Annotated in this window: 429 protein-coding genes, 4 tRNA genes, 1 other RNA gene, 1 pseudogene and 2 riboswitches (2 of these 437 running past the window's edge); of the genes and pseudogenes, 225 read left to right on the top strand and 210 right to left on the bottom strand. The window is 67.3% G+C overall.

The annotated features are described in order from the left end of the window. Positions 1-756 carry the 5' portion of an AEC family transporter gene (locus tag FHX60_RS03230; protein WP_183282534.1) on the bottom strand. The gene continues 126 nt to the left of window position 1, outside the view, so only the first 756 of its 882 coding nucleotides appear in the window; it begins with the start codon at positions 754-756; the stop codon falls past the left edge of the window. Positions 757-837: 81 nt separating this feature from the next. Further along, positions 838-1464: an oligoribonuclease gene (gene orn / locus FHX60_RS03225; RefSeq protein ID WP_092307113.1), complete on the bottom strand. Its 627-nt coding sequence runs from the start codon at positions 1462-1464 to the stop codon at positions 838-840. A gap of 221 nt (positions 1465-1685) precedes the next feature. Here orn and FHX60_RS03220 point away from each other — a divergent pair, with 221 nt between their 5' ends. Genes FHX60_RS03220 through FHX60_RS03210 form a run of 3 tightly spaced genes read left to right on the top strand, consistent with a single transcriptional unit; the run spans position 1686 to position 4250 of the window. Continuing rightward, positions 1686-2933 carry a M48 family metallopeptidase gene (locus tag FHX60_RS03220; protein WP_092307111.1) on the top strand — a complete coding sequence of 416 codons (1248 nt, stop codon included), beginning with the start codon at positions 1686-1688 and terminating at the stop codon, positions 2931-2933. After that, positions 2930-3901: a ribosome small subunit-dependent GTPase A gene (gene rsgA, locus FHX60_RS03215; protein ID WP_092307109.1), complete on the top strand. Its 972-nt coding sequence runs from the start codon at positions 2930-2932 to the stop codon at positions 3899-3901. Before FHX60_RS03220 ends, rsgA begins: the two co-directional genes overlap by 4 nt. A gap of 43 nt (positions 3902-3944) precedes the next feature. Beyond that, entirely contained in the window at positions 3945-4250 is a 306-nt protein-coding gene (locus tag FHX60_RS03210) for a putative signal transducing protein (protein WP_092307107.1), read from the top strand. A gap of 42 nt (positions 4251-4292) precedes the next feature. Here FHX60_RS03210 and FHX60_RS03205 read toward each other — a convergent pair whose 3' ends face one another. Continuing rightward, entirely contained in the window at positions 4293-5297 is a 1005-nt protein-coding gene (locus tag FHX60_RS03205; RefSeq protein WP_183282533.1) for a CobD/CbiB family protein, read from the bottom strand. Positions 5298-5487: 190 nt separating this feature from the next. Next, a complete protein-coding gene (locus tag FHX60_RS03200) occupies positions 5488-6186 on the bottom strand; it encodes a pirin family protein (RefSeq protein ID WP_183282532.1) in 699 nt (232 codons plus the stop codon). 152 nt (positions 6187-6338) lie between these two features. Here FHX60_RS03200 and FHX60_RS03195 point away from each other — a divergent pair, with 152 nt between their 5' ends. Both FHX60_RS03195 and gluQRS read left to right on the top strand, forming a co-directional pair. Continuing rightward, positions 6339-7259: a LysR family transcriptional regulator gene (locus FHX60_RS03195; RefSeq protein WP_112774555.1), complete on the top strand. Its 921-nt coding sequence runs from the start codon at positions 6339-6341 to the stop codon at positions 7257-7259. Positions 7260-7287: 28 nt separating this feature from the next. Beyond that, the gene (gene gluQRS / locus FHX60_RS03190; protein WP_183282531.1) at positions 7288-8202 is read left to right on the top strand and encodes a tRNA glutamyl-Q(34) synthetase GluQRS; all 915 of its coding nucleotides are present in this window, start codon (positions 7288-7290) and stop codon (positions 8200-8202) included. 59 nt (positions 8203-8261) lie between these two features. Here the strand turns inward: gluQRS and FHX60_RS03185 are convergent, their stop codons facing one another. Then, positions 8262-9764, bottom strand: coding sequence for a DEAD/DEAH box helicase (locus tag FHX60_RS03185; protein ID WP_112774553.1), 1503 nt, complete (start codon positions 9762-9764; stop codon positions 8262-8264). A gap of 326 nt (positions 9765-10090) precedes the next feature. Here FHX60_RS03185 and FHX60_RS03180 point away from each other — a divergent pair, with 326 nt between their 5' ends. Continuing rightward, positions 10091-10246, top strand: coding sequence for a hypothetical protein (locus tag FHX60_RS03180; protein ID WP_165835101.1), 156 nt, complete (start codon positions 10091-10093; stop codon positions 10244-10246). 35 nt (positions 10247-10281) lie between these two features. Here the strand turns inward: FHX60_RS03180 and FHX60_RS03175 are convergent, their stop codons facing one another. Continuing rightward, on the bottom strand, positions 10282-11280 hold the full coding sequence (locus tag FHX60_RS03175) for a Bug family tripartite tricarboxylate transporter substrate binding protein (RefSeq protein WP_112774552.1): 999 nt from the start codon (positions 11278-11280) through the stop codon (positions 10282-10284). A gap of 173 nt (positions 11281-11453) precedes the next feature. After that, complete coding sequence (locus FHX60_RS03170; protein WP_183282530.1) at positions 11454-13091, bottom strand: acyl CoA:acetate/3-ketoacid CoA transferase; 1638 nt, start codon at positions 13089-13091, stop codon at positions 11454-11456. Between the two features lie 191 nt (positions 13092-13282). Here FHX60_RS03170 and FHX60_RS03165 point away from each other — a divergent pair, with 191 nt between their 5' ends. After that, the gene (locus FHX60_RS03165; protein WP_183282529.1) at positions 13283-14062 is read left to right on the top strand and encodes an IclR family transcriptional regulator domain-containing protein; all 780 of its coding nucleotides are present in this window, start codon (positions 13283-13285) and stop codon (positions 14060-14062) included. A 543-nt stretch (positions 14063-14605) separates the two neighbouring features. Here FHX60_RS03165 and FHX60_RS03160 read toward each other — a convergent pair. Continuing rightward, the gene (locus FHX60_RS03160) at positions 14606-15523 is read right to left on the bottom strand and encodes a LysR family transcriptional regulator (protein WP_183282528.1); all 918 of its coding nucleotides are present in this window, start codon (positions 15521-15523) and stop codon (positions 14606-14608) included. A gap of 176 nt (positions 15524-15699) precedes the next feature. Here FHX60_RS03160 and FHX60_RS03155 point away from each other — a divergent pair, with 176 nt between their 5' ends. From FHX60_RS03155 to FHX60_RS03140, 4 genes are all read left to right on the top strand, one after another. Further along, the gene (locus FHX60_RS03155; RefSeq protein ID WP_183282527.1) at positions 15700-17055 is read left to right on the top strand and encodes a nucleobase:cation symporter-2 family protein; all 1356 of its coding nucleotides are present in this window, start codon (positions 15700-15702) and stop codon (positions 17053-17055) included. 27 nt (positions 17056-17082) lie between these two features. Continuing rightward, entirely contained in the window at positions 17083-17592 is a 510-nt protein-coding gene (locus tag FHX60_RS03150; RefSeq protein ID WP_183282526.1) for a nucleoside deaminase, read from the top strand. Positions 17593-17731: 139 nt separating this feature from the next. After that, the gene (locus tag FHX60_RS03145; RefSeq protein WP_112774546.1) at positions 17732-17926 is read left to right on the top strand and encodes a hypothetical protein; all 195 of its coding nucleotides are present in this window, start codon (positions 17732-17734) and stop codon (positions 17924-17926) included. Positions 17927-17964: 38 nt separating this feature from the next. Then, positions 17965-20208 carry a phosphocholine-specific phospholipase C gene (locus tag FHX60_RS03140; RefSeq protein WP_183282525.1) on the top strand — a complete coding sequence of 748 codons (2244 nt, stop codon included), beginning with the start codon at positions 17965-17967 and terminating at the stop codon, positions 20206-20208. Positions 20209-20248: 40 nt separating this feature from the next. Here FHX60_RS03140 and FHX60_RS03135 read toward each other — a convergent pair whose 3' ends face one another. The 4 genes from FHX60_RS03135 to FHX60_RS03120 all read right to left on the bottom strand — a co-directional run bounded on the left by FHX60_RS03135 (position 20249) and on the right by FHX60_RS03120 (position 22574). Then, positions 20249-20827, bottom strand: a complete 579-nt coding sequence (locus FHX60_RS03135) for a hypothetical protein (RefSeq protein WP_092307083.1) — start codon at positions 20825-20827, stop codon at positions 20249-20251. Between the two features lie 57 nt (positions 20828-20884). Then, on the bottom strand, positions 20885-21973 hold the full coding sequence (locus tag FHX60_RS03130) for an extracellular catalytic domain type 2 short-chain-length polyhydroxyalkanoate depolymerase (protein WP_183282524.1): 1089 nt from the start codon (positions 21971-21973) through the stop codon (positions 20885-20887). A gap of 158 nt (positions 21974-22131) precedes the next feature. After that, on the bottom strand, positions 22132-22302 hold the full coding sequence (locus FHX60_RS27965; RefSeq protein ID WP_354674632.1) for a LuxR C-terminal-related transcriptional regulator: 171 nt from the start codon (positions 22300-22302) through the stop codon (positions 22132-22134). Next, on the bottom strand, positions 22299-22574 hold the full coding sequence (locus FHX60_RS03120; RefSeq protein WP_111521392.1) for a response regulator transcription factor: 276 nt from the start codon (positions 22572-22574) through the stop codon (positions 22299-22301). The genes FHX60_RS27965 and FHX60_RS03120 overlap by 4 nt, the downstream gene beginning before the upstream one ends. 507 nt (positions 22575-23081) lie before the next feature. Between FHX60_RS03120 and FHX60_RS03115 the strand changes: the two genes are divergently transcribed. The 6 genes from FHX60_RS03115 to FHX60_RS03090 all read left to right on the top strand — a co-directional run bounded on the left by FHX60_RS03115 (position 23082) and on the right by FHX60_RS03090 (position 28828). Then, positions 23082-23837, top strand: a complete 756-nt coding sequence (locus tag FHX60_RS03115; protein WP_116295776.1) for a hypothetical protein — start codon at positions 23082-23084, stop codon at positions 23835-23837. Positions 23838-23955: 118 nt separating this feature from the next. Next, positions 23956-25653: a S8 family serine peptidase gene (locus FHX60_RS03110; RefSeq protein WP_092307075.1), complete on the top strand. Its 1698-nt coding sequence runs from the start codon at positions 23956-23958 to the stop codon at positions 25651-25653. 70 nt (positions 25654-25723) lie between these two features. Beyond that, the gene (locus FHX60_RS03105; RefSeq protein ID WP_260163384.1) at positions 25724-26590 is read left to right on the top strand and encodes a hypothetical protein; all 867 of its coding nucleotides are present in this window, start codon (positions 25724-25726) and stop codon (positions 26588-26590) included. Positions 26591-26594: 4 nt separating this feature from the next. Further along, positions 26595-27425, top strand: coding sequence for a bestrophin-like domain (locus FHX60_RS03100; RefSeq protein WP_112774542.1), 831 nt, complete (start codon positions 26595-26597; stop codon positions 27423-27425). Positions 27426-27460: 35 nt separating this feature from the next. Next, a complete protein-coding gene (locus FHX60_RS03095; protein ID WP_183282829.1) occupies positions 27461-28000 on the top strand; it encodes a glycoside hydrolase family 19 protein in 540 nt (179 codons plus the stop codon). A 117-nt stretch (positions 28001-28117) separates the two neighbouring features. Beyond that, a complete protein-coding gene (locus FHX60_RS03090; RefSeq protein WP_183282523.1) occupies positions 28118-28828 on the top strand; it encodes an endonuclease/exonuclease/phosphatase family protein in 711 nt (236 codons plus the stop codon). Between the two features lie 65 nt (positions 28829-28893). Here the strand turns inward: FHX60_RS03090 and FHX60_RS03085 are convergent. Both FHX60_RS03085 and rpoD read right to left on the bottom strand, forming a co-directional pair. After that, positions 28894-28972 (bottom strand) — tRNA-Ile (locus FHX60_RS03085). Between the two features lie 10 nt (positions 28973-28982). Then, a complete protein-coding gene (gene rpoD / locus FHX60_RS03080; protein ID WP_181486975.1) occupies positions 28983-31259 on the bottom strand; it encodes an RNA polymerase sigma factor RpoD in 2277 nt (758 codons plus the stop codon). Positions 31260-31290: 31 nt separating this feature from the next. Between rpoD and FHX60_RS27650 the strand changes: the two genes are divergently transcribed. Continuing rightward, positions 31291-31656 (top strand): hypothetical protein, encoded by a 366-nt coding sequence (locus FHX60_RS27650; protein WP_025585221.1) that lies wholly within the window; start codon positions 31291-31293, stop codon positions 31654-31656. 106 nt (positions 31657-31762) lie between these two features. Here FHX60_RS27650 and dnaG read toward each other — a convergent pair whose 3' ends face one another. From dnaG to FHX60_RS03055, 4 genes are all read right to left on the bottom strand, one after another. Beyond that, entirely contained in the window at positions 31763-33574 is a 1812-nt protein-coding gene (gene dnaG, locus FHX60_RS03070) for a DNA primase (RefSeq protein WP_183282522.1), read from the bottom strand. Between the two features lie 200 nt (positions 33575-33774). Further along, a complete protein-coding gene (locus FHX60_RS03065) occupies positions 33775-34224 on the bottom strand; it encodes a GatB/YqeY domain-containing protein (RefSeq protein WP_183282521.1) in 450 nt (149 codons plus the stop codon). Positions 34225-34350: 126 nt separating this feature from the next. Continuing rightward, entirely contained in the window at positions 34351-34563 is a 213-nt protein-coding gene (gene rpsU / locus FHX60_RS03060; RefSeq protein WP_012353470.1) for a 30S ribosomal protein S21, read from the bottom strand. Positions 34564-34697: 134 nt separating this feature from the next. Beyond that, positions 34698-35957, bottom strand: coding sequence for a BaiN/RdsA family NAD(P)/FAD-dependent oxidoreductase (locus tag FHX60_RS03055; RefSeq protein WP_183282520.1), 1260 nt, complete (start codon positions 35955-35957; stop codon positions 34698-34700). 155 nt (positions 35958-36112) lie between these two features. Between FHX60_RS03055 and tsaD the strand changes: the two genes are divergently transcribed. Beyond that, a complete protein-coding gene (gene tsaD / locus FHX60_RS03050) occupies positions 36113-37147 on the top strand; it encodes a tRNA (adenosine(37)-N6)-threonylcarbamoyltransferase complex transferase subunit TsaD (RefSeq protein ID WP_112774537.1) in 1035 nt (344 codons plus the stop codon). 75 nt (positions 37148-37222) lie between these two features. Here the strand turns inward: tsaD and folE2 are convergent, their stop codons facing one another. From folE2 to FHX60_RS03030, 4 genes are all read right to left on the bottom strand, one after another. Next, positions 37223-38026: a GTP cyclohydrolase FolE2 gene (gene folE2, locus FHX60_RS03045; RefSeq protein ID WP_112774536.1), complete on the bottom strand. Its 804-nt coding sequence runs from the start codon at positions 38024-38026 to the stop codon at positions 37223-37225. 209 nt (positions 38027-38235) lie between these two features. Beyond that, the gene (dxs, locus tag FHX60_RS03040) at positions 38236-40152 is read right to left on the bottom strand and encodes a 1-deoxy-D-xylulose-5-phosphate synthase (protein WP_112774535.1); all 1917 of its coding nucleotides are present in this window, start codon (positions 40150-40152) and stop codon (positions 38236-38238) included. A gap of 24 nt (positions 40153-40176) precedes the next feature. Beyond that, positions 40177-41061, bottom strand: a complete 885-nt coding sequence (locus FHX60_RS03035; RefSeq protein WP_183282519.1) for a polyprenyl synthetase family protein — start codon at positions 41059-41061, stop codon at positions 40177-40179. Then, positions 41058-41381, bottom strand: coding sequence for an exodeoxyribonuclease VII small subunit (locus tag FHX60_RS03030; protein ID WP_112774533.1), 324 nt, complete (start codon positions 41379-41381; stop codon positions 41058-41060). The genes FHX60_RS03035 and FHX60_RS03030 overlap by 4 nt, the downstream gene beginning before the upstream one ends. 376 nt (positions 41382-41757) lie before the next feature. On the opposite strand from FHX60_RS03030, the gene FHX60_RS03025 reads away from it, so the two are divergent. The 3 genes from FHX60_RS03025 to FHX60_RS03015 all read left to right on the top strand — a co-directional run bounded on the left by FHX60_RS03025 (position 41758) and on the right by FHX60_RS03015 (position 44885). Then, positions 41758-42861, top strand: a complete 1104-nt coding sequence (locus FHX60_RS03025; RefSeq protein WP_112774532.1) for an aromatic ring-hydroxylating oxygenase subunit alpha — start codon at positions 41758-41760, stop codon at positions 42859-42861. Between the two features lie 187 nt (positions 42862-43048). Further along, a complete protein-coding gene (locus FHX60_RS03020; RefSeq protein WP_092307053.1) occupies positions 43049-43972 on the top strand; it encodes a DMT family transporter in 924 nt (307 codons plus the stop codon). Between the two features lie 55 nt (positions 43973-44027). Next, positions 44028-44885: a sulfurtransferase gene (locus tag FHX60_RS03015; RefSeq protein ID WP_183282518.1), complete on the top strand. Its 858-nt coding sequence runs from the start codon at positions 44028-44030 to the stop codon at positions 44883-44885. A 13-nt stretch (positions 44886-44898) separates the two neighbouring features. On the opposite strand, the gene FHX60_RS03010 is transcribed toward FHX60_RS03015, so the two are convergent. From FHX60_RS03010 to polA, 4 genes are all read right to left on the bottom strand, one after another. Further along, the gene (locus FHX60_RS03010) at positions 44899-45795 is read right to left on the bottom strand and encodes a ZIP family metal transporter (RefSeq protein WP_183282828.1); all 897 of its coding nucleotides are present in this window, start codon (positions 45793-45795) and stop codon (positions 44899-44901) included. Between the two features lie 116 nt (positions 45796-45911). After that, positions 45912-46790, bottom strand: a complete 879-nt coding sequence (locus tag FHX60_RS03005; RefSeq protein ID WP_183282517.1) for a dienelactone hydrolase family protein — start codon at positions 46788-46790, stop codon at positions 45912-45914. Positions 46791-46924: 134 nt separating this feature from the next. After that, a complete protein-coding gene (locus FHX60_RS03000; RefSeq protein ID WP_112774528.1) occupies positions 46925-48250 on the bottom strand; it encodes an NAD(P)/FAD-dependent oxidoreductase in 1326 nt (441 codons plus the stop codon). Positions 48251-48418: 168 nt separating this feature from the next. Further along, complete coding sequence (gene polA / locus FHX60_RS02995) at positions 48419-51238, bottom strand: DNA polymerase I (protein ID WP_183282516.1); 2820 nt, start codon at positions 51236-51238, stop codon at positions 48419-48421. A 4-nt stretch (positions 51239-51242) separates the two neighbouring features. Between polA and FHX60_RS02990 the strand changes: the two genes are divergently transcribed. From FHX60_RS02990 to FHX60_RS02975, 4 genes are all read left to right on the top strand, one after another. Continuing rightward, positions 51243-52190, top strand: a complete 948-nt coding sequence (locus FHX60_RS02990) for an LOG family protein (RefSeq protein WP_012353484.1) — start codon at positions 51243-51245, stop codon at positions 52188-52190. 228 nt (positions 52191-52418) lie between these two features. Next, on the top strand, positions 52419-52853 hold the full coding sequence (locus tag FHX60_RS02985; protein ID WP_062802232.1) for a hypothetical protein: 435 nt from the start codon (positions 52419-52421) through the stop codon (positions 52851-52853). Positions 52854-52982: 129 nt separating this feature from the next. Then, on the top strand, positions 52983-53987 hold the full coding sequence (locus tag FHX60_RS02980; protein WP_183282515.1) for a homoserine kinase: 1005 nt from the start codon (positions 52983-52985) through the stop codon (positions 53985-53987). A gap of 5 nt (positions 53988-53992) precedes the next feature. After that, the gene (locus FHX60_RS02975; RefSeq protein ID WP_092307039.1) at positions 53993-54799 is read left to right on the top strand and encodes a BPSS1780 family membrane protein; all 807 of its coding nucleotides are present in this window, start codon (positions 53993-53995) and stop codon (positions 54797-54799) included. Positions 54800-54872: 73 nt separating this feature from the next. Here FHX60_RS02975 and FHX60_RS02970 read toward each other — a convergent pair whose 3' ends face one another. Next, entirely contained in the window at positions 54873-55631 is a 759-nt protein-coding gene (locus FHX60_RS02970; RefSeq protein ID WP_112774525.1) for an IclR family transcriptional regulator, read from the bottom strand. 189 nt (positions 55632-55820) lie between these two features. Here FHX60_RS02970 and sauS point away from each other — a divergent pair, with 189 nt between their 5' ends. From sauS to FHX60_RS02955, 3 genes are all read left to right on the top strand, one after another. Continuing rightward, a complete protein-coding gene (sauS, locus tag FHX60_RS02965; RefSeq protein WP_183282514.1) occupies positions 55821-57266 on the top strand; it encodes an acylating sulfoacetaldehyde dehydrogenase in 1446 nt (481 codons plus the stop codon). Next, on the top strand, positions 57263-58792 hold the full coding sequence (locus FHX60_RS02960; protein WP_183282513.1) for an acyl--CoA ligase: 1530 nt from the start codon (positions 57263-57265) through the stop codon (positions 58790-58792). The genes sauS and FHX60_RS02960 overlap by 4 nt, the downstream gene beginning before the upstream one ends. A 226-nt stretch (positions 58793-59018) precedes the next feature. Next, positions 59019-60311 carry an MFS transporter gene (locus FHX60_RS02955; protein ID WP_183282512.1) on the top strand — a complete coding sequence of 431 codons (1293 nt, stop codon included), beginning with the start codon at positions 59019-59021 and terminating at the stop codon, positions 60309-60311. A gap of 34 nt (positions 60312-60345) precedes the next feature. Here FHX60_RS02955 and FHX60_RS02950 read toward each other — a convergent pair whose 3' ends face one another. Next, on the bottom strand, positions 60346-62694 hold the full coding sequence (locus FHX60_RS02950; RefSeq protein ID WP_116600635.1) for a UvrD-helicase domain-containing protein: 2349 nt from the start codon (positions 62692-62694) through the stop codon (positions 60346-60348). Between the two features lie 276 nt (positions 62695-62970). Between FHX60_RS02950 and FHX60_RS02945 the strand changes: the two genes are divergently transcribed. Beyond that, entirely contained in the window at positions 62971-65838 is a 2868-nt protein-coding gene (locus FHX60_RS02945) for a valine--tRNA ligase (RefSeq protein ID WP_183282511.1), read from the top strand. Positions 65839-65976: 138 nt separating this feature from the next. Beyond that, positions 65977-66867 (top strand): UTP--glucose-1-phosphate uridylyltransferase GalU, encoded by an 891-nt coding sequence (galU, locus tag FHX60_RS02940; protein WP_112774519.1) that lies wholly within the window; start codon positions 65977-65979, stop codon positions 66865-66867. A 103-nt stretch (positions 66868-66970) separates the two neighbouring features. Here galU and FHX60_RS02935 read toward each other — a convergent pair whose 3' ends face one another. The 6 genes from FHX60_RS02935 to FHX60_RS02910 form a co-directional block, all read right to left on the bottom strand. Continuing rightward, positions 66971-67198: a sulfurtransferase TusA family protein gene (locus tag FHX60_RS02935; RefSeq protein WP_010813669.1), complete on the bottom strand. Its 228-nt coding sequence runs from the start codon at positions 67196-67198 to the stop codon at positions 66971-66973. A gap of 51 nt (positions 67199-67249) precedes the next feature. Further along, on the bottom strand, positions 67250-67834 hold the full coding sequence (locus FHX60_RS02930) for an NUDIX hydrolase (protein WP_092307025.1): 585 nt from the start codon (positions 67832-67834) through the stop codon (positions 67250-67252). Between the two features lie 53 nt (positions 67835-67887). Continuing rightward, the gene (locus tag FHX60_RS02925) at positions 67888-68919 is read right to left on the bottom strand and encodes a threonine aldolase family protein (RefSeq protein WP_183282510.1); all 1032 of its coding nucleotides are present in this window, start codon (positions 68917-68919) and stop codon (positions 67888-67890) included. A 28-nt stretch (positions 68920-68947) separates the two neighbouring features. Continuing rightward, entirely contained in the window at positions 68948-69136 is a 189-nt protein-coding gene (locus tag FHX60_RS27645; RefSeq protein WP_012353493.1) for a 4-oxalocrotonate tautomerase, read from the bottom strand. Between the two features lie 55 nt (positions 69137-69191). Beyond that, the gene (locus FHX60_RS02915; RefSeq protein WP_183282509.1) at positions 69192-69965 is read right to left on the bottom strand and encodes a class II aldolase/adducin family protein; all 774 of its coding nucleotides are present in this window, start codon (positions 69963-69965) and stop codon (positions 69192-69194) included. A 133-nt stretch (positions 69966-70098) separates the two neighbouring features. Beyond that, the gene (locus FHX60_RS02910) at positions 70099-71391 is read right to left on the bottom strand and encodes a YbfB/YjiJ family MFS transporter (protein WP_183282508.1); all 1293 of its coding nucleotides are present in this window, start codon (positions 71389-71391) and stop codon (positions 70099-70101) included. A gap of 127 nt (positions 71392-71518) precedes the next feature. Here FHX60_RS02910 and FHX60_RS02905 point away from each other — a divergent pair, with 127 nt between their 5' ends. The 3 genes from FHX60_RS02905 (at position 71519) to FHX60_RS02895 (ending at position 74732) form a co-directional block, all read left to right on the top strand. After that, a complete protein-coding gene (locus tag FHX60_RS02905) occupies positions 71519-72418 on the top strand; it encodes a LysR family transcriptional regulator (protein WP_112774514.1) in 900 nt (299 codons plus the stop codon). Positions 72419-72511: 93 nt separating this feature from the next. Next, on the top strand, positions 72512-73966 hold the full coding sequence (locus FHX60_RS02900; protein ID WP_183282507.1) for an NfeD family protein: 1455 nt from the start codon (positions 72512-72514) through the stop codon (positions 73964-73966). A 1-nt stretch (position 73967) separates the two neighbouring features. Beyond that, on the top strand, positions 73968-74732 hold the full coding sequence (locus FHX60_RS02895; RefSeq protein WP_183282506.1) for a slipin family protein: 765 nt from the start codon (positions 73968-73970) through the stop codon (positions 74730-74732). A 60-nt stretch (positions 74733-74792) separates the two neighbouring features. On the opposite strand, the gene alaS is transcribed toward FHX60_RS02895, so the two are convergent. Then, positions 74793-77426: an alanine--tRNA ligase gene (gene alaS / locus FHX60_RS02890; protein WP_112774511.1), complete on the bottom strand. Its 2634-nt coding sequence runs from the start codon at positions 77424-77426 to the stop codon at positions 74793-74795. A gap of 295 nt (positions 77427-77721) precedes the next feature. Between alaS and FHX60_RS02885 the strand changes: the two genes are divergently transcribed. From FHX60_RS02885 to FHX60_RS02875, 3 genes are all read left to right on the top strand, one after another. Next, positions 77722-78942 (top strand): CaiB/BaiF CoA transferase family protein, encoded by a 1221-nt coding sequence (locus FHX60_RS02885; RefSeq protein WP_183282505.1) that lies wholly within the window; start codon positions 77722-77724, stop codon positions 78940-78942. Positions 78943-79067: 125 nt separating this feature from the next. Further along, positions 79068-79523 (top strand): DUF2214 family protein, encoded by a 456-nt coding sequence (locus FHX60_RS02880; protein WP_183282504.1) that lies wholly within the window; start codon positions 79068-79070, stop codon positions 79521-79523. A 28-nt stretch (positions 79524-79551) separates the two neighbouring features. Continuing rightward, positions 79552-80547: a tripartite tricarboxylate transporter substrate binding protein gene (locus tag FHX60_RS02875; protein ID WP_112774509.1), complete on the top strand. Its 996-nt coding sequence runs from the start codon at positions 79552-79554 to the stop codon at positions 80545-80547. Positions 80548-80577: 30 nt separating this feature from the next. Here FHX60_RS02875 and FHX60_RS02870 read toward each other — a convergent pair whose 3' ends face one another. Continuing rightward, a complete protein-coding gene (locus FHX60_RS02870; RefSeq protein ID WP_183282503.1) occupies positions 80578-82359 on the bottom strand; it encodes a potassium/proton antiporter in 1782 nt (593 codons plus the stop codon). A gap of 372 nt (positions 82360-82731) precedes the next feature. On the opposite strand from FHX60_RS02870, the gene FHX60_RS02865 reads away from it, so the two are divergent. Together FHX60_RS02865 and FHX60_RS02860 are read left to right on the top strand one after the other, a co-directional pair. After that, a complete protein-coding gene (locus FHX60_RS02865) occupies positions 82732-83193 on the top strand; it encodes a tripartite tricarboxylate transporter TctB family protein (protein ID WP_092307001.1) in 462 nt (153 codons plus the stop codon). Positions 83194-83206: 13 nt separating this feature from the next. Further along, the gene (locus tag FHX60_RS02860) at positions 83207-84709 is read left to right on the top strand and encodes a tripartite tricarboxylate transporter permease (RefSeq protein WP_112774507.1); all 1503 of its coding nucleotides are present in this window, start codon (positions 83207-83209) and stop codon (positions 84707-84709) included. A gap of 88 nt (positions 84710-84797) precedes the next feature. Here FHX60_RS02860 and FHX60_RS02855 read toward each other — a convergent pair whose 3' ends face one another. After that, positions 84798-85682: a LysR substrate-binding domain-containing protein gene (locus tag FHX60_RS02855; protein WP_092306999.1), complete on the bottom strand. Its 885-nt coding sequence runs from the start codon at positions 85680-85682 to the stop codon at positions 84798-84800. Positions 85683-85843: 161 nt separating this feature from the next. On the opposite strand from FHX60_RS02855, the gene FHX60_RS02850 reads away from it, so the two are divergent. From FHX60_RS02850 to FHX60_RS02835, 4 genes are all read left to right on the top strand, one after another. Next, positions 85844-86821, top strand: coding sequence for a Bug family tripartite tricarboxylate transporter substrate binding protein (locus tag FHX60_RS02850; protein WP_183282502.1), 978 nt, complete (start codon positions 85844-85846; stop codon positions 86819-86821). A gap of 48 nt (positions 86822-86869) precedes the next feature. Next, entirely contained in the window at positions 86870-88495 is a 1626-nt protein-coding gene (gene ggt, locus FHX60_RS02845; protein WP_183282501.1) for a gamma-glutamyltransferase, read from the top strand. Positions 88496-88821: 326 nt separating this feature from the next. After that, the gene (locus tag FHX60_RS02840; RefSeq protein WP_183282500.1) at positions 88822-89682 is read left to right on the top strand and encodes a PhzF family protein; all 861 of its coding nucleotides are present in this window, start codon (positions 88822-88824) and stop codon (positions 89680-89682) included. A gap of 72 nt (positions 89683-89754) precedes the next feature. Beyond that, on the top strand, positions 89755-90372 hold the full coding sequence (locus tag FHX60_RS02835) for a pyridoxamine 5'-phosphate oxidase family protein (RefSeq protein WP_092306991.1): 618 nt from the start codon (positions 89755-89757) through the stop codon (positions 90370-90372). Here the strand turns inward: FHX60_RS02835 and FHX60_RS02830 are convergent. Further along, a complete protein-coding gene (locus tag FHX60_RS02830; RefSeq protein ID WP_183282499.1) occupies positions 90369-91829 on the bottom strand; it encodes a CoA transferase in 1461 nt (486 codons plus the stop codon). The two genes, FHX60_RS02835 and FHX60_RS02830, sit on opposite strands and share 4 nt — an antisense overlap. Before the next feature lie 248 nt (positions 91830-92077). On the opposite strand from FHX60_RS02830, the gene FHX60_RS02825 reads away from it, so the two are divergent. From FHX60_RS02825 to FHX60_RS02795, 7 genes are all read left to right on the top strand, one after another. After that, complete coding sequence (locus FHX60_RS02825) at positions 92078-93835, top strand: glutamine--tRNA ligase/YqeY domain fusion protein (RefSeq protein WP_092306987.1); 1758 nt, start codon at positions 92078-92080, stop codon at positions 93833-93835. Then, the gene (locus tag FHX60_RS02820; protein WP_112774501.1) at positions 93835-94077 is read left to right on the top strand and encodes an RNA-binding S4 domain-containing protein; all 243 of its coding nucleotides are present in this window, start codon (positions 93835-93837) and stop codon (positions 94075-94077) included. The genes FHX60_RS02825 and FHX60_RS02820 overlap by 1 nt, the downstream gene beginning before the upstream one ends. A 66-nt stretch (positions 94078-94143) precedes the next feature. After that, complete coding sequence (locus FHX60_RS02815; RefSeq protein ID WP_112774500.1) at positions 94144-94527, top strand: MAPEG family protein; 384 nt, start codon at positions 94144-94146, stop codon at positions 94525-94527. Between the two features lie 5 nt (positions 94528-94532). Continuing rightward, the gene (locus tag FHX60_RS02810; RefSeq protein ID WP_183282498.1) at positions 94533-95120 is read left to right on the top strand and encodes a YceI family protein; all 588 of its coding nucleotides are present in this window, start codon (positions 94533-94535) and stop codon (positions 95118-95120) included. Between the two features lie 113 nt (positions 95121-95233). Continuing rightward, positions 95234-95542, top strand: coding sequence for a hypothetical protein (locus FHX60_RS02805; protein ID WP_092306981.1), 309 nt, complete (start codon positions 95234-95236; stop codon positions 95540-95542). A gap of 97 nt (positions 95543-95639) precedes the next feature. Further along, positions 95640-96188, top strand: a complete 549-nt coding sequence (locus FHX60_RS02800) for a YaeQ family protein (protein ID WP_012353517.1) — start codon at positions 95640-95642, stop codon at positions 96186-96188. 62 nt (positions 96189-96250) lie between these two features. Further along, positions 96251-96598 carry an FKBP-type peptidyl-prolyl cis-trans isomerase gene (locus FHX60_RS02795; RefSeq protein ID WP_018008195.1) on the top strand — a complete coding sequence of 116 codons (348 nt, stop codon included), beginning with the start codon at positions 96251-96253 and terminating at the stop codon, positions 96596-96598. Positions 96599-96686: 88 nt separating this feature from the next. Here FHX60_RS02795 and FHX60_RS02790 read toward each other — a convergent pair whose 3' ends face one another. Then, positions 96687-97007: a hypothetical protein gene (locus FHX60_RS02790; protein ID WP_062801360.1), complete on the bottom strand. Its 321-nt coding sequence runs from the start codon at positions 97005-97007 to the stop codon at positions 96687-96689. A gap of 256 nt (positions 97008-97263) precedes the next feature. Between FHX60_RS02790 and FHX60_RS02785 the strand changes: the two genes are divergently transcribed. Together FHX60_RS02785 and FHX60_RS02780 are read left to right on the top strand one after the other, a co-directional pair. Next, the gene (locus FHX60_RS02785; protein ID WP_221209885.1) at positions 97264-98019 is read left to right on the top strand and encodes a gamma-glutamylcyclotransferase; all 756 of its coding nucleotides are present in this window, start codon (positions 97264-97266) and stop codon (positions 98017-98019) included. Positions 98020-98036: 17 nt separating this feature from the next. After that, positions 98037-98852 (top strand): ankyrin repeat domain-containing protein, encoded by an 816-nt coding sequence (locus FHX60_RS02780; RefSeq protein ID WP_183282497.1) that lies wholly within the window; start codon positions 98037-98039, stop codon positions 98850-98852. A gap of 70 nt (positions 98853-98922) precedes the next feature. Here the strand turns inward: FHX60_RS02780 and FHX60_RS02775 are convergent, their stop codons facing one another. After that, entirely contained in the window at positions 98923-100638 is a 1716-nt protein-coding gene (locus tag FHX60_RS02775; RefSeq protein ID WP_183282496.1) for a long-chain fatty acid--CoA ligase, read from the bottom strand. A 198-nt stretch (positions 100639-100836) separates the two neighbouring features. On the opposite strand from FHX60_RS02775, the gene trxA reads away from it, so the two are divergent. Together trxA and FHX60_RS02765 are read left to right on the top strand one after the other, a co-directional pair. Beyond that, positions 100837-101688, top strand: a complete 852-nt coding sequence (gene trxA / locus FHX60_RS02770) for a thioredoxin (protein ID WP_183282495.1) — start codon at positions 100837-100839, stop codon at positions 101686-101688. Between the two features lie 68 nt (positions 101689-101756). After that, complete coding sequence (locus FHX60_RS02765; RefSeq protein ID WP_092306967.1) at positions 101757-102134, top strand: cupin domain-containing protein; 378 nt, start codon at positions 101757-101759, stop codon at positions 102132-102134. A gap of 18 nt (positions 102135-102152) precedes the next feature. Here the strand turns inward: FHX60_RS02765 and FHX60_RS02760 are convergent, their stop codons facing one another. Then, positions 102153-102593, bottom strand: coding sequence for a bacteriohemerythrin (locus FHX60_RS02760; RefSeq protein ID WP_112774494.1), 441 nt, complete (start codon positions 102591-102593; stop codon positions 102153-102155). A 132-nt stretch (positions 102594-102725) separates the two neighbouring features. Here FHX60_RS02760 and FHX60_RS02755 point away from each other — a divergent pair, with 132 nt between their 5' ends. Next, complete coding sequence (locus tag FHX60_RS02755) at positions 102726-103304, top strand: P-loop nucleotide/nucleoside kinase family protein (protein ID WP_183282494.1); 579 nt, start codon at positions 102726-102728, stop codon at positions 103302-103304. A gap of 19 nt (positions 103305-103323) precedes the next feature. Here FHX60_RS02755 and tcdA read toward each other — a convergent pair whose 3' ends face one another. Beyond that, complete coding sequence (gene tcdA / locus FHX60_RS02750) at positions 103324-104193, bottom strand: tRNA cyclic N6-threonylcarbamoyladenosine(37) synthase TcdA (protein WP_183282493.1); 870 nt, start codon at positions 104191-104193, stop codon at positions 103324-103326. 209 nt (positions 104194-104402) lie between these two features. On the opposite strand from tcdA, the gene FHX60_RS02745 reads away from it, so the two are divergent. From FHX60_RS02745 to FHX60_RS02725, 5 genes are all read left to right on the top strand, one after another. Beyond that, on the top strand, positions 104403-106793 hold the full coding sequence (locus FHX60_RS02745; protein WP_112774491.1) for an AsmA family protein: 2391 nt from the start codon (positions 104403-104405) through the stop codon (positions 106791-106793). 312 nt (positions 106794-107105) lie between these two features. Then, on the top strand, positions 107106-108317 hold the full coding sequence (locus FHX60_RS02740) for an MFS transporter (protein WP_112774490.1): 1212 nt from the start codon (positions 107106-107108) through the stop codon (positions 108315-108317). A 140-nt stretch (positions 108318-108457) separates the two neighbouring features. Next, positions 108458-109096, top strand: coding sequence for a pyridoxamine 5'-phosphate oxidase (gene pdxH / locus FHX60_RS02735; RefSeq protein WP_092306955.1), 639 nt, complete (start codon positions 108458-108460; stop codon positions 109094-109096). 240 nt (positions 109097-109336) lie between these two features. After that, positions 109337-110578, top strand: a complete 1242-nt coding sequence (locus FHX60_RS02730; protein WP_183282492.1) for a class I SAM-dependent methyltransferase — start codon at positions 109337-109339, stop codon at positions 110576-110578. 15 nt (positions 110579-110593) lie between these two features. Then, positions 110594-111673, top strand: coding sequence for a DUF72 domain-containing protein (locus FHX60_RS02725; protein ID WP_183282491.1), 1080 nt, complete (start codon positions 110594-110596; stop codon positions 111671-111673). Positions 111674-111699: 26 nt separating this feature from the next. Here FHX60_RS02725 and msrA read toward each other — a convergent pair whose 3' ends face one another. The 5 genes from msrA to FHX60_RS02700 all read right to left on the bottom strand — a co-directional run bounded on the left by msrA (position 111700) and on the right by FHX60_RS02700 (position 117084). Beyond that, a complete protein-coding gene (msrA, locus tag FHX60_RS02720; protein WP_092306951.1) occupies positions 111700-112242 on the bottom strand; it encodes a peptide-methionine (S)-S-oxide reductase MsrA in 543 nt (180 codons plus the stop codon). Positions 112243-112319: 77 nt separating this feature from the next. Then, a complete protein-coding gene (locus tag FHX60_RS02715; RefSeq protein WP_183282490.1) occupies positions 112320-113849 on the bottom strand; it encodes a class I adenylate-forming enzyme family protein in 1530 nt (509 codons plus the stop codon). Continuing rightward, a complete protein-coding gene (locus FHX60_RS02710) occupies positions 113846-115099 on the bottom strand; it encodes an acyl-CoA dehydrogenase family protein (protein WP_112774486.1) in 1254 nt (417 codons plus the stop codon). The genes FHX60_RS02715 and FHX60_RS02710 overlap by 4 nt, the downstream gene beginning before the upstream one ends. Positions 115100-115195: 96 nt before the next feature. Beyond that, complete coding sequence (locus FHX60_RS02705) at positions 115196-116017, bottom strand: alpha/beta fold hydrolase (RefSeq protein WP_183282489.1); 822 nt, start codon at positions 116015-116017, stop codon at positions 115196-115198. Beyond that, positions 116014-117084 (bottom strand): 2,5-dihydroxypyridine 5,6-dioxygenase NicX family protein, encoded by a 1071-nt coding sequence (locus FHX60_RS02700; protein ID WP_183282488.1) that lies wholly within the window; start codon positions 117082-117084, stop codon positions 116014-116016. The genes FHX60_RS02705 and FHX60_RS02700 overlap by 4 nt, the downstream gene beginning before the upstream one ends. 181 nt (positions 117085-117265) lie before the next feature. On the opposite strand from FHX60_RS02700, the gene FHX60_RS02695 reads away from it, so the two are divergent. Next, positions 117266-117826 (top strand): flavin reductase family protein, encoded by a 561-nt coding sequence (locus FHX60_RS02695; RefSeq protein ID WP_092306943.1) that lies wholly within the window; start codon positions 117266-117268, stop codon positions 117824-117826. Positions 117827-117843: 17 nt separating this feature from the next. Then, complete coding sequence (locus tag FHX60_RS02690; protein WP_116600657.1) at positions 117844-118302, top strand: MarR family winged helix-turn-helix transcriptional regulator; 459 nt, start codon at positions 117844-117846, stop codon at positions 118300-118302. On the opposite strand, the gene FHX60_RS02685 is transcribed toward FHX60_RS02690, so the two are convergent. Further along, positions 118299-118781 (bottom strand): Lrp/AsnC family transcriptional regulator, encoded by a 483-nt coding sequence (locus tag FHX60_RS02685; RefSeq protein ID WP_112774482.1) that lies wholly within the window; start codon positions 118779-118781, stop codon positions 118299-118301. The two genes, FHX60_RS02690 and FHX60_RS02685, sit on opposite strands and share 4 nt — an antisense overlap. 157 nt (positions 118782-118938) lie before the next feature. On the opposite strand from FHX60_RS02685, the gene kynB reads away from it, so the two are divergent. The 3 genes from kynB to kynA are packed head-to-tail and all read left to right on the top strand — an operon-like array spanning position 118939 to position 121773. Next, positions 118939-119589, top strand: a complete 651-nt coding sequence (kynB, locus tag FHX60_RS02680; protein ID WP_092306938.1) for an arylformamidase — start codon at positions 118939-118941, stop codon at positions 119587-119589. 35 nt (positions 119590-119624) lie between these two features. Further along, positions 119625-120881 (top strand): kynureninase, encoded by a 1257-nt coding sequence (gene kynU, locus FHX60_RS02675; RefSeq protein WP_112774481.1) that lies wholly within the window; start codon positions 119625-119627, stop codon positions 120879-120881. Positions 120882-120894: 13 nt separating this feature from the next. Next, positions 120895-121773 (top strand): tryptophan 2,3-dioxygenase, encoded by an 879-nt coding sequence (kynA, locus tag FHX60_RS02670; RefSeq protein WP_112774480.1) that lies wholly within the window; start codon positions 120895-120897, stop codon positions 121771-121773. 49 nt (positions 121774-121822) lie between these two features. On the opposite strand, the gene FHX60_RS02665 is transcribed toward kynA, so the two are convergent. Next, entirely contained in the window at positions 121823-122641 is an 819-nt protein-coding gene (locus FHX60_RS02665) for an IclR family transcriptional regulator (protein WP_181486974.1), read from the bottom strand. Positions 122642-122924: 283 nt separating this feature from the next. On the opposite strand from FHX60_RS02665, the gene FHX60_RS02660 reads away from it, so the two are divergent. Then, complete coding sequence (locus FHX60_RS02660) at positions 122925-124118, top strand: acyl-CoA dehydrogenase (RefSeq protein WP_112774479.1); 1194 nt, start codon at positions 122925-122927, stop codon at positions 124116-124118. Positions 124119-124239: 121 nt separating this feature from the next. Here the strand turns inward: FHX60_RS02660 and FHX60_RS02655 are convergent, their stop codons facing one another. After that, complete coding sequence (locus FHX60_RS02655; protein WP_112774478.1) at positions 124240-124878, bottom strand: peroxiredoxin; 639 nt, start codon at positions 124876-124878, stop codon at positions 124240-124242. Between the two features lie 277 nt (positions 124879-125155). Here FHX60_RS02655 and FHX60_RS02650 point away from each other — a divergent pair, with 277 nt between their 5' ends. From FHX60_RS02650 to FHX60_RS02640, 3 genes are all read left to right on the top strand, one after another. Beyond that, complete coding sequence (locus FHX60_RS02650) at positions 125156-125482, top strand: ElaB/YgaM/YqjD family protein (RefSeq protein WP_010813729.1); 327 nt, start codon at positions 125156-125158, stop codon at positions 125480-125482. Positions 125483-125705: 223 nt separating this feature from the next. Then, positions 125706-126086, top strand: a complete 381-nt coding sequence (locus tag FHX60_RS02645; RefSeq protein WP_092306926.1) for a phage holin family protein — start codon at positions 125706-125708, stop codon at positions 126084-126086. Beyond that, positions 126083-126589, top strand: coding sequence for a DUF3318 domain-containing protein (locus FHX60_RS02640; RefSeq protein ID WP_092306924.1), 507 nt, complete (start codon positions 126083-126085; stop codon positions 126587-126589). The genes FHX60_RS02645 and FHX60_RS02640 overlap by 4 nt, the downstream gene beginning before the upstream one ends. A 13-nt stretch (positions 126590-126602) precedes the next feature. Here the strand turns inward: FHX60_RS02640 and FHX60_RS02635 are convergent, their stop codons facing one another. From FHX60_RS02635 to ybgC, 11 genes are all read right to left on the bottom strand, one after another. Further along, positions 126603-129431 (bottom strand): EAL domain-containing protein, encoded by a 2829-nt coding sequence (locus FHX60_RS02635; protein ID WP_260163366.1) that lies wholly within the window; start codon positions 129429-129431, stop codon positions 126603-126605. 201 nt (positions 129432-129632) lie between these two features. Beyond that, a tRNA-Lys gene (locus tag FHX60_RS02630) sits at positions 129633-129708 on the bottom strand. A gap of 69 nt (positions 129709-129777) precedes the next feature. After that, positions 129778-130893, bottom strand: coding sequence for a YeeE/YedE family protein (locus FHX60_RS02625; RefSeq protein ID WP_183282487.1), 1116 nt, complete (start codon positions 130891-130893; stop codon positions 129778-129780). A gap of 48 nt (positions 130894-130941) precedes the next feature. Further along, positions 130942-131625: a 7-cyano-7-deazaguanine synthase QueC gene (queC, locus tag FHX60_RS02620; RefSeq protein WP_183282486.1), complete on the bottom strand. Its 684-nt coding sequence runs from the start codon at positions 131623-131625 to the stop codon at positions 130942-130944. Positions 131626-131745: 120 nt separating this feature from the next. Continuing rightward, positions 131746-132504, bottom strand: coding sequence for a tol-pal system protein YbgF (ybgF, locus tag FHX60_RS02615; protein ID WP_112774474.1), 759 nt, complete (start codon positions 132502-132504; stop codon positions 131746-131748). Positions 132505-132519: 15 nt separating this feature from the next. Then, entirely contained in the window at positions 132520-133032 is a 513-nt protein-coding gene (pal, locus tag FHX60_RS02610; RefSeq protein WP_112774473.1) for a peptidoglycan-associated lipoprotein Pal, read from the bottom strand. A 15-nt stretch (positions 133033-133047) separates the two neighbouring features. After that, on the bottom strand, positions 133048-134421 hold the full coding sequence (gene tolB / locus FHX60_RS02605) for a Tol-Pal system beta propeller repeat protein TolB (RefSeq protein WP_092306914.1): 1374 nt from the start codon (positions 134419-134421) through the stop codon (positions 133048-133050). A gap of 215 nt (positions 134422-134636) precedes the next feature. Further along, positions 134637-135686 carry a cell envelope integrity protein TolA gene (tolA, locus tag FHX60_RS02600; RefSeq protein WP_183282485.1) on the bottom strand — a complete coding sequence of 350 codons (1050 nt, stop codon included), beginning with the start codon at positions 135684-135686 and terminating at the stop codon, positions 134637-134639. A 36-nt stretch (positions 135687-135722) separates the two neighbouring features. Beyond that, entirely contained in the window at positions 135723-136166 is a 444-nt protein-coding gene (gene tolR, locus FHX60_RS02595; protein WP_092306912.1) for a protein TolR, read from the bottom strand. A 61-nt stretch (positions 136167-136227) separates the two neighbouring features. Beyond that, positions 136228-136911 (bottom strand): protein TolQ, encoded by a 684-nt coding sequence (gene tolQ, locus FHX60_RS02590; RefSeq protein WP_012353556.1) that lies wholly within the window; start codon positions 136909-136911, stop codon positions 136228-136230. Next, positions 136908-137312, bottom strand: a complete 405-nt coding sequence (gene ybgC, locus FHX60_RS02585) for a tol-pal system-associated acyl-CoA thioesterase (protein ID WP_012353557.1) — start codon at positions 137310-137312, stop codon at positions 136908-136910. The genes tolQ and ybgC overlap by 4 nt, the downstream gene beginning before the upstream one ends. Positions 137313-137477: 165 nt before the next feature. After that, positions 137478-137603, top strand: a riboswitch (ZMP/ZTP riboswitch). 124 nt (positions 137604-137727) lie between these two features. On the opposite strand from ybgC, the gene glyA reads away from it, so the two are divergent. Continuing rightward, the gene (gene glyA, locus FHX60_RS02580; protein ID WP_092306910.1) at positions 137728-138975 is read left to right on the top strand and encodes a serine hydroxymethyltransferase; all 1248 of its coding nucleotides are present in this window, start codon (positions 137728-137730) and stop codon (positions 138973-138975) included. Between the two features lie 154 nt (positions 138976-139129). Continuing rightward, a complete protein-coding gene (gene nrdR / locus FHX60_RS02575; RefSeq protein WP_112774472.1) occupies positions 139130-139594 on the top strand; it encodes a transcriptional regulator NrdR in 465 nt (154 codons plus the stop codon). Positions 139595-139609: 15 nt separating this feature from the next. Here nrdR and FHX60_RS02570 read toward each other — a convergent pair whose 3' ends face one another. The 6 genes from FHX60_RS02570 to FHX60_RS02545 are packed head-to-tail and all read right to left on the bottom strand — an operon-like array spanning position 139610 to position 145931. Beyond that, entirely contained in the window at positions 139610-140068 is a 459-nt protein-coding gene (locus tag FHX60_RS02570; protein WP_092306909.1) for a type IV pilin protein, read from the bottom strand. Positions 140069-140073: 5 nt separating this feature from the next. After that, a complete protein-coding gene (locus tag FHX60_RS02565) occupies positions 140074-143448 on the bottom strand; it encodes a pilus assembly protein (protein ID WP_183282484.1) in 3375 nt (1124 codons plus the stop codon). Then, positions 143448-144035: a pilus assembly PilX family protein gene (locus FHX60_RS02560; RefSeq protein WP_183282483.1), complete on the bottom strand. Its 588-nt coding sequence runs from the start codon at positions 144033-144035 to the stop codon at positions 143448-143450. Before FHX60_RS02560 ends, FHX60_RS02565 begins: the two co-directional genes overlap by 1 nt. Next, the gene (locus FHX60_RS02555) at positions 144032-144775 is read right to left on the bottom strand and encodes a PilW family protein (protein ID WP_183282482.1); all 744 of its coding nucleotides are present in this window, start codon (positions 144773-144775) and stop codon (positions 144032-144034) included. The genes FHX60_RS02560 and FHX60_RS02555 overlap by 4 nt, the downstream gene beginning before the upstream one ends. Further along, on the bottom strand, positions 144772-145335 hold the full coding sequence (pilV, locus tag FHX60_RS02550) for a type IV pilus modification protein PilV (protein ID WP_260163361.1): 564 nt from the start codon (positions 145333-145335) through the stop codon (positions 144772-144774). The genes FHX60_RS02555 and pilV overlap by 4 nt, the downstream gene beginning before the upstream one ends. Continuing rightward, a complete protein-coding gene (locus FHX60_RS02545) occupies positions 145326-145931 on the bottom strand; it encodes a GspH/FimT family pseudopilin (protein WP_112774467.1) in 606 nt (201 codons plus the stop codon). The genes pilV and FHX60_RS02545 overlap by 10 nt, the downstream gene beginning before the upstream one ends. Positions 145932-146456: 525 nt before the next feature. Here FHX60_RS02545 and FHX60_RS02540 point away from each other — a divergent pair. Genes FHX60_RS02540 through FHX60_RS02505 form a run of 8 tightly spaced genes read left to right on the top strand, consistent with a single transcriptional unit; the run spans position 146457 to position 153018 of the window. Next, positions 146457-146777: a hypothetical protein gene (locus FHX60_RS02540; RefSeq protein WP_183282481.1), complete on the top strand. Its 321-nt coding sequence runs from the start codon at positions 146457-146459 to the stop codon at positions 146775-146777. Next, positions 146774-147721: a PilW family protein gene (locus FHX60_RS02535; RefSeq protein ID WP_260163359.1), complete on the top strand. Its 948-nt coding sequence runs from the start codon at positions 146774-146776 to the stop codon at positions 147719-147721. The genes FHX60_RS02540 and FHX60_RS02535 overlap by 4 nt, the downstream gene beginning before the upstream one ends. Further along, positions 147715-148308, top strand: coding sequence for a pilus assembly protein (locus tag FHX60_RS02530; protein WP_183282479.1), 594 nt, complete (start codon positions 147715-147717; stop codon positions 148306-148308). Before FHX60_RS02535 ends, FHX60_RS02530 begins: the two co-directional genes overlap by 7 nt. Further along, positions 148305-150140 (top strand): pilus assembly protein, encoded by a 1836-nt coding sequence (locus tag FHX60_RS02525; RefSeq protein WP_183282478.1) that lies wholly within the window; start codon positions 148305-148307, stop codon positions 150138-150140. The genes FHX60_RS02530 and FHX60_RS02525 overlap by 4 nt, the downstream gene beginning before the upstream one ends. Then, entirely contained in the window at positions 150137-150592 is a 456-nt protein-coding gene (locus FHX60_RS02520) for a type IV pilin protein (RefSeq protein WP_183282477.1), read from the top strand. Before FHX60_RS02525 ends, FHX60_RS02520 begins: the two co-directional genes overlap by 4 nt. 7 nt (positions 150593-150599) lie before the next feature. Then, entirely contained in the window at positions 150600-151160 is a 561-nt protein-coding gene (locus tag FHX60_RS02515) for a GspH/FimT family pseudopilin (protein ID WP_183282476.1), read from the top strand. 51 nt (positions 151161-151211) lie between these two features. Further along, positions 151212-152327, top strand: a complete 1116-nt coding sequence (ribD, locus tag FHX60_RS02510; protein WP_092306887.1) for a bifunctional diaminohydroxyphosphoribosylaminopyrimidine deaminase/5-amino-6-(5-phosphoribosylamino)uracil reductase RibD — start codon at positions 151212-151214, stop codon at positions 152325-152327. A 58-nt stretch (positions 152328-152385) separates the two neighbouring features. Beyond that, positions 152386-153018 (top strand): riboflavin synthase, encoded by a 633-nt coding sequence (locus tag FHX60_RS02505; protein ID WP_183282475.1) that lies wholly within the window; start codon positions 152386-152388, stop codon positions 153016-153018. Positions 153019-153027: 9 nt separating this feature from the next. On the opposite strand, the gene FHX60_RS02500 is transcribed toward FHX60_RS02505, so the two are convergent. Continuing rightward, positions 153028-153270 carry a hypothetical protein gene (locus FHX60_RS02500; protein ID WP_183282474.1) on the bottom strand — a complete coding sequence of 81 codons (243 nt, stop codon included), beginning with the start codon at positions 153268-153270 and terminating at the stop codon, positions 153028-153030. A gap of 395 nt (positions 153271-153665) precedes the next feature. Between FHX60_RS02500 and FHX60_RS02495 the strand changes: the two genes are divergently transcribed. The 6 genes from FHX60_RS02495 (at position 153666) to FHX60_RS02470 (ending at position 158143) form a co-directional block, all read left to right on the top strand. Then, the gene (locus FHX60_RS02495; RefSeq protein ID WP_183282473.1) at positions 153666-153956 is read left to right on the top strand and encodes a hypothetical protein; all 291 of its coding nucleotides are present in this window, start codon (positions 153666-153668) and stop codon (positions 153954-153956) included. A 70-nt stretch (positions 153957-154026) separates the two neighbouring features. Next, positions 154027-154278: a hypothetical protein gene (locus FHX60_RS02490; RefSeq protein WP_183282472.1), complete on the top strand. Its 252-nt coding sequence runs from the start codon at positions 154027-154029 to the stop codon at positions 154276-154278. Between the two features lie 335 nt (positions 154279-154613). Then, entirely contained in the window at positions 154614-155723 is a 1110-nt protein-coding gene (gene ribBA / locus FHX60_RS02485; RefSeq protein ID WP_092306878.1) for a bifunctional 3,4-dihydroxy-2-butanone-4-phosphate synthase/GTP cyclohydrolase II, read from the top strand. An 85-nt stretch (positions 155724-155808) separates the two neighbouring features. Then, positions 155809-156309 carry a 6,7-dimethyl-8-ribityllumazine synthase gene (ribH, locus tag FHX60_RS02480; RefSeq protein ID WP_012353576.1) on the top strand — a complete coding sequence of 167 codons (501 nt, stop codon included), beginning with the start codon at positions 155809-155811 and terminating at the stop codon, positions 156307-156309. Further along, positions 156302-156823, top strand: coding sequence for a transcription antitermination factor NusB (gene nusB, locus FHX60_RS02475; protein ID WP_112774456.1), 522 nt, complete (start codon positions 156302-156304; stop codon positions 156821-156823). The genes ribH and nusB overlap by 8 nt, the downstream gene beginning before the upstream one ends. Before the next feature lie 138 nt (positions 156824-156961). Continuing rightward, positions 156962-158143 carry a pyridoxal phosphate-dependent aminotransferase gene (locus tag FHX60_RS02470; protein WP_183282471.1) on the top strand — a complete coding sequence of 394 codons (1182 nt, stop codon included), beginning with the start codon at positions 156962-156964 and terminating at the stop codon, positions 158141-158143. An 82-nt stretch (positions 158144-158225) separates the two neighbouring features. Here the strand turns inward: FHX60_RS02470 and FHX60_RS02465 are convergent, their stop codons facing one another. After that, complete coding sequence (locus FHX60_RS02465) at positions 158226-159341, bottom strand: lytic transglycosylase domain-containing protein (RefSeq protein ID WP_183282470.1); 1116 nt, start codon at positions 159339-159341, stop codon at positions 158226-158228. Positions 159342-159989: 648 nt separating this feature from the next. Between FHX60_RS02465 and ubiD the strand changes: the two genes are divergently transcribed. The 3 genes from ubiD (at position 159990) to FHX60_RS02450 (ending at position 164586) form a co-directional block, all read left to right on the top strand. Next, the gene (ubiD, locus tag FHX60_RS02460) at positions 159990-161516 is read left to right on the top strand and encodes a 4-hydroxy-3-polyprenylbenzoate decarboxylase (protein WP_183282469.1); all 1527 of its coding nucleotides are present in this window, start codon (positions 159990-159992) and stop codon (positions 161514-161516) included. Between the two features lie 120 nt (positions 161517-161636). Next, positions 161637-163661, top strand: a complete 2025-nt coding sequence (locus FHX60_RS02455) for an acetoacetate--CoA ligase (RefSeq protein ID WP_183282468.1) — start codon at positions 161637-161639, stop codon at positions 163659-163661. 22 nt (positions 163662-163683) lie between these two features. Further along, entirely contained in the window at positions 163684-164586 is a 903-nt protein-coding gene (locus tag FHX60_RS02450) for an aldose epimerase family protein (RefSeq protein WP_183282467.1), read from the top strand. Positions 164587-164601: 15 nt separating this feature from the next. Here the strand turns inward: FHX60_RS02450 and FHX60_RS02445 are convergent, their stop codons facing one another. The 3 genes from FHX60_RS02445 to FHX60_RS02435 all read right to left on the bottom strand — a co-directional run bounded on the left by FHX60_RS02445 (position 164602) and on the right by FHX60_RS02435 (position 167171). Then, positions 164602-164979: a DUF5594 family protein gene (locus FHX60_RS02445; protein ID WP_183282466.1), complete on the bottom strand. Its 378-nt coding sequence runs from the start codon at positions 164977-164979 to the stop codon at positions 164602-164604. A gap of 81 nt (positions 164980-165060) precedes the next feature. Continuing rightward, positions 165061-166173: a CoA transferase gene (locus FHX60_RS02440; RefSeq protein ID WP_183282465.1), complete on the bottom strand. Its 1113-nt coding sequence runs from the start codon at positions 166171-166173 to the stop codon at positions 165061-165063. A gap of 8 nt (positions 166174-166181) precedes the next feature. After that, positions 166182-167171 carry a tripartite tricarboxylate transporter substrate binding protein gene (locus tag FHX60_RS02435; RefSeq protein ID WP_183282464.1) on the bottom strand — a complete coding sequence of 330 codons (990 nt, stop codon included), beginning with the start codon at positions 167169-167171 and terminating at the stop codon, positions 166182-166184. 90 nt (positions 167172-167261) lie between these two features. On the opposite strand from FHX60_RS02435, the gene FHX60_RS02430 reads away from it, so the two are divergent. The 4 genes from FHX60_RS02430 to trmB all read left to right on the top strand — a co-directional run bounded on the left by FHX60_RS02430 (position 167262) and on the right by trmB (position 169547). Beyond that, positions 167262-168254: a LysR family transcriptional regulator gene (locus tag FHX60_RS02430; protein WP_183282463.1), complete on the top strand. Its 993-nt coding sequence runs from the start codon at positions 167262-167264 to the stop codon at positions 168252-168254. Positions 168255-168317: 63 nt separating this feature from the next. Continuing rightward, positions 168318-168551 carry a hypothetical protein gene (locus FHX60_RS02425; protein WP_183282462.1) on the top strand — a complete coding sequence of 78 codons (234 nt, stop codon included), beginning with the start codon at positions 168318-168320 and terminating at the stop codon, positions 168549-168551. A gap of 72 nt (positions 168552-168623) precedes the next feature. Further along, positions 168624-168698, top strand: a tRNA-Gly gene (locus FHX60_RS02420). Positions 168699-168764: 66 nt separating this feature from the next. After that, positions 168765-169547: a tRNA (guanosine(46)-N7)-methyltransferase TrmB gene (gene trmB, locus FHX60_RS02415; protein ID WP_092306855.1), complete on the top strand. Its 783-nt coding sequence runs from the start codon at positions 168765-168767 to the stop codon at positions 169545-169547. Between the two features lie 78 nt (positions 169548-169625). Here the strand turns inward: trmB and FHX60_RS02410 are convergent, their stop codons facing one another. The 3 genes from FHX60_RS02410 to FHX60_RS02400 form a co-directional block, all read right to left on the bottom strand. Continuing rightward, entirely contained in the window at positions 169626-170507 is an 882-nt protein-coding gene (locus tag FHX60_RS02410) for an undecaprenyl-diphosphate phosphatase (protein WP_062801473.1), read from the bottom strand. Between the two features lie 79 nt (positions 170508-170586). Then, on the bottom strand, positions 170587-171147 hold the full coding sequence (locus tag FHX60_RS02405) for a DUF1439 domain-containing protein (RefSeq protein ID WP_112774446.1): 561 nt from the start codon (positions 171145-171147) through the stop codon (positions 170587-170589). A 60-nt stretch (positions 171148-171207) separates the two neighbouring features. Next, positions 171208-171492, bottom strand: coding sequence for a YkgJ family cysteine cluster protein (locus FHX60_RS02400; protein ID WP_183282461.1), 285 nt, complete (start codon positions 171490-171492; stop codon positions 171208-171210). A gap of 272 nt (positions 171493-171764) precedes the next feature. Here FHX60_RS02400 and FHX60_RS02395 point away from each other — a divergent pair, with 272 nt between their 5' ends. The 6 genes from FHX60_RS02395 to FHX60_RS02370 all read left to right on the top strand — a co-directional run bounded on the left by FHX60_RS02395 (position 171765) and on the right by FHX60_RS02370 (position 179641). Further along, the gene (locus FHX60_RS02395) at positions 171765-172589 is read left to right on the top strand and encodes a TetR/AcrR family transcriptional regulator (protein ID WP_112774444.1); all 825 of its coding nucleotides are present in this window, start codon (positions 171765-171767) and stop codon (positions 172587-172589) included. Beyond that, positions 172586-173695, top strand: coding sequence for an efflux RND transporter periplasmic adaptor subunit (locus FHX60_RS02390; protein ID WP_183282460.1), 1110 nt, complete (start codon positions 172586-172588; stop codon positions 173693-173695). Before FHX60_RS02395 ends, FHX60_RS02390 begins: the two co-directional genes overlap by 4 nt. Before the next feature lie 20 nt (positions 173696-173715). Then, positions 173716-176952 carry an efflux RND transporter permease subunit gene (locus FHX60_RS02385; protein ID WP_183282459.1) on the top strand — a complete coding sequence of 1079 codons (3237 nt, stop codon included), beginning with the start codon at positions 173716-173718 and terminating at the stop codon, positions 176950-176952. 113 nt (positions 176953-177065) lie between these two features. Further along, positions 177066-177719 carry a protein-L-isoaspartate O-methyltransferase family protein gene (locus tag FHX60_RS02380; protein ID WP_112774441.1) on the top strand — a complete coding sequence of 218 codons (654 nt, stop codon included), beginning with the start codon at positions 177066-177068 and terminating at the stop codon, positions 177717-177719. Positions 177720-177731: 12 nt separating this feature from the next. After that, positions 177732-178055: a rhodanese-like domain-containing protein gene (locus tag FHX60_RS02375; protein WP_062801478.1), complete on the top strand. Its 324-nt coding sequence runs from the start codon at positions 177732-177734 to the stop codon at positions 178053-178055. Positions 178056-178132: 77 nt separating this feature from the next. Continuing rightward, the gene (locus FHX60_RS02370) at positions 178133-179641 is read left to right on the top strand and encodes a TolC family outer membrane protein (RefSeq protein ID WP_183282458.1); all 1509 of its coding nucleotides are present in this window, start codon (positions 178133-178135) and stop codon (positions 179639-179641) included. A 233-nt stretch (positions 179642-179874) separates the two neighbouring features. On the opposite strand, the gene FHX60_RS02365 is transcribed toward FHX60_RS02370, so the two are convergent. Continuing rightward, the gene (locus FHX60_RS02365) at positions 179875-180699 is read right to left on the bottom strand and encodes an META and DUF4377 domain-containing protein (protein WP_183282457.1); all 825 of its coding nucleotides are present in this window, start codon (positions 180697-180699) and stop codon (positions 179875-179877) included. A gap of 359 nt (positions 180700-181058) precedes the next feature. On the opposite strand from FHX60_RS02365, the gene FHX60_RS02360 reads away from it, so the two are divergent. Both FHX60_RS02360 and FHX60_RS02355 read left to right on the top strand, forming a co-directional pair. Beyond that, positions 181059-182348 (top strand): O-antigen ligase family protein, encoded by a 1290-nt coding sequence (locus FHX60_RS02360; RefSeq protein WP_112774438.1) that lies wholly within the window; start codon positions 181059-181061, stop codon positions 182346-182348. Further along, complete coding sequence (locus FHX60_RS02355) at positions 182345-183436, top strand: glycosyltransferase family 4 protein (RefSeq protein WP_183282456.1); 1092 nt, start codon at positions 182345-182347, stop codon at positions 183434-183436. The genes FHX60_RS02360 and FHX60_RS02355 overlap by 4 nt, the downstream gene beginning before the upstream one ends. An 8-nt stretch (positions 183437-183444) precedes the next feature. On the opposite strand, the gene waaA is transcribed toward FHX60_RS02355, so the two are convergent. The 3 genes from waaA to FHX60_RS02340 are packed head-to-tail and all read right to left on the bottom strand — an operon-like array spanning position 183445 to position 187206. Then, positions 183445-184734: a lipid IV(A) 3-deoxy-D-manno-octulosonic acid transferase gene (waaA, locus tag FHX60_RS02350; protein WP_183282455.1), complete on the bottom strand. Its 1290-nt coding sequence runs from the start codon at positions 184732-184734 to the stop codon at positions 183445-183447. Further along, positions 184734-185840 carry a lipopolysaccharide heptosyltransferase I gene (gene waaC / locus FHX60_RS02345; RefSeq protein ID WP_112774435.1) on the bottom strand — a complete coding sequence of 369 codons (1107 nt, stop codon included), beginning with the start codon at positions 185838-185840 and terminating at the stop codon, positions 184734-184736. The genes waaA and waaC overlap by 1 nt, the downstream gene beginning before the upstream one ends. Continuing rightward, positions 185821-187206: a phosphomannomutase/phosphoglucomutase gene (locus tag FHX60_RS02340; RefSeq protein ID WP_183282454.1), complete on the bottom strand. Its 1386-nt coding sequence runs from the start codon at positions 187204-187206 to the stop codon at positions 185821-185823. The genes waaC and FHX60_RS02340 overlap by 20 nt, the downstream gene beginning before the upstream one ends. A 243-nt stretch (positions 187207-187449) precedes the next feature. Here FHX60_RS02340 and FHX60_RS02335 point away from each other — a divergent pair, with 243 nt between their 5' ends. The 5 genes from FHX60_RS02335 (at position 187450) to FHX60_RS27960 (ending at position 192805) form a co-directional block, all read left to right on the top strand. Continuing rightward, a complete protein-coding gene (locus tag FHX60_RS02335; protein WP_183282453.1) occupies positions 187450-188592 on the top strand; it encodes a glycosyltransferase family 4 protein in 1143 nt (380 codons plus the stop codon). Next, positions 188589-189908 carry a sugar transferase gene (locus FHX60_RS02330; protein WP_112774432.1) on the top strand — a complete coding sequence of 440 codons (1320 nt, stop codon included), beginning with the start codon at positions 188589-188591 and terminating at the stop codon, positions 189906-189908. Before FHX60_RS02335 ends, FHX60_RS02330 begins: the two co-directional genes overlap by 4 nt. Then, the gene (locus tag FHX60_RS02325) at positions 189908-191041 is read left to right on the top strand and encodes a glycosyltransferase (protein WP_183282452.1); all 1134 of its coding nucleotides are present in this window, start codon (positions 189908-189910) and stop codon (positions 191039-191041) included. The genes FHX60_RS02330 and FHX60_RS02325 overlap by 1 nt, the downstream gene beginning before the upstream one ends. After that, positions 191041-192291, top strand: coding sequence for a lipopolysaccharide biosynthesis protein (locus FHX60_RS02320; protein ID WP_183282451.1), 1251 nt, complete (start codon positions 191041-191043; stop codon positions 192289-192291). The genes FHX60_RS02325 and FHX60_RS02320 overlap by 1 nt, the downstream gene beginning before the upstream one ends. A gap of 298 nt (positions 192292-192589) precedes the next feature. Then, positions 192590-192805: a SymE family type I addiction module toxin gene (locus tag FHX60_RS27960; protein WP_183282450.1), complete on the top strand. Its 216-nt coding sequence runs from the start codon at positions 192590-192592 to the stop codon at positions 192803-192805. Between the two features lie 645 nt (positions 192806-193450). On the opposite strand, the gene FHX60_RS02310 is transcribed toward FHX60_RS27960, so the two are convergent. Continuing rightward, positions 193451-195484, bottom strand: coding sequence for a hypothetical protein (locus FHX60_RS02310; protein WP_183282449.1), 2034 nt, complete (start codon positions 195482-195484; stop codon positions 193451-193453). 754 nt (positions 195485-196238) lie between these two features. Here FHX60_RS02310 and FHX60_RS02305 point away from each other — a divergent pair. Further along, positions 196239-196631, top strand: a complete 393-nt coding sequence (locus tag FHX60_RS02305) for a GtrA family protein (RefSeq protein ID WP_183282448.1) — start codon at positions 196239-196241, stop codon at positions 196629-196631. Continuing rightward, on the top strand, positions 196628-197593 hold the full coding sequence (locus tag FHX60_RS02300; RefSeq protein ID WP_183282447.1) for a glycosyltransferase family 2 protein: 966 nt from the start codon (positions 196628-196630) through the stop codon (positions 197591-197593). Before FHX60_RS02305 ends, FHX60_RS02300 begins: the two co-directional genes overlap by 4 nt. Before the next feature lie 230 nt (positions 197594-197823). Here the strand turns inward: FHX60_RS02300 and FHX60_RS02295 are convergent, their stop codons facing one another. The 16 genes from FHX60_RS02295 to rfbB all read right to left on the bottom strand — a co-directional run bounded on the left by FHX60_RS02295 (position 197824) and on the right by rfbB (position 215914). Next, positions 197824-198630, bottom strand: a complete 807-nt coding sequence (locus tag FHX60_RS02295) for a class I SAM-dependent methyltransferase (protein WP_183282446.1) — start codon at positions 198628-198630, stop codon at positions 197824-197826. Positions 198631-198804: 174 nt separating this feature from the next. Further along, on the bottom strand, positions 198805-200259 hold the full coding sequence (locus tag FHX60_RS02290) for a glycosyltransferase family 4 protein (protein ID WP_183282445.1): 1455 nt from the start codon (positions 200257-200259) through the stop codon (positions 198805-198807). A gap of 47 nt (positions 200260-200306) precedes the next feature. Beyond that, positions 200307-201101: a glycosyltransferase family 2 protein gene (locus FHX60_RS02285; protein WP_183282444.1), complete on the bottom strand. Its 795-nt coding sequence runs from the start codon at positions 201099-201101 to the stop codon at positions 200307-200309. Between the two features lie 81 nt (positions 201102-201182). Then, on the bottom strand, positions 201183-202136 hold the full coding sequence (locus FHX60_RS02280; RefSeq protein ID WP_183282443.1) for an NAD-dependent epimerase/dehydratase family protein: 954 nt from the start codon (positions 202134-202136) through the stop codon (positions 201183-201185). An 87-nt stretch (positions 202137-202223) separates the two neighbouring features. Continuing rightward, a complete protein-coding gene (locus FHX60_RS02275) occupies positions 202224-203324 on the bottom strand; it encodes an MraY family glycosyltransferase (protein ID WP_183282442.1) in 1101 nt (366 codons plus the stop codon). Positions 203325-203330: 6 nt separating this feature from the next. Continuing rightward, entirely contained in the window at positions 203331-204119 is a 789-nt protein-coding gene (locus FHX60_RS02270; RefSeq protein ID WP_260163347.1) for a glycosyltransferase, read from the bottom strand. Further along, positions 204083-206014 carry a glycosyltransferase family 2 protein gene (locus tag FHX60_RS02265; RefSeq protein WP_311727245.1) on the bottom strand — a complete coding sequence of 644 codons (1932 nt, stop codon included), beginning with the start codon at positions 206012-206014 and terminating at the stop codon, positions 204083-204085. The genes FHX60_RS02270 and FHX60_RS02265 overlap by 37 nt, the downstream gene beginning before the upstream one ends. 2 nt (positions 206015-206016) lie before the next feature. Beyond that, positions 206017-208497, bottom strand: coding sequence for a glycosyltransferase (locus FHX60_RS27900; RefSeq protein ID WP_183282441.1), 2481 nt, complete (start codon positions 208495-208497; stop codon positions 206017-206019). A 25-nt stretch (positions 208498-208522) separates the two neighbouring features. Then, a complete protein-coding gene (locus tag FHX60_RS02255; protein WP_183282440.1) occupies positions 208523-209656 on the bottom strand; it encodes a DegT/DnrJ/EryC1/StrS family aminotransferase in 1134 nt (377 codons plus the stop codon). Further along, positions 209653-210342, bottom strand: a complete 690-nt coding sequence (locus FHX60_RS02250; protein WP_183282439.1) for an acetyltransferase — start codon at positions 210340-210342, stop codon at positions 209653-209655. The genes FHX60_RS02255 and FHX60_RS02250 overlap by 4 nt, the downstream gene beginning before the upstream one ends. Then, the gene (locus FHX60_RS02245) at positions 210339-211676 is read right to left on the bottom strand and encodes an ABC transporter ATP-binding protein (RefSeq protein WP_183282438.1); all 1338 of its coding nucleotides are present in this window, start codon (positions 211674-211676) and stop codon (positions 210339-210341) included. The genes FHX60_RS02250 and FHX60_RS02245 overlap by 4 nt, the downstream gene beginning before the upstream one ends. Beyond that, positions 211666-212484 carry an ABC transporter permease gene (locus FHX60_RS02240; protein WP_183282437.1) on the bottom strand — a complete coding sequence of 273 codons (819 nt, stop codon included), beginning with the start codon at positions 212482-212484 and terminating at the stop codon, positions 211666-211668. Before FHX60_RS02240 ends, FHX60_RS02245 begins: the two co-directional genes overlap by 11 nt. A 24-nt stretch (positions 212485-212508) precedes the next feature. Next, positions 212509-213060, bottom strand: a complete 552-nt coding sequence (gene rfbC, locus FHX60_RS02235) for a dTDP-4-dehydrorhamnose 3,5-epimerase (protein WP_183282436.1) — start codon at positions 213058-213060, stop codon at positions 212509-212511. Further along, positions 213057-213935 (bottom strand): glucose-1-phosphate thymidylyltransferase RfbA, encoded by an 879-nt coding sequence (gene rfbA / locus FHX60_RS02230; protein WP_183282435.1) that lies wholly within the window; start codon positions 213933-213935, stop codon positions 213057-213059. The genes rfbC and rfbA overlap by 4 nt, the downstream gene beginning before the upstream one ends. A gap of 10 nt (positions 213936-213945) precedes the next feature. Next, complete coding sequence (gene rfbD, locus FHX60_RS02225; protein WP_183282434.1) at positions 213946-214860, bottom strand: dTDP-4-dehydrorhamnose reductase; 915 nt, start codon at positions 214858-214860, stop codon at positions 213946-213948. Next, on the bottom strand, positions 214850-215914 hold the full coding sequence (gene rfbB, locus FHX60_RS02220) for a dTDP-glucose 4,6-dehydratase (RefSeq protein ID WP_092306788.1): 1065 nt from the start codon (positions 215912-215914) through the stop codon (positions 214850-214852). The genes rfbD and rfbB overlap by 11 nt, the downstream gene beginning before the upstream one ends. A 231-nt stretch (positions 215915-216145) precedes the next feature. Here rfbB and FHX60_RS02215 point away from each other — a divergent pair, with 231 nt between their 5' ends. Then, positions 216146-216994, top strand: coding sequence for a symmetrical bis(5'-nucleosyl)-tetraphosphatase (locus tag FHX60_RS02215; RefSeq protein WP_183282824.1), 849 nt, complete (start codon positions 216146-216148; stop codon positions 216992-216994). 35 nt (positions 216995-217029) lie between these two features. Here FHX60_RS02215 and FHX60_RS02210 read toward each other — a convergent pair whose 3' ends face one another. From FHX60_RS02210 to FHX60_RS02180, 7 genes are all read right to left on the bottom strand, one after another. Next, positions 217030-217863 (bottom strand): lysophospholipid acyltransferase family protein, encoded by an 834-nt coding sequence (locus FHX60_RS02210; protein ID WP_112774418.1) that lies wholly within the window; start codon positions 217861-217863, stop codon positions 217030-217032. Beyond that, positions 217860-219143 carry a dihydroorotase gene (locus FHX60_RS02205; RefSeq protein WP_012353627.1) on the bottom strand — a complete coding sequence of 428 codons (1284 nt, stop codon included), beginning with the start codon at positions 219141-219143 and terminating at the stop codon, positions 217860-217862. The genes FHX60_RS02210 and FHX60_RS02205 overlap by 4 nt, the downstream gene beginning before the upstream one ends. A gap of 83 nt (positions 219144-219226) precedes the next feature. Next, entirely contained in the window at positions 219227-220198 is a 972-nt protein-coding gene (locus tag FHX60_RS02200; RefSeq protein WP_092306784.1) for an aspartate carbamoyltransferase catalytic subunit, read from the bottom strand. 107 nt (positions 220199-220305) lie between these two features. Then, positions 220306-220842 carry a bifunctional pyr operon transcriptional regulator/uracil phosphoribosyltransferase PyrR gene (gene pyrR, locus FHX60_RS02195; RefSeq protein WP_183282433.1) on the bottom strand — a complete coding sequence of 179 codons (537 nt, stop codon included), beginning with the start codon at positions 220840-220842 and terminating at the stop codon, positions 220306-220308. Next, entirely contained in the window at positions 220839-221264 is a 426-nt protein-coding gene (gene ruvX, locus FHX60_RS02190; protein WP_010813827.1) for a Holliday junction resolvase RuvX, read from the bottom strand. Before ruvX ends, pyrR begins: the two co-directional genes overlap by 4 nt. Continuing rightward, the gene (locus FHX60_RS02185; protein WP_025583981.1) at positions 221257-221829 is read right to left on the bottom strand and encodes a YqgE/AlgH family protein; all 573 of its coding nucleotides are present in this window, start codon (positions 221827-221829) and stop codon (positions 221257-221259) included. The genes ruvX and FHX60_RS02185 overlap by 8 nt, the downstream gene beginning before the upstream one ends. 95 nt (positions 221830-221924) lie before the next feature. After that, positions 221925-222632, bottom strand: a complete 708-nt coding sequence (locus tag FHX60_RS02180; RefSeq protein ID WP_183282432.1) for a 16S rRNA pseudouridine(516) synthase — start codon at positions 222630-222632, stop codon at positions 221925-221927. Between the two features lie 139 nt (positions 222633-222771). Between FHX60_RS02180 and FHX60_RS02175 the strand changes: the two genes are divergently transcribed. Next, positions 222772-224331 carry a cryptochrome/photolyase family protein gene (locus FHX60_RS02175; RefSeq protein ID WP_183282431.1) on the top strand — a complete coding sequence of 520 codons (1560 nt, stop codon included), beginning with the start codon at positions 222772-222774 and terminating at the stop codon, positions 224329-224331. Between the two features lie 21 nt (positions 224332-224352). Here FHX60_RS02175 and FHX60_RS02170 read toward each other — a convergent pair whose 3' ends face one another. The 3 genes from FHX60_RS02170 to hemC are packed head-to-tail and all read right to left on the bottom strand — an operon-like array spanning position 224353 to position 228727. After that, positions 224353-225543, bottom strand: coding sequence for a heme biosynthesis protein HemY (locus FHX60_RS02170; protein ID WP_092306776.1), 1191 nt, complete (start codon positions 225541-225543; stop codon positions 224353-224355). Positions 225544-225547: 4 nt separating this feature from the next. Then, the gene (hemDX, locus tag FHX60_RS02165) at positions 225548-227707 is read right to left on the bottom strand and encodes a fused uroporphyrinogen-III synthase HemD/membrane protein HemX (RefSeq protein WP_183282430.1); all 2160 of its coding nucleotides are present in this window, start codon (positions 227705-227707) and stop codon (positions 225548-225550) included. A gap of 9 nt (positions 227708-227716) precedes the next feature. Continuing rightward, positions 227717-228727: a hydroxymethylbilane synthase gene (gene hemC, locus FHX60_RS02160; RefSeq protein WP_183282429.1), complete on the bottom strand. Its 1011-nt coding sequence runs from the start codon at positions 228725-228727 to the stop codon at positions 227717-227719. Positions 228728-228801: 74 nt separating this feature from the next. Here hemC and ppc point away from each other — a divergent pair, with 74 nt between their 5' ends. Beyond that, a complete protein-coding gene (gene ppc / locus FHX60_RS02155) occupies positions 228802-231840 on the top strand; it encodes a phosphoenolpyruvate carboxylase (RefSeq protein ID WP_183282428.1) in 3039 nt (1012 codons plus the stop codon). A gap of 216 nt (positions 231841-232056) precedes the next feature. Here ppc and FHX60_RS02150 read toward each other — a convergent pair whose 3' ends face one another. Then, the gene (locus tag FHX60_RS02150; protein WP_112774409.1) at positions 232057-232668 is read right to left on the bottom strand and encodes a ferritin-like domain-containing protein; all 612 of its coding nucleotides are present in this window, start codon (positions 232666-232668) and stop codon (positions 232057-232059) included. Positions 232669-232824: 156 nt separating this feature from the next. Here FHX60_RS02150 and FHX60_RS02145 point away from each other — a divergent pair, with 156 nt between their 5' ends. The 5 genes from FHX60_RS02145 to FHX60_RS02125 all read left to right on the top strand — a co-directional run bounded on the left by FHX60_RS02145 (position 232825) and on the right by FHX60_RS02125 (position 238349). Next, on the top strand, positions 232825-233424 hold the full coding sequence (locus FHX60_RS02145; protein ID WP_183282427.1) for a sigma-70 family RNA polymerase sigma factor: 600 nt from the start codon (positions 232825-232827) through the stop codon (positions 233422-233424). Then, positions 233421-234173: an anti-sigma factor gene (locus FHX60_RS02140; protein WP_183282426.1), complete on the top strand. Its 753-nt coding sequence runs from the start codon at positions 233421-233423 to the stop codon at positions 234171-234173. The genes FHX60_RS02145 and FHX60_RS02140 overlap by 4 nt, the downstream gene beginning before the upstream one ends. Positions 234174-234305: 132 nt before the next feature. Further along, positions 234306-235724 carry an argininosuccinate lyase gene (gene argH, locus FHX60_RS02135; protein WP_183282425.1) on the top strand — a complete coding sequence of 473 codons (1419 nt, stop codon included), beginning with the start codon at positions 234306-234308 and terminating at the stop codon, positions 235722-235724. Between the two features lie 294 nt (positions 235725-236018). Beyond that, the gene (locus tag FHX60_RS02130; RefSeq protein ID WP_092306761.1) at positions 236019-236618 is read left to right on the top strand and encodes a TRAP transporter small permease subunit; all 600 of its coding nucleotides are present in this window, start codon (positions 236019-236021) and stop codon (positions 236616-236618) included. Between the two features lie 12 nt (positions 236619-236630). Further along, positions 236631-238349, top strand: coding sequence for a TRAP transporter large permease (locus FHX60_RS02125; protein ID WP_183282424.1), 1719 nt, complete (start codon positions 236631-236633; stop codon positions 238347-238349). A 58-nt stretch (positions 238350-238407) separates the two neighbouring features. On the opposite strand, the gene FHX60_RS02120 is transcribed toward FHX60_RS02125, so the two are convergent. After that, positions 238408-239322: a LysR substrate-binding domain-containing protein gene (locus FHX60_RS02120; RefSeq protein WP_183282423.1), complete on the bottom strand. Its 915-nt coding sequence runs from the start codon at positions 239320-239322 to the stop codon at positions 238408-238410. Positions 239323-239449: 127 nt separating this feature from the next. Between FHX60_RS02120 and FHX60_RS02115 the strand changes: the two genes are divergently transcribed. From FHX60_RS02115 to FHX60_RS02105, 3 genes are all read left to right on the top strand, one after another. Then, complete coding sequence (locus FHX60_RS02115; protein WP_183282422.1) at positions 239450-240145, top strand: glutathione S-transferase family protein; 696 nt, start codon at positions 239450-239452, stop codon at positions 240143-240145. A gap of 243 nt (positions 240146-240388) precedes the next feature. Further along, positions 240389-240625 (top strand): FitA-like ribbon-helix-helix domain-containing protein, encoded by a 237-nt coding sequence (locus tag FHX60_RS02110; protein WP_092306753.1) that lies wholly within the window; start codon positions 240389-240391, stop codon positions 240623-240625. After that, the gene (locus tag FHX60_RS02105; RefSeq protein ID WP_092306751.1) at positions 240612-241028 is read left to right on the top strand and encodes a type II toxin-antitoxin system VapC family toxin; all 417 of its coding nucleotides are present in this window, start codon (positions 240612-240614) and stop codon (positions 241026-241028) included. The genes FHX60_RS02110 and FHX60_RS02105 overlap by 14 nt, the downstream gene beginning before the upstream one ends. Before the next feature lie 64 nt (positions 241029-241092). Here the strand turns inward: FHX60_RS02105 and FHX60_RS02100 are convergent, their stop codons facing one another. The 14 genes from FHX60_RS02100 to apbC all read right to left on the bottom strand — a co-directional run bounded on the left by FHX60_RS02100 (position 241093) and on the right by apbC (position 256461). Continuing rightward, a complete protein-coding gene (locus FHX60_RS02100) occupies positions 241093-243363 on the bottom strand; it encodes an arginine/lysine/ornithine decarboxylase (RefSeq protein ID WP_112774404.1) in 2271 nt (756 codons plus the stop codon). Positions 243364-243510: 147 nt separating this feature from the next. Beyond that, the gene (gene dcd / locus FHX60_RS02095; protein ID WP_018008077.1) at positions 243511-244077 is read right to left on the bottom strand and encodes a dCTP deaminase; all 567 of its coding nucleotides are present in this window, start codon (positions 244075-244077) and stop codon (positions 243511-243513) included. A gap of 93 nt (positions 244078-244170) precedes the next feature. Further along, positions 244171-245001: a formate dehydrogenase accessory sulfurtransferase FdhD gene (locus FHX60_RS02090; protein WP_092306747.1), complete on the bottom strand. Its 831-nt coding sequence runs from the start codon at positions 244999-245001 to the stop codon at positions 244171-244173. 55 nt (positions 245002-245056) lie between these two features. After that, complete coding sequence (locus tag FHX60_RS02085) at positions 245057-245416, bottom strand: hypothetical protein (RefSeq protein ID WP_183282421.1); 360 nt, start codon at positions 245414-245416, stop codon at positions 245057-245059. A gap of 34 nt (positions 245417-245450) precedes the next feature. Further along, positions 245451-246671, bottom strand: a complete 1221-nt coding sequence (locus tag FHX60_RS02080; protein ID WP_183282420.1) for a formate dehydrogenase subunit gamma — start codon at positions 246669-246671, stop codon at positions 245451-245453. Between the two features lie 49 nt (positions 246672-246720). After that, positions 246721-246957: a hypothetical protein gene (locus FHX60_RS02075; protein WP_018008073.1), complete on the bottom strand. Its 237-nt coding sequence runs from the start codon at positions 246955-246957 to the stop codon at positions 246721-246723. Continuing rightward, positions 246954-247655 (bottom strand): formate dehydrogenase FDH3 subunit beta, encoded by a 702-nt coding sequence (fdh3B, locus tag FHX60_RS02070; RefSeq protein ID WP_092306741.1) that lies wholly within the window; start codon positions 247653-247655, stop codon positions 246954-246956. The genes FHX60_RS02075 and fdh3B overlap by 4 nt, the downstream gene beginning before the upstream one ends. Positions 247656-247670: 15 nt before the next feature. Continuing rightward, positions 247671-250706: a molybdopterin-dependent oxidoreductase gene (locus FHX60_RS02065; protein WP_183282419.1), complete on the bottom strand. Its 3036-nt coding sequence runs from the start codon at positions 250704-250706 to the stop codon at positions 247671-247673. Between the two features lie 73 nt (positions 250707-250779). Beyond that, a complete protein-coding gene (locus FHX60_RS02060) occupies positions 250780-250995 on the bottom strand; it encodes a formate dehydrogenase (protein ID WP_112774400.1) in 216 nt (71 codons plus the stop codon). Between the two features lie 187 nt (positions 250996-251182). Continuing rightward, a complete protein-coding gene (locus tag FHX60_RS02055) occupies positions 251183-251821 on the bottom strand; it encodes a TorD/DmsD family molecular chaperone (RefSeq protein ID WP_112774399.1) in 639 nt (212 codons plus the stop codon). A gap of 37 nt (positions 251822-251858) precedes the next feature. Continuing rightward, positions 251859-254024: a 4Fe-4S binding protein gene (locus FHX60_RS02050; RefSeq protein ID WP_183282418.1), complete on the bottom strand. Its 2166-nt coding sequence runs from the start codon at positions 254022-254024 to the stop codon at positions 251859-251861. A gap of 100 nt (positions 254025-254124) precedes the next feature. Next, positions 254125-254790, bottom strand: a complete 666-nt coding sequence (locus tag FHX60_RS02045; RefSeq protein WP_183282417.1) for a DUF3306 domain-containing protein — start codon at positions 254788-254790, stop codon at positions 254125-254127. A 31-nt stretch (positions 254791-254821) separates the two neighbouring features. Beyond that, complete coding sequence (locus tag FHX60_RS02040) at positions 254822-255355, bottom strand: DUF3305 domain-containing protein (protein ID WP_183282416.1); 534 nt, start codon at positions 255353-255355, stop codon at positions 254822-254824. Between the two features lie 17 nt (positions 255356-255372). Next, positions 255373-256461 carry an iron-sulfur cluster carrier protein ApbC gene (apbC, locus tag FHX60_RS02035; protein WP_112774395.1) on the bottom strand — a complete coding sequence of 363 codons (1089 nt, stop codon included), beginning with the start codon at positions 256459-256461 and terminating at the stop codon, positions 255373-255375. 336 nt (positions 256462-256797) lie between these two features. Between apbC and FHX60_RS02030 the strand changes: the two genes are divergently transcribed. The 10 genes and pseudogenes from FHX60_RS02030 to FHX60_RS01985 all read left to right on the top strand — a co-directional run bounded on the left by FHX60_RS02030 (position 256798) and on the right by FHX60_RS01985 (position 271739). Continuing rightward, complete coding sequence (locus FHX60_RS02030) at positions 256798-257436, top strand: YiaD family glycine zipper/OmpA-like lipoprotein (RefSeq protein WP_183282415.1); 639 nt, start codon at positions 256798-256800, stop codon at positions 257434-257436. Positions 257437-257725: 289 nt separating this feature from the next. After that, the gene (metG, locus tag FHX60_RS02025; RefSeq protein ID WP_112774393.1) at positions 257726-259792 is read left to right on the top strand and encodes a methionine--tRNA ligase; all 2067 of its coding nucleotides are present in this window, start codon (positions 257726-257728) and stop codon (positions 259790-259792) included. 384 nt (positions 259793-260176) lie between these two features. Then, complete coding sequence (locus FHX60_RS02020) at positions 260177-263512, top strand: acetyl-CoA carboxylase family protein (RefSeq protein WP_183282414.1); 3336 nt, start codon at positions 260177-260179, stop codon at positions 263510-263512. A gap of 46 nt (positions 263513-263558) precedes the next feature. Next, positions 263559-265292 carry an AMP-binding protein gene (locus FHX60_RS02015; RefSeq protein WP_183282413.1) on the top strand — a complete coding sequence of 578 codons (1734 nt, stop codon included), beginning with the start codon at positions 263559-263561 and terminating at the stop codon, positions 265290-265292. A gap of 89 nt (positions 265293-265381) precedes the next feature. Next, on the top strand, positions 265382-266170 hold the full coding sequence (locus tag FHX60_RS02010) for an IclR family transcriptional regulator (protein ID WP_183282412.1): 789 nt from the start codon (positions 265382-265384) through the stop codon (positions 266168-266170). 59 nt (positions 266171-266229) lie between these two features. Continuing rightward, entirely contained in the window at positions 266230-267831 is a 1602-nt protein-coding gene (locus FHX60_RS02005; RefSeq protein ID WP_112774389.1) for an ABC transporter substrate-binding protein, read from the top strand. Between the two features lie 79 nt (positions 267832-267910). Continuing rightward, a complete protein-coding gene (locus FHX60_RS02000; protein WP_092306715.1) occupies positions 267911-268822 on the top strand; it encodes an ABC transporter permease in 912 nt (303 codons plus the stop codon). Continuing rightward, the gene (locus tag FHX60_RS01995; RefSeq protein WP_183282411.1) at positions 268815-269708 is read left to right on the top strand and encodes an ABC transporter permease; all 894 of its coding nucleotides are present in this window, start codon (positions 268815-268817) and stop codon (positions 269706-269708) included. Before FHX60_RS02000 ends, FHX60_RS01995 begins: the two co-directional genes overlap by 8 nt. Further along, the gene (locus tag FHX60_RS01990) at positions 269705-270751 is read left to right on the top strand and encodes an ABC transporter ATP-binding protein (protein WP_112774387.1); all 1047 of its coding nucleotides are present in this window, start codon (positions 269705-269707) and stop codon (positions 270749-270751) included. The genes FHX60_RS01995 and FHX60_RS01990 overlap by 4 nt, the downstream gene beginning before the upstream one ends. Before the next feature lie 23 nt (positions 270752-270774). Beyond that, positions 270775-271739, top strand: a pseudogene (locus tag FHX60_RS01985) (ABC transporter ATP-binding protein). A gap of 33 nt (positions 271740-271772) precedes the next feature. Here the strand turns inward: FHX60_RS01985 and bamE are convergent. Genes bamE through FHX60_RS01970 form a run of 3 tightly spaced genes read right to left on the bottom strand, consistent with a single transcriptional unit; the run spans position 271773 to position 278330 of the window. Beyond that, complete coding sequence (gene bamE, locus FHX60_RS01980; RefSeq protein WP_183282410.1) at positions 271773-272321, bottom strand: outer membrane protein assembly factor BamE domain-containing protein; 549 nt, start codon at positions 272319-272321, stop codon at positions 271773-271775. 43 nt (positions 272322-272364) lie between these two features. Next, positions 272365-276519 (bottom strand): translocation/assembly module TamB domain-containing protein, encoded by a 4155-nt coding sequence (locus tag FHX60_RS01975; RefSeq protein ID WP_183282409.1) that lies wholly within the window; start codon positions 276517-276519, stop codon positions 272365-272367. Beyond that, the gene (locus tag FHX60_RS01970; RefSeq protein ID WP_112774384.1) at positions 276519-278330 is read right to left on the bottom strand and encodes an autotransporter assembly complex protein TamA; all 1812 of its coding nucleotides are present in this window, start codon (positions 278328-278330) and stop codon (positions 276519-276521) included. The genes FHX60_RS01975 and FHX60_RS01970 overlap by 1 nt, the downstream gene beginning before the upstream one ends. Before the next feature lie 189 nt (positions 278331-278519). Here FHX60_RS01970 and FHX60_RS01965 point away from each other — a divergent pair, with 189 nt between their 5' ends. The 3 genes from FHX60_RS01965 to panC all read left to right on the top strand — a co-directional run bounded on the left by FHX60_RS01965 (position 278520) and on the right by panC (position 280626). Beyond that, a complete protein-coding gene (locus FHX60_RS01965) occupies positions 278520-278711 on the top strand; it encodes a DUF3460 family protein (RefSeq protein WP_018008060.1) in 192 nt (63 codons plus the stop codon). A gap of 34 nt (positions 278712-278745) precedes the next feature. Further along, a complete protein-coding gene (locus FHX60_RS01960; RefSeq protein ID WP_112774383.1) occupies positions 278746-279639 on the top strand; it encodes a segregation and condensation protein A in 894 nt (297 codons plus the stop codon). Between the two features lie 138 nt (positions 279640-279777). Continuing rightward, positions 279778-280626, top strand: a complete 849-nt coding sequence (gene panC, locus FHX60_RS01955; protein ID WP_112774382.1) for a pantoate--beta-alanine ligase — start codon at positions 279778-279780, stop codon at positions 280624-280626. A 56-nt stretch (positions 280627-280682) separates the two neighbouring features. On the opposite strand, the gene FHX60_RS01950 is transcribed toward panC, so the two are convergent. Both FHX60_RS01950 and FHX60_RS01945 read right to left on the bottom strand, forming a co-directional pair. Further along, positions 280683-281876: a PepSY-associated TM helix domain-containing protein gene (locus FHX60_RS01950; protein WP_112774381.1), complete on the bottom strand. Its 1194-nt coding sequence runs from the start codon at positions 281874-281876 to the stop codon at positions 280683-280685. A 139-nt stretch (positions 281877-282015) separates the two neighbouring features. Then, positions 282016-283533, bottom strand: coding sequence for a cobyric acid synthase (locus FHX60_RS01945; RefSeq protein ID WP_183282408.1), 1518 nt, complete (start codon positions 283531-283533; stop codon positions 282016-282018). Positions 283534-283596: 63 nt separating this feature from the next. Between FHX60_RS01945 and cobU the strand changes: the two genes are divergently transcribed. The 4 genes from cobU to FHX60_RS01925 are packed head-to-tail and all read left to right on the top strand — an operon-like array spanning position 283597 to position 287200. Further along, positions 283597-284289, top strand: coding sequence for a bifunctional adenosylcobinamide kinase/adenosylcobinamide-phosphate guanylyltransferase (cobU, locus tag FHX60_RS01940; RefSeq protein WP_092306693.1), 693 nt, complete (start codon positions 283597-283599; stop codon positions 284287-284289). Further along, a complete protein-coding gene (gene cbiB / locus FHX60_RS01935; protein ID WP_183282407.1) occupies positions 284283-285257 on the top strand; it encodes an adenosylcobinamide-phosphate synthase CbiB in 975 nt (324 codons plus the stop codon). The genes cobU and cbiB overlap by 7 nt, the downstream gene beginning before the upstream one ends. Beyond that, a complete protein-coding gene (gene cobD, locus FHX60_RS01930) occupies positions 285254-286270 on the top strand; it encodes a threonine-phosphate decarboxylase CobD (protein ID WP_183282406.1) in 1017 nt (338 codons plus the stop codon). The genes cbiB and cobD overlap by 4 nt, the downstream gene beginning before the upstream one ends. Before the next feature lie 24 nt (positions 286271-286294). Then, entirely contained in the window at positions 286295-287200 is a 906-nt protein-coding gene (locus tag FHX60_RS01925) for a cobalamin-binding protein (RefSeq protein ID WP_112774376.1), read from the top strand. On the opposite strand, the gene FHX60_RS01920 is transcribed toward FHX60_RS01925, so the two are convergent. Genes FHX60_RS01920 through FHX60_RS01890 form a run of 7 tightly spaced genes read right to left on the bottom strand, consistent with a single transcriptional unit; the run spans position 287201 to position 294079 of the window. Then, positions 287201-287782, bottom strand: coding sequence for a histidine phosphatase family protein (locus tag FHX60_RS01920; protein ID WP_183282405.1), 582 nt, complete (start codon positions 287780-287782; stop codon positions 287201-287203). Further along, on the bottom strand, positions 287767-288609 hold the full coding sequence (locus FHX60_RS01915) for an adenosylcobinamide-GDP ribazoletransferase (protein WP_375790521.1): 843 nt from the start codon (positions 288607-288609) through the stop codon (positions 287767-287769). Before FHX60_RS01915 ends, FHX60_RS01920 begins: the two co-directional genes overlap by 16 nt. Beyond that, a complete protein-coding gene (gene cobT, locus FHX60_RS01910; protein WP_183282404.1) occupies positions 288606-289646 on the bottom strand; it encodes a nicotinate-nucleotide--dimethylbenzimidazole phosphoribosyltransferase in 1041 nt (346 codons plus the stop codon). Before cobT ends, FHX60_RS01915 begins: the two co-directional genes overlap by 4 nt. Before the next feature lie 27 nt (positions 289647-289673). Continuing rightward, positions 289674-290306, bottom strand: coding sequence for a cob(I)yrinic acid a,c-diamide adenosyltransferase (gene cobO, locus FHX60_RS01905; protein WP_183282403.1), 633 nt, complete (start codon positions 290304-290306; stop codon positions 289674-289676). Then, positions 290299-291141 (bottom strand): ABC transporter ATP-binding protein, encoded by an 843-nt coding sequence (locus FHX60_RS01900; RefSeq protein WP_183282402.1) that lies wholly within the window; start codon positions 291139-291141, stop codon positions 290299-290301. The genes cobO and FHX60_RS01900 overlap by 8 nt, the downstream gene beginning before the upstream one ends. Further along, the gene (locus tag FHX60_RS01895) at positions 291138-292145 is read right to left on the bottom strand and encodes a FecCD family ABC transporter permease (RefSeq protein WP_183282401.1); all 1008 of its coding nucleotides are present in this window, start codon (positions 292143-292145) and stop codon (positions 291138-291140) included. Before FHX60_RS01895 ends, FHX60_RS01900 begins: the two co-directional genes overlap by 4 nt. Positions 292146-292186: 41 nt before the next feature. Further along, a complete protein-coding gene (locus FHX60_RS01890; RefSeq protein WP_183282400.1) occupies positions 292187-294079 on the bottom strand; it encodes a TonB-dependent receptor domain-containing protein in 1893 nt (630 codons plus the stop codon). Positions 294080-294153: 74 nt separating this feature from the next. Beyond that, positions 294154-294446: riboswitch (cobalamin riboswitch) on the bottom strand. 209 nt (positions 294447-294655) lie between these two features. On the opposite strand from FHX60_RS01890, the gene FHX60_RS01885 reads away from it, so the two are divergent. The 6 genes from FHX60_RS01885 to FHX60_RS01860 all read left to right on the top strand — a co-directional run bounded on the left by FHX60_RS01885 (position 294656) and on the right by FHX60_RS01860 (position 298076). After that, positions 294656-294976, top strand: coding sequence for a hypothetical protein (locus FHX60_RS01885; RefSeq protein ID WP_092306674.1), 321 nt, complete (start codon positions 294656-294658; stop codon positions 294974-294976). Next, complete coding sequence (locus FHX60_RS01880; RefSeq protein ID WP_092306672.1) at positions 294973-295305, top strand: cell division protein ZapA; 333 nt, start codon at positions 294973-294975, stop codon at positions 295303-295305. The genes FHX60_RS01885 and FHX60_RS01880 overlap by 4 nt, the downstream gene beginning before the upstream one ends. 233 nt (positions 295306-295538) lie before the next feature. Continuing rightward, positions 295539-295756: non-coding RNA, 6S RNA (ssrS, locus tag FHX60_RS01875), on the top strand. A gap of 107 nt (positions 295757-295863) precedes the next feature. Beyond that, the gene (locus FHX60_RS01870) at positions 295864-296346 is read left to right on the top strand and encodes an EVE domain-containing protein (RefSeq protein WP_181925786.1); all 483 of its coding nucleotides are present in this window, start codon (positions 295864-295866) and stop codon (positions 296344-296346) included. Positions 296347-296421: 75 nt separating this feature from the next. Further along, positions 296422-297246, top strand: coding sequence for a sulfite exporter TauE/SafE family protein (locus FHX60_RS01865; RefSeq protein WP_092306670.1), 825 nt, complete (start codon positions 296422-296424; stop codon positions 297244-297246). Positions 297247-297377: 131 nt separating this feature from the next. Then, entirely contained in the window at positions 297378-298076 is a 699-nt protein-coding gene (locus FHX60_RS01860) for an SIMPL domain-containing protein (RefSeq protein ID WP_092306668.1), read from the top strand. A gap of 92 nt (positions 298077-298168) precedes the next feature. On the opposite strand, the gene FHX60_RS01855 is transcribed toward FHX60_RS01860, so the two are convergent. The 5 genes from FHX60_RS01855 to FHX60_RS01835 all read right to left on the bottom strand — a co-directional run bounded on the left by FHX60_RS01855 (position 298169) and on the right by FHX60_RS01835 (position 304034). Then, on the bottom strand, positions 298169-299722 hold the full coding sequence (locus FHX60_RS01855; protein ID WP_183282399.1) for a malonate--CoA ligase: 1554 nt from the start codon (positions 299720-299722) through the stop codon (positions 298169-298171). 81 nt (positions 299723-299803) lie between these two features. Next, positions 299804-300586, bottom strand: coding sequence for an enoyl-CoA hydratase/isomerase family protein (locus FHX60_RS01850; protein ID WP_183282398.1), 783 nt, complete (start codon positions 300584-300586; stop codon positions 299804-299806). A gap of 44 nt (positions 300587-300630) precedes the next feature. Beyond that, a complete protein-coding gene (locus FHX60_RS01845; RefSeq protein ID WP_092306663.1) occupies positions 300631-301641 on the bottom strand; it encodes a Bug family tripartite tricarboxylate transporter substrate binding protein in 1011 nt (336 codons plus the stop codon). A 165-nt stretch (positions 301642-301806) separates the two neighbouring features. Then, positions 301807-303240 (bottom strand): malonyl-CoA decarboxylase domain-containing protein, encoded by a 1434-nt coding sequence (locus FHX60_RS01840; protein WP_183282397.1) that lies wholly within the window; start codon positions 303238-303240, stop codon positions 301807-301809. 74 nt (positions 303241-303314) lie between these two features. Beyond that, entirely contained in the window at positions 303315-304034 is a 720-nt protein-coding gene (locus tag FHX60_RS01835) for a GntR family transcriptional regulator (RefSeq protein ID WP_183282396.1), read from the bottom strand. Positions 304035-304810: 776 nt separating this feature from the next. Between FHX60_RS01835 and FHX60_RS01830 the strand changes: the two genes are divergently transcribed. Both FHX60_RS01830 and FHX60_RS01825 read left to right on the top strand, forming a co-directional pair. Further along, complete coding sequence (locus tag FHX60_RS01830) at positions 304811-305896, top strand: YjgN family protein (RefSeq protein ID WP_183282395.1); 1086 nt, start codon at positions 304811-304813, stop codon at positions 305894-305896. A 6-nt stretch (positions 305897-305902) separates the two neighbouring features. Further along, a complete protein-coding gene (locus FHX60_RS01825) occupies positions 305903-306922 on the top strand; it encodes a M48 family metallopeptidase (protein WP_183282394.1) in 1020 nt (339 codons plus the stop codon). Positions 306923-306928: 6 nt separating this feature from the next. Here the strand turns inward: FHX60_RS01825 and lgt are convergent, their stop codons facing one another. Then, a complete protein-coding gene (lgt, locus tag FHX60_RS01820) occupies positions 306929-307747 on the bottom strand; it encodes a prolipoprotein diacylglyceryl transferase (RefSeq protein WP_092306653.1) in 819 nt (272 codons plus the stop codon). Between the two features lie 298 nt (positions 307748-308045). On the opposite strand from lgt, the gene ilvD reads away from it, so the two are divergent. After that, the gene (gene ilvD / locus FHX60_RS01815; RefSeq protein ID WP_183282393.1) at positions 308046-309719 is read left to right on the top strand and encodes a dihydroxy-acid dehydratase; all 1674 of its coding nucleotides are present in this window, start codon (positions 308046-308048) and stop codon (positions 309717-309719) included. A gap of 127 nt (positions 309720-309846) precedes the next feature. Here ilvD and FHX60_RS01810 read toward each other — a convergent pair whose 3' ends face one another. The 3 genes from FHX60_RS01810 to FHX60_RS01800 are packed head-to-tail and all read right to left on the bottom strand — an operon-like array spanning position 309847 to position 312363. Next, the gene (locus FHX60_RS01810; RefSeq protein ID WP_183282392.1) at positions 309847-310347 is read right to left on the bottom strand and encodes a hypothetical protein; all 501 of its coding nucleotides are present in this window, start codon (positions 310345-310347) and stop codon (positions 309847-309849) included. Continuing rightward, positions 310344-310778: a DNA polymerase III subunit chi gene (locus tag FHX60_RS01805; RefSeq protein WP_092306647.1), complete on the bottom strand. Its 435-nt coding sequence runs from the start codon at positions 310776-310778 to the stop codon at positions 310344-310346. Before FHX60_RS01805 ends, FHX60_RS01810 begins: the two co-directional genes overlap by 4 nt. Positions 310779-310812: 34 nt before the next feature. Next, on the bottom strand, positions 310813-312363 hold the full coding sequence (locus FHX60_RS01800) for a leucyl aminopeptidase (RefSeq protein WP_183282391.1): 1551 nt from the start codon (positions 312361-312363) through the stop codon (positions 310813-310815). A 187-nt stretch (positions 312364-312550) separates the two neighbouring features. On the opposite strand from FHX60_RS01800, the gene lptF reads away from it, so the two are divergent. Genes lptF through FHX60_RS01785 form a run of 3 tightly spaced genes read left to right on the top strand, consistent with a single transcriptional unit; the run spans position 312551 to position 315260 of the window. Continuing rightward, a complete protein-coding gene (gene lptF, locus FHX60_RS01795; RefSeq protein ID WP_183282390.1) occupies positions 312551-313681 on the top strand; it encodes an LPS export ABC transporter permease LptF in 1131 nt (376 codons plus the stop codon). Next, complete coding sequence (gene lptG, locus FHX60_RS01790; protein ID WP_183282389.1) at positions 313678-314856, top strand: LPS export ABC transporter permease LptG; 1179 nt, start codon at positions 313678-313680, stop codon at positions 314854-314856. The genes lptF and lptG overlap by 4 nt, the downstream gene beginning before the upstream one ends. 8 nt (positions 314857-314864) lie before the next feature. Continuing rightward, entirely contained in the window at positions 314865-315260 is a 396-nt protein-coding gene (locus tag FHX60_RS01785) for a sirohydrochlorin chelatase (protein WP_183282388.1), read from the top strand. A 164-nt stretch (positions 315261-315424) separates the two neighbouring features. Here the strand turns inward: FHX60_RS01785 and cobA are convergent, their stop codons facing one another. The 7 genes from cobA to FHX60_RS01750 are packed head-to-tail and all read right to left on the bottom strand — an operon-like array spanning position 315425 to position 322471. Continuing rightward, positions 315425-316225: a uroporphyrinogen-III C-methyltransferase gene (cobA, locus tag FHX60_RS01780; protein WP_183282387.1), complete on the bottom strand. Its 801-nt coding sequence runs from the start codon at positions 316223-316225 to the stop codon at positions 315425-315427. A gap of 38 nt (positions 316226-316263) precedes the next feature. Continuing rightward, positions 316264-317568: a sulfate adenylyltransferase subunit 1 gene (locus FHX60_RS01775; RefSeq protein ID WP_092306635.1), complete on the bottom strand. Its 1305-nt coding sequence runs from the start codon at positions 317566-317568 to the stop codon at positions 316264-316266. Between the two features lie 25 nt (positions 317569-317593). Next, the gene (cysD, locus tag FHX60_RS01770; protein WP_092306633.1) at positions 317594-318559 is read right to left on the bottom strand and encodes a sulfate adenylyltransferase subunit CysD; all 966 of its coding nucleotides are present in this window, start codon (positions 318557-318559) and stop codon (positions 317594-317596) included. Between the two features lie 12 nt (positions 318560-318571). Further along, the gene (locus tag FHX60_RS01765; RefSeq protein WP_183282386.1) at positions 318572-319375 is read right to left on the bottom strand and encodes a phosphoadenylyl-sulfate reductase; all 804 of its coding nucleotides are present in this window, start codon (positions 319373-319375) and stop codon (positions 318572-318574) included. Next, positions 319372-319968 carry a DUF934 domain-containing protein gene (locus FHX60_RS01760; protein ID WP_112774358.1) on the bottom strand — a complete coding sequence of 199 codons (597 nt, stop codon included), beginning with the start codon at positions 319966-319968 and terminating at the stop codon, positions 319372-319374. The genes FHX60_RS01765 and FHX60_RS01760 overlap by 4 nt, the downstream gene beginning before the upstream one ends. Positions 319969-319986: 18 nt before the next feature. Next, positions 319987-321669, bottom strand: a complete 1683-nt coding sequence (nirA, locus tag FHX60_RS01755) for a nitrite reductase NirA (RefSeq protein WP_183282385.1) — start codon at positions 321667-321669, stop codon at positions 319987-319989. Positions 321670-321697: 28 nt separating this feature from the next. Further along, positions 321698-322471: a sulfite exporter TauE/SafE family protein gene (locus FHX60_RS01750; RefSeq protein WP_092306625.1), complete on the bottom strand. Its 774-nt coding sequence runs from the start codon at positions 322469-322471 to the stop codon at positions 321698-321700. A 164-nt stretch (positions 322472-322635) separates the two neighbouring features. Between FHX60_RS01750 and FHX60_RS01745 the strand changes: the two genes are divergently transcribed. The 4 genes from FHX60_RS01745 (at position 322636) to FHX60_RS01730 (ending at position 326989) form a co-directional block, all read left to right on the top strand. Then, positions 322636-323577, top strand: coding sequence for a CysB family HTH-type transcriptional regulator (locus FHX60_RS01745; RefSeq protein WP_092306623.1), 942 nt, complete (start codon positions 322636-322638; stop codon positions 323575-323577). Positions 323578-323660: 83 nt separating this feature from the next. Next, positions 323661-324827 (top strand): methyltransferase, encoded by a 1167-nt coding sequence (locus FHX60_RS01740; RefSeq protein ID WP_183282384.1) that lies wholly within the window; start codon positions 323661-323663, stop codon positions 324825-324827. 80 nt (positions 324828-324907) lie between these two features. Beyond that, positions 324908-326071: an ABC transporter substrate-binding protein gene (locus FHX60_RS01735; RefSeq protein ID WP_092306619.1), complete on the top strand. Its 1164-nt coding sequence runs from the start codon at positions 324908-324910 to the stop codon at positions 326069-326071. 36 nt (positions 326072-326107) lie between these two features. Further along, entirely contained in the window at positions 326108-326989 is an 882-nt protein-coding gene (locus FHX60_RS01730) for an NAD(P)-dependent oxidoreductase (RefSeq protein ID WP_183282383.1), read from the top strand. Positions 326990-327011: 22 nt separating this feature from the next. Here the strand turns inward: FHX60_RS01730 and FHX60_RS01725 are convergent, their stop codons facing one another. Beyond that, positions 327012-327932 carry an alpha/beta hydrolase gene (locus tag FHX60_RS01725; RefSeq protein WP_183282382.1) on the bottom strand — a complete coding sequence of 307 codons (921 nt, stop codon included), beginning with the start codon at positions 327930-327932 and terminating at the stop codon, positions 327012-327014. Between the two features lie 165 nt (positions 327933-328097). On the opposite strand from FHX60_RS01725, the gene FHX60_RS01720 reads away from it, so the two are divergent. The 4 genes from FHX60_RS01720 to FHX60_RS01705 all read left to right on the top strand — a co-directional run bounded on the left by FHX60_RS01720 (position 328098) and on the right by FHX60_RS01705 (position 332945). Continuing rightward, positions 328098-328182: transfer RNA gene (locus FHX60_RS01720), tRNA-Leu, on the top strand. Between the two features lie 186 nt (positions 328183-328368). Then, entirely contained in the window at positions 328369-329121 is a 753-nt protein-coding gene (gene loiP, locus FHX60_RS01715; protein ID WP_112774353.1) for a metalloprotease LoiP, read from the top strand. 418 nt (positions 329122-329539) lie between these two features. Then, the gene (gene aspT / locus FHX60_RS01710) at positions 329540-331225 is read left to right on the top strand and encodes an aspartate-alanine antiporter (RefSeq protein WP_112774352.1); all 1686 of its coding nucleotides are present in this window, start codon (positions 329540-329542) and stop codon (positions 331223-331225) included. Positions 331226-331319: 94 nt separating this feature from the next. Beyond that, positions 331320-332945, top strand: coding sequence for a bifunctional aspartate transaminase/aspartate 4-decarboxylase (locus FHX60_RS01705; RefSeq protein ID WP_092306609.1), 1626 nt, complete (start codon positions 331320-331322; stop codon positions 332943-332945). 61 nt (positions 332946-333006) lie between these two features. Here FHX60_RS01705 and hutG read toward each other — a convergent pair whose 3' ends face one another. From hutG to FHX60_RS01650, 11 genes are all read right to left on the bottom strand, one after another. Further along, positions 333007-333819, bottom strand: a complete 813-nt coding sequence (gene hutG / locus FHX60_RS01700) for an N-formylglutamate deformylase (protein ID WP_112774350.1) — start codon at positions 333817-333819, stop codon at positions 333007-333009. Between the two features lie 33 nt (positions 333820-333852). Continuing rightward, on the bottom strand, positions 333853-335256 hold the full coding sequence (locus FHX60_RS01695) for a formimidoylglutamate deiminase (protein WP_183282381.1): 1404 nt from the start codon (positions 335254-335256) through the stop codon (positions 333853-333855). Further along, entirely contained in the window at positions 335253-336506 is a 1254-nt protein-coding gene (gene hutI / locus FHX60_RS01690) for an imidazolonepropionase (protein WP_183282380.1), read from the bottom strand. The genes FHX60_RS01695 and hutI overlap by 4 nt, the downstream gene beginning before the upstream one ends. Further along, a complete protein-coding gene (locus tag FHX60_RS01685) occupies positions 336503-337105 on the bottom strand; it encodes a HutD/Ves family protein (RefSeq protein ID WP_183282379.1) in 603 nt (200 codons plus the stop codon). Before FHX60_RS01685 ends, hutI begins: the two co-directional genes overlap by 4 nt. Beyond that, the gene (gene hutU / locus FHX60_RS01680) at positions 337102-338802 is read right to left on the bottom strand and encodes a urocanate hydratase (protein ID WP_183282378.1); all 1701 of its coding nucleotides are present in this window, start codon (positions 338800-338802) and stop codon (positions 337102-337104) included. Before hutU ends, FHX60_RS01685 begins: the two co-directional genes overlap by 4 nt. Positions 338803-338888: 86 nt before the next feature. Further along, positions 338889-340463: a histidine ammonia-lyase gene (gene hutH, locus FHX60_RS01675; protein WP_092306595.1), complete on the bottom strand. Its 1575-nt coding sequence runs from the start codon at positions 340461-340463 to the stop codon at positions 338889-338891. Positions 340464-340526: 63 nt separating this feature from the next. Next, positions 340527-341288, bottom strand: coding sequence for a histidine utilization transcriptional repressor HutC (gene hutC / locus FHX60_RS01670; RefSeq protein ID WP_112774344.1), 762 nt, complete (start codon positions 341286-341288; stop codon positions 340527-340529). A 6-nt stretch (positions 341289-341294) separates the two neighbouring features. After that, positions 341295-342074, bottom strand: a complete 780-nt coding sequence (locus FHX60_RS01665; protein WP_012353726.1) for an ABC transporter ATP-binding protein — start codon at positions 342072-342074, stop codon at positions 341295-341297. Further along, a complete protein-coding gene (locus FHX60_RS01660) occupies positions 342071-342937 on the bottom strand; it encodes an ABC transporter permease (RefSeq protein WP_112774343.1) in 867 nt (288 codons plus the stop codon). The genes FHX60_RS01665 and FHX60_RS01660 overlap by 4 nt, the downstream gene beginning before the upstream one ends. Before the next feature lie 28 nt (positions 342938-342965). Continuing rightward, the gene (locus FHX60_RS01655; RefSeq protein WP_183282377.1) at positions 342966-343934 is read right to left on the bottom strand and encodes an ABC transporter substrate-binding protein; all 969 of its coding nucleotides are present in this window, start codon (positions 343932-343934) and stop codon (positions 342966-342968) included. 308 nt (positions 343935-344242) lie between these two features. Next, on the bottom strand, positions 344243-345262 hold the full coding sequence (locus FHX60_RS01650) for an NAD-dependent epimerase/dehydratase family protein (protein WP_183282376.1): 1020 nt from the start codon (positions 345260-345262) through the stop codon (positions 344243-344245). A 9-nt stretch (positions 345263-345271) separates the two neighbouring features. On the opposite strand from FHX60_RS01650, the gene FHX60_RS01645 reads away from it, so the two are divergent. Both FHX60_RS01645 and FHX60_RS01640 read left to right on the top strand, forming a co-directional pair. Next, positions 345272-346330 carry a CDP-6-deoxy-delta-3,4-glucoseen reductase gene (locus FHX60_RS01645; RefSeq protein ID WP_112774341.1) on the top strand — a complete coding sequence of 353 codons (1059 nt, stop codon included), beginning with the start codon at positions 345272-345274 and terminating at the stop codon, positions 346328-346330. 279 nt (positions 346331-346609) lie between these two features. Further along, complete coding sequence (locus FHX60_RS01640) at positions 346610-347797, top strand: acetylornithine transaminase (RefSeq protein WP_092306585.1); 1188 nt, start codon at positions 346610-346612, stop codon at positions 347795-347797. Between the two features lie 252 nt (positions 347798-348049). Here FHX60_RS01640 and FHX60_RS01635 read toward each other — a convergent pair whose 3' ends face one another. The 7 genes from FHX60_RS01635 to FHX60_RS01605 all read right to left on the bottom strand — a co-directional run bounded on the left by FHX60_RS01635 (position 348050) and on the right by FHX60_RS01605 (position 355166). Further along, positions 348050-348766: an ABC transporter ATP-binding protein gene (locus tag FHX60_RS01635; RefSeq protein WP_092306584.1), complete on the bottom strand. Its 717-nt coding sequence runs from the start codon at positions 348764-348766 to the stop codon at positions 348050-348052. A gap of 32 nt (positions 348767-348798) precedes the next feature. Then, a complete protein-coding gene (locus FHX60_RS01630) occupies positions 348799-349575 on the bottom strand; it encodes an ABC transporter ATP-binding protein (protein WP_012353733.1) in 777 nt (258 codons plus the stop codon). 13 nt (positions 349576-349588) lie between these two features. Next, complete coding sequence (locus FHX60_RS01625) at positions 349589-350746, bottom strand: ABC transporter permease subunit (protein WP_112774340.1); 1158 nt, start codon at positions 350744-350746, stop codon at positions 349589-349591. A gap of 13 nt (positions 350747-350759) precedes the next feature. Then, positions 350760-351695: a branched-chain amino acid ABC transporter permease gene (locus tag FHX60_RS01620; RefSeq protein ID WP_112774339.1), complete on the bottom strand. Its 936-nt coding sequence runs from the start codon at positions 351693-351695 to the stop codon at positions 350760-350762. Between the two features lie 212 nt (positions 351696-351907). Then, positions 351908-353119, bottom strand: a complete 1212-nt coding sequence (locus FHX60_RS01615; protein WP_183282375.1) for a branched-chain amino acid ABC transporter substrate-binding protein — start codon at positions 353117-353119, stop codon at positions 351908-351910. A gap of 557 nt (positions 353120-353676) precedes the next feature. Further along, the gene (gene ispH / locus FHX60_RS01610; protein ID WP_183282374.1) at positions 353677-354642 is read right to left on the bottom strand and encodes a 4-hydroxy-3-methylbut-2-enyl diphosphate reductase; all 966 of its coding nucleotides are present in this window, start codon (positions 354640-354642) and stop codon (positions 353677-353679) included. Between the two features lie 35 nt (positions 354643-354677). Continuing rightward, positions 354678-355166, bottom strand: coding sequence for an FKBP-type peptidyl-prolyl cis-trans isomerase (locus FHX60_RS01605; protein WP_012353738.1), 489 nt, complete (start codon positions 355164-355166; stop codon positions 354678-354680). Between the two features lie 102 nt (positions 355167-355268). On the opposite strand from FHX60_RS01605, the gene radC reads away from it, so the two are divergent. The 4 genes from radC (at position 355269) to nadB (ending at position 358333) form a co-directional block, all read left to right on the top strand. Next, the gene (gene radC / locus FHX60_RS01600; RefSeq protein ID WP_112774337.1) at positions 355269-355955 is read left to right on the top strand and encodes a RadC family protein; all 687 of its coding nucleotides are present in this window, start codon (positions 355269-355271) and stop codon (positions 355953-355955) included. Positions 355956-356145: 190 nt separating this feature from the next. Continuing rightward, positions 356146-356379 carry a 50S ribosomal protein L28 gene (rpmB, locus tag FHX60_RS01595; RefSeq protein WP_006575661.1) on the top strand — a complete coding sequence of 78 codons (234 nt, stop codon included), beginning with the start codon at positions 356146-356148 and terminating at the stop codon, positions 356377-356379. Positions 356380-356392: 13 nt separating this feature from the next. Continuing rightward, positions 356393-356563: a 50S ribosomal protein L33 gene (gene rpmG / locus FHX60_RS01590; protein WP_010814980.1), complete on the top strand. Its 171-nt coding sequence runs from the start codon at positions 356393-356395 to the stop codon at positions 356561-356563. Between the two features lie 177 nt (positions 356564-356740). Then, entirely contained in the window at positions 356741-358333 is a 1593-nt protein-coding gene (gene nadB, locus FHX60_RS01585; protein WP_092306572.1) for an L-aspartate oxidase, read from the top strand. A 72-nt stretch (positions 358334-358405) separates the two neighbouring features. Here nadB and nadC read toward each other — a convergent pair whose 3' ends face one another. The 6 genes from nadC to purN all read right to left on the bottom strand — a co-directional run bounded on the left by nadC (position 358406) and on the right by purN (position 365658). Continuing rightward, positions 358406-359269 carry a carboxylating nicotinate-nucleotide diphosphorylase gene (gene nadC, locus FHX60_RS01580; protein WP_183282373.1) on the bottom strand — a complete coding sequence of 288 codons (864 nt, stop codon included), beginning with the start codon at positions 359267-359269 and terminating at the stop codon, positions 358406-358408. After that, complete coding sequence (gene nadA, locus FHX60_RS01575) at positions 359266-360420, bottom strand: quinolinate synthase NadA (protein ID WP_092306568.1); 1155 nt, start codon at positions 360418-360420, stop codon at positions 359266-359268. Before nadA ends, nadC begins: the two co-directional genes overlap by 4 nt. A 126-nt stretch (positions 360421-360546) precedes the next feature. Continuing rightward, positions 360547-361737, bottom strand: coding sequence for a DesA family fatty acid desaturase (locus FHX60_RS01570; RefSeq protein ID WP_092306566.1), 1191 nt, complete (start codon positions 361735-361737; stop codon positions 360547-360549). 394 nt (positions 361738-362131) lie between these two features. Beyond that, complete coding sequence (locus tag FHX60_RS01565) at positions 362132-363529, bottom strand: mechanosensitive ion channel family protein (protein WP_183282372.1); 1398 nt, start codon at positions 363527-363529, stop codon at positions 362132-362134. A gap of 60 nt (positions 363530-363589) precedes the next feature. Beyond that, the gene (locus FHX60_RS01560; protein WP_092306562.1) at positions 363590-364993 is read right to left on the bottom strand and encodes an RsmB/NOP family class I SAM-dependent RNA methyltransferase; all 1404 of its coding nucleotides are present in this window, start codon (positions 364991-364993) and stop codon (positions 363590-363592) included. Beyond that, positions 364990-365658, bottom strand: a complete 669-nt coding sequence (gene purN / locus FHX60_RS01555) for a phosphoribosylglycinamide formyltransferase (RefSeq protein WP_092306560.1) — start codon at positions 365656-365658, stop codon at positions 364990-364992. The genes FHX60_RS01560 and purN overlap by 4 nt, the downstream gene beginning before the upstream one ends. 253 nt (positions 365659-365911) lie before the next feature. Between purN and FHX60_RS01550 the strand changes: the two genes are divergently transcribed. Beyond that, positions 365912-366571 carry a response regulator gene (locus FHX60_RS01550; RefSeq protein ID WP_012353747.1) on the top strand — a complete coding sequence of 220 codons (660 nt, stop codon included), beginning with the start codon at positions 365912-365914 and terminating at the stop codon, positions 366569-366571. Between the two features lie 42 nt (positions 366572-366613). On the opposite strand, the gene FHX60_RS01545 is transcribed toward FHX60_RS01550, so the two are convergent. Beyond that, positions 366614-368428 (bottom strand): hybrid sensor histidine kinase/response regulator, encoded by a 1815-nt coding sequence (locus tag FHX60_RS01545; RefSeq protein ID WP_183282371.1) that lies wholly within the window; start codon positions 368426-368428, stop codon positions 366614-366616. Between the two features lie 235 nt (positions 368429-368663). On the opposite strand from FHX60_RS01545, the gene FHX60_RS01540 reads away from it, so the two are divergent. From FHX60_RS01540 to dut, 5 genes are all read left to right on the top strand, one after another. Beyond that, on the top strand, positions 368664-369668 hold the full coding sequence (locus FHX60_RS01540) for a bifunctional riboflavin kinase/FAD synthetase (RefSeq protein WP_183282370.1): 1005 nt from the start codon (positions 368664-368666) through the stop codon (positions 369666-369668). Positions 369669-369787: 119 nt separating this feature from the next. Then, positions 369788-372679: an isoleucine--tRNA ligase gene (ileS, locus tag FHX60_RS01535; RefSeq protein WP_183282369.1), complete on the top strand. Its 2892-nt coding sequence runs from the start codon at positions 369788-369790 to the stop codon at positions 372677-372679. Then, positions 372679-373206 (top strand): signal peptidase II, encoded by a 528-nt coding sequence (gene lspA / locus FHX60_RS01530; protein ID WP_092306552.1) that lies wholly within the window; start codon positions 372679-372681, stop codon positions 373204-373206. Before ileS ends, lspA begins: the two co-directional genes overlap by 1 nt. 46 nt (positions 373207-373252) lie before the next feature. Continuing rightward, positions 373253-374455 carry a bifunctional phosphopantothenoylcysteine decarboxylase/phosphopantothenate--cysteine ligase CoaBC gene (coaBC, locus tag FHX60_RS01525; RefSeq protein ID WP_183282368.1) on the top strand — a complete coding sequence of 401 codons (1203 nt, stop codon included), beginning with the start codon at positions 373253-373255 and terminating at the stop codon, positions 374453-374455. A gap of 28 nt (positions 374456-374483) precedes the next feature. Further along, entirely contained in the window at positions 374484-374984 is a 501-nt protein-coding gene (dut, locus tag FHX60_RS01520) for a dUTP diphosphatase (protein ID WP_092306548.1), read from the top strand. 56 nt (positions 374985-375040) lie between these two features. Here the strand turns inward: dut and FHX60_RS01515 are convergent, their stop codons facing one another. The 4 genes from FHX60_RS01515 to clpS form a co-directional block, all read right to left on the bottom strand. Beyond that, positions 375041-375889 (bottom strand): VOC family protein, encoded by an 849-nt coding sequence (locus FHX60_RS01515; RefSeq protein ID WP_092307332.1) that lies wholly within the window; start codon positions 375887-375889, stop codon positions 375041-375043. A 44-nt stretch (positions 375890-375933) separates the two neighbouring features. Continuing rightward, positions 375934-376941, bottom strand: a complete 1008-nt coding sequence (locus FHX60_RS01510) for a tripartite tricarboxylate transporter substrate binding protein (protein ID WP_112774328.1) — start codon at positions 376939-376941, stop codon at positions 375934-375936. 127 nt (positions 376942-377068) lie between these two features. Then, a complete protein-coding gene (clpA, locus tag FHX60_RS01505; protein WP_018007976.1) occupies positions 377069-379363 on the bottom strand; it encodes an ATP-dependent Clp protease ATP-binding subunit ClpA in 2295 nt (764 codons plus the stop codon). Continuing rightward, positions 379360-379686 carry an ATP-dependent Clp protease adapter ClpS gene (clpS, locus tag FHX60_RS01500; RefSeq protein ID WP_010814998.1) on the bottom strand — a complete coding sequence of 109 codons (327 nt, stop codon included), beginning with the start codon at positions 379684-379686 and terminating at the stop codon, positions 379360-379362. The genes clpA and clpS overlap by 4 nt, the downstream gene beginning before the upstream one ends. Before the next feature lie 510 nt (positions 379687-380196). On the opposite strand from clpS, the gene FHX60_RS01495 reads away from it, so the two are divergent. Further along, positions 380197-380403 (top strand): cold-shock protein, encoded by a 207-nt coding sequence (locus FHX60_RS01495; RefSeq protein ID WP_012353757.1) that lies wholly within the window; start codon positions 380197-380199, stop codon positions 380401-380403. Positions 380404-380635: 232 nt separating this feature from the next. On the opposite strand, the gene FHX60_RS01490 is transcribed toward FHX60_RS01495, so the two are convergent. Both FHX60_RS01490 and icd read right to left on the bottom strand, forming a co-directional pair. Beyond that, entirely contained in the window at positions 380636-381097 is a 462-nt protein-coding gene (locus FHX60_RS01490; protein ID WP_183282367.1) for a VOC family protein, read from the bottom strand. Between the two features lie 142 nt (positions 381098-381239). After that, positions 381240-382490 (bottom strand): NADP-dependent isocitrate dehydrogenase, encoded by a 1251-nt coding sequence (gene icd / locus FHX60_RS01485; protein ID WP_112774326.1) that lies wholly within the window; start codon positions 382488-382490, stop codon positions 381240-381242. Positions 382491-382768: 278 nt separating this feature from the next. On the opposite strand from icd, the gene FHX60_RS01480 reads away from it, so the two are divergent. The 3 genes from FHX60_RS01480 (at position 382769) to FHX60_RS01470 (ending at position 384362) form a co-directional block, all read left to right on the top strand. Then, positions 382769-383431: a pseudouridine synthase gene (locus FHX60_RS01480; RefSeq protein ID WP_183282366.1), complete on the top strand. Its 663-nt coding sequence runs from the start codon at positions 382769-382771 to the stop codon at positions 383429-383431. Between the two features lie 107 nt (positions 383432-383538). Beyond that, positions 383539-383739 (top strand): hypothetical protein, encoded by a 201-nt coding sequence (locus FHX60_RS01475; RefSeq protein ID WP_092306538.1) that lies wholly within the window; start codon positions 383539-383541, stop codon positions 383737-383739. A gap of 170 nt (positions 383740-383909) precedes the next feature. Next, positions 383910-384362, top strand: a complete 453-nt coding sequence (locus FHX60_RS01470; RefSeq protein ID WP_112774324.1) for a DUF192 domain-containing protein — start codon at positions 383910-383912, stop codon at positions 384360-384362. A 47-nt stretch (positions 384363-384409) separates the two neighbouring features. On the opposite strand, the gene FHX60_RS01465 is transcribed toward FHX60_RS01470, so the two are convergent. Beyond that, complete coding sequence (locus FHX60_RS01465; protein WP_183282365.1) at positions 384410-384895, bottom strand: YajQ family cyclic di-GMP-binding protein; 486 nt, start codon at positions 384893-384895, stop codon at positions 384410-384412. Between the two features lie 123 nt (positions 384896-385018). Here FHX60_RS01465 and murB point away from each other — a divergent pair, with 123 nt between their 5' ends. Then, positions 385019-386038: a UDP-N-acetylmuramate dehydrogenase gene (murB, locus tag FHX60_RS01460; protein ID WP_183282364.1), complete on the top strand. Its 1020-nt coding sequence runs from the start codon at positions 385019-385021 to the stop codon at positions 386036-386038. A gap of 36 nt (positions 386039-386074) precedes the next feature. Here murB and ppnP read toward each other — a convergent pair whose 3' ends face one another. Both ppnP and argF read right to left on the bottom strand, forming a co-directional pair. Continuing rightward, positions 386075-386386: a pyrimidine/purine nucleoside phosphorylase gene (gene ppnP, locus FHX60_RS01455; protein ID WP_183282363.1), complete on the bottom strand. Its 312-nt coding sequence runs from the start codon at positions 386384-386386 to the stop codon at positions 386075-386077. Positions 386387-386465: 79 nt separating this feature from the next. After that, positions 386466-387389, bottom strand: coding sequence for an ornithine carbamoyltransferase (argF, locus tag FHX60_RS01450; RefSeq protein ID WP_112774321.1), 924 nt, complete (start codon positions 387387-387389; stop codon positions 386466-386468). Between the two features lie 442 nt (positions 387390-387831). Between argF and FHX60_RS01445 the strand changes: the two genes are divergently transcribed. After that, entirely contained in the window at positions 387832-388131 is a 300-nt protein-coding gene (locus tag FHX60_RS01445; protein WP_012353767.1) for a DUF3579 domain-containing protein, read from the top strand. 108 nt (positions 388132-388239) lie between these two features. Here FHX60_RS01445 and rpsT read toward each other — a convergent pair whose 3' ends face one another. Then, positions 388240-388506: a 30S ribosomal protein S20 gene (rpsT, locus tag FHX60_RS01440; RefSeq protein ID WP_006579059.1), complete on the bottom strand. Its 267-nt coding sequence runs from the start codon at positions 388504-388506 to the stop codon at positions 388240-388242. A gap of 320 nt (positions 388507-388826) precedes the next feature. Between rpsT and murJ the strand changes: the two genes are divergently transcribed. Together murJ and FHX60_RS01430 are read left to right on the top strand one after the other, a co-directional pair. Then, positions 388827-390377 (top strand): murein biosynthesis integral membrane protein MurJ, encoded by a 1551-nt coding sequence (gene murJ / locus FHX60_RS01435; RefSeq protein WP_183282362.1) that lies wholly within the window; start codon positions 388827-388829, stop codon positions 390375-390377. Positions 390378-390468: 91 nt separating this feature from the next. Continuing rightward, positions 390469-391317 carry a SirB1 family protein gene (locus FHX60_RS01430; RefSeq protein WP_092306526.1) on the top strand — a complete coding sequence of 283 codons (849 nt, stop codon included), beginning with the start codon at positions 390469-390471 and terminating at the stop codon, positions 391315-391317. A 20-nt stretch (positions 391318-391337) separates the two neighbouring features. Here the strand turns inward: FHX60_RS01430 and FHX60_RS01425 are convergent, their stop codons facing one another. After that, positions 391338-391991, bottom strand: a complete 654-nt coding sequence (locus FHX60_RS01425) for a VTT domain-containing protein (protein WP_092306524.1) — start codon at positions 391989-391991, stop codon at positions 391338-391340. A gap of 165 nt (positions 391992-392156) precedes the next feature. On the opposite strand from FHX60_RS01425, the gene mutL reads away from it, so the two are divergent. The 4 genes from mutL to FHX60_RS01405 all read left to right on the top strand — a co-directional run bounded on the left by mutL (position 392157) and on the right by FHX60_RS01405 (position 396571). Next, positions 392157-394136: a DNA mismatch repair endonuclease MutL gene (gene mutL, locus FHX60_RS01420; protein WP_183282361.1), complete on the top strand. Its 1980-nt coding sequence runs from the start codon at positions 392157-392159 to the stop codon at positions 394134-394136. Positions 394137-394171: 35 nt separating this feature from the next. Continuing rightward, positions 394172-395140, top strand: coding sequence for a tRNA (adenosine(37)-N6)-dimethylallyltransferase MiaA (gene miaA / locus FHX60_RS01415; RefSeq protein ID WP_183282360.1), 969 nt, complete (start codon positions 394172-394174; stop codon positions 395138-395140). A gap of 77 nt (positions 395141-395217) precedes the next feature. Then, positions 395218-395730, top strand: coding sequence for a GNAT family N-acetyltransferase (locus FHX60_RS01410; protein WP_183282359.1), 513 nt, complete (start codon positions 395218-395220; stop codon positions 395728-395730). Between the two features lie 97 nt (positions 395731-395827). Further along, positions 395828-396571: a GntR family transcriptional regulator gene (locus FHX60_RS01405; protein WP_183282358.1), complete on the top strand. Its 744-nt coding sequence runs from the start codon at positions 395828-395830 to the stop codon at positions 396569-396571. Between the two features lie 178 nt (positions 396572-396749). On the opposite strand, the gene FHX60_RS01400 is transcribed toward FHX60_RS01405, so the two are convergent. From FHX60_RS01400 to purM, 5 genes are all read right to left on the bottom strand, one after another. Further along, positions 396750-397499 (bottom strand): aspartate/glutamate racemase family protein, encoded by a 750-nt coding sequence (locus FHX60_RS01400; RefSeq protein ID WP_183282357.1) that lies wholly within the window; start codon positions 397497-397499, stop codon positions 396750-396752. Positions 397500-397507: 8 nt separating this feature from the next. Further along, complete coding sequence (locus FHX60_RS01395; protein WP_183282356.1) at positions 397508-398899, bottom strand: amidase; 1392 nt, start codon at positions 398897-398899, stop codon at positions 397508-397510. Positions 398900-398941: 42 nt separating this feature from the next. Then, on the bottom strand, positions 398942-400378 hold the full coding sequence (gene hydA / locus FHX60_RS01390; protein WP_183282355.1) for a dihydropyrimidinase: 1437 nt from the start codon (positions 400376-400378) through the stop codon (positions 398942-398944). Between the two features lie 40 nt (positions 400379-400418). Beyond that, positions 400419-401747 (bottom strand): MFS transporter, encoded by a 1329-nt coding sequence (locus tag FHX60_RS01385; RefSeq protein WP_112774312.1) that lies wholly within the window; start codon positions 401745-401747, stop codon positions 400419-400421. A 336-nt stretch (positions 401748-402083) separates the two neighbouring features. Beyond that, complete coding sequence (gene purM, locus FHX60_RS01380) at positions 402084-403136, bottom strand: phosphoribosylformylglycinamidine cyclo-ligase (protein ID WP_062801653.1); 1053 nt, start codon at positions 403134-403136, stop codon at positions 402084-402086. Between the two features lie 190 nt (positions 403137-403326). Between purM and FHX60_RS01375 the strand changes: the two genes are divergently transcribed. The 5 genes from FHX60_RS01375 to FHX60_RS01355 all read left to right on the top strand — a co-directional run bounded on the left by FHX60_RS01375 (position 403327) and on the right by FHX60_RS01355 (position 406828). Next, positions 403327-404397, top strand: a complete 1071-nt coding sequence (locus FHX60_RS01375; protein WP_112774311.1) for an AI-2E family transporter — start codon at positions 403327-403329, stop codon at positions 404395-404397. Positions 404398-404460: 63 nt separating this feature from the next. Beyond that, a complete protein-coding gene (gene hda, locus FHX60_RS01370; protein WP_012353781.1) occupies positions 404461-405168 on the top strand; it encodes a DnaA regulatory inactivator Hda in 708 nt (235 codons plus the stop codon). A gap of 219 nt (positions 405169-405387) precedes the next feature. Next, positions 405388-406401, top strand: a complete 1014-nt coding sequence (locus FHX60_RS01365; protein WP_183282354.1) for a tyrosine-type recombinase/integrase — start codon at positions 405388-405390, stop codon at positions 406399-406401. Positions 406402-406418: 17 nt separating this feature from the next. Then, positions 406419-406580 carry a hypothetical protein gene (locus FHX60_RS01360; protein ID WP_183282353.1) on the top strand — a complete coding sequence of 54 codons (162 nt, stop codon included), beginning with the start codon at positions 406419-406421 and terminating at the stop codon, positions 406578-406580. 14 nt (positions 406581-406594) lie between these two features. Next, the gene (locus FHX60_RS01355; protein ID WP_183282352.1) at positions 406595-406828 is read left to right on the top strand and encodes a hypothetical protein; all 234 of its coding nucleotides are present in this window, start codon (positions 406595-406597) and stop codon (positions 406826-406828) included. 48 nt (positions 406829-406876) lie between these two features. Here FHX60_RS01355 and FHX60_RS01350 read toward each other — a convergent pair whose 3' ends face one another. From FHX60_RS01350 to FHX60_RS01280, 15 genes are all read right to left on the bottom strand, one after another. Next, positions 406877-407230, bottom strand: a complete 354-nt coding sequence (locus FHX60_RS01350; RefSeq protein ID WP_183282351.1) for a hypothetical protein — start codon at positions 407228-407230, stop codon at positions 406877-406879. 10 nt (positions 407231-407240) lie between these two features. Continuing rightward, a complete protein-coding gene (locus FHX60_RS01345) occupies positions 407241-407630 on the bottom strand; it encodes a hypothetical protein (protein ID WP_183282350.1) in 390 nt (129 codons plus the stop codon). Positions 407631-407654: 24 nt separating this feature from the next. Next, positions 407655-407888, bottom strand: coding sequence for a hypothetical protein (locus FHX60_RS01340; protein WP_183282349.1), 234 nt, complete (start codon positions 407886-407888; stop codon positions 407655-407657). A 51-nt stretch (positions 407889-407939) separates the two neighbouring features. Next, positions 407940-408191 (bottom strand): hypothetical protein, encoded by a 252-nt coding sequence (locus tag FHX60_RS01335; protein ID WP_183282348.1) that lies wholly within the window; start codon positions 408189-408191, stop codon positions 407940-407942. Further along, entirely contained in the window at positions 408191-408403 is a 213-nt protein-coding gene (locus tag FHX60_RS01330) for a hypothetical protein (protein WP_183282347.1), read from the bottom strand. Before FHX60_RS01330 ends, FHX60_RS01335 begins: the two co-directional genes overlap by 1 nt. Then, positions 408403-408786 (bottom strand): hypothetical protein, encoded by a 384-nt coding sequence (locus FHX60_RS01325; protein WP_183282346.1) that lies wholly within the window; start codon positions 408784-408786, stop codon positions 408403-408405. Before FHX60_RS01325 ends, FHX60_RS01330 begins: the two co-directional genes overlap by 1 nt. 14 nt (positions 408787-408800) lie before the next feature. Next, on the bottom strand, positions 408801-409010 hold the full coding sequence (locus tag FHX60_RS01320) for a hypothetical protein (protein WP_183282345.1): 210 nt from the start codon (positions 409008-409010) through the stop codon (positions 408801-408803). Between the two features lie 507 nt (positions 409011-409517). Then, complete coding sequence (locus FHX60_RS01315; RefSeq protein WP_183282344.1) at positions 409518-410915, bottom strand: hypothetical protein; 1398 nt, start codon at positions 410913-410915, stop codon at positions 409518-409520. Positions 410916-411161: 246 nt separating this feature from the next. Further along, positions 411162-411518, bottom strand: a complete 357-nt coding sequence (locus FHX60_RS01310; RefSeq protein WP_183282343.1) for a hypothetical protein — start codon at positions 411516-411518, stop codon at positions 411162-411164. Beyond that, positions 411515-412954: an AAA family ATPase gene (locus FHX60_RS01305; RefSeq protein ID WP_183282342.1), complete on the bottom strand. Its 1440-nt coding sequence runs from the start codon at positions 412952-412954 to the stop codon at positions 411515-411517. The genes FHX60_RS01310 and FHX60_RS01305 overlap by 4 nt, the downstream gene beginning before the upstream one ends. 2 nt (positions 412955-412956) lie before the next feature. Beyond that, positions 412957-413475: a hypothetical protein gene (locus FHX60_RS01300; RefSeq protein WP_183282341.1), complete on the bottom strand. Its 519-nt coding sequence runs from the start codon at positions 413473-413475 to the stop codon at positions 412957-412959. Between the two features lie 35 nt (positions 413476-413510). Beyond that, entirely contained in the window at positions 413511-413969 is a 459-nt protein-coding gene (locus tag FHX60_RS01295; RefSeq protein ID WP_183282340.1) for a hypothetical protein, read from the bottom strand. Between the two features lie 99 nt (positions 413970-414068). Then, positions 414069-415040 carry a recombination protein RecT gene (gene recT / locus FHX60_RS01290; protein ID WP_183282339.1) on the bottom strand — a complete coding sequence of 324 codons (972 nt, stop codon included), beginning with the start codon at positions 415038-415040 and terminating at the stop codon, positions 414069-414071. A 5-nt stretch (positions 415041-415045) separates the two neighbouring features. Next, positions 415046-415855: a PD-(D/E)XK nuclease family protein gene (locus tag FHX60_RS01285; RefSeq protein ID WP_183282338.1), complete on the bottom strand. Its 810-nt coding sequence runs from the start codon at positions 415853-415855 to the stop codon at positions 415046-415048. Continuing rightward, on the bottom strand, positions 415852-416124 hold the full coding sequence (locus FHX60_RS01280; RefSeq protein WP_183282337.1) for a hypothetical protein: 273 nt from the start codon (positions 416122-416124) through the stop codon (positions 415852-415854). The genes FHX60_RS01285 and FHX60_RS01280 overlap by 4 nt, the downstream gene beginning before the upstream one ends. Positions 416125-416451: 327 nt before the next feature. On the opposite strand from FHX60_RS01280, the gene FHX60_RS01275 reads away from it, so the two are divergent. From FHX60_RS01275 to FHX60_RS01220, 12 genes are all read left to right on the top strand, one after another. Further along, positions 416452-416742 carry a hypothetical protein gene (locus FHX60_RS01275; protein WP_183282336.1) on the top strand — a complete coding sequence of 97 codons (291 nt, stop codon included), beginning with the start codon at positions 416452-416454 and terminating at the stop codon, positions 416740-416742. 135 nt (positions 416743-416877) lie between these two features. After that, positions 416878-417729: a hypothetical protein gene (locus tag FHX60_RS01270; protein ID WP_183282335.1), complete on the top strand. Its 852-nt coding sequence runs from the start codon at positions 416878-416880 to the stop codon at positions 417727-417729. Beyond that, positions 417726-418442: a replication protein P gene (locus FHX60_RS01265; protein WP_183282334.1), complete on the top strand. Its 717-nt coding sequence runs from the start codon at positions 417726-417728 to the stop codon at positions 418440-418442. Before FHX60_RS01270 ends, FHX60_RS01265 begins: the two co-directional genes overlap by 4 nt. Continuing rightward, on the top strand, positions 418433-418882 hold the full coding sequence (locus FHX60_RS01260) for a RusA family crossover junction endodeoxyribonuclease (RefSeq protein WP_183282333.1): 450 nt from the start codon (positions 418433-418435) through the stop codon (positions 418880-418882). Before FHX60_RS01265 ends, FHX60_RS01260 begins: the two co-directional genes overlap by 10 nt. A 190-nt stretch (positions 418883-419072) precedes the next feature. After that, on the top strand, positions 419073-419600 hold the full coding sequence (locus FHX60_RS01255; protein ID WP_183282332.1) for a hypothetical protein: 528 nt from the start codon (positions 419073-419075) through the stop codon (positions 419598-419600). Between the two features lie 220 nt (positions 419601-419820). After that, the gene (locus FHX60_RS01250; RefSeq protein ID WP_183282331.1) at positions 419821-419967 is read left to right on the top strand and encodes a hypothetical protein; all 147 of its coding nucleotides are present in this window, start codon (positions 419821-419823) and stop codon (positions 419965-419967) included. A gap of 4 nt (positions 419968-419971) precedes the next feature. Beyond that, entirely contained in the window at positions 419972-420358 is a 387-nt protein-coding gene (locus FHX60_RS01245; RefSeq protein WP_183282330.1) for an HNH endonuclease signature motif containing protein, read from the top strand. A gap of 290 nt (positions 420359-420648) precedes the next feature. Further along, the gene (locus tag FHX60_RS01240; protein ID WP_183282329.1) at positions 420649-421638 is read left to right on the top strand and encodes a DNA cytosine methyltransferase; all 990 of its coding nucleotides are present in this window, start codon (positions 420649-420651) and stop codon (positions 421636-421638) included. A gap of 5 nt (positions 421639-421643) precedes the next feature. Further along, positions 421644-421937, top strand: a complete 294-nt coding sequence (locus tag FHX60_RS01235; protein ID WP_183282328.1) for a hypothetical protein — start codon at positions 421644-421646, stop codon at positions 421935-421937. Positions 421938-421953: 16 nt separating this feature from the next. Continuing rightward, positions 421954-422457 carry a ParB N-terminal domain-containing protein gene (locus tag FHX60_RS01230; protein ID WP_183282327.1) on the top strand — a complete coding sequence of 168 codons (504 nt, stop codon included), beginning with the start codon at positions 421954-421956 and terminating at the stop codon, positions 422455-422457. After that, positions 422405-423106: a Mom family adenine methylcarbamoylation protein gene (locus tag FHX60_RS01225; protein ID WP_183282326.1), complete on the top strand. Its 702-nt coding sequence runs from the start codon at positions 422405-422407 to the stop codon at positions 423104-423106. Before FHX60_RS01230 ends, FHX60_RS01225 begins: the two co-directional genes overlap by 53 nt. A 34-nt stretch (positions 423107-423140) precedes the next feature. After that, positions 423141-423602: a phage terminase small subunit P27 family gene (locus FHX60_RS01220; RefSeq protein WP_183282325.1), complete on the top strand. Its 462-nt coding sequence runs from the start codon at positions 423141-423143 to the stop codon at positions 423600-423602. A gap of 131 nt (positions 423603-423733) precedes the next feature. Here FHX60_RS01220 and FHX60_RS01215 read toward each other — a convergent pair whose 3' ends face one another. Then, on the bottom strand, positions 423734-423898 hold the full coding sequence (locus tag FHX60_RS01215) for a hypothetical protein (RefSeq protein ID WP_183282324.1): 165 nt from the start codon (positions 423896-423898) through the stop codon (positions 423734-423736). Then, positions 423895-424086 (bottom strand): helix-turn-helix domain-containing protein, encoded by a 192-nt coding sequence (locus FHX60_RS01210; protein ID WP_183282323.1) that lies wholly within the window; start codon positions 424084-424086, stop codon positions 423895-423897. Before FHX60_RS01210 ends, FHX60_RS01215 begins: the two co-directional genes overlap by 4 nt. A gap of 48 nt (positions 424087-424134) precedes the next feature. Here FHX60_RS01210 and FHX60_RS01205 point away from each other — a divergent pair, with 48 nt between their 5' ends. The 27 genes from FHX60_RS01205 (at position 424135) to FHX60_RS01075 (ending at position 447125) form a co-directional block, all read left to right on the top strand. Next, the gene (locus FHX60_RS01205; protein ID WP_260163285.1) at positions 424135-425859 is read left to right on the top strand and encodes a terminase large subunit; all 1725 of its coding nucleotides are present in this window, start codon (positions 424135-424137) and stop codon (positions 425857-425859) included. Further along, positions 425856-426011: a hypothetical protein gene (locus FHX60_RS01200; protein WP_172583286.1), complete on the top strand. Its 156-nt coding sequence runs from the start codon at positions 425856-425858 to the stop codon at positions 426009-426011. The genes FHX60_RS01205 and FHX60_RS01200 overlap by 4 nt, the downstream gene beginning before the upstream one ends. A gap of 4 nt (positions 426012-426015) precedes the next feature. Continuing rightward, positions 426016-427560, top strand: coding sequence for a phage portal protein (locus tag FHX60_RS01195; protein WP_183282322.1), 1545 nt, complete (start codon positions 426016-426018; stop codon positions 427558-427560). Further along, positions 427557-428483, top strand: coding sequence for a S49 family peptidase (locus FHX60_RS01190; protein WP_183282321.1), 927 nt, complete (start codon positions 427557-427559; stop codon positions 428481-428483). Before FHX60_RS01195 ends, FHX60_RS01190 begins: the two co-directional genes overlap by 4 nt. Positions 428484-428587: 104 nt before the next feature. After that, positions 428588-429880 (top strand): phage major capsid protein, encoded by a 1293-nt coding sequence (locus FHX60_RS01185; protein ID WP_183282320.1) that lies wholly within the window; start codon positions 428588-428590, stop codon positions 429878-429880. A 26-nt stretch (positions 429881-429906) separates the two neighbouring features. Further along, on the top strand, positions 429907-430341 hold the full coding sequence (locus FHX60_RS01180) for a hypothetical protein (RefSeq protein ID WP_183282319.1): 435 nt from the start codon (positions 429907-429909) through the stop codon (positions 430339-430341). Positions 430342-430390: 49 nt separating this feature from the next. After that, positions 430391-431236: a head-tail connector protein gene (locus FHX60_RS01175; protein WP_183282318.1), complete on the top strand. Its 846-nt coding sequence runs from the start codon at positions 430391-430393 to the stop codon at positions 431234-431236. After that, positions 431233-431586 (top strand): phage head closure protein, encoded by a 354-nt coding sequence (locus FHX60_RS01170; protein WP_183282317.1) that lies wholly within the window; start codon positions 431233-431235, stop codon positions 431584-431586. Before FHX60_RS01175 ends, FHX60_RS01170 begins: the two co-directional genes overlap by 4 nt. Next, the gene (locus FHX60_RS01165; protein WP_183282316.1) at positions 431579-432175 is read left to right on the top strand and encodes an HK97-gp10 family putative phage morphogenesis protein; all 597 of its coding nucleotides are present in this window, start codon (positions 431579-431581) and stop codon (positions 432173-432175) included. Before FHX60_RS01170 ends, FHX60_RS01165 begins: the two co-directional genes overlap by 8 nt. Before the next feature lie 28 nt (positions 432176-432203). Then, positions 432204-432491, top strand: coding sequence for a DUF3168 domain-containing protein (locus FHX60_RS01160; protein WP_249221237.1), 288 nt, complete (start codon positions 432204-432206; stop codon positions 432489-432491). 60 nt (positions 432492-432551) lie between these two features. Continuing rightward, positions 432552-433187 (top strand): phage tail tube protein, encoded by a 636-nt coding sequence (locus tag FHX60_RS01155; protein WP_183282314.1) that lies wholly within the window; start codon positions 432552-432554, stop codon positions 433185-433187. A 13-nt stretch (positions 433188-433200) separates the two neighbouring features. Continuing rightward, positions 433201-433557 carry a phage tail assembly chaperone gene (locus FHX60_RS01150; protein WP_183282313.1) on the top strand — a complete coding sequence of 119 codons (357 nt, stop codon included), beginning with the start codon at positions 433201-433203 and terminating at the stop codon, positions 433555-433557. A gap of 50 nt (positions 433558-433607) precedes the next feature. Further along, complete coding sequence (locus FHX60_RS27630) at positions 433608-433889, top strand: phage tail assembly protein T (RefSeq protein WP_249221236.1); 282 nt, start codon at positions 433608-433610, stop codon at positions 433887-433889. A gap of 2 nt (positions 433890-433891) precedes the next feature. Then, on the top strand, positions 433892-436657 hold the full coding sequence (locus FHX60_RS01140) for a phage tail length tape measure family protein (protein ID WP_183282312.1): 2766 nt from the start codon (positions 433892-433894) through the stop codon (positions 436655-436657). 2 nt (positions 436658-436659) lie between these two features. Beyond that, positions 436660-437532, top strand: a complete 873-nt coding sequence (locus tag FHX60_RS27625) for a DUF2460 domain-containing protein (RefSeq protein ID WP_260163273.1) — start codon at positions 436660-436662, stop codon at positions 437530-437532. 2 nt (positions 437533-437534) lie between these two features. Beyond that, entirely contained in the window at positions 437535-438626 is a 1092-nt protein-coding gene (locus tag FHX60_RS01130; protein ID WP_183282311.1) for a phage/gene transfer agent baseplate hub protein, read from the top strand. Next, positions 438623-439036, top strand: coding sequence for a C40 family peptidase (locus FHX60_RS01125; protein ID WP_183282310.1), 414 nt, complete (start codon positions 438623-438625; stop codon positions 439034-439036). The genes FHX60_RS01130 and FHX60_RS01125 overlap by 4 nt, the downstream gene beginning before the upstream one ends. A gap of 74 nt (positions 439037-439110) precedes the next feature. Then, positions 439111-442260 (top strand): phage tail protein, encoded by a 3150-nt coding sequence (locus FHX60_RS01120; RefSeq protein ID WP_260163271.1) that lies wholly within the window; start codon positions 439111-439113, stop codon positions 442258-442260. Between the two features lie 4 nt (positions 442261-442264). Beyond that, the gene (locus FHX60_RS01115) at positions 442265-442969 is read left to right on the top strand and encodes a hypothetical protein (protein WP_183282308.1); all 705 of its coding nucleotides are present in this window, start codon (positions 442265-442267) and stop codon (positions 442967-442969) included. Between the two features lie 48 nt (positions 442970-443017). Then, positions 443018-443371, top strand: a complete 354-nt coding sequence (locus tag FHX60_RS01110) for a hypothetical protein (protein WP_260163269.1) — start codon at positions 443018-443020, stop codon at positions 443369-443371. A 28-nt stretch (positions 443372-443399) separates the two neighbouring features. After that, positions 443400-444359, top strand: coding sequence for a hypothetical protein (locus FHX60_RS01105; protein ID WP_183282306.1), 960 nt, complete (start codon positions 443400-443402; stop codon positions 444357-444359). A gap of 5 nt (positions 444360-444364) precedes the next feature. Further along, the gene (locus FHX60_RS01100) at positions 444365-445114 is read left to right on the top strand and encodes a discoidin domain-containing protein (RefSeq protein WP_183282305.1); all 750 of its coding nucleotides are present in this window, start codon (positions 444365-444367) and stop codon (positions 445112-445114) included. A 4-nt stretch (positions 445115-445118) separates the two neighbouring features. Further along, a complete protein-coding gene (locus tag FHX60_RS01095; protein WP_183282304.1) occupies positions 445119-445379 on the top strand; it encodes a hypothetical protein in 261 nt (86 codons plus the stop codon). Between the two features lie 27 nt (positions 445380-445406). After that, positions 445407-445745, top strand: coding sequence for a hypothetical protein (locus FHX60_RS01090; protein ID WP_183282303.1), 339 nt, complete (start codon positions 445407-445409; stop codon positions 445743-445745). Between the two features lie 4 nt (positions 445746-445749). Further along, positions 445750-446274 (top strand): DUF2304 domain-containing protein, encoded by a 525-nt coding sequence (locus FHX60_RS01085; protein WP_183282302.1) that lies wholly within the window; start codon positions 445750-445752, stop codon positions 446272-446274. A 160-nt stretch (positions 446275-446434) separates the two neighbouring features. After that, a complete protein-coding gene (locus FHX60_RS01080; protein ID WP_183282301.1) occupies positions 446435-446917 on the top strand; it encodes a glycoside hydrolase family 108 protein in 483 nt (160 codons plus the stop codon). Between the two features lie 10 nt (positions 446918-446927). Beyond that, a complete protein-coding gene (locus FHX60_RS01075; RefSeq protein ID WP_183282300.1) occupies positions 446928-447125 on the top strand; it encodes a hypothetical protein in 198 nt (65 codons plus the stop codon). 4 nt (positions 447126-447129) lie between these two features. On the opposite strand, the gene FHX60_RS01070 is transcribed toward FHX60_RS01075, so the two are convergent. Then, complete coding sequence (locus FHX60_RS01070) at positions 447130-447711, bottom strand: ATP-dependent DNA ligase (protein ID WP_183282299.1); 582 nt, start codon at positions 447709-447711, stop codon at positions 447130-447132. Positions 447712-448202: 491 nt separating this feature from the next. On the opposite strand from FHX60_RS01070, the gene FHX60_RS01065 reads away from it, so the two are divergent. Both FHX60_RS01065 and pcnB read left to right on the top strand, forming a co-directional pair. Further along, positions 448203-448877 carry a histidinol-phosphatase gene (locus FHX60_RS01065; protein WP_112774309.1) on the top strand — a complete coding sequence of 225 codons (675 nt, stop codon included), beginning with the start codon at positions 448203-448205 and terminating at the stop codon, positions 448875-448877. A gap of 1 nt (position 448878) precedes the next feature. Next, on the top strand, positions 448879-449792 hold the 5' portion of the coding sequence (gene pcnB / locus FHX60_RS01060; protein ID WP_112774308.1) for a polynucleotide adenylyltransferase PcnB. 610 nt of this gene lie beyond the right edge of the window; only the first 914 of its 1524 coding nucleotides appear in the window; it begins with the start codon at positions 448879-448881; the stop codon falls past the right edge of the window.

Here is a 449792-nt window from a genome sequence, read left to right as displayed (position 1 = left end):
CGCCGGCGGCAACGCCGCGAACACGAACAGCAGGCCGCGCTGCAGCTCGCTCAGCGGCACCCACTGCGCCAGCGCCAGCGCCACCGCGATGCCCGTCAGCGGACACACCGCCGCGCCGACCAGCCCCATGCCCCAGTTGCGCAGGCTCACATCCTTCATGCGCACGCCCAGCGCAAACAGCATCAGCGGCACGGTGGCATCGCCCAGCAGCTTGACCGACTGGTAGACCGGGTCCGGCAGCGTGAACCACGGCCGCGCCAGCGCCAGCGCCACCCCCGCCACGGTGGCCAGCACCATCGGGTTGCGGGCGATCTGCGCCAGCGACGCGTGCCGGTTGACGATCTTCATGCCGATGGTGAAATGCATCAGGTTCGACGCCGCGAACAGGGCCACCGCCGGCGCCAGCCCGGCCGGGCCGAAGGCGAACACGGACAGCGGCAAACCCATGTTGCCGCAGTTGTTGAACATCATCGGCGGCACGAAGGTTCGCGGATCGACCTTCATCCAGCGCGCCAGCCCCCACGCCAGGATCCCCGAGCCCAGCACCACCGCCACCGCGCAACCCAGCAGCACCAGCTGGTCGGCCAGCACGAAGTCCTTGCTGACGAAGGCCGACACCACCAGCAGCGGCGCGATCACGTCCAGGGTGGCGCGGTTGATGCCCGCCATGTCCGGATGGGCGCGGCGCCCGTACAGCCACCCGACCAGGATGATCAGGATGACCGGCGTGATGATGGAGACGATGCGCTCGAACATGGGCAGGCGGACCGGCAACGCCCCGCCTGCATGGGGCGGCGCGCCGGAAATGGTGGGATGCTTGCGGGAGCCGCGCTCCGCTTACTGCGCCGGCGTGCCGGCGGCCGGCGCCTCGCCGGAAGGCGCCGCGCCGGGCGCGGCGTGGCGGATAAAGTGGGTGCGGTAGTAGCGCAGCTCTTCCACCGACTCCAGGATGTCGGCCAGCGCCGTGTGCAGCTGGCGCTTGACGAAGCCCTTGTGGATGACCGGCTCCCAGCGCTTGCACAGCTCCTTGAGCGTGGACACGTCGAGGTTGCGGTAGTGGAAGAACGCTTCCAGCTTGGGCATGTAGCGCGCCATGAAGCGGCGGTCCTGGCAGATCGAGTTGCCGCACATCGGCGACTTGCCCGCAGGCACCCAGCGCTTGAGGAAGGCCAGCAGTTCGGCTTCGGCCTGCTCTTCGGTCAGGGTCGAGGCCTTGACCTTGTCGATCAGGCCCGAGCGGCCGTGGGTGCCCTTGTTCCAGTTGTCCATGCCGTCGAGCACGGCATCGCTCTGGTGGATCACCAGCACCGGGCCTTCGGCCAGGATATTGAGCTCGGAGTCGGTAATCACCACCGCCACTTCGATAATGCGGTCGGTATCCGGCTGCAGGCCGGTCATTTCCATGTCCAGCCAGATCAGGTTGTTTTCGCTTTTGACGGATTTGGCGGCGGCTTGGCTTGTCATCGGGACTGCGGGAGATAGGGATTTCGGGGAAGCGGCCGCGGCGGGGCCGGGCGCGAACAATTTATAATTCTCGCATATCCGTCCGGGACGGCTGACTGCGCACCAGCGCGGCGCCGTTTTCCGGAATTCCCGGACCGCCGCCTGCCCCACCCCGCGGCGCGGTCCCCACGGGCACCCGTCGCCTGCAACGACGGGCGCCCGCACCCACAAGGCGCTTGCCGATGTTCACGATTGTCTTTCTCGCCGCCCTGGTGCTGATGGTGCTGACCAAGCTGTGGCTGGCCGCGCGCCAGGTGCGCCATGTCGCGCAGCACCGCCACGCCGTGCCGGCGCGCTTTGCCGACACCATCAGCCTGGCCTCGCACCAGAAGGCCGCCGACTACACCATCGCCCGCACGCGGCTGTCGATGCTGGAGGTCCTGGCCGGCGCCGCGGTGCTGATCGCCTTCACCATGCTGGGCTTGCTGCAGTGGCTCAACCAGTTCTGGCTGGAGGCCTTCGGCCCGGGCTACGCGTACGGCGTGGCGCTGGTGGCCAGCGTGGCGCTGATCGGCGGCCTGGTCGACCTGCCGTTCTCGCTGTATGGCCAGTTCGGCATCGAGCAACGTTTCGGCTTCAACAAGATGACCTTCGGGCTGTGGCTGGCCGACCTGGTCAAGATGCTGCTGGTCGCCAGCGCGCTGGGCCTGCCGTTGCTGCTGGCGGTGCTGTGGCTGATGGAGCGCGCCGGGTCGCTGTGGTGGGTGTGGACCTGGCTGGTGTGGATGGCGTTCAACCTGTTCCTGCTGGTGGTGTTCCCGACCTTTATCGCACCGCTGTTCAACAAGTTCGAGCCGCTCGACGACGCCTCGCTGCGCCAGCGCATCGAGAGCCTGATGCAGCGCTGCGGCTTTGCCAGCAAGGGGCTGTTCGTGATGGACGGCAGCAAGCGCAGCGCGCACGGCAATGCGTACTTCACCGGCTTCGGCGCCGCCAAGCGCATCGTTTTCTTCGACACGCTGCTGTCGCGCCTGTCGGGCGACGAGATCGAGGCGGTGCTGGCGCACGAGCTGGGTCACTTCAAGCGCCGCCACGTGGCCAAGCGCATCGCCGTGACCTTCGCGCTGAGCCTGGTATTCCTGGCGCTGCTGGGCTGGCTGGCGACGCGCAGCTGGTTCTACACCGGGCTGGGGGTGGCGCCCAACCTGGGCGTGTCCAACAGCGCGCTGGCGCTGGTGCTGTTCTTCCTGACGCTGCCGGTCTTCACGTTCCTGCTGGGGCCGCTGTCGAGCCAGTCGTCGCGCCGCCATGAGTTCGAGGCCGATGCCTTTGCCGCCGACCAGACCGATGCCAGCCACCTGGTGTCGGCGCTGGTGAAGCTGTACAAGGACAACGCCTCGACGCTGACGCCCGACCCGCTCTACAGCGCCTTCTACTACTCGCATCCGCCCGCGGCACAGCGGATCGACCGCCTGCTGGCGCACGCATGAGCCGCGCCACGCGTCACCGCAACGCCGGGGGCGGCACCCCGGCCGGCAACCCGACCGAATCCGCGCTGATCATCGCCGCCCATGGCCGCCACTACGTGGTCGAGCTGGAGGACGGCGCGCGCATGCACGCCTTCCCGCGCGGCAAGAAGAGCGACTGCGCGGTGGGCGACCACGTCAGCGTCGAGCGCGCCGCCGCCGACCAGTGCGTGATCACCGGGGTGTCGCCGCGCAAGAACCTGCTGCACCGCTCGGACCAGTTCAAGTCCAAGCTGCTGGCGGCCAATATCGACCAGGTCATCATCGTGCTGGCCACCGAGCCGGGTTTTTCCGAAGACCTGCTCGGGCGCGCGCTGGTCTCGGCCGAGGCGCTCGGGATCCGGCCGCTGGTGGTGCTCAACAAGACCGACCTGCCCGAGCGGCTGGAAGAAGCGCGCGGCCGCCTGGCGCTGTACCGCGGGCTGGGCTACGACACGCTGGAGCTGTCGGTGCGCGCCGATCCGGCGCAGGCGCTGGCCGCGCTGCGGCCGCGCGTGGCGGGGCTGGCCAGCATCCTGATCGGCCAGTCGGGCATGGGCAAGTCGTCGCTGCTGAACCTGCTGATCCCGGGCGTCGACGCGCAGACCCGCGAGATCTCGGCCAAGCTCGATTCGGGCAAGCACACCACCACCTTCACCCGGCTCTACCATCTGCCGCAGGACTGGGGTACCGTCGATGGGCGCCAGGGGGCGCTGATCGATTCGCCGGGCTTCCAGGAGTTCGGCCTCTACCATCTCAGCGAGGGCATGCTGGAACGCGCCTTCCCCGAGTTCCGCCCGCTGCTGACCGCGTGCCGCTTCTACAACTGCCATCACGTCAACGAGCCCGGCTGCGGCGTGCTGGCCGCGGTGGCCGCCGGCGACATCTCGGAACGCCGGCACCAGCTCTACACGCAACTGCTGCACGAATCCAGCCAGCAGAAACCGTGGTGAAGCCGTGGTAAGGTAAGCGCACCAGGGTTCCCGGTGCGCTGTCATGAAACTTCTGCTGTCCGCCACGTCCCTCGTCCACGCGGCCCATTGCCAAAACGTCCTGCGCGCGGCCGGCATCCGGGCGGAACTGCGCAATACCTGGCTGGCCGGCGCGACCGGCGAGATCCCGTTCCGCGAGAGCGCGCCGCAGGTATGGCTGGTGGACGACGAGATGGAGGCGCAGGCGTGGGCGGTGCTCAATGCCGCGGCCAACCCGGTGCCGGGGCCCAGCTGGCAATGCGACCGTTGCGGCGAATGGCACGAGGCGCAGTTCGGCGCGTGCTGGCGCTGCGGCGCGGCCCGCGCCTGACCTGCCCGGATCAGCCGGCCGCGCTTGCCGGTCAGGCGCCGCTCAACCCACCCACAGCGCCAGCGACAGCATCGCCAGCAGCAGCATCCACAACACCACCGCGCGCCACACCAGCCCCACCGCCGACTGCAGCGTGCGTACGCCGGGCTCGGTGCCGAACTCGGGCGGCGCCGGCTCCGGGCCGCCGCTGGCGCCGTCGGCATCTTCCATGCCGGGCGCGTAGTCCACGGCCGGGCCGGCCACGCTGGTGCGCAGCACCACGGTGGAATCGTCCTCGGCCAGCGGCGTGCCCAGCCGCACGCCCAGCGCGCCGCCGCCGCTCGCCAGCAGGATGCCGTTGACGGCATCGTTCCACTTGCGCGCATGGTTGCGCCAGGCGTAGACCGCGTCCTCGAAGTTGCCGACGATGGCAAAGCCGATCGAGGTCAGCCGCGACGGGATCCAGTCCAGCAGGTAGAAGGCGCGCGCGGCAAAGCGACCCAGCGCCGGGCTGCGCTCGGTCGACGGCAGGTTCCAGTGGCGGCCCAGGTATTCGGCGGTGCGGTACAGCACCACCCCGCCGGGGCCGACCGGCACCAGGAACCAGAAGAACACGCCGAACACGTGCCGGTGCACGGCGATGATCGCCGCTTCCAGCGTATGCCGCACGATTTCGGACACCGGCATCTCGACGGTGTCGAGCCCGGTCCACTCGTGCAGCAGCGTGCGCGCGGTATGGAGGTCGTCGCGGTTGAGCGCCTCGTGGATGTCGGTGAAGTAGTGGCTGAACTGGCGGAAGCCCAGCGTCATGTACAGCACCAGCACATTCCAGGCGAGCGTCAGCGCCACGCTGATCGACGCCAGCAGGTAGTGCACCACGATCACCGCCAGGGTCAGCGGCAGCACCACGGTGAGCCACGCCAGCGCGGCGTCGCGCGGGCGGCCGGTGTCGAAGGCGTGCTCGGCGCGGTCGCCGAGCGCGCGCACGATTTCGTAGATCGGGTTGTTGCGGCCCAGGGCGCGGAACTGCTCGGCAATCAGCGCCAGGAGAATGGAAACAAAGGTCATCTTGGTACGGGGTGCTCCAAGGGCACGCCGGCCCGTTCGGGCCGGCCGGCGCGACTGGCCAGCGATGTGCCGGCGCAGGCGCAATGCATAGCGAGAAGATAGCACAGCGCTACGCGCGGGCACCCCGGCGCGCCACGCAAAAGCAAAAGCCCGCCATGGGGCGGGCTCTCGCATGGGGCCGCGAACGATGTCAGGGCAGGTCGAACACCAGCACCTCGGCACCATCGCCGCCGGACAGCGCGACCTCGGCCACGTCTTCCAGCCTGGCCGCGTCGCCGGCCTCGAGCGCCTTGCCGTTGACCGCGACCCGGCCGCGCGCCACGTGCACATAGGCGCGGCGGCCCGGCGCCAGCGCCAGCGTGGCGGCTTCGTCGCCGTCGAACAGGCCGGCGTAGAGCCGGATGTCCTGGTGCACCAGCACCGAGCCCTCGGCACCGTCGGCGCTGGCCACCAGGCGCAGCTTGCCGCGCTTGTCGGGCGCGGCGAAGTGCTTTTCCTCGTAGCCGGGGTCGATGCCGTTCTCGGCCGGCACAATCCAGATCTGCAGGAAATGGGTGGTGTCGTGCGCGGCGTGGTTGTATTCCGAATGGCGCACGCCGGTGCCGGCGCTCATGCGCTGCACGTCACCCGGGCGGATCACGCTGCCGTTGCCCATGCTGTCCTTGTGCGCCAGTTCGCCTTCGAGCACGTAGCTGATGATTTCCATGTCGCGGTGGCCATGGGTGCCAAAGCCCATGCCCGGCGCGACGCGGTCTTCGTTGATCACGCGAAGCGGCCCGAACTGCACATGCTGCGGGTCGTAATAGTCGGCGAATGAGAACGAATGATAGGACTTCAGCCAGCCGTGATCGGCGTACCCACGCTCTGCAGACTTTCTGATTTCAATCATTTTGATGGCCCTCCTTGAGCCTTTTCGCCGACAGCACCGTCTGGATAACCTTGCCGCGGCATACGTTTTCGCTTTGGATGCTAGGCAGTTTAGGCCTTCAGGCGTATATTTACGGGGACCACCTTAGAAGCAGTCATTCAGAATTTCTGAACATGGCCCTCTCGCTAGAATCCCTAGAAGTCCTCGACGCCATCGAACGCAAGGGCAGCTTTGCCGCCGCCGCCCACGAGATGGGCAAGGTCCCCTCCGCGCTGACCTACGTGGTGCGCAAGCTGGAAGAAGACCTCGACGTGCTGCTGTTCGACCGGCGCCGCCATCGCGCCGAACTCACGCCCGCGGGCCGCGCCCTGCTCGACGAGGGCCGCCACCTGCTGCACGCCGCCGACGACCTCGCGCGGCGCGTCAAGCGCCTGGCCACCGGCTGGGAGGCCACCCTCACCATCGTGGTCGACGACCTGATCAACTTCCGCGCGCTGCTGCCGGTGATCCACGACTTCTACGCCGAGAACACCGCGACCCGGCTGCGCTTTTCCAAGGAAGTGCTGGGCGGCGCGTGGGACGCGCTGGTCAGCAACCGCGCCGACCTGGTGATCGGCGGCGCCTACGACGCGCCCAGCACGCAGGGCTTCCAGATCCGGCCGCTGGGGTCGATGCCGTTCGTGTTCGCCGTGGCCGCGCATCATCCGCTCGCCACCGAGGAAGGCCCGCTCACCACGATCCAGATCGCCAAACACCGCATCGTCGCGGTGGGCGATACCTCGCGCAACCTGCCGGCCCGCACCCATGGCGTGCTGGCCGGGCAGGACGTGCTGGTGGTGCCGACCATGCGCGACAAGCTCGAAGCGCAGATTCGCGGGCTGGGCTGCGGCTGGCTGCCGGCGCCGATGGCGCAGCCGCATATCGAGAGCGGCGTGCTGCAGGCACGCGAGACCGTCGAGGTGCGCGCGCCGGGCAACTTCAAGGTGGCGTGGCGCACCAGCAACCGCGGCAAGGCGCTGCAGTGGTGGGCCGGCAAGCTGGAAGATCCGCGCCTGGCGCAGGCGCTGCTGCAGCAACCCGACTTCGCCGGCTGAGGATGGGCTGATGGCAGAGAGGGCTGCAATGGCAGTGCAGATAAGCGCCGCGGGCGGCTATCGCGGCCGCTTCGCGCCCTCGCCCACGGGGCCGCTGCACATGGGCTCGCTGGTGACCGCGCTGGCCAGCTGGCTGGACGCGCGCGCGCATGGCGGGCAATGGCTGGTGCGCATCGAGGACATCGACACGCCGCGCTGCGTGCGCGACGCGGACCACGAAATCCTGCACACGCTGGAGCGCATCGGCATGACGCCCGACGAGCCGCCGGTATGGCAGAGCCGGCGCGAACCGCACTATGCCGAGGCGCTGCGCCGGCTCGATGCCGCGGGGCAGCTCTACCCGTGCGGCTGCTCGCGCAAAGAGATCGCCGATTCGCTGGTGCACGTGCGCGAACGCCACCAGACCCTGGGCTATCCCGGCACCTGCCGCCACGGCCTGAACGGCAAGCTGCCGCGCGCGTGGCGGGTACGCGTGCCGGACGGGCCGGCCGCCGTGGTGTGTTTCGACGACCGCTGGCAGGGGCGCCAGTGCCAGAACCTGGAAACCGAGCTGGGCGACTTCGTGCTGCGCCGCGCCGACGGGCTGTGGGCCTACCAGCTGGCGGTGGTGGTCGACGACGGCCTGCAGGGCATCACGCATATCGTGCGCGGCGCCGACCTGCTCGACTCCACGCCGCGGCAGATCCACCTTCAGCACCTGCTGGGCCTGCCCACGCCGGCGTACCTGCACGTGCCGGTGGTGGTGAACCAGCTTGGCGAGAAGCTCAGCAAGCAGAGCGGCGCGCAGGCGATCGACACCAGCGCCCCGCTGGACGCGCTGCGCGAGGCCGGCGCGCACCTGGGATTGTCGAATCCCGCCGGCACGGTCCAGGACTGGCTGGCGCGGGCCACCGACGGCTGGCGCGGGCGGCTGGCCACGCTGCCGCTGCCGGCATCGGTCTAGCCGCCGCAAAAACAAATGGCCCGCACAAGCGGGCCATTCTCTGCACAACGTCGATCCGTTCAGGACTTGCGCGGCACACCGCCCAGCAAGGCCGCCACCGGCCGCTTGGGCGCCGTGCGCCCGCGCGTGAGCGCGGCGGCGACTTCGTCGGCGGCCTTGGCCTGCGCCGCGCTGGCGGGGCCGGGCTCATACGGGCGCGAGAAGAACGGGTCGTCCGAGGCGCGGAAGGCCTGGCGGCTGGCGCCGTGGTCGTGGCGGCGCGGACGGTCTTCGCTGTCGGCGCTGCCGCGCGTGCGGCGCACTTCGCCGCGCTCGCGGCGGCGCTCGCTGTCGGCCTGGCGCGCGCGCGCGCCGGTGGGGTCGAAGCCCTCGAGCTTGCCGCGCGGGATGCTGCGCTTGATCAGCTTCTCGATATCGGACAGCAGGCGCTCGTCGTTACCCGGCACGTAGATCGACAGCGCATCGCCGCTGGCGCCGGCGCGGCCGGTACGCCCGATGCGGTGCACATAGTCCTCGGCGCTGTACGGCACGTCGAAGTTGATCACGCACGGCATGTCGGGGATATCGAGCCCGCGCGCCGCCACGTCGGTGGCGACCAGCGCGTCGATGGTGCCGCTCTTGAAGCCGTCCAGCGTCTGCATGCGCTCGGTCTGGGTCTTGTCGCCGTGGATCGCGGCGGCGTTGATGCCCTCGCGCTCCAGGTGCCGCGCCAGCCGCGAGCAGCCGATCTTGCTGTTGACGAAGACGATGCACTGGCGCGAGAGCCCTTGCTCCGCGCGCTGCTTGAGCAGGTGCACCACCGCGGCCTGCTTGTGGCCGTCCTCGACCTGGTACACCGCCTGGCGCACGTTCTCGTTGGTCGAGTTGCTGCGCGCCACTTCGATGGTGACCGGCTGCTTCAGGTAGCTGGAGGCCAGCCGCTTGATTTCCGGCGAGAACGTCGCCGAGAACAGCAGCGTCTGGCGCTGCGCCGGCAGCAGGTTGATGATGCGCTGCAGGTCCGGCAGGAAGCCCATGTCGAGCATGCGGTCGGCTTCGTCCAGCACCAGCATCTGCACCTGCGACAGGTTCACCGACTTCTGCTGCACGTGGTCGAGCAGGCGGCCGGGCGTGGCCACCAGGATCTCGACGCCGCGGCGCAGCGCGTCGGTCTGCGGGTTCATGTCGACGCCGCCGAACACCACCGTGCTGCGCAGATCGGTGTGCTTGGCATAGCGGGCGACGTTGTCGTAGACCTGGTCGGCCAGCTCGCGCGTGGGCGTCAGCATCAGCGCGCGCACCGGGTGGCGCGCCGGCGAGGCGCTGGCATTGGCCAGCGGCAGCAGGCGCTGGATGATCGGCAGCGCGAAGCCGGCGGTCTTGCCGGTGCCGGTCTGCGCGGCGCCCATCACGTCCTTGCCCAGCAGCACGACCGGAATGGCCTGCGCCTGGATCGGCGTGGGAGAGCTATAGCCCTGCTCGGACAGGGCACGCAGGATGCGCGCGTCGAGGCCGAAGCTGTCGAAGGTCTGCACAGCGGCGGGAACCGCGGTGGTAGGTTCTGGTGCGTTCGTAGTGGTCATGGGTATCGGTATTGGCGGGAGGCGAACCCGGCACAAACGGATACGCGTCTGGAACTCATCTCGCCCTGAATCTCGCCGGGCGCCGGCAAGGTTCCGGCGCGGCCCTGCTGGCTACAGCATTTGGCCATGAGAATCAAAGACTTAGATTTTAGCATCTCTGTCCCCGCAGTGGGCGATCCGGCGCCGCCGTGCGACGGCCGCGACAAGCCGGCGCCAGCGGCGGCGCCGGCGTGCCCATTGTCAAGACATTGTCATATCGGCCAAGCAAGATGCCGGCGGCGCGGCGGCCCTGCCGGACCGCGCGGCTTCTTCACATCGGGACCGACATGGACTTCGAGCTGTTTCGCCAGACCTGCCAGCAATTCCTGCGCACCTCCAGCCAGTTCCTGGGCCTGGCCGCGGCCGGCCGCCAGCCGGCGTTGCCAAGGCCGGCGCTGCCCGCCCTGCCGGCGAGCCAGCCCCAGGGCCGGCAGCCCGCCTGAACCGCAGCGGGGCCGCCGGGTCGTCATCCGCGCGCTCAGTCGCCGCGGATGCCGTTGTCCTGGATCACCTTGCCCCATTTGCTGTAGTCGGCCTTCATGCGCGCGGCCAGCTGCTCCGGCGGCATATAGGCGGCCACGGTGCCGGCGCCCAGCATCTTCTGCTGCACGGTCGGATCGGCCAGCGCCTTCTTCAACTCGGCCGACAACGTCGCCACCACCTCCCTCGGCGTGCCGGCCGGCGCCAGCAGCCCGCCCCATGCGGTGGCATCGAAGCCCGCGAAGCCCTGTTCGGCCACCGTCTTGACCTCCGGCGTAAAGCTGACCCGCTTGCCCGATCCGACCGCGATCGGGCGCAGCTTGCCGGCCTTGATATGCGGCAGCGCCGCGATCATGTCCGAGAACATCATCGGCACCTGGCCGGCCAGCAGGTCGGAGATGGCCGGCGCGCTGCCCTTGTACGGCACGTGCTGCACGTCGAAGTTGCCCAGGTTCTTCAGCAGCTCGGTCGACAGGTGGCCGAAGCTGCCGTTGCCGGCGCTGGTGTAGTTGAGCGCGCCCGGCTTGGCCTTGGCCTTGGCGATGTACTGCTGCAGGCTGTTCACGTCCGGCATCGCCTGCGGATTGACCACCATCACGATCGGCAGGTCGTAGGCCGCGCCGATCGGGGTGAAGTCCTTGAAGATGTCATAGCCCTTGCGGTTGATCAGGTGCGGCGCCAGCAGCGTGGGCGTGGCCAGCACCAGCAGGGTGTAACCGTCGGCGGGGCTCTTGGCGACGTTTTCGGCGCCGATGGTGCCGGAGGCGCCGGGGCGGTTGTCCACCACCACCGGCTGCTTCAGTGTTTCGCTCATCTTCTGGCCGATGATGCGCGCGGCGGTGTCGGTCGGGCCGCCCGGCGGGAACGGCACCACCAGCCGGATCGGCTTGCTGGGGTAGGACTCGGCAAGAGCCGGTGCGGCGGCGAGCGGCAGCGTGGCGCTCAGGAGCACGGCGCCCAGGCGGCGCTGGAAGGTACGGCGGCTGGTGTTCTGCATGGTGTGACTGTTTCCTGCGGTGAATCGCGATAAATCAGAATCGATGCGCGGCCCAGGCCGCGCCGGGATGAAGCGACTGCGGTTGCGTAACGTCATGACAGATCTGGCGTGCCTCCTTGCGAACCGGTCTTGGCCGGCCCGTCCGATGGAATGGTGTTGTGGTGCGGCGGCCGTTACAGCCGCATGGTGCCGGCCTGGAACAGCCGCGCATCCATCTGGCGCAGGTCGGGCGCCACCGCCACCGGCGTGGCGCACTGGTCGAGCACATCGCGCTGCAGGTCAATGCCGGGAGCGATCTCGACCAGCGTCAGGCGGGCCTCGCTCCCCGCATCGCCCTCGCCGGCGCGCATCTCGAACACCGCGCGTTCGGTGATGTACACCACCGGGATGCCCAGCGATGCCACGTAAGGGCCGTTGAAGCTCAGGTGCGAAACCTCCGGCACGATCTTCTTCACGCGGCCTTCGCGCACGATCCGCAGGCTGCCGTCGCCGACGCTCACTTCCAGGCCGCCCGCCGTCAGCGTGCCCATGAACACCACCGCGCGCGCGCTCTGGGTGATGTTGATGAAGCCGCCGACGCCGGCAATCAGCGCGCCCTCGCCTTCGCCGAACTTGCTGACATTGACGTTGCCCTGGCCATCCAGTTCGGCCAGGCCCAGGATCGCCAGGTCGATGCCGCCGCCTTCGTAGAAATCGAACTGCGCGGGCTGGTCCACCACCGCTTCCGGGTAGGCCGAGGCACCGAAGCTGAGGCCATCCGCGGGCGTGCCGCCGATGGGGCCGGCTTCGACGGTCAGCGTGAAGCCGTCCAGCCCGGCCTGGTGCGCGAGCATCCCCACCGCGGCAGGCATGCCGACCCCCAGGTTGACCACGCGCGGCGCGCGCCGCGCCAGTTCCATCGCCGCGCGGCGCTGCACGATTGTGCGCGCATCCAGCGGCCCGGCCTCGGGCGACGGACCGGCGGCATCGCCGGCAGCGCCCTCGCCCTGCCACGGCGTGACATAGGCGGGGTTGAAGGCCTCCGCGAACGTCATCTGGTGGTTGGCGGGGTTGTCGCAGACCACCACGTAGTCGACCAGGATGCCGGGCACGTGGACAGCCTGCAGGATCTCGTGGTGATCGACCAGGCTTTCGACCTGCGCGATCACGATGCCGCCCGAGTTGTGCGCCGCCTGCGCCAGCGCCAGCAGTTCGTGGTGGAAGGCTTCGCGATGGGTGCTGAGGTTGCCGCGCGCGTCGGCGGCGGTGCAGCGGATCAGCGCGCAGTCGATCGGGAAGCTGGGGTAGAACAGGTATTCGTCGCCGCGGAACTCGACGGCATCGACCCAGCACGCCTTGCCCTCGGCGATGGCGCGACGCGCGCGCTGGTTGACGGCGCCGCCGTGGTAGCGCGTGTCCTGCGCGGTGCGCGGGTCGACAAAGGTGTGCAGGCCGATCTTGCTCATCACGCCGGGCTTGCCGCCGGCAATGGCGCGGTACAGGTGCGTCAGTACCCCCTGCGGCAGGTTGTAGCCCTCGCACTGCTCGGCCATCGCCAGCGTGGCCAGCCGCGTGGCCGAGCGCCAGTGGCCGCCGACCACGGTGGCAGTCATGCCGGCGTTGCCGAAATGGTTGACGCCGCGGGCGCCGCGGTCGCCCTGCCCGGCCGAGTACACCAGCGTCAGGTCGCGCGGCAGGCCGCTGTGCAGGAAGCGCTGCTCCAGCGCCTCGGTCACGGCCTCGGCGTGGCCGGCGCCGACAAAGCCCGCGCTGGCCACGGTCCAGCCATCCTGCACGAGCGCCGCCGCTTCGCGCGCGGTGATTACCTTCATCGCTGTCTCCGGTTCTGGTCGTGCCGTCCCGCATCGCTGGCGGCACGCTTTCCGTGAATTCGTTTTGCGAACATTTGTTCGGAAAACGCTATCATACGGAGATGCTGCCGGTCGGCGCAAGCCCTCTGCAGCGGCACCGACCAGCACGTGCCTGATCGTTCATCTCACGACCGTTCCCTGCCAGACGCCCTATGCCGCAAGCCGAAACCGCCAAGAAAGACGAACTGCTGGAATCGCTGAGCAAGGGCCTGTCGCTGCTGCGCCTGCTGGGCGCTGGCGCGGAGCGGCTGACCATGCAGGAGGTCGCCGACCAGCTCGACGTGACCCGCGCCGCCGCGCGCCGGCTGCTGCTGACGCTGGAGCACAACGGCTACGTGGCGCAGGACGGCCGCCACTTTGCGCTGACGCCGCGGGTGATGGAGCTGGGCTACGCCTACTTTGCCTCGATGAGCCTGCCGCAGCTGGCGCGGCCCTATCTGCAGCAGCTGTGCGAGACCCTGGGCGAAAGCTGCTCGCTGGGCGTGCTCGATGCCGAGTCGGTGGTGCTGGTGGCGCGCGAGGAGCCGCGCCAGCTGCTGCGCGTGGACATGGCGCTGGGGCGGCGGATGCCGGCCTATGCGCATTCGCTGGGCCGGGTGCTGCTGGCCGGCCTGGACGACAGCGCGCTGGAGGCCTACCTGGCGGGCGCGACGCTGCGCAAGCTGACGCCGTTCACGGTCAGCTCGCGCGCCACGCTGGCGCGCACGCTGCGCCAGGTGCGCGCGGATGGCTACTGCGTGCTGGTCAGCGAACTGGTCGACGGCTACGCCGGGATCTCGGTGCCGCTGCGCGACCAGGCCGGCAAGGTGGTGGCCGGGCTGGGCTTCAGCATGGTGCTGGGCAGCCGCGACCGAACCCGCCTGGAAGCACGCTTCCTGGCGCCGCTGCGCGAGGCCGCCGCCCGCATCGAAGCCATCCTGCAGGCGCGCTGAGCCGCGCCCGGCCCAAGTAGAAAAGCCCCGCGTGCCGGGGAGGCAGCGGGGCTCAAGCGGTAGCGGGGCAATCTGCTCGACCACCCACGCCGTCGATCTTGGCGCATCGCGCCGGCGCGGGCATCCCCCAAATGCGGGCCATTGCATGCGCCGTGGCGGGCAGGCCGCAGGCGCGCCCTGCAAAGCCTGTCAATCATGACCCTGTCACACGCTCGTAGGAATCCGGGTTTTCGCCGAGCGGGTTTTCGCCAGCTTCCGCGCGGCGGCCGGATGCGGTCTACTGGTCTCACATCGACGCCCCTGGCACCGCCCCACGCCGGATTGCCACCGCCGATGGTGCTGCAGAACTAGTCCAATGACCGGGAGACAGACCATGGTGACGAAGAAAGAAGAGGCTTTCGTACTGAAGAACCTTCTCGCCCTTGCCGCAGTGGAAACCCTGGGCGGCGCGATCGCCCTCGGCATGGTCTTCCACCTGATCTGATCATCCCCACCGGCCGCCGGCGCTGCCACGCCGGCGACCACCTTCCCTGCCCGTGGCCCTCAGCGCGCAGTCTGCTGCCCGCCCCGGTCCACCTCGAACACCATGTTGTCGCGGAAGCGCTGCCGCAGCCATTGCCCGGCCCGGCCCTGCGGCCGCGCTAACTTCGCCCAGATCAGGTCCACGCCGACCAGCCAGTCCGTGTACGGATAGGCCGCCAGGTCCAGCTCCACCAGCTCGCCGCGCGCCAGCGCCTCGCGCACCAGCTGCCGCGGCAGCGTGGCCCAGCCCAGCCCGCTCTTCACCATCTCCACCAGCGCCAGGTAGCTTTCGGCACGCCACACCCGCGCCGCGCGCAGGTATTCGCTGGTGGGCAGCTTGTCGGCATGCGCGCTGAAGGCGAGGCGCCGATAGGCGTGCAGGTCGGCGAACGACACCTGCCCGCGCCCGGCCAGCGGGTGGCCGGGATGCACCACGTGCACCATGACAAGCTTGCCCAGTTGCACGAATGCCAGCTCGGGCGCGTAGTGCGGCTGCGCGAAGGCGATGCCCAGCTCGGCCTCTCCCTGCAGCACCAGTTCGCTGACGTCGCCGTAGACCGGGTTGCGCAGGGTCAGGTCGACATACGGGAACTCGCGCTCGAACTCCGCCAGCACCGGCGTCACCGCGTGGTACGGAATCTCGATCGCCAGCGTCAGCCCGGGCGGGTTGGCATCGGCCAGGCTGGCGGCATGGGACTGCAGCGACAGGCAACGCTCCAGCACCGCCTCGGCCTCGGTCAGCAGCTTGCGGCCGGCCTCGGTCAGCGCCGGATTGCGGCTGCTGCGGTCGAACAGCGGCACGCCCAGGTCGATCTCCAGGTTGGCCACCGCCGCGCTGATGGTGGACTGGGTCTTGCCCAGCCGCCGCGCCGCGGCCGAGAACGAGCCGGTCTCCACCACCAGCGCGAACACCTGCAGTTGGTCCAGCGAAAAGCGCATCTCCCCTCCCCGTCACCCATCGACCAGACCGATAGGTGTTGATTTGTTATCCCGATGAAATTGCGGAGATGATGCCGCAACCGTCTGGCCCGCACAAACCCGCGAGCCAACGGCCTGCCCGCCCCACGCGCCCGGCAGAGGCGCCCGCGGCATCCATCGAAACAGGAGACAAGCGCATGAAGACCCCGACGCCGGTGCACCCGGTCGATGAAATCCTGCCGCTGCGCCAGCTGGCGAGCTTCGGCCTGCAGCACGTGCTGGTGATGTACGCCGGCGCGGTGGCGGTGCCGCTGATCCTCGGCAGCGCGCTCGGGCTGTCCGCGGCGCAGGTGGTGATGCTGATCAACGCCAACCTGCTGACTTCGGGCGTGGCCACCATGATCCAGTGCCTGGGCGTCTGGAAGTTCGGCGCGAGGCTGCCGATGATCCAGGGCTGCTCGTTTATCGCGCTGGCGCCGATGATCATGATCGGCAAGCAGTACGGGCTGCCCACCGTGTTCGGCGCGGTGATCGGCGCCGGCGCCGCCACCATCGCGCTGGCGCCGGTGTTCAGCCGCCTGCTGCGCTTCTTTCCGCCGGTGGTGATCGGCAGCCTGATCACCATCATCGGCATCTCGCTGATGCCGGCCGCCGCCATCTGGCTGGGCGGCGGCAATCCGCAGGCGGCGGACTTCGGCAGCATGCCCAACCTGCTGCTGGGCGCGGCGACGATCGCCATCACGCTGTTCATCTATGCGCGCTTTCGCGGCCTGGTCGGCAACCTCGCGGTCCTGCTCGGGCTGGTGGCCGGCACCGCCATCGCCATGGCCTGCGGCCTGACCGACTTTGCCCATGTGAGCCAGGCGGCATGGTTCGAGGTGAGCCCGCCGTTCGCGTTCGGCATGCCGGAATTCGGACTGGCGCCCACCCTGGTCATGATGCTGGCGATGCTGGTGATCATGGCCGAGACCACCGGCAACTGCCTGGCGATCGGCCAGATCGTCGGCAAGCCCGCGGGCCAGGACACGCTCGGCAACGCGTTCCGTGCCGATGGCCTGTCGACCATGCTGGGCGGCATCTTCAACAGCTTTCCGTACAACGCCTTCACGCAGAACACCGGCCTGATCGCGCTGTCGAGCGTCAAGAGCCGCTACGTGGTTGCCGCGGCCGGCGCGATCATGGTGCTGATGGGCCTGTTCCCCAAGCTCGGCGCGCTGATTGCCTCGGTGCCGCGGCCGGTGCTGGGCGGCTGCGCCATCGTGATGTTCGGCATGACCACCGTGGCCGGCATCCAGGAGCTGTCGCGCGTGAAATTCGACGGCACGCGCAACGCCATCATCGTCGCCGTGTCCGTCAGCGTCGGCGTGCTGCCGATGTCCTTCCCCGCCCTGTTCGAGCAGGCCGGCGGCACGCTCAGGCTGGTGCTGGAAAGCGGCATCTTCCTCGGCGGCATCACCGCCATCCTGCTCAACGTGCTGCTCAGCGGCAGCGCGGCGCACGCCACCACGCCAGCACCGCGGCAAGACCACGCCGAAGAGTCCACCCTGTCCTGATTTTCCCCTCACCGGAGACCCCCAAGCATGACCCGAATCACCGATCCGTCCGGCGCCGGACTGTCGCCGCTCGACCTCGCGCTGCTGCGCCGCTCGATTGCGCTGTCCGACCAGTCCAAGGCCCGCGGCCGCCATCCGTTCGCGGCGCTGGTGGCCGACGCGGCCGGCAATATCATCGCCAGCGCCGGCAACAATTCGATGCCGCCCGAAGGCGACCCGACCCAGCATGCCGAACTGGTCGCCGCGGCGCAGGCCGCGCGCGTGCTGCCGCCCGAGCAGCTTGCCGGTTGCACGCTCTACACCAGCGCGGAGCCGTGCTGCATGTGCGCGGGTGCGGTCTACTGGACCGGCATCGGCCGCGTGGTCTATGCGCTGTCGGAACACAAGCTGCTGGGCCTGACCGGCGACCATCCGGAGAATCCGACCTTCTCGCTGCCGTGCCGCGAAGTGTTTGCGCGCGGCCAGCGCAAGGTCGAGGTGGTCGGGCCGGTGCTGGAAGACGAAGCCGCGGCACCGCACGCGGGCTTCTGGCAGTAGCGCGGCATCCGCCGTCCGCCTCCCGGGCGGACGGCATCGGGAAGGCATCCAACCCTGTCATTGGCACGTCACCGCGCCTTCCTACACTCGCCTGGCTCCGGCTCGCAGCAGCCGCCACCCCAACCAGCCAGGTGATTCCATGCTTCCCCGCAGACTGCCCACCACCCTGCCCGCGATGCTGATCGCGGCGGCATTGCTCGCCGCCTGCGGCGGCGACGGCGGCCCCACCGTATCGCCCACTGCAACGCTTGCGCCGAGCGCCCAGCCGGTCAAGCCGGGACAGCCCGGCAAGCCAGACCAGCGGCCCGATCCGGTGATCCGCTGCGCGCCCTGAACCTTCCGCCAGTCCCCACGCCAATTCCGACAAAGACCATGGTCTCTCGCCGCAATTTCTTGCAGGCCGCAGCCGGCACCGGCTTCGCCGCCGCCGCGCTGGCCGCGTTTCCGCCCAGCATCCGCAAGGCCCTGGCCATCCCGGCCAACAATGCCACCGGCACCATCCAGGATGTCGAGCACGTGGTGATCCTGATGCAGGAGAACCGTTCTTTCGACCACTACTTCGGCACGCTGCGCGGCGTGCGCGGCTTCGGCGACCGCTTTACCATCCCGCTGCCCGGCGCGCGCCAGGTCTGGCAGCAACAGCGCGCCAGCGGCGCGGTGCTGACGCCGTACCACCTCGACGGCACCAGCAACAACGCGCAGCGCGCCGCCGGCACCCCGCACGCGTGGCTGGACAGCCAGCAGGCCTGGGACCACGGCCGCATGGCCAACTGGCCGACGTACAAGACCAGCACGTCGATGGGCTACTTCAAGGAGCAGGAGATCCCGTTCCAGTTCGCGCTGGCCAACGCCTTCACGCTGTGCGACGCGTACCACTGCTCCATGCATACCGGCACCGATGCCAACCGCGCCTTCCACCTGACCGGCACCAATGGCCCGACCGCGGCCAACGTCGCCTTCGTCAACAACGAGTGGGACGCGATCGACGGGCTGCCGGCCTCGGCCAACACCGGCTACACCTGGAAGACCTATGCCGAGCGCCTGGAAGACGCCGGCATCAGCTGGATCTGCTACCAGAACATGCCGGACGAATGGGGCGACAACATGCTGGGCGCGTTCCAGCAGTTCCGCAAGGCCAACCTGGCGTCGGGCTATCCGGTCTCCAGCGGCGGTGCACCGGGCGCACCCTATGCCAACACCGGCCAGCCGCTGCCGTACCACGCCTACGATGCCGCCACCGACAACCCCGGCAACCCGCTGTACAAGGGCGTGGCCAACACCCTGCCCGGCAGCCGCCCCGACGAGTATCTCGACGCCTTCCGCCGCGACATCCGCGCAGGCAGGCTGCCGCAGGTGTCGTGGATCAACGCGCCGTCGATCTACTGCGAGCATCCCGGGCCCTCCAGCCCGGTGCAGGGCGCCTGGTTCCTGCAGGAAGTGCTGGACGCGCTGACCGCGGTGCCCGAGGTCTGGAGCACGACCGTGCTGCTGGTCAACTTCGACGAGAACGACGGCTATTTCGACCACGTGCCCTCGCCCTCGGCGCCGTCGCTGAATCCGGACCAGACCTTCGCCGGCAAGTCGACGCTGAGCGATGCCGAGATGCTGGCCGAGTACTTCAACCAGCCGGCGCCGCCGGGCAGCCGGACCCAGCCCGCGGCGGACGGCCGCGTCTACGGCCCGGGGCCGCGCGTGCCGCTGTACGTGATCTCGCCGTGGAGCCGCGGCGGCTGGGTCAACTCGCAGGTGTTCGACCACACGTCGGTGCTGCGCTTCCTGGAAGCGCGCTTCGGCGTGGCCGAGCCCCATATCAGCCCGTTCCGCCGCGCCGTGTGCGGCGACCTGACCAGCGCCTTCAACTTCAAGACGCCCAACAACGAGGCGCTGCCCACGCTCGGCGGCCGCACCACGCGCAGCGACGCGGACCAACTGCGCCGCGCGCAGCAGGCGCTGCCGGCGGTGCCGCTGCCCGCCGACATGCAACTGCCGCAGCAGGCCGCCGGCACGCGCCCGTCGCGCGCGTTGCCGTATGAACTGCACACCAGCGCGCGCTGCAGCGCCGTGGGCCAGGTCGAACTGGTGTTCGCCAACACCGGCACGCAGGCCGCGGTGTTCCACGTCTACGACCGCCTCCAGCTGGGACGGATCCCGCGCCGCTATATGGTGGAAGCCGGCAAGTCGCTCAGCGATACCTGGAATGCCTTCCAGGACAATGCCGGGCAATACGACCTGTGGGTGCTCGGCCCCAACGGCTTCCATCGCCACTTCCGCGGCGACACCCGCCGCATCGGCGAAACCGGCATCGCCCCCGAGATCCGCGTCTGCTACGACATTGCCAACGGCGACGTCTATGTCGACCTGATCAACGCCGGCGGCAAGGCCTGCCACTTCCACATCGAGCCGCTGGCCTACCGCAGCGATGGCCCGTGGAAAGCCACCGTCGGTGCCAACGGCAGCAAGTCACAGCACTGGCAGCTGGAGCAGAGCGGCCAGTGGTATGACTTCGCGGTGACGTGCGACACCGATCCGGCCTTCTACCGCCGCTTTGCCGGCCGGGTCGAGACTGGCCGTCATACGGTGAGCGATCCGGCCATGGGGACCGCGGCGCAGGGCTGAGGCGGCGGACCCGCGCCGCTGCGTGGCCACCGCGCGGGGTTCAACCGTCCCGCGCCGCGCGTTGTGCCGCCGCGCCGGCGACGGCACGCGACGCGCCGGGTTCGGCCAGCGCCGACTGCAGCCACTGCGTCCATGCCGGCATCATCGCGGCACTCATGGCCGCGACTTGCGCAGCGCAGGTCTTGCCGGCCTCCTGCCAGTCGGTCAGCGCGCGCAGCAGCGCCAGGCCGATGTCGTTGCCATCGCGCGCCTCGCCCACGTCTTCGAGGCAGCGCGCCAGCGCTTCGCGCACGGCATCGTTGTAGCTGGCCCTGGCCTGCGACGCGCGCGCGGCCAGGTCGGCCTCGATCGCATCGAGGCCGCGCCACGCGTGCGCGACGCCGGCCAGGTCGAGGCGGTCGCGCTGCGCGCGCCACCATTGCGCTTGCTGCGCGGCGCGTTCCTCGGCATAGCGGTTCAGCACGGCCAGCGCCTGGCGCGCCGGCGCCCGGGCCGCGGCAGGATCAGCGGCGCTAAAGGGTGACTGCGCCAGCACGGTGGCGGCTTGCAGCTGGCACAGGGTCAAGTCCAGCGCCGTGCGGCTGGCGCTTGCCCATTGGGCTTGCAGGATCGAAAGCATGGCGGATCTCCTTGCGGATCGGGGTAGTGGATCGGATGTGGGCCGGCGCCGCAGCGCTCAGTGCGGCGCGGCGCCGAGGCGGCGGACCATGCGCATGACCGCGGCCATCTGCGGCGCCTCGCGCGAGAAGAAGTCCGGCTGGGCCGGGTCGTCGCTGGTATAGCCCCAGAAATCCCAGCACCCGAGCGGGTTATGCCGCGACACGACGACCTGCGGGAACAGCACCACGATGCGGTTGGCCTCGGCACTCTCCAGGTAGCCGGCGCCGCGGACGAAGCGTTCGCCGACGGCACCCGCGCCCTGCAGGCAGCCATGGAAGGCCACGTGCACGCGGCAAGCCGCAGCACCGCCATCTGCGCCGCCATCGGCGCCACCATCGGCGCCACCCGCGCCGCACTCGCGCGGCACGTAGACATAGCCGCTGTCGGCAAGCAGCGCCTTGCCGCCGGGATCGAACGCGCGCTGGTCGAAGCGCAGCAACTCGCCCGACGGCCGTGCCGCCGGCTTCAGCGCGCCATAGATCCACTGCAGGATCTGCCGCGCCTGCTCGAGCCCGCAGTTGTTGATGTAGGGCGACGCACTGGCCGCGCAGGCGGCGTCGCCCGCCTGGCTGGTGATGAAGGCATGCCCGGCCGCGACATCGGCCACGTACTGCAGCTGCGACGCCGGCACCCCGCCCAGCGTATAGAACCGCCCCACCTGCGCGGCGACGCGCGGCAGCACGGTCTGGTCGCGCGTGCCGGAAAACACGTAGACACGCTGCCGCGCGAGGTTCTGCACCGGGTCGATGCGGCCGTCGCGGGCAAAGGTGCGTGCCGCGTCCAGCGCCGCCTGCGCATCGGGGCCGGTATCGCCCACCGGCTGCATGCACTGGGTCGCGGCGGCGGTGGCGGGCGGCGTGGGCGCGAACAGGCCGGCGCAGTAGAACGGTCCGCCCGCGACCACGCCGGCGCCGACCATGGTGCCGGAATACGCAACGTGGAACTGCGTGGCCATGAACGCGCCGGACGACAGCCCCGACACCGAGGTCTGCGCCAGGTCCGCGCCCAGCGCGGGCAGCGCCTGCGCGGCCGCACCCCCGCTGGCGCCGAGCGCGCAGGCTGCGGCAAGTGCCCGGTAGCGGGCGGTTGGCTTGCATCGAATCATGATGGCTCCAGCACGGCGACAGGTATCGGAGCGCCGCATGGATCGCGGCAGGCAGCACGCTGGTCGCCATGCGGCGGCTGCGTGGACCATTGTCGGGAGCCACCGCCACGCCGGGCCATTGGGCAAATGCGGTAGCGCGCCACAGTGGTCTGCACCGGCTACGCATCGCAGGCCTGGTGCTGCGGCAGCTCCAGCCATCCCTGCTGCACGCACAGGAACAGCAAGGCGCAGACATTGCCCGCGCCCGCCTTCTGCAGCAGCCGGGCCCGGTGCGTGCGCGCGGTCTGGTCGCTGATGCCGAGCGCGCGCGCGATTTCCTTGTCGCTCAGGCCGCGCCCGAGCCATTCCAGATATTCGCGCTCGCGTTGCGAGAATGGATTATCCGCGGCCGCCGGCCCGCTTTTTTAAACAGCTCATGCTGGCGCGCGAGATAGTACATGGTCAATTGCGAGGATTTTCGCAATTGCATTTTCGCGAGCAGATGCTCACGGTGCTTGCGCGCCGTGGATACGGAAAATGCGAGACGTGCGGCGATCTCGCGATCGCTCATGCCGCGGGCAATAAAGGCGAGCACCGTCTCTTCCCGAGTGGTGAGGTTCATGCGGAGGGCTCCATGCGATGGAACGAGTGGTTCCGTCGCAGGAGCGGCAGCCGCGCGTCTATCTGTGCGTCAGTGCATCACAGGACCCTTCGTGCAAGGCTAGTGCGGACCTACGAGCGGAACCGGGGACGGCCCGGCCGGGCTCCAGATCACTGCTTTTGTTTTCGATCTCTTGCGGTGTTGCGCCGGCATGGGATTCGCACTACCCGAGGGTGCGACCCGGAGTTTCCGGATGCCGGCAGCAGAGGCGAATTCTAGGTGCTGGTTTTTATATTTAAAAGCCAATTCATGCTGCGCGATATTTAATTCTGATTGTTGCCCGGCATTATCCACTGCCAATACCGCATTTGCCCAATGGCGGCGCCGCGGGCCGAAAACCAAGAATGATTCCACCTGTCCCGGTGCCGCACCGATGCGCGGCGCCGCGGCAGGCGCGGAAACCGGGCCAGCATGCGCGGCCCGCCGCCCTTGCTTCCTCAATCCACGCAGTCATTCAAAGGAGTCGTCATGACCTACCCCATCCACGCCGCCGTCCTGGCGCCGCAAGGTGTGCTCGGCAATCTCGTCAGCGGTATCGGCAGCCTGCTGCCGTTCGCCGCGCAGCCGATGCTGGTGCCCCAAAGCGCGATGACCGACGCAGTCGCTCCGGCGGTGCGAGACGGCGTGCAGGCCGTGGTCACGCACTACGTGAACCCTGTGATCGGCCATGCGGCCGGCGCCGCGGCCGGCGCGCTGGCCCAGCATCTTCCGTTCCCCGAGCCCGGGCATACCGGCCCGATCGGCAACGCGATCTCGGCGCATGCGCCGGGATTCATCCAGGCGGCCGGCACCGCCGCGGGCTATCCGACCGTCGCCATCCATGGCGCGAACATCGTTCGCGAAGGCGCGCGCTACCTGCCGTTCTCCGCCATGCCCGCCGTCACGCTGGCACCGCAGGGCGTGTTCGGCTCGCTGATCGGCGCGGTGGCACCGACCCTGGGCCATGCCGTCGGCGGCCTGCTGGGCAATGCCAACGTGGGCCAGCAGATCGGCACCGTGGCTGGCCACCTCGGCGGGCTGCTGCCGTTCTCGGCGCAACCCCAGGCTGTGCTGGCACCGCAGGGCGTGTTCGGCTCGCTGATCGGCGCGGTGGCGCCGACCCTCGGCCATGCCGTCGGCGGCCTGCTGGGCAACGCCAACGTGGGCCAGCAGATCGGCACCGTGGCCGGCCATCTCGGCGGCCTGCTGCCGTTCTCGGCGCAGCCGCAAGTGGTCTATGCCTGAAGGCGCATGACGTCCCCGGCATGACCGTGGCGCCCGCCGGCGCCGCCGCGGGCCGGCGTACGCGCCGGCCCGCCCGAATCGATGCGCGCGCCGCCTGGCGCCGCGGTGGAGATAGCAAATGGAACGAGACAAGAAAGGCGAGGCCACGCGCGCCGGCGCCGACCGTGCCGCCGCTTCCGGCGCGGGCAGCCGCGATGCCGTGGCGCTGGACGCCGGCCGCAAGCAATACCTGATCGCGCCGCGGCGCCACGCACTGGCCCGGCAGGCGGGCGTGGCGCCGATGTCGGCCAGCGAACTGCACAGCACGGTGACGCAGCTGCCCGGCGTCGAAGTCGTGCATGTGGTCGAAGGCCACAAGAACACGCACCTGCATTCGGTGCGGCCCGACGAGGCCGCCCACACCTACGTGGTCAAGCTCGACGCCGCGCACGCGCAGATGCTGCAAGCCACGGCGCCGCCGCACATGATCGTCGAGGAAGACCATCCGCTCGGCTATGGCCGCAAGGCCGAACTCGAGACCTCCGACCGGCTCCATCCGCAATCGGCGTTCGACGGCCCGGTGTCGCGCGAGGTGCTGGTGCGGGTGCTGGGTAGCGGCGACACGCCGCTGCCGGGCGTGGCCATCACGCTGGCGGGCGATGGCTTCCCCGCAACCGCCACCACCGACGCCGGCGGCGAAGCGACGCTGACGCTGGTGCAGCAGCAACCCGGGCCGGCGCGCTCGCTGTTCGTGCGGCCGCTGAGCGGCTACTGGAACAAGTACCTGCTGTCACCCAACGTGGTGTCAGGCCAGCCCAACGTGATCCGCGTGACGCCGCTGTCGCAGCCCAATCCCGATGTGCCGCCGCACGGCCGCTTCGGCTGGGGCCAGCGGCTGATGGGGCTGGACCAGCTCACGCGCAGCTTCGGCGGTCGTGGCGTGCGCGTCGCGGTGGTCGATTCGGGCGCCGATGCCGCGCATCCGCTGCTGGCGCATATCCGCCATGGCGTCGACCTGACCGGCACCGGCGTCGACGCCAGCGATACCTGGCGCCTCGACACCATCGGCCATGGCTCGCACTGCGCCGGCGTGATCGGCGCGCGGCCGCAGCCGGGCGCGCCTGCGTCCGCCGGTGCCGAGGCCCAGGCCACCATGCTCGGCTTCGCACCAGAGGCGGAAATGCATGCGCTCAAGATCTTCCCGGGCGGGCAGTTCAGCACGCTGCTGCGCGCGCTCGACTACTGCATCGACCACGATGTCGACGTGGTCAACCTGAGCCTGGGCGCGCCCCAGCCTTCGCAGGCGGTCGAGCAGAAGCTGATCGAAGCCGTGCACAGCGGCGTGGCCTGCATCGTCGCGGCCGGCAACTCGGGCGGGCCGGTGCAGTACCCGGCGGCCTCCGCGTCGGTGCTGGCGGTCTCGGCGCTGGGCCTGCAGAGCGAACTGCCGCACGACGTATGGGAACGTACCCAGGTGGTGCAGCATGCGGCCACGCGGGCCGGGCTGTTCGCGCCGACGTTCTCGTGCTTCGGCCCGCAGATCGCGGTGTGCGGCCCGGGCGTGGGGATCATCTCGACGGTGCCTGGCGCCGCCTTCATGCCGGACTCCGGCACCTCGATGGCGGCGCCGCATATCGCGGGGCTGGCCGCGTTGCTGCTGTCCGATCCCCAACTGGCCGCGTGGATGGGACCGCGTGGACCGCGCCGCGTCGCGGCGCTGTTCCAGCTGATCCGCGCCATCAGTTCGCCGATCGTTGCGCACGACCCGGAAAACCGCTTCGGCGGCGGCCTGCCGCAGTTGCAGAACCTGCAGCGCCTGCTGGGCAGGCCGCAGTAAGAGGCGCCTCCCGCCGCGCGGGCAAAAACGCGGCCCGGGCCACCGGGCCACCCTCTTCCTTCCATAGATCATGCGCACGCTCGACTTCACCGCCGCGCCGTTGCGGCGCGCCGCGGCCGCGGCCGCCGATACCGTCGCGGCACCGCCCCGGCTTGCGGCGGCGGCTCCCCCGTTGCCGCTCGATGGCCAGCTGCGCCGCGAATGCGAGGCCATGGCCAGCCATGCGCTGCGGCTCGGCATCGCGATGCCGGCCGGCTGGACCGTGCTGCTCGGCAGCGACCCCGAAGCAGCCGCGGCACCGTCGGTTTCGTCGCAGCCGCAAGCCGGTACCGGCCTTGCCGCGCAGCAGCTCGCACAACTCCACCAGGACCTGGCCCGCGCCATCGCGCCCGCGACGCCGCAATGCATCACGCTGCTCGACGACGAGCGCCGCCGCGCGCATCCGCTCGCCTGCCTGGGACCCGTGCCACTGGTGCGCGCATTGACCGGCACCGCGGTGTGCTGCCTGCTGGCAGTAGTGCTGACCGGCTTGCCGGCGGAGGTGTCGATGGACAACATGCGCGCCGGCATGCTGGCCTCGTCGGGCCGCACGCTGCTGTTCAACATGCTGTTCCTGCTGTTCTGCGCCGGCCTGGGGGCCTCGTTTGCCTCGCTGTTCCAGGTGCACGGCTACATCGCCCAAGGCACCTATGACCCCAAGTACGACGCCGCCTACGCCGCGCAACTGATCCTCGGCGTGATGTCCGGCCTGATCCTGGTCGAGATGCTGCCGCCGCAGTTATTCGACTCGGCCGGCATGCGCAGCTTCGGCAAGCCGGCCTTGTCGATGCTGGGCGGCTTCTCAGCGACCGCGGTGCACCGCCTGCTCCAGCGTATCGTCGAGATCGTCGAGACCGCGGTGCGTGGCAGCGCGCCGCGCGAGCCGCGCAAGGAGTAGCGCCATGCTGTTCCTCTACAGCCTGCCCAGCACCGGCATGGCCGCCATCGTGGTCTCGGCCATCGTCGCGGTGGTGCTGGCCGGCTATGCGGTGGCGCGCCGCTTCGCCCTGATCGAGCTCGATGCCGAGCAGCGCGCAATGGCGGTGTCGATGGTCTCGATCATCACCACCATCAACTCGCTGCTGGTCGCGTTTGCCGCGATCAACGTCTGGGACACCTACAACGCCGCCGACCGCACCGTCGCCGCCGAAGCCACCGCGGCCGGCGAACTCGCGCGCGACCTCGCCGCGTTCGACAGCAGCGCCGCCGATGCCGCCGCGGCGGCATTGCGCACCTACCTGGTGATGGTGGTGCACGAGGAATGGCCGCGCATGCAGCGCCACGGCAAACCCGATGCGCGCACCGAACAGCGCTTTGACCTGATGTTCGACCTGGCCAACCGGATCCGTCCGCTCGACAGCCGCCAGACCGTGCTGCTGGGGGAGGTGCTGATGCGCGTCAACGAGATGGTCAAGTACCGCCAGCAACGGATCCTGACGCTGCACGCGGCGATGCCGAACACCTTGTGGGGCGTGATCTTGATTGTCAGCGCGCTGTCGTTCGCGTTGCTGTACGTGCTGCCGGCAACGCCCTTCAACCTGGCGCTGATCACCGCATGGGCCATCACCATCGGCTTGGCGTTTTTCTTCCTGCTCGCGGTCGACCGGCCCTTCGCCGGCGAATTCAGCGTCAGCGCCGACCCGCTGCAGCACACCATCGACACCCTGGTGGCCAACGGCACGTGGCCGCAGCCGCAACCCGAGCCGCAGCCTATGCCATACCAAGCGCCATAACGGCCGCCATCACGACAAGGAGACGCAGCATGCAGATGACCCCGGAACAATTCCGCGCCGCCACCGGACTGAGCGAGCCGCAGTGCGAGCGCTGGTTCCCGCGCCTGTGCGAAGCGATGCAGGCGTACGACATCACCGGCGCGGCCCGCATGGCCGCGTTCCTGGCGCAGACCGGGCACGAGTCGCTGGGCTACCAGTTCACGCACGAACTGTGGGGACCGACCCCGGCGCAGGCGCTGTACGAGCCGCCGTCGCGCAAGGCCATGGCGCTCGGCAATGTGCGGGCAGGCGACGGCAAGCGCTTCCGCGGCCGGGGCCTGATCCAGATTACCGGCCGCGCCAACTACGCGGCGTGCGGGGCCGCGCTCGGCGCCGACCTGACCGCCACGCCCGAACTGCTGGAACAGGACGGCTGGGCCGCGCGCTCGGCGGCGTGGTGGTGGCGCACCCACGGCTGCAACGCACTCGCCGACAGCGGCGACTTCATCGCGCTGACGCGGCGCATCAACGGCGGCACCAACGGGCTGGAGGACCGCCTGCGCCGCTGGAAGGTCGCCACCGCGGCGCTGGCCTGAACCGGCCGCTCCATATCCCGCATCTGGCGCAATGACCAACCATCCGCCGACGCCGCGCCTGCGCCAGCCCGTTTACGCGGGAGTCCGCGGCAAGGCTTGAAGAGCAAGGGGAATACCATGTCGAAGATCATCGTCTATTCGTGGAATAGCCAGGGCAACCACACGCGCGCAGACAAGCAGCGGGCCATCGACCGCATGGCCGCGATCGATCCCACCATCATCCTGCTGCAGGAAGGCGGCAGCCAGAAGCTCGTGAGCGCCGGTGCTGCCGGCAACTGGAAGGTGTTTGATGGATGCACGGTCGGCGCGTTCGACGAGCGCTGCACTCCTTATGCATTGCTGGAGACAACGTTCGCCGCGCGGGTTCGCGCCGCCCAGGTCGACATTGTCGACGAGCGGGACGGCGTGGTGCTTGCGGGCGGCGACGCCGGCCGCACCGCCAGCGGCGTCGCCATCGACAAGGTGCTGTTCATTTCATGGCATTCGATCGCCGCGCCGCAGAACGGCGACACGCGCGCGCTGCTGCGCGCCTTCGACAAGGCCAGCTGCTATGAGAAGTACGACCTGATCGTCATCGGTGGCGACTTCAACGCCAGCCCGGAAGACATCAACGTCATGCTGGGCCGCGAAAACGATCGTACCCAGGCCAAGCTGAGGTATGCGTACCGTCAGGTCTTCCACTGCGGCAAGGCTACCCACCGCGGGCGCGAAGCACGAGAGCTCGACTTCTTTGTCGTGCTGGCCAAGCAGCAAGTGTCGGCGACGGTCGAACTGATCGAACAGATGCCGAGCGATCACGACGCGATCAGGATGGTGCTGGAGTATTGACAGCGGCGGGGCTGAAAAGACAAAGGGGTTGCGGGACAAATGTCCCGCAACCCCCTGTCGATACGTGGTGGGCCTCCCGTGAGTCGAACACGGCACCAACGGATTATGAGTCCGCTGCTCTAACCAGGCATGAGCTAGAGGCCCTTGGAAGCGTTTAGTTGCCTTCCAGGAAACTCTTCAGCTTGTCCGAGCGGCTCGGATGGCGCAGCTTGCGCAGTGCCTTGGCCTCGATCTGGCGGATCCGTTCACGCGTGACGTCGAACTGCTTGCCGACCTCTTCCAGCGTGTGGTCGGTGCTCATTTCGATGCCGAAGCGCATGCGCAGCACCTTGGCTTCGCGCGGGGTGAGCGAGTCCAGCACGTCCTTGACGACGTCGCGCATGGAGCCGTGCAGCGCCGCTTCGGCCGGGGCCAGCGTGTTGGTGTCCTCGATGAAGTCGCCCAGATGGGAGTCGTCGTCGTCACCGATCGGCGTTTCCATGGAGATCGGTTCCTTGGCGATCTTCATGATCTTGCGGATCTTGTCTTCCGGCATCTCCATCTTCTCGGCCAGCGTTGCCGGATCCGGCTCGTTGCCGGTTTCCTGCAGGATCTGGCGCGAGATGCGGTTCATCTTGTTGATGGTCTCGATCATGTGCACCGGGATGCGGATGGTGCGCGCCTGGTCGGCGATCGAGCGCGTGATGGCCTGGCGGATCCACCACGTGGCGTAGGTCGAGAACTTGTAGCCGCGACGGTATTCGAACTTGTCCACCGCCTTCATCAGGCCGATGTTGCCTTCCTGGATCAGGTCGAGGAACTGCAGGCCGCGGTTGGTGTACTTCTTTGCAATCGAGATCACCAGGCGCAGGTTGGCCTCGGTCATCTCGCGCTTGGCTTCGCGGGCGCGGCGCTCGCCTTCCGACATCTTGCGGTTGACGTCCTTCAGCTCCTTCAGCGGCAGTACCACGCGCGCCTGCAGGTCGATCAGCTTCTGCTGCAGCTCATGCACGGCCGGCACGTTGCGCTCGACGATGGTGCTGTAGCCCTTGCCGTCGGCCACCACGGTGTGGATCCACTCGAGGTTGGTCTCGTTGCCCGGGAAGCGGGCGACGAAGTCCGCGCGCGGCATGCCGCACTTGTCGACCACGATGTTCAGGATGGCACGCTCGAGCTTGCGCACTTCGTCGACCTGGCCGCGCAGCGTGTCGCACAGGCGCTCGACGTTGCGGGCAGTGAAGCGGATGCCCATCAGCTCGGCCTGGATCGCTTCCTGCGCCTTGACGTAGGGCTTGGACTTGTAGCCTTCCTTCTCGAAGGCACGGCGCATCTTGTCGAACTGCTCGGCGATCACGCGGAATTTCTCCAGCGCGTTCTGCTTCAGTTCTTCCAGCTGGCGCGCGGACGCGCCGGCGCCGGCGCCGCCTTCGTCGTCATCGTCCTCGTCGCCTTCCTCGTCTTCGTCGGACTCGAGGTCCTCGTCCTCGGCCGCGGCGGCCTGGGCCGACGGGGCTTCCGGGGTTTCCTCGGCGTTCGGGTCGATCAGGCCGTCGACGAACTCGTCGATCTTGATCTCGTCGTTGGCGACGCGCTCGGCGTGGGCCAGGATCTCGGAGATGGTGACCGGGCAGGCCGAGATCGCCATCACCATGTCCTTCAGGCCGGCCTCGATACGCTTGGCGATCTCGATTTCGCCTTCGCGCGTCAGCAGCTCGACCGTGCCCATCTCGCGCATGTACATGCGCACCGGGTCGGTGGTGCGGCCGAACTCGGAGTCCACCGTGGACAGGGCCGCCTCGGCCTCTTCCTCGGCTTCTTCCTCGCTGGTGGCGGACGGGGCGTTGTCGTTGAGCAGCAGCGTCTCGGCATCCGGCGCCTGTTCATAGACGGCGATGCCGATGTCGTTCAGCGTGGCGACCAGCGTGTCGATCGTTTCCGAATCGACCATGTCGTCCGGCAGGTGATCGTTGATTTCCGCGTAGGTCAGGTAGCCGCGCGACTTGCCCAGCTTGATCAGCGCCTTGAGCTTCTGGCGACGCAGCTCGAGCTCTTCCTCGGTGCCTTGCTGGGTCGAGGCGAACTCCTTGAGCAGGGCCTTTTCCTTGGCCTTGCGGTCCTTGGCTTTCTGCTTTTCGGTCTTCGGCGCCGCAGCCGGTGTGGCCGCCGCGCGCGTATCGTTCTCGTAAAACTCTTCAGTCACGTCGTCTGTTGTGCTGTCGTCGTGCTGCATCTCGGCCTTGGGCTTGCGGCCACGCTTTTTCGGCTCCGGCTTGATTGCCGGCGCAGCGGGACGCTCGGATGCAACGGATGCAGGTGTCGCGGCACGCGCCTTGGCGGCCGTCGTGGCGGCGCCTTGCTTGGCGCCTCCGCTCTTGGCGCCGGCGGCTGCCGCTCGCTTGCTCTCGACTTCGGTATTCTGCTGTTTCGCCACGGTGATACTCTTGCCTTTCACTGGTGCAGATGCTGCTGCAGACGCGGCAACCTTGCCGCTCGTACTGGCGCTCTTGCCGCTCTCGCGTGCCGAAGTCGAGGCCTTTGTCTTTTCGGATGTGCGGGTTCTGGTGGGAGTCGTCACGGCGGGCGCTTGCGCGCTGCGCACGGACTTTGATGGCGCAGACCGGGCTGGCGTCTTGACTGTCGCGGTCGATGTCTTCGCCGCCGTGGTTTTCACAGACGCCTTGCCGCTCCCTGATTGGGGAGCTTTAGAGGTAACCCTTTCGGTTGCTTTGGCCTTTGCCATTGGCACGCTCACTTTCACCAGAACTGGAGAGAAAGATTTCGCAATCCAAACCGGCTATTGTAGCACGCCACGCATAGCCGGCTCCCTGTCAGGTGAGGTTTTCACCTGAAAAATCAAGGCTTAAGCTCGGCACAGCCGGGCCCGGTCCCTGATCCACTGCCTGTCCAACGCTTGCTGCCGCCTCCCGGTTGAAGGCCAGGGCGCCCGCCGGCGCCTCAGCCCAGTTGGCGCCGCCGGTGGATTTCCCCCACCAGCCAGCGCATGCGCTGCTTGGCCGCCTCGTCGGCCGTGCCGGCGACCACTTCCGCCTGCAGGCTGTCGAGTTCACGCCGCAGCGGTTCGGCCAGCAGCTTGGTGATGGCCGCATCGAATTCCTGTGTTGCAGGTGCCTCTTCAATCTCTTCGCGCAATACCGCCGTGCGCGCCGCGGCATACACCTCGGCATGCGGGCTCTGGGCCAGGTGCTCGCTGAAGGCCGCGAAGTTCACCTCGCCCTGGACGCCATCGCACGCGCTGACGAGGTGCGCCAGCACTTCGCTGTCGCCGCCCTCGCCTTCAAGCAGCAACGCGCGCGCGTCCTCGTCGAGCCGCGCCGACAGTGCCGGATAGCACATCAGCAACTGGATCACCCGCTGCTCCAGCCCGGTCGGGGCCTGGCGGCGCGCGCGCGGGCGCGGCTGGGCGAAGCGCCCGACCCGGGCCGGGTCGCTGCGCAGGCCGCAGATCGCCTCGATCTCCGCGGGTGTCGTACCGGTGGCATCGGCAAGTTCGCGCACGATCTGTAGCCGCAGCCCACCCGCCGGCATCGCCTGCAGCAGCGGCTTGGCCTCGTACTGGGCGCGGGCACGGCCCTCGGGCTGGCGCAGGTCCAGTTCCTCGGTGACCGACTGCAGCAGGAAGCGCGACAGCGGCATGGCATTGCGCACCTGCGCGGCAAAGGCCTCAGTGCCCTCCTCGCGCACGTAGCTGTCGGGGTCGTGCTCGGCCGGCAGGAACAGGAAGCGGATGGTCTTGTTGTCGGCCACGTGCGGCAGGCAGGCTTCGAGCGCCCGCCTGGCAGCGCGCCGGCCTGCCGAATCGCCGTCGAACGAGAACACCACCGCATCGGTCTGCCGCAGCAGCTTCTGCACGTGCACGGGCGTGCACGCCGTGCCAAGGGTGGCGACGGCATTGGCAAAACCGAGCTGGGCCAGTGCCACGACGTCCATATAACCTTCGACCACCAGCACATAGCCGGTTTCCCGGATCGCATGGCGGGCCTCGAACAAGCCATACAGTTCGGTGCCCTTGCTGAACAGCGGGGTCTCGGGGGAATTCAGGTACTTGGGCTCGCCCTGCCCCATGACGCGGCCGCCGAAGCCGATCACCGCGCCCTTGGTGTTGCGGATCGGGAACATGATGCGGTCGCGGAAGCGGTCGTAGCGCCGCGGCTTGCCGTCCGCATCGCGCTTGTCGCTTTCGATCAGCAGGCCGGCCTCCACCAGCGGCGCAGCCACGTTGTCGTCGCGATAGCTGCCGAACACCGTCTCCAGCCCCTGCCAGTCGTCCGGCGCATAGCCAAGGCCGAACTGGCCGGCGATCTCGCCGGTCAGCCCTCGCCCCTTGAGGTACTGAATCGCCTGCGGGGCACCGCGCAGCTGGCGGCGGTAGAATTCGGTGGCGCGGGTCATGGCGTCGGACAGCGCCACCGAGCGCGCCTGTTGCTCGGCGCGCTGGCCGGGAGGCAGGCGGTCGCGCTCTTCGGGCACGGTCATGCCGACCGACTGGGCCAGTTCGCGCACCGCCTCCGGGTAGGACTGGCCGGAAAACTCCATCAGGAAGCCGATGGCCGAGCCATGCGCGCCGCAGCCGAAGCAGTGATAGAACTGCTTGGTCGGCGACACCGTGAAAGACGGGGATTTCTCGTTATGGAACGGGCACAGTCCCATGAAATTGGCGCCGCCCTTCTTCAGCTGCACATACTTGCCCACCACATCGACAATGTCGACACGGTTGAGCAGGTCCTGAATAAAGGATTGCGGAATCACCCGACTGACCGTCCTGAGGCTTGGCCGTCCCGCGGCGGGCGGCCCTTTTTGGAATGCGTGACCGGTGCGGCGCCCGGCTGCTATCGGAATATTGTAGTGCAGCACGGAACGGCTGCCCGGATTGCTTCACATCTGCGCGCAATTCCTGGGATTCCCACGGATCTCGCCCGCATCGCGCTTACAACCGATTAAATCAGCATTTACTTTGGTGCAAGCGCGGCCTTGACCAGGGCCGACACGGCGGTCATGTCGGCACGACCGGCCAGCTTGCCCTTGAGCACGCCCATGACCTTGCCCATGTCCTGCGGGCCGGCGGCGCCGGTGGCGGCCACGGTCTGCTGCACTTCGGCGGCCACTTCCTCGTCCGACAGCGCGGCGGGCATGTAGACCTTCAGCACCTCGACCTCGGCCAGTTCCTTGTCGGCTAGGTCGTTGCGGCCGGCCTGCTGGAACTGCGCGATCGAATCCTTGCGCTGCTTGATCAGCTTTTCGACCACCGCCAGCACGGCGGTATCGTCCAGTTCGACGCGCTCGTCGACTTCGCGCTGCTTGATCGCCGCCAGCAGCAAGCGGATGGTGCCAAGGCGCTCCGTTTCGCGGGCGCGCATGGCGGTCTTCATGTCTTCGCTGATACGGGCTTTGAGGGACATCGTGATCTTCCAGAAAGTGGGCGGGCACTTACACATGGCGACGGATACCGCTCCCTGCAAGGCCCACAACGCAAAAACCCGCCGAGCATACGCCACAGCGGGTCAGGGGCAAGCGAGAAGCCGGCGTCAGTACAGCTTCTTCGGCAGCATCTGGCTGCGGATACGCTTGTAATGGCGCTTCTCTGCCGCAGCCTTCTTGCGCTTGCGCGCGGCGGTGGGTTTTTCGTAAAACTCGCGGGCCCGCAGTTCCGGGAGCAGGCCGTTCTTCTCGATGGTGCGCTTGAAACGGCGCAGGGCAACTTCAAAAGGCTCGTTTTCCTTGAGGCGGATCGTAGTCATTTGGCCGGAAAATGTAAGTATTTTCGGGATGGCGGCGTTACGAAGTTCTGGATTGTAGCACCAACAATCTGGCGCGGAAGTGGCGTGCAACCGGCGTGTCGCATGCGACTCATGCGGCACGTACGCGCCTCACCTCAGGCTGCCGACTGCCCGGCCCGGGCCTGCCGTGCCGCCTCGGCCGCGGCCTGCCCCGCCGCCACCGCGGAGGCCCAGGCCCACTGGAAGTTGTAACCGCCCAGCCAGCCGGTCACGTCGACCACCTCGCCAATGAAATACAGCCCCGGCACCTCGCGCGCCATCATGGTGGCCGATGACAGTGCCCGGGTATCGACCCCGCCCAGCGTGACCTCGGCCTTGCGGTAGCCCTCGGTGCCGGACGGCACGATGCGCCAGTCGTTGAGCGCGGCGCCGAGCTTGCGCAGCGCCTTGTCGGTCACGTCATGCAGCGGCATTGTCGCCGCGACGCCCGCGGCTGCGCACCACGCCTCGGCCAGCCGCGACGGCAGCCGTTGCGCCAGCAGGTTGCCCAGGTGCTTGCGGCTGCCGGCCTTCTGCTCGAGCAGCCAGGCGGCGGCGTCCTCGCCATCGAACAGGTCTATGGCGACCGGCGTGCCGGGATGCCAGTAGCTGGAGATCTGCAGCACCGCCGGGCCCGACAGGCCGCGGTGCGTCCACAGCAGGTCCTCGCAGAACGCGCCCGCAGCCTTGCCCCTGCCGGTGGCGATATCGACTTCGAGCGAGACTCCCGCCAGCGGCACGAACGGCGCCCAGTCCTTGCCGTCGAAGGTCAGCGGCACCAGCGCCGGCCGGGTCTCGACGATGCCCAGCCCGAACTGCCGGGCAATGCGGTAGCCGAAGTCGGTGGCGCCGATCTTGGGGATCGACAGGCCGCCGGTGGCCACCACCAGCGCCCCGGCCCGCACCGTGCCGGCGGCGGTGAGCAGCAGGAAGTCATCGCCCTCGCGCCGGATTTCCGCGACCGTGCAGCCGGTCTGCCAGCGCACCTGCCCGGCGTCGCATTCGGCACGCAGCATCGCGATCACGTCTTCGGCGCTGTCGTTGCAGAACAGCTGGCCGCGGTGCTTCTCGTGCCAGTCGATGCCATGGCGGCGCATCAGCGCAAGGAAATCCTGCGGCGTGTAGCGGGCCAGCGCCGAGCGGCAGAAGTGCGGATTGGACGACAGGTAATTGGCGGGCCCGGCCTGCAGGTTGGTGAAATTGCAGCGGCCGCCGCCCGAGATGCGGATCTTCTCGGCGAGCCGGGTGGCATGGTCGATCAGCACCACGCGCGCGCCGTTCTGCCCCGCCACCGCGGCGCACATCATGCCCGCGGCGCCGGCGCCCAGTACCGCCACGTCATACCGGCCGGTCCGGGCCTGGGCTGCCTCGCTCATTGCACGCCTCGCGAATCCATGTGTCTTGCCACCGCCTGAGAAAGGGCAGATTGTAGCGAAAAGCGCGCAGCGCGCCGCTGTGCTACCCTGCGCGCTTCCCGCAAACCCTTGTTCCGACGGCTGTTTCCCTGACCGGAGACGGCGTCATGTTTCTCATGCTTGTCCTCGGCATCGAATCTTCCTGCGACGAAACCGGCCTCGCCCTCTATGACACCGGCGCCGGCCTGCTCGCGCACGCGCTGCACTCGCAGATCGCCATGCACCGCGACTACGGCGGCGTGGTCCCCGAGCTGGCCTCGCGCGACCATATCCGCCGCGTGCTGCCGCTGCTGGAGCAGGTGCTGGCCGACGCCGGCCGCGGCCGCCAGGACATCGACGCCATTGCCTTCACCCAGGGTCCCGGGCTGGCCGGCGCGCTGCTGGTCGGCGCCTCGGTGGCCAATGCGCTCGGCTTCGCGCTGAACGTGCCGATGGTGGGCGTGCATCACCTGGAAGGGCACCTGCTGTCGCCGCTGCTGACGCGCGAGCCGCCACCCTTCCCGTTCGTGGCGCTGCTGGTGTCCGGCGGGCATACGCAGCTGATGGAAGTGCGCGGCATCGGCGACTACGCGCTGCTCGGCGAAACCCTGGACGATGCCGCCGGCGAAGCGTTCGACAAGACCGCCAAGCTGCTGGGCCTGGGCTATCCGGGCGGGCCGGAAGTGTCGCGCCTGGCCGAGTTCGGCGTGCCGGGCGCGTTCGAGCTGCCGCGGCCGATGCTGCATTCGGGCAACCTGGATTTCTCCTTCGCCGGCCTGAAGACCGCAGTGCTGACGCAAACCCGCAAGCTGGCCAATACCTGCGAGCAGGACCGCGCCAATCTCGCGCGCGCCTTCGTCGATGCGATCGTCGACGTGCTGGCGGCCAAGTCGATGGCGGCGCTCAAGCAAACCGGCCACAAGCGGCTGGTGGTGGCCGGCGGCGTCGGCGCCAACCGGCAACTGCGCGAACGGCTGGACCAGCTCGGCAGGCAGCGCAAGCTGGAAGTCTACTACCCTGACCTGGCGTTCTGCACCGACAACGGCGCGATGATCGCGTTTGCGGGCGCGATGCGCTTGCAGGCCGCGCCGGCGCTGGCGCGGCGTGAATACGGTTATGGCGTGACGCCGCGCTGGGATCTGGCGGATATCCGGTTGCCCTCGGCTGCCTGACCGTCGACATACCCAGGCGCCCAAAGAAAAAAGCCACCGCATGCGGTGGCTTTTTCCATGGAAGCGACAACCTGATCAAGCGACGCGCTTGTCCCGCTCGATCACCGCATACGCGCTGTGGTTGTGGATCGACTCGAAGTTCTCCGCCTCCAGCACATAGGCCACGATGCGCTCGTCGGCATTCAGCCGCATGGCGATGTCGCGCACCAGGTCCTCGACGAACTTGGGGTTCTCGTAGGCACGCTCGGTGACGAACTTTTCGTCGGGCCGCTTGAGCAGCCCCCACAGCTCGCACGACGCCTCTTCCTCGGCCATGCGCACCAGCGCTTCCACCGGCAGCTCGCCGGCCAGCTCGACGTTCATGGTGATATGCGAGCGCTGGTTGTGCGCGCCGTACTGCGAGATCTTCTTCGAGCACGGGCACAGGCTGGTCACCGGCACCAGCGCCTTCAGGAACACCCGCGTGGCGCCATTGCGCACCTCGCCGGTCAGCGTGACCTCGTAGTCCAGCAGCGACTCCACGCCCGACACCGGCGCGATCTTGCTGATGAAGTACGGGAACGTGACCTCGATGCGGCCGGCCTCGGCTTCGAGCTTCTCCAGCATCTTGTCCAGCATCAGCCGGAAGCTGGCCAGCTCCAGCGGCGCGCGCTCTTCTTCCAGCAGCGCGACGAAGCGCGACATATGCGTGCCCTTCTGCTCGGCGGGCAGATGCACGTCGAGGTTGAAGGTGCCGACGGTCGGCACGATGCCGGCCGGGGTCTTCAGGGTCACGGGATAGCGCACGCCCTTCACGCCGACACGCTGGATCGGAATCTGGCGGGTGTCGGGGCTCGACTGGACGTCGGGCATGATGAAGGCGGGGTTGATGTCATTCATCTACGGTTTCCTCCAGGGATGCGCAGGCAAGCGCATGCCCTTACGGTCGCGGCATTTTCGCAGTCCCTCCATGCCGCGCAACGAGTGTGAAACCACGGGACCCGGCACTGGCGTGCCGACCCGCAGCTGCGAACACAAAAAACGGAGTGTAAGGGAATTCGGACGCACTCGTGGCGCGGCGGCCCGAATCCCCCCGGGATGGCAGGTGATCAGGCCACGCGCGAGGCGACCGTCACCTGGGGCTGGTCGAGCCCGAAACGCTCGCGCACCGAGCGCTCGATGCCGGCCGCGTCGAGGCCGCATTGCTGCAGCAGGAAGGCCGGGTCGCCATGGTCGACGAAGCGGTCGGGCAGGCCCAGCGTCAGCACCGGCTTGTCGATGCCGGCCTCGGCCAGCGCCTCCAGCACGGCGCTGCCGGCGCCGCCCATCACGCTGCCCTCTTCCACCGTCACCAGGTAGTCGTGGTCGGCGGCCAGGCGCCGGACCAGCGCCACGTCGAGCGGCTTGACGAAGCGCATGTCGGCCACGGTGGCGTCCAGTGCCTCGGCCGCGCCCAGCGCCGGCTGCACCATCGAGCCGAATGCCAGCAAGCCCACGCGGTGCCCGGCGCGCGCGCCGCCCTCGCGGCGCACCACGCCCTTGCCCACCGGCACCGGCGCCAGGTCGGCGGCAAGCGCCGCGCCCGGGCCGGAGCCGCGCGGATAGCGCACCGCGGTCGGGCAGTCCTGCTGGAATGCCGTGGTCAGCAGCTGGCGGCATTCGTTCTCGTCGGACGGCGTCATCACCATCATGTTGGGGATGCAGCGCAGGTAGGCGATATCGTAGGCGCCCGCATGGGTCGCGCCGTCGGCGCCGACCAGGCCGGCGCGGTCCAGCGCGAACACCACCGGCAGGTTCTGCAGCGCCACGTCGTGGATCAGCTGGTCGTAGCCGCGCTGCAGGAAGGTCGAGTAGATCGCCACCACCGGCTTCAGGCCCTCGCATGCCAGGCCGCCGGCGAAGGTCACCGCATGCTGCTCGGCGATACCGACGTCGTAGTAGCGCTCCGGGAAGCGCTTCTCGAACTCGACCATGCCCGAGCCCTCGCGCATCGCCGGGGTAATGCCGACCAGGCGCTTGTCGGCCGCGGCCATGTCGCACAGCCAGTCGCCGAACACCTGGGTATAGGTCTTGCGCGCGGGCTTGGCGGCCGGGCGGATGCCTTCGGCCGGATTGAACTTGCCCGGGCCGTGGTAGAGGATGGGGTCGGCCTCGGCCAGCTTGTAGCCCTGGCCCTTCTTGGTGACCACGTGCAGGAACTGCGGGCCGCCGCCCTCGAGCGCGCGCTCGCGGATGTTCTGCAGCGTCGGCACCAGCGAATTCAGGTCGTGGCCGTCGATCGGGCCGATGTAGTTGAAGCCGAATTCCTCGAACAGCGTGGCCGGCACCATCATGCCCTTGGCATGTTCCTCGAAGCGCTTGGCGAACTCCAGCACCGGCGGCGCCACCGACAGCACCTTCTCGATGCCCTTCTTGGTGGCGGCGTAGAACTGGCCGCTCAGCAGCCGTGCCAGGTGGCGGTTGAGCGCGCCCACCGGCGGCGAGATCGACATGTCGTTGTCGTTGAGCACCACCACCAGCGGCAGGTTCTTGTAGACGCCGGCGTTGTTGAGCGCCTCGAAGGCCATGCCCGCGGTCATCGCGCCGTCGCCGATCACCGCCACCGAGACGCGCTTTTGGCCCAGCGTGCGCGCGCCCAGCGCCATGCCCAGCGCGGCCGAGATCGAGGTCGAAGAGTGCGCGGTGCCGAAGGTGTCGTATTCGCTCTCGCTGCGGCGCGGGAAACCGGAGATGCCGCCCCACTGGCGCAGCGTGCGCATGCGTTCGCGGCGTCCGGTCAGGATCTTGTGCGGATAGCTCTGGTGGCCCACGTCCCACACCAGCCGGTCGTCCGGAGTGTTGAAGACATAGTGCAGCGCGATGGTCAGTTCGACCGTGCCCAGGTTGGACGACAGGTGGCCGCCGGTCTGCGAGACCGACTCCAGCACATAGGCGCGCAGTTCGTCGGCCAGGGTCTGGAGCTCGCGCCGGTCGAGCTTGCGCAGGTCCGCGGGGGCGTCAATCTTGTTGAGGAGTGCGTAGGTCATGATGTCCGTTCGGCCGGCTCTAGTTTAATGCGTGCGCAGCACGATCAGGTCCGCCAGGTCGCGCAGGCGCGCGGCGCGCTCGCCGAAGCCGGCCAGCGCCTCGTAGGCCTCGGCGCGCAGCGACCCGGCCAGTTCGCGGGCCGCGTCCAGCCCCAGCAGCGACACGTAGGTCGGCTTGTCGTGGGCAGCGTCCTTGCCGGCGGTCTTGCCCAGCGTCGCGGTATCGGCGGTGACGTCCAGAATATCGTCTACGACCTGGAACGCCAATCCCACCGCCGCCGCGTAGCGGTCCAGCGCGGCCAGGCCCTGGGCATCGATCTCGCCACACAGCGCGCCCATGCGCACGCTGGCGCGCAGCAGCGCGCCGGTCTTCATGCGGTGCATGGCCTCGAGCGCGTCGCGCGTCATGGCGCGGCCCACGTTCTGCAGGTCGATCGCCTGGCCGCCGGCCATGCCGGCCGAGCCCGAGGCCCGCGCCAGTTCCGCCACCAGCTGCAGCCGCACCGCGGGCGCGATCGGCCCGGCCTCCGCCAGCACGATGAAGGCCTGGGTCTGCAGCGCATCGCCGACCAGCAGCGCGGTGGCCTCGTCATAGGCCTTGTGCACGGTCGGCCGGCCGCGGCGCAGGTCGTCGTCGTCCATGCACGGCATGTCGTCGTGGACCAGCGAATAGGCGTGGATCATCTCCACCGCGCAGGCGGCCGCGTCGCACGCGGCCGGGGCCGCGCCGCTGACTTCGCCGGCGGCATGGACCAGCAGCGGGCGCACGCGCTTGCCGCCGCCCAGCGCAGCATAGCGCATCGCTTCGTGCAGCGTATGCGGCAGCGTGCCGGCGTCGGGCAGCGCGGCCTGCAGGGCGGCCTCGGTGCGCACGCCCTGCGCCTGCATCCATTGTGCGAAGTCGCTCATGCCTCGTCCGTCCCCTGTGACCCATTGCCGCCATTGGCACCGTTGGCACCATTGCCCTCGCCCGCGAGCGGCCTGAGCGCGTCGCCCTCCAGTACCCGCACCTGCTGCTCGACGCGCTCCAGCTTCTGCTGGCAGTAGCGCACCAGCTCGGCGCCGCGGCGGTACGCCGCCAGCGAGGCCTCGAGCGGCAGCTCGCCGCTCTCCATGCTGGCCACCAGCGTCTCCAGTTCGGCCATCGCCGCTTCGTAGGAAGCGGGCGGCGCCGAGGCGGCGTCGGCGGGATTGTCGGTCTGGACCGGAGCGGTCATCGTTTTTGGCATATCAGGCCCTGGAATCTGGAACCGGGGGAAACCCGGATGGGGAAGCCCGGATTTTACGCCAAAGCGCGGCCCTGCCCCCATCTTGCAGGGGGATACCGTGCCCCGATCGGGTGCTTCCGATGCGGAAGTGACTTGTGCCCTCGGGTCGTCTTTCCGAATGCGCCCGCTACGGCACCCCGATGACGACCCGGGTCGACTTTTTCGCTAAAAAGGCAAAAAAATCAGTCCCTTAACTTTTCGGGTCGGGTACAATCTTTCGTTCGCCGCCAGGGGTCGCGAGAGCGTCCACGCCGGGCGGCAGTGTTTCCCAAATCGATTCCATTTTCGATGGTTGGGTTGTTCACTGCTTTCACCTGTTCATCTGGGAGTGGGGATAATGTCCAATCTCAGCACCGCGCTCAACCTGGCGCCGGCTGATTCGCAACTGCCCGTCGGCGTCTACTTCGACGAAGCGCTGCATCAACAAGAACTCGAACTGCTGTTCCGGAATGGCCCGGGCTATGTCGGCCACGAACTGATGGTCCCGGAAACCGGCGACTACCACACGCTCAAGGCCGAGGACGAAGGACGCATGCTGGTGCGCAACGCCGCCGGCGTCGAGCTGATGTCCAACGTCTGCCGCCATCGCCAGGCCATCATGCTGAACGGCCGCGGCAACAAGCAGAACATCGTCTGCCCCCTGCACCGCTGGACCTACGACCTCAAGGGCGAACTGCTCGGCGCGCCGCATTTCGACAAGCAGCCCTGCCTGCACCTGAAGCGCTCGCCGCTGCAGAACTGGAACGGCCTGCTGTTCGAGGGCCCGCGCGACGTGCGCGCGGACCTGGCGCGGCTGGGCGTGGCGCAGGACCTGAACTTCGACGGCTACATGCTCGACCACGTCGAGGTGCACGAGTGCGACTACAACTGGAAGACCTTCATCGAGGTCTACCTCGAGGACTACCACGTGGTGCCGTTCCACCCGGGGCTGGGCAGCTTCGTCTCGTGCGACGACCTCAAGTGGGAGTTCGGCGAATGGCACAGCGTGCAGACCGTGGGCCTGCACGCCGGCCTGAAGCGCCCCGGCAGCCCGACGTACCAGAAATGGCACGACGCGGTGCTGCGCTTCAACAACGGCGTGCTGCCCAAGCACGGCGCGATCTGGCTCACCTACTACCCCAACATCATGGTGGAGTGGTACCCGAACGTGCTGGTGATCTCGACGCTGCACCCGATCGGCCCGCGCAAGACCCGCAATGTGGTGGAGTTCTACTACCCCGAGGAAATCGCGTTGTTCGAGCGCGAGTTCGTCGAGGCCGAGCGCGCCGCCTACATGGAAACCTGCATCGAGGACGACGAGATCGCCGAACGCATGGATGCCGGCCGGCTGGCGCTGCTCAAGCGCGGCACCAGCGAGGTCGGCCCGTACCAGTCGCCGATGGAAGACGGCATGCAGCACTTCCATGAGTGGTACCGCCGCGCCATGGCCTACGCCGGCTAGTGCGATCAGCGCACAAATCACTGCATCGCGCAACCTGCAACGGACCGCCACGGCGGTCCGTTTTGCTTTGGCAGGCGATGTGCGCTGCTAGAATCATTGTCCGGCGCGATGGACGCGAAGCCGCAGAGCCCCGCTCGCGCGCCGACACTCTCTCCTTCGCTCCTGCCCGCTTCACCGCGCCCTCGCCATGCAATCGCTCTGGATGCTGTTCGCCGCCTTCGCCTTTTCGCTGATGGGGGTTGGCGTCAAGCTGGCGTCCGACCTCTATACCACCGGCGAGATCGTGTTCTACCGCGGCCTGATCAGCGTGGTGATCATGTGGGTGCTGCTGTCCTCGCGCGGGGTCTCGGTGCGCACCCCTTACATGCTGTCGCATATCAAGCGCAGCGTGTTCGGCGTGACCTCGCTGATGCTCTGGTTCACCTCGATCTCGCTGCTGCCGCTGGCCACCGCGATGACGCTGAACTACATGTCGCCGGTGTGGATCGCGCTGATCCTGGGCGCCAGCGCGGCGCTGGCCGGCACCGGCGGCAACGCCGACCGCCGCCTGGTGCTGGCCATCCTGCTGTCGTTTGCCGGGGTGATCTGCCTGCTGCAGCCGTCGGTGGGCAAGGACCAGCTGACCGGCGGCCTGGTCGGGCTGATCTCGGGCATCTTCACCGCGCTGGCCTATGTCGAGGTGCGCCAGCTCGGCCAGCTGGGCGAGCCCGAAGGCCGCATCGTGTTCTATTTCTCGCTGGTCGGCATGATCGCCGGACTGGTGTGGATGCTGCTGGGCGGCACCAGCCCGCATACCTGGCATGGCGCCGGCCTGCTGCTGGCGATCGGCATCCTGGCTACGCTGGGGCAGACCGCGATGACGCGCGCCTACAAGCGCGGCAACACCTTGCTGACCGCCAACCTGCAATACGCCGGCATCGTCTTTTCCAGCGTGTGGGGCATGCTGATCTGGTCCGACCGCCTGAACTGGCTGTCGTGGCTGGGCATGGGGCTGATCATCGCCAGTGGCATCGCCACCACGCTGATGCGCGCGCGCCAGGGCACCGACGCCAAGCCTACGCCCGCCACGCCGGTCAAGTCGCCGGAGGCGGAAGTGCACCCCGAGGTGTAGCATCCGGTAAGCCCGACTGCGTTAGATTTCTCTCTCCGACCGCTACAGGATTCCCATGCAGAAACCGCTGATTTCCGTGACCGCACTGCAGTCTCTGCTGGCCGGCCCCGGCCGCTGCGTCGTGGTCGACTGCAGCTTCGACCTGGCCGACCCGGCCGCCGGCCGCGAGGCCTACCGCGCCGGCCACCTGCCCGGCGCCTTCTACCTGCACCTGGACAACGAGCTGTCCGGCCCCAAGACCGGCCGCAACGGCCGCCATCCGCTGCCGGACGCCGACGACCTGGTCGCGCGCCTGCAGGCACTCGGCATCGACGACGACACCCCGGTGATCGCCTACGACGCCCAGGGCGGCATGTTCGCCGCGCGGCTGTGGTGGCTGCTGCGCTGGATCGGCCACGATGCCGTGGCCGTGCTCGATGGCGGCAAGGACGCCTGGGTCAAGGCCGGCCTGCCGCTGGAGCACGATGCCGCGGCAGAGCCCGAGGTTCCGGGCACGATCCGCCGCGGCAAGTCGCTGGTGCCGACCGTCGATGCGGACACACTGGTCGACAATCTCGGCGAGGGCCGGCTGCTGGTGGTCGATGCGCGCGCGCCCGACCGCTTCCGCGGCGAGAACGAAACCCTGGACCCGGTGGGCGGCCATATCCCGGGCGCGGTCAACCGTTTCTTCAAGCACAACCTGGACGCGGAAGGCCGCTTCAAGCCGGCCGAGACCCTGCGCGCGGAATTCGGCGCGGTGCTGGGCACGCACGCCGCCGCGCAGGCGGTGATGCAGTGCGGCTCGGGCGTCACGGCCTGCCACAACCTGCTGGCGCTGGAAGCGGCGGGATTGGGCGGTGCGGCGCTGTATCCGGGATCGTGGAGCGAGTGGTGCGCCGATCCGGCGCGCCCGGTTGCCACCGGGGCAGCCTGAGCCGCCCAGCCGGCTAGCGTGACGACGCGACGGGCGCGGCGTGGCCGTGGCCGTCGTGGCCGTGCCCGCCATGGCTGTGGCGCTCGTGCACGCCGTTGGTGATGTAGACGATGGCGGCGATGCCCGCGGCCACCAGCACCACCTGGATCGCCGACTCGCGCCAGCGCGGCTTGCGCTGCATCTGCGGCATCAGGTCGCTGACGGCGATATAGATAAAGCTGCTGGCCGCGATCACCAGCACGTACGGAATCCACCCGCTCAACTGGTCGAGCAGGAAGTATCCGACCACCCCGCCGGCGATCGCCGCCAGGCTCGACAGCAGGTTGAAGGCAAAGGCGCGTGCCTTGGAGAAGCCGGCGTTGAGCAGCACGATAAAGTCGCCCACCTCCTGCGGGATCTCGTGCGCCGCGATCGCCAGCGCGGTGACCACGCCGATATGCGGGTCGGCCAGGAACGCCGCCGCGATCACGATGCCGTCGGCAAAGTTGTGGAAGGTGTCGCCGACCAGGATGGTCAGGCCGCTGCGGCCCGCTTCCTCGCGGTCATGGCCGTGGTGGTGGTGGTGCCCGTCGCCCTCGTGATGGTGCGAATGGCGCAGCAACGAGAGCTTTTCCAGCAGGAAAAAACCCAGCAGCCCGGCCAGCAAGGTGCCGAACAGCGCGCGCGGATCGGCGCCGGACTCGAACGCCTCGGGCAGCGAATGCAGCAGCGCGGTAGCCAGCAGCACGCCCACCGAGAAGCTCACCATGCGCTCGACCACGCGGGACGCCACCGTCAGCGACAGCAGCGCCGCCCCGAAGATGCTGCCCACGCCCGAGATCGTGGCGGCGAGCAGGATGTACAAAAGCGTCGAATGGATGATGGGCTCCCGGGGTGGCGGTGCCGGGCGGCCCCGCCGTTCCGCCCGCATCGCGCCGGGCGGCAAACGCAACAATGTTGCAATAACTCAAAGGCCGCATTGTACGTATCCGCCGGGACTTTGCAATCCTGCCGTCGGCGCCCCCACGGGCGAAGGCGGTTACCAGGTCAGGCGACGCCGTGCTGCCTGAACCAGTCCAGGCACTTCTGCCAGCCGTCCCTGGCATCGGCCTCGCGGTAGCTGGGCCGGTAGTCGGCATGGAAGGCGTGGCCGGACTCGGGATAGACGATAAAGCGCGACTTTTTGGCGTCCGGATCGGACGACGACGCCAGCGCGGCCTTCATCCGCTCCACCTGCTCCAGCGGGATGCCGGTGTCCTTGCCGCCGTACAAGCCGAGCACTGGGGCATGGAGCTGGCCGACCAGGTCGATGGGGTTTTTCGGCTTGATCGGCGTCGGCTCGGGCGCCAGCTGGCCGTACCAGGCCACGCCGGCCTTCAGGCGCTGGCTGTGCGCGGCGTAGAGCCAGGTCATGCGGCCGCCCCAGCAGAACCCGGTGATGGCCAGGCGCGCGACGTCGCCGCCATTGGCGCCGGCCCAGGCCACGGCGGCATCGAGGTCGCCCATCACCTGCGCATCGGGCACCTTGGCGATCACTTCGCGCTGCAGTTCCTGGATCGTGCCGAAGCTCTGCGGATCGCCCTGGCGCGCGAACAGTTCGGGCGCGATCGCCAGGTAGCCCAGCTTGGCAAAGCGCCGGCACACGTCGGCGATATGCTCGTGCACGCCGAAGATCTCGCTGATCACCAGCACCACCGGCAGGTTTTTCTTCCCTTCCGGCTGGGCGCGGTAGGCCGGCATGCTGAAGCCGCCCGACGGAATCGTGACCTCGCCCGCGTTCAGGCCGGCAAAATCGGTCTTGATCGCCTGCTGGGCCATCACCGGCAAGGCCGCAACCGCAAAGGCGGAACCCAGCGCGGTCTTGACGAAGCCGCGGCGGTCGAAGGTCTGGCCGGGGACCAGGCTGTCCACTTCTGGTTTGAGCATGCTTGTCTCCAGGATCGTTGGTGGCTGGGCCGCCACGCGGCGCCCGCGCCCGATTTTAAGCAGACATGGAGAAAACATGGCGACGCAGGCCCGCCGGCGCCCGCACCCGCAAGCGGGGGGCCCCGGGCCATGCGTCAGTGCAGCTTGACGCGCGGACTGGTCTTGCTGCGCAGCCAGTGCGAGACCGTGTCCAGCGCCATCCCGACCGCGCCGTGCAGCGCCATCACGTGCATCCGGTACAGCGACGTGTACATAAAGCGCGCCATCAGCCCTTCGATAAACATCGAGCCGCCGATCAGCCCGCCCATCAGGCTGCCCACCGCGCTGAAATGCCCGAGCGACACCAGCGAGCCGAAGTCCTTGAAGGCAAATTGCGGCAGCGGCCGCCCCGCCAGCCGCGCGCACAGCGCCTCGTAGAGGAAGGTGGCCTGCTGGTGCGCGGCCTGCGCGCGCGGCGGCACCGCGGTCTGCTTCTCGGGCCACGGGCAGCTGGCGCAATCGCCAAAGGCGAAGATGTCCGGATCGCCCTCGCTCTGCAGCGTCGGGCCGACCACGATCTGGCCCTGGCGGCTGACCGGCAGGCCCAGGCTGGCCAGCACCGCGGGCGCGGTGATGCCGGCGGCCCACACCGTCAGGTCGGCGTCGATGGTCTTGCCGCTGGCGGTCAGCACGGCCTGCGGCGTGACTTCGGTCACGCGCTCGCTGGTGAAGACATCGACATCCAGCTTCCTGAGCAGCTTGGCGGTCTCGGCCGAGACCCGCTCGGACAGCGCCGGCAGGATGCGCGGACCGGCCTCGATCACGTGGATGCGCACGTCGCGGCGCGGGTCGAGCCGGTGCAGGCCATAGGCGCTGAGCACGTGCGCGGTGTTGCGCAGCTCCGCCGACAGCTCGACGCCGGTAGCGCCGGCGCCGATGATGGCCACGTCCACGCGCGGCCGCCCGTCCCCGTCCACGCGGCCGCGCCCGTTCTGGGCACGCACGCAGGCTGCGATCAGCCGCTTGCGGAAGCGTTCGGCCTGGGCCACGGTGTCCAGCGCAATGGCGTGCTCGGCGGCGCCCGGCACGCCGAAGAAATGCGTGACGCAGCCGATCGCCAGCACCAGCGTGTCATACGGCAGTTCGCGCGCGGGCAGCAGCTCGGCGCCGTCCTGGTCGACGCAGGCCGACACAGAGATGGTCTTGCGGGCGCGGTCGATGCCGTTCAGCTCGCCCTGCTGGAACTCGAAATGATGCCAGCGCGCCTGCGCCGCGTATTCCAGCTGGTGGGTGTTGGGATCCATGCTGCCGGCGGCGACTTCATGCAGCAGCGGCTTCCAGATATGGGTGGGCAGGCGGTCCACCAGCACCACCTGCGCCGCGCCCTTGCGGCCGAGCTTGTCGCCCAGCTTCGTTACCAGTTCCAGCCCCCCTGCTCCGCCGCCGACGACGACGATGCGGTGCGTCCTTGTTTCTGTCATGGTCTACCTGCTGCGTTTTTATAAATGCTTTGCCTGAGGCGTTTGCCACAGTCTGCTGCATTGCAGCATGGCTGGCAAGCGCCGCACGCTGACTCAGCAGTCGCTTCATTCGATACCACCACGCAGGGGCAGCGAGCCGGCCGGGACGCCGGCTCGCCAGGGCAGGCGTCAGTGCGCTTCTTCCCAGTTGGCGCCGCTGCCGACTTCGGCCACCAGCGGCACGCGCAACTCGGCCACCGTGCACATCAGCTCAGGCAGGCGCGCCTTGACCAGCTCCAGCTCGTGCTCGGGCACTTCCAGCACCAGTTCATCGTGCACCTGCATGATCTGGCGGGTCTGCAACCCGTCGCGCTCCAGCCAGTCCTGCACTGCGATCATCGACAGCTTGATCAGGTCGGCCGCGGTGCCCTGCATCGGCGCGTTGATGGCGGCGCGCTCGGCGGCCTGGCGGCGCGGGCCGCTGCCGCCGTTGATATCGGGCAGCCACAGGCGCCGGCCGAACACGGTCTCGACATAGCCCTGCTCGCGCGCGGTCTGGCGCGTCTCTTCCATGTAGTGCGCCACGCCCGGATAGCGCATGAAGTAGCGGTCGATGTAGTGCTTGGCGGCCTCGCGCTCGATGCCCAGGTTGCTGGCCAGCCCGAACGCGCTCATGCCGTAGATCAGGCCGAAGTTGATCACCTTGGCGTAGCGGCGCTGCTCGCTGCTGACGGCCTCGCGCTCGACGCCGAAGATCTCCGCGGCGGTGGCGCGGTGGATGTCCTCGCCGTTGGCAAAGGCACGCAGCAGGTTCTCGTCGCCCGAGATATGGGCCATGATGCGCAGCTCGATCTGCGAATAGTCGGCCGACACGATCACGCTGCCCGGCTCGGCGATAAAGGCCTCGCGGATGCGGCGGCCTTCCTCGGTGCGCACCGGGATGTTCTGCAGGTTGGGCTCGGTCGACGCCAGCCGCCCGGTCACCGCGGTGGCCTGGCCGTAGCTGGTGTGCACGCGCCCGGTCTGCGGGTTGACCATCTTCGGCAGCTTGTCGGTGTAGGTGGACTTGAGCTTGGACAGGCCGCGGTAATCCAGCAGCAGCTTGGGCAGCGGGTAATCCTCGGCCAGCTTCTGCAGCACCTCTTCGTCGGTCGAGGCCGCGCCGCTGGCGGTCTTCTTCACCACCGGCAGCTTCATCTGGTTGAACAGGATCTCGCCGATCTGCTTGGGCGACCCCAGGTTGAACGGCTGGCCCGCGGCCTCGTAGGCCGACTGCTCCAGCGCCAGCATGCGCTGGCCCAGCTCGGCGCTCTGCGCGGCCAGGCGTTCGGCGTCGATCAGCACGCCGTTGCGCTCGACCTTCTGCAGCACCACCGAGACCGGCATCTCGATCTCTTCATAGACCCGGCGCAGCCCCGCCGCGGCCTCGACCTGCGGGAACATCCTGCGATGCAGGCGCAGGGTCACGTCGGCGTCCTCGGCGGCGTATTCGGTGGCGCGGGCCAGGTCGATCTGGTCGAAGCCGATCTGGCTCGCGCCCTTGCCGCACACCTCTTCATAGGTGATGGTCTTCAGGCTCAGCAGGCGCTCGGCCAGGCTGTCCATGCCGTGGTTGCGGTGCGAGGCCAGCACGTAGCTCTGCAGCATGGTGTCGTGTGCAATGCCGCGCAGCTTGACGCCATGGTTGGCGAACACATGGACGTCGTACTTCAGGTTCTGGCCGAGCTTGGGGCGGCTGGCATCTTCCAGCCAGGCCCGCATGCGTTCCAGCACGAACTCGCGCGCCAGCTGGCCGTGCTCGGGCAGGCCGGCCACGTCAGGGCCGCGGTGCGCCACCGGGATATAGCAGGCCTCGCCCGGCGCCGCCGACAGCGAGATGCCGACCAGCTGCGCCTGCATCGGATCGAGCGACGTAGTCTCGGTATCGATCGCCACCAGCGGCGCGGCCTCGATGCGCCGCAGCCAGTCTTCCAGCATGCCCGCAGTGGTGACGGTCTCGTAGCGGATCTCGGTGGGCGCCGCGTCCTCGGCCGGGGCCGCGCCGGCGTCCGCCGACGGCGCCGGCGCGTCGAACAGGCCGCCCTGCGCGGGCGCGCTGGCCGCGGCACGGGCGCGGGCCTGGGCGCGCGCATCGGGCAGGCTTTCGCCGGTGGCCTCGCGCAGCCAGGTCTTGAAGCCATAGCGCTGGAAGAACGCCACCAGCTGTTCCTTGTCCTCGCCGGTCTCGCGCAGCGCGTGGAAATCGGCAACCGACTTGCTCAGGTCGCAGTCGGTCTTGACCGTCACCAGGCGGCGCGCCATCGGCAGCCATTCCAGCGTGTTGCGCAGGTTCTCGCCGACCACGCCCTTGATGCCGGGCGCGGCCGCCATCACGCCATCGAGCGAGCCATGCTCGGCCAGCCATTTGACCGCGGTCTTGGGGCCGACCTTGGGCACGCCCGGCACGTTGTCGACGGCATCGCCGATCAGCGACAGATAGTCGATGATGCGCTCCGGCGGCACGCCGAACTTGGCCACCACGCCGGGAGGATCGAGCACTTCGCCGCTCATGGTATTGACCAGCGTGACCTGCTCGTTGACCAGCTGTGCCAGGTCCTTGTCGCCGGTGGACACCACCGTGCGCACGCCCTGCTCCGTGGCCTGGCGCGACAATGTGCCGATCACGTCGTCGGCCTCGACGCCGTCGACCACAACGATCGGCCAGCCCAGCGCGCGCACGGCCTCGTGGATCGGCTCGATCTGGCGCGCCAGGTCCTCTGGCATCGACGGGCGGTGCTCCTTGTAGGCCGGATACAGGTCGTCGCGGAAGGTCTTGCCCTTCGCGTCGAACACGCAGGCGCTATACTCTGCCGGGTAGTCGTTGCGCAACTTGCGCAGCATGTTGATCATGCCGTAGATTGCCCCTGTGGGCAGACCCTCCCCATTCCTCAGGTCCGGCAAAGCGTGATAAGCGCGATACAGATAGCTCGATCCATCGACGAGCAAGAGTGTTTTTGGACTATCCGACATTCCCATGGACTCAAAATTGACTGGTGCCGCTGCAGGCGGTGCCTCGACCGCCCCCCTTGCTGACCCGGATGTTGCTGATATCTCCGGCGATACCGTACAACCGCCGCCGGAGGCTGCCTCCGAGCACGCCGCGGCCATTGCCGCTGCGGCCGATGCCGCCGCCGCGGGCAATCCGCCTGAAGTTGCTGCTGAAAAGGCTGCGGCGGCGGCGGCGCGCGCCAATCCGCGCAAGATGATCCCCAGCCTGCGTGCGCTGGCCGACGAAGACCGCGCTACCGCAAAGAAGGCGCGCGCCTCGTGGCAAATGTTCACGATTATGGCAGAGTTCATCGAGGCCACCGAGTACCTGTCCGAGATCCGCCCGGCGGTGTCGATCTACGGCAGCGCGCGCCTGCGCGAGGACTCCCCCTACTACCAGCGCACCATCGAGATCGCGCGACTGTTCTCGGACGCGGGCTTTGCCGTGATCTCCGGCGGCGGTCCCGGCATCATGGAAGCGGCCAACAAGGGCGCGCACGCGGGCAAGTCCGCCAGCGTCGGCCTGAACATCGAACTGCCGCACGAGCAGCAGGGCAATCCGTACCAGGACATTGCCATGCGCTTTCGCCACTTCTTCACCCGCAAGGTCACCTTCGTTAAGAATTCCGACGCCTTTATCGTGATGCCGGGCGGCTTCGGCACGCTCGACGAACTGGCCGAGGTGCTGACGCTGGTGCAGACCGGCAAGTCGCGCTCGGTGCCGGTGATCATGTTCGGCAGCCGCTTCTGGAAGGGCCTGCTGGACTGGTTCCGCTTCACGCTGCTGCCGATGGGCCTGATCGCCGAGCACGACCTGGACCTGATGAAGATCGTCGACGAGCCGCACGAAGTGCTGGAAGCGGTCTACGACTACTACGAGCAGCGCGGCGGCGACAAGCCGATCCCGCCGAAGGAAGAGATGTTCTACCTGTAAGGCCACAGCCCGGGGTCTTGGACTCGCCCGGGCGCCGCGGCCACGCATGCGCCACCCGGCCCGGTGGCGCAGGTGCCCCCCGGGGCACGGCGGCGGCCTGCGCGGGACAGGAATTGCTAGAATGGAACCTGTCCGTCTGCCTAGCCCGGCGCCGCCGGGTTGCAGTCCAACCGCCGCATGCCGCGGCGCTGCGTGCCGCTTGCGCCGCAGCCCGCACAGGAGCACCTGATGACCTCCCCTTCTCCCGTCCGCCCGGTCCGGTCCACGCGCGCCGCCGCCGTGGCCGGCGAGCCTGAATCGCCTGCCAGGCGGCCCGTGTCCGGCCTGGCCGCGGCAGTGGCCGCCGCACTGGCGCTGGCGTCCGGCTGGGCCGTCGCGCAGGAAAGCAATGCGCTGACCCAGCAGGAACTGAACCAGATCAACAACCAGCCGATCGCCCCGGCCGCCAGGTCGCAGCTGAACCAGCCGCGCGAGCCGAGCTTCCAGCTGAACGAGCGCGATGGCACCCAGGTGCGCGAATACCGCGACAAGGGACGCGCCACCGACATCCAGGTCAGGTCGGGCTTCGGCACCAGGTACGAGATGAGCAAGCCGGAAGACAGCTCGCCCAAGATCCGCGAGCACGACGTCAACCGGGTGCCTTCGGTCAACCTGAAGTTCTGAACCCGCTTACCCACGGCCTGGCCTGAGCGCCAGGCCGCGCCGGCCCTCCGGCAGTCATGCCGCGGCGGCGGCCCGGATTTTGTCCGGAACTGGCGCCCGCCGCTTTCCGATTCGCATCACACAACGAGTATGGCCGTATTCACCACGGTCTCGCAGGACGAGATCGCACGCTGGCTGCTGGATTTCGACCTTGGCGAAGTGCGCGAGCTGCGCGGCATCGCCTCGGGCATCGAGAACAGCAATTTCTTCCTTACCATGGAGCACGAGGGCCACACGCGCCAATACGTGCTGACCATCTTCGAGCGGCTGTCGTTCGCGCAGCTGCCCTATTACCTGCACCTGATGGCGCACCTGGCCGGGCGCGGCATCCGCGTGCCCGCGCCGATCCCGGCGCGCGACGGCGAGATCCTGCGCCCGCTCAAGGGCAAGCCCGCCACCATCGTCACGCGCCTGCCCGGCGCGTCGCAGCTGGCGCCCGACGCGCAGCACTGCGCCGAAGTCGGCGACATGCTGGCGCGCATGCACCTGGCCGGCGCCGATTACCCGCGCCGCCAGCCCAACCTGCGCAGCCTGCCGTGGTGGCAGCAGACCGAGCGCGAGATCCTGCCCTTCCTCGATGCCGGCCAGCGCACGCTGCTGCAGCGGGAAATCGCCCACCAGGCGGCGTTCTTCGCCAGCGCTGCGTACGCCAGCCTGGGCGAGGGCCCGTGCCACTGCGACCTGTTTCGCGACAACGCGCTGTTCGAGGAAGACGCCAGCGGCCGCCACCGGCTGGGCGGCTTCTTCGATTTCTACTTCGCCGGCCAGGACAAGTGGCTGTTCGACGTCGCGGTCACCGTCAACGACTGGTGCATCGACCTGGCCACCGGCGAACTCGACCCCGCACGCGCGCAGGCGCTGCTGCGGGCTTATCATGCGGTCAGGCCGCTGACCGAGACCGAGGCCGCGCACTGGCAGGACATGCTGCGCGCGGGTGCGCTGCGCTTCTGGGTGTCGCGACTGTGGGACTTCTACCTGCCGCGCGAGGCCGACATGCTGCAGCCGCACGATCCGACCCATTTCGAACGCATCCTGCGCCGCCGCCTGGACGCACAACCCGCGAACCCTGCGAGCGCCCCGCTCCCCTGGATCTGACCCGTATGCAACTACTGGAAGTCCCTGCCAAGGAAGGCTACACCTGGTTCCGCCAGGGCATCTGGCTGTTCCGCAAGAACCCGCTGACCTTCCTGATGCTGCTGTTCGTCTACCTGATTGCCGCGCAGCTGGCCATCGTGGTGCCGCTGATCGGCATCATCGCGCTGCTGGTGGTCACCCCGGGCCTGTCGGTCGGCGTGATGACCGCCTGCCGCGACGTGATCCAGAACAAGCGGGTGCTGCCCACCGTGCTGCTGGCGGGCTTCCGCGCCAACGGCAAGGAAGCCACGCGCAACCTGCTGGTGCTGGGCGGCATCTATGCCGGGCTGGTGTTCATTCTTGGGCTGATCGCCGGCGCGGTGGTCGACATGAGCGCGCTGGTACCGATCGTGCTGAAGGAAGAGGCGCCGACCGCCGAGGCGGTGCGCCAGCTGTACTACGCCATGCTGATCGGCGCGCTGCTGTACACGCCGATCGCGATGATGTTCTGGTTCGCCCCGCTGCTGGCGGCGTGGCACGGCGTGCCGCCGGTCAAGGCGCTGTTCTTCAGCTGGACCGCGTGCTGGCGCAACCGCGGCGCGTTCTTCACCTACGCGGTGCTGTTCGCGATGCTGCTGGTGGCGATCCCGTTCTTCCTGGAAGCCGTGTTCAGCGCCTTCGGCGCCGAGACGGTGCTGTCGTTCCTGGTCACGCCGTATTCGCTGCTGATGCTGGCAATCCTGTATTGCTCGTTCTATGCGACCTACCGCGGCTGCTTCAACGTGACCCCGCCGGGGGTGGAGCCGGCAGCGCCGGCTACGCCGGGCGCCTGACAATCAAGCGATTGTGCGCTCCCTCTCCCGCTCGCGGGAGAGGGGAGCAAACCGGCGGCAAACACGCCCGCAACTACTCCCCGAACGTCTTCACCATCGCGTCCGCCGCCATGCGCAGGTCGGGCACGAATCCCATCAGCCGGTCCATCGTCATCCGCGCCAGCGGCGCCTGCACCGCGATCGCCGCGCAGGCGCGGCTGCGGTTGCGCATCACCGGCACCGCCACCGCAATCATCCCCTCAAGGTTTTCCTGGTTGTTGATGCCCAGGCGCCGGCGCCGCGTCTGCGCCAGTTCCGCGTGCAGTGCGGCAGCGTCGGTGATGGTACGAGCCGAATGCGCGCGCAGCGGCAGGTTTGCCACCAGACGCTCGCGCTGCGCGCATGGCAGGAACGCCAGCAACAGCTTGCCGCTGGCGGTGCAATGCAGCGGCACGCGCGAGCCCGGCTGCAGGTGCATGCGCAGCGGCCATTGCGTTTCGACCCGGTCCAGGTAGACCACGTCGTCGCCCGACAGCATGGTCAGGTTGCAGGTCTCGCCGACCTTGTCGACCAGCTGCTGCAGGATCGCGTGGCGCGCCGCGGCCGGCCCCGCCTGCATCAGCACGTTGACGGCAAGCTGGCGCACGCGTGACGAACATTCATAGCCGGGGCTGCCCGCCGTGCGCGATACCAGCCAGGTGCTTTCCAGCTGCTTGAGGATGCGATGCACGGTCTGCTTGGGCAGGCCGATCTCCTGCACGATGGCCGACAGCGGCATGGGCCCGTCGGCAGCGGCCAGGATCTCCAGGATGCGGAAGGCGCGCACCGCGGCGGCGTTCGAGTGATTGCTCATGGATGCAATTTAGCGGATTCCGGGACGCCCTGGCGTCCCGAAAACCGCATTACCGGTTGCGGCCCGCAGCCGTGCTCGCGAATGCGCACAAATTGGGACGGCATGCCTGTCCGGGTTCACTAGATTCGATCCGGGGCCGCCGCGGCGGACCTACCCACCAACCCCGCGACCCAATCCCGGAGCCGATCCATGAGTGTGCAGATACTGCAGCGCCAGCAGTCCCATTCCACCGATGTGCCCGCGCAGGAAGACCAGGTCGATGCGATCGTGGCGCGCGCCCGGCAGGCGCAGCGCGCGTTCGCGCGTGCCGGCCAGGCCACGGTCGACACCGCCGCGGCCGCCGCCGCGTGGGCCATCATGGAGCCCGCGCGCAACCGCCGGCTGGCCGAGCGGGCCGTGGCCGACACCGGCCTTGGCAACGTCGACGACAAGATCCGCAAGAACCATCGCAAGACCCTGGGCCTGCTGCGCGACCTGCACGGTCGCAAGACCGTCGGCGTGATCGCGCGTGACCCGGCCACCGGCATCACCGAGATCGCGCGTCCGGTCGGCGTGGTCGCCGCGATCACGCCGTCGACCAACCCCGGGGCGACGCCGGCCAACAAGATCATCAACGCCCTCAAGTGCGGCAACAGCGTGGTGGTGGCGCCCTCGCCCAAGGGACAGGGCACGTGCGAGCTGCTGCTGTCGTTCATCCACGCCGAGTTCGCGCGCGCCGGCCTGCCCGCGGACCTGGTGCAGATGCTGCCCGCGCCGGTGTCGAAGGCATCGACCGCCGAGCTGATGCGCCAGGCCGACCTGGTGGTGGCCACCGGCTCGCAGGCAAACGTGCGCATGGCCTACACCTGCGGCACGCCAGCGTTCGGCGTCGGGGCCGGCAACGTTGCCGCCGTCGTCGACGGCAGCGCGGCGCTGGCCGATGCGGCGGCGAAGATCGTCCGCTCAAAGACCTTCGACAACGCCACCAGCTGCTCGTCGGAGAACAGCCTGGTGATCCTCGACGCGGTCTACCAGCCCATGCTGGAAGCACTCGCCGCCGTCGGCGGCGTGCTGCTGACGGCGGAGGAAAAAGCCCGGCTGCAGGCGCTGATGTGGCGGCACGGCAAGCTCGCCGGCGACATGACCGGCCAGAGCGCGCCGCGCATCGCCGAGCTGGCGGGCCTGGCGCGCGTGCGTGCGCTGCAGCCGACCATGCTGCTGGTGCCGGAGACCGGCGTCGGCGGCGACTATCCCTTCTCCGGCGAAAAGCTCTCGCCGGTGCTTACGCTCTATCGCGCCGCCGACTTCACGGCCGCCGTGGCGCGGGTAGCGAGCCTCTACGACTACATGGGCGCGGGCCACTCGGTCGGGCTGCATACGGCCGATCCGCGGCAGGCGCTGCAACTCGGGCAGGAACTGCCGGTGGCGCGCGTGATCGTGAACCAGGCGCACTGCTTCGCCACCGGCGGCAATTTCGACAACGGCCTGCCGTTCTCGCTGTCGATGGGCTGCGGCACCTGGGGCGGCAACAACTTCTCGGACAACCTCGGCTGGCGGCAATACCTCAACATCACCCGCATCGCCGAACCGATCGCCGAGCGCGTGCCCGACGAGCGCGAGCTGCTGGGCGACTACTTCGCGAGGGTCGGCCAATGAACGCGCGCATCCGCCCCGAGGTGCTCGACACCCTGGCCACGCTGCTGGCCGCCCGTGCCGCGCAAGCCCCCGACAAACTCTACCTGCTGTCTCCCGACAGCGGCCGCGCGCTCAGCTTCGGCGCCCTGGCTGCCGACGCGGCTGCGCTCGGCCGCCGCTACGCCGAGGCCGGCCTCGCCAGCGGCCAGACGGTGTCGGTGTACCTGCCCAACGGCGAGCAGACCGCGCGGCTGCTGCTCGGCACCATGGCGTGCGGGCTGGTGGCCAATCCTATCAACCTGCTGTGCCAGCCCGCGCAACTGCGCTACATCCTCGGGCACGCCGACACGCGGCTCGTTTTCACCTCGCCCGAAGGCGAAGCCGCGATCCGCTCGGCGCTGGCCGACGCCGGCGTGGAGGTGCCGGTAGTGGTCACCGCGCCGGACCACACCGCGCTGCCCGCGCTGCCGGCAAGACAGCCCGGCGCAGCTCCCCTTCCGCCACCGCAGCCCCACCACCCGGCGCTGCTGATGTACACCTCCGGCACCACGGGCACGCCCAAGGGCGTGCTGCTGACCCACCGCAACCTGGTGGCCAACGGCGCCAGCGTCAGCCGCGAGCATGCGCTCGGCGCCGGGGATCGCGTGCTGGCCACGCTGCCGCTGTACCACATCAACGGGCTGGTGGTGACCGCGATCGCGCCGCTGGTGCACGGCGGCTCGGTAGTGATGCCGATGCGCTTCTCGGCCAGCGCGTTCTGGCACGACATTGCCCGCCATGGCTGCACCTGGCTCAACGTGGTGCCGACCATCATCGCCTACCTGCTCAACGATCCCGACGGCCGCGCGCCGGGCGGCGTGCGCTTCTGCCGTTCCGCCTCTGCCGCATTGCCGCCCGAGCACCATCGCGCGTTCGAGCAGCGCTTCGGCATCGGCGTGATCGAGACCATGGGCATGACCGAGACCGCGGCGCCGGCGTTCAGCAATCCGCTGGATCCGCAGCAGCGGCGCATCGGCAGCATCGGCCGCCCGTCCGGCACGCAAGCCCGGGTGCTGGGCCGCGACGGGCAACCGCTGCCCGACGGCGAGATCGGCGAGATCGTGCTGCAAGGCGAAAGCGTGATGGCGGGCTACTACAAGGCGCCCGAGGTCACGCGCGAAGCCTTTACGCCTGACGGCTGGCTGCGCACCGGCGACCTCGGCTACCGCGATGCGCAGGGCTATTTCTACATCACCGGCCGCGCCAAGGAACTGATCATCAAGGGCGGCGAGAACATCGCGCCGCGCGAGATCGACGAAGCGCTGCTGCGCCATCCGGGCGTGCTCGAAGCGGCGGCGGTGGGCGTGCCCGACCCGGCCTACGGGCAGGAGATCGTCGCCTTCATCGTCAGGCGCGAGGCCGTAGCCTGCGATGACGCAGCGCTGCGCGCGCACTGCCTGCGCGAGCTGGGCCGCTACAAGACGCCCAGGGAATTCCGCTTCATCGCGGAATTGCCGCGCGGGCCCTCCGGCAAGGTGCAGCGGCTCAAGCTGCTGGACCCTGCCTGAACTGACGCCCCTTTCCTTCCCCCAAGACCCTCGCCAAGGAGCCCGCTCACCGCCAACACACATCCGGAGACACACACAGAGACACACAGCTGTTTGCTCAAGGACGGGGCAGCGCGGCCAGGACTTGCGCCTGGCGTGCCCCTGACGAGCCGCAAGCGCATGGCAATGGACCATGCGCCGCCGCCCCGTCAACACCACGCGCGCCCGCCGCGCATAGGAGGTGGTTATGAAGCAACGCATCAAGACCCGTCACATGATCCTAGGCGTCATGTGCCTGATGTATTTCATCGCCTATATCGACCGCGTCAACATCTCGGTCGCCGCCCCGCTGATCCGCGAAGAGATGGGGCTGACGTCATCGCAACTCGGGCTGGTGTTCTCGGCCTTTGCCTATCCCTATGCCGCCATGCAGATCCTGGGCGGCTGGATGTCCGACAAGTTCGGGCCCAAGAAGGTGTTGATCGTGCTGTCGCTGATCTGGGGCGTGGCCACGGTGCTGACCGGCTTCGCCGGCAGCGTGCTGATGCTGGTGGTGCTGCGCTTCGCGCTGGGCGTCGGCGAAGGCGGCGCGTTCCCGACCGCGACCCGCGCCTTCACCTACTGGATGCCGGTGGCCGAGCGCGGCTTCGCGCAGGGCATCACGCACAGCTTCGCGCGGCTGGGTGGTGCCATCACGCCGCCGATCGTGCTGGCCATCGTCGCCGCGGCGGGATGGCGCGAGGCCTTCGTCGTGCTCGGCGTGGTGAGCCTGGGCTGGACCGTGCTGTACGCGATGATGTTCAAGGACTCGCCCGACCAGCACAAGCGCGTCACGCCGGAAGAACTGCAGGAGATCGGCTACCGGCGCGGCGATTCGCTGCAGGCGGCCAGGGCGCCCACGCCGTGGCGGCGGCTGTTCCGGCGCATGTGGCTGGTGACCTTCGTCGACTTCTGCTACGGCTGGTCGCTGTGGGTCTACCTGACGTGGCTGCCGTCGTACCTGAAGGAAGCGCGCGGCTTCGACCTGAAGCAGCTGGCGCTGTTCACCGCGCTGCCATTGATGGCAGGCGTGGTCGGCGATACCCTCGGCGGCGTGCTGTCGGACCGCCTCTACCGGCGCACCGGCAACCTGCGCCTGGCACGCGGCGCGATCCTGTTCGTCGGGCTGGCCGGCTCGCTGATGTTTATCGCGCCGATGACCTTCACCGCCGATGCCATCAACGCGGTGATCCTGCTGTCGCTGTCGTTCTTCTTCCTGGAGCTGACCAACGCCGTGCTGTGGAGCCTGCCGCTGGATATCGCCGGCAAGTACGCCGGCACCGCGGGCGGCATGATGAACACCGGCTTCGGGCTGGCCGGCATGGTGTCGCCGGTGGTGTTCGGCTACCTGATCGAGCGTACCGGCAGCTATGACCTGCCGTTCATGATCTCGGGCGCGTTGCTGGGCGTCGGCGCGGTGGCGTCGCTGTTTATCAATCCGCTGCTGACCGTGGACAGCCCCGAGCCCAAGGCCGGAGAAGTGCGGCACGCGCTGTCCTGAGCGCCGTGAAAGGCGCCGGCACTGCCGGCGCCTTTCAGTCGATCGCGTCCAGCTTTGCCACCGCCAGCGCCAGCCACTTGGCGCCATGCCGCTTGAAGTTGATATTGGCGCGCGCATCGGCGCCCTCGCCTTCCAGCGCGGTGATCACGCCTTCGCCGAACTTGTTGTGGAACACCGACTGGCCGACGCGGAAGCCGGTGCCGGCCTCGCGCCTGGCGTCGGCATAGCCGTTGCCGTTGTCCATGCCGCCGGTGGGCTTGGTGCCGGTATAGGGCACGTCCTCGGGCTTGCGGAACCAGTCGCGGCCCCAGGCGTTGTCGCGCTCCTGGCGGCGCACGCCGCCGTAGCTCTGTGCCGGCGGGGTCAGCCATTTGAGCGAGGCCTCGGGCAGTTCCTCGAAGAAGCGCGAGCGCACGTGGTAGCGGGTCTGGCCGTGCAGCATGCGGCTTTGCGCGAACGACATGTAGAGCCGCTTGCGCGCGCGCGTGATCGCCACGTACATCAGCCGGCGCTCTTCCTCCAGCCCGTCGGGGTCCATCATGCTGTTCTCGTGCGGGAACAGCCCTTCCTCCAGCCCGCTGATGAAGACCACGTCGAACTCCAGCCCCTTGGCCGCGTGCACGGTCATCATCTGCACCGCGTCCTGGCCGGCCTGGGCCTGATTGTCGCCGGCCTCGAGCGAAGCGTGGGTCAGGAACGCGACCAGCGGCGTCATCACCACCGGCAGCGCCTCGGGGTCGAGCAGCTGCTGCGACTGGTCGCCGTTGGCCAGCACCGGCGTGGCGGGGCCGCGGTCGGCAGGGATCACCGCGGCCAGCGCTTCCAGGCCGTAGCCCTCCTCGACCACGAAGGCCTGCGCCGCGGTCACCAGTTCCTGCAAGTTCTCGATGCGGTCCTGGCCCTCTTTCTCGCCCTGGTAATGCGTGATCAGGCCACTGTGGTTGATCACGTACTCGACGGTCTCGGCCAGCGTCATGCGGCGCGTGTCCTCGCGCATCTTGTCGATCAGCCGCGCGAACGTGGCCAGCTTGCTGCCGGCCGCGCCGGGCACGTAGGCCACGGCCTCGGCCAGCGCGCAGTCATACTGGCGCGCCATGTCCTGCAGCACCTCCAGCGAGCGCGCGCCGATGCCGCGCGCCGGGAAGTTGACCACGCGGCCGAAGGCGGCGTCGTTGCGCGGGTTCTCCAGCAACTGCATATACGCCAGCGCGTGCTTGATTTCGGCGCGCTCGAAGAAGCGCAGGCCGCCATAAACGCGATACGGGATGCCGGCCGAGAACAGCGCATGCTCGATCACGCGCGACTGCGCGTTGCTGCGGTACAGGATCGCGATCTCGGCGCGGCTGGCGCCCTGCGCGATCTGGTCGCGGATCTCCTCGATGATCCAGGCGGCTTCCTGGCCGTCCGAGCCGCCCTGGAACACCCGCACCGGCTCGCCGTGGCCGGCATCGGTGCGCAGGTTCTTGCCGAGGCGGCGCGCGTTGTGCGAGATCAGGTGGTTGGCCGAATCCAGGATATGCCCGTGCGAGCGGTAGTTCTGCTCCAGCTTGATCATCCGGCGCACGCGGAACTCATGCTCGAAGTCGCGCATGTTGCCGACATTGGCGCCGCGGAAGGCGTAGATGCTCTGGTCGTCGTCGCCCACGGCAAAGACCGCGGCCGGGTTTTGCGTGCCGTGGCCGGCCAGCAGCTTGAGCCACTGGTACTGCAGCACGTTGGTGTCCTGGAACTCGTCGACCAGCACGTGGCGGAAACGGTGCTGGTAGTGCTGGCGGATGGCGTCGTTATAGCGCAGCAGCTCGTAGCAGCGCAGCAGCAGCTCGGCGAAGTCGACCACGCCCTCGCGCTGGCACTGCATGTCGTAGGCGGCGTAGAGGTCGACGAAGCGCTTGTTGAAATCGTCGTTGGCCTCGACGTCGGCCGGGCGCAGGCCCTGCTCCTTGGCGTTGTTGATGAAGTACTGCAGGTTCTTGGCCGGGTATTTCTCGTCGTCGACGTTGAGCGACTTGAGCAGCCGCTTCAGTGCCGACAGCTGGTCCTGGCTGTCCAGGATGGCAAAGGTCTGGGGCAGTCCGGCGTCGCGGAAATGCGCGCGCAGCATGCGGTTGCACAGGCCATGGAAGGTGCCGATCCACATGCCGCGGGTGTTGATCGGCAGCATCGACGACAGCCGCGTCTGCATCTCCTTGGCGGCCTTGTTGGTAAAGGTCACCGCCAGGATGCCCGCCGGCGAGACATGGCCGTTCTGGATCAGCCAGGCAATGCGCGTGGTCAGCACGCGGGTCTTGCCGCTGCCCGCGCCCGCCAGGATCAGCGCCGGTTCGTCGGGCAGGGTGACGGCGGCAAGTTGTTCGGCGTTCAGGTTGGCGAGCAGGTCGGACATCGGAAAGGCCTAGTGGAGTCGCCGCAATTATACCGGGGGGCCCTGTTCCATAAATCACATCCGGCCTGGCGCCGGGAGGCGCGCACAAGCCGCGCACAAGCCGGGCCCAAGCCGCGCGCCGGCCGGCTCCGGCCACGAAATAGGCACCAGGCGCCCGCCCCCGTATAATTTGTGGTTTCACTGGCGCCAGGCCGGGCCCTCGCAGCCCGCCAGCGACCGCCAGGCGCAGGGCACCGCACCTGCCACGCACCCAGACGCCAACCTCGACATCCCAGCATGACCGCCCAAGACCAATCGCTTGCCAAGAGCTTCGAACCCGCCGCCATCGAGGCGAAATGGGGCCCCGAGTGGGAGAAGCGCGGCATCGCCAAGCCGACCTTCGATCCCGCCCGCCCGGACTTCGCGATCCAGCTGCCGCCGCCCAATGTGACCGGCACGCTGCACATGGGCCATGCCTTCAACCAGACCATCATGGATGGCCTGGCACGCCACGCGCGCATGCTGGGCGCCAATACGCTGTGGGTGCCGGGCACCGACCACGCCGGCATCGCCACCCAGATCGTGGTGGAGCGCCAGCTCGAGGGCCAGGGCGTGTCGCGCCATGACCTCGGCCGCGAGAAGTTCACCGAGAAGGTGTGGGCCTGGAAGGAAGAGTCGGGCTCGACCATCACCCGCCAGGTGCGGCGCATGGGCGCGTCGATCGACTGGAGCCGCGAGTACTTCACCATGTCGCCGGAGATGTCGAAGGCGGTGACTGAAGTGTTCGTGCGCCTGTACGAGCAGGGCCTGATCTACCGCGGCAAGCGCCTGGTCAACTGGGACCCGGTGCTGGGCACCGCGGTGTCGGACCTGGAAGTCGACAGCGTCGAGGAAGAAGGCTCGCTGTGGCATATCCGCTATCCGCTGGTCGAGGCTGACGCCAAGGGCGGCCTGACCCACCTGACCGTGGCCACCACGCGTCCGGAAACCATGCTCGGCGACGTCGCCGTGATGGTGCATCCGGAAGACGAGCGCTACGCGCACCTGATCGGCAAGTCGGTGCACCTGCCGCTGACCGGCCGCCAGATCCCGGTGATCGCCGACGAGTACGTCGACCGCGAGTTCGGCACCGGCGTGGTCAAGGTGACCCCGGGCCACGACTTCAACGACTACGCCGTCGGCCAGCGCCACAACCTGCCGCAGCTGTCGATCCTGACGCTGGACGCGAAGATCGTCGCCGACGCGCCCGCCGCCTATGCCGGCCTGGACCGCTTCGACGCGCGCAAGGCCATCGTCGACGACCTCGACAAGCAGGGCCTGCTGGAAGACGTCAAGAAGCACAAGCTGATGACCCCGCGCAGCGAGCGCACCGGCAGCGCGATCGAGCCGATGCTGACCGACCAGTGGTTCGTCGCCATGAGCAAGCCGGCGCCGGAAGGCACTTTCTACCCGGGCCGCTCGATCGCCGAGGTCGCGCTCGAGGCCGTGCAGAGCGGCGAGATCAAGCTGGTGCCGGAGAACTGGATCAGCACCTACAACCAGTGGCTGGGCAATATCCAGGACTGGTGCATCTCGCGCCAGCTGTGGTGGGGCCACCAGATCCCGGCATGGTACGACGATGCCGGCAACTGCTTCGTCGGCCGCACCGAAGAGGAAGCGCTCGCCAAGGCGAAGGCCGCCGGCAGCACCGGCACGCTGCGCCGCGAGGAAGACGTGCTCGACACCTGGTTCTCGTCGGCGCTGGTGCCCTTCTCCTCGCTGGGCTGGCCTGAAGAAACGCCTGAACTGAAGCACTTCCTGCCGTCGTCGGTGCTGGTCACCGGCTACGACATCATCTTCTTCTGGGTGGCGCGCATGGTCATGATGACCAAGCACTTCACCGGCAAGGTCCCCTTCCACACCGTCTACGTGCACGGCCTGGTGCGCGATTCGGAAGGCAAGAAGATGAGCAAGTCCGAGGGCAACACGCTCGACCCGGTTGACCTGATCGACGGCATCGACCTCGACACGCTGCTGAAGAAGCGCACCACCGGCCTGCGCCGGCCCAAGGACGCGCCCAAGATCGAGAAGAAGACCAAGAAGGAATTCCCCGAGGGCATCCCGGCCTTTGGCGCCGACGCGCTGCGCTTCACCTTTGCCTCGCTGGCCACGCTCGGACGCAACATCAACTTCGATACCGGCCGCTGCGAGGGCTACCGCAACTTCTGCAACAAGCTGTGGAACGCCACCCGCTTCGTGCTGATGAACACCGAGGGCCATGACTGCGGCATGGGGCCGTGCAATAACGACTGCGGCCCGGACGGCTACCTCGATTTCTCGCAGGCCGACCGCTGGATCGTGTCGCTGCTGCAGCGCGTGGAGGCCGAGGTCGAAAAGGGCTTCGCCGAATACCGCTTCGACAATATCGCCAACGCCATCTACAAGTTCGTCTGGGACGAGTACTGCGACTGGTACCTGGAACTGGCCAAGGTGCAGATCCAGAACGGCACCGAGGCACAGCAGCGCGCCACCCGCCGCACGCTGCTGCGCGTGCTCGAGACCGTGCTGCGCCTGGCGCATCCGGTGATCCCGTTCATCACCGAGGAACTGTGGCAGAAAGTGGCCCCGCTGGCCGGGCGCGCCAGCGGCGATGGTGCGGAAACCATCGCATTGCAGCCGTATCCGCTGCCCGCCGTCGCCAAGATCGACGAGAATGCCGAGCAGTGGGTCGCTCGCCTGAAGGAAGTGATCGACGCGTGCCGGAATCTGCGCGGCGAAATGAACATCTCGCCCGCCCAGCGCATCCCGCTGTATGCGCAGGGCGACAGCGCCTTCCTGAGGGCGGCCAGCGCACATATCCAGGCCCTCGCGAAACTTTCGGAAGTGCGCGTCTTCGAAGATGAAGCCACCCTGCAAGCGGAGGGCGCCGGTGCGCCGGTCGCCATTGCCGGGGGCAACCACCTGCTGCTGAAGATCGAGATCGATGTCGCCGCCGAGCGCGCGCGCCTGTCGAAGGAAGTCGAACGCATCGGTGGCGAAATCGGCAAGTGCCGCGCCAAGCTGTCGAACGAGAGCTTTGTCGCCAAGGCACCGCCCGCGGTGGTGGCGCAAGAGACGCAGCGCCTGTCCGATTTCGAGCAGACGCTGGCCAAGCTGCAGGGCCAGCTGCAGCGGCTGCCGGCCTGACCCGAGGGTCAGTCAGGCGGCCTGCATCACGCCCCTGCCGGCCGGGGGTTCTGTGCGGCATCGTCGGACAGAACCGGACAGACGGCGCCCACGCTGGCTGGCAGGGTTATGGACTGGAATCTGAGAGGTACACCTGATATGGAAAATCGCGTCACCAAGGCTGTGTTCCCGGTTGCGGGCCTGGGCACCCGCTTCCTGCCAGCCACCAAGGCCAGCCCCAAGGAAATGCTTCCGGTGGTGGACAAGCCGCTGATCCAGTACGCCGTGGAAGAAGCCATGGCCGCCGGCATTACCGAGATGATCTTCGTCACGGGCCGCTCCAAACGCGCGATCGAGGACCATTTCGACAAGGCCTTCGAACTGGAAGTCGAGCTCGAAGCCAAGAACAAGCAGGCGCTGCTGGACGTGGTGCGCTCGATCAAGCCGGCCAACGTCGAGTGCTACTACGTGCGCCAGCCCGAGGCGCTGGGCTTGGGCCACGCGGTGCTGTGCGCGGCCAAGCTGGTGGGCGACACCCCGTTCGCGGTGATGCTGGCCGATGACCTGATCGACGGCAACCCGCCGGTGATGAAGCAGATGGTGGATGCCTTCAACCACTACAACTGCTCGGTGCTGGGCGTCGAGGAAATCACGCCCGAGCAGAGCCGCTCCTACGGCGTGATCGATGGCCGCGAATGGGACGACGACGTGATCAAGGTCTCGGGCATCATCGAGAAGCCGGCGCCGGAAGACGCCCCCTCCAACCTCGGCGTGGTCGGGCGCTATATCCTGACGCCGCGCATCTTCGACCACCTGCGCGAGCTCAAGCCCGGCGCCGGCGGCGAGCTGCAGCTGACCGACGCGATCCAGTCGCTGCTGGGCCAGGAACAGGTGCTGGCCTACCGCTACCAGGGCCGCCGCTATGACTGCGGCAGCAAGCTGGGCTACCTCAAGGCGACCGTCGAGTTCGCGCTGAAGCACCCCGAAGTGGGCACCGATTTCAGCGCCTACCTGGAATCGCGCGAGCACCTGAACGGCCTGGGCCGCTGAGCTCGCCGTCGCGGGCACGAAGAAAAAGCCGCTCTCGGGCGGCTTTTTCCTTGTCGGACGGATCAACGCTCCCGTTCCCGCGCGCGGGAACGGGAGCCATCCATCAGCGCCGGCGCATGTAGAACACGAACACCTTGTCCACTTCCGAGTGCGACAGCAGCTCGTTGCCGGTCTGCTTGGCAAAGGCCTGGAAATCGCGCGTGGCGCCGGGATCGGTCGCCAGCACCTTGAGCACGTCGCCACTGGCCATGTCGGCCAGGGCCTTCTTGGTGCGCAGGATCGGCAGCGGGCAGTTCAGGCCGCGGGCGTCCACTTCTTTCTGGAACTCCATTCGTCTCTTCCTCTGATGCTTGGGGGCTGGAGGCTGGCTGAAAAACCGGCCTTACCAGCGGTATTGTAGCGAAGCCCCGGCCTGGCTGAAGTCATGGGGGCGGCGCGGGTCCGGAATGTCGGCGCCGGTCTGGCGATCGAAGAAGCGCACCGGGTAGCCCCGTGCGGCAAGCCAGTCGGCCACCGCGAAGCCGGTTCCGGCCGACCACACGCGCACGTCCTCGGGCGCCACCAGCTTGTATTCGGCCAGTTCCTCGGACAGTTCGACGGTGCCGGTCGCCTTGACGTGATAGGCGATGATCAGCTCGTTCTTGCGCATGAACTCGTAGACGCCGATCAGCGCGACCGACTCGGTATCGAGATTGGTCTCTTCCTTCAGTTCGCGCGCCACGCCGAGCTCGGGCGGCTCGTCGCGCTCCAGGAAGCCGGTCACCAGCGCAAACATCTTCTCCGGCCACGCGGCGTTGCGCGCCAGCAGCAACTTGTCCTGGTACTCCACCACCGCCGCCAGCACCGGCAGCGGGTTGTTCCAGTGCACGAAGCCGCAGTCCTGCTGCACGCAGGCGTGGCGTTCGCGCCCGGACAGCGGCAGCAGCTCCAGCGGCCCGCCGCACTGCGGGCAGAATCGGTAAGTCATGGGGGCTCCTGTGTCTCGTCGTTATCAGTATGCGCTGGCGGGATTCGGCCCCGCTACGCGCTGCAGGCAGCGCGCATGTCGGCGGCCAGTGCCTCCACGGTCTGCGGCTGCAGGTCCCACGAACACATGAAACGGCAGCCGCCCGCGCCGATAAAGGTGTAGAAGCGCCAGCCCTTTGCGCGCAGCGCCTCGATCGCCGGCAGCGGCAGCTCGGCGAAGACTGCATTGGACTGGGTCGGGAACATGATGCGCACGCCCGGGATCTCGCGGATGCGCTGCTGCAGCAGTTGCGCCATCGCATTGGCATGGCGCGCGTTGGCAAGCCACACGTCGTTCTCGAGCAGCCCCAGCCACGGCGCGGAGATAAAGCGCATCTTCGACGCCAGCTGCCCGGCCTGCTTGACGCGGTAGGCAAAGTCCTCGGCGAGGCGGCGGTCGAAGAACACCACCGCCTCGCCCACCGGCAGGCCGTTCTTGGTGCCGCCGAAGCACAGCACGTCGACGCCCGCGCGCCAGGTGATCTCGGAAGGATGCACGCCCAGTGACGCCACCGCGTTGGCAAAGCGCGCGCCGTCCATGTGCACGCGCAGCTGCCGGCGCTTGGCGATCGCGGCGATGGCGCGCACCTCTTCGACGCTGTAGACGGTGCCGACTTCGGTCGACTGCGTCAGCGACACCACCTTGGGCTTGGGGTAATGGATGTCGGCGCGGCGCGTGACCAGCGCCTCGACCGCGTCGGGCGTGAGCTTGCCATGCTCGCCCGGCGCGGTCAGCAGCTTGGAGCCGTTGGAGAAGAACTCCGGCCCGCCGCATTCGTCGGTCTCGATATGCGCCAGTTCGTGGCAGATCACCGAGTGGTACGACTGGCACAGCGCCGACAGCGCCAGCGAGTTGGCCGCCGTGCCGTTGAACACGAAGAACACTTCGCAATCGGTCTGGAACAGGTCGCGGATCCGGTCGCAGACCTTCTGCGTCCAGCTATCGTCGCCATAGGCCTGCTCATGGCCGCTGCCGTTGGCTTCCAGGAAATACTTGAGCGATTCCGGGCAGAAGCCGGCGTAGTTGTCGGAGGCGAAGTGCTGCATGGTGTTCAGTGTGGAGGGGCGTGGCGCCTTACTTCTTGTCGGCCCACAGCTCGCCGCCGGTGGCCCAGTTCTCGCGCTTGATATCGGTGATGATGATGTCGACCGCCGACGGCGAGCAGCCCAGCGTTTCGCAGCTTACGCGGGTCACTTCCTCGACAAACTTGCGCTTCTGCTCGATGGTGCGGCCTTCAAACATTTCGACGTGGAAAGTCGGCATGCATTGCTCCTGTGCTTGATTGATTGTTGTGGTCCGGGCGGGAAAGTCCTTGCCTTCAGTCCCGGTAGGAAGGATCGATTCTATCCAGTTTGCGCAGCAGCGCGGGCCATTCCAGCACGCCCTCGACCGCGCCATCGTCATAGAGCTGCGCGGAGGTCTTGTCCGCCACGGCGGCGCCGGGCTGCACCAGCGCCCCGCCCGCCTGCGCCGCGATCTGGACTTCGCAGGCCTTGATCAGCGTTGCCATCAGCACATAGGCCTCGGCCACGGTGCGGCCCACCGTCAGCGTGCCGTGGTTGCGCAACAGCATGGCCGGATGCGGGCCCAGCGATGCGGTCAGCCGCGCGCCCTCGGCCGGGGTGAAGGCCAGGCCCTCGTAGTCGTGGTAGGCGATGCGGCCATGGAAACGCATGGCATGCTGCGACAGCGGCAGCAGCCCCGCCGCCTGCGCCGACACCGCGATGCCGGCGGTGTTATGCAGGTGCATCACGCACATCGCGTCGGCGCGCGCGGCATGCACCGCTGCGTGCAGCGCGAAGCCGGTCACGTTGACCGGATGCACGGTGTCGCCGACGACCTCGCCACGGCCGTTGATCTTGACCAGGTCACTGGCGCGGATCTCGTCAAAGGCAAAGCCGAACGGGTTGATCAGGAAGTGATCCGGCTCGCCTGGCACCGTGGCCGAGATATGCGTGTAGATCAGGTCGTCCCAGCCCTCGCGCGCGGCCAGCCGGTACGCGGCGGCCAGGTCGACGCGCACGCGCTGCTCTTCGGCTGAGACGGGATGGGAAGCGCCCGCGGCGCGCGCGGGCTGCAAGGCAAAAGACATGGGGTCGCTCCTGCGCCGCCCGGTCTGGCGTGCCGGGTACGGCCCCGGCCTTCTGTGCCGCGCCGCTGACCGCGATGCCGGCAGACCCGGCCGCAGCCCTTCGCGCGGCGCGCCGGACGACAAAGACGCTACTTTAGCGCACCTCGGCGCCCGGGCTCAGGCTGGTCCCGGCGGCCGGCAGCGGCCACATGCGCCGCATCCAGGCAAACACCAGCGCGCCCAGCGCCAGCGCCGCCGCGGCGCACGCCAGCGAAGCGGCAAAGCCACCGGTGCGCGCCACCAGCGCGGTCGCCAGCGGCGGGCCGGCGATCTGGCCCAGGCCGTAGGACGCGGTCATCAGGCCCATCAGCCGTGGTGCGTGCGGCCCCCACAGCCGCCGCGCCTCGCGCATCGCAAACGCCACCAGCGCGGTGAAGGGCAGGCCCGCCAGCAAGCTGCTGAGGGCAAAACCGGCCACGCTGGGCAACACCACCGCGATCGCCACGCCCAGCGCCTGCATGCCGTACAGCAGCGTCAGCAGCTTGCGGTTGTCGTGCCCCATGCCGACGCGCGTCGCCAGGAACGCGCCCACCGCCACGCCCGCGCCGAAGATCGGCCAGAACAGGTCGGCCCACACCGTGCCTGGCAGCGCCTGGCGCGCGATCACCGGCAGGAAGGTCGCGGTGATGATGTAGCCGAAGCCGGCCAGGCCGTAGGCCAGCGTCAGCATCCAGGCCTCGGCATCGAGCCGCGCCGTGCCGGTAACGATGTCGGTATCGGTCTCGGCGGCGCCCGCAGACGGCACCGCTGCCGCCAGGGCGGCCGGCGCGACGAAAATCCGCCAGACCGCCGCCACCAGCATCACCGCCAGCGCGGTGAAGGCGAGCCAGCCATGGTCGGCATGCCAGCCCGCGCCGACCATGGCGGACGCGCCCAGCCCGGTGACCACGATGCCCAGGCCGGGGCCGCAGAAGATCAGCCCGGCCAGCTCGGGCCTGCCCAGCTCGGCCAGCCGCTGCAGGCACCAGGCGGCGGTGTAGACCATCGCCACGGCGCTGGCCACGCCCGCGGCGGTACGCCACAGCGACCACGCCGGCATGCCGCCCGGCAAGGCCATGCCCAGCGTCAGCAGCACCGTGGCCACCAGGCCCCAGCGCACCATGCGCACAGCATCCGGCTGGATAAACATGCACACCGCGGCACCGACGAAGTAACCGATGTAATTCACCGTCGCGAGCCAGCCCCCCTGGTCCAGCGTGACCGTGCCGTCATGCAGCATCATCGGCAGCAGCGGCGTGAAGGCGAAGCGGCCGATGCCCATCACCACCGCCAGCGATACCATGCCGGCCAGCGCCACCGCGAGCGGGCCGGCCTCGCGGCGCGCCGGCACGGCGGCGGCCACGCGCGCAGCAGGGTGTTGTGGCTCAAGGCTCTGGGGGCGCGGCATGAGAGTGGCTGCGGGGACAGCGGTTGCATTGCGATCCCTGTATGCTACGCTGCCATCATCATCTTGAAACATGAATTCTCAAGATGCGAGCCATTCTGAAATCTGATGGATAACTGTGGAGCCGGCCATGGACCTTGCCGCACTGGAGATCTTCCGCGCCGTCGTCGAGGCCGGCGGCGTCACCCGCGCGGCCGAGCGGCTGCACCGGGTGCAGTCCAATGTCACCACCCGCATCCGCCAGCTGGAGCAGTCGCTGGGCGTCGAGCTGTTTGTGCGCGACGGCCGGCGCATGGTGCTGACGCCGTCGGGCCAGACCCTGTTCGATTACGCCTGCCGCATCCTGACGCTGACCGAAGAGGCGCGCCACGCGGTGCTGCCGGCGCGCCCGCATGGCCGGCTGCGCATTGCCTCGATGGAAAGCACCGCCGCGAGCCGCCTGCCTCAGGTGCTGGCCGCGTATCACCAGGCCTGGCCCGAGGTGCAGCTGGAACTGGTGACGCTGGCGACGCGGCAGGCATTCGATGCGCTGGCGCGCTTCGAGGTCGACTGCGCCTTCGTCGCCGAGCCGCTGGCCGACCCGGCACTGCGCGCGGTGCCGGTGTTCGAGGAAGAGCTGGTGGTGATCACGCGCGAGCACCATCGCCCGGTGCGCGGCGCGGCCGACCTGGAGGTGCCGACGCTGCTGGCGTTCGAGCCCGGCTGCAACTACCGGGCCCGGCTCGAGACCTGGTACGGGAGCGGCACGGCGCCGACGCCCCGGGTGCTGCAGCTCAGCTCCTACCATGCCATCGTCGCCTGCGTCGCGGCCGGCATCGGCGCGGCGATCGTGCCGCGCTCCGTGCTGGGCCTGTACCGCGACCTGCCCGCCATCCAGCAGCACAGCCTGGGGGCGGCGGGCCGGGTGCGCACGCTGCTGGCGTGGCAGCCGTCGATGGCCAGCGCCGCGCTGCATGCGCTGGTCGAGGCCCTGCCCGAACTTACGCCCGCACCGCCCGGCTCGGCCGGGCCCGAACTCGCGGCGGCCTGAGTTCGCGGGCCTGCGGGGCCGCGTGCAAGATGTGCCCGGTGGCCTACACTTGAAGTGGCGCCACCACGGCACCTCGCGTGCCCCGCCCCTGCCATGAACCCTTCCACCGCATTGCTGCGCGCCTTCCGGTTGCTGTCCAGCCTGGTGCTGGCATGCTGCGCGCTTGCCTTCGGCGGCAGCGGCGCCGCGGCCCCGCCGGCGGGCACGGCCGCGGCCACGGCCACGGCGCCGGTGTACGTGATCCCCCTGAAAGGCGCGGTCAGCCCGGCCAGCGCCAGCTTTATCCTGCGCGGCATGGCGCGCGCCCGTGAGGCCGGCGCGCAGCTGGTGGTGCTGGAAATGGACACGCCCGGCGGGCTGGATGCATCGATGCGCGACATCATCCAGGCGATCCTGGCCTCGCCGGTGCCGGTGGCAAGCTATGTCTCTCCCGGCGGCGCGCGCGCGGCCAGCGCGGGCACCTACATCCTCTATGCCAGCCATCTGGCGGCGATGGCCCCAGGCACCAACCTGGGCGCGGCGACGCCGGTGCAGGTCGGCATCGGCGGACCGCAGAAGCCGGAGTCCTTGCCTGGCGCCAGCCCCGCTTCGGCCCCCGCCAGCGCGCCCGCGACAGGCGACGCCATGGCGCGCAAGCAGCTGCACGACGCCTCGGCCTATATCCGAGGCCTGGCGCAGCTGCGCGGGCGCAACGCCGAATGGGCCGAGCGCGCGGTGCGCGAATCGGTCAGCCTGTCGGCCGACGAGGCGCTGGCGCAACGCGTGATCGATGTGGTCGCGGCCGACCTGCCCGCACTGCTGCGCCAGCTCGACGGGCGCAAGCTGACCACCGCCGGCGGCAAGGCCAGCACGCTGCAGACGCGCAACGCGCCTTCGGTGACGCTGGAGCCGGACTGGCGCAACCGCTTCCTGGCCGTGATCACCGAGCCCAGCGTGGCGCTGTTGCTGATGATGATCGGCATCTACGCGCTGATCTTCGAGTTCTCCACGCCGGGCATGGTGGTGCCCGGCATCGTCGGCGCGATCTGCCTGCTGCTGGCACTGTTCGCGCTGCATATGCTGCCGGTCAACTACGCCGGGCTGGCGCTGGTGGCGCTGGGCATCGGCTGCATGGTGGCGGAGCTGTTCCTGCCCACCTTCGGCGCGCTGGGGGTCGGCGGCATCATCGCTTTCGCCTTCGGCGCGGTGATGCTGATCGACACCGACGTGCCGGGCTTTGGCGTGCCGCTGCCGATGGTGGCGGCGATGTCGGCGCTGTCGGCGGTGTTCGTGTTCGGCATGTCGGCGATGCTGATGCGCTCGCGCAAGCGCCCGGTGGTCAGCGGCGCCGACACGCTGGTGGGCAGCCGCGGCGAACTGCTCGACGACCTGCGCGATGAAGGCTGGGCCAGCGTGCGCGGCGAGACCTGGCGCGTGCGCAGCGCCACGCCGCTGGCGCGCGGCACGCCGGTGCTGGTCACGGGACGCAGTGGCCTGGTGCTCGAAGTGATCGCCGCCGGCAGCGCACCGGCCTCCTCTTCCCAACCGACCCCTGACAAGGGAGCCTGACATGGCCTATGGATTCAGCTTCGGCGGTGTGATCTTCCTGCTGGCACTGCTGGTGATCACCTCGTTCCGCGTGCTGCGCGAATACGAACGCGGCGTGGTGTTCATGCTCGGGCGCTTCTGGAAGGTCAAGGGCCCCGGGCTGGTCCTGCTGATCCCGGCGGTGCAGCAGATGGTCCGGGTCGACCTGCGCACGGTGGTAATGGACGTGCCGCCGCAGGACGTGATCTCGCGCGACAATGTCTCGGTCAAGGTCAATGCGGTGGTGTACTTCCGCGTGGTCGATCCCGAACTGGCCATCATCCAGGTGGCGAACTTCCTCGAAGCCACCAGCCAGCTGGCGCAGACCACGCTGCGCTCGGTGCTGGGCAAGCACGAGCTCGACGAGATGCTGGCCGAGCGCGAGAAGCTCAACCTCGACATCCAGCAGGTGCTGGACGCGCAGACCGACGGCTGGGGCATCAAGGTCTCGAACGTCGAGATCAAGCACGTCGACCTGAACGAGACCATGGTCCGCGCCATCGCCCGCCAGGCAGAGGCCGAGCGCGAGCGGCGCGCCAAGGTGATCCATGCCGAGGGCGAGCTGCAGGCTTCGGTGAAGCTGCTGGAAGCGGCGCAGATGCTGGCGCGGCAGCCGCAGGCGATGCAACTGCGCTACATGCAGACGCTGACGCAGATCGCGGGAGACAGGAGTTCGACCATCGTGTTTCCGCTGCCGATCGATCTGCTGACGACACTGCGGGGCGCCACGGGGAACCCCGAGAAGTAGGAAAACAGAAGGGGCGCCACCGGCGCCCCTTCTCTGTTGGCTTGCGCAACGCGCAGGCGATCAGACCTTCGCCGCCACCCACTCGGTGACGCCCGCCAGCGCCTGCGGCAGCTTGGCCGGCTCGGTGCCGCCGGCCTGCGCCATGTCGGGACGGCCGCCGCCCTTGCCGCCCACCTGCTGGGCGACAAAGTTGACCAGCTCGCCGGCCTTGACCTTGCCCGTGGCATCGGCGGTGACGCCGGCGATCAGGCTGACCTTGCCGTCGGCGACCGCGCCCAGCACGATGGCGGCGCTCTGCAGCTTGTCCTTGAGCTTGTCCATGGTCTCGCGCAGGGTCTTCACGTCGGCGCCGTCCAGCTGCGCAGCCAGCACCTTCAGGCCCTTCACGTCGACCGCCTGCGCCGCCAGCTCGTCGCCCTGCGAAGCGGCCAGCTTGCTCTTCAGGCGCTCCAGCTCCTTCTCCAGCGCGCGCACCTGGTCCTGCACCTGGCCGATGCGCGGCACCAGTTCGGACGGCTGCGCCTTCAGCACGGCGGCGGCTTCGTTCAGCCTGGCGTCCAGGCCTTGCAGGTAGTGCAGCGCGTTGTCGCCGGTGATGGCCTCGACGCGGCGGATGCCGGCGGCGACGCCGCCTTCCATCACGATCTTGAACAGGCCGATATCGCCGGTGCGGTGCACGTGGGTGCCACCGCACAGTTCCTTCGAGGTGCCGATCGACAGCACGCGCACGTCGTCGGCGTACTTCTCGCCGAACAGCGCCATCGCGCCGCTCTTGACCGCGTCGTCGAACGGCATGATCTCGGCGTGCGTGTCCTCATTGCGCAGGATCTCGGCGTTGACGATCTCTTCGACCTGGCGGATCTGCGCGTCAGTCAGCGCGGCGTTGTGCGAGAAGTCGAAGCGGGTCTTGTCCGCATCGACCAGCGAGCCCTTCTGCTGCACGTGGCTGCCCAGCACTTCGCGCAGCGCCTTGTGCATCAGGTGCGTGGCCGAGTGGTTGCGCACCGTGCGCGCACGACGCAGCGCGTCAACCTGCGCCGACACGGCGTCGCCGACCTTGAGCGTGCCACCCTGCAGCGTGCCCTGGTGGCCGAACACGTCGGCCTGGACCTTGGTGGTGTCGGCCACGGCGAACACGGCACCATTGCCATTCGCGGCCTGCAGCACGCCCTGGTCGCCGGCCTGCCCGCCGGACTCGGCGTAGAACGGCGTGTTGTCGAGCACCACCACGCCGGTCTGGCCCGGCTGCATGGTGTCGACCGACGCGCCATCCACATACAGCGCCGTGACCCTGGCCTGCGGCAGCTCCAGCTTCTCGTAGCCGTGGAACACGGTCTTGTCGCCGGTGTACTCCAGGCCGGCAGCCATCTTGAACTTGCCGGCAGCACGTGCCTGTTCGCGCTGGCGGTTCATGGCGGCGTCGAAGGCGGCTTCGTCCACGCCGATTTCCTGCTCGCGGCACACGTCCTGGGTCAGGTCCAGCGGGAAGCCGAAGGTGTCGTGCAGCTTGAAGGCAAGTTCGCCGTCCAGCGTCTTGCCGCCCTTGAGCTTCAGGTCGGCGAGCGCGGCGTCGAGGATGGCCATGCCGTTCTCGATGGTCTCGAAGAAGCGCTCTTCCTCGGCCTTCAGCACTTCGGTCACGCGCGACTGCGCCTCGGCCAGCTCCGGATAGGCCTGGCCCATCTGCTCGACCAGGTCCGGCACCAGCTTGTGGAAGAACGGGGTCTTCTGGCCCAGCTTGTAGCCGTGGCGGATGGCGCGGCGGATGATCCGGCGCAGCACGTAGCCGCGGCCTTCGTTGCCCGGGATCACGCCATCGACGATCAGGAACGCGCACGCGCGGATATGGTCGGCGATGACCTTCAGCGAGTTCTGGTTCAGGTTGTCGATATGGGTCTCGCGCGCGGCGGCCTTGATCAGCGCCTGGAACAGGTCGATCTCGTAATTGCTGTGCACATGCTGCAGCACCGCGGCAATGCGCTCCAGACCCATGCCGGTGTCGACGCACGGCTTGGGCAGCGGCGTCATGTTGCCCTGCTCGTCGCGGTTGAACTGCATGAACACCAGGTTCCACACCTCGATGTAGCGGTCGCCGTCTTCCTCGGGCGATCCCGGCGGGCCGCCCCACACGTCCGGGCCGTGGTCATAGAAGATTTCCGAGCACGGGCCGCACGGGCCGGTGTCGGCCATCTGCCAGAAGTTGTCCGAGGCGTAGCGCGCGCCCTTGTTGTCGCCGATGCGCACGATGCGCTCGGCCGGCACGCCGACTTCCTTGGCCCAGATATCGTAGGCCTCGTCGTCTTCCGCATAGACCGTCACCCACAGCTTCTCGGCGGGCAGCTGGTAAGTCTTGGTCAGCAGTTCCCACGCGTACTGGATGGCTTCGCGCTTGAAGTAGTCGCCAAACGAGAAGTTGCCCAGCATCTCGAAGAACGTGTGGTGGCGCGCGGTGTAGCCCACGTTCTCGAGGTCGTTGTGCTTGCCTCCGGCGCGCACCGAACGCTGCGACGAGGTCGCGCGGGTGTACGGGCGCTTGTCGGTGCCCAGGAACACGTCCTTGAACTGCACCATGCCGGAGTTGGTGAACAGCAGCGTCGGGTCGTTCGCCGGCACCAGGCTGGACGAGCGGACCACGGTATGGCCCTTCGATTCGAAGAACTGCAGGAACTTGCTGCGAATGTCTGAGACTTTCATGGGATGGCGGACGCTTGCCCTGGCGTGGCCGGGCGCGACGAATCAGTATGGGATTTGCAAACCGTTGATTATACGGGCAAGGCAGGCCGTCGGGCAGGTCAGCCACGGCGCCCGGGAAGCGGCCGGCTATCGCCCTGAATCCCATCGCCACGAGAGCCTCAAGAAGCACTTATGGCGGCGCCCGTTGATTGCCGGTGGTACAGTGCAGCCAACCCGCGCCGCCCCGTTTCCGGGGCGTGCCGCCGACCCGCATTCCGGATCCGATCCCCGCCTTACCTTTGCCTCGAATACCGCCATGGGAGCCTTAAGCCATCTCCGCGTCCTCGACCTGACCCGCGTCCTCGCCGGGCCGTGGTGCGCCCAGAACCTTGCCGACTTCGGCGCCGACGTGATCAAGATCGAGCGCCCCGGCGCCGGCGACGACACCCGCACCTGGGGCCCGCCCTGGCTCAAGGACGAAGACGGCCGCGACACCGCCGAGGCCGCCTACTACCTGGCCGCCAACCGCAACAAGCGCTCTGTCACCTGCGACATCAGCACGCCCGAGGGCCAGCAGATCGTGCGCGACCTGGCCGCGCAGAGCGACGTGGTGCTGGAGAACTACAAGGTCGGCCAGCTGAAGAAATATGGCCTGGACTACGACGCGCTCAGGCAGGTCAAGCCCGACCTGATCTACTGCTCGGTCACCGGCTTCGGCCAGACCGGCCCGTACGCCGCGCGCCCGGGCTACGACTTCATCATCCAGGGCATGGGCGGCTTCATGAGCCTGACCGGCGAGCGCGACGACCTGCCCGGCGGCGGCCCGCAGAAGGCGGGCGTGGCGATTTCCGACCTGATGACCGGCCAGTACGCCACCATCGCCGTGCTGGCGGCGCTGGCGCACCGCGACCGCACCGGCGAGGGCCAGTACATCGACATGGCGCTGCTCGACGTGCAGGTGGCGATGCTGGCCAACATGAACACCAACTACCTGGCCAGCGGCCAGGCGCCGCGCCGCTGGGGCAACGCGCACCCCAACATCGTGCCCTACCAGACCTTCCAGGCTGCCGACGGCTGGATCATCGTCGCGGTGGGCAACGACGGGCAGTTCCGCAAGTTCGTCACCGACGGCGGCATGCCCGGGCTGGCCGACGACCCGCGCTTTGCCACCAACCCGCAGCGCGTGGCCAACCGCGACGTGCTGGTGCCGATCCTGGCCGAGATGGTGCGCCCGCGCACCCGCGCGCAATGGATCCGCGACCTGGAAGCCGCGGGCGTGCCGTGCGGCCCGATCAACACGCTCGACGACGTGTTCGAGGACGACCAGGTCAAGGCGCGCGGCCTGCGCGTGGACCTGCCGCACCCGAGCGCGGGCGAGGTCAAGCTGGTCGGCAGCCCGATCAAGATGAGCGCGACGCCGCCGCAGGCGCTGCGCCACCCGCCGCTGCTGGGCGAGCATACCGACGCGGTGCTGGCCGAGACCCTGGACTACAGCGCTGCGCAGATCGCCGCACTTCGTGCAAAAGGTGTGCTGTAAGATTCTCCTCCTGCCCGCGGCGGGCCAGCCGGCCGCGGGTGCTTTCCGGAAGTTCAGTCCCCCACTGAAGTACTTTCCCCGGGCCCGCGACATTGCGCGCGCCCGCGCAAAGCGAAGGAGAACCCATGCTGACCGACGCCATCCTTGCCTTCCTGCATTTCCTGGCGATCTTCGTCCTGATCACGCTGATGGCCGCCGAAGCCGTGGCGCTGCGCCCCGACCTGACCCCGGCCACCGTGCGGCGCCTGTCGCTGTACGACCTGTTCTATTTCCTGTCGGCGATGCTGGCGCTGGCCACCGGCCTGCTGCGCCTGTTCTACGGCGCCAAGGGTGTCGACTTCTACCTGCACAACCCGTGGTTCCACGCCAAGATGGGCGTGTTCGTGCTGATTGCGCTGTGCTCGCTGCCGCCGACCTTCGCCATCGCGCGCTGGCGCAAGCAGGCGCGCAGGCTGCCCGATTACGTGCCGCCGCCGTCCGAGATCAAGGCGGCACGGCGCTGGGTCATGATCGAATCGCACCTGGTGATCCTGCTGCCGCTGTGCGCCGTGATGATGGCGCGCGGCATCGGGGCCCGCTGACAATCCCTATCCTCCTGTACTCCGCAACATGCTGAAGAAACTGCTTGCCGCCGCGCTGACCGCGGCCCTGATGCCGGCCGCCGCCGTTGCCGCCACCAATGCCTACCCGACCAAGCCGGTCCGTTTCGTGGTGCCCTACCCGGCCGGCGGCCCGCTCGACACCGTGGCGCGCGCCATCGGCGACAAGCTGCGCGACAGCCTGGGCCAGCCCGTGATCGTGGAAAACAAGCCGGGCGCCGGCGGCAACCTGGGCGCGGACTACGTCGCGAAGCAGCCCGCCGACGGCTACACCATCGTGATGGGCGCGGTCGCCACGCACGCGATCAACCCGACGCTGTTCAGCAAGATGCCGTATGACCCCGTGAAGGACTTCGCGCCGGTCACGCTGGTTGCAGACGTGCCCAACGTGCTGGTGATGCACCCGGGCAAGGCCGCCGAGCTGCATATCAACAATGTGCGCGACCTGGTCGCGTATGCGCGCAAGAACCCCGGCAAGCTGGATTACGCCTCGGGCGGCAACGGCAGCGCCGGCCACCTGTCGGGCGAACTGTTCAAGAGCATGGCCAAGCTCAGCATGGTCCATATCCCCTACAACGGCGCCTCGCCGGCGCAGTTGTCGGTGCTGTCGGGCCAGACCGACCTGATCTTCGACAACCTGGCCTCGGCCTCGGCCAACATCAAGGCGGGCAAGCTCAAGGCCTTCGCCGTCACCACCGCCGGCCGCGCCGCGTCCTTCCCGGACCTGCCGACCATTGCCGAAGCCGGCAAGGGGCTGGGTCTGGAAGGCTTCGACATCTCGACATGGTTCGGCGTGTTCGCGCCGGCCAACACGCCGCGCGAAATCGTGGAGAAGCTGAACCACGAGATCGTGGCGATCCTGAAGACCGACGACATGAAGGCCCGCCTGGCCCGCATCGGCGCCCAGCCGGCACCGACCACGCCGGAGCAGTTCGCGGCGCTGATCCAGAAGGAACTGAAGAAGTATGCGCAGATCGTGAAGGTGTCGGGGGCGAAGGTCGACTGACGACAAACAGGGAGAGGGAGAAAACCAGCGCTATCCGGCACGCTCGCGCCTGTCTGCCCTTTTCCTTCGCCTCCACGACTTCCCGCCCGAATCCCCCTCCAGCCGCGGCAGCAGCAATCCCACCTGCACGATCCGCGCGCCCTCCATCCGCGTGATCGTCAGCGGCAGCCCGGCGATCTCGACGCTGTCGCCCTCCACCGGGGGCGACGTGAACGCGCGCTGCATCGCGCTTTCCAGCGTCAGCGGCTCTTCGTCCGGCGTCAGTTCCCGCGTGCCGTAGAGCGCGGCCACGTCGCGCAGCGGCGCGTCGCCCGACAGCAGGAAATCGTGCGAGACCTGTTCCCAGGTGGGTGCCCGGCCCGGCGTCTGGAACAGCGCCGACAGCAGCGGCAGCGAGACGGTCAGGCCCAGCACGCAGACTGCATCACCTGCGCGCAATACCGTCTGGGCCGGGTCGGCCAGTGCGTCGTCGCGCGCCACCGTCATCAGCCGGCAGCGCGGCGGCAGCTCCAGCTGGTCGGCACGCACGTTCTCGACCGGCGCGTTGGGGCCGACCTCGAACTGCATCACTTCCAGGATCGGCGCGCGCGTGCCGCGCAGGCGCGAGCGCGCCAGCGGCTCGGGGTAGCCCGGGCGCAGCACGCGCGCCAGCCGCGCCGCCACCGACACCGTGGTGCCCTGGAACAGCAGGCTGGCCAGCACCACCGCAAAGGCAATGCGGAACAGCAGCCCCGACTGCGGCACCTCGCGCAGCAGCGGGAACAACGCCAGCACGATCGGCACCGCCCCGCGCAGGCCCATCCAGGCGATAAAGCCGGTCTCGCGCGCATTGAAGCGGAACGGCAGCAGCGCCAGCCATACCGCCACCGGCCGCGCCACCAGCATCAGGAAGGCCGCCACCGCTACCGCAGGGCCGGCGACTTCCCAGATCCGGTGCGGCGACACCAGCAGCCCCAGCAGCAGGAACATGGCTGACTGCGCCAGCCACGCCATGCCGTCCATGGCGCGCATGGTGTCGGCGGTGACGGCGCGCTCGCGATTGCCGATCAGCATGCCGGTCAGGTACACCGCCAGGAAGCCGCTGCCGCCCACGGTCTGCACGATGGCGAAGACCATCGCGCCGCCCGAGCACAGCAGGATCGACTGCAGCCCTTCGGCCACGCGCGTGCGCTCCAGCACATTGGCCAGGCAATAGCCGAGCCCAAGCCCCAGCACGCCGCCCACGCCGAGTTGCACCAGCAGGCGCAGCAGCAGCCCCAGCGGCGTCAGGCCCTCGGGCGCGGTCAGCCATTCGATCAGCGTCAGCGTCAGGAAGATCGCCATCGGGTCGTTGATGCCGGACTCGATCTCCAGCACGCTCGCGACCCGCTCCTTGAGCCGGATGCCGCTGCTGTTGAGCGTCGAGAACACCGCGGCGGCATCGGTCGAGCCGACGATGGCCCCCAGCAGCAGCCCCAGCCGCCAGTCGATGCCGAGCAGCCAGGCGGCGAAGATCCCCACCAGGGCGGCCGTCACCAGCACCCCTACCGTGGCCAGCGACAGCGATGGCCTGAGCGCCACCCGGAAGGTGGCAAGGCGGGTGCGCAGCCCGCCGTCGAGCAGGATGATGGCCAGCGCCAGGTTGCCCACCAGGAAGCTGAGCCAGGTATCCGAGAAGCGGATGCCGCCGGGGCCGTCGACCCCGGCCAGCATGCCCACGGCCAGGAATACCAGCAGGAACGGCACGCCGAAGCGCGCCGAGAACGCGCCCAGCACGATGCCCAGCGACATCACGACGGCGCCGAGCAGGATGACATGGTCGATGCTTTCCAAAACGCTCCTTGTGTTGCCTGGGATTCGCCTGCGGAAGCTTTCAGGACCTTTCAGAACCTTTCAGAACCCTTCCGCCGCGGTGGGCCACCACGGCGCGCAAGACCGTTCCGGATGATAGCGCAGCAGCCCGGGCTGCCACCCGCCAACCCGCCTGCAGCCTGGCTCGGCGGCACTTTTAAGCGCGCTCTCACTAGGGGATACCCGAACCATGACCCCATTTGCAGACATCTGAAAGGTAGCTGAAAGGTCGCCCCCTTACCTTCCACCCTGCCCGCCGGAAGGCCTCCGGATTTCGCTGCATTGGTGCAACGCAGCAAAGCCAGCAAAGAGGCCCGCCGCAGATTTCAAGCAGTCTTATCGAGGAGATTCACTTTGCGCATACGTAGCCAAAAGGACTTTGCCTCCGGCCTGATGTTCATCCTGGTCGGATTCGGCTTTTCCTGGGTCGCACGCGGTTATTCCATGGGAACCGCCGCAAAAATGGGACCGGGATACTTCCCGTTCTGGCTCGGCATCGTGCTCGCCCTGCTGGGCGCGCTGGTGCTGTTCGGCTCGCTGTCGTCCAAGACGGAAGAAGACAGCCTGGCCCGCTGGGACATCAAGACGCTGTTGTGGATCCTCGGTTCGGTGGTGCTGTTCGGCCTGCTGCTCAAGCCGCTGGGCATGGTGCTGTCGGTGCTGGTGCTGGTGCTGGTGTCGTCGATGGCCAGCCACGAGTTCAGCTGGAAGGGCGCCATCCTGAACGCGGTCATCCTGGTGCTGATCAGCCTGGGCGCGTTCGTGTACGGCATCAACCTGCAGATGCCGGTGTGGCCGGCTTTCCTGGCAAGCTAAGGAGGCCGCCAACATGGAACTACTCACCAACCTGAGTCTGGGCTTCTCCACCGCCCTGACCTTCCAGAACCTCGCGTACGCCTTCCTGGGCTGCGTGCTGGGCACCCTGATCGGCGTGCTGCCGGGCCTGGGGCCGCTGGCCACCATCGCCATGCTGCTGCCGGTGACCTACACGCTGCCGCCGGTGGCCGCGCTGATCATGCTGGCCGGCATCTACTACGGCGCCCAGTACGGCGGCTCGACCACCGCCATCCTGGTGAACCTGCCCGGTGAATCGTCGTCGGTGGTGACCACCATCGATGGCTACCAGATGGCCAGGCGAGGGCGAGCGGGGGTGGCGCTGGCGACAGCGGGCCTGGGCTCGTTCTTCGCCGGCTGCGTCGCCACCATGATCCTGGCCGCGTTTGCCGCGCCGCTGTCGGAACTGGCGTTCAAGTTCGGCCCCGCCGAGTACTTCTCGCTGATGGTGCTGGGCCTGATCGGCGCCGTGGTGCTGGCATCGGGTTCGCTGGTCAAGGCCATCGCCATGATCGTGCTGGGCCTGCTGCTGGGCCTGGTCGGCACCGACGTCAACTCGGGCGCAGCGCGCTTTTCGTTCGACGTGCCGGAACTGACTGACGGCCTGAACTTCGTCTCGGTGGCAATGGGTATCTTCGGCTTTGCCGAGATCATCGCCAACCTGGAGCAGAAGGAGCACCGCGAGACCTTCACCGACCACATCACCAACCTGTTCCCGACCAAGGACGACTTCAAGCGCATGATCCCGGCCGTGCTGCGCGGCACCGCGCTGGGCTCGGCGCTGGGCATCCTGCCGGGCGGCGGCGCCTCGCTGGCCTCGTTCGCGGCGTACTCGCTGGAGAAGAAGACCTCCAAGTACCCGCAGGAATTCGGCAAGGGCGCGATCGAAGGCGTGGCGGGTCCGGAATCGGCCAACAACGCGGCCTCGCAGACCTCGTTCATCCCGCTGCTGACGCTGGGCATTCCGCCCAACGCAGTGATGGCGCTGATGGTGGGTGCGATGACCATCCACAACATCCAGCCCGGCCCGCAGGTGATGACCAGCAACCCGGCGCTGTTCTGGGGTCTGATCGCCTCGATGTGGATCGGCAACCTGATGCTGATCGTGCTGAACCTGCCGCTGATCGGCATCTGGGTGAAGCTGCTGAAGGTGCCTTACCGCTACCTGTATCCGGCCATCCTGACGTTCTGCTGCATCGGCGTGTACTCGGTCCAGAACACCACCTTCGACGTGTTCCAGACCGCCGCCTTCGGCGTGGTGGGCTACCTGTTCATCAAGCTGCGCTGCGAACCGGCACCGCTGCTGCTCGGCTTCGTGCTGGGGCCGATGATGGAAGAAAACTTCCGCCGCTCGCTGCTGCTGTCGCGTGGTGACTTCAGCGTGTTCGTGACGCGCCCGCTGTCGCTGGGCCTGCTGATCGCCGCCGCGGTGCTGGTCGTGATCGTGGCGCTGCCGTCGATCAAGGCCAAGCGCGAAGAAGCATTCCAGGAAGAATAAGCAGGGAACATCGCCGGCCTGGCGCCGGCGGCAACAACGCTGAAGGGCACCGCGAGGTGCCCTTTTTTTCGTCCGCCGCCCGTCGCCGCTAGGCGCCGAACAGTTCGCTGCAGGCCGCGCGCACCGCCGCCGTGACCTGTCCGCGGCCGTGGTCGCGCCGCTCCAGCATGCCGATCTGGCGCATCACCGGCTCGCCGTTGACCAGCAGCGGCAGCACGCGCAAGGCGTCGTCGTCGCGCCAGCGCGCCCGCCGCAGCAGTGGCACCACGGTCACCCCCACCTCCTGCCGCACCAGTTCGACCAGCGCCTCGATCGCGTTCAGTTCCAGGAACTCATTGACCTTCAGGTGGGCGCGGCGCAGCGCGCGCTCCACCAGCACGCCGGTGCGCTGGCTGCGGTCGAAGCGCAGGTAGGGGTTGGCCGCGAGCGCCTCGCGCGCGTCGCGGCCCGGGCTGCCGCGCGCGGCGATGGCCACCAGCGGCTCCTGGTACAGCGGCGTCCAGCGCAGCGTGCCGGGCACGCGCGCGGCGCCTTCCACCAGGATGGCGGCGTCGAGTTCGCCGGCCTCCACCTGCGCCGCCAGCTCGATCGACTTGGCGCCGACCAGGCGCACATCGAGGGCCGGATAGGTGCGCTTCATGCGCGCCACCGCGTGCGACAGGCCGCCCATCACCGACACCACCGCGCCCACCGCGACCGCGCCCGCCATGGCTTCAGCCGACGCCAGCGGCAACCGCATCTCGTCATACAGCGCCAGCAGCTTGCGTGCCTGCGGCAGCAGCGCACGGCCATCCGCATTGAGCACCGCCACCCGGCCGTTGCGGTCGAACAGTTCGCGGCGCAGCTCGGTCTCCAGCGCGCGCATCTGCAGGCTGACCGCCGCCTGGGTCAGCGCCACCTGCGCCGCGGCGGCGGCGAACGAGCCGTGATCGGCCACGGCGACGAAGGTACGAAGGAAACGGACAGTGCTCATGATGCACACCAGGCAAAAAACGCCCCTGTCGCCAGGGCGTTCAATACTTAAAAAATTCTTGCGACATCGGAAAGAAATATTAGCTTTCTTTGTGACCGCCGGCACGGAATAATGAAGGCCGATCATCAATCCGTCCTGCGCCTGATTCTCCGGAGACACCCATGACATCCTGGCTGCGCCGCCTCGGCACCGGCCTCGGCATCGGCCTGTGCCTGGCCGCCACCCCTGCATTGGCCGACACCTATCCGAGCAAGCCGATCCGGCTGTTCGTGCCCTTCCCCGCCAGCGGCGCGACCGACCTGCTGGCCCGCGCCATCGCGCAGAAGGTGGGCAGCAACATGGGCCAGCAGATCGTGGTCGACAACCGTCCCGGCGCCGGCGGCGCGATCGGCTCGGACATGGCTGCCAAGGCCGCGCCCGACGGCTATACGCTGCTGATCGCCACCACCAGCACGCATTCGATCGGCCCGCACATCAATCCCCGCTTGCCGTACCAGACCGAGACCGACTTCACGCCGGTGGGCCAGGTCGCGATCGCCACCAACGTGCTGGTGGTGCCCAACAGCCTGCCGGTGAAGAACGTGCGCGAACTGGTCGACTACGCCAAGAAGCATCCCGGCGAGCTGAACTACGCCTCGAGCGGCAACGGCACCGTGGTGCACCTGACCACCGAGGCGTTCAAGACGCAGGCCGGCGTGTTCATCACCCACATCCCTTACCGCGGCACTGCGCTGGCTGTGCCTGACCTGATCTCCGGCAAGGTGCAGGTGCTGTTCGACAGCATCGTGTCGGGCCTGCCGCATGTGAAGGACGGCAAGCTCAAGGCGCTGGCGGTGACCAGCGCCAGGCGCTCGCCGCTGGCGCCGGAAATCCCCACCGCCAGCGAATCGGGCCTGCCGGGCTTCGTCTCCGATACCTGGTTCGGCATCTATGGCCCCAGGGGCATGCCGGCCGATATCGTCAACCGCCTCAATGCCGAGTTCAACAAGGCCATCCAGTCGCCCGAGGTGAAGGAGCGGCTGGCCAAGCTGGGCGCCGAACCGGTTGGCGGCACGCCCGCCCAGTTCGCGGCCATGGTGAAGCAGGACAGCGCGCGCTGGGGCAAGCTGATCAGGGATCGCAAGATCACGGCAGAATAAGTACGCCACCGAGCGCCCCCGGGCGCACCGAGCACAAAGGACTTACCCATGCAGAACTTCAACTGGACCAACCCCTACCCGTCCGTGCGCATCCCGCTGTTTGCGCGCAACGTGGTCTCGACCTCGCACCCGCTCGCCGCGCAGGCCGGCCTGCGCATGCTGCTCAAGGGCGGCAACGCCGTCGATGCCGCCATCGCCGCGGCCGCCGCCATCACCATCGTCGAGCCGGTGTCGTGCGGCCTGGGCAGCGACGCCTTCGCCATCCTGTGGGACGGCAAGTCGCTGCACGGCCTGAACTCGTCGGGCGTGGCCCCGGCGGCATGGAGCCCGGAATACTTCAAGGCCAGGTACGGCACCGACGCCGCCGGCCTCGCCAACCGGCCGATCCGCGGCTGGGACTCGGTCACCGTCCCCGGCATGGTCGCCGGCTGGGCCGCGCTGCACGAGCGTTTCGGCAAGCTGCCGTTCGCCGACCTGATGGAGCCGGCGGTCGAGATCGCCGAGCGCGGCTACGCCGTGCCGCCGGTGGTGGCGCACAAGTGGGCTGCCGCGGTGCCGGAACTGAAGGACCAGCCCGGCTACGCCGACACCTTCATGCCCAACGGCCGCGCCCCGGCGGTGGGCGAGAAATTCACCATGAAGGCCGCCGCCGAGACCCTGCGCCAGATCGGCGCGACCCGCGGCCGCGCCTACTACGAAGGCGAGATCGCCGAGAAGATCGCCGCCTTCAGCAAGCAGTGCGGCGGCGCGATGACGCTCGACGACCTGCGCAACTACCAGCCCGACTGGGTCAAGCCGATCAGCAAGTCCTATCGCGGCTACGAGCTGCACGAAATCCCGCCCAATGGCCAGGGCATCGCCGCGCTGATCGCGCTGGGCATCCTCGACCAGTTCGACCTGGCCTCGATCCCGGTGGATTCGGTCGATTCGCAGCACCTGCAGATCGAGGCCATGAAGCTGGCCTTCGCCGACCTGTACCAGTACGTGGCGGATCCGCGCAGCATGGAAGTCACGCCCGAGCAGATGCTGGACGACGCCTACCTGAAGTCGCGCGCCAGGCTGATCGACATGCAGCGCGCCACGCATTTCAACTTCGGCATGCCCAAGGTCGGCGGCACCATCTACCTGACCGCGGCGGACGAGAACGGCATGATGATCTCGTTCATCCAGTCGAACTACATGGGCTTCGGCTCGGGCGTGGTGGTGCCGGGCACCGGCATCAGCCTGCAGAACCGCGGCGTCGGCTTCTCGATGGATCCGAAATCCGCCAATGTGGTCGCGGGCGGCAAGCGTCCGTTCCACACCATCATCCCGGCCTTCCTGACAAAGAACGGCCAGCCGGTGATGAGCTTCGGCGTGATGGGCGGCGACATGCAGCCGCAGGGCCACGTGCAGACCGTGGTGCGCATGCTTGACTACAACCAGCAGCCGCAGGCGGCCTGCTGCGCGCCGCGCTGGAAGGTCAACCGCGACTTCACGCTGGACGTCGAAGGCACCATGGACCCGGCCACGGTCGAGGGCCTGAAGGCGCGCGGCCACCAGCTCAAGTCGGTGGACGATCCGTACATGGACTTCGGCTCCGGGCAATTCATCTGGCGCCTGTCGGACGACGCCGAGCACGGCTACGTCGCGGCCAGCGACAGCCGGCGCGACGGGCAGGCGGTGGGGTTCTGAGCACCAGATTCGGGAGCACCAACGCCGCCCCGAACCACCATTTGTTTACTCCCTCTCCCCTCACGGGGAGAGGGCCGGGGTGAGGGTGGTTTGGCCAGGAACCACACAAAACGGGGCCAATGGTTTTCTCCAGCATGTTGGCTTCGGCCAGCGCCGGCCCTCTCCCCCGCCCCTCTCCCGCAAGCGGGCGAGGGGAGCTTGCTGCGAACGGCATCGCGAGAACAGCGCCGGTCCAACTGGCCCGCTCGCAAACCCACCAATTGTCCATGGCCCGCCGGCCCGGTCTCCGTACACTGTGACGGAAGAATCCCGGGAGTCCCCACGCCATGACCACCTACGCCTTCCGCCTGCTCAACGTCTTTGCCGAATCCACCTTCGGCGGCAATCCCCTGTGCGTGTTCGAGGATGCGCGCGGCATGGACGACGCCACCATGCAGGCGCTGGCGCTGCAGTTCAACCTGTCGGAAACCACCTTTATCCTGCCGTCGGAACAGGCCAGCGCGCGGGTGCGCATCTTCACCACCGGCTATGAGATGCGCTTCGCCGGCCATCCGACGCTGGGCACCGCGCACGTGGTGCGCGACCTCGCCCGCACCGGCGATGCGCTGGCGCTGGAGTTCGCCGCGGGCGTGGTGCCCGTGACCGCGCAGGCAGAGGTCTGGACTTTCACCGCGCCCCACCGCGGCAAGCCGAGGACCGCGCCGGCCGGGCTGCCCAACGCCGACATGGCCAGCCTGCTCGGCCTGCGGGAACAAGACCTGCTGATGCCGCCCATGTGGGTCGATACCGGCGCCGACCAGCTGCTGGTGCCGGTGCGCAGTGTCGACGCCGTGCGCCGCGCCCATCCGGACAGCGCGCGGCTCGGCATCTGGCCGCAAAGCAGCCTGGGCCGCAAGACCGCCTACGTCTTTGCTTTCGACCCCGAACAGCCCGGGCGCGTGCTGTCGCGCTACTTCTTCACCAAGCAGGGCGGCGGCGTGGCCGAGGATCCCGGCACGGGCTCGGCCTGTGCCAACCTGGGCGGCTGGCTGCTGGCCACCGGCCATGCGCTGCCGGCTGCCTGTGCGATCGACCAGGGCGAGGCCGTGGGCCGCCCCTGCCGGCTGCGCCTGGCCGTCGATGCCGAGGGCGCAATCCGCGTGGGCGGGCGCGTGCTGGAGATCGGCCGGGGCACCGTAACCGTGTAAGGCCTGCGCGCCGCGCTAGTGCGTTACATTGACGCTTTCGCCCCACCTACGCCCACCCACGCCCAGCCTGCCATGACCCCGCACGCCATCACCACGCTGGCCGAACTGGAAGCGCTCTACGCGCAACCGGCGGCGCCCTCGCTATCCAAGCAAGTCGATTACCTGCACCCGCACTACCAGGCCTTTATCGAAGCGGCGCCGTTCTGCCTGCTGTCGACGGTCGGGCAGGACTGGGCCGAATGCTCGCCGCGCGGCGACGCCCCTGGCTTCGTCCAGGTGCTGGACCCGCGCACGCTGCTGCTGCCGGACCGGCGCGGCAACAACCGCATCGACAGCCTGCGCAATATCGTTGCCGATCCGCGCGTGGGCCTGCTGTTCGTGATCCCCGGCATCAACGAGACCATCCGCGTCAACGGCACCGCGCAGATCAGCGTCGATCCGGCGCTGATCGCGCGCTGCGTCGTGGACGGCAAGGCCCCGACCACGGTGCTGGTGATCACGGTGCAGGCGGTGTTCTTCCAGTGCGCCCGCGCGCTGATCCGCTCGCGCCTGTGGGCCGCGCAGTCGCAGGTCGCGCGCCAGTCCCTGCCCAGCAACGGCGAGATCCTGGCCACGCTGAGCGGCAACGCCATCGACGGCGCCGCCTATGACCGCGACCTGCCCGAGCGGCAGCGCACCACGCTCTACTAGCGCGGCAGCCACTCCGGCGCGTGCGTGCCGAGCGGCTCGGACGGCAGCGTCCAGCGCGCCGGGGTCTCGGCCAGCTGCGCGGCGTGGCGCACCACCGTCAGCATGCCGAAGCCGGATGGCACCGCTTCGAGCAGGTCGGCCACGTCGTCGATCTTCTGCTCGGGCGCCTTGAGCCCGTCGGCCACGCGCCCGAGTCCGCGCAGCCACTGCCCTACCTGCGCCAGCGACACGCGCACATGCCAGCTGCCCCCCTCCACCGCGCGCCGGTGCAGCGCCGCCATCGCGCCGAATGCCAGCAGGTAGCCCGCGGCGTGGTCCAGCACCTGGGCCGGCAACGGGCGCGGCATGTTGATGCCGTCCTTGCTGCCGCCGGCTTCCGCCTCGGCGTGGTTGAAGCCGGTGGCGGTCTGCACCAGCGAATCGAAGCCGCGCTTGTGCGCCCACGGCCCGACGTGGCCATACGCGCTCAGCGACACATAGACGATGCCCGGACGGGCGCGCGCCGCGGCCTCCGGGCCCGCGCCCAGTTCAGCCAGGCCGCCGGGACGGTAGCCTTGCACCAGCACGTCGGCGCCGTGCAGCAGCTTGTGCAGCGTGCGCTTGTCGTCGGCATCGCGCAGGTCCAGCTGGCAGCTGCGCTTGCCGCGGCCGGTGTCGATCACCAGCGGTGCGATCGACGGCAGGTGCGGCGCGGTCACCAGCAGCACGTCGGCGCCATGTGCGGCCAGCGTGCGGCCCGCCACCGGGCCGGCGATGATGCGGGTGAAATCGAGCACGCGCACGCCCGACAACGGCTGCTCGCCCGCCGACACCCGCGCCGACACCGGCGCCGGCAGCGGCTGCGGCGGGGCGTCGCCGATCCGCTCCAGCGTCAGCGGCGGCAGGCCGCGCAGCGCCGCCGCCTGCGGGTGGCGGTCCCATTCATCGAAGCTGCGCAGCGCGGCCACCACGAGGCCGGCGTCGGATGCGGCCGTTTCGAACGCCTCGGCCTCCCATTTCTCCAGCGCCGCCTGTACCGCGGCCTTGTCATAGGCGCAGCCCAGCAGCCGCAGCACGCCGTCGCGGTGATGCGGAAAATTGGTGTGCAGCCGGACCCAGCGGCCGTCGCCGCAACGGTAAATGCCGGCGATCTTGTCCCACAGCTCCGGCGCCGGGCCGCCATCGACGCGCAGGTAGCGCTCGCTGCGGAACTCGGTGATGGCATGGCGCATGTCGACGCTGACCTCCTGCCAGCGGCCGCTGCGGCCTTGCCACAGCGTGGCGGCGGCCAGCGCCGACGCGGCCAGGCTGGCTTGCGCCGCGGTGCCCACGGCAAAGCTCGAAGGCAGCACCGGCTCGGCGCCATCCAGGCGCAGCCGTGCCAGTGCAACGTCAGGCAGGCCGGCATCGCGCCACAGCGCGCCGACGACATCGAGGGGCATGGGCGGCACTTGTGCCGCAGCGGTGGGGGCGTTCATGGGCGTTCCTGCTGCGATGGATGACTGTCGGCCGTGGCCGGCCGGCACGGGTCTCCATGCTACTCCGACACGTCACTTTCGGTGCAGGCAACTTGTGCCGGCAACGAACCGGACCACAAATGAGCCGATGCTCACGGCGTGCGGCGCCGCCGGCACGGTAAAATCCCGCTATTGGCATTCCGCCACGCAATCCGACGACCCGGCCCCCACGCCTTGCAGGCGCTTGCGGCCGGCCAACCGGCGCCATCATGAGCCACGACAACAAGCCTACCGACAGCACCCCAGCCGCCTCCAACTTCCTGCGCAGCATCATCGACCAGGACCTCGCCGCCGGCACCTATGCCGGCCGCCAGGACAAGCAAGGCGAGCCGCTGCCGACCGTCATCACCCGCTTCCCGCCGGAGCCCAACGGCTACCTGCATATCGGCCATGCCAAGAGCATCTGCCTGAACTTCGGGCTGGCGCGCGACTACGGCGGCCGCTGCCACCTGCGCTTCGACGACACCAATCCGGTCAAGGAAGACACCGAATACGTCGACTCCATCATCGACGCCGTGCACTGGCTCGGCTTCTCCTGGGACAGCACCGGCAAGGACGGCGCCGCGCAGCCGCACCTGTACTACGCCAGCGACTACTTCGACCAGCTCTACGCCTTTGCCGAAACGCTGATCGAGCGCGGCGCCGCCTACGTCGACAGCCAGTCGGCCGAGCAGATCGCCGCCAGCCGCGGCAATTTCTCCGAACCGGGCAAGCCCTCGCCCTTCCGCGACCGCAGCGTCGAGGAAAACCTGCAGCTGTTCCGCGACATGCGCGCCGGCAAGTACGCCGACGGCGAGCACGTGCTGCGCGCGAAGATCGACATGGCCGCGCCCAACATCGTCATGCGCGACCCGGTGCTCTACCGCATCCGCCACGCGCATCACCACCGCACCGGCGACAAGTGGTGCATCTACCCGATGTACGACTTCACGCACTGCATCTCGGACGCGCTGGAGAACATCACTCACTCCTTGTGCACGCTGGAGTTCGAGAACAACCGCCCGCTGTACGACTGGGTGCTGGAGCACCTGCGCGACAGCGGCGTGTTCCGCGACCCGCTGCCGCACCAGTATGAGTTCGCGCGGCTGAACCTGACCTACGCCATCACCAGCAAGCGCAAGCTCAAGCAGCTGGTCGACGAACAGCGCGTCGACGGCTGGGACGATCCGCGCATGCCGACGCTGGTGGGCGTGCGCCGCCGCGGCTACACGCCGGAATCGATCCAGCTGTTCTGCGACCGCGTCGGCGTGGCCAAGGCCGACAGCTGGATCGACATGAGCACCCTCGAAGGCTCGGTGCGCGACGACCTCGACGGCCGCGCCGCCCGCGGCGTGGCGGTGCTGGACCCGCTCAGGCTGATCATCGACAACTACCCCGAAGGCCAGAGCGAGGAATGCTCGGCGCCGGTCCACCCCAAGAAGCCGGAACTGGGCAAGCGGGTGTTCCCGCTGTCGCGCGAGCTGTGGATCGAGCGCGAGGACTTCAACGAGACCCCGCCCAAGGGCTACTTCCGCCTGTTCCCCGGCAACAAGGTGCGCCTGAAGTACGGCTACGTCATCGAGTGCACCGGCGTGGACAAGGATGCCGACGGCAACGTGGTCGCCGTGCATGCCAGCTACCTGCCCGACACCAAGAGCGGCACGCCGGGCGCCGACAGCGTCAAGGTCAAGGGCGTGATCCACTGGGTCAGCGCCGCGCATGCGTATGAAGCCGAGGTGCGCCTGTACGACCGCCTGTTCAACGATCCCAATCCGGATGCCGGCGGCAAGAACTTCCTCGATGCGCTCAACCCGGATTCCAAGCAGGTGATCACCGCCTACCTGGAGCCCGGCCTGCGCGAGGCGCAGCCCGAAGACCGCTTCCAGTTCGAGCGCCACGGCTACTTCGTCGCCGACCGCAGCGATTCGACGCCGGGCAAGCCGGTGTTCAACCGCATCGTCGGCCTCAAAGACAGCTGGGGCAAGTGATGGCCAAACCTGGCAAGGCAACGGTGCAGACCATCACCTTCCCGCTCGAGGGCGAGTTCATCGCCCTCAATGACCTGCTCAAGCTGGCGGGCGTGTGCGACAGCGGCGGCGCCGGCAAGGCGCTGGTCGCGGCCGGCGAGGTCTCGGTGGACGGCGCGCCCGAATCGCGCAAGACTGCGAAGATCCGCGCCGGGCAGGTGGTGGGCCTGGCGGGCATCGAGATCCGCGTGGTCGCCGCCTGAGCGCGCGGACCGGCCGGCGCGCCGCCGATTGCGGCTGGCGCCGGCACTGCAACCGAAAGGATGACTATGCCGATCGCTTTCTGGTGCGTGCTGCTGGCCGGCGTCCTGCCGCTGGCGACGGTGGCCATCGCCAAGGCCAGCGCGCCGGGCTATGACAACCATGACCCGCGCGGCTGGCTGGAACGGCAATCCGGCCGCGCACGCCGCGCCGACCTGGCGCATCGCAACCATTTCGAGGCCTTCCCCTTCTTTGCCGCGGCGGTGCTGAGCGCCACCTACCTGCAGGCGCCGCAGGCCCGCGTCGACGAACTGGCGATGGCCTTTATCGCGGTGCGCGTGCTCTACACCCTGTGCTACATCACCGACCGCGCTACCCTGCGCACGCTGTGCTGGACCATCGGCTACCTGACGGTGGCGGGGATCTTCCTGCTGCCGGTCTTTGTCCACTGACGCCCATGGCCCTGCGCGCGCTGGTACTGATGGCCGCCATCGGCATCCCTGCCGTCCACGCGGCGCCGGTCGAGTACACCCTGGATCCGGCCCATACCACCGTCTATTTCTCGGCCAGCCATTTCGAACGCAGTTCGGTGCGCGGGCGCTTCGGCAAGATCGACGGCCGCCTGGTCTATGACGCGGACAGCGGCGCCGGCGCAATCGACGTGACCGTGGACCTGGGCTCGGTCGATACCGGCAACCGCACGCTGGACGGCGTGCTGCGCTCGGCGCAGTTCTTCGATATTGCCGAGCACCCGGTGGCGCGGCTGCGCGCCGACCGCTTCCTGTCTGAAGCTGGCCACCTCGCTGCCGTGGAAGGCGAGCTGACGCTGCATGGGGTGACCCGGCCTGTGCGCCTGCTGGCGGAGCGTTTCCGCTGCGGCGAGGTCACGCTGTTCGGCGTGCGCCGGCACGTCTGCGGCGGCGACTTCCGCGCCGAAGTGCCGCGCAGTGCCTTCGGCATGACTCGCTTCCTGCCCGAGGTCGGCGATATCGTGACGCTGCAAGTGGCGGTCGAGGCATCGCCCGCGGCAAGCGTTCCGCGCTGACCCCGCGCTTACCCTACTCGTCACCTGCGCCACAAATTTCTCTTGTAGAATCAGCGCTTTGCAAAATCCCTGCCACGCTTCGTGCGCGTGTGCGGCGACGCGAGACAGAGACCATGTTCGAGATTCATTCCGGCGACATCGTGGCCGCCGCGCTGGCGGCTGCCGGAGCCTGCCTGGCCTGCAGCATTCCGGGCGACTTCCTGCGCCGCTTCCCGCTGTGGGCGGTGCGCACCTACGGGCGCGGCGCGCTGCTGATGCCGTTCCTGGCGATGATGGTCGGCACCTGGCTGTTCCGCCTCGGCCTCGCCGGCCAGATCGATACCCCGCCGGGCCAGGCGCTGCTGGTGGCGGCGGCCTTCCTCGGCACCCTGCTGGCCTCGGCGCTGCTGCGCTTCTACCTGAAGGAATACCGCAAGCGCTGAGGCGCCGGCTTTGAATTGCCGGCGTTGAATCGCGTATGATGCGGCCTTTTGCGTCGTACGCACCCCAGCCCGGGGCGCCTGCCGCTCACCTCACCTCATGGCGCTCAAATCCACCATCTTCAAGGCCGAACTGTCCGTATCGGACATGGACCGGCCTTATTACGGCAGCCACAGCCTGACCATCGCCCAGCACCCGTCCGAGAACGACGCGCGCATGATGGTGCGCCTGCTGGCCTTTGCCTGCGAAGCCAGCGAAACCCTGGCCTTTACCCGCGGCCTCGACGAACCCGATGAGCCCGACCTGTGGGACAAGCGCCTGACCGGCGACATCGCCCATTGGGTCGAGCTGGGCCAGCCCGACGAGGCCCGCCTGAAACGCGCCGCGGCCCGCGCCGAGCGCGTGACCGTCTACACCTACAATGCCGCGAGCGCGCGCGAGTGGTGGAAGGGCATGGCGGGCAAGGCCGGCAAGCTGCGCAACGTCACCGTCTACAATGTCCCGGCAGAGGCCGTCGACGCGCTGGCCGCGCTGGCGCAGCGCGCCATGCGCCTGTCGGTGACGATCCAGGACGGCGATATCTGGGTGGCCGACGACGATCGCAACGTACAACTGACGCTGGAAGTGCTCCAGCGCGCCCAAGCCTGAGCGCAGCGGCGCTGCGCTCATCTTCCCTGTCCACGTCTTTTCCATCGCAAGGAAACAACGCCATGCAAACCACGCCCTCTGGCCTGCAATACGAAGACACCACCGTCGGCTCCGGCGCCGAAGCCACCGCCGGCAAGCATGTCACCGTGCACTACACCGGCTGGCTGTACGAGAACGGCCAGGCCGGCCGCAAGTTCGATTCGAGCAAGGACCGCAACGACCCGTTCGTGTTCCCGCTGGGCGCCGGCCATGTGATCCGCGGCTGGGACGAGGGCGTGCAGGGCATGAAGGTCGGTGGCGTGCGCCGCCTGGTGATCCCGGCCGACCTGGGCTACGGTGCGCGCGGCGCCGGCGGCGTGATCCCGCCCAACGCGACGCTGCTGTTTGAAGTGGAACTGCTGGCAGTTTAAGCCAACGATCCAGGCCGGCGCCACGCCGCTCCCGCAGGAGCGGCGTCCCGGCCGGAGTGTTCAGCCCGGGCGCCCTGCCCGGGCGCCCTCAGAAGCCGATGGCGGCGTTGCCGACATCGACGCGGACCTTGTCCCGGTCCAGCAGCCGCGCCGCATGGCGCGCATAGTCCTGCGCCCAGGCAGCATCGCCGGAGAAGCGCGCTTCCCCCGAGAACTTGGCGACATTCAGGATCTTGTCGATCACCAGCACCTTGCCCACCGGGCTCGATGCCTGGCAGTCCAGCTCGGTGTATTCCCGGTCGAACCAGCGCCAGGCTGCATCCTCGGTGACCGCGGCCAGCTCGTCCGTGCCGATCGTGAAGTCATATTCCTTGCCGCTGCCGAACACCACCGTAAGCGTACGTGCCATCGCAGGTTCCCCCTGGGTTGGATTGAGGCCCCATTGTAAGGACTCGGCGGCGCCAGCGGCGCGCAATTCGCGCCGGGCTGACCACCGACAAGGATGGGCGGCGCACGGCCACGGCGAGCGGCAGCCGCACCACGCGGCCCGGACCGTTGTCTGGCACCCACACCCGGACCGCTGACTCGGACAATTCCGAACAAAAGTGCCACTTGTGGCATTTCCCCGGCCCGCCCGGGCCGCTGCTTTGATTTATGCTTGCAGCATGGCCATTACGCGACAGGACCTCGAATCCGACCGGCTGCGCACCTCGCTGTGCAGCACTCCGGTTGCGTCCTCGCTGTTGCCCGAGGCCGCGCTGGAGCAATCGCTGGCCGATACGCTGGCGCGCCGCCCCGACGATCCCGCGCTGGGCGGCGATGTCTGGGTCTTCGGCTACGGCTCGCTGATCTGGAACCCGATGGTGGTGCATACCGAGCGCCAGCGCGCCACGGTGCACGGCTACCACCGCGGCTTCTACCTCTATTCCCGCATCAACCGCGGTACCTGGGACAATCCCGGGCTGGTGCTCGGGCTGGACCGCGGCGGCTGCTGCCACGGCATGGTGTTCCGCGTGCCCAGCCATGTGGTCGAGCAGGAGTTCCGCGTGCTGTGGCGGCGCGAGATGCTGACCGGCGCCTACCATCCGCGCTGGCTGCGCATCCGCGTCGGCGCCGCCGGCGCGCCGGAGCAGCGCGCGCTGGCCTTCGTCATGAACCGTTCCCACGAGGCCTACGCCGGCCGGCTGCCTGACGCCAGCGTGGTGGAACGGCTGCGCCACGCCGCCGGCCTGTACGGCCCGGCTCGCGAATACCTGCAGCAAACCCTGCTTGGGCTGGCCACCAACGGTGTCGACGATCCCTACCTCGGGCGGCTCTGGCGCCAGCTGCAGGCGGGAGATGCCGCCGAACCCGCCGCCGAACCTGCCGCCCAGGCGCCGGACAACCTCGCGCTGCCGGCCAGCCCTCACGAAACCGTCTGAGCCCAGGAGCTGCCGTCATGACGCGCCCCGCCGCCCGCACCCGCACCCGCAGACAGGCACTCAATGAGTTGCTGGGGCTGATGGGCTTGCTGATGGGCGGCGGCCTGCTGGCGGCGCAGGGCAGCCAGACCCTGGCGGCGCGTCCCGCGGGCGGTGCCGCCAACCCGCCCGCGGCGCGCCCGCCGCGCGGCCCCGCCCCGCAGGCGCCCCGCGGACTGGCTGGCCGCGACGCCATCGGCACGCTCGACCGCAACCTGATCACCGCCGCCAGCGCCGGCGACCAGGTCCTGGTGTCGCGCCTGCTGGCCGCGGGTGCCTCGGCCCGCGCCGCCGACGTGCAGGGCCGCAGCGCGCTGCTGGCGGCCGTGCAGAACCGCCGCACCGAGGTCGCGCGCACGCTGATGCTGGCCGGCGCCGACGTCAACCTGAAGGACGCCGATGCCAACAGCCCGTTCCTGCTGGCCGCCGCCACCGGCCAGGCCGACATGGTGCGGCTGGCGCTGGCGCACGGCGCCGACCTCGCCAGCACCGACCGCTACCATGGCACCGCGCTGATCGTGGCCAGCCAGCAGGGCCATGTGGAAGTGGTAAAGCTGCTGCTCAAGGCCGGCATTGCCGTCGACCACGTCAACGACCTGGGCTGGACCGCGCTGCTGGAGGCGGTGATCCTGGGCGACGGCAGCGCGCGCTACGAGGATACGGTGCAGCTGCTGCTGGATGCGGGCGCCGACGCCAACCTGGCCGACCGCGAAGGCGTGACACCCACGCGCCATGCGCGCCAACGGGGCTACAAGACCATGGTGAAGATGCTGATGCGGGTGCGCGGGCATTGAGCCCGGGACACGCAGAAAGAAAAAAGGCTGGTCGGGCGACCAGCCTTTTTTCATGCCCGGGCCCGCGGACTCAGGCCGCCGGCGCCGCGCCTGCGGCCGGATTGCGCGCGTTCTCGCTTTCCTGCAGATGGCGCCACATCACCTTGCCGGTGCCCGACTTCGGCAGGGCCTCGACGAACTCCACCACGCGCGGATACTTGTAGGCAGCCATGTTGTCCTTGGCCCAGTCGATGATCTGCTCCGGCGTGGTCTTGCCCCTGGCATGGGCGCGCAGCACCACCACCGCCTTGACGGTCTCGCCGCGGTACGGGTCACGCGTGCCGATGATGCAGGCCTCCTGCACGTCGGGGTGCTTGTACAGCAGGTTCTCGACCTCGGCCGGCCACACCTTGAAGCCCGACGCATTGATCATGCGCTTGAGCCGGTCGGTGATGAAGTAATAGCCCTCTTCGTCCATGCGGCCCAGGTCGCCGGTGCGGAAGAAGGTCTTGCCCTCGAATTCGATGAAGGCCTCGCGCGTGGCATCCTCCTTGCCCCAGTAGCCCTTGAACACCTGCGGCCCGCTGACGATGATCTCGCCGATCTCGTTGGGCGGCAGCTCCTTCAGCGTGACCGGGTCGACCACGCGCGCGTCGGTGTTGAAGGTCGGCACGCCCAGGCACTGCAGCTTGGGCCGGTCCGACGGGTTGCTGTGGGTCGGCGCCATGGTCTCGGACAGCCCGTAGCCCTCCAGGTAATTCAGCCCGAACTGCTCGCGCAGGCGCTCGGCCACCGCTTGCGGCATGGCCGCACCGCCGCCGCCGATATAGCGCAGGCTCGACAGGTCGAACTCAGCCAGGTTGGGGCTGGCCAGGAAGTCGATCACCATGGTCGGGATATTGGTCCAGTGCGTGACCTGGTAGCGCGAGATCAGGCGCCCCGCCACTTCGCGGTCCCAGCGCGGCAGCATCACCACGGTGGCGCCGCTGTAGATCGGCCCGTTCATGCCGTACTGCATGCCGGTGACATGGAACAGCGGCAGCACCGACAGCACCACCGACTCCGCGCCCGAGCCCGACCAGGTCGCGCCGCCGACGATGTTGTGCATCACCGAGCGGTGGGTGTGGATGCAGCCCTTGGGAAAGCCGGTGGTGCCCGAGGTGTACGGCATCACCGCCATGTCGTCCGGGCCGGCGGTATGCGGCCCCGGCTGCAGGCCCGCGCCCAGCGCCTCGGCCCAGGCGGTGGCGCCCGCGGGCAACGGATGCGGCGTGGTCAGCCAGGCCGGCGGCGCGTCTTCCGGATGTTCGTGGGCCGGCGGCAGCGCGTCGGCGTATTGGGTCACCAGCAGGTGTTGCAGGCGCTGCGCCGGTTCCAGCTCGGCCTGCGCCTGCTCGACGCCGGCGGCAAGATCGGCGGTGAAGATGGCCACGCGCGCCTGGGCGTCGGTGACGTAGTGCTTGAACTCCTCGGCGCGGTTCATCGGGTTGACCGGCACCACCACCGCGTCGGCGCGCAGGATGGCGTAGTAGCTGACGATGAACTGCGGGCAGTTCTGCATGTACAGCAGCACCCGGTCGCCCTTCTTCACGCCCGCCTTCTGCTGCAGCCAGCCGGCCAGCGCGGTGGCCTGGGCCTGCAGCTCACGGAAGCTGATGGCGTTGCCGAAATAGCGGATCGCGGCCTTGTCGGCGTAGCGCAGCGCCGAGACCTCCAGGTTGGCCCACAGCGACGTTTCCGGCAGCACGATGGCGGGCGGCAGGCGCTTTGGCCAGAACTGGAAATGCGGGCGGGCGGGGTTCGGCATGAAGGGTCTCCTGTGCGGTCTCGCGGACCGGGTCTGTCGTATGGTCAAGGACTATAACCGAACGATCGTTCTATTTTCAACCGGGTGACTTCCCGGACGGCGACGGTGCGCCCGCGGCAACGGGCGTTGCATTCGGCGCCTTCGCCCTCACAATAGGGGATATCGATTCCCCCATCTTTCTCCCGTCCAGGATTCCCCATGAGCGACGTCACCCTGCAGAATTTTGAAACCGAAGTGATCGACGCCTCGCGCCAGGCTCCCGTGCTGGTCGATTTCTGGGCCCCGTGGTGCGGCCCCTGCCGCACCCTGGGCCCGATGCTGGAACGTCTGGAAGCCGAGGCCGACGGTCAGTGGAAGCTGGTCAAGGTCAATGTCGACGAGAACCAGGAACTGGCCGCGCACTTCGGCGTGCGCAGCATTCCGCATGTGGTGGCGATTGCCGACGGCCAGGCGGTGGACCAGTTCATCGGCGTGCTGTCGGAATCGGGCCTGCGCGAGTTCCTGGGCCGGCTGGCGCCGGGCCAGGCCCAGGCCGGCTCGCCGCTGGCCCACGCGCTGGAACTGGCCGCCGCGGGCAACCGCGACGGCGCCGAGACCTTGTTCGCCGACGCGATCGCGGCGGATCCGGAATCCGATGCCCCGCGCCTGGCCTATATCAGCTTCCTGCTGGACGGCAACGCCATCGACCGGGCCAGGGCCGAGTTCGCGGCGCTGTCGCCACGCGCGGAACAGGAAGATGGCTACGGCGCGCTGCGCACGCGCATCGATGCGATGGAGAACGCCGCCGGCCTGCCCGACGCGGCCACCCTGGCCGGTCGCATCGACGCCGATCCGCGCGACCTCGCCGCGCGCCTGGACCTGGCGCGGCTGATGATCGCGCAGCAGCAGTACGAGCCGGCGCTGGAACAGTTGCTGGCGATCGTGCGCACCGACCGCGGCTTCGAGGACGATATCGGCCGCCGCACCATGCTGTCGGTATTCGAGATGCTGGCCGACCGGCCCGAGGTGGTGTCGCGCTGGCGCCGCCAGCTGAGCACGTCGCTGAACTGACGGCGATGCGGGCCCGGCGCGGTAAACTGGTGGATCCCCAGTTCCGCATCACCGATTCGCCCGCTGCCATGACCGCGCCCCGCCTGATCGACTTCAAGACCGAACCCGCCCCAAGCCACGACCGTCCGCGCCCCGACCGGCTGGTGTCGGGCAATCCGGACCGCACCACCTGGACGCACTACAGCGCGCAGCATGGCGATTTCGATTGCGGTATCTGGGCGTGCGAGCCGGGCGCGTGGCGCATCGCCTTCCCGGCGGGCAAGGAAGAGTTCTTCCACGTCATCAGCGGCCGCATCCGCATCAGCGACGACAGCGGCCATGCCAGCGAATTCGGCCCCGGCGATGCCTGCGTGATCCCGGGCGGCTTTACCGGCGTGTTCCAGGTGCTGGACCCGGTGCGCAAATACTTCGTGGTGATCGACCGCGACGCAGCGCGCCAGGCCTGAGCGCCACGCCGGCGGCAATCACGCCGCCGTGGCGGGGCCTTCGATCAGCGTGAAGCCGTTCTCGCGCATATGCTCGACCATCATCGCGTCCATCGACTTGACGTGATGGTCGAACCAGCCTGACAGCTCGGCCACCAGCCGGCGGCCGAGCTGGAACTCGGCATCGCTGTGGACCTTGTCGCGCACCGCGACGGCCACCGCCAGCACCTGCTGGTGCTCGCCCGCGTGGCAATGGCGCGGGCCGAAGCCCATGGCTTCCATCCACTGCTCTTCCTGGGCGAAATGATGGCGGGTGTGGTCGATCCATGCGTCCATCGCCGCCAGGAAAGCGTCGTCGTCGGCGCTGGCGACCGCCGCCAGCAGCTGCACGAACTCGGCGTGGGTGGCGTCGGTGACCGGTTCGCCCAGGTGCAGGTGGTCCGGCAGGCCGGCGGAGGAAAGCTGGTCTTTGGCGTCCATGGGAAGCGGCGGCAAGCGTGGAGAAAAACGGCAAGGATACCGAATCGGCGCGACCCGGGCCTGATCTGGCGCAAGCGAGCGGGTATGCTGTGGGCAATGCGGCCGGTCCGTCACCCCTATCGTCTTTCGCTCATGCCACGACTGATTTTCTTCTGCGGCCATGCCGGCACCGGCAAGACCACCCTCGCCCACCGCCTGATCGGCCCGCTGATGCAGGCCACCGGCGAGCCGTTCTGCCTGCTCGACAAGGACACGCTGTACGGCCGCTACAGCGCCGCGGCGATGGCCGCGATCACCGGCGACCCCAACGACCGCGACAGCCCGGCCTACCTGGAGCATCTGCGCGACCCCGAATACCAGGGCCTGCTCGACACCGCGCGCGAGAACCTGGCGCTGGGCATCAGCGCGATCGTGATCGGCCCGCTGTCGCGCGAGGTCCGCGCCCACCTGCTGAACGACCCGGACTGGCTGCACGTGCCCGCCGGCACCACGGTGCGCACGGTCTGGGTCCACCTGCCCGAGGACGAGGCCCAAGCGCGCATCGTCCGGCGCGGCAACCCCAACGACGCCTACAAGCTGGCGCACTGGGACGCGTACCGGACCCGGCGCTTCATGCCGGCGCCCGCCGACTATCCGGAACTGATCTTTTTCGACAACCAGGCACCGGGACCGGCCGACATCGACGCGCTGCTGCGCGCGCTGAGCGCCTGAACGGCGCGGCGCAGGCGTCTCAGCCGCGCGCGATCGCGCCGATCACCGCCGACGCCGCGACAAAGCCGAACACCGCCGTCACCGCCACCGACGAGCCAAAGCCGGCGCAGGCCAGCCCTTGCGGCCCGCGCGCGGCGGCCTGGCCGGACGGCACCTCCAGCGGCGGTGCCTCGTCGATCTCGCAGGCCTGCTGCTCGGGCTCGGGATATTGCAGCGGCTCGTCCGAATAGACCGCCGCGATGCCGAACTTCTTTTTCGGGTCGCGGGTAAAGCCCCACTGCTTGCGCAGGCTGGCGCGCACCTTGGACAGCAGCGGATCCTGGATCGTGCGCGCAAGGTCGTCGATGCGCACGCGCGTGGGATCGAGCTGGCCGCCAGCGCCGCCGCAGGTAATCAACGGCACGCCCTGGCGCCTGGCCCAGCCCAGCATGGCGGTCTTCACGCGCACTGCATCGATGGCGTCGATCACGTAGTCATAGCCGGCGCCGAGCAGGTCCGGCACGTTGTCGGCGGTGACAAAGTCGTCGACCTGGGTCACGCGGCAACGCGGGTTGATGGCAACGATGCGCTCGGCCATGGCCTCGACCTTGGCACGCCCGTAGGCGTCGCCCAGCGCATGGATCTGGCGGTTGGTGTTGGACAGCGCGATATGGTCCAAATCGATCAGCGTGATGCGGCCCACCGCGTTGCGCGCCAGCGCCTCGGCCGCCCAGCTGCCGACCCCGCCGATGCCGACCACGCACACGCTCGCCGCCTCCAGCCGGGCCAGCCCGGCGGCGCCGTAAAGCCGCGCCACGCCGCCGAAGCGTCGATGGTAGTCGTCGTCGGCCGGGCTTTCGTGGGTCAGCGGCTCGGGCAGGCCAGCGAGCTCGTGTGCTGCATCGTTCATACGGGAAGGAGCGGATCTCGGGACGCGGGCCGCGCCGGGCACGGCGATACCGGAACAAAAAATCCGGCATTTTCCGGCGGCGATGTCAGCCAGTCCCCGACAAGGACGGGAAGCGCGCAACTATACAATAGACCTGCAGTGGTCCGTTCGCCGCGCCGCCCCGCGCGGGTTCCGCGGGCCCTCGCCCCCGCCAGCCAGGAGCCCGCCTCATGCCCGTGCGCCGCAAGGTCGTTCTGTGGAGTGTCCTGACACCGGTCGCGCTGATCGCGCTGCTGGTGGTCGTGATCCTGACCTTCGACTGGAACCGGATCAAGCCCTGGCTCAACGACCGGGTCTCCGAAGCCATCGGCCGCCCCTTTGCCATCAATGGCGACCTGACCGTGACCTGGCGCCGCGGCGAGGGCGAGAAAGGCTGGCGCACGCTGGTGCCGTGGCCGCGGCTGTCGGCGCGCGACATCACCGTCGGCAACCCGGACTGGGCCGCGCAGCCCAATATGGCGACCGTGCGCGAGCTGATCTTCGTGCTGCGCCCGCTGCCGCTGCTGGCCAACGAGATCGCGGTGCCGACCATCGTCATCGACAGCCCCGCCGTATGGCTGGAGCGCCTGCCCGACAGCCGCAACAACTGGACCTTCGATACCGGCCCGAAAAAGGGCACCTCGAAATGGCAGCTGGATGTCGGCGAGGTAGTGCTGGCGCGCGGCAACCTGGCGCTGACCGACCAGCTCAAGAAGATCTCGCTGCAGGCGGAACTCGACACCATCGGCAACGCACCGCTCTATGACAAGGCGCGCGACGGCGCGCTGGTCGAGCCGCAGGCCTCGGCCGTGCCGCCCGGACCACCGGGCAGCGCCGCGCAGGCGGCCTCAGCGCCGCGCGCCGGCGGACCGGCCTCCGCCGCGCCCGCCAATGGCAGCGACGGCCGCTATGGCGTGCGCTGGAAAGCGACCGGGCGCTACAACGAGGCCACCATCAACGCCAGCGGCAAGGCCGGCACGGTGCTGAGCCTGCGCAATACCGACGTGCCGTTCCCGATCCAGGCGGATGTGCGCGTGGGCACCACGCGCGCCCAGATCGAAGGCACGGTCACCAATCCGGCGCACCTGGCGGCGCTGGACGTGCACCTGACCCTGGCCGGCGACAGCATGGCGAAGCTCTACGCGCTGACCGGCGTGGTGCTGCCGTCGACGCCGCCGTACCAGACCCGTGGCCGGCTGATGGCGACGCTGCGCAAGGAGGGCTCGATCTACGAGTACCAGAAGTTCACCGGCCGCGTCGGCGGCAGCGACCTGTCCGGCACGCTCACCTTCACCAAGCGCGATCCGCGCCCGCTGCTGGCCGGCAACCTGGTTTCGAACCAGCTGCGCTTCGTCGACCTGGCCCCGCTGATCGGTGCCGACGCCAAGCCCGGCCGCCCGGCCAAGGACAGCCCGGTGGCCCAGCCGGCGGACAAGGCGCTGCCGGTGGCGCCGTTCCGCACCGAGCGCTGGGACGAGATCGACGCCGACGTGCACTTCACCGGCAAGCGCATCATCCGCGATGTCGAGCTGCCGATCACCGACCTGGTCACGCACCTGAAGCTGCAAGACGGCGTGCTGCTGCTGGACCCGCTCAACTTTGGCGTGGCGGGCGGCAACCTGGTGTCGACGGTGCGGCTCGACGGCAAGCGCGAGCCCATGGGCGCAATGGTCGACCTGAAGGCGCGGCGCATGAAGCTCAAGCAGCTGTTCCCGACCATCGACCTGATGCGCGCCAGCATCGGCGAACTCAACGGCAGCGCCAAGCTGTCGGCCACCGGCAATTCCGTGGCGGCGTTGCTGGGCTCGTCCAACGGCGAGGCGCGGCTGCTGGTCGAGAACGGCACGGTCAGCAAGTTCCTGCTCGAGGCGATCGGCCTGAATGTCGGCAGCCTGGTGGTGTCGAAGCTGTTCGGCGACAAGCCGGTCCAGATCAACTGCGGCGTCAGCGACTTCGCCATGACCGACGGGGTGGCGCGCGCGCGCACCTTCGTGCTCGACACCCAGGACGCGGTGATCGAGACCACCGGCGGCATCGACCTGCGCAGCGAGCGGCTGGCGCTGACCATCCACCCCGACTCGAAGGGCCTGCGCATCTTCTCGCTGCGCTCGCCGCTGTATGTCGGCGGCACCATGAAGAACCCGCGCGTCAGCCCCGATATCGGCGTGCTGGCACTGCGCGCCGGCGGCGCGCTCTCGCTGGCGCTGCTGGCGCCGGTCGCCACCGCGGTGCTGCCGCTGCTCGACCTTTCGCCTGGGGGCGACGACACGCAGTGCGCCAGGCTGCTGGCCGAACTGCGCAAGCGCCCCACCGCGCCACCGCCCGGCAAGACCTACAAGGACCCGAAGGCCGCGGCGGCGCCCGCCGACGCCACCGGCGCGACGGACACAGGCCGGCCCGGCGCGGATGCCACGGCCACGCGCCCCGGCCAGCCCGCGGCCGAAGCCCGTGCCGGAAAGGCCCCCGCTGCCAGCCGGAACGAGCCGTCCCGTCCCGCCGTCCAGCGCCCGCCGCAGCGCCCGGCCAACGAGCGCGCGCCGCAGCGCCCCAGCAACGACGGGTCGTTCTACCAGGGCGGATAGACCCACACGCCACCCGGGGCCCGCGCCGTTTAAACAAAATCGCAACACTTGGCGCCGCTGCGGCAAGTTGACGCACCTTGTCGTTGTGCCGCGCCGCGCTCAGGCGCATAATTAAACGGCCATTTACAAGAAGCTTAAGCATGGCAAGCATTGGCTGCGACGCGGGCCCGCCCGTGTGGCATCCTTGAGAAGGCGCGGCTGCGGCCGCCTTTGTTTTTGCTGCCTGTTTTGCGGCCCTTTTTCCTGATTTGCCCCGTCTGGTACGGCTCCCCGCCGGCATCAGGCGCGGTCCACCACGCTCCGCCCCGCCCCATGACGCTGACGCATGCCGCCGTCCCGCCGATCACCTGGCTGATCGCACTGACGGTGTGCAACCACGTGGCCTTCAATGCCAGCCGCGTGGTGGTGTCGCTGTTCGCGATTTCCCTCAAGGCCTCCACCGTCACGCTGGGCGTGCTGATGTCGCTGTACGCGCTGCTGCCGATGCTGCTGGCGATCCGCGCCGGCAAGCGCATCGACCAGATCGGCCCGCGCAAGCCGATGATGGCGGGCTCGCTGATGGTGGTGGCCGGCACGCTGCTGCCGGCGCTGTGGCACGAGCTGGACGCGCTGTACCTGTCGTGCGCGCTGATCGGGGTCGGCTTCATGCTGGTCCAGGTGGCGATGCAGCTGCTGATCGGGCAGGTCTCGACCGATGCCACCCGGCTGCGCAACTACACCTGGCATGCGCTGGGGCTGTCGGTGTCCGGCACGCTCGGGCCGGTGGCAATGGGCTACGTGATCGAGCATGCGGGCTTCCGCCCCGCCTTCGCGGTGCTGGTGGCGGTGGCGCTGGCCGGCCAGGCCGGGCTGCAATGGGTGCGTCCGCGGCTGCCCGCGCGCGGCGGCAACGCCGGGCGCATCGCCATCGAGGACGGTACCCGGCACTCCACGCTCGACCTGCTGCAGCATCCCGAACTGCGCGCGGTCTTCGTCGCCAGCGCGGTGCTGTCGGCCGCGTGGGACCTGCACGCGTTCCTGATCCCGATCCAGGGCTCGCGCATCGGGCTGTCGCCGTCGTCGATCGGCTGGGTGCTGGGCGCTTTCGCCTTCGCCACCTTTGCCATCCGGGTGGCGATGCCGGCGGTGTCGCGCCGGCTGTCGGAATGGAAGATCATCCGCGCCGCCCTGCTGGTGGGTGCGCTGGCCTACCTGGCCTATCCCTTCGCCGCGCACTTCTGGCTGATGTGCGCACTGGCCTTCGTGCTGGGCCTGGCGCTGGGCAGCGCCCAGCCCAATGTCATGAACATCCTGCACACCGCGTCGCCGCACGGCCGCGCGGGCGAGGCGCTGGGCCTGCGCTCGGCGGTGCTCAACACCAGCCAGGTGGTATGGCCGCTTACCTTCGGCGTGGTCGGCACGGCGCTGGGCATGCTGCCGATCTTCCTGTCAATGGCGGGCGCGATGGGCGCGGCCGGCTACTATTCGCGGCGCCAGGGGCGCAAGGCGCTGGCGCCGCCGGCGCAACCGACTGCCGGCGGGTGACGCACCGGCAACCGCTGGCCGGGCTTGTCGCCACGCAAATGCGGCCCCCGATGCATTCGCTATACTCGAATCAACCGGACCCGCGCCCCCCGCCCCCCGGGCGCACCGCGCCTCCGGACCGACTCCCTGATGATTGCGACATGACCCAACTTGCCGACCTGCGCCGCACCTATGTGCTGGGCGCGTTGTCCGAATCCGACGTGGCCCCCGACCCCATGAGCCAGTTCAAGCGCTGGTTCGACGAGGCCGTCACAGCCAAGCTGCCTGAACCCAACGCCATGACCCTGGCCACGGTCGACGCCGACGGCCAGCCCTCGGCGCGCATCGTGCTGCTCAAGGGCATCGACGACCGCGGCTTCACCTTCTTCACCAACTATGAAAGCCGCAAGGGTCTGGACCTGGCGGCAAACCCGCGCGCAGCGCTGCTGTTCCACTGGGTCCAGCTGGAGCGCCAGGTGCGCGTCGAAGGCCGCGTCGAGAAGGTTTCCGAGGACGAAAGCGACGCCTATTTCGCTACGCGTCCGCTGGGCTCGCGCGTGGGCGCCTGGGCTTCCGCGCAGAGCCGGGAGGTACCCGGCCGCGACGTGCTGGAGCAGCGCGAGCAGGAATACCGCAGCAAGTTCGGCGAGAACCCGCCGCGCCCGCCCTACTGGGGCGGCTACCGCCTGGTGCCGACCGCGCTGGAATTCTGGCAGGGGCGGCCATCGCGCCTGCATGACCGCATCGCCTACCGGGTCCAGCCGGGCACCGGCTGGCAGATCGTGCGACTGTCGCCCTGAGCCGGGCCGCGGACGCCGCGCGCGTCCGCGCTGATGCGTCTACGCCTCTCCCGGGACGACGGCAGGGTCTTCCGGCGGTGCGCTGCACGGGCTGCGGAATTGGACTAAAGTGAGACAGGCGTCGCTTGGCTACTCTTTTCTTGCAGCGCTCGCGACGGATCGGGCAAGGTTTGCGCGCAGTTTTTCCTTGCCGGATGCGTCCGCCGAAGCGTGTGCCGCAACCATCGGGAGGTGAAGCGCATGTTTTTCAAGCAAACCCTGGAAAAGCAACTCGACAACTGGATCGCCGACCTGCGCGAGAACGCCAATCTTCCGGTCAGCCTGCGGCTGTGGAATGGCGCCGAATACCCGCTCGGGCAATTCGACAAGCCGGTGGTGACGCTGACCGTGCGCGAAGCCGCAGCCCTGCCGCTGCTGCTGACCCCCAGCCTGGACAACCTGGGCGAGGCGTACGTCCAGGGCAAGATCGATTTCGACGGCCGGCTGGCGGACATCATCAAGGTGGGCTACGGCTTCTCGGCCGCGGCCACGCGGCGCGCCGGCGGGGCGCTGTACAAGGTGGCGCAGCACTTCTCGCATACCAAGCAGCAAGACAGAGAGTCGATCCAGTACCACTACGACGTCTCCAACGACTTCTACCAGCTCTGGCTCGACCCCAACATGGTCTATTCCTGCGCCTACTTCGAACACGGCGACGAAGACCTGGGCACCGCGCAGATCAAGAAGATCGACCACATCCTGACCAAGATCCGGCTGGAGCCGGGCCAGACGCTGCTGGATATCGGCTGCGGCTGGGGCGCGCTGGTGCTGCGCGCGGCGCAGAAGTTCGGCGCGCGCTGCGTGGGTATCACGCTGTCGCAGAACCAGTTCGACCTGGCCACCGAGCGCGTCAAGGCCGCGGGCCTGTCCGACCGCATCGAGATCCGGCTGCAAGACTACCGCGACACCACCGGCACCTTCGACCGCATCACCAGCGTCGGCATGTTCGAGCATGTGGGCAAGGACAACCTGCCCGGCTACTTTGGCCGCATCCGCGAGCTGCTGGCCGACGACGGCTTCGCCATGAACCACGGCATCACCTCGCCCGACCCCGACAATGGCGCCACGCCGATGGACGGCGCCGAGTTCATGGACCGCTACGTATTCCCGCAGGGCGAACTGCCGCATATCGGGCTGGTGCTGCGCACGCTGCAGCAAGGCGGCCTGGAAGCCTTCGACGTCGAGCTGCTGCGCCGGCACTACGCGCGCACGCTGCACCACTGGGCCGACAACTTCGAGGCGCGCGGCGATACCATTCGCAGCATGGTGGGCGAGAAGAAATACCGCATCTGGCGCGTCTACCTGGCCGGCTGCGCGCACGCCTTCGAAACCGAGAAGATGTCGATCTACCAGGTGGTGTGCCACAAGGCAGGGCTGCACGCCGACTCGCTGCCGTGGTCGCGCCGCTATATCTATGACCAGCCCATCGGCGGCAACGACTGAAGGCAACCGAGACGATTGACTGAAGACCTCTTTGGCGGGCTGCCCCTGCCCGCCCCCGCAGCCCCTCCCGGGCAGCCCGCGGCGCCAGCCGGCGTGGCCGCCCGACCCGACTCCCCGGGCAAACCGGCGCGCGGCAAGAGCGTGCAGCCGTTTCCGGCCGCGCCGGCACTGGCGGCGCTGGCCGCGCGGCTGCCGCCGCACCTGTATTTCGGCACCTCTTCCTGGGCCTATCCCGGCTGGAATGGGCTGGTCTACGACGGCGAGTACAGCGACAGCCTGCTGTCGCGCAAAGGCCTTGCCGCCTATTCGCGCCACCCGCTGCTGCGCGCGGCCGGCATCGACCGCGGCTTCTACGGGCCGATCCCGCTGGCCGATTACCTGTCGTACGCGGCGCAGGTGCCGGAGGGCTTCCGCTTCCTGGTCAAGGCCCCGGCCAGCGTCTGCGACGCGTGGCTGCGCGGCCCGGACGGTGCCGGCCGGCTGGCCAACGCCGCCTTCCTGGATGCGGAGATCGCGGCGCGCGACTTCATCGTGCCGGCCACCAGCGGCCTGGGCCACAAGTGCGGGCCGTTGCTGTTCCAGCTGTCGCCGATGGGGCCGCTGGCCGACAGTGCGGTATTCCTGGAGCGGCTAGACGCCTTCCTCGGCGCGCTGCCGGCGCTGGATCCGGCACTGACGCCGCACGCCGCCTATGCCGTCGAGCTGCGCGACCCGGCCCTGCTGACGCCGCGCTATATCCGCCTGCTGCGCCGCCACGGCGTGCGCTTCTGCCTGTCGGCGCGCGACCGGCTGCCGCCGGTGCCGCGCCAGGCCGCGGCGCAGGCGCTGATGGACGAGGCCGCGGCGGGCCCGCTGGTACTGCGCTGGATGCTGCATGCCGGCCGCCCCTACGCCTACGCGGAGAAACGCTACGCGCCGTTCGACCGCATCGTCGACGACGATCGCGGCACCCGCCACGAGATTGCCGACGTGGTGGCGCACACGCTGCGCGCGGGGCAGCCCGCCATCGTCATCGTCAGCAACAACGCCGAAGGCTGCGCCCCGCTGAGCTGCGCGCGGCTGGCCGAGGCCATCGTGGCGCGGCTGGAGCGCTGACCGCGCCGGCGTGCCGGCTCCGCGCCTTACTTGCGCAGCTTCGCGCCGAACTGCTTGCGGAACTTGGCCAGCTTGGGCGAAATCACGAACGCGCAGTAGCCCTGGCTGGGATGGTCCTGGTAGTAGTTCTGGTGGCCGGCCTCGGCGCGCCAGTACGGCTGTTCGGGCTCGACCTGCGTCACGATTGGCGCATCGAACACCTTGGCGGCAGCCAGCTCTTCCATCACGGATTCGGCCGTTGCGCGCTGCGCCTCCGAGTGCGTGAAGATGGCCGAGCGGTATTGCGGCCCCACGTCGTTGCCCTGCCGGTCCGGCGTGGTCGGGTCGTGGATGGCGAAGAAGATCTCGAGGATCTCGCGGTAGCTGATCACCGACGGATCGAAGCTGACGCGCACCACTTCGACGTGGCCGGTATCGCCTTCGCAGACCTGCTGGTAGGTCGGGCGGTCGACATGTCCGCCGGTGTAGCCGGACTCGACCGCGACTACGCCTTCGACCTGCTGGTAGACCGCTTCCAGGCACCAGAAGCATCCGCCGCCCAGTGTGGCGGTTTCCAATCCGTGTTCCATTTGCGCTGCTCCCTTGCGTAGTCGTCTGTCTTGCCAGGCCTCAAGCATAAGCGCAGATCGGCGCGCTTGCAGCGGATTCAGCCGGGCCCGCGCCGTGCCTCCAGCAGCGCGCGCAATTGCGGCTTGAGCACCTTGCCCAGCGCGCTGCGCGGCAGGTCCTCCATCAGCACTACCTCGCGCGGCAGCTTGAAGCGGGCGATGCGCGCGGCCAGCAGCTCGCGCAGCGGTCCGGCCGCCAGCGCGCCGCGCGGCGCGCCCGGCGCCGGCACGATCACCGCCACCGGCACTTCGCCCCAGCGCGCATCGGCCACGCCGACCACCGCGCATTCCTGCACGCCGGGCAGGCCGACCAGCACGTTTTCGATCTCGGCAGGATAGATGTTCTCGCCGCCCGAGATGATCATGTCCTTGCTGCGGCCCACCACCTCGATGCAGCCCTCGGCATCGCGGTGCGCGAGGTCGCCGGAACGGAACCAGCCGCCCGGCAGCCCGCTGTCGGGCTGGTTCCAGTAGCCCGCCATGACATTGGCCCCACGCACCCACAGCTCGCCGACCGCGCCCGGCGCCACCTCGTCGCCGTCGGTGCCGGCCAGCCGCACTTCGGCCTCGGGCTGCGGCCAGCCGGCGTAGCCGGGGCGCGCCATGGCCTGTTCCAGCTTCAGCACCACCGATACCGGCCCGGTCTCGGTGGCGCCATAGACCTGTCCCAGCGGCACGCCGCGCGCGTGGAACGCGTCGATATACGAGCGCGGAATGGTCGAAGATCCCGCCATCACCCCGCGCAACGCCGCCAGGTCGGCTTCGGGCCAGCCCGGATGCTCCAGCACCGCGCGCAGCGTGGCCGGCACCATCAGCGACAGGCTCGGCCGCGCCGCGGCCACCGCGTCCAGCCACGCCTGCGGCGCAAAGCGGTCATGCAGCGTGACGCGCGCGCCGGCCAGCAGCGCCGGCAGCGTCTGGATGCACAGCCCGCCGACATGGAACAGCGGCAGCACCGACAGCACGTGATCGTCCGCGCTCATGCCATGCGCCCACCAGCTGGCGCGCGCATTGGCCAGCAAGCCGGCCTGGCTATGCACCGCGCCCTTGGGCTTGCCGGTGGTGCCGGAGGTATAGGCGAGCAGCAGCGGCGCGTGGTCCGGCACCGCGGCATGGATCACGCCGGACGGCGCCGGATGGTCGACCAGCCGGTCGATGGGCACCAGCCGGCAATCGCCGCCGGCCTCGCGCGCCAGCGCTTCATGGGCCGCATCATGGAACAACACGGCCAGCTGCGCGTGGGCCGCGATCGCTCGCAGCTCGGCGGGCGCCAGCCGGTAGTTCAGCGGCGCGAACATGGCCCCGACGCGGGCGCAGGCGAACAGCAGCACCAGCTGCAGCTCGTGGTTCAGGCACAGCGTGCCGACGCGGTCGCCGGCGCATATACCCCAGGTTGCGGCCAGGTGGGCGCTGGCGCGCTCCACGCGCCGCCACAGCTTGCCGTAGGTGAAGGTGCGGCCCAGGTAGTGCAACGCCGGCCGGCCCGGCGCCACCTCGGCATGGCCATGCAGCATGGCCGGCAGCGCGCCCAGCCCGGCGGCACCGGCGCGGATGGCCCGGGCGCTCATTCGTCGCGCTCGCCGGATTCGTACAGGGTCTCGCGGCCCATGCGGTCGAGGATCAGCTCGGCGGTCCACGGCAGCATCAGCGCGCCGCAGCGCGAATCGCGGTAGAGCCGCTCCAGCGGCAGGTCCTTGAGCATCGACTGGCCGCCGCAGGTGCGGATCGCCAGCCGGGCGATGTCGTTGGCGCCTTCCATCACCGTGTAGTGCGCGGCGTACAGGCGCAGGCGCTCGTCCTTCGACGGGTTGGGCTTGGCTTCGTGGATCGCGCGCCAGAAGATCGAGCGCATGGTCTCCAGCTGGATGCGCATCTGCGCCACCGCGATCTGCTTGGTGGGGTACATGCGGCGCTTGACCGGAGGCTGCCCCGGCACCTCGCCGCGCAGGTATTGCACGGTGAAGTCATACGCCGCCTGCGCGACGCCGAGGTAGGTCGGCGACAGCGTGAAGAACATCGCCGGCCAGGTCTGCGCGGCGCGGTGGTAGACCCCGCGCGGCATCAGCTGCTCGTGGTCAGGCACGAACACGTCCTTGAGCAGCAGCGTGCGCGACACCGTGCCGCGCATGCCCATCGGGTCCCAGTCGCCGGTCACGGTGAGCCCGTCCGCCTGTCCGGGCACGGCGATGTAAAGCGTGTCGCGCATGTCCGGATGCTGGTCGCCGCGGTCCTCGGTACACAGGATGCCGTAGTAGTCGGCCGCGCCCGACAGCGAGGCGAAGATCTTGCGCCCGTTCAGCACCCAGCCGCCGTCGACCTTGCGCGCGGTGGTTCCGAACGGCGCCTTGCCGGCGGCGGCGGCCGAGCCTTCGGAGAACGGCTGCGCGTAGACCGCGCCGTCGCGCACCACCCGCGCGAAATGCAGTTCGCGGCGGGCCTGGTGTTCGTCGCGCTGTGCCGGCGTCATGTCGATGCCATCGGACAGCACGCCGGTCCACATGGTCGAGCAGATATGCATGTTGTACGTAAGCGCGGTGGCGCCGCAGAAGCGGCCGATCTCGGCGCCGACCATGCAGTAGGTGGCAAAGTCGGCGCCCGCGCCGCCAAACGCCCGCGGCACGCACAAGGCCAGCAGGCCGGCCTCGCGCAGGTCGTCATAGTTGGCGAAGGGAAAGCTGGCCTCGCGGTCCCAGGTGGCGGCGCGCGGAGCGAAGCGCTCGCGGCCCAGGCGGTTGACCAGCGTCAGCCATTGCGCCTGTTCCGCAGAGAAGTCCGCCGTACCGACGGCGGGAATGAAGTCGAGCTGGCCGGATGGCATGTCGCGTCTCCTGTTTTGCCTGCTCGCGCCGGTGGATGGAAAGGGGGCGGCGCGGCGGCGGTTTCTTCTATGGGCGTTGCCGGAAGGCGGCGCGCTTCAGTGCAAGGGAAAGCGCCGCCGCAGGAAGTCCAGCACCGCGTCGTTGAACAGCCGGGGGCGCTCCATGCAGGCCAGGTGGCCCACGTCGGGCAGGCAGCGGTACTCGGCGCCGGCAATGCGCTGCGCCATGCGCTGCATCACCTCGGGCGCGGCGTTGGTATCGTGCTGGCCGGCCAGCGCCAGCACCGGCACCGCGATGCGGGCCAGCGCGTCGCGCTGGTTGAAGCGCACCAGCGCACCCAGCGCGGCGCGGTAGGTGGGCGCCGGCACCGCCGCCATCACCGCGGTGGCGAAGGAGACGGCCTGCGCGTCGGCATCGGGGGCGACCATGGTGCGCACCAGCCCGGCCGCCATCTGCGCCATGGTCTTGCCGGCATCCAGCGGCGCGGTGCGCGCGGCGATGAACTCGCGCTGCCACGGGCCATCGCCCTTGCCGAAGGCGGGCGAGGTGCCGGACAGCACCATGCCGTCGACCAGCGCCGGCGTGGCCGCGCAAGCCTGCTGCGCCACCATGCCGCCCATGCTGTGGCCCAGCAGCACCACGCGCCGGCCGGCGTCGCGTTCGAACAGCATCACGGGCGTCAGCGCCCGCGCCAGTCCGTCGAAGTCGTAGGGGTCGATCAGGGCACTGTCGCCGTAGCCGGGCATGTCCCACGCCAGGGCGCGGTAACCGGCCTGCGCCAGGGTCTCGCCCTGCGCCGGCCAGGCGGCCTTGCCGCCGCCAATGCCATGCAGCATCACCACCGCTACCGGCCCGTCGCCCCAGGCCAGCGTGGCAATGCCGTTGGCGTGGCGCTGCGTGGTCGCGGCGGCGCTCATGCGGCGTCCTCCACCAGCGTGCCGGCCTCGACCTCGTTGCGGCCGTCGAGCGAAACCGTGCAGTTTCGCAGCGGCAGGTCGAAGTGGCCCAGCGTATGCCGCCCGGCGATCTCGTTGGCGCCGGTCGAGAACAGGAAGTTGCCGGCGAACGCGCGCAGCTCGGTGCCGTTGCAATCGCGCTTGTCGTAGAACGTCATCGCGTCCCAGCGCGCCATCCGGTTCAGGCCCCAGCCCACATGCGAGACCGCGTAGGCGTCGCGCGTGCCTTCGCGGTCGGCCCAGGCCTGGTAGTAGCCGCGCATCATGTCGGCGTCGACACCCTGCCCCTCGACCGCGACGATATAGTCGTCCTCGATATGGCACACCACGGTGTCGCGCAGATAGGTCTTGAAGGTCAGGTTGACGTCGCCCGGCGCCAGCACCAGCGTGCCGTTGACCTGGCGCCCGGCCGGAAACGCCAGGCACAGCCCGCCGGGCCAGTGCGAAACCTGGCCGGGCTTGTTGCAGAAGCCCCAGACGCCGCCCACGCGCGCCTCGGCAAGGCCGATGCGCAGCTCGGTGCCGGCGGCCGAATGCACGCGCATCTCGCGCGCGCCGCGCAGGCGCTTCATGGCCGCGCGCACGGTGGTCTCCAGCGACGGATCGGGCTGGCAGCGCTCCAGGATCTCGGGATGCTCGTTGCTGACCATCAGCATGCGCGGCACCACGCCGTCGGCGCCGCGCAGGATCTGCGGCAGCTCAGGGGCGTGCAGCAAGCCTTCGACGGTGCAGTCGAGCACCAGCTGGCAGCGCGACAATGCCGCCAGCACCGGGGCCAGATGCTGCAAGGCATCGCTGGCACCGGTTGAGCGCACCGGCGCCGGGGCCGCAAGCGCCGGGGTCGGCACCTGAATGCGCACCGGGGTGGCGCCAAGCGACTGCACGGCCAGCTCGGCCAAGGCCACGTTGACAGGGCGGGATTGGGACTCCGTTACAATTCCCACGACATCCCCGTGCCGCAGGGCACAGAGTTCCAGCGTGCGGCGGAACGCCGCCAGCCAGCGGTGTTCGATCTGCTCGATGAGCATGCGCTTGTCTCCTGCTGCTTGTTGTTGGCTTGTTGTTCGCTTCTTGTTCGCCTCTTGTTCAATAGGGCGGGCCGCCGGGGCTTTTTTGTGCACCGGCCAGCGCCTGCGGCGCCGGACTTGAACTCGCCGCCCCTGGCGCGAATAATATATATGAAATTTCATGAACTCCAGTGGAGCCCCCATGGGCATGCCTGAGGCCCAGCCACGGATCGCCAACGTAGCCGCCGCCCCCGACTTCGATGCGATGCACTTCCGCCGCACCCTGTCGCAGTTCGCGACCGGCGTCACGGTGATTACCACGCGCGCCAGCAACGAATCGGTTGCGGCCGGCGCGCCGCCGTTCATCGGCATCACCGCCAGCTCGTTCAACTCGGTGTCGCTGGAGCCGCCGCTGGTGCTGTGGAGCATGGCCACGCGTGCCAACAGCCTGCCGATGTTCCGCGATGGCACCCACTACATCATCAACGTGCTGTCGGCCTCGCAGCTCGACCTGTGCCAGCGCTTCGCCACGCTCAAGGGTGACCGCTTCGCCGGCGTCGACTACCGGCTCTCGGCCACCGGCCTGCCGATCCTGTCGAATGCGCTGGCCTGGTTCGAATGCCACAACCGCAGCCGCTACGACGAGGGCGACCACGTCATCTTTGTCGGTGAAGTGGAGCGCTGCGGCGTGCTCGATGGCAAGGATGGCCCGCTGATATTCCAGGGCGGCCAGTTCACCACCACCGCCCCGCTCGATCTCTGAACAGCCCCTGCCCCATCATGGCGGACCTGCCGGCAGTCCCTTCGTCCCAGCCCTTTGTCGACGGCTACCTGGCCTACCTGCTGGCGCGCGCCAGCCATCTGATCTCGGGCGAGTTCCATCGCGAGGTCGAGGCCAGCGGCCTGTCCGTGCAGGAATGGCGCGTGCTGGCCACGCTCGCGGACCGTCCCGACTGCACCGTCGGCGCGCTGGCGGAAATCACGCTGACCAAGCAGCCCACGCTGACCAAGCTGGTCGACCGCATGGCGCACGACGGCCTGGTCCTGCGCCGCGCCGGCAAGACCGACCGCCGCCAGGCGCTGGTCTCGATCACGCCGCGCGGCCTGGCGCTAGTGCAGCCGCTGCTCGAGCGCGCCGCGCAGCACGAGCGCGCGGTGCTGGATGACTTCGGTGTCCGCCAGGGCGCGCAGCTGAAGGAAACCCTGCGGCAGCTGATCGCGCTGCACACGCAGCGCTAGGCTTCAGCGGCCGACTTCAGGATCGCCAGCGGCGAGCTGTCTACCTTGATCCGCTGCAGCACGATATTCGAGCGGATATCCATCACGCCCGGAGTACGGTACAGCCGGTTGACGATGAAATCCGAATAGTGCTTCAGGTTGCGCGCCTGCACGCGCAGGATGTAGTTGCTGTCGCCTGTGATGATGTAAGCCGACAGCACTTCCGGCCACGATTGCACCGCGGCGATAAAAGTGTCGTGCCAGCCCTCCGCGTCATGGCGCATCGACACCTGCACGATCGCCTCCAGCTCCAGCCCCAGTTGCTCGGCATCGAACCAGGCGCGATAGCCGCCGATCACCCCTGACTCTTCCAGCAGCCGGACCCGGCGCAGGCACGCCGACGGCGACAGCGCCACGCGGTCGGCCAGGTCCTGGTTGCTGATGCGGCCGTTCTCCTGTAGGCAAGTCAGGATGCGCAGATCGGTGGGATCGAGGTTCATTCGAATTTCCTTCGATTAATCGGCAATTTTTCGCATTCTATGCGAAACACAGGCCGGATGACGGGCCATTTAGCAAGCCTCTTGTCGCCGATTTTGACTATGATTCCCGACATCGAGGCACACAGAAACGGCGCCCACGGACGGCGCCGCGCAACCCATGACCGCCCCCAATCCCGACCCGCGCCGGCTGTGGGACATCAGCCCGCCGCTGTCGCCCGCCACGCCGGTGTGGCCTGGCGATACACCGTTCCAGCAGCAGCCGGCCTGGCAGATCGACGCGCATTGCCCGGTCAATGTCGGCCGCATCACGCTTTCGCCGCACACCGGCGCGCATGCGGACGCGCCGCTGCACTACGCCGCCGACGGCGCGCCGATCGGCGCCGTGCCGCTGGCGCCCTACCTGGGCCCGTGCCGCGTGATCCACTGCATCGGCGCCGCGCCGCTGGTACAGCCGCACCATGTCGAGCACGCGCTCGAGGCGCTGCCGCCGCGGGTGCTGCTGCGTACCTACCGCCAGGCGCCGCTGGCACAGTGGGATCCCGGCTTTTGCGCGGTGTCGCCCGACACCATCGCGCTGCTGGCCGCGCACGGCGTGCAGCTGGTCGGCATCGACACGCCCTCGCTCGATCCGCAGGATTCCAAGACCATGGACGCGCACAACGCCGTGCGCCGCCATGGCCTGGCGATCCTGGAAGGCATCGTGCTGGACCAGGTCGATGCCGGCGACTATGAACTGATCGCGCTGCCGCTGCGCTTTGCCGGGCTGGATGCCAGCCCGGTGCGCGCGGTGCTGCGCAGCCTCGACTGAACCTTTCCCGAACCCGCCTGGCCTTTCTGCACGACATGACGACCATTGACCGCGAGCACTGTATCCGGCTCGACCAGCAAGACCCGCTGCGCCCGCTGCGCGACCAGTTCGCGCTGCCCCAGGGCGTGATCTACCTCGACGGCAATTCGCTCGGCGCCCGCCCGCGCGCCGCCGCCGCGCGCGCCGCCCAGGTGGTGGCCGAGGAATGGGGCGACGGCCTGATCCGCAGCTGGAATACCGCCGGCTGGTTCGACCTGCCGCAGCGCCTGGGCAACAAGCTGGCGCCGCTGGTGGGCGCGGGCCACGATGAAGTGGTGGTCACCGATACCACCTCGATCAACCTGTTCAAGGTGCTGGCCGCGGCGCTGCGTGTGCAGCAGACGCGCGACCCGGCGCGCAAGGTGATCGTCTCCGAGGCCAGCAACTTTCCCACTGACCTGTATATCGCGCAGGGCCTGGCCGACCTGCTGCAGCAGGGCTACTCGCTGCGGCTGGTGAACTCGCCGGCCGAGATCGACGCCGCCGTCGGCGCCGATACCGCGGTGTTGATGCTGACCCACGTCAACTACAAGACCGGAGAGATGCTCGACATGGGCGCGCTGACCGAGCTGGCCCATGCCCGCGGCGCGCTGACGGTGTGGGACCTGTGCCATTCGGCCGGCGCCGTGCCGGTCGACCTGAAGGCGGCCGGGGCCGACTACGCCATCGGCTGCACCTACAAGTACCTGAACGGCGGCCCGGGTTCGCCCGCCTTCGTCTGGGTCGCGCCGGCGCTGCGCGATGCCTTCTGGCAGCCGCTGTCGGGCTGGTGGGGCCACGCCGCTCCTTTTGCGATGGATCCGCAGTACCGCCCGGTCGAGGGCGTGCGCCGCTTCCTGTGCGGCACGCAGCCGGTCACGTCGCTGGCGCTGGTCGAATGCGGCCTGGACATCTTCGCGCAGACCGACATGCAGGCGCTGCGCGCCAAGTCGCTGCAGCTGACCGACCTGTTCATCGCGCTGGTGGAAGCCCGCTGCGGCCATCACCCGCTGACGCTGGTGACGCCGCGCGAGCACGCACGCCGCGGCAGCCAGGTCAGCCTGGAGCATCCGGAGGGCTATGCCCTGGTGCAGGCCCTGATCGAGCGCGGCGTGATCGGCGACTACCGCGAGCCGCGCATCGCCCGCTTCGGCTTCACCCCGCTCTACACCAGCTTCGCCGAGGTGTGGGATGCTGTGGAAATCCTGCGCGACGTGCTGGACAGCGGCGCCTATCGCGACGCGCGCTTCCAGACGCGCGGCCAGGTAACCTGACCGGGAGCGCATCATGAGCGAATTCAAGGGATGCCCCTTCTCCGGCGCGGCGCCGGCAGCCACGCCGCAGGGCGACGACTGGCACGGCGCGCAGATGGATTTCGCCAGGGACATGAGCTATGGCGACTACCTCGGCCTGGACCAGATCCTGAGCGCGCAGCATCCGCTGTCGCCGGACCACAACGAAATGCTGTTTATCGTGCAGCACCAGACCACCGAGCTGTGGATGAAGCTGATGCTGCACGAGCTGCGCGCCGCGCGCGAGTCGGTCAAGGGCGACAGCCTGCCGCCGGCGTTCAAGATGCTGACGCGCGTGTCGCGCATCATGGACCAGCTGGTGCAGGCCTGGAACGTGCTGGCCACCATGACCCCGCCGGAATACTCGGCGATGCGGCCCTACCTGGGCATGTCGTCGGGCTTCCAGTCGTACCAGTACCGCGAGATCGAGTTCATCCTGGGCAACAAGAACGCCGCCATGCTCAGGCCGCATGCGCATCGGCCGGAACACCTGGCGCTGGTCGAGGCCGCGCTGAAGACGCCGTCGCTGTACGACGAGGCGATCCGGCTGATGGCGCGGCGCGGCTTTGCCATCGACGCCGATTGCGTCGAGCGCGACTGGACCCAGCCGACCGCGTACAACGCGTCGGTCGAGGCGGCGTGGCTCGAGGTCTATCGCAACCCCGGCGCGCATTGGGAACTCTATGAACTGGGCGAGAAGTTCGTCGACCTGGAAGACGCGTTCCGGCAATGGCGCTTCCGCCACGTGACCACGGTCGAGCGGGTGATCGGCTTCAAGCGCGGCACCGGCGGCACCGAAGGCGTCAGCTACCTGCGCAAGATGCTGGACGTGGTGCTGTTTCCGGAATTGTGGAAGCTGCGGACCGACCTTTGATCCACCCTGTCCCTGTGCGCAGGGACCGCGGTACGGCCGGCGGGCTGCCTCAGCCCGCCGGCTCGGACAATCTTGCCGCCAGCGTCTGCAGCGCCGGCGCCAGCGTCTGGTGGAACACGGCCTCGTCCACCGCCCCGTAGGAAGCACTGCAGCTCAGCATGTGCAGCTCTTTCTCCCCCACCGGCCGGAACGCCACCGCACAGGCATGGATGGCCGGATGCCAGTCGCGGAACGACGCGGCATAGCCGCGCTGCTGCGCCTCGGCCAGCGCGGCGCGGGTGGCGGCCTCCTGCTGCTTCCATTGCTCCGGGAAAGCCTGGCTGAACTCGGCCATCACGCGCTCGCGGCGCGGCGCCGGCAAGGCGGCCAGGTAGGCCCGCCCCATCGAACTCGACACCAGCGACAGCCGCGAGCCGACGCCAAGCCCGAGCATCACGCCGGCATCGTTACGGATCGACTCCAGGTAGATCACCTCCATACGCTCGCGCTTGCCGAGCGACACCGAGACCCCGTACGACTGCGCGAACGCCAGCATGTGCGGGCGCGCCAGCGACACCACGTCCGACGCCGACAGGTAGGCGTAGCCCAGCGCCAGCACCCCGGCATCGAGCGCGTACTTGCCCAGGCTCTCGTCATAGCGCAGGTAGCCAAGCTGCACCAGCGTGCCGGCCAGCCGGCTTACCGTGGCCTTGGGAAAGCCGGTGCGGCGCACGAACTCCTGGTTGCCCAGCATCGCCTCGCCGGTGCGGAAGCAGCGCAGCAGCTCCAGGCCGCGCGCCAGCGCGGTGACGAAATTCGGGTCGCTGTCGCGCACCGGTGCCGCGGCAGGTTCCTGGGAAAGTGACGGATCGGGGTTCAGGTTGGCCAAGGTTCGCGGCTCCAGTCGGGGCTTGTCCGTTCATCGCACAAAGGCGCGGAGGTTCAGGGTTTTGCCTGTTGCGTGGCAAGACCATTGCGATATACTAATTCAACGGAACACAGTTCCGCAATGCGGAACTACCAGGATCCCGAAAAAATCCTCCGCACGATCGTCAAACCGATCGCCGATCGATCACCGAACCCGTTACGAACGACGAAATCCGCCGGCGCGGACCCGCGGCATACCTGCCGCCCGCCCGGCGCTTCCCCCTGCGCTACCGAAGGAGACCTGCATGGCTGCCAACGCCGAATTCCACTGGGCCGACCCCCTGCTGCTGGACCAGCAACTGAGCGCCGACGAGCGCATGGTGCGCGACGCCGCCGCGGCGTACTGCCAGGACAAGCTGATGCCGCGCGTGCTGCAGTCGTTCCGCAACGAGAAGACTGACATCGAGATCTTCCGCGAGATGGGCGAACTCGGCCTGCTCGGCCCGACCATCCCCGAACAATACGGCGGCCCGGGCCTGAACTACGTCAGCTACGGCCTGATCGCGCGTGAAGTCGAGCGCGTCGATTCCGGCTACCGCTCGATGATGAGCGTGCAGTCGTCGCTGGTGATGGTTCCCATCTACGAATTCGGCACCGAGGCGCAGAAGCAGAAGTACCTGCCCAAGCTGGCCACCGGCGAGTGGATCGGCTGCTTCGGCCTGACCGAGCCGAACCACGGCTCCGACCCGGGCTCGATGGTCACCCGCGCGAAGAAGGTCGACGGCGGCTACGAGCTGACCGGCGCCAAGATGTGGATCACCAACTCGCCGATCGCCGACGTGTTCGTGGTCTGGGCCAAGCTGCAGGGAGAAGACGGCAAGGAAGATATCCGCGGCTTCATCCTGGAAAAGGGCTGGAAGGGCCTGAGCGCCCCCGCCATCCACGGCAAGGTCGGCCTGCGCACCTCGATTACCGGCGAGATCGTGCTCGACCAGGTGTTCGTGCCGGAAGAGAACATCATGCCGGGCGTGAAGGGCCTGAAGGGTCCGTTCACCTGCCTGAACTCGGCCCGCTACGGCATCGCCTGGGGCGCGCTGGGCGCCGCCGAATTCTGCTGGCACACCGCGCGCCAGTACACGCTGGACCGCAAGCAGTTCGGCCGCCCGCTGGCCGCGACCCAGCTAGTGCAGAAGAAGCTGGCCGACATGCAGACCGAGATCACGCTGGGCCTGCAGGGCTGCCTGCGCCTGGGCCGCATGAAAGACGAAGGCACCGCCGCGGTCGAGATCACCTCGATCATGAAGCGCAACTCGTGCGGCAAGTCGCTCGACATCGCCCGCGTGGCGCGCGACATGCTGGGCGGCAACGGCATCTCGGACGAGTTCGGCGTGATCCGCCACGTGGTCAACCTGGAGGTGGTCAACACCTACGAAGGCACGCACGACATCCACGCGCTGATCCTGGGCCGCGCCCAGACCGGCCTGCAAGCCTTCTTCTGATGGCAGCATAAAAAAGCCCGGCGATGAAGCCGGGCCAAGCACACTACCAAGGAGACGACGAGGCTGCCCCCGTCGATACAACACCTGCCTTGCACACGGCCCCGCCCTGGCGGGGCCGTGTTCATTTGTCGGGCTGGGGCGTCAGGCGCAGGTACGGACGCACGGCCTGGTAGCCCTTGGGGAATTTCTCGCGCAGCACGGCTTCATCCTTCAGCGACGGCACGATCACCACGTCGTCGCCGTCCTGCCAGTTGCCCGGCGTCGCCACGCTGTGGCTGTCGGTCAGCTGCAGCGAGTCGATCACGCGCAGCACCTCGTTGAAGTTGCGCCCGGTGCTGGCCGGGTAGGTGATGATCAGGCGCACCTTCTTGTTCGGGTCGATGATGAACAGCGAGCGCACCGTCAGGGTCTCGTTCGCGTTCGGGTGGATCATGTCGTAGAGCTGCGACACCTTGCGGTCGGCGTCGGCCAGGATCGGGAAGTTGACCTCGGTCGCCTGGGTCTCGTTGATGTCCGCGATCCAGCCGCGGTGCGAGTCCACGGTATCGACCGACAGCGCGATCGCCTTGACGCCGCGGCGGGCGAATTCATCCTTCAGCCGCGCGGTAAGGCCCAGTTCGGTGGTGCACACCGGGGTATAGTCGGCCGGGTGCGAGAACAGCACGCCCCAGCTGTCGCCAAGCCACGCATGGAAGCGGATGCGGCCTTCGCTGGAATCCTGCTCGAAGTCCGGGGCGATATCGCCAAGACGCAACGCCATGTTCTGTTCTCCTGATTTCACGGTGGAACCAGAGTAACTGGATTGATATCCAACCCAAACGAATATAAAGTCACTACAAAATCACTCGTAGTCATATAGACATCCTCTGACATTCATCAGGCCCGCTTTCGTGCATGCTGGCAATACTGGAAGCTCGACCCGCAGCGAACGCGCTGCCGCGAACCCTGTTCCGGGCGCGTCGCCTTGAAACGACGACGTGTCGCCACATATGCTAAGTATCAGACCGACAAATGCCGTTAGCCTCGGAGCGAAGAAAATGTCAGAATCCGCACAAACCGAACCAACCGCCCGCAAACAGGAGAAACTGATGAGCGATGTCAAGACCGTTCTGTCCGACGCCGAGGAACTGCTGAAGCAAGCCGCCTCGACCACCGGGGAAAAGGCCGCCGAACTGCGCGAGCGTGGCATGGGCCTGCTCAAGCAAGCCAAGGAAAAGGCCCAGGACCTGCAAGACGCCGTCGTAACCAAGAGCAAGGCCGCCGCGCGCGCCACCGACGACTACGTGCACGACCACCCGTGGCGCGCCGTGGGCGTGGCGGCCGGCGTGGGCCTGCTGATCGGTCTGCTGCTCAACCGCAAGTAAGCACTGCAAATCCGGCGCGGCCCGCCAAGGCCGCGCCATCGCGGCAGCCCGCCCGCCGGGTTGCCAATGGCCGGGGCGCCCGGTGTACCGGTAACGCTGTCGCGGTTGGCCTGTGATGGTCGACCCGCCGTTGCCGACACAACCTGGCGCCGTCATCCGGCCCCGCCAGCTGGATAGGTGCGTACGGCCATGCCGGCGCACCGCTCTTTCACGCCGGAGCCGCATGAGCGAAGCCACCCCTTCCCCCAAGTTCCTCGACGCCGTGCGCAACCTGGCCGGCTCGCTCGTGGCGATGGTGCAGACGCGCCTGGAGCTTGCCAGCGTGGAGTTGGCCGAGGAGCGCACACGCTTGCTGAAGGTCGCCCTGCTGGCCTTGTTCGGGCTGGCGTTCTTCGGGCTGGGCCTGGTCACGCTGACCGCCCTCATCGCGATCCTGTTCTGGGACACCTACCGCTGGCAGGCGCTGGGCGCGCTGACGGTGCTCTACCTGGTGCTGTGCGCCGTCTGCCTGGCGTACGCCCGCAGCGTGCTGCGCAACGCGCCGCCGATGCTGGAAGCCACGCTTGCCGAAATCGACAAAGACCGGGAGATCCTGCGCCGATGAGCACACTCGACCCTGACGACAGCACGCCCGCTCGCGAACGGGGCGAATACCCGCGCGCGCCCCGGTTCACGCAGGAGGTGCGCCTGCCGCTCGCGGTGCGCAAGGAACTGCTGCTGACCCGCGCCGCCCTCGAACGCCACGATTGCCTGCAGGCGCTGCACGCGGTGCGCGGCGGCGTGCACCGCCTGGGCACCGTCAGTGCCTGGCTGCCGCGGATCGCGCGGCCGGGCTCGTGGATGAAGGTGGTCGGGCTGACCAAGGACTACCCGCTGCTCAGCACCGCGGTGACGCTGGCGCTGCCGCTGGTCAAGCGGGTGCCGGTGCTGCGCCTGACCTGGAAGCTGTCCAAGCTGGGGCTGGTCGCCGGCGCGGCCTACTGGGCCTACAACACCTGGCGCGACGCCAAGGGCCAGGCGGTGCCGCCGGCCAACGTGCCGACCCCGGCCCCGGCAGGCACCCCGCCCGCCGCCGACACCGGCTTCCGCGATCCGCTGATTCCCTGACGGTGCCGGCAACTCAGCCGGCCAGCGCCATGGCCGGCCGCGCGCCGGCCTCCGGGGCGGCCGGTGCGAACGGCACCGGCGGCGCAATGTGATAGCCCTGCGCCAGGTCCACACCCAGCTCGCGCAAGCGCTCGAGCATTGCCTCGTTCTCGACGAATTCCGCAATGGTCTGCTTGCCCATGGCGTGGCCGATGCGCTGGATCACCTCCACCATCACCAGGTTGACCGGATCGGCCAGCATGTCGCGCACGAAGCCGCCGTCGATCTTCAGGTAGGCGGCGGGCAGGTGCTTGAGGTAGGTGAACGACGACATGCCCGCGCCAAAGTCGTCCAGCGCGAAGCGGCAGCCGAGCTGCTGCAACTGCATGATGAACGCGCCGGCCTGCGCCAGGTTGGCAATGGCCGCGGTCTCCGTGATCTCGAAGCAGATGCCGTCCAGCGCGATGCCGAAGCGCTGCGCCTGCTCGCGCACGAAATCCGGGAACTGGATGTCGGCCAGCGAAGAGCCTGACAGGTTGATCGCACAGGTCGTGATCTCGGCCTGGCGCCCGGCCAGCGTGGCGAACGCGGTCTCGACCACCCAGCGGTCGATCATCGGCATCAGGTTGTAGCGCTCGCAGGCCGGCACGAAGGCCATCGGCGGCACCAGCCGTCCGCGCTCGTCGACCATGCGCAGCAACAGCTCCACATGGCGCCCCGCCGCCGGCACCGTGCCCGGCTGAACCGGCACGATCTCCTGCGAGAACAGGCAGAAGCGGCCGGCCGCCAGCGCCGCGTGCACGCGGCTGACCCACTCCATCTCGCCATGGCGCGCCTGCACCACGCTGTCCAGCGGATGGTAGACCTGCACGCGGTTGCGCCCGCCCTCCTTGGCCACGTAGCACGCCGCGTCGGCCGCGCTGAGCGCCTCGGCCACGCTGCCGGTGTGCCGGTCCAGCGTGACCAGGCCGATGCTGACCCCGACCGCGAAGGTGCGCTGCCGGTGCGCAAAGCGGAAACTCGAAATCGCGTGGCGAAGTCCCTCGGCGACGCGCTCGCCATCGGCCGTGCCGCAATGCTCGAGCAGCACGCCGAACTCGTCGCCGCCCAGCCGCGCCAGCATGTCGCTGCGGCGCAGCTGGCCGCGCATGATCTCGGCCATCTGGCGGATCAGCTCGTCACCCGCGGCGTGGCCGCAGGTATCGTTGACCACCTTGAACTGGTCCAGGTCCAGGTACATCAAGGTGTGGGGGATGCCCTGGGCGCGCGCGCGCTCGATCGCCGCGGCCAGCCGGCGCTCGAATTCGGCGCGGTTGACCAGGCCGGTCAGCGCGTCATGGCTGGCTTCGTACGCCAGGCGCGCGGCATGCGCGCGTTCCTGGCTGATGTCGTGCAGCACCACCACCACGCCGATGGCCTGCGCGGCGCGGTCGCGGATCAGCGCCACCGACGGCTTGACCGCCAGCGCCTGCCCTGGCTGCCCGGCACCATCGCGCTGCACCAGCTGGGCCGAGCGGCTGTGCCAGCGCTGGCGCAGCGCCAGCGTCACGATATCGGGCAGCGGCGCCAGGCTGTCCTCGTCGCGCAGCACGCAGACTTCGCTCAGCGGCAGGCCCCGGGCCTCGGCTTCGCGCCATCCGGTCAGTGCTTCGGCGGCGGGGTTGAGCGACTGCACGCGGCCCCATACATCGGCGGTCACCACCGCGTCGCCGATCGCCTGCAGCGTGACCTGCGCGCGTTCCTTTTCGGCAAACAGCTGGGTCTCGTAGCGCTTGTGGTCGGAGATATCGGTCAGCGAGCCCGCCATGCGCGCGCGCCGGCGCCCCGCACCGCGCACCAGCCGGCCGCGGGCGCGCACCCAGAGATAGTCGCCGGCCCGGTTGCGCAGGCGGAATTCGGCATCGTAGGGCTCGCCGCTGCGCAGGTGATGCGCCAGCTTGGCTTCGAACGCCGCCAGCTCCGACGGATGCAGCAGTCCCAGCACGGTTTCGCGCGCATGCGGCAGCTCGTCGCCGCGGTAGCCCAGCATCTGCGCGCAGCGCGGCGAGAAATACAGCTCGCCGCGGCCCAGGTGCCAGTCCCACAGGCCATCGTTGCTGCCCTCGACCGCCAGCTGCAGTTGTTCCTCGCGCTGCGCCAGCGCCTCGCGCAGCCGGCGCTCGCGCCGCAGCGGCCCGACCGACAGCAGGATCGCCGACATCAGCAGCGCCGCCGCCATCACCGCGCTGCCGTTGGTGAGCAGCCGCGTGACCCGGCGCGAAGCCTGGCCCAGGTGGCCCGAGAAGGCACGCTCCAGCGGCGTCAGCCTGGCGTCGATCTGGGCGATGTTGCGCAGCACCGGCGCAACGCAGGCGTCGTCGCAGCCGGGCTGGCTGGCCAGCCGCCGCAGCGCCAGCGCCTGCTCATGCAAGGCAAAGATTTCGACATCGCCCTGCGCCCACACGCGGATGGCGGCGTCGACCTCATGGATATGGCGGAAATTCCGGTACAGGCGCACCATCCGCGGGATGTCTTCGGGGTGGTTGCCGCCGGCGAGCAGGCCCTCGTGCACGCGTTCCAGGTCAGGCTCGGCACGGTCCAGTTCGAGGCGCGCGCGGTGGTCGCCGAACGGGATGGCGATGGACGCCAGGTAGGCGTCGAAATCCGCCGGATCGCGATCCTCGCCGTAGCGCAGCAGGTGCAGCACGGCGTTCTTCTGGCCCTTGGACCACTGGCTCTCGCCCGCGACAAAGGCGCGCGCGGCCGACAACAGGTCCAGGCTGGCGATGCTGAACAACGCCAGCGCGACCACCACCGGTACGAACGGCCAGATGATGCGCAGCACATGCCCGCTGGCCGGCAAGGAAACGCCTGCTCGCCGCATAGGTCTTGTCCGAGGGGCCGTGTCTCGCGGCCGTTCCGAGCGCCCGCGGTCCACATATGCCGCGGCTGACCCATTGTGCGGCGCGCGCCGGGCCCGCGTCTCTACCTCGAACTAGTTAAAGCACCCCCCACCATCGGGGCATGCCGGACGGAAAGAAAGCAAAAAGGGCCTGTGACGTGCGCCACAGGCCCTTCGTAATGCTGGTGGGTCGTGCGTGACTCGAACACGCGACCAACGGATTAAAAGTCCGCTGCTCTACCGACTGAGCTAACGACCCGAAAAAACAGAACCGCGATTATAGTGATGCGATTCTCGATGTGTCAAGCGCGCTGGGCGCGCCACCGCTTCAGACCATGCGTTCCAGGCGCCACATCTGGTAGCGGAACGCTAGTACCGCGCCGGCCAGGATCCCGGTCAGCGCGATAAACGATCCCAGCGCCAGCGTCGACACGCCCGACAGCCCCTGCCCGACCGTGCAGCCCAGCGCGGTGACGCCGCCGGCGCCCATCAGGATGCCGCCGACCATGTGGTTGGCGACGTCCTCGGCATTGCCGAAGCCTTCCCAGCGGAACGTGCGCGTGGCCAGCGCATACGCGGCCGCGCCGGCGATCACGCCGAACACGCTGACGATGCCGATGGTCAGCACCTTGCTCTTGTCGCTGAACAGCATCAGCCAGTCCAGCGTGTAGGCATACGGCGCGACGAAGCTCAGGCTTTCCATGCGGCCGCTGTTGGTCGAGACGAACAGTTCTTCCAGCGTATTGGGGTCTTCGGCGACGTAGCCGAGGTGGCCGGACACGTACCACATCGCCACGATGATCAGGCCCACGCCGACGCCGCCCAGCAGATTATCGAAGGTGCGGAAGCCGCGCCCTGCCAGCGCCCACGCCGCCAGCACGCCGCCCAGCGCCAGGCCCAGGCCCAGCTGCAGCACGCCGCGCGCCGCGCCGGTGCCCTGCGCCAGCACCGACGGCAGGTCCTGCGTGGTCGGCAGCGCCAGCGCCACCGCATCGACGGTATTGACGCGCACCACGCCGAACACGCCGCGCAGCGTCATGTAGGCCGACAACCCCAGGAACACGAACACCACCAGCGACTTCAGGTTGCCCGCGCCGATCCGCACCAGCGTCTTGCTGCCGCAGCCGGACGCCAGCACCATGCCGAAGCCGAACATCAGCCCGCCGGCCAGCGCCGACAGCCACGCCAGCTTGCTCGCGGCGTAGATGGTCTTGGTCGGGTCGATGGCGCCGTTCCAGGCCAGCACGCCGGTGCCGATCATGGCCACGCCGATCGCCAGGACCCACATGCGCATGCGGCTCCAGTCGCCCATGTTGACGATGTCCGAGACCGCCCCCATGGTGCAGAAGTGCGTGCGCTGCAGCACCGCGCCGAACAGGAAGGTCAGGACAAAGGTGCTCAGCAGCACCGAGCGCGACAGCGCGGCAAGATCGATTTCAGGCATGGGGCGGGAACGGCGGGCTCAGGCTAAGGCTCGGGCTCAGGTGCAGGATCAGGCGGCGGCCTGGTAGCGGGTCGGATCGGGCACGCCGGCGGCCTCGAAGCCGGCGCGGCGGATGCGGCAGGAATCGCACACGCCGCAGGCGCGGCCGTCGTCGTCGGCCTGGTAGCACGACACCGTCAGGCTGTAGTCGACGCCCAGCGCGATGCCGGCGCGGATGATCTCGCCCTTGGTCATGTCGATGATGGGCGCATGCACGCGGAAGCGGTCGCCCTCGACGCCAGCCTTGGTGGCCAGGTTGGCCAGGGTCTCGTAGGCGGCGACATACTCCGGGCGGCAGTCCGGGTAGCCGGAATAGTCGACCGCGTTGGCGCCGAAGAACAGGTCGCGCCCGCCCACCGCCTCGGCCCATCCGAGCGCCAGCGACAGCATGATGGTATTGCGCGCCGGCACATAGGTGACCGGGATGCCGCCGCTGGCGCCGTCGGTGGGGACCTCGAGCGCGTCGTCGGTCAGCGCCGAGCCGCCGAAGCGGCGCAGGTCGAGGTCGACGATCTCGTGGCGGACCGCGCCAAGGGCGGCGGCCACACGCTTGGCCGCTTCCAGTTCCGAGGAATGGCGCTGGCCATAGCGCATCGACAGCGCATAGGTCTTGAAGCCCTGGGCGCGGGCCATGGCAAGTACGGTGGCGGAGTCGAGTCCGCCGGACAGCAGGACGATGGCGCGTTGAGTCATGGTGCGGGTCGCGCCGGGGGCGGCGCGCAAGAACATTCAGGCGAATCGCATATTCTAGCGCGACAAACGAAAAAGGCCCGCCGAAGCGGGCCTTGCCGTGGCGGGCGGCGGCGCCGGCGCTTACTTCAGCGTCTTGAGCCGGTTGCTCGCCGCCTGCGCGCCCTCGGTGCCGGGATACTTCGCCACCACCTGCTCCAGCGTCTTGCGAGCGGCCGCCTTCTGGCCGGACTCGAGCTGGTTGTTGGCAATGGCGATCATCGCGTCCGGCACCTTGGGGTGCGTCGGGTTGGCGTTGACCATGTTCTGCAGCACGAAGGTGGAACCCTTGTAGTCGCGCTGCGCGTACAGCGAGTTGCCGAGCCAGTACTGTGCCAGCGGCAGGTACGGGCTCTGCGGGTACTTCTTCACGAACGCCGAGAACGAATTCCCCGCGGTCTTGAAATCGCCCGCCTGGAACTGCTTGAGCGCGGCATCGTATTCAGGCTTTTCGCCCGGCTGCGACACGCCTTCGCGACCTTCGACCGTGACCTGCTGCGGCTCGAATTTCTTCAGGCGCGCATCGAGGTCGGCGTAGTAGTCCTTCTGCTGCTTCTGCAGCGTGTCCACCGTGTTCTGCAGGACTTCGTTCTGACCGCGCAGCCGCGCCACTTCCTGGCGCAGGCCTTCGAGCTGGTTCTGCATGTCGAGCAGGTTGCGGCTGTTCTGCTCGATGCGCTGCGTCGCGGTCGCCTGGAAACCGTTGAACTGGTCGCGCAGGCTGATGACGGCCTTGCGGGCCTCGTCATCGTCGAACACTCCGGCATGCGCCTGCGACAGCGGCAGCATGCCGCCGCCGGCAACGGCGGCGAGCCACAACAGGGTGGAAACGCGTGCTTTCATGGAAGGCGGTCCAGATCAGTAGTTGATGTCCGCGCGGCGGTTCTCGGCCCACGAGGCTTCATCGTGGCCGGTCGCCTTGGGCTTTTCCTTGCCCAGGCTGACGGCTTCCATCTGCCCGTCGGGCACGCCCATCGAGGCCAGCGAGCGGCGCACGGCTTCGGCGCGCTTCTGGCCCAGCGCGAGGTTGTACTCGCTGGTGCCGCGTTCGTCGGTGTTGCCCTGGATCAGGATCTTGCGGCCCTTGTTGGTGCCCAGGTACTTGGCGTGCGCGCCCAGCATGCCCTGGTAGTCGGCCTTGACGGTGTAGCTGTCGAAGTCGAAGTAGACGCTGCGCTTGGCCAGCGGGCTGTTCGGGTCGTTCAGCGGATCGGCGGCGGTCACCGGGGTGACGGCGCGCGGATCGGCAGCGCCCGCGCCGGCCGTGCCGGCGCCGGCGTTGGCGGTATCGTCGAGCTTGACGCCGGAGCTGCAGGCGCCCAGGGCCAGCAGTGCGGCAACGGCAAGGGTTTTGGTCATCAGTTGAGGCATGGTGAATGACTCCTGTTATTGCATGAAAGGACCCCAGGACGGCTCGCGAACATCGCCGGACTGGAGGGACAGAACCTGCCGGGTACGCCCGTCAGTGGACACCGCCGCCAGCACCGCGCGACCGCCCACGCGGGTGGCATAGAGGATGTACTTGCCGTTGGCGGCGAAGCTGGGCGCTTCGTCGTTGGCCGTATCGGTCAGCGACGTCACGTCGCCATTGGTCAGGTCCTGCAACTGCAGCTTGAAGCCGCCCCCGCGCGAAATGTACGCCAGGTACTTGCCATCCGGCGAAATGCGCGGGCTCACGTTGTAGCTGCCCTTGAAGGTGACGCGTTGCGCCCCGCCGCCCTCCTCGCCGGAGGCGGGCATGCGGTAGACCTGCGGCGCACCGCCGCGGTCGCTGGTGAAATAGATGCTCTTGCCGTCGGGCGAGTACTGCGGCTCGGTGTCGATGGCGCTGCTGCGCGACAGGCGGCGGATGCCCGAGCCGTCGGCGTTGACCTGGTAGACCTGGGTATTGCCGTCGCGCGACAGCGCCAGCGCCAGGTGGCGGCCATCCGGCGACCACGACGGCGCGCTGTTGTTGCCCTTCTGGTTCGACACCAGCGTGCGCTTGCCGCTGGCCAGGTCGTGCACATAGACCACCGGCTTCTTGGCCTCGAACGAGACGTAGGCCACGCGCGCGCCGTCCGGCGACCATGACGGCGAGATGATGGGCTCGTTGCTGGTCAGCGCCACCTGGGCGTTCTGACCGTCCGAATCCGAGATCAGCAGCTGGTAGCGGCCGCCCACTTTCGATACGTAGGACAGGCGCGTGGCAAACACGCCGCGCTCGCCCAGCAGCTTTTCATAGATGTAGTCGGCGATCTTGTGCGCGGTCACGCGCAGCTGCGACTGGTTCACGGTAAAGGCCAGCCCGCCCAGGCTCTGGCCCTTGACGGTGTCGTACAGGCGGAAGCGCACTTCGTACTTGCCGCCCGCGGCCGGCGTCACGCTGCCGGCGACGAAGGCATCGGCGCCACGCGCCTTCCAGCTGCCCAGGTCGACATTGGCGGACTCGGCCACGGTCGCGCCGCCCGGGTCGACGTTGCGGAAACGGCCGCTGCGGGCCAGGTCCGAACGGATGATCGCGGTCAGGTTCTGCGGGCCCTGGGCCTCGCCCTGGAAGTTGGCGGTGGCCACCGGGAACTGGCTGGCGCCCACGCCGGAGATCTCAACGTTCAGCTGTGCGTGGGCGGCGCCGGCGGCCATGGTCATGGCCGCGGCCAGCCACGCCATCAGCGCGCGCCGGCCCGCCAGCGGCACCGGCCGGCTCGCACCTCGGGATGCGGGGGAATCTGCGTTGTGCCGCCTCGCGGACAGCCAGTTGGGGGCCCAAAGCTTTCGCATGCTGCTCCTCAGTCGATTTCAAGTTTCGTCGGGCACGACAGGCAATCGGCAACACGGGCAATGCGGCATTGCAGCGCGTGGCGCATGCCCCGTCCGTGTGCATACCGCACCGTCGGCTGCGTCAGGCAACCTGTCATGCTAGCGCTGGGACCGGAGCCCGACGATGAAGGTTGCATTATGTTGCAAATCATGCCGTGCCGTTCACTCAGTCTCACTCAGTCCTTCGGACGGAAGGTAATGGTGAAGCTGGCCGGCGCCTTGCCGTTCTCGTCGCGCGGCAGCGGATCGGAACGCTCGACCGCGCGCAGCACGGCATTGTCCCAGCCGGAGTTGCCGCTGGACTTGGACAGCCGCGCCGACAGCAGCGAACCGTCCGGCGCCAGCTGCACCGAGACCACCGCGGTCGGGTTGCCCGGCACGTCCTCGGTAAAGACGATGTTCGGCTTGACGCGGCGGCGCACGCGGTCGGCATAGCCTGGCGAAGCCTTGCCGCCACCGCCGGCACCGGCGCCGGCCGCATTGCCGACCCCGCCCCCGCCAGCGCCGGAGCCGCCGGCCAGCGCCTGCAGGCGCGCCAGCTCGCTCTTGCGCTGGGCGTTGGCGGCGGCTTCGCGCTTGGCCTTGGCGTCGGCGTCCGCCTTGGCCTTGGCATCGGCCTGGGCTTTCGCCTTGGCATCGGCCTGCGCTTTGGCCTTGGCCTCGGCGGCTTCCTTGCGCTCGCGCTCGGCCTGTTCCTTGCGGTCCTGCTCCTGCTGCGCGGCCTTCTTCTTCGCGTCTTCCTTGCGCTGCGCTTCCTTGCGCTCGGCTTCGCGCCGCTCGGTTTCCTTGCGCTCAGCCTCCTTGCGCAGGGCCTCCTTGCGGGCTTCTTCCTTGCGGGCGTCTTCCTTGCGCTCGGCCTCCTTGCGGGCCGCTTCCTTGCGCTCGGCTTCTTCGCGCGCGGCCGCTTCGGCGCGGCGCTTCTTCTGCTCCAGCGCGATGTCGGCGTCGTCCTCGACCTTGCTCTTCACCTGGGGCGGCGGCGGCGCCGGACGCGGCTGCACCACCGGCTCGGGCTCGGGTTGCGGCCGCGGTGGCGGGGGTGCGGTGGCGGCGGGAATCTCCTCCCACAGTTCGGCCTCGGCCCCGACCGGGGTGCTGCTCTGCCAGCTCACGCCGTAGTACAGCACCACAGACAGCAGCAGGTGCATGAGCAGCGCGAGCAGGAAGGAACGCAGGGTTCCCCGCTCCTTGACCGGCTGGTAGGGATAGGCGGCGGCGGTCGTCATCAGGCGCAACGGCAATCGGATAGGCGCTTCAATGCGTCAGGAGGTCTTGGACTTGACCATCAGGCCCACGCGCTTGACGCCGTCGGCTTTCAGGATCGACATCACGTCCAGCACCGCCTCGTACTTGACCGCGCGGTCGGCGGCGATCACCACCGGCTGGTCCGGGTTCTCGTTCTGGCGCTGGTGGACGAAGTCCAGCAGGCCCTGCTTGTCGAGCTTGCGCTCGAAGGCATTGCCGGCGGTGTCCTTGCCGCGCGCGGTGAGCTGGCCGTCTTCATGCACGGTGACGACGATCGGCGGCGCCTTCTGCTGCGGCGTGGCATTGGCCACGGTGGGCAGGTCGACGGTGGCGGGGCTGACGATCGGCGCGGCCACCATGAAGATGACCAGCAGCACGAGCATGACGTCGATGTACGGCACGACGTTGATCTCGGCGCTGGCCCGGCGGCGCGAGCCGCCGCGGCGCTGAATGGCTGCCATTGCAGGACTCCTGGAAACGCCGGCCCGGACTCACCGCCCGGACCGTTGATAGGGAATACGGTTAGCGGGTCTGCCGCTGCAGGATGTTCAGGAACTCTTCCATGAAGCTCTCGAACCGGATCGCCAGGCGATCGATTTCGGTGGCATAGCGGTTGTAGGCGATCACTGCCGGGATCGCGGCGAACAGGCCGATCGCGGTCGCCACCAGTGCTTCGGCAATGCCGGGCGCCACCGACGCAAGCGTCGCCTGCTGCACGTTCGACAGCCCGCGGAACGCGTTCATGATCCCCCACACCGTGCCGAACAGGCCGATATACGGGCTCACCGAACCGACCGAGGCCAGGAACGGCAAATGCGATTCCAGCACGTCCATCTCGCGCTGGTAGGCCGCGCGCATGGCGCGGCGGGCGGCGTCGAGCAGCGCGCCGGCCTCGTTGCCGCGCTCGCGCGCCTTCAGGAACTCGCCCATGCCGGATTCGAAGATCCGTTCCAGCGCACCGGTGTTGTGGCGGTTGTTGACGGCGCTGTTATAGAGCGCCTGCAGGTCGCCGCCAGCCCAGAAGTCGCGCTCGAAGCCTTCGGTCTGGGTGCGCGCCGAACGCACCGCCAGGTGCTTGCGGAAGATATAGGTCCACGAAAACAGCGACATGACGAGCAACAGCGCCATGACGGCCTGTGCCAGCACGCTGGCGTGGAGCACCAGCGTTACGATCGACATGTCTTGCGTGACGGTCACGGGATTCATCGTGCTGACTTGATGGTGGCTAGAACGGGGTCGGGGATCGGGGCGGGACGGAAAGTGCTTTTGTCGACGCAGCCAACGCGGATCGCGCCGGTCGCGAGCATCAGCTCGCCACGCCAGGCTTCCTGGGTGAACTGCACCGAAGCCGGGCCGACCCGGTCGATGCGCGTGCGGATCTCAAGCTGGTCGTCCAGCCGGGCGGGCGCATTGTAGTCCACCGCCGTGCTGCGGACGATGAAGACCACGCCCGCCTGGTCGGCGAGCGCCTGCTGTTCGATGCCGAGCGAGCGCAGCCACTCGGTGCGGGCGCGCTCGAAGAACTTGAGGTAGTTGGCGTAGAACACTACGCCGCCTGCATCGGTGTCTTCCCAGTACACCCGCAGGGTCCAGACAAAGTTTGTCATGGCCGCGATTGTAACGGAGAGCGATACCCGTTTCGTGTAAACCCGCAGGACGACTTTGCAACAGCAAGTTGCTGGCCAGGCCCGCGCCAGCCCTTGCCAGCGCTTGGCTGGCGGGTCCACGGCTTGCGGCGGGCGGCCGCCTCGCGCTACACTGCGCGCAACCATTCCATCTTGCGCGACTGGCGAAGTCAGTGGGCACTACCACGAGGAAGCGCAAGTTCTCTGGCGTGAAGTTTCCATACGCCATGGCGTTGACGCGAGTCATGCCTGCCGCTCGCCTGGGCAGCGAATGGGAAGCAGGGTGCGCCCTGCGCCGACGGCCCCAAGCCGCCGGTGCCGGTCGCCGCTAGCCTTCCCCGCGCGCCCTACCCCCGATGCCTGAATCGGATTCCCTTTTTTTCAGACGAGTTTCGCCATGTTCGAACGCAGCCGTTTTACGATCGACCAGATCGACCCCGAGGTCTTCGCCGCCATCCAGCAGGAAAACCAGCGCCAGGAAGACCACATCGAGCTGATCGCCTCCGAGAACTACACCTCGCCCGCGGTGATGGCCGCGCAGGGTTCGCAGCTGACCAACAAGTACGCCGAGGGCTATCCCGGCAAGCGCTACTACGGCGGTTGCGAGTACGTCGACATCGTCGAGCAGCTGGCCATTGACCGCGTCAAGCAGCTGTTCGGCGCCGAGGCCGCCAACGTGCAGCCCAACTCGGGCTCGCAGGCCAACCAGGGCGTGTACTTCGCCGTGCTCAAGCCGGGCGACACCATCATGGGCATGAGCCTGGCCGAAGGCGGCCACCTGACCCACGGCATGGCGCTGAACATGAGCGGCAAGTGGTTCAACGTGGTCAGCTACGGCCTCAACGCCCAGGAAGACATCGACTACGACGCGCTGGAAAAGCTGGCGCAAGAGAAGAAGCCCAAGCTGATCATCGCCGGCGCCTCGGCCTTCGCGCTGCGCATCGACTTCGAGCGCATCGGCCGCGTCGCCAAGTCGATCGGCGCCTACTTCATGGTCGACATGGCCCACTACGCCGGCCTGATCGCCGCGGGCGTCTACCCGAACCCGGTGCCGCACGCCGACTTCGTCACCACCACCACCCACAAGAGCCTGCGCGGCCCGCGCGGCGGCGTGATCCTGATGAAGGCCGAGCACGAGAAGGCGATCAACTCGTCGATCTTCCCCGGCATCCAGGGCGGCCCGCTGATGCACGTGATCGCCGGCAAGGCGGTGGCGTTCAAGGAAGCGCTGACCCCGGAGTTCAAGGAATACCAGCAGCAGGTGGTGAAGAACGCCGCGGTGCTGGCCGAGACCCTGATCGCGCGCGGCCTGCGCATCGTCTCGGGCCGTACCGAGAGCCACGTGATGCTGGTCGACCTGCGCGCCAAGAACATCACCGGCAAGGAAGCCGAGCGCATCCTGGGCGAGGCGCACCTGACCGTGAACAAGAACGCGATTCCGAATGACCCGGAAAAGCCGTTCGTCACCTCCGGCATCCGCGTCGGCTCGCCGGCCATGACCACGCGCGGCTTCAAGGAAGAAGAAGCCCGCATCGTCGGCAACCTGATCGCCGACGTGCTGGACAACCCGCACGACGCCGCCAACATCGCCGCGGTGCGCGAGCAGGTATCGGCCCTGACCAAGCGTTTCCCGGTCTACGGCTGACGCTGACAGGCCGCCCGCGCGCACGCGCATGGGCGGCCGGCAGCTCCGCGGTCCGCGCCACCCCCGGCGCGGGCCGCGGGTCTCGCCAACCCGCCCCGCCGCCGCAGAACGACAACACGGCAAGGCGATGGGGTTCAACTAAAGGTGGTCCGGCATGAAATGCCCCTTTTGCGGTCATTCCAATACCCAGGTTCTCGACACCCGCATGTCGGAAGACGGCGATGCCGTGCGCCGGCGCCGCCGCTGCGAAGCCTGCGACCGCCGCTTCACCACCTATGAGCGGATCGAGCTGTTCTTCCCCGCCATCGTCAAGAAAAACGGCTCGCGCGTGGACTACGCCCGCGCCAAGCTGAAGGATTCGATGCGCCTGGCGCTGCGCAAGCGCCCGGTCTCGGCCGAAGCCATCGACGAAGCCATCACCCGTATCGAAGAAAAGCTGCTGGCGCTGGGTGAAAAGGAAATCCCCAGCAGCCAGGTCGGCGAGCTGGTCATGCGCGAACTGCGCAAGCTCGACAAGATCGCCTATATCCGCTTTGCCTCGGTCTACCGCAGCTTTGAAGACGTGTCCGAATTCTCGGACGTGCTGGCGGAAGTCACCGCCGGCAGCGCCAAGCGCTGACGCCCGCGTTTTCCGCTACCAGCACTGCGCCGACGCCACGCCGGCGCGCATCCCCGTGTTCCCCTGCAATCCCAGTTGGTTGATGGTGTAGCTGCCGCAGTCGTCCCCTTGCTGCGCGCCGATCGGCGTCGCCGTCGCGGTATAGCTGGTGGCCGGGTTGCCCGCTGCCACCGTCAGCTGGTAATACGCCTGGCCGCCTGACTGGATCGCCACGGGAAACGCCGCGCCGGCGTAGCCCAGCGCCGCCGGCGTGCCGCCATACACGTTCTGCGTGCTGAACAACCGCTCCTGGCGCGCCGCAAGGTCGAGCAAGGCGGTCTTGGCGTCGGTGCGGCGCGACTTGCGCACATGTTCCGTGTAGGACGGATAGGCGATCGCGGCCAGCACCGCGATGATCGCCACCGTGATCATCAGCTCGATCAGCGTGAAGCCGGCGGCGGCACGCCGCGGCAGCGGGAAGGCAGGCAGGTTCATGGTCGTCAGCGCAAGCGTATCCAGTTGAGGCGGGCGCCGGCGCCATTGGCGCCGGGGTTGATCTGCGTGATGGCGCCGCTGCCGCCCACGGTCTGCTGCACCAGGTAGGGCCGCTTCTTCGCCGTCACCACCGACGGCGTGCCGGTGCCGCTCAGGCCGATGCCGCTGACGATGCCGTTGTTCAGCAGCGGGAAGGTGCTGCTGTTGGTGCTGCTGAAGAACGACTGCGCGGCCGCGCCGCCCGAGCCCATCGACACGCCCATGGTGAAGCCCGACGGCACTTCGGCATTGCACGACAGCGCCTGCGACAGCGCCGAACCGGGCGGGATGGTGGTGTTGACGATCACCATGCCGTACGCGATCACCGGGTTGTAGATCACCTGCTCGCGCGTGGCCGACGGCAGCGGCAGGTGCCAGCCGTACTTGTTGTTGCCGCTGGCGCAGGCGCTCGAGCCCTGCCAGCACAACTTGTTCGCGCTGACCGTGCGCACCGTCACCGTGCTGCCGGCCGCGCGCCCTTCGGCGGTGATCGACTGCTGTGTCAGGTTGGCGCTGGCCAGCGGCCGCGTGGCGCTGGCCAGCGACGCATAGCGGGCATGCGCGCCGGCCACCGCGTTCCACCCCGCCATGTCCCAGTCCCACACCCCATACAGCCCCTGCCCGCCCGGCTCGAACGCCGCTTCGCTGCCCTGCGTCTGCTCCAGCCGGCGGCCCGTGCCGAACGCCACCACCACGCGCGGCATCGCCGCGGCGCCGGTTCCGGTGCCGGGCACCGAGCCCACCGCCACCTTGGTGGAAATCGGCTTGCCGCCGGTCTGCATCAGCGGCCGGCTGCCGGCGTGCCAGTGGTCCGGATTGTCCGAGGTCAGGTCGAAGCGCCACAGGTTGCCGAACACGTCGCCGGCGTAGACATAGTCGGTGATGTGGTCGCCGTCGAGGTCGGCCGGCGTGACATAGGCAATGCCGTTGCGGCTGTTGGCGCCGGCCGGATCCTGCTGCGGCCCGTAGCCGGTGCCGAGATAGCGGAAGCTGCGCGCGCCGTCGGCCGGGTCGACCAGCATGATGAACAGGCCGGCCGAGCCGCTCTTGCTGCCCAGGCCGTTGCCGAACAGCACCGCCCACTGGCCGTTGTGCAGGCGGCGGATCACGGGCGTGCCATAGGTATTGCCGAGGTTGTCGCCGCACGCGGTATCGCCGGTGCACTGCAGCGTGTTGTTCCACTCGCCGATCACCGTGGCGCTGGCCGCCGCCGGGGTATCGCTGAAGCGCTCCGGATCGGTCACGTCGAGCGCGTAGAGCGCGCCGCCGGTCGCGGTCGCGCTCTTGCTGGCGAGCGGGCCGCCGCGGTTCGCGCCCGGCCCCAGCCCGCCGACCAGCCAGGTATGCCAGGCACCGCCGTAGTAAAGATCGCCAGTGCCGGGCGTGGCATCGACAAACAGGTTGTGCACGTATTGCGGCGAACTGTAGGCGAGCGCCGCATTGGTCGACTGGATGGTGTCGAGCACCGCGCCGGGCATGTACGCCAGCACCTCGCGGCCGTCGTTGGGCTTGCCGGCGTCGTTGCCGACGAAGGCGCCCGCCGCGTTGTAGTAGCCGGAGCGGAAGCCGTGCAGCAGTCCGTCGTTGGCGCCGACGTAGACCACGTTCAGCCGCTGCGCGCGCGCTTGCCGGAAGGCATCGTAGCTGCCGGCGGGCTCGGGCGGGCTGGCGCGCTTGTACAAGGCATCGGTCCACGGCCCGCTGTACGGCGATGACGGCGCGCCGACCCAGGCCGGGCTGGAATCGATGATGTCGCCCAGCAAGCCGGTGCGCTTGCGGAACAGCCCGGCACCGGCTGCGGTCAGTTCCTTGCTGCGGTCCCCGCGCAGGTAGTCGAGGCGGTCGCCGCTCGGCGCGGCATCGCCCGCGGTCAGCTTCGCCTTCTGCGCGGCGGGCAGGTTGGCGTCCCAGCGCAGCGGGATGCCGGTGCTGCCGCTCCAGGTCAGGATCTTGCGGCTGTCCGGCGCCTGCGCCACCACCGAGGTGCCGGTCGCCGCGCAGTGGCCGCCGGTCAGCGTGCAATGGGCATTCCAGTTGGCCACCGTGGCAATCGACACCGAATCGGTGGCGGGATCGTAGAGCAGGTTCTGCGCGCTCAGCTCGCCCCACCAGTTGGTCGGATGGTAGTAGGCCAGGTACACCTGCGAGCCCGCCTCGACCCGCGCCGACTGCTGCACGTTGGTGCCGGCCGAACTGCTGGACTGGCCCACCGGCTCGGCCTTGAAGCAGGTGATCTCGTGCACGTTGCTGCCGCCGCCGGTGCCGGCCGCGAAGCCGAAGCGCAGCGACGCCGGCACCGGCCCGTTGGAATGCGTGATGTCCTGGTCGGTGATCACCGGCGTGGCCGCGCCGCCGTTGTAGCTGTAGGACATGCTCAGCAGCCCGTTCTGCGTCAGCTTGAGCGAGTAGACGATGGGGATGCCCCTGGCGCGCGTCGGCCTCGACACTGCCTGCTGGTTGGCGATCTTGTCGGGCAGGTCGCTGATGCCGAGCATGCGGTAGTTGTAGGCCAGCCGCCGTCCCCTGACGTCGCCGCCGTCCTTGCCGCTGCTCCAGTCCTGCACATAGCCGCGCGCGCAGGTGTTCTGCACGGCCTGCGCGCGCTTGCCGGCGCTCAGGCTGTCGGGGTAATAGGCCGGATAGGCGGCGCGCAGCCCGGCCCAGTTGGTGTCGCCCGAGCCGCGCACGCTGATGCGGTTGGCCTGGAACGCAGGGCCCGAGTCGGTGTTGTCGGCCTTGTTGGAGAAGTTGCCGAACTCGTCGATGCCGATGCCGATATAGCCCCCGGCCACGCCGTCGTACGCGGCATTGACGTTGGAGCAGCTGTAGCCAAGGCTGCCGCCCAGCCCGCCCACGGTCGGGCTCTTGCTGCCGTCGGCCAGGTAGAAGCTGATGCCGTCGGCGCCGGTGCCGCGCAGGTTGTCGCCGCCGTAGGTGACGGTGGAGAACGTAACCTGCAGCCCTTCCTGCATGCCGAAGGTGAACCGGGACACCACCGCGCCGGTCTGGTTGTCGCCGTTCGCGCCCTCGGCCGTGTCGCCGTTGGTCAGCCGCAGCGCGCCGTAGCCTGGTGCGTCCGGCACGCTGCCGCTGGCGCCCCCGACCAGCTTCGAGTTGCGGTCCCGGTAGTAGGTGAAGCTGGACGTGGCGCAGCCCGGAATCGAGCCGGTGCCGTTGCCTGCGGTCAGGCACGCGCCATTCAGCGCCACCCAGTCGTAAGAGGACGATGCCCCGTTGAGGTTGTCCTGGATCACCAGCGCATGCGCCTGGCCCGCCAGCAGCGCGTTGACGACGGCGCTTACGGCGGCGGCAATGCCGGCGAGGCGTGGAGGTTGGCTCATCACTCTTTCCCGAGGTCCTTGGTGCCCGCGCCAAGCTGGTAGGTGCTCTGCACCACCGCGGCGGTGCCGTCGCTGCCGCCGTAGCCGGCGCCGGTCACGCGGAACAGCATCGACAGGCCACCCGGCGACAGGCCCAGATAGTGGATGTAGAGGCTGGGCGCGCGTGCGTAGTTGATGTCGGTGCCGTTCAGGCCGCCGGGGCTGTCGGCCGTCGCAAGGCGCATCGACGGCGGCAGATAGTCGGCCCGCGCCGGCGTCCACGGCAGGCTGGCCGGGTCTGCCAGCGCGTTGGCGCAGACCTGCAGGTTGGCCGGGTCGTTGGCGTCGATCACGGTGTTGCAGGCGGCGCCGGCGGAACCGTTGCCCCGCCCCAGCCACCATTCGCCGTACTGCAGCGCGCCCTGCGCGGCCTCGAACGCGCGCTGCTTCTCGCGGGTGTTGCCGGCGATCTTTTCCTGCAGGCCGAAGCCGCGGAACATCGTCACCGACAGCAGCGACAGGATCAGCAGGAACAGCAGGCCGATGATCAGGACATAGCCGCGCGGCGCGGCGCCGGCGCGGAAACGGGCTGGCTGGGCGCGTGTCATGGGCGGTTCATCAGGCTGATGGTCTGGGTCCAGCCGAGCGTGGCCGGCTGGCCGGGCTGACCGGCAAAGGGATTGGCAAAGGTCAGCGTCACGCGCGCGCTGCGCACCTGGCCCCACAGCGCGCCGGCGGTGACCGCGCTGGCGCTTAGGTAGGTGTCGACGTTGCCGCCGTTGCTGGTGTCGGTGCCGTAGCGCACCCGCAGCGCGGTGATGCCGCCGGCCAGCGGCACCGGCGCGCCGCCGTTGACCGCGCAGGTCAGCTCGTTGGCGGCATTGACCGCAAAGGTGTTGAGGTAGGCGACATTGGCGCCCGAGGCATTGGCCGCACCCTGGCAGTTCATGATGCCGTCGCCGCTGGCGGTGACAAAGCGCGCCGTCAGCGTATCGCTCGCACCGTCCGCGCCGGACTGCCCGACGAGGGCCTGCCCCGCGGCGAAATCGCCAAAGGCGCCGCCCGCCAGCGCCGGCAGGGCATCCGCCGCGACCTGGTTCAGCGGATCGGGGAAATACCCCGCCGACTGCACCGTGTTGGCCAGCATCGTCATCACCAGGCGCTCGCTGTCCTGCAGCGCGGCCAGCCGCTCCTGGTCGCGCACGGTGCCGCGCAGGTTGAGGAACACCGTCATCAGCGCCGCCAGCATGAACAGCGCGATCACCATGGCCACCAGCACCTCGACCAGCGAGACACCGGCCTGCGTGCGGCAATGCCATCCGTGCGCAATTCCAGGTCTGGATCTCATGGCTGGACGTGCAGGGTCAGGCTTTGCGTGGCGGCCATGGCCGAGGTCTGCGCCGCGGTGGTCTGGTTGTAGGCCAGGTAGTGCTCGCTCCAGGAGGCAGTCAGGCTGCAGCGGATCGGGCGGCTGATGTCGTTGCTGCAGTTGACCGTGGCCGCGTAGGTGGGAAAGTGCGCCGCCATATCCGCCGCCCAGTGCTGCACGTCGTAGGCGGCCATCTGGATCGGGGTGCAGGCCACGCTGGCGCAGTCCGGCGCGGCGGCGCTGAGCGCGCCGGTGCTGTCGGTCACCGTCGCGCCGGCCACGGTGAACGTCTGCGGCGCCGTGCCGGCCGCCCAGAAGCCGCGGTTGCCGTGCATCGCCGCGGCCAGGCTTTCCAGTTGCAGCGCCACCAGCGAACGCCCGCGCGCAATCTGCGTATTGGCCAGCGCCGCCGCCTGCATCTTGGCCAGGCCGAGCAGCCCCACCGAGGTGATGACCAGCGTGATCAGCACCTCGATCAGCGAGAGTCCGCTCGCCATGCGGCGCCGGCGCAGGCTGCCGTTCCGTCCGGTCACTGGCATGCGCCCTCCCCGACGCGCTGGATGGTCTGGCGGCCCGCAATATTGATGGCGATGCAGCGCGTGGCGTCGGCGGCCACCGGGCTGGTGCGCAAGGTCATCGTCAGCGCGCCGCCGGGCAGCACGGCGAAGCCATCGCGGTTATAGGTCAGGAAGGCCGCGCCGGCCGGCGTGGTGAAGGTGTCGGTGGCGGACCAGCCGGCGCGGTAGTGCAGCACCTCGTCGGCCGGCGGCGCCGCGTCCACCGTTCCCGACCCATTGCGGTCGACGAACGCGATCCAGCCGCGCGCCCAGTTGCCGGCGCCCAGGCAGGCGGTGCCATTGCCGGACGGGCACACGCTGACCGGCAAGCCGCGCTTGATGGCCTCGCTGCGCGCGAGCTGCAGGGTGCCGACCATCGACTGGATCTCGCTGTCGACGCGGCTGGTGCGCAGCAGCGAGACGAACGAAGGCGTGCCGATCGCCGCGAGGATCGCCACCATCACCACCACCGCCATCAACTCGACCAGCGTCAGCCCGCGGCAGCGCCGGCGCAACCGGCCCGGGCCGGCGCCAGCGCCGCTGCGAGCCACGCGCACAGGCATGCCCGGACCGGGCATGGCCACATCGTGGTGAAGGCGGGGAGGCGCGGTATCGCGAACGCGAACCGTCGCCGGCATGTCAGCGCGCGGGCAGAGGTGCCGCCGCCGATGGACAAGGAACTGCCAGGATGACCCGATGCATGTTGACCCCCGATAAATGGCTTTGTTATCTGGGCAAGGCATTCCGCTCTGACGGCGGAAAGGCCAGCCCGCACCCGAAAATTCTTGTTCTATGCCTCGCGGCCGGCTAAGGGGCCGGCAGCGTGATGCCGCGAATCGCCAATCGAATAGCGGAATCGTTACGACTTTGCAACACCCGCGATAGTGGGGAATTTGACAATTCCTGTCAATTGCATCGCGCAGCCTTTGATGGCGAGCCGGCAAGGCGTTGGGCCGCCGCAACTGACCGCGGGCATCCGTCATGACCGCGGCCGGCATGCCCGCGCTTAACACAATGGTGCGGATCTTCCCGCTTTACGTTTCGGCACGTTCGCGGCCGTGGCGGCTCGCTAATCTTGGCCCGTCGCCTTCACAGCCCGTGCCATGCCCTCATCTGCCATCCCGCGCCGGACACCGCCGCCCGCCACCCCGCAACCCAGGCTCCAGCGCGCCTACGCGCTGATCGAAGCGCTCGGCGCCCTGTCGATCGTCCTTGCCGGACTGCTGCCGATGGCGGTGGCCGGCACCACCGGACTGGGCTGGCTGCGCCAGCTGGAGCGCCTGGCGCAGGCCACGCGCAGCGCGGCCGACGATGCCGAGCTGGGCCGCTGCACGGCACCCCTGGGCACCGCGGTCGCCGCCATCGTGCCGATGCCGGATGCCGGCGATTGCCTGCCGGCCGGGGCAACATGGGGGCGCCCATGAGCGGGCTCATTCACGCGCGCCGCGCACGGACCGGCCCGCGCGGCTTCTCGCTGGTCGAACTGATGGTCGGCATGACGCTAGGCCTGATCGCCTCTGCCGCGGCCGGCGCGGCCTTCCTGAACGCGCACGCGGCCTATCTCGCCGCCACCGACCGCGTGCTGATCGAGGAACGCGGCCAGCGCGCGCTGGCCATTCTGTCCACGCTGCTGCGCCAGTCCGGCTGGCCGGGCGAGCCCGCGTCCGGCATGGCCGGCACCGACCTGCCGGTGGTCAGCGGCGCGGACAATTGTGGCCAACCCGCCGTGGCCGCCGTACCTGCCTGCGGCCGGGCTGCGCTCGGCCAAAGCGACGCCCTGCTGGTGCGCTTCAGCGGCAGCGGCCTGCCCGCCGCGCCGGCGCAGCCGGACGACACCATGACCGATTGCAGCGGCTATCCGGTCGCGGCAAGTACGGCGGGCGTGGCGGCGGCCGCGCCAACCGCCGGCTATGTCGCCGCGAACCTGCTCTATGTGGCGGCTGGCGCCGACGGCGTGCCGCAACTGCTATGCCGTTACCCGGCCCGCCGCAATGGCCTCATCGACGGCAGCGGCTGGACCTCGGGCGCGCTGGTGCGCGGCGTGGAATCTCTCCAATTGCGTTATGGCGTCGATATGGACCAGGACGGCCGTCCCGAGCGCTTCGAGACGGCATCGGCGATCCCCGCGCTGGGCGAATCCGCCTGGCAACGCGTGGTGGCGGTCCAGATCGCCATCGCCGTGCGTGGCGACCGGCCGGGTTCGGCCACGCCAGTCCGGCGCAGCGGTGCGGACACGCTGGCGCTGCCCGGCACCGCGGCGGCGGACCTGCCGCCCGCTGCACCGGCGCAGGCCGGCACCGCCCGCCGCGTGTTCGCCGCCACGGTGCGGCTGCGCAATGCGCCACGCTGCCAGGAGACGCTGTGCTAGCGCGCCGCCTGCCACGTCCATGCCAGGCCGGCGCCGTCACGCTGCTGCTGTGCGGCACCCTGCTGCTGATGGTGGTGCTGATCGCGGCCGCCACGCTGCAGATGCTGCTGTCCGGGCGACAGCTTGCCGTCATGCTGCGCGAGCGCGAACTCGCGTTCCGCGCCGCCGAGGCAGCCCTGCGCGATGGCGAGGCCGAGCTGCTGGCGGCCGCGGCATCGCCGGACACCCAGGACCGCCTGGGCCTGTGGCCGGCGCCGGGTCGCTGCGGCAGCGGCCAGCAGGCCGGCCTGTGCCGCCCCGCACTGGCCGGGCCGCCGGTGTGGCAGCCGTGGCTGCGGGCCGATGCCGAGGTCGACGCCATCGGCGTGCCGCTGGGGCGATTTACCGGCGCTGCGCTCCCGGCCGACGCAGCCGTACAGGAGCCGCCGCGCTATGTCGCGGAAATCCTGGACGAAGCGCCGGCCGGCCAAGGCGCGCCGGACCCCGCCTCCGCGCTCGCCTCCCCGCCGCGGATGCGGGTGACCGCGGTCGGCTTCGGCCGCAATCGCGCCGTGCGTGCCCTGTTGCAAAGCGTAATTCAGCCATGATCCGTCTAGCCGCCCGCTGCGCCCTCGCGTGCCTTGTCTTCGTCCTGGCCGCGGCCTGCCATGCGGCCGGTTCCGAAGCGGGCCGGCTGCCGCTGGCCTACCGGACCGCGAATGGCGCCTATCCGTGGACCGGGCGCTTGTTCGCCATCGGCTGGCAAGACCTGACGCAGGCGCCCTCGCCGGACCTGTGGGAGGCCGGCGATCGTCTCGATCGCCGGACCGTGCCGTCGCGACGGATCCTCACGTTTGCGGCACCGGACGGCGAGACGGCGCGCACCATTCCGCTGCAGTGGGATGCTGCAACCGAGGCCCTTCACACTGGCGACAGCGCCGCGGTGGACTGGCTGCGCGGGGACCAGACCCGCGCGGGCCTGCGCCCGCGGGATACGCGCCTGGGCAATGCGGCAGGCGCACGGGTGCGGGTGGTGGCGCCGCCGGCCTGGTCGCCCGGCAAAGCCGGCCACGCCGGGTTTCGCCTGCGCTACGGCCTGCGCCCGCACGTGGCCTGGCAGGGCACCGTCGACGGCCTGCTGCACGCGTTCGATGCCGCGACCGGCGAGGAGCGTGCCGCTTACCTGCCGGGCGCGCTGCTGCCTTATGCCCTGGCCATGCCGGCCCCGGGCACGCCGACGCTGCCGCCGCCATGCCCGCGCCCGGAAACGCAGGACGTCACCCTCCGCGGCGAATGGCGCACGGTGCTGCTATGCGGCATCCCGGCCAATGCCGCGGCCGGCAACCCCGCCGCAGCCTTCGCGCTCGACGTCACCGAGCCCGACGGACAGATGCCGTTCGTGCCGATCTGGGAGATCGCCGCGACCGACGCCCTGCCACTGGCCGGGCGCGGGCCGGTTCGCGCCGCCGGCATCCGTGGCCCGGACGGGTTGCGCTGGTTCGCGCTGGGGATCGTCGATGCAAGCGCCAATGACGAGGCGGGCGTTGGCCGCGCCGGACTGGCGCTGCTGCCGCTGGACAAGCCCGCCAGCGCCGCATGGGCCGGCCAGTACGCCATCCGCACCTTGCCCTTGCCGGAGCGCGATTGCCTCGGCGGCCCCGCGGCCAGCCGACTCGTGGCAGTCAGCGTGCTGTCCGATCTCACCGGTGCCGCGCTCGCTGCCTACGCCACCGACGATGCCGGCCAGCTCTGGCGCTTTGCGCTCGCCGACGCCCCGCAGGCCGGTGCAAGCCCTGCCTCGGCGTGCCTGTACCGGATCCAGGTGAGCGCGCAACCGGCCAGGGAAGAAGCACCCGTATTGATCGGATCCCCAACCGCGCCCGTGGTGATCTACGGCGCCGGCAACGAACTGGCCGCGGTGCCCGATGGCCTGGCTTCACGCAGCGTCACGGCGCGCGCGCCTCGACAGGTCACCACCCAGGCGGAGGACAACGGCCACATCCTGAGCGCGCCCCCCGGCGGCGCGCAGGATCTCGGCTGGCGCCTGAGCTTGCCCCATGCCGGCGAACAGCTGGTCGAGATCGAGCCGGTCTACCCCGGCTACCTGCTGTTCGTGACCCGCACGCCCGATGGCGCGCAACGCAGCTACCTGGTGCTGGCGGCGACCGGGGAATCCGTCGTGCAGCGCAGCGCCGGCGAGCGCCTGCTGGTCGCCACCGGCCAGTTGCTGCCGCCCGGCGCCAGCGTATTCGCGACCCGCACCGAATTGCCGAGCACGCCCGCGCAACCGGGCGGCGCCGGGCGCCAGGCTTTTACCCTCTCGGTGTGGTCGGCCACGGGCAACGCCGTCACACAGATCGCGCAAACGCTAGCCACGCGACGCACCGGACGCCTGCGCTGGCGCGAGATCGTCGGCCCGGCCAGGGAAGAGGCGCCATGACGAGCCTGGCATCGGCCTGCCGGCGCAAGCGCGGCTTCAGCCTGATCGAGCTGGTGGCGGCGCTGGCCGTGCTGGCCATCCTCGCGGCCATTGCCGTGCCCGCATGGCACCGCCACCTGGCGCGAGGCTGGCGCGCGCAGGCCCGCGCCGCGCTGACCGGCGCGATGCTGCAGCTGGAGCGGCATGCGCTCGAGGCCGTGACCTTTGCCGCCGCACCAGGCACCGACATGGTTGCCGGCGAGTGGCCGCTGCGCGTGCCAGCCGATGGCCCGGTGCGCCATCTGGTAAGCGCCGGCGCTTGCCCGCAAGCCGGGCTCGATGCCTGTGTCGAACTCCGTGCGGTGCCGCAAGCCGCGGATCCCGAATGCGGAACGCTGATCCTGCGCAGCACCGGCCAGTGGCTGGCGCTGCCCGACGGCGCGGTGCCGCGGCCGTTGCCACCCCATTGCTGAGGCGCGGATGGACATACCATGGGATGCCGGCAGGCATCGACGCGCGGGAGGACTGACGCTGGTCGAACTGGTCGCCGGCCTGGTCATTCTCGGCGTGTTCACGGCCGCGGCCTTTCCGCTGTTCAGCGGCATGCTTGCGCGCCAGCAGGTCACGCTGGCGGCCGACCGGCTGGCGATGTCGCTGGCGCTGGCACGCGCCACCGCGCTGTCGCGCCGCGTCGAGGTGACGCTGCAGCCGCTGCCGGGCGAGGCCACGCTGAGTCCGGGCTGGCAACTGGTGACGGCCGGCGCCGGCCCGGACCAGCCGGTAGTGCTGTCCGTGGTCGAGCCCGGCATGCCGTGCCTGTCCGTGACGCTGCGGCAAACCGTGCGCGGCGCCAATGTGCTGAAATTCCTGCCTGTGGGATACTCTCGTTCTGAGCAGGGCGGTTTCCAGGCCGCCACCTTCACGCTTGGCTGCCGTAGCGAGCAGCGGCAAGTCAGGCTGGGCGCGCAGGGACGTATCCGACTCTGCACACCCGGCCGCGACGCTGACTGCGAGGCGGCGGAATCCTCCGAACCGCCATGACCTGGCAGCCCTGCCACCTAATCGCAGCGCCAAGGCCCACCCGATCGCCGAATGTTTTCCGATACCGACCACGCCGCCATGCAGCAGGCGCTCGCGCTCGCCGCGCGGGGCATGTTCAACACCACGCCCAATCCGCGCGTCGGCTGCGTGCTGATCAAGGATGGCCAGGTCATCGGGCAGGGCTTCACCCAGCCGGCCGGGCAAGACCATGCCGAGATCCAGGCGATGAAAGACGCGCTGTCGCGCGGGCTCGATCCGGCCGGCGCCACTGCCTATGTCACGCTGGAGCCGTGCAGCCATTTCGGCCGCACCCCGCCCTGCGCCGATGCGCTGGTGCGCGCCGGCGTGGCGCGCGTGGTGGCGGCGATGGAAGACCCCAATCCGTCGGTCTCCGGGCGCGGCCTGCAGCGCCTGCGCGATGCCGGCATCGACGTGCGCTGCGGCCTGCTGGAAAAAGAGGCGCGCGACCTGAATATCGGCTTTGTCTCGCGCATGACGCGCGGGCTGCCGTGGGTGCGCGTCAAGGTGGCGGCGTCGATGGACGGCGGCACGGCGCTGCATGACGGCACCAGCCAGTGGATCACCGGCCAGGCCGCGCGCGACGACGGGCACGCCTGGCGCGCCCGCGCCTGCGCCATCCTGACCGGCATCGGCACCGTGCGCGACGACAATCCCGCGCTGACGGTGCGTGCCATCGCCACGCCGCGCCAGCCGCAGCGGGTGCTGGTCGATTCCCGCCTCGAAGTGCCGCTCGACGCGCAGATCCTGACGCCGGATACCGGCGAGTTCGCCCAGCCCGTGCTGGTGTTCTGCGCGGTGGAAGACCGTCAGCGCCAGCGCGCGCTGGAAGGCCGCGGCGCCGAAGTCGTGGTGCTGCCGAACCCGCACGGCAAGGTCGAGTTGCGCCGCATGCTGGAAGAACTCGGCCGGCGCGGCATCAACGAATTGCACGTCGAGGCGGGCTTCAAGCTCAACGGTTCGCTGGTGCGCGAGCACTGCGCCGACGAACTGCTGATCTACCTCGCGCCCAAGTTGCTCGGCGATGCCCAGGGCATGTTCAACCTGCCGCCGCTGGCGCGGCTGCAGGATGCCGAGCAGTTCCACTGGCATGAAGTCCGGCAGATCGGCGACGACCTGCGGCTGATCGCCCGGCGCAACGATGCGTAGCGCTGGAACGCCGGCAGCTTATTCGAGATTCCCAAAACCTCAAGCACAAGACTCCACCATGTTTACTGGCATTGTCGCGGCGGTCGGCCGCATTGAATCCGTGACCCCGCTCGCCACCGCAGCCGAGGCCGCCGACGCCGGCGTGCGCCTGCGCATCGCGGCGGGCGGGCTGGACCTGTCGGATGTCATCATCGGCGACAGCATCGCCATCCAGGGCGCCTGCATGACCGTGATCGCCATGGCGCCCGACACGTTCGACGTCGAGGTCTCGCGCGAATCGCTGGACAAGACCGTGGGGCTCGACCGCCCCGGCCGCGTCAACCTGGAAAAAGCGCTGCGGCTGGCCGACCGGCTCGGCGGCCACCTGGTGTCGGGGCACGTCGATGGCCTGGGCGAAGTGGTGCATTTCGCCCCGGTGGGCGAGTCGCACGAGCTGCGCATCCGCGCCCCGCGCGAGCTGGCGCGCTACCTGGCCTACAAGGGCTCGGTGGTGGTCAACGGCGTGTCGCTGACCGTCAACCGCGTCACCGACGAGGCCGACGGTTGCGTGTTCTCGATCAACCTGATCCCGCACACCGTCGAAGTGACCACGCTGCAGGAGCTCAAGCCCGGTGCGCGCGTCAACCTGGAGATCGACCTGATCGCCCGTTACGTGGAACGGATGCTGTCGACCGCCCAGGCCGCCGCGTAAAACCCGCGGCTACTTGCCCTCATCGGGCACGTTGTAAGACTGGCGCAGCTGGTCGGTGAAGGGGCGCAGCGCTGCCACGCACGCGGCGCTGTCGCCGCCTTCCATGGTCGACAGGCTCCAGTTGCAGCCGCTGGCATCCGGCTCATGCCAGACGATATCGCCAAAGCAGGTACCCTCGCACGCGGGCATCTTCGCCTGCTCCGCCCGGACCATCGCACGCAGTTCGGCCTTGTTCTTGATCTGTCTCGGCATGGCTGTCTCCCTGAGTTTGTGCGCAATGAGTATGCAAAGCTTGCGGACGCGATCGGACCGGGCCGGATCGGCAGTCCGGCGGGAACTTCCGCCTCGCCACTGGCGCAGCTTACGCTGCCGCCGCGCGTTCGTGGCGGATTTCTCGCCGCCATGCCCGATGTTGTAAGTGAACTGGGATTGACGGCCTGGCGCGCCTAGAATCAAAGGGCTGTGCGCAGGACATGTCTGACCCTCGGCGCACCCACGCATTCCAGCTTCCCTCGCCTACGCCTCACCGGACGCTGCCCTGCCGGCCAACGCGTCCTGTTCACCGGCGTTTCCCTGCATCCGCCACACCGTGCGCAAGCGCCGTGGCCGCTGTGCCGCCTTCGGCCCGGCATTCAAGAGGACATCACATGAGCGCGCCAGCTTCCCGAATCACTTACCGCTGGGTTGCCGCCACGCCGCGGTGGCAGCCGCCTCGCCATGCCGCGCAGGTGCCGCATCGCATGGGCCTGCTGCGGCTCAGTTCAACGCCACTGCGGCGCGCCGTCACGCTGCTGATCGACTGGGATCGCGCCGTCGGCGACGGCTGGCCGCGCCTGCAGCCGCCGTCACGACCGTTGTTCATGCGCTTCAGGCCATTCACGCGAGCCGGCGCGCGACGCTATGCCGGCTTTCCGTGGTGCCATGGCCGGCCTGCCTGAAGGGGCTGCGGCGTATCGCCGTTTCACCGTCTCTCACGCGCCGGCACGGCGCCAACCACAGGGAACCCGCATGGGCGAAAGCTTCTTCTATCAACACTGCCACGTTGTCGTAACGCTGGCCGAGGTGACCTTCGGCAAATGGGAATGGTCCTATGCGCTCGATGCGCACGCCAGGTTCGCCCAGCCCGGCGCCGGCTTTCCCACCCGCGAACTCGCACTGGCTGACGCAACGCGCGCAGCGCGGGCGCGCATCGCCAGGACTTCACGCCTGCGCACCGCGGCCGGGGCCGCATATCTGACACCGCTAGCCGAGGCCGCCTAAGGCCACCTGAGGCCACCTGCGGCCGGCGCATTCCGCCTACGCGCCGCAACCGGCACCCGGTCGGCCCAGCGTTTCGCCACGGCGGCCACCCCGCCCCACTCGCTGCCGCAGTCGGCGCACTTTCCGCTGCCGCCGCCTCCCGCATGGCCTGCCTTGGCGTACAATAGCCGGCTTGACTGGGCGACCTGCCGCGCGTATATGGCCCGGCCGGCCTGGCCCGAAGCCCCGCCTCAGTCCGGCCGCTTTCCACCGCGGCCATGGTTCCTGCCACAGCCATCCGACGGTTTCCGCCCGATTTCGCCTGTTTTCCGCCCCAACCTGCCGTTCAGCACGCCATGACAATCGCCCGTACCGAAGACATCATTGCCGACATTCGCGCCGGCCGCATGGTCATCCTTGTCGACGAGGAAGACCGCGAAAATGAGGGCGACCTGGTCCTGGCTGCCGATTTCGTCACGCCGGAGGCGATCAACTTCATGGCCAAGCATGGCCGCGGCCTGATCTGCCTGACGCTGACCGCCGAGCGCTGCCGCCAGCTCGACCTGCATCCGATGGTGAGCCGCAACGGCACCCAGCACGGCACCAACTTCACCGTCTCGATCGAAGCGGCCGAGGGCGTGACCACCGGCATTTCCGCCGCCGACCGCGCCCGCACCGTGCAGGCCGCGGTCGCCCGCGACGCCAAGCCGGCCGACCTGGTCCAGCCCGGCCATATCTTCCCGCTGACGGCCCAGCCCGGCGGCGTGCTGATCCGCGCCGGCCATACCGAGGCCGGCTGCGACCTGGGCGCGCTGGCCGGCCTGACGCCGGCGGCGGTGATCTGCGAGATCATGAAGGACGACGGCACCATGGCGCGCCTGCCCGACCTGATCGAGTTCGCGCAGGAGCATGACCTGAAGATCGGCACCATCGCCGACCTGATCCACTACCGCAGCCGCACCGAGAGCATTATCGAGCGCGTCGGCGAGCGCGCCATGCAAACCCCGTACGGCACCTTCCACAGCATCGCCTACCGCGACAAGCCAACCGGCCAGGCCCACTTGGCGCTGGTCAAGGGCAAGCCCACGCCGGAACAGGAAACGCTGGTGCGCGTGCACGAGCCGTTCTCGGTGCTGGACCTGCTGGAAGTGAAATGCACGACGCACTCGTGGAGCATCCCGGCGGCGATGCAGGCCATTGCTGAGGCCGACAAGGGCGTGATCGTGCTGCTGAACTGCGGCGACACCGTCGAGCAGCTGTTCACGCAATTCAGCGCGCTCGACGCGCCGCAGTCGCGGCCGCGCCGCAAGCCCGACCTGCGCACCTATGGCATGGGCGCGCAGATCCTGAAGGATGTCGGCGTCGGCAAGATGCGTGTGCTGGCCGCAAAGCAGCGCATGCCCAGCATGACCGGCTTCGACCTGGAAGTGACCGGCTACCAGCCGATGAGCGGCCAGGCCGACTGAGCCGGCCCCAGGACCGAGCCATCCCCAATACCCGGGCCGCGGCGCATGCCGCCGCGGCCCTCCCGAATAACTGGAGAATTGAACAATGGATCACGGCTTCTACCCCAGCAACCTCGACGGTGAAGGCCTGCGTATCGGCATCGTGCAGGCGCGCTTCAACGAGCCGGTCTGCGCCGAACTGCTCGAGGCCTGCGTGGCCGAGCTGGAACAGCTCGGCGTCGAGGGCGAAGATACCCTGGTGGTGACCGTTCCCGGCGCGCTGGAAGTCCCGCTGGCACTGCAGAAGATGTGCGAGAGCGGCCAGTTCGACGCGCTGGTCGCGCTGGGCGCGGTGGTGCGCGGCGAGACCTATCACTTCGAGCTGGTCTCGAACGAGTCGGGCGCCGGCATCACCCGCGTCGGCCTGGATTTCAACGTGCCGATCGCCAACGGCATCCTGACCGTCGACACCGACGAGCAGGCCCACGCCCGCACCCGCGAAAAGGGCCGCGACTGCGCCCGCGCCGCGGTGGAGATGGCCAACCTGGTGGCGGCGCTGGATTCGCTGCGCGGCCAGGAAGACGAAGACGAGGACGACGATGAGTGATACGTCGAACACCCCGGACAACGACACCGGCAAGACGACCGCCGGCGGCAAGCCCGCCGCGGCCCGCACCGAAGCCAAGGCGCCGCCCAAGAGCGCGCGCCGCCGTTCGCGCGAGCTGGCCCTGCAGGGGCTGTACCAGTGGCTGCTGAACCGCAACGACATCGGCGCGATCCAGGCCCACCTGCATGACGCCCAGGGCTTCAACAAGGCCGATCGCGAGCACTTCGACGCGCTGCTCAACGGCGCCGTGCGCGAAGAGGCCCGCCTGACCGCCGCGTTCGAGCCGTTCCTGGACCGTTCCGTCGACGAACTGTCGCCGGTCGAGCGCGCCGCCCTGCTGGTCGGCAGCTATGAGCTGGTGCACTGCCTCGACATCCCGTACAAGGTGGTCATCAACGAAGCCGTCGAGCTGACCAAGACCTTCGGCGGCGTCGAGGGCTACAAGTACGTCAACGGCGTGCTGGACAAGCTTGCCGCCCAGGTGCGCGCCGCCGAGGTGGCCGCGCGCCGCTGAGCGCCCGGCTCCGCGGCCCGCCGTGCCGTCGCGCTGGCCCTGGCGCCAGCGCCGATGAAGACGACACCCGCCGCGGCGGGTGTTTTCATTCCCACCTACCCCTATTGCTGAACGGGCCCCTGCCCGCCCCGGAACACCATGGACTTGCAGCACCTGGCCACCGCCTCCCGCCTCGCCAACATCGAAGCCTTCCATGTGATGGAGCTGGCCAAGCAAGCTGCCGCGCTGGAGCGCGCCGGCCGCCATATCGTGCACATGGGCATCGGCGAACCGGACTTCACCGCCGCCGAGCCGGTGGTGCGCGCGGCGGGAGCCGCCATGCGCCGCGGCGTCACGCAGTACACCGGCGCGCTCGGCATCCATCCGCTGCGCGAGGCCATCGCCGGCTATTACAAGACCGCCTACGGCCTGGATATCCCGGCGCGGCGCGTGATCGTCACCGCCGGCGCCTCGGGCGCGCTGCTGCTGGCGTGCGCGGTGCTGGTCGAGATTGGCGCCGAAGTGCTGATGCCCGACCCCAGCTATCCGTGCAACCGCCACTTCGTCGCCGCCTTCGACGGCGTCGCGCGCATGATCCCGAGCGGCCCGGCCGAGCGCTTCCAGCTGACCGCCGCGCAGGTCGAGGCCAACTGGGGCGAGCAGACCCGGGGCGTGCTGCTGGCCTCGCCGTCCAACCCGACCGGCACCTCGATCCTGCCCGACGAACTTGCGCGGATCCTGCAGGCGGTGCGCGCGCGTAACGGCTTTGCCATCCTGGACGAGATCTACCAGGGCCTGTCCTACGATGCCGCGCCGGTGTCGGCGCTGAGCCTGGACCCTAACGTGGTCACGGTGAACAGCTTCTCGAAGTACTTCAACATGACCGGCTGGCGCCTGGGCTGGCTGGTGGTGCCGGAGGCGCTGGTCGAGGCCTTCGAGAAGGTCGCGCAGAACCTGTTCATCTGCGCGTCGGCGGTGGCGCAGTATGCCGCGCTGGCGTGCTTCACGCCCGAGGCGCTGGCCATCTACGACGAGCGCAAGGCCGAATTCCGCCGCCGCCGCGACCTGATCGTGCCGGCGCTGGAGTCGCTCGGGCTGCGCGTGCCGGTGCGCCCCGACGGCGCCTTCTATGTGTATGCGGACTGCCGCGGCGTCAACCACCCGGCCGCCGGCGATGCCGACCGCCTGACGCAGGCCATGCTGCACGACGCGGGCGTGGTAGTGGTGCCGGGGCAGGACTTCGGCCCGCATACGGCCCGGGACTACATCCGGATCTCGTACGCCACGTCGCGCGAGAATATCGAAGAGGCGATGGCACGGCTGGGCAGGCTGTTCCGCTGACCGCACCCGGCCGCCGCGGCGGCAGGCCAATAAAAAAGCACCCCGCGGGGTGCTTTTTTTCTGGGCGATGGCGGGAGCCGGCTCAGGCGTTGTGCGGCCCGTTGTTGGCTTCCAGCTTCTCGGTCGGCGCATGCTCGACCGGCGCCTTGTCCTCGGCCGCCGGCTTGTCGGCATTGGCGGGCGCGCTGCGCACGCCGATCAGCTGGCGCAGGCGGGCGCGCTCGGCCAGCACCTTGGCGCCGTAGCCGCCATCGGTCGCCGTGGTGGCGCCGACGTAGTACTTCAGGCCGCCCTCGAGCGAGCCGGCGCGGGCGATGCAGTCCTTGAGCACCAGCGCGCCGATCTTGATGTTGGCGTACGGGTTCAGGGCCGCGGACACGCCGCCGACGGCTTCGTACTTGTCCTGGTGGACCTTGGTCATGACCTGCATCAGGCCCTGCGCGCCCACGCCGCTTTCGGCGTACGGGTTGAAGCTGGACTCGATCGCGATCACGCCCAGGATCAGCAGCGGGTCGATGCCGACCTCGCGCCCGGTCAGGTAGGCCGCCTTGACCAGCTGCGCGGTGGCCTGGGCCGCCACGCGGTACTTGCGGGCGATATAGTCCGCCACCGCGGCCTGTTCGCGCGCGCTGCCCAGCGTGCCGCCGGTGCTGCGGGCGTCCATGGCCACCCGCGTCACCGGGATGCGCGCGGCTAGGTGCGCGACCGACGGCACCTTGGTATTGGCCGCGAGGCTCCATTCGTCGACGCCCGACACGGTCGGCAGGCCCGGCTTGCCGCCGCGGCCAGTGCCATAGCCGAACTTGGCCGCCGCGACGTCCGCCGTGCTCGCCGGGACGGCGTTGGATACGGCCGGGCTGGGCGCAGCGCCGGGAGCAGTGCCGGCATGCGCGGGCGCGGGCGCTGCCACGGCGGCGCTTACCAGCACCGCTGGCGCTTCGTCACCGGCCAGCAAGGCGGCCAGCGTGGTGCGCCATTCCTGGCTCACCGACAGCGACACCGCCGAAACCACCGCCATCACGCCCAGGCTGTTCAGGGCGTACTTCAGCGTCGTGCGGCCACCGCGCAAGGCGCGGCCCGCGACCGGATGCGCGAGACGGACCTGCAATGCCCGACTCACTCCGGGTACCGGCTGTCGGAGACGGACCTGCAGGGCCCGCCCAATGCCGGGAAGATGAAGGGTTTTCCAACCGCTCATGCTTACCTCCATCCGTTGCCCGCTTCGCGTGCCCGACTGCGGCATGCGCCCGATCTCAACGTACTCAAGTAAGGATGCCGCGCCGTCTAGCAGTGACGACCAAGCACCTGTTGGCAGGGCGCTCCCCATGCGCCCAACTGGAAACAGGCCGCGCCCTGGGGGAGCGCTACCTGCCACGACTTAACTCTCTACACTCCGGCAAGTCGCCGGAGGCGACCGGTCAACCCGCCGTGCGCGCGGGCCTGACCATCGGTCCTTGCTGGAGGGACTTTCTGGCACGTTCTTTTGATGTGCACCCCTTGACACAGGGGGAAAATCCATGTTGCGACGCAACACTCCATGGAGCAGACCGGATTGTAGGAACGGTGTTATATCCCGTCAAGAATAATAAATCGACAATTCACTACTTTCAGTTATTTGTAACAACGCAGTGTTGGTCGGCCCGGCATCACTCGGAACCCCGCAATCGCAGGCGTGGCCTTGGCTCGCCGCTTTAAGGCCCGCCCCCGGGCGGACAAAAAACTTACAATTTCCGCGGCACCGGCCGGACGATTTTTTTGCCGCCGCCCCGAGGAATGTGTATTGTCACCGACCTGACTGCCGCCTCCTGGATCCGGTGCGGGATGCCGCACCACAACAGAATTCACCATGCAATACAAAGACTTGCGCGATTTCATCGGCCAGCTCGAAGGGCTCGGCGAACTGCGGCGCATCGCCCGCCCGGTGTCGCCCAACCTGGAAATGACCGAAATCTGCGATCGCCTGCTGCGCGCCGGCGGTCCCGCGGTCGTCTTCGAGCAACCTGCGGGCGCTCCCCATGGCCACATCTATAGCGTGCCGGTGCTGGCCAATCTGTTCGGCACGACACGCAGAGTCGCATTTGGCATGGGCGCCGAATCGATGGAAGACCTGCGCGACATCGGCCGGCTCCTGTCGGCGCTGAAGGAACCGGAGCCGCCGCGCGGGCTGCGCGAGGCCGGCAAGCTGTTCACGCTGGCCAAGTCGGTGTGGGACATGGCACCCAGGCGCGTCAGCGCCCCCGCCTGCCAGGAAGTGGTGTGGGAAGGCAATGACGTCGACCTGGCGCGCCTGCCGATCCAGACCTGCTGGCCGGGCGACGCCGCGCCGCTGATCACCTGGGGCCTGGTGGTGACCAAGGGCCCGCACAAGAAGCGCCAGAACCTGGGCATCTACCGCCAGCAGGTGATCGGCCGCAACCAGGTCATCATGCGCTGGCTGGCGCACCGCGGCGGCGCGCTCGACTTCCGCGAGCATGCGCTGGCCAACTCCGGCAAGCCCTTCCCGATCGCGGTGGCGCTGGGCGCCGACCCGGCCACCATCCTGGGCGCGGTGACGCCGGTGCCCGATACGCTGTCCGAATACCAGTTCGCCGGCCTGCTGCGCGGCAGCCGCACCGCGCTGGCCAGCTGCCTGACCCCGACGCTGTCCGAGCTGAGCGTGCCGGCGTCGGCCGAGATCGTGCTGGAAGGCCATATCCAGCCGGACCCGAACCACCCGTCCGGCTACCAGCATGCGCTGGAGGGCCCGTTCGGCGACCACACCGGCTACTACAACGAGCAGGACTGGTTCCCGGTCTTCACCATCGACCGCATCACCATGCGGCGCGACCCGATCTACCACTCCACCTACACCGGCAAGCCGCCCGACGAGCCGGCCGTGCTGGGCGTGGCGCTGAACGAGGTGTTCGTGCCGCTGCTGCAGAAGCAGTTCCCGGAAATCACCGACTTCTACCTGCCGCCCGAGGGCTGCAGCTACCGCATGGCGCTGGTGCGGATGAAGAAGCAGTACGCCGGCCATGCCAAGCGCGTGATGTTCGGGGTGTGGAGCTTCCTGCGGCAGTTCATGTATACGAAGTTCATCGTGGTGGTCGACGACGATGTCGACGTGCGCGACTGGAAGGAGGTGATCTGGGCCATCACCACCCGCGTCGACCCCAGCCGCGACACGGTGCTGGTCGACAACACCCCGATCGACTACCTCGACTTTGCCTCGCCGGTGTCGGGCCTGGGCTCCAAGATGGGCATCGACGCCACCGACAAGTGGCCCGGCGAAACCACGCGTGAATGGGGCACGCCGATCGCCATGGACGCCGCGGTCAAGGCGAAGGTCGACACCCTGTGGGAAAGCCTGTTCGACCGGCCGGCGAGCCCCTGACCGGCAACCGCCTCCATCCCCGGCTATCATGTCACGCTGATGCCCGGGTGCCGCCACAGGCGCCCGGGACGCCATCGCCCACCATCCGATACCCGCGACAGACGGGCCCAAGGAGGAGACATGAGCAGCACTGCGCGCTTGACCGAAGGGAACCTGATGTGGACGCCGTCCGAGGCGTTCCGCGACAGCAGCCAGATCGCCGCCTTCATGCGCTGGCTGCGCGCCGAGCGCGGCCTCGTCTTCGACGACTACGACAGCCTGTGGCAATGGTCGGTCACCGAGCTGGAAGCCTTCTGGGACGCGGTGCGCGCCTACTTCGACGTCCGCTTCGACACGCCCGCGGCCCGAGTGCTGGACCGGCGCACCATGCCGGGCGCGCGCTGGTTCGAGGGCGCCACGCTGAACTACGTGCAGCAGGTGTTCCGCCACGCCGGCACGGGTGCGGCCCGCGAGCGCACCGCCATCCGTTACGCGGGCGAGGCGCAGCCGCTGGCTGAACTCAGCTGGGCCACGCTCGAAGCCCAGGTAGCATCGCTGGCGCATGCGCTGCGCCAGATGGGCGTGCAGCGCGGCGACCGTGTCGCCGGCTATCTCCCGAACATTCCCGCCACCGTGGTCGCCTTCCTGGCCACCGCCAGCGTGGGCGCGGTCTGGTCCGGCTGTGCGCCGGACATGGGCCAGGTGGCGGTGATCGACCGCTTCCGCCAGATCGAGCCCAAGGTGCTGATCGCCGTCGACGGCTACCGCTACGGCGGCAAGGTCTACGACCGCGCGCCCGTGCTGGCCGAACTGGTCGCGGCCCTGCCCTCGCTGACCGACCTGGTGCTGGTGCCGCAAACCGGCAGCGGCACGGCGCCGGCCGCCGGCATGCGCGTTCATGCGTGGCAGGAGGTGCTCGGGCACGACGTGCCGCTGGCGATCGAACCGGTGCCGTTCGACCATCCGCTGTGGATCGTCTACTCGTCCGGCACCACCGGCATGCCCAAGCCGATCGTGCACGGCCACGGCGGCATCGTCATCGAGCAGCTCAAGCTGATGGCGTTCCACAACAACCTGGGTCCGGACGACGTGTTCCACTGGTACAGCAGCAGCGGCTGGATCATGTGGAACGCCCAGGTGGCCGGGCTGCTGCTCGGCACCACCATCGCGCTCTACGACGGCAACCCGGCCTGGCCCGACGCCGGCGTGCTGTGGCGCTTCGTCGACGATGCCGGCGTGACCCTGTTCGGCGCCGGCGCGGCGTTCTTCACCAACTGCATGAAGGCCGGCATCGAGCCCGCGCGCATCGCCGACGTGTCGCGGCTGCGCGGACTGGGCTCGACCGGCTCGCCGCTGCCGGTCGAGGCCTACGACTGGATCTACCGCCATGTGCGCGAAGACATCTGGCTGGTGCCGATGTCGGGTGGCACCGATTTCGCCGGCTCGTTCGTCGCCGGCTGCCCGCTGCTGCCGGTCTACTCCGGCGAGATGCAGTGCCGCTGCCTGGGGGCGAAGGTGGAAGCCTTCGACGACCACGGCCAGCCGCTGGTCGACGCGGTCGGCGAACTGGTCTGCACCGAGCCGATGCCGTCGATGCCGCTCTACCTGTGGGGCGACGCAGACGGCCAGCGCTACCGAGACAGCTATTTCGACACCTACCCGGGCGCCTGGCGGCATGGCGACTGGATCAAGATCACCAGGCGCGGCGGCGCGGTGATCTACGGGCGCTCGGACGCCACCATCAACCGCCACGGCATCCGCATCGGCACCAGCGAGCTGTACCGCGTGGTCGAAGACCTGCCCGAGGTGCTGGACAGCATGGTGGTCGACCTCGAATACCTGGGCCGCGAGTCGTATATGCCGCTGTTCGTGGTGCTGCGCGAAGGCGTGGTGCTCGACGACGCGCTGCGCGACACCCTGCGCGCGCGCATCCGCAGCGCGCTGTCGGCGCGCCATGTGCCCAACGAGATCGTGCAGGCGCCCGGCGTGCCGCGCACGCTGTCGGGCAAGAAGATGGAGGTGCCGATCAAGAAGCTGCTGCTGGGCCATGCGCCGCAGGGCATCGCCAACCGCGACGCCATGGCCAATCCCGACACGCTCGACTGGTACTTCGACTACGCCGCGCGCTTCCTCAAGGCGCGCCAGGCCGAGTCGGCAACGACCTGAGCGCCAACATATCGTCCAGGCCATGCACAACCTGCCAACCGAAGACTTCCAGGGCCAGCCGCTGGTGCGGATCGGCCAGGCCGATTCCTACCTGCTGCTGGCGCCGCAACATGGCGCGCGGCTGGTGCGCTGGGTGCACCGCGGGCACGACATCCTGTATTGGCCCGACGCCGCCGACTGGAGCCGCGCGGCCAGGATCCGCGGCGGCAACCCGCTGCTGTTCCCGTTTATCGGCCGGCATTTTGTCGATGGCAGCCCGGGCCAGTGGCGCGATGCAAGCGGAACGGTCCATACCCTGGCGCAGCATGGCTTTGCGCGCGACCTGCCGTTCGAGGTCAGCGCCATCGACACGCACACCGCCATCACGATGACGCTGCGCGACAGCGAGGCCACGCGCGCCGGCTATCCGTTCGCCTTCGTCTTCGACGTGGTCTACACCTTGCTGCCCGACGGCCTGGAGGTGACGCTGCGCACCACCAACCCCGGCACGCAGCGCCTGCCCTGTTATCCCGGCCACCACTTCTATTTCGCCCTGCCCCACGCGCAGCGCGCCGCGGCGTCGCTGGCCCTGCCCGACACCGAGCGCAGGCGCCAGCTGCCGAATGGCAGCCCGGGGCCGGCCGAATCCGGCGAGCCAACGTACCAGCTTGCCGATCCACGACTGCAGGACACGTTCCACGTCTTCCATGGCAGCCCCGCGGCGCAACTGGCCATGCCGGGCCGCCAGGTCCGGTTCGAGCTCGGGCTGCCCGGCAGCGTGCCCTGGCATGCCGTGACCACCTGGTCCGAAAGCGAAACCTCCGACTTCTATTGCGTGGAACCGTGGGTGGGCCTGCCCGATGCCATCCACCATGGCCACGGCTTGCGCTGGATCGAGCCCGGCCAGACGGAAAGCGCGGTGTGCCGGCTGCGCGTCGCCGGGTGATTCAAGCGGCGTCGCTCAGTGCTCGAAATCGAGCCCGCCGATCAGGATCTGCGGGTCGGCCTGCGACAGCGAGCGGAAATCGATGCCGCGCGGCTCCTGCCACGCCTGCAGCTTGGACGGCAACGCGGCCAGGTAGCCGGCGAAGCGCGCCTCGCCGCCCGCGGCGAACAGGCGCTGCACCTCCAGCCCGTCCCACGCCAGCGTGATATCGAGCGCATACGGATGGCGCCGCAGCTCCGGCGGCCCGTCTGCGGTCACGCGCAGGCGCGGCGCCTGTCCCGGCGCTTCGGCAGGCAAGGGTTGCAGTTGCACGCGCCGGTGTTGCTGGCCGATCGCATCGGCGATGCGCGGCAGGCATTCGGCTTCGAAGCGGGCGAAGAAGTCGGTGGTCAAGGTGAGGGCGTCCTGACGTTGCGGGCAAGGTGACGGCACATCCGGCGGTGCGCCATCGTGCCAGCCACTATACGCCGGGCTTCACCCCTGGCGGTACACGCGGAAACCCAGCCCCGGTGACAGGACCTCGGTCTGCCCTTCGCGCAGCGTCACCGGCTGCAGGCCGCCATTGGCCATCGACTCCGCGGCGAACTCGGAGATAGTGCGCAGGCGCGCCGCGGGGATGCCGAGCGCCGCCAGGCGCGGCTCCAGCTCGGCCGCGGTGCCGGCCGCCACCGCGCCGGCAATGGCCCGCTTGAGCGCGGCCGGATCCAGCGAGCGCACGAAAGACGGCAAGGCGCCCGCATCCAGCGGCGTGTCGAACAAGGCCGGATCGTGCGCCAGCGCCGCCAGCCCGAGCGCTTGCAGCAGCGCCAGCAACTGCTTCGGCGTATTCGCGCCGATCGCCAGCCAGCCGTCCTGCGTGGGGAAGAAGTCGGCCGACGGGCTGCCCGAATAGCCCTGGTTGCCCTGCCGCACCGGCACGCCGCCAGTGGTCATGGCATCGCATGTCATCGGGTACATCAGCTGCAGGCCGGCGGTGGCCATCGCCACATCCAGCAGCATGCCGCGCCCGGTGCGCTCGCTCTCGCGCACGCCGGCCAGGATGGCAAACGCCGCCAGCATGCCGGTGGCGGAGTCGATCACCGGGAAGCCGGTCTTCATCGGCGGATCGCCTTCGGTCCCGCCCATCCAGGCCATGCCGGTGGCGGCCTGCACCACGTGGTCATACGCCGGCCGGCCGTGCCACTGCGCCGCCCCGCGGCCAAAGCCGGAGATGCTGCAATAGACCACGCGCGGGTTGCGCGCGCGTACCGCCTCATAGCCCAGCCCGAAACGCTCCAGCACCTCGGGCCGCAGGTTGTCGACGAACACATCGCAGCGGCTGGCCAGTTCCAGCGCATGCGCGCGCCCGTCTGCATCGGCCAGGTCGAGCGCAAGCGACGACTTGCCGGCATTGAGCGCGACAAAGGCCGCATGGCCCTTGCCCGCGCGCCGCATCACGTCGCCACCGCCCGCGTTCTCGACCTTGGTTACCTCGGCACCCAGCCGAGACAGCAGGAAGGTGGCAAACGGACCGGCGATCACGTGCGAGAAATCCAGCACGCGGATGCCGGCCAGCGGCGCGAAATCCGGTTGGGGGTTGAGGGTCATGGCGATGCCTACTCCGTGGCGATGCGGTTCTTGTCGATGATCTGGCGCAGACGCGCGGTCTCGTCCGCCACCAGCCGCGAAAACGCGTCCGGCGCGGAAGTCGGTGCGAGCACGGCGCCCATGTCGGCATAGGTCCGGCGCAGCCCGGGATCCTCCAGCGCCTGCATCACCGCCGCATGCAGCCGCGCAGTGATGGCAGCGGGCAACCGCGGCGGCGCCCAGATCCCGCTCCAGGCATCGAGGTCGAGGTCCTTGCGCCCCAATGCCTCGTTCAGCGTGGGTACCTGCGGCAACGCCGCGGCGCGGCTGGCGGAGGTTACCGCCAGCGCCCGTACCTTGCCGCTGGCGAGCTGCGGTATCGCCGTGGCCGCGACCGGGAAGCCGAACTGGGTATCGCCCTTGAGCAGCGACGGCACGATCTCGACCGAGCCCTTGTACGGCACGTGCACCACGTCGATGCCGGTCGCCGACGCGAACGCCGCGCCCGATACATGCGCCGCCGAGCCGATCCCGCCCGAGGCGTAGTTAAGCGTGCCCGGCGCCCGCCGTGCCGCCGCGGCAAGGTCAGCCACGTTCCGGTACGGCGCGCCGGCGCTGACCACCAGCACCGACGGGCTGACACCGACGCGGATGATGTGGGTGAACGCCATCGGATCGAACTTCGCGCCGGGCTGCAGCAGCTTCTGCGCGACATGGGTGGAGGCGCCCAGCATCAGCGTGTAGCCGTCGGCCGGCTGCTGCGTGACGAACTCGGCGGCGAGGATGCCGCCGGCACCGACCTTGTTTTCCACCACGACCGGCTGGCCCAGCACTTGCGCCAGCCGCTCGGCCAGCTTGCGCGTCTGGATGTCCGGCCCGCCGCCGGCGGCGTAGGGCACCACCAGCCGGATCGGACGGCTCGGATAGGGGTTGGCCGCGGTCGCGCTGCCCGCCGCGGCGGCGGCCGGCAGCGCCAGCAATGACTTCAGCAGCAGGCGCCGCCCGGGATTGGCATCCATCGCAGGTCTCCTCCATGGTTTGACCCGATTGTCCGCAGCCCAGGCATTCGAAACAATTATCCAGTCTTGATGAAGTCATCACGTTTTGTTATGAATCCAGCCTCTGCCGCGCAGGGCGCCACGCCACTGCCCAGCCGGATCGACCGCCTGCGCATCCGCCACCTGCGCCTGCTCGACCTGGTGGCGCGCAACGGCTCGCTGACCGCGGCCGGCGAGGTGCTGCACCTCAGCCAGCCCGCCGTCACCAAGATGCTGCAGGAACTGGAACTCGCCTTCGGCTGCAAGCTGATCGAACGGACCACGCGCGGCGGCCGCCTGAGCCTGGCGGGCGAGCGGGCGCTGGAACGTTTGCGCGTGGTGTTGGGCGCGATCGACGCGGCCGGCGAGGCGCTGCTGGCACGGCCGGAAGTCCCGCTGGTGCGGCTCGGCATGCTGCCGCTGGTGGGGGTGGACGTGCTGCCGCGGGCCCTGGCGCGGCTGCGCGCACAGGGCAGCCTGCCGCGCCTGGCGGTACGGGAACATTCCGTCGCCGGGCTTGCCGCGATGCTGTCCGCCGGCGAACTCGACTGCATCGTGGGCCGGCTGCAGCAAGACGACGCCGGACAGCTCGAGGCCAGCGCCCGCATCACGCGCCTGCGCGACGAATACCTGGCCGTGGTCTGCGCGCCCGGCCACCCGCTGGCGCGGCGCCGCGACGTCGCGCTGGCGGACCTGCACGACGGCCCGTGGATCCTGCCGCCGCGCGGCACCCACACCCGCGACGTGTTCGAGCAACCGTTTCTTGACAGCGGCCAGCTGCCGCCGGTGCCACATATCGAATCGGCGTCGTTCCACAGCAACCTGGCCATGACCGCCGCGGGCGATTTCCTGACGGTGGCGCCCGCCACCGCCCTGGCCCACTACCAGGCCATGTCGATGGTGCGCGAGGTGCGCCTGCGCGTGCCATTTGCCTCGGGCCATCTGGTCTTCATCTCGCCGGCGGCAATCGAATCGCCCCCGGCGGTGGACCAGCTGCGCGAAGCGCTGGTAGCGGTGACCGCGCAAGACGGCGGACTGCCGCCGGCGCCGGTGCGACGCCGCTGAGGCATCGGGGCGACCCGCTCCGGCGCCAGCAGCGAAGGCAAAGGCGACATATCATTGGCGCTCATGGAGCCCTACCGAAACCTCAGCGGTAAATCCGGCGTGATCGCCTACGAACTTGGCCCTGGCCATATCCGGGTCCAGTTCGAAGACGGTGGCGTCTACACCTACGACTACCGAAGCACGGGCCGCAGCCATGTCGAACACATGAAGCGCCTCGCCACAGCGGGACGCGGGCTGTGCAGCTATATCAGCCAGGTCGTCGGCAAGAATTTCGCGAGAAAGGACCCGGGCCGCTGAATGAGCCGCTGAATGAGCCTCATCAGCCACTCGCTTGCACTGCCCCGGGTTCCCGCATAGAATCGCGGGTTCGCGGGCGTCGTATAATGGCTATTACCTTAGCTTCCCAAGCTAAAGACGTGGGTTCGATTCCCATCGCCCGCTCCACTTCCAGTCGAGACAAGCCGCCTTTGCCACCGTTACGGTGATCCGCCCGGCGGCTTTTTTGTTGCCATGCTTCCCCAAGACCCCAGCACCAGGCCGGCCGACGACGCCGCGCCTGCAGACAGCGCCGCACCGGCGCCCGCCCCCTCCCCTGCCGATGCTGAAGGCGTTGCGCATCCGCGCCGCATCCGTTCGTTCGTGCGCCGCGCGGGCCGGACCTCGACCGGTCAGCAGCGCGCCATCGACGAAGTCGGGCCGCGCATGCTGGTCCCCTACGCGCCACAGCCGCTGGACTGGGAGGCGACCTTTGGCCGCCAGGCGCCGTCGATCCTGGAGATCGGCTTCGGCATGGGCGAGACCACCGCGCATATCGCCGGCCTGCGGCCGCAGGACAACTTCCTGGGCTGCGAGGTGCATGAGCCGGGCGTGGGCGCGCTGCTCAAGCTGATCGACGAGCGCGGCCTGTCCAATGTGCGCATCCTGCAGCACGACGCGGTGGAAGTGATCGCGCATATGCTGACCGACAACAGCCTCGACGGCGTGCACATCTACTTTCCGGACCCGTGGCACAAGAAGCGCCACAACAAGCGCCGGCTGGTGCAGCCGCCGCTAGTGAAGGTGCTGGCCGGGCGCCTGAAGCCGGGCGGCTATATCCACTGCGCGACCGACTGGGAAGAGTACGCGCACCAGATGGTGGAAGTGCTGTCGGCCGAGCCGCTGCTGGAGAACACCTCGGCGGCGCCGGACGGTTTTGCCGAGCGGCCGGATTACCGGCCCGTGACCAAGTTCGAGCGGCGCGGCGTGCGGCTCGGGCATGGCGTGTGGGACGTGGTGTTCCGCAAGCGCGCCTGAGCGCGGCAATCGCGCGAACGCGCAAACAAAAAAGCGTGGCACCTGCCACGCTTTTTTGTTGCCCGCGCTAAGGCGAGGTCAGGCGTGCCAGGACACCAGTCCGGTGTACGCGGTCAGCAGCACCACGATGCCGAAGGCGATGCGATACCACGCGAACGGCTTGAAGTCGTGCGTGGCGACGAAACGCAGCAGCCAGCGCACGCACAAAAAGGCAGACAGGAAGGCAAAGACGAAGCCGACCGCGAAGATGCCGAGGTCATCGCCGTTCAGCAGCGCGCGCGCCTTGTACAGTTCGTAGACCGTGGCGCCGAAGATCACCGGGATCGCCAGGAAGAACGAGAACTCGGTGGCCACCTGCCGCGACAGCCCGAACAGCATGCCGCCGATGATGGTGGCGCCCGAGCGCGAGGTGCCCGGCACCAGCGCGAAGCACTGCGCCAGCCCCACCTTGAGCGCGTCGCGCCAGTTCAGGTCGTCGACCGACTCGATGCGCGGCGCGCCGGCCTTGGCGGCTTCCAGCAGCGCATTGCCCTGCGGATGCGAGACCGTGCCGCGTCGCGCGTCGCGCCATTCGGCCAGCAGGATCACCACGCCGCCGACGATAAAGGCCAGCGCCACCGAGATCGGGTTGAACAGGTGGGCCTTGATCCATTTGCCGAAGATAAACGCCAGCACGATCGCCGGCACCGACGCGATCACCACGTTGGCGGCAAAGCGCTGCGACAGCGGGTCGTCGCGCAGGCCGCGCACCACCTTGCCGATGCGCGCGCGGAATTCCCAGCACACCGCCAGGATGGCGCCGAACTGGATCACGATCTCGAAGATCTTGCCCTTCTCGTCGTTGAAGTCGAGCAGCTGGCCGGCCAGGATCAGGTGGCCCGTGCTCGAAATCGGAAGAAACTCGGTCAGGCCTTCGACGATGCCGAGGATCACGGCCTTCAGCGCTAGTGCGATTTCCATGCGGAACGAAAGAGACGTAGTCACGGGCGTGGTCCGGCCTGGTGCCGGACCGCCCGCATTGTTGTTCGATGCGCCCGGTTCAGGGGCGGTTGATCTTGACGTTGATGCCGTCGGGCAAGACGGTGATTGTACCGGGCTCGACGTGCGTGCCGGCAATGCGCAGCTGGTCTTCGCGGAAGGTATAGAGCGGATAGCCCTGCAACAGCTGCTCGGCCAGGATGCCGCCCAGCGCGTTGAGCTGGCGCGAGAACTGCGCGGGCATGCCCTGCACGTCGAAGCGTTTCACTTCCGGGTCCTGCAGCACCACGGAACGCGTGGGCTCGTCGTAGCGCAGCCCGCTGTCCAGCGCGAAGCGGCCGCTCAGGGCCTGGCTGAAGAACAGCTTGTTGTCGATGGTGGCGTCGAACTGCACGTTGACGCGGTTGCGCACGGAATCCAGCGTCAGCTGCGGGTTGGTCAGCTGGATGTCGAACAGCTCCATGTAGCGCTTGTTGAACGGGAACTTGCGCTCCAGCGCCGCCTGCAGCTGGCTTTGCGAGAACGTGTACTCGCTGCGGAAGGCGCCGCAGGCGGCCAGTCCCACGGCCAGGGTGGCCGCGGCGGCAGCGGCGAGCCAGCGGCGTCGGGAAGTCCGGATCATATTGCCTCCGATGGCGGGATATCAGGAATGGATGCGAGGCGTCATGGCGCGCCGGGCCTTTCAGGGGTGCGCTTGCGGCGCGGTCAGGATCTCGAGCCGGGCCAGCCATTGCAGCGCCGCTTCGCGGGAATCGCCGCACATCTCGGCCGACGGCTTCAGCCCGGCGCAGAACGCGGGCCGGTCCGGGCTGCCGAACACCGCGCAGCGCATATCCGGCAGCAGCTGCGCGCACGGCACGCCCGCCGGCTTGCCGTGCGGCATGCCGGGCAGCGGCGAGGCGATCGATGGCGCGATACAGCAGGCGCCGCAGCCCGCGCGGCAGGAATGGTCTGACCGGCAACTCATGACGATGGTTAAGGATCGGCGGCCGCCGAGGCTGCCGCTGTAAAGGCGACATTGTGCCCGAAGGGCCGCGGCCGTCCTGTAAGAAAAGGAAAACGCCGTAAGCACGGCGCCTACTGTCGCCCGACGCAGTGCCATTTTCATCACACTGGAATCTAGCCACCCGTGGCGCCCCGGCCCTTGTACAGCCTTGGCCGACGCCTGTGCTTGACCCCTCGTAGGGCCTCATCTACATTACTGACCCACAAGTTATTAACTTTTCTCGACGCCTCCTCGTGCCCCGCAGTCTTCGCAAGCCCGCCGTGACCAAGTCACCCGCCGATCCGCACAAGGACGCCGACAGCCCGCGCTGGAGCCGGCGCAAGGCGGCGCGGCCGCAGGAACTGGTGGCGGCCGCGCTGGACCTGTTCGTCGAACGCGGCTATGCCGCCACCCGCCTGGAAGACGTGGCCGCGGCGGCCGGCGTGTCCAAGGGCACGGTCTACCTCTACTTCGCCAACAAGGAAGAGCTGTTCAAGTCGGTGGTGCGCGAGAACCTGGTGCCGGCCCTGGCGCGCGGCGCCGACCTGGTCGATGCCTACCAGGGCAGCACGCCCGAGTTGTTGCGCGAACTGCTGCGCGGCTGGTGGGGGCTGATCGGCGCCACGCCGGTGGCGGGGCTGACCAAGCTGATCATGGCGGAGTCGGCCAACTTCCCCGACATCGCCCGCTTCTATAACCAGGAAGTGATGGTGCCGGGCGACGAGCTGTTCGCCAGGGTGCTGGCGCGCGGCGTGGCGCGCGGCGAGTTCCGTCCGCTGCCGGCCAACCCCACCACCACGCTGATCTGCGCGCCGCTGGTCTTCCTGATGATGTGGCAGCGCGCGCTGCGCGCCACCGCCGAGAAAGACATCGACCCCGAGGCCTTCCTCGATGGCCTGCTCGACACCCTGCTGTTCGGGCTGACCGCCGGCGAGGCCCGCAACCGCCCGCTGCCGCCGCAGCACGGCCCCTATATCTGGGAAGTGATCCGCGACGACATGCTGGCGCAACGCGCCGCCGCGATGGCCACCGACGCCGATCCTGCCCCTGCCGCACCGCGACCCGGCACCCCGACATGAAGCGAAAGACCCTGTTGATCACCGCCGCCTGCCTGGCCCTGGCGCTGAGCGCCACGGTGGCCGTGCGCAAGGCCGGCAGCGCGCGCCAGCCGCAGGTGGCCGCCGCGGCCGCCAATATCGTCGAGTTCCTGCAGACCGACCTGGTTCGCGTCGAGCGCCAGGACCTGCAGCTGTCGCTGCCGCTGTCGGGCAGCCTGCGCGCGCTGAACCAGGCCTCGGTCAAGGCCAAGGTCTCCGGCGAAGTGAAGCAGGTGCTGGTGCGCGAAGGCGAACCGGTGCGCACCGGCCAGGTCATCGTGCGCATCGACCCGGCGGAATACGAGGCCCGGGCCGCGCAGGCGCGCGGGCAGATGCTGGCCGCGCGCGGCCAGTTCGAGAACTCGCGCCAGACCTGGGAACGCAACCGCGAACTGGTCGACAAGGGCTTTATCTCGCAGACCGCCTTCGACAAGTACCAGTCCGACCTGGCGGTGGCGCGCGCCAACCTCGACGCCGCCCAGGGCGGGCTGGCGGTGGCGCAGAAGGCGCTCGCCGACACCGTGGTCAAGGCGCCGCTCGACGGCATGGTGGCCGCGCGCGCGGTGCAGCCGGGCGAGAAGGTGTCGCCGGATACGCGCCTGGTCGATGTGGTCGACCTGCGCGTGCTGGAGCTGGAAGCACCGATCCCGATGGCCGACGTGGCGCGCGCCGCGGTGGGCCAGCCGGTGGCGCTGGAAGTGGAAGGCGCCGGCCGCTTTGCCGGCAAGCTGGTGCGCATCAACCCGGCGGTCAGCGAGGGCACGCGCAGCATCATGGTCTATGTCCGCGTCGACAATGCCGGCCAGGTATTGCGCGCGGGCATGTTCGCGCGCGGCGCACTGGTGCTGGGCCAGCGCGCCGCGGTGGTGGCGGTGCCGGTGTCGGCGGTGCGCACCGAGGGCGAACGCGCCTTCGTCTATGCCATCGACCGCGACGCGCTGGCGGAACGCCCGGTGCAGCTGGGCCTGCGCGACGAAGCCGGCGGCATGGTGGAAATCGTCTCCGGCCTCGACGCCGGCGCCGAGATCGTGCGCAACAACCTGGGCACGCTGCGCAGCGGCAGCCAGGTCAGGCGCGTCAAGGCCTGACGGTGTAGAGGACGCACGCCATGTGGTTCACCCGCCTGTCGATCCGCAACCCGGTGCTGGCCACCATGATGATGATGGCCTTCATCGTGGTCGGGCTGTTCTCGTACCAGCGGCTGCCGGTCGACCAGTTTCCCGACATCACCTTCCCGGTGGTGGTGGTGCAGACCGAATACCCGGGCGCCGCGCCGGAGTCGGTCGAGTCCGACGTCACGCGCAAGGTCGAGGAGATCGTCAATACCATCTCCGGCATCGACGAGATTTTTTCGCACTCTTACCAGGGCACTTCGGTCGTCGTCATCAAGTTCGACCTGAGCGTCGATGTCGGCCAGGCCGCGCAGGACGTGCGCGACAAGATCGCGCTGATCCGGCCGCAGTTCCGCGACGAGGTCAAGGAACCGCGCGTGCTGCGCTACGACCCGTCGGACGCGCCGATCTTCTACCTGTCCGTCTCCAATGCGCCGGGCGCCAGCCGCAGCCAGCGCGAGCTGACCACCATCGCCGACCAGATCGTGCGCAAGCGGCTGGAAACGGTGCGCGGCGTCGGCGCCATCAATATCGTGGGCGGCACCAAGCGCGAGGTCGAGATCCGCATCCGGCCGGCGCAGCTGGAGGCGCTGGGCATCGGCGTGGACCAGGTGATGAACGCGATCCGCAACGAGAACCAGGAGCTGCCCGCGGGCGAGCTGCGCTCCTCGGCGACGGAGACCGTGGTACAGATCAAGGGCCGCGTGCCCACGCCGGATGCGTTCCGGCAGATCATCGTGGCGCGCCGCGCCGGCCAGCCGGTAACGCTGGGCGAGATCGCCGACGTGCGCGACGGCCAGGAAGAGCAGGAAAGCCTGGCGCTGCTCGACGGCAAGCGCGCGCTGTTCCTGTCGGTGGTGAAGGCGCAGGGCCAGAACACCGTCGATACCGTCGACGGCCTGGTGCGCATGACCGACGAGGTGCGCAAGCTGGTGCCCGCCGGCGTGCAGCTCACGGTGGTCAACGACACCGCGCGCGGCATCCGCAGCAGCGTGAAGGAGGTGCGCTCGACGCTGCTCGAAGGCGCCTTCCTGACCGTGGCGATCGTGTTCCTGTTTCTCGGCTCGTGGCGCAGCACGGTGATTACCGGGCTGACGCTGCCGATCGCGCTGATCGGCACCTTCGGCGTGATGTACCTGTGCGGCTTCACCCTCAACGTGATCACGCTGATGGCGCTGTCGCTGTGCGTGGGCCTGCTGATCGACGATGCCATCGTGGTGCGCGAGAACATCGTGCGCCACAACCTGATGGGCAAGGACCACCGCAGCGCGGCGCTGGACGGCACCAACGAGATCGGGCTGGCGGTGCTGGCCACCACCTTCTCGATCGTCGCGGTGTTCCTGCCGGTGGGCTTCATGGGCGGCATCATCGGGCGCTTCTTCCACCAGTTCGGCATCACCGTGGTGGCGGCGGTGCTGATCTCGATGTTCGTCTCGTTCACGCTGGACCCGATGCTGTCCTCAGTCTGGCATGACCCGGACCTGCACGGCACCGGCAATAAGCAGAGCTGGTATGGACGCACGGTGGGACGGTTGCTGGACTGGTTCTCGGCAAGGATGGACAAGCTCGGCGACGGCTACGCCGGCATGCTGGGCTGGGCGTTGAAGCACCGCCTGGCCACCGCCCTCATCGCCGCCGCGACCTTCTTCGGCAGCTTTGCGCTGGTGCCGCTGATCGGCACCGAGTTCGTGCCCAATGCCGACCTCGGCGAGACCCAGGTCGGCTTCACCACGCCGGTCGGCACCTCGCTCGACGTTACCGAAGCCAAGGTGCGGCAGGTCGAAGCCGCGCTGAAGGCCTTTCCCGAAGTGGCCTACACCTACGCCACCATCAACTCGGGCAACGCCTCGGGCCGCAACAACGCGCTGGTGTCGGTACGACTGACCGAGCGGCGCGCGCGCACCCTGACCACCGCGCAGCTCAACCCGCTGATCCGCGAGCGCCTGGCCGGCATTGCCGGCATCACGCTGACCATGGTCGGCATGCCCGACGGCGCCGGCGGGCAAAAGGCGATCCAGGTATCGATCCAGGGCGACGACCTCGACGAACTGCGGCGCCTGTCGCGCGAAGCCAGCGTGCGCATGGCGGCGATTCCCGGCCTGACCGACCTGGATTCGAGCATGAAGGACGACCGCCCCACCATCGAGGTCCGCATCCGGCGCGAGCTGGCCTCGGACCTGGGCGTGGGCGTGGCGCAGATCGGCAATGCGCTGCGGCCGCTGCTGGCCGGCGATGCCATCAGCTCCTGGCGCGCGCCCGACGACGAGAACTATGACGTGCGCGTGCGCCTGCCGAAGGACGCGCGCACCGGCATGGCCGACCTCAGCGCGCTGATGATCGCCAGCAGCCACGCCAATGCCGATGGCTCGCCGAAGATGGTGCCGCTGCGCCAGATCGCCGAGCTGGTGCCCACCACCGGCGCCAACCAGATCAGCCGGCGCGACCTGAACCGCGAGGTCGAGCTGACCGCCAACGTGGCCGGGCGCTCGGCCGGCGAAGTCGCGCGGGACGTCAAGGCGGCGCTGGACGGGGTGAACTGGCCGGCCGGCTACAAGTACCGCTTCGGCGGCTCGACCAAGTCGATGAACGAGTCGTTCGGCTACGCCGTGTCGGCGCTGGCGCTGGCGGTGATCTTCATCTACATGATCCTGGCCTCGCAGTTCGCCAGCTTCTTCCAGCCGATCGCCATCATGACCTCGCTGCCGCTGACACTGGCCGGCGTGTTCGCGGCGCTGCTGCTGTTCGGCTCGACCCTGAACATGTTCTCGATCATCGGTTTCATCATGCTGATGGGACTGGTGACCAAGAACGCGATCCTGCTGGTGGACTTCGCCAACCAGGCGCGCCAGGGCGATGTGGACGGCACCTGTGGACGCGAGCCGCTGTCGCGGGAGGCGGCGCTGGTCGAAGCCGCGCGCGTGCGGCTGCGCCCGATCCTGATGACGACGCTGGCGATGATCTTCGGCATGGTGCCGCTGGCCTTCAGCCTGGGCGAAGGCGCCGAGCAGCGCGCGCCGATGGGACAGACCGTGATCGGCGGGATCATCACCTCGTCGATCCTGACGCTGGTGGTGGTGCCGGTGATCTATACGTACCTTGATGGTTTCGCCGCCTGGCTGCGCCGGCTGTGGCAAGGCAAGCCGCGTACCGCGCCGGCAGCGCCCGCGCAGGCCGGGGCTGGCCGGCCTTCGGCAGCGGAGCGCCCGGCCCCGGCGGAGGCCAGCGCGGAATGAGCCCGGAGGCGCCCGCAAGGTTAAAATAACGGGTTTGATAAGACTGTCCGGCCGTGGCACCGCGCGGCCGGCGCACAGACCGACAGCGGTTGGCATTGGTAAGGAATGGCAAGATGGATCTCGAAAAAGCCCGATTCAACATGATCGAACAGCAAATCCGCCCGTGGGACGTGCTGGACCAGGAAATCCTGGACCTGCTGGCGGTGGTCAAGCGGGAGCAGTTCGTCCCGCCCGCGTACGCCTCGCTGGCGTTCGTCGACATGGAGATTCCGCTGCCCGCCGGGCAGAACATGCTGGCGCCGCGCGTCGAAGCCCGCATCCTGCAGGACCTAGCGGTGCGCAAGCATGAGACCGTGCTGGAAATCGGCGCCGGCTCCGGCTACATGGCCGCGCTGCTGGCCAACCGCGCCCGCCACGTGCTGAGCGTCGACATCGTGCCCGAGCTGGTCGAACTGGCCCGCGCCAACCTGGCCGGCGCCGGCGTCACCAACGTCGACGTCGCCGAAGGCAATGCCGCCGACGGCTGGGCCGCCGCCGCGCCCTACGACGTGATCTGCATCTCCGGCTCGCTGCCGGCGATCCCGCCGTCGATCCTGGCGCAGGTGAAGGTGGGCGGGCGCATCGCTGCCTTCGTCGGCGAACTGCCGGTGATGGAAGCGCGCCTGGTCACGCGCGTGTCCGAGACCGAGTACCAGGTCGTCAACCTGTTCGAGACCGCGGTCAAGCCCCTGCAGGGCGCGGCCCGGCCCTCGCAATTCCAGTTCTGAGGACGTACCGCCATGCAGGTCATCCAAGCGACCGAACTGGCCCAGTGGCTGGCCGACGCCAGCCGCGCCAAGCCGGTCCTGCTCGACGTGCGTGAAGGCTGGGAGGTGCAGACCTGCGCCCTGCCCGGCATCACCCACATCCCGATGCGCGACATCCCGGCGCGCGCCGCCGAACTCGACGAAGACGCCGACATCGTCTGCATCTGCCATCACGGCGCACGCAGCATGCAGGTGGCGGCCTACCTGGAGCGCCAGGGCTACGGCAAGGTCTACAACCTGACCGGCGGCGTCGACGCCTGGGCCAGCCAGGTCGACCCCGCCATGCCGAAATACTGACGCGGCAGGCCAGCGCAGCAACACGAAGAAGAAACGACTGTCGGCCGCGGCACCCGCCGCGCCCACCTGGAGGTGTCATGACGTTTGCGCCCAACGCCCAGCCCGGAGCAATCCGGACGCGCCTGGCGATCGCGGTTTCCCTGCTGGCCCCGCTGCTGGCGATGATGCCCGCGGCGCCGGCTGGCGCGGCCGACCTGCTGCAGGTCTATCGCGATGCGCAAGCCAATGACGCCCAGTTCGCCAGCGCCCGCGCGCAGTTGCTGGCCACGCGCGAGAAGCTGCCCCAGGGCCGCGCCGGCCTGCTGCCGCAGGTAGTGGGTACCGCCGGCGCCAACCGCACCAAGCTCGACCAGACCGCTTCGCTGCCGATCGGCGGCGCGCCCAGCGCCTCCGGCACGCGTTTCTTCAACAACAACAACTGGCAGCTGCAACTGAGCCAGCCGCTGTTCCGCTGGGACCGCTGGGAAACCTACAAACAGGGCGAGCTGGCCGCGCAGGCGGGCGAAGTCACCTTCCACCAGGCCGAGCTCGACCTGATCACGCGCAGCGCGCAGGCGTACTTCGACGTGCTGGCCGCGCAGGACAACCTCTACCTGGCGCGCGCGCAGAAGAAGGCCATCGCCGAGCAGCTGGAACAGGCCAGGCGCAATTTCGAGGTCGGCACCGCCACCATCGTCGACGCCAACGACGCCCAGGCCCGCTTCGACCTGGCCACCTCGACCGAGATCGCCGCGCAGAGCGACCTGGAGATCAAGCGCGCCACGCTGCAGCAGATCACCGGCAAACCGGTCGACGAACTGATGGGCCTGCGCGCCGAAGCGCCCATCCCCGGCCCCCAGCCGCCCGATGTCAATGCCTGGGCGGCGCAGGCCGAGACCAGCAACCTGCAGGTGAACCTGGCCAGCTACAACCTGGAAACCGCGCAGCGCGAGACCAACAAGGCCAAGGCCGGGCACCTGCCGTCGGTGGACCTGGTGGCCTCATACGGCTTCAACAACCAGACCGGCAGCGCCACGCAGGCGATCTCGACACACTACAACGCGTCGCAGATCGGCGTGCAGCTGACCCTGCCGATCTTTGCCGGCGGCCAGATCCAGTCGCGCGTGCGCGAGGCCCTGGCGCTGGCCGACAAGGCCGCCAGCGACCTGGAATTCGCCCGCCGCACCGCCGCCCAGACCGCGCGCCAGACCTACTCCGGCGTCTCCAACGGCCTGGCCCAGGTCAAGGCGCTGGAGGCGGCCGAACGCTCGGCCACCAGCGCGGTGGAATCCAACCAGCTCGGCTATGAAGTGGGCGTGCGCATCAACATCGACGTGCTCAACGCCGAAGCCCAGCTGTTCTCCACCCGCCGCGACCTGGCCAAGGCGCGCTACGACACCATCATGAACGGGCTGCGCCTGAAGGCCTCCACCGGCGTGCTGCAGGAAGCGGACGTGGTGCAGATCAACACGCTGCTGACTTCGTCGCCGGGCGCGCTGTACAAGCTGCCGGTGCCGGCACAGGCAGGCGCGAAGGCCCCGGCAAAGCCTGCGGCGACGGCGGATCGGCGCAGTACCCGGCGTGATGCCGGATTGCCACGCTCCTGAGCCGAGCGCAATACGAAAACGGGCCGCTAATGCGGCCCGTTTGCTGAGATGCGCTGAACAGCGACGGTTGTCTCCCCTCTCCCATTTATGGGAGAGGGGCGGGGGAGAGGGCCGGCTTCTCCACGAAGTGAAGCGCATCCATGCTTGCCATGCGCCTGCCCTCTCCCCCGGCCCCTCTCCCGCACGCGGGAGAGGGGAGACAACCGTCGGTATTGCAATGTCGCCGCCCGGCCCTACTGCGCCCGCGTGCGCGACTCCACGTTCAGCAATTGCCAGCGGATCGCCGACGCATCCGCCGGCGGGTTCGGCACCTGGTATTCGCGCACGCGCAGCCGGTACGACACGCCCGGCTCGAAATCCAGCCCCTCGATCGGCCCATACCAGAGCTGCCACGGCGCATCCGGCGACTCGCGCCAGCGGTAGCACGTCATCTTGCCCACGCCCGTGCATTCCACGCGCTGCGAATCGATATAGACGGTCTTCTCGACGCCCGCGGCCTCCACGCGCGCACCACGCTTGCCCACGCCCTCGCGCTCGATGAACTGCAGCAGGTCGCCGTCAGCGGTCTTCCAGATGATCTGCCGGCCGGTACTGCCCGCCGACGGCTGCGTGCCCACGGTGGCAAACGGCGTCTGCATCGCCTTCAGCAGCGCCGACTCCAGCGCCATGCGCGGCGGCGGGCAAGCCATGCGCGTACCGGCGATGCGGTCGAAGCGGATGCCGGTCTCGGTCTTGCCATAGCTGCCGCTAAAGCGATTGCAGCCGCTGGTGCCGCTGACCGTGCCCTGCGCGGCATCGATGCCCTCGTTGAACTCGAAAATGATCGGCTGGCCATTGTCGCCGTGCGGGATCTCGCGCAGCGAGCCGTCAGGCTGCTGCCAGCGCACCAGTTCCCAGCGGCTCGGGCCGGACGGCTGGGTCTGGTTCAGGTTGGTGCCGGCCGAGGGCAGATTTGGCGCGCTCGCGGTGGTGCAGGCGCCGAGCAAGGTGGCGACCAGCAAGGCGGCCGCGCCGCGGCCAGCGAGTGCGAAAGGAATCAGGCGGTTACGGCTGTGCATAGGAACTCCTGTTGCGGGGGCTGCCCCGGGGGCGCCCGTAGCGATGTCATCGAGGGATGTGACAAGCAGCATGCCGGAAAGTGCACCCCGGCCATAGACCTTCAGTTTAGCAAGCCGAGCCGGCAAGGCCGCCCTGAAGCGCCTGACCCTCCACATACATCCTGTAACGGGTCGATACGCTCACCCGGCTAGGATGCGGAACTCCTGGAAATGCCACCGTGGCCATCCGATATAATCGCTTCGCCCCGAGCCGCAATGCCGGCGCAGGGCACCGCTCCTCAGGAGACGGCGACAATAATAAGACGGACGGAACGGCATGCATCTCCCATGCACTCACCTTCCTCCGGAAACCTTTCTCCATGCTCTTGATGACGAGATTGCAAGGGTCCCTACCGTTGGGGATCGACAAAGCTCTGTACCTGAGCGCCTGTGTTGTCCTGGCTGCGTTTCCCGCGCTGATGTTCGTCAAGCCGTCGCTCAGCAACACCTGCTTCGGGCTGTTGCTGGGATGGAGCGCGATTGCCCTGGTTGCCGGCGGCCGTGCCGGCCGGGCGGAATATGGCCTGATCCTGCGCCGGTACTGGCCATTCATGCTGGCCATGGCGGCGCTGCCGCTGGCGGTGCTGGTCCAGCAACTGCTGAGCGGGGCCGAAGACCCGCATGTGCCTTATCTTTACCTGCGTTTTGCGCTGTTCATCCTCCTGGTCCCTGGCATGCTGCGCCTGGGCCGGCGCGGCATGCAGAGCATCCAGTGGGGCTTCGTGGCCTGTGCGCTGATATCCGCCTTGTGGCTGCACGAAGTCGCCGCGGCGGGACGTCCCAGCCATGTCGGTTTCTCCAACGTCATTCCCTTCGGCAACCTGGCCCTGCTGACCGGCATGCTCGCCGTGATCTCGATCGGCTGGAACCGCCCGGGCGATCATTGGCTGGCCGGCCTGAAACTGCTGGCCGGCTTCGGCGGCCTCTATGCGTCCTATATGAGCGGCACCCGCGGCGGCTGGCTGGCCATTCCGGTGCTGGCGCTGATCGCGCTGGCGGCCTCGCGCAGGTTGACGCGGCTGCACAAGGCCGGGGTGCTGGTGGGGCTGGCCGGGCTGATGGCACTGGGGTGGTTCAGCAGTGCGATCGTTCAGCAGAGGACCGCCGCGGTTGTATCCGAACTGTCTCAATTTGTTCAGCATGTAACGTCGGATACCTCGACCGGGATCCGGTTGCAGCTCTGGCGCGCGTCGCTGGAACTGATCCAGGCACATCCCTGGACCGGCGTGGGGCCGGAACACTTCGAGTCCACCCTGCAGACCCTCGCCGCGCAGCACGTCATCACGCCGCTGGCGGCGACCATGCCGCACTCTCACAATGAACTGCTGCATGCCGCGGCGACGCTCGGCATTCCTGGATTGCTGGCGATCCTCGCGCTGTACCTCGTGCCAGCGGTCTTCTTCCTGCGCCACCTGCGCGGAACCGACCGCGGCACCCGGGTCGCCAGCGCCATGGGCCTGGCGCTGTGCTGCGGCTTCATGGTGTTCGGGCTGACCGAGGTCATGTTCGCCACGACGCTGGTCAATGCCTTCTATAGCCTGGTCATGGCGTTCTGCTTTGGCTACGTTGTCGCGCGCCAAAGCAAACTGCCGGCGCCCGCAACGCCTTGAACCCGGACTCGCGGCGCCATGTCTGCTTCCTGACCGGCACCCTGAATGCGATGGCCGGCGCGGAGCGGATGACCGCCACCATCGCAAACGCGCTGGCGGCGCTGGGACACCACGTCACCATCCTCAGCCTCTGGGACACGTCCAGCCAGTTCCCATTGCACCCCGAGGTGCGCCATGAAGCGGTGTTCGCGCAACGCCCTTCGTTCAAGCGCGCCTATTTCGCTACCGTTGCCGGCATCCGCCGGCACTGCCGCGCGCACCGCATCGATGTCCTGGTGCAGGTTGACCCCATGCTGGAACTGTTCGTGCGGCCCGCCACGGCCGCCCTGGGCCTGCACCATATCGCCTGGGAGCACTGTCACTTCGACGAGGACCTCGGCAAGCCCGCACGCAAGCTGGCGCGCCGGCTGGCGGCGCGGTTCTGCCGCCAGGTGGTGGTACTGACGGAGCGCGACCGCAGCCGCTGGCTGGAAGCCCTGCGGCCGCGCAGCGAGGTGGTGTGCCTGCCGAACCCGCTGCCGTTTGCTTTGCCGGATGCGCCGGCGCCACGCACGCAAAGGACGGTGCTGGCCATGGGACGGCTGGTCCCGGCCAAGGGTTTCGATGTGCTGCTGCACGCCTGGAAGATCGTGGCGGCGCAGGCGCCGCAATGGCAGTTGCTGATCCATGGCGAAGGCGAGGAGCGCCCCGCGCTGGCGGCATTGATCCGGGAACTGGGGCTGGAAGACAGCGCCAGCCTGCCCGGGATCTGCCATGACCCCGTGCAAGCCTATGGCAACGCCTCGGTGTTCTGCCTGAGTTCGCGCTATGAGGGTTTCGGCCTGGTGCTGATCGAAGCGATGGCCTTCGGGCTGCCGATCGTATCGACCGATTGCGAGACCGGCCCGCGCGAATTGCTGGCTCCGGGCCGGGACGCGCTGGTGGTCGCCGCCGACGACGCCAATGCCCTGGCCCAGGCGCTGCTGGCCGTGATCCGCCAACCGGAACTGGCCGCAACGCTGGGCGCCAGCGGCCGCCAGAAGGCCAGCCGCTTCGCGCTGGAACACATCGCGCAACGCTGGGATGCCCTGGTCAGGGCGCCGAACTGATCTCCAGCTCAGCCTTCCAACGCTGGGGCAACGGCCGCCAAGGTGCGCACCGTGGCGCCCCGATGCAGGCCTGCGAAGGTCTGCGCATGCGCGCGCATCTCAGCCAGGCGAGCCGGATCGGCCAACACGCTGGCCGCGGTACGCATCAGCACGTCGGCATTGTCGACACGCAGGCACGCGCCCGCGGCAATCGCATCCTCGGTTGCCTGCGCAAAGTTGAAGGTGTGCGGCCCGATCAGCACCGGGGTGCCGACCGCGCACGCTTCGATCAAATTCTGCCCGCCCAGCGGCAACAGGCTGCCGCCGATAAACGCCAGGTCCGACGCGGCGAAGTACATTGCCATCTCGCCCATCGAATCGCCAAGCACGAGATCGGCCGTCAGCGGCGACCGCTCGCGATCGAGATCCAGACTGCTGCGGCGTTCGACCGAGAACCCGGTACGCGCCGCCATCGCGGCCACTTCATCGAAACGCTGCGGATGGCGCGGAATCAGCAGCAGCGCAGGCCGGGGCACGCCCGGCGCAAGGGATTCCCAGCGCGAGAAGGCGTCGAGCAGCATCGCCTCTTCGCCCTCTCGCGTACTGGCCGCCGCCAGCACCGCGCGCGCGCCGAAGGCCTGACGCAGCTGCCCGCCCAGCGCCACGCCGGCCGGCGCGGGCTGCATGTCGAACTTGAGATTGCCGGTGATCTGCACCGCCGGCACACCCAGGGCGCGAAAGCGCTCGGCGTCGCCGGCCGTCTGTGCCAGCACGCCGGCAAAGTCACGGTACATCGACGCCGCGGCGCGACCGAAGCGGGCCGTGCGCCGGTAGCTGCGCGGCGACAAGCGGGCGTTGACGAGGTACAGCGGCACGCCGGCCTTGCGCGCGCCATGGATCAGGTTCGGCCACACCTCGGTCTCCATCAGCATGCCCACCTGTGGCCGGAAATACCGCATGAACCGCCGCACCAGCCATGGCAGGTCATACGGCAGGTAGCACTGGACCACGCGCGGCTCCTTGCCAAACAGCTGCGCGCCGGTCTGGCGGCCGGTTGGCGTCATGTGCGTCAGCAGCAGGCGGTGATGCGGATGCGCGGCCAGCAGCGCCTCGACCAGCGGCTGGGCGGCGCGGGTCTCGCCCACCGACACGGCGTGGACCCATAGCCACGGTCCCGGCTTCGGCAGGCCGCCATAGGTCCCGAGGCGTTCGCCGACATGCTGCAGGTAGCCCGGCTCCTTGCGCGCGCGCCAGGCCAGGCGCAGCAGCGCCAGCGGCAGCACCGCCACCCACAACAAGCTGTACAGGAGGCGCAACATCAGGCAGCCACTCCGCGCACGCGGCAAGCCGCCTCGTAGACTTCATCGACCGACGGCACCACGCCATCGTCGCCGACATTGGCAATGCGCTCCGACCAGTAGCCTTCGGTCTTCCAGCGCCAGGTAGCGGTATAGATTTCCACCGTGGGCCGGCACAGCGCCGCGGCAATGTGGACCAGGCCCGTATCCACGCCGATCACGACTTCGGCGCGATTGATCAGGCCAAAGCCCTGCATCACCGAGAAGCGCGGCAACACCCTGGCCCGCGGCACGCCGGCAGCGATGGCTTCGGCAGCCTCGCGTTCCTTGTCATTGCCCCACGGCAACAGCATCACCAGGCCCGCCTGATCCAGGCGCCTGCCCAGCGCGTGCCAGTTCTGCAGCGCCCATTTCTTGCGCGCCCCCGCGGTCGCATGGAAGCACACGGCATAGCGCGCCGGCAAATCCGCCCATAGCGGATCGTCGACAGACAGCGTGCGCGCACCCTCCCCGAAGAACAAAGGCGGCTCCGCCGGCGCGGTGCCGGTCAGCGCTGCGCCCAGCAAGCGCGAGCGGCGCACCGAATGGGTCTGGCGCGGCACCGCCACCGGGTCGGTATAGAGCAGCCGCGCCGCCGGCTCATAGCCCGAGCCCTGCGTGGCGTTGCCGAGCCCGATGATCGGCGCACCCGGCGCGCGCGCGGCGACGCGCGCGACTACCGCGGTCTTCAGCAGGCCCTGGCTTTCGATCACGGCGTCATAGCTCTCATGGCGCAAGGCGTCGCGCACCGCGCCGATCTCGCGCCAGGTGCCGCCCTGCAGCAGGCGCTTGCGCCAGCGCCGCAGCGCGAACGGGATGACGCGGCGCACCTCGGGCAGCAGGCGCACCAGTTCTACGTAACCTTCTTCGACGACCCAGTCGATCTCGGCACCGGGCCAGCGCGCGCGCAAGTCATGCACCAGCGGCATGTTGTGCACCACGTCGCCGAGCGACGATACCTTGACCAGCAGAATGCGCGGCCGCTCCGGCAGGGCAAAAGGCACCGCGGCCGGCATGGGCTGTGCCACACCGGCCGCGTCAGACGATGCCGCAGGCACCGTCGAGCCCTCAGAACGGGAGCTGAGCATCCGGCTTCTCGGCGAGGATCACGCGCTTGAACTCTGCCTGGATGCGCGCCAGCGCGGCGTCGTTGTCCGCTTCGAAACGCATCACCACCACCGGCGTGGTATTGGACGGACGCGCCAGGCCAAAGCCGTCGGCATATTCCACCCGCACGCCGTCGATGGTGATCACTTCGCGCGCGCCGTCGAACCTGGCGTTGGCGCGGATCTTGTCGAGCAGCGTGAAGGGCTCGCCCTCGGCGCACTTCAGTTGCAGTTCAGGGGTGTTGTTGGCGTTCGGCAGCGCGTTCAGCACTGCGCTGGGATCGGCGTGGCGCGACAGGATTTCCAGCAGGCGCGCGCCCGTGTACAGGCCATCGTCAAAGCCGTACCAGCGGTCCTTGAAGAAGACATGGCCGCTCATTTCGCCGGCGATCGGCGCGCCGGTTTCCTTCAGCTTGGCCTTCACCAGCGAATGCCCGGTCTTCCACATCAGCGGCTCGCCGCCGTGCTGGCGGATCCATGGCGCCAGCTTGCCGGTGCACTTGACGTCGTAGATCACCTGCGCACCGGGGTTGCGCGACAGGATTTCCTCGGCGAACAGCATCAGCTGCCGGTCCGGGAAGATCACCTCCCCGTCCTTGGTCACCACGCCAAGGCGGTCGCCGTCGCCATCGAAGGCCAGGCCCAGTTCGCAGTCGGTTTCGCGCAGGGTCTTCATCAGGTCCTGCAGGTTTTCGATATGCGCGGGATCGGGATGGTGGTTGGGGAAGTTGCCGTCGACCTCGCAGAACAGTTCGACCACTTCACAGCCCAGGCCACGGAACAGGTCGCCGACGAAGGCGCCGGCAACCCCGTTGCCCGCATCGAGTGCAATCTTCATCGGCCGCGACAGCTTGACGTCGCCCAGGATCCGATCGAGGTACTTCTGGCGCACATCGACTTCCTTGTAGTCACCTGCGCCCCGGGTATATGCGCCGGCCTCGATGCGCTTGCGCAAGTCCTGGATCTGCTCGCCGTAGATGGCGCGCCCCGCCAGCACCATCTTGAAGCCGTTGTAGTCGGGCGGGTTATGGCTGCCGGTGACCATGATGCCGGAGGTGGGGCGTACGCCGTCAATCTCGATATTGGTGGCGAAATAGACCATCGGGGTGGCCACCATGCCAAGGTCCAGCACGTCCAGCCCGGTGGCGCGCAGGCCCTCGACCAGGCCGCCGATCAGGTCCGGGCCCGAAAGCCGGCCATCGCGACCGACGGCGATGGAGGTCTCGCCGAGCTCCACGGCGGCGGAGCCGAACGACAAGCCGATCTGGCGCGCGACGTCGCGGGTGAGCGTTTTGCCCACGATGCCGCGAATGTCATAGGCTTTGAAGATGGAAGGATCGATTTGCATGTAGGGTCCTGAGTTGCTTGTCGTCCGCGCCACACCTCGCCAGCTGGCCGATGCGGCGCCCCAAAGGCAGCTATTTTGCCGGATTGCGGCGGGCCCGGGCGGTATAATCGCCGCATTATCACGGATGGACACAATTTTCGGAGTCTGTCCTACATCCGGCGGTGCCCTGCCTCGCGCTCAGAGGTATTTTGTGCCGCCGCGGGACCCGCGGCGGACCCGATCCGTCACGAAACGTACACAGCCTTGAAGCCATCCGCGCAACCGTCGTCCCGACCTCGCATTGCCTACCTGATCACCAATGCGGAGATCGGCGGCGCGCAGTCGCATGTCGCCGACCTGCTGCGGTCGACGGCCGGCAAGGCGGATACCGTGCTGCTGGCGGGGGGCGACGGCCCCCTTTTCGAGATCGCGGCACGCACCGGCGCGCAGACCATCCGGCTGACACGGCTGGACAATGCCCTGTCGCCCTGGCGCGCGATCCATGCCTTGCGTGAACTGGTCAGGGCATTGAAGCAGGCCGCGCCGGACCTGATCCATGCGCACAGCGCCAAGGCGGGCGCCCTGGGCCGCATCGCCGGACTGTTGCTCGGCATACCCGTGGTCTATACCGTCCACGGCTTTGCCTTCAAGGCCGAAGCTCCGCGGCGCCAGCGCATGGCCGCGCGCGTGGCGGAATGGCTGCTGGCACCGCTGGCGGCGCGCGTGATCTGCGTCGCGCAAGCGGAACGACACCTGGCCCGCTCGCTACCCCTGCCCGCGGAACGCATTTCGGTCATCCCCAACGGCATCCCCGACACACCGCATCGCGCCGATCCGCAGGCCCCCTTGCGAAGAATCGTGATGGTGGCGCGCTTTGCCGCGCCCAAACGCCACGACGCGGCGATTCGCGCGTTCGCGCGCGCAGGGCTGGAGTCGTGCGTACTGACCCTGGTCGGAGATGGCCCGCAGCGGCACGCCATGCAGCAACTGGCGCAACGGCTTGCACCGGGGCGCGTGGAGTTTTCCGGCAATGTCACGGAAGTGCCGGCGCTGCTGGCTTCGGCACAGGCCTTTGTGCTGGCGTCGGACCACGAAGGCTTCCCGCTGTCGGTGCTAGAGGCGATGCGAGCCGGACTGCCGGTCGTGGCCTCGGATCTGCCTGGCATTCGGGAGCAGCTCGACGGCAACCGCTACGGCCTGCTGGTCGATCACGATGACGAGCAGGCGTTCGCCGAAGCGCTGCGCAGTCTTGCCGACGACAGCGCCCTGCGCGCGGCGCTTGGCCACGGCGCGCGCCCGCGGTGGGAGCAATGCTATGGACTGGAGCGTATGACCGACGCGACCTGGTCCGTCTACCGCGACGCCCTCGCCCAGACACCCCGCGCCGCGCGGGTACCGACGTCATGACCATCAAGGCCGACAGCATGCGCCACCGCGCCCTGCGCATGCGCACCGGCGGCTCCGAGACCGTGCGCCGCGTCAGCCGGATGGTGGCCTGGGCGGTGCTCGGCCTGGCGCTGTTCGCGCTCAGCGCGGTCGGTGCCGAAATGGCGCATCGCGCCGGCATCGTGACCTACGTGTTCACGCGCACACTGCTATGGTCCGTGATGCCGTACCTGGTCGCGTTCATGCTGCTGCACCGCTCGCTGCACCTGCCGGCGATGGAGGGCAACAGCCTGGCCGGGCTTGCCGCGACGCTGCCGTTCTGCGGCCTGCTCTTTGTGTTTGCCGCCTTTCATATCGAATACTCGCGCGGCGCCCTGCTGCTGTCCTATCTGATCACGCTGGCGTGGCTCTGGACCGGCTATCGGCGCTTCGTGCAGAACTACGTGCCGCTGTTCGGCTATACCGATCCGGGTACGCTGGCGCAGCTGGACGCCATCCTCGCCATGCCCGGCGCCGCGGCGCCCGCCCGCATCCGTTTCGAACCGGTAGGCTCGCTGGAGGACGCCAGGCACTTCGACGGCCTGATGGTAGAACGCAGCGCCACCGGCGACCCCGAACGCACGCGACTGCTCGCGCACTACAAGATGAGCCATGTCCGCATGTACTCGGTGGAGCGTGTCGGCGAAATGCTGACCGGCCGCGTTGGCCTGGCGCACATCGACGAAAACTTCCTGGACGACTACGCCGCGCACTACCTCTACGGCTACCTGAAACGCACGATCGATATCGTTGCCGTCGCGTGCCTGGCACCGCTTGCCGCGCCGCTGGGACTTGCCGTGGCGCTGGCTATCCGGCTGGAAACCCCAGGTGGCGCCATCTTCCGGCAAGAACGCGTGGGCCTGTTCGGCAAACCCTTCGTCATGCTCAAGTTCCGCAGCATGGGCGTCGACGCCAGCGCGCCCGCCTTGTTTGCGGCACGCCGCGATCCCCGCGTGACCCGGGTCGGCCGCTTTATCCGCAAGTATCGCCTGGACGAGATCCCGCAACTGTGGAACGTGCTGCTCGGGCATATGAGCCTGATCGGCCCGCGGCCGGAGCAGGCGCCCATGGTCGAGCGGTTTTCCGAAACCATCCCCTATTACCCGTACCGCCACCTGGTGCGGCCCGGCCTGTCCGGCTGGGCGCAGGTGCAGCAGGGTTACGCCGGCAGCCACGAAGAAACCGTGACCAAGCTCAGCTATGACCTGTATTACGTCAAGCATTGTTCGCTGGCACTGGACCTGCTGATCGGAGTGAAGACGCTCAGGACCCTCGCGACCGGTTACGGAGCCCGCTGATGGGCAGCGTCGACGAGACTGCCGCGCCGGCGCCATTGCGCATCCTTGTCATCACCACAGGCCTCAAGCTGGGCGGGGCGGAACAGCAGATCGCGGCGCTCGCGCGCGCCTTCCTGGCGCTGGGCAACGAGGTCGCCATCCTCAGCCTGACGCAGGGGCAGGAAATCGACTTGCCGGCCGAAGTCAACGTGACCGAGCTGGCCATGCGCAAGACACCGCTGTCGATGCTGTCGGCGCTGCGCCAGGCGCGGGCCTTTGTACGGCTATGGCGCCCGGACGTGATCCATGCCCATATGGTCCACGCCAACCTGTTCGCACGCGTGCTGGCCAGGACCGGCCACATGCCGCCGGTCATCTGCTCCGCCCACAGCGCGCGCGAGGGCGGTCGCCTGCGCGCCCTCGCCTACCGCATCACTGACCGATGGTGTGCCGTGACGACCCACGTCAGCGACGCCGGCCGCCTGGCGATGGTCGCCAGCGGCGCCGTGCCGGAGGGACGCGTAATCGTGATGCCGAACGGCATCGATACCAGCCGCTTTCAGCCGGACCCGCCTTCGCGCGAACGTACCCGACGCGACCTTGGCCTGGGACCCGACGACCGGCTGGTCCTCAACGTCGGCAGGCTGGTGCCTGAGAAAGACCAGGCCATGCTGATCGAGGCATTCGGCGAGGTCAGCCGCGACCTGCCCAAGGCACGGCTCATGATCGCCGGAGATGGTCCGTTGCGCGATGAACTGGCGCATCAGGTTACCCGGCGCGGGCTGAATCATGTCGTGCTGCTGGCCGGTGCCAGGAAAGACGTCCCCGACCTGCTGCGCGCCGCCGATGTCTTCGTGCTGTCTTCGCGCATCGAAGGCATGCCGCTGGCGGTGGGCGAAGCGCTGGCCAGCGGGCTGCCGGTCGTGGCGACCGCCGCCGCGGGCGTATCTGAACTGGCGGGAGACACCGCGACGATGACCCCCACCGGCAATCCGCAGGCGCTGGCGAGCGCCTTGCGCAACGCCATCGCCAGCCTGCCCGGCACCGAGTCCGAACGCGACCGCCGCCGCCAGCGGATTGTCGGCCGTTTCGACGTGAACGGTGTGGCGCGGCAATGGCTGGCGCAATATCGCAGCCTGAGGAAACAACGCTGATGCGCCGCAAAGTCGCAAGCAACCTGCTTTGGATGCTGGCCGACCGTGGCCTGCAGGTGATCGTGGGGATCGGCGTGGTGGCCATGCTGGCGCGGGCGCTGGGTACGGAAGGGTTCGCGCATTTCCAGTATGCGCAGTCGCTGGTGTTTATTGCGGCGTCGATACCGTTGATATGTTCGGCGGAGGTGGTGGTGCCGCGGTTGGTGGCCCGCCCAGACCGAGAGGCCAGCCACGCGCTGCTCGCCCATGCGTTCGCAATCCGCATGACCGCAGCCCTTGCCGGCTATGTATTGATGTGCGCCTACCTCGCATTCACACAACAGCCGGCAGACACATGGATCCCCGCAGCCATCCTTTGTACGGCCATCATGCTGCGAGAACCGTTTGGCGTGGTCATCGCGTGGATGCAGGCGCGTACGCATAATCGGCCGAACGTAGCCTTCAATCTCCTCGCATTGGCTGCCAAGGCCGCGCTGATCGGTGCGCTATTCGTTGCCGGAGTCAATCTTGTACCGGCGTATGCAACAGCATTTGCCATCGAACCGCTGATTGCTGCCGCGTTACTGGCTTGGTACTACCTGTCGCGGGCGCCGCGTACCGTGCCAAGCCGAGACGCGGCTCTGACCCGAGACCTGGTACGCGACGGGGCACTGTTCTGGATCAGCTTCATGCTAATGGTGTGCGCCCGCCGGGCCGACCAGTTAATCCTCAAGCCGCTTGTGCCGCTAGCGGATCTGGGGGCATATGCGGCGACGATGCAAGTGCTGGACAATTTTACGACCGTGGCTACGATCCTGGCAGCGGGCATTGCGCCGATATATGTGTTCGGACAGCAATCGATGGGAGCGGCACGACGGAATGTGCTTCGCATAACAGGGGGCATGGCCGCAGTCGGGCTTTGCGGGGCGCTCCTGCTGGCAGTTTCTGCTGAACGGGTAGTTGCGCTGTTATATGGGCAGGCGTTCGGGGAAACGGTTGTGCTGCTGCGGTTGGCTGCGCTGGCATCGACGCTGGTATTCGCGGATGTTGCACTGAGTCTGTTGCCGGTATACCTGCGCAAGCCAAGATGGGTTGCCATGAAGTGGGCGCTGGTGCTGGTCACGACGGTTGTCGTCGATCTCATTGCGGTACCGCACCTGGGAACACGCGGGGCCGTGCTGGGCTATGCCGTGGGTAATGCCGTGGCGTTGTTCTTTGGGTTAGTTTTGGCGCTTCGGTCGCAACCTGCGACGGCGGTTGCCTCTGCATGAGCGGATACGGCATAGCTGCCCATTCCTGCCGTCGCAGCACTTGGAATTCTTAGAGTTGTCTCATTCTCTTGGCTTCCCTCACCGCGTACTGTTGCCAGTGGTGCTGACCACACCTCTCGTAGCGACTCAACCACACTCGACAGTCGTGGTTATGTAATAGCCAGAGCTCCGCTTTGGCCGGGTAGCGCGCATTGATATAAGACCCGAAAGGGGAAAAATGCGGGCCGTCTACGAGCGGTGGTCAAGTACCCGGCCGCCCCTTTGAATAGGGCGAAGTGACATCTCTCAGGAGTTGGCTATGATGAACGGATCTGATTGCCCCCATGTGCGCACCCTCACCACAGGGCGCACCTATTTTCCGGTATTACCTGCCCGTAGTAATGGCTTTAGCGGTCTTCGGGCTGTACCTTGGATTCGGTTGAAGGGTGTTTGGTTGGAAGAGACTGGCTTTGCAGTTGGGCAATCGGTAAAGGTTGAGGTTCGGCGGGGGCAAGTTGTTATTTGGCTGGGATAGGACGGGGACCTATCCGAAATTTTGTGTACAAGGCATATCGTGAGAGGTAATGACCATGGATGTGCCGATATAGAAGAAACGTACAATCGCTTCTCAGGCAACGGCCCGCGGGCCGTTGCCGGCTTTGCGCGGGGGCTTGCTCGACGAACTGGTTAAAGGATCGCGATATATCCAGTCCTATCACTCGCATTGGCCTCCCATGGGAAACATCGCAAATGGAGCCGGTGGGACAGCACGCCAACTACGGATTCGCACTCGCGGCGCAACCGCGCGGGGCGCAGGGGCGGACAACTACTAACATGGGCTCGCAGCTCAACGTCTATGAACGGCCTCCCCCCTCAAAACCCGAGGGGACTTCGCCTCGGATGAAGCCGCCGTTAAGCTGCTGTGGCTGAGGCTGCGCAACGTGCCCAGTCGGTTCGCATCACCATGACTGGGAGTCTGCCATGCATCACTTGCACTCTGTACGGCGAGCGATTTACCGCAGCACGGGGCTAACAGAATTCAAAACGCCTCGCACACAAAAATGCGTACATGCCCCGACAAGGATCTTGTGAAGCGGCTCAGAAGTTGTTCGCCGACAAAAAAGAGCCCAAAATGAATCTCGCGATCGACTGCCACAACGGAGCACCTGACGGGCACTTGCTATAGTGGCTGTGCCGACGTAAGTGAAACCAAGTCACACCATGCGTTGGCCCGCTTAGAGACAATCAGTTCATATGTTGCAGTGGGATCGGTTGTCGGCAGATTTACAGCCTCCCTTGGTGCCACCTCGAAGTGGGCAACCTTCCGGCCTCCTGCGTTGAGCTGCACATCTACACCGTCAGAACCTGAGCACGGCGCAGCGACTGATAAGGCTAACTCCGTTGAGACTCCAGAGAAGATCGTGCGCGTGGGCTTCTTTTCCCCAGGATGAATTTCGATCCTGCCGCCTGACTTGTATTCGAACTTTCCCCACTGATCACCAAGTTCAAGCTCTGAAATCATTGCAAGCTTGAACATCAAATTGCCGTAGGTCTGCCGCCAGTCCGGATGGCGATTATAAAAATCCTCCAGAAGAATATCGACTTCGGCTAATGTGAACGGCCGAATTTTTTCATAAATGTAAGCCGTCACGTCGTCGGTAATTGCGTACTTGCCTTCCAAACGCTTATAAGCGGCACCTATGCCTCGTCCTGAAAGGATAGCTTGTGCCGGGATTGTGATAACCGTCTGCATTCCTTCTGGAAGATGTGTCGGAATTGGATCTCCCACGACTGCGTAGCGCGCCATGAAGGGTGCGATACTGAGACCCGTAATTAGATCGACGTGTGAAGTGTCTACATCCTTGCCAGCGAGAAGCTCTTTAGAAGCACTCAACAACACGTCACGATTGAGGATCATGTTAGACGCAAACACGGTAAACCTGTCTCCGGACTTCATTAAATTGTTAAGTTGATATACAAGTCGCTGATAGGCGCTCTCGTATCCGATTTGATTGTTATAAGCCGGCCTCGGTAGGCCTGCCCACTTGGTTCGCGAGTCGACACGATAAACAGACGCGATAAACACAAACACGGCAAGAAGAGCAGCGCAGACGATGGCGCCATGCATCGCCTTTGGACTGTGCGAAAGAATCTGCCACGCGCCGCAACAAATCAGAAGATATACCCAGAACGCAAGCGGCAGGTAATGATGCGGCCCAAATCCCTGGGTTCGAGTAAAAAGCGCAAAAAGTAAAAATATATTCGCATTGATGAAAATTAACTCCGCCCGCCTCAATGGGCTCTTGAAGAGAAAAATTTGACCTATCAATGCGAGTGCAAGATAAAGCACGCCAAAGTATGCCCCGAAATCAAGAAGGTGCTCGAAAGGTGATCTCTGATACGCAATATAGATAGAGGAGTAGCTTGTAGCCAATATGGCTTTAACCAAGCCGCCCTGTGCGAGCAACAGGCACGTTAGCGCGACCACCCCCGCAATCGCAAAGTTCGCCGCAGTTCTAAGGAACGTTTTTCCCCAAGCTTGTTGGGTCTCGATTCTGGCCAACACCATGCAGTAAATTGGGGCCGTCAAGATTAAAGCGATGACCGAGAACGCATACCATCGGCGCATGAGAAACGGCATCCAGAGCAGAAGCCCAAGTAACATTGCTATGCCTGGCCTGACCCGCTTGCCGAGGCCCGCACTTCTCACTGTGATGAACGCAAGGATAAAAGGAATCAGACCGGCTATGTCGATCCAACCCATTAGCGTCGGCGCCCAGTACGGAACATAGCAGGCAGCGATGATACCGGCCATGACGAACGCCAGAGTGGGCCTTTTATCATCAAGCAAGATTAGGCTCGCCGCTTTTGCTGAAAGCAACACGACTGGCAAGAGGTACGTCAGGGTCGCGCCCAAAATATAGCCATACCGATCGTATCCGAAAACTAAGCTAAATGGCAGAAGCAATGCGGCAGGAAGAGAGTTGTAGTCGCTTGCCCAAATCTCCCCACGCAACTGTCGAGCCCACTCCCCGATGTCTTGAGTGAATTGAATAGACAACTTCCAGTAGGCGATCCAGTAATTTCGAAAATCGTTAACGTAAAGATGATGCTCACCGCTCAAGTAAAGGGCAACATTAATCGTCGCCATCGCCGCAAATAACAGCGCGAACAGAGCCACTACAGAGCGATTAATCTTTAATACTGGCGCCATCAATATATTTTTCCTTAATAGACGGGTGCGACTTTTTCGAAATCAATCGGCATCCGCATAATGAAGAATATCTCGGTGAAGGGTTTGCGCCGCGCATGAAAGTAGGATTGAATAGGGACACGAATCAATGCTCGAGTACGTCATCGCGCTGGCGCTCGCTCAAGGTACCGTTAGCCATTCCGGCGCCCCAGCGGATTCCGGATATTAGAACACGTGCGTGAACGGGTAGACTTCCCGCATTGTTGGACAGCGAACTGCGACGCAGACTCCGCCGCAGGTGGTTGCATGACCTGGAACTCGCTGGCGGCTGAGGGCCACCGTAGAAGGGAAGCTCATTGCCCAGGTCTCGTCTATAGCTTCAGTCATCTTTGAATCCGTGCTTGAGAAAGGACTCGAGCACTGAGCACCAAGCGGCATCTGCGGCGCGGTGGGCCGTGAACACGGTCCGCGAGCCTTTCGCATAGTGACAAAAGCTACCAGTTTTCCAAGCCCGCCGCGCTGGCCGTCTTGGCAGCCTTTCAAGGCAGCAAGTGCAGGCCGCCAAATTCCGGGCGGGAGCGCCCGTCTGTCTGTCTCTAGACTGCCAAAGACTCCAAATTGTAAAATACCGGTAACACTGTGGTCAACGTGAGGGAAAGAAGGCCTCCGCCGAAAGCCCGGTGAAGGCAAAATTCCGGTGAAGCTGTAGGTGAGGATCGCTATCGTTTCCGAGTCCCGCGTATAATCAAAGCCCCTTCATTCCTTTATTTTTCCGATGAGCCGAGCTGGCAGGAATAGATTTCTCCGCTTTGTTCTCGTTGGAGCCAGTGCCACTGCACTGCATTACGTAGTCATGGCGGGGCTGATATATATAATTCAATTCAACCCGGGCAACGCATCGGCTACCGGCTATCTGATAAGCACGCTCTACAACTACTACGCCAATGCACGTTACACCTTTGGAGGTGGACACAATCATGCCCGCAGCTTTCCCCGCTTCCTGGTCACCGCTGCGGTTGGTCTGGGCATCAACCAAGTCGTGCTGCTGGGCCTAATTTCGCTCTCCATGCCGGTTATCATCGCGCAATTCGTGGCCACTGCCACGGTGCTGCTATGGAACTACTTCATCAACGCGATCTGGGCCTTTTCCCGAAGAGATTCCTTATGACGCCCCCTGTTCTCGGCCTCGTCATCCCATGCTACAACGAAGAGCAAGTATTGCAAGAAACGACGGCTCGTCTGATTCCGCTACTTGAAAAAATGCACGAAGATGGCCTAATCAGCGACCGCAGCGCGATCTTCTATGTGGACGACGGGAGCCGCGACCGCACTTGGTCGCTCATTGAGGAGTTATCTGCTGCACATCCGCAAGTGTGTGGCATCAAGCTGTCATGTAACCGCGGGCACCAGAATGCGCTATTGTGCGGCCTAATGACTGCACCCGGCGACGTCCTTATTAGCGTAGATGCTGACCTCCAGGACGACTTGGGCGCGATACCGCAAATGGTACGTCACTATCAGAGGGGCTGCGATATTGTATATGGAGTCAGGCGGAGACGCGACACCGATACTTTGTTCAAGCGTTTTACAGCTGAAGGCTATTACAAGCTCATGGCGGCAATGAAGGTCGATGTTATTTTCAACCATGCGGATTACCGTCTTTTGAGCCGTCGTGCCGTTGAATCACTTTCCGAGTACCGTGAGGTGAATCTATTCTTGCGTGGACTCGTGCGCCTTTTGGGATACCCCAGCGCCGTCGTCGAATACGATCGAGCCGAGCGCTTTGCTGGAGAATCTAAATATCCACTGCGCAAAATGGCGTCGTTCGCCTGGCAGGGCATCACCTCATTCTCCATCGCTCCGCTGCGACTTATCACCATGATGGGTTTTATCGTTTCGATCGGCAGCTTGGCTCTTGCGAGTTGGGCGCTAATCGTCAAGTTGTTCGTTCACGGCGCCTTCCCCGGTTGGGCTTCGACCGTTGTCCCGCTATATTTTCTTGGCGGCGTGCAACTATTGAGTCTGGGCACGATCGGCGAGTACATTGGCAAGATTTACATGGAAAGCAAAGGTCGTCCAAGATTTCATATTTCAGAGCGCTTAGGCCAAGCCCTCCAGCAAAATTCTTGAATTTTCTCAACTCCGCCGTAATGGATTTCGCAAATAGCGGCCAGGCCCAATATGTCGATGTTTAATTTTTAAGGGCCGCGTACTAGGACGCGAAGTACCGCCGGCACTCAACAAAAGCAGACATCGGGCGTGTGCATTCGCGGCGAAAAGATTGCGCTCATGGCATTCGGCTTACATCGACCGACCGTTCGATCAGTCGATTATCATCGCAGAGCTAAATTCGCGAGTCGTCACTTCCAATAGTCCACAAAGCCTTGCTTTAAAAGATAGGTCGCATCCCCTTCTCCGCCATTTGCCCCGTCGACAATGCGCTTAACCTCCGCAAACGGTCGCTTGAAAAAAAGCCATAAGCGCGATTCAACATTATATATAGAGCATTGGTATCCCCACTGGCGGAACAGCACTTCCATGCTCTGGTTCGTAAAAAAAGAGCAATGAACTGGCAGCAGATAAAACCACTCGGGGTCCGCAGGAATCTCTTCACGAACCAAGGTGTGTAGGCCCATCACACCGCTTGACGAAACAAGCGCATGGATTGCATCGAGATCTTCTCGCCTTCTTATATGCTCGAACACGGATGTGGAAATGACGAAGTCAAACCCACCCGGCATGGGTGCGATCTTCAGAGTTGGCTCTGGACACTGCATATACCGATCAAAGTTGAGTAATGTGCGCTTACTAACTCTCCGCAACGCGGCAGAAAGCTGCCCCCCGCCAGCTGCATAGTCAATCCACGCACGCTTCGCGGGTATCAGCCCTAGATCTGCCGAATCAGCAATGAACGTTGCTTGTGCAACGATCCTGGTCAGCCACCGCGGATCGTCTGGATTTTGCTCAAGGGATTGGTAGCCTGAATGATATGCTGCATTCAGCGTGGCCCAATCCCCATCGGACATATCAGCATGCGTCTGAGAATGAACAAACCCGCAACGAGCACACCGAAGGTACTCGACAACAGACAAACCGAAGGCCGAGAAACGTTTGCTGAAGTACGGAAAGGACTGGCTAGTACAGATCAAACAGCGATTGCTTTCCATGGGCGGACGTGGCTATTTAGAGATCGCTTGCTTGGTTCCAGTGTAGCAGCTGATGGCTGATTGAAAATTCCGTGAATCCCACCTCAGCGGGTTTTTACATATTCACTACATCTTGCCTCGCGCGCGTAGTCCTTGAGCTTCCGACAGTAGAATGCTCGACAATCCGATCACGTTTCACATGTATCCAGGAATTGCCGCAATGGCTGACCGGAATTGCTCGCCCGTATGTCGACTTCTAAGCAAGTTTGCGGCCTGCTCCCAACACATACGACTTTTTCGCGGATCCTCGATGAAGCGATTGAGACCACGCACGTAGCCCTGAACATCATCCTGCTCAACAGGTGCCCCCGTTTCCGGAGTGATAAACTCGCCGACCCCCCCAACTTCTGATGCCACGATGGGAAGTCCCGCAGCAGTGGCATCCAGCAGGACAATCGGAAGTCCATCCCAAGCTGACGTATAAAGAAACGCCGCATACCTCCCGTCCTCGATCAGATGATCGAGCGAGCGGAACGGACCATGTACCGTTACATTTCCGAGCTTAGTGAGGCGATCCGCAAGATTGCGTTCCTCTTGGCTATTGCCGCAGCCGTGCACATCAAACTGGACGTCCGGCATAGCCCGAGCAATCTCCAGGAGCAGGTCGACACGTTTTTGCCGGCTGAATCGTCCAGCCCAAAGCACCGTGCGCCCCGCACCCGCACGATAGTGGGAGTGAGCATCCAATGCATGAGGGAAGTACAAGGTATGGAGCTTGTCTGCGCTGACGCCAAAGCGCTTTTTCAACTCGCCCGGATAAGCCAGGGTGTCGCAAAAAATACCATCCAGATATGGCAGGCAGCTAGGGAAATAGAGATCCGCATAGCTCCACCTTACCCCATAATGATCAAAGTCGTCGCAGAAGACGCTGGCAAAAATGCGCTTGCCCAAGGTGCGCAGCGACTTGCCATGATGTCGCAGCACATCCCAGCCCAGAGGGGAATTAATCAAATGAATCGTCTTCGCCGATGACTGAATCAGGATTCGCGTCAGAACCGCCATCTGTTCCTCCCAGGACAGGCCGCGCGCCATTTGCCCGAAAGGCAGGAACACGGCTCCCGGCGGCAATCTATCTGCCCACGGAGAGTCGGCATCCAGTGTGGCAATGACGAGCACTGCTTTCCCGGCCGTCACCGCAGCTTCCGTATGATGCAGAACGCCCTGGTCGGCACCGCCATGCTTGAGCCACGGGACCAAAATGATCAGGTAAGGGTCCAAGTCACGTGCGACCGGAAAGCACTGGGCGTAAAGCTCGCCCGCCGCAGGCTTCATCGGCAACTCGTACCGCTGGAATGAGGCGACATAGTCCTCCGTTGGATACAACGATGGCTCGATCTCGGCAAGCTCCTGCAAATCGGCGAGGGCCCATTCCGGCAGCAACGCCGGTGGGTTCCGATGCGTGATCGGACTAACGGTCACGCTCACATTGTCGGCCGTCCTCTCCAATACCGACTCTTCCTCGGCCAGCTGACGTTCAAGTTCCCTGAAAGAAATCGTTTGGCCGCCGACCAAAGTCAGCTTGGTGTAGTGAAGCAATGTTTCGATCCGATCGCCGATCGATGGCGGCAGCTTCCGTACGATCGGCTTCAACAGCGACCTCCACGTGGCCCGCACAACGTTCTTGGCCAAGCGCTTCATCAATTTACTCCATCCTTCCTGCAAAACCCATCCTGCCATTTCTCCGGCTCATCAAAAAAAAGGCTCGGGCGTACGGTTGCGCCGTTCTGCGCCATTTCGGTGACCATGGATGACGCCTTTCGCCGATAGTACAGCGCCGTCCTGGGCGCCGTGACATGTCTGATGCCGTGGGCGATTGTCTCGAGATTCCAGTGCCAGTCTTCATAGCCAAAGCCAGTGGCACGCAGATGCGTCGGCTGGTATGGGTGGTTTAGGTAGACATCACGCGACCCAAAGGAGCAGGACACCCAGGGATGCGCCATCATGCAACTGGTAAGGGGATAGCTCCCCGAATCCATGTCGAACGTCTCCGCAACGCAGTGGACAGCACCGAAGGAAATCGTCAGTTCAGGATGAACGATCACCTTGCCATGGGCTGTGCTTGCCGTCTGTAGCGCTGACACGAGCCAGCCCCTCGAGTAGTAGTCATCACCGTCCATAATGGCAACATATGGCGCCTTTGCGCGCCTTATGCCATCGTTGCGCGACGACGCCAGATCCCCGTTCTTTACCTCTACAATCTGGTCGCTTTGGCGAACCGCCGAGTGATCTGTCACAATCCGCCTGGTTTCCTCATCTGCGCAGTCGAGCACCGCCACTAGTTCGATGCAAATGCCTGCGGCTTCGGATGCCTGCCTCATCCGGGCAAAACCTCGCAATGCAAAATTCGCCAGGACCTTCTCCCCATGAAAGGTCATGATGGCGCTGACCGTCGGGTCTGTAGGCATTTCAATACGACTCCGCGATGTTTCCATATTCATTCTCCCCGCATGTGTGCTTTTCCGGCCGCCAACCTAGCGCGGCCTACTAGATCATGCGATCAGTAGACCATCGCCCTACTGTCCAACACTTGAATAGCCTCGGAGAATCCAGTTCCAGGTTTCGGCGATGCCGTCCTCGAGCTGGGTCTTTGCTGTAAACCCGCATTCGTTGGTCAGCTTCGCGGTACCCAAAATGTTGTAGCTGACATCCACACCGCGCGATTCCACGTAGCGTAGGTCAATGTCAAGACCCTGCGCGACGACGAGCGGCCTGATATGGTCATTGATCAGCGAGTTGATCGAGACGCCTCGGCCAGTGCCAATGTTATAGGCTTCGCCGTTCCTGCCGGCCGTCATGGCAGCAACAATGCCCTCTGCGATGTCTTCAACATGAATGTAATCGCGAATGGCAGTCCCGTCGCCGTAGATTGTGACCGGCTTGCCTTGCAGCGCCGAAGCCATCACCGTGGGAATCAGGCCTTGCCCCTTGAAAGGGACTTGGCCGGGACCGTAAGCGTTTCCTGGACGCACCACAAGTGCACGAAGCCCGCGCTGGGCGACGTACAAGCCCAGGGCTTTTTCGATCATGCTTTTAGAGGTACCGTAGACTGAGATGGGGCGCAGCGCCGCATGCTCCGCGAGGGGCCGCCTCTCATCCGGATCGCCGTAAACGGTGCCACCGGACGAGACGAAGAGCAGTCGCAGGCCGGGATATTCTAGGCAGCGGTCGAATAGCTTGATCGCCGGCACGACGTTGCGCTCAATCTCGGGGAGCATGCTGGAATCCAGCCCCAACAGCATCGCCCGATGCACCAGATGGACGACGATATCAACGCCTTTAAGCATCCCGTCTAGATCGGACGTCTCGCTGAAGTCGCCCGCCATATATTCAATGTCGCGCGAAGCCACCTGGTCTGCGACAGGCAACTGGACATCGGCGACACGAACTGAAAATCCTTCCGCGAGACAGCGCAACGCGAGTCGGCTGCCGATAAAGCCGCCGCCACCAATCAAAAGTACCTTAGTCATTGTCGTTCCCTCGCTGCATGACGCGATACGGATGGTTGCTATTTGTAGTGCCTGCCCGAGACGATGAGCGTGGCACAGATTCCCCTTCTATCTGTCGACCCTCGCTGTCCGGCTCTGCCGTAGACGCGCAATCAGCCTGCGGCCGACGCGCAGGCAACGCCAGGCATTGCGCATGACGCACAAATGTGCGATCGTCAATCCGAGAAAGCCGAGGAAAAGCGTCTGCTCAGAGACACCATTTTTCCAGCCATACACGCCGATCAGGCCGAGCAGCGCGTTGCTGATTACTATGACCCAGACAATTGCGTCAGGCCCTACGCCAAGTCTCAGCAGTACATGGTGCAAATGGGTGCGATCCGCCGACAACGGATTGCGCCTTTTCAACGCCCTACGAATGACGACCGTCAGGAGGTCGATCAGAACGAAGCCAAAGACCCAGAGCATGACAACCGGGGGAACATGATGCCCGTAGTTGTACCGGGTCTGGGAAAGCTCCACGGCAAACCACACGACACCGTATCCAAGCATCAGGCTGCCCGCATCGCCAAGGAACACGCGTAACTTGCCACGAAGCGGATTCCGCATGTTGAACAGCAGGAAACCGAGGATCGCGCCGCAGAAGATCACACAGACGCGCTGGGCGGCTGCATTGCCGAGTTCCCCAGCCAGATACGCAAGCCATGCAAACATGATGAACGACAGCCCGCCGGCCAACCCGTCAAGTCCATCGCACATGTTCATGGCATTGATTACGGATACCACAGCGAAAAGCGTCAGCGGGATGCCCCAGTCCGCAAGCACGATTTCTCGTCGCGCGAAGATATCGCCGAGTGAAGTCAGGTAGACGCCCCCCCAAGACGTCATCAGGATCGCCGCGAACAACTGCGCGGCAAGCTTGGCGACTGGCGACATGCCCTGCATGTCGTCGATCAGACCCACCAGCGCAAGGAGCGTCAGGCCGCCCAGCAGGGCGACGTAGTAGCCTTGGTCTCGCATGAACAGCAGGCAGCCCGCCCAGACCGCAAGCGTGACGGCAATTCCGCCCACCAGCGGCACGGCACCCTGGTGGCGTTTTCGGTTGTCAGGCCGGTCGAGCAAGCCCCCTACCATCGCCACGGGACGCAAAAGTAGCACGCCCAGAGCGGACACCAGAAACGTAAAGGAGGGAACCCAGAAGAAATCAAACATGAATGATCAGGAACCGCTCCGTGAATACGAGAAGCGCCAGTAGGCGGCGGACAGGAAAAGCCTCGTCAGGCTCGAGAGGTGCCACCAAATATAGCGCAGCCGGCGGCGGCTCGAACGGCGGGCGTCATGGATGACCGCGGCCTCCTCGACCCAGTTCACTTGCCGCTGCATCAGATGAAGCCGCAGACAGATGTCGACATCCTCGCAGTACAGGTGATAGCGCTCGTCGAATCCCCCAACGGCACGAAAGCTCTCGCTATCGAACATCAGGCACATACCGGCCACCCAGTCCACTTGCTGGCGTGAAATGGACGCATCGTAGTCGGGTGACGACTTCCCAGCGATCCTGCGCGCTAACAACCTCGGGATACTGGGCAGGCGGCGGGCGCTGTCCTCAATCGCCCCGGCGGGGGAATAAACATGGGGGCCAGCGACACCCGGGGCCTCCGCCACGCATGCAAGGAGCGGCCCGAAGGTCGTACTAGTGAGGCCTAGATCTGGGTTCAACACCGCAAAGTACGGCGTCCGGCAGAGTTTGAACGCCGCATTGTGGTTGGTCCCATACCCCTTAGGGCGAGCGTTGCGGATGACACGAATCCTCGGGTCGCTCGCATCGAAAGACTCGCCACCGGCATTTAGCGTCACCACGATCTGCAGGCCTGGAATGGCCAGCAGTTGCGGAAGAAGTCGCTCGAGCAGCGCCTCCTGGTGATGGCTGACCACTGATGCCGTTAGCAGGTGTCCGTCGGTCCACACCATTATTGCGATGCCCTCTGAAGGATGTTCGGCGACCATACATAGCCGATCAAGACCGCAAATACTTCTGGCTGCGTGTAGGTGATCCGGTCGAAATACGAGTTGAACTCGCGAATGACGTTGATCACGGGCACAATCGGCATGCCTGTAAGTGTCAGGACGCAGCGACGCCCGGCGCGCCATACCGCCTTCACTTCGTTCAGATCGAGGACCGATGAACGATCGTCGATCACGAATTCCACTGGGGCGTCGATGCCCGCCGCCATCCACCGCTCCTGGAAGCGGCGGCGCAACCGGTTGGTCTTGCGCATCTGCGAGATAGCACTCGCGGTCGTTACCGAACGCGCATGGATACGGTGGCGGTACAGCGCTTCAGGGATGTAGCGAAACTGGCCCGTCTCGGCCACGGTCAGCGCAATTTCCCAGTCCTGGATACCGTCGAACGCAGAATCTCCGCCGCCCGCCTCCAGAAAGGCAGAACGCCGGATCACTTTCAGATGGGACGCCACCATCCCGTCCAGCAGATCGTCGCGGATACTGCCGCCAGGCTTGATATTGTCATAGCCGCCATAGCGAGCGTGACGGATCACGGTGTCGTCAGTGCCGACGTCCAGCCGGTCGGTGAAGAAGTAATCGACGTCTGGCATTCGGTCGATCTCCGCCGCTACCCGGCCTAGTGCACCTTCGCCCAGCGCATCGTCGCAGTCAAGGAAGGCAATGAACGCACCCCGTGCCTGGCCCACGGCTTCCATCTGGCTGCGGGTAATGCCATGGTTCTCGTCATGCGTAATGACGTGCAGTCGCGACAACCGGTTGGCGAGCGCTCGCATCACCCGCGTCACGCGGACATCGCTGGAACAGTCCTCAACGCAGATCACGTCGAAGGCCAGGTCGCCTTGCGCACGCAATGAACCCAGGCATTGGCGCAGGAATCCGTAGTGGTTGTAAATGGGAACGACCACGGTGATTAACGGCTGCTCGCATGGTGTCCCAAGCGACGCCAGATCTTGAAGGATCCGCTCCGCCAGTTCCTCGGGCTGCGGCTCCTCTGCACCGCTCGCCGCGGACGATACTGCAGCCGGCACCACCTGCTTCGAGGCCTGAAGTGCGGCAATTTCGGTACGGTAGGAAGGATGCGCCCGATAGCACTGTTCGAACCACGCCATCCCAGCCTCAAAGAACAACGGATGGCTGTGGCGGACCTTCTGGTCCAGGTTGATCACCGCCTGGATCCACGAACGTCCCATGTTCAGGTACGAGCGGCGCATGCTTTGACCGTGCTGCCGATAGATCGCGGCATGCAGGGGCAGGTAGGCCATCCGATATTCGTTCAGTGCCAGCTGACACCAGAATTGCCAATCCTCCTTGGCACGCGCACCGACCTCAAACAGAACGCGATCGAACACCCGTCGATGAAACAGCGCGCCATGGATTGGAATGGCAAACCCGCGCTCCCATTTGAACAGGAAATCTTCGATGGACAGATCGAACTGCGCGATCGCTTCTTCCGGTTTGGAAAAACTGATGAGGCCCTCGTCCGATAGCAAGAAATTGGATACCGACACATCAAGTGCGCTGGCGACGGAGAAGTGCTCGACTTGCCGTGTCAGTTTGCCGGGCAACAGCAGGTCGTCTGCATCGAGCAACTGGATGTAGGTGCCCGTCGCCTGGTGGATGCCGGCATTGCGCGCCGCCGAAAGCCCTGCATTCTGCTGGTCCATGACCTGGACTTCGGGATAGTACGTCAGCACCTCGCGCAACTGGCGCGCGGTATGAGGGTCCGTGCTGCCATCGTTGACGACAATGACCTCGAGTTCTCCGGCGTAGGCTGCCTTGACGGACGCAATGGATTCCATCAGGTAGCCGGCCTGGTTGTAGCACGGGATCACGACCGAAACGCGCGGCCATTGATCTATCAGCTGACGCTTCGTCACCCTCAGTCCTCCAGTTCTGGCAGGTAGCCATGCAATGCGCGCACGCTTCGCGCAAACGCTTCCCAGCCGTGCCGCTCGTCAATCAATGCACACAGGCGCTGCGCTTTCGCCAGCGCAACTTCTGGCGCGTTGGCGATTGCGTGCATACCTTCGATGTAGTCGGCGGGCTCCGGGTTTTCCTTCAGTGGGTAACCAGTCTGGTCACTCACGAGTTCACCAACGCCCCCGACTGTTGGCGCGATCAGCGGAATGCCCAACGCCCCTACCTCGAGCAGGATGTTGGGCATCCCCTCCCAACGCGAGGTGAACAGAAAGCCGTCATAGGGGCCCTGCGCAACGAGTTCCGCCGGTGATGCAAAGGCGCCATGAAGACTGACGTTGGGCGGCATCGGTTCCATCTCCGTATCTTTCAGCACGGCCTGACCGAACACTTCGAAATGCATTGACGGGCATTGACGCGCGATCGCATAGAGCAGGTCCACGCGCTTCTCTGCGTCGAGGCGTCCGGCCCAGAGGAAACGCAGGGACCGGTTCTTGCCGGCAGCACGCAGATGCTCGGCCTGCGCGTGTCTGCTCGGCAAGGCGACAGACTTATCGATCCGCACCGCGTTATAGACCGCGACTAGCTTGCTCTGCTCGGCTTCGGACACGCCGAAACTGGCGCTCGCACCCTCGATGAAGCGATGGTTGTCTGTCAGAAGCAGATCGACTTGCGGAAGGCCCTTGGTAAAGAAATTGGCCGCATAGCCAATAATATCCTTCCGGTTTTCCGCAAATTGCAGGGCAAAAATACTTGAAACCACCGTCATCGCGGCACGCAGCCGTGCGCCCTCAGCAATGATCAGCTGCCAGGCGACTTCGCTGTTGATGTTATGGAAGGTATGCGGCCGAATCAGCAATGCCAGTTGTTGCAGCGCTTTGCCTTTGATGGCATAGCTCGCCCCCGCACCGTAGTGCGCATCCAGTGCAAGCGCATGTACCCCTTGCGGCAGTTGCAAGGTTTTGTCCACCGTCGGCCTGTCGGCCACGACAATCAGCACGCTCTCGCCAGGATTGAATTCGCGCACGGCACGAGCAAAATTCAGAGCTGTCGTCTCAGCGCCGCCAGTGCCGAGGAAAGGCAGGACAATCACATGCCCGACCGGCCCGGTCTCGCGGACCTGCTCAGACAGGTCACCCAGCATTCGGCTCAGGATGTCTTCCTCGGACACGCTGCGGCCATTGCCACCCGGTTCCTGCCTGCTCTGTTGCGCGACGGTGTCCCTTAACACCCCGAACACGTCCGAGCGCTGGCCCCGCAACAATGCAAGGGTGGGCGATGCGTACTGCCGAATACGCCATTTCACATGCAGAGGCAGCGGCGCCCGGTGATAAGCCACTCGGGCTAGCCTCAATAGCTTTGGACGCAGTGTGCTCATGAATCGACGAAATTGTTCCAATTCACCTTGGCCGGAGACCGGCACTCTTTTAGCCTGCGGGCTTTGCTGTGCCAACTCCCGCTCCAAATATGCGAGCCGCTGCTCGCGCTCGGCTTCCCGCTCTTCCAGCCGGCGGCACGACTCGCGCAGCTTGGCTTCCTCGAGCAGCAGGTCGGCAATCAACTCAGCAACATCGCGAGGCGAAGGCACGTGCTCGCTCCGTTCCGTCCCACGCTGCCTGACGGCGGATAGGACGTTCGCCACGGAGTCCTCACCGCGGTCCTTCAGCAGCGGATGCGCCGCAAAGCGCCGGAAATTCTCTCGTGCGGCCGCGTATGCCTTGCGCTGCAACAGATAGGGCGTCAGGACCTCACGCGTCGTCTCCGCATATTCCGAGATCATGCTCAGCGGATCCTTGTGCGTAATGTTATTTCCGTGCACCCGATACTGAAGCAGGACCTGATCCACCATCGAAAACCGCGCCCCCGCGGCAAGCGCGCGGATCCACAGGTTCCAGTCCGGCGTATAGGTTAGATCCTCCCTAAGCGCGCCGACGGCGTCGTGAATTTCCTTGCGAATGATCACGGATGAATGGCACAGGTGGTTTTCCCACACCCACTCACCGGGGGCATTCAGGTCGCGCGAATCGTTAAACCATGCCGCAACAGCGCTATCGGGGACGATCTTGCCAGATTCATCGATCACCTCAATCTTGGTGCCGGAGACACCGATCTCAGGATGACGCTGGAATTCGGCGGCTTGGATCGCGAGCATTTCAGGGAGAAACACATCGTCCGAATCGAGGCTCGCGATCAGGGATCCGGTGCAATAGCTATAGGCCTTGTTATAGGTAGCACAAGCGCCCAGATTGACTTCATTCCGGAATGCCCGGATTCGTGGATCCTTGTATTGAGAAATGACTTCCCAGGAACCGTCTGGAGAACAATCATCGACAATGATTAATTCCCAGTTCCCATAGCTCTGTTGCAGTACCGACTCTATGGAGCGACCGATGTAGCGTTCATAATTGTACGATGTCGTAATAATGGAAATAAGAGGACCCACTTTTATTGTCGTGCCTTTCGCGGGCTCATCGTCCCATAATGTGCTGAATCATGTCACAGATGCGGCCGGCGCCCTCTTCTCCGAGGTTCCCGTAAAACGGCAGCGCCAGGACTTCCCGGGATATCTGGTATGCCACTGGCAATTCAGACGGCGCCGCACTCGGCAATGCCTGGTAGCAGCTGAATTCACTGCACAAGGGGTAGAAATAACGGCGCGACAGCACGTTGAAGGCCTTGAGTTCTTCATAAAGCCGATCACGTGTGACCTTGCCGCCCGAGTGCACCCGAATCACGAAATATTGCAGGCTTGGCTTGACTCCTTCTGGTAACGTTACGCATTCCAGGCCGGTGACGCAGTCGAGTCGCTCCCTGTAGACAGCCGCAACCCGGGCCCGCTTGGCGCGTTCCTCATCCATGCACTCTAGGTTGGCGAGGCCCATGGCTGCCTGCAACTCGTTGAGCTTGCCATTGATGCCCGGCATAACGACATCCACTTCGTTTTTGATCCCGAAGTTCTTGAGGAGGTCGATACGCTGCTTCAGTTCCGGATCCTTTACGACCAGTGCACCGCCTTCGGCGGTATGAAATAGCTTGGTCGCATGAAAGCTGAACATGGTGCAATCGCCGTACTCGGCAACCGGCACGCCATCGATCTCCGTGCCGAACGCATGGGCTGCGTCATAGACGACGCGCAGACCATAGGCGTCGGCGATATCCTGAATCAGGTCTGTATGGCAGGGAATGCCATACACGTGTACGCCCATGATGCCGGTCGTGCGAGATGTGATCAAACGTTCGATCCTGCGCGGATCGATTGTCAGCCGCACCGGGTCGATATCGCAGAACACTGGTGTGATGTTGCCCCAGTCCAGTACATGCGTTGTCGCCGGAAATGTAAACGGCGTAGTAATGACCTCGCCGTGCAGGCGCAACGCCTTGCATGCCGCAATCAGTGCAATTGTGCCGTTATTGAACAGCGACACGTGCCTGGACCCGAGATAGGTTCCCAGTTCGCGCTCCAGTGCAGCATGCTTGCCGCCGCCGTTGGTTAGCCAACCAGTTTCCCAAATCTGCGCCACGAGTTCCTGGTATCGCGACAGGGATGGCAACATCGGACGCGTGACGAATACCTGCTGCTCGAACGGTTTGGGCGCACTCATACTTGTCCTTCCCGAGACTGAATCGACCAGGAGATATCATGTTGTCGAATGGCCTTGGCCGGTATGCCAACAGCGGTCACGTCGGCGGGCAGATCAGCCACCGCCACAGCACCAGCACCAAGCACAGTGCCGGCACCCACACGGATATGCGGAATGAGCTTTACGCCCGTGCCGGCCATAACGCCTTCGCACAGATGGACGTTACCCGATACATTGACGCTAGGGTTGAGCGTGACAAAGTCCTCCAGAACTGCGTCGTGCCCGATCGTGCAACCTAAATTCACATGCACATGCCGGCCGATGGAGATGTCGGTGGTGATCAATGCTCCGGCGCAAATCACTGAGCCCTCCCCGATCCGGACTTGCCGCCCGACCCACGCCTGCGGGTGCACCAGAGTGGCGAATCGCATCCCGAACCGCGCATGCATCCGGTCGGCGATAGCCCGGCGAGCACTGGTGTCGCCGATCCCTATCACGAGTTCGCCGTCTGCTGGAGCCGTCCAGGTATCGGTAGTCATTACAGGCAATCCATGTACAGGCTCAACAACATCGTAGCCGGGATCGACAAGGAAACCCCGCACATCCCAGCGCGGAGTCTGCGAATTCATATCGAGGGCGACTTGCAGCACCTCGCGTGCGAATCCGCCCGCCCCGTAAATTACCAGTGGTGTCAGCCTTGCATTCATACGCGCTCCAGCAGAGGCGGCGTCTGCACCTCAATAACGGTCACCTTGTTGTCCCACGCCGTGGCACCGTAGATCGGCAGATGTCCGGCGCGGTCGATGCGAAACTGACACGCGATAGGCACATGGTCACACGTCTCGACCAGGCCGATTGAAAGATCGACCGGGACGGCCAGCACCGCCGCCACCGTATATTCCCCTTCCTTCAGCCGCGCCCGGAAAGTCCAGTCTACGACGTGCACGCTCCCTGCGCGTGGTGACTCGATGTTGCATTGCTCGATGCCACTATCCGAATAGACGATATCAAAACCGTTCTTATCTTTGATGTGATACCCAAAGCTGAGCCGCGGAAGATCTTCCTGGACCCGAATTTTCACCCGGAGTGTGACTTGTTCGCCAAAGTCTGCAGATCTCGCTGGCCGGCCGCGCGAGTCCAGCAGCGTCACATTCAAATATTCGGCCATGCCGTTTTGCAAGCGCTGGTAAGACGACCGCGACTTGAATGCTGCCTCCGATTCCGCATCCTCCGCGATGGCCGCAGCCTTGTCCGCAGCATCGGTCACTCGTGCCTTGTCGTCGCTGACCGCGATGCTCTGGCGCCGTTGCACGTACTGAGCGTAGTAGGTCTCCACCACAGATTCCGTGTCGCCATTGGCTAGCATCGATCCGTGGTCAAGTAGGACGGCGCGCGAGCAGAGCGCCTTCACAGCACCGGGGTCATGGCTCACGAACAGCAGCGTCACGCCGTCGTCCATAAGCTTCTTGAGCAACGCCATGCATTTAGCCTGGAAAAATGCGTCGCCTACAGATAGGGCCTCGTCGACGATAAGGATTTCCGGATTGACGTGCACAGCAACGGAAAATGCCAGCCGCACATACATGCCGGAGGAATACGTCTTCAGCGGTTGATCGATGAAATCACCGATCTCGGAAAAATCAACGATCCGGTCAAAGCGTTCATCGATCTGCTCGTCGCTCATGCCCAGTAACTGGGCATACATCTTGACGTTCTCGCGGCCGGAGTACTCCGGATTGAAGCCAGAGCCAAGCTCCAGCAACGCGGCAACGCGTCCGCTAACTGAAACGGTACCGGTCGTTTGGTTCAGCGTGCCGGCGAGCAGTTGCAGCAGCGTGGATTTTCCGGAGCCGTTGTGACCCACGATACCGACGTTCTCGCCGCGTCGAATTTCCAGAGAGATATTCCGCAGAGCCCAGAATTCACGGAAATATTGCTTGCGCCCCCTTGCCAGCATCTGCAGGAGACGGTCCTTGGGTCTATCGTAGATTTCGTAGCACTTCCCAAGATTCTCGGTGTGTACGATCACATCAGAGGACATCTGCAAATCCCTTCCTGGTCTTCTGGAACCATGCATAGCCGAGCCAAGCTACGGCGCAGCACGCCAGCGAATAAGCTGCCCACTCGCCCCAGTGGACCGGAGAGCCCCAGACAATGACGTTGCGCGCCTGTTCAATGGGTAAGGTAAGAGGATTAAACTTCGCCACGATCTGCCATTGCTGTGGCAGCGAGGAAATCGGAAAGAACACGGGCGACAGGAACATCAGGGCTGTAATCATCAGGCCGATGGTCTGGCCGATATCCCGGAAATAAACGCCCGTGGCTGCAAGCCACCAGCTTAACCCGGCGATGAACAAGAGAAAAGGCGCCATCACCACGGGCAACAAGAAGACAGTGGCAGGCACGCCGTTGCCGATGGTTGCTTCGAAGACCAGAAGCACTAGCAGACTAATAACAGCATGAAATAATGCTGACAGCAGGTGCGCGAGCGGCAGAATTTCGAGCGGAAACACGACCTTCTTCACGAAGTTCGCGTTGGACAGGATGGTGCTTGGGGCCCGACCGATGCATTCAGAAAAGATGTTGAACATGATCAGGCCGGCGAACAGCACGATCGCAAACTCTGTCTTGGACGTCGAGCCAACGCCCCAGCGCGCCTTAAAGATTGCCCCGAATACAAACGTGTAGATCGCAAGCATGAACAGCGGCGTCAGCAGCGACCATAGAATGCCGAACATTGACCCCTTGTAACGGCCGACGACATCGCGTCGGGCGAAGCTCAGGATCAGGCCCTTGTGCTGCAGCACGGATCGCCCTAGTGACGATATCGACGTCTCAAATTTCTGCATGCTTAATGCGTGAGCAACGCTTCATTAAAAAAAGGTCTCCGCGGCCTCGAGCCGGGCTCCCTTCTGGTCTTTCTGTGCGAGGGTCGGCGGGCCGGACAGCGGCCAGTCGATCGCAAGCGCCGGATCGTTCCACAGCAAAGTGCGCTCATGCTCCGGGTACCAGTAGTCGGTCGTCTTGTACAGAACATCGGCAGATGCAGATGTCACCACGAAACCGTGTGCAAAACCTTCCGGCACCCACAATTGCCGCTTATTCGCCTCGGAAAGCATGACTCCTACCCATTTGCCGAAATTCCGAGAGCTGCGGCGTAAGTCAACCGCCACATCATAGACCTCGCCGGAGGTGACACGCAGGAGCTTTCCCTGCGGATTTCGAATCTGGTAATGGAGACCTCGGAGCACCCCAAGAGCGGAACGCGAATGGTTGTCCTGCACAAAAGTCCGGTGAACGCCTGTGGCTTCCTCAAAGACCCTGGCATTGAAGCTCTCCATGAAGAAGCCTCGTTCGTCGCCGAAAACCCTCGGCTCGAGGATCAGAACCTCCGGGAGCGCGGTCGGAATGACGGTAAGGCTCATTTCACGTTACCCAAAATGATTTGCTGGAGGTATTTGCCGTAGCCGCTCTTACATAACGGCTTGGCCAGTTCCTCCACTCGCTCCGCGCTGATCCACCTGCTGCGATAGGCGATCTCTTCCGGGCAGGCCACCATCAACCCTTGGCGGTTCTGCAGTGTGGCGATGAAACTGGCCGCCTCGAGCAAAGACTCGTGCGTACCGGTGTCGAGCCATGCGTATCCACGTCCCATGATCTCCACCTCGAGTTGCGCTGCTTCGAGATAGCGCTTGTTGACATCGGTAATCTCGAGTTCGCCGCGTGCTGACGGCTTGATGTCAGCAGCGATGTCGCAGACCTGATTGTCGTAAAAGTAAAGCCCCGTCACCGCATAATTCGAACGTGGATTGGTCGGCTTCTCTTCCAGGGAAAGCGCACGGAACTGGTGATCAAACTCGACAACTCCATACCGCTCGGGATCATGCACGTGGTAAGCAAAAACGGTGGCGCCTTCGGATTGGCTGGCCGACCTGGTCAACTGGCTAACCAGGTCGTGACCATGGAAGATGTTGTCACCGAGAATCAGCGTACTGGGATCGTTGCCGATAAATTCGCGCCCAATAATAAATGCCTGAGCCAGACCGTCGGGCGATGGCTGCACTGCATACCGTAGATTGATACCCCAATTGCTGCCGTCACCCAGCATATCGGAAAACCGCGGCGTATCTTCCGGCGTAGAAATAATCAGAATGTCCCGGATTCCCGCCAACATAAGCGTAGACAGCGGATAGTAAATCATCGGCTTGTCATACACGGGCAGTAACTGCTTGGACACCGATCTCGTGATCGGGTAGAGCCGGGTGCCGGAACCGCCAGCCAGGATAATGCCTTTACGCATGGTTTCTAGCTCAGGAGAATATCTGGTCCAGCAGGTAGTGCACGCCCTGCTGCCAGTCTGGAAGATGAATGCCGAAGGTCTGACGCAGCTTGCTCGTGTCCAGGCGCGAGTTGGCCGGGCGCGGTGCCGGCAACGGATACGCCGTAGCCGGAATCGCTTCAATGCGGGCCGGGTCTACCTTCAGTTCGATGCCTTTGGCGGCGGCGTAGCGCAGCACTTCGCTGGCGTACGCGTGCCAGGTAGTTTCGCCAGCCGCGGCGAGATGGTAAATGCCGGATGCGAACGATGTCCGGTCGCCGGACAGCCAGTGTCGCGCTACCACCTGCGCAGTCACATCTGCAATCAGCGCGGCCGTGGTCGGAGCCCCAAACTGATCGGCAATCACGCGCAGGCTGTCGCGCTCGCGACCCAGCTTCAGCATGGTCTTGGCAAAGTTGCCGCCATGCACGCCGGCGACCCAGCACGTCCGAAAAACGAGATTCGGTCCACCAACTGCGGCAATTGCCTGCTCGCCGGCGAGCTTGCTCTTGCCGTACACCGATTGCGGATTGACTGCATCGGTTTCGACATAGGCGTCCGCCTTGCTGCCGTCAAAGACGTAATCGGTCGAGTAATGCACCAGCAGGCTGCCGAGCGCTTTTGCCTCTGCTGCCAGGACTTCCACGGCCGCGCCGTTGATGGCGTAAGCCAGCTCCGGCTCCGATTCTGCTTTGTCGACCGCGGTATAGGCAGCAGGATTGACGATGACATCGGGCTGGAACTCGCGCACCACGCGACGGATGTCGTCGGGCCGGGTCAAGTCACAGCTCGAACGGTCGAGCGCCACGACTTTGCCCAGCGGCGCCAGGCTGCGACGCAGCTCGAAGCCGACCTGGCCGTTGCTGCCGGTTACAAGAAACGTGGGAATGGCGGCGTTACGCGGCATATTGCTTCGCCACCCAATTCCGATACTCCCCCGACATCACGTCCTGCACCCACGCCTGGTTATCCAGGTACCACTGCACCGTCTTGCGCAGGCCGGACTCGAACGTCTCGGCCGGCTTCCAGCCCAGTTCACGTTCCAGCTTGCGTGCATCGATCGCATAGCGGCGATCATGCCCGGGGCGATCCTTGACGAAGGTAATCTGGTCGCGGTACGAGCCGGCGGCCTTGGGCGACAATTCGTCTAGCAGGTCGCACAGCGTGTGGACGACGTCCAGGTTCGTCTTCTCGTTCCAGCCGCCAACGTTATAGGTTTCGCCCAGGCGGCCGCGTGCCAGCACCTCGCGGATGGCCGAGCAGTGGTCGCGCACGTACAGCCAGTCACGCACGTTTTTCCCGTCGCCATAAATGGGCAGCGGTTTGCCGGCGAGGGCGTTGGCGATCACCAGCGGAATCAGCTTTTCGGGGAAATGATACGGGCCGTAGTTGTTCGAGCAGTTCGTCGTCAGAACCGGCAGGCCGTAGGTATGGTGATACGCGCGCACCAGGTGGTCCGATGCGGCCTTGGATGCCGAGTACGGGCTGTTGGGCGCGTAGGGGGTCGTTTCCGAGAACTGCGGATCGGTTTCGCTCAACGAGCCGAACACCTCGTCGGTCGACACATGGAGGAAGCGGAACTCGGACTTGGCCGGTTCCTGCAAGCCGCTCCAGTAGGCGCGCGCGGCCTCCAGCAGCGTAAACGTTCCGACGATATTGGTCTGGATGAACTCACCGGGCCCATGGATGGAGCGGTCAACGTGGCTCTCGGCGGCAAAGTGCACCACGGCACGCGGCTTGTAGGTGGCGAAGAGCTGGTCCAGTGCGGCACGGTCGCAAATATCGGTTTGCGAAAACACGTGGCGGGGATCGTCCTCGACCGATGCGAGGGTCTTGCGATTACCCGCATAGGTGAGCTTGTCGACGTTCACCACACCATCCGCGGACTTGTCGCTCAACCAGGCGAGGACGAAATTGGCACCGATGAAACCGGCGCCCCCTGTGACCAGAATATGGGACAAAACTTGCTCCTTGCCTCGATATGTTTCGATGACCCGGCAAAAGCCGAGCGCCCACCTTGTCCTCTTTTTGGACGGCGGGGCCGTAAGTGCCTGCAGAAGTGGCGGTATTCTATCCGACGGAATGCCCAAGCCTGCGTGGCGGTGGCGCCTTTTTGTAGCCTCATGTAACCGTGCCACGGTATATCGGTCACAAAACTACAAATAGAAGCGAATTTGTTCTCCCTGGACCAGATGCCCAACAACAAAGTTACACATTCAGCACTTTTTGCCATCGGCGACCTGCAAGGTTGCGCACCTTCGCTAGGCGCCCTGCTGGCCCGCCTGCCGGCGCAACCGGCCGTGCGCCTGGTCGGCGATCTCGTCAATCGTGGCCCCGCCTCTCTCGAAACCCTGCGCACCATCCGCGCCATGGGCGACCGCGCGGAAACCGTCCTCGGCAACCACGACATCCATCTGCTGGCCGTAGCGTCCGGCGTGCGCAAGAAAGGCCGCCACGACACCCTGGACGACATCCTCGCCGCTCCCGATCGTGAGGACTTGCTCACCTGGCTGCGCCACCGCCCACTGGCCCTGCTGGAAAACAATTTCCTGCTGGTCCACGCCGGCGTCCTCCCCCAGTGGACCGCAGACCAGGTGATCGACCTCGCCCATGAAGTCGAAGAACAGCTGCGGGGTCCCAACTGGCAGGGCTTCCTGGCCGACATCTTCGGCAACACGCCTGACCGCTGGAACGATGGCCTGCGCGGCATCGACCGCTATCGCGTGGTGGTGAATGCCCTCACCCGCCTGCGCTACTGCACGATCGACGGGGGGATGGACTTCAAGACCAAGGATGGCCCGGGCAAGGCGCCGGACGGGTTCATGCCCTGGTTCGACGTGCCCGGGCGGCGCACCGAGAATGTGACGGTGGTCTGCGGGCACTGGTCGACGCTGGGCCTGGTCATGCGGCCGAACCTGATGGCATTGGACACGGGTTGCGTCTGGGGTGGCAAGCTGACGGCGGCGCGCCTGGCGCAGGACCCCGCAGAGCGGACTGTCATCCAGGTGGATTGCCCGCAATATTGCGATCCGCTGGCATGACTCGCTATCCCGCGTTGGCGGGGACGACAGGGCGGCTAGCCGATGGCAGCCGGCGCCGGCTGCGCCGCGCCGCCCGGTTCTGAGGGCTGATTCAGCCGTTGGGCTGCCGTGGCGGCGTGCTCCGCGGCGCCCTGGCTGAGATGGGCGACGACTTCCCTGGCGGCAGCGGCCAGATCACGGCGGTCGCCTGAGGCGGTTACCAGGGCTGGCCCGACCACCAGCCGCGCCTTGACCGGCGGCGCGCGCAAGACGGCCTCCAGCGATTGCAGCAGCGTGGTGTCGCCGATATAGGCAGCCGCCAGCGTCGGCTGGCCGGTGGCGGCATCGAGGTAGTTCAAGCCCAGCGGCTGCACCGGCAGCCCGCCTGAAATCGGCGCCTGCATCAGGTTGGCATGGAACGGCAGCACGCTGGTCCCGTCCGTGGTCGTTCCCTCCGGAAACACCCCGACCAGGTCTCCCTGCAGCATCACATCCGTAATGTCATGCAGCACGCGATGCGCATCCCGCTTGCGCGCGCGTTCGATGAAGATGGTGCCGGTCTTGTCGCACAGCCAGCCGATCAGCGGCCAGCTGCGGATCTCGGACTTGGCGACGAAGCGCACCGGCTGCCAGCTGTGGATGACGTAGATGTCCAGCCACGAAATGTGGTTGGACACCACCATCGCGCCCTGCCGCGCCGCGCCGGTATGCGCTGCCCCGGTGGCGTCGACCACCTCCACCTCGACCCCGCAGATCCGCAACAGCCGCCGCGACCAGCGCCGGATATGCCATTCGCGCGAGCGCACGCCCAGCCAGGGGAACAGCAAGGCGCACGTCAGCAACCCGCGCAGCAGGTGCAGGACCAGTGCGGTCTTGCGCAGCCAGATCATGCCTGGGCGTGGTTGCCGTAGACGACTTGCCCGCCGACCAGGGTCATGCGGACCTTGCCTTCCATTTCATAGCCGAGCCACGGCGAGTTCTTGCCCTGGCTCTTGAGCGAGCGGCGCTCGACCTTCCACACCTGCTTGGGATCGAACACGCACACGTCGGCGGCGCTGCCGACGGCGAGGGTGCCGGCCTTGAGGCCGATCACGCGGGCCGGTTCGGCGGTGATGCGGGCCAGCGCCTGAGCCAGCGGGACCTTGTGCTCGCTGGCCCAGCGCAGGGTCAGCGGCAGCAGCAGTTCCAGCCCGGTTGCGCCCGGCGAGGCTTCGGCGAAGGGCAGCAGCTTCTCGTCATCGTCAACCGGGGTGTGGTCCGAGCACAGGGCGTCGATGGTGCCGTCGGCCAGCGCGGCGACGATGGCGTCGCGGTCGCGCGGGCTGCGCAGCGGCGGCGAGAAGCGCATCTGCGAGTTGAAGTAGCCGATATCCATGTCGGTCAGCGAGACGTGGTGGATATTGACGTCGCAGGTCACTTTCAGGCCTTCGCGCTTGGCCTGGCGCACCAGTTCCAGCCCGGCGGCGGACGACAGCCGGCACAGGTGGACGCGCGCGCCGGTGCTGCGCATCAGTTCGAAGATGGTGTGCAGGCGCACGGTCTCGGCGATGACCGAGACCCCGGACAGCCCCAGGCGCGAGGCCACCGCACCGCTGGCGGCGACGCCGCCGCCAAGGAACGGGTCTTCCGGGCGCAGCCAGACGGTGAAGCCGAAGGTCTGCGCGTATTGCAGCGCGCGCAGCAGCACCTGGGTGTTGCGCACCGGCGCCTCGGCCTGGCTGAAGCCGACGCAGCCGGCCTCGGTCAGCTGGCCCATCTCGGTCAGGGTCTCGCCCTTCAGGCCCAGCGTCAGCGCACCCAGCGGGTAGACATGGGTCTGGTTCAGCGTGCGGGCGCGGAACTTCAGCATCTCGACCAGGCCGGGCTCGTCGAGCACCGGGTCGGTGTCGGGCGGGCACACCAGGCTGGTCACGCCGCCGGCGGTGGCGGCCGCCACCTCGGACTCGAGCGTGGCCTTGTATTCGTAGCCGGGCTCGCGCAGGCGCGCGGACAGGTCGACCAAGCCGGGGCACACGATCAGGCCCCGGGCGTCGATGACCTTGTTGGCGGTGAAGTCCGCCGGGGCGCTGCCGACGCCGACGATCTTGCCGGCGGCGATATAGAGGTCCTGCGCGGCGTCGGTGTTGCTGGCCGGATCGATCAGGCGGCCGCCCTGGATGTGAATCTTCATAGCTTGGCTTGTCGTGTCGCTGGGCTGGTTCGGTGTGTTATGGCTGGCGTTCGGGCTTGCGTTTGGGATCAAGCTGGCCGGCATCAGTCGTTGTTCCCGGCGACGATGCCCATCACCGCCATGCGCACGGCGATGCCGAAAGTCACCTGGTTCAGGATCACCGACTGGGGGCCATCGGCCACGGCGGAGTCGATCTCGACGCCGCGGTTCATCGGCCCCGGGTGCATCACGATGGCGTCGGGCCTGGCCAGCGCCAGGCGCTCCGGCGTAAGGCCGTAGGCCTTGAAGTATTCCTGCGCCGACGGCAGCAGCGCGCCGCTCATGCGCTCGTTCTGCAGCCGCAGCATGATGACCACGTCGACGCCCTTGAGGCCCTCTTCCATGCTGTGGAACACGCGCACGCCCATCTGCTCCAGCCCGGACGGCAGCAGCGTGCGCGGGCCGATGGCGCGCACTTCCGGCACGCCCAGCGTGGTCAGCGCGTGGATGTCGGAGCGCGCCACGCGCGAGTGCAGGATGTCGCCGACGATGGCCACCGTCAGGTTGGTGAAGTCCTTCTTGAAATGCCGGATGGTGTACATGTCCAGCAGGCCCTGGGTCGGATGCGCGTGGCGGCCGTCGCCCGCGTTGATCACGTGCACATGCGGCGCGACGTGCTCGGCGATCAGGTAGGGCGCGCCCGAGCTGGCATGGCGCACCACGAACATGTCGGCGGACATCGCCGACAGGTTGTTGATGGTGTCCAGCAGCGATTCGCCCTTGCTGGTCGACGAGGCGTTGATGTTCAGGTTCAGCACGTCCGCCGACAGCCGCTTGGCGGCGATCTCGAAGGTGGTGCGGGTGCGGGTGGAGTTCTCGAAGAACAGGTTGAACACGCTCTTGCCGCGCAGCAGCGGCACCTTCTTGACATCGCGGTCTGAGTCGGACAGCGAGACGAACTGGCTGGCGGTGTCGAGGATGTGCGTGATCATGTCACGCGACAACCCCTCGATCGACAGCAGGTGCTTCAGTTCGCCGTTCTTGGTGAGCTGCGGGTTGCGGAACGTCTTGGTCATGGCTGGTCGGGCGCGGGCAAAAAACGGGAGGTGGTCTGGTCTCAGGGGCAGGCTTGCGGGCTGTCGGGCCGGTTTTTCGGGCGCGCCGGGCGCCCTTCGGTGCCGGTTCAGCCGGTGGCGGAATCGGTGGGTTCGGTGGCGAAGGCGAATCGCGCCGCCGCACCTTCGCCCTGGCGCGACAGCACCAGGGTCGTGCCGGGCGGCAGCGCCATCTCGGCGGCGCACAGGTCGGCGGCGATCGGCAGCTGGCGGCCGCCGCGGTCGACCAGCACGCCCAGCGCCACGCGCGCGGGGCGGCCGTAGTCGAACAGCTCATTGACGGCGGCGCGGATGGTGCGGCCGGTGGCCAGCACGTCGTCGATCAGCAGGATGTTGCGCTCATCCACGGCAAACGGCAGCGTGGTCGGCTGCGCCTGGCTGTGCAGGCCTTTCTTGGCATAGTCGTCGCGATGGAAGGCCACGTTGATCACGCCGTGGTCGGGCAGCTTCAGGTCCGCCGCCAGCCGCGCGGCAATCCAGGCCCCGCCGGAATGGATGCCGGCCACCGACCAGCGCGCGCGCTCGGCCTCGGGGATCAGCGCCTGCGCCTGGTCCAGCAGCTTGCGGTACAGCGACTCGGCGTCGGGAACGGAAATCTGCGTCATAGCGGGAATTGGTCGAAATACTGTTGCAGGATGATGCGGGCGGCCTCGGCATCGAGTTCGCCGCGGCGGGCGCCGGCCATCGACGCGGCGCGCGAGGTATAGCGCTCGTCCACCCATTCCACCGGCAGGCCGAAGCGGCCGTTGAGCTGGTTGCCGAAGCGCCGCGCCAGCTTCATCGACGGTTGCTCGCCGCCTTCGGGGTTGACCGGCATGCCGACGATCAGCTGCACCGGGTTCCACTCCTGGATCAGCGCGGCCACGGCCTCGAAGCGGCCCTCGACGGTGATATTGGGGAGGATGGTCAGGGCACGCGCCTCGCGCGTGATGAAGTTGCCCAGCGCAACGCCGATCTTTTTTTCGCCGTAGTCGAATGCCAGGACCGTGCCGTCGCGGGGCAGTTCACGCCCCACGGCATCAGGCATGCCCGGCCTCGCCGGACAGCATGGTGAAGTCGATGCCCAGCAGCCGGATGGCGGCGGCAAAGCGCTCGTCGGGCGGCACGCTGAAGATGATCTCGGGATCGGCCTGGACCGTGAGCCAGCCGTTGCGGCTGAGTTCTTCCTCGAGCTGGCCGGCGCCCCAGCCGGAATACCCCAGCGTCAGCAGGAAGCGGTGCGGGCCGCTGCCATTGGCGACGGCCTCGAGCACGTCCTTGGAGGTGGTCATTTCCAGCCCGCCGGGCACGGCCAGCGACGAGACATAGACGCCGACCGGGTCGTGCAGCACGAAACCGCGCTCGGTCTGCACCGGGCCGCCGAAGTAGACGGGCTGGTGCGCCACGGGCTGGATCTCGAGCTTGAGGTCGATCTTGTCGAACAGCGTGGCCATGTCGATGTCGATGGGCCGGTTGATCACCAGCCCGAGCGCGCCACGCTCGTTGTGTTCGCAGATATAGACGACGGAACCCGAAAAGGTCGGATCGGCCATGCCGGGCATGGCAATCAGGAACTGATTGGTCAGATTGATGGGTGCTTCGGGCTTCGCCATGCCTTGCATTTTATCAAATCGCCGGGGGTCTTCCGGAAAAGATTGGCGGGCGTCCCAGTGCAGCAATGGGCGCTCCGCCGCAACCGCGGCCAGGCTCAGGCCTTGCGGGTCAGCGCGGCCAGTTCGTCCGCCGTCAGCCAACGCCACTCGCCTTCGGCCAATGCCGGATCGAGCTGCAGGCTGCCGATGGCGCTGCGATGCAGCGCGTCGACGTGGTTGCCCGCGGCCGCTACCATGCGCTTGACCTGGTGGTACTTGCCTTGCACCAGCGTCAGCCGCAGGCTGCGTTCGCCGGTGATCTCGCAGGCTTCCGCCGCGATCGACGCCGGTTCGTCCAGCAGCTGCACGCCGCTGCGCAGCGCTTCGGCCTGTTCCGGCGTGACCGCCTCGGCGGTGGTCACTTCATAGATCTTGGGCACCTTGCGCTTGGGCGAGGTCTGGGCGTGGATGAACTGGCCATCGTCGGTCAGCAGCAGCAGGCCGGTGGTGTCGTGGTCGAGCCGCCCCACCGCCTGCACCTCGCGCTGGCGCAGCGGCACCGGCAACAGGTTGTAGACGCTGGGGTGATGGCGCGGGCGCTGCGAGCATTCATAGCCGGCGGGCTTGTTCAGCATCAGGTAGGCCTTGGTGCAGGCCAGCCACTCCTCGCCGTCGACGCTCAGGCGCAGGCCGTCCACCTCGAATTGCGCGCGCGGGTCTTCGCACAACTCGCCGTTGACCTCGACCAGCCCGGCGGCGATCAGGTCGCCGCAGTACCGGCGCGTGCCAAAGCCCTGGGATTGGAGAATTCGGTCGAGAGTCATGAGCTTCTGTAGAGAATGGGGTAGCGGCATGGCGGCCGGCGTGCCGGCTCCTGTACCGCTATGTTAGGGTATCGGCGCGATCGATCCGGCGGTCCACGATGTCCAGCTCGCCGGCCCACCCGTCAGACAGGCAGCGAACATGCAGTCAGCAGCCAACCCGGCCACGTCCCGGCCACCGTACCGGATCGGCAAGACCTTTGCGCGCGGGCTGGTCTGGTTCCGGCGCGACCTGCGCGCCACCGACCACGCGGCGCTGCATTATGCCCTGCGGCACTGCGCGCAGGTGTGGTGCGTGTTCGTGTTCGACCGCGACATCCTCGACCCGCTGCTCGCCCGCGGGCTGCGCGCCGACCGGCGCGTCGAGTTCATCCGGCAATCCCTGGTGGAACTCGCCGAGACACTGGCCGCGGCCGGCGGCGGCCTGATCGTGCTGCACGACCGCGCGCAGACCGCCATCCCGGCACTGGCGCGCGCCCTGGACGCCGAGGCGGTCTTCGCCAACCACGATTACGAGCCCGCCGCGAACGCCCGCGACGAAGCGGTGCGCCAGGCGCTGTCGGCGCAGGCCTGCGCGCTGTTTACCTTCAAGGACCAGGCGGTGTTCGAGCGCGACGAGATCCTGAACGGCCAGGGCAAGCGGTTCTCGGTGTTCACGCCGTACAAGAACGCCTGGCTCAGGAGCGTGGAGCCGTTCGACCTGCGCCCTTATCCCGTCGACCCGTACCTGCCGGCGCTGGCGCCGGTGCCCGCCGCGTACCGCCAGCCGGTGCCGACGCTCGCGCAGCTCGGCTTTGGCGCCAGCAACCTCGCCGAGATCGCGATGCCCACCGGCGCATCGGGTGCGCAGGCCTTGTTCGGGGAATTCACCGATCGCATGGGCGACTACGGGCGCCGGCGCGACTACCCTGCCCTGCGCGGCCCCAGCTACCTGTCGGTACACCTGCGCTTCGGCACCATCTCGATCCGCACGCTGGCGCGCACGGCGCACGCAGCCATGCTGCGCGGCGGCGCCGACAGCGCGGGCGCCGCGGTGTGGCTGTCGGAGCTGATCTGGCGCGATTTCTACTTCATGATCCTGCATCACCATCCGCGCGTGGCCGCCGGCGCGGCGTTCCAACCGGCCTATGACGCGATCCGCTGGCAGCACGGCGACACCGGCGAGCGCTATTTCCGCGCCTGGTGCGACGCCGCCACCGGCTATCCGCTGATCGACGCGGCGATGCTGCAGATCCGGCAAAGCGGCTATATGCACAACCGCCTGCGCATGGTCACGGCGAGCTTCCTGGTGAAGGACCTGGGCGTCGACTGGCGCCGCGGCGAGCAGTATTTCGCCGACCAGCTCAATGACTTCGACCTGGCCGCCAACAACGGCGGCTGGCAATGGGCCGCGTCCACCGGCTGCGACGCGCAGCCGTGGTTCCGCATCTTCAATCCGGTGACGCAATCGCAGAAGTTCGATCCGCAGGGCCGCTTTATCCGCAAATACCTGCCGCAGCTGGCGGCCTTGCCGGACAAGTTCGTGCATGCGCCGTGGACCGCGCCGGAATCCGTGCTGGCCGACGCCGGCGTGCGCCTGGGCGACAACTACCCGCGCCCGCTGGTGCAGCACGACGTGGCGCGCCAGCAAACGCTGCGGCGCTATGAAGTGGTGAAGCAGGTGGCGAAGCAGGAGGTGAAGGGCGCCGGCGCGCAGGACTGACCGCGCCGGCCGCCGTGTCGCTCAGGCGGCCAGCATCGCGCTTTCGCGATAGTGGCGCTGCGCGTCCTCGAAGCGCTCGGTTTCCTCGAACAGCCGCGCCAGCGCCAGGTGCGTGCGCACGCGCAAGCGGCGCTGCTGGTCGGGGTCGGCATACTTGAGCGCGCGCTCGAAGCTGGACTGGGCCTTGCCCCACAGCTTCTCGCCCAGGCACAGCACGCCCAGGGTGTAGTACAGGTCGGCGTCGGCGGGATGCGCGGCCAGCCATTTCTCGGCCTGCTGGATCTGCGGCAGCGCATGGCCGGGCACGGCGCAATCGGCATAGCGCAGCACCAGGCGGCTGTCCCAGTTGACCTTGAGCGCGTCTTCGATGATGCGGCGGGCCTCGTTCTGCCGGCCCAGTGCGGCGAAATAGCGCGCCGCCGGTTCGGCGATGCGGGTGGCGCGGCGCTCGTCGGCGGACAAGGAGCGCCAGAACTCCGACAGCGCCTCGGCATCGTGGCGGCGCTCGTCCAGCATGGCTTCGACCGCCATCTGTTTAAGCCGCAGCGCCAGCACCGGATGCAGCGCGTTGCGCTTTTCCAGCGAGCGCGCCAGGCGCAGCACCTCGGACCAGTTCTTCAGGTGCTGGTGCGCGCGCAGCGCGATGCGCTGCACGTGGATCTGGCGCGCGCCCTGCGACTGCAGCTGGGCGATAGTTTCGAGCGCGCCGTCGGCGTCGCGGGCATCGACCAGCAGTTCGGCCATCGACACCAGCCGCGCCTGCTCGCGCTCGGGGTCGGTCACTTGCGCCATCCAGGCGTCGCGCCGCTCGGTTTCCTGCATCCGGTGGGCGGCGCGCGCGCCGATCAGCGCCGCGGTCTGGGCCTGGTCGTCCCATGACTGGGCTTCGCGCGCGGCGCGCTCGGCGCGGGCGAAACGGCCGGCGAACAGGTTTTCGATCGACTCGCGCAGTGCCGCCTGGGCCTTGCTCATGCGGCTGCGCTCGCGGTAGGCGGCGGCGCGGCGCGGCATCTCGGCCAGATGGCGGATGGTGGACATCACCGTCCACACCACGAAGAAGATCAGCAGCAGCAGCGCCAGCGCCAGATTCAGCGACAGCTCGACACGGTACGGCGGATAGAACAGCACCACATTGCTGTGGTTGAACTGCGTGAACAGGGCCAGCCCTACGGCGCCGCCAAACAGGACCGCAACCCAGAACAGAAGGCGCATGGGCTTACTCCTTCTTCAGGGCTTGCAGCGCGCCCAGGCTTTCGGCCATGGTCGGCAGTTGCACCGAAACCGCGCCGGCCTGCGCCTGGCGCAGCAGCGTCAGCACGCCCTGCACTCGTCGCGACTTGGTATCGAAATAGCGGCCGATCATCGCCTGCGCCGCGGCGAGGTCGTTGCGGAACACGGGCTCGTTGCGCGACAGCAGCGCCAGGCGCGCATTGAGCAGGCGCAGCTTGACGTTCTCGCGCAGGAACCAGCCCTGGTCGCCCGACAGCAGCAGTGCCTCGGCATCATCGACCTTGCGGATGCGGATCACCTGCGCCAGCTCTTCGCGCAGGTAGTCCCAGAAGCGGGTGAACCAGCCCGGACCGGTGCCGCTGGCGACGGCCGGCGCGCTGGCGCCCTGGGCACCATTGCCACCGTTGGCGGCGGCGCCCTTGCGGGCGTCGGCCTCGCTGCGTTCGAGCATGCGCTCGCTGGACAGCAGCGGCAGCGCGTCGACCTGGTTGATGGCTTCGTCCAGCTTGATCGCGGCGCCGGTCAGGTCGGTGTCGGGCACCGCCTTCATGCGCGCCACGTCGCGGGCGATGGCCCGGCGCAGCAGGTTGTATTGCGGCTTGTCGGTGCGCGCCAGGCGGGCGTCGGCGCTTTGCAGCGCGGCCAGCGCGACCTGCACGTTGCCGGTCAGTTGCAGCTGCTGGCCGGCGCTGGTCAGCAACTGCTGGATCTCGGCGATTTCCCAGTCGTCGCGGTTGCGCATCAGGTCCTGGTAGACCTGCTCCAGCGCCACCTGCTTGTCGCGGGTCTCGCCGACCTGGTTCTCCAGCGCGCCGACCTTGGCCTGCAGTTCCTTGACGGTGTCCTGCGCGTTGCGCGTCAGCACGCGCGACTCCTGCACCAGGGCGTCGTTGCTTTGCTGGCGGCGCGCCAGCTCGCCGGTCAGGTGGTCGACACGCTGCTGCAGCCACCAGAAGCCACCGGCGGTCGCCACCACCAGCACGGCGACCAGCGCCCATAGCGCGGCGGAGCGGCGCGCGGCGGGACGGGCAGCGCCGCCGTGGCCGGCGCCTTGCGGCGGCACCGCCTGCGCGGACTGCGCCGTGTGGACAGAGGCGGCGCCGGGCGGCGGCGTAGCGGAGGAGGACGTGGTTTCTTGCGTCACGCGTTCGACCTTCGTTGACATTGCAGGGACTGCGGCAGGCGCACCGGCGGCCGGCGGCGTTGCTTCGACCGGCTTGGCGGCCGCCGGCGCGACCGGTGCCGGCAGGCTCGATGGCGCAGGACCGGCGGGCGCGGGGCCAGCATAGGCATCGGCCCACTGCAGGCACGCCGCCAGCAGGCCGGCATCGCCGGGCGCGGCGCGCTGGATATGGGCGAAGCCCAGCGCCAGCGCCTGTTCGGCGATTCTCGCATGGGGCGCGATGCACTGCACCTGCCGCAGGGAAGCGTCTTCCTGGGGCGACAGATGCTGCCGTGCCATCACGTCGAGGTTGCGCACCGCCTCGGAACTGGTTAGCAGCCAGGCATGCGGGGCGGCGCCGGGACGCAGGTTGTCGCGCACGGCCTGCCATTGCATCGCAGTCGGTTCGGGTAGCGTGCGCTGGTAGGCCTCGACGGCTTCGACCTGGGCGCCGGCCTCGCGCAGGCGCTCGCCGAGCCAGTCGCGCCCGCCGTTGCCGCGGATGATCAGCACCGGCTTGCCGGCCAGCGCGGCGGCATCGAGCTGCGCCCACAGCGCCTCGGAATCGAAGCGCAGCGCCTCGGCATCGGGGACGGTATCGTCATGGCCCGCCGCGTTGGCATTGGCGCCCGCGGGCGCGATCACGCGATATGCCGGTGCGGCGATGCCGCGCTCGGCCAGCGCGGCGACGCTGGCCGGGCCGACCACCGCCACCGCCACCTGAGCCGGCCAGCGCGCCACGGCCGAGCCCTGCACGCCGGCGAGCGCGTCCAGCGCAAAGGCAATGGCATTGGGACTGACGAACACCACCAGCGCAAACGTCTCCAGCCGCGCCAGCGCCGCGCGCAGCGGCGCGTCGTCAGCGGCCGGGCCGATCGCCAGCAGCGGGAAGCTGAGTACATCCAGACCGGCGCCCTGCAGGGCCTCGGTCAGTTGCCGGGACTGCCCGGCGGGTCGTGTGACAACGACGGTCGGGCGGGGCATCGGGCAGCCTCAGGCGGGAGATGGAGAAGCGGCGTCGCCTGAATCGGCCAGCGCGGCGAGGATCGACTCGGCGCCCTGCTTCAGCAGGTCGGTGGCGCAAGCCTGGCCTAGCGCTTCGGCGGCAGCCAGGTCGGCAGCCGGCCCGGCCGCCGCGGCGCGGATGGCGCGGCTACCGTCGGGCAAGGCGACGAAGGCCTCCAGTCGCAGCTGGTCGCCGTCCCAGCGCGCGTGCGCCGCCAGCGGAACCTGGCAGGAGCCGCCCAGCCGGCGCGACACGGCGCGCTCGGCGGTAACCGCCAGCGCGGTCGGCTGGTGGTTCAGTGGCGCCAGCCATTCGGCCAGTTCGGGGCGGGTGGAAAGGGTCTCGATGCCCAGCGCGCCCTGGCCCGCGGCCGGCAGCGACGCCTCGACCGGGATCAGCGCGCGGATGCGGTCGCCCAGCCCGAGCCGCTTCAGGCCCGCGGCAGCCAGGATGATGGCGCCATAGTCGCCGCGATCGAGCTTGCCCAGCCGCGTGTCCAGGTTGCCGCGTAGCGGCTTGACCACCAGGTGCGGATAGCGGCTGCGCAGCGCGGCCTCACGGCGCAGGCTGGAGGTGCCGACCACGGTGCCGGCCGGCATTTCGTCCAGCGACACATAAGCGGACGACACCAGCGCGTCGCGCGGGTCCTCGCGCTCCATCACCGCGGCCAGGGTGAAGCCCGGGGGCAGCTCCATCGGCACATCCTTGAGCGAATGTACCGCGAGGTCGGCCCGGCCTTCGTCCATCGCGAACTCCAGTTCTTTGACAAACAGACCCTTGCCGCCGACTTTGGACAGCGTACGGTCTAGAATCTGGTCTCCGCGCGTGGTCATGCCAAGAATGGACACGTCGCACGCGGGATAGTATTGTTGCAATGCAGCACGCACATGTTCTGCCTGCCACAGCGCCAGACGGCTCTCTCGGGAGGCAATGACGAGCTTTTGCGGAAGGTTGCGAGACACGACAGCGGTAGCGGAAGACGGGGTGGCGGACGACATGCGTCAATGGTAGCACGCGCCCCAATCGCCCCTCCGCACCATTAGATAAGCTTAGATAAGCAAGAGGAGATTGCATGACGCAGCATGCTGCGCGGCCCAATGGTCGGAAGACCGCTGCGGCCGCCAAGGATTCGGCCGCCGCAAAAGGTGACGCAACCGGCGCAAGCGGCGCAACCAGCGCCAAACCGCCCCGCCCCGCCCGCGCAGCCAAGCGCTCCGCCAAGCCCAGGCTTTCGATCGTGTCGAGCAACGGAACCACCATCGCCGCCCCCGCCCGCCGCACCGCCGACAAGGACGTGCCGCTGCGCGAGGACATCCGTTTCCTGGGCCGCCTGCTGGGCGACTGCCTGCGCGAGCAGGAAGGCGACGCCGCGTTCGAGGTGGTCGAGACCATCCGCCAGACCGCGGTGCGCTTCCGCCGCGAGAATGACCGCGCCGCCGGCGCCGAGCTGGACCGGCTGCTCAAGCGCCTGTCGCGCGACCAGACCAACCAGGTGGTGCGTGCCTTCAGCTATTTCTCGCACCTGGCCAATATCGCCGAGGACCAGCACCACAACCGCCGCCGCCGCGTGCACGCGCTGGCCGGCTCGCCGCCGCAGGACGGCAGCCTGCAGCATGCGCTGGAAAAGATCGACGCCGCCGGCGTCACCGGCAAGCAGCTGCGCAAGTTCCTGGACGAGGCGCTGATCGTGCCGGTGCTGACCGCGCACCCGACCGAAGTCCAGCGCAAGAGCATCCTCGACGCCGAACGCGAGATCGCCCGCCTGCTGGCCGAGCGCGACCTGCCGATGACCGCGCGCGAGCGCGAGCACAACACCGCCCAGCTGCGCGCCAAGGTCACCACGCTGTGGCAGACCCGCATGCTGCGCGACGCGCGCCTGACGGTGGCCGACGAGATCGAGAACGCGCTGTCGTACTACCGCACCACCTTCCTGCGCGGCATCCCGCAGCTGATGAGCGAGCTGGAAGAAGACATCGCCGCGGTGTTCCCGGCCACGCGCAAGCGCAAGGGCACCCCCGGTGCCCCGGGCGCGCAGGCAACGCCGCTGGCGCCGTTCCTGCAGATGGGTTCCTGGATCGGCGGCGACCGCGACGGCAACCCGAACGTGACCGCCGAGACCCTGGAGCACGCCGCCGGCCAGCAGGCGCAGCTGATCCTGGACTGGTACCTCGACGAAGTCCACGCGCTCGGCGCCGAGCTGTCGATGTCGATGCTGATGGTCGACGCCAGCCCGGAACTGCTGGCGCTGGCCGAGCGTTCGCCCGACCATTCCGAGCACCGTGCCGACGAGCCCTACCGGCGCGCGCTGATCGGCATCTACGCGCGCCTGGCCGCCACCTGCAAGGCGCTGAGCGGCCATGCCGCGACCCGCCGCCCGGTGGCGCCGGCCGAGCCCTATGACAGCGCCGAGGCCTTCGGCGCCGACATCCAGGTGGTGATCGACTCGCTGCGCGCGCACCACGGCCAGGCGCTGGCCAGCCACCGCATCGACGCGCTGGCGCGCGCCATCGCCGTGTTCGGCTTCCACCTGGCCTCGGTCGACATGCGCCAGGTCTCGGACGTGCACGAGGCGGTCATCGCCGAACTGTTCGCCGCCGCCGGCATCGCCCCCGACTACGCCGCGCTGCCCGAGCAACGCAAGCTCGAACTGCTGCTGGCCGAACTGCGCCAGCCGCGCCTGCTGACGCTGCCGTGGCACCAGTACTCGGAGCAGACCCGCAAGGAACTGGCGATCTTCGCCGCCGCGCGCGAGCTGCGTGCGCGCTACGGCAAGCGCGTGGCGCGCAACTACATCATCTCGCATACCGAGACGCTGTCGGACCTGGTCGAGGTGATGCTGCTGCAGAAGGAATCCGGGATGCTGCAGGGCACGCTGGGCAGCAAGACCGACCCGGCGCGCATGGAACTGATGGTGATCCCGCTGTTCGAGACCATCGAAGACTTGCGCAACGCCGCCGGCATCATGCAGTCGCTGCTGGACCTGCCGGGCTTCGACGCGGTGGTCGCGCACCATGGGGTCGAGCAGGAGGTGATGCTGGGCTACTCGGATTCGAACAAGGACGGCGGTTTCCTGACCTCGACCTGGGAGCTGTACAAGGCCGAGCTGGAGCTGGTGCAGCTGTTCGAGCAGCGCAACGTCAAGCTGCGTTTGTTCCACGGCCGCGGCGGCACCGTCGGCCGCGGCGGCGGCCCCACCTACCAGGCCATCCTGTCGCAGCCGCCGGGCACGGTCAACGGCCAGATCCGCCTGACCGAGCAGGGCGAGATCATCAACAGCAAGTTCGCCAACGCCGAGATCGGCCGGCGCAACCTGGAGACGGTGGTCGCCGCCACGCTGGAGGCATCGCTGCTGCCGCAGCAGAATGCACCGAAGGACCTGGATACCTTCGAGGCCGTGATGCAGCAGCTGTCGGACCGCGCCTTCACCGCCTATCGCGACCTGGTCTACGAGACCCCCGGCTTCAAGGACTACTTCTTCGCCACCACGCCGATCACCGAGATCGCTGACCTGAACCTGGGTTCCCGCCCGGCCTCGCGCAAGCTGATGGACAAGAAGAACCGCCGCATCGAAGACCTGCGCGCGATCCCGTGGGGCTTCTCGTGGGGCCAGTGCCGCCTGCTGCTGCCGGGCTGGTACGGCTTCGGCAGCGCGGTGCGCTCGCTGCTCGACAGCGCGCCGGACGACAAGGCGCGCAAGCAGGCCGTCACCACGCTGCGGCGCATGGTCAAGACCTGGCCGTTCTTCTCGACGCTGCTGTCCAACATGGACATGGTGCTGGCCAAGACCGACCTGGCCGTGGCCTCGCGCTACGCGCAGCTGTGCGACGACGCGGCGCTGCGCCGCAACGTGTTCAACCGCATCAGCAAGGAATGGCACCTGACCTGCGACATGCTGGCGCTGATCACCGGCCACCAGGAACGGCTGGCGGACAACCCGCTGCTGGCGCGTTCGATCAAGAACCGCTTTGCCTACCTCGACCCGCTGAACCACTTGCAGGTGGAGCTGCTGAAGCGCTACCGCGCCGGCAAGGATGGGGATGATATCCGTGTCCGGCGAGGGATCCACCTGACGATCAACGGGGTGGCGGCGGGGTTGCGCAATACGGGTTGACGGCAATCGCGGACTGCCGGTTGGCTCCCCTCTCCCATTCATGGGAGAGGGGTCGGGGGAGAGGGCAGGCGCTTGCCAGCATGACGCCGCCCGGATCTCCACTGCCGGCTCGTACAGAGGCATTGCATCCCTGCAGTCCTGCCACCACCTGCCCTCTCCCCCGCCCCTCTCCCGCAAGCGGGAGAGGGGAGCCAACAATCGGCAAGCCTTGTCGCTTCACCCGACAAACGCCCCCGGCACCGGATCCTCGCCCAGCGCGTGCAGCAGCACCGCCCAGTGCATTGCCTCGTCCCCGAGGATGCTGCCGGCGGCGCGCGTCAGCTCGCGGTTGTAGAAATTCGGCAGCACGCCCAGGTAAGCCGAAGTGGCGCCCTTCTCCAACCCGGCGGCAAAACGCAGCACATCAGCCTGCGTCTTCAGCTTGTCAGTCGGGAATTCATACGCCGAGGCCTTCTTTGCCGCCACCGGCGTCCCGCCCAGCTTCGATACCGTGCCGGCCAGCACCTGCGCATGGGCCTTGTGGTGGTCCTGGAACTTGACCGCAGTGGCCAGCACCGGCTTCTGCAGCAGCCCGCTTTCGGCGCCGAGCTGGTAGGCCGCGATCGCCTGGTATTCCAGCCCGAGCGCGGTGTTGAGGATATTGATATCGTCCTTGGTGCTGCCCGATTGCGCCTGCGCCCACGCCGGCATCGATTCGCCGAGCGTGATGACGGCCAGCGAGCCTAGCGCGAACAGGCCGGGCGCCTTGAGCAGCCCGCGCCGGCGCGCGTCCGGCGGCGTGACGATGATGGCGGGCTCGCGCGCGGGCCTCTGTGAGATGCGGTCCATGGTGTGCTCCTGTGAGGGATGACAACGTGGCGCCCCTGGGACGGGGTACCTGGCTTGCGCCTGTCGACATCTACGCAGTTGCCGGGCGTTTGGATGCGCGTTCGGATGCAGCGCTACCTATAATCCGGCAAAGCTAGCTTGCAAGGAGCCGTGCCGGTGCCGCCCTCCCCGCAGCCGTCCTATGCCGCGCCCGCCAGCCCCGACCGGCTGGAAGGACTGCTGCAGGCCGTCGCCGTGGGCGAGCGCCAGGCGCTGCGCGCGCTCTACGACCTCACCGCGACGAAACTGTTTGGCCTTGCGCTGCGTATTACCGGCAGGCGCGATTGGGCGGAGGATGTCGTGCAGGAGTGCTTTGTCAGCATCTGGCACCACGCCGGCGACTACCGGCCGCAGCTGGCCGCGCCGATGACGTGGATGACCGCGATCGTGCGCAACCGCGCGCTCGATTGCCTGCGCCGCGCGGCGGCGGCGCGCGTGCCGCAGACCGCCGAGCTCGAGCAGGACCTGGCCGAATGGCTGGCCGACGACGCCGCCGGCCCCGCCGAGCTGGCCGAGGCCAGCCAGCAGGCGCGCGCGCTCAACCGCTGCCTGCAGCGGCTGGAGCAGTCACAGCGCCAGGCCATCATGCTGGCCTACCTGCAGGACCTGAGCCACGCCGAGCTGGCCGAGCGCCTGCGCGCGCCGCTGGGCACGGTCAAGTCCTGGATCCGGCGCGGGCTGGAGCGGCTGCGCAGCTGCATGGAGGGCGCGGCATGAAGCTGGCCAGCCACCCCGACCTGCTCGACCGGATCGCCGCCCAGTACGCGCTGGGCGTGCTGCGCGGCGGCGCGCGCCGGCGCCTGGAGCGGCTGGCGCACGAGGAGCCGGCGGTGCGCGCGGCTATCCACCGCTGGCAGGCGCGCCTTGCCGGCGTGGCCGAATTGCAGGCGGCGGCCGAGCCGGTCGACAAGGTCTGGTGCGGGATCGAGGAAAGGCTTGGCTGGAAGGCGGCGCAAGAGCGCAGTCAGCCCGCCGTAGCCCGCACCCCTGGCCTCGACGCCGGCAGCTGGTGGCAGCGCCTGTGGTCGGCGCCGGTATTCTGGCGCGGCGCCGCGATGGCGATGGCGCTGGTGGCGGTATTGGCCATCGGCATCGGCATGCACCTGGCGCAGCAGCGCGACGCGGCGCGCGCCGACGTCATCGCCGTGCTCAACGACGACCGCGCGCAGCCGGCCATGCTGGTGTCCTGGGACGCAGGCAGCGGCGACCTTGTGGTGCGCCGGCTGGATCACCTGAAGCTGAACGATCAGCAGGTATTGCAGCTGTGGGCGCTGCCGGAACGCGGCAAGCCGCAGTCCCTGGGCCTCATCGGCCGGGTGCCGCAAGCGCGGCTGGCGCTGGCGCAGCCGCTGACCGCGGTGCCCGCGCTGGCCGTCAGTATCGAACCGGCCGGCGGCTCGCCGAGTGCGGACGGGCCCACCGGTCCGGTAGTGTTCAAGGGGCCCGTGATCCACAGCCGGCCCTGAGCACCGCCCCACCGGTGCGGCCCGCACCGCCAGCGTGCCGCCGGGCGATATAATCGCCGTTTCCCAATTTTTCGCGCCCGCCGCCGTCCGCACGCCGGCAGCCTGCCGCGCGAGCCACTGCAGCCGACGTCCATGTCCACCTCCCAACTTGCCAAGAAAGGCGAAGCCTGGTCCGCCCGCTTCTCCGAACCGATGTCCGACCTGGTGAAGCGCTACACCGCCTCGGTGTTCTTCGACAAGCGCCTGGCCCTGTTCGACATCCAGGGCTCGCTGGCCCACGCGGCCATGCTGGCGCAGCAGGGCATCATCGCCGAGGCCGACCGCGCCGAGATCGAGCGCGGCATGGCGCAGATCCGGGGCGAGATCGAGGCCGGCAGCTTCGAATGGAAGCTGGACCTGGAAGACGTCCACCTGAATATCGAGGCGCGCCTGACCGCGCTGGTGGGCGATGCCGGCAAGCGCCTGCACACCGGCCGCTCGCGCAACGACCAGGTCGCGACCGACATCCGCCTGTGGCTGCGCAGCGAGATCGACAACATCATCGTGCTGCTGGGCGCGCTGCGCACCTCGCTGCTGGACCTGGCCGAGCAGCACGCCAACACCATCCTGCCGGGCTTTACCCACCTGCAGGTGGCGCAGCCGGTCACCTTCGGCCACCACCTGCTGGCGTACAACGAGATGTTCACGCGCGATGCCGAGCGCATGGCCGACTGCCGCAAGCGCGTCAACCGCCTGCCGCTGGGCGCCGCCGCGCTGGCCGGCACCAGCTATCCGATCGACCGCGAGTTCGTGGCCCAGCAGCTGGGCTTCGACGGCGTCTGCCGCAATTCGCTGGATGCCGTCTCGGACCGCGACTTCGCCATCGAATTCTGCGCCGCCGCGGCGCTGGTGATGACCCACGTGTCGCGCTTCTCGGAAGAGCTGGTGCTGTGGATGAGCCCGCGCGTGGGCTTTATCGACATCGCCGACCGCTTCTGCACCGGCAGCTCGATCATGCCGCAGAAGAAGAACCCGGACGTGCCCGAACTGGCGCGCGGCAAGACCGGCCGCGTCAACGGCCACCTGATCGGCCTGCTGACGCTGATGAAGGGCCAGCCGCTGGCGTACAACAAGGACAACCAGGAAGACAAGGAGCCGCTGTTCGACACGGTCGATACCGTGGTCGACACCCTGCGCATCTTCGCCGACATGGTGCCTGGCATCAGCGTCAAGCCCGAAGCGATGCGCGCCGCCGCGCTGCAGGGCTATGCCACCGCCACCGACCTGGCCGACTACCTGGTAAAGAAGGGCCTGCCCTTCCGCGACGCGCATGAGGCCGTGGCCCACGCCGTGCGCGCCTGCGACGGCCGCCAGTGCGACCTGGCCGACCTGACCGTGGCCGAGCTGCGCGAGGTCTCCGGCCTGGGCGACCAGGCCGCGCTGATCGGCGACGATGTGCACGCGGTGCTGACGCTGGAAGGCTCGGTCGCGGCGCGCAACCATATCGGCGGCACCGCGCCGGACCAGGTGCGCGCGGCCATCGCCGCGGCCCGCAAGGCGCTGAACGGCTGACCGTCGTTCCCGGGTAACCCGGCAAGCCGCAACGGGAGCGCAAGCTCCCGTTTTTCTTTTCCGTGCGCCGGCGCACCGACGACTGTTGCATATTGCATGAAGCGGACACGGCCTCGCGTCGATTTCCCATCCGGGAATATGGAATCGGCGCGGAAGGGCCGGCGAATCTGCACATAACTGGTGCAAATTCGCGGGAAAATGTGATGCACTGGGGATTCACCCTAAAGATGCGGGGCCGCCGACGCCGTAGACTAACGCGCCACCCCTGTATCCCCCAATCCCTAGGACGATCACATGTCTTCCCTCATGAGGATCTCGCGGCTTATCGACGCCGTGAATGCTTTCATCGGGCAGTGGGCGAAATGGCTGGTCCTGCTGGCCGTGCTGGTCTGCGCAGGCAACGCCATCATTCGCTACACCTTCAGCATCAGTTCCAACGCCTGGCTTGAACTGCAGTGGTATATGTTCGCCGGCGTGTTCCTGCTCGGCGCCCCGTACACCCTGCGCCGCGACGAGCATGTGCGCATCGACGTCGTCGCCGGCCGTTTCTCCGAGCGCACCCAGGTCTGGATCGATGTGTTCGGCATCCTGTTCTTCCTGCTGCCGATCTGCGCCATCATCCTCTGGTTGTCGATCCCCTACTTCTGGCTGTCCTACGCCGGCCATGAAATGTCCGGCAATGCCGGCGGCCTGATCCGCTGGCCGGCCAAGTTCCTGATCGTGGCGGGCTTTGCCCTGATGATCCTGCAGGGCCTGTCCGAGCTGATCAAGCGCTTTGCCTACCTGAAGGGGGAACTGCCGTTCTCGGCCTTCCGCAAGCACGCGGTCGATCCGGCGCTGGAAATCGCCGCGATCGCGCAGGCCAACCAGACCGCCCCGTCTGAAAAACGATAAGAGGCGCGCACGATGACGCAATTCCTGATCGCGAACATGGCACCGATCATGTTCGCCTCGCTGGTGGTATTCCTGCTGTCGGGCTTCCCGATCGCCTTTGCGCTGGCCGCCAACGGGCTGCTGTTCGCCTTTATCGGCATCGAGCTGGGGATGCTGCCGGCCGAACTGCTGCAGGCGCTGCCCAGCCGGCTGTTCGGCATCATCGAGAACGATACGCTGCTCGCGATCCCGTTCTTCACCTTCATGGGCCTGATCCTGGAACGCTCGGGCATGGCCGAGGACCTGCTCGACACCATCGGGCAGCTGTTCGGCCCGATCCGCGGCGGCCTGGCCTACGCGGTGATCTTCGTCGGCGCGCTGCTGGCGGCGACCACCGGCGTGGTGGCGGCATCGGTGATCTCGATGGGGCTGATCTCGCTGCCGCTGATGCTCAAGTACAAGTACGACAAGCGGCTGGCATCGGGCGTGATCGCGGCGTCGGGCACGCTGGCGCAGATCATCCCGCCGTCGCTGGTGCTGATCGTGCTGGCCGACCAGCTCGGCCGTTCGGTGGGCGACATGTACAAGGGCGCGTTCGTGCCGGGCCTGGTGCTGACCGGCCTGTACATGCTGTACGTGCTGCTGGTCACGCTGATCAAGCCATCCGCCGCGCCGGCGCTGCCGATCGAGGCGCGCACCTTCCGCGAGCCCACCGGCAAGAGCGGCGCCGCCTCGGTGCTGGTGCTGACCGCGCTGGCGGTGGCGGTGGGCGTGGCGGTGGACAAGCTCTACAAGCCCGAAGCCCCGCTGGATGAGCGCCTGGTGGTCTCGGTGGGCGCGGCGATCCTGTTCGCCTTCGTGCTGGCGGTGATCAACAAGACGCTGAAGCTGGGCCTGCTGTCGCAGATGGCGGAGAAGGTCACCTTCGTGCTGATCCCGCCGCTGGCGCTGATCTTCCTGGTGCTGGGCACCATCTTCATCGGCGTGGCCACGCCGACCGAAGGCGGCGGCATGGGCGCGCTCGGCGCCCTGATCCTGGCCCTGGTGAAGCGCCGCCTCGACCTGGGCCTGACCAGGCAGGCCATGGAAGCCACGCTCAAGCTGTCGGCCTTCGTGATCTTCATCCTGATCGGCGCGCGCGTGTTCTCGCTGACGTTCTATGGCGTGGACGGGCATATCTGGGTCGAGCACCTGCTGACCGCGCTGCCTGGCGGCCAGACCGGCTTCCTGGTGGCGGTGAACGTGCTGTTCTTCCTGCTGGCGTTCTTCCTGGACTTCTTCGAGCTGGCCTTTATCCTGGTGCCGCTGGTGGGCCCGGTGGCCGACAAGCTCGGCATCGACCTGATCTGGTTCGGCGTGCTGCTGGCAGTGAACATGCAGACCTCGTTCATGCACCCGCCGTTCGGCTTCTCGCTGTTCTACCTGCGCTCGGTGGCCCCGCGCGAGGTCAAGACCTCCGAAATCTACTGGGGCGCGGTGCCGTTCGTGGTGATCCAGCTGGTGATGGTGGCGCTGATCATCGTCTTCCCCGGCCTGGTCAGCACCGGCACGCAGAAGGCCCAGGACCGCAGCATCACGCGCGACCTCAACCTCGACCTGGAAGGCAGCAGCCCCAAGCCCACCGCGCCGGGCTTGTCGATTCCGGGCCCGGGTTCCGCGCCGGCCGAGTCCGGCTCGCTCGAGTTGCCGACGCAGCCCCCGGCGGAAAGCGAATCGGCCGCGCCGCAGTTCGAGTTCGAAAAGAAGAAATAGGACTGCGCCGGCGGAAGTCTCCGGCAACCCCCAGGCCCCGCAGCAATGCGGGGCTTTTTCATTGTGGCATGGCGTTGCCCGCGCCGCCCGGCGCCAGGCATTGCACCAGGAAGTCGACGGTGGCCCGCACCCCGGGCAACTGCCCGCGCCGCGCCGGCAACAGCAGCGTGGTGGTCACGCTGCCGGCGGTCCAGTGCGGCAGCACGCGCGCGAGTTGCCCGGCCGCCAGCGCCGCGCGGCACAGCTCGTGCGGCAGCGGCACGATGCCCAGTCCCGCGATGGCCGCGCCGAGCAGCACCGTGGATTCGTTCACGGTCATGCGCGGCACCGGGCTGGCTTCCACGCGCGCGCCCTGCGGACCCCACAGGCGCCACGTGCCCGCGGCGGCCCCGGTCAGCAGCCCGTCGTGGCCGGACAGCTGCGCGGGCGCTTCCGGCGTGCCGCGCCCGGCCAGGTAGTCGGGCGACGCCACCAGCACGATGTCCTCGACGGCAAGCTGGCGTTGCACCAGGCCGGAGTCCGGCAGCGGCGCGAAATGGCTGCGCACGGCGATATCGAAGCCTTCCTGCACCAGGTCGACCATGCGGTCGGACACCTCCAGCTGTACGTGCAGGCGCGGATAGGCGCGCGCCAGCGCCGGCAGGTGCGGTGCCAGGTAGCGCTGCGCAGTGGGCACCGCGGCGGTGATCCGCACCGTGCCGCTGGGCTCGGCCACGCGCCGCTGCACCGCCTCCTGCGCGGCCTCGGCTTCGATCAGCGCGGCGTGCGCGTGATCGTAGAAGTCCCGGCCGGCATCGGTCAGCGTGAAGCTGCGCGAACTGCGGTAGAGCAGCCGTGCCTGCAGGGCCTGCTCCAGCTCGGCCACGCGCTTGCTGACCGTGGACTTGGGCACCCCCAGCGCCCGCCCCGCGGCGGCAAAACCGCCATGGGTCACGGCGACGACGAAGAAGCGCAGGTCGTTGAGGTTGATCATCGCAGGCAAAGTCTATGTATGTGGACGATATGTCGAATTTTTGCCTACTACTCACGCAAAGTCCATGCATCTACAGTTCACCCGTGCCCGATCGGCGGGCCCTAACCGAAATCCAGGAGAACTACCCATGACTACCCCCACCCTCTTCTACGGCGTTCCCTCCGGCTGCTCCTTCGGCTCGATCGTCGCGCTGGAATGGCTTGGCCAGCCCTATCGCCTGAGCCGCATCGAAATGCCCGAAGTCGTGACCAGCGATGCCTACCGCCAGATCAACCCGGTCGGCGAAACGCCGACGCTGATGGACGCGCAAGGCAACTTCCTCAGCGAAAGCATGGCGATCCTGAACCACATCGGCGCACTCGGCATCGGGCGCAAGCTCGGCTTTGCCCAGGGCACGCGTGAGTTCGACCGGCTCAACCAGCAACTGGCCTACCTCAACACCAGCTACTTCGGCGCCTTTGCCCCGCTCTGGCACGCACTGGAGGGCGTGGACGAGAGCGACCGGCCGGCGCTGGTCCGCTACGGCACGGAGCAGGTCCGCCATGTGCATCAGGAACTCGAAGCCATGCTGGGCGAGCGGCCCTGGCTGCTGGGTGAGCACCGCACCGTGGCCGACGCCTACTTCAGCGGTATCGCGCGCTGGTCGAAATACCACAAGGTGCTGAACGTCGAGGACTTCCCGAACCTGCAACGCCTCTACAACCAGCTGGAAGCCGATCCGGCGGTGCGCTTTGCCCATGCCATCGAGCGCCAGGCGCCGGCGCAGAGCGCGGGCGGCTTCCAGGGGCACGTGACGCTGGAAGAAGTGCTGGCGCAGCGCTGACGCGCCAGGCATCGGCGTCGCGGCGAGGCACCCCGCGCAATTGCGAATCGGCTCATCGACCAGCGGGGCGGCACGGCCCAGACTGGTTCCTGCGTTCAGCCCATGACCCAGGAGAACACCATGCCGAGCACCAAATGCGCGGGGCACTTCGCCGCGACCCCGATCTTCTGCCTGCCATCGATACGTGACCGCCGTAGTGATAACAATGCTATCATCACGCCATCCAACGGTGAGGAGTTCACGATGGCAACCCTACTGGTTCGTGGCGTCGATGAAGCACTGGTCCAGCGCCTGCGCGAGCAGGCCGTCGCCAATGGCCGCAGCGCCGAGGCAGAACACCGCGCCATCCTTGCGCAGGCGCTGGGCGGCACGGCCCGGCGCAGCTTTGCCGAGGTGCTGTCCGCCATGCCGGACGTCGGGCAGGACGCCGACTTCGAGCGCATCCAGGATACGGGCGAGGCGCCGCGTGTATTTGATTGATACCAACGTCATCAGCGAGACCCGCAAGCGGGAGCGCGCCAACCCCGGTGTCCGCGCCTTCTTCCGGCAGGCGGCGCGCGATGGGGCCGCGCTCTACCTGTCGGCGCTGACCGTGGGCGAACTGCAGCGCGGCGTGGCACTGATCCGCCATCGCGGCGACGCGGTGCAGGCGGCGCTGCTGGAGCGCTGGCTGGCCCATGTGCTGGAGGACTTCGGCCGACAGGTGCTGCCGGTCGATGCCGAGGTCGCGCAGGTGTGGGGCCAGTTGCGCGCGGCGGGGCCCGAGCACGCGCTGGACAAGTTCATCGCCGCCACCGCGCTGATCCACCGCCTCACCATCGTCACGCGCAATGTCGCGGACTTCCGCGGCACCGGCACGATGGTGCTGAATCCATTCAGCTAGGACAAAAAGAAAGGGCCCCGCCTTGGCGGGGCCCTTGCTGCATCGGCGGGAGGCCGGCTGGCGCTCAGGCGCCCTGCTTCACGCAGTCGACGAAGTACGCCTTCTTGCCGTCGACCTCGTCCTCCACCAGGCCGTGGATGTCGGTCTCGAAGCCGGGGAACAGCTTGTTGAACTCGCGCGCGAACTTCAGGTATTGCACGATGGTGCGGTTGAAGCGCTCGCCCGGGATCAGCAGCGGAATGCCCGGCGGGTACGGCGTCAGCAGGATGGCGGTGACACGCCCTTCCAGATCGTCGACCGGCACGCGCTCGATCTCGCGGTGGGCCATCATGGCCCACGCGTCCGACGGCTTCATCGCCGGCTCCATGTCCGACAGGTACATCTCCGTGGTCACACGCGCGACGTCGTTGGCCTTGTACACGCTGTGGATCGCATCGCACAGGTCACGCAGGCCCATGCGCTCGTATTGCGGATACTTGGCGACGAATTCCGGCAGCACGCGCCACAGCGGCTGGTTCTGGTCGTAGTCGTCCTTGAACTGCTGCAGCTCGGTCACCAGCGAATTCCAGCGGCCCTTGGTGATGCCGATGGTAAACATGATGAAGAACGAGTACAGCCCGGTCTTCTCGATGATGATGCCGTGCTCGGCCAGGTACTTGGTGACGATCGCCGCCGGGATGCCGCGCTCGCTGAACTCGCCGTCGACGTCCAGGCCCGGGGTGATGATGGTGGCCTTGATCGGGTCGAGCAGGTTGAAGCCGTCGGCGAGGTCGCCGAAGCCGTGCCAGCGCTCGTTGGCCTTCAGCATCCATTCCTCGCGGTCGCCGATGCCGTCTTCGATCAGCGCGTCAGGGCCCCACACCTTGAACCACCAGTCGCCGTTGTTGCCGGCATCGTAGTCGCCCTCGACCTTGCGCATGGCGCGGCGGAAGTCCATCGCTTCCTGGATGCTTTCTTCCACCAGCGCGGTGCCGCCCGGCGCTTCCATCATCGCCGCGGCCACGTCGCACGAGGCGATGATCGAGTACTGCGGGCTGGTCGAGGTGTGCATCAGGTACGCTTCATTGAAGCGGTAGCGGTCCAGCTTGCGCGTCTCCGAATCCTGCACCAGGATCTGCGAGGCCTGGGACAGGCCGGCCAGCAGCTTGTGCGTGGACTGCGTGGCGAACACCAGCGCGTCCTTGCTGCGCGGGCGATCCTTGCCGATCGCGTGCATGTTGCGATAGAAGTCGTGGAACGCCGCGTGCGGCAGCCAGGCTTCGTCGAAGTGCAGCGTGTCGATCTCGGCCGCCAGCATTTCCTTGATCTGCTCGGCGTTGTACAGCACGCCGTCGTAGGTGCCCTGGGTGATGGTCAGGATGCGCGGCTTCTGGTTCTTCGCCTTGCTGGCGAACGGGTGATTGGCGATCTTCTTCCTGATCGTCTGCGGATCGAACTCGCTCTTCGGGATCGGGCCGATGATGCCGTAGTGGTTGCGCGTCGGCATCAGGAACACCGGGATCGCGCCGGTCATCATGATGGCGTGCAGGATCGACTTGTGGCAGTTGCGGTCCACCACCACGATGTCGCCCGGCGCCACGTTGGCATGCCACACCATCTTGTTCGAGGTGGAGGTGCCGTTGGTGACGAAATACATGTGGTCGGAGTTGAAGATGCGCGCGGCGTTGCGCTCCGACGCGGCCACCGGGCCGGTGTGGTCCAGCAGCTGGCCCAGTTCGTCGACGGCGTTGCAGACGTCGGCGCGCAGCATGTTCTCGCCGAAGAACTGGTGGAACACCTGGCCGACCGGGCTCTTCAGGAAGGCCACGCCGCCCGAGTGCCCCGGGCAGTGCCACGAATACGAGCTGTCCTGCGCGTAGTCGATCAGCGCCTTGAAGAACGGCGGCGCCAGCGTGTCCAGGTAGACCTTGGCCTCGCGGATGATGTGGCGCGCCACGAATTCGGGCGTGTCCTCGAACATGTGGATGAAGCCGTGCAGCTCGCGCAGGATATCGTTGGGGATATGGCGCGAGGTGCGGGTCTCGCCGTACAGGAAGATCGGCAGGTCCGAGTTGCGGCGGCGCACCTCGGTGACAAAGGCGCGCAGCTTCTCGATCGCGGCGGCCTCGAGCTCCTCGCTGTCGCTGGCGAATTCGTCGTCGTCGATCGACACGATGAAGGTCGATGCCCGGCTGGCCTGCTGGGCGAACGAGGTCAGGTCGCCGTAGCTGGTCAGCCCCATGACTTCCATGCCCTCTTTCTCGATCGCCTCGGCCAGCGCGCGGATGCCCGAGCCGGAGATGTTCTCTGAGCGGAAGTCTTCGTCAATGATGATGACGGGGAAGCGGAATTTCATCGGGCATCCTTGATGGAAAGCAGGACATAAAGGACTTGAGCCACATGGCCCGCAGGGGTTCCCTGCGACGGCGGCATGTGGCTCTCACGTCAGGTTTGGCGGCCCTGGCAGGCCCGCCGTGCCGGCAAACGCCGGATTGTAATGCGCTCAGGTCTTCGGCAGTGTGACACCGTGCTGGCCCTGGTACTTGCCGCCCCGGTCGGCGTACGAGGTCTCGCAGATCTCGTCGCTCTCGAAGAACAATACCTGGGCGCAACCCTCGCCGGCGTAGATCTTGGCCGGCAGCGGCGTGGTATTGGAGAACTCCAGCGTCACGTAGCCTTCCCATTCCGGCTCGAACGGCGTCACGTTGACGATGATGCCGCAGCGGGCGTAGGTGCTCTTGCCCAGGCAGATGGTCAGCACGCTGCGCGGGATGCGAAAGTATTCCATCGTGCGCGCCAGCGCGAACGAATTGGGCGGGATGATGCAGACCTCGCCCTTGAAGTCGACGAACGACTTCTCGTCGAAGTTCTTCGGGTCGACGATGGTGCTGTTGATATTGGTGAAGATCTTGAATTCGTCGGCGCAGCGGATGTCGTAGCCGTAGCTCGAGGTGCCGTACGACACGATCTTGCGCCCGTCGGCCTCCCGGACCTGGCCTGGCTCGAACGGCTCGATCATGCCGTGCTGCTCCGCCATGCGGCGGATCCATTTGTCGGATTTGATGCTCATAAGGTTGGGAGGATAGACGGCTCGGAGTGCGCCGCATTGTACAACCATTCGGCGCACGTCCTTCAAGCCTGGAGGCTGGCGGGCAAGTGACCGCTACGCCACGATGTCTTCGGGCTGGCGGTGGCGGAAGCGCTCGCGCCCGGTATAGAGCAGGAAGTGCTTGCCGGTGCAGCGCGCAAACAGCGTCAGGTTGACGCGCCGGGCCATCTGGTAGCCCATCTGCGTCACGCCCGAGCGCGACAGCAGGAACGGGATACCCATCTGCGCGCCCTTGATCACCATTTCGGAAGTAAGGCGTCCGGTGGTGTAGAAGATCTTGTCGCCGCCGCTCATGCCTTCCAGCCACATGCGCCCGGCAATGGCATCGACCGCATTGTGGCGGCCGACGTCCTCGACGAACATCAGCAGCTCGGTGCCCTGGAACAGCGCGCAGCCATGCACCGAGCCGGCCTGCTTGTACACCGACTGCTGCAGCCGGATGGTATCGATGATGCCGTACAGGGTGTCCTGGTCCAGCATGGCGCCAACCGGCAGCCGGATGCTGTCGACCTCGTCCAGCAGCGAGCCGAACACGGTGCCCTGGCCGCAGCCCGTGGTCACCACGCGGCGCGCGGTGCGCTCCTCGATGCGGTCGACGCCGGTGCGGGTGGTCACCGCGGCCGATTCGGTCTCCCAGTCGACCTGCACCGCGGCAATGTCCTCGATCGATTCCACCAGGCGCTGGTTGCGCAGGTAGCCCAGCACCAGGTGCTCGGGCGCGCCGCCCAGCGTCATCAGCGTGACCAGCTCGCGCTTGTCGAGATAGACCGTCAGCGGCCGCTCGCCCGGCAGGTAGGCCGCGCGCACGCGCCCTTGCTCGTCGACGACTTCAACCTCTTCGATCAGGGGAACGGCTGCCTGGGTAAGCTCGGGACGCAAGGTCATGACGAGGGACTCGGGGCTGCGGGTGAAGCCCCGAGCGGCATGCAGGGGGCGGAAGTTACGGCGCCTTTGCGGGGGATTGTACCGCGCCTGCCGCGGGGGCACCGGCGGTGCTGGCGATGGCCGCGACCGGCGCCACGAACGGTCCCGGATCGGCGCAGGCGGCGGTCTGCACCGGCTCGCGCGCCTGCTGCCCGTGCGCCTTGCGGTCGGCCAGGTAATGCGCGGCAATCTTGTCCTGGGCACGGCACAACTGGTATGCCGCAACCTTGTCGGACCAGGCGGCGCGGGCCCTGGTCTCGGCGGACTTGGCCTGCTGGGCCTCGGTCGGCGCGGGCAGCTTGGCCAGCGCGCCCGGAGCGAAGGCCGCACAGGCGGCACCGGCGGCTACGGCGATCAGCGTCAGGATGCGTGTCATCGTCGTGGATTCCTGCTGTGTCGTGGGGCCCGCTTCAGGCTTCGCCGGGACTCTGCCGCGCCGGCCGGGCCGCTGCGGCATCGGAGTCGGCCGAACGCTGCGCCGGGATCTTGCCGGACTTGATGTCGTCGTACCAGAGCTCGTGGTGCTCCTTGGCCCAGGCCTCGTCGACCCAGCCATCGCGCATGGCGCGGTACGCGCCCTCCATGCCGATGGTGCCCATATAGATATGGCCGCACGCCATGGCAATCATCAGCACCGCCGAGATGCCGTGGATCACGTTGGCGATCTGCATGGTGGCGCGGTAGTAGTCCATGCCCGGCACGATCATGTCGAGCACCCAGCCCGAGGCCGACAGCACCACGCCGAACACGAACACGCCCACCCAGAACCACATCTTCTCGCCGGCGTTGAAGCGCCCGCTCGGCACGTGCTTGCCCGAGGCCAATCCGCCCAGGCTGGTGACCCAGCGGACGTCGTCGCGGCTGGGCAGGTTGTCGCGCAGGAACACCACGAAGGCGACGATCACCGACAGCGTGAAGATCGGCCCCACCACGTTGTGCAGGTTCTTCAGGATGTAGCTGAGCCAGCCGAACAGCATATGGCCCATCAACGGCAGCAGGAAATGCTTGCCCAGCAGCATCACGATGCCCGACACCGCCAGCACCACGAAGGAAATCGCCATGGTCCAGTGCACGATGCGCTCGAGCGGGGTAAAGCGCTCGATCATGCGGCCGGTCTTGGGCGTGCGCAGCGGGATGGTGCCGCGCCACAGGAAGAAGCCGAGGATCACCACCGGCACGATCAGCAGCAGCCAGCCGCCCCAGACCGTGATGACGCCGTTGCGGAACAGCCGCCACGACTGGCCGGTGCGCTGGATCAGCACCCCGGCTTCCTTGTCGGGCAGGCTGCTGTAGTGGCGCTGGTCGGAATTGACCTCGCGCCACATCGGCGCGTTGTTGCCGGGCTGCGTGACGCTGCGCTGCTGCTGCGACCTGGCCTCGGCGGCGATGTCACGCGGCGGGATGTTGAAGATGTTCTCGGAGGCAATGCCGGCCAGCGGCTGGGCCGGATGGGTGGCCGGGTTGTTGGCGTCGGCGCTGGCCGATTCGGTCGCCGGTCCGGTCGACGGCCCGGGCGCGGGTGCCGGGGCCTGCGCGCCGGCATTGCCGGCGACGGCCGCCAGCGCCAGCGCACCGGCGGCCAGCCACCCACGCCAGCCTGCGGCGCGGCATCGATTGTGCGACGGCGTCATAGCCCCTCCTTCAGTTCCCGGCTGGCGGGAAATCCACACGGCGGCGCGGTCATTGCACCCGGTTGTACTCGTTCTGCAACTGGTTGCGCTGGCGGATCTGGTTGTTCCAGCTGTTGCGGTCGCCCGCGGTCCAGCCCTTGGCCACGAACGGGTCGTCCGGGGCCCCCTGGAACGCCTGGGCGTCGGCCTTGCGGTGCGACGGGCCGATGGTCTGCGGCTTTTCGCCGCACGCGGCCAGCAGCACGCCGCACAGCGACACCAGTGCAACGACGCGGATGCGATTCATGACGCTTTCCCTCCTGCGGGTGCCGTGGCTGCCGGCGCGGTCGGCGCGGCGGGCGCGGCTGGTGCCGGCGCGGGCTGCTGCGCCGGTGCCGCGGGCTTCGCGCCGGCCTGGGCATTGCCGTAGGCCGTGCCCCAGCCGAACACGTCGCCGCCGGTGCCGCGCTTGATCACGCGGTTGCGCAGGATGTCGGCAATCACGTCGCCGTCGCCGCCCAGCAGCGCCTTGGTCGAGCACATCTCGGCGCACAGCGGCAGCTTGCCTTCGGCGAGCCGGTTGCGGCCGTATTTCTCGAACTCGGCCTCCGAGCCGTTTTTCTCCGGACCGCCGGCGCAGAAGGTGCACTTGTCCATCTTGCCGCGCACGCCGAAGGTGCCGGTCGACGGAAACTGCGGCGCGCCGAACGGACAGGCATAGGAGCAGTAGCCGCAGCCGATGCAGACGTCCTTGTCGTGCAGCACCACGCCATCCTCGGTGCGGTAGAAGCAGTCGACCGGGCAGACCGCCATGCAGGGGGCGTCCGAGCAGTGCATGCAGGCCACCGAGATCGATTTCTCGGCGCCGACCATGCCATCGTTGACCGTGACCACGCGGCGCCGGTTCACCCCCCAGGGCACCTCGTGCTCGTTCTTGCAGGCAGTGACGCAGCTGTTGCACTCGATGCAGCGCTCGGCGTCACAGATAAATTTCATGCGTGCCATGGTGTTCCTCTGCGCTTAGGCAAACCGCTCGATCTGGCAAATGGTGGTCTTGGTTTCCTGCATCATGGTCACCGAGTCATAGCCATACGTGGTGGCGGTATTGACCGCTTCGCCACGCACCACCGGCATCGCCCCTTCGGGGTAGTAGTCCTTCAGGTCCTTGCCCTGCCACCAGCCCGAGAAGTGGAACGGGATGAAGGCGGTATCGGGCCCGACCCGCTCGGTCACCAGCGCGCGCACCTTCAGCGTGGCGCCGGTGGGGGTCTTGACCCAGCAGTAGTCGCCGTTGCGGATGCCGCGGTCGGACGCGGCGCGCGGGTTGATCTCGACGAAGTTCTCCTGCTGCAGTTCGGCCAGCCACGGGTTGGAACGGGTTTCCTCGCCCCCGCCCTCGTACTCGACCAGCCGCCCGGAGGTCAGGATGATCGGGAACTTCTCGGCCACCTTGTTCTCGATATTGCGCTGCTGCACGGACTTGTACAGCGTCGGCAGCCGCCAGAACGCCATCTTGTCGTCATGGGTCGGGTACTTCGCGACCATGTCGGGACGCGTGGAGTACAGCGGCTCGCGGTGCTGCGGGATCGGATCCGGGAAGTTCCACACCACCGCGCGCGCCTTGGCGTTGCCGAACGGATGGCAGCCATGGTTCTTCAGCACCACGCGCTGGATGCCGCCGGAGAGGTCGGTCTTCCAGTTCTTGCCCTCGGCCTTGGCCTTCTCGGCATCGGTCAGGTCGTCCCACCAGCCCAGCTTCTTCAGCAGCACGTGGTCGAACTCGGGATAGCCGGTGGTGATCTCCGCGCCCAGCGAGTGCGAGCCATCCTCGGCCAGCAGGTTGACGCCGTCGCGCTCCACGCCGAAGTTGGCGCGGAAGTTGCCGCCGCCGTCCATCACGTGCTTGGTGGTGTCGTACAGGTTGGGCGAGCCGGGGTGCTTCAGTTCCGGCGTGCCATAGCACGGCCACGGCAGCCCGAAGTAGTCGCCGGTCAGGTCGTAGCCGGTCACCGGATCCTTGCCCGACTTGCAGCGCAGCGTCTTGACGTCGAACATCTGCATATTGCGCATGTGCGACTTCAGCCGTTCGGGCGACTGGCCGGTGTAGCCGATGGTCCAGTTGCTGGCGTTGATCTCGCGCAGGATCGATTCGGGCTCCGGCTCCAGCCAGGTGCGGCCAGCTCGCTTGACCTCGATCATCTTGTAGTTCTTCGACAGCTCCTTGCCGAAGCCGAGCTTGTCGGCGAACGCCTGCATGATGGTTTGGTCGGGCATCGACTCGAACAGGGGCTCGATCACCTTCTCGCGCCATTGCAGCGAGCGGTTCGAGGCCGTGCACGAGCCCGAGGTCTCGAACTGCGTCGCCGCGGGCAGCAGGTACACCGCGCGGTTGGGGTTGACCTTGTCGCCCTCGGCCGGCGGCATGTTGGCCATCGCCGCGGTTGCCGACGGATACGGGTCTACCACCACCAGCAGGTCGAGCTTGTCGAGGGCCTTCTTCATTTCCAGGCCGCGCGTCTGCGAGTTCGGGGCATGGCCCCAGAAGAACACGCCGCGCACGTTGTTGTCCTGGTCGATCAGCTCGTTCTTCTCGGTGACGATATCGATCCAGCGCGACACCGTGGTGCCGGACTTCTCCATCATCGCCTGCGACACGAACTGCTTCTTGATCCATTCGTAGTCCACGCCCCAGACCGCCGCGTAGTGCTTCCACGCACCGGTGGCCAGGCCGTAGTAGCCCGGCAGCGAGTCAGGGTTGGGGCCGACGTCGGTGGCACCCTGCACATTGTCGTGGCCGCGGAAGATGTTGGCGCCGCCGCCAGCCACGCCGATATTGCCCAGCGCCAGCTGCACCAGGCACGAGGCGCGCACGATCGCGTTGCCGATGGTGTGCTGGGTCTGGCCCATGCACCACACCAGCGTGCTGGGGCGATTCTTGGCCATGGTCTCGGCCACCAGGTAGACCTGCGCCTCGGGCACGCCGGTGACTTCCTCGACCTTGTCGGGAGTCCACTTGGCCATCACCTCTTCCTTGACCTTGTCCATGCCGTAGACACGGTCGTTCAGGTACTTCTGGTCTTCCCAGCCGTTCTTGAAGACGTGGTACAGCACGCCGAACAGGAATGCGATATCGGTGCCCGAGCGGATCCGCACGTAATGGTGCGCCTTGGCCGCGGTGCGCGTGAAGCGCGGATCGACCACGATCACCTTGCAGCCGTTCTCCTTGGCATGCAGCAGGTGCAGCATCGACACCGGGTGCGCCTCGGCCGCGTTGGAGCCGATATACAGCGCCGCCTTGGCGTTCTGCATATCGTTGTACGAGTTGGTCATCGCACCGTAGCCCCAGGTATTGGCCACCCCCGCCACCGTGGTGGAGTGGCAGATGCGCGCCTGGTGGTCGGTGTTGTTGGTGCCGAAGAACGACACCCACTTGCGCATCAGGTAGGACTGCTCGTTGCTGTGCTTGGAAGACCCGACGAAGAACATCGAATCCGGGCCGCTCTGCTGGCGGATCTCCTTCATCTTCGCGGTGATCTCGTCGAGCGCCTGGTCCCAGCCGATGCGCTGGTACTTGCCGTTGACCAGCTTCATCGGGTACTTGAGCCGGTATTCGCCGTGGCCGTGCTCGCGCAGCGCCGCACCCTTGGCACAGTGCGCGCCCATGTTCAGGGGCGAATCGAACACCGGTTCCTGGCGGATCCACACGCCGTTCTGCACCACCGCGTCGACTGCGCAGCCGACCGAGCAGTGGCCGCACACGGTACGCCGGACCACGATGCCGGTCTTGCCGTCACCGGCGGCCGCCTTCTTGTCGTCGGCGGCGTCGGCCTTGCGCAGCAGCGTCAGCTGCCCGGCCGCGAGGCCGGCGCCGACCCCGATGCCGGAGCGCTTGAGGAAGCCGCGGCGGTCCATGGTCGGCATGGCGCCGGCCAGGCTGGCCGCGAGTCGTTGGGAGAGCCGGCCGGAGCTTGCGCCATCGGCTGCGGGCCGATTGGCGAGGCCATCAGCGAGGCGGGCGGATGCGCCCTGCGCCGCGCGTTTGCGGGTCAAGATCATGTCTCACCTCAGAAACGGACGATTGGGTAGCGTCCGGTTGCGGGCGGCGCGCCAGACCACGCCGCCGTGGCAGTTACACCAGCGTGGTCCGGTAATACTTGCGGATGTGGTCGGAGACCCGGTAACCCTTGCTGTCCGACGGAGGATCGGCGGGTTCCGGCAGGGCTGCAGCCTGGCCCGGCACGACGGGGGCGCGCGCGCTCAGCGCTGCCGCACCCGTGGCGGCGGCCACAACTCCGGCGCCCGCGAGAAACGTGCGGCGCCCGACCCTGGTTGGCTTTTCTCTCATGTGGGGGCTCCTCGGTTGTCAAAGCCCGATGGTTGTGCCGTTATGCGTTGTTATGCATATTCTAGATTCAACTGGAAGGAAAGACCATGACAAGCACGGGTTTTTCCTTACCTTCTGCTCCCATTTGAGCTAGGCAGCCGGTCCGGACCTGCGCCTTGCGCCGCATCGGTCCCGCGCCCGGATCCGCTCAGGTCATTTCCAGCGCCACCGCCTCGACACCGGCAAAGGTCCCAAGCAGTCCCGCCACGCTGCGATAGAAGCGCGCCTGCGGGTGCGCCGCCACTGCCTCGCACAAGGGCTCGATCCAGGGCTGCAAATGCTTCGCATAGAAGCGCTGCTGCTCGCCCAGGTTGGACACCGACAGGTCGTCACCCGCCACCAGGAAGCGCATCACCTCGCACAGCGTGGCGATGTGGTCCTCGGTCTCGCTGACGCCTTCGTGGCGCTCCAGCCCGTAGCGGGCCAGGTCTTCGCGCAGCGCCACCAGCGGGCGCTCGTTGAGGAAGCCCGTCATATAGAAGGAGCCGTAGAGGAACACGTCCTGGCGGCCCACGCCGACGAACAGTTGCCGGTACTCCTCCTCGGCCTCGGCCGCGGTGGTTTCGGATGCTGCGTCGCACAACGCATTCCACGCCTTGCCCAGCACGGTCTGCGCGTCTTCGCCCACGGCCCGATTGGCCGCGATGTGATGCAGCAAGGCCGCGTCCGGGGCGCGGTAGAACAGCGTGGCCAGCAGGCCGTACAGGTCGGCGCGGGCGGTGTCTTCGCTGTCCGCGAGGTCGGCGGGCGGTGCGGCGGTGAGCTGGATCGGCTGGAAATCTGTCATGTCGTGATGAATTGTGCCCGGTGGCCCGGGCCGGGTCTCAGCGCAGGGTGGCGCCGGTGATGGCGCCGGGGTCGCGTTCCATCATGTCCACCACGCGGCAGTCGGGGCACATCCTGAGGCGCTCCGCGGCGGCGCCGGCAAAGGCCGGATGGCCGGCCAGGCGCACCAGCATCGACTCGACCATCTGCGCCGTGCCGAACGGCTTGGCGCAGCGCACGCAATGGAACGGCTGGGCCTCGTTGAGCGTGACCGGGCGCCGGGCCGCGTCGCCGGCCAGCAGGCGCGGCACCAGGGCAATGGCGTCCTCGGGGCAGGTCTTCTCGCACAACCCGCACTGCACGCAGTTGCGCTCGATGAAGCTGAGCACGGGACGCTCGGGGTTGTCGCGCAGCGCCTGCGACGGGCACGCGCCGACGCAGGCCAGGCACAAGGTGCACTTGCCGGTATCCACGGCGATGGCGCCGATGGGCGCGCCCGCCGGCAGCGGCACGCTCTGCGCCGGCGACGGCGCATGGCGCACCAGGTGGTCGAGCGCGAAGTCGAGCAGCTCGCGCTTGGCCGCGACCGGGCCGAAGGCCGCGGGCGGCAGCGCGTTGCGCGCCGGGCGCAGCGCCGCCAGGCGGGCATCGAGCGCTTCGGTATCGGCGGCCTCGACCAGCGACAGCGCCTCGCCGTCATAGCCCAGGCCCGACAGCAGCGCGCGCCCGACCGCCATCTGCTCCAGCAGCGCGGTGCGGTATTGCGGGGCCTCGTCGCCGGTCAGCAGCACGGCGACGCGGCTGGCGCCCCAGCACAGCGCGGCCAGCCACAGCTCCAGCCCCACCGAGGCCGGATGGAACAGCGACAGCGGCATGACCTGCGCGGGCACACCCCGCGCCTTGCCGCCGCGGGCGGCGCGGCCCAAAGCCAGCAGCGCGGGCGTGCCGGATTCCTCGCCGTGCAGCAGCACCACCGGATCGCGCGCGCCGGCCTGCCGATAGGCGGACAACAGCGTGCGCAGGCGCGCGCCGGTCGTCTCCGGGCCGGGATAACCGTAGCTGATGGCGCCGCTGGGGCAAACCGTGGTGCAGGCGCCGCAGCCCATGCACAGGTTGGGCGTGACCTCGATGCGGCCCTTGCCGTCATGCCAGCGCGAAGCGATGGCCTGCGTCGAGCAGATATCGATGCAGGCGGTGCAGCCGGTGGTCTGGTTGCGGCCGTGCGCGCACAGGCTTTCCTTGTAGCGGAAGAACTTGGGCTTCTCGAACTCGCCCACCAGTCCGGCCAGCAGCAGCGCCTGGGCCTGCTGGCGGACCGGGTCGGCGCCGGCATGCAGGTAGCCCTGCGGCGGCTGGTGCATGGTGAAGGCGGGCGTGTCGCACAGGTCGAAGACCAGGTCGAAGCGGCCCGTGCCGGTGCCCGGCGGACGGTCGAAGTCGATCGCCGCGGCGGCGCCGCAGGCGCGCACGCAATCGCGATGCGCGCGGCAGCGTGACAGGTCGATCTGGTAGCTGAAGTCGATCGCGTCTTCGGGGCAGGCATCGATGCAGGCATTGCAGCGCGTGCACAGGTCCAGGTCGATCGGGTTGCTGCGGCCCGCGCCGGTCTCCCAGCTGGCCTCGAAGGCGCCGAGCCAGCCGGTCAGCGCGGCCAGCTGGCCGCTGTGCACGGGATAGGCGCGCGCCGCGGGCTGCGCGGCGGTGCCATCGCGCGGGTCGCCGCCGGTCAGCAGCACCGTGACTTCCAGCTGCATCGCCGCCAGCCGCTCGGCCCACGGCAGCGCGCGCGCGGCCGGGCCCAGCACCAGCACCGTGCCGTCGCTGCGGTAGTCCACCACCGGCACCGGCTCGGGTTCGGGCAGCGCGGCCACGGCCAGCAGCGCGGCGATCTTGGCGTTGGCGGTCCTGGGGTCGCGCCGGGCACCCTGTGACCAGCCGCCGGTCTCGCGGATATTGACGAAGCGCACCGGCGCGGTCACCACCGCCTGGCCATCGCGGCCCTGCGCGGCTTGCGCGGCCACCTCGGTAAAGAGCTGGCGTTCTTGCGTGCAGGCGACGATCACGTCGTCGGTGCCGTCCAGCGCGGCGGTGAAGTCACCGATTTCGCGCCGGCACAGCAGTCGATGGACCTTGAGCGGTCCCTGGCTGGCGTCGCGGGTTGCGTCTGACAATGCCGCCCCGTCCAGCGGCATGGTGTCGTTGCAATTGCAGATCAGCGTCGGCATGGCGAGTGCGGCTGACCGGCCCGGACGTCCCTTCTTGGCGGGGGTCTGCGGGCCGGCGGATTGTGGGGAAGCCTATTGTAGGCTGCGCTGCCGCCGGGGGCTACGCGCGTTTATGCGGACCTTGCGGCGGGTCTTGCAGCGGGTCTTGCTGGCCCTGTTGTTCGCTTTGACCGGCGTGCGGCGGCGGCGTTTCGGCGCCTGCCGGTGCATCGGCCTGCACCAGCGGCGCGCCGGCGTCTTCGCCGGGGGCTGCGCCCGCCTGATGCGGTTCCTGCTTTGCGTCAGCGTGCGCTGCCGGCGGTACCTGTTCCGGCTCCGACAGCCGGGCCGCGGCTTCGGCCGCGGCGCGTTCCTCGTCGGTCGGCTCGAACAGTCCCAGCGTCTCCGCCTGGCGCAACTGGCGCAGGATCTCGGGCGGAATCGGGTCCGGCTTGCTGTAATCGTCGATATAGATATCGAGCCCGTCCATCACATTGAAGTGCGGATCGGCAAACAATGTCTTCAGCGCGGCGCGCTTGACCGCTTCGTCCACGCCGCGCGCAACGAAGCGGGCGATCTCGTCACCGGGCCGCAGCGCCGCGACGTCGGCCAGCGTCGGCGGCGGACTCTGCGGCGCCTCGGGGGCGGCCGGGACGGTCGCAGGGACTGCCTCGGCCGCGGGCACCGCCGGCTGCGGCGGCTGCAGCGGTTCTGCGGGCACGGCCACGCCCTCGCGCACCGCGGCCTTGCGGCGCGACCAGCGCGACAGGAAGGACGATTCGCTCATGGGCGGTACCGTGTCTCGGTGGTGTCAGAAGTCAGTAGCGGGCGCGCTGGTCCGGCGCCTTGAAAGATTCGGGCCGGCGCCGCTGCTTGGGCTCGGGCCGGTAATGTTCGTTGACGTAGGCCTGCAGCCAGTCGCGCTGCTCCGGCGCCAGCGGCACGTTCTCGACGGTCTCGCCGGCATCCAGCCAGCGGCCGGCCTCGTTGTACGACAGCGCCACGGTGACCGGCACCGGATGCGCCTCGTCACCCTCGCCCTCGTCTTCGGGCATGCGCCACATCACGAACCAGCACGGCGTGGCCGAGGTCAGGTTCAGGTAGTAGCCCTCGCCCTGGTCGCGGAACAGCTCCACCTCGTAGCCCGGGTACAGCCAGCGCGCGCCGTGGGCATCGTGCTCCAGGCACACCGGCTGCGTGCCGAACTCGCCCAGGTCGGGCAGCACCGCGTCCAGCTGCCATTTCCAGGGCTGCCAGCGGTTGGCCAGCGCCACCTTGCGCATCACCACGGCCATGGTGACGGCGGGGCGGGCGCCGGGCGGCGGCGGGTTGGCGGTGGGCTGGCTGTCCATGGCGGCAGGCGGAGCGCTCAGGTGTTCTGCACGACGATGCTGGGGAACTTGCTGGTCATGTCGCGCGCCTTGTCGGCGACCTTGATCGCGACCTTGCGCGCGATCGCGCGGTACATCTCGGCCACCGGGCTGTCCGGCTCGGCCACCACGGTGGGGCGGCCGGAATCGGCCTGCTCGCGGATGCTCAGGTTCAGCGGCAGGCTGCCGAGCAGGTCGACGCCGTAGTCGGCGCACATCTTCTCGCCGCCGCCGTGTCCGAAGATATGCTCGACATGGCCGCAATTCGGGCAGCAATAGACTGCCATGTTCTCGACGATGCCCAGGATGGGAATGCCCACCTTCTCGAACATCTTCAGGCCCTTCTTGGCGTCCAGCAGCGCGATGTCCTGCGGCGTGGTCACGATCACGGCACCGGTGACCGGGACCTTCTGCGACAGCGTCAGCTGCACGTCGCCGGTGCCCGGCGGCATGTCGACGATCAGGTAATCCAGGTCGTGCCAGTTGGTCTGGCGCAGCAGCTGCTCCAGCGCCGAGGTAACCATCGGGCCGCGCCACACCATGGGGTTGTCCTGCTCGATCAGGAAGCCGATCGAATTGGCCTGCAGGCCGTGGCCCTCCAGCGGCTCCATGGTCTGGCCGTCGGCGGATTCCGGCCGGCCGTCGATGCCCAGCATCATCGGCAGGCTGGGGCCGTAGATATCCGCGTCGAGCATGCCCACGCGCGCGCCTTCGGCAGCCAGCGCCAGCGCCAGGTTCACGGCCGTGGTCGACTTGCCCACGCCGCCCTTGCCCGACGCCACCGCTATCACGTTCTTCACGCCCGGCAGCAGCTTGACACCGCGCTGCACCGCGTGGGCGACGATCTTCATGCTCACTGCCACGCTGACATTGGTCACGCCCGGCACCTGCCGCACCGCGGCCACCACCAGCTTGCGGATCGGATCGAACTGGCTCTTCGCGGGATAGCCGAGTTCCACCTCCAGCGATACCTCGCCGCCATCGATGCGGATGTTCCTGGCCGAGCGGGTGGACACCAGGTCCTTGCCCGTATTGGGATCGATGACGGTGCGCAGGGCTTCGGTAACCTGCTCAGTGCTGAGGCTCAAGACAAACTCCGCTTGGATAGTGGGGAACGGGCGCATGATGGCCTGCGCCTAATGTATCAAAGTATGCAGCACCGGCCATGAACGCCGGAAGTCCGCGTGCAATCCCCTCTATCGGGTGGGGGATTACAGACAATTACAAATCTCACAAGCTTGCACTTGTGCGCGCGCCGCCATATCCATATTGTAGTGCGGTTGGGCGGCCCGGCATGCCGACACCGCGAGCGGTGCCGCGCCCGGCCTGACCGACGCGCACAATGGGTTACCTGCCGCTTGCCTTGGCGTTACCATCGCGACGCGGTACCAAGAACATTTACGGGAACATCAGAAGGAGAAAGCATGAAGATCAAGCTCGTTACCGTTTCGCTCGCCGCCGCCACGCTGCTGGCCGCCGGCTGCGCCACCGAACAGCAAACCCACACGGCGGTTGGTACCGGCGTCGGGGCCGCGGTCGGCGCGGGGCTTGGCAACCTGATTGGCGGCAACACCACCGGCACGCTGGTGGGCGCGGCCGTCGGTGGCGCCATCGGCGGCGCGACCGGCTACAACTGGAACGCGATCCGCGGCAAGCTGAACAAGGACACCGCGGGCACAGGCACCCAGATCACCGAGCAGCCGGACGGCTCGCTGAAGGTCAACATCCCGAGCCAGGTCACTTTCGACACCGACAGCGCCACCATCAAGCCGTCGTTCCGCTCGGTGCTCGACCAGGTCGCGCAGACGCTGGGCCAGCACCAGGACGTCAGCGCCAACGTCGTCGGCCATACCGACAGCACCGGCAACTCCAACTACAACATGCAGCTGTCGCAGCGCCGCGCCCAGAGCGTGGCGGGTTACCTGGGTGATCGCGGCGTCGCACGCAACCGCCTGAGCGCCGAAGGCCGCGGCCAGAGCCAGCCGGTCGCAGACAACGGGACCGAGGCCGGACGGGCACAAAATCGCCGCGTCGAAATTTTTTTGAAACCAATTCAAGGCTGACCCTGTCATAGAAACAGGTGCCGCTTGCCACCGTTGCTGGCTCGCGATGGGTGGCTGACCTCCCGGGCGGTACCTGATTTCTCCTCCTTTTCCGTTGTGGAAAGCTGCGCCGGCACTGACCGGCGCTTTTTTTTGCCCGCGCGGATTCGGCGCCCCGCCTATTCCGCGATGCGGAACCGCCGCGCGGCGGCCGGCCAGTTGTTAAAATAGCCCCTTCCCGGCACGCGCCCGCCCGTCCTGGCTGGCGCCGACCCCCTCGATTTCCCCCGCTCCTGACCGGCTCCTGTTTATGACCGCACGTCGCATCCTCGTCACATCCGCCCTGCCCTACGCCAACGGCCAGATCCATATCGGCCACCTGGTGGAGTACATCCAGACCGATATCTGGGTGCGGTTCCAGCGCATGATGGGCAACGAGGTCTACTACGTCGGCGCCGACGACACCCACGGCACCCCGGTCATGCTGCGCGCCGAGAAGGAAGGCATCACGCCCAAGGCGCTGATCGACCGCGTCTGGACCGAGCACAAGCGCGATTTCGACAGCTTCCTGGTGTCGTTCGACAACTACTACAGCACCGACGCCGAGGAAAACCGCGAGCTGTGCGAAAAGATCTACCTGGCCCTGAAGGCCGAGGACCTGATCGCCGAGCGCGAGGTCGAGCAGTTCTACGACCCGGTCAAGAACATGTTCCTGCCCGACCGCTTCATCAAGGGCGAGTGCCCGAAGTGCGGCGCCAAGGACCAGTACGGCGATTCCTGCGAGGTGTGCGGCACCACCTACGTGCCGACCGACCTGAAGAACCCCTACTCGGTGGTATCGGGCGCCACGCCGGTGCGCAAGTCGTCGGCCCACTACTTCTTCAAGCTGTCCGATCCGCGCTGCGAAAGCTTCCTGCGCGAGTGGGTGGCCGACCTGGCGCAGCCCGAAGCCGCCAACAAGATGCAGGAATGGCTGGGCGCCGAGGGCGAGGCCTCGACCCTGTCCGACTGGGACATCTCGCGCGATGCGCCCTACTTCGGCTTCGAGATCCCCGGCGCGCCCGGCAAGTATTTCTACGTGTGGCTGGACGCGCCGATCGGCTACTACGCCAGCTTCAAGAACCTGGCGCAGCAGCGCGGCATCGATTTCGACGCCTGGGTCGGCCCGCACTCGACCGCCGAGCAGTACCACTTCATCGGCAAGGACATCCTGTACTTCCACACGCTGTTCTGGCCGGCGATGCTGCGCTTCTCGGGCTACCGCACCCCGACCAATGTCTTCGCCCACGGCTTCCTGACCGTCGACGGCGCCAAGATGAGCAAGTCGCGCGGCACCTTCATCACCGCGCAGAGCTATATCGACACCGGCATGAACCCGGAGTGGCTGCGCTATTACTTCGCCGCCAAGCTCAACGCCAGCATGGAAGATCTCGACCTGAACCTCGACGACTTCATCGCGCGCGTGAACAGCGACCTGATCGGCAAGTACGTCAACATCGCCAGCCGCGCCGCGGGCTTCCTGGTCAAGCGCTTCGACGGCAAGGTCGACGAAGCCGCGCTGGCCCATCCGCTGCTGGAGCAGCTGCGCCAGGCCGCGCCGCAGGTGGCGCACCTGTATGAAAGCCGCGAGTACAGCAAGGCGCTGCGCCTGGTGATGGAACTGACCGATGCCGTCAACGCCTTCGTCGACACCGAGAAGCCGTGGGAGCTGGCCAAGGACGACGGCAAGCGCGCCGCGCTGCATGCGGCGTGCTCGGTCTCGCTGGAAGCGTTCCGCCTGCTGACCATCTACCTGAAGCCGGTGGTGCCCAACGTGGCCGCCGGCGTCGAGCGCTTCCTCAACGTCGCGCCGCTGGACTGGCGTGCCGTCGACCAGCAGCTGTCGGCCGCCAGCCCGGTGCAGCCCTACCAGCACCTGATGACGCGCGTCGATGCCAAGCAGGTCGACGCGCTGCTGGCCGCCAACCGCGAATCGCTGCAGGCGACCGCGGCGCCGGCCACCAACGCCAACGCAGCCGCGATCGAGCCGATCGCCGACACCATCACCATCGATGACTTCGCCAAGATCGACCTGCGCGTGGCAAAGATCGTCGAATGCCAGAAGGTGGAAGGCTCGAACAAGCTGCTGCAGCTGACGCTGGACCTCGGCGAAGGCCGCACCCGCAACGTGTTCTCCGGCATCCAGTCGGCCTACACGCCCGAGCAGCTGGTGGGCAAGCTGACCGTTGTGGTGGCGAACCTGGCGCCGCGCAAGATGAAGTTCGGCGTGTCCGAAGGCATGGTGCTGGCGGCCTCGGCCGCGGATGAAAAGGCCGCGCCCGGCCTGTACATCCTCGAGCCGCACAGCGGCGCGGTGCCGGGCATGCGCATCGGCTGATCGTCCGGTATCGGTGTTCCCTCTCCCGATACGCGGGAGAGGGTTGCATCCCGCGGCACGCCCGTGACGCGGTTTCCTTCGGCGGCGCATCGCCGCCGCACCCCCGGGGGCGAGACATCTCGCCCGCCACAGCCGGCTGAATTCTGCAATGCAGAACAAAACAGCGGCAAATCCCCTCCCTCTCCCCGGCTCTATGCACACGCGGCATGTCATACATGGTTCCGGCGCATCGCGCTTGTGACCCCCTGGCTGGCCGCGTAGATTCCACCTCGCAGAATCACAAACCACAAAAACAAGAAGCCGGCAGCGCAACCCGTTTGCGCGCTTGCGTGCTCGCGCGCTTGCGTAATCCTGTGCCGCCGCTTCGCATGGAAGGGGACATTTGTGAAGAAGCTCCTGATCGCCAATCGCGGCGAGATCGCGTTGCGCGTGCAGCGCGCCGCCCGCGATCTCGGCATCGCCACCGTGGCCGTCTACGCCACCGACGACGCCGGCAGCCGGCACCGCCTGCTCGCCGACGAAGCCGTCGCCCTGCAGGGCGAAGGTGCGGCGGCCTATCTCGACATCGACGCCATCCTCGCCGCGGCGCGAGCCACCGGCTGCGATGCCATCCACCCCGGCTACGGTTTTCTGAGCGAGCGCGCCGATTTCGCCAGCGCCTGCGCGGCGGCGCAGATCGTCTTCGTGGGACCCGGGCCCGAACACCTCGCCCTGTTCGGCGACAAGGGCCGCGCACTGGCGCTGGCTGCCCGCTGCGGCGTGCCGGTGATGCCGGCCACGCCGGGCGGGGCCACGCTCGATGCGGTGACGGCCTTCTTCGACGAGCAGGACGGCGCCGGCGTGGTGCTCAAGGCCGTGGGCGGCGGCGGCGGGCGCGGCATGCGCGTGGTGCGCGAACGCGACGCCCTGCCTGAAGCCTATGCGCGCTGCCGCTCCGAAGCCCGCTCCGCGTTCGGTGTTGACGCCCTCTACGCCGAGCGGCTGGTCGCCCGTGCGCGCCATATCGAAGTGCAGATCGCCGGCGACGGCGACAGCGTGATCGCGCTGGGCGAGCGCGACTGCACGCTGCAGCGCCGCTTCCAGAAGGTGGTGGAGATCGCGCCCAGCCCGGCGCTCGATGCCGCGCTGCGCCAGCGCATCGTCGATGCCGCCTGCACGCTGGCGCGCGAGGCGCGCTACCGCAGCCTGGGCACGTTCGAGTTCCTGGTCGAAGAGCCCGAGGACGGCGCCGGCCGCGACGGCGCGACCCTGCCCTTCGTCTTTATCGAGGCTAACCCGCGCCTGCAAGTGGAGCACACCGTCACCGAGCAGGTCACCGGGATCGACCTGGTAGCGGTCCAGCTGGGACTGGCCCGGGGCCGGCGCCTGCCCGAACTGGGGCTGGACCCGCAACATCCGCCGCACGTGCGCGGCTACGCGATCCAGGTGCGCGTCAACGCGGAAGCGACCGACCCGCAAGGGCTGGCGCGGCCGGCGCAGGGCCGGCTGGAGCGCTTCGATCCGCCCACCGGGCCGGACGTGCGCGTCGACACCCATGGCTATACCGGCTATGCCCCGTCCGCGCATTACGACACGCTGCTGGCCAAGCTGATCGTCACCTCGGCCAGCGACCACTTCGCCGACGCGGTGCGGCGCCTGCAGCGCGCGCTGGCCGAGTTCAATATCGCCGGCATCGCCACCAACCTGGACCTGCTGCGCGCGCTGGCCGAGCGCGATGACTTTGCCAGCCAGCAGGTGCATACCCGCTACATGGAGACGGCGCTGCCCGCGCTGCTGGAACGCGCCGCGCAGATCGGCGCGCAGCACGCGGCAAGGCACGCGCTGGCGGGTGCCGCCGCGGCGCCGGTGGCGGCCACGTCGAGCAGCGCCAGCTTCGAAGAGCAACTGGGCGAAGGCCTGTGCGCGGTGCGCGCGCCGATGAACGGCCGCGTGATCGAACTTGCGCGCGAGAACGACGTGGTCAAGGCCGGCCAGACCGTGGCGGTGCTCGATGCGATGAAGATGGAACATGCCATCGTGGCCGAGCAGGCCGGACGCGTGATCGACCTGCGCACCGCCTCCGGCGAGCAGGTGGCCGAAGGCCAGGTCATGCTGGTGCTGGAGCCCGCCGACGCCGGCGCGCATGCCGGCGCCGACGCCGAATGCGCCGACCCCGCGGCGATCCGCCCCGACCTGCAGCGCGTGCTCGATCGACATGCCTTCCTGTACGACGCGGCCCGCCCGGAGGCGGTGGCGCGCCGCCATGCGCGCGGCCAGCGCACCGCGCGCGAGAATGTCGACGACCTGTGCGATGCCGGCAGCTTCCGCGAATACGGCGGGCTGGCACTGGCGGCGCAGGCGAGCCGGCGCAGCGAGGCCGACCTGATTGCCAACACCCCCGCTGACGGCCTGATCACCGGCACCGGCACCATCAACGGCGGCCTGTTCGCGCCCGAACGCGCGCGCTGCGCGGTGCTGGCCTACGACGCCACGGTGCTGGCCGGCACCCAGGGCAAGCGCAACCACACCAAGACCGACCGCATCCTGGAGGTGGCGCTGCGCAACCGCCTGCCCACGGTGATCTTTGCCGAAGGCGGCGGCGGGCGCCCGGGCGATGTCGACTTCCCCACCGTGGCCGGCCTCTACCAGCCGTCGTTCGGCGCCTTCGCCGAGCTGAGCGGCGAAGTGCCGGTGGTCGGCATCGCCTCCGGGCGCTGCTTCGCCGGCAATGCCGCGCTGCTGGGCTGCTGCGACCTGATCGTCGCCACGCGCAACGCCAACATCGGCATGGCAGGTCCCGCCATGATCGAAGGCGGCGGCCTGGGCGTGTTCCGGCCCGAGGACATCGGCCCGGCCGCGGTGCAATACCACAACGGCGTAGCCGACCTGCTGGTCGACGACGAAGCCGCGGCGGTGGCCGCCGCCAGGCACTACCTGTCGATGTTCCAGGGCCGGCTCGAAACTTGGCAGGCGCCCGACCCGCTGGCGCTGCGCCATGTGGTGCCCGAGAACCGCCTGCGCGTGTACGACACCCGTGCCGCCATCGACGGGCTGGCCGACGTCGGCAGCGTGCTGGAGCTGCGCGCGGGCTTCGGCACCGGCATCCATACCGCGCTGGCGCGCATCGAAGGCCGGCCGGTGGGCATCCTCGCCAACAATCCGCGCCACCTCGGCGGCGCCATCGACGCCGACGCCGCCGACAAGGCCGCGCGCTTCATGCAGGTGTGCAACGCGCACGGACTGCCGATCGTGTCGCTGATCGACACGCCGGGCTTCATGGTCGGGCCCGAGGTCGAGGCCCGCGCCCAGGTGCGGCACGTGTCGCGCATGTTCGTGGTCGGCGCCAAGCTGCGCGTGCCGTTCCTGGCGGTGGTGCTGCGCAAGGGCTATGGCCTGGGCGCGATGGCGATGGCCGCGGGCGGCTTCCGCGCGCCCAGCTTCACGGTGTCGTGGCCGACCGGCGAGTTCGGCGGCATGGGGCTCGAAGGCGCGGTGCGGCTCGGCTTCCGCAAGGAGCTGGAAGCGCTGCCGGCGGGGCCGCAGCGCGATGCGCTGTACCAGCAGCTGGTGGCGCAGATGTACGAACGCGGCCATGCCATCAACGCCGCGGCGGCACTGGAGCTCGATGCGGTGATCGATCCCGCCGCCACGCGGCAGTGGCTGGTCAGCGGCCTCGACGCGGGCGCCGCCGACCCACAGCGTGCCCAGCGGCCGATACGCCCCTTCGTCGACGCCTGGTAGGCGCGGCGGCGGGCACCACCAGAGCGACAGCAAGAGGAGACAGCACATGGACGAACAGGCGTTCTTCGCCGACCTGGAAGCCCGGCATCGCAAGATCTGGCCCGCCGGCCTGCCCGACGCACCGGTGTATCCGCATGGCGAGGCCCCGCTGGGCGACTACCTGCGCGCGTGGGCGCGCAAGCGCCCGCGCCATGCGGCGCTGGTCTGGTACGGCACCACCGTCACCTATGCCGAACTCGACGACCTGTCCGAGCGCTGCGCCGCGCTGCTCAAGGGCCGCGGCGTCGGCGCGGGCGACCGGGTCGCGGTGATGATGGGCAACTGCCCGCAATTCCACGTGGTGTTCTACGCCATCCTGAAGCTGGGCGCGGTGTACGTGCCGGTCAACCCGCTCTTCAAGGAGCAGGAGCTGGTGTATGAGCTCAACGATGCGGGCGCCACCACCATCATCGTGCAGGACCAGCTGGCGCCGCTGCTGATGTCGGTGCGCGCGCAGACCGCGCTGCGGACGGTCTACACCACCAGCGCCGGCGCCATGCTGCCGGCGCAGCCCGAGCTGCCGCTGCCGGCCGGGCTGGATGCCCCCGCGCTGGCCGTCGATGGCGCCATCGACCTGCTGCAGGCGCTGCGCGAGACTGCGCCGGTGGCGCTGCCGCCGGTCGACCTGGACGCGCTGGCCGCGCTGAACTACACCGGCGGCACCACCGGCCTGCCCAAGGGCTGCATGCACACGCAGCGCGACATGCTGTACACCGCCGCGGCCTCGTATGCGCTGACCGGCGGCGTCGACGCCGCGCGCCTGGCCGAGGGCTCCGACGACGTGATGCTGAACTTCCTGCCGATGTTCTGGATCGCGGGCGAGAACCTGGGCCTGATCTACCCGATCTTCAGCGGCGCGACCGTGGTGCTGCTGGCGCGCTGGGACCCGGTCGCGGTGATGGCCGCGATCGAGCGCTACCGCGTCAACCGCACCTTCGTGGTGGTCGACAACGCGGTCGAGCTGATGAACCACCCCGAGTGCGGCCGCTACGACCTGCGCTCGCTGCAGCATACGCGCGCCGCCTCGTTCATCCGCAAGATCACACCCGACATCCGCCAGCGCTGGCACGCGCTGACCGGCAGCATCATTGCCGAAGGCGCGTGGGGCATGACCGAGACCCATACCAGCGACACCTTCACCACCGGCATGCAGGCCGACGACATGGACCTGCGCGGCCGCCCGGTCTTCGTCGGCCTGCCGGTGCCGGGCACGCGCATCAAGATCTGCGACTTCGACACCGGCGCGGTGCTGCCGGTCGGCGCAGAAGGCGAGATCGTGGTCAGCACGCCGTCGCTGTTCAAGGGCTACTGGGGCCGTCCCGACGTCGACGCCGAGGTGTTCCGCGACGGCTGGTTCCGCACCGGCGATATCGGCGCGTATGACGAGGCCGGCTACCTGCATTTCCTGGGCCGGCGCAAGGAAATGCTGAAGGTGCGCGGCATGAGCGTGTTCCCGTCCGAGCTGGAAGTGCTGCTGTCGCGCCACCCGGCGGTGCTGGGCTCGGCCGTGGTCGGCCGCCCGGACCCCGACAAGGGCCAGGTGCCGGTGGCCTTTATCCGCCTGCGCCCCGAGCATGCCGACGGCACCAGCGCCGACGCGTTGCATGCCTGGTGCCGCGAGCAGATGGCGGTCTACAAGGTGCCCGAGATCCGCATCCTGGCCGAGTTTCCGCTGACCGCCACCGGCAAGGTGCGCAAGGTGGAACTGCAAGCGCTGCTGGACACCGGGGACGGGGGCTGAGCGCAAGCGCTGCCCATCTGTCCCGCAGCACCGGCGAGGATGCCACGCGCTTGGGCGCCACTTTCGCGCCACCACCGGAGCCATCGGCCATGCACGATCGATCCACCGGCACCACCAAGGAAGACCGCCACTTCGTCACCGCGCTGGCGCGCGGGCTCGAGGTGCTGGCGTGCTTCCGCACCAGCGACCGCGCCCTGGGCAACCAGGAAATCGCGCGGCGCTGCCAGCTGCCCAAGTCCACGGTATCGCGCCTGACCTCGACCCTGACCCGGCTGGGCTACCTGGCGCGCGCCGAAGGCAGCCAGCAGTACAGCCTGGGCACCGCCTGCCTGCGGCTGGGCAGCGCCATGCTGTCGCGGCTGGATATCCGCAAGGTGGCGCGCCCGCTGATGCAGGAGCTGGCGGATTTCTCCGGCGGCACGGTGTCGCTGGGCACGCGCGACCGCTTCTCGATGATCTATGTCGAGCACTGCCGCAGCAGCGCCGCGATTGCGCTGACGCTCGATACCGGCTCGCGTATTCCGGTAGCGACCTCGGCGATCGGCCGCGCCTGGCTGGCGGTGGTCGCCGACGCCGAGCGGCAAGCCTTCATGGAGCAGGTGCGCGATGTCGACGACGTGGCCTGGCCGCGGCTGCGCCAGGGCATCGAACAGGCGCTGGCCGATCACCGCGAGCTCGGCGTGACCTGCTCGATGGGCGAGTGGCAGGCCGATGTCAACGGCATCGCGCGCGGCTTCGAGCCCGGCCAGGGCATGCCGCCCATGGCGCTCAACGTGGGCGGACCGTCGTTCCGGCTGTCGCCGTCATTCCTGCTGCAGGAAGTGCGGCCGCGCCTGCTCGAGGTGGTGCGCCAGCTCGAGAGCAGCTTCCCGCGCTGAGCGCGCCCGTTGTTCATACCCACAGCGCCGCCACGAGACGGCGCAACAGGAGGAGCACCATGCAAGTGAAGACCCTGTCCCACGCCACCCGCCGCCGGCTGCTGGCCGGCATCGTCGCCGCGGCCATCGTGCCGGTCGCGCATGCCGCGCCCGCGCCCGCCACCGGCAGCCTTACCGTCGCCTTCGGCGCGGAGTCGACCACGCTCGACCCGGTCAAGATCTCGGCCGGGGTCGACCATTATTTTGTCGGCCAGATCTTCGAAATGCTGGTGCGCCGCAACGCCGCGCTCAAGGACGAGAACTGGCTGGCGGAAAGCTGGAAGCTCGACACCGGCAAGGATGGCAAGCCGGTGCTCGACGTGCAGCTGCGCAAGGGCGTGCGCTTCCATAACGGCGACCCGCTGACGTCGGAGGACCTCGAGTTCTCGTGGCAGCGCCAGCGCGATCCCAAGAGCAGCTTTTTCTCGCATTATGTGTCGTCGGTCGAGCGCTTCGAGATCATCGATGCGCACCGCTTCAAGCTGCATTTCAAGCAGCCCGACGCGCAGTTCATCGTCGGCAACATGCAGCTGTGGGCCATGCCCAAGAAGTACATCCAGAAGGTCGGCGAGGAAGAGTTCGCCAGGAAACCGGTGGGCACCGGCCCATGGAAGTTCGTCTCGCGCACGGTCAAGGACGAGCTCAGGCTGGAAGCCTTCGACGGCTACTGGAACAAGGACAAGCGCCCCGGCATCAAGGAACTGACGATCAAGGTGATTCCCGAGGACCTGACCCGGGTGGCGGCGTTCAAGACCGGCAAGGTGGATTTCATCGACAACGTGCCGCCGTCGATGGTGGAGGAATTCAGGAAGATGCCGGGTGTGAAGACCGTCACGCTGGTCAGCGGCAACAATCTCTTCCTGAACTTCAACACGCAGATGCCGAAGTCGCCGTTCAATGACGTGCGCGTGCGCCAGGCCGCCGCGCATGCCATCGATGTCGACGCCATCATCAAGCGCGTGCTGTTCGGCCAGGGCGAGCGCTATGCGCAGGTGGGCAAGGCCTCCAACGGCTACGACCCCGCGCTCAAGCCCTATGCCTTCGACCAGAAGCGCGCGCGCGAACTGCTCAAGCAGGCCGGCTACCCCAATGGCTTCGACACTCCCTGCTACAACCTCACCACGCCGCGCGAGCCGGGCGTGAAGGAAGTGGGCGAAGCCATGTACGCCTACCTGAGCGCCGTCGGCATCCGCTGCCAGGTGCGCAACCTGGAGTACGGCGCGTGGATCAGCCTTGGCAAGCGCGGCCGTTCCGGTCCGCCCGAGATGGATGGCGTGCTGAGCTGGATGTGGTCGCAGGGCCTGCCCGGCGATCCCGGCCTGGCGTGGTCGGGACACCTGCACAGCTACCAGGCCGGCGGCGGCTGGGGCACCTACTCGTACACCAGCGACCCCGAGGTCGACGCGCTGCTGGAAAAACAGCGCCAGACCATGGACCCCGCCGCGCGCACCGCGCTGCTGCAGCAGATCGCCCGCCTCAAGCAGGAGCGCGTGCTGGGCGGCCTGCCCACCTACCGCCCGCTGGTGACCTTTGCCTGGCGCGACAACAAGATCGACTACGTGCCCTGGCCGATCCGCGACTACTGGCGCTCGTTCCAGGAAGTCAGCTGGAAGCCGCGCTGAGCCGCCGCCGCGCCCGGCCGCGCCCGACCCGGCGCGCCGGCGCGGCATCCCCGCCGATGACTCCCCGACGGAGCCCGCCATGCCCATTGCCAAACGCCTGCTGCACGGCCTGATCAGCATCCTTGGCGCGAGCGTGATCATCTTCCTGATCTCGCGCCTGTCCGGCGACCCGCTGGCCTTGCTGCTGCCGGCCGACGCGCCGCCCGAGGTAATCGAACAGACCCGCCAGCACCTCGGCCTGGACCAGCCGCTGGTGGCGCAGTACCTGGTGTTCCTGCGCAACGCCGTCACCGGCGACTTCGGCAACTCTTACCGCTGGCAGGAACCGGCGCTCGGCCTGATCCTGGAGCGGCTGCCGGCCACGGTGGAACTGGCCCTGGCCGCGCTGGCGTTCTCGATCGCGATGGCGGTGCCGTTCGGCGTGCTGTCGGCGGTCTGGCGCGGCTCGTGGTTCGACCGCTTCGCCAAGGTCTTCGCCATGGCGGGCCAGGCCATGCCCAACTTCTGGGTCGGCCTGCTGCTGATCCTGTTGTTCGCGGTGCAGCTGAACTGGCTGCCGGCCTTCGGGCGCGACTCGTGGAACAGCCTGGTGCTGCCCGCGATTGCGCTGGGCTGGTATCCGGTGGCGGCGCAGACCCGCGTGGTGCGCTCGGCCATGCTCGATGTGCTCGACAGCGACTACATCCGCATGGGCCGCGCCATGGGCCTGCCCGAGCGCGTGCTGGTCTGGAAGTACGCGCTGCGCAACGCGGCGATTCCGCTGGTGACGATCCTCGGGGTCTACTTCGCGGCGATGCTGGGCGGCGCCTTCGTGGTCGAGGTCATCTTCGCCTGGCCCGGCGTCGGCCGCACCGTGGTCGAAGCCGTGTTCGCGCGCGATTTTCCCGTGGTGCAGGCGGGCGTGATGCTCACCTCCGTGCTGTTCGTGCTGTCCAACCTGCTGGTCGACCTGAGCTACGGCCTGATCGACCCGAGGATCCGCCATGCCTGAGATCGCCATCCCCCCTGCCGGCGCCACCGCGGCCCCGGTGCGCCAGCGCCCGCGGCACAACCTGCGCGGCCTGCCCTGGTTTGCGCTGGCGGTGCTGCCGCTGCTGCTGGCCTGCGCCATCGGCGGCGAGGCGCTGCTGCCGCACGACCCCAACGGCCTCGACCTGGGGCTCGCGTTCCAGCCGCCGGCATGGCTGGCCGGCGGCAGCTGGGCCTATCCGCTCGGCACCGACAACATGGGCCGCGACCTGCTCACGCGGATCATGGCCGGCACCCGCATTTCGCTGGTGGTCGCGCTGTACGCCATCCTGATCTCCGGCGGCATCGGCACCGCCGCGGGCATGCTGGCCGGCTACTTCGGCGGGCGCCTGGACGCGCTCATCATGCGGCTGGTCGACATCCAGATGTCGATCCCGGCGCTGGCGCTGGCGCTGGTGCTGGCGGCGGTGCTGGGGCCGGGCTTCGAGACCGTGGTGCTGGTGATCGTGGTCACCTACTGGACCTGGTACGCGCGCATCGTGCGCGGCGAGGTGATGTCGCTCAAGCAGCGCGACTACGTGGCGCTGGCGCGCGTGGCGGGCTGCGGCACGCTCACCATCTTCCGCCGCCACCTGCTGCCCAACCTGCTCAACACCCTGCTGGTGCTGGCCACGCTGCAGGTGGGCCAGGTGATCATCTTCGAGGCCTCGCTGAGCTTCCTCGGCCTGGGCATCCAGCAGCCCGACGTGTCATGGGGACTGATGCTGGCCGATGCGCGCAACTACATCACCAACGCGTGGTGGGCCATCACCATGCCGGGGCTGGCGATCATGGCCACCTGCCTGGCGTCCAACCTGCTGGGCGACTGGCTGCGCGACCACTTCGACCCGAAACGGAGGCAGCTATGACCGGACCGGACCCGCACGTGACCCGACGCCCGTTGCCGACGGCCGCCCAGGATACGTCTTCGCACGGCACGCCGATGCTGTCGGTGCAGGGCCTGACCACCCACCTCGAACTGCGCCGCGGCATGGTGCGCGCGGTCGACGGCGTGGACCTGCATGTGAACCAGGGCGAGACCCTGGGCGTGGTGGGCGAGTCCGGCTCGGGCAAGTCCATGACCATCCTGTCGATCCTGCGCCTGCTGCCGCGCCAGGGCGGCGTGCGCCTGGGCGGCAAGGTGCTGCTCGATGGCGTGGACCTGCTGCAGCTGCCGGAAAAGACCCTGAGCACGCAGTACCGCGGCCGCAAGATCGCCATGATCTCGCAGGACCCGCTGACCTCGCTGAACCCCGTGTTCACGGTCGGCGACCAGGTCGGCGCGCCGCTGCACTACCACGGCCGCGCCGACAGCCGCGAGGCGCGCCGGCGCCAGGTGGTGCAGGTGCTGGAGAGCGTGCGCATCCCCTCGCCCGAGACCCGCCTGGACGATTATCCGCACCAGTTCAGTGGCGGCATGCGCCAGCGCGTGGTGACCGGCATGGCCATCGCCAGCGCGCCGCGGCTGCTGGTGGCCGACGAGCCCACCTCGGCACTGGACGTGACCATCCAGGTGCAGATCATGGCGCTGTTCCGCCGCATCCAGGCGCAGACCGGCGTCGGCATCATCCTGATCACGCATGACCTGGGCGTGGCGGCCAGCATCTGCCATCGCGTGGCGGTGATGTACGCGGGGCGCATCGTCGAGACCGGCGACGTGCGCACGCTGTACCAGCGCCCCGCCCACCCGTACACGCAGGCCTTGCTGCAGGCCATCCCCCGCTTCGGCGACCGGCGCGAGCGGCTGTACGCGATCCCGGGCAGCCCGCCCAGCCTGGTCGACCCGCCGCATGGCTGCCGCTTCGCGGCGCGCTGTCCGCACCGCAAGCCGCTGTGCGACGACGCCTATCCCCCCGAGATCGAACTGGAGTCCGGCCACAAGGTCAGCTGCTGGCTGGCCTCGGCCGGCTGAGACCGCGCAAGCCAGGAGACGCCATGCTGCTTGAAGTGCAAGACCTGAAGAAGCATTTCCCGCGCGCGGCGGCGGCACCGTGCGGGCCGTCGACGGCGTCAGCTTTGCCGTCGATGCCGGCCAGACCTTTGCGCTGGTGGGCGAGTCGGGCTGCGGCAAGACCACCATCGCGCGCCAGCTGCTGCTGCTCGAGCGGCCCAGCGCCGGTGCGATCCGCTTCGATGGCGAGGACGTGCTGTCGCTGGACCGCAAGGGCGTGCTGGCCTACCGGCGCCAGGTGCAGGCGGTGTTCCAGGACCCGTCGTCGTCGCTCAATCCGCGCCTGAAGGTCAGCATGCTGCTGGCCGAGCCGCTGCTGGCGCATGGCCAGGGCGGCGACCGCGCCGCGCTGCGGACCCGGCTGCTGGAGCTGCTGGAGATCGTCGGCCTGCCGCCCGGCGCGCTCGAGCTCTACCCGCACGAGTTCAGCGGCGGCCAGCGCCAGCGCATCGCGGTGGCGCGCGCACTGGCGCTGCGGCCGCGGCTGCTGGTGCTGGACGAGCCGACCTCGGCGCTGGATGTGTCGATCCGCGCGCAGATCATCAACCTGCTGGCGGAGATCCAGCGCAGCTTCGGGCTGGCCTATGTGGTGATCGCCCATGACCTGGCGCTGGTGGAGCACTTCAGCTCGGCGGTGGGGGTGATGTACCTGGGCAATATCGCGGAAAGCGGCCCCAGCAGCGCGGTCTTCGGCTCGCCGCGCCATCCCTATACGCAGGCCCTGCTGGGCTCGGCGCCGCGGCCCGACCCGGACCACCAGCCCGCCGAAGGCCTGATCCTGGGCGATATCGGCTCGGCGCTGCACCCGCCGCCGGGCTGCAAGTTCCATCCGCGCTGCCCGCGCGCGCTGCCGGCGTGCGCGACCGAGGCCCCGCCCATGCGGCGGCTGGACCCGCCCGCCGGCGCGGCCATGCCGGCGCACCAGGCCGCCTGCCACCTGCTGCAGTGAAGGCGGGCCAAGCGGTGACGCTGGCCGCGTGGTTCAGCCGCCCTGCATCCGCGACGGATCGTCGCTGCGCGAGGTGGTGGTGACGGTGCCGTCGCTGTTGAAATGCACGTTGAAGAAGGCCTTGTCGGTCGAGGTTTCCATCCAGCGGTAGCCCCACACCTCCTCCTGCTTCAGCGCGAACGCCTCTACCTTGGTGGGCTTGCCCAGCAGGCGGCGGATATCGTCCTTGCTCATGCCGGCGCGCACGCGCGCGAAATTCTCGGCCGACAGCACCTGCTCGATCTTCGCGACCTTGCCGTCGGCGCCGATGGTGACCATCCACGTGGTGGTGCCCTCGGGGCCGCGCGGGTATTCCAGCCGGCGCCCGCCGTCGGCCTCTTCCCACACGATCTCGGGCTTGCCGGCCTGGCGGCGCAGCTCTTCCTCGGTCGACTGGCCCGGCACGATGCCCTTGAACAGCTCGCTGTCGGGCTTGATCGCGTTCCAGGTGTTGCGGGCGGTCTCGCCCGCCTTCTTCATGGCTTCGTCGACCTTCTGCTGGTCGCAGCCGAACAGCGCAAGCATCGAGGCAATCAGTCCCATGGCGGCAAGGCGTCGCGGCGACGCGGCAAAGGTCGAAGGCAAATCACCGGCGCACCGGCTCGGCGATGACGGCCGAGGCTGCCTGGGCGGCGCCTTCGGGGTCGAGTGGCTGGCTTTCATCCTGCTGGCTCCTCCTGGTGCCGCGATTCGGGGCCCCGCTGAACAGGTTGGCCCAGGTATCGAAGCGGCGGTTGAACAAGACCGACAAACCGTTGATGGAGCCGCCCTTGGCAATCAGCGACCAGCGCCGCGAGAACTGCCAGGTCAGCTTCACCACGTTCGAGGCCGAAGTCAGGCTCTGCTCGTAGCCCACCGACATGCGTTCGGTGATGGCCTTGCCCATGCTGACTACCTGCTGGTCGTTCAGGCCGGCGGTGCTGGGCCCGATCGAGAATTCATCGATGCCGAAATGCGAGACGATGCCCTTGCCGGCCCTGCCGCCGATCAGCCCCAGCGCGGCGCCGCCCAGCGCCGAGCCGCTCAGCTGGCGCTGCTGGCCGGCGCCGGCGCTTTCCGCGCCGTAGCCGAACATCAGCCACGACAGCTTGTCCTCGTCGGGCACGTTGGGCTCCGACACCAGCCGCACGCGCGGCAGCCGCACCGTGCCGGTGACTTCCACGCCGGCCTCGACCTCCTGGTTGCGGCGCATGGCGCGGATGTTCATGTTCGGGTTGTCGATCGGGCCGTTGAAATTGATGATGCCGCGTTCGATGTCCAGCTTGCGGCCGAAGGCCTCGTAGGTGCCGTCGGTGACGCGCACCGTGCCGGTGGCCTTCATCGGCGCCAGCGGTTCGCTCTTCACGCCCATCTGCCCGGCCAGCAGCAGGTCGGCGCCGGCGCCGCGGAAGCGGAAGTTGTTGCCGAGGTCGACGGTCAGGTCGATCACCGGGCTGAAGCGGCTGGCGGGCTTGCTTTCCGGCATCGGCGTGGCCGCGGTCTTGACCGCGCGCTGGTCCTTGCGCCGGATCACCACGACATCGTCGCCCAGCACCGGCGCGCCGGCCTTGGGCAGGTCGAACAGGCCGCGGTCGACGCGGAACTTGCCGCGGATCACCACCTGCTTGTTCTCGTTGGCGATGCTGGCATCGCCCGACACCACCAGCGTGCGTTCCGGGCTGGCGAACAGCTGCAGCTTGTCGGCGACGATCCGGCCGGTCAGGTTGGGATCGGCCTCGCCCAGCTTGATATTGCCGGTGGCGGTGAGCTTGCCCTCGCCGCCATGGAACTCCACCTGCCTGAGCTCGACCGTGTTCTGGTCCAGCACCACGCGCACGGTGCCGTCGGTCAGGCGCAAGCCCTGGTCGTACAGCGTCACCGCGAGGTTGTCGCCATTGATGGTGCCGGTCAGCAGCGGCGCCGCCACCGTGCCGGCCAGCCGCATCGCCGCGGCCAGGCGGCCGTCGAAGGCGTACTGCGGGCCGGTCAGCGCTTCCAGCGACTTCAGCCGCGGCACGTCGACGGTGACGGTGCCGCCCAGCGTCGAGGCCGGGCCCACGGTCTGCAGCCCCTGCTCCTGCACCAGGCCGGCCGAGGCATCGACCACCACCTTGCCGATACGGCCCGACACCATGCCGCCGCGCAGCGCGATGCGGTTGCCGCCGGCGTCGGCGCGCAGGCTGGTCTCGCCCAGGCCGAGCGTGGTGAAGCCCCGGCCCGCGTTGACCGAGAGGTCGCCGCTGCGCCGGCGCACTTCCGCAAAGCCGGTGGCGGTCTCGGCCAGCGCCACGTTCCAGCGGCCGTCGATGACCAGGTCGGAACGCACCGGCGGGCGCTCGCCGGTGATGGTTTCCATCAGTTCCAGCACGCGCCCCACCTGCAGGCCGTCGAGGCTGCCCGCGCTGCGGATGCGGCCGTGGTCCCAGTCCAGGCTGTCGATCGCCAGCGTGGCGCGGTCCAGCAGCAGGCGCGTCGCGCCCAGGCGCACGCGCTGGTCGGCCACCAGCAGCTGCGCCGGCGCGGCCAGGCGCAGGTTGACGGTGCCGCGCTCTTCCAGCGTGCGGATGGTGCCGTTCCAGCCCTCCTGGCCGCGCCATGCGCCCTGCCCCGCCAGCGCCAGCTGCAGCGGGCGCTGGTTCAGGCTGCCGGCCGCCTTGACGTCGAAGCCGTGGTTGGCCTGGGTACCGTTGAGGGTGGCGTCGAGCGTGCTCAGGCTGGCGTGCGGGCCGCGGTAGCCGCGGGCCGCCAGCTGCACCGACAGCGGGCCGTCGAGCCCGCCGCGGATTTCGGCGCGGCCGCTGGCGCTGGCCAGCTTGTGCGGGCCCATTTCCAGCGTTTGCGCGTTGTAGTCGGCCACCACCTCGGGCTTCTTCAGCGTGCCGGTGATGGTGGCGTCGAGCTTGAGCTTGCCGGCCACGCCGAACTTCAGCCGCTCGAGCTGCGGCGCATCGATCGCCAGCCTGAGCGCATCGCCGCGCGCGCCGAAGCTGCCGCGCAGGCTGGCCTGGTTGCCGGCCATGCTGAGCGCGGCCTCGCTCGGCAGCAGCCGCTCGCCCGCCAGTCGCAGCTTGCCGCCGCCGGTCATCGGCAGGCCCGCGTATTCGCTTTCATGCACGGCGAAGTCCAGCGCCACGCCAAGTTGCGGCGCGAGTTCGCCGGTCGCGGTGAAATCCGCATTGATCCGGCCCGCCGCCACCTTGGCCAGCCGCGACGGATCGAACGCCGACAGCTTGCCCTTGAAGCTGTACGGCTGCTTGTCCTTCAGCCCCAGCTTGCCCTCGGCGGTCAGCAGGCCGGTGCCGACCACGGCGCGCAGCGCGGCCAGGGTCACGGTCTCGGCGTCCATGCTGGCGTCGGCAAACACCTTGAGTTGCCCGCCGGACAGATCCAGCGCCACGCTCTGGCGGCCCGGCTCGATGCGGACCACCACCGGGCCCGACAGGCTGGCGCTGGTCAGCGAGCCATGCAGTGCCGCCGGGTCCAGCCTGCGCACGTCCAGGTCGAAGCCGCCGCGGCCGCCGCGCAGCGAGCCGCTGCCCGCGATCTCCGCCTTGCCCGCCAGCGCCACGCGCAGGTCCGACACCGACTGCGCCGCCTCGCTCAGTTCCACGCGGGCGCGCACCGACTGCACCGGCAGCCGCTCCCGGTCGAGCGGGCCGGCCTCCAGGTTGCGGATCTCGATCTCGCCGGCGACCGCCAGCGGTGCCGGCGCGGGCGTGGCCGCGGGGGCAGAGGCGGCCGATGCTGCCGATGGCGCGGAGGCGGCTGGCGCTGAAGCCGCAGGCGCCGAAGCGCCCGCCGCATTGCTGCCGCCCGCCACGCCATCCACCGGCCGCAGCTCGGCATGCACGGTCAGGTTGGCCTGCGGCGCCGACGGGCTGAACAGGCGCGGGTTGATGCGGTCGCCGTCGACCAGCAGGTGCGTGAACGGCACCTTGCCGAACGGCGTCAGATCGGCGCCGGCACGCAGGTGGATGCGGTCGCCGCTGGCCTGCACCTCGGCGCGCAAGGCATCGAGATTGCCGTTCGCGGTGGCGTTGACGGCGAAGGCCTCGTCCTGCCAGCTGCTTTCCAGCAAGGCTTCGGCGCTGAGCACGAACGGCGCGGCGGCGCCCAGCTGCGCGTTGGCGGCCAGCTTGCCGTAAGGCGTTTCCAGCTTGTCCACGCTGACGCGGTGGCGCTGGCCGTCGCTGTGCAGCGCGCCTGACAGGTTGCTGAACACCATCGGCTCGGCCGTGGGCGCCGGGCCCTGCACCAGCGCCAGGCGCTCGAGCGTCAGCGCATCGACATCGACGGCCAGCGGCAGTTCGAGCGACGCCGGCTTCTGCATCGGTTCCGTGCTGGGCTCCGACGGCCCCAGCCGCACTTCGGCCTTGCCGATGCGCAGCCACTGCACATGCAGCCGCCGCGGCTGCCAGCTCAGGTTCCAGCTGCCGTCGACGCGATCGACCGTCACGCGCGTCTGGCCGCTTTCGAATACCACGTCGCGCAGGCGCAGGCCGTGCGCCACGGTGCCGCCTTCCAGGCGCCCGCTGAGCATGCCGGCCGACAGCCGCGTGGCCAGCGTCCACAGGTGCCGCGTGCCGGTTTCGGTGCGCAGCGCCGCCACGCCGGTGGCCGCCAGCACCACCACCAGCAACAGCAGGATGCCGGCCAGCCAGCCCAGCGCGCGCCACAGCCGCCAGCGCTTGCGTGGTGCCGGACCGGAGGGCGGCGGCGCGTCGCCGCCGCCGGGCACGGAAGGCAGGTCGTGCACGTTCATCAGAACGCCACCCCCAGCGAGATGTGCGGCCGGAACTGCTGCTCCTGGATGCCGTAGCCCACGTCGAGCTGCAGCGGGCCCACCGGCGTGCGCCAGCGCACGCCCACACCCACGCCGTTGTAGATGGTCACGCCGCGCAGGTTGTCGGCGGCGGTGCCGGCGTCCCAGAACACGGCCACGCCCCAGTCCGGCTTGAACCAGTACTGGTATTCCAGGCTGCCGGTAGCCAGGTACTTGGCCGGCAGCACGCTGGCGCCGCTGGGCGTGCCGATCGACTGGTAGCTGTAGCCGCGGATCGAGTCGGTGCCGCCGGCGCGGAAGCGCAACGTCGCCGGGATCTGGCTGGCGCTGTCGCCGGTAAGGTCGGCGCCCAGCTCCAGCCGCGCCACCACCAGGTCGCGCTTGCCCACCGGCACGTACTGGCGGATCCGGCCGTACAGCCGCAGGAAGGTGGCATCGCTGAGCAGGTTCTTGGCGGCCACCCCGATCTGGGTGTTGATCACGTTGCCGCGGCGCGGGAACACCGGGTTGTCGACATCGCGCCGGGTCCAGGCAAAGGCCGGCACCAGCGCCTTGCTGATCTGGCTGGCCTGGCCCGCGGGCAGCAGCTTGTCGTAGTAGAAATCGAGCGACGTCGCGACGTCGTACTTCTCGCGCGAGCGCGCGCGCTTCAGGCCCGCGCGCAGGCTGGTGGTGTCGGTGTTCTCGATGTCGATGGTGCGCTCGTAGCTGCTGTAGACGCTGTTGCGGTAGGCCCCGCGCGACGGCGGCATCGCCGCCTCGGCGAACAGGTAGGAACGCTTCTGCTCGATGCGCGCCTGCGAATCGAAGGTCCAGGCGCGGTTGAACAGGTTGTAGTAGGAATAGCGCCCTTCGACCTGCGCCCCGGTATCGGTGGTAAAGCCGACACCGCTGTTGAGCCGGTGCACCGGATATTCGCGCACGCGCACCGACACCGGCGCGGTGACCACCCCATCCGGTGCCTGCTCGGCATCCGGCGGCGGCTCCAGGTCGACCTGCACGTTGGAGAAATACGGCTGGTTCTGGATCGCGCGCTGCAGCTCCAGCAGCCGCTCCACCCGGTACGGCTCGCCCTCGTTGAGCGGGTTGACGTTGACGATGATCTGTTCCGGGTAGCGGCGCGTGCCCGTGACCTTGAGCCGGCCCAGGCGGTAGGCCGGGCCGCTGACGTAGTGCGCCGACAGGTCCGCGCGCAGCTCGTCCGGCTCGACCCGCGCCTGCGACGCGGCCAGCCGCGCGCCGTAGTAGGTGTGGCTCTGCAGCGTCACCAGCGCGTCTTCCTTGGCCTTGTCCCAGTCGTCCTGGCGGAACGGCTCGCCCGCGGGCAGGCCCCACTTGGCCTTCATCTCCGCCACCTGCTCGGGCGACTGGGTCGCCGCCGGGCCGGTCACCTGCAGGTCGACGTTGCGGATCAGCGTGCGCGCGCCGGGGTCCACCATCACATGGACCACGCGCTTGTCGCCCTCGCCCTCGACGCGGGTGGTAGTGGTCGGATCGAAATAGCCTTCGGTGGAGGTGAAGGCCCGCACCTGCTCGCCGACGGTCTCGACCATGTAGTCGAACTGGTCGGGCGACAGGTCGGTGCGATCCTTGTAGCGGGCCAGGTCGAGGTGCTCCTCGAGTATCTCGCGGATCGGCTTGGGCGCTTCGACCTCGACCTTGTAGGCGGCCTGGACCGCACCTGCGGCAAGTGCAAGCACCAGCGCCCCGAGCACGCCCGGTGCGCGCGCGGCGAGGCGCCTGGCGGCACGGCCAGCCGAGTCAGCGGTGTTAGCGGTGTCTTGCGGCATCGCCCTATTGTCCACACATACAAAGTCGGTATTTGACCACACCCGGCCACGCGCCCGGAACTTTCCCACGCGTTGCGGTGCCCGCGCGGCCCCCGGCTACGCTCTGGCGTGCATCCCGGGGGGCCGATACTGTAAAATCATGGCCCACTGTACCTATCTGGCGCCCGCATGGGTGCACCCCGGTTGAACATGGCCCTCTACGAATCCGATATCACCCAGTTCCTGAAGCAGCTCAAGCAAGAGCGCCCGACGCTGGAGGCCGAGCAGCGCGACGGCCGCGCCCTGCTGTGGGACAAGGCACCGATCGACCTCGAAGAGCGCGCCCGCGCCCAGGCTTCGCGCGTCGCGCAGAAGCCCTACGTCTACTCGCAGGACAACTGATCCCCGCCGCCCCCGAGCCCGAGCCGACCGCACCATGAGCGCAGGCGACCAGGACAAGCTGCCGCTGCCCGTGGAGCTGCCCGCCGTGGCGCCCGCTGCCGCCGCGGGCCCGGCCGGCCCCGCCGACATGGTCGACGGGATGGCGTTCGCGCGCCTGTACGGCGAGCCGCTGTTCAAGCTGCCGCAGGACCTTTATATCCCGCCGGACGCGCTCGAGATCTTCCTTGAAGCCTTCGAGGGCCCGCTGGACCTGCTGCTGTACCTGATCCGCAAGCAGAACTTCAACGTCCTCGACATCCCGATGTCGCAGGTGACGCGGCAGTACCTGTCGTATATCGAGCAGATCCGCAAGACCAACCTGGAGCTGGCGGCGGAATACCTGCTGATGGCGGCGATGCTGATCGAGATCAAATCGCGCATGCTGCTGCCGGTCAAGAAGGCCGACAGCGACGAGGAAGCCGAGGACCCGCGCGCCGAACTGGTGCGCCGCCTGCTGGAGTATGAGCAGATGAAGCTGGCCGCGCAGCGCCTGGATACGGTACCGCAGCTCGGCCGCGACTTCCTGCGCTCGCAGGTCTATATCGAGCAAAGCCTGGCGCCACGCTTTCCCGACGTCGAAACCGTCGACCTGCAGTCGGCCTGGGCCGACGTGCTCAAGCGCGCCAAGCTCAACCAGCACCACAAGATCTCGCGCGAGGAGCTGTCGGTGCGCGAGCATATGAGCCAGATCCTGCGCCGGCTGCAGCATGCGCGCTTCATGGAGTTCTCGGAGCTGTTCGAGGACGCGGTGCGCTCCGGCAAGGGCGTGCCGGTGGTGGTGGTGAACTTCATCGCCATGCTGGAGCTGTCGCGCGAAGCGCTGGTGGAGATCACCCAGGCCGAGCCGTTCGCGCCGATTTATGTGCGATTGGCGTACAGCCCCAGCTGACCCGTCCGAACCGCCGAGGCCAGCCCCCGCCCACTTGATCTACAATCCGCCGACAGCCGGCCCAGACCGGCACGGCAGCCGCCGCCCGCCGCGGACCGGCGTCCGGGTCACCCCTACACGACCAGCACACCAAGGCAGATGAAAGTCATTTCCTCCATCCAAGAGCTGCGGGACCAGTTGCGCGGCCAGAACCGCGCGGCCTTCGTCCCCACCATGGGCAACCTGCACGAAGGCCACCTGTCGCTGATGCGCCTGGCGCGCCAGCATGGCGACCCGGTGGTGGCATCCATCTTCGTCAACCGCCTGCAGTTCGGCCCCAACGAGGATTTCGACAAGTACCCGCGCACGCTGCAGGACGACATCGAAAAACTGCAGAGCGAAGGCGTCTACGTGCTGTTCGCGCCTTCCGAGCGCGACATGTACCCGGTGCCGCAGGAATACCGCGTCGAGCCGCCGCACGACCTGGGCGACATCCTCGAAGGCGAATTCCGCCCCGGCTTCTTCAAGGGCGTGTGCACCGTGGTGATGAAGCTGTTCTCGTGCGCGCAGCCGCGCGTGGCGGTGTTCGGCAAGAAGGACTACCAGCAACTGATGATCGTGCGCCAGATGGTGCAGCAGTTCGCGCTGCCGATCGACATCATTCCCGCCGAGACCGTGCGCGCCGAAGATGGCCTGGCGCTGTCGTCGCGCAACCGCTACCTGAGCCCGGACGAGCGCGCCGAGGCGCCGGTGCTGTACCGCACCCTGCACGACGTGCGCGACACCGTGCTGGGCGGCGACCGCGCCTCGGCCGACCTGCTGGCGGTGGAGGCCAATGCCCGCGCCTCGCTGGAACAGCGTGGCTGGAAGCCGGACTATGTGTCGATCCGCAAGCGCGTCAACCTGCAGGCACCCACGCGCGAGGAATTCCTCGCCGGCGAGCCGCTGGTGATCCTGACCGCGGCCCGCCTGGGCGCGACCCGGCTGATCGACAACCTGGAAATCTGAGCGACGCATCCGCGTCCGCCAAAGACAAAAGGCAGGCCCTGCGGCCTGCCTTTTTTTCATGCCCGCCGCATGCCGGCGCGCTGCGCGCTCTTTACCACGTGGCGCTGGTGGCCGCGCCGCCGCTTCCACCAGATCAGCGTGCCGGTCACGGCAAACGCCAGCGGCGCCAGCCCGAACAGCGTGATGAAGATCCGTCCCGGCAGGCCGAAGGCCTCGCCGGTATGCAGCGGAAACTGCCAGTTCAGCAGCGTGTCGCCGGCGGGCGCCTGCTGCGGATCGCGCACGCCCAGGGGCGCGCCGGTCCAGGCATCGAGCCAGAGCCGCGTCGCGCCGGTGTGCTGGCGCACCTCGCCGGGCTGGCACAGCCGGATCTCGAAGGCATCGCCAGGCTTGCGCGGAAAGCCGATGCGGGTGACCTGCGCCTGCGGGTACTGCGCCTGCGCCGCGGCCATGATCTCGCCCGCCTCCAGCGGCCGCGCCCCGGCCGGCGCCGGTGCCGAGACGTGCCTGGCGGGCGGCGTCACCGTCATCACGCCCGCCACGATCGGCGTCACCCACTTGGGCAGGTTCAGGTACCAGCCGGAAAACGCGATGACGGCCAGCACCGGCGCGGCCAGGATGCCGCCGGCACGGTGCAGCGAATAGTTGAAGCGCGACCAGGAGCCGCCATGCGTGATGCGGAACGCCTGCATCACCGAGCGCAGCTTCATCTTGGGCCACCACGCCGCCACCCCGACCAGCGTGGTCAGCAACAGCAGCATGCCGGCCACGCCGGTGATGGTCTTGCCGGTATCGCCCGACAGCAGGTAGCGGTGCAGGTGGAACAGCGTGGGCAGCAGCAGCCGGCGCGACAGCCCGGCCTCGCCCCAGACGCGCTCGCCCTTCACTTCCAGCGTGAGCGGGTCGACCATCACCTGGCGCGAGCGCCCCGGCACCACCCCGCCGGGCTCCTTGACCGGATACCAGGCGATAAAGACGCCGTCGGCATGGGTCGGCAGCATCAGCAGGTTGGGCTTGCCGTAGGGCGGCGCCGCCAGCCGCTCGGTGACGGCCTGGACCGTGTCCGGAGTCACCGGCGCCGTCATCGGCGCGGAGGCCACCAGCAGGTCGGGGTTGAGCCAGGCGTCCAGTTCATCGCGCCAGGCGATGGTCATGCCGGTCAGCCCCATCAGGATGAACAGCAGGCCGAGACTCAGGCCGATATAACGATGCAGCTTGACGAGGACGACGCGCAGGCGGCCGGTGACCATGACGGGGTGAAGTACGTTGAGCGGACGCTGCAAGGCGCGGAATATGGCGCAAAAGCCATACCGCGCCGCGGTGCGAATGCGAAGGATTCGCGATTCTAGCAGGCCCCTTCCGCACTACTGTTGCACTGATGTTGCAGCGTCAGCGCTGCAACGGCGCCAGCAGTGCCGCCAGGTCCAGGTGCGCGGCCATGGTGTCGGCCAGGCGCTCGATCGACGCTTCGCGCAGCGCGTCGAGATCGACCGCCTGCGCCTGCTCCAGCCCGGCCCAGCGCAGCAGCGCCTGGCAGCCGGCGGGATCGTCGAACAGGCCGTGCACATAGGTGGCCAGCACCTGCCCGTCGGCCGAGCGCGCGCCGTCCGGCCGCATGGTGCCGTCGCCGCGGTCCAGCCACGCGGCGGGCCGCTCCAGGCCCTTGCCGGTGGTGACGCCGAGGTGGATCTCGTAGCCGCGCACCGGCGCGTCGGCCGTCTCCGGCGCGAGCCGGCCGCGCACCTGGCGCAGCTGCTTGTCCGCCGCCAGCGTGGTTTCGAAATCGAGCCAGCCCAGCCCCGCGCTGCTGCCGGCGGGGCCTTCACGGCCATCGGGATCGTGCACCTGCCGCCCCAGCATCTGCATGCCGCCGCAGATCCCGATCAGCTTGCCGCCGTAGCGCAGGTGGCGCGCCAGCGCCGCGTCCCAGCCCTGGGCGCGCAGGAAGTCCAGGTCGGCGCGCACGTTCTTGCTGCCGGGCAGCACCACCAGGTCGGCCGGCGGGACCGGCCGGCCCGGGCCGACAAACTGCAGGTCCACCTGCGGGTGCGCGCGCAGCGCGTCGAAGTCGGTATGGTTGGAGATGCGCGGCAGCACCGGCACGATCACGCGCAGGCGCTGCGCGCCCTGGCCGGCATCGGCCTGCGCGCCGATGATGGCGTCCTCGGCATCCAGGTGCAGGCCGTGCAGGTACGGCAGCACGCCGAACACCGGCTTGCCGGTACGCGCGACCAGCCAGTCCAGTCCCGGCTCCAGCAGCCCGATATCGCCGCGGAAGCGGTTGATGATGAAGCCAGTCACGCGCGCGCGCTCGCTCTCGGACAGGCAGTCGAGCGTGCCCACCAGGTGCGCGAACACACCGCCGCGGTCGATGTCCGCGACCAGCACCACCGGGCAGTCGACCCGCTCGGCAAACCCCATGTTGGCGATGTCCCGTTCGCGCAGGTTGACCTCGGCCGGGCTGCCGGCGCCCTCCACCAGCACCACCTCATGGGCCTGCGCCAGGCGCGCGTGCGAGGCCAGCACCGCCTGCATCGCCTGCGGCTTGTAGGCGTGGTAGGCGCGCGCGTCCAGGTCCAGCCGCGCGCGGCCGTGGATGATGACCTGGGCGCCGGTGTCGCTGCTGGGCTTGAGCAGCACCGGGTTCATGTCGGTGTGCGGCGCCAGCCGCGCGGCCTGCGCCTGCAGCGCCTGGGCCCGGCCGATCTCGCCGCCGTCGGCGGTGACGGCACTGTTGAGCGCCATGTTCTGCGGCTTGAACGGCACCACGCGCGTGCCGGCGCGCGCCAGCACCCGGCACAGGCCGGCGACGATAGTGCTCTTGCCGGCATCGGAGGTGGTGCCCTGGACCATCAGGGTGCCGCGCAGGGCACCCGCGGGCGGGAATTGCGGAGAGTCGGGTTGCATCGGCGGATTATCGCACCGGCCTCCTTATCGGACTTTGGCACTGTGCCCCACGCGGGCCGTGCCATGCCTGGATGCGGCGGCTACAATACGCGGATGGAAACCCCGGCCATCGCACCTGCCACCGCCCCTGCCGCACAGCCGCGCGCTGCCGCCGGCGGCACCGGCGGCCGCCAGCTCACCCTGGTGCTGGGCGGCGCACGTTCCGGCAAGAGCCACTTTGCCGAACAGCTCGCCACCGACCACGCCACCCTCACCGGCGGGCCGGTCACCTACATCGCCACCGCGCACCAGGATCCGGCCCATGCCGACCAGGAACTGGAGGTGCGCATCGCGCTGCACCGCGCCCGCCGTCCCGCCGACTGGCGCCTGGTGGAAGAGCCGGTGCACCTGGCCGATGCGCTCTATGCCAACGCGCGCCACGACGGCTGCATCCTGGTGGATTGCATGACGCTGTGGATCAACAACCTGCTCTTCCCCAACGGCCGCAGCTATCCCGAGCATGGCGTGATCACGCCGCCGGCGGCGTTCACCGAAGAAATCGAGGCGCTGCTCAACGCGCTGCCGACGCTGCCCGGCCACGTGATCCTGGTCTCGAACGAGATCGGCTTCGGCGTGATCCCGATGGGCGCCATCACCCGCTTCTATGTCGATGAACTGGGCCGCCTGAACCAGAAGCTGGCCGCCGCCGCCGACTGCGTGCGGCTGCTGGTGGCGGGCATCCCGGTTGCGGTAAAGGGGCCCGATCCCGCATGCTGATGCTGGCCTGGCCGGCATGCGTGGCAGCGGCATGGATCGGGGCACTGCTGGACCGCTGGCTGGGCGAGCCGCGCCGCTGGCATCCGCTGGTGGGCTTCGGCCGCATCGCGGCCGCATTGGAACGACGCCTCAACCCTCCCCCGCAGCGTGGTGCGCCATGGCGCCGGCGCCTTGCCGGGCTTGCCGGCTGGTGCGTGCTGGTGCTGGCCCCGGCCGCGCTGGCATGGTGGCTGGTGGCCGCCGCGGCCGGCTGGCATCCGCTCGCCGCGCTGGCGCTGCATGCGCTGGCGCTGTACGCGGCGCTGGGCGCGCGCAGCCTGCACCAGCATATCGCCCCGATCGCCGGCGCCCTGGGCGCGGCCGACCTGCCCGCCGCGCGCGCGCTGACCGCGCGCATCGTCTCGCGCGACACCGCCGATGCCGACGCCGAGGCGCTGGCCCGCGCCGCCTGCGAATCGGCGCTGGAAAACGGCAACGACGCGGTGTTCGGCGCGCTGTTCTGGTTCCTGCTCGGCGGCGCGCCGGCCGTGATCGTGTACCGCCTGGCCAATACGCTCGATGCGATGTGGGGCTACCGCACGCCGCGGCTGGTGTATTTCGGCTGGGCCGCGGCGCGCCTGGACGATGCGCTCAACCTGGTGCCGGCGCGGCTGACCGCGCTGTCATATGCGCTGCTCGGCGCCACCGCGCAGGGGCTGCGCTGCTGGCGCACGCAGGCGCCGGCGTGGTCGAGCCCCAATGCCGGCCCCGTGATGGCCGCGGGAGCCGGCGCCGTCGGCGTACGGCTTGGCGGCCCGGCGCGCTATCACGGTGAAATCGAGCAACGCCCGCCGCTGGGCGCCGGCATCGCGCCGCAGGCGGCGCATGTGATCGCCTGCCTGCGGCTGGTGGAGCGCACGCTATGGCTGTGGCTGATACTGGCAGGCGCGAGCGCGCTGGCCGCGCTGATCATCTCCGCACCGGCATGAGCACCGCCCTGCCCCCGATCCGCCATGGCGGCGACCTGCTCGCCGCAGTGCGCCGCTACGGCCGCCCGGCCGACGACTGGCTCGACCTGTCCACCGGCATCAATCCCGACGGCTATGCGGTGCCGATGCTGCCGCCACAGGTGTGGCAACGGTTGCCGCAGGACGACGATGGCCTGGCCGAACTGGCCGCGGCGGCATGCGGCGCGCCCCATGCGCTGCCGGTGGCCGGCTCGCAGGCCGCGATCCGCACGCTGCCGGCGCTGCTGCGCCCGGGACGCGTCGGCATCGCCGCGCTGGGGTACAGCGAATACGCGCCGGCGTTCGCCGCCGCGGGGCACACCGTGGTGCTGCTGGACGAAGCGGATTTCACGCGGCCTGATCTGGCCGACGCGCTCGATCATCTGGTCGTCGTCAACCCGAATAACCCGACCGCGCGCATGCTGCCCGCCGCCACGCTGCTGCGCTGGCATGGCGCGCTGGCTGCGCGCGGCGGCACGCTGCTGGCAGACGAAGCCTTTATCGATTGCCTGCCCGGCGCTTCCGTCGCCGCGCACAGCGCCCGGCCCGGGCTGGTGGTGCTGCGCTCGATCGGCAAGTTCTACGGCCTGGCCGGCATCCGCTGCGGCTTCGTGCTGGCACAGCCGGCGCTGCTCGAAGCGCTGCGCGCGCGCCTGGGCCACTGGACCGTCGCCGGCCCCGCGCGCGAGGTGGCGCGCCGCGCGCTGGCCGACCAGCCGTGGCAGCACGCCACCCGCGACCGGCTGCAGGCGTGCGGGGCACGGCTGGCCGCCATGCTGGACCGCCACGGCCTGGCGCCGGCGATGCACCCGATGTTCTGCTGGGTCCCGCATCGCGACGCCGCGCGGCTGCACCACGCCCTGGCGCAGCACGGCGTCTGGACCCGCTATTTCGATGCCGCCGGCGGCTGCGCGCCGAGCCTGCGCCTAGGCCTGCCGCCGGACCAGCCGCTGGCCTGGCAGCGGCTGGACGCGGCGCTGGCGGCCTCTACCTGACCCTCTGACCCTCTGACGCCTGCCATGCAGAACCGCCTGACCCCTGTCATCGCCTCCGCCCTGCTGCTCGCAGCGCTGCCCGCCAGCGCCACGGTCTCCGTCATCGACGACGCCGGCCAGACCGTGAGCCTGGCGCAGCCGGCGCGCCGCGTGGTCTCGCTGGCGCCGCACGTCACCGAGATGCTGTTCGCAGCGGGCGGGGGCGACCGCATCGTCGGCACCGTCAACTACAGCGACTACCCGCCGCAGGCGCGCGAGATCGCGCGCGTGGGCGACAACAAGGCGCTGGACCTGGAGCGCATCGCCGCGCTCAGGCCCGACCTGATCGTGGTGTGGCGCCACGGCAATGCGCAGAAGCAGGCCGACCGCTTGCGTGCGCTCGGCATCCCGCTGTTCTACAGCGAGCCGCGCCGGCTGGCGGCAATCCCGGACAACATCGAGAAGCTCGGCACGCTGCTGGGCACCGAGGCCACCGCGCGGCGCGCCGCCGACGGCTTCCGCCAGCAGGTGGAAACGCTGCGCAAGACCTATGCGGCGCGCCCGCCGGTGACGGTGTTCTACCAGGTCTGGCAGCAGCCGCTGATGACGCTCAACGGCCAGCACCTGGTCAGCGACATGCTGGCGCTTTGCGGCGGCCGCAACCTGTTCGCGGCCGAGGCGCCGCTGGTGCCGACCGTGTCGGTCGAAGCGGTGATCGCGGGCAATCCCGAAGCGATGGTGACGGCGGGCATGGGCGCCACGCGCTCGGACCAGCCGTTGCCGGATTTCGAGATGTGGCGGCGCTGGAAGCAGGTCACGGCGGTGGCGCGCAACAACCTGTTCGTGATCGACGGTGACCTGCTCAACCGTGCCGGCCCGCGCGTGGTGCAAGGCGCGGCGCAGATGTGCAAGGACCTGGATACCGCGCGCAGCCGGCGGCCGGCGCGCTGATCAGCCGGCGCGGTTCCACCAGCCCAGGCGCGCCCCGCCCTGCCCCAGCCGGAACCCGCAGCTGGCGCCGAAGCCCAGTTCCCAGGTGACCGTGGTCGACAGCGGCACGCCCAGCCAGTGTGCCGCCAGCATGCGCATCGGGCCGGCATGGCCGACCACCCAGAGACATTGCGCGCGCTCCCCGGCCAGTGTCGCGGCCCAGCCGGCGACCCGCGCCATCGCCTGCGCCGGGGATTCGCCGCCATGCGGACGCGCATGCAGCAGGTCGGCCGCCCACCGGTCGAGCGCGCCGCGGTCGATCGCATCCCAGGCCACGCCCTCCCAACTGCCGAAGTCGATTTCGCGCAGGGCCGGTTCGGTGTCGATGTCCGGCACGCCGCCGGGCCATGCCTGGGCCAGCGCCTGCGCCGTGCCGAGCGCGCGCGCCAGCGGGCTGGCCACGATGCGATCCGGTGCCGGCAGGCCGGCAACGATGCGCGCGGCGGGCGGCGTCAGCGGCGCCAGCAGCGGCAGGTCGAGGCAGCCATAGCAGGTTCCTGGCGGCACCTGCGGCTGCGCATGGCGGATCAGGACCACGTCCATGCCGCGGCCACCAGGTAGAGCAGGATTTCGGCGCATTGCTGGGCCATGCCCAGGCAGTCGCCGGTATAGCCGCCGATGCGGCGCACGAAGTAACGGCCGAGCAGCAGGCGCAGCACCAGCAACCCTGCCACGGCCGCCGCGCCGAACCCCGGCGACACCAGCCACAGCGGCACCAGCCCACACAGCAGTGCGAACACCAGGCCCGCGCCGGCCAGCTTCTGCGCCACCGGCTTGGCCTTGCCCTCGGGACGCACGTAAGCCAGCGTGGCGAGATAGCTGACCGCCATCGCGCGGCTGGCGGCATGCGCGGCAACCAGCACGGCGATCAGCACCGCGATGCCGCCGCGCCCGGCGATCGCCACCAGCAGCTGCCACTTCAGCAGCAGCGCCAGCACCAGCGCGATCGCACCGAATGCGCCGATGCGCGAATCGTGCATGATGCGCAGCACGTCGTCGCGCTGCCACGCACCGCCGAAGGCATCGACGCAATCGGCCAGCCCGTCTTCATGGAAGGCGCCGGTCAGCAGCAGCGTCGCCGCCATGCCCAGCAGCACGGCCACGCCGGGCGGCCACCACAGCGCCGCGCCCCAGGTGGCCAGCGCGCCCGCGCCGCCCACCAGCAGCCCGACCAGCGGGAAATAGCGCGCCGCGGCGTGCAGGTAGTGCGGTTCGAAGCCGACCCAGCGCGCCAGCCAGGCCGGCAGCGGCACGCGCGTGAAGTAGCCCAGCGCCGTCAGGAAATAGCGCAGTTCGCCGGCCACACCGGCAGGGCGGCGCGGTTCGCGGCCGGGTTCGGGCATGGGCACCGGGTCGGTCGGCGCGCTCATGGGGATGCGGTGCTGACGCCGGCGCCGCTGAAGGTGGCCATCTCGTTCAGGAACGCCGCCGCCGAGGCCAGCAGCGGCCACGCCAGCGCGCAGCCGGTGCCTTCGCCCAGGCGCAGGTCCAAAGCCAGCAGCGGCGCGGCGTCGAACTGGGCCAGCAGCGCACGGTGGCCGCGCTCGTGCGAGCAGTGCGTGAACACGCAGTACTGCAGCACGTTGGGGTCCAGCCGCTGCGCCACCAGCAGCGCGGCCGTGGCGATAAAGCCGTCGACCAGGATCATCATGCGGCTGGCCGCGGCGGCCAGGAAGGCGCCGGCCATCATCGCGATCTCGAAGCCGCCGAAGGTGGCCAGCACGTCCAGCGGCGCCTGCGCATCGGCATGCCGCGCCAGCGCGCCGGCCAGCACCTCGCGCTTGCGCGCCAGGCCGGCGTCGTCCAGGCCGGTGCCGCGCCCGATGCAGTCCTCCAGCGGCAGGCCGGTCAGCCGCTGCATCAGGCACGCCGCGGCCGAGGTATTGGCGATGCCCATCTCGCCGAAGCCGATCACGTTGCAGCCCTGCTGCGCATGGCGCAGCACGCGCGCCATGCCGGCGGTCATCGCCGCGGCGGCCTGCTCCGGCGTCATCGCCGGCTCGACCGCGAAGTTGCGGGTGCCGTCGGCGATGCGGCAGTTGACCAGCCCCGGCGCTGCCGGCAGCGGCACGCGCACGCCCGCGTCGACGATCTCCAGCGCAATGCCGTGCTGGCGCGAGAACACGTTGATGGCCGCGCCGCCGGCCAGGAAGTTCTGCACCATCTGCGCCGTGACCTCGGCCGGATAGGCGCTGACGCCGGCATCGGCCACGCCGTGGTCGGCGGCGAACACGATCACCGTGGGCCGCCGCAGCGCCGGGCGCGCGGTGCCCTGGATCAGGCCCAGCTGCAAGGCCAGTGCTTCAAGCCGGCCGAGCGCGCCGAGCGGCTTGGTCTTGTCGTCGATGGCGGCCTGCAGCACCGGGCGCAGCGCATCGTCGAGCGGAGGGATTTCGGGAAACTGCATGATGCGGATACTCAGAAAGAAAACGGGCTACATCTCCACGCCGCGCTGGGCCTTGATGCCCTGCTGGAACGCGTGCTTGACCGGGGTCATGTCGGTGACGGTATCGGCCGCCTCCACCAGCGCCGGCGGCGCGCCGCGACCGGTGATGACCACGTGCTGCATCGGCGGGCGCGCGCGCAGGTCGGCAATGACCTGCTCCACATCAAGATAGTGCAGCTTGAGCGCGATGTTGAGCTCGTCGAACAGCACCAGGCCGATGCTGGGGTCGCGCAGCATGCCGCGCGCCACTTCCCACGCGGCCTCGGCCTTGGCCACGTCGCGGGCACGGTCCTGGGTTTCCCAGGTATAGCCCTCGCCCATCACGTGGAAGGCGCATTCGTCGGGAAAGCGGCGCAGGAACATCTCTTCGCCGGTGGGCTGCGCGCCCTTGATGAACTGGACCACGCCGGTGCGCATGCCATGGCCGAGCGCGCGCACCACCATGCCGAAGCCGGAGCTGGACTTGCCCTTGCCATTGCCGGTGGTGATGACGATCACGCCGCGCTCGTCCTGCGCGGCGGCGATCTTGGCGTCGACGACTTCCTTCTTGCGCACCATGCGCGCCTTGTGGCGGGCATCGCGATCGGGGTCTTGCACAGCGGGGTTCTGGTTTTCAGTCATGGTCTGGGTTGGGTGGGGTCGGGCGCGCGCCATCGGGAATCAGCGCGGTATGCGCGCCGTCGCTGACGCTGACGATGGCGGTGCGCAGCGCGCGCGAGCAGTGTTCGGGGGTCAGCACCTGCGCGGCCGGGCCGTGCAGCGCGGTGCCGTCTTCGGCCATCAGCAGGGCGTGGGTGGCGTAGCGCAGCGCCAGCGTGAGGTCGTGCAGGATCACCACGATGGCGTGGCGCCCCGCCCTGGCCAGCGCGGCCAGCTGCTCCAGCACCAGGATCTGGTGGCGCAGGTCCAGGTGCGAGACCGGTTCGTCCAGCAACAGCAGCGGCGCCTGCTGCGCCAGCGCCGCGGCCAGCGAGACGCGCTGGCGCTCGCCGCCGGACAGCGTCAGCACATCGCGCGCGGCCAGTGCCTCGATATCCATGGCGCGGATCACGTCGTGCACGATGCGGTCGTCCTCGCGCCCGGTCCAGCCCCAGCCGGACAGGTGCGGATGGCGGCCCACGCGCACGGCGTCGAGCACCGGCATCGGGAAGGTGTCGTGCACGGCTTGCGGCAGATAGGCGCGCTGGCGCGCCAGCACCGCGGGGTCGACCAGCGCCGGCGCGGTGCCGTCGATCTCGACGCTGCCGCCGTCGGCGTGGCGCAATCCGGCCAGCACGGTCATCAGCGTGGACTTGCCGGCGCCGTTGGGGCCGGCGATGCACCACAGCTCGCCCGGGCCGATGGCCAGGCTCAGGCGCTGCACCAGCACGCGCTGGCTGGTGCGCAGGCGCACGTCGCGCAGCGTCAGCCGCGGACAGGCAGCGAGCGGCAGGGACCAGTGCGCGCCTGCGCTCATCGCGGCCTCCGCAACAGCAGGTAGAGGAAAGTCGGCACGCCCAGCAGCCCGGTGATCACGCCCACCGGCAACTGCGCCGGCGCCACCACGGTACGCGCGATCAGGTCGGCTGCCATCAGCAGCGCCCCGCCCAGCAGCGTCGCGGCCGGCAGCAGCAGGCGCTGGTCGTTGCCCCACGCCAGCCGCACCAGGTGCGGCACCACCAGCCCGACGAAGCCGATCGAGCCAGCCGTGGTGATGGCCGCGGCAATGCACAGCGAGGCCAGCATGAAGGTCGCCAGCCGCACGCGGCCGACGCGCACGCCCAGCGACTGCGCCACGGTCTCGCCCAGCAGCATCACGTTGAGCGCGCGCGCCATCGGCATGGCCAGCAGCAGCGCCGCCACCAGCGTGGCCAGCGCGCCACCGTAGCTGGCGGTGCCGCCCAGGTCGCCGGTGAGCCAGAACAGCATGCCGCGCAGCCGCGACTCCGGCGCGACCGACAGGATCAGCGTAATGACCGCGCCCCAGCCGGCGGCCAGGATCACCCCGGTCAGCAGCAGCCGCGCGCCGGCTTCGCGATGGCCGCCCTGCACCTGCGGATGCAGCAGGTCGCGCCGCGCCAGCGAGGCCACCAGCACCATCGCCAGCAACGCGCCGATCGCCGCGGCCGCCTGCACGCCCCACCACGGCGCCAGCGCCAGCATCGCCAGCAGCGCGGCGGTGGAGGCCCCGCCCGATACGCCCAGCACATAGGGCTCGGCCAGCGGATTGCGCAGCAGCACCTGCATCAGCGCCCCGGACAGCGCCAGCAGCCCGCCACAGGCAAAGGCCGCGGCCGCGCGCGGCAGGCGCAGCTCGTGCACGATGGCGCCGGCAGTGCCGGTGTCGGTCCCGCTCAGCGCCAGCCACAGCTCGCGCGCATCGAGCGCAACGCTGCCCAGCGCCAGCGACAAGGCGAACGCCAGCAGCGCCGCGAACGCCAGCAACAGCCAGATCGCCAGGGCTCGCCTGAACTCAGACATGGAACTCAGACATGGCACTCAGACATGGCGCGCCCGCGCGCTCATCGCTGGCGCCAGCCCAGCGTGATGAAGCCGGCGCGCCCCTGCGTGTTGTAGGGGTAGGCGAGCTGGTAGTCCTTGTCGAACAGGTTTTCGACGCGGGCGGCGATGAACCATTGCTTGTCGATGTTGTAGCGGGCGTTGAGGTTGACGATACCGTATCCGCCCAGCCGGCGCGAGCCGGCGTCCATGCGCGACGACGACAGCAGCCATTCGCCGCCGAAGCGCCAGTTGCCGACATTGCGGCCCACGTCCAGCGCGGCATGGCGGCGCGCGCGGCGCAGCAGCTGGGTGTTGGTCTGCTCGTCGACCGGGTTCTGGAAAGTCACGCTGGCGCCGATGTCGGTGCCGTAGACGCTGGCGCGCCACGAGGCCTCGATGCCCTGCACCTTGGCCTGGTTGACGTTCTGCGCCAGGAACATGCCGTTGGGCTGCTGTGCCGACACGATCAGGTCGTGGTAGCGCGTCTCGAACGCGGTCACGCGCAGCAGGCCGGCGCTGGCGGTGGTGTACTGCACGCCGGCCTCGACCGACTTGGCGCGCTCGGGCTGCAGGTTGGGCTGGCCGAAGTTGGGGTAGTACAGCTCGTTGAAAGTCGGCGCGCGGAAGGCGTTGCTGACGCTGGCGATCAGCTTGAACGCATCGGTCAGGTTGTAGCCGTAGCCGGCGAAGAAGCTGCCCTGGTTGCCGAAGTCTGAATAGTGGTCGTTGCGCGCGTTGAGCTGCAGCTGGTGCTTGCCGAAGCGCCCGTCATAGCCGCCGAACACCGAGAACACATTGCGCGTGGGCGCGCCGTAGGCGCTCGAGTCCAGCTCCTGCTGCAGGTAGTCGGTGCCGAACAGCAGCGTGTGGCCGGCGGCCAGCGCGTACTCGTTCTGCCAGTTGAACTGGCGGTTGCGGGTATTGAAGGTGCCGTTGGGCCTGTCGTTGAGGAAGGTATCGCTGCGGTCCTCGCTCTGCGACAGCTTGAAATGCGTGGTCCAGTCCGCGCCCAGCTTGCCGTTGACGAAGGCCGACAGCGTGTACAGCTCGCTGTTGGTGCGGTTCTCGTCGGTGGGGCGGCCGAAGGCGCTGTCGAACGACAGCTTGCTCTTCGAGTAGTAGCCGGTGATGCCGGCATCCCAACTGGGCGTGAAGCGGTGCTTTACCTGCCCCGACACGCTCTGGTTCTCGTACGGGTTGTCGTTGGGATTGGCGCGCGGCGCCTGCCTGGTATTGATCGACGAGAAGCCGTCGGTCTTGAACGCCGAGCCGGTCAGGTTGAACGAGGTGTCGCCGACCTGGCCGCCATAGCCGACCGTGCCCTGGCGCGTATTGTTGCTGCCGTACTCCACCGCCGCGTTGGCCGCCGGCGCCTGGCCCGCGCCGCTCTTGGTGAAGATCTGCACCACGCCGCCGATCGCGTCCGAGCCGTACAGCGCCGAGACGTTGCCGCGCACCACCTCGATGCGGTCGATCTGGTCGGGCAGGATATTGGCCAGCTGCGCGGTGCCGCTGCTGGCCGACGACACCCGCACCCCGTCCACCAGGATCAGGGTCTGGTTGGAGTTGGCGCCGCGCATGAACAGCGAGGTATTGCTGCCCATGCCGCCGTTGGTCGCGAACTCCACGCCGGCCTGGCTGCGCAGCAACGTGCGCAGGTCGGGCGCCTGCGCATTGGCGATGTCCTGCTGCGTGACCACCGTGGTATGCGGCAGCGCCTCGGTGATCGACTGCGCGGTGCGGGTGGACGTGACCACCACCGGCGCCAGCTGCGCGGCGCGGCTGTCCGCCGCCTGCGCGGAAGCGGTACCGGGAACGAGGGTGAACGAGGCCATGGCCGCCAGGATGGCGGGCACGGACGGACGCACCGCCGGGCTTGCCGGGCGGGTCGACCTGTGAAGCGATGAACGCATGATGCAGGACTGGATAGGAACGGCCGGGCCCGTTCCCCCGCGGGCCATATGGCGATGAGGCGTGCCGCGCACGGGCGGCAGCCCGCGTTCAGGCCGGTATCCGGGCTGGCGACACGGAACCGGCGCCTTCCCGAACCTGCGGTTCAGTGGCGTGTGGCCGGTCCTGCGGGCATGTGGCTGGCATCCGATGACGGATCGGGCCTTGCCAGCGATGTGGCTGGCGCATGCGCACCGCGGTCGCTTACCGTTGCGGGGGCAGCACAGGTTGGCCTCTCCGGCGCGCAGCCGGCCCGGCTCCCTGTTTCCCGTTGAACTGCCCTTTCGCCAGGGACGAAAAGGGCGAGCACCTGGAACGTGCGCGAGTCTATGGCGTTTCGCCCCCCGCGTCAACGCGACGACCCCACTGCTCGCATGGCTCGCCTGGTAGCGTTTTGTCACACTCTCGCGGCGTCTTGGGTGCAGAAGCCTGCAACTTCCATGCGGGCGGCCGGTCACAAACCTTTCCTCCGCATTGTGCATGCCGGCGCATCGGCTAGAATCGCGATACCTGACACTACTCCCATCATGACAGGCCCTATGCTCACCGAACTCGAACAACTGGCCGCCAAGATCGGGCGCGTGCTGCACCATGCGGACACCCTGGCGGCGGAGAACCAGCGGCTGCGCGACGAGATCGCGCGGCTGGAGGGCGAAGCCGCGCAGTTGCGCGGCGAGCGCGAGGCCATGGCCGCCGACCGCGAACTGCTCAATATCAAGATCGAGGAAGCGCAACTGCGCATCCAGTCCATCCTTGACAAGCTGCCGACCGCCAGCGACACGCGCCAGCTCGACCTGCTCGGCGAAGAGGCCGTGGCGCAGGGCGCCGACGCGCACAAGGCCCCCGGAGAACACGCATGAGCAACAAGCAAGTCGAAGTCAACATCGCCGGCCAGGCCTACCGCTTTGCCATCGCGCCCGAGAACGAGGCCGCGCTGCTCGAGGCCGTGGCCCTGGTCGACACGCAGATGAACAAGCTGCGCACCGGCAGCGCCGCCAAGGGCGTCGAGCGCGTGGCGGTGATGGCCGCCATCAGCATCGCCTCGGACCTGCTGTCGCTGCAGCGCAAGCAGCAGGCCGAGGGCGCGATCCCGGTCGACGCTATCCGCGCGCGCATCCGCGAACTGAACGATCGCGCCGACGAAGCGCTGCGGCAATATGCCCACGTGGGCACCGGTACGCGCGGTTGAGCGGCAAGGGGGGATGTGCTGCGGATGCCGCGCTGCCGGCAAAATGTAACGACACGCGCGAGCACACTTGGTATGCCCTGCAACGCGGTGTATAGTGTAGCCAGACTGCACGAGGCACTACAGAAGTGCAGCTGACAGGTCAGGTTATCGCGCCTGGCCGCCGTTTTCATCCCATCCTTGTTAGAAACGGCAAACGTCTGACATCCAGCACGTGGACAGTCAGACGTTTGACAGTTTCCCTGCCTGGTTCGTGAGGGTCATAAACTCCTTGAACCGATATGCATTGCATGGTGCGGGATTATGTCGCGTGGGCGAGCGCGTCGTCGCATTCATAGTCCGGGCCTGGCCTGGACTCCCTGAGTGGATGATGTACCCGAAATGCGACTTCCGCAGCCACTCTGAACCTCACTTGGGTTCAGGATGCCGACCCAGCGGCCGAGGCGGGGACCCCTAAAAAGGCGGTGGTTTTCTGAACCATCGCCTTTTTTCTTGCCTGCATGCCTGCCCGCATGCTTGCCGGTGTTTTTTCGCACCTGCCTTCGTTTCCTGAGCAGCGCCGTGAGCCCTAACCAGAACCAACGCGCCCGCCAGTACTGGCTGATGAAATCGGAACCGGACGAAGCCAGCATCGACGACCTGGCCCGGCAACAGACGCTGCCGTGGACCGGCGTGCGCAACTACCAGGCGCGCAACTTCATGCGCGACGCCATGCAGGTCGGCGACGGCGTGCTGTTCTACCACTCGTCGTGCCCCGAGCCCGGCATCGCCGGACTGGCCGAGGTCTGCTCCGCGCCCTACCCCGACCCTACGCAGTTCGACCGCAACAGCCCGTATTTCGACGCCGCCTCGAAGGCCGAGGCGCCGCGCTGGCTGCTGGTCGACGTGCGCTTCGAACGCAAGAGCCGCCTGATTGCGCTGGCCGAGCTGCGCGAGCATGAAGCGCTGGCCGACATGGTGGTGCTCCGGCGCGGCAACCGGCTCTCGATCACGCCGGTGACGCCGGCGGAATGGCGCTATATCACCGGCAAGCTGATGGACTGACCGGCCGAGCGCCGCCGCAACGAACCAGGCCTTGCGCGCCAAGGCTGACGACAATAACAACGACTTGCTGACACGATGCCGTTCGACAACCTGCCGGTGCTGATCCCCGCCCTGCTCGCGCTGGGCGCCTTCACCGGATTCTGCGCCGGCCTGCTCGGCGTGGGCGGCGGCATGATGATGGTGCCGTTCCTGACGCTGCTGTTCACCAGCCTGGGCTTCGCCGGCGAAGCCATCGTCCATATGGCCATCGCCACCTCGATGGGCACCATCCTGTTCACCTCGCTGTCGTCCGTGCGCGCGCATCACAAGCGCGGCGCGGTGCGCTGGCCGATCGTGCTGGCGCTGGCGCCCGGCATCGTGATCGGCGGCATGGTTGGGGGCGGCAAGGTCTTCGCGGCGCTGAAGACCAGCTGGCTGTCGCTGGCGTTCGCGGGCTTCGTCGGCTTCTCGGCGCTGCAGATGCTGCGCAACCGCCGGCCCAGGCCCGGGCGCCAGCTGCCGGGCTTTGCCGGCATGGCCGGCGCGGGCGGCGTGATCGGCTTCCTGTCGAGCCTGGTGGGCGCCGGCGGCGCCTTTGTCTCGGTGCCGTTCATGACCTGGTGCAATGTGCCGATCCACAACGCGGTGGCGACCTCGGCCGCGCTCGGCTTCCCGATCGCCGCGGCCAGCGTGGCGGGCTATATCTGGAGCGGCTGGCACGCGCCCGGACTGCCGGCGGCCTCGCTCGGCTATCTCTACCTGCCGGCGCTGCTGGTGATCGCCGCGGCCAGCGTGCTGACCGCGCCGCTGGGCGCGCGCACCGCCCACCGCATGGATGTGGGCCAGCTGCGCAAGGTCTTTGCGGTGCTGCTGCTGTGCCTGGCCACGTATATGTTGTGGAAGGCCTGGCAGGCGTTCTGACAACGCGCGTCACCCGCACGGGGGAACGAGACCCTGCGCGCGGCGGCGTCGCAACAATCGTTTGCAATGTCGCGGAACGATCGCGCCTGCGGCCACGTCTGATACCCATCACGTTTGATTGGGAGAACCACATGAAACAATGGCTCGCCGCCACCCTGCTCGGCACCACCGCCGTCGTCGCCTCGGCCCACGGCGGTCCCACGGAAACGCCGTCGGGCGTGCTGTCGCTGACCGCGCAGGCCGTCACCGAAGTGCCGACCGATATCGTGCACCTGACGCTGGCCGCGGAGCAGGAAGGCGCGGAACCGGCCGCGATCTCCTCGGGCCTGTCGAGCCGGACCCAGGCCGTCATCACGCAGGCGCGCCGCGTGCAGGGCGTGACCGCCGAATCCGGCGGCTTCACCATCCACCCCAGCACCGACCGCAACGGCCGCATCAGCACCTGGCGCGGGCGCTCGGAGGTCATCCTGAAGTCGCGCGACTTCTCGGCGGTGTCCAAGCTCGCGGGCGAGCTGGCCAGCCAGATGCAGGTGCAGAACATCGCCTTCTCGCTGTCGCGCGAAGCGCGCGAGGCCGCCGAAGCCAAGCTCGCCGAGCAGGCCATCGCCTCGTTCCGCAGCAAGGCGCAGGCCACCACCAGGCTGTTCGGCTACAACAGCTTTACCATCCGCGAAGTCAGTGTGAACGAGACCGGCATGGTGCCGCCGGTGCCGCGCATGTACGGCGCCGCCAAGGCCATGATGGCCGACGCCGCGGTGCCGGTGCCGGTCGAAGGCGGCAAGACCCAGGTCACGGTGTCGGTGAACGGGTCGGTGCAGATGCTGAAGTAAGGATGTTGGAGTAAACGAGACGACCCGTCTTGCGACGGTGTACTCCCTCTCCCGCAAGCGGGAGAGGGGAGCAAACCCTCAGCTTCCGGAAGTCAAAGCACCGCGAACTGTTCCCGCAGCACGTTCTTCTGCACCTTGCCCATGGTATTGCGCGGCAGTTCGTCCACCACGTGCACCCGCTTGGGCACCTTGAAGTTGGCGATGCGGCCCTTGAGCGTGCCGATCAGCGCCCCCTCGTCGATGTCGGCACCGGGCTTGCGCACCACCACCGCCACCACCGCCTCGCCGAAATCCGCGTGCGGCACGCCGATCACGGCGCTCTCGGCCACGCCCGGCATCTCGTCGATAAAGCTTTCGATTTCCTTCGGGTAGACGTTGTAGCCGCCCGAGATGATCAGGTCCTTGCTGCGTCCGACGATCGTCAGGTAGTGGTCCGGCACCGTGCGCTCGCCGGCCTGGGTGACGATGGCGCCGCCGAAGCGGCCGACGTCGCCGGTCTTGAACCAGCCGTCGTCGGTGAACTCTTCCCTGGTCTTCTCCGGCATGCGCCAGTAGCCCTTGAACACGTTCGGCCCCTGCACTTCGACATTGCCGATCTCGCCCGGCGCGCAGGCCTTGCCTTCGCCGTCGACCACGCGCACCGACACGCCCGGCAGCGGCATGCCCACGGTGCCGCCGATGCGCTCGCCCAGCGCCGGGTCATACGGGTTCGATACCAGCATCACGGTCTCGCTCATGCCGTAGCGTTCCAGGATGGTATGGCCGGTGCGCTCGCGGAAGGCGTCGAAGGTTTCCAGCAGCAGCGGCGCCGAACCCGACACGAACAGGCGCATGCGGCGGCAGGTGTCGTCGTCGAAGCGCGGCTCCTGCAGCATGCGCACGTAGTGGGTCGGCACGCCCATCATCACGGTGCAGCGCGGCAGGAATTTCAGCACTTGCGCCATGTCGAGCTTCGGCGCCCAGATCATCTTGGCGCCCGCCAGCAGCGCGCCATGCGACGCGACGAACAGGCCGTGCACATGGAAGATCGGCAGCATGTGCAGCAGCACGTCGTCGCTGCGCCAGCCCCAGAAGTCATGCAGCGTCTGCGCATTGGAGGCGAGGTTGCGATGGGTCAGCATCGCGCCCTTGCTGCGGCCGGTGGTGCCGGAGGTATAGAGGATGGCCGCGAGGTCATCGTCGGCGCGCGCCACCGTCTCGAAGGTATCGGGCTTGCCCGCCGCGCGCGACAGCAGCGAGCCGCTGCGGTCGTCGTCCAGCGTAAACACATGGTTCACGCCGTGGCGGAACGCCACCTTCGAGACCCAGCCGAAATTCTTGCTGCTGCAGACCACCACCGACGGCTCGGCGTTGCCGACGAAGTAATCGATCTCGGCCTCCTGGTAGGCCGTGTTCAGCGGCAGGTAGACATAGCCCGCGCGCAGCGTGGCCAGGTACAGGAACAGCGCTTCGGGGGATTTTTCCACCTGCACCGCCACGCGCGCGCCTTCGGGCAGGTGCAGCGATGCCAGCAGGTTGGCCAGCTTGGCGGTGGCGCGGTCAAGGTCGTCCCAGCTGTAGTACAGGCCATCGTGTGTCTCGATGCAGCAGGCGGTACGGTCAGCGGGGAAGCGGGATGCGAACAGGGCGAACAGGTTGGCGTTCATGGCAGGGAGCGAACGAAAGACTGAAAAAGCGGGCTGAAAAGCGAAGTCATCGATGTTGGGAAGCAGTGCCGTCGGCGCGCCCTACTCCCCGCGAAACCGTGGTGGCCGGCGCGCCAGGAAGGCCGCGACGCCTTCGGCGTGGTCCGCGCCTTCGGCATAGGCGAAATGGGCGTCCAGGTCGGCCGGCGACAGCGGCGCCGGCGATGGCGCCAGCCGATGGATGGTGGCCTTGTTGATGCGCGCCGCGGCGGGCGCGCCGGCGGCAATGCGGCGAACCGTGGCGTCGACCTCGGCGGCCAGCGCGGCCGGCTCGACCACGCGCGTCAGCAGGCCTTTGTCGCGCGCCTCGGCGGCATCGAAGACGCGGCCTTCGAGCAAGATCTCGAGCGCCGCGGCGCGGCCCGCCAGCGCCAGCAGGCCTTGCAGCTCGCCGGGCGCCATCGGGAAGCCCAGCCGGTTGATCGGCACGCCGAAGCGGCTGTCCGACGCGGCGATGCGCAGGTCGCAATGGCAGGCGATTTCCAGCCCGCCGCCCACGCACACGCCTTCGATCATCGCCACGGTGGGGTGCGTGCATTGCGCCACCGCCGCCAGCGCGGGCGCGATGGTGGCCATGTGGTAGTGGCGCACCGCGGCCTGGTCGCCGCGCTCGGCGGGAAACTCGGCAATGTCGGCGCCGGCGGCAAAGTTGCCGTCGGCGCCGCGCACCACCACGCAGCGCAGCGAGGTATCCGCCGACAGGCGCGCAAAGCCCGCCGCCAGCTCGCGCCACATCTGCGCGGAAATGGCGTTGAGCTTGCCCGCGTGCGCCAGCGTCACGGTGGCGGTGGTGCCCTGCGTGGCAAAACGCACGGTGCCGCTCATGGGCGCATCCCCCGGGTTCGGATCGGCATAGGCATAACGTTGCGTCAGTCCATCTTGGCGCCGGACTGCTGCACCACCTGGGCCCAGCGGCGGATCTCGGCGTGCTGGAACTGGCCGAACTGCTCCGGCGTGAACGCCGGCGTTTCCGAACCGTTGTTCAGCCAGACCTGCTTCAGCTCCGGCGTGTTCAGCGCCTTCTCGGTCTCGGCGTAGAGGCGGTCGACAATGTCTTTCGGCGTGCCCTTGGGCACCCACATCGCGTACCAGGTCGACACCTCGTAGTTGGGCACGCCGGCCTCGGCCGCGGTCGGCACGTTGGGGAAAGCGGGCGAGCGCTTGGTCGACGCCACCGCCAGCGCCTTGATACGGCCCGCGCGGATATGCTGCGCCGACGAGCCGAGGCCGTCGAACATCAGGTCGACCTGGCCCGCGATCAGGTCGGACAGTGCCGGGCCGGCGCCCTTGTACGGGATATGGGTGATGAAGGTCTTGGTCTGGATCTTGAACAGCTCGCCCGCCAGGTGGTGCGACGAACCGTTGCCGGCCGAGCCGTAGTTCAGCTTGCCGGGGTTGGCGCGGGCGTAGGCGATCAGCTCCTGCAGCGTATTGGCCTTGACGCGGTTGGGATTGACCACCACCACCTGCGGCGGCTGCGCGATCACCGTGACCGGAATGAAATCCTTCTCGATGTCGTAGTCCAGCTTCTTGTAGAACGACGGCGCGATGGCGTGGTGGGCGCCGCCGATAAACACGGTGTAGCCGTCCGGCGCGGCCTTGGACGCGAGGCTGGCGCCGACCGTGCCGCCGGCGCCGCCGCGGTTGTCGATCACGAACTGCTTGCCCAACTGCTTGGACAGCTGCGCGGTGAGCGGGCGCGCGAAGGCATCGGTGCCGCCGCCGGCGGGGAACGGCACGATCACGGTGACCGGCTTGGACGGCCAGGTATCGGCGTGCGCCGGGGCGGCCAGCATGGCGCCGGCACCGATGCCGGCCACGCCAAGGACCAGGCCCGCTGCGCGCGCGCACGCGGCCAGGCTGAACTGACGACGATTCATCTTTGTCTCCTCTCTCTTCTGGAAAGTCAATCTGATCGCCGCGCGCGTCCGCAGGGACGCAGCGCGGCCGGCTTTGCTTCTACGACAGGGCTCCCGTCAAAACGACACGGCGCGCGCGGCGGCGCCGGCACGAGGGCAAGGGCGATTGCCGTGACCGGACCAGGATCACAGCAGCTTCCCGACGCTGCGGCTGATGCGCGGGTTGCCTGCGCCCAGGCGTGCCAGATTGTCATCCAGCGCCTCGGGCACGTAAAGGTAATTGACCATCATGCCGCAGCTCTGGCTGCGGCCCTTGCGCGACAGGTCTGCGCCCCAGTTGAGCCGCTCCACGCAGGCGCCGTTGCCAAGGTGGAAACGCGCCACCGGGTCGGCCGGCATCGACTGGTTGCGTTCGCGCACCAGGAAATGCGCGGCCAGGGTCAGCGCGGTGTCGCGCACCACGGCATCGGCGGCATCCGGCGCCAGCGCCTCCAGCCACGCCGCGCCGTCGGCGGGCGCATTGCCGTGCCGCTCGCTCCAGCGCGCCAGCCGCTTGTCGCCCAGCACGCGCGCCACGGCTTCGCCGTCCTGCTTGCGCAGCCAGTCGGCAAACCCGGGGATCGGCGACAGCGTGGCGAACTGCTTCACTTTCGGGAATTCGCGCTGCACTTCCTCGATCACGCGCTTGAGCAGGAAATTGCCGAAGCTGACGCCGCGCAGCCCCGCCTGGGTATTGCTGATTGAATAGAAGATCGCCCACTTGACGCGGCGCAGGTCTTCCAGCGGCGCGGCTTCGTCCAGCAGGGTGTGGACGTCGGCGGCCATCTCCGGGGCGAAGGCCACCTCGACGAAGATCAGCGGCTCGCGCGGGATGCGCGGGTGGAAGAAGGCGTAGCAGCGGCGGTCGGAATCGAGCCGGTTGCGCAGGTCAGTCCACGAGGCGATCTCGTGCACGGCCTCGTAGCGGATCAGCTTTTCCAGCAGCGACGCGGGCGAGTCCCAGGTGATCGGCTGCAGCTCCAGCAGGCCGACGTCGAACCAGTTGGAAAACAAGGCCTCGAGGTCATCGTCGAGCGGTCGCAGCCCGGGCATGCGGCGCTGCCAGCGCAGCATGTCGGCGCGCAGCTGGATCAGGAAGTGCAGGCCGCAGGCGCTGTTGCCGCGCTGGCCATGCAGCGCGGCCAGCCGCTTGAAGAAGCGGATGCGGGCGTTGGACTGCGCCTGGCCCGCGCGCGTGCCCTTGTCGCCCTCGGCTGCGGTGTCTTCGCTGCCGCTGCTGGCCACCTCGGCCAGCACCGCCAGCATGCCGCGGCGCGTGGCCTCGCCGGCGGCTTCGTATTCGGCCTGCCAGGCCTGCGCGGCGGCATTGGCGGCGCCGTCGGTCAGGCGCGCATCGAAGCACAGGCGCAGTTGCTCGCGCTGGCGGCGCACCACCCGCGCCGGCAGCGGCGCCTCGCCATCGGCCAGCGTGACGGCCGTGGCATCGCCATTGGCCTTGGCGTCGACCTCGCCCTTGCGCCCCCACCAGCGGCCCAGCCGCGACAGGATATTGGAACTGGACGGCTCGCTCTCGCCCAGCGGCGCGCTGATCTTCTGGTCACCCGTATCGAAGGAGTTCATGCGGTACCTGCCTTGATGCATCGATGTGAACGTGGGGGAAACTCTGACTGGCGTGGCGTAGCGGGGTGCGGGAGCTAGTCTTCCGCGCTCGCCACGCGCAAGGCCGGCGGGGCACGCACGGCCTTGACGTCCGCCGCCAGCGCGGCGCCGCCGGCATCGAGCGCCTGCAGCGCGCCGCGCTGGCGCAGCAAGTGGGTCTTCATCATGGCTTCGGCACCTTCCGGGTCGCGCGCCTTGAGCGCGGCAAACACGCTCAGGTGCTCGGCGCAGGATTCGTGGATCCGCCCCGGCAGCTTCAGGCTCTTGTGGCGCGACAGCCGCAGCACCTTGCGCAGGTCGCTGATCAGCCCGCTCAGCCAGCGGTTGCCCGCCAGCCGCTGGATCGCTTCATGGATCTGGGCGTTGGTCTCGTAGTAGGCGTCGATATCGCCGGCCTGCGCATAGCGCGCCAGGTCGGCGTGCAGGCCGTCGAGCGCGTCGAGGTCGGCGCGGGTGGCGTTGCAGGCGGCCTCGTAGGCGCAGCGCCCTTCGAGCAGCGCCATCAGCGGAAAAATCTCGTCGAGGTCCTGCTCGGACAGTTCATTGACGAAACAGCCGCGGCGCGGCTCCAGCCGCACCAGGCCTTCGGCGGCAAGCACCTTGAGCGCCTCGCGCAGCGGCGTGCGCGAGATGCCCAGCGTTTCGGCCATCGCGCTTTCGTCGATCCATGCGCCCGGCACCAGCGTATGCGCGTCGATCATGGCGCGCAGCCGGTCTGCCACTTCCAGATACAGCGCCTGCTGGACGATGCGCATGCCTCCTCCTGTATCGCGCGGAGGATCCAATGGCGTGTGCACCGGATCCCATAATTCATAATTATGGATTAGGACGCGAACGATACAAGGACTTTCGATGGTGCGCCGCAAGGTCGGGCGCGCTGATTGAGCGGGAATGATGTGATGAGGTGCGGCGGGCGTCCCTTGCCTCCCCGCAAGGAGACGCCCGCGCCTGAAAAGAACTGCTGTACTGCGTGATTCATCGCTGGCGGATACGAATGCATCCGTCGCGTGGGTCCATGGATTGACCTGGCGCTGGCCCCGCGCCACCCCTGTTGCAAACGCGCCAAAGCGCGTGGATTTTCCCGTGCCCTTTGATCCGTGCAGCGCGGCTAGCGTAACTCTCGACCCGAAGAGCCGTACTCCCCCCTGGCACTGCCGTCGGCGGCTGTGGCTCGCCGCTCATCTTGTAACAATCCTACTAGCGATTTACGTGCCAGTCGGGCTAAGCCCTTGATTTTATGGATGGCACCGAACCGAAATTTGTTACAGGATGAGATCAGTGTAACAGGATGTTTCCAAAGTGTTACGAGGGTTTTCCATGGTGTCGACCTTGCGGCATAGACTGGCGGCGCGCTGCCATGCAAATTGTGCCGTCGGCGATATTTATCGGTGCCAGAATGTGAGGCCGTCGCCGCAATTACCTGAATTGCCATCGTTGCGTTTTTGAAACAGGTGCCGGCCACCGCGGCTTCCCTTAACGGCGTCCCGCCGGTTTTCCTGTATCCATCGCATCTCAATCTGGAGCTCACGCCATGCAAGCTGGCAGCGATTTCACCCTGGACACCCCGGCTGAACCGGCAGCCCCCACCGGCCCTCGCGCTGCAGCGCTGCGGCCGCTCGGGCTGAGCTTCACCGGATCGGGCTCGGAGTATTTCCGGATCTGGATCGTCAATGCGCTGCTGACCATCGTCACCCTGGGCATCTATTCCGCCTGGGCCAAGGTGCGCACGCTGCAGTACTTCTATCGCAATACGCGGCTGGACGGCGCCAGCTTCGACTACCACGGCAAGCCGTCGGCGATCCTCAAGGGCCGGGCCATCGTGTTCGGGCTGGTGATCGCGTTCCAGTTCGCGTCGACCTTCTCGCCGTTCCTGGCGCTGGCGATGCTGCTGGTGCTGCTGGCGGTGTTCCCGTTGCTGCTGGTGCGCTCGCTGCGCTTCCGCATGGCCAACTCCAGCTACCGCGGGCTGCGCTTCGGCTTCACCGGCGGCGATGCCGAGGCCTACCGGGTCTTCGTGCTGTGGCCGCTGGCCGCGGTGGCCACACTGGGTTTGCTGGGGCCGCTGGCGCACCAGCGCTTCAAGCGCTACCAGCACAACCACACCCGCTTCGGCACCGCACCGTTCGGCTTCCACGCCGGCGCGGGCGATTTCTACCGGGCCTACCTGCGCGCCTTCGGCGTGGTGCTGGCGGGCACCCTGGCGATGGCCGTGGCCGGCTTCGTGATGGCGCCGGGGATCGGCAATTTCGGCGCGGCGGCGCTGCTTGGCTTCGGCATCGCCGGCTTCTACCTGGGCATGCTGTCGGTCAGCCCCTACCTGATGGCGCGGCTGCAGAACGTGGTGTGGAGCCACACCACGCTGGCGCCGCACGCGTTCCGCAGCGAAGTCAGCGCCGCGCGCATGGTCTTTATCTTTGTCACCAACCTGATTGCAATCGCGCTGACGCTTGGCCTGTTCCTGCCGTTCGCGCGCGTGCGCGCCACGCGCTACCGGCTGCAGTGCGTGACCCTGCTCGCGGCGGGCCCGCTCGACAGCTTCGTCGCCGGCGCAGCCCAGCAAGTGGGCGCGCTGGGCGACGCGGCGGTAGACTGGTACGACATCGACATCGCGCTCTGACGCGCCATGGTCCCGGTCACCTTCTTCGACGGGCGCTCGTCGCGCGCGCATCCGGCCACGCTCGCCGTGGAGGCGCAGCAGGCCGTGCTGCGCGACGCCGACGGCACCGAATTGCGGCGCGCGCCGCTGTCGCAGCTGCGCGTGTCGGAGCGCGTGCGCCGCGCGCCGCGGCTGGTCACCTTCGCCGACGGCGCCTTCTGCGAGGTCACCGACCATGCCGCCTTCGACCAGATGCTGGCCGCCACCGGCCATCGCGACGGCCTGGTGGCGCGCGCGCAGAACAGCTGGCGCCTGGCCGGCCTGGCCGTGGCGGCGCTGGTGGCGGTGCTGGTGCTGGGCTATTACGTCTTGCTGCCGTGGGGCGCGGGCATGATGGCACGCGCGGTGCCAGCCGAACTGGAGGCCCGGCTCGGCCAGCTGACGCTGGAGAGCCTGGACAACGGCATGCTTGCGCCGACGCAGCTGCCGGCCGCCGAGCAGGCCCGCATCCGCGCCGGCTTCGCGGCGCTGCGGCGCCCGCGCGATACCGCGCACGACTACCAGATCCTGTTCCGCCAGGGCGGCGAAATCGGCGCCAATGCGCTGGCCTTGCCGGGCGGCACCATCATCGTCACCGACGAACTGGTGCGCCTGGCGGGCAGCGGCGCCGGCCTGATGGGGGTGCTGGCCCACAAAGCGGGCCACGTGGCGCGACGCCACGGTCTGCAGCAGGTGATCCAGGGATCGGCACTGGCCGCGCTGTCGGCCTACCTGTTCGGCGATATCTCTTCGGTGCTGGCGGGCGTGCCTGCCGCCATGCTGACCTTGCGCTATTCACGCGACCACGAGCGCGAGGCCGATGCCTATGCGATCGAGATCATGCAGCGCAACGGCCTGCCCCCGGCGGCGCTGGCCGACGTGCTGGTCGCGCTGGAGCAGCGCGAAGGCAAGCCGGCCGATGCCGGCGCAGACCCTGCCGAAGACTTCCTGTCCACGCACCCGCATACCCAGGCGCGCATCGACGCGCTGCGCCGCGCCGGCAAATAGCCTGGCTCAGGCCGCCGGCTGCGGTGCGCCGGCGCCGGGCTGGCGGCGGTAGGCCCAGATCACCATGGCAATGCCCGCCAGGATCATCGGCAGGCTCAGCCACTGCCCCATCGATAGCTTCAGCGCCAGCAGGCCCAGGAAGTTGTCGGGCTCGCGCGCGAATTCGGCGGCGAAGCGGAACGCGCCGTAGCCGATCAGGAAGACGCCCGACACCGCGCCCATCGGCCGCGGCTTGCGCGCGAACAGCCACAGGAGGATGAACAGCGCCACGCCCTCGCCGGCAAACTGGTAGAGCTGCGACGGATGGCGCGGGATGTTGTCGCCGGCCTGCGGGAAGATCATGCCCCACGGCAGATCGGTGGCGCGCCCCCACAGCTCGCCGTTGATGAAGTTGCCGATGCGCCCGGCGGCCAGCCCGCAGGGGATCATCGGCGCGATGAAATCGGTCACTTCCATCCAGTGGCGCCGGCGCAGCCGGCCGAACAGCCACATCGCCACCACCACGCCAAGAAAGCCGCCATGGAAGGCCATGCCGCCCTCCCATACCTTGAAGATCTCCATCGGATGCGACAGGTAGTACGACGGCTTGTAGAACAGCACGTAGCCGAGCCGCCCGCCCAGGATCACGCCCAGCACGCCGAAGAACAGCATGTCGTCGAGGTCGCGCGTGGTCCAGCCCTTGGCGGCGATATGCGGCTGGCGGATGCGCAGGCGCCCGAACCACAGGAACATGACGAACCCGGCCAGGTACATCAGCCCGTACCAGCGGATCGCAAGCGGGCCCAGGTGGATGGCAACCGGGTCGAACTGGGGATGAATCAGCATGTTGACGTGAATGGTGGTTGTGAGGCGGCGGCGGCGCCGGCCGTGCGGCGCCAGGTAAGACGCGCGGGTGCGGCGAAGGTTGCACGGCAATGCCAACGCCAGGTCCGCGCACGCATCGTAGCCCGTAATGATGTCACAAATCCCCGCGGCGCCCGGCGCGGCGGCACCCGGGACCAGCGCCCGCCGGCGCCCGAACAATCCATTTGACACGCCAAAACGCACGCGTCATTCTTGCCCCATCACAGCGCCCGCCGCGCGCCCGCGGCGGCATATAACAAGGATCCCGGAGACTCCCACCATGGCATTCAACAAGCGCTCCCGGCACATCACGCAAGGCGTGGCGCGCTCCCCCAACCGCTCGATGTACTACGCGCTCGGCTACCAGAAGGAGGACTTCGACAAGCCGATGGTGGGCATCGCCAACGGCCATTCGACCATCACTCCGTGCAATGCCGGCCTGCAGCGCCTGGCCGACGCGGCCATCGAGGCGATCCGGGCCGCCGGCGCCAACCCGCAGGTGTTCGGCACGCCCACCATTTCGGACGGCATGTCGATGGGCACCGAGGGCATGAAGTACTCGCTGATCTCGCGCGAGGTCATCGCCGACTGCATCGAGACCGCGGCCCAGGGCCAGTGGATGGACGGCGTGGTGGTGATCGGCGGCTGCGACAAGAACATGCCGGGCGGCATGATCGCGCTGGCGCGCACCAACGTGCCGGGCATCTACGTTTACGGCGGCACCATCAAGCCGGGCCACTGGAAGGGCAAGGACCTGACCATCGTGTCGTCGTTCGAGGCCGTCGGCGAGTTCACCGCGGGACGCATGAGCGAGGAAGACTTTGAAGGGGTGGAACGGAACGCCTGCCCGTCCACCGGCTCGTGCGGCGGCATGTATACCGCCAACACCATGAGCTCGTCGTTCGAGGCGCTGGGCATGTCGCTGCTGTATTCGTCGACCATGGCCAATCCGGACCAGGAAAAGGTCGACAGCGCCGCCGCATCGGCGCGCGTGCTGGTCGAGGCCGTCAAGCGGGATCTCAAGCCGCGCGACATCATCACGCGCAAGTCGATCGAGAACGCGGTGGCGCTGATCATGGCCACCGGCGGCTCCACCAACGCGGTGCTGCACTACCTGGCGATCGCGCATGCCGCCGAGGTGGAATGGACCATCGACGACTTCGAGCGCATCCGCCGCAAGGTGCCGGTCCTCTGCAACCTCAAGCCCTCGGGCCAGTACGTGGCAACCGACCTGCACCGCGCCGGCGGCATCCCGCAGGTGATGAAGATCCTGCTCAAGGCCGGCCTGCTGCACGGCGACTGCATTACCATCACCGGCCGCACCCTGACCGAGGAACTCGAGCACGTGCCCGACGCCCCGCGCGCCGACCAGGACGTGATCCTGCCGATCGAGCGGGCGCTCTACGCCGAGGGCCACCTGGCCATCCTCAAGGGCAACCTCGCCGAAGAAGGCGCGGTCGCCAAGATCACCGGCCTGAAGAACCCGGTCATCACCGGACCGGCGCGCGTGTTCGAGGACGAGCAAAGCGCGATGGACGCGATCCTGGCCGACCGCATCAACGCCGGCGACATCCTGGTGCTGCGCTACCTCGGCCCCAAGGGCGGCCCCGGCATGCCGGAAATGCTGGCGCCGACCTCGGCCATCATCGGCAAGGGCCTGGGCGAATCGGTCGGCTTTATCACCGACGGCCGCTTCTCGGGCGGCACCTGGGGCATGGTGGTGGGCCACGTCGCGCCGGAAGCGTACGTCGGCGGCACCATCGCGCTGGTGCAGGAGGGCGACTCGATCACCATCGACGCGCACCAGCTGCTGCTGCAGCTGAACGTGCCGGAAGAAGAACTGGCCAGGCGCCGCGCCAGCTGGAAAGCACCCGCGCCGCGCTATACGCGCGGAGTGCTGGCGAAGTTCGCGCGGCTGGCGTCAACGGCGAGCAAGGGCGCGGTGACGGACTGAGTGCGGGGCGGCGGATGGCAAAAAGCCTGCGAGGTATCGCAGGCTTTTTTGTGTGCAGAGCGCTTGCAGTACCCTCGCTCCTGGCAGAGGCTGCCCTCTCGCGCAAGCGGAAGAAGGGAGAAAGCCCTCAGTCCGTTCCCGGCGATTTCTCCATCTCCTCCAGCGTCGCGTCCAGCCACTCCACCAGCCGCGCTTCCAGCGACTGGGTCAGCTCGCTGGCCAGCTGCGCCGTCAGCGGCGCCAGCCGGGACTGCAGCGTGGCTTCGGTGTGGGCCGCCACCACCTGCGGCCATTCGGTGCGAAAGCGCATCATCACGCGGCTCAGCAGCTCGGTGCGCACTGCGCGCAGGTCGTCGTCGCCGGTGTCCGTGGCGGTGTCCGTCCCGGCTGCGGGCTGGGCCGGCACGATCGCGTCGTCCAGCGCGGCGTCCCCGGTGTCGCCCACTTGCATCACCATGCCGGCATCGTCCATGCCAAAGGTGTCGATCACGCCGTCGTCCGCCGCAGCGCCCGCCTGCGCCGGCGCTTCGGTGTCGGCATCCGGCAGGTCGACGACCTCGGTCAGCAGCGGGATGCTGTCGTGCGGTTCCGGCCGCGGGATCACCCGCGAGGTGGTGCGTTCGCTCATGCGGCGTCTCCCTTGGGCTGGCCGATGTCGTGGTGCGTCAGCGGATAGCCGCGTTCGCGGTAGAAGCGGTAGCGCTGGCGGCCGGCCTCGCGCGCGGCGTCGCCGGCGCCGACCACCTCGATCAGCCGCTCGAAGCTGGCAAACTGCGCCGGCGCTTCGTCAGCCAGGTTGATCAGCAGCTGGTGGTGCGGCACGCCCTCGGTGGTGGCGGCCAGCAGGATCGGCGTCGCCGCCGCATGCGGGCTTTCCAGCCCGCAATGCGGCAGGAAGTCCAGCGCGGAGAAGGTCCACAGGCGCGCGTCGAGGTCCGCAAGCTGCGCCGGCGCGCCGTGGATCACCACCTTCTGCCCGGCGCCGTAGGCCTTGCGGACCAGCCGGCAGACATAGCCGAGCACGTCCGGCACGTTGCTGTGGAAGTCGATGCGCGTCATGGACGGTTTCCGCTCTGGCTCAGTGGCGCCGCGCTCAGGCGGCGCGGTCCATCAGGAACTGCGTCAGCAGCGGCACCGGACGGCCGGTGGCGCCCTTGGCCGCGCCGCTCTTCCACGCGGTGCCGGCGATGTCCAGGTGGGCCCAGTCGTACTTCTCGGTAAAGCGCGCCAGGAAGCAGGCCGCGGTGACGCTGCCGGCCGGGCGGCCGCCGATATTGCCCATGTCGGCAAAGTTGGACTTGAGCTGGTCCTGGTATTCGTCGTCCAGCGGCATGCGCCAGGCGCTGTCCATGGCGCGGCGGCCAGCCTGCAGCAGCGCGTCGGCAAGCGCGTCGGAGCGCGCGTACAGGCCGCTGTTGACGTGGCCGAGCGCGATGATGCAGGCGCCGGTCAGGGTGGCGACGTCGACCACCGCGGCCGGCTTGAAGCGCTCGACATAGGTGAGCGCGTCGCACAGGATCAGGCGGCCTTCCGCGTCGGTATTCAGGATCTCGATGGTCTGGCCCGACATGCTGGTGACGACGTCTCCCGGCTTGGTGGCGATGCCGCTGGGCATGTTCTCGCAGGTGGGCACCACCGCCACCACATTGAGCTTCAGGCCCATCTCGGCCACGGCCTGGATCGTGCCCAGCACCGAGGCCGCGCCGCACATGTCGTACTTCATCTCGTCCATGCCTTCGCCCGGCTTGAGCGAGATGCCGCCGGTATCGAAGGTGATGCCCTTGCCCACCAGCACCACCGGCGCCTGCTTGGCGCCGGCGCCGTCGTAGCGCAGCACGATGAACTGCGGCGGCTCCTCGCTGCCCTTGGTCACGGCCAGGAACGCGCCCATGTTCAGGGCTTCGATCTGCTTGCGCCCGAGGATCTCGGCCTTGAGCTTGTGGCGCTTGGCGATATTGCGCGCGGTATTGGCCAGGTAGGTCGGGGTGCAGATATTGGACGGCAGGTTGCCGAGGTCGCGTGTCAGCTCCATGCCGTTGGCGATGGCGGTGCCGCGCACCGCGGCCTGGGTCGCGGCGCGGGCATCGCCGCTGTCGACCGCGATCACGACCTTGCGCAGCGACGCCTTGTCGTTGCCGTTGGGCTTGCCGCTGGCGGCGCTCTGGGCATTGGCGCGCTTCAGGCCCGGATGGCGCTCCAGCAGGCGGTAGCCGGCTTCGCGCACCAGCGTGATGGTGGTGATCACCGCCCACGACACGTCGCGCTGATGCGGCGCCTGTTGCGCCAGGCACCACAAGGCCGAGGCGGAACGCGTGGACGACAAGGCACGCACCGCGGTGCGCACCGCATCGGCAAAGGCCTTGTCGGTGAAATCGGCTTCCTTGCCCAGGCCCACCAGCAGCACGCGCGCGGCGCCCACGCCGGCCACTTCATGCAGCATCAGGTGGGTGCCGCGCTTGCCCTCGAAGTCGCCCTGCTTGACCAGCCGTCCCACCAAGCCCTTGGTGGCCACATCGAGGGCCTTGGCGACGCCGCCGAGGTTCTGGCCTTCGAACAGGCCGACCACCAGGCAGTCGGTCTTGGTCGCCAGGAAACCATTTTGGCCGGCTTTGCTCCAATCCAGGGCTTTTGTGCTAAATTCCATCGCGCTTCCTTCCAGGGGCTCGTTAGACACGAAAGCCTCCATTATCCGCGATTTTTACCCCGCGACCTGCCGCCGCTGATACGCCCCGGTCACGTTGACAGCACGCTGTGCCGTCAGCCAGCTGTTCTGCCAGGCACCTCGCACGGCACATCGCCCGCTCCGGCCGGCAGCCCGGAACCGAACCCGCATGATCCTTCAACAAGCCCTGCGACGCGAGCTTGCCTACACCGCCGGGGCGGTGTTCCTGGTGATGCTGACCTTCATGCTCACCTCGCTCGTGATCCGCATCCTGGGGATGGCCGCCAACGGCAAGGCCAGCCCCAACGACGTGCTGATGCTGATCGGCCTGGCCACCATCGGCTACCTGTCGATCCTGCTGTCGGCGACGCTGTTCATTTCCACCCTGATCGTGCTGACGCGCTGGTACAAGGATTCGGAAATGGTGGTGTGGTTCTCGGCCGGCATCTCGCTGCGCGACCTGGTCAAGCCGGTGCTGCAGTTCGCCGCGCCCTTCATCCTGCTGGCGCTGCTGCTCGGCCTGTTCGCCTGGCCGTGGGCCAACCAGCAGAGCGCGCTGTTCCGCGACCGCTTCGAGCAGCGCGGGGTGATGTCGATGATCGCCGCCGGCCGCTTCATCGAGCCGGCCAAGGCCAACTACGTGCTGTTCATCGAGGGCATGGACCCCGACATGAAGCACGCGCGCAATGTCTTCGTCGCCAATGCCGAAGCCGACAAGATCGGCGTGGCGCTGGCGCACCAGGGCAAGTTCGAGACCATGCCCAACGGCGACCGCCTGGTGGTGATGGAGAAGGGCCGCCGCTATTCCGGCACGCCCGGCCAGATCGACTACCGCATCGTCGAGTTCGAGCGCTACGCGGTCAAGGTGGACAACAAGCCGCCCGAGTCCGAGGCCAAGCTGCCGCCCAAGAGCCGCGACACCATCGAGCTGATCCGCAACCCCACGCGCGAGAACCTGGGCGAACTGATCTGGCGCATCTCGCTGCCGATCCTGGCCTTCAACTTCGTCATGATCGCGATCCCGCTGGCCTACGTGAACCCGCGCCTGGGCCGCTACACGCCGCTGGTGTTCGCCGTGCTGATCTACCTGACCTACAGCAACCTGATCAACCTGTCGCAGTCCTGGGTGCGCAACGGCTCGATCCCGTTCTGGCTGGCCTGGTGGCCGATCCACCTGGCCGTGTTCCTGGGTGCGCTGCTGCTGTTCCGCTACCGCCAGAACCGCAGCCTGGGTGGCTGGCGCGCCGTGTTCGGGCTGCGCAAGCGCGATGCCGCGACCGCCGCCGGAGGCCGGGCATGAGGATCCTGCGCGTCTACGAACGCTATTTCGGCCGGCTGGTCTATGGCGTGTTCGCCTTCATCCTGTTCGCGGTGCTGTCGCTGTTCGTGTTCTTCGACATGCTCAACGAACTGGAGAACGTCAACGCCCAGTACACCTCGCTGGTGGCGCTGTTCCACGTCCTGCTGCAGGCGCCCACGCGGGTGTACGAGGTGCTGCCGATCGCGGTGCTGATCAGCGCGATCTATGTGTTCTCGCAGCTGGCCAGCCAGTCCGAATACACCATCTTCCGCGTGGCCGGCCTGAACACGCGCCAGGCGCTGTTCTCGCTGTTCAAGCTGGCGGTGCCGCTGGCGATCGTGACCTTCCTGTTTGGCGAGTTCATTGGCCCGCGCGCCGAGCAGTATGCGCAGAAGGTCAAGCTGGAGGCGATCGGCGCCACAGTGTCGTCGGGCTTCCGCTCCGGGGTCTGGGTCAAGGACCGCGACAAGGATGCCACCGGCGATGGCGAGATCACCCGCTTCGTCAACGTGGCGGGGCTGCGGCCGGACCAGACCATCACCGGCATCACCATGTACGAGTTCGACCCCCAGTACCGGCTGCGCGTGATCCGCGTGGCGCAGGAGGGGCGCTACCAGGGCGGCCAGTCATGGGAGCTGCAGAACGTCAGCGAGACCCGCTTCGTCGAGCTGGCGCCGCAGGCCCAGGGCGCACAGCCCGCGGCCGCCGCGCCGGCGCGCGACGCGCTGGCGCCGGACTTCCGCGCCGAGCAGGTCAAGTTCCCGCGCGTGGCCATGCATTCGGAGCTGACCCCGCAGATCCTGTCGGTGCTGCTCGTCACGCCTGAGCGGATGTCGACGCTGGACCTGTTCCGCTATATCCGCCACCTGCGCGACAACAAGCAGGACACCCAGCGCTACGAGATCGCGTTCTGGAAGAAGGTGATCTACCCCCTGACGCTGTTCGTGATGGTGGCGCTGGCGCTGCCGTTCGCCTACCTGCACGCGCGCGCCGGCGCGGTCGGCGTCAAGGTGTTCGGCGGCATCATGCTGGGGCTGTCGTTCCACCTGTCGAACACGCTGTTCTCGCACGTCGGCCTGCTGCATACCTGGCCGCCGATCATCTCGGCGCTGGTGCCGGGCACGCTTTACCTGATGGTGGCGCTGCTGGCGCTGCGTTGGGTCGACCGGCACTGAGCACGGCCATGGCAGCCCCCGACCGCGCCCTGGTCCTGTTCGCGCACGGCGCGCGCGATGCGCGCTGGCGCGAGCCGTTCGAGCGGCTGCAGCAGAAGCTGGTGGCCGCCCTGCCCGGCTGCGCGGTGCGGCTGGCGTTCCTGGAGCTGATGTCGCCGCTGCTGGCGGATGCGCTGGCCGAACTGGCCGCAGAGGGCGTGACCGAGGTCACCGTAGTGCCGGTGTTCTTCGGCCAGGGCGGGCATATCCGGCGCGATTTGCCGGCGCTGATCGACCAGTGCCGGCAGGCCCATCCCGGGTTGCGCATTCATTGCGCGGCCGCGGTGGGCGAGTCGGATGCGGTGCTGGAGGCGATTGCGGCGTATTGCGTGGCGTCTTTGCCCGGGGCTCCGCCCGCTTCCTGAAGTCCTGACGGCCTCAATGAAAAAACCCCGTGCCGATTTTCCGCACGGGGTTTTTTCTTTGACGCGTCGATGCCGTCGGTTTTCTCCCCTCTCCCGCTTGCGGGAGAGGGGCCGGGGGAAAGGGGCGACAACACTCGCATTTCCAGCGCCGCGCCCCGGAAAAATCAGGCGGCGCGCGGAGTACGCACGTCCGTCACGCCCGCTTCCTGCCGCGGCGCCTCGGTCGCGCGCGCGGCCAGCGCGGCGCCGATCATCAGCAGGCTCGGCTGCACCGGGTCGATCCACGACGCCGCCTCACCGGCCGCCATCTGGCCGAGCGTGAACTCGCGGCTGCGCTGTTGCGGCGTGGTGGCGGCTTCCACCACCCACGCCGGCGTCGACGCGGGCTTGCCGTGCGCGATCAGCTGCGCGGCGATCGATGCGGCCTGGTCGCGGCCCATGTAGTAGACCAGCGTGTCGGCCCTGACCGCCGCTTCGATATCGGCCGAACCCTCGCCATCCGCGGCCTTGGCCTGCGTGGCAAACGCCACGCTGCGCGACACGCCGCGCTTGGTCAGCGGCTTGCCGATGGCCGATGCGGCCGCCAGTGCGGCGGTGATGCCGGGCACGACTTCATACTCGATACCAGCCGCTTCCAGCGCCTGCAGTTCCTCGTCGGCGCGGCCGAACAGCATCGGGTCGCCGCCCTTGAGCCGCACCACGCGCTCGTACTTGCTGGCCAGGTCGACGATCTGGCGGTTGATGAACAACTGCGCGGTGGAGCGCTGGCCGCAGCGCTTGCCGACTTCGACCAGCTCCGCCTGCGGACACCAGGCCAGCATCTCCGGCGACACCAGCGCGTCGTGCAGCACCACCTGGGCTTCGCCCAAAAGCCGTGCACCACGCACCGTAATGAGGTCTGCCGCCCCGGGGCCTGCCCCGATCAGGTACACCTTGCCGAAAGTCTTCTGTGCCTGCTTGCCCATCTCCAACCCCTTGTCCGGTCGATCCTGTTCGCTACCGATCAGGAGAACGCACGGATCATGCCCGCGGCCACCGTGTGATTGGTCGCCTCGTCGATCAGCACGAAGGCGCCCGTGGCAGGATTATCGCCGTAGGCGTCGCACACGATCGGCTTCTGCAGCGAGATCTGCACCGAACCGATATCGTTCAGGCGGATGTCGTGGCGGCCGGTCTCGTGCGACAGCGTGTGCACGTCCAGCACGCGGTCCACCGCCGACACGCGCGCGAACACGCTCGCCGTGGTGTGCTTGAGCACGTACTTGCGCGCCGGGTTCAGCGACTCGTCGTCGAACCAGCACAGGTCGGCCTGCAGCTTCTTGGCGGAGGCCGCGGTCGCGTCGGCGGCGACGAACATGTCACCGCGCGATACATCGACGTCCTCGGCCAGGCGCACGGTGACCGTGTCGCCGACGTTGGCCGATGCCGCGGCGCCGTTCGGGGTCAGCACTTCGGCCACCACCGCTTCGCGGTTGGCGGGCAGCACGCGCAGCTTCTGGCCGACGCGCACGGTGCCGGCTTCGACGCGGCCGGCATAGCCGCGGAAGTCGTCCGACTGCGAGCCGTCCTGGCGGATCACCAGCTGCACCGGGAAGCGCAGCGCGGCGTCGTCCTCGGGCGCGGCTTCTTCCACCGGCAGCTCTTCCAGCAGCGGCAGCAGCGGCTCGCCCTGGTACCACGGCATGGCGTCGCTCTCGTGCACGATGTTGTCGCCGCGCAGCGCGGACACCGGCACGTAGCGCACGTCCTTCAGGCCCAATTGCTCGGCCAGTTCGGCGTAGGCGGCGCGGATCTCGTTGAAGCTCTGCTCGCTGTAGTCGACCAGGTCCATCTTGTTGACGGCGACGATCACGTGCTGGATTTCCAGCAGCTTCAGGATCGCCGAGTGGCGCTTGGTCTGTGCCAGCAGTTCGGCGCGGCCGTCGGTGACGGTCACGCGGGTGGCATCGACCAGCACGATGGCCGCATGCGCGGTCGACGCGCCGGTGACCATGTTGCGGGTGTACTGCTCGTGGCCCGGCGTATCCGCGATGATGAACTTGCGGCGCGCGGTCGAGAAGTAGCGGTAGGCCACGTCGATGGTGATGCCTTGCTCGCGCTCGGCTTCCAGGCCGTCGGTCAGCAGCGAGAAGTCGATCTGCTCGCCGGCGGTGCGCTTGTTCTTGGCATTGGCCAGCGCGGTCAGCTGGTCGGACAGCACCGCCTTGCTGTCGTACAGCAGGCGGCCGATCAGCGTGCTCTTGCCGTCGTCGACGGAGCCGGCGGTGATGAAGCGCAGCAGGCCTTGGTGGGTTGCTTGGTGAGTCATGTCTGGATCCTTTGCTGCGTGCGGCTTAGAAGTAGCCTTCCTTCTTGCGGCGCTCCATCGAAGCTTCGCTGGTCTGGTCGTCCATGCGGGTGGCGCCACGCTCGGTGATCTCGGTCACCGCGGTCTCGGCGATGATCGCTTCCGGCGAATCGGCCACGCTGGCCACCGGGCAGGTGCAGCTGATGTCGCCGACGGTGCGGAAGCGGACCGACAGCACTTCGCTGACGTCGCCGTCCTGCTTGGGCGTGATCGGCGTGACCGGCACCAGCAGGCCGTTCTTGCGCACCACCTCGCGCTGGTGCGCGTAGTAGATCGGCGGCAGCGCCAGGTTCTCGCGGGCGATGTACTGCCACACGTCCAGCTCGGTCCAGTTCGAGATCGGGAACACGCGCATCTGCTCGCCCTGCGCCATGCGGGCGTTGTACAGGCTCCACAGCTCGGGACGCTGGGCCTTCGGGTCCCACTGGCCGAACTCGTCGCGGAACGAGAAGATGCGCTCCTTGGCGCGGGCCTTCTCTTCGTCGCGGCGGGCGCCGCCCATCAGCGCGTCGAACTGGTGCTCGCCGATGGTTTCGAGCAGCGTTACGGCCTGCGCCGCGTTGCGCGAATCGGTGTCCTTGCGCAGGCGCACGGTGCCGCGCTTGATCGAGTCCTCGACATGGCCGACCACCAGGCGCGCGCCGAGCTCAGCCACGCGCTGGTCGCGGAACGCAATCACTTCCGGGTAGTTGTGGCCCGTGTCGATATGCACCAGCGGGAACGGCAGCTCGATCTTGCGCTCGCCCAGGCGGAACGCCTTGAGCGCCAGGTGCAGCATCACGATCGAATCCTTGCCGCCCGAGAACAGCAGCGCCGGGTTGCGGCACTCGGCCACCACCTCGCGGATGATGTAGATCGATTCCGCTTCCAGGCGGTCGAGATGGTCGTTCTGTACCTGCAACAGGTGCGCCACGCCCGAGGTGGCTTCTGCGATGTCGTTCATGATGCCCATTTTGTTCCGGCCTCAATGCTTGATGTTCTGTTCGTGGAGCCCGCACTCTTTCGAGTCCTTGCTCTCCCACCACCACCGTCCCGCGCGCACGTCCTCGCCCGCGCGTACCGCGCGCGTACACGGCTCGCAGCCGATGCTGGGATAGCCCTTGGCATGCAGGTCGTTGAGCGGCACGTTGTGGCGCTTCAGGTAGGCCCACACTTCCGGCTCGGACCAGTCCGCCAGCGGGTTGAACTTGGGGATGCCGCGGGCTTCGTCCAGTTCCTCGAACGGCAGCTCGGCGCGCGTCACGGCCTGCTCGCGGCGCTGGCCGGTCAGCCAGGCATCGGCGTGCGACAGCGCGCGGTTGAGCGGCTCGACCTTGCGGATGCCGCAGCACGACTTGCGCGCGTCGATGCTGTCGTAGAAGCCGTTCAGCCCGTGCTTCTTCAGGTAGTTCTCGACCGCCTCGGCATCCGGGGTGAACTGCTCGATGGTGTAGCCGTAGTGCGCCTGCACCTTGTCCAGCACCGCCAGGGTCTCGGCGTGCAGGCGCCCGGTCTGCAGCGTGAACACGCGGATGCCCGCGCGCACCGCTTCGCTGCCGCGCAGGATCGCGTCGGTCAGCACCATGTCCTCGGCCGCCAGGCTCGAGGCAAAGCGCGCGCGGAAGAAGCGGCCGGCGATGCCCGCCAGGCGCTCTGCCAGCTCGCGCTCCTTCTGCTCCAGCGCTTCGATGCTGCCGGTGAACTCGGGCGCGACCCACAGCGCGGGCGGACGCAGCGCCGATACCGCGCCGGCATCCACCACGGGGATATCGCTCAGCACCGTGCTCATGCCGTGGCCTTCGGTTGCACGGCGCCGCCTTCGGTGCGGGCGCGGCGGAACAGCGGCAGCGGTTCGTCGACCGACGCCTGGTAGGTCACGGTGAACTCGGTGAAGCCCTTGATCGCGTCGTCGATGCTCTTGTCCGCACGGACCGCGAAGGCATCGAAGCCGCAGCGCTTCATGAAGTTGAGCTGGTCGCGCAGCACGTCGCCGATGGCGCGCAGCTGGCCTTCCCACTTGTAGCGGGTGCGCAGCAGGTAGGCCGTGGAGAAGCCGCGGCCGTCGCGAAACACCGGGAAGTCCACCGCCACCAGCGACACGCGGTCGAAGTACGCGGCGGCATCGCCCGGCTCGTCTTCCGGGGCCAGCCACACACCGGTGCGGGCCGCATCGCGGCCGGCCAGCAGCGCTTCATTGGCCTTCCAGACCGACAGCGGGAACAGCACCGCATCCTGGCCTTGCACGGCAGCCGAAATGCGCTCTTCGGTCAGCGGCTGCTCTTCCGTGGCGCGCAGCACGGTCCAGTTGTCTTCGACGATCACCGGGGTGACGTTCGCACTGCCGGTTGCATCCTGGCGTTGCAGTTGAATGATCTTTGCCATGTTCAGTCTCTCCGGTCCTCAGGCTTCGACGCGTTCGCGCGGTTGCTTGTCGGCATAGACGCGCTCCTTGAACGGGGCGATGCCGATGCGGGACAGGGTTTCGATAAAGCGCTCGTCCTCGATGCGGTTGGCAACGAAGGTGTCGATGATGCGGCTCACCACGTCGGGCATTTCCTCGGCGCTGAACGACGGGCCGATCACCTTGCCCAGCGCGGTCTGGTTGCCCTGGGCGCCGCCCAGCGTGACCTGGTACCACTCCGAACCGTCCTTGTCGACGCCCAGCACGCCGATATTGCCGACGTGATGGTGGCCGCAGGCGTTGATGCAGCCCGAGATGTTCAGCGAGATCTCGCCCAGGTCGTAGACGTAGTCGAGATCGTCGAAACGGTCCTGGATCGCCTGCGCGATCGGGATTGACTTGGCGTTGGCCAGCGAGCAGAAGTCGCCGCCGGGGCAGGCGATGATGTCGGTCAGCAGGCCGATGTTGGGCGTCGCCAGGCCGGCCTTCTTTGCCAGCTGCCACAGCGCGTACAGGTCCTGCTTCTTCACGTCCGGCAGCACCAGGTTCTGCTCGTGCGCGACGCGCAGCTCGCCGAAGCCGAACTGGTCGGCCAGGTCCGCCACGGTTTCCATCTGCGCGTCGGTGGCATCCCCCGGGGGCGACACCAGGCCCGGCTTGGTCGACAGCGTCACCGCGGCGTAGCCCGGCACCTTGTGGCCGTGCACGCTGCGGCTGACCCAGCGCGCGAAGGCCTTGTCCTCGAGCAGGTGCTTTTCGTACGAGGCATCGGTATCGGCCAGCTTTTCATACGCCGGCGGCGTGAAGTACTGCGCCACGCGGTCGAATTCGGCCTGCGTCAGCGTGGCCGGACCGTCCTTGCTGTGCTGCCACTCTTCCTCGACTTCCTGGGCGAACTTGTCGGCGCCGATGGCCTTCACCAGGATCTTGATGCGGGCCTTGTACTTGTTGTCGCGGCGGCCATAGCGGTTGTACACGCGGATGGCCGACTCGATGTAGGTCAGCATGTGCTGCCACGGCAGGTCGTCCTTGATCACCGTGCCCAGGATCGGCGTGCGGCCGAGACCGCCGCCGGCCAGGATGCGCAGGCGCACTTCGCCGTCGGCATTCTTGTAGGCGTAGACGCCGATGTCGTGCATCTGCACCACGGCCCGGTCGTCGGCCGAGGCCGAGATCGCGATCTTGAACTTGCGCGGCAGGAAGGCGAATTCCGGCTGGAACGTGCTCCACTGGCGCAGCAGTTCGGCCAGCACGCGCGGGTCCACCGACTCGTCCGGCGCCACGCCGGCGAAGTGGTCGGTGGTGATGTTGCGCACGCAGTTGCCCGAGGTCTGGATGGCATGCATCTCGACGCTGGCCAGCTCGGCCAGCACGTCGGGCACGCGCTCCAGCTCCATCCAGTTGTACTGGATGTTCTGGCGGGTCGAGAAGTGGCCGTAGCCGCGGTCGTATTCGCGCGCGATATGGGCTAGCTTGCGCATCTGCTTCGACGACAGCAGGCCGTACGGAATCGCCACGCGCAGCATGTAGGCGTGGCGCTGCATGTACAGGCCGTTCTGCAGCCGCAGCGGCAGGAATTCTTCCTCGGTCAGCTCGTCCGACAGGCGGCGGCGCACCTGGTCACGGAACTGGGCGACGCGCTCGGCGACGATGCGCTGGTCATATTGGTCGTACTGATACATGGCGGGGTCCGTTCAGTATTCGTTGAATTCAGGAAACGAGCTTGATGGCGACCAGCGTCAGCGTGGTCGCCAGGGCGGCGCGCACCAGCCGCTCGGGCAGCGCCCGCGACAGTTGCGCACCCAGCCAGATGCCGGGGATCGAACCCACCAGCAGCGCCAGCAGCAAATTCCAGTTGACCGTGCCAAGCCACACATGGCCCAGCCCGGCCAGCGCCGTCAGCGGGACGGCGTAGGCAATGTCGGTGCCGGCCACTTCGGCCGGCTTCATATGGGGATACAGCAGCAGGATCAGCGTGGCGCCGACCGCGCCGGCACCGATCGACGAGACCGTGACCAGCACGCCGATCACCGCGCCGACGATGATGGTGGCGATGACCTGCCTGCGGCCATGCAGCTGGAAGCGCGGGTTGCGTTCCAGCCAGGCCAGCATCTGGCGGCGGAACAGCAGCGACAGCACCGTCAGCAGCACCGACACGCCGATGGTCACGCGGATCGCATGCAGCCACCGGCCGTCGAGCTCGCCGGCGCTCTTCAGCACCAGGATGGCGGCCACCGCCGCCGGCAGGCTGCCGATGCACAGGCGCCGCACCACCTGCCACTGCACGTGGCCGTGGGCGCGATGCGCGATGGTGCCGAAACCCTTGGTGATGGCCGCGAAGGCCAGGTCGGTGCCGACCGCGGTGGCCGGCGAGAAGCCGAACAGCAGCGTCAGCAGCGGCGTCATCAGCGAGCCCCCTCCCACGCCGGTCAGGCCGACGAGGACGCCTACGAACAGACCAGAAACGGTATAGGCCAGGGACATGGGGGACTCGGTGTGGCGTGGCCCGCGGATCTCGCCCTGCAACAGGTTGGGGCAAGAAGGCGCACCGAGGGCAGGCCGTTCATTAACAAAGTTCGAGAATCGTAATAAACTGGCCTCATACCTCAAACTAATAAGAAGTTGTTTGTTTATACGAACGCAGATATATGAACTTGCACCAGTTTCGCTTTGTGCGGGAAGCCGTCCGACAGAACTACAACCTGACCGAGGCTGCTAAAGCGCTCTATACATCACAGCCCGGCGTATCCAAGGCCATCATCGAGCTGGAAGAAGAACTGGGCGTGGATATCTTCACGCGCCACGGAAAGCGCATCCGCAGCCTGACCGAACCCGGCCGCCGCATCCTCAGCTCGGTCGAGAAGATCCTGCAGGAGGTGGAAAGCCTGAAGCGCGTCGGCATGGACTATGCGGCCCAGGACCAGGGCAACTTCACCATCGCCACCACGCATACGCAGGCGCGCTATGCGCTGCCGCGCGTGATCAGCGAGTTCACCAAGCGCTATCCCAAGGTGCGGCTGTCGATCCAGCAGGGCAATCCGGCCCAGATCGCCGACATGCTGCTGCACGACCACGCCGACATCGGCATCGCCACCGAAGGCATCTCCAGCGACAAGAACCTGGTGTCGCTGCCGGGCTATCAGTGGACCCATATGGTGATTACGCCGCCCGACCATCCGCTGCTGGACAAGAAGCACCTGGCGCTGGAAGACCTGATGGGTTACCCGCTGATCACCTACGATGCCAACTTCGCCGGCCGGACCAAGATCGACAAGGCCTTCGCGCTGCGCCACCTGGCGCCGGACATCGTGCTCGAGGCCATCGACGCGGACGTGATCAAGACCTATGTGGAGATCGGGCTGGGCGTGGGCATCGTCGCCGGCGTCGCCTATGATGCCGAGCGCGACCGCAACCTGCGCGGGATCGCCGCCGGGCACCTGTTCGGCAGCAACGTGACCCACCTGGCCGTCAAGCAGGGGGCTTACCTGCGCAGCTTTGTCTACACCTTCATCGAGCTGTTCTCGCCGACGCTCAACCGCAAGCTGGTCGAGCAGGCCATGTCCGGCGAACACGAAGCCTACGAACTCTGAGGCGGCACCGCTGCCGCCCCGCTCTATATAAGAAAATCCACGATGCCTGCCCTGCATATCCCCACCTGCCGTCCGGAGGTCCTGTGAGCGACCTGCCCCGCATCCACTGGACCGAAAACGGCGTCGAGCACAGCGCCGCCTGGCGCTCCGAGGCCGGCCTGCCGCCGCCGCGGCGCGTGGTCGTCGCCGACGACACCACCAGCGCCGACAGCGCCTACCGACTTGCCTGCGAAGGCACCGCGCTGCTGTGGCGGGGCGATTTCCAGAACGCGCGCCAGCTGCTGAACGCGCTGGCCCGCCGCACCGAGCGCAAGCCCAAGAAGGCCAGCCGCCCCGGCAAGGCCCGGGATAAGGCCCGGGACAAGAGCCAGGCCGCGTCGCCCACCGAGGCCTTCCACCTGCACCGGCTGGCGCAGTCGCAGCGCGCGCGCACGCTGGGCATGCTGCTGCTGCCGTTCGAGGCCGGCCACCAGATCCCGCTGCGCCGCGCGCCCGATGTGCATGAGGCGTGCGAGCAGGTCTACGGCCCGGCCGGCGAGCCCTACGTGGCCTCGCTGCGCGAGCTGCTGGGCATGATCGGCGCGTTCGAGTGGCGCAGGAAGGGCGTCGAGATCCCGGCGCTGGAAGACCGCATCCACCCATGGTACGGCGTGTTCTCGCCGGTGCGCGGCGAGTACATCGACCTGGTCGCGGCCGAGCCGCTGCCGGCGAAGACGCTGGCCTTCGATATCGGCACCGGCACCGGCGTGCTGGCCGCGGTGCTGGCCCGCCGCGGCGTGCAGCGCGTGGTGGCCACCGACCAGGACCCGCGCGCGCTGGCGTGCGCGCGCGAGAACATCGGCCAGCTCGGCTACGCCGCGCAGGTCGAAGTGATCGAGGCCGACCTGTTCCCCGCCGGCCGCGCGCCGCTGGTGGTATGCAACCCGCCGTGGGTGCCGGCACGGCCGAGCTCGCCGGTCGAGCGTGCCGTCTATGACCCCGACAGCGCCATGCTGCGTGGCTTCCTGCAAGGGCTGCCCGATCACCTGGAGCCCGGCGGCGAGGGCTGGCTGCTGCTGTCCGACCTGGCCGAGCACCTCGGCCTGCGCCAGCGCGACGAACTGACGGGCTGGATCGAGGCGGCCGGGCTGAAGGTGCTGGGCCGCTCCGACATCCGCCCGCGCCACCCGCGCGCGGCCGATGCCGCCGATCCCCTGCACGCGGCCCGCTCGGCCGAAGTGACCTCGCTCTGGCGCCTGGGCGTGCGCTGACATCGCTGCCGCGGGGCCACGGTGCCGCGCCGGCCGAGTTCGGCTATCCTTTCCCGTCACATATAAGAACGGAGGAGACCATGCTGAAGCTGCCCCTGCGCCCCCTGCTGCTTGCCGCCGCGCTGTGCCTTGCCGGCGCCGCCCATGCCGACATCCGCGTCGGCATCGATGTGTCCACCACCGGGCCGGCCGCCTCCATCGGCATCCCGTCCAAGAACACCGTGCTGATGTGGCCGCAGACGCTGGGCGGCCAGAAGGCGCACTACATCATCCTGGACGACGGCACCGACCCCGCGGCCGCGGTGCGCAACGTGCGCAAGCTGATCTCCGAGGAGAAGGTCGACGTGATCGTCGGCCCCAACATCACGCCCACCGCGATCGCCGCGCTCGACGCCGTGGCCGAGGGCGAGACCCCCATGGTGGCGCTGGCCGCCTCGGCCGCCATCGTCGAGCCGCAGGCCGACCCCAAGCGCCGCTGGGCCTTCAAGATGCCGCAGAACGACTCGCACATGGCTACCGTGCTGACCGAGTACATGAGCAACCACGGCGTCAGGACGGTCGGCTTTATCGGCTTTGCCGACGCCTACGGCGAAAGCTGGTGGCGCGAGTTCTCGAAGCTGGCCGAGCTGCGCAAGATCCGGGTGGTGGCCAACGAGCGCTTCTCGCGCAACGACACCTCGGTCACCGGGCAGGTGCTCAAGCTGATGGCGGCCAATCCGGACGCGATCCTGATCGCCGGCGCCGGCACGCCGTCGGTGCTGCCGCAGAAGACGCTGGGCGAGCGCGGCTACAAGGGCAAGGTCTACCAGACCCACGGCATCGCCACCTGGGACTTCCTGCGCATGGGCGGCAAGGACGTGGAAGGCACGCTGTTCCCGACCGGGCCGGTGGTGGTCGCGCGCCAGCTGCCGGAGAGCCATCCGGTGCGCAGGGTCGCGCTGGACTTCGTCAATCGTTACGAAGCAAAGTACGGCGCCGACAGCGTGACGCAGTTCGCCGGCGATGCCTGGGGCGCGTGGATGCTGCTCGACGACGCCGCCCGCCGCGCGCTCAAGAGCGGGGCCCAGCCCGGCACGCGCGAGTTCCGCGCGGCCATGCGCGACGCGCTGGAAACCACCACCAACCTCACCATCCCCAATGGCGTGATGAACCTGAACCCGAAGGACCACCAGGGCTTCGACCAGCGCTCGCGCGTGATGGGGGTGATCCGCAACGGCAAGTTCGCCTATGCGGGCGACAAGTAGCCCGCCGCATCAACGTATCGACAAAGGAAGCATGGCATGAGCACGACTCCCACCCCCGTCACCATCGCCTTCATCGGCCTGGGCGCCATGGGCTCGCACATGGTGCGCCACCTGCTGGCCGCCGGCCACACCGTGCGCGCCTTCGTGCGCCGCCCGGAGGCCGCCGAGGCCGCGCGCGCGCTGGGGGCCGAACCGTTCTTCACTCCAGCCGAGGCGGCGCGCGGCGCCAGCGTCGTCTTCACCAACGTGACCTCGTCCGAAGATGTCCGGGAAGTCCTGCTGGGCGCCCAGGGCGTGATCCATGGGGTCGCGCCCGGCACCATCTGCGTCGACCACAGCACCATCTCGCCCATCGTCACGCGCGAGATCGCCGCGGCGCTGGCCGCGCGCGGCATCGAGGCGCTCGACTGCCCGGTCTCGGGCGGCACCATGGGCGCGGAGGCCGGCACGCTGACCATCATGGTCGGCGGCAAGGCCGAGATGCTGGAACGCGTGCGCCCGCTGCTCGAGCGGCTGGGGCAGACCATCACCCATATCGGCGACCACGGCGCCGGCCAGGTCGCCAAGCTGTGCAACCAGATCGCCCAGGTCGTCAATATCGAAGGCATTGCCGAAGCCATGCGCTTTGCCGCCGCGCAGCAGGTCGATACCGGCCGCGTGTTCGAGGCCATGGCGACCGGCATGGCCGGCAGCCGCATGCTCGACCTGATGGGCCCCAAGATGGTGGCGCGCAACTTTGCCGCAGGCATCGAGGCGCGGCTGCACGACAAGGACTTTGGCCTGGCGCGCGATATCGCCGAGGAAATCGGCCTGGAGCTGCCGGCGATGCAGGCCACCTCGGCGCAACTGCGCGCGCTGATGGCCAGGGGCTGGGGCAAGGACGATACCTCGTCGCTGCTGCGCGTGCTGGAGGGCTGAGGTCCCGGCCCGCGATGGCGGCTCAGCGCCCCACCAGCCGCAGCACCGCTTGCGTCAGCGCGCCGTCCGTGCTGACCAGGCTGTCCAGCACATTGAAGTGATGGCAGTCCGGCAGCACCAGGTCGCTCGCCGCCGGATGCGCCACCTTGGCCGGCCACGCCGCACGGATCAGCGCATGCTGGCGGTGATATTCGGCCGCCTCCAGCTCGCCCACCGCGATCGCCAGCGGTGCTTCGTCGGCGGGCGCCATGTACGCGGGCGACAGCCGCGCGACATCGGCTTCGGATAACTTCAAGTCGCACTGCAGGAAGGCCGCGCGCCGCAGGGGCTCCAGGTCGTACAGCCCGCTGACCGAGAGCCCGCCGCGGACCAGCCCCGCAGGCAGGTCGGCGCCGAGCTGCGGCCAGCGCGCGGCCATCAGCATCGCCACCAGGTGGCCGCCCACCGAATGCCCCGCCACGAACAGCCGCTGCGGGTCATGGCCGAGACGATCCGCCTGCCGGTACAGCCAGGCCACGCTGCGCAGCACCTGCCGCACGATCTCCGGCACCGTCGCCGCCGGCACCAGCGTGTAGTTGACCACCGCCACCGACACCCCCAGCGCCGGCAGCGCGCTGGCGACGAAGCTGTGGTCGTGCTTGTCCAGCGCGCGGTAATAGCCGCCGTGCACGAACACCAGCAGCGGCGGCAAGGCACCGTTGGCGCGCTGCGCGGGGAAGTAGTCCAGAGTCTCGCCGGACGCATGGCGCGCATCCGCGCCGGCATAGCTCAGGTCCGCCAGGTACTGGCCGCGCGCGCGCACCTGCGCGGACCACCGCGCCCAGCGCGCCAGATGCGCCGGGTTGTCCGGCACATTGGCGCGGTTGTTGTACTCGCGGTCATAGAAGGCGGGGTCCTGCGAAGGCAGGCTGGCAAGGCGCGCAAGCAAGTCTGGGTCGGTCATGGCGGTCGGGGTCGGCGCAATCGGTAGGGTTGGCGGGCGCAGGACTGGACGCCATGCTACCGGATTTGCGTGACCCCGGACCGCCCCGGCGCCGGTTGTCCGGTAGCGGGATTTCCGGCATAATCCCCGGCTCAGCCCGGCATCGGTTCCGATGCCGTCACACCTGCCCGGGTGGTGAAACAGGTAGACGCAGGGGACTCAAAATCCCCCGCCGCAAGGCGTGTCGGTTCGAGTCCGACCCCGGGCACCATCTCCAGACTTCCCCAACGTCCTCGCCCTCGTCCCCGAGTGCGCCGCAAGCCTCCCGGCCAGCAGCCCGCATCGGCATTGCCGTCGCGCCAGTGTTGCGCGCCCGCTGCGCCTGTCGGACTGCGTCCACTGGCACACCGCCCCCGCGCTTCCTATCCTATGACATTGCCTTAGACCGGAGCCCTGCGTGAAACGACCCGCCCCCCTCGCCATTTGCGCCCTCGCCTGCGCCACCCTGCTGGCCGGCTGTGCCGGCGCCAACATGGAAAGCCTGACCCAGGCCGGCGGCAGCCTGTTCACCGCCGCCACGCTGTCGGACAGCAACGTCAAGACGCTGTCGGACCAGTCCTGCGCCGAGATGGACAAGAAGAACACCATCGCGGCGGCCAACAGCACCTACGCGCGGCGGCTGGCCACCGTGATGAGCGGCCTGGGCAATACCGGGCTGCCGCTCGACGCCAAGGTCTACGTGACCAAGGACATCAATGCCTGGGCCATGGCCAACGGCTGCGTGCGCGTCTACAGCGGGCTGATGGACCTGCTCAGCGACGACGAGGTGCGTGGCGTGGTCGGCCATGAGATCGGCCATGTGGCGCTGGGCCACACCAAGGCGGCGATGCAGGTGGCCTACACCGCGGCCGCGGCGCGCGGCTTGCTGGGGTCGACCGGCATCGCTTCGCTGACGGCGCTGTCGTCGTCGCAGATCGGCGCGCTGGCCGAGCAGTTCGTCAATGCGCAGTTCTCGCAGCGCCAGGAAACCGCGGCTGACGATTACTCCTTCGACCTGCTGACGAAGAACGGCGCCAACCGCCAGGCGCTGGCGTCGGCATTCCGCAAGATGTCGACGCTCGATGGCGGGCAATCGAGCATGATGAGTTCGCACCCGGGTTCGCTCGAGCGCGCCAAGCATATCGAAGCGCGCCTGGCCGGCGGGCGCTGAGCCCGTCGCATTCGTCCTTGCCGCCGCACCCGTCCGGGTGAGGCGGCCCCTCCCTCCGGCGGGTGCGCGCCGCGCCTTTGCGTCGCGCCATCCATCCCGCTGCGCGCAGCCGCGCCATCCGTGCGCGCAATGTTGACTGCGTTTAATTCACCGACAAAAGCTTTCACTACGCCGGCCCCGGAGCGGCAGAGATAATCCTTTCGCTGCCTCGACACGGCCATGCCGTCGCACGCGTTGCCTGCGTGCCAACACCGCAAAGGGCCAGCGTCGCCATGATCGCCCTCGCGCCCAGGGCCGGTATGCCGCGTCACGCACCGCGGCACCTGCGCGCACGCCGCCTGCGAGGCCGAGCCCCAGCGCCCCCACGCCCGGATGCCACAACTCGCCCAACCTGCCTCACTCTTTCCAGGAGCCTTCGATGGATTGGTTGCATGAGATTTTCCAGAAGTCGCCCGAGTCTGCGCTGTTCCTTGCGCTGGCGGTCGGCTACGCGATCGGCAAGATCACGTTCGGGCGCTTCCAGCTGGGCGGCGTGGCCGGCTCGCTGCTCGCCGCGGTGGTGATCAGCCAGGTCGGCGTCGAGATCGACAACGGCGTCAAGGCAGTGATGTTCGCGGTCTTTATCTACGCGGTGGGCTATGAAAGCGGCCCGCAGTTCTTCAACTCGCTGAACCGCAGCTCGCTGCGCGAGATCGCCATGGCGGTGTTCATGGCGGTGTGCGGGCTGGTCACGGTGGTGGTGCTGGCCAAGCTGTTCCATCTCGACAAGGGACTCGCGGCGGGCCTCGCCGCCGGCGGCATGACGCAGTCGGCCATCATCGGCACGGCGGGAGACGCCATCACCAAGCTGGGGCTGCCGCCCGACCAGGTCAAGACGATGCAGGCCAACGTGGCGATCGGCTATGCGGTGACCTATGTGTTCGGCTCGCTCGGCGCCATCATCGTCTGCGTCAACATCCTGCCGCGCTTCATGAAGTCGGACCTGAAGACCGATGCCAAGAAGGTCGAGGCCCAGCTCAACGGCGGCCTGCCGCAGTACGGCCCGGGCCAGCGCGGCGCGCTGCCGCGGCTGGTCGGCCGGCTCTATCGCATCAACGATGCGACCGGACAGACTGTCGCACAGCTGGAGATGGGCGGCGAGGACCTGGTCACCGTTGAGAAAGTACAGCGCGGCGGCAAACAACTCGAGGTCACGCAGGACCTGGTGCTGGAGCACGACGACCTGGTGCTGCTGGTCGGACGCCGCGACGCCATCGTGCCGGCCGCCGCGCAGATCGGCGAGGAAGTGGCCGATGCCGACGGCATGGGCGCGGTGATGCAGTCGCGCAACGTGGTGTTCACCGCCAAGGGCATGAACAACAAGACCGTCGCCGAGATCGTCGACATGGTCGGGCGCGACATGCGCCACGGCGTCTATATCGAGCGCATCGAACGCTATGACCACCCGCTGCCGCTGCTGCCCGAGCTGAAGCTGCAGCACGGCGACGTCATCACTCTCTACGGTACCCCGGCCGATACCAAGCGCGCGGCGCAGAGCGCCGGCTATGAGCTGGTGCCGAGCGAGAAGACGGACTTCGTCTACTTCGGCGCCGGCGTGCTGGTGGGCCTGCTGGTGGGGCTGCTGGTATGGCGCATCGGCTCGATTCCGCTGACGCTGGGCGCCGGCGGCGGCGCGCTGCTGTCCGGGCTGGTGTTCGGCTGGGCGCGCTCCAAGCACAAGATGTTCGGCGCCATGCCGACCGCCGCGTGCCAGCTGCTGAAGGACTTCGGCCTGGCCGCGTTCGTCGCCATCGTCGGCATCAACTCCGGCCTGCAGGCCGTGACCACGCTGCGCCAGAGCGGCCTGACCATCTTCATGCTGGGCGCGGTGGTGACGCTGCTGCCGCTGTTCCTGACCATGCTGTTCGGCCGCTACGTGCTGAAGTACGACAACGCCGCGCTGCTGGCCGGCGCGCTGTCGGGCTCGCGCAGCGCCAACCCGGCCTTCGGCGGCATCCTGGACAAGGCCGAAAGCCCGGTGCCGACGGTGCCGTTCGCCATCACCTATGCGCTCGCCAACGTGCTGCTGACGTTGCTGGGTCCGCTGGTGGTGGGCCTGGTCTAGCGCGTTTCCCTTTGCCCTCTCCGCTGCTGCGCGGGCCGTGCCGCTGGTGCCGGCCCGCCAACCCAACCGACAAGCGTCTACACAGGAGCAAGCCATGAGCAAGTTCGATATCTCCAAGCTGTCCAGCCTCTCGCCGTTCGAACTGAAGGATGAACTGATCAAGCTGGCCAGCAGCGACGCCGAGCGCCTGATGCTCAACGCTGGCCGCGGCAACCCCAATTTCCTGGCGACGGTGCCGCGCCACGGCTTCTGGCAGCTCGGCCTGTTCGCGATGCGCGAATCGGAGCGCTCGTTCTCGTACATGCCCGAAGGCGTCGGCGGCTTCCCGCGCCGCGAAGGCATCGAAGAACGCTTCGACCTGTTCGCGCGCGAATTCGCCGACACCCCGGGGGTCAAGTTCCTGGCCGGCGCGGTCTCCTACGTGCGCGACCAGCTTGGCCTGAGCGCGGGCGACTTCCTCTACGAGATGTGCGAAGGCATCCTGGCCTGCAACTACCCCGTGCCCGACCGCATGCTGCGGCTGTCGGAAACCATCGTCAGCCAGTACATCCGCAAGGAGATGATCGGCAATCATCCCTTCATCGGCGACTTCGATTTGTTCGCGGTCGAAGGCGGCACCGCGGCCATGACCTACCTGTTCAACACCATCCGCGAGAACCACCTGCTCAAGGCCGGCGACACCATTGCGCTGGGCATGCCGATCTTCACGCCGTATATCGAGATCCCGGAACTGAACGACTACCAGCTGGTGGAACTGTCGGTCGACGCCGATCCGGATTCGCGCTGGCAGTACTCGAAAGAGCAGCTCGACAAGCTGCGCGATCCCAAGGTCAAGGCCTTCTTCCTGGTCAACCCGAGCAACCCGCCATCGGTGCGCATGAGCGACGAGAGCCTGGAATACCTGGCCTCGATCATCGAGGAGCGACCCGACCTGATCATCCTGACCGACGATGTCTACGGCACCTTTGCCGACAACTTCGTCTCGCTGTTCGCGATGTGCCCGCGCAATACCATCCTGGTGTATTCCTTCTCGAAGTACTTCGGCGCGACCGGCTGGCGCCTGGGCGTGATCGCTACGCACCGCGACAATATCTTCGACCTGCAGATCGGCAAACTGCCGGAAACCACGCGCCAGGAACTGAACAAGCGCTACAGCTCGATCACCACCGAGCCGCAGAAGCTCAAGTTCATCGACCGCCTGGTCGCCGACAGCCGCACGGTCGCGCTGAACCACACCGCCGGCCTGTCGACGCCGCAGCAGGTGCAGATGGTGCTGTTCTCGCTGTTCTCGCTGATGGATACGCCGGACGACTACAAGAACGCGATGAAACGGCTGATCCGCAGCCGCAAGGCCGCGTTGTACCGCGAGATCGGCATCGCGCCGGAGAGCGACGACCCCAACGCCGTCGACTACTACACGCTGCTCGATCTGGAGCAGCTCGGCGGCAAGGCGATCGGGCCGGACTTCGTCAAATGGGTGCTGAATTCGGTCGAGCCCAACGAGCTGCTGTTCCAGCTGGCCGACGAGGCCGGGGTGGTGCTGCTGCCGGGCCGCGGCTTCGGCACCCGCCATCCGTCCGGGCGGGTCTCGCTGGCCAACCTGAACGAAGCGGACTACGCCAAGATCGGGCGCTCGATCCGCAAGCTGTTCGAGACCTACGTGGAGAAGTACAACGAGGTCACCGGCAGCAAGGTGAGCAGGAACGTGGTGAAGAAGTAGGCCTGCACCCGCGTTCCCTCCAGCCCGGCATCACGCCGGGCTTTTTTCGTCCTGGCGGTCCTCAACGGGACTCGACAAACTCCAGCAGCGTCGCCAGCATGCCGCGCAGCGCCGGCTGCAGCGCGGTGGCCCGTGCCTCGTCATAGGCGAACGGATACGCCTCGCTCATGTAGGCGCACTGCGACAGCTCCAGCTGCACCGCATGCACGCCCTCGCCCGGCTTGCCGTATTGCCGCGTGATGTAGCCACCCTTGAAGCGGCCGTTGAGCACCGCGGTATGGCCTGGCACCGCGCTGGCCTGCTCCAGCAGCTGGCCGGCCAGCGCGGCGTCGCAGCTGTCGCCGTTGGCGGTGCCGAGGTTGAAGTCGGGCAGCTTGCCGTCGAAGAAGCGCGGCAGCACCGAACGGATCGAATGCGCATCCCACAGCGCGACCGTGCCATGCGCGGCCTTCAGCCGTGCCAGTTCGTCGGCCAGCGCCTGGTGGTACGGGCGCCAGATCGCGTCGCGGCGCGCGGCGATCTCGGCGTCGTCGGGACCGTTGCCGTCGGCATAGAGCGGCGTCTTGTCGAAGGTATCGACCGGGCACAGGCCGGTGGTGTCCTGGCCGGGATACAGGTTGGCGTTGTCGGGCGGGCGGTTCAGGTCGACCACGTAGCGCGAGTGCGTGGCCGCGAGCACCGATGCGCCCAGTTCGCGGGCGAAGTCGTACAGGCGCTCCAGGTGCCAGTCGGTGTCGGGCACGGTGCGGGCCTCGGCGGTCAGGCGCTGCGAGACCGATGCGGGCAGGTGCGTGCCGACATGCGGCATCGATACCAGCAGCGGGCGCGTGCCCCGGTGCAGGGTGAAGGCGGGGGTATCGGTGGAAAAGGACATGATGGTTGCGATGCTGTGGGCGTGCGCCCGGTTTCAGTCGGCCAGCAGGCTGGCGCGCGCCGCGATGAACAGGCGCCCGGCGTCCGCCTGCAGCGGATGCGCGCCATGCTGCACGCGGCTGCGGCCGGCGGTGCGGACTTCCGCTAGTGTCTCATGGCCGTGGCAGGCGAACACGTGCGTGGCCAGTGCCTGCGGCCCATCGAGTCCCGCCAGCGTCGGATGCGCGCCGTCCAGCACCACGAAGTCGGCCTGCTGGCCCGCTGCCAGCCCGGCCACCGCGCGGCCCGACGCACGTGCGCCCCCGGCCGCCGCTTCCAGGTACAGGCGGTCGGCCACCTGCGCGTGGGTGTCGGATGCGAGCACGTTGCGGCGCTGCAGGCCGAGCCGCTGGCCGTATTCGAACAGCCGCAACTCCTCCGCCACGCTGACGCTCGCATGGCTGTCCGAGCCGATGCCCCATGCGCCCTGCTGCGCCAGGTAGGGCGCGGCCTCGAACACGCCGTCGCCCAGGTTGGCCTCGGTGGTGGGGCAGATGCCGGCCACCGCGCCGCTGTGCGCCAGGCGCCGGCGCTCGTCCCAGTCCATGTGGGTGGCATGCACCAGGCACCAGCGCGCATCGACTTCGACATGGTCGAACAGCCACGTCACCGGGCGCGTGCCCGACCACGCGATGCAGTCGTCGACCTCCTTCTGCTGCTCGGCGATATGGATATGGACCGGGGCCTGCGCGTCGATCGCGCGCAGTCCCGCCAGCGCATGCACCAGGCTTGCCTCCGGCACCGCGCGCAACGAGTGCGGTGCCAGCCCGAGGCGCGCGCCGGACTTGGCGCACGCGGGATGCAGCCGTTCCAGCAGCTTCAGCATCGCATCGGTGTCGTGCAGGAAGCGCTGCTGCCCGGCCAGCGGCGGCTGGCCGCCAAAGCCCGCGGTCTGGTACAGCACCGGCAGCAGCGTCATGCCGATGCCGGTGCGCTGCGCCGCGCGCAGCAGCCGCAGCGACATCTCGGCGGCATCGGCATAGGGCCTGCCGCCTTCGTCGTGATGCACGTAGTGGAACTCGCACACGCTGGTGTAGCCCGCGCGCAGCATCTCGATATAGAGCTGGGTGGCGACCGCTTCCAGCGTGTCGGGCGAGAGCCGCTGCGCAAAGCGGTACATCAGCGTGCGCCAGCTCCAGAACGAATCGGCACCGGCCGGATCGTCGCCTTGCGGGCGGCTGCGGAATTCGGTCAGGCCGGCAAAGCCGCGCTGGAACGCGTGCGAATGCAGGTTGGGCATGCCCGGCAGCACCGGGCCCGCCGCCTGCGGCACGCCAGCGGCAGGCGCTGCCCCCGGCTGCACGACGGTGAAGCGGCCCGGCTCGTCCCAGGCCAGCAGCACATCGCGGGCCCAGCCGTCCGGCAGCAGCGCAAAAGGCGCAAACAGTTGCCCGCTCATGCTGCCGCTCCCTCGCCCGCATGGACGCGCCCCTGGCGCACCACCGTCGCGACCGGATTGCGGCCGAACCAGTACGCCAGCTCGGCCGGCGAATCGATGCGCCACAGCGCGAAATCGGCAACCCGCCCCGCTGCCAGCCGCCCATGGCGATCGGCGGCGCCCAGCGCGCGTGCCGCGTGCCGGGTGACCCCGGCCAGCGCCTCCGGCACCGTCAGCCGGAACAGCGTGCAGGCCATATTCATCATCAGCAGCAGCGACGTCACCGGCGAGGTGCCGGGGTTGTGGTCGGTCGAGATCGCCATCGGCACGCCGTACTGCCGCAGCAGCGCGATCGGCGGCAGGTTGGTGTCGCGCAGGAAGTAGTAGGCGCCCGGCAGCAGCACCGCGACCGTGCCGGCTTCGGCCATCGCGGCCACGCCGGCTTCGTCGAGATGCTCGAGATGGTCGGCCGAGAGCGCGCGGTGGCGTGCCGCCAGCGCGGCGCCGCCGAGGTTGCTGAGCTGCTCCGCATGCAGCTTGACGCGCAGCCCGTGGCGCGCGGCGGCGTCGAACACCCGTTCCGTCTGCGCGATCGTGAAACCGATCGACTCGCAGAAGGCATCGACGGCATCGACCAGGCCTTCGCCGGCCAGCGCCGGCAGCATGGTGTTGCAGACCAGGTCGATATAGTCGTCGGCACGGCCGGCGTATTCCGGCGGCAGCGCATGCGCGCCGAGGAAGGTGGTGTAGACCGAGATGCCGAAATGCTCGCCCAGCCGGCGCGCCACGCGCAGCTGCTTGCGTTCGGCTTCCAGGTTCAGCCCGTAGCCGGACTTGATCTCGATGGCGGTGACGCCCTCGGCCAGCAGCGGCCGCAGGCGCGCCGCGGCCTGCGCGAACAGCGTGTCTTCGTCGGCGGCGCGCGTGGCGCGTACCGTCGACACGATGCCGCCGCCGGCGCGCGCGATATCTTCATAGCCGGCGCCGGCCAGGCGCATGGCGAATTCGTCGGCGCGCTGGCCGCCATAGACCAGGTGCGTGTGGCAATCGACCAGTCCCGGCGTGATCCAGGCGCCGTTGGCGTCATGGCGCGGTGCGCCGCGCCAGGCCGCGGGCAGTTCTGCCGCCACGCCAAGCCAGGCGATGCGCCCGTGCTCGACCACCAGCGCGGCATCGCGGATCGCCTGCGCGGGATCGGCATCGGGCAGCAGGTGGCAGTTGTGCCAGACGCCATCCGCGCTGGGGGCGAACGGCAAGGAAGTCGGTGTCATTGGCCAGGCTCCATCTCGAGGGTGACGCACAGGCACAGGGCCGCGTCACCGGCAGGTTCAAACGCGTGCGTCGATGCGGAACCGGCCGCGCGCGACAGCAACCCTTCGCCCGGCTGCAGCCGCAGGGCGTCGCCCTTTGCCTGCCAGGTACCGCTGACGGCCAGCAGGCACAGCGTGTGGCTGCCGGCGCTGACCGCAAACCCTGCGCGGAACGCTTCGACGCGCGCGCGGCAGTATCCGCGCCGCGTCATCACGTTGAAGTCGCGCGTGGCGCCATCGAGCAGCGCCGACTGCAGGCTGGTATCGCCGGAAAACGCGAACGGCTCGCCGACGCTGGCCAGGCGATGGCTGAAGCTGCCGTCGTCCGCGCGCAGCGCCACCCCCGCGCCGTCGAGCAGCACGATCTGGCGGTCGATGCCGGGAAACGCCGAGAACGGCCCATCGCGTTCGATATCGGCCACGCTCAGGCGCCAGACAAAGTCATCCATGCCGGCACCCGGCGGCCACACCGCGATCTCGCGCGTGTTGCCGCCGCCGTTCTTCCAGCGCGTGGGCGCGATGTCGGCCAGCGCGAATGATTGAAACGGCGATAGGCTCATAGGCCCTTCACCATCGGCAGGTCCAGGCCCTTCTCGTGCGCGCAGGCGATGGCGAGGTCATAGCCGGCGTCCGCATGGCGCATCACCCCGGTGGCCGGATCGTTCCACAGCACGCGCTCGATGCGCTTTGCCGCCGCGTCGGTGCCGTCGCACACGATCACCACGCCGGAGTGTTGCGAGAAGCCCATGCCGACGCCGCCGCCATGGTGCAGGCTGACCCAGGTGGCGCCGCCGGCGGTGTTCAGCAGGGCGTTCAGCAGCGGCCAGTCCGACACCGCGTCGGAGCCGTCGCGCATGGCTTCGGTCTCGCGGTTGGGCGACGCCACCGAGCCGCAGTCCAGATGATCGCGGCCGATCACCACCGGCGCCTTCAGTTCGCCCGACTTCACCATCTCGTTGAAGGCCAGTCCTGCGCGATGGCGTTCGTCCAGCCCCACCCAGCAGATCCGCGCCGGCAGGCCCTGGAAGGCGATGCGGTCGTGCGCCATGTCGAGCCAGCGATGCAGGTGCTTGTCCTCGGGGAACAGTTCCTTCATCTTGGCGTCGGTCTTGTAGATATCCTCGGGGTCGCCCGACAGCGCGACCCAGCGGAACGGGCCCTTGCCGCGGCAGAACAGCGGGCGGATATAGGCCGGCACGAAACCGGGGAAATCGAAAGCGTTCCGCACGCCTTCGTCGAACGCCACCTGGCGGATGTTGTTGCCGTAGTCCACCGTCGGCACGCCCATCTTCTTGAAGTCGAGCATGGCCTGCACGTGCCTGACGATGGACGGGCGCGCGGCGGCTTCCACCGATTTGGGATCGTGCTGGCGCGCATGCTCCCACTGCGCGACGGTCCAGCCTTGCGGCAGGTAGCCGTTGACCAGGTCGTGCGCCGAGGTCTGGTCGGTGACGATATGCGGGCGCATGCCGCCGGCCTGCGCCCGCTTTGCCAGCTCCGGCACGATGTCGGCGGCGTTGCCGAGCAGGCCGACCGAGATCGCTTCCTTCCTGGCCGTGGCCTCGGCGATCATCGCCAGCGCTTCGTCGAGCGTGGTGGCCTTCTGGTCGAGATAGCGCGTGCGCAGGCGGAAGTCGATGCGCGATTCCTGGCATTCGATGGCCAGCACGCAAGCGCCCGCGAGCACGCCAGCCAGCGGCTGCGCCCCGCCCATGCCGCCCAGGCCCGCGGTCAGGATCCACTTGCCCGACAGGTCGCCGTTGTAATGCTGGCGACCGGCCTCGACAAAGGTCTCGTAGGTACCCTGCACGATGCCCTGCGTGCCGATGTAGATCCACGAGCCCGCGGTCATCTGGCCGTACATCATGAGCCCGGCGCGATCAAGTTCGTTGAACTTGTCCCACGTTGCCCAGTGCGGCACCAGGTTGGAGTTGGCGATCAGCACGCGCGGCGCGTCCGGGTGCGTGCGGAACACGCCGACCGGCTTGCCCGACTGCACCAGCAGCGACTCGTCCTCGCCCAGGCGGCGCAGGCTGTCCAGGATGGCATCGAAGCATTCCCAGTTGCGCGCCGCCTTGCCGATGCCGCCGTACACCACCAGGTCCTGCGGCCGCTCGGCCACGTCAGGATCCAGGTTGTTCTGGATCATGCGATAGGCGGCTTCGATCAGCCAGTTCTTGCAGTGCAGCTGGATGCCGCGCGGCGCGCGGATCTCGCGCTGGCCGCGTTGCAGGGATTGGGATTCGGGAGCGTTCATGTGTTGTTCTCCTTTTGGGATGGCGCTGGTGGCGCGATCAGATCGGTGTCAAGGCATTGGGTGCGTCGCCGGCTTCCGGATACGCATCAACTTGCGTTGGTCGGCAAAATCGCCCTGACTGCCTGCGGCCAGCCCGCCCCCGCATCCCCCTGCACCACCCACTGCTTCATCGCTTCGATATCCGGCGCCAGGTAGCGGTCGCCTTCCACAAAATCCACCCGCGCACGGATGCGGGCCAGTTCCTGCTCCACCAGCGGCGACGACTTCAGCGGCCGGTGGAATTCGATGCCCTGCGCCGCGGCCATCGCCTCGATGCCGACCACCACCGCGGTGTTGGCCGCCATCTCGCCCAGCCGGCGCGCGCCATAGGTGGCCATCGACACATGGTCTTCCTGGTTGGCCGAGGTCGGCAGGCTGTCGACGCTGGACGGATGCGCCAGCGACTTGTTTTCCGAGGCCAGCGCGGCGGCCGTCACCTGCGCGATCATGAAGCCGGAATTCAAGCCGCCGTCGCGCACCAGGAACGGCGGCAGGCCGGACAGCCCGGTATCGAGCAGCAGCGCCAGCCGGCGCTCGGAGATCGCGCCGATCTCGGCGATCGCCAGCGCGATGATGTCGGCGGCAAAGGCCACCGGCTCGGCGTGGAAGTTGCCGCCGGAGACCACATCGCCCTGCTCGGAGAACACCAGCGGGTTGTCCGACGCGGCATTGGCTTCGATCTGCAGGATGCGCGCGGCGTGCTGCAGGTTGTCCAGGCATGCGCCCATCACCTGCGGCTGGCAGCGGATCGAATACGGGTCCTGCACGCGGCCGCAGGCCTTGTGCGAGTCGACGATCTCGCTGCCATCCAGCATCGCGCGCACCGCGCCGGCCACGGCGATCTGGCCGGCCTGGCCGCGCGCGGCATGGATGCGCGCGTCGAACGGCTTGACCGAGCCCTTGATCGCCTCCAGCGACAGCGCGCCGGCGACCAGGCCCGCGGCAAACGCGTCTTCGGCGGCGAACAGCCCGGCCAGCGCCAGCGCGGTCGACACCTGGGTGCCATTGAGCAACGCCAGGCCCTCCTTCGGGCCTAGTTCGAAAGCCTTCAGGCCGGCATGGGCCAGGCCTTCGGCGGCCGGCACGCGCTTGCCGTCGACCAGCACCTCGCCCACGCCGATCAGCGTGCACGACATATGCGCCAGCGGCGCCAGGTCGCCCGAGGCGCCGACCGAACCCTTGGCCGGGATGCACGGCGTCACGCCGTGGTTGACCAGCGCCAGCAAGGCCTCGATCAGTTCTGGCCGCACGCCCGAATGGCCGCGCGCCAGGCTGACCGCCTTGGTTGCCAGGATCAGTCGCACGGTGTCCCCGGCCAGGTCGGGGCCGGTGCCGACGCTGTGCGACAGCACCAGGTTGCGCTGCAGCTGCGCCAGCTTGTCGTGCGGGATGCGGCTTTGCGCCAGCTTGCCGAAGCCGGTGTTGATGCCGTAGACCACGGCGTCGGCGTCGATGATGTCCTGCACCGTGGCCTGGGCGGCGCGCACGCCGGCCCAGGCGGAATCGGCCATGGCCAGGCGCACTTCGCCACGGTAGATGCGGCGCAGGTCGGCCAGGGTGACTTGGCCCGGCTGCAGGGTCAGCAGCGGACGAGAGGCGTGGTCATGTGGGCTGGCAGTCATTTGTATGTTCCTGTCTATACAGCTTAGGTAAAAATTTCAGGTAGCAGGCGGATTCTTGTGGAATCAGCCGAACGCGGGGTTGCCGTCGGCGCGGAAGCGGCTGCCGAGGCGATAGCGGTTGCCCGGATGCAGGCAGCGCACGAAAGTCACCGGCACGCCGTTGGTCCAGGTGCGGCGCGTCAGCATCAGGCAGGCCTGCGTGGGCGGCATTTCCAGCTGCGCGGCCTGCTCCGGCGTGGCGGCAATGGCATCGACCACATGCTCGACCTGGTCGTAGGGCACGTGGCGCAGCAGGTATTCGCCGGGCTGGGTCTCGCTGAAATCCTGGGTGATGAAGTCGGGTGCCACGCGCGGATTGACGTAGCGGTCCTCCAGCTGCACCGGCACGCCGTCCTCGCGGTGCACGCAGACGGAATGGAACACCGATTCGCCGGTGCGCAGCTCCAGTGCCGCGGCCACCTCGATCGACGCCGAGACCCGCTCCACCAGGATCACGTCGCAGGCGTAGTCGTGCCCCCGCATGCGGATCTCGTCTTGCAGGTTGACCACCGACAGCAGCGTCGACTGCGGCTTGTGCTCGGCGACGAAGGTGCCCACGCCGGCCACGCGCACCACCCGGCCCTGCTCCTGCAGCTCGCGCAGCGCCCGGTTGACGGTCATGCGCGAGACGCCGAAGCGGTTCACCAGTTCCTGCTCCGACGGCACCCGGTCGCCCGGCTGCCACGCGCCGCTCTGGATCTGGCGGGCGATGTACTCCTTCACCTGCTGGTAGAGCGCGGTGGGAGAGGCAGAAGCGGAAGTCGGGTTGCCGGCGGCGTGGTTCATAAGGTCTTAGTGCTCGGCCGCGGCCATGGCCTCGGCGCGGATTTCCTCGGTCAGCCGCGCCTTGAGCGCGGAGAACTCCGGAGTGGTCTTGATCGTGTAATGGCGCGGATGCGGGAAATCGACCGCGATCTCGCTCTTGATCCGACCCGGCCTGGCGGAAAACACCGCCACCCGGTTGGCCATGAAGATGGCCTCGTCGATATCGTGGGTCACGAATAATACCGTCTTGCGCGAGGCCTCCCAGATGCCGAGCAACAGCTCCTGCATCAGCACGCGGGTCTGGTTGTCGAGCGCGCCGAAGGGCTCGTCGAGCAGCAGGATCTTGGGGTCGTTGGCCAGCGCGCGCGCAATCGCGGTGCGCTGCTGCATGCCGCCGGACAGCTGCTTGGGGAAATGGTGCTCGAAGCCGCGCAGCCCCACGCGCTGGATGAAGAAGTCGCTGCGCTCTTTCTGCTCGGCCGCGCTCATGCCGCGCTCGCGCAGGCCGAAGCGCACGTTCTGCTCGATCGTCAGCCACGGGAACAGCGTGTACGACTGGAACACCATGCCGCGGTCGGCGCCGGGCGCGAACACCGGCTGGCCGTCGAGCAGCACGCGCCCGCTGGTCGGGGTATCCAGGCCCGCGACGATGCGCAGCAGCGTGGACTTGCCGCAGCCCGACGGACCCAGGATGGTGACGAAGTCGTTGTCGCGCACTTCGAAATCGACCGGCTGCAGCGCCAGCGTCTGGCCGCCGCGCGGGTTGGAGAAGGTCCGCGAGACCTGCTGGATGGACAGTGCGCTCATTGGATCGAACTCCACGGGAACAGGCGCTGGTTGGCGCGCTTGAAGACAAGGTCCGAGACCAGGCCGATGCAGCCGATCACGATGATGCCGAAGATGATCTGCCCGGTATTGAGCAGCGCCTGGCTGTCGGTGATCATGTGCCCGATGCCCGACGACGAGCCGATCAGTTCCGCCACGATCACGTAGGTCCAGGCCCAGCCCAGCACCAGCCGCAGGATCTCGGCGATTTCCGGCGCCGCGCCCGGGATCAGCACGCGCCGCACGATGCCGGCGCTGTTGGCGCCCAGCGTGTACGCGGCCTCGACCAGGTCCTTGCGCGCGCCGCCGACCGCCACCGCCACCATCAGCACGATCTGGAAGAACGAGCCGATGAAGATCACCAGCAGCTTCTGGGCCTCGCCGATGCCGGCCCACAGGATCAGCAGCGGGATAAAGGCGGACGCCGGCAGGTAGCGGCAGAACGAGACAAAGGGCTCGAAGAAGGCCTCGGCCGCCTTGTACGCGCCCATGAAGATGCCCAGCGGCACCGCGATCACCGCCGCCAGCACGAAGCCCCCGACCACGCGCCACACCGTCATGCCGATGTCGCCGATAAAGTTGTGCTCGGTGAACAGGATCAGGCCCTCTTTGGCCATCGTCATCGGATCGGCCAGGAACGTGCGCGGCACGAAGCCGCCCAGCGTCACCGCGGCCCACACGCCGAAGAACAGCACGAAGAAGGACAGGCCCAGCATCCAGCGGGTGTTGGGCGCCACCGGCACCAGCGGTGCCAGCCACGGATGGCGCCGTCGCTGCGGCGCTTCCCCGGCGGGGGCCGCCACGGCGGCGGCCGGGGCGGGAGAACCAATACGGGCTTGCGTCATGACGTCACGCCTCCTGAGAACTGCCGGGTTACTTGAGGAAACGCGCGTCGTACAGCTTGGTCACGTCCGGCACCTGGCGGATCACGCCGATGTCCAGCAGCACCGCGGCGGCTTCCTTGCTGAAGCTGGCGAGCTCGCCCTCGAAGAATTTCTTGTTGGCCTCGCGGTCCTGCCAGCGCAAGTAGGCGGACGACTTGGCGAACTGCTCGCCGGTCTGCTTGACCGCCGCACCCATGATGTCGTTGGCCTTGGCCGGTTCCTTGCGGATCATCTCGAGCGCCTCGAAGTAGCTGTCGACCAGCGCCTGCGCGGCCTTGGGATTGTCCTTGAGCCACTTGGGCGCGCAGCCGAGCGTGTCGGTCACCATCGGATAGTCGAGCGTGGTCGCCAGGATCTTGCCCTTGTCCGGGTTCTGGCGCACCGTCGACAGGTACGGCTCATAGGTCATCGCGCCGTCGTTCTGGCCGGCCACGAAGGCTTGCGCCGCGGCCTGCGGCGACAGCGTGGTGGTCTTCACGTCCTTGAGCGACATGCCGTTCTTCTTCAGCATCCAGGCCAGCCCGAAGTACGGCGCGGTGCCCGGCGCATCGACACCGATGGTCTTGCCCTTCAGGTCGGCAAAGCTCTTCACGTCGGCGCGCACGGCCAGGCCGTCGGCGCCGTAGGACTTGTCGAGCTGGACGATCTGGGTGATGGGCACGCCATTGGCGTTCCAGGCCACATGGGTTTCCACGGTGGTGGCCGCGCACTGGATCGCGCCGGAGGCCAGCGCCAGGTGGCGGTCCTTCTGCGGGATCATCTTGATCTCGACGTCGACGCCGTTCTTCTTGAAGATGCCCGCCTTGTCGGCCAGCGTCAGCGGCGCGAAGCCGGTCCAGCCGCTCATGCCCAGCGTTACCGGCGTGTTCTGCGCGTGCGCCGCGCCGGCCACCAGGGCCGCAGCCAGCACTGCCACCTGCCCTGCCACCCGACCGCGAAACCTGCTTGGATTCCTCATCTGTACGCTCCTTTGGTGTGTCCGTCGACGTCAGGCCATGCATGTGGCCGTGCTCGTTTTCGGGCATTAAACAATGCCTGTATATACAAGTCAACGTAGGGCTTCCACCAAGCAACCAGGCGGATAATCGCCTTAAAAAGCGCATTCCATCGCGGAACCGCCCTTCAGGCAATGCACCGTCCTGGTCCCGGGCGTGAACCGCGGGCACCAGTCGGGCGCGTGAAAAGTGTTGCTGTATAGACAGGAACCGGAAGACGCAGTGGGGCAGCAAGCCCCGTGCCAGCGGCACGGGGACGGCCTTGGTGCAATCAGCCGAAGAAGTCGGCGACGGTGGGATAGCGCAGCCGCAGGCGCAGTTCGCGCTTGAGCCGGCGGTTGTCGAGCCGGCGCGACTCGCTCATGAAGCTCAGCAGGGTCTTGTCGATCACCTGGAGCGCCTCGCCGCGCGTGATGCGCGGCGGACGCGGCAGCCCGCGGCGCTCGGCGACGAGGTCGAAGTAATCCGCCATGCGCAGCTCGGTATCGTCGCTGGCGTGGACCACGCGCTGCGGGCGGCCGCGGAACAGCGCCGCCACCATGATGCGCGCGAGGTCGTCGGCGTGGATGTGGCTGGTATAGACGTCGTCCTGCGGCACCAGTGCCGGGGTGCCGCGCTTGAGCCGGGCCAGCGGCAGGCGGTCCTCGGCGTAGATGCCGGGGATGCGCACAACGCTGGTGCGCCAGCCGGCATCGCGGCCGAACCCGCGCACCGCCTGTTCCGCCGCGACGCGCCGGCGCGCGCGGGCGGTCTGGGGCCGCACCGGATGGAACTCGGCCACGCGCGCGCCCTGGCGATCGCCGTAGACGCCGGTGGTGCTGGCGTAGACAAACGCAGCGCGGGGCCGGGTACGGTCGGGTAGAATGGCGGGCTCGCCGGGAAGCATGCCGGCAGCCGTCCTGGCACGGCGCCACGCGGTCCGGCGCCAGGTGGTCCGGCGCAATATGGCGAGCAGTGCACGCGTGCGCGGATCGCCTTCGCCCTGCCCGGGTGGCGGCGCCAGGTCCAGCACCCGCGTGGCCAGCCCGCGCAGCCGTGCCAGCGTGGCCGGCCGGTCCAGGTCCGCCACCAGCGGCACCGCACCGGCGGCACGCAGTTCGGCGCGGCGTGCGGGCTGCGAGGTCACGGCGAAGACACGCATGCGCGACGACAGGATTCGCAGGCAGCGCGTCCCCACATCCCCGCAGCCGACGATCAGCAGGCGCGGGCGGCCCAGCCGGCGCGCTGGCGCCGGCAGTTGCGGTGGTTGCGGGAATCGCGCGGGCTGCAGCTTCGACAGAATTTGGCTCATAGACCGATTATGGCTTATCAAGTAACCGTCATGCCCAGCGGCCACAAGTTTGAAGTGGCCGCGGACGAAACCATCCTCGGCGCGGCCCTGCGCCACAGCATCGGGCTGCCGTACGGCTGCAAGAACGGCGCCTGCGGTTCGTGCAAGGGCCGCGTGCTCGAAGGCAGCATCGTGCAGGGCGACCATGCCCCGTCGGCGCTGACCGCGCAGGAAAAGACCGAGGGCCGCGCGCTGTTCTGCTGCGCCAATGCCAGCTCGGACATCACCATCGAATGCCGCGAGGTCCATGGCGCCGGCGACATCCCGATCAAGAAGGTGCCGTGCCGCGTCACTTCGCTGGAGCGCCTGGCCGACGACGTGATCGCGATCAAGCTGCAGCTGCCCGCGACCGAACGCATGCAGTACCTGGCCGGCCAGTACGTCGAATTCCTGCTGCGCGACGGCAAGCGCCGCAGCTATTCGATCGCCACGCCGCCGCACGAGGACGGCCCGATCGAACTGCATATCCGCCATATGCCGGGCGGCGCCTTCACCGACTACGTGTTCGGCGCGAAGGAAGGCCAGCCGGCCATGAAGGAGCGCGACATCCTGCGCTTCGAAGGCCCGCTGGGCAGCTTCTTCCTGCGCGAGGAATCGGAAGCGCCGATCATCCTGCTGGCTTCGGGCACCGGCTTCGCCCCGATCAAGGCCATCGTCGAGCATGCCGCCTACACCGGCATCCAGCGCCCGATGACGCTGTACTGGGGCGGCCGCCGGCCCAAGGACCTGTACATGCACGCGCTGGCCGAGCAGTGGGCGCGCGACCTGCCCAACTTCCAGTACGTGCCGGTGGTCTCCGACGCGCTGCCGGAAGACAACTGGCAGGGCCGCACCGGCTTCGTCCACCAGGCGGTGATCGCCGACTTCCCCGACCTGTCGGGCCACGAGGTCTACGCCTGCGGCGCGCCGGTGATGATCAACGCCGCGCGCGGCGACTTTACCCGCCAGTGCAAGCTGCACGAAGACGCCTTCTTTGCCGACTCGTTCACCTCCGAGGCCGACCTGCACCCGGCCACGCCGGCGGCCTGAGCGCCGCCCGCGAGCCGTTCCGCCAGCGCAACAATGCCCGGGCCCGCCAAAATTCGTTTTGACACCCGGGCCCGTGCGCCTTATATTTGCCCGCATGCACATGACCTTCAACCGACGCCGCAGCTTCCGTACGTCGCTCCCCACCGGGGTGCCGCGCCGCTGACCGTCGATTGCGTCTGTTCAGGTCAACGAGCCACGGGCAACCCCCGTGGCTTTTTGCTTTTTGTTCGATCCCTCTCCCGTCCGTCCATCGTTTAAAGCCGACCCCTGGAGTCCGCCATGGCATTTGCTGAGTTTCCCGTCCAATCCCTGATGTACATCACCAACCGGCCCGAGCTCGTCTTCACCGAGGGCAAGGGCTCCTGGCTGACGGACCACAACGGCAAGCGATACCTGGACTTCGTGCAGGGCTGGGCGGTCAACTGCCTGGGCCACTCCAACCAGGGCATGATCGACGCGCTGGTCGAGCAGTCGAAGAAGATCATCAACCCCAGCCCGGCCTTCTACAACGAGCCGATGCTGCGCCTGGCCAGGCAGCTGACGGATAACAGCTGCTTCGACAAGGTCTTCTTCGCCAACAGCGGCGCCGAGGCCAACGAAGGCGCGATCAAGCTGGCGCGCAAATGGGGCCGCAAGCACAAGGATGGCGCCTACGAGATCATCACCATGGACCACAGCTTCCATGGCCGCACGCTCGCCACCATGAGCGCGTCGGGCAAGGCCGGCTGGGACACCATCTTCGCGCCGCAGGTACCGGGCTTCCCCAAGGCCGAGCTGAACGACCTGGCCTCGGTCGAAAAGCTGATCACCGACAAGACCGTCGGCATCATGCTGGAACCGGTGCAGGGCGAAGGCGGCGTGATCCCCGCCACGCGCGAATTCATGCAGGGCCTGCGCGCGCTGGCCGACAAGCACAAGCTGCTGTTCATCGTCGATGAAGTGCAGGCCGGCTGCGGCCGCTGCGGCACGCTGTTCGCGTACGAGCTGTCGGGCGTCGAGCCGGACATCATGACGCTGGGCAAGGGCATCGGCGGCGGCGTGCCGCTGTCGGCGCTGCTGTGCAAGGCCGAAGTCGCCAGCTTCGAGGCCGGCGACCAGGGCGGCACCTACAACGGCAACCCGCTGATGACCGCGGTGGGCAGCGCCGTGATCGAGCAGCTGACCGCGCCGGGTTTCCTGGACGACGTCAAGGCCAAGGGCGAATACCTGAAGGAACAGCTGCTGGCGCTGTCAGCCGAATTCGGCCTCGAGGGCGAACGCGGCGAAGGCCTGCTGCGCGCGCTGCTGCTGGGCAAGGACATCGGCCCGCAGCTGGTGGAAGAAGCGCGCGACATGGCCCCGCAAGGCCTGCTGCTGAACGCGCCGCGCGCCAACCTGCTGCGCTTCATGCCGGCGCTGAACGTCACGCGCGAAGAGATCGACCAGATGATCGGCATGCTGCGCACGCTGCTGAAGAAGCTGGCCTGATCGTCCCGGGTATCGGCAGACAGCAAAAAGCCTCGCATTGCGCGAGGCTTTTTGCTTTGCGGCCGGATCCGGGATCCGCGCCGCAGAGGAGTGAGGGAGAGGGCCAGCGCCGCAGAACCCGCGCAGCCGGCCTAAGCCAGCCCGCGCGGGGCCCCGCGGCAAGGGGAAAGGCCTTGCGCCTGCGAGCGCCCGCCCTCTCCCTCACCCCTCTTGCGGCGGCGGGGTGTAAAAACCGGAGCGGCGGCGCGCCGCTTACTCGCCCAGGTAGGCGGCCCGCACCTTGGGGTCATCCAGCATCTGGCTGGCCTCCCCGCTCATGGTGATCAGGCCGGACTCCATCACGTAGCCGCGGTGCGCGGCCTGCAGCGCCAGGCGCGCGTTCTGCTCGACCAGCAGCACGGTCACGCCCTGCGCCGAGATGTCGCGCACGACCTCGAAGATCTTCTCCACCATGATCGGCGACAGGCCCATCGACGGCTCGTCCAGCAGCAGCACCTTGGGCTGGCTCATCAGCGCGCGCGCCATCGCCAGCATCTGCTGCTCGCCGCCGGACATGGTGCCCGCCAGCTGGTTGGCGCGCTCCTTCAGCCGCGGGAAGATGCCGAACATGCGCTCGACGTCGGCCTTGATGCCGGACTCGTCGTTGCGCGTGTAGGCGCCCATCTGCAGGTTCTCGGTGATGGTCATGCGCGCGAACACGCCGCGGCCTTCCGGCACCATCGCCAGCCCCTGCTTGAGCAGCGCGTAGCTGGGCACGCCCTTGATCGACTTGCCCATGTATTCCACGTCGCCGCCGACCCAGCCCTGCAGGCCGGTGATGGCCTTCATGGTGGTGGTCTTGCCGGCGCCGTTGGCGCCGATCAGCGTGACCAGCTCGCCGTCGCGGATTTCAAGGTCGATGCCCTTGACGGCCTGGATGCCGCCGTAGGCAACCTTCAGGCCGGAGATCTTCAGTACTGTCTGTTTCATTGCAGGCTGATTCATTACGTCCGCTCCCGCCATCAGTGCGCCGAGGTGCCGAGGTAGGCCTCGATCACCGCGGGGTTGTTCTGCACCTCGTGCGGCAGGCCCTGGGCAATCACCTTGCCGTAGTCCAGCACCGTCAGGCGGTTGCACAGCCCCATCACCAGCTTCACGTCGTGCTCGATCAGCAGGATGGTCCTGCCATCGTTCTTGATCTTGTCGAGCAGGCCGCGCAGCTCGACCTTCTCGGTCGCGTTCATGCCGGCGGCCGGCTCGTCCAGCGCCAGCAGCTTGGGCTCGGTCGCCAGCGCGCGCGCGATCTCGAGCCGGCGCTGGTGGCCGTACGACAGGTTGCGCGCGGTGAAGTTGGCGTACTTGCCGATGCCGACGTAGTCGAGCAGGTCATGCGCCATGTCTTCGATGCCTTCTTCTTCGCGGCGCACCGAGGGCGGGCGGAAGATCGCGCCGAACACGCCGGCCTTGGAGCGCACGTGGCGTCCGACCATCACGTTCTCGAGCGCGGTCATGTCGCCGAACAGGCGGATGTTCTGGAACGTGCGCGCAATGCCGGCCTTGGCCACCTCATGCACGGCGGTCGGCTGGTAGGGCTTGCCGCCCAGCACGAACTCGCCCGAATCCGGGGTGTAGAGGCCGGTGATCACGTTGAAGAACGTGGTCTTGCCGGCGCCGTTGGGGCCGATCAGCCCATAGATCTCGCCCGGCTTGATCTGCAGGCCCACATCGGACAGGGCCTGCAGGCCGCCGAAACGCTTGTTGACCCCCTGCACCGACAGGAGGAAATCGTTGTTGCTCATGCCTTCCTCCGGTTTACAGACGGCCGATATTGCCCGCGCGGCGCACGACCGGGCGGTCTTCCTTGCGCGGCGACGGCCAGATGCCTGCCGGGCGGTACAGCATCACGCCGACCAGGGCCAGGCCGAACAGCAGCTGGCGCAGCACCTCGGCGTCGACGATCACATGGCCGAACAGGCCGGTCTGCATCGGCTCGGCCACCACGCGCAGCAGTTCCTGGAAGCCCACCAGCAGCACGCCGCCCAGGATCACGCCCGGGATATGGCCCATGCCGCCCAGCACCACGATCGCCAGCACGTAGATCGATTCCCACAGCGTGAACGATTCCGGCGACACGAAGCCCTGGAACGCGCCGAACACCGCGCCGGAGGCGCCGCCGAAGGACGCGCCCATGGCAAATGCCAGCAGCTTCATGTTGCGGGTGTTGATGCCCATGGCCTTGGCCGCGATTTCATCCTCGCGGATGGCGACCCAGGCGCGGCCGATGCGCGAGGTCTGCAGGCGCAGGCACACGAACACGATCACGATGACCAGGAACACCAGCAGGTAGTAGTACATGAACACCGGCGTGAACTTCATTCCGAAAATCTCATGCGATTTCGAGAAGTCGAAGCCGAAGATATGCACCGGGTCCACCGCCGTGATCCCCTTGGGACCATTGGTGATGTTCACCGGGCGGTCCAGGTTGTTCATGAAGATACGGATGATCTCGCCGAAGCCCAGCGTCACGATGGCGAGATAGTCGCCACGCAGCTTGAGCGTCGGCGCCCCCAGCAATACGCCAAAGGTCGCGGCCACCAGGATTGCCAGAGGCAATACAAACCACATAGACAGGTGGATGCCGGTGGGGAACAGTTGCTGGATCCACTCGAACTGGTTCGCCAGGTGCGGCGAGCCGAGCAGCGCCATCATGTAGGCGCCCACCGCGTAGAACGCGATATAGCCCAGGTCAAGCAGGCCGGCAAAGCCGACCACGATGTTCAGGCCCAGCGCCAGCATGATGTACAGCAGCGCAAAGTCCAGCACGCGGACCCAGTAGTTGCCGCCCAGGGTCTGGACGATAAACGGCGCGCACAGCGCAACCACCAAAAAGCCAATCAATGCGGCCAGGGTCTTGGCCGGTACTTTCGACGGTGCGGCGACGGCGGCTGTGGATGGAATCGGGGTATTCATGGATTCGCTCTCCTCAGGCGCGGTCGGCCACGCGTTCGCCCATGATGCCGGACGGACGGAAGACGAGCACAGTGATCAGTACGATAAAGGCGAAGACGTCCTGGTAGTTCGAGCCGAACACGCCATTGGTCAGGTCGCCGATATAGCCGGCACCCAGCGCCTCGATCAGGCCCAGCAGCATGCCGCCGACCATGGCGCCCGCCAGGTTGCCGATGCCGCCCAGCACCGCGGCGGTGAACGCCTTCAGGCCCGGGATAAAGCCCATGTAGAAGTGGGCGTTGCCGTAGTTGGTGGCCATCATCACGCCGGCCAGCGCCGCCAGCGTGGCGCCGATCATGAAGGTGGCGGAGATCACGAAATTGGGGTTCACGCCCATCAGGCCGGCGACCTTCTGGTTCTCGGCGGTGGCGCGCATGGCGCGGCCGAGCTTGGTGCGGTTCACCAGCGCAAGCAGGCCCGACATGACCATCACGGCCAGGCCAATGATGACCATTTCCTTGCCGGTGATGGTGGCGCCGGTGGTGCCGATGTCGATGGGTTCCGAGGGCAGCAACTGCGGGAATGTCAGCGGGTTGCGCGACCAGATCAGCATGCCCATCGTCTGCAGGATGATGGAAACCCCGATCGCGGTAATCAGCGGGGCCAGTCGTGGCGCATTGCGCAAGGGCCGGTAGGCGACCCGCTCGATCGAATACGACAGGATCGCGCAGACCGGCATGGCGATCAGCGTGGCGATCACCAGCGTCAGCCATTCAGGCAGGCCGGGAGCGAACTTTTGCAATCCGAGGATGGCTGACAGGGCGGTCAGCGCGCCGATCATCAGCACATCGCCGTGGGCGAAGTTGATGATGCCGAGAATGCCGTAGACCATGGTGTAGCCCAGTGCGATCAGCGCATAGATGCTGCCGAGCACCAGACCGTTCACGATCTGCTGGATAAGGATATCCATGAAAACTCCTGCTTCAGTCCCTGACCTTACGGCATGGTGTGGATGCCGGGGGGACCATGGTGTGTGATGGGTAACGTTGCGGTGGTTGGTTTGCTGGTGAGCGGCCTGCCCTGCTCCATCCATGGTAAGGATGCTTCTACATTAGGCGAGGCTAAAAAGAACGGCACCGCAAAATACTCACGGTGCCGTTCGGATGGGCCGGTAAGCCCAGATTACATCTTCACGACGTCGAGGACGGACTTCTTCTTGTCCTTGTACTCGTACAGCGTGATGGTGCCTTCCTTCATGTCGCCCTTCTCGTCGAAGGCGATGTTGCCGATCACGCCCTTGTAGTTGGTCTTGGGCATTTCAGCCAGGATGGCAGCCGGTTCGGCCGAGTTGGCGCGCTTCATGGCATCGACGACGACCATCACCGCGTCATACGTGAACGGTGCGTAGATCTGCACCGGTGCGTTGAAGCGTGCCTGGTAGCGCTTGTTGAAGTCGGCACCCGTCTCCATCTTCGACAGGGCCAGGCCAGCTTCCGAGCAGATGATGTTGGTCACGGCATCGCCGGCCAGCTCGGCCACCTTGTCGGTGCAGACGCCGTCGCCGCCGACGATCTTGGCGCCGATGCCCAGTTCCTTGGCCTGCTTGGCGAACGGGCCGCCGGTGGCGTCCATGCCGCCGTACATGATCACGTCCGGCTTCTTGCCCTTGATCTTGGTCAGGATGGCCTTGAAGTCGGTGGCCTTGTCGTTGGTGGCTTCACGCGCGACCACGTTCACGCCGGCTGCCTTGGCGGTCTTCTCGAACTCGTCGGCCAGGCCCTTGCCGTAGGCGGTGGCATCGTCGACGATCGCCACGCTCTTGGCGTTCAGGGTCTTGGCGGCGTAGTTGGCCAGCGCCGGACCTTGCTGGGCATCGGTGGCCACCACGCGGTAGGTGGTCTTGAAGCCCTGCTTGGTGTAGTCGGGGTTGGTCGACGACGGCGAGATCTGCACGATGCCGGCATCGCTGTAGATCTTCGACGCCGGGATCGACACGCCCGAGTTCAGGTGGCCGACCACGGCCACGACCTTGGCGTCGACCAGCTTCTGTGCCACGGAGGTGCCGGTCTTCGGGTCGGCCGCATCGTCTTCGCCGACCAGTTCCAGCTTGACCTTCTTGCCACCGACTTCCAGGCCGGACTTGTTGACTTCTTCCACGGCCAGGCGGGCGCCGTTTTCGTTGTCCTTGCCAAGGTGCGCGATGCCGCCGGTCAGCGGGGCCGCGTGGCCGATCTTGACGACGGTCTCGCCGCCACCGGCCGCAGGCGCTGCGGGAGCCGCAGCCGCCGGCGCCGAAGAGGCCGGATCCGCCGGCTTTTCTTCCTTCTTGCCGCAAGCTGCGACCAGCGCCACTGCGGCCGCGATCGGCAGAATCTTGGCAAACGTGATTTGCATGAGTGATCTCCTAGGATTCACAAAAACAGGGATTTGCAACGCCTCCCGGACGTTTCCCTGGACCGCCGTTGTTTAGTTTCAATTTGAAACGCGCGCATTGTATCCCCTTTCTTAGTCGATGCAATACGCGACGCAACATCCTTGATCATTTACCGCGCATTTGAGCTAGGGAATTTCCCCAATGCACAGATTGCGGCAATTCCCGCCCACATGACGCGGCCGCCCCTCCTTCTTACAAGAACCGTGCCTGCGGCGCCCCAGGCGGCGAGGAAGCAGCGCCGGCACCACCTATAATGCACCATTATTAATTAGGCGTTTCATTTAATTAGAGTGGCGCTTCTCTCTAATGTGCAGAATGTAGCGCCGCACCATAATAGGGAAAACCCCAGCTTCGGGGATTACCCTGATTAGCGCCCGGCACGAATCGCGGGCACCCCCGGCACCAGCAGCGGGCATTATTCCGGGGTCGGCAGAGGCCAGAAACAAAAAGGGGCGCCGCATCAGCGGCGCCCCTTTATCAGGCCAGGCATTCAAGGGCGGGCGAGCCCGCGACGCGCTCAGGCGGCCGCGCTGGCGGGCAGCAGCCCGCGCGGCAACGGGAACGCCATGTTTTCCTCGATGCCGTCGAGTGGACGCACCTGGCGCGCTCCAAGTTCGCGCAGGCGCTCGACGATGGACTGGGCCAGCGCTTCCGGCGCCGAGGCCCCGGCGGTCAGGCCGATGCGGCGCTTGCCGGCGACCCACTCGGGCCGCACCTGCTCGGGTGCGTCCACCATATAGGCCGGCACGCCCAGGCGCTCGGCCAGCTCGCGCAGGCGGTTGGAGTTGGAACTGTTGGGACTGCCGACCACGATCACCACCTCGACCTGCGGCGCCATGAACTTCACCGCGTCCTGGCGGTTTTGCGTGGCATAGCAGATGTCCTGCTTCTTGGGCTCGCGGATCTCGGGGAAGCGGGCCTTGAGCGCGGCCACGATCTCGCGGGTCTCGTCCACCGACAGCGTGGTCTGGGTGACGTAGGCCAGCCGCGACGGATCGGCGATCTGCAGCGTCTCGACATCGCCGACCGACTCGACCAGCACCATGCCGCCGTTGGCCTGGCCCATGGTGCCCTCGACCTCGGGGTGGCCGCGATGGCCGATCATCACGATCTCGCAGCCCTGCGCGCGCAGCTTGCTGACTTCGACATGCACCTTGGTCACCAGCGGGCAGGTTGCATCGAAGACGTGCAGGCCGCGCCGGGCGGCGTCTTCGCGCACTTCGCGCGACACGCCATGGGCGCTGAAGATGACGGTGGCGCCGGCCGGCACCTCGTCGAGCTCGCCCACGAACACCGCGCCCTTGCGGCGCAGGTCGGCCACCACATAGGCGTTGTGGACGATTTCATGGCGGACGTAGATGGGGGCGCCGAAGCGCTCGAGCGCGCGCTCGACGATCTCGATGGCGCGGTCCACGCCGGCGCAGAAGCCGCGCGGCTGGGCCATCAGGATTTCTGCGTCGGGGGCGGGGGTCAGGTCGGGCATGCTGCGGTATCCGGACAGGTTCGACGTGGCGACGTTCAGAGAATGCCGATCAGCTGCACGTCGAACAGGATGGTCTGCCCAGCCAGCGGATGGTTGAAGTCGAACAACGCGGCGGTCTCGCCGATCTCCTTGAGCACGCCGGCGTATTTGCCGCCGCCGGGTGCGTTGAACTCGACCAGGTCACCCGGGCTGTAGTCCTCTTCGAACGAGCTGTTCTCGCGCAGCGTGGCCAGCGACACCCACTGCAGCAGTTCGGCGTTGCGCGGGCCGAAGGCCTGCTCCGGCGCCAGCCGGTAGGTCATGCGCTCGCCTTCGGGCATGCCCAGCAGTGCCTGCTCGAGCGTCGGCGCGAACTGGCCCTGGCCCAGCAGCAGCGTGGCGGGCTTTTCTTCGAACGTGCTGACGACCTCGGTGCCGTTCTCGAGCGCGATGCTGTAGTGCAGGGTCAGGAAGGAGTCGGCCTGGACAGTCTTGCGGCCAGCCGTGCCGCCGTCGGCTTCCGACGCGAAAGTTTGCAAATTCATGGGTGATCAACCAAGGAACAACCCGTATTGTATTCGACTGGCCCCTAGCCCGCCGCCCCGGGGCCGCAGGCCCTGTTCCCGACGCGACTACCCTGGATGCCCATGACCATTGCCAAATGGCCCGCCTGCGAGCGGCCCCGCGAGAAACTGCTGGAAAGCGGCGCTGCCGCCCTGTCTGATGCCGAACTCTTGGCCGTCCTGCTGCGCGTGGGCGCGGCGGGCAAAAGTGCCGTGGACCTGGCACGCGAGCTGCTGCACCGCTTTGGCTCGCTGACCGCCCTGTTCGCGGCCGAGGGGAACGCCCTGACCCGCGTCCGAGGCATGGGCGCCGCGAAGTTCGCCCAGCTGCAGGCCATCCCGGAGCTGGCGCGGCGCGCGCTGGCCGAGTCGCTGCGCCTGCCCGCCGGCTTCGACTCGCCGGAGTCGGTACGTGGCTACCTGCGCCTGACCCTGGCACCGCTGCAGCACGAGGTCTTCATGTGCCTGTTCCTGGATCCGGGCAATCGCATGCTCGCCAGCGAGGAGCTGTTCCGCGGCACGCTGACGCGGACCTCGGTCTATCCGCGCGAGGTCGCGCGCCAGGCCCTGGCCCATAATGCCGCCGGCATCATCGTCGCCCACAACCATCCGCGCGGCACCACCGAGCCCAGCCAGAGCGACATCCACCTGACGCGCGAACTGGCGCGCACGCTCGACCTGATCGATGTGCGGCTGCTGGACCACTTCATCGTGGCGGGGCACGACATCCGCTCGCTGGCGGAATCCTGCGAGCGCCTGCCCGGGCTGTGATGCCTACGCCACGACATGCCCGGAGCGCAACACCCGGCTGCGGCAGAGCACAGAAAGCATTGATTCACCGGGGGAATCCGGTCTATAATGCCCGTTTTGCTGAAGTCTCAACCGCTGCAGTCCGGGCCCGCGCGCCTTTTGTTGATCTGTTGCGAACATTGTCCACGAATAGAAGATTTAGGAGTGCTTCATGGCACGCGTCTGTCAAGTGACCGGGAAAGCGCCGATGGTCGGCAACAACGTTTCCCACGCAAACAACAAGACCAAGCGCCGTTTTCTGCCCAACCTGCAGAATCGTCGTTTCTTCGTTGAATCCGAAAACCGCTGGGTGAGCCTGCGCGTCTCGAACGCCGGCCTGCGCCTGATCGACAAGAAAGGCATCGACTCCGTGCTCGCCGACCTGCGCGCACGCGGCGAAGTCTAATTAGGAGTACATCATGGCAAGCAAGGGCGGCCGCGACAAGATCAAGCTGGAATCGACCGCAGGTACCGGTCACTTCTACACCACCACCAAGAACAAGCGCACCATGCCGGAAAAGATGGAGATCATGAAGTTCGATCCCGTCGCCCGCAAGCACGTCGCTTACAAGGAAACCAAGATCAAGTAATTGATCCGGTCTCCCACCAGAAAGCCCCGCCCTGCAGCGGGGCTTTTTGTTGCCCGTCGATATTGCCCACCGTTTGCACATCGGCCCTGCGCATTGATGCACGGGATGGCGCGCCGGGTGTAGACTTTGCCGTTTCCCCCAATCTGCCAAGCGCCCTGCCGGCGCTCTCCTTGCACCATGAATTTCGACGTCGCCATCGTCGGCAGCGGCCTGGCCGGCCTTACGGTCGCATTGCAACTGGCCGACACCCACCGGGTGGCCATCCTCAGCAAGCGCGCCATGACCCAGGGCGCCAGCGACTGGGCGCAAGGCGGCATCGCCGCGGTGCTGGATTCCGGCGACAGCCACGACGAGCACACCCAGGACACGCTCGTTGCCGGTGCGGGGCTGTGCGATGAAGAGGCCACGCGCTTTATCGTGGAGCATGGGCGCGAGGCCATCCAGTGGCTGATCGACCGCGGCGTGCCGTTCACCCGCGACGCGCAGGCCGAGCTGGGCTTCCACCTGACGCGCGAAGGCGGCCACAGCCGCCGGCGCATCATCCACGCCGCCGACGCCACCGGCCATGCGGTGGTCAGCACGCTGCTGCAGCAGGCCACGCAGCACCCGAACATCACCATCCTGGAAGACCACTTCGCGATCGACCTGATCACGTCGCGCAAGATGGGGCTGCCGGGCAACCGCTGCTATGGCCTCTACGTGCTGGACGACCGCACCGGCGCGGTCCACACCGTCACCGCCACGCACACCGTGCTGGCTGCCGGCGGCGCCGGCAAGGTCTACCTCTACACCACCAATCCGGACACGGCCACCGGCGACGGCATCGCCATGGCCTGGCGCGCGGGCTGCCGGGTGTCGAACATGGAGTTCATCCAGTTCCACCCGACTTGCCTGTACCACCCTTATGCCAAGTCCTTCCTGATCTCCGAAGCGGTGCGCGGCGAAGGCGGCCTGCTCAAGCTGCCCGACGGCACGCGCTTCATGCCCGAGCACGATGCGCGCGCCGAACTGGCGCCGCGCGACGTGGTCGCGCGCGCCATCGACTTCGAAATGAAGAAGCGCGGACTGGATTGCGTCTATCTCGATATCACGCACCAGCCCGAGGCCTTCCTGAAGGAACATTTCCCGACCATCCATGCGCGCTGCCTGGAACTGGGCATCGATATCACGCGCGAGCCGATCCCGGTCGTGCCGGCCGCGCACTACACCTGCGGCGGCGTGGTCACGGACACCATGGGCCGCACCGATATCGGCAACCTCTATGCCGTGGGTGAGACCGCCTGCACCGGCCTGCACGGCGCCAACCGGCTGGCCTCGAACTCGCTGCTCGAATGCATGGTGATCGGCCGCGCCGCCGCGGAAGACATCGCCTCGCAGGACAAGGCCGGCGCGCCCAGCATCACGCTGCCGGCGTGGGACGAGAGTCGCGTTTCCGATGCCGACGAAGAAGTCGTGGTGTCGCACAACTGGGACGAGCTGCGCCGCATGATGTGGAACTACGTCGGCATCGTGCGCACCAGCAAGCGCCTGGAGCGGGCCCAGCACCGCATCGTGCTGCTGCGCGAGGAGATTGCCGAGTATTACGCCAATTTCCGCGTCACGCGCGACCTGCTGGAACTGCGCAACCTGGTGGAGGTGGCCTCGCTGATCGTCGACAGCGCCTACTCGCGCCATGAAAGCCGCGGCCTGCATTTCAGCCGGGACTATCCGGAGGCGCTGCCCAAGGCGCTGCCGACGGTGATGCAGCCGCCTGCCGGCCGCAAGCGTTGACGACGCGCTTGCCAAGCAAAACGGGGTGGCGCCGCATGGCCCACCCCGTTATTCATTTGGCCGGAACAACCCTCAGCCGATGATCCGCAGCGAGTAATCCGTTGCGCGCACATCCTTGGTCAGCGCGCCCACCGAGATCCGGTCGACGCCGGTTTCGGCAAAGGTGCGGATGGTGTCGGCATTGACGCCACCCGACACTTCCAGCAGCGCCCGGCCCTGGTTGATCTTCACGGCGTCCTGCATCATCGGCACGGTGAAGTTGTCGATCAGCACCGATGTGGCACCGGCCGCCAGCGCTTCTTCCAGTTCGGCCAGGCTCTCAACCTCGATCTGCACCGACGCCTGCGTATCGAGCGCCAGCGCCGCCCGCATCGCCGCGCCGATGCTGCCGGCCGCGGCGATATGGTTCTCCTTGATCAGGATGCCGTCATACAGCGCCAGGCGCTGGTTGTCGCCGCCGCCGATGCGCACCGCGTACTTCTGCGCCAGGCGCAGCCCGGGCAACGTCTTGCGCGTGTCGAGCACGCGCGCACGGGTGCCGGCGATCAGGTCGGCATAGCGGCGCGTGGCGGTGGCGACGCCGGACAACAGCTGCAGGAAATTCAGCGACGGGCGCTCGGCGGTCAGCAGCGAACGCGCCGGGCCGGTGATCTCGCACACCACGGAATCTGGTGCCATGCGTGCGCCCTCTTCCTGCAGCCAGCGCACTTCCAGCGCCGGGTCGACCGAACGCATGCACGCGTCGAACCACGGCTGTCCACACAGCACCGCCGACTCGCGCACGATCACGCGCGCGTGCGCTGCCTTGTCCGCCGGCACCAGCAGGCCGGTCAGGTCGCCGCTGCCGACATCCTCGGCGATGGCGGCCTGCACATTGGTTTGTAACGCTGCCTGCAGCGCCGCGCCATAGCTTTCGAAAATCGGATTCACACTCATGCCGGGCCAATCCCCTGGAACAGCGCCTGTTCCTGCGCCAGGTCGGATGACGGACGCACGTTGCGCTTCTGCGCGGCGGCGAAGTCGAGCATGCGGTTGATGCAGGTCACCGCCTTGACGCCGATGGCCGGGTCGACGTGGACCTCGTTGCGGCCCGTCTCCAACACCTCGGCGAGGTTGGTCAGCGCGTTCATCGCCATCCACGGGCAGTGCGCGCAGCTCTTGCAGGTGGCGCTGTTGCCGGCGGTCGGCGCCTCGATGAAGTGCTTGCCCGGCGCGGCCATGCGCATCTTGTGCAGGATGCCGTTGTCGGTGGCGACGATGAATTCGGTCGCGTCCAGCTTCTGCGCAGCCTCGATCAGCTGCGAGGTGGAACCGACCACGTCGGCCTGCGCCACCACGTTCTCCGGCGATTCCGGGTGCACCAGGATCTTGGCGTTGGGGAATTCGCGACGCAGCAGGTCCAGCTCGATGCCCTTGAACTCGTCGTGCACCAGGCACGAGCCCTGCCACAGCAGCATGTCGGCGCCGGTCTGCTTCTGGATATAGCTGCCCAGGTGCTTGTCGGGTGCCCACAGGATCTTCTTGCCCTGCGCGTGCAGGTGCTCGACGATCTTCAGGCCGATGCTCGACGTGACCATCCAGTCCGCGCGCGCCTTCACCGCGGCGCTGGTGTTGGCGTAGACCACCACGGTGCGGTCCGGGTGCGCATCGCAGAAGGCGGCGAACTCGTCGGCCGGGCAACCCAGGTCGAGCGAGCAGGTCGCATCCAGGTCCGGCATCAGCACGGTCTTTTCGGGGCTGAGGATCTTGGCGGTCTCGCCCATGAAGCGCACGCCGGCCACGACCAGCGTACTGGCTTCGTGGTCGCGGCCGAAGCGGGCCATTTCGAGCGAGTCGGAGACACAGCCGCCGGTTTCTTCGGCGAGGTCCTGCAGGTCGGCGTCGACGTAGTAGTGCGCCACCAGCACCGCGTTGCGCTCCTTCAGCAAGCGGCGGATACGCGCCTTCAGCGACTGGCGTTCATCGGGCGACAGCACCGGCGGCACCTTGGCCCAAGCATGGGCCACGCAGCTGGCGCCAGCGGCGTTTTCGGCACCCGCCAGGTTCGGCTTCTCGAACTCGACGGTCTTGATCGATTGTGGGGTCATCTCCGGGTACTCCTCTAGACCTCCGCCAACAGGGTGCGGCCGGCCAGAACATGGGGGAGTTTATCTAAAACAAAAGCCCCGCCATGGGCGGGGCTTTGTCAAACCATACGGCGCGGCCGAATTGTATCAGGCGTAGCGGCGCAGGCGCAGCGAGAAATCGTGCAACGCCTGGATACCGCTGGCCTCGGCACGGTGGCACCAGGCCTGCAGCTGCTGCAGCAGCTGCTCGCGCGTCAGGTTGGAACGGCCCCAGATGGCGGCCAGTTCACGGCGCATTTCGACGAAGGTCTGCAGCGCCTTGTTCTGCTCGACGATGCTCGCCAGCTGCTCCCGCTGCTGCGCGGCCAGCTTGGTTTCCTCGCGGTGGAACCACTTGCTGGCGGGCTTGAAGCTGCGGTACTCGGCAACGCGGCCCTCCTTGAGCTTTTCCAGTTCCTGGCGGAACGCGCCCTTGACGGCCTTGGCGTAGCGCGCCATCACGTCATAGCGGTTGGCGATGATGGCTTCCAGCGTATTGTGGTCGACCGGACGGGCCTCGACCAGGCGCGCCTTGGGCGGGATCTTCTTGACCTTGGCCAGGCCGACCGCCTGCATCGCGCGGATATAGCCCCAGCCCACGTCGAACTCATACCACTTGATCGAGAACTTGGCCGAGGTCGGATAGGTGTGATGGTTGTTGTGCAGTTCTTCGCCGCCGATGATCAGGCCCCACGGCGACACGTTGGTCGATGCGTCCTCGCAATCGTAGTTGCGGTAGCCCCACCAGTGGCCCAGGCCATTGATGATGCCGGCGGCGTGGATCGGGATCCACAGCATCTGCACCGCCCACACGGACATGCCGATCACGCCGAACAGCGCCAGGTCGATGATCAGCATCAGGCCGACGCCTTGCCAGGTGAAGCGCGAGTACAGGTTGCGCTCGATCCAGTCATTGGGGCAGCCATGGCTGAACTTGGCGATGGTTTCCTTGTTCTTGGCCTCGGCACGATATAGCTCGGCGCCTTCCAGCAGCACCTTGCGGATGCCGCGGGTCTGCGGGCTGTGCGGATCGTCTTCGGTTTCGCACTTGGCGTGGTGCTTGCGGTGGATGGCGGTCCACTCGCGCGTGACCATGCCGGTGGTCAGCCACAGCCAGAAGCGGAAGAAGTGTTGCGCGATGGGGTGCAGGTCCAGCGACCGGTGCGCCATGCAGCGGTGCAGGAAGATGGTGACGCCGGCGATCGTGATATGCGTCATCACGAGCGTGTAGATGACGATCTCCCACCAGGTCCAGTTGGCAAGGCCGTTGGCGGCCCAGTCAAGAATAGTGTCGAACAAACTGTTCTCCGTCGGTTAAACAGGGACTTTCCCGTGCAAGCCGGCTGGGCCGGTACACACAAAGCGCAGAAAAAATAGCTGCGAATCTATTGATTGCGATAGCTGTCTGGCGCTTGCCACGGGACCCGAAGTCGCTCCGGGCTCCCCCAGGGCAGGCACGCGCGGCGCCGGCCGTGGCTAGCGGCTCATGAAACGAGCCGGGTACGAGCCGCTGCAATCTGGCGGCTGTCTGATGTGGGAGCGGGATGTCTCAACCCGCGACAACCCGGCATTCTACCGGATCGCCGAGGGCGCAAGCATACGCTATTTCCCGGATTTGGACGGGGCGCAACGGTTTTCGTTCCACGGGTGGCGCATTCGTCGCCCGCGCGGCGCTCCCCTTTGCCCGGGGCGCTCAGGAGGCGTTTGCTGCCTCTGGCAGAGTGCTCGCCTTTGGACCGCCTGGGCCCGCAGGCAGCGTCTCATGCATCACACGCAACTCGCGCTGCGGGTACGGAATGGCGATGCCATGCTCGCGCAGCGTGCGCCAGATGGCGCGGTTCATCGCCGATTGCACGCCAAGCTTGCCGTTCTGCGGATCCGCCACGAAGACCGCGACTTCGTACTCGATGCCGCTGTCGGCGAACAGCACCAGGAAAGCGGCCGGCTCGGGGTCGGGCAGCACGCGCGGCAGTGTGCGCACGCATTCGGTCAGCAGCGCGATCACGGTCTCGGGGTCGGCGCTGTAGTCGGCCTGCACGCGTGTCGCCACGCGCACGTTGGTATTCGAGAACGAATGGTTCTGCACCGACTGCGCCACCAGCTGCTCGTTCGGCACCAGCGTTTCGCCGTCGCCATTGCGCACCACGGTGTAGCGGGTGCGGATCTGCGACACGATGCCGGTGTACTTGTCCACCGTGATCTGGTCGCCGAGCTTGACCGAGCGGTCCAGCAGGATGATGAAGCCCGAGATGTAATTGCTGGCGATCTTCTGCAAACCCAGCCCCAGGCCCACGCCCAGCGCGCCGCCGAAGACCGACAGCACGGTCAGGTCGATGCCCACCAGCGACAGGCTCAGCAGCAGCGATACCAGCAGCAGCAGGGCCTTGGAAATCCGCGTCAGCACCACCTTCAGGTTGCCGTCGAGGTTGGCCGACCGCATCAGCCGCTCTTCCAGCCACGAGCCGAACCACAGCGCCACCAGCACCGTCAGCAGGATCCAGACCACCGCCATCAGGGTCTCGGCCACGCTGATCTTCTGCTTGCCGCCGATGGAGAAGCGCACGCTCTCCATCCAGCCCACCACGTCGCCGAGCACGCCCAGCACGTACAGGGCCATGCCCACCCAGACCAGCGTGGTCAGCACCTTCTCCACCAGCAGCAGCATGCCGTGCAGCTGGCCGCTGCCGGACATCACGCGGCGCAACACATAGAAGGTGAAATTCAGCGCGGTGATGCCGAACAGCGGCACCAGCGCCAGGCGCAGCACGCTGACCGGGATCAGCGGCGCCAGCGCAAAGCGGGCCACCAGCACCAGCGTCCAGCCGGCCAGCGGGAACATGGCCCGCTCGAGGCTGGCCGCGGCGAAGCGCACCGAGAAGCTCGAGCCTTCATAGCGTGCCTCCAGCCGCCGCACCACGAAGCGTGCCAGCGGCCAGGCCACTAGCAGGCAGCCGGCCAGCACCAGCCATTGCCAGAAGAAGCCGGGACCGCCGGCGTCGCGGATCAGGTCGTCCAGCATCTTGCCGAACATCGAATGCGAGGCTTTCAGGTCCTTCAGGCCGCCGAGGTCGGACAGGGTTTCACCGTTCATGGTGCAGGTTCAATGTGGGCCGCCCGCGCGCGGCGCGGGCGGCGCGGCTGCAAACCGCGATCAGCTGGTGCGTTCCAGCACCGCGGCAAAGAAGCCATCGGTCTGGTGCAGGTGGGGATACAAGGCGAACATGCCGTTGTCCGGCAGGCCCGGCACTTCGATCTTCTGGTCGGCCAGCACTTCGGCGGCCGGCACCAGGCGGAAGTTCGGGTGCGCGGCGAGGAAATCGCGCACGATCTGCTCGTTCTCGGCTTCCAGCACGCTGCAGGTCGCGTACACGACGCGGCCACCGCCCTTCACCAGACGCGCCGCGGAGTCCAGGATCGCGGTCTGCTTGGCGGTCAGTTCCAGCACCGACTCCGGCGATTGCCGCCACTTCAGGTCGGGATTGCGGCGCAGCGTGCCCAGGCCGCTGCACGGCGCGTCCACCAGCACGCGGTCGGCCTTGCCGGCCAGGCGCTTGATCTTGGCGTCGCGTTCGGAGTCGATCAGCACCGGATGGACATTCGACAGGCCGCTGCGCGCCAGCCGCGGCTTCAGGTTGGCCAGGCGCTTTTCCGATACGTCGAAGGCATAGAGCCGGCCGGTCGAGCGCATTGCCGCGCCCAGCGCCAGGGTCTTGCCGCCCGCGCCGGCGCAGAAGTCGACCACCATCTCGCCGCGTCGCGGCGCCACCAGGCTGCACAGCAGCTGGCTGCCTTCGTCCTGCACCTCGACCAGGCCGTTGACGAAGATCGGCAGCTGGTTCAGCGCCGGCTTGCCGGTCATGCGGATGCCGGCCGGCGCCATCGGCGTGGGCTCGGCGCCAAGGCCCGCGGCCTGCAGCTCGGCCAGCGCGTCCTCGCGGCTGGTCTTGCCCAGATTGACGCGCAGGTCCAGCGGCGCCGGGCGCAGCCAGGCATCGCCCAGCGCCGCGGCAAAGGCCTCGCCATGCTGGCGCACCAGTTCGTCGTACAGCCACTCGGGCAGGTTGGCGCGCACGCGAGGGGCCAGGCTGGAGCGCTCGATGGTGGTCAGGCGGTCCAGCCACGCGGCTTCGTCGGGATACAGGAACGGCGACAGCGCATCGCGGCCCAGCGTCGCCGCCAGCCCCAGCAGCGCCAGGCGACGCGAGGCCGCGCCGGTGCCGCTCTCGGCAAACTGCGCAAACTCGACGCGCCGGCGCAGCACCGCGTAGATCGCTTCGGCAATGATGCCGCGCTCGCGGTGGCCGAGCTTGGCGTTTTCGCGGAAGTAGTAGCTGACCACCGCATCGGCGGGTCGCGCGAACAGCATGACCTTGCCCAGCAGGCGATCGATATGCTGGATGTGGGTGGCATGCAGGCCGCCATGAGTGCGCGTAGGTGCGCCGTTGGCACCGCCGGCATTGGGCGACTTGCGGATCGGGCTGCTCTTGCCCTTGCTGCGCGCGGGGGCGCGGCCCTCGCCGCGCGGGGAACGGTTTCCTGCCTGGGTACGGCTCATGCCTGGACTCCTGCCGCCGGGGTCGCGGCGGAGATGGCCATCAGCAATTGCGGTTCGGCCGGGTTGATAACGTTGACCACGCCGTTGTGCAGCTGCAGCCGGTCCTCGACGAACCACTGCACGGCGCGGGGGTAAATCACGTGCTCGCACGCAAGCAGGCGCTCGGCCAGGGTCGCGGGCGTGTCCGCCGGCAGCACGTCGAGCGCGGCCTGGATCACGATCGGGCCATGGTCCAGCTCCGGGGTCACGAAATGCACGGTCGCGCCATGCAGCTTGACACCGGCATCCAGCGCCTGCTGGTGGGTATTCAGGCCGGGGAAGCACGGCAGCAGCGACGGATGGATATTCAGCAGCCGGCCCGCGTAGCGGTCGACAAAGCCGGGCGTGAGTATACGCATGAAACCCGCCAGCACCACCAGATCGGGGGCATGGGCATCGATGGCCTCGGCCAGCGCCGCGTCGAAGGCGGCGCGGTCGGGGTACTGGCGATGGTCGACCACGCCGGTTTCAATGCCTTGCTGGCGCGCAAACTGCAAGCCCGCGGCGTCCGGCCGGTTCGACAGCACCGCCGCCACGCGGGCGGGCCAGCCCCCGTCCGCGCAGGCACGGACGATGGCTTCCATATTGGAGCCTCGCCCGGAAATCAAGATGACAATTTTTTTCATCGCGCAATTCTACCAAGGCGAGGCGCTAAACTCCGGTAAAGCCAAACCAGTACGTGCTTAATTCACGAGATCCGGACAGGCGCCGGTTTCCTGGCCTGTGGTAGCGAAGCCCTATAACCCGATTGATGGATTGTGACGCTTCGCCCCCTCTGCTAGAGTGGGCCCTACGTCCACGCGCCATTCCTGTGCATGACTCAGGTTCTCCGGAGAGGTGACAACAAGGACGAAACGGGATATTTGAACGGGAATTCGCATGTCGAACGCTGCACCGACGTTGTTGGTGGTCGATGATCATCCTATGGCCTTGTCAGGGACCACCGCCTTCCTGGCCGAAGTCATGCCGGATGTGGCAGTCCATGCCGCCGGCAGCGCCCGCGAGGCCCTGGCCAGCCTGCAGCAAGGCTTGCGCCCCGATATCGTGCTGCTCGATATCTGGCTGAACGACGGTACCGGCTTCGATGCCATGCAGACCTTCAAGACCGTCATCCCGGGCGCGCGCTTTATCTTCATGTCGGCCGAGGCCACCCCTGAGATCGTCGGCCGCGCCCGCGCGCTGTCGGCATGCGGCTTCGTCGGCAAGCACCTGGACGCCAATGCCTTCACCGCCGCGGTGCGCAAGGTGCTGGCCGGCGACACCGCCTTCCCCACCGACGAAGCCCTCAACGGGCGCGCGCAGTCGTTCGGCCCGGCCCACGGGATTCCGGTCACGCCCGCCGAACTGGGCCTGACGCCGCGCCAGGGTTCGGTGCTGGCGCTGGTGCTGGAAGGCCTGCCCAACAAGGTGATCGCGCGGCGGCTCGGGCTGACCGAGAACACCGTCAAGGAACACGTGTCCGCCATCCTGCAGCGCCTGGGCGTGCGCACCCGCATGCAGGTGATGTCGCGCATGGAACGGTTCCGGCTGCGCCAGTAAGGCGAGCCACCTTCCCCGCAGCCAGCCTGGGCGCGCCCGCCGCTAGGCCGGCCGCAGCCAGCGCCGCAGCAGCAGCCGCAGCGAGGCCGGGTCCACCGGCTTGGGCAGCACGAAATAACCCGCCTCTTCCGCCGCCGCCAGCGCGGCTGACTTCAAATCCCCCGTCAGCAATGCGCTGCGCGCCTGCGGCTGCGTGTTCTGCCAGCGCTCGAGCAGATCCAGGCCGTTCTCGCTGCCGGGCAGGCGCAGGTCGCAGAAGATGATGTCCGGGCGCAGGCCCTGGGCGAACAGCTTGTCGGCCTCGGCACCGTGCGCGGCGCAGGCCACGCGGATACCCCATGCCTCCATCAGCGCGATCCAGGCCTTGCGGATCTGGCTGTCGTCGTCGACCACCAGCACCGTGCCCCGCAGGCGATCGGGCTTGGCCTCCTCGGCCTGCGCCATGGCGCGCATCTCGCGCACGCTGGCGACGGTCTCGGCCGGCACCGGCGCCAGCGCGAACCAGAACACCGAGCCCTTGCCGGGCACCGAACGCACGCCATAGGTGCCGCGCATCAGCCGCACGCATTCCTTGAAGATCGCCAGCCCCAGGCCCAGGCCCTGCGACGGGTCCCGCTGCGGGTTGTGGACCTGGTAGTAGGGCGAGAAGATGTCCGGCAGGTGCTCGGGCGTGACGCCGGCGCCGGTGTCCCACACCTCCAGCCGCACGTGCTTGCGGCGCTGGCGCGCGGTCACCAGCACGCCGCCGCGCTGGGTATAGCGCAGCGCGTTCTGCACCAGGTTGAACAAGGCCCGGCGCAGCAGCACCGGCTCGGCCATCGCGTACAACTCGTCCGGCACGCGCGGGGTCAGGGTCAGCCCGTTTTCGCGCGCGTCGGCGGCAAACTGGCTCATCACGTCGCGGATCAGCGCGCCCAGCTCGCAGGGCTCCAGCGTCGGCAGGACCTTGCGTCCTTCCAGCTTGGACAGGTCCAGCAGCGAGCGGAACAGCAGGTCGATGGTCTGCGTGCCCGCCGCCACCTGCTCCACCAGCGGATGCAGCGCGCTCGACTGGTTGCGCGCGCGCAGCGCCTCGACCAGCATCACCAGCGCATGCACCGGCTGGCGCAGGTCATGGCTGGCCGCGGCCAGGAAGCGCGACTTCTCTTCGCTGGCATGCAGCGCCCGCTCCTTCTCGTCCTGGAACTGCTTGGCCAGGCGCCGGCTGTCGCCCTCCAGCTGGATCGCGCGCACCAGCGTCACCTGCAGGTTGAAGGCGTGGCGCGACAGCATCAGCGCGTAGATTGCCAGCAGGCCCTGCACATAGACGCCATGGCCGGGGAAGGCGAATTCCGCCATCAGCAGGTTCGGCACCATGATCGGCACGCCGGCGTAGACCAGGTTCGACGGCACCGGCGCCTGCGACACCGCGCCGCCGGCCAGCACGCCGAGGGTGAGCAGGTACAGCACGCTGGAGAACACCGGCGAGGCTGTATACAAATGCAGCAGCGCCGAGCTGCCCCAGGTCACGCCGGTCAGGAAAGCGACCGCGCGCATATTGTTCCACCACTTGTGCGTGTGCGCGGAACGGCTCATCAGGGCGTGGTCGCGCTGGTAGCCGATGTAGAACCACAGCCCGCCCGCCGTGAGCAGCAGCATCACCGCGCACCAGCCCAGCAGCGCGCCACGGCTGACGTCGCTCCAGAAGCCGAGGGTGGTCAGCGCGGGCAGCAGCACCGAAGCGACGATGGCGGTTGGCGCATTCTTGTGCACGATCGCCATCAGCTTGGCGCGCGTCTCGACGTCGAGCTGGGCGCTCGGCTGAGGCAGGCCCCGGGGCAGGAGCCGGGAAAAGAACCGATAGGTCAGCGCTTTCAACTGGGAATGAGGAATGGGCGTAAGGCCGGGCATGCCGCGCGGCGTGCCGCAGCGGTCCCGTAGTGAGCCAAAGTGGCGCCTATCATGCCGCCTTTTGTGGCATCGCGCCATGGCGGGAGGGCCGGTTGCGGCACAAAAGCTGCAGCGCGGGGACCGGCCGGGGGCGGCGGCAGCGGCAAGCCGACCCATTCGCCTTATAATGCCCGCTTTACCCGAATCGTTTCCCGCCGTCCCCGTGAAAGTCTTCCGCGGCCTGCCCAACGCCGAAAGCCGGGCGCCCTGCGCGCTCACCATCGGCAATTTCGACGGTGTGCATCGCGGCCACCAGTCGCTGCTTGCGCGCGCGCGCGCGGCGGCGGATGCGCGCGGCCTGCCGCTGTGCGTGATGACCTTCGAGCCGCATCCACGCGAATTCTTCACGCCGGACAAGGCCCCCACCCGCATCGCGCTGCTGCGCGACAAGCTGGAAAGCCTGCGCCGCAACGGCGTGGATCGCGTGGTGGTGGAACACTTCAACGCCCACTTTGCCGGCCAGTCGCCGCAGGAATTCGTCGAGAACGTGCTCTGGCATGGCCTGCATACCCGCTGGCTGCTGGTCGGCGACGATTTCCGCTTCGGCGCCAGGCGCGCCGGCGATTTTGCCTACCTGCAGGAGGCGGGGCGCCGCTACGGCTTCGATGTCGAGCAGATGGGCTCGGTGTCCGAAGGGGGCATCCGCATTTCCAGCTCGGCGGTACGCCAGGCACTGGCCAATGGCGACCTGGAGCACGCGCGGCGCCTGCTCGGCCATGGCTACGCCATCAGCGGCCACGTGATCCACGGCCGCAAGCTGGGCCGCGACCTCGGCTTCCCGACCCTGAACCTGCGCATTTCGCACAAGCGGCCCGCGGTCAGTGGCATCTTCGTGGTGCAGGTGCACGGCATCGCCGAGCATCCGCTGCCCGGCGTGGCCAGCATCGGCGTGCGCCCCACCATCGAGGACGCCGGCCGGGTGCTGCTGGAAGTCCACCTGTTCGATTTCAATGAAAGCCTGTACGGCAAGCTGGTGCGGGTCGAATTCATGAAGAAGCTGCGCGACGAGGCGCGCTTCGACTCCCTGGATGAACTCACCGCCGCGATCGCCAAGGACAGTGCCGATGCGCGCGCCTTCTTCGGCCTGACGGCGCCAGGCGCCGTGGCGGCGGCGGAAGCCAGCGGCGGCCGCGATTTCGCCACCTCGGCCACCGACCGAATTAGGTAGCGGCCGGCGCCCCGCACCCCGCTGCGCGGGCCCGGTTCGCACGCCGCCTGCCCCAGCCTTCACGCGCGCCCGCCGGCCACTGCCGGCCGCGCGCCAACCGAATTGCCCTGAGAATCGAAATGTCTGACGACAAACGCGCCAAGCCCGAGAAGAACAAGTATCCCGTCAACCTGCTCGACACGCCCTTCCCGATGCGTGGCGACCTGCCCAAGCGCGAGCCGCAATGGGTCAAGCAGTGGCAGGACAAGCAGCTCTACAAGAAGATCCGCGCGGCGCGCAAGGGCGCGAAGAAGTTCGTGCTGCACGATGGCCCGCCGTATGCCAACGGCGATATCCATATCGGCCACGCCGTCAACAAGGTGCTCAAGGACATGATCATCAAGGCGCGCGGCCTGACCGGGCTCGACGCCGTCTACGTGCCGGGCTGGGACTGCCACGGCATGCCGATCGAGATCCAGATCGAGAAGAAGTTCGGCAAGGGCCTGCCGGTGCAGGAAGTCCAGGCCAAGGCGCGCGCCTATGCCACCGAGCAGATCAAGCGCCAGATGGTGGATTTCGAGCGTCTCGGCGTGCTGGGCGACTGGGACCACCCCTACCTGACCATGAACCACAGCAACGAGGCGGACGAACTGCGCGCGCTCGGCAAGATCATGGAAAAGGGCTACGTGTTCCGCGGCCTGAAGCCGGTGAACTGGTGCTTCGACTGCGGCTCGGCGCTGGCCGAGGCCGAAGTCGAATACAAGGACAAGGTCGACCTGTCGATCGACGTGGGCTTTCCGTTCGCCGAGACCGACAAGCTGGCACACGCGTTCAAGGTGCCGGTCGAGCGGATCGACGCCAGGCCGGGCTGGATCGTGATCTGGACCACCACGCCGTGGACCATCCCGAGCAACCAGGCGCTGAACGTGCACCCCGAGGTGGAATACGCGCTGGTCGACACGCCGCGCGGCCACCTGATCCTCGCCACCGAGCGCGTCGAGGAGCAGCTGAAGATCTACGGCCTGCAGGGCGAGGTGGTGGCCACCACCACCGGCGCGGCGCTGTCGGAGATCCGCTTCCATCATCCGCTGGCCCGGATGGAAGCAGGCTATGACCGGCTCTCGCCGATCTACCTGGGCGACTACGTCACCACCGACACCGGCTCGGGCATCGTGCACTCGGCGCCGGCCTATGGCGTGGAAGACTTCCAGTCGTGCAAGGCGCACGGCATGCCCGACAGCGACATCATCAGCCCGGTGATGGGCAACGGCGTCTACGCCGCCACGCTGCCGCTGTTTGGCGGGCTGTCGATCTGGGACGCCAACCCGAAGATCGTCGAGGCGCTGCAGGCCTCGGGCAACCTGTTCAATTCGCACAAATACACCCACAGCTACATGCACTGCTGGCGCCACAAGACGCCGATCATCTACCGCGCCACCTCGCAGTGGTTCGCGGGCATGGACGTGGATCCGGCCGAGGAAAACGGCAAGCCCGTGCCGACGCTGCGCGAGACCGCGCTGGCGGGCATCGAGGCGACCGAGTTCTATCCGTCGTGGGGCAAGCAGCGCCTGCACAACATGATCGCCCACCGCCCGGACTGGACCCTGTCGCGCCAGCGCCAGTGGGGCGTGCCGATGGCCTTCTTCTTGCACAAGGAAACCGGCGCGCTGCATCCGCGCACGCCCGAGCTGCTGGAAGCGATCGCAAAGCGCGTCGAGCAGCACGGTATCGAAGCGTGGCAGACGCTGGACCCGGCCGAACTGCTGGGCGACGAGGCCAGCCAGTATGAGAAGAACCGCGACACGCTCGACGTCTGGTTCGATTCCGGTACCACGCACTGGACCGTGATCCGCGGCTCGCACCGCGACGACCTGTACGACCCGGCCGCCGACGATGCCGACGGCCGCCTGGCCGACCTGTACCTGGAAGGCTCGGACCAGCACCGTGGCTGGTTCCACTCGTCGCTGCTGACCGCCTCGATGCTGTATGGCAAGCCGCCGTACAAGGCGCTGCTGACGCACGGCTTCACCGTCGACGGCGAAGGCCGCAAGATGTCCAAGTCGATCGGCAATACCGTGTCGCCGCAGGACATCGCGAACAAGATGGGCGCCGAGATCATCCGCCTGTGGGTGGCCTCGACCGATTACTCCGGCGAGCTGTCGATCTCGGACGAGATCCTCAAGCGCGTGGTGGAAGGCTATCGCCGCATCCGCAATACGCTGCGTTTCCTGCTGTCGAACCTGTCCGACTACGACCATGGCAAGCACGCGCTGCCGGCCGCCGAGTGGCTGGAGATCGACCGCTACGCCGTGGCGCTGACCGCGCAGCTGCAGAAGGAAGTGCTGTCGCACTACGAGGCTTACGAATTCCACCCGGTGGTGGCCAAGCTGCAGACCTTCTGCTCCGAGGACCTGGGCGGTTTCTACCTCGACGTGCTGAAGGACCGGCTGTACACCACCGCGCCGGACTCGAAGGCGCGCCGCGCCGCGCAGAACGCGCTGTATCACATCACCCAGGCGATGCTGCACTGGATGGCGCCGTTCCTGTCGTTCACCGCCGAGGAAGCGTGGCAGGTGTTCGCCCATGGCACCGAGCACAACGACACCATCTTCACCAGCACCTATTACGCCGTGCCGGAAGTCGACGACGCCGACGACCTGCTGCAGAAATGGCATGCGCTGCGCGAAGTGCGCGCCGAAGTCACGCGTCAGCTGGAAGCGGTGCGCGTGGAAGGCGAGATCGGTTCGTCGCTGCAGGCCGAGCTGACCATCCAGGCCGGCGGTCCGGTGCTGGCGGCGCTGCAAAGCCTGGGTGACGACCTGCGCTTCGTGCTGCTGACCTCGTCGGCCAAGGTCGCGCCCGCGCCCGAGGCCGGCGACCTGCTGGTGACGGTGACCCCGTCGGCGCATGCCAAGTGCGAGCGCTGCTGGCACTACCGCGCCGACGTCGGCCACAACCCCGACCATCCCACCCTCTGCGGCCGCTGCGACAGCAACCTGTTCGGCGCCGGCGAACACAGGAGCCATGCCTGATGGCCTCGACCACGTCCCGTTCGACGCGCCCGGCGCGCCGCAACAAGGCTGCCGGCAGCACCACCCCGCTGCTGTGGATGGCCTTTGCGCTGCTGGTGGTGCTGCTCGACCAGTTCTTCAAGATCGTGATCGTGCGCAGCTTCAGCTACGGCGAGTCGCGCCCGGTGACCGGCTTCTTCAACCTGGTGCTGGTCTACAACAAGGGCGCGGCGTTCAGCTTCCTGGCTGACGCCGGCGGCTGGCAGCGCTGGTTCTTCACCGGCCTGGGCGTGGTGGTCGGCGCGTTCATCGTCTGGCTGCTGTACCGCCATACCGGCCAGCGGCTGTTCTGCTTCGCGGTGTCGCTGATCCTGGGCGGCGCGGTCGGCAACGTGATCGACCGCGTGGCCTATGGCCACGTGATCGATTTCCTGGACTTCTACGTGGGCAGGTATCACTGGCCGGCTTTCAATGTCGCGGACTGCGCGATCACGGTGGGCGCGGTGCTGCTGATCGTCGACGAGCTGCGGCGGGTGCGCAAGCACTGAGCTGCGCCCTCCCTTTCCCCTTCCCTTCCCAGCCAGGTTCCCCACCATGGATTTGCGCGGCAAGCACATCGTTCTCGGCCTGACCGGCGGCATCGCCTGCTACAAGTCGGCCGAACTGGTCCGGCTGCTGACCAAGGCCGGCGCCACCGTGCAGGTGGCCATGACCGAGGCGGCGACGCATTTCATCACGCCGGTGACGATGCAGGCGCTGTCGGGCCGGCCGGTCTTCCTGTCGCAATGGGATGCGCGCATCGACAACAACATGGCGCATATCGACCTCTCGCGCGAGGCCGACGCCATTGTCATCGCCCCTGCATCCACCGACTTCATGGCGCGGCTGGCCAACGGCCTGTGCGACGACCTGCTGAGCACGCTGTGCATCGCGCGCGACTGCCCGCTGCTGGTGGCGCCGGCGATGAACCGCCAGATGTGGGCCGCGCCCGCCACGCAGCGCAATGCCGCGCAACTGCGCGCCGACGGCGTGGTGATCCTGGGCCCGGGCAGCGGCGACCAGGCCTGCGGCGAAGTCGGCGACGGCCGCATGCTGGAGCCCGAGGAGCTGCTCGACGACATCATCGCCTTCTTCCAGCCCAAGCCGCTGCAAGGCAAGCGCATGCTGATCACCGCCGGCCCGACCTTCGAGGCGATCGACCCGGTGCGCGGCATCACCAACCTGTCGTCCGGCAAGATGGGTTTCTCGATCGCGCGTGCGGCGCGCGAGGCCGGCGCCGAAGTGCTGCTGGTGGCCGGACCCACCGGCCTGCCCACACCGCGCGGCGTGATGCGCACCGACGTGCGCAGCGCGCAGCAGATGCATGACGCGGTGATGGCGCAGCTGTCCGGTGTCGATGTCTTCGTCGCGGTGGCCGCGGTGGCGGACTGGCGCCCGGCCGAGGTCGCGCAGCAGAAGTTGAAGAAGGCCGGCGATACCGATACGCCGACACTGCAGTTCGTGCAGAACCCCGACATCCTGGCCGCGGTTGCGGCCCGCGCCGACGCACCTTACTGCGTCGGCTTTGCCGCCGAAAGCGAGAACCTGGAGCAGTACGGCGAGCAGAAGCGCCAGCGCAAGGGCGTGCCGCTGCTGGTGGGCAATATCGGCCACCACACCTTCGGCCTGGACGACAACGAAATCGTGCTGTTCGACGCCGCCGGCATGACGCGGCTGCCGCGCGCCGACAAGCTGTCGCTGGCAAGGCAGCTGGTCGCGGCCATCGGCCAGCGCCTGCCGGGTCGCGCGCGGCCCTGACTTTTGCAACGCATTCCCGAGATTGCTTATGACCCAGCCTCTGAACCCGACCGTCGAAATCAAGGTGCTCGATGCGCGCCTGAACCAATGGGGCCTGCCCGCCTACCAGAGCGAGATGGCTGCCGCCATCGACCTGCACGCCTGCGTCGACGCGCCCGTCGCGATCGCGCCGGGCACACCGGCGCAGCTGGTGCCGGCCGGCATTGCCGTGCACATGGGCAACCCGTACATGGCCGCGACCATCGTGCCGCGCTCGGGCCTGGGCCACAAGAAGGGGCTGGTGCTGGGCAATTCGATCGGCGTGATCGATGCCGACTACCAGGGCCAGATCATGGTCAGCGTCTGGAACCGCAACGCGCCGGGCACGGAGCCGATCGTGATCCAGCCGGGCGAGCGCATTGCGCAGATGATGTTCGTGCCGGTGCTGCGTCCGGTGTTCTCGACGGTGGCGGAGTTCAGCCAGGACAGCGAACGCGGTGCGGGCGGCTTTGGCTCGACCGGCGTGCATCACGCCAAGGCCAGCGCCTGACCTGTTGTCGGCCCCGGCATGAAGTACTGGCGCCCCGCGGGGCGCCAGTTTGCATTTCAGCCCTGCTGCTCGAACAGCAAGGCCACGCCGCTGGCGGCATCGGCCGGCACCAGCGTTTCGCGCGGACCCAGGTCGTGGGTCGGCACGCTCTGCTCGCGCCAGCCAGCGCGGGCCGCCGCAAGGTCGTGGGTGCGCAGGCGGATCGCCGCATACCCAGGCCCTTCGCGCCGGATATGCGCGCTGCCGGTGGCCGATGCCAGCGCCTGCGGTGTGCTGAGCACCAGCGTGGCATTGTCGACCGCCAGGCTGCTGACATGTTCGCTCAGCTGCGTCAGCTCGCCGCCGGTCAGTTCGGCATAGGCGCGCGCGGCGGCATCCACCAGCGCAGGGGCCACCACCAGGAACATGGTCGCGATGCTGTGCGCGCCGTTGGCATGGCGCATCCATTCGGGCCGCCACAGCAGCTCGGGCGTGCGGTGCTCGCAGACGAAATAGCGCGCGCCCGGGGCGTCGTCGAGCGCGGTCACGCGAAAGGTGGCCGGATGTTCGCTGCCATCGTCCAGCCGCACCGGACGCGAGAATTCGATCGGTTCCGAGGTATGCCAGCCGTCCGCGCGCAGCCGCGCCGCGGTGGCAAAGGCATCGGCGCTCTTGCACGACATCGCCGCACAGCCGCCGCCGCGCTGCTGGGCGTCCCAATAATACTGACGGCTGGGACTGGGCGCGGTCACGTGCAGCAACTCAAGGTAGTCCCGCTGCAGCATGATGCAGTGGTTCTGCGAGCCCAGCGTGTGATAGCCGCGCGGCGTCAGCGTAAAACCCAGCCGCTGCCAGGCCTGAGCGCCGGCATCTAGGTCTGGGCACACCACCACGGCGTGATCGAACATTTCTGCTTGCGTTGCCATCGGCATCCCCCCGGACGCATGGCGCACGGCGGCGCCGGACTGGTTTATTCGAACTGGATATTGGCCTTGCGCGCCACCGCCTGCCACTTGTCATGCTCGCGGCGTACCAGCTGGCCCAGCTCGGCCGGGCTGCCGCCGACGATTTCGAAGCCTTGCGCGCCGAGCGCATCGACCACGCGCGGCTGGCGCAGCGACTCGACCAGCGCGCCGTGGAGGCGCGTCACCGTCGCCGCCGGCAGGTCGGCCGGACCGAACACGCCGATCCACGAATACGCCTCGAAGCCCTTGAGGCCCTGCTCGGCCACCGTGGGCACCTGCGGCAACTGGCGCAGCCGGCTGGTGCCGGTCACGCCCAGCACCTTGATCGTGCGCGCGGCCACGTGCGCCTGCACCGCCGCGTAGCTGCTGAAGAAGATGTCGACCTCATTGGACAGCACCGCCTGCACCGCCGGGCCGCCGCCCTTGTAGGGCACGTGCAGCATATGCACGCCTGCCTCGGTCGCGAGCGCCTCGGCCGCAAGCTGGTTCAGGCTGCCGATGCCCGACGATGCATAGCGCACGCCGTCATGCCTCGCCCTGGCCAGCGCCACCAGTTCGCGCACGTTCGACGCCGGCAGCGCCGGGTTGGCGGCGATCACCAGCGGGAAACGCACCAGCTGCGAGATCGGCGAGAAATCGCGGAAGGTGTCGTAGGGCAGCTGCTTGTAGGCAAACGGATTGATCGCATGCGTGTCGAACGCCATCAGCAGCGTATTGCCGTCGGGGCGGGCGCGCGCCACGGTGCTCGACGCGATCAGCCCGCCCGCGCCCGGCTTGTTGTCCACCACCACCGTTTGCCCCAGCACCGCCTTCAGCCCGGGCTGCAGCTGCCTGGCGACGATGTCGACGCTGCCACCCGGCGGGAACGGCAGCACCAGTGCGATCGGACGGTTGCTGGCGGCGCTATCAGCGGCGCTGGCGGCGGCGGCATGGAGCATCGGGCCCGGCAAGGCGCCCAGCGGCAGGATCTTGAGCAGCAGGCGGCGGCGCCGCGTGCGGTCGGCGGATGACATCGGGTCGTTCGGTTTCGGGGCGCTGGAGGCGTGGGGCGGCAGGAAAAAAAACAGGGCGGCCAGTGTGGCCGCCCCGCTATTTTGCCCGATGATCGACCCCGGTGCTGGCAACGCGGCCGAATATCGCTCAGGCTTCTGCGCGCTGTTCCTCGGGCGCCTCGGGCGGTTCGGGCTCGATCTCGGAGAAATCGAGCTTGATCTGGTCCTGTTCGTCCAGATCCACCACCACCTTGCCGCCGGACACCAGGCGGCCGAACAGCAGCTCGTCGGCCAGCGCCTTGCGGATCATGTCCTGGATCAGGCGCTGCATCGGACGCGCACCCATCAGCGGATCGAAGCCCTTGTGCGCCAGGAACTTGCGCAGCTTCTCGCTGAAGCTGGCTTCCACCTTCTTCTCGTGCAGTTGCTCTTCCAGCTGCATCAGGAACTTGTCGACCACGCGCAGGATGATTTCCTCATCGAGCGAGCGGAAGCTGATGGTGGCATCCAGCCGGTTGCGGAACTCCGGCGTGAACATGCGCTTGATGTCGGCCATTTCGTCGCCCTGCTCGCGCGAGCTGGTGAAGCCGATGGTGGCGCGGTTCATGGTCTCCGCTCCCGCGTTGGTGGTCATGATGATGATCACGTTGCGGAAGTCGGCGCGCCGGCCGTTGTTGTCGGTCAGCGAACCATGGTCCATCACCTGCAGCAGGATATTGAAGATATCCGGATGCGCCTTCTCGATTTCGTCCAGCAGCAGCACGCAGTGCGGCTTCTTGGTGACGGCCTCGGTCAGCAGGCCGCCCTGGTCAAAGCCGACGTATCCCGGCGGCGCGCCGATCAGGCGGCTCACCGCATGGCGTTCCATGTATTCGGACATGTCGAAGCGCAGCAGCTCGATACCCATGATGAAGGCCAGCTGCTTGGCGACCTCGGTCTTGCCCACGCCGGTCGGGCCCGAGAACAGGAACGAGCCGATCGGCTTGTCGGTCTTGCCCAGGCCCGCGCGCGACATCTTGATCGCCGACGCCAGCGCCTCGATCGCCGGATCCTGGCCGAACACCACCGACTTCAGGTCGCGTTCCAGCGTCTGCAGCTTGCTGCGGTCGTCCTGGTTCACGCTCTGCGGCGGGATGCGCGCGATGCGCGAGACGATGTCCTCGATCTCGCCCTTGCCGATGGTCTTCTTCTGCTTGGACTTCGGCAGGATGCGCTGCGCCGCGCCGGCCTCGTCGATCACGTCGATGGCCTTGTCCGGCAGGTGGCGGTCGGTGATGAAGCGCGCCGACAGCTCGGCCGCGGCGGTCAGCGCCGACGACGCGTACTTGACGCCATGGTGCTCCTCGAAGCGCGACTTCAGCCCGCGCAGGATCTGCACGGTCTGGTCCACCGACGGCTCGACCACGTCGATTTTCTGGAAGCGCCGCGACAGCGCCGCGTCCTTCTCGAAGATGCCGCGGTATTCGGTGAAGGTGGTCGCACCGATGCACTTGAGCTGGCCCGACGACAGCGCCGGCTTGAGCAGGTTGCTGGCGTCCAGCGTCCCGCCCGAGGCGGCGCCCGCGCCGATCAGCGTGTGGATCTCGTCGATGAACAGGATCGCGTTGGGATTGTCCTTGAGCGACTTGAGCACGCCCTTTAGGCGCTGCTCGAAATCGCCGCGGTACTTGGTGCCGGCCAGCAGCGCGCCCATGTCGAGCGAGTAGACGGTGGCCTTTTCCAGGATATCCGGCACCTCGTTCTTGGTGATGCGCCACGCCAGGCCTTCCGCAATCGCGGTCTTGCCGACGCCGGCCTCGCCCACCAGCAGCGGGTTGTTCTTGCGCCGGCGGCACAGCACCTGGACCACGCGCTCGACTTCGCTCTCGCGGCCGATCAGCGGATCGATCTTGCCGGCCTTGGCCAGCGCGTTCAGGTTCTGGGTGTATTGCTCGAGCGGGCTTTCCTTGCCGTCGCCGCCCTCGCCCTCGCCAGCCGCCTCGCCATGCTTGGCCGGCTCGGACTGGTCCTTGCGGATGCCGTGGCTGATGAAATTGACCACGTCAAGGCGCGTCACGCCCTGCTGCTGCAGGTAATAGACGGCGTGCGAATCCTTCTCGCCGAAAATCGCGACCAGCACGTTGGCGCCGGTAACTTCCTTCTTGCCATTGGAAGTCGACTGGACGTGCATGATGGCGCGCTGGATCACGCGCTGGAAACCCAGCGTGGGCTGGGTATCAACCTCGTCGGTACCCGGTACCACCGGCGTGTTGTCCGCGATGAAGTTCTTAAGGCTGGTGCGCAGGTCCTCGATATTGGCCGCGCAGGCGCGCAAGACTTCAGCTGCCGTGGGATTGTCGAGCAATGCCAGCAGCAGGTGCTCCACGGTAATGAACTCGTGGCGTGCCTGCCTGGCTTCGACAAAAGCCATATGCAGGCTCACTTCCAATTCTTGCGCAATCATGCTTCCTCCATCACGCACTGCAGGGGGTGCCCCGCCTGCCGCGCGTGCGTTGACACCAGCTCGACCTTAGTCGCCGCGATATCCCTGGTGTAGATACCACAGACGCCCTTACCTTCCCGGTGCACGGTCAGCATGATCTGCGTCGCCGTTTCCCGGTCCCTGCTGAAATACTGCTGCAGGATCATCACGACAAACTCCATCGGAGTGTAGTCGTCGTTCAGCAGCACCACCTTGAACATGGCAGGCGGTTTCAGCGCCTGCTCTTTGCGCTCCAGGATGGTGCCCGCTTCGCGTTGTGGGACATTCGCAAGCCGTGTAGCCATGGCTTTATTCTAACCCTTACTCGCAACTCTGCAATTTGGGGAAAAGGCGGTGGATTCAAGAGTCCGGCCACCGGTTTTCCGGGGTAAATGGAAGCGGATAGTTCCGCCGAAGGCCTTGCAAGGCACGTCGCCGCACCGTCCGAAAAGCCGGGCCGCGGCCGCCGATTCATGGCAACGGTAACATCAGGCGCCGTCCTGTTCCTGCCACACCCTTCTGGCAGTGGGGAATCCGCCAGCTTGACAGTCTCCGGCTTTGCCAGAAAAATCGGTCGCACACCCACCGAAGGCCACGAGCCAAAGCAACAGCCAAGGCGGGTGATCCGTGAGCAGGGAGGCCCACGGCCCGCGGCGGCGAGTCAGCAATCAGACTGGCCACCTCGCGATAGCACACCTCGCCGCGCGTCATCGCCGGCCGCATTTCAGCACGCGGCCGGCCATGGCGCCGCAGTCCGTGCCGTCTGGCTGGCAAGCTTCCCCGCTTGAAAATCTGCTATTTCGTTGGGGGAGTATATGGCAAGCGGTATCGTCAAATGGTTCAATGACGCCAAGGGATTCGGGTTCATCAAGCCGGACGAGGGCGAAGAAGAACTGTTTGCGCACTTTTCGGCTATCCAGATGGCGGGCTTCAAGACACTGAAGGAAGGCCAGCGCGTCTCGTTCGAGGTGGTCCAGGGCCCGAAGGGCAAGCAGGCCACCAATATCCAGGACGCCAGCTAAAGCGCGCCGCGACCGCATCCCCGGCCGCAGAGCCACCGGAGCGGTCAACCAGGGTGTGGGGGATGCAAACCCCCGGGACGGGACCGATGCCAGCGCCCCCGCTGGCCGCCACGGGCGGCGCGGCGGGCACCGGCTCGCATCAGCGACACGCACACCCGATCGAAAGCCCGGCCTGGCGCCGGGCTTTCTGGTTTTTGAGCCGGCCTTCCTTGCAGCGCCCGCTCGCGCCGGTTCAGGTCCAGCCGTCGATCTTCAGGCCGCTGGCCTGTTCGGCCTCCTGCTTGGTGACCTTGCGCACAGTCTGGCCGAAGGTCCAGACATGGTCCTCGGCATCGCGGGCGGTGTAGGTGCGGTCACCATAGAACTCGTCCTGCGGCTCGCGCAGGATCACGGCCCCAGCGGCCCGGGCCCGCTCGCAATGCTGGTCGAGCCCGTCGGGCAGATGCACGTGCACGGTCTGGGTATTCTTGCCCCCGATCGACGCCGGGCTGGCGGTAAAGTCGGCCCACTCGCTGCCCACCATCAGGTAGCTGTCGCCGAAACGCATTTCGGAATGCACCAGCTGCCCTTGCTGGTCGCGGATCACCATGACGCGCTCGAAGCCGAACGCTCGCTCCAGCCAGTCCAGCGCCGCCAGCGGATCCTTGTAGAACAGTGCCGCGCCGAACGCGGTGCGGCGGAAGGGATCGTCCATGCCAGTCTCCCCCGGGCCGGATGCCCGTCAGTCCAGAAGTTCTAGCCAACGCCGCGTCAGCCGGCAAGAAAAAACCCCGGTACGGGGTATCCGGTACCGGGGTTCTTGTCGGCAGTTCGCCCGCCCTGGCGGGAGTCTGTGCTTACATATTGTCGATCATCACCTGCCCGAAGCCCGAGCACGATACCTGCGTCGCGCCTTCCAGCAGACGCGCAAAATCGTAGGTGACCTTTTTGGACAGGATCGACTTCTCCATCGACGCGATGATCAGGTCGGCGGCCTCGGTCCAGCCCATGTGGCGCAGCATCATTTCCGCCGACAGGATTTCCGAGCCCGGATTGACGTAATCCTTGCCGGCGTACTTCGGCGCGGTGCCGTGGGTGGCCTCGAACATCGCCACCGAGTCCGACATGTTGGCGCCCGGCGCGATGCCGATGCCGCCGACCTGCGCCGCCAGCGCGTCAGAGACGTAGTCGCCGTTCAGGTTCAGCGTGGCGATCACCGAGTATTCGGCCGGACGCAGCAGGATCTGCTGCAGGAAGGCGTCGGCGATGGCATCCTTGACCACGATGTCCTTGCCGGTCTTCGGGTTCTTGAACTTGCACCACGGGCCGCCGTCGACCAGCTCGGCACCGAACTCCTTCTGTGCCAGCTCGTAGCCCCAGTCGCGGAAGCCACCTTCGGTGAACTTCATGATGTTGCCCTTGTGCACCAGCGTCACCGACGGCTTGTCGTTGTCGATCGCATACTGGATCGCCTTGCGCACCAGCCGCTCGGTGCCCTCGCGCGACACCGGCTTGACGCCGATGCCCGAGGTGGCCGGGAAGCGGATCTTCTTCACGCCCATCTCGTTCTGCAGGAAGGCGATCAGCTTCTTGGCCTGGTCGCTTTCTGCCGCCCATTCGATGCCGGCGTAGATGTCTTCCGAGTTCTCGCGGAAAATCACCATATCGGTCTTTTCCGGCTCGCGCACCGGCGAGGGCACGCCCTTGAAGTAGCGTACCGGGCGCAGGCAGACATAGAGGTCCAGCTGCTGGCGCAGCGCCACGTTGAGCGAGCGGATGCCGCCGCCGACCGGCGTGGTCAGCGGCCCCTTGATCGACACCACGTATTCCTTCAGCACGTCCAGGGTTTCATCCGGCAGCCACACGTCCGGGCCGTAGACCTTGGTCGACTTCTCGCCGGCGTAGATCTCCATCCAGGCGATCTTGCGCTTGCCGCCGTAGGCCTTGGCCACGGCCGCGTCGACCACCTTGATCATCACCGGGGTGATATCGAGGCCCGTACCGTCGCCTTCGATATAAGGAATGATCGGGTTGTCCGGGACATTGAGCGAAAAGTCCTGGTTGACCGTGATCTTTTCGCCTGCCGGAACCTTGATGTGTTGGTACATGACGTCTCCAGTTACGGAACGGTTGTGACTGCCGCCGGTTCGTGGCCGGACGGCGAGATTCGGGAAGATGGCGCTGTGCATTGTAGCGGGCCTGGATGCCGCGCCCATACTGCCATGCATCATGCCGGCGCCATGCCTAGTCGGCTTCAGTCTTATATAAGACACAAGACTAATTTTATATTATGCAGCAATTTTTCATCATCCGCCAATCGGGCCGGACCCCGAGCCGGCCGGCCTGACCGACCTGCACACGCGCCGCTGCGGCATACTTGCGCCCCATGACCCTGATTGCCCTGAACAAGCCGTTTGGCACCATGAGCCAGTTCTCGGAACACCCGACGCGGCCGACGCTGGCGTCGTGCGTGTCGGTGCCCGGCGTCTATCCGGCCGGCCGGCTCGATGCCGACAGCGAGGGCCTGCTGCTTCTGACTGACGATGGCGCGCTGCAGGCGCGCATCGCCGACCCGCGCCACAAGCTCGAAAAGACCTATCTGGCGCAGGTCGAAGGCATTCCCGACGCGGACGCCCTCGCCCGCTTGCGCGCAGGTGTCGATCTTGGGGATTTCGTGACCCGGCCGGCGACGGTACGCGCGATCGAAACCCCCGACTGGCTGTGGCCGCGCCACCCGCCGGTGCGCTTTCGCGCCGCCATCCCGACGGCGTGGCTGGAGCTGAAGATCCGGGAAGGCAAGAACCGGCAGGTGCGGCGCATGACGGCGGCGGTGGGGTTTCCGACGCTGCGGCTGGTCCGGGTGGCAATCGGCGCGCTCGACCTGCGCGCGCTCGGCCTTGCCCCCGGCCAATGCTGCGAGGTGCCGCTCGCCGAGTCGGGCCTCGCGCTGACATCGCCTGCGGCGCGCCCTGTCCCGGCGCCGCGCACGCATGTCTCCAAGACCAGACAGGCGAACGACGCCAAGCGGCGCTTACGTTACAAAAGCTAACAAATCGACCGTCAACGCTGCCGACAGCGGCCTCGTTCTTGTCGGGGACACGTCCAACCACGCGTCACCACTTTCCCGATTGCTTTTATCCTTCGAGGTAATACGCCATGAAAAAACTGATCGCTGCACTGGTTGTCGGCCTGTTCGCCACCGGCGCCTTCGCCCAGGCCGCTGTGCCGGCCGATCCGGCCACGCCCGCGGCCGCGGCCACCAAGGAAGCCCCGAAGAAGACCGCAAAGAAGAAGGCCACCCACAAGAAGCACAGCAAGAAGAAGGAAACCGCTGCTGCCGCGGCCCCGGCCGCGTAACAGGTCTGGCGCCACTGCCGGGCCGTGCGCCCGCAGCAGAAAGCAAGGCAGGCCGCCACCAGGGCGCCTGCCTTTTTTGTTTTCGTGCCGGTTGCACCATGCTCAGCCGCTGGTGCAACGTGCGTTATGCTTGCGGCTGCCCGACGCCGAGCCTTCCCGGACTGACCATCATGCCCCTGTTGTCGAAGACCCTGATCTCACGCTGCTGCTTCGTGATCGCCGCATTGGCGGCCGGCGTTGCCAGCGCGCAAGGCGCGCTGCCGGTGGCGCCACTGACCGCGGGCATGTATGCGATCCAGGCCGAAGTCGCGGCCACGCCCGCTGCGCGCGAGCAAGGCCTGATGTACCGGAAATCGATGGCGCCCAATGCGGGCATGCTGTTCGTGTTCGAGCAGAAGGCGGGCCACTGCTTCTGGATGCGCAATACCGAGCTGCCGCTGTCGATAGCGTTTCTCGCCGACGACGGCACCATCGTCAACATCGAAGACATGGCGCCGCGTACCGAAAACAACCACTGCCCGAAGGCGGCCGTCCGCTATGCGCTGGAAATGAACCGGGGGTGGTTCGCGCAGAAGGGCATCAAGGCCGGCGCGAAGATCGGAGGATTGCCGCAGCCGCGCTGATGGGCGGCCGCGCGCGGCGCCGGCAAGGGAGCCGGCGCGGGTGCCGCTCAGTCGCGGAAGTTGTTGAAGTCCAGCGGTGCCTCGGACACATCCTTGCGCAGCATGGCGATCACGTTCTGCAGGTCGTCGCGCTTGGCGCCCGACACGCGCACCGTGTCGCCCTGGATGCTGGCCTGCACCTTGAGCTTGCTGTCCTTGATCATGCGCACGATCTTCTTGGACAGGTCGCCGGTCACGCCCTTCTTGATGGTGATCACCTGCTTGACCTTGTCGCCGCTGATTTTCTCGGTCTTGCCGTAATCCAGGAAGCGCACATCGACGTTGCGCTTGGCCATCTTGCTGATCAGCACGTCCTTGACCTGGTCCAGCTTGAAATCATCGTCGGCAAAGGCGGTCAGTTCGTTTTCCTTGTGCTCGACCCGGGCGTCGGAGCCCTTGAAATCGAAGCGCGTAGAGATTTCCTTGTTGGCCTGCTCGACGGCGTTCTTCACCTCGACCATGTTCGCTTCGCACACTACGTCAAACGACGGCATTGCATTCTCCTTGTGATCCGTATGCCCGGAAGCCGGCCGCGCACGGCGCCTTCCGTATAATCCAGCCTACCTCGCAGTTCCGGGTCGCGCACATCAGCGGCGGCCGCATCACCTTTCCCTTGCATGGCAGATTTCCACGAATTCTATCCCCTGCGTCGCCACAATACATTCGGATTCGATGCGCACGCACGCTTTGCGGTGCAGGTGCGCAGCGAGACCGACCTGGTCACGGCCCTTGCCGACCCGCGCGCCGAAGGCCTGCCCCTGGTGGTGCTGGGTGGCGGCAGCAATGTCGTGCTGACCGGCGATCTCGACGCGCTGGTGCTGCTGATGGAGATCCCCGGCTACCAGGTCGAAGCCACCAGCGAAGGCGGCGATGCCTGGCTGGTCACCACGGGCGCGGGCGAAAACTGGAATGCGCTGGTCAACCGCACCATCGCCGACGGCATGGCGGGGCTGGAAAACCTGGCGCTGATCCCAGGCACCGCCGGCGCCGCGCCGATCCAGAACATCGGCGCCTACGGGGTGGAACTGCGCGAGCGCTTCGCCGGCGTGCGGGCCTATGACCGGCACACCGGCACCTTCGTCTGGCTGGACCTGCAAGCATGCGAGTTCGGCTACCGCGACAGCCTGTTCAAGCGCGCCGGCGCCGGGCGCTACATCATTACCGCGGTCACGCTGCGCCTGCCGAAGGGATGGCAGCCGGTGCTGTCGTACGGCGAACTGGCGCGCGAACTGGACGGCCAGGCCGCGCCGGACGCGGCCGCCATCCGCGACGCCGTGGTCGCGATCCGCTCGCGCAAGCTGCCCGACCCGGCGCAGCTGGGCAATGCCGGCAGTTTCTTCAAGAATCCGCTGGTCAGCGCCGCGCAGCGCGACGCCTTGCTGCAGGCGCATCCGGACCTGGTCAGCTATGTGCAGCCCGACGGCTCGTACAAGCTGGCGGCCGGCTGGCTGATCGACCGCTGCGGCTTCAAGGGCCTGAGCGACGGCCCGGTGGGCGTCTATGGCAAGCAGGCCCTGGTGCTGGTGCACCACGGCGGCGGCACCGGCGCGATGCTGCTGGCACTGGCCAACCGCATTGCCGATACCGTGCAGGCCCGCTACGGCGTGCGCATCGAGCCCGAGCCGGTGGTGCTGTAAAGCTGACGGGCCAGCCGCGCTGGCCCGCCGCGACTGTCACTCGAAGTGGCAGACGTAGTCCAGCGTCTCCAGCACCTCGATGTCGAAGCTGCTGTTGCCCGGCACGCTGAACTGCTGGCCGGCGCCGTAGGTCTGCCAGTCTTCCGACCCGGCCAGCCGCACGCGGCAGCTGCCGGCGTTGATTTCCATGATTTCGGGCGCGCCGGTGTTGAAGGTGAGCGATGCCGGGAAAATCACGCCCAGCGTCTTGCGGGTGCCGTCCGGGAACAGCACGGTGTGGCTCACGCACTTGCCGTCGAAATACAGGTTGGCTTTCTTGACGACCGATACGTTGTCGAACTGGCTCACTTCCATCTCCTTGGGTGTCTTGCGAAAGACGTAAAAAGAGGGGCCGCAACGGCCCCTCTCCTGTTCACCCCGGGCGCGCTCAGTAGCGGCCGCAGAGCAGGTATTCCATCAGCGCCTTCTGCACGTGCAGGCGGTTTTCCGCCTCGTCCCAGACCACGCTCTTGGGGCCGTCGATCACGGCGGCCTCGACTTCCTCGCCGCGGTGCGCCGGCAGGCAATGCATGAAAAGCGCGTCGGGCGCGGCGCGGTCCATCATCGCGGTGGTGACCATCCAGTCCTTGAAGGCGCGCTTGCGGACGTCGTTCTCGGCCTCGAATCCCATGCTGGTCCACACGTCGGTGGTGACCAGGCTGGCGCCCTGGCAGGCCGCGAGCGGGTCGTCGAAGACCTTGACCAGAGCGGAGGCGGAAGCCGGCACCATGGCCGGGTCCAGCTGGTAGCCCGGCGGTGCCGAGAAGTGGAAGGTGAAACCGAGGCGCTCGGCGGCCTGGATCCAGGTGTACGCCATGTTGTTGGCGTCGCCGATCCACGCCACCGTCTTGCCGCGGATACTGCCGCGCTGCTCGATATAGGTGAAGACGTCGGCCAGCACCTGGCACGGGTGGTATTCGTTGGTCAGGCCGTTGATCACCGGCACGCGCGAATGCGCGGCGAAGCGATCGATGATGTCCTGGCCGAAGGTGCGGATCATGATGATGTCGACCATGCGCGAAATCACCTGCGCCGCATCCTCGATCGGCTCGCCGCGGCCCAGCTGCGAGTCGCGCGTGTTCAGGAAGACCGCGTGGCCGCCGAGCTGGTGGATGCCGGCTTCGAACGACAGGCGCGTACGCGTGGAATTCTTCTCGAAGATCATGGCCAGCGTGCGGTCATGCAGCGGATGCCAGGTCTCGTAGTTCTTGAACTTGGCCTTCAGGATCCGCGCGCGGTCCAGCAGGTACTCGTACTCGTCGGGAGTGAAGTCGCTGAACTGGAGGTAATGCTTGATCGGGGTTGAGCTCATAAAACAAAGAAGGCGGCTCGGTGGGGACACGCCGTCACGAACTGTTCTTGCAAACTGTTCAGGATCGAAGCGCGTCGCGGAGCCGCCTTTCGCGTCGCATACGCAATTTAACTGCAAGGATCATAAGGGATTATTTCTGCTTTGGCGAGCCCGGATCAACCCGGCCGCGGCCTGCCGCGCCGTTGCGCTGACAGCTTCCTGACAGGATTTCGCCCTTATGCGCAACTCTTATATAAGATATAATACTGGCTGATTCACGCGGGGCCCGGCATACCCATGCCAGTGCCCGCCGCCGGCATCAAAAGTGCCCCTGCAGGACACCGACGCCCCGCCTTCCGGCTGGAACCAGCGCGAACCAATCGCGTCCCGGCCGCGTCAAACGGGCGCCCCGTCCAGCGGGCTTACCGTCGAGTCATCCGCCTCACCCGCAGTGTCCAGCCTCATGAACCCCAACGTTCGCGAATACTTTATCCAAGGCATTACCAAGGAAGGCAAGACCTTCCGCCCGAGCGACTGGGCCGAACGACTGTGCGGCGTGATGGCGCAGTTCCGCCCCGAAGGAGACAGCGGCGACCCGCGCCTGACCTACTCTCCGTACGTGCGGCCGATCTTTGCCGGCAACGTCAAATGCGTGGTGGTGGACGTGCGCCTGCGCGACATCGAGCCCAAGGCGCTGGACTTCGTGCTGAACTTCGCCCGCGACAACAACCTGCAGCTGGTCGAAGCCTGCTCGCTCGAATAAGCCCGGCGGCGCCGGAAAGCAAAAAAGCTCGTCGGATGACGAGCTTTTTTATTGGCGGATGCCGGGGCATCCGTCCGTGCTGGGCCGCCTCAGCGGCCCGGGCAGCTATCAGGCAGCCATGGCCTTGATGGCGGCCGACAGGCGCGACTTGTGACGTGCAGCCTTGTTCTTGTGCACGATCTTCTTGTCGGCGATGCTGTCGATCACGGCTTGCGAGTTCTTGAAGATCTCGGCGGCAGCGGCCTTGTCGCCAGCGTCGATGGCCTTGCGGACGGCCTTGACGGCGGTGCGCAGACGCGAACGCAGGCTGGAGTTGTGAGCGTTCTGGGCAACGGCCTGGCGGGCGCGCTTGCGGGCTTGTGCGGAATTTGCCATGTAAAAAATATCCTGAATTCAGATGCGTGCCGCGGGGGACACAACAATTAAGTCATATCGAGCGACCCGGGATGCACTGACACACGAATCCGGAACGCAACTGTCCTTGTGAATCGGCAATTATACACAGATGCCGACGCACATGACAAGCCTGCAGGGACTTTGCCGGCGCAGGGGACGAGCGCCGGGCGATCCGTATAATAAGCGCCACATTGTGCCGGGCCACGTGGCGCGCCGGCAACTTTACTGCCCGGACCGCGTCTCAAGGAGCTCGCGGTGCCGCCGGGCACCGCTCCACCCGTCCCGCACCCGTCCGCACCTTGAACCTGCTCAAAGCGCTCGCCACCATCAGCAGCCTGACGATGCTCTCGCGCGTCACCGGCCTGGTGCGCGAGATCCTGATCGCCCGCGCCTTCGGCGCGTCGGACATGACCGACGCGTTCAACGTGGCCTTCCGCATTCCCAACCTGCTGCGCCGCATCTTTGGCGAAGGCGCGTTTTCGCAGGCCTTCGTGCCGATCCTGGGCGAATACCACACCAAGCGCGGCGACGCCCCGACCCGGGCCTTGATCGATGCCGTCGCCACCGTGATGACCTGGGTGCTGGTGGCCGTGTCGCTGCTGGGCGTGATCGGCGCGCCGCTGGTGATGACGGTGGTCGCCACGGGTTTCCGCGGGCAGGCCGATACCTATACCGCGGCCGTGTTCATGACGCGGGTGATGTTCCCGTATATCGGGCTGATCTCGCTGGTGGCGCTGGCGTCGGGCATCCTCAATACCTGGCGCAAGTTCGCGGTGCCGGCCTTTACGCCGGTGCTGCTCAACCTGTGCCTGATCGTGGCGGCGCTGTTCGTCGGCCCGCACATGGAGCAGCCGATCTACGCGCAGGCGTGGGGCGTGCTGGTGGGCGGCGTGCTGCAGTTGGCGATCCAGGTGCCGGCGCTGCGGCGCCTGGGCGTGATGCCGCGCATCCGCTTCAACCTGCGCGCGGCGTGGTCGGACCCGGGCGTGCGCCGCATCCTGCGCCAGATGGGGCCGGCGCTGCTGGCGGTATCGGTGGCGCAGGTGAGCCAGATCATCAATACCAATATTGCTTCGCGGCTGGCGGCGGGGAGCGTTTCATACCTGACTTATGCCGACCGGCTGATGGAATTTCCCACCGCGCTGCTGGGCGTGGCGCTGGGGACGATCCTGCTGCCGAGCCTGTCCCGGGCCAACGCGGCTGGCGACCATGCCGAGTACTCCAGCCTGCTCGACTGGGGCCTGCGCCTGACCTTCCTGCTGGCCGTGCCGTGCGCGGTCGGCCTGTTCGTGTTCGGCGCGCCGCTGACCGCGGTGCTGTTCAACTATGGCAAGTTCGACGCCCATGCGGTCGAGATGACGCGCCAGGCGCTGGTCTCGTATGGCGTGGGCCTGATGGGGCTGATTTCGATCAAGATCCTCGCGCCGGGCTTCTACGCGCGGCAGGATATCCGCACGCCGGTCAAGATCGCGCTGCTGGTGCTGGTGATCACGCAGATGTGCAACGTGGCATTCGTGCCCTGGATCGGCCATGCCGGTCTGGCGCTGTCGATCAGCGCGGGCGCCACGCTCAACGCGCTGCTGCTGTTCTTCGGCCTGCGCCGGCGCGGGCTGTACCGCCCGGCGCCGGGCTGGTGGCTGTTCCTGGCGCAGCTGAGCGCTTCGGTGCTGCTGCTGTCAGGCATGCTGCTCTGGTTCGCGCGCAACTTCGACTGGATCGGCCTGGGCGCGACGCCGCTGCTGCGCATCGCGCTGCTGGCTTCGTGCCTGGTACTTGCAGCGGTGGTCTACTTCGGTACACTGTGGCTCATGGGACTGCGCTACTCTGCCTTCAGGCGCCGGGCCGGCTGATGGGTCAGCGGCAACTGCCATTGCCGGCTGACCGCCTGGCATTGGTGACCCACGCTGCGCGCGGTGCCTGCGGCTGCACCGGGAAACCGACATGACATCCACCAAAGTCCTGGATTATTTCGCCAGCCTCGTGGCCGACGAAAACGGCATCCCGCTCACCGAGACCGCGCTGTCGATCGCGCAGGACGCCTATCCCGACCTGGACCTGCAGGGCGAGCTGGCGGCGCTGGACGTGCTGGCGCTGCGCCTGAAGCGGCGAATTGCCGAAGGCACCCCAGCGATCCAGCGGCTGCGGCTGCTGAACCATTTCTTCTATCGCGATCTCGGCTTCGGCGCCAACGCGAACGACTACTACGATCCCGACAACTCCTACCTGAACGTGGTGCTGCGCCAGCGCCGCGGCATCCCGATCTCGCTCGCGGTGCTGCATATGGAGCTGGGCCAGCAGATCGGCCTGCCGCTCAAGGGCGTGTCGTTCCCCAACCATTTCCTGCTGCGGATGACGATCCCGGCCGGCGAAGTGATACTGGACCCGCTCACCGGCGAGACCCTGTCGAAGGAACAGCTGCAGGAGATGCTGGACCCGTACCTGGAGCGCGAGGGCATCAGCGATGCCAGCCAGGTGCCGCTGGGCCTGTTCCTGCGCCCGGCGAGCCACCGCGAGATCATCGCGCGCATGCTGCGCAACCTGAAGGCGATCTATCTGCAGGAATCGCGCTGGCAGCGGCTGCTGGCGGTGCAGAACCGGCTGGTGATCCTGCTGCCGGGTTCGATCGAGGAAGTGCGCGACCGGGGCCTGGCCTATGCCAATCTGGAGTGCTTCCGCCCCGCGTTGGCCGACCTGGAAGCCTATGTCCAGGCCCGCCCCGATGCCGCCGATATCGGCCAGATCCGCGAGCGCATGCCCGCGCTGCGGATGATGAGCCGCAGCCTGAGCTAAGGCGGCTCCACTGACGTGGCTCAGCGCTCCACGCGCGTGGGCCGGCGGCGGTTGCCGCGCACCAGCTTCCACAGGCCGCCCAGCACCAGCGGCACCACGGCCGCGCCGATGCCGGCCAGCACGATCAGGTTCAGGTACTGGCGAATGAACGGCAGGTTGCCGAAGAAGTAGCCGGCAAACACCAGGCCGACCACCCACGCCACGGCGCCGATCACGTTGAACATCTGGAAGCGCGCAAAGGTCATTTGCGACACCCCGGCCACGAACGGCGCGAAGGTGCGCACGATCGGCACGAAACGCGCCATCACCAGGGTCTTGCCGCCATGCCGCTCATAGAAGTCATGGGTACGGCGCAACGCATCCTGGTCGAGGAAGCGCCACTGGTGGTCGAACACCTTGGGCCCGATCCAGCTGCCCACCCAATAGTTGACGGTATTGCCCGAGATAGCCGCCACCAGCAGCAGGCCGATCAGCGCCCATTCGTTCATGGCCCCGGTCGCGCAGAAGGCGCCGGCGATAAACAGCAGCGAGTCGCCCGGCAGGAACGGCAGGACCACCAGCCCGGTCTCGGCAAAAACGATCAGGAACAGGATGGCATAGACCCAGTGGCCGTACTGGTCGATGACGGTGCCGAGGTATTTGTCGACATGCACCAGCATGTCGATCAGCTGCAAAGCGAGATCCAAGTCGTTCCCCGTGTGGTGGTTTGACGGTTTCGTTCCATGCGGCGCCGATGTCCGATCCACGCCGCCATGGCATGAATCATACAAGAGCGGCCGCGCCTTTCCCCCTCCTCGGCAACCCGTCTGCGTGGGGGAACGTCCACGTATAATCGCCGGATGCCAGCCGCCCCTTCCAGCACCGCCTTGCGCACCACCCAGCAACCGCGCCCGATCCGGCCGCTGCCGGACCAGCTCATCAGCCAGATCGCCGCCGGCGAAGTGGTGGAACGCCCGGCGTCCGTGGTCAAGGAACTGCTCGAAAACGCGCTCGATGCCGGCGCCACGCAACTGGGCATCCGGCTGGAGGAAGGCGGCGTGCGGCGCATCGTCATCACTGACAATGGCTGCGGCATTCCCGCCGCCGAACTGCCGGTGGCGCTGATGCGGCACGCCACCAGCAAGATCGCCTCCCTCGACGAACTCGAATCGGTGCTGACGCTGGGCTTCCGCGGCGAGGCGCTGGCGTCGATCGCGTCGGTGTCGCAGATGTCGCTGACCAGCCGCACCGCGGCCGATGCCCATGCCACCCAGGTCAGCGCCGACTCCGGTGCGGTGCAGCCCGCTTCCGGGGGTGTCGGCACCACTGTCGATGTGCAGCACCTCTACTTCAACACGCCGGCGCGCAGAAAGTTCCTCAAGACCGAACAAACCGAGCTGGGCCACTGTCTGGAGATGGTCCGGCGCGTGGCGCTGGCACGGCCGGACGTGACCATCTCGGTCCATCACAACGGCAAGCCGCTGGAGCACTGGAATGCCGGCGACGTCGCCTCCCGCACCGCCCAGGTGCTGGGCAACGACTTCGCCCGCGCCCGGCTTGCGCTGGACGAGCACGCCGACACCCTCAGCCTGTACGGCTTTGCCGGGCTGCCCACCGCCTCGCGCGGCCGGCCGGACCAGCAGTACTTCTTTGTCAACGGCCGCTTCGTGCGCGACAAGCTGCTCAACCATGCGGTGCGCAGCGCTTACCAGGACGTGCTGCACGGCGACCGCTTCCCGTCCTATGTGCTGTGCCTGGACCTGCCGCCGGAAATGGTCGACGTCAACGTGCATCCGTCCAAGATCGAAGTGCGTTTCCGCGAGTCGCGCGCCGTGCACCAGTTTGTCTACCACGCGGTGCAGCGCTGCCTGGCGCGCCAGGCCGGCGCCAACGGCGACAGCCTGCATACCGATGCCGACGGCGAGATCACGCTGCCGCCGGGCGCTGCGGCGCCAGCGGCTGCGGCGCGGCCTGGCGCTGGCGGCCCGGGCCAATGGATCAACTATTCCGCGGCACGGCAGACCGAGCTGGGCATCGCCCAGCCGCGCCAGGCCTACCTAGGCATGGTGCGCGAAGCCACGGCCCCAGCGGCACGCCCCTACGGCGCGACCGGACCGGCTGCCGGCGGTTGGGCCGGCGCGTCGGCGCAACCACCGGCCTGGCTCGCCGAGGTCCAGGCGGCGCGCGCCGGGGATCCGCCCGGCCTGCTGGACCGGCTGCCGCCGGCGCCGGCATCCGGCGATGGCGGCGGTGACGAACACCCGCTGGGCTATGCCATTGCCCAGCTGCACGGCATCTACGTGCTGGCGCAGAACGCGCGCGGGCTGGTGCTGGTCGACATGCATGCGGCGCACGAGCGCATCCTCTACGAGCAGATCAAGGCCGGGCTGGACGCGCGCGACCTGGCGGTGCAGCCGCTGCTGATCCCGGTCACGCTGCCCGCCAGCCCGGTCGAGATCGGCGTCGCCGAAGAACACCAGGAGACGCTGACGCTGCTAGGCTTCGATATCGCGCCGGTGTCGCCCACCACGCTGGCGGTGCGCGCGGTACCGGCGCTGCTGCAGCAGGCCGATGCCGAGGCGCTGGCGCGCGACGTGCTGCGCGACCTGCACGCCTACGGCGGCTCGCGCGTGCTGGCCGAGCGCCGCAACGAACTGCTCGCGACCCTGGCCTGCCACAGCGCGGTGCGCGCCAACCGCAAGCTCACCGTCGAGGAAATGAACGCGCTGTTGCGCCAGATGGAGCAGACCGAGCGCGCCGACCAATGCAACCACGGCCGGCCCACCTGGGTGCAGCTGACCGTGACCGAGCTCGACCGGCTGTTCCTGCGCGGGCAGTAGGCCGCGCGCTTGCCCCTTCGATTCAAGGCTTTCCGATGTCCGTAGTACCCAACGATTCCGCCGCGCATGCGCCCGTGGTCTGCCTGCTCGGCCCCACCGCGTCGGGCAAGACCGCCGCCGCGCTGGCGCTGGCGGCCGACGCGCCGGTGGAGATCATCAGCCTGGACTCGGCGCTGGTGTACCGCGAGATGGATATCGGCACCGCCAAGCCGACGCGCGACGAACTGGCCGTGGCGCCGCATCACCTGATCGACATCATCGACCCGGCCGAGAGCTACTCGGCCGCGCAGTTTGTCGGCGACGCCGAGCGGCTGATCGCGCAGATCCGCTCGCGCGGCCATGTGCCGCTGATCGTGGGCGGCACCATGCTGTATTACAAGGCGCTGACGCAGGGACTCAACGACCTGCCGCAGGCCGATGCCGCGCTGCGCGGCGAGCTGGACCAGCTCGCCGCCGAACGCGGCTGGCCAGCCCTGCATGCGATGCTGGCCGAGGTCGATCCGGTCACCGCGGCCCGGCTCGCCCCCAATGACGCCCAGCGCATCCAGCGCGCGCTGGAGATCCACCGGCTGTCCGGCCAGCCGATGTCGGCGCTGCTGGCGCGCCAGGCCGAGGGCCGTACCTTTGCCGGCGTGGCCGACCAGCGCTACCGCGTGATCGCGCTCGAGCCCTCGGACCGGCTGGCGCTGCATGCCCGCATCGCCAGTCGCTACGACGCCATGCTGGCGCATGGCTTTATCGAAGAAGTCGAGCGGCTGCGAGCGCGTGGCGACCTGCATCCCGGACTGCCGTCGATCCGCTGCGTCGGTTACCGCCAGGTGTGGGAATACCTGGATGGCGAGGCCGACTTTGCCACCATGCGCGAGCGCGGCATCGCCGCCACGCGGCAGCTGTGCAAGCGCCAGCTGACCTGGCTGCGCAGCACGCCCGAACGGCTGGTGGTGGATTGCCTGGCGGCCGATTATGTCGACCAGGTGCGCAGGCTCGCGGACTTTGCGCACTGATCCAGCCGCATCACGCTGGCACGGCAAGTGACGGACAGGCGATAATTCCTGATTCCTGTACTCGCAAGCCGAACCGCATGTCCAAGCCCACCTTTACGCTGCGCTCCGCCACCGCGGCCGACAGCGAAACCCTGTTCAACCTGATCCTGGCGCTGGCCGAATACGAAAAGCTGACGCATCTCGTCGAAGCCACGCCGCAGAAGATCGAGGCGGCGCTGTTCGGCGCCACGCCGCATGCCGAGGCCGTGCTGGTGGAAGTCGAGGCCGAGGTCGAAGGCAATGCGGCCCGCAAGGCGGTGGGCTTTGCCCTGTTCTTCCATAATTTCTCGACGTTCCTTGCCAAGCCCGGCCTCTACCTGGAAGACCTGTATGTCGATCCGGCCTGGCGCGGCCACGGCCTGGGCAAGGCCTTGCTCAAGCACCTGGCGGCACTGGCGGTGGAGCGTGGCTGCGGCCGCTTCGAATGGTCGGTGCTGGACTGGAACCAGCCGTCGATCGACTTCTACCAGGCCATGGGCGCTGACGTGCTGCCCGACTGGCGCATCTGCCGCGTGACCGGCACCGCACTGGACAAGCTCGGCGCGAAATAAGGCGGCAACCGGTCCACCGTCGGTGTTATACACTTGACGCTGAACCGCCATACAATGACAGCACCGACTGTCTTTTCTCCGGACCGCGACAACCGCCATGCCACGCACCAAAGCCGAACCGCCCGCCAAGCCTGCCGACGGTATCCCTGACACCGAGGCGGACGGCGCGCGCGGCGCATCGGTCGAGGAAATCGCCGACCGCATCCTGACCGCGATCTGGGAGCACCGCCTGCCGCCGGGCACGAAACTGGTCGAGGAAAAGCTGGGCGGCGTGTTCGGCGTCAGCCGTACCAAGGTGCGGCTGGCCTTCGCCAAGCTCGCGCACGAGGGCGTGCTGACCGTGCATCCCAACCGCGGCACCTTTGTCTCCAGCCCGAGCGTGGCCGAGGCGCGGCAGGTTCTGCATTCCCGCCACCTGCTGGAACCCGCGCTGGTGCGCGACCTGGCCGGCGCGATCAGCGCCAGGGGCGTGCGCGCGCTGCGCGAGACCACGCGCCAGGAAGCGCAGGCGCGCGACAGCAACGACCGCCGCACCATCATCCGGTTGTCGGGCGAGTTCCACTGCAAGCTGGCGGAAATGACGGGCAACCAGTACCTGGGCAAGTACATGCGCGAGCTGTGCTCGCTGACCTGCCTGATCATCGCGCTGTATGACGCGCCGGGCGTGCCGTCGTGCCCGCATCACGAGCACGACGATATCGTCGATGCGCTGGAAGCCGGCGACGGCGAACGCGCCGCGCGGCTGATGAGCGAGCACCTCGGCCACGTCGAAAGCACGCTGCGCCTGGAGTTGCCCGCCGAAGAGAAGGTGGACCTGGAAGCGGTGTTCGCCGCGGTCTGAGCCGCGGCGTCGGCCGGAAAGCCAGCCGCTTGGCTTGGCGATGCCCGCCTGGCGATTCAATGACCCTCAGTTAAGTGACCGTCGTCCCCGCGAAAGCGGGGACCCAGTGACTTTTAACGACGCTGGGTTCCCGCTTTCGCGGGAATGACGGCAGCAATTGAAACCTGTCTGAACGGCATTACGCCTGGCGGTGCTCGATGCGCGCCGCCAGCGCCGCGGGCAAACCCAACGTGGGCTTGGCATCCGGGCGGCGGAACGTGCCCGCGGTGGCCTTGCGCGGCTGCAGCGCGACCAGCGCCTCGGCCTGCTTGACGGCGGCGGCCATCTGGTCGACTACCGGCACCGGAATGCGGTCGCGCACGCGCGCGGCCAGGCCGGCCAGCGGCGCGCCGGCCAGGATCACCACGTCGGCCTCGTCCTCCACCACCGCGCGGTTGGCCAGGTCCACCAGCACGGCTTCCTTTTCTTCCTGCACGTCCGACACCGAGGCAAAGCTGCCGTCGAGCATGCGGATGCCGGCCAGCCGGCCGCGCAGGCCGTGCATGTCGACGCATTCCTCGTACCAGGGGCCCAGCGCGCGCGCAAAGGTGACGATGGCAAAGCGCCGCCCCAGCATGCACGCCGACAGCATCGCCGCCTCGGCCATGCCCACCACGGGCAGGTCGAACAGCTCGCGCGCGCCCATCAGGCCGGGATCGCCGAAGGCGGCGATGACCGCCGCGTCGAACTGGCCGTGATGCTCGGCCAGCATTTCCAGCGCGATGGCGCCGCCGATCTGCGCCTCGGCGCGGGTGGCGATATACGGCACGCCGCGGCTGGCGGTCAGCGGCACCAGTTCGGTGCCGGGCGCGGCGGCTTCGGTGGCCGCGGCCATCAGGCGCGCGGTGATGCCTTCGCTGGTGTTGGGATTCAGAACAAGGATTCGCATGTCAGGGATCAGGCAGGATTGACGAAAGACGCCAGCAGGCTCTCGACCAGCCTTGCGGCGGCCAGCACGCTGCGGTCGGCACCGCGCGGGCCGGCGATCTGCAGCCCCACCGGCAGGCCATCGCGGCCGCTGCCGCAAGGCACCGAGATCGCCGGCGCCAGCGCATGGTTGAAGAAGGGCGTGAACACGGCGTGGGCGCGCGGCTCCACCGCCACCCCGCCGATGCGCTCCGGCCCCAGGCGGTCGTTGCGCCAGGCCACGCACGGCGTGGTCGGGCACAGCAGCAGGTCATAGCGGGTAAAGAAGCCGGCCAGCGCCAGCGCGATCTGGCGGCTGGCCTCGCGCGCGCGCGCCACCTCGGCGCCGGTCCACGCCAGGCCGCGCTCGATCTGGCGCGCGACGTCGGCATCGAACACTTCCGGATCGCGGCGCCAGGCCTCGCCATAGAGGTTGGCCAGGCCGACATGCTGCAGCGGCATCAGCGCGGCCTCGTCGGCACCCCGCGGCCACGCCGGGTCGGCGCGCTCGATGCTCAGCCCCGCGGCCTGCAAGCGGGCCACGGCCTGGTCGAAGGCCTGCGCGACATCGTCGTCGACCGGCGTGTCCAGGCCCAGGCGCGGACTGACCGCGATCTTCAGCGTATGCAGCGGCCGCGCCGCGCCCAGCGAGAACCCCAGCGTATCGGGATCGCGCGGATCGGCGCCGGCCAGCGCCTCGAACATCAGCTCGGCATCGGCGACGGTGCGCGTGATGGGCGCAATCACCTGGATGCCGTTGAAGGCATGGGCGAAGCCGACCGCGTCGGGAATCGCGCCGTAGGACGGCTTGAAGCCGACCACGCCGGCATGCGCGGGCGGACGCCGGCTGGAGCCGCCGCCATCGGTGCCCAGCGCCAGCGGCGCCATGCCGGCGGCCACAGCCACCGCGCAGCCGCCCGACGAGCCGCCCGCGGTCAGCGTGGCATCGAGCGGATGGCGCGTCAGGCCGTAAACCTTGTTGGTGGTCAGGCCCTTGCAGGCGAACTCCGAGGTGTTGCCCATGCCGAGCACGATCGCGCCGGCCCGGCGCAGCCGTTCGACCGCGATCGCGTCGGCGGGGGCGATGAAGTCGCGGTACAGCTGCGAGCCCTGCGTCACGCGCCGGCCCTGGCTCCAGATCACGTCCTTGACGATCACCGGCACCCCGGCCAGCAGCGGGCGCTCGCCCTGCGCCAGGCGCGCGCGCAATTGCGCCAGGTCGGCATCTACCAGTTCCTGGCGTTGTTCGAAGACCGCGTTGAGCTGGTCGTTGCGCGCCGCGATGCGGGCCTGGAACGCCGCGGCCACCTCGGCGGGATCGAGGCGCCCGGCGGCAACGCGGGCGGCGATGGTGGCGGCATCCAGGCGGTTGGTCAGTTCCATGTCTACAGTGTCGGTCAAGGCATCAGTCACGCAAAGCACTGGTCACAGGGTGCCGCCCGAGGTGCGGTAGCGCGGCCGTGCCATTTCGGGCAGGCCGCACGGCAGGAACTCGCCGTGGCCGGCCTCGGCCATCACTTCGCCCTCGTGCGCCACCACCTTGCCGCGCACCAGCGTGGTCACCGGCCAGCCGGTCACGCGCAGGCCCTCATACGGCGTGTAGTCGACGGCATGGTGCAAATCGGTATTGCGGATCGTCACTTCGCGCTGCGGATCCCAGATCGCCAGGTCGGCATCGGCGCCGATGGCGATGGTGCCCTTGCGCGGATGCAGGCCGTAGAGCTTGGCCGGGTTGGTCGAGGTCAGCGCGACGAACTGGTTGACCGAGATGCGGCCGCCCACCACGCCTGCCGAGAACAGCAGCGGCAGCCGCGTCTCGAGTCCGGGGATGCCGTTGGGGATGTACTGGAACGGGACTTCCTGGCCGCCGGGCTTCTTGCCCTGCGCGTCTTCGTAGCGGAACGGTGCATGGTCGGACGAGAAGATGGTGAAGAGGCCGTCGGCCAGGCCGTCCCAGATCACCTGCTGGTTGCTGCGGTCGCGCGGCGGCGGACTGCACACGCACTTGGCACCGTGGTAGCCGGGCTGGTCGAGGTCTTCGGCGGTCAGGAACAGGTACTGCGGGCAGGTCTCGGCAAAGATCTTCATGCCGCGGTTGCGCGCCCAGCGGATCTGCTCGACCGCTTCCTTGCCCGACACATGGACGATCAGGATCGGCACGTCGACCAGCTCGGAGAACGTAATGGCGCGGTGCGTGGCCTCGCGCTCGATCGCCATCGGCCGCGCCAGCGCGTGGAACTTCGGCGCGGTGTTGCCGGCCGCCTCCAGCTTGTCGGTCAGCCACGCGATGCAGTCGGAGTTCTCCGCATGCACCATCACCAGCGCGCCTTCCTGGCGCGCCACCGACAGCACCTCGAGGATCTCGCGATCGTTCAGCTTGAGGTCGTCGTAGGTCATGTAGACCTTGAACGACGAATAGCCTTCGCGGATCAGGCCCGGCAATTCGTCGTTCAGCACGGCCTCGGTGGGGTCGGCCACGATCAGGTGGAAGGCGTAGTCGACCACCGACTTGCCGCCGGCGCGGCGGTGATAGTCGGCCACCGCCGCGCGCAGCGAGTGGCCCTTCTCCTGCGCGGCGAAGGGGATCACGGTGGTGGTGCCGCCGCACGCCGCCGAGACCGAACCGGTGCGGAAGTCGTCCGCCATGCGCAGCCCGTCCGGCATCGGCTGGTCCAGGTGGCAGTGCGCGTCGACGCCGCCCGGCAGCACCAGCTTGCCGCTGGCGTCGATGACCTGCGCGGCCTCGCCCAGGTCATGGCCAAGCTGCACGATGCGGCCGCCGGCGATGCCGATATCGCATTGCATGGTGTCGCTGGCGGTCACCACGGTGCCGTTGCGGATGATGAGGTCGAACTGTTTCACGGTACGGATTTGTTGTGAGGACAAGGAGAGAGCCCGCGCTTCAGCGGTCAGCGTCGGACAGGTGCATGCGCGCGGTTTCACGCGCCGCGAACGCCGCCACCGCGATCAGCGCGCACACCGCCGCCAGGTAGAGCGCCACCGGCATGGTGTTGCCGAAGCGGTCGAGCAGGCCCACGGCAATCAGCGGGGCCAGCGCGCCGCCGAACACGCCGGCAAACTGGAAGCCCAGCGAGGCGCCGGTCACGCGCACCCGGGTGGCGAACAGCTCGGGCAGGAACGACGCCAGCGGCGAGAACATGAACGACACCAGCACCATGCCGACGAAAGAGGCCAGCATGATCAGCGCCGGGCTGCCGGTCTTGACCATGGCGAAGAACGCGAACGCCCACACCGCGCCGCCGATGCCGCCGATCATCAGCACCGGACGGCGGCCGATGCGGTCAGCCAGCAGGCCGGCGATCGGGATGAACAGGATCTGCGCCACCGCGCCCAGCAGCACGGCATTGAGCGCGATGCTCTTGGGCAGGCCCAGCTTGGTCGGCACGAAGTACAGCAGGAACAGCGTGAACACGTAGAACGCGATGTCGCCGCCCAGCCGCGCGCCAAAGGCGATCAGCAGCTGCTTCTTGTAGTTGCGCAGCACCTCCATGATGGGCGCGCGCGCTTCGGCATGCGATTCCTCCAGCTTCTCGAACATGCCGGATTCGCGCACGTTGGAGCGGATATAGAGCCCGACCCCGACCAGCAGCGCCGACAGCAGGAACGGCACGCGCCAGCCCCAGCTGAGGAAGGCTTCTTCCGATACCTGCCACGTCACCAGTGCAAAAATACCGTTGGCCAGCAGCAGGCCGATCGGCGCCGCCAGCTGCACCAGGCTGCCGAGGATGCCGCGCCGTTTGCCTTCGGGATCGAGCTCGTTGACCATGATCGCCGCCCCGCCCCACTCGCCGCCCAGCGCCAGGCCCTGCACCACGCGCAGCAGCACCAGCAGCAGCGGCGCCAGCGCGCCCGCCGTGGCATAGGTGGGCAGCAGGCCGATGCCGAAGGTGGCCAGGCCCATCATCAGCAGCGTGATGATCAGGATCGACTTGCGGCCCATCTTGTCGCCGTAGTGGCCGAAGATGGCCGCGCCCAGCGGCCGCGCCACGAAGGCCACGCCGTAGCTGGCAAAGGACAGCAGCGTCGCGGTCAGCGGATCGCTCTGCGGGAAGAACAGCTTGGGGAAGACCAGCGCTGCGGCCGATCCATAGATGAAGTGGTCGTAGAACTCGAGCGTGGTGCCGGCCAGGCTGGCCCCGGCGACGCGCGCGACTGACTGTTTGCTGGCCGACGCGCCTTTTTCCGCGGCGTCGATGCTGACTGCTTGCATGGTGGATCCTCCAATGGTCCCTGGCCCGCCCTGGTGCACCGGTGATTCCGGCGTCGGATTCAGGCGTTGTCTCCGGACGCCGCATGCTTGTGCGGCGTCTTTGCTCAGTACATTAGGCCATAAACCGCCATACAATCAAGCAAAATATTGTTTGTCAGAAATGGTGCATATGCATGCTGGAGTTTGGTGCAATGCACCAGGGCAGCCTCTGCCACCACATGGCGATGCGTGGCTCGGGTAAACACCTAGGGTGCGCTCTGCGCCGGCGCGCGGACAAAAAAAAACGGCGCATGCCCGAAGGCATGCGCCGTTTTTGTATGGAAAGCCGAGGTCGCGTCAGATCACGATGGTCTGGGCCTCGCCCTCGGCCCGCTCGCGGATCTCACCGATCTGCCACACGGCTTCGCCGGCGGCCTGCAGGTGGCGGATGGCGCGTTCGGCGTCTTCCTTGGCGACGATCACGACCATGCCGATGCCGCAGTTGAAGACACGGTGCATCTCGTCGTCGGCGACGCGGCCCTGCGCCTGCAGCCACTGGAACAGCGGCGGCAGCGTCCAGGCATCGCGATGCAGCACCGCGGTGACGTCCTGCGCCAGCACGCGCGGCACGTTCTCGGTCAGGCCGCCGCCGGTGATGTGGGCCATGCCCTTGACCGGCAGCGTCTCGATCAGCGACAGCAACGGCTTCACGTAGATCCGGGTCGGCGCCATGATCGCGTCCTGCAGGCGCTGGCCGTGGAAGTCGGCGTTCAGGTCCGGCTTGGCCACCTCGATGATCTTGCGCACCAGCGAGTAGCCGTTGGAATGCGCGCCCGACGAGGCCAGGCCCAGCACCACGTCGCCCGGGGCGATGGTGCTGCCGTCGATGATCTTCTTTTTCTCGACCGCGCCGACGGCGAAGCCGGCCAGGTCGTATTCGCCGTCCGGGTACATGCTCGGCATTTCGGCGGTTTCGCCGCCGATCAGCGCGCAGCCGGCCAGTTCGCAGCCGCGGGCGATGCCCTGGATCACGGTGGCGGCGGTGTCGACGTCGAGCTTGCCGCAGGCGAAGTAGTCGAGGAAGAACAGCGGCTCGGCGCCCTGCACCAGGATGTCGTTGACGCTCATGGCGACCAGGTCCTGGCCGACGGTGTCATGGCGGTTCAGCTGGAACGCCAGCTTGAGCTTGGTGCCCACGCCATCGGTGCCCGACACCAGCACCGGCTCCTGGAACTTCTTCGACAACTCGAACAGCGCACCGAACCCGCCGATGCCCGCCATCACGCCCTCGCGCATGGTGCGCTTGGCAAACGGCTTGATGCGGTCGACCAGCGCGTCGCCGGCATCGATGTCAACACCGGCGTCGCGGTAGGAAAGGCCTGCCTGGCCGGCGGTCGGGGATGCGCTCATGGGAACCTGCTTGTCCTGGAGGAAATAAAGTGAGGAATTCGGCGCTCGGGCCACCGTCGCTTCCGTCGCGTGGCATCGGAAGGCAGGCGCGAGTCCAGTAGAATCGCAATTTTAACGGATAGAGGCCCCCCGCTTCCAGTTTCCGGCGAGATCGCGCCGCAAACGGCGCTGCCGCCCCCTGCAACCCTTGATGAATGCCCCGCTGTTGAACCAAGAGGCCAAGCGCATCCTGCTGTGGATCGTCGTGGCCGTGGCGCTGTTCGCCGCCATCCTTGCACTGGCGCCGGTGCTCACGCCGTTCCTGTTCGCATTCATCTTCGCCTATATCCTGAACCCCGGCGTCGACTGGCTGCAGCGCCGCCGCGTGCCGCGCGCGATCGGCGTGACGCTGATGATCCTGCTGCTGACGGTGGTCTGCGTGATGCTGGTGCTGCTGCTGATCGCGGTGCTCCAGCGCGAGATTCCGCAGGTGCGCGAGCAACTGCCGATCCTGCTGAAGAAGCTCAATTCGGTGGTGTCGCCGCGGCTGGCCGAGTTCGGCGTGCGCGTGCGCTTCGACTTCCCCGGCCTGCGCAACATGATGTCGGACCGCTTCGCCGCCAGCCCGGAAGACCTGCTGGTGGTGCTGCTGAACTACGTCAAGATGTCGGGTTCGGCGCTGATCGCGGTGGCGGGCATCGTCTTCATCGTGCCCATCGTCATGTTCTACCTGATGATGGACTGGCACATGGTGATGCGCCGCATCGAGGGCGTGGTGCCGCGCCGCTGGGTGCCCAAGGTGCGCGAGCTGACCAACGAGACCGACGCGCTGCTGTCGCAGTACCTGCGCGGCCAGATCCTGGTGATGGTGATCCTGGCGGCGATCTACTCGATCGGGCTGACCATCGCCGGCTTCGATATCGGCGTGCCGGTGGGGGTCTTCACCGGGCTGGCGGTGTTTATCCCGTATATTGGCTTCGGCGTCGGCCTGGTGATGGCGATCCTGGCCGCGCTGCTGCAGTTCGGCAACTGGTACGGACTGGCCGCGGTGGCGGTGGTCTACGGCTTCGGCCAGTTCATCGAGAGCTTCTACCTGACCCCAAGGCTGGTGGGCGAGCGCATCGGCCTGCACCCGCTGGTGGTGATCTTCGCGTTGCTCGCCTTCGGCCAGCTGTTCGGCTTCTTCGGCGTGCTGCTGGCGCTGCCGACCTGCGCCGTGCTGCTGGTGGGGGCGCGCCAGCTGCGTCGGGTTTACCTGTCCAGCGATCTCTATCGAAAATAACGGCTGCTGTCCGCTGACCGCCGCTGCCCGCTCCACGAATCTAGCCGAAGTTAGCCATACGTCATGTCTCCGCGTCCCAAGCAACTGTCGCTCGAGCTGGGCAGCCCGCCGCCTTCGACCTTCGAGAATTTCGTGGTGGCGTCCAACCGCGAGGCGGTGCAGCGGCTGCGCGAGCTGCCGCCCGCGCTGGCGCAGGAGCATGCCAGCGACCGCCTGATCTACCTGTGGGGCGAGGTCGGCTGCGGCCGCACCCATCTGCTGCATGCGGTGTGCGAGGCCGGGCCGCAACATGGCATCCGCTGCCGCTACCTGAGCCCGCACCATCCGCTGTCCGATTTCCTGTTCGACCCCTGGTGCCAGCTCTATACCGTCGATGACGTCGAGCTGCTCGACGAAGCGCGCCAGATCGCGGTGTTCTCGCTCTACAACGAGGTGCGCGCGCACGGGCGCACCGCGCTGGTGGTGGCGGGCGGCCTGGCGCCGCGCGCGATGCCGGTGCGCGAAGACCTGCGCACGCGTCTGGGCTGGGGCCTGGTGTACCAGGTGGCGCCGTTGTCGGACGACGACAAGAAGGCCGCCGTGCTCCATGCCGCACGCGAGCGCGGACTGCAGCTGTCGCCCGAGATCACGCACTGGCTGGTGACGCGGCATTACCGCGACATGCCCAGCCTGATGGCGCTGCTGGACGCGCTCGACACCTATTCGCTCGAGCGCAAGCGGCCGGTCACGCTGCCGCTGCTGCGCGAGATGTTCGCCGAATTCCGGGATTAGGCGACGGCCCCGGCACCGCATGCTCCCCTACCCACATCCTGCCTTCAGGTAAAATCGCCGCCCATAATTCTTAGTTTCCCTGTAACGGCTCTGAAACGCACTGTTTACAAGGTAATCCAGTGTAAAGCGGTGGTGTTTAGGTGCCCCAAGACAGAGATTTGGGGCACTTCTGCGGCTAGAATGGCCATCCCTAAAACCTAACAACAGGGGTGCACCAAAATGGCAACTTACGAGCAAAGGGGCAGGACCATTCGGGTTCAAGTCCGCATGCGCGGGCAGACACCCAGCGCGACGTTCGACACGCGGGAAGACGCCGAAGCGTGGGCCGAACGCACTGAGGCGCGCATCCGCGCCGGCGAAATAGTCCGCAAGTACGACGAGACTGCCGACCCGCTCGTCGCGGGCCTCTTTCAGCGGTACTCGCGCGATGTGTCGAAGGACAAAGGCGGCAAGAAATGGGAGCAAGCGCGCCTGCTAGCGTTCGGTCGCGACTTCCGCCACTTCGACGTGCGCGTCAGCGCCTTTACACCTGGGCGCCTTGCCGAGTTCCGCGACAAGCGGTTAGAGACGGTTTCCTCCGGTACTGTCTGTCGCGAGCTTGCGCTCATATCAGCAGTCTTCACGCATGCTAAGAAAGAGTGGGGCATGCCGATAACAGAGAACCCCGTAGCAGCGATCAGGGTTCCGAAGCCGAACCCGTCGCGCAAGCAGCGTTTGCACTCTGATGACGTTAAGGCGCTCTTGCACGCGCTCGACTACGTCGAAGGCACCACCCCGACGACGAAACGGCATTGGGTCGCTTGGGCGCTGCTGTTCGGCATCGAAACGGCGATGCGCAAGGGCGAAATCTTGCGGATCACCTTCGACAACATCCATCTAGACCGGCGTTTTGTCCATCTGCCTAAGACGAAGAACGGGACCACGCGGGACGTGCCGCTTTCCCGTAAGGCTATCGACTTGCTCAAGCTAGCTACAGCGCGCAATCACAAGAAAGGCGACGCGCTCGTGCCTGTCACCTATGCATACTTCGATCAGCTCTTCATTGACGCAAAGCAGGCTGTAGGGCTTGAGCATTTGCATTTCCACGACTCGCGGCACGAAGGCACGACATTGATTGCTGGCAAGCTGTCGAACGTGCTAGAGCTTGCCGCCGTCACCGGCCACAAGTCGCTCAAGATGCTGCAAATCTATTTCAACCCGACTGCTACCGAGATGGCTAGCAAACTCGACTAAGCCGGAGGCGAACCATCATGGACCAACATCAAGGCTTCACCGGTCGCGAGCTGTACGAAATCTGGCGCAGCGGTGCCACTGCACGCCGCGTGACCAATCCGCCCGAGTGGGATGCACTCGACGCCACGACGCGCGAAACGTGGGAGGAATTCGCAGCAGTCATCATGCCGAGCGACTAAGGGAGGGCGACGCCATGAAGACAGTAAAGCAGGCACTCAACGCGCCGCACGTATGGTCGGCGCTTGAGCAGGAAATCGCAGCCATCGACGCCGACAGCGTCGTCGGCGAGGCGGTTGTCACGCTGCTAAACAAGGTCGAGCAGGTGCTACTGGTCGAAGCCAGCGACGGCGGCAGGCTCGACAGCGACGTCCAATTCGGCTTTGTCCGACTCGCACTGCATCAGGCTAACGTCTGGTACTTCGGCTAAGCGCGAGCGCTCAAACGAAAACGCCCCCGAAGCTGGGGGCGTTTCTTTTTACGGTGGCGGCCTGCGCGGGCGCCCCTTCTTTCTCTTGATGGATACCGGCGTCTCCGTGTCGGCATCTGTCTTACCCGCGATCATGACGCTAAAGCCCGGCGCAGGTTGTACAACAGTGGCCGTCTTGCCTTCGCCTGTTTCGTCAGTATGTTTTGGCGCCGGCATGCCGGATTGGTCGGCCAGCCATTTCATCACAGCAGCTTTTGACCACAGCGGGCGGCGGATGCGCCCGAGACGTGGCGGCAGCCGATCAGGCTTCGACGTTGAATACCCGCGTACGGTTTCCTCGCTGTAGCCGAGGAACGCTGCGAGCTTCTTGGCGTCCCAAACTTCGTCTTCTTGTTCGTCCATCGCTGCATCCTTACTGCACCTGATTTGGTGGCTCGTCGTCGTCGTCGCGCTCCAGCAGCGAGCGAATGTAGGCTTCCTCTGCATCGGTAAGCGGCGTGCCGTGCTTCACGATAGCGAGCACCTTCTCGGCGTCATCTGCTGAGATTTGGACGGCGCGCACCGTTGCCATCGTGTGCGCGTTGATTTCGTCATGCAGCTTGTCCAGCATCTCGCAAACGCCGTCTTCGCCGTCGCTACGTGAGAATGCATGGTTAAGCAGAATCGAGAACGCCCACGCGCCGCCGTAGAAGGCATCACGCATGCTGTCGACTTGATATTTCGGAGCATGCGGCGGTATCGCGCCAGTGCGAAACATGGCCCACATGTCGGCGAGCGAGCGGGCATCTTGGATATTGGTCAATGGCATAGTCCATCCCCCGGCCACTTAGAGCGGCAAAAAGTAAAACGTCGTACCCGCAGTCTTGCCGACATGGGTACGGGATAAGGCGCCAGCGTCGTACATGACGCGAGTCAGTGACGCGACGCGCTGATACGGCTGGCCGAAGTGGTCGGCCAGTTCCGAATTCGTGAACCCTTGCGGGTCATTCTCTTTGAGCAAGTCGACCACCGCTGTCCAGGTGAGGCCGCTCGGGGTCTTAATCATTTCGCGCTTCTTCATTTGTGCACCTCTCTTGTCGTTATGGTCTTTCCGACTTTGCTAGGTCATGCATCAACCTCCACGCTTCGCAACGTAGCCGAGCGTCGGCTCGTCGTCGCTTGTCTCTAATGCGGCCAGCGCTGCCAGCGCGTCGCGCTCGCTCTCATAGCAATAGCGCCGTTCCCAGCCCCACACGTCTAGCCCGATGTACAGGGCAGTGGTGAAGAGCAGGCGCGATACGCCTGCATAGCTGCCATCCGGCAGCCGCCGAACTTGCGTGTAGCCGTTCTGCGCGAGCCACGCGGCGAACTTTGCTTCGTCCATCACAGTGCCAATGCTTCGCCAAGGTCAGCCGTCGCGGCGCTGGTCTGGGTCTTGCCGACGTGGATTAGCGTCACCTTGTTAGCACCGGTCATGTCGACAGACTCAACGAGCTTGCGCCATGCCCGTATGTCGGACGTGGCTGATACCGTCTGATGGCTGAACCCATCAGCAGCGCTTACGGCGAAGGTGTACTGGCGTTGGCGGTGCGGCATTACTTCCTCTCTTGCATGGACAACAGATAGCGGGCGATGGATTCGCACCTGACAAATAGCTCGGCGTCGCTGCCTGCCTCCGGCGGTTCTGTTGGATCAGGGTGCAGCTCGGCATAGCGGGTGCACAGCCGATCCAGATATGCACGCAAGTCGCTCAGCGTGCCGCGCTGCATCAGTTCTTCGAAGCGATAAGCGCGCCGACCGTCAGCCAGCAAGCCGGCGTCGACCAACGCATCAAGGGCCGCGCACCCTTCCGGGCTGACTTCCTTGTCCGTCGAAACGTGGAGCACGAAGAAAGGCGACGGCCCCTCATCGAGCATCGTGTGGACATGCCGCGTCAACCAAAAGTACCGGTCCGCGTTTCTTGCTTGTGCGTCGCTCATCTTGCAACCCTCCTTTAGCGGCCGACCCACGGGGTCGGGTCATACCCGTAATCCCATTCGTGGATCAGGTACGCAATCGCGCTGAGGTCATCGGCAGTCGGCGTGTAGCCCTTCACTGGCCGGATGATGCCGCCGCGCGTCTGAATGAAGTTCGCGCGCAACTGCCCGAACGCTGTGTTGATATCGCCCCAGCGGTCGCACAGTTCGCTGCTTGCCTGTGGCATGGTCTGCACCTCCTTTACTCGCGTGCGAGTACAGCAGCCACGGACGCGCGCATAGAGCGGCGGCGCTCGTCTGCGCGTACCGGGGCCATTGCCAAGTCATATAGCTGCATCCATTGCGCGTGACGGGGCCTCCGGCACTCCGGACAGCAATAGGCCGTCTCGTCAAAGTAGCCAGTGAACCAATCCCAACCGTGTCTGCGCATGGGTGCCGGCGGGAACGGGCTAGTGCCCTGCCTGCCGCAGAAGACGCAAAGATGCATCGCGCCCCTCCTGTTGGCACTCCAAACAGCGTTTGTCGGAACCCGAAAGGCTTCGGGTCAGCTCTCCTATCCGACTGGTTCGCTCACCTGGAACGACTGCGGCAGCGTGCGCCTACCGCGCGCCTCGAATTGCTCGATGGCCTTGATGATGATTTCCGCATGGGTGGCAGAGAGTTTCATTCCACTACCTCTTTTGTTTGGGGCCGGGCAAGATCGTTGTCCGCCTCTGGTCTATGTGTTGCCGGTGTTACGACGCGAGGGCGACCTCGCCGTTAAGCCAGTGTTGGAGCCAGCGCTTAAGCGCCGACACGCTGCCGTTGAGCCGGATGAACGGGACATGCAGCTTCTTGGCTGCCTCGTCTACGTCATGCCCGGTAAAGTTCGTCATGCCGATGACCACGTCGCAGCCTTGCGCGCGAGCTGCCACGCCGGCGCCACCGTGCGCACCGCTGCCGCCGGTCTGCTGGGACTTGATAAACGTAAAGTCCAGCGCGTTGCCGAACGCGCGGCGCACGTCTTCGGCCTGCTGATTCATCAGCCCGACCACGCAGACGCGGGGCTTATGGTCGCGCGGTGCTACAGACACCGTGCCGACGCCGTCGACTTCCGCATTCGGCTTCAAGACTGCGACGTTAGACGGCAGCGTGCCGGGCAGCGATTGGACTACAGACGCGATGCGCGCCGCAACGGCTGCGTCGAGCGATTCGCTGATGCTTTCCATCAGCGCGCCGGCGATCTTCTGGCCGAGCCGCTTGAGCAAGTCGTCAAACGATGCGTTCTCGAACGTGGCCGCGACGGCTGCATCTACCGCCTCTTGGCGCTCGCGTGCTGCGTTGGCGATGCGTTCGGCGTCGGCAGCTTCGCGTTCGGCGCGCTCGCGCTCTTCGCGCTCAGCCTGCGCGCGTGCTTCCTGTTCCTGCTTGTCGAGCTGCTTCCACATCGGCAATAGCCACTCCGACACAAGGGACATAGTGGAAATGTCGCGCTGGCGGTCGTCGTCAAGTTCGATGTTTGCTGCGCGAACGGCGTCCAGCGCCGCTATGTCATGCCTCGCCATGATTTCGCGGCTACGCCGCGCGATGCGCTCGCGCTCTTCCGGCGTCCACCGAACCGCTGGCTTTTGTGTTGCCGCCTCAGCTTCTGCCTGTTGCTGAACTGGCAACGATTCGTTCGATTCTTCCGCTGTCCGAAATTTGTAGGGACTTTCCGACACGTTGTCGGAATCTCCTGTAGACTCCCGCTCCGCCGGCATCGGCGCTGCATCAGCGACGGTCTCGGCTTCGGTCGCTGCGGCCTGTACTGCTGCCGGCGTTTGTTCTGTCCCTTGTTGGATTGAGTTAGCGAGCTTCGATTTCTTCACCGTCACTGCTACGGGCCTGCCGTTCGATTGCGGGCCGTCGTGAGCCACCCCGGCGAACTCATGCCACAGCGGCATTAACCATGACGCTGTCGACTTCCAGTTCTTAAAGCTCGGGCGTTGCCTTTCTTCGGGCAAAAGCATTTGCGCATTCTGTAACGCAAGGGCGTCGCTCAATCCCGAATCCATTTTCTTTAGCCTCAGCGACTCGCGCGCGACGATTTTTTTCTCATCGTCCGTCCAGAGGATGCGGGCTGAATTCGTTGCTGCATGCGGCTTGGCAGCCATAGTGGGCCTCCCTTTGACAGTGCGTGGCTTCATTCTTAAATATGTCATCGCAGTGACAACCCTCGGTTAAGCAGTGAATTTACTTTCCACTACTTTCCATTACTTTCCACTCGTTTCCACTCGTTTCCACTGGTTATGTTTTGAATATCCAGTGAGCAATAAATATACGGCAGACGTAACTTTTACAGTCTTGTCGACACCATTTGTTACAGCCATTTAGTATGATTGACATCTGCTTTTCGTCACCTACTCGAAGGGTTTCCGCACGTCATGCATGCCAGCCTTCGCGAGCGCGACGAGCGCCTCAACGTCGAAGTGCGGGCCGTACACGCGCACGCCCCTATATAAGAAGGACTCGCGCGCGCGGTGCTCGAAGCTCGTCAGGCAGCATTTGAAGACCGTTTGCACGAACTCGCTTTTCGTCATGTGCTGGGATAGCTGCCATTTGCGCGTGTACTGAGGTTCGGGCAAGCCGGTCACAATGTCTGGCGCGACATACATGGCTTGCAGGTAGAGCGCGCCGCCGCCGGCCTCGAACAGCCCGAACGTGTAGTCACAGAACGCAATCAGGCTGAGCACTTCGGTCATCTCGTCGCGGGTCATGCTGCCTCCTTCGCCTGCTTGCCGAGCTGCCCGGCTTCCAGCCAGTACGCGCGCAGAAAGCCCGGCTCGTCCTGCGGCTTCGTCTTGAGCGTGCCGAACACCAGCACCGAATCGAAGATGCGTTCGTTAGCCAACAGGCTTAGCCAATTGAAGAGCTGCGCCCGACCTTCAATGTCGAGCACGTCGAAGCGATCGAGCAGCGCGAAGCGCGCGCCGGAAAAGTGGGCGATGGCCAGGTTAAGCACGGCGTCGCAGCGCCATTGCTCCGACTCGCTCAGCAGCGCATACGGCAAGCCTTCGGCCTCTAATGCCATGTCGTCATTGAGCGTGACGCGGGGCCAGTCTGCGAGCTGCGCATAGTCCAGCAGCAGACGGTTAAAGGGGCGGATCGCCGTCGCCAGCAGCTCAGCCGGCAAGCCGTCCGGGGCGAGGTGCTTCGCAATCTCGGTCCAGTCGATGATTTCGTCATGGGCCGCGGCGGCTGCCTCGGTGGCTTTCTTGCAGACCTCGGCGCTATGCTTGCGGTCTTCGTGTGCGGCCAACTCCATATTGAGCGCGGTAACTTCGTCGGCGTACTGCGCCACGAGGCTACGCGCCAGCGGCATGTGCTCGGCTGCGTCGCCGGCTTCGGCTGCCGGAATGAGCGCATCGTCTTTCAGGCTGACGGCGCCCCCGCAGTGCGGGCAGGTCAGCGACAGGCCTTGCTGCCGCGCCTGTTCCTCAAGCGCGCCGAGTTCCTTTAGCGCGTGGTCGTGCGCTTCCTGTGCGCGCGTGACATGCTCAAGCGCGGCATTGTGGGCGTCGCGGTCGTACGGCTCGGCCTGCACAGCGGACCACTCGCCGCCCTTCCTGTGGCCGTACACCTCACCGGTGATCGACCGCCACACGCCGCGCGCTTCCGTCGCGCGGTCCTTCGCGAACTTGCACGCCGCTGGGAAGCCAGCATGCAGGACAGTGACGGCCAGTTCCGCGAGCATCTTGTCGCAGCCGCGCCGGTGCAGACGTTCGGCGATTTCCTTCGGCGCGAGGCTGACGCGCATCAGGTCGAAAAGAAACGTCCGCCGCTCGTCCTGCGGCATCAGCGCGAACGCGCGCGGGTTCGTCAGGCAGTGCAGTACAGCCGCCGGCGGCAGGGCTGGCCCGCGCACTTCATGGCTGAGCGGCGGGAGCGCCGCAGCCGCGATGCCTTCGGCGCCTTCGCTGGTGTACTCGACTGCGGCAGCCGCCACCTTGGCGCCGGTCGACACGATGGCTTGATGCTCGCCCTTCACGCTCACGCGAGACGGAATGCCGGTCAGTGCGAAGCGCACGCCTTCGGCAATCGAAGTCTTGCCGGCGCCGTTCGCGCCGCAGAACAGCGCAACTGGCTCATCGGTCGGCGCGAACACGGCGCGGGCGCCGCAATAGTTTTCGACGGTCACGTTATCAATGCGCATGGCTATTCCCCTTCTTGGCTGGCTTCGCCCTGGTCGTCATCGGTCTTGTCTTTCTTCGACCGGCGGCGCGCTTGCTCGATGATTGAGCCGGCATCGGTGTCTGGCCCGACGTTCGGAAGCTGCATCTGGCGCGGGTCGACCAGCACATCGTCAACGCCGCCCATATGCTCGCCTGCGTTCGCGACAACGATCAGGCATGCTTTGCCGCGCGCCTCGCACAGATCAGCTAGCGCGGGGTCGCGCATCGGCAGCGCGAACACCGCTTCGACCTTGTCGGCGAGGCTGACTTTCTTAAGGTCGCCGACGACCGTCACGCGCCCGGCAGATGCGATGAGCTTTACCGCCTCGCGCACGTTGCGCGTGACACGCTCGCGGCAACGGTCAATGATTGCCTGCTGTTCGTCTTCGGAGAGCTTCGGCCAGATATCCGGCAACAGCCGCAGCTCTTGCAGGACGCCTTTGAGCAAGTCGCCCGCGATGCTCTCGGACGTCATTTCGACAACTTCGTTATCAGTGCTCATGTAATGCCCCTTGTGTGTGGTGTGGCTACGCGCCACTAGGCCAAGCTCTTCAAGATCGACTGCAACTGAATGAGCTTGCGCAAACTCTCTTCGTTCTGTGCGGCTTCCTCGGCGATGACAGCGGCGGCGGCGTCTATGTCCTGCGCGAGCTGACGCGCGCGTTCGGATAGTTCGGTCAGCAGTTCCAGGGCGGAGGCCGGCTCTTGCGGGGCCGGCTCAGTGCCGTTCATGGTTGATGCAGGCATAGCTTTGCGGAGCGTTGTCCTTTGAAAAATGCCGGTCTTCGGTTCAAAGATCAGCCCGGTTTCCCTCAACGCATTCAGGCAGCCTTGCAGCACGCGATAGTCCATGCTGCTGCGTGTGGTGCGCTGTAGCGCTGAATGAATCTGTTTTGCTTCCCATGCTTCCTGTATTGGCACCAGCTCAAAGACTTTCCTTGCAATCGCAGATTGACCACGCAATAGGAGCTGCTGCCGTGCGCTGGATATGCTCATGGCTTATTAGCTTCCAAACAGGGTGGCCGGCGGTCCTCGGCCCCTCCCAAGGCGGCGGCGAAACAGGCCGCGCAGCATAAGGGCGCCGGCCAGTGAGGGCTATTCCATAGCCCGGCGGCGCTCGACCCGTTCAGCCTGTTGCGGTTGCGCTTGCTTGAGCTGCGACAGATCCATTTCGGGCTGTTGCTCTGTGAGCTGCGGCGGCGCGTCGCCTTCGTCGGGCTGTTCGCGTTCGTCTTCCGGCAGGAATGTGAATTCGCCTTCGATGACGCCGTATTCGATTTGGTTCTCAGCGCGGCTTGCGCGGTCGTCTAAGTCGAACGCAGTTTGCAATTCGATACTGACTGGCAGGTACTTGAAGATGCGGCGTAGCACTGTCTTACGCCCCATCTCGACGTAGTGCTTGGCCCAGACTGTTGCGCCCTTGTCTTTGGCGAACGCGTAGTTTTGCGACGCGTCGCGGATCGCGTCGATTTGGTCTTTGCTCATGACCTCGAACGCGTGCCCCCCGTCCTTGAGCTTGGCAACGGCATAGAAGGCAATCACCTTGCCCCGGTCGCCAGTCAGCGGCGGGCGGTGTTCGAGCTTTTCATACAGGCCGTATTCATACGCGAAGTGGTCGCGCTCGCAGACTTCATGCGCCGCAATCGAGATGACTTGCCCGGAGCGCCGCGCCAGGTCAATCAGCCCCTTATAGCCAAAGATGATTTGCACCTCGACGGTGTTGCGGCGCCGGTTCTCGAACGGAATCAAGTACGCATGCCCGAGCGGTGTATTCGGCTCAAGGCCGAGCTGGCCGCACTGCACCAGCGCGCTTAGCAGCGATTCGACTTTGCATTCGAGCAGCTTCGGCGTGGCGCGCAATGCGCCCAAGGCAATGCCGATGAGCCGGTCGGCGCTGATGTGCTTCGGCAAAACGTCCATGATGGCTTTGCGCTGGCTCTCAAAGAACTTGCGCACGTTGCCGAAGCCGGCATCGCGGGCAACCATCTTGCTCGTCTTGCGCAGCTCGGCAGCGTCGGGCGCCTTCTCTTGCTGCTTACTGCCCTTCAACTCTGAGATTGTGGTCATGGTGTCTACTCGTGAAAGTGGCAATGGTCCCAGCGAGCGCAATACTTTTTGCTGCACAGATTCGATTGCGGATTCGGCGGGAACAGACCGCTGCGGAACATGTCCGCCGCGTACTCGATGAGGCCGGGCGTGCCGTCTCCGCCAACCATCACGCGACGCGCGTCGAAGACGGGCGACACCGCGATAGCGGGCTTAGTCGTCGTGCTCAGTCCGACGACCTGCGCGCCAGTCGTGCGCACGCCCTTTGTGTGGTCGTACAGCAGTTGATAGGCGCCGAGCTGCGCGCTGCGCCCCTTCGTTTTAACGTAGCCCTGCGAGATGACAGCGCGGCCCGATTTCAAATCGGGGATAACGAGGCCGGCGGCAGTCTTCGACACGCGCGCGCGGTCCATCCTGCCGGTGAGGGTCACGACGATGCCGCCGCCGCAATCAATGTCCATCGGATCGAGCGCCGTCTCAACGTCGGTGTAATGCATGCTCGGCGCGACCTGCGCGCAATACATCGCGTGCAGCGACAGGCCGATGCGCTCGGCATCCCGCACGCTCAAGTCATCGGCGTTGTAATCGACGTCGAACTCGGGGTGGTTGAGCGTGTCGACCAGCACTGCGGCGGACTCGGACGGCTTGATGCTTTCCCCCTGGACGAGCGCTGAGTCATTGACGGCGGTACTGGCGTGCAATGCGGTACCCAGCAGCGCGCGAACGCCGGCGGCTTTGCCATTACCGAGTATGTGCGTCCACTCCCATGCATAGGCGCAGTCGAACAGCGCCCCCCACGACGACGCGCGAACTTTGAAGACGGTCGGCGCGGTCATGCTGTCACCTCGTCGGGAACGTCGTCATGGACCGGCAGGCCGGTGATCGGCTTGAGCCACGCGTCCGGGCAATGAGCGTCCGTGTCCACGATGGCCGTGCCACTGAACCAGCCCGGGAAGACCTGCGGAGCTTGGAAGCGGACCATCCACACGAAGCCGTGAGGGCTGTCGGGCCACGTTGGGTGCAGGACTTTGACAATCTGCCCGATGAGTTCCGGCACTGCGTCTGCGCGGATGACGATGGCGAGGTCGTTCGGCTTGCAGTTCATACGAGCCTCACGTACGCGTACGAGCGTTGCAGGCGCTGCGGCAGCGTTGCGATGGGCACGCGGGGCGCTGCGGCCTTCGCTTGCTCGAACCACTTGCGGCGCTGTGCGCGTGACAGGCCGCGCAAAAATGCGCGATGGCGCAATAGCTTGAGCATTGTCTCCGCCCTCCTATCAATGACCCCAGCACTATCAGCCGTCGCCTTGTCGGTTTAGTTGGCGAGGGCTATAAATTCTTTCGTGCGAGTCACTATAGGAGACGAAGAATTAAAAAAAAATACACTGGTTTACACGCTTCGTAGGACAAAACCCGACAAGGGAGGCAAACAGATGGACGCCAAGCGCATCATTAAATTGGCTGGTGGCAGCAAAGAATTCCAGAGGCTTACCGGTCTCTCGTTCCCGCAGATTTCACACTACCGTACACGCGATTACATTCCTTCACACCAGATTCGGCTTTTAATCGCTTTAATGCCCGAATTGGATTGGCCCGAATTGCTTGGCGAAAATACGCTTGTTTACACTGGTTTACTCAATGACAGGCGTATCAAGAGCGTGCGCACCGCTCGCCTGCGTTCGCGTAAACCACTAGAAAAAGTTCGTTCCACCGAAGGCGCCTGACGCGTCAACCCGCGTCGGTCGCGCCACTTCGCTTTGCATGAGTGGCGCAAGGGCAACCCTCCCAGCTCTACAACCGCCGCGACCTCCCCCGACCAGCGTGACGAGACAGCACGCGAAAGCTATGGAGTGCAGGCAATGCCACGCGCCCGCAACATCAAGCCCGGCGTTATGCAGAACGAGGACCTCGCGGACCTTCACCCTCTGACACGCCTTCTTTTCATTCATCTCTGGATGCTGGCTGACCGCGATGGCCGGCTCGAAGATCGCCCGAAGCGGATCAAGGCAGAAGCCTTGCCATACGATGACGCCGATGTGGATGCAATGCTGTACGACCTTGGCGACAAGGGCTTTCTACTAAGGTACGAAAACGACGGCGAGCGGTACATCCAGATTCTCAACTTCAGGAAGCACCAGCGCCCGCACAGCAACGAAGCGAAATCCATAATTCCCGCGTTTGACATTAAAAACAGTGTCGTAAGCGAGCGCCCGGCGAACCAAGGTAAGCAGGACTTGCCACCATGCAGCGACGTGGTTCGCTCTGATTCTCTGATTGATTTATATAAAACCAAAGAACCTAAACCCATTCCGACCACCCCTGCCGAAAAGCCGGCAGGGGTAGCCGGCGCGGCAAAGCCCCGCGTTCGCAAAGCGACGCCAGCAGGCCGCACAGCCGCGACGTGGGATGCGTACGCGCACGCCTTCCACGACCGCTACGGCACAGACCCTGTGCGCAATGCGACGGTCAACGGGCAGCTCGCGAACTTCGTCGCGCGCATCGGCGGCGAGGAAGCGCCGCACGTCGCGCGGTACTACGTCGGCCATAACGCCACGCTCTACGTCCGCGCCGGCCACCCGACCGGCTTGCTCGTCCGCGATGCCGAAAAGCTGCGCATGGAGTGGGCCACGCATCGCCAGGTGCCGGAGGCACCGCCGCCGAAGTTCGATCCGACCGAGTACGTCAACCGCAATCGGAGGCAGGCCCCATGAACGCGCCGACCATCGCCCCCTTGAGCGCGTGGCTGTCGGTGCATCCCGCGCTTGGCATCTCGTTGATGGACCACCTCTACAACCGGCTTGATGGCGCCTATCCGGGCCGCTGGCGCCAGCAGTTCCCGAACGAGCAAGCGATTGCGAATTGGCGCGAGTCATGGGCCGAGACGTTCGACGCCGAAGGCCTGACGCCTGCGGAGGTCAAAGCCGGTCTGGCTGCATGCCGCACGCTGTACGCGTGGCCGCCGTCGCTCGCCGAGTTCGTCAAGGCTTGCCGCCCTGCGATCAACGTCGACGCCGCGCTTTGCGAAGCGGTCGAACAGCTTCGCCAGCGCAACGAAGGCCGCGACCAGTGGACGAACCCCGCGTTCTACTGGGCCGCGCTGCGCGTCGGCACGTTCGACATGCTCAACCTGCCGCATGTGCAGCTGGCCAAGCGCTTTGCCGCGGCGCTGGCGGAAGTGATGCGCGGCGAGGTCAAGCCGGTGCCGCCGCGTGCCGAAGCGCTGCCGGCGCCGGGCAAGTCGACGGCGTCGCCTGAACGGGTGGCCGAGCACCTGGAACAGCTCCGCGCGCTGCGCACTGTGCCTGCCGGTCGGCAGTGGGCCGTTCGCCTGCTTGAGCGGTACGAGCACGGCGAGAAGATTTCGCCGGCCTGCGTCGACATGGCGCGCCGCGCCTTGAAGCGGGAGGCCGACCCATGCGCGTAACGCTGACCATCCCCGGCGTACCGGTGCCGAAAGGCCGGCCCCGCTTCCGCAATCAGCGCACGAAGAGCGGCGCCGAGTTCGTGCAGACGTACACGCCGGCCAAGACGCGCAGCTACGCCGCCACGGTGCGCGCGCTCGCAAAGCTCGCTATGGGCCGGCAACCGCCGCTCAGCGGGCCGCTACACCTGAACCTCGTTGCGTTCCTGCCGATTCCGTCGTCGTGGCCGAAGCATCGGCAAGCGGCGGCGCGCGCCGGTCTGCTGCTGCCGACGAGCAAGCCAGACCTCGACAACATCGAGAAGACCGTCACCGACGCATGCAACGGCGTGGTGTACGGCGACGACGCGCTGATTTGTGACGTGGTGAAGGCGAAGCGCTACGCAGTCGAGCCGCGCGTCGTGGTCGAGGTCATGACGATTGACCCAAGAATCGACAGCTAGGCCTCTGGCGAGCGCTAGGAGCCACGAAAGCGGGCCTGCCTATACCAACCTAGCGACCCCTATTTTTTACGTACTTCTGCACGCTGAAATTTTGGAGGTATCGCAAATGACCGCGATTTTTATGTCCGTCCCACAGGCTGTGCATTTTGCCTACTTAATGCGCGCATACCCGCCCTGTCCCGAAAGCATCATGGCGAAGATCATGCGGCAGAACGTCAAAGAGTCCGAAGTCTGGCACGGTAACAGGCCAAAAACAGTATCGTTCGACGGCTTGCACGCGCTCGAAGTGCATCAGCAGTGCACCAACATTCGCGACATGGTTTGCCGTCTGCTGCCGATGGCAGAGTCAGCCTGCTTGCGTGCCCGGCACGGCCTGACCGAGTACCACGACCACGCCACCGGCGAGCGTCGCTATCACTTCGACCGCGACCGCACAGAAGCAATCAAGGCGCTGTCGGACTGGCTCAGTCCAGGCCACGACGACATACCGCAACCGATGATGGACTTGCTCGTCGCGCGCCACTTTTGCGACAAGCACCAGACGCCTATCACGATTCGCGATGTGGCGGAGCTGTTCGGCAAGTCGCGCAGCACGACGCACCGCCGCGCTGACGTGATTGCCGACCGGCTCAATAAACTGGAAATGCGGGCGCTCGACTTGCTCACGCCGGCCTTTACAGCAATCTGCGAACACGGTCATGCAATAGCCTCGCACTAGCGCTGTCGGTTTAAAGCGATGTGTACCGATGTGCGATAGCTAATGAAACACGGTCTATAGACATCGGCACGCATCGCATAGCGCTGTACCTACGTGTATGTGCCCCTTGCGGTTGTGGGACAAGGCCACTACGATGCAGCCATCGTGGAATGAGTCCCCCCTCCCCGAATAACGCGTCGACAGGCGCGTTTTTTTTCGTCCGTGCAATGGAGGTGTCGCCATGCTTGCCCTGATTCTGATGGTCGCTGCCTTCGTGCTGTTCGTGCTGGCAGCAGTCGGCGTGCCGTCGTCGCCGCGATTCAATCTGATGGCTGGCGGCCTTGCCTGCGTTGCTGCGTACTTCCTCGTTACGTTGATCGTGCGCTAGCGCTATGCCGGCGAAGCCGAAACGCCCATGTCGGCATCCCGGCTGCGGCGCGCTCGTCAGTAACAAGGAAGGTCTCTGCCCGCTTCACCTGGCACAGATGCGGCAGCAGGTCAGCGCACGTCGGGGCAAGACTGCCGAGCGCGGCTATACCGGCGCGTGGCGCAAAGCTCGTGCGGCCTATCTGCGAGCGCACCCGCTCTGCGAGTGCGACGAGTGCAAAGCGCTGGGCCGGGTTCTGCCGTCGACAGTGGTCGACCACATCAAGCCACACCGGGGCGATATGTCCCTGTTCTGGGACCGCACGAACTGGCAGGCGATGAGCAAGCCCTGTCACGACAGGAAGACCGCGCGCTTCGACGGCGGCTTCGGTCGACCCCGCCGCGAGCTGTAGCAGCGACCCCGCAGCAGCACGAACACCCCATGTGCGTCAACAGGCATAGCACCGCGCTATGTGCGCTGGCGCACGTCGCATACGGCACATCGTTGCAGTGCAGCGTGCCGTTCAGGGCACATTCTGGCGGCGAGGTGCCGCACCCGGCACGGCAGCCCGGGGGGGTGACGATCTCTGCATGTTGCAGGGCGGTGATCGCGCGTGAGCGTCGATTTTCGTGGACGCGAAATCACCGGCGGGGGGCGGCTTAGCCACTTTCGGCGGTTTGGCACCTTTGCACCGTTCATCACATGCGCTATCTGAGCGTTTGCAGCGGCATTGAGGCCGCGTCCGTGGCGTGGTCCGCGCTGCAATGGCGCCCGGTCGCGTTCAGTGAGATAGACCCGTTCGCATGCGCTGTGCTCGCGCACCGTTACGCCGGGGTTCCGAATCGCGGCGACATGACCCGTTACGAGGAATGGCCCGATGCAGCTCCCGATGTTCTCGTCGGCGGCACTCCATGCCAGTCATTCAGCGTCGCCGGCAAGCGCGGCGGCATGGACGATGCGCGTGGCGACTTGGCGCGGGTCTTCGTTGCGCTTGCTGGTCGATATCGCCCCGGCTGGCTCGTTTGGGAAAACGTGCCCGGTGTCCTGTCGAGTAACGAAGGGCGGGATTTTGGCGCCTTCCTCGGGGGCTTGGCAGAACTCGGGTATGGGTTCGCCTACCGAGTTCTTGACGCTCAATACTTCGGAGTTCCACAGCAGCGCCGCCGCGTCTTCGTTGTCGGCTGTCTTGGAAGCTGGCAGCGTGCCGCAGCGGTACTTTTTGAGCGCGAAAGCCTGCGCGGGGATTCTGCGCCGCTCGGCTTCACGCGGGATGACCCTCCCGCCGGTGCTGCGGTCCGCGCTCACGCGCATTTGTGCCTGACGAACGCCGAAGGCACCGAAGGCCTGCCGTACCTGACGCGTAGCAACCTCGGCAAGTACCTGAACAATCAGACGCCGCTTATCGCGTTCGACAGCCGCCAAGACCCGGTAAGCGGGCCGGTGTTCGGCTCGCTCAGCTCGTCATTGCCGCAAGCGCAAGCGGTCTGCGTTCCAGGTGGCGGCGCCTACGTCCGGCGCATCACGCCACGCGAGTGCGAACGCCTGATGGGTCTTCCCGACGATTACACGCTGGTTCCGTATCGCGGCAAGCCGGCCGCCGATGGCCCGCGCTATGCCGCCATCGGCAACAGCATGGCCGTACCTGTTTTGCAGTGGATCGGCGAGCGCATCGCCAAAGTCATAGGAGCTTGAGAGCCATGAGCTATTCATTCAATGTCCGGGCCGCGAATAAGGACGAAGCGAAAACCGCTGTCGAAGTCGAGTTCGAGAAGGTAGTCGCCGGCCAGCCCGTCCATGCCCGCGACCGCGCCGCCGTGCTCGCCAATGCGTACGCCGCTATTGACCTGCTCGGCGACGACGACTCGAAAGACATTGGGGTTACCTGCGCCGGTTACGTGAGCTGGCAGAGTGCCGAGCCGCCCGAGTCGGTGCCACTGACGAGCGCGTCGATTAGCGCCAGCGCTGGCTATGTCAGCCGCGAAGCGAACTAAGGCGCGACCTGTGAGCATGCCCGAAGCACTGGCGGTCGAGTACCTGCCAATCGAGCAGCTTATTCCGTACGCCCGCAACGCGCGTACGCACAGCGAGGCTCAGATTGCGCAGCTCGCCGGCAGCCTGCGGGAGTTCGGCTGGACTAACCCTGTGCTGGTCGACGGCGAATGCAACATCATCGCCGGGCATGGCCGCGTGCTCGCTGCCCGGCAGCTCGGGCAGACGCTTATACCGGTCATCTCGCTTGCGCATCTCACCGAAGCGCAGCGCCGCGCCTACGTGCTCGCTGACAACAAGCTCGCCGAGCAAGCCGGCTGGGACAAAGACCTGCTAAGCCTTGAGCTGGCAGACCTTAGTACGCAGGGCTTCGACCTGACCGTTATCGGCTTCAAGCCCGAAGAGATAGAGGAAGCGCTCGTCGGTCGCAACTTCGGGCCGGGCAGCGAAGACGAACAGGGCAAGCTAGATGCCAAAAAGCAATGCACCTGCCCCAACTGCGGCCACGAGTTCACCCCTTGAGCTGCGCCTTGACTGGTGCACCCATGAGGCGGCGAAGTACGCCGTAGAAACGTGGCATTACAGCCACCGCATGCCGATGCCGCCGCTCGTCAAGGTCGGCGTATGGGAGCGCGGCAAGTTTATCGGCTGCGTGCTCTTCGCTCGGGGCGCTTCGCCGCACCTTGGTAGGCCGTACGGGCTGACGCCGTTCGAAGTGTGCGAGCTGGTCCGAATCGCGCTCACGAAGCACGAAACGCCGGTAAGCCGCATCGTCGCCATTGCGATCAAGTTCCTACGAAAGAACAGCCCGAATCTGCGGCTTATCGTGTCGTTTGCCGATACACGGCAGGGGCACCACGGCGGCATCTATCAGGCCGGCAACTGGATTTACGCGGGGCGCTCGGCAGTTTGCCGCGAGTTCTACCACGAAGGCCGGTGGAAACATAACCGCGAAGTGAGCGGCGGCGCGTTCGGCGGCTCGCGCCGCGTCGCGGACCCTTCGAAGCTGCCGCAGCGCAAGTCAGAAGGGAAATACCGCTATCTGCTGCCGCTCGACAAAGAGATGCGGCTCCGCCTGGAACACCTAGCGCTGCCGTACCCGAAGCGCAGCGAACCGATTACGCGTGACAAGCAAGCGATGGCCGGGTCCACCGGTACAGCGGAGGGGTAGCGCCTACCGTCACGCTCCACAACAGAGGCAAATCATGAGAGGACGCAAACCGACACCGACCGCGCTCAAGCTCGTTCGGGGCAATCCCGGCAAGCGCCCTTTGCCGGAGAACGAACCGCAGCCGGAGGCCGGCGCGGCGATGCCTGAATGGCTATCGCCAGACGCGGCGCAACACTGGCCCATGATTGCCCGGCAGCTCGATGACGCGGGCGTGCTGACCGAGATGGACGCGCAAGCGCTCGCGCTGTACTGCGAGGCGTTCGCGCGCTGGAAGCACGCAAACGAGCAAGTCGTCAGATACGGCGCCGTGGTCAAGGCGCCGAGCGGCTACCCGGTGCAATCGCCGTTTCTCGCCATCGCCAACAAGGCGTTCGAGCAAATGACGAAGTTACTCGTTGAATTCGGGATGACGCCGTCGAGTAGGTCGCGCGTAACCGGAGCTGCGAAGAAACCGGACAAAAACCCGTTCGCAGACCTCGTCAAAAACAAGCGCTAAGGGGTCGTCATGTCGCCGGTGCTGGTGTTCGTCATGTGGGGTTGGCTAATGCTGCTAGCGGCGTTCTGTGCCCCGCGCATGGGCCGAAAAAAAGCCCGCCGGGCGGCGGGCGATTTCGACTCTGGCCGGGCTTAGCGCACGCGGCCTGCGCGATCTTCGCCGGCGTGGCTGACAGCTTCGGCTACAGCGCTCATGCCGGCGCTGAGCTTTGCGTACACCGGCACGGCGATGCCTAGCACCAGCACGGCGACGACGAGCACAGCGATAACAGGAAACACTAGGTCACGGTCTTTCATGGCTTCACCCCCGTTTTAAGCAGGAACAGTTCCCAAAAGGCGAGGTGCATGGCGCGTTCGCCGCCCTCCCACTTTTGCCAGCTACGCAAATTGACGTGGAGCAGCGCGCCGGCTTGGGTCTGAGTCAACCCGGCACGCTCGCGAGCGGCTCGGATTTTCTCGGGGGTCGGTTGCTGTAGCTTTTTCATCACTCTGCGTCGTATACGCCCAATGGGCGTACAGGAAGTATACGCCCAATGGGCGTATTTTCAACGGCCATGCGAATCAAATATCCACACGTAGACAAGGCGAACAAGTACGCGCGCGACGTTGTCGCGGGCAAGATTCCCGCCGGCAAATACGTGCGGCTCGCGTGCGCCCGTCACCTGGGCGACTTAGAAAAGGCGTGCAGCTCCTCGCGCTATCCGTACATGTTCGACGCTGCCGCCGGCGAGCGCATTTGCGAGTTCGCCGAGCAACTGCCGCACACGAAAGGCAAATGGGCCGCCCAGCGCCAGAAGATCGCGTTGCAGGGCTGGCAGTGCTTCGTTCTGGCGGTGCCGTTCGGCTGGGTACGCAAAAAAGACGGTCTGCGGCGCTTCCGCGAGATATACGACGAGATACCCCGTAAGAACGGGAAGTCAGTCATAGGCGCGGTGATTGGCCTGTACATGCTGACCTGTGACAACGAGTTCGGCGCGGAGGTGTACAGCGGCGCGACGACCGAGAAACAGGCATGGGAAGTTTTCAAGCCGGCGCGGCTCATGATCGAGCGCACGCCCGAGCTTAGGGAAGCTGCGCAGCTCGACCTGTGGGCCAAGGCCATCGTTTGCGATGCGGACGGCTCGAAGTTCGAGCCGCTGATTGGCAAGCCCGGTGATGGCGCTTCGCCGTCGTGCGCAATCATTGACGAGTTCCACGAGCACGACACGCCCGACCTTATCGACACGATGCAGACCGGCATGGGTGCGCGCGAACAGCCGCTAACGGTCATCATCACGACGAGCGGCTACAACATCGGCGGCCCCTGCTACGACAAGCACCTAGAGCTTAAGCGGGTGCTCGACGGCGTCATTGAGAACGACGAGCTATTCGGCATCATCTTTTCGATTGACGAAGGCGACGACTGGGCCGACCCGAAGGTCTTGCGCAAGGCGAATCCGAACTTCGGCGTCTCCGTGTTCGAAGACTTTTTGCTCATGCAGCAGCGCCGCGCAATCATGAACCCGATTGAGGCGAACCGCTTCAAGACGAAGCACCTCAACGTCTGGTGTTCGGCGCGCTCAGCGTGGATGAACATGCAGCAGTGGCAGCTATGCGCCGACCCTCTGCTAACGATTGACGAGTTCGCCGGCGATGACTGCTGGTTCATTCTCGACCTTGCGAGCAAAAACGACATTTGCGCGTTTGTGCAGCTCTTCCGCCGCAAGCTCAACGGCCTAGATCATTACTACGCATTCGGGCGCTACTACCTGCCCGAAGACACCATCGAAGAGAACAAGCTCAATCAGGCGATGTACCTCAAGTGGGTTGCACAAGGGTACTTAACAGCGACTGATGGCGCCGAAATTGACTTCGACATGATCCGCGAAGACGTGCGGGTCATGTCGAAGCAATTCGCGGTGAAAGAGGTTGTCTATGACCCGTGGCGCGCGACGCAGCTCGCGCACCAGCTCGCGAAAGACGGTGCGACCGTTGTCGAGTACAGGCAGACGGTACAGAACATGTCGCCTGGCATGAAAGAGATCGGCGCCGCCGTGAAGGCCGGTCGCTTTCATCACGACGGCAATCCGGTGCTCAACTGGATGATGAGCAACGTCGTAGCAAAAGAGGACGCGAAGGAAAACATCTATCCGCGCAAAGAGAAGCCGGAAAACAAGATTGACGGTCCTGTCGCTCTCATCATGGGCGCCGGTCGCGCCATCGTCGGTACCGAGCTTTACCCGGTCATGCCGGACAACTACTCGATGAGCTTTCTATGACTGCCATTACCTATAACCTCGCGCTGGCTATCGGCCTCGCGCTGGTCGGTGCAGGCGTCGCGCTCGTCAGTGTGCCCGCCGCACTGACAACAGTCGGGGCGCTCGTCATTGCCTTGACCATCTTCGGCGCTGCAATGGCGCGTAGGAAATAGCTAAATGTTCCTCTCCATTCGTGCCGAGGCCAGCGAAAGCGGGGACCGCTCGCCGTGGGGCAATTTCTGGTTCGAGCCGGTTCCCTCACGCGTCGGCGGCCCCATTACCAGCGAGTCGGCGCTACAGCTCACGGCTGTTTATGCATGCGTGCGCGTGCTCGCTGAGGGCGTTTCGACTCTGCCTTTCATGCTGTATCGCGAGGGTGAAGACGGCGAGAAAGAACGCATGCGCGACCACTGGCTTTATCGCCTGTTCGCGCGCCGGCCCAACAAGTTTCAGAACCCGATGGAGTTCCGCGAGATGATGCAGGGGCATCTGGCCTTGCGGGGCAACGCGTACGCGCACATCGTCACCAGCCGTCGCGGCGACGTAACAGACCTCATTCCGATGCACCCCGACCGCACGAGCATTGAAATGCTGTCGGATACGAATTGGCGGTTCCGGTATCGCCAGCTCGACGGCACCGAACTTGTATTGACACGCGGCGAAGTCTTCCATCTGCGCGGCCTGAGCGGCGACGGTGTCTGCGGTTACAGCCCGATTCAGTGCGCGCGCAAAGCGCTGTCCGCCGGCATCGCGGCGCAAGACTACGGGATGCGGTTTTTCCTGAATGACGCGCGCCCGCCGGGCTGGATCGAGTACCCCGGCCAGTTCAAAGACGACGAGCAGCGGCGCCTGTTTCGCGAACGCTATCAGGATCAGCAAAGCGGGCTGAACCGGCACAAGGTCGCGATCTTTGATCTAGGCATGAAGTTCCATGAGGTCAAAGTCAGCAACGATGACGCGCAGTTCATAGAGACGCGGAAGTTCTCCATCAGCGAGATTGCGCGACTGTTCCGCGTGCCGCCGCACATGATCGGCGACCTTGAGCGCGCGACGTTCTCGAACATCGAGCAACAGGCGTTGGAGTACGTCACGAACACCCTGCGCCCTTGGCTGGTTCGCTGGGAGGAAGCGATTCGCTACACCTTTCTTGAAGAGGACACCGACCTCAATGTCGAGTTTCCCGTAACGGCGCTGCTTCGCGGCGACGCGCAAGCGCGTTCGACGTACTACCACAACGGGATTCTTGACGGCTGGATGACGCGCAATGAGGCGCGCGTGATGGAGTCGCTTAACCCGCTCGAAGGGCTGGACGAACCGCTTCGCCCGCTAAACATGGTCGAAGAGAGCGAAGCCGAAGACCTGCCAGACCAGACAGGCCGGCAGCCGAACGAGCCGCCAGCAACCGAGCCGCCCGACCAGGTGAAGCCAGACCCCGACGCGCGGCTCGTTGCACTGTCGACGGCGACCGCCGCGCGCGTGACGCGCAAGGAAATCACCTCATTGCAAAGGCTTGTCGGCGAGGGTTGGCAAGAGAAGGCCGCCGCTTTCTATGACAAGCATGCTGCGTTCGTCGCCGCCGCTTTGAACGTGCCGCGCGAGTGGGCCGACAACTATTGCGCGGCCCAACTCCGCTACATGGTCGATAACAACCCCGAGTTCTCGGAGCTGGAAGCGCTCACGGCTTCCCGCCTTGAACGCCTCGCCCTGTGGGGGAAAGTATGAAACGCGAGCTACTGATTTCGGAGTTCCTTGCAACGCCGTGGGCGCTGATGCCCGAGCGCTTGAGCGCGGCGGCGTCAGTGCTCGCGCGCTGGCATCTCGGCCAGCCGGCGAGCGCCGAAGTGATGGAATCTGTGCGCGCTGACGCCGCCGCTGTGGCGGCGCGGCGTGAGAGCGCGAACCGCGCCGGGAATGGCGCAATCGCCGTCTTGCCGATGTACGGCATCGTGACCCAGCGCGGGAACATGGCCGACGACTTGAGCGGCCCCGGCTCGATGAGCACAGAGCGCTTTGCACAAGCGTTCCGCTCCGCGCTCGCCGATGACACGGTCGGCGGCATCCTGATTGACGTGGATAGCCCCGGCGGCAGTGTGTACGGCGTGCAAGAGCTTGCCGACGAGATTTACCGCGCCCGCTCGCAAAAGCCCATCACCGCCATTGCGAACAGCCTCGCCGCGAGCGCCGCGTATTGGCTCGCATCGTCTGCCGGCGAGTTCTTCATTACTCCAGGTGGCGAGGCTGGCTCGGTCGGTGTCTTCGCCGCGCATGAGGACTACTCGAAAGCGCTCGATGCAATGGGCGTGAAGACGACGCTTGTGTCGGCAGGCAAGTACAAGACAGAAGGCAACCCATACGCGCCGCTTGACGACGCAGCGCGCACCGCGATGCAGGAGCGCGTCGACGGCTATTACGGCGCCTTTACGCGCGCTGTAGCGCGCAATCGCGGCGTGACGGTGCAAGTCGTGCGCGATGGCATGGGCCAAGGCCGCGTTCTGAGCGCGAACGCAGCGCGAGCCGAAAACATGGTCGACGGCGTCGCCACCTTTGACGAAGTCGTCAGGCGTATGGCGAAGGCCATCGGCAGCGGCAGCAAGACGCGCGCGACGGCGCTCGCACGCCGCGAAATCGACCTGTTAGGCATGTAACGAATTGCCCCCTATGGGGCGAAAACTCCCGGCCCTTTGGCCGAAACCAGCGCAGTACACAGAACCCGCCGAGTGCGGGTTTTTTCATTTCTGGAGCCAGCATCATGAATAAGAAACTCCGCGCCCTGCTGCAACGCAAGGCACAGGCTGTCGCCGAAGCTCGCAAGCTGGTTGACGCCGCAGCCGCCGAAGAGCGCGACCTCAACGAAGAGGAAGCGAAGCAATACGACGAGCTGCGCGCGCAAATCGACAGCCTCAGCGCGCAGATTTCCCGCGAGGAATCGCTTATCGAAGCCGAACGCAGCGTTGCCGTCATCCCGGCGGCTGATGACGCACGCGTGACCGTCGAAGAGAACATCGAGCAAGACCCGCGCCGGGGCTTTCAGAGCTTCGGCGAGTTCGCTAGTGTGGTGCGCGCCGCCTCGCGCGGCGGCAGCATTCCAGACCGCCGTCTGCTGATTGGCGCGGCGGCGCCGGGCACCTATGCGAACGAAGCGAGCGGCGCCGATGGCGGCTATCTCATCCCGCCCGAGTTCGCCAGCACCATCTTTACGCTGTCGCTCGAAGACGATGCCCTTCTGCCGCTGACCGACAATGTCAATGTTCGCGGCAACGGGATGACCTTCCCGAAGGACGAGTCGACGCCGTGGGGCACTGACGGCGTGCAAGCCTACTGGCAAGCCGAAGCGTCGGTCGCGACTGCGACGAAGCCGAAATTCGGTGTCGATAGCATGCGGCTGCATAAGCTCATGGCACTGGTTCCGGTTACTGACGAGCTGCTGGAAGACACCAGCGCGTTGCAGTCGTACCTGCCCGGCTTGATGGCGCGCTCGATCCGCTGGAAGACGAACGAATCGCTTCTGTTCGGCACCGGCGCTGGTCAGCCGCAAGGCGCGTTCTCGGGTTCTGCCGCTGTGGTCGTGGCGAAGGAATCCGGTCAGGCAGCGTCGACGGTGCAGCTCGCGAACATCACGAAGATGATCGCCCGCCTTCCCCCTGGTAGCTTCCCGAAATCGCTGTGGCTCATCACGCCCGACGCGCTGCCGGCGCTGTTCGGTCTGACGCTCGGCAACTACCCGATCTATCTGCCGGTGTCTGCCGGCGCTCAAGGCTCGCCGTACGGCACGCTCATGGGGCGCCCCATCGCTGTGAGCCAGCACGCCGCTGCGTTCAGCTCGCAGGGCGATATCGCGCTGGTAGATATGAGCTACTACCGGACTCTCACGAAGGCCGGCGGCATCCAGATGGCAACGTCGATGCATCTCTACTTCGACGCCGACGCAACCGCTTTCCGCGCAACGTTCCGCGTTGACGGTCAGCCGAAGATTTCGGCAGCGATTGCGCAGGCGAAGGGTAGCAATACGCTTTCGCCGTTCATCCAGCTCGGCGCCCGCTAATCCGATTCATTTGGGAGAAACCAGCCATGTTTACGAAACCTACCGAGACTCAAGCAGTCGTCGCGGCGATTGATCCTTCCTCGCAGGGCGCGGGCGCGGCCACTACCGCATGGGTCTCTGCCGATGACTTCCACGCGTATATGGCCGTCGTCGCCATTGGCGCTTTCGGTTCGGGCGCCACTGTCGACGCGAAAATCCAGCAAGCGAAGGACAGTTCGGGCACCGGCGCGAAGGACATTACCGGCAAGTCGGTCACGCAGCTTGTAGCTGCTGGCGGTAACAACCGCCAAGCGGTTATCAACTTCATGCCCGAAGACCTTGACGTTAACAACGGCTTCACTCATGTTCGCCTGTCGGTGACTGTGGGGACCGCGGCGTCGCTCACTGCTGGCGTGCTGCTGGGTGTCGGCGCGCGTCAGGGTCCGCCGAGCGCGGCAGCCAGCGTCGCGCAGATCGTCTAACGCAAGCGCCAGCAGAGAGAGCCGGGGCCAAAAGCCCCGGCTTTTTTGTATGCCCGAAATCCTTGTGCAAGCGCCGGCAGGCGAGCCGATCCATCTGTCGGATGCAAAGCTACACCTGCGGGTTACTGACGACGGCCAAGACGCGATTATCCGCAGCATGCTTGCCGGCGCTCGTCAGGCAGCAGAACAGAAGACGCGGCAGCAGCTCGTACACGCGCGCTATCAGTACATCATTGACCGCTTTCCCGTTCCAGGTGCGGCGCCGGCTTGTGGCGTCGTGTCTATCCCGCCGAGCGCAATCGTTCTGCCGCGCGCGCCTGTGGTCGACGTGGTCAAAGTCGAATACCTCGACATGGCCGGCGAGCTCCAAACGCTCGACGCGAGTGTCTACACAGTACAGAACGCCATGCTGCCGGGCATCATCACGCCGCGCTTTGGCGAAATCTGGCCCGTAGCGCGCCCGGAGAGCGGCGCAGTACGCGTGACCTATAACGCGGGCTATGCGTCGCCTGTGAGCGTCGTAGCGGCCTCGTCTGGCACGTTCAGGATTAGCGGCCCTGCCTCTTATCCGGTCGGCGCCGTCGTGCAGTTCTACAACTCTGGCGGCGCACTGCCTGCCGGGTTGCAAGCGCAAACGAACTACCTCATCGGGTCAGCGATGGCAGGCGTCTACACGCTGACCGACCTTGAAGGGGCGCCGGTCGTCTTCACCGACAACGGCAGCGGCGCGAACTTTGTCGGCGTCGTGCCCGAAGGTCTGCGTAACTGGATTTTGATTCGGCTCGGCTCGCTGTACGAGAACCGCGAGGAAGTCGCGTTTCTGACTCGCGGCGGCATCAAGGAATTGCCGTTCATTGATGGCCTGCTGGACCCCTACCGGATTTCACTGCCATGACGGCGCGCATACGGGCAGGCACGTTGAATCGCCTCATCACGATTCAGCAGCGCGGCACATCGCAAGATGGGTTCGGGCAACAGGTCACGACCTGGACTGACGTAAAAAAAGTCTATGCGTACGTCGAGCCGCTGGCCGGTAATGAGCGCATCGCGGCTATGTCGGTGTCGACGGAAGTGTCTCACCGCATCACTGTGCGTTACGACGCGATCTTCGCCGACCCGCGCGTCGTCGCTGCGTATCGCGTTGTCTACGGCGCTCGCACTTTCAATATTCAAGCGTCAATGAACCTTGACGAAGCCAATCGCACCATTGAGCTGTTGGCGGCGGAGGGCATGAACGATGGCTGACCAGTACGTTAAAGGTCTGCGAGAGCTGAACGACGCGCTAAACGCGCTGCCGCAGAACATCGCAAGGAACATCTTGCGCGGCGCTGTGAATGCAGGCGCGGCTGTCATTCGCAAAGAGGCAGCGTTGCGCGCCCCGGTGTATCAACCCGGAAAGTACGGGCCACCTGACGAGCGTGTCGACCCCGGACGGTTAAAGCGTGCCATCTATCAGACGCATGCGCCCGAGCGCTCTAGCTCCATCGTGCAAACGGTGCTGGTCGGTGTTCGCCAAGGCAAAGACCAGCGCGCAAAGCAGCGCGGTAAGCGCGTCATGAACCTTGACGCCTATTACGCGAAATGGGTCGAGTTCGGGCACTGGTACGTACCGCCGCGCACTACTGGCACACGCAAGGCGCATCGCGCGAAGTACGCAGCGCCGCCGGGCCGCTTTATCCCGGCGCAGCCGTTCATGCGGCCTGCTTTCGAAGCGAAGAAAAACGCAGCGATTCAGGCTATCGAGCAATACCTACGCGAGCGCATCCCGCGCGAGGCGCAAAAGCTGGGCATTACCTATGCCGTCGATACAGGAACAGCTAACCACGCTGCTTAGCGGCGTCGCGTCTGGCGGCATCTTTCCGATGACCGCCGCGCAGAATGCCGCGCCGCCGTACCTGGTCTATCAGCGCGTCGCCGAGACCGTCGAGAACACCCTCGCCGGCAATGGCACGCCGCCGATTGCAAATACCCGCTTCCAGATTGACGTGTGGGCGAACACCTATGCACAGGCTGTCGCCCTCGCTGGAAGCGTTCGCGCGCTCATGCATGCATGGGCCGTACAGAACGTGCTCAACCTCGAAAACGACGAATACGAGCCAGACGTAATGCTCTATCGCGTCGTGCTCGATTACTCAGTCTGGCACTACTAAGCATCACCCCGCCCCCCTTGGCCCGCCTAGTGCGGGCCGTTTTTTTTGGAGCAAAGCGAAATGCCAACCACCGCTATTTCCTCGCAAGGCTCGACGCTTCAAGTGTCGAGCGGCAACGGCGCTGCCAAGAACATTACCGGCATTGCGCTTGGCAATCCGACCATCATCACTTCTGCCGCGCACGGCTTCAATAACGGCGATGTGGTGACGCTGGCCGGCATCGGCGGCACGACCGCGCTCAACGGCTTGCAGCTCGTCGTTAAGAACAAGACGACGAACACTTTCGCCGTCGACGTTGATACGACCGGCGGCGCCGCATACACGAGCGGCGGCACGGCCACGCCTGTCGCATGGCTGGGTATCGGCAACTTCAAGACCATCAAAGGCTTCGACGGCAAGAATGCGAAGCTCGACGCGACGAACCTGTCGAGCACTGCGAAAGAGTTCCGCATCGGCCTCTTTGACCCCGGCTCTTTCGGCTTCGATGTGGACGTCGACGCGACCGACCCCGGCCAAGTGGCGTTGCAGGAGTACAAGGCCGCCGCCACGCTCGCCAATTACAAGCTCACCCTGCCGAACGGCAAGACGGCGACGTTCTCGGGCTTCGTTGAAACGTTCCCGTGGGATGGCGGCGTCGACAAGATCGTTTCGGCGAGCGTGAATATCATCATCACCGGTCCTGTGACCTACGCGTAAAGGGGTGCGTTCCATGCTGAGCAAAGAGCAAATCCTCGCCGCCGACGATATCAAAACCGAAACCGTCGACGTTCCCGAGTGGGGCGGCTCGGTCGTCATTCGGATGATGAGCGGGACAGCGCGCGACGCGTACGAGGCGAGTATGGTCGGCTTTAAGAACGGGCAGCGCGTCGCAGACCTCACCAACATGCGCGCGAAGCTCGTCGCGGCGACGCTGGTCGATGAGAGCGGCGAACCACTCTTCACCAGCGAAGCGGAGATTGCAGCGCTGGCCGCAAAGAGCGCCGCTGCCCTGGAACGCTTGTTCAAGGTCGCGCAGCGCATCAACGGCCTCGGCAATGACAGCGTAGAGGAAGCGCAAAAAAACTAGAGCGCCGCCCCGAGCGGCGTTTCTATTTTCGTCTCGCGCTCGCACTCGGCATGACCGTAAGGCAATTGCTCGCCGTAATCGACAGCGCCGAACTTGCCGAGTGGATGGCGTTCGACCGCATCGACCCGTTCGGCGAGGGCCGCGCCGATTTGCGCGCCGGCATCATCGCGTCTGCTGCTGCGAATCATGGTTCCGTGGCGCTGCCAGAGCCTTACCAGCCGTCGCACTTCATGCCGTTCCTACCGCGTGAACCCGACAAACCGGTCTTGCTTGACGACCCGCAAAAGCAATCCGCGCTGATTCTTACTGCCGTCTTCGGGCGAAAGGTCTAGCTATGTCCCTCGGTTCCCTCATCATTGAGCTGCAGGCGAACGTCGCGCGCCTTGATACCGACATGGGCGCGGCTGAGAGCGTCGTCGCCAACCGGGTCAAGCGCATTGAGTCACAGATTGCGCAAATCTCGCGCGCAGTCGAAGCTGGCGGCGCGGCGAACGCTTCGCAGTTTGCCGACCGCATGCGCAATGCCGAAGTGGCTTTCGGGCGTGTCGGCGTGTCGGCGGCGCAAGCAGCAAACGCTATGCGCATGGTGCCGGCGCAGATGACCGACATAGTCACGCAGCTTGCCGGCGGGCAGAACCCGCTGTTGGTGCTGACGCAGCAAGGCGGGCAACTGAAAGACATGTTCGGCGGCATCGGGCCGGCAATCAAAGCCGTGGGCGGTTACATTGCCGCGCTGCTGACGCCCGTCAATCTCGCAATCGGTGCGCTCGGCGGTCTCGCGTTCGCTATGTACAAAGGCCACCAAGAGGCCGAATCTTTCGGGAAAGCGCTCCTGCTCACCGGCAACTATGCCGGCATGACTGCGGACTCAATGAACGACATGTCAAAGCGTGTCGCCGAGTCCACGCAGACAACAGTCGGCGCGTCGCGTGAGGCAATACAGGCGCTGGTTTCGACCGGCGCCTTTACACGGCAGCAGATGAGCGCCGCCGCCGAAGGCATCATCGCCTATGCCCGCGTCAGCGGCGAGAAGGTCGAAGACGTAGCGAAGGACTACGCAAAGATGACGGATGGTGTCGCCAAGTGGGCGGCAGAGCATAACCGCAGCATGCACTACATGACTGCGGCGACGTACGACCGCATCAAGGCGCTTGAAGACGCCGGGCGCACTGAGCAGGCGCTGATGGTCAACCTTGAAGCGCTGCATAACCGCTTCGCCGACGTGTCGAAAGAAAAGCTCGGCGTGATCGAACGTATGTGGCTCGGGGTCAAGGCAGCGATTAGCGGCACCTGGGAGGCGATGAAAGCCATCGGTCGACCCGAGACAACAGGCGACCGAATCGAAGCGCTAGAGCGCCAGCGTGCGGCAGCACAGCGCCGCTTTGACACTGCCGGCACTAATGCAACCGTCTGGACGCGCGAGAACGAGCAAGAGCTAGCGAATCTGCGCGAAATGCAGCGGCTAGAGAACTCGCAAGCATCGCGGCAGGCGTCAATCGCGCGGCAGCAGTCGGCAGCGATTAGAGCCACGGACGATCTTGAAAAACTGCGCGTGCAGTATGACAAGTCGTACGCCAAGCAGAAGGAAATAACGAAGCTACAGCAGGATTTCACCGCGCTTGCGGTTGCTAATCCCAACTCGCCAATGCTCAAAGGCGTCAAGGTCACGGGCAGCGAGGAAACGGGCTTCAAGTTCTCTGGCGGCGCGTATGACAAAGCGGTCGCGAGCATCAATGACCGCTTCAAGGACACGAAGGCCGCCGGCATCAGCAAGGCGAGTCTGGACGCGCAGCTTCGCCCTATTGAAGACGCCATTAAGCGCGAAGACGATTTGCTCAAGCAGCGCGAGCGCATGCTAGCGAATCACTACCGCGCCGACATGATTTCTTCGGCGGACTACTACCAAGGCCAGCGCAATGCGATTGAAGAGCACATCGCCAAAGTGCGCGCGAACTATGAGCAAGAGATAGCGCTCACGCAGCAGTACGCGCAGCGTGCCGGCGACGCGAAGACGCGCATTGATGCCACCACCAAGGCGAAAGAGCTTGAGGACAAGATGAACCGCGCTATCGCGGAAAGCCTGTCAAAGCTCAACGAGCTGACGCCGCAACAGGCGCGCGACACCGAAGCCTATCGGATTGAAGTCGAGAAGCTGAATAGCGAACTCGCGAAGCTGCAAGGCCGTCTTGGCGAGAACGCCGCCGCCACGTTTGACCGCACCCATGCCAGGTTGTCGCAACAGGCGTTTCTACGCGGCGACGACAAGACCGCCGCCGATATCGACCGGGCTCGGCAGCTCACCATCGCGCAGGGCGAGCTAAACGAACAGAAGGCACTTGCGCAGCAGGTAATCGACCGCCTGAACATCGCGCAAGACGGCTACAACGTACGCGCGCAAACGGGCGCAATGAACGAGATGGAAGCGCTAGCGCGTACGAGCGTTGCACGCCAGAACGCAGCGCGCGAGCTAGGCGCCATCGCTGACAAGATGACCGAAATAGCGATGCAGTCGGGCGACCCGAAGATGCTGCAATTCGCGCAGCAGTTCGACATACAGGTTAAGCAGCTCGAAGCCAGCGCGGACGTGCTCTCTACCAAGCTCAGCGAAGCATTCTCGGGCGGCTTCGCGACGATGCTTACCGACATGGTGAATCACACGAAGTCGCTCAAGGACGCCGTGAACGACTTTGCTGGCAGCATCACGCGCACGCTTACGCAGCTTGCCGCGAACGCCTTTGCGAAACAGCTATTCCAGACGAAGGGCGCAGACGGCGCCGACTCATGGATAGGTACGGCTGTCTCGTTCATTTCGAAGATGTGGGGCGGCGGTATGGCTGATGGTGGCGACGTTCGGCCCGGCCACTTCTACGAGGTCGCGGAGAACGGTCCCGAGCTGCTGAACGTCGCGAACCGCACGTTTCTGATTGCAGGCCAGCAAGGCGGCACCGTCGTACCGATGCAGGCCGGCGGCGGCGGTGGCCGTCAGTCGATTTTTAACATGCATATCAACGTACCGCCGGGCACGACGCGGCAAAGCGCGCAGCAGCAGGCAGCAGCAATCATGCGTCACGCGACGATTGCGCAAGCGAGGAACACCTAAGCATGGCTTTCCTTGAATCCCCACGTTTCCCCGACAACATCGCGTTCGGCGCGACCGTTGGCCCGGCTTACATGACGGTCGTTACGCCGGTGCATTCGGGCCGGGAATCGCGCGCTATCGCATGGACGCAGCCACGCTGCCATTTCGAAGTGGGCCGCCGCCTGATGAGCGTCGCCGACACTGCCGCCATCGACGCATTTTTCCGCGTCGTGAAGGGTCGCGCGCACGGCTTCCGCATCAAGGACTGGACTGACTACAGCGTGACGACTGCAAACGGTGTCATCGCGTCAACGGTTACGCCGGGCGTCTTTCAGCTCAGCAAGGCGTACGTTAGCGGCGCTCTCAGTGAGCTACGCACCATCACAAAGCCTGTCGTCGGCACTGCGCAGCTCTTCCGCAATGCGGCGCCGGTGACTGCTGGCGGCGGCGCCGGCCAGTATTCGCTAGACACCACGACCGGCCTAGTGACGTTCGGCGCCGACGCGTCGCAGAACATCACCGGCTTTACACCTGGCGCAGTGACGGTGCTTAGCTTCGGTGCGGCTCTCACTGGCGCAGCCGTTGGCAAGTATGTCGGCGTGAGCGGCGTTAGCGGCACGCTCGGCACGACGCTAAACGGCAAGCTGTGGCAAATCACAGCGGTCGGCACGAATCAGATAACCATCGCGGCGAACACTACCGGCAACACTGGCAGCGGTGGCGCGGCGAAGCTCTATCCGCAAAGCTCGGACGTGCTGACGTGGGCAGGCCAGTTCGACGTGCCTGTTCGCTTCGATATTGACGAGATGAAAAAGCAAATCGTGGACCGTAGCGGCTCCAATGGCGAATTGCTTGTCGATTGGGGTTCAGTCCCGATTATCGAAATCCGGGTTTAGTCATGCGCTCGATATCTGCCCCGCTCGCCGCGCATCTTGCCGGCGACGTGCAGACCATTTGCACGCTATGGAAGGTCACGCGGCGGGATGGTCAAATATTCGGCTTTACCGATCTTGACCGCGATTTGACCTATGGCGGTCTGACGTACACGTCGACAGGCGGCTATACCCATTCGCAAGTCGAAACGAGTTCGGACCTTTCGACCGGCAATCTTGAACTCTCTTCGATCTTTGAGCTTAGCCCAGTCACGAAAGTCGACCTTGAGGCGGGCGTGTGGGATTACGCCACGGTCTCTATCTCGCTCGTCAATTACGCTGATTTGAGCATGGGTGAGGCCGTGCTGGCGTCGGGCGTCTTGGGGCAAGTGACCCTGCTTAACGGCCAGTATCGCGTTGAAATTCGGTCGCTCTCGCAACTGATGCAGCAGCCATCGGGCGAACTCTACGGCGCGAGCTGTCGCGCAACGCTCGGCGATGCACGCTGCAAAGTCGACCTCGGGCCGCTGACTGCTAGCGGCACTGTCGACACGGTCACGGACGCTTACACCTGGACCGACCCGAGCCTGACGCAGACCGGGCCGACTGTCGACTTTGCCGACACGACAGGCCGCACGATTCCCACGACGGCGCCGTACACGATCAAAGTCGTGCCGCCGACTGGCGGCGCATTCGTTGCGAACTTGAGCGTAAAGGACTCGGCAGGCTCGGCATGGACGCAAGTAGCAGGCTCGCCCGGCAGCAAGCAATACAGCGTGGCCGGCGACGGTACCTACACGTTCAATAGTGGCGACGCGACGAAACAGCTATTTCTCTCGTACAGCTATTCAATCGGTTACTTCGCATACGGCAAGGTGACATTCACCAGCGGCGACAACGCTGGCTATAGCGCAGAGGTAAAGGCGTTTGCGCCGGGCTTCGTTACTGTCGCCCTGCCGTTTCCGTTCCCGGTCGAGCCGGGCGATACCTACACCATCACTGCCGGTTGCGACCGCACTTTCGGCACATGCAAATACCGCTTTAACAACGTCGTCAACTTTCGCGGCGAGCCGTATGTACCGGGCCTTGACACGATCCTGCGCCCGCAAAGCAAATGATTACGCGTGACCAGTTCGTCGGCGAAGCCCGCACATGGCTACACACGCCGTGGCAGCATCAAGGCCGCTTTAAGGGTCTCGCGTGCGACTGCGTCGGCCTCGTCTTGGAAACAGCGCGCGCGCTCGGTTTGATCGACTTCGACTTTACGAACTATGAGCGCCGGCCCGATGGGGTCTCGTTGCGTGAGCATTGCAATCGGCTGATGCAGCCGATACCAGTCGCGGAGGCTGGCCCCGCTGATGTGCTGCTGTTCGCCTGGAATAACAGCCCGGTCCACCTCGCGATAGTGACCGGGCCAGAGACGATTATTCACGCGTTCGCGATCAATCGGCGCGTGATCGAGCACCGCATAGACGAGCGTTGGCGCGCGCAGATTGCCGCCGCTTATCACATCGCTGGGGTTGAATAATGGGTCAGGTCGGGCAGCTCGCGCTAGGCGTCGTCGGCGCTGTCATTGGCGGGGTTGTCAGCTATGGCAACCCGATGGCGATTCAAGCCGGCTTTATGATCGGCGCTGCAATCGGCGGCGTAGTCTTTCCTCCGAAGACGCCTGCGCCGCGCATCAATGATTTGCGCCTGCAAGACAGCGCATACGGGAAATTTATCCCGCGCGTGTATGGCCTGTTTCGTGTCGGCGGTAATTTGATTTGGGCGGGCCAGCCGTCGCAGCACACATCAGGCGGCAAAGGCGCCGGTGGCAAAGGTCCGCAGCAAAGCACAGTAACGATGAGCTTTGCCATCGGCCTATGTGAAGGGCCAATTTCCGGCGTGCGTCGCATCTGGGCTAACGGCAAACTGATTTACGACATTTCGAACCCGTCGAACTTCGAAGCCATCAGCGGCAGCAATCAGATGGTGTCGAACTTCAAGGTCTACAACGGCGACGAAGCGCAATTGCCCGACCCGACGATGGAATCGGCGCTAGGCGTCGGCAATGTCCCGGCACATCGCGGCATGGCCTACGTTGTCTTTAATGAACTCGACCTGTCACCGTGGGGCAGCTATCTACCGTCGTTCTCGTTTGAAGTCATAACGAACGTCGCGCCCACATATACCGGCGTGACCATGTCGACGTACACGCAGACGCCGGGGCAGGACATGGGCCAGATAAGCGGCCTGACGCCGCAGGGCGCAACGTTCATGAGCCTCGGCTATTGGACGAACTACTCAGGCCTCTACGTCGGCCAGCTCACGCCGTACGGCAGCAGCTTTACGAACCCATTTACCTACACTGCACGGCTCACGCCGACGAACGCGCCGAATTGGGTCGCTGAGGCTGGCGGCTGGGCCGACGAACCCGGCATGCTTTGCCCTGACTCCGTGTACGGCGTATGGGGCTGGTACAGGCCAGACGGCACGCTCATGCTCGGCGCTGCTGGTCTGCCGAGTTGGGTCGCAGGCACAGGCCGGAACTACATTAAGAGCGGCGTTTGGCTCTACGCTACGGCGGCAATTGCCGGCCCCGATTGGCGCATTGTGAAATGCTCGCTCATGCCGACGGACTCAGACGGTTTCGCACTCGCCGGGCAGACAGGGCAAATCGTCGCGTCGACCGATCCGTCGTATTGCGTGCTGCTATTGGGTGTCACGTCGGCGTATCTGTACGCGGTCGACGTGAGCGCGGAAACGACGCGCGGCAGCATCTATCAGTTTGACGCGAACACTCTTGCGCTGGTCAATACATGGCCAGGCTCAACGCTTGATTCAAAGCTGGCCGGCGGTAGCTCCTGCGGGCATGTCGTGGACGACCGGCATATCTACATGTACGGCGGCAGTCGGCTTTACGTCTTTGATGCTGTGTCCGGCGTGATAACCAAACTCGCCGAAGGTGTCACCGGTCTACCGTTTGCGCCGAGCATGATGCAAGTCGTATCGCCGGGTTATATCTTGTTCGGCTACGGCGCGAACTCTAGCGCCACGTTCAGCTACCTGCAATTAGGCTACGCGACCACAACGGACGCCTCGGTGCCACTGTCGACCGTCGTCGCGGATATCTGCGCTCGTGCCGGTCTTTCGCCGTCGCAATACGATGTGTCTCAATTGACCGACCGTGTTATCGGCTACGCCATCACGACGAACGCGACACCGCGCGACAACTTGGCCGCGCTCATGGCGGCGTATTTCTTTGACGTTACAGACTCGGACGGCAAACTCAAGTTCGTGAAGCGCGGCGGCGCTGCTGTCGGCACGTTCGCGTATGCCGACCTTGGCGCGTCGACTGCCATCGGTGACGACACCAACATCACGCCGATTGAGGTCATCCGTCTGCAAGAAATCGACCTGCCGAAGTCGCTCGCGCTGACGTACATCGGCGCGCATTCGGACTACCACCCCGGCACGCAAACAGCATTCCGCACGACGACGCTTTCGAACAAAGAGAGCGCGGCGAATCTGGCTGTCGTCCTCACTGACGATCAAGCCATGCAGAAGGCGCAATCGCTGCTGTGGGCGACGTGGCTCGCGCGCGAGCAATTCACTTTCCAGACGCCGCTTTCCTATCTCAAGTACGAGCCGAACGACGTTGTAACGCTCGAAGGCGACGGCGTCAGCTATACCGTGCGCCTGACTTCGGTCAGCTATGACGGTCAAGGCGTCTTGAAATGGGGCGCTGTGTCGGAGCTGCCGGCGGTCTACACATCAACCGCGGTCGGCGCGCCGCCGGCAGGCTTCACGCCGCAACCCATCGCATACGCCGGCGCTACAGCGCTCGCTGTGCTCGACGTGCCGCCGCTGCGCGATCAAGACGCCACGCCGGGCCTGTACCTGGGCGCTTGCGGTTACGCCGACTCGTGGCCGGGGTGCATTGTCGAAATCTCTCGCGACGGCTTGAGCTTTACCGACCTTGTCGCGATATCGCAGGCGTCGGTGATTGGGACAGTGTTAGGCGTGCTGCCGAACTTCACCGGCGGCAACCAGCCCGACGAGCTGAGCACGGTCACAGTTAGCGTGCTGTCTGGCTCGCTGTCGTCGGTCACTTATGCGAACTTCCTTGCAGGCGCCAATGCCGCTGTTATCGGCGACGAGATTGTCTTCTTCCGCAATGCGACGCTCACTGCTGCGAACACTTACCAGCTCAGCGGCTTCGTGCGCGGCGTCGCGGGTACTGACTGGGCGATGACGACGCACGGCAACGGCGACCGATTCGTCTTTCTTGACCCGAGCAAGATCGTAGCCGCCGGCATCAATTCGAGCGACCTTGGCACGACGCTTTACTTTGAGGCGCGGCTAGCGAACATCAACGGCACGCAACCCGGCCCGAAGCAAACGCTAGTGCCGGTCAATGAGCGCGTGCAGCCGCTCGGGCCTGTCATGTTCCGCGCGCTGAAAGGCTCAGACGCAAGTACGTCCGACATTTCGCTCTTCTGGACGCGACGCGCTCGGGTCAATGCAGCGTGGCGCAACGGTACTGATGTGCCGCTCGACCAGCAAACAGAAAGCTACACGCTCACGATTAAAAGCGGCTCAACGGTCAAACGCACCGTCATCGTGACGGCTGCACAAACCTACGTGTACACAGCAGCAAACATCACTGCCGATGGGTTTAGCTCCGGCAACACCATCAGCTTTTCGATTTACCAGAACAGTGACTTAGGCGTGGTTGGTCGTGCCGCCACGGCGTCTATCGTGAGGTGATGCAATGTCCAACAGCACGACGCTACTCGATACCATCAGCGCCAATCAGGCAAGCAAAGAGGTTGTCGTTAATGCGAACTTCGACGCCGCTAGCCCGGCGATGATTTGGGGCCGGCGCGCGAGCACGACGAACGGCCTTACGTGGGGATATTACGGCGGCTATTACAACGGCAACGCCGTCGCGAATGGCACCGTTACGCTGACGGCGAGCACCACAAACTATATCTACGCCAACGCGGCAACCGGCGCGGTAAGCGTGAATACGACCGGCGTCCCGGCCGGCACTGTCGGGCTCTATAGCGTCGTCACCGGCACCACGACTGCCACGAGCTACACCGACTTGCGCTGCTATGCGCCTGCGGGCGTATCGGTCGGCCCCTACGACGTAGGCGGGTATGTCGCCGGGCTTTCGCAGAACGGTGAAATCGTTTGGTCGTTCTACAGCCCGCGCCCGTGGACTCTGCCGTCCGGCGCATCGGGCGGCGGCAAATCGCGCGTTGCGGCGACGGGCTCGACCGCGTACACGATTAAAAAAGAGGGCGTTTCGATTGGCACTCTCACATGGGCAGCGGGCGCAACCGTCGCCACGCTGTCTATCACGTCCTCAACGAGTTTCACGACGGCCGACTTGCTGACGCTGGAAACGCCTGCGACGGCCGACGCAACGCTTTCGGACCTTTCATTTACGTTCGCGGGCACTCGCCCGTAACGGGGGTTAATCATGACGCTTGGAATCTCGACGGCGGTACGTAACGCCATGCTCGACGCAATCACGACGGCCGCAGGCGCTAATGCCGTGCTGACGGTCTACAACGGCACGCGCCCGGCCACGGGCGGCAGCGCGACGACGGCGCTTGCGGCGCTGACGTGTAGCGCGACCCTCGCCCCTGGTGCGGCGGGCGGCGTGCTGACGCTCAATGCGATTTCCAACGCCGCCGCGACCGCGACCGGCACTGCGACGTGGGCGCGCCTGACGACGTCGGGCGGCACGTTCCTTATCGACTTGGACGTGGGCACGTCCGGGACCGACTTAGTTCTCAACGCTACGGGCATCGTTACCGGCGCGACCGTGAGCGTTACCGCCGCAACCATTACTGCCGGCAACGCGTAACGCCGCCAACTTTCATTAAGGACCGATCATGACTGTTCGCCTTTATCGCTCAACAGATGCAAGCGCCCCGACCTTGACGGGGCAAGTCGGTTCGCTCGTTGCGCTGCTTGATGCCGTGCTTGTGAACGGCTACGGCTCGCAGACTGCGGCCGGATGGACGAAGGCATATAGCGGGACCAATACCGCCTCGTACCGCATGGACACCAGCGGCAACACCGGGTTCTATCTGGACGTGAACGACAACGCGCCGGCGTCGGCCACTGACGCGCGCATGCGCGGCTATGAGGCAATGACGGCGGTCAGCACCGGAACCGGGCCGTTCCCGACCGCTGCGCAAAGTTCCTTTGGTATTGCATGCCGGAAATCGGCCACGGCCAATAGCACGGCGCGCCCTTGGTATATCGTCGCTGATGGGTCTTGCCTCTATGTGTTTGTGGACACCGGCGACATAACGGGGTGTGCATTTGCTTTCGCGTTTGGGGATTTTTTCTCTTATAAGAGCGGCGACCCCTACCGCTGCGCCATCATTGGGCGCTATTTGGAAAACAGCGGCGCGAGTAACTACGACATGGTCCCATGGATCAACGGCGGTCTTACGCCGCTGACTGCCACGTCGAACGGGCATTATGTGGCGCGCAACTGGACGGGGGTCGGCGGGTCAATCGCGTTCAGTAAATTTACCTCGCTGCTTGCAGGGCAAGGCACAAGCCTTGTCACGGGCTCGCTGACCTCTTATGTCCCCTACCCGAATTCGCCGGATAGCGCGCTAGAACTCGCCCCGTTGTGGCTTGGGCATACCAGTTGCGTGCGCGGCTACATGAAAGGGCTTTGGTGCCCGCTCCATGCCCAACCGCTCAGCCACGGCGACCTCTTTACCGGCAGCGGAAACATGGCGGGTAAATCGTTCATTGCCCTTAATTTCCGCAATGACAGCGCGAGCCAAGGCAACGGACAAATCGTAGTGGAGTATTCGGACACCTGGAGCTAAAAACCATGGCCGCACATACGTACTGGCGCATCAACGTATCGGCCAATAACGGGTCGGCCAACCTTTCGATTGCCGACCTGAGCCTATACGTTGCCGGCGCCGCTAGCCATGCCTCGACCGGGGGCACGGCTTCGGCGTCTACTACCAACGGCGCGCAATCCGCGAGCAATGGGTTCGATCAAAATTCCGCGACGTACTGGCAAGCGACGACTAGTACCGGCTGGCTACAGTACCAGTACGCGAGCCCGGTAGACATTGCCGTCTATGGCGTCACCGCGTCAAGCCAAAGCACCACGCAAGCGCCGAAGGCGTGGACGCTGGAATATTCCGATGACGGTACTAACTGGACTGTCGCTGACACCGTGACGGTGCAAACCAATTGGGCGACGCAGACGCAGCGTTGGTACACGGTCGGCACGAATGCCGGGGGCACGGCATCAGGCCAGAAACTCAACAGTTTGGCCCCTGCCTTTGCGCTGACGCCGGCCGCCGCGTCGAACGTTCAACTAGGCAAGGCGCCGACCACTGCGGCGCGCACGGTATCGGGCATCGTCACTGTAGGCGGCGTCGCAACGAACGGCCTGCTCGTGCGCGCCTACGCCAAGGTTACGGGCGAATTCTTGGGCGAGGCGACGACGGCGGGCGGCGGCGCTTACTCGATCAACTGCGGGGGCTATTTCAAAGACGTCTACGTGGTCGCCTTCAATCCGACGACGTACCGCGCCGTAGCCTACGACCGCGTCACGCCGGGTTGATGCCATGCCATACACGCCGCCGACCTTTAACGACGTCGATCCCGACTTTTCTGCGCCGGGATATGTGCCACCGCCTTTTAACACGCTGAACATTGAATTCGAGCCGACAACGGGGGCCGGCTCGGCCACGCTCGCGCCCTTTACTGCCAGCATGACGGGCGCGGAAACGTTTAGCGGCGCGCTCACTGTAACCACGGCGAACGCTACCGCAGCAATCGCCGGGGGCGTCAGCACGCAGCGGCGATCTGTGATTGTGTGCGCTTAACGTGATAAGACGGAACGGGGGGGAGCAATGGGGGATATTGGCGCAGTCCTCGGGACTATCGCCGGCACGCTCGTTGTCGGCTCTGCCCTCATCTTTCGCGCGTGGTCGCGGCTCAAGCTCGAACACCAGATCGGCACGACAGAAGAGGCAGCGCTCAAGACGCTAGCCGCTGCGGTGGAGAACTGGAAAGGCCTTTATGACAACGCATGGGCGCAGGTCGTCAAAGAAAGGGAGCTGCGCGAGGCGGCAGAGAACCGCACTACGGAGACAACGCGCGAACTCGAAGAGCTGCGCGGCCAGGTGGCGGAGCTTAAGCGAGAGGTGCAACGCCTCACCGATGCTGTGAACCGGCTTCCGAAGGAGTAGCGCGATGATTGCTTTTCGGGAACGCGCGCGCCGGCTGTGGGCGCATATGGATGGCCCGCTCGGCATCCTGCTTGTCCTAATCGCCGTCTTCGCGCTTGGCTGGTCGCTGCGTGCATGGCAGGACAGCGAAGAGATTAATCGGACTGATGCGCGCGTACATAGCGTGCAAGCGTCTATGTCACAGCTTTGCACTGAGCGCGTCACCGACCTAACGAAAGCCTACGACCTGCGGCAGCAAGCCGTCGACTCGCTGCTACGCGAACAGACCGACCGCATTACCGAACAGTCGGCGCGTATCAGCGAACAGTCAGAACGCATCAAAGACCTTACGCAAGAGCTAGCCCTCGTCGGCAAACGCACCAGCGAGATTCAGAAGAAACAGCAAACCGCTGTGGCAACGCCAGCCGTGGCGAAAGCCGTCGCCAAAGAGGCAGCAAAGCAGACCGTCGAACAGACGAACGAGCAAGCGCGCGCGCTCATCAACCGCGCGATTAAGAGGCCGGCAGTACCGCCGCAGCCAAGCAAATGAAAACGCTATCCATCATCGCCGCTGTGCTGCTGCTTACCGGCTGCTGCACGACGCCGCCGGCGCGGCAGTGTGACCCACTGCCCGAGATGGCTGTCGGCCAGCCCCTGCAGGAGTACACGCTTGACGTAGTGCAGCGGTACAAGCTCTGCCGGGGTGCACCATGACCGACGACTATTACTTCGCGCGCGCGTTCGACATTGTCGTCGGCATCGAGGCCGGGTACACAAACCCCGACCCAAAGGTCGATCCCGGCGGCGAAACGAAATACGGCATCAGCAAGCGTGCCTATCCCCATCTCGACATTCCCCGCCTTACCCTGGACGACGCCCGGCGAATCTACCTCGCCGACTATTGGCGCGTTTGCTCCTGCCATCTGATGCCGTGGCCGCTGTCGCTGTTCGTCTTCGACTGCGCAGTCAATCAGGGTCAGCCGACAGCAAAGCGGCTGCTACAGCGCGCGCTCGGCGTGACAGTCGACGGCGTCATCGGTCCGAAGACTGTCGGCGCCGCGATCATCGCGAAACGGGAAACGCTCGCCCGCTTCATGATGATGCGCGCCTTCCAATACATGATCGCCCCCAACTTTCCCCCCAACGGGCGCGGCTGGTTTACGCGCTTGTTCCTTGTCACCTTGAACGTATGAGAGGCACGCTATGGAAGACACTAAATCCATCCTTGCGAGCAAGACCTTCTGGGGCGCGGCCATCGTGCTCGTTTCCACCGGCTTGCAGCTCGCCGGCATCACTGACGCCAGCGGCTACGCGAACGACGCCGCATCAATCCTTGGCGCCGTGCTGTCCATCGTCGGGCGCGTCACGGCGTCAAAGACGATCATTGCGCCGAAGAGCTGAACGCTTAGCGCGCGAACCGCTTCGGCGGAACCGCGCCGGGTCGCTTGATCTTTATCCAATCGAGCGAGCGCTCGCCGGCTCGATACAGCGAGCCGGCGCGCTTGCCAACCACACCTTCCAGCCCGAGCGCGAGGGCATGGCCGTAGAGCCAAGCACCATCCTCCACGCCGTCTACGTAGAGCAACCCATCCCGCACTTCTGGCAGAAGCCTGCGGAGTGCTAGCTTGCGGCGCTCTAGCGGTTGTCCGCGCAAGTCCTTCCCCTTGCCGACCAGCAGGTCAAACACACAGTAGGCAACCGCGTCCGCCCCCTTGTACCAACCCCTATGCCTAGCGCGGGTGAGCAACCGCGCGAAGTCGCTTCGGCCTATATCGTCTAGAACGCAAACCTCGCCATCGAGAATGTAGCCTGCCGGCAGCGTTGCCAGCGCCGCAACCAGTTCGGGGAACCATGCCGTTGCGTCGGCGCCGCCCTTCGACTTCAAGCGCGGCATGCCTGTCATAGCTAGCATGCGATAGCCGTCGTACTTAATTTCGAAGTGCCAGCCGGCCTCAAGCGGGATAGCTTTCCGCTCGGTCAGCAGCATTGGCTGTAACTCGTCTAGCGTCGGCGTCATGACTTCCTCTGCCGGTCCATGTAGCCCAGTCTCTGCGCGCTTCGCGCTGGCTGGTATCAGATGCTGTCCGACAACCCCATAGCGGTAGCTGCCACGCGCGAGCGCGCGCTATACGCGCCGCAATCCCGCCGGCATTCATGACACTAGCGGCGGCACTCGCGCGGCGCTTGTGGCTCGTTTCCAACACCCCACGAGAATGGGGATTCAGTGTCGGCGAGGCAGCACAAATAAAAAAACGCCCCGAGCGGTGCCGGGGCGTTAAACCTCACCTATCAGACCCTTGGGAGGGTTGCCCGATAGGGGGGGTGCACAACTGTTAGAATGCATCGCTCAAATCACCGGTTAGTGAATCCCGTCGGTGTCTTGGAACACACACAGCAGGCGCACACTGTAGCACATGCCCCAACTGCCCCAAAAGCCACTGTAAGTGCTTGATTTATATAGACGTAGATTGACCGCCCATGAATCTGGCACTCTTTGACCTCGACCACACCCTGATCCCGACCGACAGCGACCATGAATGGGGCCGCTTCCTGGTCCGCCTGGGCGTCGTCGACGAGGTAATCTACCGGCAGAAGAACGACGAGTTCTACGGCCACTACAAGGCCGGCACGCTCGATATCCAGGCGTTCCTGCGCTTTGCGCTGGCGCCGCTGGCGGCCAACCCGCGCGACCGGCTCGATGCCATGCGGGTGCGCTTCATGCACGAGGTGATCGACCCGGTGATCACGCCGCAGGCGCGCGCGCTGGTCTACAAGCACCTCGAGGCCGGCGACCTGTGCGCCGTGGTCACCGCCACCAACAGCTTCGTCACCGCGCCGATCGCCGCGGCCTTCGGCATCAAGCACCTGATCGCGACCGAGCCGGCCACCGTCGACGGCAAGCCCGAGAGCCAGTTCACCGGCGAGGTCGACGGCGTGCCCAGCTTCCGCGAAGGCAAGATCACCCGCGTCGAGGGCTGGCTCAAGGCCCAGGGCGCGGGCTGGGACAACTTCGAGACCACCACCTTCTACAGCGACTCGGCCAACGACCTGCCCCTGCTGGAAAAGGTCTCCGAGCCGATCGCCACCAACCCGGACGATCGCCTGCGCCACCACGCCGCCGCGGCCGGCTGGCGCATCATGGATCTGTTCTGACGTGATCAAGAAGCTCATTACCCGGCTGCTGGGCAAACCCGGCCCCAAGCAGCGCCGTACCGGCCGCGCCCATACGCCGCGCATCGTCAACGTCGACGAGCACCGGATCGACCCCACGCTGCTGTCGCGCAATGCCGTCAAGGTCACCTCGACGCTGCAGCAGGCCGGCTACCAGGCCTATATCGTCGGCGGCGCCGTGCGCGACCTGCTGCTCGGCATCAAGCCCAAGGACTTTGACGTCGCCACCAACGCCACGCCCGAGCAGGTGCAGTCGCTGTTCCGGCGCTCGCGCATCATCGGCCGGCGCTTCCAGATCGTGCACGTGACCTTCTACGGCGGGCGCGAGCAGGAGATCATCGAGGTCTCGACCTTCCGCGCGCTGGTCGACGCCATCGCCAGCGAGACCCTGCCCGAAGGCCGGCGCCTGAAGCGCGCCGAGCTCGACAGCAAGACCCATGCGATCGATGCCTCGGGCCGCGTGCTGCGCGACAACGTATGGGGCTCGCAGGCCGAAGACGCGGAACGCCGCGACTTCACCATCAACGCGATGTACTACGACCCGGCCGCGCAGACCGTGCATGACTACCATCACGGCATGGAAGACATCCGCGCGCGCCTGCTGCGCATGATCGGCGACCCGGCCACGCGCTACCGCGAAGATCCGGTGCGGATGCTGCGCGTGGTGCGCTTCGCCGCCAAGACCGGCTTCGACATCGACGAGGCCACGCGCCTGCCGATCGCCGGCCTGGCCGAGCTGATCCACAACGTGCCGAGCGCGCGCCTGTTCGACGAGATGCTCAAGCTGCTGATGTCCGGCCACGCCTGGGCCTCGCTGCAGGAGCTGCGCAAGGCGGGCCTGCACAAGGGCCTGCTGCCGCTGCTGGACGTGGCGCTGGAGCAGCCCATGGGCCAGCG

It is taken from the genome of Cupriavidus alkaliphilus (assembly GCF_014191175.1).
Lineage (GTDB): Bacteria > Pseudomonadota > Gammaproteobacteria > Burkholderiales > Burkholderiaceae > Cupriavidus > Cupriavidus alkaliphilus.
This window is presented reverse-complemented; position numbering and strand designations above follow the sequence as displayed.

Coding starts and splice junctions, on each gene's coding strand:
- FHX60_RS01775 (WP_092306635.1), bottom strand. CDS start 317,568: ATGACTCACCAAGCAACCCACCAAGGCCTGCTGCGCTTCATCACCGCC.
- FHX60_RS02860 (WP_112774507.1), top strand. CDS start 83,207: ATGGAACTACTCACCAACCTGAGTCTGGGCTTCTCCACCGCCCTGACC.
- FHX60_RS01655 (WP_183282377.1), bottom strand. CDS start 343,934: ATGAGGAATCCAAGCAGGTTTCGCGGTCGGGTGGCAGGGCAGGTGGCA.
- FHX60_RS02535 (WP_260163359.1), top strand. CDS start 146,774: ATGAGCGGGCTCATTCACGCGCGCCGCGCACGGACCGGCCCGCGCGGC.
- FHX60_RS01190 (WP_183282321.1), top strand. CDS start 427,557: ATGAAACGCGAGCTACTGATTTCGGAGTTCCTTGCAACGCCGTGGGCG.
- FHX60_RS02450 (WP_183282467.1), top strand. CDS start 163,684: ATGCACAACCTGCCAACCGAAGACTTCCAGGGCCAGCCGCTGGTGCGG.
- FHX60_RS01550 (WP_012353747.1), top strand. CDS start 365,912: ATGTCGAACGCTGCACCGACGTTGTTGGTGGTCGATGATCATCCTATG.
- rpsU (WP_012353470.1), bottom strand. CDS start 34,563: ATGACTACGATCCGCCTCAAGGAAAACGAGCCTTTTGAAGTTGCCCTG.
- FHX60_RS02455 (WP_183282468.1), top strand. CDS start 161,637: ATGAGCAGCACTGCGCGCTTGACCGAAGGGAACCTGATGTGGACGCCG.
- argF (WP_112774321.1), bottom strand. CDS start 387,389: ATGAGCTCAACCCCGATCAAGCATTACCTCCAGTTCAGCGACTTCACT.
- FHX60_RS03150 (WP_183282526.1), top strand. CDS start 17,083: ATGACCCGAATCACCGATCCGTCCGGCGCCGGACTGTCGCCGCTCGAC.
- FHX60_RS03035 (WP_183282519.1), bottom strand. CDS start 41,061: ATGAGCGACTTCGCACAATGGATGCAGGCGCAGGGCGTGCGCACCGAG.
- lspA (WP_092306552.1), top strand. CDS start 372,679: ATGGCCTCGACCACGTCCCGTTCGACGCGCCCGGCGCGCCGCAACAAG.
- pilV (WP_260163361.1), bottom strand. CDS start 145,335: ATGCCAGTGACCGGACGGAACGGCAGCCTGCGCCGGCGCCGCATGGCG.
- FHX60_RS02125 (WP_183282424.1), top strand. CDS start 236,631: ATGACGCAATTCCTGATCGCGAACATGGCACCGATCATGTTCGCCTCG.
- FHX60_RS02285 (WP_183282444.1), bottom strand. CDS start 201,101: ATGGAAACATCGCGGAGTCGTATTGAAATGCCTACAGACCCGACGGTC.
- FHX60_RS02800 (WP_012353517.1), top strand. CDS start 95,640: ATGGCGCTCAAATCCACCATCTTCAAGGCCGAACTGTCCGTATCGGAC.
- FHX60_RS01160 (WP_249221237.1), top strand. CDS start 432,204: ATGACCGCCGCGCAGAATGCCGCGCCGCCGTACCTGGTCTATCAGCGC.
- FHX60_RS03160 (WP_183282528.1), bottom strand. CDS start 15,523: ATGCGCTTTTCGCTGGACCAACTGCAGGTGTTCGCGCTGGTGGTGGAG.
- FHX60_RS01895 (WP_183282401.1), bottom strand. CDS start 292,145: ATGTCTGAGTTCAGGCGAGCCCTGGCGATCTGGCTGTTGCTGGCGTTC.
- FHX60_RS02245 (WP_183282438.1), bottom strand. CDS start 211,676: ATGTCCTCTGATGTGATCGTACACACCGAGAATCTTGGGAAGTGCTAC.
- nadC (WP_183282373.1), bottom strand. CDS start 359,269: ATGAGTGTGAATCCGATTTTCGAAAGCTATGGCGCGGCGCTGCAGGCA.
- FHX60_RS02010 (WP_183282412.1), top strand. CDS start 265,382: ATGCACGATCGATCCACCGGCACCACCAAGGAAGACCGCCACTTCGTC.
- FHX60_RS02710 (WP_112774486.1), bottom strand. CDS start 115,099: ATGCCATCCGGCCAGCTCGACTTCATTCCCGCCGTCGGTACGGCGGAC.
- FHX60_RS03145 (WP_112774546.1), top strand. CDS start 17,732: ATGCTTCCCCGCAGACTGCCCACCACCCTGCCCGCGATGCTGATCGCG.
- FHX60_RS02645 (WP_092306926.1), top strand. CDS start 125,706: ATGAGCGAAGCCACCCCTTCCCCCAAGTTCCTCGACGCCGTGCGCAAC.
- FHX60_RS03210 (WP_092307107.1), top strand. CDS start 3,945: ATGAAACTTCTGCTGTCCGCCACGTCCCTCGTCCACGCGGCCCATTGC.
- lptF (WP_183282390.1), top strand. CDS start 312,551: ATGATCCTTCAACAAGCCCTGCGACGCGAGCTTGCCTACACCGCCGGG.
- cobD (WP_183282406.1), top strand. CDS start 285,254: ATGAGCACCGCCCTGCCCCCGATCCGCCATGGCGGCGACCTGCTCGCC.
- icd (WP_112774326.1), bottom strand. CDS start 382,490: ATGTACCAACACATCAAGGTTCCGGCAGGCGAAAAGATCACGGTCAAC.
- FHX60_RS01325 (WP_183282346.1), bottom strand. CDS start 408,786: ATGAGCGACGCACAAGCAAGAAACGCGGACCGGTACTTTTGGTTGACG.
- tolB (WP_092306914.1), bottom strand. CDS start 134,421: ATGCGAAAGCTTTGGGCCCCCAACTGGCTGTCCGCGAGGCGGCACAAC.
- FHX60_RS03220 (WP_092307111.1), top strand. CDS start 1,686: ATGTTCACGATTGTCTTTCTCGCCGCCCTGGTGCTGATGGTGCTGACC.
- FHX60_RS02470 (WP_183282471.1), top strand. CDS start 156,962: ATGGACTTGCAGCACCTGGCCACCGCCTCCCGCCTCGCCAACATCGAA.
- FHX60_RS01735 (WP_092306619.1), top strand. CDS start 324,908: ATGCTGAAGCTGCCCCTGCGCCCCCTGCTGCTTGCCGCCGCGCTGTGC.
- FHX60_RS02855 (WP_092306999.1), bottom strand. CDS start 85,682: ATGAGCACTGTCCGTTTCCTTCGTACCTTCGTCGCCGTGGCCGATCAC.
- FHX60_RS02255 (WP_183282440.1), bottom strand. CDS start 209,656: ATGAGTGCGCCCAAACCGTTCGAGCAGCAGGTATTCGTCACGCGTCCG.
- FHX60_RS02765 (WP_092306967.1), top strand. CDS start 101,757: ATGACCGCGCCCCGCCTGATCGACTTCAAGACCGAACCCGCCCCAAGC.
- coaBC (WP_183282368.1), top strand. CDS start 373,253: ATGGATTTGCGCGGCAAGCACATCGTTCTCGGCCTGACCGGCGGCATC.
- FHX60_RS02660 (WP_112774479.1), top strand. CDS start 122,925: ATGGCTGCCAACGCCGAATTCCACTGGGCCGACCCCCTGCTGCTGGAC.
- FHX60_RS02560 (WP_183282483.1), bottom strand. CDS start 144,035: ATGACACGCGCCCAGCCAGCCCGTTTCCGCGCCGGCGCCGCGCCGCGC.
- rfbA (WP_183282435.1), bottom strand. CDS start 213,935: ATGCGTAAAGGCATTATCCTGGCTGGCGGTTCCGGCACCCGGCTCTAC.
- FHX60_RS03030 (WP_112774533.1), bottom strand. CDS start 41,381: ATGCCAAAAACGATGACCGCTCCGGTCCAGACCGACAATCCCGCCGAC.
- rpmB (WP_006575661.1), top strand. CDS start 356,146: ATGGCACGCGTCTGTCAAGTGACCGGGAAAGCGCCGATGGTCGGCAAC.
- FHX60_RS02905 (WP_112774514.1), top strand. CDS start 71,519: ATGGACCTTGCCGCACTGGAGATCTTCCGCGCCGTCGTCGAGGCCGGC.
- ggt (WP_183282501.1), top strand. CDS start 86,870: ATGCAGAACTTCAACTGGACCAACCCCTACCCGTCCGTGCGCATCCCG.
- FHX60_RS01300 (WP_183282341.1), bottom strand. CDS start 413,475: ATGAGCACTGATAACGAAGTTGTCGAAATGACGTCCGAGAGCATCGCG.
- FHX60_RS01920 (WP_183282405.1), bottom strand. CDS start 287,782: ATGGACGTGGTCCTGATCCGCCATGCGCAGCCGCAGGTGCCGCCAGGA.
- hutI (WP_183282380.1), bottom strand. CDS start 336,506: ATGACACCGACTTCCTTGCCGTTCGCCCCCAGCGCGGATGGCGTCTGG.
- FHX60_RS01480 (WP_183282366.1), top strand. CDS start 382,769: ATGACCCTGATTGCCCTGAACAAGCCGTTTGGCACCATGAGCCAGTTC.
- FHX60_RS01240 (WP_183282329.1), top strand. CDS start 420,649: ATGCGCTATCTGAGCGTTTGCAGCGGCATTGAGGCCGCGTCCGTGGCG.
- FHX60_RS02435 (WP_183282464.1), bottom strand. CDS start 167,171: ATGGATGCCAATCCCGGGCGGCGCCTGCTGCTGAAGTCATTGCTGGCG.
- FHX60_RS01430 (WP_092306526.1), top strand. CDS start 390,469: ATGACATCCACCAAAGTCCTGGATTATTTCGCCAGCCTCGTGGCCGAC.
- metG (WP_112774393.1), top strand. CDS start 257,726: ATGACCGCACGTCGCATCCTCGTCACATCCGCCCTGCCCTACGCCAAC.
- FHX60_RS03015 (WP_183282518.1), top strand. CDS start 44,028: ATGCAGAAACCGCTGATTTCCGTGACCGCACTGCAGTCTCTGCTGGCC.
- FHX60_RS02370 (WP_183282458.1), top strand. CDS start 178,133: ATGACGTTTGCGCCCAACGCCCAGCCCGGAGCAATCCGGACGCGCCTG.
- FHX60_RS01865 (WP_092306670.1), top strand. CDS start 296,422: ATGCCGTTCGACAACCTGCCGGTGCTGATCCCCGCCCTGCTCGCGCTG.
- FHX60_RS01635 (WP_092306584.1), bottom strand. CDS start 348,766: ATGAAACAGACAGTACTGAAGATCTCCGGCCTGAAGGTTGCCTACGGC.
- hutH (WP_092306595.1), bottom strand. CDS start 340,463: ATGACTGCCAGCCCACATGACCACGCCTCTCGTCCGCTGCTGACCCTG.
- FHX60_RS03110 (WP_092307075.1), top strand. CDS start 23,956: ATGGAACGAGACAAGAAAGGCGAGGCCACGCGCGCCGGCGCCGACCGT.
- aspT (WP_112774352.1), top strand. CDS start 329,540: ATGGATTGGTTGCATGAGATTTTCCAGAAGTCGCCCGAGTCTGCGCTG.
- FHX60_RS02875 (WP_112774509.1), top strand. CDS start 79,552: ATGCTGAAGAAACTGCTTGCCGCCGCGCTGACCGCGGCCCTGATGCCG.
- FHX60_RS02500 (WP_183282474.1), bottom strand. CDS start 153,270: ATGCCGAGACAGATCAAGAACAAGGCCGAACTGCGTGCGATGGTCCGG.
- FHX60_RS02640 (WP_092306924.1), top strand. CDS start 126,083: ATGAGCACACTCGACCCTGACGACAGCACGCCCGCTCGCGAACGGGGC.
- FHX60_RS01080 (WP_183282301.1), top strand. CDS start 446,435: ATGACCGACGACTATTACTTCGCGCGCGCGTTCGACATTGTCGTCGGC.
- rpsT (WP_006579059.1), bottom strand. CDS start 388,506: ATGGCAAATTCCGCACAAGCCCGCAAGCGCGCCCGCCAGGCCGTTGCC.
- FHX60_RS01105 (WP_183282306.1), top strand. CDS start 443,400: ATGACTGTTCGCCTTTATCGCTCAACAGATGCAAGCGCCCCGACCTTG.
- FHX60_RS02955 (WP_183282512.1), top strand. CDS start 59,019: ATGAAGCAACGCATCAAGACCCGTCACATGATCCTAGGCGTCATGTGC.
- FHX60_RS02410 (WP_062801473.1), bottom strand. CDS start 170,507: ATGGAAATCGCACTAGCGCTGAAGGCCGTGATCCTCGGCATCGTCGAA.
- FHX60_RS01945 (WP_183282408.1), bottom strand. CDS start 283,533: ATGCAACCCGACTCTCCGCAATTCCCGCCCGCGGGTGCCCTGCGCGGC.
- ribBA (WP_092306878.1), top strand. CDS start 154,614: ATGACAATCGCCCGTACCGAAGACATCATTGCCGACATTCGCGCCGGC.
- FHX60_RS02830 (WP_183282499.1), bottom strand. CDS start 91,829: ATGAACGCCCCCACCGCTGCGGCACAAGTGCCGCCCATGCCCCTCGAT.
- FHX60_RS01245 (WP_183282330.1), top strand. CDS start 419,972: ATGCCGGCGAAGCCGAAACGCCCATGTCGGCATCCCGGCTGCGGCGCG.
- panC (WP_112774382.1), top strand. CDS start 279,778: ATGAAAGTCATTTCCTCCATCCAAGAGCTGCGGGACCAGTTGCGCGGC.
- rsgA (WP_092307109.1), top strand. CDS start 2,930: ATGAGCCGCGCCACGCGTCACCGCAACGCCGGGGGCGGCACCCCGGCC.
- FHX60_RS02540 (WP_183282481.1), top strand. CDS start 146,457: ATGCCCTCATCTGCCATCCCGCGCCGGACACCGCCGCCCGCCACCCCG.
- FHX60_RS02275 (WP_183282442.1), bottom strand. CDS start 203,324: ATGTTTGATTTCTTCTGGGTTCCCTCCTTTACGTTTCTGGTGTCCGCT.
- FHX60_RS01800 (WP_183282391.1), bottom strand. CDS start 312,363: ATGGAATTTAGCACAAAAGCCCTGGATTGGAGCAAAGCCGGCCAAAAT.
- FHX60_RS02885 (WP_183282505.1), top strand. CDS start 77,722: ATGGGAGCCTTAAGCCATCTCCGCGTCCTCGACCTGACCCGCGTCCTC.
- FHX60_RS01280 (WP_183282337.1), bottom strand. CDS start 416,124: ATGAACTGCAAGCCGAACGACCTCGCCATCGTCATCCGCGCAGACGCA.
- FHX60_RS01785 (WP_183282388.1), top strand. CDS start 314,865: ATGGCAGCCCCCGACCGCGCCCTGGTCCTGTTCGCGCACGGCGCGCGC.
- purN (WP_092306560.1), bottom strand. CDS start 365,658: ATGAAAAAAATTGTCATCTTGATTTCCGGGCGAGGCTCCAATATGGAA.
- FHX60_RS01995 (WP_183282411.1), top strand. CDS start 268,815: ATGCCTGAGATCGCCATCCCCCCTGCCGGCGCCACCGCGGCCCCGGTG.
- FHX60_RS02650 (WP_010813729.1), top strand. CDS start 125,156: ATGTCAGAATCCGCACAAACCGAACCAACCGCCCGCAAACAGGAGAAA.
- recT (WP_183282339.1), bottom strand. CDS start 415,040: ATGACCACAATCTCAGAGTTGAAGGGCAGTAAGCAGCAAGAGAAGGCG.
- FHX60_RS01860 (WP_092306668.1), top strand. CDS start 297,378: ATGAAACAATGGCTCGCCGCCACCCTGCTCGGCACCACCGCCGTCGTC.
- orn (WP_092307113.1), bottom strand. CDS start 1,464: ATGACAAGCCAAGCCGCCGCCAAATCCGTCAAAAGCGAAAACAACCTG.
- FHX60_RS01685 (WP_183282379.1), bottom strand. CDS start 337,105: ATGAGCCTATCGCCGTTTCAATCATTCGCGCTGGCCGACATCGCGCCC.
- FHX60_RS01130 (WP_183282311.1), top strand. CDS start 437,535: ATGCGCTCGATATCTGCCCCGCTCGCCGCGCATCTTGCCGGCGACGTG.
- FHX60_RS02440 (WP_183282465.1), bottom strand. CDS start 166,173: ATGACCCTCAACCCCCAACCGGATTTCGCGCCGCTGGCCGGCATCCGC.
- FHX60_RS01310 (WP_183282343.1), bottom strand. CDS start 411,518: ATGACCCGCGACGAGATGACCGAAGTGCTCAGCCTGATTGCGTTCTGT.
- FHX60_RS02270 (WP_260163347.1), bottom strand. CDS start 204,119: ATGGTCGCCGAACATCCTTCAGAGGGCATCGCAATAATGGTGTGGACC.
- FHX60_RS02775 (WP_183282496.1), bottom strand. CDS start 100,638: ATGCCGAACCCCGCCCGCCCGCATTTCCAGTTCTGGCCAAAGCGCCTG.
- FHX60_RS01115 (WP_183282308.1), top strand. CDS start 442,265: ATGTCCAACAGCACGACGCTACTCGATACCATCAGCGCCAATCAGGCA.
- FHX60_RS01965 (WP_018008060.1), top strand. CDS start 278,520: ATGGCCCTCTACGAATCCGATATCACCCAGTTCCTGAAGCAGCTCAAG.
- ribD (WP_092306887.1), top strand. CDS start 151,212: ATGTTTTCCGATACCGACCACGCCGCCATGCAGCAGGCGCTCGCGCTC.
- FHX60_RS02045 (WP_183282417.1), bottom strand. CDS start 254,790: ATGAGCGAATCGTCCTTCCTGTCGCGCTGGTCGCGCCGCAAGGCCGCG.
- FHX60_RS02730 (WP_183282492.1), top strand. CDS start 109,337: ATGTTTTTCAAGCAAACCCTGGAAAAGCAACTCGACAACTGGATCGCC.
- FHX60_RS02950 (WP_116600635.1), bottom strand. CDS start 62,694: ATGTCCGACCTGCTCGCCAACCTGAACGCCGAACAACTTGCCGCCGTC.
- FHX60_RS01475 (WP_092306538.1), top strand. CDS start 383,539: ATGAAAAAACTGATCGCTGCACTGGTTGTCGGCCTGTTCGCCACCGGC.
- ruvX (WP_010813827.1), bottom strand. CDS start 221,264: ATGCCTGATGCCGTGGGGCGTGAACTGCCCCGCGACGGCACGGTCCTG.
- hutC (WP_112774344.1), bottom strand. CDS start 341,288: ATGAACCACGCCGCCGGCAACCCGACTTCCGCTTCTGCCTCTCCCACC.
- FHX60_RS02175 (WP_183282431.1), top strand. CDS start 222,772: ATGCAGTCAGCAGCCAACCCGGCCACGTCCCGGCCACCGTACCGGATC.
- FHX60_RS02525 (WP_183282478.1), top strand. CDS start 148,305: ATGATCCGTCTAGCCGCCCGCTGCGCCCTCGCGTGCCTTGTCTTCGTC.
- FHX60_RS02400 (WP_183282461.1), bottom strand. CDS start 171,492: ATGAGTTGCCGGTCAGACCATTCCTGCCGCGCGGGCTGCGGCGCCTGC.
- cysD (WP_092306633.1), bottom strand. CDS start 318,559: ATGGGCATCATGAACGACATCGCAGAAGCCACCTCGGGCGTGGCGCAC.
- msrA (WP_092306951.1), bottom strand. CDS start 112,242: ATGGAACACGGATTGGAAACCGCCACACTGGGCGGCGGATGCTTCTGG.
- hutU (WP_183282378.1), bottom strand. CDS start 338,802: ATGAACGCTCCCGAATCCCAATCCCTGCAACGCGGCCAGCGCGAGATC.
- FHX60_RS02755 (WP_183282494.1), top strand. CDS start 102,726: ATGCCACGACTGATTTTCTTCTGCGGCCATGCCGGCACCGGCAAGACC.
- tolQ (WP_012353556.1), bottom strand. CDS start 136,911: ATGAATCCCGTGACCGTCACGCAAGACATGTCGATCGTAACGCTGGTG.
- FHX60_RS02810 (WP_183282498.1), top strand. CDS start 94,533: ATGGCCCTGCGCGCGCTGGTACTGATGGCCGCCATCGGCATCCCTGCC.
- FHX60_RS02385 (WP_183282459.1), top strand. CDS start 173,716: ATGTGGTTCACCCGCCTGTCGATCCGCAACCCGGTGCTGGCCACCATG.
- FHX60_RS02325 (WP_183282452.1), top strand. CDS start 189,908: ATGGGCAGCGTCGACGAGACTGCCGCGCCGGCGCCATTGCGCATCCTT.
- cobU (WP_092306693.1), top strand. CDS start 283,597: ATGCCTGGATGCGGCGGCTACAATACGCGGATGGAAACCCCGGCCATC.
- FHX60_RS02850 (WP_183282502.1), top strand. CDS start 85,844: ATGACATCCTGGCTGCGCCGCCTCGGCACCGGCCTCGGCATCGGCCTG.
- FHX60_RS01400 (WP_183282357.1), bottom strand. CDS start 397,499: ATGCGAATCCTTGTTCTGAATCCCAACACCAGCGAAGGCATCACCGCG.
- FHX60_RS02405 (WP_112774446.1), bottom strand. CDS start 171,147: ATGATCCGGACTTCCCGACGCCGCTGGCTCGCCGCTGCCGCCGCGGCC.
- FHX60_RS03140 (WP_183282525.1), top strand. CDS start 17,965: ATGGTCTCTCGCCGCAATTTCTTGCAGGCCGCAGCCGGCACCGGCTTC.
- FHX60_RS03175 (WP_112774552.1), bottom strand. CDS start 11,280: ATGCAGAACACCAGCCGCCGTACCTTCCAGCGCCGCCTGGGCGCCGTG.
- fdh3B (WP_092306741.1), bottom strand. CDS start 247,655: ATGGCACGCATGAAATTTATCTGTGACGCCGAGCGCTGCATCGAGTGC.
- FHX60_RS01990 (WP_112774387.1), top strand. CDS start 269,705: ATGACCGGACCGGACCCGCACGTGACCCGACGCCCGTTGCCGACGGCC.
- FHX60_RS02805 (WP_092306981.1), top strand. CDS start 95,234: ATGTTCGAGATTCATTCCGGCGACATCGTGGCCGCCGCGCTGGCGGCT.
- FHX60_RS02820 (WP_112774501.1), top strand. CDS start 93,835: ATGGCCAAACCTGGCAAGGCAACGGTGCAGACCATCACCTTCCCGCTC.
- FHX60_RS02980 (WP_183282515.1), top strand. CDS start 52,983: ATGGCCGTATTCACCACGGTCTCGCAGGACGAGATCGCACGCTGGCTG.
- FHX60_RS02985 (WP_062802232.1), top strand. CDS start 52,419: ATGACCTCCCCTTCTCCCGTCCGCCCGGTCCGGTCCACGCGCGCCGCC.
- FHX60_RS01660 (WP_112774343.1), bottom strand. CDS start 342,937: ATGACGCAAGCCCGTATTGGTTCTCCCGCCCCGGCCGCCGCCGTGGCG.
- pyrR (WP_183282433.1), bottom strand. CDS start 220,842: ATGACGCAGATTTCCGTTCCCGACGCCGAGTCGCTGTACCGCAAGCTG.
- FHX60_RS02975 (WP_092307039.1), top strand. CDS start 53,993: ATGCAACTACTGGAAGTCCCTGCCAAGGAAGGCTACACCTGGTTCCGC.
- FHX60_RS01515 (WP_092307332.1), bottom strand. CDS start 375,889: ATGGCAACGCAAGCAGAAATGTTCGATCACGCCGTGGTGGTGTGCCCA.
- FHX60_RS03170 (WP_183282530.1), bottom strand. CDS start 13,091: ATGAAGGTAATCACCGCGCGCGAAGCGGCGGCGCTCGTGCAGGATGGC.
- waaA (WP_183282455.1), bottom strand. CDS start 184,734: ATGTTGCGCCTCCTGTACAGCTTGTTGTGGGTGGCGGTGCTGCCGCTG.
- FHX60_RS01885 (WP_092306674.1), top strand. CDS start 294,656: ATGCTCACCGAACTCGAACAACTGGCCGCCAAGATCGGGCGCGTGCTG.
- FHX60_RS01960 (WP_112774383.1), top strand. CDS start 278,746: ATGAGCGCAGGCGACCAGGACAAGCTGCCGCTGCCCGTGGAGCTGCCC.
- ybgC (WP_012353557.1), bottom strand. CDS start 137,312: ATGACAAACTTTGTCTGGACCCTGCGGGTGTACTGGGAAGACACCGAT.
- FHX60_RS01830 (WP_183282395.1), top strand. CDS start 304,811: ATGCAAGCTGGCAGCGATTTCACCCTGGACACCCCGGCTGAACCGGCA.
- FHX60_RS01615 (WP_183282375.1), bottom strand. CDS start 353,119: ATGCAAATCACGTTTGCCAAGATTCTGCCGATCGCGGCCGCAGTGGCG.
- dcd (WP_018008077.1), bottom strand. CDS start 244,077: ATGAGCATCAAATCCGACAAATGGATCCGCCGCATGGCGGAGCAGCAC.
- FHX60_RS02320 (WP_183282451.1), top strand. CDS start 191,041: ATGCGCCGCAAAGTCGCAAGCAACCTGCTTTGGATGCTGGCCGACCGT.
- FHX60_RS02815 (WP_112774500.1), top strand. CDS start 94,144: ATGCCGATCGCTTTCTGGTGCGTGCTGCTGGCCGGCGTCCTGCCGCTG.
- sauS (WP_183282514.1), top strand. CDS start 55,821: ATGAGTGTGCAGATACTGCAGCGCCAGCAGTCCCATTCCACCGATGTG.
- FHX60_RS01855 (WP_183282399.1), bottom strand. CDS start 299,722: ATGAACGCCAACCTGTTCGCCCTGTTCGCATCCCGCTTCCCCGCTGAC.
- FHX60_RS01695 (WP_183282381.1), bottom strand. CDS start 335,256: ATGAGCGGGCAACTGTTTGCGCCTTTTGCGCTGCTGCCGGACGGCTGG.
- ileS (WP_183282369.1), top strand. CDS start 369,788: ATGTCTGACGACAAACGCGCCAAGCCCGAGAAGAACAAGTATCCCGTC.
- hda (WP_012353781.1), top strand. CDS start 404,461: ATGTCTCCGCGTCCCAAGCAACTGTCGCTCGAGCTGGGCAGCCCGCCG.
- FHX60_RS01140 (WP_183282312.1), top strand. CDS start 433,892: ATGTCCCTCGGTTCCCTCATCATTGAGCTGCAGGCGAACGTCGCGCGC.
- FHX60_RS02960 (WP_183282513.1), top strand. CDS start 57,263: ATGAACGCGCGCATCCGCCCCGAGGTGCTCGACACCCTGGCCACGCTG.
- ybgF (WP_112774474.1), bottom strand. CDS start 132,504: ATGAAAGCACGCGTTTCCACCCTGTTGTGGCTCGCCGCCGTTGCCGGC.
- FHX60_RS01085 (WP_183282302.1), top strand. CDS start 445,750: ATGATTGCTTTTCGGGAACGCGCGCGCCGGCTGTGGGCGCATATGGAT.
- cobT (WP_183282404.1), bottom strand. CDS start 289,646: ATGCAGTTTCCCGAAATCCCTCCGCTCGACGATGCGCTGCGCCCGGTG.
- FHX60_RS02745 (WP_112774491.1), top strand. CDS start 104,403: ATGCCCGTGCGCCGCAAGGTCGTTCTGTGGAGTGTCCTGACACCGGTC.
- ppc (WP_183282428.1), top strand. CDS start 228,802: ATGACGCAGCATGCTGCGCGGCCCAATGGTCGGAAGACCGCTGCGGCC.
- miaA (WP_183282360.1), top strand. CDS start 394,172: ATGTCCGTAGTACCCAACGATTCCGCCGCGCATGCGCCCGTGGTCTGC.
- FHX60_RS02050 (WP_183282418.1), bottom strand. CDS start 254,024: ATGCCGACGCTGATCTGCAATTGCAACGACACCATGCCGCTGGACGGG.
- FHX60_RS03010 (WP_183282828.1), bottom strand. CDS start 45,795: ATGCGGGCGGAACGGCGGGGCCGCCCGGCACCGCCACCCCGGGAGCCC.
- FHX60_RS02740 (WP_112774490.1), top strand. CDS start 107,106: ATGACGCTGACGCATGCCGCCGTCCCGCCGATCACCTGGCTGATCGCA.
- kynB (WP_092306938.1), top strand. CDS start 118,939: ATGACCGCCCCCAATCCCGACCCGCGCCGGCTGTGGGACATCAGCCCG.
- FHX60_RS02545 (WP_112774467.1), bottom strand. CDS start 145,931: ATGCCCGGTCCGGGCATGCCTGTGCGCGTGGCTCGCAGCGGCGCTGGC.
- FHX60_RS01825 (WP_183282394.1), top strand. CDS start 305,903: ATGGTCCCGGTCACCTTCTTCGACGGGCGCTCGTCGCGCGCGCATCCG.
- FHX60_RS02625 (WP_183282487.1), bottom strand. CDS start 130,893: ATGCCTGAAATCGATCTTGCCGCGCTGTCGCGCTCGGTGCTGCTGAGC.
- FHX60_RS01200 (WP_172583286.1), top strand. CDS start 425,856: ATGACTGCCATTACCTATAACCTCGCGCTGGCTATCGGCCTCGCGCTG.
- FHX60_RS02185 (WP_025583981.1), bottom strand. CDS start 221,829: ATGGCGAAGCCCGAAGCACCCATCAATCTGACCAATCAGTTCCTGATT.
- FHX60_RS27625 (WP_260163273.1), top strand. CDS start 436,660: ATGGCTTTCCTTGAATCCCCACGTTTCCCCGACAACATCGCGTTCGGC.
- FHX60_RS01340 (WP_183282349.1), bottom strand. CDS start 407,888: ATGAAGAAGCGCGAAATGATTAAGACCCCGAGCGGCCTCACCTGGACA.
- FHX60_RS02000 (WP_092306715.1), top strand. CDS start 267,911: ATGCCCATTGCCAAACGCCTGCTGCACGGCCTGATCAGCATCCTTGGC.
- FHX60_RS01810 (WP_183282392.1), bottom strand. CDS start 310,347: ATGAGCGAACGCACCACCTCGCGGGTGATCCCGCGGCCGGAACCGCAC.
- galU (WP_112774519.1), top strand. CDS start 65,977: ATGGAAAATCGCGTCACCAAGGCTGTGTTCCCGGTTGCGGGCCTGGGC.
- polA (WP_183282516.1), bottom strand. CDS start 51,238: ATGTCGGATAGTCCAAAAACACTCTTGCTCGTCGATGGATCGAGCTAT.
- FHX60_RS03000 (WP_112774528.1), bottom strand. CDS start 48,250: ATGACAGAAACAAGGACGCACCGCATCGTCGTCGTCGGCGGCGGAGCA.
- FHX60_RS02080 (WP_183282420.1), bottom strand. CDS start 246,671: ATGACGCCGTCGCACAATCGATGCCGCGCCGCAGGCTGGCGTGGGTGG.
- nadB (WP_092306572.1), top strand. CDS start 356,741: ATGAATTTCGACGTCGCCATCGTCGGCAGCGGCCTGGCCGGCCTTACG.
- FHX60_RS01070 (WP_183282299.1), bottom strand. CDS start 447,711: ATGCTGCTGACCGAGCGGAAAGCTATCCCGCTTGAGGCCGGCTGGCAC.
- FHX60_RS01605 (WP_012353738.1), bottom strand. CDS start 355,166: ATGAATTTGCAAACTTTCGCGTCGGAAGCCGACGGCGGCACGGCTGGC.
- pdxH (WP_092306955.1), top strand. CDS start 108,458: ATGACCCAACTTGCCGACCTGCGCCGCACCTATGTGCTGGGCGCGTTG.
- clpA (WP_018007976.1), bottom strand. CDS start 379,363: ATGATTGCGCAAGAATTGGAAGTGAGCCTGCATATGGCTTTTGTCGAA.
- FHX60_RS03055 (WP_183282520.1), bottom strand. CDS start 35,957: ATGAGCGAGGCAGCCCAGGCCCGGACCGGCCGGTATGACGTGGCGGTA.
- murB (WP_183282364.1), top strand. CDS start 385,019: ATGGCAGATTTCCACGAATTCTATCCCCTGCGTCGCCACAATACATTC.
- FHX60_RS03090 (WP_183282523.1), top strand. CDS start 28,118: ATGTCGAAGATCATCGTCTATTCGTGGAATAGCCAGGGCAACCACACG.
- FHX60_RS01065 (WP_112774309.1), top strand. CDS start 448,203: ATGAATCTGGCACTCTTTGACCTCGACCACACCCTGATCCCGACCGAC.
- FHX60_RS02015 (WP_183282413.1), top strand. CDS start 263,559: ATGGACGAACAGGCGTTCTTCGCCGACCTGGAAGCCCGGCATCGCAAG.
- FHX60_RS02785 (WP_221209885.1), top strand. CDS start 97,264: ATGGCCATTACGCGACAGGACCTCGAATCCGACCGGCTGCGCACCTCG.
- trmB (WP_092306855.1), top strand. CDS start 168,765: ATGCTTCCCCAAGACCCCAGCACCAGGCCGGCCGACGACGCCGCGCCT.
- FHX60_RS01880 (WP_092306672.1), top strand. CDS start 294,973: ATGAGCAACAAGCAAGTCGAAGTCAACATCGCCGGCCAGGCCTACCGC.
- gluQRS (WP_183282531.1), top strand. CDS start 7,288: ATGGCAGTGCAGATAAGCGCCGCGGGCGGCTATCGCGGCCGCTTCGCG.
- FHX60_RS01360 (WP_183282353.1), top strand. CDS start 406,419: ATGGACCAACATCAAGGCTTCACCGGTCGCGAGCTGTACGAAATCTGG.
- FHX60_RS01845 (WP_092306663.1), bottom strand. CDS start 301,641: ATGAATCGTCGTCAGTTCAGCCTGGCCGCGTGCGCGCGCGCAGCGGGC.
- nrdR (WP_112774472.1), top strand. CDS start 139,130: ATGAAATGCCCCTTTTGCGGTCATTCCAATACCCAGGTTCTCGACACC.
- lgt (WP_092306653.1), bottom strand. CDS start 307,747: ATGCTGATTCATCCCCAGTTCGACCCGGTTGCCATCCACCTGGGCCCG.
- FHX60_RS03165 (WP_183282529.1), top strand. CDS start 13,283: ATGCCGCAAGCCGAAACCGCCAAGAAAGACGAACTGCTGGAATCGCTG.
- cbiB (WP_183282407.1), top strand. CDS start 284,283: ATGCTGATGCTGGCCTGGCCGGCATGCGTGGCAGCGGCATGGATCGGG.
- FHX60_RS01235 (WP_183282328.1), top strand. CDS start 421,644: ATGAGCTATTCATTCAATGTCCGGGCCGCGAATAAGGACGAAGCGAAA.
- tsaD (WP_112774537.1), top strand. CDS start 36,113: ATGCTTGTCCTCGGCATCGAATCTTCCTGCGACGAAACCGGCCTCGCC.
- FHX60_RS02090 (WP_092306747.1), bottom strand. CDS start 245,001: ATGACCTTGCGTCCCGAGCTTACCCAGGCAGCCGTTCCCCTGATCGAA.
- FHX60_RS02555 (WP_183282482.1), bottom strand. CDS start 144,775: ATGAGATCCAGACCTGGAATTGCGCACGGATGGCATTGCCGCACGCAG.
- FHX60_RS02005 (WP_112774389.1), top strand. CDS start 266,230: ATGCAAGTGAAGACCCTGTCCCACGCCACCCGCCGCCGGCTGCTGGCC.
- FHX60_RS01330 (WP_183282347.1), bottom strand. CDS start 408,403: ATGCCGCACCGCCAACGCCAGTACACCTTCGCCGTAAGCGCTGCTGAT.
- argH (WP_183282425.1), top strand. CDS start 234,306: ATGTCCACCTCCCAACTTGCCAAGAAAGGCGAAGCCTGGTCCGCCCGC.
- FHX60_RS01975 (WP_183282409.1), bottom strand. CDS start 276,519: ATGAACGTGCACGACCTGCCTTCCGTGCCCGGCGGCGGCGACGCGCCG.
- hemC (WP_183282429.1), bottom strand. CDS start 228,727: ATGTCGTCCGCCACCCCGTCTTCCGCTACCGCTGTCGTGTCTCGCAAC.
- FHX60_RS02780 (WP_183282497.1), top strand. CDS start 98,037: ATGACGCGCCCCGCCGCCCGCACCCGCACCCGCAGACAGGCACTCAAT.
- FHX60_RS01230 (WP_183282327.1), top strand. CDS start 421,954: ATGCCCGAAGCACTGGCGGTCGAGTACCTGCCAATCGAGCAGCTTATT.
- alaS (WP_112774511.1), bottom strand. CDS start 77,426: ATGAAAGTCTCAGACATTCGCAGCAAGTTCCTGCAGTTCTTCGAATCG.
- FHX60_RS01175 (WP_183282318.1), top strand. CDS start 430,391: ATGCCCGAAATCCTTGTGCAAGCGCCGGCAGGCGAGCCGATCCATCTG.
- FHX60_RS02310 (WP_183282449.1), bottom strand. CDS start 195,484: ATGGCGCCAGTATTAAAGATTAATCGCTCTGTAGTGGCTCTGTTCGCG.
- FHX60_RS02210 (WP_112774418.1), bottom strand. CDS start 217,863: ATGATCTGGCTGCGCAAGACCGCACTGGTCCTGCACCTGCTGCGCGGG.
- nirA (WP_183282385.1), bottom strand. CDS start 321,669: ATGTATCAGTACGACCAATATGACCAGCGCATCGTCGCCGAGCGCGTC.
- FHX60_RS02915 (WP_183282509.1), bottom strand. CDS start 69,965: ATGTCTTTTGCCTTGCAGCCCGCGCGCGCCGCGGGCGCTTCCCATCCC.
- FHX60_RS02880 (WP_183282504.1), top strand. CDS start 79,068: ATGCTGACCGACGCCATCCTTGCCTTCCTGCATTTCCTGGCGATCTTC.
- FHX60_RS01205 (WP_260163285.1), top strand. CDS start 424,135: ATGGGCGTATTTTCAACGGCCATGCGAATCAAATATCCACACGTAGAC.
- FHX60_RS01185 (WP_183282320.1), top strand. CDS start 428,588: ATGAATAAGAAACTCCGCGCCCTGCTGCAACGCAAGGCACAGGCTGTC.
- FHX60_RS02030 (WP_183282415.1), top strand. CDS start 256,798: ATGAAGATCAAGCTCGTTACCGTTTCGCTCGCCGCCGCCACGCTGCTG.
- FHX60_RS01270 (WP_183282335.1), top strand. CDS start 416,878: ATGCCACGCGCCCGCAACATCAAGCCCGGCGTTATGCAGAACGAGGAC.
- FHX60_RS01900 (WP_183282402.1), bottom strand. CDS start 291,141: ATGAGCGCAGGCGCGCACTGGTCCCTGCCGCTCGCTGCCTGTCCGCGG.
- FHX60_RS03065 (WP_183282521.1), bottom strand. CDS start 34,224: ATGTCCCTCAAAGCCCGTATCAGCGAAGACATGAAGACCGCCATGCGC.
- FHX60_RS02060 (WP_112774400.1), bottom strand. CDS start 250,995: ATGAGAGAAAAGCCAACCAGGGTCGGGCGCCGCACGTTTCTCGCGGGC.
- FHX60_RS01180 (WP_183282319.1), top strand. CDS start 429,907: ATGTTTACGAAACCTACCGAGACTCAAGCAGTCGTCGCGGCGATTGAT.
- FHX60_RS02760 (WP_112774494.1), bottom strand. CDS start 102,593: ATGGACGCCAAAGACCAGCTTTCCTCCGCCGGCCTGCCGGACCACCTG.
- FHX60_RS01620 (WP_112774339.1), bottom strand. CDS start 351,695: ATGGATATCCTTATCCAGCAGATCGTGAACGGTCTGGTGCTCGGCAGC.
- FHX60_RS02280 (WP_183282443.1), bottom strand. CDS start 202,136: ATGACTAAGGTACTTTTGATTGGTGGCGGCGGCTTTATCGGCAGCCGA.
- FHX60_RS03185 (WP_112774553.1), bottom strand. CDS start 9,764: ATGACCACTACGAACGCACCAGAACCTACCACCGCGGTTCCCGCCGCT.
- FHX60_RS01305 (WP_183282342.1), bottom strand. CDS start 412,954: ATGCGCATTGATAACGTGACCGTCGAAAACTATTGCGGCGCCCGCGCC.
- FHX60_RS01225 (WP_183282326.1), top strand. CDS start 422,405: ATGCCAAAAAGCAATGCACCTGCCCCAACTGCGGCCACGAGTTCACCC.
- FHX60_RS02300 (WP_183282447.1), top strand. CDS start 196,628: ATGACGCCCCCTGTTCTCGGCCTCGTCATCCCATGCTACAACGAAGAG.
- FHX60_RS02790 (WP_062801360.1), bottom strand. CDS start 97,007: ATGGCACGTACGCTTACGGTGGTGTTCGGCAGCGGCAAGGAATATGAC.
- FHX60_RS02825 (WP_092306987.1), top strand. CDS start 92,078: ATGAGCCACGACAACAAGCCTACCGACAGCACCCCAGCCGCCTCCAAC.
- FHX60_RS02200 (WP_092306784.1), bottom strand. CDS start 220,198: ATGACCAAGACGTTCCGCAACCCGCAGCTCACCAAGAACGGCGAACTG.
- FHX60_RS01725 (WP_183282382.1), bottom strand. CDS start 327,932: ATGACCGACCCAGACTTGCTTGCGCGCCTTGCCAGCCTGCCTTCGCAG.
- FHX60_RS01745 (WP_092306623.1), top strand. CDS start 322,636: ATGAACTTGCACCAGTTTCGCTTTGTGCGGGAAGCCGTCCGACAGAAC.
- FHX60_RS01265 (WP_183282334.1), top strand. CDS start 417,726: ATGAACGCGCCGACCATCGCCCCCTTGAGCGCGTGGCTGTCGGTGCAT.
- radC (WP_112774337.1), top strand. CDS start 355,269: ATGACCATTGCCAAATGGCCCGCCTGCGAGCGGCCCCGCGAGAAACTG.
- FHX60_RS02065 (WP_183282419.1), bottom strand. CDS start 250,706: ATGATCTTGACCCGCAAACGCGCGGCGCAGGGCGCATCCGCCCGCCTC.
- purM (WP_062801653.1), bottom strand. CDS start 403,136: ATGAGCGCATCCCCGACCGCCGGCCAGGCAGGCCTTTCCTACCGCGAC.
- FHX60_RS02330 (WP_112774432.1), top strand. CDS start 188,589: ATGACCATCAAGGCCGACAGCATGCGCCACCGCGCCCTGCGCATGCGC.
- FHX60_RS03195 (WP_112774555.1), top strand. CDS start 6,339: ATGGCCCTCTCGCTAGAATCCCTAGAAGTCCTCGACGCCATCGAACGC.
- FHX60_RS02465 (WP_183282470.1), bottom strand. CDS start 159,341: ATGAGCGGTTGGAAAACCCTTCATCTTCCCGGCATTGGGCGGGCCCTG.
- FHX60_RS02835 (WP_092306991.1), top strand. CDS start 89,755: ATGACCCCGCACGCCATCACCACGCTGGCCGAACTGGAAGCGCTCTAC.
- FHX60_RS02570 (WP_092306909.1), bottom strand. CDS start 140,068: ATGAACCTGCCTGCCTTCCCGCTGCCGCGGCGTGCCGCCGCCGGCTTC.
- FHX60_RS01970 (WP_112774384.1), bottom strand. CDS start 278,330: ATGCCGCAAGACACCGCTAACACCGCTGACTCGGCTGGCCGTGCCGCC.
- rfbC (WP_183282436.1), bottom strand. CDS start 213,060: ATGAGCCTTACCGTCATTCCGACCGCGCTCCCGGAGGTTCTGATCCTC.
- FHX60_RS01255 (WP_183282332.1), top strand. CDS start 419,073: ATGGCGAAGATCATGCGGCAGAACGTCAAAGAGTCCGAAGTCTGGCAC.
- FHX60_RS02935 (WP_010813669.1), bottom strand. CDS start 67,198: ATGGAGTTCCAGAAAGAAGTGGACGCCCGCGGCCTGAACTGCCCGCTG.
- ribH (WP_012353576.1), top strand. CDS start 155,809: ATGGATCACGGCTTCTACCCCAGCAACCTCGACGGTGAAGGCCTGCGT.
- bamE (WP_183282410.1), bottom strand. CDS start 272,321: ATGGGACTGATTGCCTCGATGCTTGCGCTGTTCGGCTGCGACCAGCAG.
- FHX60_RS03130 (WP_183282524.1), bottom strand. CDS start 21,973: ATGATTCGATGCAAGCCAACCGCCCGCTACCGGGCACTTGCCGCAGCC.
- FHX60_RS02655 (WP_112774478.1), bottom strand. CDS start 124,878: ATGGCGTTGCGTCTTGGCGATATCGCCCCGGACTTCGAGCAGGATTCC.
- FHX60_RS02970 (WP_112774525.1), bottom strand. CDS start 55,631: ATGAGCAATCACTCGAACGCCGCCGCGGTGCGCGCCTTCCGCATCCTG.
- FHX60_RS02430 (WP_183282463.1), top strand. CDS start 167,262: ATGAATCCAGCCTCTGCCGCGCAGGGCGCCACGCCACTGCCCAGCCGG.
- FHX60_RS01375 (WP_112774311.1), top strand. CDS start 403,327: ATGAATGCCCCGCTGTTGAACCAAGAGGCCAAGCGCATCCTGCTGTGG.
- rpmG (WP_010814980.1), top strand. CDS start 356,393: ATGGCAAGCAAGGGCGGCCGCGACAAGATCAAGCTGGAATCGACCGCA.
- FHX60_RS01355 (WP_183282352.1), top strand. CDS start 406,595: ATGAAGACAGTAAAGCAGGCACTCAACGCGCCGCACGTATGGTCGGCG.
- ilvD (WP_183282393.1), top strand. CDS start 308,046: ATGGCATTCAACAAGCGCTCCCGGCACATCACGCAAGGCGTGGCGCGC.
- FHX60_RS02040 (WP_183282416.1), bottom strand. CDS start 255,355: ATGGACAGCCAGCCCACCGCCAACCCGCCGCCGCCCGGCGCCCGCCCC.
- FHX60_RS01295 (WP_183282340.1), bottom strand. CDS start 413,969: ATGAGCATATCCAGCGCACGGCAGCAGCTCCTATTGCGTGGTCAATCT.
- lptG (WP_183282389.1), top strand. CDS start 313,678: ATGAGGATCCTGCGCGTCTACGAACGCTATTTCGGCCGGCTGGTCTAT.
- FHX60_RS02380 (WP_112774441.1), top strand. CDS start 177,066: ATGGATCTCGAAAAAGCCCGATTCAACATGATCGAACAGCAAATCCGC.
- FHX60_RS27630 (WP_249221236.1), top strand. CDS start 433,608: ATGACCGTAAGGCAATTGCTCGCCGTAATCGACAGCGCCGAACTTGCC.
- FHX60_RS02115 (WP_183282422.1), top strand. CDS start 239,450: ATGACTACCCCCACCCTCTTCTACGGCGTTCCCTCCGGCTGCTCCTTC.
- FHX60_RS02895 (WP_183282506.1), top strand. CDS start 73,968: ATGGCCTATGGATTCAGCTTCGGCGGTGTGATCTTCCTGCTGGCACTG.
- FHX60_RS01445 (WP_012353767.1), top strand. CDS start 387,832: ATGAACCCCAACGTTCGCGAATACTTTATCCAAGGCATTACCAAGGAA.
- FHX60_RS01365 (WP_183282354.1), top strand. CDS start 405,388: ATGGCAACTTACGAGCAAAGGGGCAGGACCATTCGGGTTCAAGTCCGC.
- FHX60_RS01890 (WP_183282400.1), bottom strand. CDS start 294,079: ATGCGTTCATCGCTTCACAGGTCGACCCGCCCGGCAAGCCCGGCGGTG.
- FHX60_RS01075 (WP_183282300.1), top strand. CDS start 446,928: ATGGAAGACACTAAATCCATCCTTGCGAGCAAGACCTTCTGGGGCGCG.
- kynA (WP_112774480.1), top strand. CDS start 120,895: ATGAGCGAATTCAAGGGATGCCCCTTCTCCGGCGCGGCGCCGGCAGCC.
- FHX60_RS01150 (WP_183282313.1), top strand. CDS start 433,201: ATGCTGAGCAAAGAGCAAATCCTCGCCGCCGACGATATCAAAACCGAA.
- dut (WP_092306548.1), top strand. CDS start 374,484: ATGACCCAGCCTCTGAACCCGACCGTCGAAATCAAGGTGCTCGATGCG.
- FHX60_RS03100 (WP_112774542.1), top strand. CDS start 26,595: ATGCTGTTCCTCTACAGCCTGCCCAGCACCGGCATGGCCGCCATCGTG.
- ubiD (WP_183282469.1), top strand. CDS start 159,990: ATGCAATACAAAGACTTGCGCGATTTCATCGGCCAGCTCGAAGGGCTC.
- FHX60_RS01395 (WP_183282356.1), bottom strand. CDS start 398,899: ATGGAACTGACCAACCGCCTGGATGCCGCCACCATCGCCGCCCGCGTT.
- FHX60_RS02515 (WP_183282476.1), top strand. CDS start 150,600: ATGGACATACCATGGGATGCCGGCAGGCATCGACGCGCGGGAGGACTG.
- FHX60_RS02085 (WP_183282421.1), bottom strand. CDS start 245,416: ATGACACGCATCCTGACGCTGATCGCCGTAGCCGCCGGTGCCGCCTGT.
- FHX60_RS01405 (WP_183282358.1), top strand. CDS start 395,828: ATGCCACGCACCAAAGCCGAACCGCCCGCCAAGCCTGCCGACGGTATC.
- FHX60_RS27960 (WP_183282450.1), top strand. CDS start 192,590: ATGATGAACGGATCTGATTGCCCCCATGTGCGCACCCTCACCACAGGG.
- FHX60_RS02700 (WP_183282488.1), bottom strand. CDS start 117,084: ATGCTCATCGAGCAGATCGAACACCGCTGGCTGGCGGCGTTCCGCCGC.
- FHX60_RS02685 (WP_112774482.1), bottom strand. CDS start 118,781: ATGAACCTCGATCCCACCGATCTGCGCATCCTGACTTGCCTACAGGAG.
- FHX60_RS01315 (WP_183282344.1), bottom strand. CDS start 410,915: ATGGCTGCCAAGCCGCATGCAGCAACGAATTCAGCCCGCATCCTCTGG.
- FHX60_RS02375 (WP_062801478.1), top strand. CDS start 177,732: ATGCAGGTCATCCAAGCGACCGAACTGGCCCAGTGGCTGGCCGACGCC.
- FHX60_RS02690 (WP_116600657.1), top strand. CDS start 117,844: ATGGCGGACCTGCCGGCAGTCCCTTCGTCCCAGCCCTTTGTCGACGGC.
- FHX60_RS01650 (WP_183282376.1), bottom strand. CDS start 345,262: ATGAGCCAAATTCTGTCGAAGCTGCAGCCCGCGCGATTCCCGCAACCA.
- FHX60_RS02365 (WP_183282457.1), bottom strand. CDS start 180,699: ATGCACAGCCGTAACCGCCTGATTCCTTTCGCACTCGCTGGCCGCGGC.
- FHX60_RS02490 (WP_183282472.1), top strand. CDS start 154,027: ATGGGCGAAAGCTTCTTCTATCAACACTGCCACGTTGTCGTAACGCTG.
- FHX60_RS02925 (WP_183282510.1), bottom strand. CDS start 68,919: ATGCAGCACTTCGCCTCCGACAACTACGCCGGCTTCTGCCCGGAATCG.
- FHX60_RS01835 (WP_183282396.1), bottom strand. CDS start 304,034: ATGCGCATCGTCCAGCAGGCGCTGTATCTGGAAGTGGCAGACCGGCTG.
- FHX60_RS03180 (WP_165835101.1), top strand. CDS start 10,091: ATGGACTTCGAGCTGTTTCGCCAGACCTGCCAGCAATTCCTGCGCACC.
- FHX60_RS02360 (WP_112774438.1), top strand. CDS start 181,059: ATGCTCTTGATGACGAGATTGCAAGGGTCCCTACCGTTGGGGATCGAC.
- mutL (WP_183282361.1), top strand. CDS start 392,157: ATGCCAGCCGCCCCTTCCAGCACCGCCTTGCGCACCACCCAGCAACCG.
- FHX60_RS01640 (WP_092306585.1), top strand. CDS start 346,610: ATGGCATTTGCTGAGTTTCCCGTCCAATCCCTGATGTACATCACCAAC.
- FHX60_RS02505 (WP_183282475.1), top strand. CDS start 152,386: ATGTTTACTGGCATTGTCGCGGCGGTCGGCCGCATTGAATCCGTGACC.
- FHX60_RS01915 (WP_375790521.1), bottom strand. CDS start 288,609: ATGAGCGCGCCGACCGACCCGGTGCCCATGCCCGAACCCGGCCGCGAA.
- FHX60_RS01385 (WP_112774312.1), bottom strand. CDS start 401,747: ATGCAAGCAGTCAGCATCGACGCCGCGGAAAAAGGCGCGTCGGCCAGC.
- queC (WP_183282486.1), bottom strand. CDS start 131,625: ATGACTCAACGCGCCATCGTCCTGCTGTCCGGCGGACTCGACTCCGCC.
- FHX60_RS02150 (WP_112774409.1), bottom strand. CDS start 232,668: ATGGACCGCATCTCACAGAGGCCCGCGCGCGAGCCCGCCATCATCGTC.
- FHX60_RS02055 (WP_112774399.1), bottom strand. CDS start 251,821: ATGACAGATTTCCAGCCGATCCAGCTCACCGCCGCACCGCCCGCCGAC.
- FHX60_RS01275 (WP_183282336.1), top strand. CDS start 416,452: ATGGACGCCAAGCGCATCATTAAATTGGCTGGTGGCAGCAAAGAATTC.
- waaC (WP_112774435.1), bottom strand. CDS start 185,840: ATGCTCAGCTCCCGTTCTGAGGGCTCGACGGTGCCTGCGGCATCGTCT.
- FHX60_RS02990 (WP_012353484.1), top strand. CDS start 51,243: ATGGACTCAAAATTGACTGGTGCCGCTGCAGGCGGTGCCTCGACCGCC.
- FHX60_RS01840 (WP_183282397.1), bottom strand. CDS start 303,240: ATGAACTCCTTCGATACGGGTGACCAGAAGATCAGCGCGCCGCTGGGC.
- FHX60_RS02565 (WP_183282484.1), bottom strand. CDS start 143,448: ATGAGCCAACCTCCACGCCTCGCCGGCATTGCCGCCGCCGTAAGCGCC.
- FHX60_RS01220 (WP_183282325.1), top strand. CDS start 423,141: ATGAGAGGACGCAAACCGACACCGACCGCGCTCAAGCTCGTTCGGGGC.
- FHX60_RS02390 (WP_183282460.1), top strand. CDS start 172,586: ATGAAGCGAAAGACCCTGTTGATCACCGCCGCCTGCCTGGCCCTGGCG.
- FHX60_RS01155 (WP_183282314.1), top strand. CDS start 432,552: ATGCCAACCACCGCTATTTCCTCGCAAGGCTCGACGCTTCAAGTGTCG.
- FHX60_RS01630 (WP_012353733.1), bottom strand. CDS start 349,575: ATGAGCAACAACGATTTCCTCCTGTCGGTGCAGGGGGTCAACAAGCGT.
- FHX60_RS02140 (WP_183282426.1), top strand. CDS start 233,421: ATGAAGCTGGCCAGCCACCCCGACCTGCTCGACCGGATCGCCGCCCAG.
- FHX60_RS01950 (WP_112774381.1), bottom strand. CDS start 281,876: ATGGTCACCGGCCGCCTGCGCGTCGTCCTCGTCAAGCTGCATCGTTAT.
- tolR (WP_092306912.1), bottom strand. CDS start 136,166: ATGGCAGCCATTCAGCGCCGCGGCGGCTCGCGCCGCCGGGCCAGCGCC.
- FHX60_RS01470 (WP_112774324.1), top strand. CDS start 383,910: ATGCCCCTGTTGTCGAAGACCCTGATCTCACGCTGCTGCTTCGTGATC.
- tolA (WP_183282485.1), bottom strand. CDS start 135,686: ATGACGACCGCCGCCGCCTATCCCTACCAGCCGGTCAAGGAGCGGGGA.
- FHX60_RS03115 (WP_116295776.1), top strand. CDS start 23,082: ATGACCTACCCCATCCACGCCGCCGTCCTGGCGCCGCAAGGTGTGCTC.
- clpS (WP_010814998.1), bottom strand. CDS start 379,686: ATGGCTACACGGCTTGCGAATGTCCCACAACGCGAAGCGGGCACCATC.
- FHX60_RS02170 (WP_092306776.1), bottom strand. CDS start 225,543: ATGCGCCTTCTGTTCTGGGTTGCGGTCCTGTTTGGCGGCGCCGTAGGG.
- FHX60_RS01625 (WP_112774340.1), bottom strand. CDS start 350,746: ATGAATACCCCGATTCCATCCACAGCCGCCGTCGCCGCACCGTCGAAA.
- FHX60_RS01730 (WP_183282383.1), top strand. CDS start 326,108: ATGAGCACGACTCCCACCCCCGTCACCATCGCCTTCATCGGCCTGGGC.
- FHX60_RS03095 (WP_183282829.1), top strand. CDS start 27,461: ATGACCCCGGAACAATTCCGCGCCGCCACCGGACTGAGCGAGCCGCAG.
- hutG (WP_112774350.1), bottom strand. CDS start 333,819: ATGTCCTTTTCCACCGATACCCCCGCCTTCACCCTGCACCGGGGCACG.
- FHX60_RS02120 (WP_183282423.1), bottom strand. CDS start 239,322: ATGATCAACCTCAACGACCTGCGCTTCTTCGTCGTCGCCGTGACCCAT.
- FHX60_RS01170 (WP_183282317.1), top strand. CDS start 431,233: ATGACGGCGCGCATACGGGCAGGCACGTTGAATCGCCTCATCACGATT.
- FHX60_RS02930 (WP_092307025.1), bottom strand. CDS start 67,834: ATGACTTACCGATTCTGCCCGCAGTGCGGCGGGCCGCTGGAGCTGCTG.
- FHX60_RS01100 (WP_183282305.1), top strand. CDS start 444,365: ATGGCCGCACATACGTACTGGCGCATCAACGTATCGGCCAATAACGGG.
- FHX60_RS02910 (WP_183282508.1), bottom strand. CDS start 71,391: ATGCCGCGCCCCCAGAGCCTTGAGCCACAACACCCTGCTGCGCGCGTG.
- glyA (WP_092306910.1), top strand. CDS start 137,728: ATGTTCGAACGCAGCCGTTTTACGATCGACCAGATCGACCCCGAGGTC.
- FHX60_RS03205 (WP_183282533.1), bottom strand. CDS start 5,297: ATGACCTTTGTTTCCATTCTCCTGGCGCTGATTGCCGAGCAGTTCCGC.
- FHX60_RS01410 (WP_183282359.1), top strand. CDS start 395,218: ATGTCCAAGCCCACCTTTACGCTGCGCTCCGCCACCGCGGCCGACAGC.
- FHX60_RS01210 (WP_183282323.1), bottom strand. CDS start 424,086: ATGAAAAAGCTACAGCAACCGACCCCCGAGAAAATCCGAGCCGCTCGC.
- FHX60_RS01260 (WP_183282333.1), top strand. CDS start 418,433: ATGCGCGTAACGCTGACCATCCCCGGCGTACCGGTGCCGAAAGGCCGG.
- FHX60_RS02715 (WP_183282490.1), bottom strand. CDS start 113,849: ATGAGCGCCCGGGCCATCCGCGCCGGTGCCGCCGGGCTGGGCGCGCTG.
- nadA (WP_092306568.1), bottom strand. CDS start 360,420: ATGACCCCACAATCGATCAAGACCGTCGAGTTCGAGAAGCCGAACCTG.
- folE2 (WP_112774536.1), bottom strand. CDS start 38,026: ATGAATGACATCAACCCCGCCTTCATCATGCCCGACGTCCAGTCGAGC.
- FHX60_RS03005 (WP_183282517.1), bottom strand. CDS start 46,790: ATGCTCAAACCAGAAGTGGACAGCCTGGTCCCCGGCCAGACCTTCGAC.
- FHX60_RS02305 (WP_183282448.1), top strand. CDS start 196,239: ATGAGCCGAGCTGGCAGGAATAGATTTCTCCGCTTTGTTCTCGTTGGA.
- FHX60_RS02635 (WP_260163366.1), bottom strand. CDS start 129,431: ATGCGGCGAGCAGGCGTTTCCTTGCCGGCCAGCGGGCATGTGCTGCGC.
- FHX60_RS02695 (WP_092306943.1), top strand. CDS start 117,266: ATGGGCATGCCTGAGGCCCAGCCACGGATCGCCAACGTAGCCGCCGCC.
- FHX60_RS01095 (WP_183282304.1), top strand. CDS start 445,119: ATGCCATACACGCCGCCGACCTTTAACGACGTCGATCCCGACTTTTCT.
- FHX60_RS01490 (WP_183282367.1), bottom strand. CDS start 381,097: ATGGACGATCCCTTCCGCCGCACCGCGTTCGGCGCGGCACTGTTCTAC.
- FHX60_RS03020 (WP_092307053.1), top strand. CDS start 43,049: ATGCAATCGCTCTGGATGCTGTTCGCCGCCTTCGCCTTTTCGCTGATG.
- FHX60_RS02425 (WP_183282462.1), top strand. CDS start 168,318: ATGGAGCCCTACCGAAACCTCAGCGGTAAATCCGGCGTGATCGCCTAC.
- FHX60_RS01125 (WP_183282310.1), top strand. CDS start 438,623: ATGATTACGCGTGACCAGTTCGTCGGCGAAGCCCGCACATGGCTACAC.
- ispH (WP_183282374.1), bottom strand. CDS start 354,642: ATGCCCGACCTGACCCCCGCCCCCGACGCAGAAATCCTGATGGCCCAG.
- FHX60_RS01165 (WP_183282316.1), top strand. CDS start 431,579: ATGGCTGACCAGTACGTTAAAGGTCTGCGAGAGCTGAACGACGCGCTA.
- FHX60_RS01925 (WP_112774376.1), top strand. CDS start 286,295: ATGCAGAACCGCCTGACCCCTGTCATCGCCTCCGCCCTGCTGCTCGCA.
- FHX60_RS01760 (WP_112774358.1), bottom strand. CDS start 319,968: ATGGCAAAGATCATTCAACTGCAACGCCAGGATGCAACCGGCAGTGCG.
- FHX60_RS03135 (WP_092307083.1), bottom strand. CDS start 20,827: ATGCTTTCGATCCTGCAAGCCCAATGGGCAAGCGCCAGCCGCACGGCG.
- FHX60_RS01350 (WP_183282351.1), bottom strand. CDS start 407,230: ATGGACGAACAAGAAGACGAAGTTTGGGACGCCAAGAAGCTCGCAGCG.
- FHX60_RS01250 (WP_183282331.1), top strand. CDS start 419,821: ATGCTTGCCCTGATTCTGATGGTCGCTGCCTTCGTGCTGTTCGTGCTG.
- FHX60_RS02180 (WP_183282432.1), bottom strand. CDS start 222,632: ATGACTCTCGACCGAATTCTCCAATCCCAGGGCTTTGGCACGCGCCGG.
- FHX60_RS02795 (WP_018008195.1), top strand. CDS start 96,251: ATGCAAACCACGCCCTCTGGCCTGCAATACGAAGACACCACCGTCGGC.
- rfbD (WP_183282434.1), bottom strand. CDS start 214,860: ATGCCGCGTAACGCCGCCATTCCCACGTTTCTTGTAACCGGCAGCAAC.
- FHX60_RS03105 (WP_260163384.1), top strand. CDS start 25,724: ATGCGCACGCTCGACTTCACCGCCGCGCCGTTGCGGCGCGCCGCGGCC.
- FHX60_RS27645 (WP_012353493.1), bottom strand. CDS start 69,136: ATGCCGACTTTCCACGTCGAAATGTTTGAAGGCCGCACCATCGAGCAG.
- pal (WP_112774473.1), bottom strand. CDS start 133,032: ATGCCTCAACTGATGACCAAAACCCTTGCCGTTGCCGCACTGCTGGCC.
- FHX60_RS02110 (WP_092306753.1), top strand. CDS start 240,389: ATGGCAACCCTACTGGTTCGTGGCGTCGATGAAGCACTGGTCCAGCGC.
- FHX60_RS02295 (WP_183282446.1), bottom strand. CDS start 198,630: ATGGAAAGCAATCGCTGTTTGATCTGTACTAGCCAGTCCTTTCCGTAC.
- FHX60_RS01805 (WP_092306647.1), bottom strand. CDS start 310,778: ATGACGCGCATCGACTTCCACAGCAACGTGCCGGACGTGCTCGGCTAT.
- FHX60_RS02520 (WP_183282477.1), top strand. CDS start 150,137: ATGACGAGCCTGGCATCGGCCTGCCGGCGCAAGCGCGGCTTCAGCCTG.
- trxA (WP_183282495.1), top strand. CDS start 100,837: ATGAGCGACGTCACCCTGCAGAATTTTGAAACCGAAGTGATCGACGCC.
- FHX60_RS03025 (WP_112774532.1), top strand. CDS start 41,758: ATGTCCAATCTCAGCACCGCGCTCAACCTGGCGCCGGCTGATTCGCAA.
- cobO (WP_183282403.1), bottom strand. CDS start 290,306: ATGACTGAAAACCAGAACCCCGCTGTGCAAGACCCCGATCGCGATGCC.
- FHX60_RS01285 (WP_183282338.1), bottom strand. CDS start 415,855: ATGACCGCGCCGACCGTCTTCAAAGTTCGCGCGTCGTCGTGGGGGGCG.
- FHX60_RS01215 (WP_183282324.1), bottom strand. CDS start 423,898: ATGAAAGACCGTGACCTAGTGTTTCCTGTTATCGCTGTGCTCGTCGTC.
- FHX60_RS02100 (WP_112774404.1), bottom strand. CDS start 243,363: ATGAAATTCCGCTTCCCCGTCATCATCATTGACGAAGACTTCCGCTCA.
- cobA (WP_183282387.1), bottom strand. CDS start 316,225: ATGGGCAAGCAGGCACAGAAGACTTTCGGCAAGGTGTACCTGATCGGG.
- FHX60_RS01090 (WP_183282303.1), top strand. CDS start 445,407: ATGGGGGATATTGGCGCAGTCCTCGGGACTATCGCCGGCACGCTCGTT.
- hemDX (WP_183282430.1), bottom strand. CDS start 227,707: ATGCCCCGCCCGACCGTCGTTGTCACACGACCCGCCGGGCAGTCCCGG.
- FHX60_RS03155 (WP_183282527.1), top strand. CDS start 15,700: ATGAAGACCCCGACGCCGGTGCACCCGGTCGATGAAATCCTGCCGCTG.
- FHX60_RS01560 (WP_092306562.1), bottom strand. CDS start 364,993: ATGAGCCGTACCCAGGCAGGAAACCGTTCCCCGCGCGGCGAGGGCCGC.
- FHX60_RS01765 (WP_183282386.1), bottom strand. CDS start 319,375: ATGAGCACGGTGCTGAGCGATATCCCCGTGGTGGATGCCGGCGCGGTA.
- FHX60_RS01750 (WP_092306625.1), bottom strand. CDS start 322,471: ATGTCCCTGGCCTATACCGTTTCTGGTCTGTTCGTAGGCGTCCTCGTC.
- FHX60_RS02840 (WP_183282500.1), top strand. CDS start 88,822: ATGACCACCTACGCCTTCCGCCTGCTCAACGTCTTTGCCGAATCCACC.
- FHX60_RS01465 (WP_183282365.1), bottom strand. CDS start 384,895: ATGCCGTCGTTTGACGTAGTGTGCGAAGCGAACATGGTCGAGGTGAAG.
- FHX60_RS01110 (WP_260163269.1), top strand. CDS start 443,018: ATGCTCGACGCAATCACGACGGCCGCAGGCGCTAATGCCGTGCTGACG.
- FHX60_RS01495 (WP_012353757.1), top strand. CDS start 380,197: ATGGCAAGCGGTATCGTCAAATGGTTCAATGACGCCAAGGGATTCGGG.
- FHX60_RS02215 (WP_183282824.1), top strand. CDS start 216,146: ATGCCCAACAACAAAGTTACACATTCAGCACTTTTTGCCATCGGCGAC.
- FHX60_RS01320 (WP_183282345.1), bottom strand. CDS start 409,010: ATGCCACAGGCAAGCAGCGAACTGTGCGACCGCTGGGGCGATATCAAC.
- FHX60_RS02340 (WP_183282454.1), bottom strand. CDS start 187,206: ATGCAAATCGATCCTTCCATCTTCAAAGCCTATGACATTCGCGGCATC.
- FHX60_RS01705 (WP_092306609.1), top strand. CDS start 331,320: ATGAGCAAGTTCGATATCTCCAAGCTGTCCAGCCTCTCGCCGTTCGAA.
- FHX60_RS01645 (WP_112774341.1), top strand. CDS start 345,272: ATGGCTTATCAAGTAACCGTCATGCCCAGCGGCCACAAGTTTGAAGTG.
- FHX60_RS01335 (WP_183282348.1), bottom strand. CDS start 408,191: ATGGACGAAGCAAAGTTCGCCGCGTGGCTCGCGCAGAACGGCTACACG.
- FHX60_RS01120 (WP_260163271.1), top strand. CDS start 439,111: ATGGCGATTCAAGCCGGCTTTATGATCGGCGCTGCAATCGGCGGCGTA.
- FHX60_RS02130 (WP_092306761.1), top strand. CDS start 236,019: ATGTCTTCCCTCATGAGGATCTCGCGGCTTATCGACGCCGTGAATGCT.
- FHX60_RS02075 (WP_018008073.1), bottom strand. CDS start 246,957: ATGAATCGCATCCGCGTCGTTGCACTGGTGTCGCTGTGCGGCGTGCTG.
- FHX60_RS02945 (WP_183282511.1), top strand. CDS start 62,971: ATGACCGCCCAAGACCAATCGCTTGCCAAGAGCTTCGAACCCGCCGCC.
- FHX60_RS01510 (WP_112774328.1), bottom strand. CDS start 376,941: ATGTCATCCGCCGACCGCACGCGGCGCCGCCGCCTGCTGCTCAAGATC.
- kynU (WP_112774481.1), top strand. CDS start 119,625: ATGACGACCATTGACCGCGAGCACTGTATCCGGCTCGACCAGCAAGAC.
- dxs (WP_112774535.1), bottom strand. CDS start 40,152: ATGACCTACGCACTCCTCAACAAGATTGACGCCCCCGCGGACCTGCGC.
- FHX60_RS02900 (WP_183282507.1), top strand. CDS start 72,512: ATGAACCCTTCCACCGCATTGCTGCGCGCCTTCCGGTTGCTGTCCAGC.
- tcdA (WP_183282493.1), bottom strand. CDS start 104,193: ATGAACGATGCAGCACACGAGCTCGCTGGCCTGCCCGAGCCGCTGACC.
- FHX60_RS03120 (WP_111521392.1), bottom strand. CDS start 22,574: ATGAACCTCACCACTCGGGAAGAGACGGTGCTCGCCTTTATTGCCCGC.
- FHX60_RS01195 (WP_183282322.1), top strand. CDS start 426,016: ATGTTCCTCTCCATTCGTGCCGAGGCCAGCGAAAGCGGGGACCGCTCG.
- nusB (WP_112774456.1), top strand. CDS start 156,302: ATGAGTGATACGTCGAACACCCCGGACAACGACACCGGCAAGACGACC.
- FHX60_RS01565 (WP_183282372.1), bottom strand. CDS start 363,529: ATGAACGGTGAAACCCTGTCCGACCTCGGCGGCCTGAAGGACCTGAAA.
- FHX60_RS01850 (WP_183282398.1), bottom strand. CDS start 300,586: ATGAGCGGCACCGTGCGTTTTGCCACGCAGGGCACCACCGCCACCGTG.
- FHX60_RS02495 (WP_183282473.1), top strand. CDS start 153,666: ATGAGCGCGCCAGCTTCCCGAATCACTTACCGCTGGGTTGCCGCCACG.
- FHX60_RS02705 (WP_183282489.1), bottom strand. CDS start 116,017: ATGAGCGCCGCCGCGACCACGCAGCGCCACGCCAACGGCATTGCCACG.
- FHX60_RS03200 (WP_183282532.1), bottom strand. CDS start 6,186: ATGATTGAAATCAGAAAGTCTGCAGAGCGTGGGTACGCCGATCACGGC.
- FHX60_RS02250 (WP_183282439.1), bottom strand. CDS start 210,342: ATGAATGCAAGGCTGACACCACTGGTAATTTACGGGGCGGGCGGATTC.
- FHX60_RS01665 (WP_012353726.1), bottom strand. CDS start 342,074: ATGAGCGCACTGTCCATCCAGCAGGTCTCGCGGACCTTCTCCAACCCG.
- FHX60_RS02205 (WP_012353627.1), bottom strand. CDS start 219,143: ATGAAGATTCACATCCAGGGCGGCCGCCTGATCGATCCGGCCAGCAAC.
- FHX60_RS02240 (WP_183282437.1), bottom strand. CDS start 212,484: ATGCAGAAATTTGAGACGTCGATATCGTCACTAGGGCGATCCGTGCTG.